The organism is Cellvibrio sp. 25HG11W-0 (assembly GCF_057815475.1).
Genome location: NZ_CM174230.1, coordinates 3806318 through 4267690, shown reverse-complemented (window position 1 = coordinate 4267690; position 461373 = coordinate 3806318). Strand labels below are relative to the sequence as shown.

Sequence of the window (461373 nt, the reverse complement as noted above, 5' to 3'; positions counted from 1 at the left end):
ACTTCCAATTACTTTGTTGAATCTTTTTTACCACCTAAAAAACGGTCTTTCATATCCAGCACCTTGCCGATATTACTGCCCAGTTTGAGCAGCTTGGAGAGCTTGGCTGAATCTAAGCGTTGAATTTCGGTGGTCCAGAGGGTGAGCATTTCAATCAGTTCATGCATTTCGCGCATGCGCTGTTGTGCATATTCCTCTTCGGCATTGGCTGGTTTTTCGATCAGTAAATTGCGCAGTGTGCTCAGAGTGGGGTCAATTTCACGCTTGCGGCGCTGTTCTATAAGCGTTTTGGCAATGTCCCACACATCGCCAGGTGCCGAGTAAAACTCTTTGCGCTCGCCGGGGCGGTGCTGCAGCTTCACCAACTCCCAAGATATTAATTCTTTTAAACCCATACTCACATTAGAGCGAGATATGCCCAGCGCCTCGGTCATATCGTCTGCACAGAGCGGTTCTTCACTCAATACCAGCAGGGCATACATCTGTCCTACGGTGCGGTTAATACCCCAGCGACTACCCATTTCGCCAAAGTGGAGAATGCAGGATTGGATCATGGGTGTTAGGTTGCTTGGCATTATGTTATTTCCTGGTTTTCAGTATTTACTGAAATTACAGAAATATTTGATATTGGTCAAGGATCAGTTGTATAAAGCTTGTTAATGGTGCGGAGGTAGCTGGGTCACATTGTCTTCAATCGGGGTGGGCTATGGTATTCCAGCATTCTCTTGTTAAGTTTGGGAGAAGAGATTAATTTGTTTGCAGCAATCTTGGTGCTGTAGTCGTTATAGTCTATTTGAGCATCAAAATTTCGGTAAAAAGCCGTTAAAAGGAGAATAAATGAAAGATCAGTTTAGATTTCTGTTGCGCCGTATGGGCGAAATGCTTTGGGTAAAGCCCTTGTTTATTTGTATTCTCTCCATTGCGGTTGCATTTCTGGCAAAAATGGCAGACCAAATGCCTGTGTTTGAGTTAACGCCGGAGGTTTCCTCGGAGTCTGTTGAGACGCTATTGTCGATTATTTCGGCGAGCATGTTGGTGATTGCGGTATTTGCGGTAGGGTCAATGCTCTCGGCGTATCAGTCGGCAAGTAATGCTGCAACGCCACGCTCTTTTTCTTTAGTGATTGCAGATGACGTTTCGCAAAATGCACTATCTACTTTTATTGGCGCCTTTATTTTTAGTATTGTGGCGCAAGTGGCCTTGATGAATGGCTATTACAATAATGCGGGCCGTTTTGCGCTTTTTGTTCTCACCACTACTGTTTTCGCCTTAGTGATTTTTAGTTTTATTCGCTGGGTTGATCGTATTGCCCGCTTGGGTCGCTTGGGTACTGTTATTGAAAAAGTAGAAGCAGTGACCGAGGCCTCTTTGCGCAGGCGATTAAAACAGCCGGTTTTACGCGGTGTAAAAGCTGAAGGTCGTACCGATGGATTGGCGATCTATAGCGCGCACATCGGTTATATCCAGCGCATTGATATTGCCGCCTTGCAGTCCTTGGCGGAAAAAGAAGATTTAAATATTGAAGTGGCGTCACTCCCCGGTAAATTTGCAACACCGGATATGCCCTTGGCATATCTTCGTGCTGCTGCAGATTCAGAAAATACGTTGGTAGATCAAGAGAAAATAAATTGTGAAAAATTCGCCAACGCTTTTGTTATAGGGAAGAGCAGAACCTTTGATGACGATCCTCGCTTTGGCCTTATAGTACTATCTGAAATAGCAAGTAGAGCGCTATCGCCTGCTGTAAATGACCCAGGTACCGCCATAGGCATTATTGGGTCGTTAGTGCGCTTGCTCGCACCCTGCGCGCAAGCGGGGCGTGATACTAGTGAAGAACCGGAAGTTAGTTTTGATCGTGTAGCTGTTCCTGAGGTGTATTTGGGGGATATGTTTGATGATGCCTTTAACCCCATAGCACGGGATGGTGCAGCAGTAATCGAAGTTATTATCCGCCTGCAAAAAGCCTTGAGCACATTGGCATCGCTCGGTAATGAGCAGATAAAGCTGGCTGCTATCGAGCAGGCGCAATTGGTTTTTGCGCATGCAGAAAAATCACTGCGGGTGGCCGAGGACTTAAATAAGTTGCACAGCGTCTCGGGCTTTATTAAGGATTTTAAGGCGCATCATTTAGCGCATCAGGTTTAAAAAATGTGAGTAGTGAGCAGCGCATGCGTACATTTTTTTGTTAGCGTTTCGTCGCAGGTTAAGGTCGCGACTTAAGGTTTTCGATATAGTGAATCCCTAATAATTTGAGCAGCAATGTGCGAAACGCTTTACCAATAGGGTAAACAATGGCTGCCCCAATATGGGTGCTAAAGAGGTAATAATTAATACGATTAAAAATACCTGATGGCGTGCTGAGTAAGGTCAGCAAGTGTATGGCGTCAGGTCCATAGTAGATGGCGTTTTTAAATTTGAGCACCATGCCTTGATCTATATCGAGCCCTAGTTGTGTTATTTCATCCATCAAGGGACCGGGTAAGCGAGCATCCACTAAGTGGAGTTGGCCAACGGCAGCGCGAATGCGTATATATTTGCAATAAGTGGTGCATACAGGGCATTCGCCATCGTACACCAACCATACATCATGATTTCCTTTCTCGTTCTTTGCATTAGCAATTGTTTTGCTGTTCATGTTGCTATTCATGTTATTGCTCCTGATTTTCTACGGTAGCTATTGTATGTATTTGGTGTATGAGGCTAGGAATGTGCGCCGACTCATGTTAGCTTATACATTAATTAACTAAATAGCTAAATATATAATTATGAATATAGATCGTGTATTTGAGGCTCTGGCATCGACGCCGCGACGGAGAATTCTGGCTTATTTGTCGGAAGCCTCTATGACGGCGGGAGAAATCGCTGAGCGCTTTGACATGAGCAAGCCTTCATTATCGAAGCATTTAAAAGTGCTAGAGCATGCAGGCCTCGTCACCTATGAAAAAAAAGGTCAATTTGTTCACTACCGCCTTGCGGATGACAACATGGTAGCCAAGCTCCACAATATGATCGCCACTTTTTGCCCCGAGGGTAGTCAGTTGAAAAAAGAAAGTAAGGCGAAAACGAAGAAATAATCTAAGGCGATTTTTAATAGTCAGTGCAGAGCAATAAATTTTATGCGGAAATTATTAATTTCATGGCTGTATTTTCTGGGCGTCGCCCACTTTTTGTGTGGTGTGGGTATGACTTGGTTTAGTGAGTATCCTTGGTTAGCTGATTACCACACGACAGTGTTAAGGCTGTTCTATCTCGATGCGGCGGTGTGGGAGGTGAAGGCATTGCAAGTCTGGTGGGTGTCATTGTTTGGTGCAACGCTACAGGCATTTTCACTTTTTATGTTGCTGCTTATTTATTTGGGCGATCGTTTTCACCTGCAAGCTGTGTGGTTGGGGTTGGCTGTTGTTATCTTAGTTTGGGCGCCGCAGGATATTTTTATTTCTGTACAAAAGTATGCATGGTTGCATTTATGGGTTGATCTTGCCGCTGTTTGCGCCATAGTGCCGCCATCGATTTATTTGTGGTGGCTGGATCGTACTAGGCAGCATAAGGGGTCATTCAATGGAGAATAAGCTCCCGCCTAACGTAAGTGATGGCGATCAAATCATACTCTTTGATGCGGTGTGCAAACTATGTAATGGCTGGAGCCGTTTTATTATTCGTTTTGATAAAGAGCATCGGTTTAAACTTTGCTCTGTGCAATCCGAGCAAGGTCGGGCAATTTTGCAGTGGTTTGATTATTCGCTTGATCAGTTTGAGACTATGTTACTTGTGCAAGATGGGCGGGCTATAGCAAAAAGCAACGCGTTTTTAGAAATAGTTAGGCAGCTGCCACTTCCCTGGTCCTTGATAAGTGTGCTGAAGGTGTTTCCACAGGTGATACGTGATTGGTGCTATGACCGCATCGCATTAAATCGTTATGTGTTATTTGGAAAGTATAATTATTGTATCTTGGCACCTGCAGACCATAAACAGCGATTTCTCTAAACGGTAGATAGTTCGGTTAAGGATGTAACGCTATAAGTTAAAATGAAGGCAGTCTAAAGATCGTCATTTTGAATGGTCTTATTCGAAGCAAGAAGTATCGCAAAAAATATGTTTAATTAAGCCCTAGCTATGTTCCCACTGCGAGTGGTTGAGCGGATTAAAGAGATAGACATGACGATTGATAGCTCCATTACTGATGTAAATAAATTTCTTGCCGACTGCCAGTCGGCATTTACTGCCGATACCTTACAGCGTTTAGTCTTGTCTAAATACAAAGGTGTGGATGTCGATCTAACGCGCATAACTATTCGGCCCGTGCAAATTAAAGAGCAAAAGCTGCTGTCATTTGTGTACGAATACCGGACGAATCATGTCACAAAAAATCTGGCATTGAATGAGGCTGTCGTGCAATTACAGGAGTGGCTGGGGCGCGATTTCCACAATGCCCATATGATTACTCAAGGCTGGGAAACTCAGCTGAGTTTTAGTAAGAAGGGAAAAGTGCTCATTAACAGAAATCGCAATAAAAGTGCAGCGGCAACGATTGAGGAAGATGCTGAGCCTAGGGATCTTGCGCACAATCGTGCTAAGTTTCGCTATGTGGATCAGGCTCGTCCTTATTTGCGCGAGCTAGGAATTACTGATAGCAATGGACAAATTATTCCGGCTATGTCGCGCAAGTGGAAGCAGATTAACAAGTTTATCGAGGTGCTATCCAAAGCTATAGATCAAACTGGTTTGGCGGAGCGCGGTGAAATCCATATTGCCGATTTTGGCTCTGGCAAGGCTTATTTAACTTTTGCGGTGCAGGATTATTTGAGTGCTAACTTAGGTACAAAGGCGCAGGTTACTGGTGTAGAGCTGCGTCAGAACTTGGTTGATCTGTGCAATCAAACGGTGCAAAAATTATCATTGCAAGGGATTAAATTTGAACAGGGCGATGTGCAGCATTTTAAGGCTCAGGCGATTAATATCATGATTGCGCTGCACGCCTGCGATGTGGCGACAGACTATGCGCTGCACATGGGGATTCGCACCGGGGCGGACATTATTATGTGTTCGCCCTGTTGCCATAAACAAATTCGCCCGCAATTAAAAAGCCCTGCGCTGCTGGCGCCACTGCTGCAACACGGTATTCATTTAGGTCAAGAAGCAGAGATGGTGACTGACGGCCTGCGCGCTTTGCTGCTGGAGGCAAACGGTTACGATACACAGGTTTTTGAGTTTATTTCGCTGGAACACACCAGTAAAAATAAAATGATTCTCGCACAAAAGCGCAAAGCCCCGCGTGATACCAGTGAAGTTTTGTTGCAGATTGCGGCGATTAAAGATTTTTATGGGATTAAAGAGCAGTGCCTCGAAACTCTGTTACATACTTCTGCTGGTTAAAACTCATATTTTAGGGCGAGCCGAAAGCGGCGGCCAAAAATCGCGCGCGCCAAAAAAACATTGGAGCCTGCGTCTGCGCTTTGTATTTCACCGGCGCGCGGGTTGCCTTCAGTAAGCCCCTCGGAATTAGTAATGTTATCGATATAAGCATAGAGCTTGAGTGCTGCGGATAGCTGATATTGTGCAGAAATGTCAATTAGATCGTAGGCCGGCAGCACAACGCTATTGGCGGTATCTACAAAACGCTTGCCTGCGTATTCATAAGCCAGCTGTAGGTGCAGTTTATCGCTCAGTAAATTCACGCCCGGCACTAGCCGAAAATTCCACTTGGGCACACGCACTAAGCGATTGCCAGAGTAATCCGTTCTTATTAATTCGCTGGCGGAACCATTAACTGTATTGGTAAAGGCATAGTTCCTGTAGCGGGCATCTTGCCAGGTAGCACTGAAGGCGAAATCAACGTACGCGCTTGGCGTAATTCTTCCTTCCAGTTCTAGGCCCTGAGTCTTCGTGGTGGCAAACCCCACCTGTGTGATGGGCTGATTAGTGGTGGGGCTGTAGACACTGCTGTTGTTAGTAACATTGTCATAGGTGGTGTAAAACAGCGTCGGATAAAGTTGCCAATACTCGCTGGTGTATTTGTAGCCTATTTCGCCCAGCAACATGGTCTGGGTGAGTTGGGTGCGTGCTGTTTCATTGGGGATAAAGCTGTTTAAGCCAGGCAGGCGATAGGTTGGGGTAATACGTGCAAAAATACCGCTGTTAGTATTGAGTTGGTAATTGGCGCCGAGCGTCCAACCTGTATCGCTAAACGTGCGAGAGAAATGCGTGTAGTCCCCTGTGGAGGCAATCATTGAGCGGGTACTAAAGCTGCCTTGGTTGAGCGTGCGCAGCACAGGTGACTGGCCGCTGGTCTCGGCTCGCTCCCAGCGTATGCCGGAGTCGATACGCCATTGGTCGCTGAGCTGCCATTCATCGGAGATATATACGGCATGGCTCAGCACCTTGGCTTGATCATCGCCGTAGGCGCTACTCTGTTTTAAAACACCCATGGCATCGGTGAGTTCTATACGTTTGCTGTCACCGTTTAGTGCCGTTATTCCCAGCAGCGGCGCTTGGTTGTGCGCAGCCATTAATACTTCTGCCCCTATAGTTTCATAGTTTTGATGGTAGTTAGAGTAGGTGTAACCGAAGCTGAGGTCATGGGTTTGTGACCCCCACTCAAATGTGCGGTGTAGTTGTACGTCATTGCTCAATTCCTTTAGCGCAGCACTGTTGTTACCTATGCGCGCGGTCATGAGTAAGTCATTGCCGGGTGCGTAAGCCAGACCTGAGTTCGCATAAATCAATTCGAGTTGGCTGGCACCATACTGCGCAGCAATGGGGGTTTGACCTTGGAGGAATGTGCTGGTACTCGCAACGGTAACTGGCGAGACATCGTTGCGTTGCGATGCGGTATCCGAGAGGCGCAGTGTGTTGCTCATATGCCAATCAGAGGCCAGCTCTTGTTCCAGTTTGATGCTGAGTTGATCTCGCTGTACCTGAGTGCCTTCGGCGCTGTTAAATAGGTAGTTGCTGCCATCGGTGCGCTTTATCGGGATTTTTTGGAATTCGGGGCCAACATAGTTGCCGCTGGCGGCGTCGTAGCCGGCGACAGAGTTAATACTGCCATCCGCGTTTTTTTGCAGGGGGCCGTCAATGTAAAAAGGAACTGTGTCGTCCAGATGTTTAAGGTCAATATTGATGTTGCCCTTGTCCCAGTCGCGCGCTAAGCCAATACGCAGTTGCCCGCCCTGATAAGCGTTATAGCCTGGGTCGCGCAGACCTTCGCCTTCGCGGTAAAAACCGCCAATACTGGCCTTCCAACCATTGCTTAACGGTGTGCCATACCAAAAGTCGGCGCGGGTTAAATCATCATCACCGATAGAGACTTTAACTAGGCTGGATGCCGTATCGCCTACGCGCCGGGGAATAAAATTAATCACCCCCGCTGGTGCATAAGCGTAAAACGTGGAGGAGGGGCCACCGCGCACAATTTCAATGCGCTCAATGGTTTCATCGAGACGAAAGCTTTGATCGCTGGTCATACCATTGGGGTAGGGGTCGTGCTGTACCGGTATGCCGTCTTCCAATAGGTTGACTGATTGAAAGCCGCTGTTGGGTATGCCGCGCGCGCGAATATTTTCACTGGCATCGCCGCCAGAGCCTTCAATCCAAAAACCGGGTACTGCTTTTACCGCATCGACTACTGAACTGGGAGCCTGCATACGCAGTGTTTTTGCATCGATGCGAGTGATGGAGTAGCTGGTGTCGACTTTGGTGCGCTCACCGGAGCCTACGCGGCCAGTGGCCACAGTAACTTCCAATAATTCCTGCAGTGACATATGAAATAGCTCGTTGTCGGTCGGAGCGGCAGCTAGGGCATGGGGAGTATAGGTTGCGGTAAGTCCGAGAGTAATAAGCGGTAGGCAGAGTTTAAGCAGCTGCTGAGGCATGCGAAGTGTTTTTGTGGGATTGCCCAGCGCTGCTCGCGCGCTGCAATAGGTGCGGCCTGCTAGGTGCTTTATTTTTATAGTCATGTGGAACCTTGATTGTCGTCTAGATTAGCAGTATGCAAATTCCAGTATAGACAAGCATTGTGTTTAGTCGCGCTTTTATGTTGTTGATTGCTTTGATTATTTAACGCGGGTATTTATATTTAATATGTTGTTTTTGGTGCCAATTTTTTGGTTTTAAATGTTGTAGAAAAGGCTTGTTTTGGCGAGGATTTTTTGCTGTCAGAAAATTGCGTAAAATTATTATTTGATCGAAGGGCTCGCGGGTACTCTATTTAATAAGAAAGATTGGGTAGATATTAATGCGCCAAATTAACCCTCGCAGGAGGGGTAGTTTGGCGCATATATTGTTGTTGATTTAGTGCAGCTTAGCGTTTATTCATGCAGCTAGCGTAATAACTCACGCTCGCCGGCCAATCTGAAAACACACCTATGACACCTACATCTTGTACTAGCACATCGAGTGCGTCCATCATGTCGCCGTCATTATTTAACGCTGAATTTATGGTTTGGTAGTACCAGCCGCCGCCATTTTTTAGAGGGCCAGCGCGTTCAAATGACCAGGTAATAATATCTAGGCGAGCCGCTTTTGCATTTTGCGCGTAAACAGAAGGAATAATTTTGTTGTTTTTATCTAGTGCTAACAATGCCCAAAGTGGCGGTGCGACTATATTGAAACCCTCGTCGGCGTAAAGCTGTAGGTCTGTTGCGCTGGGAAGTTCGCTCGGGTCGTTGGCATCATCTAAGTAAACGGCTTGTTTGCCAAAGTCGGGGTTTTTACTGATCCAGTAGCGAATGTCTTGAATGTCAAATGATTGCGCCCATACGTCGCGCGCTTTGATGCCTGCAGCGCGATATTCATCGATCATTTGCTGGGCATACATGGCTTGGGTGTAGGTTCCTTCAAAAGGCATAGGCACGCTAGCTGATTTTAATTCTGGGGTGAATTTCACGCCTAATTTTTTTAATAGTTGAATACTTTCTTTGTGGCTTAGCAGTGTGCCTTTGTTTGCATATAAATCGGTGCGCCATGCGGCTGTGCCTTGTAAATATTCAGCAGGGGTGTTGGCTTTCGGGTTGGAGGCATCCATTTTACCTTGTAGGCTTTTAAATTCCGCGAGGGTGATGTCTGATGCGCAGCAAACTGCGCTGGCGGGTTTACCGGTAATAGGGTCATAAGGTGAAAATGGCTGGCTGCATTTTGCGGCCAGTGCTGGCACGGCGAGAATATTGGTGGTGGTGTGCAAATCGCATTGCGAATGGCGACATACCAGCTCTTTGTCTTTGGTGAAGGTGACATCGCACTCGACTATACCGGCGCCCATTTTGGCGGCGGCCTCATAGGATTCTTTCGTGTGTTCAGGAAATTGTAGTGGTGCACCGCGATGGCCAATAGAAAGCTTGGTTTTTTTGAACGGCCCGTTAGCGCAACTTTGCAGTTTTCGTTTGAGCGGGCTTTCGTCCATGTCTTCAACTAAATAAAAAGGGCGCGGGCCGAGCTGAATGGTGTCATCGCCATTTTTTTTATCATTGTGTTGAGGCTTGCGGTCATAGCGATCATTTTTATCGCTATGCGCCAGTGTGGTTAGGGGGATGAACATCAAACAAAATGCCAAGCAGGATAGCCGTGAGAATAAAGGTCGCATACTAAACTCCGTATAAATTGAGGTGAACAACTGTACCTAGGGCAGGTAAGGTCAGACCCTAACGGCTTAATGTGAAGTTTTTGGGCAGCTTTGATGACAACTTGAGGTCGCCATTGTTTTTTGCGAACTCGCGTTAGGTTTTATGGGGGATGTTTTTTAATGGTGGAGAGAAAAAGCCACCGCACCCTTGAGGTGTCCGTGGGGACTAGGTGCGATGGCGAAAGCGACTCCCGCTGTTAACAACTTATGGCTGATAGGTTGCAATGGCTGGAGTGTGTGGAAGCGAGCCTGCGTGAACAGGCTCCATAACATAAACAAACCTAAGCGTGGTATTCAAAGGTTTGATTTCCTCGGGGTCGGTAATGCACCCTAAGGCCAAATACATTGTGGGATGTATTTGGTTAAAAATCTGCGCGGCTATCTTGTGTCCTTGTCCTTGACGGCCTGCCCAGATTAATAATGCGGTTTAACGGGTAGCTAGTCGTCTTGTTGAGCGTCTCTGCTGCTGAGCGCTTCTTTAGAATTGATTGTGACTGGCTTCTCATAGGTAAAGGGCTGCAGCAGCTCATCGGGCTTGCCTTTACAGGCTTTGGCGAGCAGCTCGCGCCTTTGGGCCAGCAATAGGCCAATCGCCTCACTTTGTTGTTCATCGATGCCGGGAATATTTTCTTCAATTAATTGGGTAATATTGGCGGCCAGCTCCAGATATTTATCGTGTTCTTCTGCGACTTTTTTATCTTCAAACATACTGCCATCCCGATCACATAGCCAAACGGCGATTACTGCCATTGTTAAAATCCTCGAAAGTGTTGTTACTGTTTTTATGTACAGTATATTTGGTGTGGATACTTGTCAAGCTTTCTTTCCGTCGGGTTTTTCTGGCGAAGGCTTGGTGGGTTGTTGGCTGAATCGGGCTTGCCTAATTTGATTGGCTGGTGACTCTCAGGTTGTGCGGATCTGTGTTAGCCGTAGATAATGCCGGATTCATTGCACCTTCGGGGTAACTTGTGTCAGATTCTGATTTGTCTTCTTCGCCCATTCCGCCTAAACAGAAACCACGCAGCCTGTTGCGCTCCAGTTTGCTCACTGGCTCTATGACCATGAGTTCGCGGGTGCTGGGTTTGGTGCGCGATATAGTCTTGGCGAATGTGTTGGGCGCAGGCCCGATCATGGATGCTTTTGGCCTTGCGCAAAAAATACCCAATTTTTTTCGCCGCTTGTTTGCTGAGGGTGCTTTTTCGCAGGCGTTTATTCCGGTGTTGTCGGAGTACCGTGAAAAGGGTACTCATGCGGCGGTAAAAGAATTGGTGGATAACGTTGCAGGCTGTCTCGGCTCTATTTTGCTGCTAATGACGCTGCTGGGTTGTGTGGGTGCGGCTGGGCTGGCGATGGTGTTTGCGCCAGGTTATTATGTCTCCTCGCCCGAGAAGTTTTCGCTGCTCACTGATTTGGTGCGCATCACCTTTCCGTATTTAATGCTGATTTCGCTGACGGGTTTTGCCGGTGGAATTTTAAATAGCTATGACCGCTTTGCGATTCCGGCGATAACCCCGATTTTTCTCAATATATTTATGATCGCGGCGGTCTTGCTGGTTGCCGACTATTTTCCGAACCCAGCCTATGCCTTAGCTTGGAGTATTGTGGTGGCGGGGGTCTTTTCGCTGCTGTTTCAGTTACCCTTTTTACGCCAAATTCACCTGATGCCATCGCCTAAGTTAGACTGGTCGCACCCCGGGGTAAAACGTATTTTGGCCTTGATGGCCCCCGCGCTCTTTGGTGTTTCGGTGAGCCAGTTAAATATGTTGCTGGATTCGGTGATTGCTACCCTCTTGGGTGATGGTGCGGTGAGCTGGCTGTTTTACTCAGATCGCCTCGTCGAGTTGCCCCTAGGGGTGTTTGGGGTGGCCATTGCTACCGTTATCATGCCGAGTTTGAGTCGCCAGAGCGCTGTGCAGGCGGGCGAGAAATTTAGTCAAACACTCGATTGGGCGCTGCGCTTTGTGGTGTTAATTGCGCTGCCGGCAACCATCGCCCTGGTGATCTTGGCGCAGCCGATTCTGTTTACCCTCTATCACCACGGCAAAATGGAGGAGCCGGCTATTTTGATGTCCTCCTACAGCCTTAAAGGCTATGCCTTGGGGCTCTTTGCCTTTATGTTGATCAAGATATTGGTGCCTGGTTATTTTGCCCGTCACGACATGAAGTCCCCGGTACGTATCGGCATTATTGCGATTGCTGCCAATATTCTGATGAAGCCCTTGGTGGTCGTGCCGTTTGTGTTTTTATGGGGCTTGGGCCATGTGGGTTTGGCGCTCACCACGGCGCTGGCGGCCTATGTGAATGCATTTTTGCTTTATCGCGGTTTGCGGCGCCAGCAAATCTACCAACCCGGTGAGGATTGGCCTAAGTTATGGCTGCGCTATGGGGTGGCGAATTTGGCGATGGCGCTTGTCTTAATCGGCTTTTTGCAGCTTTGGAGCGATTGGTCTCACGGCCACACGCTAACGTCTATTTTGCGTTTGAGCGTGGTCTGCGCGGCTGGTTTGGTGGTTTACCTTGCGGTGCTTTTGTTGTTTGGCGAACGCATCAAACACTACCGCGCGCGGGATTAATCCCGCGGAAATGGGGCAATTGTAATTTCGTGCAAAAATTGCTCGGGGTAGGCTCAAGGGTGCCTGCTCCTGTATACTGCCTGCCTTTTGCGTAAGCGTCTGATGCCTGAGCCTCTGGACGTGTTTGGCGCCATTTTGGTTGAGGTAAGTGCAAAGCGTGAATCCGGCAGCAGGTGCGTTTATTCGTGGGTTACATAACCTGCGCCCTTGGCATAGCGGCTGCGTGGCGACCATTGGTTCGTTTGATGGCGTTCATCTCGGTCATCAGGCGATATTGCGCCAGCTTATCAGTAGCGCGCGGGAGCAGCATTTGCCTGCGGTCGTCATCGTCTTTGAACCTCAACCCCATGAATTTTTTTCGGGTGAAAAAGCCCCCGCGCGGCTCATGCGTTTACGCGAAAAGCTGCAGGCACTCTTGGCTGCTGGGGTTGATCGTGTACTCTGCGTGCAATTCAACCAAACACTGCGCAGCCTTTCGGCAGAGGCCTTTGTTGAAAAAGTGCTGATTGCGGGTTTAGATATTAAACACTTAGTCGTAGGCGATGACTTTCGTTTTGGCTGCGACCGGCGCGGTGACTTTGCGCTCCTGCAGCAAATTGGTGCCGAGCGCGGTTTCACTGTAAGTGATACCCATACCTTGATGATTGCCGGTGAACGTGTTAGCAGTACGCGTATTCGTCAGCTGTTAGAGGCGGGCGAATTTGCTCAGGCGGAGCAGCTCTTAGGTAAACCCTATAGTATTAGTGGCCGTATCGCCTACGGCCAACAGTTGGGGCGTAAGCTCGGCGTGCCTACGGCAAATGTGCATTTGCGCCGCTACCGCTCGCCGTTACAGGGAGTGTTTTGTGTCACGGTAAAATTTACCGATGGCTCCGCGCATCAGGGGGTCGCCAATGTTGGCGTGCGCCCCACTGTCAGTGGTGAGAAGAAACCCATTTTAGAAGTGCATCTGTTTAATTTTTCGCGCAGTGTGTACGGCGCTATGATTGATGTGAGCTTCCATCAAAAACTGCGCGACGAGCAAAAATTTAGCTCACTTGAACAGCTGCAGCAACAACTGCAATTGGATATATTCCAAGCGCAAGAATTTTTCAAAAAGATGAGCTGAAATAATTTCTCTTTAACTTTTTTGTTAACAAGTAGACCCGAATCATGACCGACTACAAAGCAACACTGAATCTGCCCAATACTGACTTTGCGATGAAGGCTAATCTCGCCCAGCGCGAACCCGGCATGTTAAAAGTCTGGCAGGAGAATAATCTCTATCAACAAATTCGCGCGGCGCGCGCTGGTCGTGAACAGTTTATTCTGCACGATGGCCCACCCTATGCGAACGGCGATATTCACATTGGTCATGCGGTTAACAAAATTCTTAAAGACATTATCGTTAAGAGTAAAACCCTAAGCGGTTTTGATTCGCCCTATGTGCCCGGTTGGGACTGCCACGGCTTGCCCATTGAGCACAATGTCGAGAAAAAATTAGGTAAGGCTGGCGACAAAGTCGATGTTAAAACCTTCCGCCAAAAGTGTCGTGAATATGCGGCTAAGCAAGTTGCTGGCCAAAAGGCAGATTTCATACGCTTGGGTGTGTTGGGCGACTGGGATAAGCCCTACCTCACCATGGATTACAAATTCGAAGCCGATATTATTCGCTCGCTGGGTAAAATTGCCGAGAACGGTCATCTGCACAAAGGCTTTAAGCCTGTGTATTGGAGCGTGGTGGGCGGTTCAGCCTTGGCTGAAGCGGAAGTCGAGTATCAGGATAAAACCTCATTCTCTATCGACGTGAAATTTGCTTTTGTCGATCAGGCCGCGGTTGCAAAATCTATCGGTGAATTGGCGGGCAAGGGGGCGATTTCGCTGGTTATCTGGACCACGACGCCGTGGACCTTGCCGGCGAACCAAGCAGTCTCTGCCAATGCCGACGTAGACTATGCACTGTTGCAAGTAGGTGATGAACGCTTGCTGTTGGCTGAAACCCTAGTTGCGAGTGTTGTGGCGCGCGCAAAAGTTGAGAGCTACGAAATTGTTGGCCGCGTTAAAGGCGCCGCCTTAGAAGGCATGCTCTTGCAGCATCCTTTCTATGCGCGTCAGGTGCCGATTTTGTTGGGTGATCACGTCACGACGGAGGCGGGTACGGGTTTTGTACATACTGCGCCGGATCACGGTGCTGACGACTTTACGGTGGGTGTGAAGTACGGCATAGGCACACTCAATTATATCGACGATAACGGCTACTATCGCCCCAGTGTTGAGTTGTTTGCGGGCGACCATGTTTACAAAGTTGATGAAAAAGTTATCGAACTTTTAATCGAAAAAAATGCGCTCTTAGCGCAGGGGAAAATTACCCATAGCTTTCCGCACTGCTGGCGCACTAAAACTCCGCTGATTTTCCGCGCAACGCCACAATGGTTTGTGAGCATGAGCAAAAACAATCTGCGCGATCAAGTCGCAAAAGCAGTGGACTCTGTGCAATGGGTTCCCGATTGGGGCAAGGCGCGCATCGATGCCATGCTTGCCACCTCACCTGACTGGTGTATTTCTCGCCAGCGCACCTGGGGTGTGCCTATAGCGTTGTTTGTGCATAAAGAAACTCAAGAGCTGCACCCAGATACCGCTAAACTTATCGAAGCTGTTGCCTTAAAGGTTGAACAAACAGGTATGGATGCTTGGTTCGATTTGGATGCAAAAGAATTGCTTGGCGCCGATGTGGATAGCTACCAGAAAGTCACCGACACACTCGATGTGTGGTTCGATTCGGGTGTGACACACTATGCGGTGCTTGAACAGCGCGCGGGTTTACGTTTCCCTGCCGACTTGTATTTGGAAGGCTCTGACCAGCATCGCGGTTGGTTCCAGTCTTCACTTAAAACATCTATGGCAATGCACGGTAAGGCGCCCTATAAAACAGTATTAACCCATGGATTTGTGGTGGATGCGCAAGGGCGCAAAATGTCTAAGTCCATTGGCAACGTGATACCGCCGCAAAAAGTCATGAATGACTTGGGTGCGGATGTATTGCGTCTCTGGGTGGCGGCGACAGATTTCAGTACTGAGATGAGCGTGTCCGATGAAATTTTAAAGCGCACGGCTGACTCCTATCGCCGCATTCGCAACACGGCGCGTTTTATCTTGTCGAATTTGAATGGTTTTGATCCTGCAACAGATGCTGTGCCCATGGGCGAAATGATGCAGCTGGATCGCTGGATTGTGGGCCGCACTGCGGAGCTACAGCAAGAGATTATTAAGGCCTACGATAATTATCAGCTGCACTCAATCTATCAAAAACTGCACAACTTCTGTGTGGTGGAGCTGGGTGGTTTTTATCTCGACATTATTAAAGACCGCCAATACACCACCAAAGCCGATTCGCTGCCACGTCGCTCAGCACAAACTGCTCTGCAGCATGTAATAGAAGCTATGGTGCGCTGGATAGCGCCAATTTTAAGTTTCACTGCCGATGAAATTTGGCCAGTGATCGCGGGCGATCGCAGCCAATCGGTCTTTGTATCTGAGTGGTATCAGTTGCCTGCAGTACCGGCCGGTTCCTTTGCCAATAGCTATTGGGATTTGGTTGCCGATGTAAAAGTGGCAGTCAACAAAGTATTGGAAGCTAAGCGCGGTAGCGGTGAAGTGGGCGGCTCTTTGGGTGCTGAGGTTGTGCTTTATTGCGATGATAAATTACTGACTGAGCTGCAAAAGCTCGGCAATGAATTGCGTTTTGTGCTGATTACCTCCACGGCGGAATTGCAACCCTTAAGCGCGGCCCAGCATGCAGACGTAACTGAAGTGGCTGGTTTGCAAGTTGCGGTCAAAAAATCTGAGCAACCCAAGTGTGCGCGCTGTTGGCACCATCGCGCCGATGTGGGTACCCATGCTGCGCACCCTGAATTGTGTGTGCGCTGCGTCGACAATGTAGAAGGTGCGGGCGAAGCGCGCAGTTTTGCTTAATAACTTAGGTGTGGAATAACTAATGCCGATAAAAATGTATCACAAGGTTTGGTTTTGGTACGCCGTTGCTGCAGTGGTTGTAGTGCTGGACCAGTGGAGTAAACAGGCAATTTTGGCGCGTTTTGACTATGCCGAAGTTTTGGCCTTAACATCATTTTTTAATTTTACGCTCGTCTACAATCCGGGTGCGGCTTTTAGTTTTTTAAGTGATGCAGGTGGCTGGCAGCGCTGGTTTTTTACCGGTATTGCCGTGCTGGCAAGTGGCGTTCTCGCCGTATGGATCGCCCGTGTAGCAGCCACAAAATGGCACGAAGCTTTCGCACTCAGTTTTATTCTCGGCGGTGCTCTAGGTAATCTTTACGATCGTATATTGCTGGGACACGTGGTGGATTTTATTCAGGTGCACTACAACGAAAGCTATTTTCCTGCCTTTAATTTGGCAGATTCAGCCATAACGCTAGGGGCTATTATCCTTATTGCCGATATGTTGTTTAACAAAGAGAAAAAATCCAATGCGTGATTTGGCTGTTGGTCCTGGGACCAAAATTACTTTGCACTTTGCGCTGCGCCTACTCGATGGCGAAGTTATTGATTCCAATTTTGAGCGCGACCCCGCGACCTTTGTGGTGGGCGATGGCAACTTGCTGCCTGGTTTTGAGAAGGCTATTTTTGGCTTGCAAGAAGGTGAGCGCAAAACCCTTATCATAAAGCCTGAAGATGGCTTCGGTCAGCGCAACCCCAACAACATTCAAGAAATTGCGCGCAATCAATTTAGCGCAGATTTGGAGTTAAGCGAAGGCTTGATGCTCTCTTTTGCTGACGCGCAAAAGACAGAATTGCCCGGCGTGGTAAAACGTTTTAATGACGACGTGGTGGTGGTGGATTTCAATCACCCCTTAGCGGGGCGCGACATCTATTTTGAAGTCGCTATTTTGCAAATTGAACCGCAGCAGGTGCATTGATTATGACGCAAATCAAATTGGCCAATCCCCGTGGTTTTTGCGCTGGTGTTGATCGCGCAATCGATATCGTTAATCGCGCACTCGATGTGTTTGGTGCGCCTATCTATGTGCGCCATGAGGTAGTCCACAATAAATTTGTGGTGGATAGCCTACGTGAGCGCGGTGCTATTTTTGTCGAGGAAGTTGATCAGGTTCCCGACGATGTGATTTTGATTTTCAGTGCGCATGGTGTGTCACAGGCGGTACGCAATGAGGCGCAAGAGCGCGGCTTGCAGGTGTTTGATGCGACTTGTCCACTGGTGACCAAAGTGCATATAGAAGTGACGCACTACAGTCGCGAAGGCCGCGAGTGTGTCCTGATTGGCCATCAAGGGCATCCTGAAGTTGAAGGCACTATGGGGCAGTATGATGCCAGTAACGGCGGCGCTATTTATCTCGTAGAAGATGAGTCGGATGTGGCTGCACTCGTGGTGAAAAATCCCGAGACTTTAGCCTATGTAACCCAAACCACTCTTTCTATGGATGATACCGCCAAGGTCATAGATGCGTTGCGCACTAAGTTCCCTGCTATTCAAGGGCCGCGCAAAGATGATATTTGCTACGCCACAACTAATCGCCAAGATGCGGTGCGACAGCTAGCGCTGGAGTGTGACTTGGTATTGGTAGTGGGATCGCCTAATTCATCAAACTCAAATCGTTTGCGTGAGTTGGCGGAGCGTTGTGGTACTGAGGCTTATTTAATTGACGGGCCAGAGGATATCAATCCTGAGTGGATTAAAAATCGTACCTGTATTGGCATCACCGCTGGTGCATCTGCACCGGAAGTGTTGGTGAAGCAGGTGATACAAAAACTTGAAATCTGCGGCGCTCAAGCGCCCATCGAGATGGCGGGAACGCCTGAAAATATAAGCTTTACGCTCCCTAAGGCGCTGCGTATTTGAGTCGGGCAGGTTGTTTTAATCTATCTGGCTTGTCGCTGCAGAATTTATTCCATAAACACCGCTTTTGTGCTGCGCGGCTTAGCAGATTACTTGTTTTTGCTTTGCATCGATGGCCTTAAAAACGATTTTCATCAGTCTGCTAGGCATCACATCATGATGTAATCTATAAAAACCAGCGCATGCGCTGGTTTTTATAGCAGCTGGTGTTGCCTGAAGCTTAAAACCCGCAGTCTGCCGCGCTAATGTTTTTCATCCGCAGTCGCCCTCCGCGTGAAAGAATAAGGTTTAGCCCGCCGCCTTTTACTTCTGGGCATACTTTTAAGCTCCCAGCCAGAAATGCGCCCCCATTTGCTCTGCCGGTTTTTCGCCCCTCGCCGCTGCCAATAAAAGAGATATATTTCTTTAATGGACTGCTATCGGGTGCACTTACGACAACCCCTGAGAGCGCGCTATTAACGCTCAGAAGTTCTTCGTCATCGGTGCGTATGCCATCGTCGTTATTATCCACAAAAAGCTCCCAGCCTTTATCCCATGCACCATTAGTCGGCCTGAGAAGGGTTCGTTTGTTGCGGAAGACTGCGACAGAACGAGCTGTTTCTATGGATTCTATTAAGGCTAAACTGGCTGTTTTTAGGCGGGAGGAGCGAAGTTGCTCCGAAAGGCTAGGGATACCGAGGGTAATGATAATGGTGATAACGGTGAGCGTGAGAAGTAGTTCCACAAGTGTGAAGCCATGATATTTCATGTTGATTCCCTTCCTTGGTAGTCGTTGTAAAGCAAATAACTGAGATTGTTGTACTAGACGCCGTAACTGGCCGTTCGGCTATCTGTGTTGACCATATATCGTTGGTCGCACACTGCTTGAAAGCCTCCGTGCTAGTCTGGGTCAATATAAACAGGCTTATAAATATTGTCTATTGGGCAACTTCTGTTTTTTAAGATGCTTATGCCCTAACAGAGTGAGTGGATATGCAAATTCGTAACAATGGGTTCACTTTAGTTGAATTGATGATAACACTAGCGGTATTGGCGATTGTCTTGGGGATTGCTGTACCCAGTTTCAACGCTATGGTGGTCAACAATCGCTCTACAACTTTAGGGCAGGAGATGGTGGTCGCGCTTAACTTTGCCCGCTCGGAAGCGGTAAAGCGTGGTACTCGAGTCTCTATTTGCCCCTCAACAGATGGGCTGGCCTGTTTGGGGGCGGATGATTGGGCAAAAGGGTGGTTGGTTTTTGTAGATGCGGCGGTATCAGATTCGTCGGTTAATCCTATAGTAGGTACACCTCTACGCAGCTGGAATGATTTGCCTGGTAAAGCATCGGTGACGGCCAACATTGACGCAACGAGCACTAAACTTGGGTTCTTCCGTTTTACGGGGACTGGAATGTTGGCACGACAAAATGGAGGAGATACCGACTCGCGAGTTTTTGATCTTTCCGTTGCTGGGTGCACCATGAAATCTAAAGTTAGGGTGACAGTGGGGCTTTCGGGGATGTTGTCAACAAGCAATATCGATTGTTAGTGGTGAGGGGAAATACTATGAAAAAAATTGCTAAGCAGTCTGGGGCCACTCTTATTGAGGTCGCCATAACAGTGCTCATTCTTGCCGTATCTCTCTTGGCTATGGCGACGCTGCAAACTCGATCGCTCCAATTTAATCAGGCTTCCTATATGCGCTCGCAGGCTAATATAGCGGCATATGATATAGCTGACCGCATCCGTATTAATAGAGGTGCTAATGGTGCGAATATTGTGAATTATACCGCACCGTTTGATTCCGCTCCGAAAGTTGGCGGAATGGTTGCAGCTGATGTGACGGCTTGGCGGAATAATATTCTGCGAAGCTTACCTGGTGGAAAGGGCGCAATTGAATGTGCATTCGACACGCGTATTTGTAAAATCTCCATTAAATGGGACGATGAGCAACTGTTCGGTGCAGCAGCCTCTAATCTTGAGGCAAAAAATGAATTTGTTTATGCAACCGCTATTTGAGTCCAAAAACATGACAAATAAACAGCATGGTTTATCGCTTGTTGAATTAATGATTGCAATTACGCTCGGGTTGATTTTACTGACCGGCGTTATGCAGGTTTTTTTATCGAGTAAAACTGTTTTTTCAACGCAGCAAGCGCTGTCGCGAGTCCAAGAGACTGGGCGCATGGCAATAGAGTTTATTAGTCGCGATATTCGTATGGCTGGCTATATGGGGTGTACGTCGCGTAGTAGTAATTTCAATTTACAGAATACCCTGAAAAATAGTAATAAGTTTGATTATGATTTCAGCACTCCTGTGAAAGGGTACACAGCAACTACGGATCCCATTAATACGTTCACGCCTACGCCGATTGCAGATACTGACGCTATTGTTGTACGCAGTGCTGAAGGCAGTGGTGTGTACGTTACAAAAAATAATGACGATACACAGCTGTTTGTATTTAATAACACAGTCTCAGAGGCTAATGCGTGTAGTAAAGGTGGGGCTCGGATAGGTGGCTTTTGTGTGGGTGATATTCTCGTAGTCACTGACTGCAATAAAGCGCTAGCCTTTCAGGCGACCGGCGTGAAGGCGGCTGGGGGCGAGCTTAATCTTGAGCATGATAGTTCGGGCGTGCCCGGCAATGCAGTTATTAAATGGGGTGGAGATGGGGCAAAGGCAAGCGAAACGTTTGGGCCTGGATCTGAAGTATTAATTGCATCTAATATCGCCTATTTTATTGCACAAGGAACATCGGGGCGACCTAGTTTGTGGCAAAAAGCCAATGGACAAAATCCGTTTGAATTATTAGAGGGTGTGGAAGATTTAAGTCTTAGTTATGGCGTAGATACGACTCCGTTGCAGGACTATGTCCCAGATGAGTACCGTTTTGCACCAGCGGTAACTGATTGGACAAGAGTGGTGTCAGTGAAAGTGGAGCTATTAATAGCAAGCATAGAGGATGGCGTTTTGCCTGAAATGCAAACTTACAACTTTGGTGGTGTAGATAATATTGCACCTAACCCATCTGATAGACGGTTACGTCAGGTGTTCAGTGCAACCGTTGGAATTCGCAGCAGATTAGAGTAGTTGTGTTTTCAAACCGAAAGAATTGTTGGAGTGAGGTAGGGTTCATGCAAAATTATGTGGTTGTAGGTCGCCAGCAAGGCGCGGTGTTAATTGTTGGCTTAATAATGTTGTTGTTACTCACCATTATCGGCTTAGCGTCAATTCGCGGCAGCGATTTACAGGAGCGTATGGCGGGTAATATGCGTGATCGAAATTTAGCCTTTCAGGCAAGTGAAGCAGCGTTGCGTGTAGGGGAGGATACTGCAAAAGGTAGAAAGAACTTATCCTTACCCGCAGTGATTAACACAAATGGATATTGGGCTGATTTAAATATACCTTTTGTGGGAAGTCCAGGGCGACCAGTGGATTGGGCTGCGAATGTTTGGGAAGATAATAGTAATAGCAAAAAGATGGTCGCAAATACACTTGAGGGAATTGTAGATCAGCCGCGCTATGCGATTGAGCAACTTAGGTTTCAAGTTGATTTGGCTGCAGAGGGAAGCGGTGTTGATTTTTATACGCAGCAGCAAGCGATAGAAAAAATATACTATCGAGTCACTAGTCGTGGGTTGGGTGGGACAAATAGTTCAGAAGTTATTTTACAGTCTACTGTGCGTTAATATGGTACTCAGCGGAGCCTATCATGAAAAAGTTTAAAGCATTACTCAATACATTTTTTAATATGTCGCTGGTGTTGGTAACAGGTTTTTTTACATCTGCTATCTGCCATGTGGCTCATGCTGACACGCCTTCACAGGTGCCTATTTTTATATCTTCGCCAGTGAAGCCTATATTAATGCTTAACTTGTCAAATGATCATCAGCTTTATTTTAAGTTATATGATGATTATTCTGACATATCTACTGCGGCTGGTGCTTCGGGGATAGATGGAGCACCTGATACAACGTACAAAAATAGTTTTGATTATTATGGCTATTTTGCTAGTGATATATGCTACACCTATAGTGATACGAACAAAGTATTTAGCCCTGCAACTCTCATGGCCGGAACTAGAACATGCAGCAACCAATGGAGCGGAAATTTTCTCAATTGGGCGAGCATGACGCGTATTGATGCAATACGTAAAATTCTCTACGGTGGTAAGCGCTCTACCGATGAAGTAGACAATACAGTTCTCGAGCGTGCTTACCTTCCCAACGATGCCCATTCCTTTGCAAAATTTTATAACGGGTCCGATCTAGCCAGCTTAGTGCCGACTGCTGTTTATGATGCGAGCGGCATTACTATGTGTAATACCACCTATGATGCTGCAGGTAATAATTCTCAGTCGGTAACATCGCCCCCATTAATTAGGGCTGCCAAGGGTAACTATGCGCTTTGGGCAAATAATGAGCGCTGGCAGTGTCTTTGGAGTGATGAGAGAGATGCAAGCAACGGTAATATTGCTGCTGCAAGTGGACTTAACTCTGCTGCTAGTAACCCACGTAAAAATGATATTAAGGATAGTTCGGGCGTTGTCACGACTGCAGGTGTTAAGGCTGGTGTGGGTGACTATGTGGTACGTGTAAAAACCTGTGTGACAGGAATAACGAGTGCTGATGAGGGGTGCAGTATTTACCCTAATAATTCATACAAGCCTCGTGGGCTTTTACAGGAGTATGGCGAAAAAGATCTTATCCATTTTGGGTTAATGATGGGCTCCTATACCAAAAATAAATCTGGTGGCGTGTTGCGTAAAAATGCAGGCTCCTTGACAGATGAAATTAATAAAAATACAGGTAAGTTTGAAATTCCAAGTGATGATTTTAATATTATTAATTCAATCGACCTTTTAAGAGTGTATGGCTACCACCATAAGTTAGGTGGTGGTGATGATAATGGTACCTATCATTCCGGTACTGACAGTGATAACTGTAAGTGGGCAAAAAATTCGTTTAACAATGGCGACTGTACAAACTGGGGAAACCCACAGGCAGAAATCTATTTGGAGTCTTTGCGCTATTTGAGTGGGGCTACTGCGGCTACACCAGCGTTTTATGATGCGAGTAAGTTAGATAGCTCAAAAATCACGAATTTAAAAACCGTTAGTACCTGGAAAGACCCCATTTATTCCACCCAAGCATCCCCCGTTAATACGTCTACTGGGTTGCAAGTTGGCACTAATGCCTGTGCACCTTTAAATGTACTGGTGTTCAATGCATCTGTTACTTCTTATGATTCGGATGAGTTGGGAACGAGTACGGATATTGGTCTTAGTAATACTCAGCGTAAAGAGAAAACGAATGATGTCGCTCGGGCTGAAGGTATTATGGGGACTTCAGCTAAGTCATTTTTTGTGGGGCGTAATGGTACTGTAGCGGCCGGAGCGGCCGGTTATGAAATGTGCACTGCTAAAACTATTGGTGATTTTAGTGCCGCTCTAGGTTTGTGTCCTGAAGCGCCACGCCTTGAGGGCGGGTTTCAAATTGCAGGGCTTGCTTACCACGCGCGCACAACAGGTGTGAAGGCTAATCGATCAAAAGTGAAGACATTTGGTGTGACTATGTCACCTGCAGTTCCGAATCTGTCCATATCAATTACCACTACTCCTCCAAATCCTGCCACAGGTGCGCCGGCAATAGACAAACCCTTTAAAATTCTGCCTGCCTGCCGTAATAACACTATCGGCGGGAACTGCGCGATTGTTGATTTTAAAATAGTCTCTCAAACTCCAACTGGCGGTAAACTTTATGTCAGCTGGGAGGATAGTGAGCAGGGCGGCGATTTTGATCAAGATATGTGGGGGACTATAGAATATGCTATTGCTGGAAGTGCGGTTTCGGTCACTACCCGAGTTTATGGCCAGTCTACTGGGGACTCTATGGGCTTTGGCTACGTCGTTAGTGGTACCAGTAACGATGGATTTCATGTTCACTCCGGTATCAACCGATTTATTGAGTCTGCTGGATCATACTGTGCGAATGCAACTAGTTGTACTTGTAGGGCCGTGGGCGATGGTAATACTGGTCCTTGCACGGGCACATTAAATGATACTACTGCTAAAACTTTTGCCTTAGGGGATTCTAATAGTCAGGACTCGCTGAAGGATCCTTTGTTTTATGCCGCTAAGTGGGGCGGGTTTAGTAAGGATTTACCTGAGACTGAGCCCGAGAAGCAGCAGGCCATAGATGCAATTGCTAGTGTTAAAATCCCTGATAGTTACTTTTATGCAACTGATCCGCGTCGGCTGCAGGCAAGTTTGCGGGCCGTTTTGGATGGCGTGTCTAAAACAGTTGCATCATCCGCTACGGCAGCAGCTAACTCAACACAATTGGATACAGGTACGTTTTTCTATCAAGCGATATTTAATAGTACTGATTGGAGTTCTCAGCTGATTGCGTATAAGTTTGATAAAAGTACTGGCAAAGTTGATAAAATAACTCCTGCTTGGAATACGCACAACACACTTCAAAGAGGTAGCAGAAATATATACACCTATGGTTCTGGAAGTTTACAGTCAGCACAAAAATTGACGGCTGATAACTTGGGTAGTGCACCTACGGCTTTAAAAAATCAGTTGCGCTTGAGCTCTGAGACTAATGATGTGAATGCACTTAAACGATTCAATTGGTTGCTAGGATTGGAGCGGGATGAAACATCGCAGGTTAATGGAACACTGCGAGCACGCGAGCACGTATTAGGAGATGTTGTCAATTCAGACCCAGCATTTAGCGGTGGTAACTCATTAAAATATGATTTTTTACCGGCAGCCTATGGGTCTGCAAGTTATCTTGCCTATGTCAACGGAACTAAAAAAACGGGACAATCTGCAATTTTTGTAGGTGCTAATGACGGGATGATGCATGCCTTTAATGCGGAAACTGGTGCTGAAATATTTGCTTATGTACCGCGCGGGGTTTACTCAAAACTGGCTGCCTTATCTAAGCCTGATTATAAGCATGAGTTTAATGTGGATGGCCCTGTGTATGCCGGAGATTATTATACGGGCAGCGCATGGCGTACAGTGGTTGTCGGTAGTTTAGGGGCGGGCGGTCGTGGTATATATGCGCTGGATGTAACGGATACACTAAGTAGTGGTACTGCGCCAAAGGTTATGTTTGATGTGAGCGCTGATGATGGCGTTACGCCTTATCGCGATGATTTAGGTTACATCATGAGTCGTCCTTTACTTGCACCTACAAAAAATGGCGGTTGGACTGTGTTCTTTGGGAACGGCACTAATAGTGTTAATGGCGCTGCAAAACTTATGGCTATTAATATTCAAAATCCGACTAAATACATCGCCATTGATACTGGAGCAAAAGATGGTGCAACCACAAATAATGGCCTTTCGGGACCTGCCTTATTGCCGGATGGGCAAGGTGTAATTATTGATGCTTATGCGGGTGATATTCTAGGCAATATGTGGCGCTTTAATTTAAGTAATACTAGCTTGAGTAGTTGGTCCATCCCTTATGCTAGCGGAGGATCGCCAAGTCCTTTAATTAAGGTAACGGATGCTACTGGAAAGGCGCAGCCCATTACAGCGACACCTACATTGGGTATGAATGCGTTAAAAACCTATACCGATAATGGAAAGGAAAAGGATTCGGTGATGGTGTATTTCGGTACTGGAAAGTTTAATGAGACCACTGATAAATCGAGTACTGGGGTGCAGTCATTTTATGGCATTGCAGATTCTGGCGCGGCTATAGTGGCTGGATCCAATAGAAGTGGTTTACATAAAAAAGTGATTGATACTGGCGCATCTAATAGTAGTCAGCGAGTAGTTAATTTTGATGCTACGCCAGTGGCTACCGGAGTGCCCGCGGTAGATTGGTCGGTATTCAAAGGTTGGTATTTGGATTTCTCTACTGCGTCTGGTGAGCGTGTTATTACCAAGCCATTGCTCCTGTTTGACCGATTAATTTTTGGCACTTTTATTCCATCTAATTATCAGTGCGATTTTGGTGGTAGTGGTTGGTTGATGGAGCTGACGGGTGTTGGCGATAAACACATTGGTTATAGCTTGCTGCAAAATAAGGCGAATCACATTCTAGATTCCGTAATATACGGTGCGTTAATACCTATTTTTGATCCTGACAGTAATACCATCAATATTATGGGCAGCGACTTGGCCGGCGGGATTTTTGAAACCAAACCACCTGCCCCGCCCGGTATTTTTGGTCGTATGTCTTGGCGTCAACTTAAATAAGGGTGGAGTTATGAGCAGCAATAAAGGTTTTACATTGGTTGAGTTGATGATTGCAGTCGCGATCATCGGTATTTTGGCCGCTATTGCGTATCCTTCATATGAGAATCAGGTGCGCAAGACAAATCGCTCTGATGCTAAGGTGACGCTAAGTGATGTGGCGCAGCGCTTGCAACGCTGCTTCACGTCGCAAAATAGTTACAACCCCGCTGCAGGTAAATGTTCTGTAGTTGACGAACTTAATGGTTCGGCGGGAGTTGTTTCTAAAGATAGGCATTATGTTATTAGACCGGCGGTAGCCTTGGCGGCAGGCACTTACCAAATAACGGCAACGGCTACCTCTGTACGCCAGCTTAAGGATACGCAGTGCAGAACCTTTACGCTTGATCAGACGGGAGTGAAGACAGCTAGAACAGATGGCAATACTCTAAATACTGCTGCTTGTTGGTAGGCGGATATATTATTGTCCAAGTACATCTTTATTAAGCCCCTTTTCAGGGGCTTTTTTTATGGTTACTCGTCATCTAACCCCAATTTTTGTAGTCTATAGCGCAGCGAGCGAAAGGTGATACCTAGCTGCTTGGCGGCAAAGGTTTTATTCCATTTGGCTTGTTCAAGTGCATGGCAGAGGATTTCTTTTTCTACATCCTGCAAGTAGTTATCAATAGACGGGTATTCCGCGCAGCGAGCGGGATAGTCAACGATATTAATGTTGGCGCGCTGGCTGGGCGCGCCACTTTCTTGCAGAGGTGCTTTGCTGCTGGTAGTCGCCGTATTGTTGATCTGCGGTTTTAGCTGTAAATCATTTTCGTCAATAAGGTCGCTTTCACAGAGCGTGAAGGCGCGCTCAAGGATATTTTCCAGCTCGCGTACGTTACCGGGAAAGTGATACTCATTGAGCAGCTCTTGCGCTTTTGACGAGAGTTGCGGGGCCGGCAGGTCGATTTCAGCGGAAAGCTTTTGCAGTAGATATTGAGTCAGCAGCGCAATATCACCGCGCCGTTCGCGCAGTGGTACCACACTGAGTTGGATTACGTTTAAACGATAAAATAAATCTTGGCGGAAACGCCCCTCTTTGACTTCTTGCTCTAGGTTTTTATGAGTGGCGCAAAGTATGCGCACATCGATTGCTATCTCTTCAGCCGAACCCACGGGGCGAACGGTTTTTTCTTGAATCGTACGCAGTAATTTTACCTGCATGTCGAGGGGGAGGTCCGCTACTTCGTCAAAAAATAAGGTGCCACCTTCAGCGGCTTGAAATAGTCCTAACTTGTCTTGATGAGCACCCGTAAAGCTGCCTTTTTTGTGGCCGAAGAATTCACTCTCCATCAGCTCTCGCGGTATGGCGCCACAGTTTACGGCGATAAAATTGTTGTTAGCGCGTGGCCCTAGGTCATGAATTGAGTGGGCAACTAACTCTTTCCCCGAGCCCGATTCGCCACTGATGTAAACCGGCGCTTGTGAGCGCGCTAATTTTTGAATGCTGCGATTTAGCTCTTGAATCGCTTTGCTTTCACCAATAATGCCGCTGCTTTTAGGGTCTATTACGGCGGCGAGCTGGCCGGATTCTATAGCCGTATTCACCAGCTTGCGCAGTGTGGCTAGGTCAACGGGCTTGGAGATGAAATCAAATGCCCCTGCTTTCATGGACTCAATGGCGGTATCGATACTACCGTGCGCAGTAATAACGGCAACGGGCAGGCGAGGGTATTGCTGTTGAATAAACTCCACCAGATGCAAGCCATTACCATCAGGTAGGTGCATATCAGTTAGGCACAAATCATAGTGGTTCTTGCCGAGTTGTTGTTTGGCCTCAGCAATGCTGGCGGCACTATCGGTGTTGATCTGCATGCGCCCTAGAGTGATTTCCAGAAGTTCGCGAATATCGGGTTCGTCATCGATGATCAGTGCGCGTTTATCAGACATGGGTTACCTGTAATGCTGGTGCGCGAATTAGTGCGCTTTGTCGGGATGAGCCATTTGTATTAGAAAACAACTTTCCTGGTGCGGCGCATGCTGGTAGCTAATCAATGCTTGATTGGCTTCACAGAGTTCTTTGCATATATAAAGCCCTAGGCCAGAGCCGGTATTCTCTGTGGTGAAAAAAGGCTCAAATAAATGGCGACGATTGTCTGCAGAAATACCTGGGCCATAGTCTACTACGCGCACGTAGGGTTGCTGGTATGAATCTAGCCCTATCTCAATGCGTAAATCGGGGCGCCCTAGGGTTGGAATGCCGTAGCGTAAACCATTGTCACAAAGGTTGGTGAGGACCTGTTGTAGTTGGCTCAAGTCAAACTTTGCGGCGAGCGCATCATCTGCCGTGTCATCATAATTGTCGGCAGCTTTGGGGGCTATTAAGTCTTGTTCGAGCAGCAATATATTGGGTTGGTTGGTGCTGCTTTTACTGAGCTTGTATTCGTTAATAAATTGCGGCAGCCATTGACGTAAGTTGACCTGCTCCGGTGATGAGGGTCTGCGCCGTGAGAGTTGTAAAATATTTTCAATAATTTGATTAACGCGCTTGCTGTGATTGACAATGATGTCGAGTAAACGCTTATCACTCGCCGGCAGTGTTTGGCCTTCGCTGAGCAGTTGACTGGCATGGCTAATTGCGCCAAGTGGGTTGCGAATTTCATGCGCGATGCTGGCGGTTAGCCGTCCTAAAGAGGCAAGCTTAAGTTGTTGTGCCTGTTGGTTGAGCGCGCGTACGTCTTCGACAAAAATAAGTGTTTCACTGGCTTTTTCTGGCTCTAAGTAGGCGAAATTAACTTTAATTTCACTGGCATTTTGATTGTTGAGCTTTAGGAAAGGTGAGTGACTTTTTTGATGGCGCTGCCAGTTGATCAGCTTGTCGTGCAGCTCTGGGATTTGCGTGAGCTTAAGGTTGTCGTCTGTTTTTTGCAGCCCGAGTAAGTCCAGTGCGGATTGATTAAATAATTCAATATCGTTGTCGCGATTGAACACAATGATGCCAGTGCGCATACGCTCGATAATGAGCTGCGCTAACTTTTGTAAGTGTTCCGCATGCTGTGCTTGTCGCTGTGCTTCCGCTTGGGATATACGAATTTTGCGAGTGAGATATTGAAAGGCCAATGATGTCAAAAAGGCGAGCGCACTGAGTGCGCCAGAGGCTAGGAGTGTTTTATTCTCATCCTGCATGAAAAAAAAGCGATAGAGGCCTTCAGTCAGTACGGCAAGTGTGGTGATGGCGGCGAGGAAAGTTGCTATGCGCTCGCGCAGCATGATACCGCCAGCGGCTATGGCGATCAGCAGCAAGTAACCTAAGCCACTGAGTGCGCCGCCACTGGCATGCATCATGAGCGATATAGCGATCACATCGACCACGAGGGTGCTAAACAGTTTGCGCTGTGAAGGCTGGTATTTGACCTGCCACATCATGACGAGTGAGATGAAATTAAAGAGGGTGTAACCGAGCGAGCTATAAAAGAATAAGTCGGGGTTATCTTCGCCTATGGCTTTGCTCGCGTACTGCAGCTGAAACATCAGCAAGAGTACGCTCCCTAACAGGGTGCGGTAATAGGTGTAAATACGCAGCAGGTCGTAGGGGTTGTAGTTACCCAAAGAATTATTGGAATTTGCTTTCATAGGGGCAGTGTGGCGTCCTTTGAGGCTAGGCTGAGTAAAATCTATTTGGCTTTACGGCAAAATATCACGGACAATGCGCGACTTTTAGAATCCTAAGCTGCCGCTTGAGTTTATTGTTCTTAACTAGTTCTTGGCTTGATGCTAGCGGGCCGGCTAGTCATGGTGAAGGCGAGTTTATCAGTTTGTGGTTCGGTTTGTTGTGCTTGAGTTTATGGATAAGCTGACATCGTTAGTGCTGTGGTTTGGGCGAAAGGTGCGCTCTACCATAGCTACAACTTTCGGGCCCTTATAATCCTGATGCGTCAAAACATCTTGGCATAACCTTTTTTACAGATGCTATTGCTGAATTATTGAGAGAGTACGCGTATGTCGCAGCTTCACATAACCCTTGCCCAGGTCAACACCCTCGTGGGGGATATTCCCGGTAATACTGCTAAGGTATTGGCGGCAAGTCGTGCTGCTATTGCTGAGCATGGGGCCGACGCCATCGTCTTCCCTGAGTTGACCCTGACGGGCTATCCGCCTGAAGACTTGCTGTTGCGTCCGAGCTTGGCGGCGCGTATTGAACGCTCCTTGGCAGAACTGCAAGCCGCCAATTTGCCTCTGGCGATAGTGGTTGGTTATCCGCGTCACAAAGATGGCCTGCTCTACAACATGGCAGGGGTGATTCAAAATGGTAAATTGGTGGCTGAATATGCCAAGCAGTGTCTGCCGAATTACCAAGTATTTGATGAACTGCGCTATTTTGCGGCGGGCGATAGTCCCTGCGTGTTCGACTTAAACGGCGTGCCCACGGCCCTAAGTGTGTGTGAGGACATTTGGCAGGCTGGGCCTATGGCGCAGGCGCGGGCAGCAGGCGCGAAGCTTATGCTCAATCTCAATGCCTCTCCCTATCATCAGGGGAAGCAGCAAGAGCGCGAGGCCATTATCACCAAGCGTGCCTGTGAAGGTGCTATGCCGGTGGTTTATGTCAATCTCGTTGGTGGGCAAGATGAGCTGGTATTTGACGGTGGCTCTGTGGTGGCCGATGGGCAGGGTGAAATTCAATTTCGCGCAGCTGCCTGTGTCGAGGGGAGCTATTGCGTAAGCCTCTTGACCCATCAGCCCCAGATACAAGTCTTGCCGCAAGAAATGGCGCTAGTGGCTCCCAAGTTGGCCAATGTTTATCAGGCGTTGGTATTGGGTATGCGCGACTACGTTAACAAAAACCGTTTTAAAGGTGTGGTCTTAGGGCTTTCCGGCGGAATCGATTCGGCCCTGACCTTAGCCATTGCCGTCGATGCCTTAGGAGCTGATCGGGTTGAGGCGGTGATGATGCCCTTTCGCTACACCTCCGACTTGAGTAAAACCGATGCCGCTGATCAAGCGCAGCGCATGGGTGTACGTTACAGCTCTATCAGCATTGAACCCATGTATGAAGCTTTTATGGCGGCGTTGGCTGATGAGTTTACGGGTTGCGCGCGCGACACTACGGAAGAAAACCTACAGGCACGTTGCCGCGGTGTATTGCTAATGGCTATTTCCAACAAGAAAGGCTATTTGGTGCTCACCACAGGCAATAAAAGCGAAATGGCGGTGGGTTACTCCACACTCTATGGCGACATGGCCGGCGGCTTTGATGCACTTAAGGATGTACCCAAAATATTGGTGTTTGAACTGGCGACCTATCGCAACAGCTTAGGTGCTGTTATTCCTGAATCGGTGATTACTCGTCCGCCCTCAGCGGAATTGGCGCCTGATCAAAAAGATGAAGACAGCTTGCCTCCCTATGAAATTCTCGATCAAATTCTCGCGCTCTATGTCGAGCAAGATTGCAGTGCTGAAGCGATTATTGCTCGAGGCTTTGCCCGTGATCAGGTGGAGCGGGTACTGCGCTTGGTGGATATCAACGAGTACAAACGGCGTCAGGCTCCTATAGGTGTGCGCATAAGCCAGCGCGGCTTTGGGCGCGATAGGCGCTACCCGATTACCTCTGGCTGGAAGCTCGGTGAGTAGTTTTTCGGTGTTCCGCCCATAAAAAAGGCCGCAATGCGGCCTTTTTTATCGAAGGGGATTTTACATATTGCTACGTTGAACCCCCTTTCTCGGTTGCACCACTAAGGGCGAGCAACCTTAGCCATGGGCTTAAACTGAGGGTCGTAAAGTTCGCGGGTATCAAAGCCGGTAATTTCGTTTTTGCTGAACAAGCCAAATGACAAGAACGCAAGCCATTTTGATTTGCCGTTGTCATACATAAACTCATGGTCAAAGCGGCCCTTTTTATCTAGCGCGGGATAGTCTGGGTAGTTGGTGCGCAGAATCTCCAGCATTTCGGTTTCCTGTGCGTTCATTTTAAGCTGGTGATAACCTTCTACCAAAACCGCTAGCGCATCAGGAGTGGCAGGGGTTTTGGGGTAGTTTTCCAGCACATAGCGCCCGCGCCCAGTGGCCGCCAAATAGGCGCCGCGCTTGAAATAATAGTTAGCAACATGAATTTCATAGCGCGCTAAGAGGTTGCGAAGGTATAACATGCGCTTCTTGGCGTCGGCGGCATAGGGGCTGTCGGGAAAGCGATTCAATAATTGGGTAAAATTGGCGAGAGAGTCGCGCGCGGCACCAGGGTCGCGCTTAGAGATATCTACCGGCAATACCCGCTCGAACATGCCTTTATCTTTCACAAAGGCGCTCATGCCCAGCATGTAGTAGGCATAGTCTACGTTGCGGTGCTGGGGGTGAAGGCGAATAAAGCGGTTGGCGGTTGCTATGGCGGCATCGGGTTCATCGGAACTGAACTGGGCGTAGATCAGCTCTAATTGCGCTTGATCAGAGTAGGTGCCGAAGGGGAAATTTTCCTCGAGGGAGTTCAGGTTTTTGATGGCGGCTTCCCACTGGCTGCGCTCAAGCTGTTCGCCGGCGGCTTGATATAAGTCCGCTTCGGTAATGAATTCAGGTTCTTTAGAGGAGCAGGCCGTCAGTAGAACAAAGGCGCTGAGCAACAAAACATGCATGACTCGCATAGGGCTATAAACTCTTATATCGAATGAAAAAGTGAAGCCGCGAAGTGCGCGGCGGAGTATTTAAACACAGAGAATCGCGGATACCAACGCAGCGACTCCAAATTCCCGATTTTAGGCCTTAATAAACGGGTCCAGAATCACCGACAGAGGTTAATCAATGAAAGATGTTTATGAACTGAGCGCTAAGGTACCCATCAATATGAGTGGTATGCGCTTCGACCAAGCGGCTTCGGAGTTGTTCCCCGATTTTTCGCGATCGCGCTTACAAAGCTGGATTAAAGATGGCCAGCTGACGGTTGATGGTCGTGTCACCAAGCCGAAAGAGAAGTTAATTGGTGGTGAAGTGCTCGACCTGAATGCTGAGTTAGAAGCGCAAGGCACCTGGGAGCCGGAAGAGATTCAGCTCAATATCGTCCATGAAGACGATGATCTTATTATTATCAATAAGCCCGCTGGCTTGGTTGTGCACCCCGCCGCAGGCAATCAGACGGGCACCTTGCTCAATGCCTTGCTCAATCATGTGCCGGATCTCATTAATTTACCGCGCGCAGGCATAGTGCACCGCCTCGACAAAGAAACTACAGGTTTGATGGTGGTAGCGAAAACCCTTGAGGCGCATACAGACTTAGTGGAACAGCTTGCTGATCGCACCGTCAGCCGTGAATATGAAGCGATTGCCGTTGGCGTTATGACCGGCGGCGGCACAGTAGATGCGCCTATGGGGCGTCATCCTACCCAGCGCAAATTGATGGCGGTACTCAGTTCTGGCGGCAAGCGCGCGGTAACTCATTATCGTGTCGCCAAACGCTATCCGCACCACACCCACATACGCGTTAAGCTCGAAACGGGCCGCACTCACCAAATTCGTGTGCACATGGCGCACATAGGTTTTAACCTAGTGGGCGACTCAACCTACGGCAAGCGTTTTAGAATTCCCAAGGGCGCTAATCAGCACCTGATTGACACGCTGAAAGCATTTCCGCGTCAGGCATTGCATGCCGCAAAGCTCGGCTTGGAGCACCCCGGCACCGGTGAATATACCGAGTGGACCGCGCCCGTACCGCCAGACTTCCAGAATCTGCTCGACGCTTTGAACAAAGGCTATATCCACGACGACGAGGATTAATGGGGGTGTTTATTCAGCCCCAATGGCCCGCGCCTGAGTCCGTACAGATTGCAATCAGCACGCGCCAAGGTGGTGTGAGTCTTGCGCCCTATGCCAGCAATAACCTCGGGCTACATGTGGGCGATGCAGTGGAAGCGGTGCAACAAAACCGCGCCGCGCTTTGCCAGCTGCTCGGGTTGGTGGATGCGCGAGGTGTTGAAACCAAGCCGCAATGGCTGGAGCAAATACACGGTGTGAAAGTCGTAACGGCAAAAGCGGATGGCTTGGTGCGCACCGCCGATGGCTGCTACAGCAATCAAACGGGGCAAGCCTGCGTGGTGATGACGGCGGACTGTTTGCCTGTATTGCTGTGTGATAGTGCGGGCACTGAAGTCGCCGCACTCCACTGTGGCTGGCGCAGTTTGGCGCAAGGTATATGCGCACGCGGGCTGCAAAAGTTTAAGACGCCACCGCAGCATCTAATGGCCTATCTCGGCCCTGCAATTTCACAAAAGCATTTTGAAGTTGGCATTGATGTGCTGGAGGCGTTTTTTAAACGCGCCCGCAATGCCCAACATGCCGAGCAGATAGCGGCTGCCTTTATCTCTAGCGAGCGCCCGTTACACTTTTATGCGGATATCTACGCCTTGGCGCGTGCGGAGCTTCAAGCCCTTGGTGTGACGGCGATTTACGGCGGCGATTACTGTACCTATGCCGATACTGAGCGTTTTTACTCCTATCGCCGCGCTGGAGTGACAGGGCGCATGGCGAGTGTGATTTGGCTTAAACACTAATCATTGTCAAAAGTAATCCGCAAAAAATAAAAAAGTTGAATCCAAACTGTCTTTTTCGTCATCTAAGTATCAGTAATCAATTAATTTGATAAGGGTGTCAAAAATGAATTTGGAACAAATTGAAAAGCTGAATGAGCTAAAAGAAAAAGGCATGATTACAGAGGAGGAGTACCAGCAAGCCAAGGCGCGAATTTTAAATGAAGGCGCGGCGCCCTCCACATCGCACACGCTTACGCCCGTCAGCAATTACGACTACGCAATGTTCCTGCATCTCTCGCAATTTTGCTCTTGGTTGTTTCCCCTTGTGGGAATAGTGGTGCCACTGATTTTATGGCAGTCGAAGAAAGATGACCCCTATATTGACCAGCAGGGGCGAGTGGCCATGAATTGGATGCTCAGCTCGTTTATCTATGCGGTGGTGAGTGGCATTCTCTGCCTGTTAATAATCGGCTTCTTTATGTTGACTGTATTGGGTATCTGCTCGGTTATTTTCATCATTTTGGGCGCTCTCGACGCCAATAAAGGCGTGGTTAAATCCTATCCGCTCTCGATAAAATTCTTCGATGTACAAGAAACCCCGCGTCAAAGTTGATTTAACGCAAACTAAGCGCGCAAATAACACGCTGAGCCGCTCGCTCAGCTTGAATTACACCGCTGCGCCCCCACGTCTGAAGCATTGGGTTAACTCTGTTTTCTTGAGGCTTCAACATGCGTATAGATCGTCTTACCAACCAACTTCAATTAGCGCTCTCAGATGCTCAGTCTATTGCCTTGGGGCAAGACCACAGCCAGCTTGACCCGCATCACCTGCTGCTCGCGATGATCGACCAAAAGGGCGCGGGCAGTGTGCGCTTAGTGCTCACGCAAGCTGGGTTCGATGTAGCAGGTTTGCGTACCGCGCTCAATGCGCAGTTAGAAAAACTAGCGCGTATTCAAAACCCCACAGGCGAAGTCAGCATGTCACCGGATATGGTGCGCTTGTTAAATCTTGCTGATCGTCACGCGCAAAAAGTGGGCGATAAATTTGTCTCCAGCGATTCCGTACTCCTTGTTGCCATGATTGAAATGCAGGGCGGTATCGGCGAGTTGCTGAAAAAATACGGTAATGTACAGCGCTTGCAGCAAGCTATTCAAAAAGCGCGCGGCGGCGAGTCCGTTGACGATGCCGATTCAGAAGGCAGTCGCCAAGCCCTTGAAAAATACACCGTCGATTTAACCGCGCGCGCCGAAGCTGGGAAGCTCGACCCAGTGATCGGCCGCGACGATGAAATTCGTCGCACTATTCAGGTGTTGCAGCGTCGCAGTAAAAACAACCCTGTATTAATCGGTGAGCCGGGCGTGGGTAAAACTGCGATTGTAGAAGGTTTGGCGCAGCGCATTGTGAATGGCGAAGTGCCGGAAGGTTTAAAAAATAAACGCGTCCTGTCATTAGATATTGCTGGGTTGTTGGCGGGCGCAAAATTTCGCGGTGAATTTGAAGAGCGATTAAAAGCCGTCATTAATGAACTGAGTCGCCAAGAAGGGCGCATTATTTTATTTATCGATGAATTGCACACCATGGTGGGCGCTGGAAAAGGCGAAGGCGCTATGGATGCTGGCAATATGCTCAAGCCCGCCTTGGCGCGCGGTGAGTTGCATTGCGTGGGTGCGACTACGCTCGATGAATATCGCAAATTTATTGAAAAAGATGCTGCGCTCGAGCGCCGCTTTCAAAAAGTACAAGTGGATGAACCCAGTGAATCTGACACCATTGCTATTTTGCGCGGGTTAAAAGAGCGCTATGAAGTTCACCACGGTGTGGATATTACCGATGCGGCGATTATTGCTGCTGCAAAGTTGTCTCAGCGCTACATCACTGATCGCCAGCTGCCGGATAAGGCCATTGATCTTATCGACGAAGCCGCGAGCCGTATTCGGATGGAGATCGACTCCAAGCCAGAAGAGATGGATCGCTTGGAACGCCGTTTAATTCAATTAAAAATTGAACGCGAAGCAGTGAAAAAAGAAGAGGATGACGCGAGTAAAAAACGCCTCGCGAAAATTGATGCGGATATCGAAAAGTTTGATCGGGAATATGGCGACCTTGAAGAAATTTGGCGCGCAGAAAAAGCGGCATTGCAGGGCTCGCAAGAAATTAAAAGCCAGCTAGAACAGGCGCGCTTAGACTTGGAGGCAGCGCGCCGCAGCAGCGACTTAACGCGCATGTCAGAATTGCAATACGGCATAATTCCGCAATTGGAAAAACAGTTGGATATGGCTGGCCAAGCGGAAATGATGGATATGAAGTTGTTGCGCAACAAAGTCACCGACGAAGAGATTGCCGAAGTGGTGTCTAAATGGACCGGTATTCCTGTGTCCAAAATGTTAGAAGGTGAGCGCGAAAAATTGCTGCGTATGGAAGACGCTTTACACAATCGTGTTATTGGCCAGCACGAGGCGGTAGTTGCTGTCTCTAATGCAGTGCGGCGCTCGCGTGCGGGCTTGTCAGATGCCAATCGTCCCAATGGTTCCTTTTTGTTTTTAGGGCCAACAGGCGTGGGTAAAACAGAGCTGTGTAAATCGCTGGCTGAATTTTTGTTTGATACTGCCGATGCCATGGTGCGTATCGACATGTCGGAGTTTATGGAAAAGCATTCAGTCGCACGCTTAATCGGTGCGCCGCCCGGTTATGTTGGCTATGAAGAGGGTGGTTACCTTACGGAGGCCGTGCGCCGCAAACCCTATTCTGTTTTGTTGTTGGATGAAGTGGAAAAGGCGCACCCTGATGTGTTCAATATTTTACTGCAGGTGTTGGATGATGGCCGTTTAACCGATGGCCAAGGGCGCACCGTAGATTTCCGCAACACGGTTATTGTTATGACGTCTAATTTGGGTTCCGATCGCATTCAGGAGCTAGCGGAAGATAAATCTTTCGACACCGTCAGCTTCGACAGTGTGGTGGGCGGCGACATGAACAACTCGCTCAATAACGAAAATCGCTACAACGCCATGAAAGATGCCGTGATGGACGTGGTGACTAGTCACTTCCGCCCGGAGTTTATTAACCGCATTGATGAGGTGGTGGTGTTTCACCCACTGGGGCGCGAGCAGATTCGTGGTATTGCCGATATTCAATTGGACTTGTTGCGTAAGCGTTTGGCCGAGCGCGATTTAGGTTTGGAGTTGGATGACGCGGTAATGGATCGTTTAGCCTTGGCAGGGTTTGACCCTGTTTATGGCGCGCGGCCGTTAAAGCGTGCGATACAGCAGCAAATTGAAAACCCTTTGGCGCAGGATATTTTGGCCGGTAAATTTATGCCGGGCGCCATTATTCACGGCTCAGTTGTGGGCGATAAGCTGGTGTTTGAGGCGAAGCGCGCGCATTAAGTTTGCGCCTGCTTTGAGGGCGAATATTTTTTAAGGTCGAAATAACAAACCCCTCATGGTTGCAACAGTTGTTGTCATCATGAGGGGCTTGTTGTTTTAGATCGAAGGCTTTTTAAGGGAGCGGTTTAGCAGCTTTCATCAGCAATTTTTTGCATATTGGCAATTTTAGCGTTCTTTTCTTCTTCGCTTAATACGCGTAACTCGCCGTTCTCATCCTTTACTTTGATGCGGCTGTAGCTTTTTAATTCATTTAAATTATGTTTGGCCTGTGCGCAGCGTTCGGGGTTTTGCGTCATTACTTCTGTGCCGCCACTCTTGGTTTGAGGCGTTGCTGCGGGCGCTTCTGCCGCTGGCTCTGCTGCACTGTGACCTGTGCGAGCATGAATGAGGCTCGCGTTTACATCTTTGGGCGGGCGCTCTCCGTAGTGAACGGTGCCGTTTTTATCTGTCCAAGTGTAAACCTTTGCGGCTTCTGCCATATGGCCTGCAATAAGCCCAGCTACTAAAAATAATGTTGCTACGTATTTCATGAAAACGGCCTTTTGGATTGCTATAGCGTCAACTATAGACCGATTGCAGCGGGAGTGGAACTGCAATTCAAGATAATGTGAGCCAGTACAGTAGGGGCTTGAGTGGCGAAATACCTAGAGTGCGATAATGTTTTTACCTTGTGGCCTGTTTAGCCTTCCCTCGCTCTTATCACTTGGTTCTTCAATTATTGGGTCGTATGGTTATTGATTGTTGATTCTTTTGCGGCGTTTTAACCGTGGCAGCGATAGTGCTGAGTTAAAAATAACCTTTTAGGGTGTTATTTTCTTGACATTGGTGCTTATCTTGGGACAATTGCTGCTTCTGCCAGATGGTCAGTGGTTGTTCCTCCAATTTGGATCTTCCACTCCCCCGATAAGTCACCCTCTTATCGCCCCATCTGCTGGCGTCGCGGTTATTCACCCTGGCGCCGAGCAAGCCGCTGTTTACCTGCAGGGTTTGCGCTGGTCCGATCTTGGCCTTGCCGGGCTTCGTATCGTGGATCATTCAACTGCGAAAGCTCGTCGCCCTGCCGCCGACTCTCGCCAACTTATGTGCTCAAGCACAAACGCCTCCAATCACTAAAGCCCTCGGGGTTTTAGCGGCGTAAATTTGATACCTAAAAGGGGAATCATCGTGGAAATGCTTTCAGGCGGAGATATGCTCATCCGCGCCTTAAGAGACGAGGGCGTAGAACACGTTTTCGGTTATCCAGGCGGCGCTGCGCTTCATATCTATGACGCTATTTATCGTCAATCTGACGTACAACACATTCTTGTTCGCCATGAACAAGCGGCGACTCACGCGGCTGACGGCTATGCCCGTTCAACCGGTAAGGTCGGTACTGTACTGGTGACCTCCGGCCCAGGTGCGACCAATGCCATTACTGGTATTGCGACGGCCTATATGGATTCTATTCCGATGGTGGTGATCTCGGGTCAGGTGCAAAGTCACTTGATCGGTGAAGACGCCTTCCAGGAAACCGACATGGTGGGTATTTCGCGCCCTATCGTTAAGCACAGCTTTATGGTTAAGCACCCGAGCGAAATTCCGGATATCGTTAAAAAGGCTTATTACATTGCTGCTACTGGCCGCCCCGGCCCTGTGGTTATCGATGTGCCTAAGGATTTGACTGCGCCTACGCACACCTTTCCTTACGAATATCCCGATAAGGTAAAGCTGCGCTCATACTCGCCAGCGACCCGTGGTCACTCTGGCCAAATTAAAAAAGCAGTGCAGTTGCTGCTTGCCGCTAAGCGCCCCGTTATCTATGCCGGTGGCGGAGTCGTGCAAGGCAACGCTTCAGATTTGCTAACGGAACTGGTTAAGTTACTCGACTTCCCCTGCACTAATACCTTGATGGGCTTGGGTGCTTACCCTGCGACTGACAAGCGCTTTTTGGGCATGTTGGGCATGCACGGGACTTTTGAGGCCAACACTGCCATGCATCATAGCGATGTAATTTTGGCTATAGGTGCGCGTTTTGATGACCGCGTGACCAACACCGTGAGCAAGTTTTGCCCTAACGCTAAAATCATTCATATCGACATAGACCCGGCGTCTATTTCAAAAACCATCGCTGCTGATGTACCTATTGTGGGTGCGGTTGATAGCGTTCTGGGTGAAATGCTCGCCTTGATTAAAGAAGCGGACGAGCAACCAGATGCAGAAGCGATTGCAGCTTGGTGGGTACAGATTAATGAGTGGCGTGAGCGTCACGGTATTTATCATCAAAACCGTTTCGATACCACGACCGATAAAATTAAACCGCAAGAAGTTATTCAAGCGGTGTGGGACGTAACCAAGGGCGACGCCTTTGTGACGTCTGACGTTGGTCAGCATCAAATGTTCGCGGCGCAGTACTACAAGTTCGACAAGCCACGTCGCTGGATCAACTCCGGTGGTCTCGGCACCATGGGCTTTGGTTTGCCTGCGGCTATGGGGGTGCAGATGGCGCATCGCGATGCAACCGTGGTGTGTATTACGGGCGAAGGCTCAATTCAAATGTGCATTGAAGAGTTGTCATGCTGCACGCAATACCGTTTGCCGGTAAAAATTATCTGCCTTAACAACCAAGCCTTGGGCATGGTGCGTCAGTGGCAAGATATGCAATACCAAGGTCGCTACGCCGAAAGCTTGTATGAAGACTCTTTGCCAGACTTCGTAAAACTCGCCGAAGCTTATGGCCACGTAGGTATGCGCGTCACCAAAAAAGAAGACTTGAAAGCCAAGTTGGAAGAGTGTTTTGCCATGACCGATCGCGTGGTGTTTATGGATATCATGGTTGATCAAAGTGAACACGTTTACCCCATGCAAATTGCGCCCAACGGCTCTATGCGCGACATGTTATTAAGCAAAACGGAGCGTACATAAAATGCGGAGAATCATTTCTGTTTTATTGGAAAACGCCCCCGGTGCTTTATCGCGTGTAGTGGGTTTGTTCTCCCAACGCGGTTACAACATTGAAAGTTTAACGGTTGCGCCAACGGAAGATCCAACGCTCTCGCGTTTGACCTTAACCACCTTGGGTGACGATCACAAAATCGAGCAAATCACCAAACACCTCAACAAATTAATTGATGTGGTGAAGCTGGTTGATTTAACCGAAGGCGCGCACATAGAGCGCGAGTTGATGTTGATTAAAGTCAAAGCGTCAGGCGCTCAACGTGCAGAAGTAAAACGCTGCGTGGATATTTTTCGCGGTCAAATCATCGACGTTACCAGCTCGCTTTACACCATTCAAATTACCGGTGCGAGCGATAAGCTTGATGCCTTTTTACAAGCTGTTGGCGACGCCTCGATTATTGAAGTAGTGCGCAGCGGTGTGAGTGGTATATCGCGCGGTGAGAAAGTGTTGAGTTTGTAACTAAGCAACGCGCAATAAAAAAGCCGAAGCGCTATTAAGGGCTTCGGCTTTTTTATTGGGCTGATGTAAAAAGTTGCAGCTATCTTCTTTCTAACTAGCCGCTATTTTTCTATCGAGAAATATCAGTAATGCCATCTGATTCAACGAGGCCCGCTAGCGTATCAACCGCTACATCAAGCGTATCGCCGCTGTAAAAGTCTGGTTTTCCGCCATCGGCACTGAGCGACTTTCTGACACTTTTAGCGTTGCCAAAACGTGCACTTGCAATATTGAATGTAACCTGTCCATTTTGCACAGATTCAATTTTCATCACACCGTAGGGGTAAGAGCTTTGATTGTCAGAGGGGAAAAACGATTTTAGTTTGACTGTGTAAACATCGCCAACTTGAGGTGCCTTAGCATAACCGGCATTTTGTTCTTTCGCGTAAAGAGAATAGGCAAAGCCCACGGCAAGCAATACAACAAATCCAATTGCTTTAGTTTTCCATCCAAAATTAAACATATTAACTCCTGTAATTTCCATTGTTTGAAAAGCGTGCGTATATTAGTTCAGCGGGTGTTTTATGCGCAAGCTAATTTTTTACGAAGGCGTGAGACTGCGAAGTGGATTATTTTTAAATGCATAAGGTGGCAACACAATGAAATACGTTTTAGTGGGTACGGGTACAATTAGTGATACCTATATTGCCGCAATAACTGCATTGCAGGTGGCAGGGCAAATAACGGGTGACATAGTTGCCTGTGTTTCTCGCTCGGGTCGTAAACCAGCGTCGCGGCCGGAGTTGCCGTGCTTCGCAACACTCGATGCGGTGAGTTGCGCGTTTGATGCCGTTATTTTAGCGACGCCAAATGGTTTACATTGCGAGGGTGCACTGCAAGCAGCGCGGCTTAAAAAACATGTGTTGTCCGAAAAACTTCTCGCCATTAATAGCGCGCAAGCCGAGCAAATGCTGCGTGCTTGCGCGCAGGCGGGTGTGGTCTTAGCGGTGAGTTTTCAGCGCCGCACTAATCCCGATGTTCGCGCCATTAAACAATTAATTGATACTGATGCTTTTGGCAAAATATTTGCCGCCGATCTCTCGGTAAAATGCTATCGCGCGCAGAGTTATTACGACAGTGGCAGCTATCGCGGCGGTTGGGATATAGATGGCGGCGGGCCCTTTATGCAGCAAGCTGCGCACAACCTAGATATTTACGGCTGGTTCTTCGGGCTGCCCGCGCGCGTGGTGAGTGAGCTGGATACCTTTGCGCACAATATAGAAGTAGAAGACCACGGCGCCGCCTTGCTGCGTTACGGCCCCGAAACAGGCTGCAACAATGCCGGCATGATCGGCACCTTAGTCGCATCAACCGCCACTCGCCCCGGCTTCGCCACCCGCTTAGAGGTTCACTGTGACAAGGGCTCATTTACACTAACAGACGATGTAATCTCTGCTTGGCATATAGATGGCATTGCCAACCCTACGAATACCCAGTTTCACTATGAACACAATGGCGCCGTCAGCGCCGCTGTTGCCGACAGCAGCGCGCACCGAGCGATTATTCAGGATTTTGAGGCGGCCATAGCAACAGGTACAGAGCCTATCGCCAGTGGCAAGTCGGCGGCGCTAACGACAAGATTGATTGAGATGGTATATAGCAGTAAACGCTAATTTTTTAGTGTTGATGACCTGAAATAGATTAATTGATGATAAGTTTTTTGTGGCGGCTTGTTCATATTTTGGTGCCGCAGATACCTAATGATTTTAAAGGGTACGCGTTGCGAAGCGAGGTTGATTTTATATGACTAGATGCTGTCTCTGGAATCCAAAAAGCCGAATCAGTGATTGATTCGGCTTTTTGGGCTTATGGCGGTAACCTTAAACTCTATTCATTTACGATATTAGTGGGTTCGTGTTTTTCAATGCTATTAGTTGTTTTCGATTAATTAAGAGTGAGCCTAGCAGTAAAAGGAAAAACAAATTACTGCTGCCTCCGCCAGATTTTTTTCCGTCATTGGGTGAGCTGGATGTGGTTGATTCCGCCTTAATAGTTAAATTTATAGTAGCTATGATTGATTCGGTACCATCATTGTCTTTTACTGTGTACTGAATCTTGTCAGCAGTGGCTGCACCTTTATTTTGCACATAATCTAGCGTGCCATCGCTGTTAACAATTACGTCGCCATAGAGCGGTTGTGTTTTGATGTTAATGGTATCTACTTGCAGTATCCCATCGCTATCAGTGTCATTGTTTAATGGGTGGAGTACGGTTTTTATATTAGGTGTTACCGTCAATGCATCATCGATTGCAATGGGCGCTTTATTGTTGTTAATAATATTAACACTTGCTGTTTGCTGTGCTTTGTAGCCTTCTGCATTTTTAATAACGAGCGTGACCTTGATGAATTTGCTCGTTATACGGTTGGGGAGTGAGGGGGCTACAAAGTTTGGTCTAGATGTATCGGCGTTCTTAATGATTAAGCCGGGTTGATCTGTGCTCCAGCTAAACGATAGCGATGAGCCTTTTGGGTCAAAAGAATTCGACGCGTCGAGATTGATGGTGGTGCCTTCAGGTGTATCAGCTATGACGCTAATTGCAGCAGTGGGCACTTTATCATTTACTGCGTTATAGGCCACTTCACCTTTTAGCGCGGGAGCCGTTGTTGATTCGCAGTGTTGCTCAAAGGATGCTTTGAATCCTATAGGATCGGCCAACCTTAATTGCTTAATTTCAAATGTACCAAAGCTTTGGTTGCAGCCTCTCCCATCACCCGAAATACTTAAGCCTGCGGCGGTAGTGGCTTGAAAAGGGTAGCGCTCTGCATAAGGATAATTTTTGATAGCGAGGGGCGTGTTGCCCGGCGCGGAAAAGTTCAGATCCCACCAGCTACTGCTGCTAACACTGAGCGTTACTGCATTTGACCAGTCTGAAGTGGATAGGCTGATCGTACTGTTATTGTTATCAAAGTAGTAAGATTTTCCCCGACTAATGTAGTCATTCGCCGCACCGCTAAATTGAAGATAAGTTTGCGGATCGCTTTTACTGCTTGCATGAATTATCAGGTTGGTTGACGCGGAAACATTAGCCGTGCTGGTGACAGTCAGTTTGAACTCTAGATCTTCGCCGCCCAGATTGACATCACTCGGGAGTGTAATAGTTGTTTTGCTCGCGCTAGTATTCAGTATGCTGGTGGTCTTACCTTTAGTTTGCTCCCATTTGTAGCCTGCTGGGGCTGGGTTTGACACAGATTTTTCAGCGCTGATATCTATAGCACTTCCCTCTAGAGCATTTATTGTTGATGCAGTAGCAATAGCCAGTACACCGGTATAGGGAATGGGTGTGTTGGAGTTGATTCGAATACTGCCTCTTAATGCGGCGGTGCCACCTTCGCAATGTTGTACAAAATCTAGAGCAAGTTTTGATGAGGCTATATCAACTTCATAAATATAGAACTCGCCTTTGATTGTGTTGCAGCCTCGACCTTGACCGCCGATATCTATACCGGGGTTCAAGGGGCCGCGAAAAGGATCGCGTTCGGCATTAAAAAAGCCACCTGCGGCTATTTTTCGATTGTTGGGTGCGCTAAAGCTCATGCTAAATACATTGGTGGAGATGGATATTCTGGAGTCGCTTATTTCGGTGGAGTTTATATCAGATGCTAATAGGGTGTAGTTATTGCCGGCACCAATATAGTCGCCGTTATCGCTAGTCATGGATATTTGCGAGCTCGCGTGAGCCATCGATGTGAGTAGTCCTAGGCTAAGTAAAAAGTAACGCATACTAAAAGTTCCTTGATGTATGGTAGTGGTATTAAGCGCGCCAATCATATCGAAAATGTAAGGCTACGGATATTTTTCCTTACGAATTCTTACTATTTATGGTAAGTGTGAAGCTATGCCTCATAACCTTGCCAGCTCACAAGGGTTAAAAGATTTTTGCAAGGACCTAAGGCGACTACACTCTAATAGACAGCTGTAGCTAGAATGGCTAGAGTTTTTTGGGTCCCGCGCCGCTAGCGCATTAAGGTTTCTTCTATATTGAAAATAATGTTTTTGTATTTATTGTTACTGATAAACATCACCGCTAGCGCAAGTGAAATGGCGAAGGCACCTATGGTGGTGACTATTCCCTATATGGAGCGGGCGAGTGCGCACCGCGACTATGCGGATGCGTTGCTTAAATTGGCACTGGAGCTTTCTTCGGGAAAGTACGGCCCTTATGACATCATTCAACAGCGCCAGCAGACTGTTATTCGGCGCCAATTGGTAGACCTTGAAGGTGGGAAAGCGCTATCAGTTGCTGTTTCTATGCCTATGCCTGAGTGGCGAGATAGAACATTGATGGTGCGTTTTCCTATCATGCAAGGGCTGGCAAGTTACCGGATGTTTTTGGCCCATAAAAATAATAAAGTTAAATTGAATGAGCTTGCTTCACTGGCAGAGTTCAAACAGTTAAAAATAGGTCAGGGCCAAGGGTGGTCTACGGGGAAGTTGCTAGAAGCTAATGGTTTTCAGGTTGTTTATGGTGGGCCTTACGCAACCTTGGTGCCTATGCTTAATTCGGATCGCTTTCATTTATTAATGCGCGGTGTATATGAAATAGCGCCAGAGTTTAGTGTTTATAGTGCCGCTATGCCCAATCTTTATATGGTGGATAATCTGGCCGTGTACACCTATTTACCCATGTATTTTTTTGTGAGCAAGCGGCAGCCAATATTGGCCGCGCGGTTGGAGTACGGGCTTAAAAAGGCCTATGAGTCTGGGCAGTTCGATGCGCTTTTTCAGCACTACTTTAGTGATGCGCTTAAGTTACTAAGTCAGCAGGCGCGCCAAATATTTTATTTGGAAAATATTAATATCGATGCTTCCTACTTTGAGCATGACAAGCCGTACTTGCTGGATTCAATTCGGCAATTGGAAATAAAGCACCCGCACTAGCCATACCCTTGTTTTTTTTTCGTTCTTTCTTTGTCCTTTCCTCCTAAAACTATTCAGTATTACGCAACAGCGGCTGCAATAAACCGTATCGCCAATTGCGCGCGGCAAGCACCAGGGTTACTCCATGGCGTTCGGCGAAAGGCAGTTGCGCATCTTGATTGTTCAGTTCATCAAACTCGCGTGCCAGGCGTTTTAATTTGCGCTGCAGTTCTTTATGGGCATCGTGAGAGAGCATGCCGTTAAGCACCTGTAGGCTTTCGTTTTCATGCGCGAATTTGTGTTTAAAAAATTCCTCTGCAATGCGCTCCTGAAAAAACTGCTGAATGGGGCCGCCTTCGCGCCAACCAAAATTAGGGGCAACGCGCAATTTTATTTTGTTGTGTGGCAACAGCTCTATCACCTTAAGGCGATCGAGTGTGGCCAGTTGTTGGATGCATTGGTGTTCGGTGATTTTGTAGTAGTTGAGTATGTCATCCAGCGTCCAGCGGTTGAGTACGCATACGGTAATCAGCAACAGCACTAAATTCTGGGTGATTTGCTCCTCTTGCTCATGGGTGAGCTGGTGCAGCCGAGGTTGCTGTTCGTGCATAAGTTGCACTAAATCAGAAATTTCCATATCCATGAGCTGGCAAATTTGCTCTAGGCGCTGCAGCGACAAATGCTGCTCGGCGAACAGGCGTTTTACACTGGCTTCTGTTAAATCCAAGTGCGCAGCGACTTTTGCGTAGGTCAAGCCGTGGCTTTTTAGTGCCTTTTTGAGGGTGGCGAGAAGTGTATTTAATTGCGCCATAAACAGTGGGTTCCCAGTATGAAACGGTAAAAAGTAGCAATATAGGCAACTTTTGGTGAGTTATAAAGCGACTCTGTACAAATGGGTGGAAATACCGCGCTCACCTAGGCATGCTGGCCGCGCTTAATAACTCAGCGCACTTTGCCATTACAAAGGGCGCACTTTATTTGAACTGAAAGGAGATACACCTGTGCAAGCTTTGCATCGTATTAAAGGATTCCTACCCTATCTGGCGGTGTTGTTTATCAACGCCTTTGTGGACTTAGGGCATAAAATAATTATTCAAAATACGCTGTTTAAAATTTACGACGGCAATCAGCAGGTGGTGCTCACGGCTATTGTGAATGCCCTTATCCTCATTCCTTTTATTCTGTTGTTTTCCCCCTCCGGCTTTATCGCGGACAAGTTTGCCAAGCATAAAGTCATGCGCTACAGCGCCTGGGTGGCGGTGGCAGCTATGGCAGTGATTCTGTTTGCGTACTATCAGGGCTGGTTTTGGTTGGCCTTTGCCATGACTTTCATATTGGGTGTTCAGGCAGCGATTTATTCGCCCGCTAAATACGGATACATTCGCGAACTGGTGGGCGATACCCAGCTCGCTGCGGCAAACGGTATTGTGCAGGCAGTCACCATAGTCGCCATGCTCGGCGGCACCTTCGTGTTTTCGGCGGGCTTTGAATTCTTATTGGCGGGCACTGCCTTTACTGATACCAGCAGTATTATCGCGCACATAGCGCCCTTGGGTTGGCTGCTGGTAGCGCTGGCGCTGCTGGAGTTGTGGGCCGCGCATAAATTGCCAAATCGCGCAGCGGCAAACTTGGTAGGTGCTGAGTTGCCTGGGGTTAAACACTTTGCCATGAGCGAATATTTGCGCGGCAGTTATTTGCAGCGCAATTTAAAAATAGTGGCGAATAAGCGCGCTATTTGGCTCTCTATTGTTGGCCTAACCATGTTTTGGGCGATCAGCCAAGCGGTGCTCGCCTCCTTCCCCGCGTTTGCCAAAGAGGTGTTGCACCAAACCAATACCTTGGTGATTCAGGGTATTTTGGCCTGCACAGGCATTGGCATTATTGTTGGCTCGCTCTGGGCGGGCAAACTCTCCAAAAACTATATTGAACTCGGTTTAATTCCCATTGGTGCCTTGGGCTTTGCATTAATGCTAGGCCTGCTGCCTACGCTCACATCGGCCTATGCGATGGCGCTTACGTTTATGGTCTTGGGGGTGTTGGGCGGGCTCTTTATTATTCCCCTGAATGCGCTCATTCAGTATCACGCCAAAGCAAATGAATTGGGTACGGTCTTGGCGGGCAATAACTGGATTCAAACCCTGGGCATGATTTCATTTCTCGGCCTGACCATTGTGTTAGCCAATGCGGGTGTTAGCAGCGCACAACTATTTGGTTTGTTGATGTTAGTAGCGCTTGCGGGTGCACTTTATACCCTTTATGAATTGCCGCATTCACTCACGCGTATTGCCGCCTCTTTTTTAATTCAGGGTAAATATAAAATTGCAGTGGTGGGGTTTGATCACCTACCTAAAACCGGCGGCGCGCTGCTGCTTGGTAACCACATAAGTTGGATCGATTGGGCGATGGTGCAAATTGCCTGCCCGCGTCCCGTGCGTTTTGTAATGCTGCGCAGTATTTACGAACAGTGGTATTTGAAACCCATCTTTAAATTTTTTGGTGTTATTCCTATTAGCAGTGGGCAGAGTAAAGAGTCGCTGCAAAAAATTAATGAGCTGTTAAAGGCAGGTGAGGTTGTCTGTTTGTTTCCAGAAGGGGCGATTAGCCGCACTGGCTCGTTGGGAATGTTTCATACCGGTTTTGAGCGTGTAGTGGAAGGCGTTGAAGGCGCAATTATTCCTTTCTATTTACATGGTTTATGGGGCAGCCGCCTGTCGCGCGCGCGCAGTGAAAAGTTGCGCCAAAATACCGCGCGCGGCCTGCGTCGAGAAGTGGTTGTAACCTTCGGCCCGCCGCTACCTATGGCAACCCAAGCGGCAGAGCTTAAGCAAAAAGTATTTGAATTGTCGTTTGATGCCTGGGAGCAGCAAAGTGCAGAGTTTGACCCTATTCCTCTCGCGTGGATTCGCTCGGCGCAAGAGCGTTTAGGGGCGACCAGTGTGATAGACACTAACGGCTTGGAAATGAGCAACGGCAAAATGCTCGCGGCTACCTGTGCTTTTGCAAAACAAATGCGCCGCTATGATTCTGAGGCCAATGTCGCCATCTTATTGCCCGCCAGTAGCGCGGCAACTATCGCCAATATGGCGGTAATGTTAAATGGCCAAACGGCGGTTAACCTTAATTTCACCACCAGTGTTCAGGCGGTGCAGGCGGGGGTTAAAAACGCGGCTATAAAAACTGTATTTACCTCTGAGAAATTTATTAACAAATTGCACAGCAAAGGCATAGATACCGATGCCATGCTGCAGGGCTTGCAGGTCGTCCACATGGAGGCCTTAAAAGAGCAGCTTGTTAAATTGGATGTGGTCTTTGCGTTTATTGCGGCGCATATACTGCCTGCGCTGGCTTTCTATCGCCTCTATGGTCGCCCTGTGAATGTTAATCAACCAGCGGCGATTCTATTTTCCAGCGGCAGTGAAGGTGTACCTAAGGGCATAGTGCTCAGTCATCGCAATTTTATGGCGAACATAAAACAAATTAGCGATGTACTGAAAACCCGTGACGATGATGTAGTCATGGGCTGTTTGCCGCCCTTCCACTCCTTTGGTTTAACCGTAACCACGCTGCTGCCCTTAATTGAAGGAATTCCCGTTGTCTGCCATCCAGACCCGACTGATGTGTTGAATATCGCCAAGGCGATAACCCGTCATAAGGTGACTATGATGTGTGCCACGGCAACTTTTTTACGCCTCTACACCCGCAACAAAAAAGTACAGCCGCTCATGTTGGATTCTTTGCGTGTAGTAGTGGCGGGCGCAGAAAAGTTGGCACCCGAAGTGCGCGCGGAATTTCAGCAACGCTTTAATAAAACCATTTACGAAGGCTATGGCGCGACAGAAACCACGCCTGTGGCCAGTGTGAATATTCCCGATCAGCTCGACCCGAATGATTGGCGCGTGCAAACGGGCAATAAGCTTGGCACCGTGGGCTTGCCGTTACCCGGCTGCGCTTTTCGTGTGGTGGACCCGGTAAGTTTGGATAGCTTGCCCGTGGGGGAAGACGGCCTCATTCTTATTTCGGGAACGCAGGTTATGCTGGGCTACCTGAATGATGCAGAAAAAACGCAGTCAGTTATTGTGGAGTTAGATGGTCGCCGCTGGTACAAAACCGGCGATAAAGGCCATTTGGATGCCGACGGTTTCCTCAGTATCGTGGATCGCTATTCGCGCTTTGCCAAACTCGGCGGCGAGATGATTAGCCTGGGCGCCGTAGAGCAAGAAGTTAAAAAGGCGCTTGAGGATACTGAGGTTGAATTGGTGGCAGTCAATATTCCCGATGAAAAGAAAGGCGAGAAAATTGTATTGCTGATCAATAAAGAACTCGATGTCAGTGAATTGCGTCAGCGCTTGCTGGCAATTAATTGCAATCCACTGCTGATTCCCTCACAGGTAAATACAGTGGCTGCCATTCCAAAATTGGGCAGTGGCAAAACAGATTTTGCGGCGGCTAAGGCGCTCGTGCTGAATGGAGCGAGCGAGCTTGCGGAAGCCGTTTAACCCTGCCGATATAATGTGTAATGCTACAGAGTTTGAACACAAAGGAAGTTTAGATGCGTGAGTTTATTTTACAGTGCACGGCCTTCGAGATAGCCGCTGTTGGCGTGGTGTTTTTTGCGGGCATCTATCTGCTGTTTGGCTCGCTGAATGTGTTGCTGACCCAGCACCTGTTGCCAGCATTGAATATTGGCGGCACCTTAGACCCTCGCCCCTTGGGAGAGGGGCAGCATAAGCGCGAGCTGTTGTTGTCTGCAGGTTCAATTGCCATTTTTGGTGTAGGCATGATCTTCCCTTGGGGGTTGTTGCAATTGGGCTGGGCGCACTTAGCGGTAAACCCATCGGGTTTGCAAATTTGTGTGGAAATTTTAGCGCTGGTGATTTGGAATGAAATTCATTTTTATGCCAATCATTGGTTGCTGCACACCCCGTGGTTGCGCCGTTTTCATATGCCGCATCACCGCTCGGTGGTGACTTCGCCTTGGTCAACCTATGCGTTTCACCCGGTAGAGGCCATGATGTTGGGCAATGTTATTTTGTTGCCTATGCTGGCCCACGACTTTAGTGTTTATGCGCTATTTTCTGTGCCCCTGTTCAGTTTGCTGTTCAATAGTATTGGGCATGCCAATTACGATTGGAAAAAAACCGGCATGAGTGCTTGGCACACTGCCAGTCGCCGTCATCACCTGCACCATGCCTGCTTCTCGGGAAATTTTGGTTTTATGTTTCCCTTCATGGATCAGCTGTGCAAAACCACATTGCCCTTGGACGCAGCCGATAAACAAATTAAGCGCTGGCGCGAGCGCGAACAATAATGCGCAACTGGCGTGATGGGCAGAGCCTTGGCTATTTGTTGCTCCTACCTTTATTGGTGTTTTGGCAGTGGCAACAGGGCTTCAGTTGGCCGCTCTATTTACTCGAATTGTTTTTGACCCTGGGGGTAGGAGTGATTCACCATAATCACACGCACCTGCGCATTTGGCGCTGGCGCTGGTTGAATCGCCTTACAGATTTATGGATTTCGCTGCTGCAGGGGCACCCTAGCTTTGTGTTTTATCCTGCGCATATTGCCAACCATCACCGCTATAAGCATGGAGCAAAAGATGCGGCGCGCACCTACAGATTTAATGCACCGGGCGCGCGTGGTGACAGCAATAATCTCGTGGGTTATTTGCTGCACCCAGTGCAGGCGGGAGTGGTGTTGTATCCCTTAATTTTCGCCTGGCTAAAACAGCGCTATAACAAGCAACGCGCCTATTTTTATTTTTGCTTGTTGCAGTATTTTATAGTGCTGGGGGCTTGGTGCTGGCTGGCCTTACTCGATTGGCGCAAGTGGCTAGTGTTGGTGCTTATTCCCCAGCTACACGGATTGCACTGGCTGCTGGCGACCAATTACTTGCAGCATGCCCACGCCGATGGGAGCGGAAACAATTTGAATTTTGCGCGCAACTTTTATGGGTTGGTAAACCCTCTACTTTTTAATATTGGGTTGCATACCGCGCATCATTTCCACCCGCGCGCGCACTGGTCGCAACTTGCGGTGTTGGATGAACACTATAAGCCGCGCGTTGCCCCTCAGCTTATTGAGCGCGGCTTAGTGCGCTATATGTTGCGCACCTATGTTTTAGCGCTGGTGCATCCGCGCTGGCGCAGTCAAAGCCTTCACGTTAATCATCATTTAGCTAACAGCTGCCGCATGCACGATAGCCACAGCTTACCCAAAAGGAATACCTAATGCCTACTCGTTACACATCGGTTTATTTACAGTCTACCGGCTACCATTTGCCCGGTGCGCCCGTTAGCAATGAGGCTATGGATGCCTATGTTGCGCCGATTAATCGCATTTCATTGCGTATCAAACAAAAAATTCTCGCTGAGAATGGCATTAGGCAGCGCCACTACGCGATTGATGGTGAAGGTAATACTCTAATGTCGCACGCACAGCTTGCGGCTACCGCGATTCGCCAGTGTTTAACCCAGGCTAGGGTGTCATTGGATGATGTGGGTTTGTTGACCATGGGCTCTACCGGTAGCGATGCATTAATCCCTGGCTTTGCCGCTATGGTGCAGGGTGAGCTGGGTGCGCCGCCGATGGAAACTCTCTCCAGTTTAGGTGTATGCGCATCGGGTATTGCTGCGCTAAATTATGCAGCCCAATCAATTGAGCTGGGTGCACACCAGCAGGCCGTGGTTGCTGCGGCAGAAATGCCCTCGCGTATTTTTAAAAAAAGCCGCTTCGCACCGCGCGGTTACAAAAGTGATTTTGATGCACACTTTTTGCGTTGGATGCTCTCCGATGGCGCCGGTGCACTATTGCTAACGAATAAGCCTAATGCTTGTTCGCAGGCAAAAAATAATATTCGTTTGAAGCTAAACTGGGTTCACCAAAAAAGCTTTGCGGGTGATTACCCTGTGTGTATGCAATTGGGCTTGACGGAGGATCGCAGCAAATCCTTTTTGGATTTCCCCTCATCGAGCGAAGCGGAGGCCGAGGGTGCCTTGGCACTGCGGCAGGATATTCGTTTACTGCCACATTTGTTTGATGTCAGCATTCACGAATACGTAAAGTTGGTGGCCGATGGCTGGGTGCACTCCAACGAGGTAGATCACTTTCTTTGCCATTATTCCTCCAATCGATTTATTCCGGTGGTGGAGGAATTGTTGGCCAAAGCGGGTTTGTCGATTCCGCGCGAGCGCTGGTATAGCAATTTAACCACGCGCGGCAATACCGGTTCTGCGTCTATTTTTATTATGCTGGCTGAATTTCTGGAAACCCGCGAGCTTAAACCGGGCGAAAAAATATTGTGCTTTATACCTGAGTCGGGGCGCATGACCGCCGCTTATATGTTGCTAGAGGTTGAAGCTGCTGATGCGCCTGTTCAAAAAGCAGTTGCTTCATCAATCGCCCAGTCAATCCCGCCATCAATTGCCCATTCGGTCGAGTTGGCACCCACGGCAGCTGTAAATGAATTGGCGATAATTCCGCCCCATGATCCTGCGTCTGCGCCTATTCATTTGCAGGAATTACTGCAGTCGCTCGCGGGGCTATGGCATGAGTATCGCTCGCAGGTTTGGCGCAGCCCCGTCATCCATAAATTAGTGGGCAATCAGTTCTCTGTTGAAGACTATCGCAATTGGACGGCCCAGTGGGTGCCGCAGGTGCGCGAAGGCAGCAAGTGGATGCGTGAGGCGGTTGCATCTCTGACCGATGAATTTTCGGCGCTGGCAGATTTAATTTCCATCCATGCGGGCGAAGAGCAAAATGATTTTAAAATTTTGTATGACGACTACCTTGCTGCGGGCGGCACTGCTGCACTTGACAGCCTAAAGCGAAACCCAGGCGGCGAAGCCTTAAATAGCTATTTACATGCGCTGGCGGCGACCAAAAATCCAGTGGGGTTATTGGGCGCTATTTATATTATTGAAGGAACCGGTCAGCGGATTGTGCCTGCGCTGTTGCCGCTCTTGCGTAAACAAGTAGACCTGCCCGCAAGCGCCTTTCGATTTTTAGAATATCACGGTGCGAATGACGAGCATCACCTTGCGCGCTGGCTAACGGCGGTGGAGCTGGTGTTGCTGGCGAACCCGCAAGCGGCAGCCGCTATGCTGACAACGGCTAAGCGTACGGCGCAATTATATTTGATGCAGTTTGAACATATTTTGGAGTTATAGAAAATGGATAATCCCCCGAAGTTTTTGGCGAAAGAGTTTGATGCGCGCGACCCAAGCCCTTGGTTGGCGCTTTATTTAGATCAAAGCACACCACTGCCTGATCATGTAAAAAAAGCCTGGCTAGCCGACTCGGAAGCACCATCGCGTCAGTTTCTATTGCCCTTTGTGCGTCCGCTTGCGCGCACGCTGATTGTATTAATTCAGATTGTTAAAGTGGTGGTGCCGCGCAATTGGGCGGCGTCCAAACTGCTGCATTGGATTCTCGCGACCGGCTTAAAATATTTTGTGCGCCCCGAGGCCAACTGGTTGGTACTGCGCCATTTTCATATGGGTGCGCAGATTCTGGAATTTATTGCGGCGAATGCACCGGTGGCGGTGGAGACTGCGCCACTCAAACCGATGAATCTGGATGACTTAAAAGATGAGTTGTTTTTAAAGCACGATTTAAATTTGTTTAACTTTGTGATTCGTTTGGGCAAGGCATTGCGCGCTGCCGATAAAAAACTGGTGCCGGTTGCACAGCCTGACTTCAGTATGATCACGGAACCGGAGCTAAAACTAGAATGCATGCCGCGCGGAAAATTAAACGGCATCGATTTGCAAACTGCGATTGAAATGTTTACCCCGACCTACCAATTATTTTTAACCGACAATGATTTTTGGCGCGCATCCAACTCGCTACAACTAGATGAAACCATCGGTATCTATGTCGCCACTATTTTAAATTCGCCGCAACATATGGTGTTAGTTAATAACAAGCATCCCCTCGTGCCTATGAGTACGTTGCGGGCCGGTAATCGCTTGGTGTTGCACGGACTGTCGACAGAAATGTTACATGCGCTTTTGATGGAGTTGAAAAGCCAGCAAAATTAAGTCATTAATTTGGAGAATTGATGTGCAGGTATGGGCTTACTAAATAAATAGCCCTGTAATATGTCGCAGTTGAGGTCTGCGAGTAGTTGCTGTTGTGCTTCTAGTTCAACACCTTCTGCAACCACCTTCAAGTTAAGCTGTTTGCCGAGCGCGAGAATCATTCCGGCTATAGCTTGATCATCATGAGAAGTATGAATGTTACGCACAAAGGCTATGTCAATTTTTAGCGTGTCTATTGGGAAGCGTTTTAAATAACTCAAGGATGAATAGCCTGTACCAAAATCATCTATAGCGAGAGTTACGCCGATATCTTTCAATGCCATCATAATTGTGATGACACTTTCTGGGTCTCTCGCCGCTACGGCTTCGGTTACTTCTAGCTCAATCATAGCGGGCGGAACCTGGAATTTATCCAGCGCGTTTTTTACTTGCGCACTAAATGCACTGTCTTGAAATTGTTGTGCAGAAATATTCACTGCAATCGGCAGCGAAATACTATGCGAATCTTTCCATTCGCGCCATTGCCTGCAGGCCTCTAGTAAAATCCAGTTGCCAATCGGAACAATCAACCCGCTTTCTTCTGCCACTGGAATGAAGTGTGCGGGCGATACTAGGGTGTCTTTATTGCGCCAGCGGATTAAAGCTTCACTACTGATGATTCTTAAGGTTTTTGTGTCTACCTTAGGTTGGTAGTGCAATTCGAACTTGTTTTCTTGTAAGGCGTTCCGCAATGCGCTTTCAGTGGAGAGCCAGTATTCATTCTCGGCGGTCATTCGCGCTTCAAACCAATGTATGTTGCCACTGATATTCTTGGCATTTATGGCCGCGAAGGCATTGCGTAATAAGCTGGTGGCTGTTTCGTTTGTGGGGGAGAATTCTGCGATACCAATACTCACGTCGCCGCGTAAATGACGTTCGTCAATGCTCATTATTTGTGTTGAGGTTTGTACTAGGTCTTCAGCAATTTTTTGAGTGGATTGGTGGGTGGTTTCAGGCGAATCTTGCTCGGCCTGTACGATGATCGCAAAGCTATCGGAGGTTACTCGATAGGTTTTATGTGTAGTATCAGCATGCTGTGTGGTGATGCGGCGCGCAACTAAGTTTAGTAGTTTATCTGCAATGATATGACCGTAGGTACTGGCGATAACATTAAGGCGATTGACGTGTATAACCAACAGCGCGCCTTGAGTCGCTGTTGTTAATAATTGCTCTATGTCTTTTTCAAGCAGTAAGCGATTGGGTAAGCCAGTGGCGCCGTCAAAAAAAGCTCGGCGATAAAGTTCATCTTGATCCTTCATTCGTCCGTAGAGAACAAATAAGACAAATGTAGATGTAATCATTACTGCCAGGCTGAAACCTAACTGTAATTGGGTTAAGTGACGTACTTGCTCTAAAGCTGTAATACCGCTGTTTTGTGCGGTGCTATTGATTTTGTCACTCCACTCATTGAGCAATACTGAAATGTCGTTAATTTTCAATTGCGCATTGGCGAGATGTTCGCGCAGTAAGTCCCAGTCTCGGTTATTGCTTTTTTTCATCTCTATATCAAACAGTTTTGCCGTTTGCGAAAAATTATTAACGAGGTCTACAAACTTTTGGCTGTCATCTGAATTCAGCCCTAAATTTTTGAGCGCGTGTAAATGCGCGCTGACCTTGTCATTGAGATGCTTGTCTTGGGGGCGCCAAATATCCTCATCGAGGGTCGCGTAGTAAAGGTAGAGTGCCACAACACGCTGCCCCATGGCAGTTTGCAGCTTATTGATTTCGCGAAGCTCGGGGATGCGGTAATCCGTCAAATTTGCGGCTTGATGCTTGAGTGTTTTACCTGCATTGAGCGTCAATCCGATAACCATTAAAGTTGATATGAGCACTGCGGCAAAAATCCCTAACAGTATTTTAAGTCGGTGTTTGTTGTTTGACCTAAGTGAGTATTGCACAGCGAATTCCAGTGGATGTAGTTTGAATCTCAACTATAGACGAGTTTATTGGGTGAGTGTTTTTAGGGATGTAGAGAATGGTTTTTATTAGAGAGGAGGGCATAGCAGTGCGCTATTTGTTGTTTAGGTTGATTGGGGTGTGGCGCTAGCGCTTTGCCAGTTGCTCCCAAAACGCACTCAGTATCGGGCTTTTTAAACGCTTTTCCATTACGCAGATTCCCATGTCGTAAGGCCCGAGATCAGGCTGCAAGCGGAATAGCTCTACCTTGTCAGCAAGCGGGCTGTTGTCTACCACTATCTTGGGGGCAACGCCCACCCCAAATCCCAAGCTCACCATGCTCACTATCGCCTCATTACCTTTTACTTCGGCATAGATGTTGGGCTTTATCTCTTGGGCTTTAAACCATTGGTCGAGACGTTCGCGCGCTATGCCTTCTTCGGGAATGATTACGGGGATTTCATCCCAGCTCGCCATGCTCCAGTCGGGCGCGGGTTTGGCGCTTATAAAGAGCAGCGGGGAGCGGGTGATGGGCTTGAAGCTGAGGCCTGTTGGCAGTTGTTCGGGTTGGGTGGCAATGGCGATATCTTCGTGCCCCGCAAGCACTCGCGCTATGGATTGGGCCGGGTCGCCGGTGTGGAGTTTGATGGCGATGCCCGGGTGCTTAACGCGAAACTCGGTGAGGATGTCATATAAGAAGCTGTAGCTGGCGGTGACCGAGCAGTAGATGCTGAGCTGGCCGTGGAGTTGATCGGCCTGCGCGAGCAGTGATTCTTGGTAGGTTTCCCACTGTTGTAATACTTCTTTCGCAAAGCTGAGGTAGTTTTGCCCCTCAAAGGTGAGTGCGACTGAGCGATTGTCGCGCTCAAATAAGCTTACGCCTAGATCCTCCTCTAGCTGTTTAATGTTGCGACTGAGGGTGGATGGGCTGACATGGCAGCTGGCGGCGGCGCGCCCAAAGTGCAGGCCATTCGCTAGTGCGCAAAAGAGCTTTAGTTTGGTGATGTCCAAGGAGGTGGCTCGTTAGGATTAGTTCGTTGTTTAGTTTATTGCATAAAGTGCAACATTAAAATGCGAATATATCATTTTACGTCATGTGGGTTTTTCCTTAAACTGCGCACCTGTTTTTCATTCGGGTCAATTGATCCTATTTCTATTGCTCATTTCAGGAGTCTGCCATGCACGTTTATTACGATAAAGATGCTGATCTTTCTATCATCCAAGGCAAAAAAGTAGCCATTATTGGTTACGGTTCACAGGGTCACGCTCACGCATGCAACCTGAAAGACTCAGGTGTTGATGTTGTTGTTGGTCTGCGTAAAGGTTCTGCCACTGTTAAGAAAGCTGAAGCTCACGGTCTGAAAGTGACTGATGTTGCTACTGCGGTTGCTTCTGCTGACGTTGTTATGATTCTGACTCCAGATGAATTTCAGTCAAAATTGTACGCTGATGAAATCGAGCCAAACATTAAGCAAGGCGCTACCTTGGCGTTTGCTCACGGCTTTGCGATTCACTACAACCAAGTTGTTCCGCGCAAAGACTTGGACGTAATCATGGTTGCTCCAAAAGCACCAGGCCACACCGTTCGTTCTGAGTTTGTTCGCGGCGGCGGCGTTCCTGATTTGATCGCTATCTACCAGGATGCTTCTGGTAAGGCGAAAGACACTGCACTGGCTTATGCGTCAGGCGTAGGTGGCGGTCGTACCGGTATTATCGAAACTACTTTTAAAGACGAAACTGAAACCGACTTGTTCGGCGAGCAAGCTGTGTTGTGCGGCGGTGCGGTTGAATTGGTAAAAATGGGTTACGAAACTTTGGTTGAAGCCGGCTACGAGCCAGAAATGGCTTATTTTGAATGCTTGCACGAGCTTAAACTCATTGTGGATCTGATGTTCGAAGGCGGTATCGCCAACATGAACTACTCAATCTCTAACAATGCTGAGTACGGCGAGTATGTAACTGGCCCTAAAGTAATCAACGAAGAGTCGCGTAAAGCGATGCGTCAAGCCTTGAAAGACATTCAGTCTGGCGAATACGCTAAGAAGTTCATCCTTGAAGGTGCTACTAACTACTCATCAATGACTGCTGCGCGTCGTAATAACGCTGCACACGGTATTGAAGTTGTGGGTAATAAGTTGCGTTCAATGATGCCTTGGATTCAAGCTAACAAAATCGTTGACCAAGCCAAGAACTAATTGGTTCTTGTTGATGGGTAAAACGCGGCTTAGGCCGCGTTTTTTTTTGCAAAAGTGTACAATGCCAGCCCCGCAAATAATTCGAGAGTGCCATGAGTCATATCGATAACGAAGAATCTAAGCAAGATGCCTGTGATCATGAGGGCCCTTTACCTTTCGGCGACTTAGTGGAGGAAGTGTCTGAAGATGGTAAGAAAGTACGCCATAGAGGTGTTTATTTGCTGCCCAATCTTTTTACCACGGGCGCGCTCTTCTGTGGCTTTTACGCCATAGTGGCCGGTATGCACGGTAACTTTTCCCAGGCAGCGGTTGCGATTTTTGGCGCTATGTTTCTGGATGGGATGGATGGGCGCGTGGCGCGCATGACGAATACCCAGAGTGCTTTTGGCGAGCAGTATGACAGCTTGGCTGATATGGTCTCTTTTGGTGTGGCCCCGGCCTTGGTGGTGTTTAGCTGGGCGTTGCATGATATAGGTCGCTGGGGTTGGGCGGCTGCCTTTATATATACAGCTTGCGCAGCTTTGCGTTTGGCTCGCTTTAATACGCAAATTGGTACGGTTGATAAAAAGTATTTCATAGGCCTAGCGAGCCCTGCGGCAGCGGCGGTCGTTGCGGCGCTAGTTTGGGTGTGGTTTAACACTAAGCCTGAAGGTGGTTGGGCTGCTTTGGTGGCGGCATGCACTGCCTTTACTGGATTGTTGATGGTTTCAAATTTTCGCTACACCAGCTTCAAAAGTTTAGATTTTCGTGGCCGGGTTCCTTTTGCTTTTATGTTGCTGGTGGTTCTGGTGTTTGCTTCTCTTATTATTTATCAGGAGCAGGGTGTCTTGGCTATAGCGGTTGTTTATGCGTTATCGGCACCGATGATTTGGTTGTGGCGGTTTCTGTGTATTAGGTTTAAGCGGGTGCGTGGCGCCTCAAAATCAGATGAAATTGGCGACAAATAGACCTGTTTGTTGTCGCATTGTTCGTGCTGTGTGTTGTTTGTTCGCGCTAGGGAAATAAGTTAATAAAAAGCTTGCTAGAAGGAGGGTGTGGCCCTATAGTTCGCGCCCTCGCCGAGCAGGTGGATCGAAAGATCTGGGTTTGGTGAGAAAGCTGTAAAAACTGAATGAAATTAAGTGTTTACAGTCAGAAAAAAATGCGTATAATGCGCGCCTCGCCTAAGGGTGAGGGGTGAATCAGAAGAGAAAGATAGCTGCGGTTATCGGCCTACAATGACTCACTGGCAAGCCGAAAAGAATCGAAGATTCTGCTTGCCAAGGGGAAGGAATGCTGTAGAATGCGCCTCCCACGGTTCGAGCCAAGCGCTCACCGGTTCTTTAACAGCTAGATCAAGCAATGCGTGTGGGCACTTGCGGAGGTGATTGGTGAGAACCAATTATCAGATGTAGTGCTCGCAAACAAACAGTAATGTAAATTTGAGAGTCAGCATCTGAGCAAAGTTTTAGTTGTCTAATAGGTTCGCCTAGAAGATAACAAATGATTTTAAACTGAAGAGTTTGATCATGGCTCAGATTGAACGCTGGCGGCAGGCCTAACACATGCAAGTCGAGCGCGAAAGGTTTTCGGACTGAGTAAAGCGGCGGACGGGTGAGTAACGCGTGGGAATCTGCCCAGTAGTGGGGGACAACAGTCGGAAACGACTGCTAATACCGCATACGCCCTACGGGGGAAAGGGGGGGATCTTCGGACCTCTCGCTATTGGATGAGCCCGCGTCGGATTAGCTAGTTGGTGGGGTAAAGGCCTACCAAGGCTACGATCCGTAACTGGTCTGAGAGGATGATCAGTCACACTGGAACTGAGACACGGTCCAGACTCCTACGGGAGGCAGCAGTGGGGAATATTGGACAATGGGCGCAAGCCTGATCCAGCCATGCCGCGTGTGTGAAGAAGGCCTTAGGGTTGTAAAGCACTTTCAGTGGGGAGAAAGGTGGTTCACTTAATACGTGAATCAATTGATGTTACCCACAGAAGAAGCACCGGCTAACTTCGTGCCAGCAGCCGCGGTAATACGAGGGGTGCAAGCGTTAATCGGAATTACTGGGCGTAAAGCGTACGTAGGTGGTTTGTTAAGCTAGCTGTGAAATCCCCGGGCTCAACCTGGGAATTGCAGTTAGAACTGGCAAGCTAGAGTAGGGTAGAGGGGTGTGGAATTCCAGGTGTAGCGGTGAAATGCGTAGATATCTGGAGGAACATCAGTGGCGAAGGCGACACCCTGGACTCATACTGACACTGAGGTACGAAAGCGTGGGGAGCAAACAGGATTAGATACCCTGGTAGTCCACGCCGTAAACGATGTCTACTAGCCGTTGGGAGCCTTGAGCTCTTAGTGGCGCAGCTAACGCACTAAGTAGACCGCCTGGGGAGTACGGTCGCAAGATTAAAACTCAAATGAATTGACGGGGGCCCGCACAAGCGGTGGAGCATGTGGTTTAATTCGACGCAACGCGAAGAACCTTACCAGGTCTTGACATCTAGAGAACTTTCCAGAGATGGATTGGTGCCTTCGGGAACTCTAAGACAGGTGCTGCATGGCTGTCGTCAGCTCGTGTCGTGAGATGTTGGGTTAAGTCCCGTAACGAGCGCAACCCTTGCCCTTAGTTGCCAGCGAGTAATGTCGGGAACTCTAAGGGGACTGCCGGTGACAAACCGGAGGAAGGTGGGGATGACGTCAAGTCATCATGGCCCTTACGACCTGGGCTACACACGTGCTACAATGGGGCGTACAAAGGGTTGCCAAGCCGCGAGGTGGAGCTAATCCCATAAAACGTCTCGTAGTCCGGATTGGAGTCTGCAACTCGACTCCATGAAGTCGGAATCGCTAGTAATCGTAAATCAGAACGTTACGGTGAATACGTTCCCGGGCCTTGTACACACCGCCCGTCACACCATGGGAGTGGGTTGCACCAGAAGTAGCTAGTCTAACCGCAAGGGGGACGGTTACCACGGTGTGATTCATGACTGGGGTGAAGTCGTAACAAGGTAGCCCTAGGGGAACCTGGGGCTGGATCACCTCCTTAAACGATTCGCCAACATCTCTGTAAGTGCTCACACGCATTGCTTGATCAACTGGAATAGCAGTGAAAACATCTGCAAGCTACAAGCCATAAGCTACAAGCGGAGCTCAAGCAACCTTGAGGCTAAACTTGTCGCTTACTGATTATAGGCCTGTAGCTCAGCTGGTTAGAGCGCACCCCTGATAAGGGTGAGGTCGGCAGTTCAAGTCTGCCCAGGCCTACCAATCTCTACAAACACGGGGTTATAGCTCAGCTGGGAGAGCGCCTGCCTTGCACGCAGGAGGTCTGCGGTTCGATCCCGCATAGCTCCACCAATTTCACTGTTATTTAGAAGAAGTCAGTCAACTGATTTTTTTCTTTTTTTGGACTCTTTGGTCCGCACTTCGAAAGAAGAATGCACTAAAGGTCTGAGGCAAAAAAAGAAAAGAAAGAACTTAGTTGACTGGTTTTTACGCCAGATGCTCTTTAACAAGGTGGAATGTAAAGTTAATAATTGCTGATTTATGGATGTCTTGTGTATCTCTACACAAAAGTCCGGCGAATCATACTCATGAGATTTATTCTTTTATCGGGGATAAATCGAACTAAGTGTTAATCGTAAAGCAGTCGCTTGTGTTATATGGTCAAGCGACTAAGCGCACACGGTGGATGCCTAGGCAGTTGGAGGCGATGAAGGACGTAGGAGCCTGCGAAAAGGTTAGGGGAGCTGGCAAACACGCTTTGATCCTAACATGTCCGAATGGGGAAACCCACTTACCGTAAGGTAGGTATCGCATAGTGAATACATAGCTATGCGAAGCGAACCCGGGGAACTGAAACATCTAAGTACCCGGAGGAAAAGAAATCAACCGAGATTCCCTTAGTAGCGGCGAGCGAAAGGGGAGCAGCCCTTAAGCTTATTTGGTTTTAGTGGAACGCTCTGGAAAGTGCGGCGATACAGGGTGATAGCCCCGTACACGAAAAGGCCTTATAAGTGAAATCGAGTAGGACGGGACACGTGATATCCTGTTTGAACATGGGGGGACCATCCTCCAAGGCTAAATACTCCCAACTGACCGATAGTGAACCAGTACCGTGAGGGAAAGGCGAAAAGAACCCCTGTGAGGGGAGTGAAATAGATCCTGAAACCGTGTGCGTACAAGCAGTAGGAGCAGACTTGTTCTGTGACTGCGTACCTTTTGTATAATGGGTCAGCGACTTATTGTCAGTGGCAAGGTTAACCGTATAGGGGAGCCGTAGCGAAAGCGAGTCTTAATAGGGCGTCTAGTCGCTGGCAATAGACCCGAAACCCGGCGATCTATCCATGGGCAGGATGAAGGTTAGGTAACACTGACTGGAGGTCCGAACCCACTAATGTTGAAAAATTAGGGGATGACTTGTGGATAGGGGTGAAAGGCTAATCAAGCCGGGAGATAGCTGGTTCTCCCCGAAAACTATTTAGGTAGTGCGTCATGTCTCACCCGCGGGGGTAGAGCACTGTTTGGGCTAGGGGGTCATCCCGACTTACCAACCCCATGCAAACTACGAATACCGCGGAGTGCAATCATGGCAGACAGACAGCGGGTGCTAACGTCCGTTGTCAAGAGGGCAACAACCCAGACCGCCAGCTAAGGTCCCAAATGCTAGTTAAGTGGGAAACGATGTGGGAAGGCTTAGACAGCTAGGAGGTTGGCTTAGAAGCAGCCACCCTTTAAAGAAAGCGTAATAGCTCACTAGTCGAGTCGGCCTGCGCGGAAGATGTAACGGGGCTAAAACTAGCAACCGAAGCTGCGGATGCACTTTGTGCATGGTAGGGGAGCGTTCTGTAAGCCGTTGAAGGTGAGTTGAGAAGCTTGCTGGAGGTATCAGAAGTGCGAATGCTGACATGAGTAACGATAAGGGGAGTGAAAAACTCCCCCGCCGGAAGATCAAGGTTTCCTGTCCAACGTTAATCGGGACAGGGTTAGTCGGCCCCTAAGGCGAGGCGGAAACGCGTAGTCGATGGAAAACAGGTTAATATTCCTGTACCGCTTTTTACTGCGATGGGGGGACGGAGAAGGCTAGAGCAGCACGGCGTTGGTTGTCCGTGTTTAAGGTCGTAGGCTGGGTGCTTAGGTAAATCCGGGCGCCTAAGGCTGAGAACTGATGACGAGTGTTCCTCGGAACATGAAGTGCTTGATGCCATGCTTCCAAGAAAAGCCTCTAAGCTTCAGGTAAAAAGAGACCGTACTCCAAACCGACACAGGTGATCAGGTAGAGAATACCAAGGCGCTTGAGAGAACTCGGGTGAAGGAACTAGGCAAAATGGCACCGTAACTTCGGGAGAAGGTGCACCGCCTTTGGTGATGGGATTTACTCCCTAAGCTGAGGGCGGTCGAAGATACCAGGCCCCTGCAACTGTTTATTAAAAACACAGCACTCTGCAAACACGTAAGTGGACGTATAGGGTGTGACGCCTGCCCGGTGCCGGAAGGTTAATTGATGGGGTTAGCGTAAGCGAAGCTCTTGATCGAAGCCCCGGTAAACGGCGGCCGTAACTATAACGGTCCTAAGGTAGCGAAATTCCTTGTCGGGTAAGTTCCGACCTGCACGAATGGCGTAATGATGGGGGCGCTGTCTCCACCCGAGACTCAGTGAAATTGAAATCGCGGTTAAGATGCCGTGTACCCGCGGCTAGACGGAAAGACCCCGTGAACCTTTACTATAGCTTTGCACTGAACTTTGAATCTATCTGTGTAGGATAGGTGGGAGGCTTTGAAGTCATGACGCTAGTCTTGATGGAGCCGTCCTTGAAATACCACCCTGGTATATTTGAGGTTCTAACGCCGGCCCCTTATCGGGGTTGCGGACAGTGTATGGTGGGTAGTTTGACTGGGGCGGTCTCCTCCCAAAGAGTAACGGAGGAGCACGAAGGTGTGCTAATCATGGTCGGAAATCATGAGGTTAGTGTAAAGGCAAAAGCACGCTTGACTGCGAGACAGACATGTCGAGCAGGTACGAAAGTAGGTCTTAGTGATCCGGTGGTTCTGTATGGAAGGGCCATCGCTCAACGGATAAAAGGTACTCCGGGGATAACAGGCTGATACCGCCCAAGAGTTCACATCGACGGCGGTGTTTGGCACCTCGATGTCGGCTCATCACATCCTGGGGCTGAAGCCGGTCCCAAGGGTATGGCTGTTCGCCATTTAAAGTGGTACGCGAGCTGGGTTTAGAACGTCGTGAGACAGTTCGGTCCCTATCTGCCGTGGGCGTTGGAGATTTGAGAAGAGTTGTTCCTAGTACGAGAGGACCGGAATGAACGAACCTCTGGTGTTCGGGTTGTCATGCCAATGGCACTGCCCGGTAGCTATGTTCGGACGGGATAACCGCTGAAAGCATCTAAGCGGGAAGCCTCCTTCAAGATGAGATCTCCCTGGGACTTTAAGTCCCCTAAAGAGCCGTTGAAGACTACGACGTTGATAGGTTGGGTGTGGAAGCGCAGCGATGCGTTGAGCTAACCAATACTAATTGCTCGTGCGGCTTGACCATATAACAGAATCGACTGTTTACGGTTAAAGGTTTGCCGGACTTTGTGTCCAGATAACACAGGCATTCATACAGCAAGTACCACCCATATTAACTTTACATGCCACCACCCTATTTGTGTCAATCGAGGCCGATGTTCATACAACATCCTAAGACCTCCGAACACATACAGAATTGCTTGACGACCATAGCGAGTTGGAACCACCTGATCCCATACCGAACTCAGAAGTGAAACGACTTAGCGCCGATGGTAGTGTGGGGTTTCCCCATGTGAGAGTAGGTCATCGTCAAGCTCTTAAACTCTAAAGCCCCATCAGCGACTGCTGGTGGGGCTTTTCTATTAGTGTAACCCTATGATTTTGATCAAGGGTGGCAGCAAAAAGAATCGAAGATTCTGCTTGCCAAGGGGAAGGAATGCTGTAGAATGCGCCTCCCACGGTTCGAGCCAAGCGCTCACCGGTTCTTTAACAGCTAGATCAAGCAATGCGTGTGGGCACTTGCGGAGGTGATTGGTGAGAACCAATTATCAGATGTAGTGCTCGCAAACAAACAGTAATGTAAATTTGAGAGTCAGCATCTGAGCAAAGTTTTAGTTGTCTAATAGGTTCGCCTAGAAGATAACAAATGATTTTAAACTGAAGAGTTTGATCATGGCTCAGATTGAACGCTGGCGGCAGGCCTAACACATGCAAGTCGAGCGCGAAAGGTTTTCGGACTGAGTAAAGCGGCGGACGGGTGAGTAACGCGTGGGAATCTGCCCAGTAGTGGGGGACAACAGTCGGAAACGACTGCTAATACCGCATACGCCCTACGGGGGAAAGGGGGGGATCTTCGGACCTCTCGCTATTGGATGAGCCCGCGTCGGATTAGCTAGTTGGTGGGGTAAAGGCCTACCAAGGCTACGATCCGTAACTGGTCTGAGAGGATGATCAGTCACACTGGAACTGAGACACGGTCCAGACTCCTACGGGAGGCAGCAGTGGGGAATATTGGACAATGGGCGCAAGCCTGATCCAGCCATGCCGCGTGTGTGAAGAAGGCCTTAGGGTTGTAAAGCACTTTCAGTGGGGAGAAAGGTGGTTCACTTAATACGTGAATCAATTGATGTTACCCACAGAAGAAGCACCGGCTAACTTCGTGCCAGCAGCCGCGGTAATACGAGGGGTGCAAGCGTTAATCGGAATTACTGGGCGTAAAGCGTACGTAGGTGGTTTGTTAAGCTAGCTGTGAAATCCCCGGGCTCAACCTGGGAATTGCAGTTAGAACTGGCAAGCTAGAGTAGGGTAGAGGGGTGTGGAATTCCAGGTGTAGCGGTGAAATGCGTAGATATCTGGAGGAACATCAGTGGCGAAGGCGACACCCTGGACTCATACTGACACTGAGGTACGAAAGCGTGGGGAGCAAACAGGATTAGATACCCTGGTAGTCCACGCCGTAAACGATGTCTACTAGCCGTTGGGAGCCTTGAGCTCTTAGTGGCGCAGCTAACGCACTAAGTAGACCGCCTGGGGAGTACGGTCGCAAGATTAAAACTCAAATGAATTGACGGGGGCCCGCACAAGCGGTGGAGCATGTGGTTTAATTCGACGCAACGCGAAGAACCTTACCAGGTCTTGACATCTAGAGAACTTTCCAGAGATGGATTGGTGCCTTCGGGAACTCTAAGACAGGTGCTGCATGGCTGTCGTCAGCTCGTGTCGTGAGATGTTGGGTTAAGTCCCGTAACGAGCGCAACCCTTGCCCTTAGTTGCCAGCGAGTAATGTCGGGAACTCTAAGGGGACTGCCGGTGACAAACCGGAGGAAGGTGGGGATGACGTCAAGTCATCATGGCCCTTACGACCTGGGCTACACACGTGCTACAATGGGGCGTACAAAGGGTTGCCAAGCCGCGAGGTGGAGCTAATCCCATAAAACGTCTCGTAGTCCGGATTGGAGTCTGCAACTCGACTCCATGAAGTCGGAATCGCTAGTAATCGTAAATCAGAACGTTACGGTGAATACGTTCCCGGGCCTTGTACACACCGCCCGTCACACCATGGGAGTGGGTTGCACCAGAAGTAGCTAGTCTAACCGCAAGGGGGACGGTTACCACGGTGTGATTCATGACTGGGGTGAAGTCGTAACAAGGTAGCCCTAGGGGAACCTGGGGCTGGATCACCTCCTTAAACGATTCGCCAACATCTCTGTAAGTGCTCACACGCATTGCTTGATCAACTGGAATAGCAGTGAAAACATCTGCAAGCTACAAGCCATAAGCTACAAGCGGAGCTCAAGCAACCTTGAGGCTAAACTTGTCGCTTACTGATTATAGGCCTGTAGCTCAGCTGGTTAGAGCGCACCCCTGATAAGGGTGAGGTCGGCAGTTCAAGTCTGCCCAGGCCTACCAATCTCTACAAACACGGGGTTATAGCTCAGCTGGGAGAGCGCCTGCCTTGCACGCAGGAGGTCTGCGGTTCGATCCCGCATAGCTCCACCAATTTCACTGTTATTTAGAAGAAGTCAGTCAACTGATTTTTTTCTTTTTTTGGACTCTTTGGTCCGCACTTCGAAAGAAGAATGCACTAAAGGTCTGAGGCAAAAAAAGAAAAGAAAGAACTTAGTTGACTGGTTTTTACGCCAGATGCTCTTTAACAAGGTGGAATGTAAAGTTAATAATTGCTGATTTATGGATGTCTTGTGTATCTCTACACAAAAGTCCGGCGAATCATACTCATGAGATTTATTCTTTTATCGGGGATAAATCGAACTAAGTGTTAATCGTAAAGCAGTCGCTTGTGTTATATGGTCAAGCGACTAAGCGCACACGGTGGATGCCTAGGCAGTTGGAGGCGATGAAGGACGTAGGAGCCTGCGAAAAGGTTAGGGGAGCTGGCAAACACGCTTTGATCCTAACATGTCCGAATGGGGAAACCCACTTACCGTAAGGTAGGTATCGCATAGTGAATACATAGCTATGCGAAGCGAACCCGGGGAACTGAAACATCTAAGTACCCGGAGGAAAAGAAATCAACCGAGATTCCCTTAGTAGCGGCGAGCGAAAGGGGAGCAGCCCTTAAGCTTATTTGGTTTTAGTGGAACGCTCTGGAAAGTGCGGCGATACAGGGTGATAGCCCCGTACACGAAAAGGCCTTATAAGTGAAATCGAGTAGGACGGGACACGTGATATCCTGTTTGAACATGGGGGGACCATCCTCCAAGGCTAAATACTCCCAACTGACCGATAGTGAACCAGTACCGTGAGGGAAAGGCGAAAAGAACCCCTGTGAGGGGAGTGAAATAGATCCTGAAACCGTGTGCGTACAAGCAGTAGGAGCAGACTTGTTCTGTGACTGCGTACCTTTTGTATAATGGGTCAGCGACTTATTGTCAGTGGCAAGGTTAACCGTATAGGGGAGCCGTAGCGAAAGCGAGTCTTAATAGGGCGTCTAGTCGCTGGCAATAGACCCGAAACCCGGCGATCTATCCATGGGCAGGATGAAGGTTAGGTAACACTGACTGGAGGTCCGAACCCACTAATGTTGAAAAATTAGGGGATGACTTGTGGATAGGGGTGAAAGGCTAATCAAGCCGGGAGATAGCTGGTTCTCCCCGAAAACTATTTAGGTAGTGCGTCATGTCTCACCCGCGGGGGTAGAGCACTGTTTGGGCTAGGGGGTCATCCCGACTTACCAACCCCATGCAAACTACGAATACCGCGGAGTGCAATCATGGCAGACAGACAGCGGGTGCTAACGTCCGTTGTCAAGAGGGCAACAACCCAGACCGCCAGCTAAGGTCCCAAATGCTAGTTAAGTGGGAAACGATGTGGGAAGGCTTAGACAGCTAGGAGGTTGGCTTAGAAGCAGCCACCCTTTAAAGAAAGCGTAATAGCTCACTAGTCGAGTCGGCCTGCGCGGAAGATGTAACGGGGCTAAAACTAGCAACCGAAGCTGCGGATGCACTTTGTGCATGGTAGGGGAGCGTTCTGTAAGCCGTTGAAGGTGAGTTGAGAAGCTTGCTGGAGGTATCAGAAGTGCGAATGCTGACATGAGTAACGATAAGGGGAGTGAAAAACTCCCCCGCCGGAAGATCAAGGTTTCCTGTCCAACGTTAATCGGGACAGGGTTAGTCGGCCCCTAAGGCGAGGCGGAAACGCGTAGTCGATGGAAAACAGGTTAATATTCCTGTACCGCTTTTTACTGCGATGGGGGGACGGAGAAGGCTAGAGCAGCACGGCGTTGGTTGTCCGTGTTTAAGGTCGTAGGCTGGGTGCTTAGGTAAATCCGGGCGCCTAAGGCTGAGAACTGATGACGAGTGTTCCTCGGAACATGAAGTGCTTGATGCCATGCTTCCAAGAAAAGCCTCTAAGCTTCAGGTAAAAAGAGACCGTACTCCAAACCGACACAGGTGATCAGGTAGAGAATACCAAGGCGCTTGAGAGAACTCGGGTGAAGGAACTAGGCAAAATGGCACCGTAACTTCGGGAGAAGGTGCACCGCCTTTGGTGATGGGATTTACTCCCTAAGCTGAGGGCGGTCGAAGATACCAGGCCCCTGCAACTGTTTATTAAAAACACAGCACTCTGCAAACACGTAAGTGGACGTATAGGGTGTGACGCCTGCCCGGTGCCGGAAGGTTAATTGATGGGGTTAGCGTAAGCGAAGCTCTTGATCGAAGCCCCGGTAAACGGCGGCCGTAACTATAACGGTCCTAAGGTAGCGAAATTCCTTGTCGGGTAAGTTCCGACCTGCACGAATGGCGTAATGATGGGGGCGCTGTCTCCACCCGAGACTCAGTGAAATTGAAATCGCGGTTAAGATGCCGTGTACCCGCGGCTAGACGGAAAGACCCCGTGAACCTTTACTATAGCTTTGCACTGAACTTTGAATCTATCTGTGTAGGATAGGTGGGAGGCTTTGAAGTCATGACGCTAGTCTTGATGGAGCCGTCCTTGAAATACCACCCTGGTATATTTGAGGTTCTAACGCCGGCCCCTTATCGGGGTTGCGGACAGTGTATGGTGGGTAGTTTGACTGGGGCGGTCTCCTCCCAAAGAGTAACGGAGGAGCACGAAGGTGTGCTAATCATGGTCGGAAATCATGAGGTTAGTGTAAAGGCAAAAGCACGCTTGACTGCGAGACAGACATGTCGAGCAGGTACGAAAGTAGGTCTTAGTGATCCGGTGGTTCTGTATGGAAGGGCCATCGCTCAACGGATAAAAGGTACTCCGGGGATAACAGGCTGATACCGCCCAAGAGTTCACATCGACGGCGGTGTTTGGCACCTCGATGTCGGCTCATCACATCCTGGGGCTGAAGCCGGTCCCAAGGGTATGGCTGTTCGCCATTTAAAGTGGTACGCGAGCTGGGTTTAGAACGTCGTGAGACAGTTCGGTCCCTATCTGCCGTGGGCGTTGGAGATTTGAGAAGAGTTGTTCCTAGTACGAGAGGACCGGAATGAACGAACCTCTGGTGTTCGGGTTGTCATGCCAATGGCACTGCCCGGTAGCTATGTTCGGACGGGATAACCGCTGAAAGCATCTAAGCGGGAAGCCTCCTTCAAGATGAGATCTCCCTGGGACTTTAAGTCCCCTAAAGAGCCGTTGAAGACTACGACGTTGATAGGTTGGGTGTGGAAGCGCAGCGATGCGTTGAGCTAACCAATACTAATTGCTCGTGCGGCTTGACCATATAACAGAATCGACTGTTTACGGTTAAAGGTTTGCCGGACTTTGTGTCCAGATAACACAGGCATTCATACAGCAAGTACCACCCATATTAACTTTACATGCCACCACCCTATTTGTGTCAATCGAGGCCGATGTTCATACAACATCCTAAGACCTCCGAACACATACAGAATTGCTTGACGACCATAGCGAGTTGGAACCACCTGATCCCATACCGAACTCAGAAGTGAAACGACTTAGCGCCGATGGTAGTGTGGGGTTTCCCCATGTGAGAGTAGGTCATCGTCAAGCTCTTAAACTCTAAACGCCCTGCTGGCATCAGCAGGGCGTTTTTTTATGCTCTCAATTTTTCTGCGCTGGATTTTGCGGCGTCAGTCTGCTTAGATGCAGTTCATTTTCTCGGTTTGATGTTCTTATGAATCCTACGGGTACATTATCTATAGATATTTCTGCCATTAGTGCTAACTGGCAGTTATTAAATTCGCGGGTTGCTGGGGCTGTGGTTGGCGCGGTTATTAAGGCTAATGCATATGGTCTTGGAGCTGAAGTCGTTGGTGCTGCCCTTTATGCTGCTGGAGCGCGCGATTTTTTTTTCGCAACGAAAGAAGAGGCTTTAAAATATAAAGCGCTCGGTCTTTTGGGGTGCAAATACTATGTGCTAGGCGGCACTGCAGGCAAGGATAGCGAATTTATTGAGTCGGGTTTAATTCCAGTGCTATTTTCTATGAACGCGGTAAGGGCGTGGGCAAGAGTTTGTCGGAGCCTTGGCGTTGGAGCACCTTCTGCGATAAAAATAAATACAGGTATGACGCGCTTGGGGCTGGAGCTTTCTGAATTTGAAGCCTTGCTTCAGGATATTGATTTATTAAGCGCTATCTCCCCTGAATTGGTATTGAGCCACCTCGCTTGTGCGGAGGAGTCAAATAATCCGTTAAATACGGAGCAATTGATCCGCTTTGAGCGCTGCGTGACTTTAGTGCGGGATATGCATTTGGATGTCCGCTTTAGTTTCGCTAACTCTTCCGGAATATTTCTTGGGCCCAAATGGCATTTTGATTTATTGCGCCCAGGGGCAGCATTATATGGTATCAACCCTACGCCTGGGGCGTCGAATCCTATGTCTGCAGTTATTCGTTTGTCTTTACCAATTATGCAGGTCCGGCGTGTAGCGATGGACACTATTGTTGGTTATGGCGCTGCGGCGACTGTGGCTGCAGGTACAAGATTGGCTGTAGTTGCCGGAGGTTATGCAGATGGCTTGCAATGTACACTTGGGAGGGCGCCGGAGGCGATGATCGCAGGGCAGCGTGTTTATGCTGTAGGGCGTATTTCAATGGATTCTATGGTATTTGATGTTTCGGCGGTAGCCTTAACTGATGGTGAGCTGGTTGGTGCATCGGTCGATGTAATAAACGACGTGTTATCCCTCGAATACTTGATGAAGAAAAATAATACCCTAGGATATGAGGTTCTAACCAGTCTGGGTGGGCGCTTTAAGCGAGTTTATACGGAGGTTGGGGGGCATGACGGACGAGTGTAGTATTTTGGATAATCATTCATTGCTCTCGTTGTTAGAGCTGTTAGCCGACGGTGGATATCACTCTGGCGAGGAGCTAGGAAGGCTTCTTGGTGTTAGTCGTGCAGCCGTATGGAAGCATTTACAGAAATTAGAGCCTTTGGGTATTAGCTTAAGTTCTATTAAGGGGCGAGGTTATTGCATTGAAGGTGGTTTAGATTTAATTAATCCAGACTTGCTTGCTGAGCGGCTCTGCCGACTAGATTCGAGTTTAGAGGTTTCAGTTGCTCCAGTACTTGACTCTACCAATGGATTTCTTTTGCGTCAGCCCGATCCAATAAAGAAAGTAGCTATAGCTGAAATGCAAACTGCGGGGCGGGGTAGGCGAGGCCGGCATTGGATCAGCCCTTTTGCGCAAAATTTATATTTATCTATTGGCTGGGGATTTGAGGGCGGTGTTGCAGCGCTCGAGGGGCTAAGTTTGGCCGTTGGAGTGGCTTTGGTGAAAAGTTTGTCTCGGCTAGGTATAGAGGGGGTGCGGTTGAAGTGGCCCAATGATGTGCTTTATCGCCAGAGAAAGTTGGCAGGAATATTGATCGAAATGACCGGTGATCCTACGGGTTTCTGTCGCGTTGTAATCGGTGTTGGTATTAACGTGGCCATGAAGAGCGAGGCGGCTGACACTATAGACCAGCCTTGGGTTGATTTACAGCAAATGGCCCGCGAGCAAAATGTAAACTTGGGGTCGCGTACGGAATTGGCGGCATGCCTGGTTGAGGAGCTGGTAGTGCTGTTGCAAGACTATTCAAGACTGGGCTTCTCGGCCTATCGTGAAGCATGGCAATCCTTAAATGCTTATTCAGATTTGCCAGTTGTTTTGAAAAGTGCGCAGCATGAAGTGAAGGGTACTTTCCGTGGGGTTAATAGTGTAGGTGCATTAATATTGCAGACTTCTTGTGGTGAGCAGATTTTTCATGGTGGAGAGGTCTCGTTGAGAGGCGCAACATGATTTTAGAAATTGATATGGGTAATACTCGCTTGAAGTGGCGAGTGCGAGATTCTGACCTTATTTGCGCGCGCGGGAATCTGTTGGCCAGCGAAGGTTTAGAGGCATTGACGGATGGGTTGATAGGTTTCGTTGGGCAATTACGGAAGATTTGGGTGGCGAGTGTTGTTTCCAGCTCGGCGCGGCAGGTGTTAAGTCTATGGTGTCGTGAAAATATTGGTTTGGAGGCGGAGTTTGCATCAAGCGAACAGGTGCTTGCAGGGGTTCGCAATGGATATGCTAAGCCTGAGTTGTTGGGGGTTGATCGCTGGTTGGCGCTCGTAGCAGCTTACCAGAGGGTGCGAGGGGCCTGTGTTGTGGTTTCCTGCGGCACTGCAATTACGGTTGATCTAGTTAACGAGAGCGGTCAGCATATGGGGGGGTATATCGCTCCTGGTTTTCGATTGCTGGCTCAATCGCTAAATCAGCAAACCTCTCAGATAGAGGTTTGCTGTAACCTGACCGCATATTTAGGCCCCGGAATTGATACTCAGGCTGCGGTTGATGCTGCTAGTGCGGCAATGGTTAAGGGGGTAATAGCTAATGCGCTTAGGGAAATAAAGGAGCTGGCATCAGAAACTTCAAGCGTTTTGGTGTTGACCGGGGGGGATGCAGAGGTGGTGCAGGTTTTTTTCCCGCAGGCTCTTTTAAGCCCTGATTTAGTCCAGGATGGCTTGGCTTTCGTTTTTCAATAATTCCAATGGTGATGTGATGCGCGCAATCTTTTTAGTCTTAGTATTGTTAAATGTAGGCTTTTTTACTAATCAACAGTTCTTTGCATTGCATGATACGGAATTGCAGCCAACAATGGCTGCACGACAATTGGTGGCCAATAACTTGCAGCTTCTCGCTGAGCGTGACGGTGGGGGGGCGGTTAAGGTGGCGCCTAAAAAAGTGGTGCCCCAAAAGTCATCTGCTGCGCTTGCTGGCTCTCTTTGTACTATTGTGGGCCCATTTGGTCAGCTGCTGTATGCGGAGAATTTAATTGAGCGATTAGGTGCATTAGATGTGAAATCACAAATAGTCCCTATCGAGATAAAAACGGGTGAGGTTTTTTGGGTTTATCTAACACCGGAGATGTCTGAAAAAGAGGCATTTCGTAGATTGTATGAATTAAAAAATAAAAGTATCGAGGGCTTTATTATCACCAAGGGGGATCTCGCTAATGGGATTTCATTTGGGAGGTTCGCTGATGCGCTTACTGCTGAGTCTAAAGTGAGAGAGGTTGAACAGCTAGGTTATAAGGCTTACATGAGAGCGGTTCCTCAGACTATTAGTGAGACATGGGTCATGCTCAATGCTGATTCCGATGAAAAAATAAACGATTCGTTATGGGCGGAGCTTTTAGATCAAAATGAAGTAGTAGAAAAACGACAAAATGTTTGTTTAGGTGTTGCTTCTCAGTAAATCTTTCACTAGAATTCTGCCTCCACAATAAGCCGTGACTAAAAAGGCTGGCGTAGCTCAGTAGGTAGAGCAGCTGACTTGTAATCAGCCGGTCGGGGGTTCGATTCCTCTCGCCAGCTCCATTTTAATTAAGGCTTTGTACGTAACTGTGTGAATTTGTTGAAAAAATAGATTGACAGTTAGGCTTGTGGGTCGGAAAATGCCGACGCTTTTTCGGCAGGGGTTCCCGAGCGGCCAAAGGGATCAGACTGTAAATCTGACGCGTAAGCTTCGATGGTTCGAATCCATCCCCCTGCACCAATTTCCCCTAGGGCAAAGAAATGCTCTTGCGTCTAGGGTAGCTCAGGTCTTTTGAGCTGTAGCCAATATCTGATCTAAGCGGGTATGGTTCAATGGTAGAACCTCAGCCTTCCAAGCTGATGGCGCGGGTTCGATTCCCGCTACCCGCTCCAAATTTGAGGTTTTGGCTCATATAGCTCAGTTGGTAGAGCACACCCTTGGTAAGGGTGAGGTCAGCAGTTCGAATCTGCTTATGAGCTCCATAATATGCTGCGAGGGGTAGTCTCTCGCAGCTTTTTTATCTGTAAGGTATTTTTTGTACGTCTGAGGAGGCGCTCGCAATGGCGAAGGAAAAGTTTGAACGTAACAAGCCCCACGTCAACGTGGGCACCATCGGTCACGTTGACCATGGTAAAACTACCCTGACCGCGGCATTGACTCGCGTGTGTTCAGAGACTTGGGGCGGCGCTGCTGTTGCTTTTGATGGTATCGATAACGCACCTGAAGAAAAGGCACGCGGTATTACCATCAATACTTCACACGTTGAGTATGATTCACCTGCTCGTCACTATGCGCACGTTGACTGTCCGGGCCACGCCGATTATGTGAAAAACATGATTACCGGTGCTGCTCAGATGGATGGCGCAATTCTAGTGTGTGGCGCGACTGATGGTCCTATGCCGCAAACTCGTGAGCACATTTTGTTGTCTCGCCAAGTTGGTGTTCCTTTCATTGTTGTGTTCTTGAACAAGGCTGACTTGCTTGCTGCAGATTGCGGCGGCGTGGGCACTGAAGAATACAATGAGATGTTGGAATTGGTTGAGATGGAATTGCGTGAGCTGTTGGCCACCTATGACTTCCCAGCTGACGACACTCCAATTATCCCAGGTTCTGCCTTGATGGCGTTGAACGGTCAAGATGATAATGAATTAGGTACTACCGCTGTACGTAAGCTGGTAGAGACTTTGGATTCTTATATCCCTGAGCCAGTTCGTGCAATTGATCAGCCATTCCTAATGCCAGTAGAAGATGTATTCTCTATCTCTGGTCGCGGTACTGTGGTAACTGGTCGTGTAGAGCGCGGAATTATCAAGGTAGGTGAAGAGATTCAGATCGTTGGTATTGCTGATACTCAAAAATCTACCTGTACTGGTGTTGAGATGTTCCGCAAGTTGCTAGACGAGGGTCGCGCTGGTGAGAACGTTGGTGTTCTGTTGCGTGGTACCAAACGTGACGACGTTCAGCGTGGTCAAGTATTGTGTAAGCCAAATACTGTAACTCCGCACACTAAGTTTGTTGCTGAAGTTTACGTATTGTCTAAAGATGAAGGTGGTCGTCACACGCCATTCTTTAAAGGCTACCGTCCACAGTTCTACTTCCGTACCACTGACGTAACGGGTGCTTGTGAATTGCCAGAAGGCGTAGAAATGGTTATGCCAGGTGACAACATTCAAATGAATGTTACCTTGATTCACCCCATCGCGATGGAAGAAGGCTTGCGCTTCGCTATCCGTGAAGGTGGTCGTACTGTTGGTGCTGGCGTTGTAGCCAAAATCGTTCAGTAGTAAGTCTACGGGGTGGTGTGGTTTTGCTGCCCCTTCAAATACAGGCCAGTAGTTCAATTGGTAGAGCACCGGTCTCCAAAACCGGGTGTTGGCGGTTCGACCCCGTCCTGGCCTGCCATATTTTAAGGTTCTGCGATGATAACGGCAAATACAGAAGAAAAAGTATATCGCTTAGATGCTCTTAAGTGGGTGGTAGTGATTGCCTTAATTGGTGCTGGTGTTGTGGGAAATTCACATTACTCAGCAGAGTCGGTTCTTTATCGTGCGTTGGCGCTTTTAGTTCTGGCTGCACTTGCAGTGCTTATCTCTGTTAATACTGCTAAAGGGGCTGCAATATCTGATGTGGTGCGTGGTGCATTCGTCGAGTTGCGCAAAGTTGTATGGCCCTCGCGTCAAGAAACAAATCAAACCACCTTGATTGTTGTCGCAGTTGTTATTGTGACTTCTATTATTTTGTGGTTGCTGGATACTGTTCTTGGCTTTTTTGTTTCTAAGCTCATAGGTTAGATTGTTATGGCTAAGCGTTGGTATGTTGTGCACGCCTATTCCGGTTATGAGAAAAAGGTTGCTGCTTCTTTACGTGAACGTGTTGCCATGTATGCAATGGAAGACGCCTTCGGCGATATTCTTGTTCCAACTGAAGAAGTTGTTGAGATGCGCGGTGGTCAAAAGCGCAAAAGCGAAAGAAAGTTTTTCCCTGGCTATGTGTTGGTTCAGATGGAGCTGAATGATGCAAGTTGGCACTTGGTGAAGGATACTCCTCGTGTGATGGGTTTTATTGGTGGCAAGGCTGACCAGCCTGCGCCCATTACGGAGAAAGAGGCAGAGGCTATATTACGTCGTGTTGACGACTCAATTGAGAAGCCAAAGCCAAAGACTGTATTCGAACCTGGCGAAATGGTTCGGGTGACAGATGGCCCGTTCAATGACTTTAATGGTGTTGTTGAAGAGGTTAATTATGAAAAGAGTAAGTTGCGTGTTGCGGTGCTGATATTTGGTCGCTCAACGCCAGTTGAGTTGGAGTTTGGCCAGGTCGAGAAGACTTAGCACTAAAAATATTTTTACATGCCCTTCTTTGCTTGGCGAAGAGGGGTTTTCGCGTCCTTAATCAATGTTTGGTTAAGGAGGGGAGCCTAAGACGGGGTCGCTTGCCAAAGTGGTTCCTGAGGCGCTAACACCCATAGGGGAGCAATATCATGGCAAAAAAAGTAACCGCCTACGTTAAGTTGCAAGTTGCAGCTGGCAAAGCAAACCCGTCTCCACCGGTTGGTCCAGCATTGGGTCAGCATGGTGTAAACATCATGGAATTCTGTAAAGCATTCAATGCCCAAACTCAGGGTATGGAAGTGGGTTCGCCAGTACCTGTAATTATCAGCGTATACAGCGACCGTAGCTTTACATTCGTAATGAAGACTCCTCCAGCATCATTCTTGTTGAAGAAAGCTGCAGGCATCACTAGCGGAAGCGGTCGTCCAAATACCAATAAAGTTGGTGTTGTGACACGTGCGCAATTGGAAACTATTGCTACAGCTAAAATGGCAGATTTAACTGCTGCTGATATGGAAGCTGCTGTACGCACCATCGCTGGTTCTGCGCGCTCCATGGGTCTTGATGTAGAGGGTTTGTAAGATGGCTAAGCTAACTAAGCGTCAACGCGCTATTAATGAAAAAGTGGATACCACTAAGCATTACTCAATTGAGGAAGCTGTGGCACTTTTAAAAGATTTGTCGACTGTTAAATTCGCTGAGACTTTTGACGTATCTATCAATCTTGGTATTGATCCACGTAAGTCTGACCAGTCTGTGCGCGGTGCTACCACCTTGCCACACGGCAATGGTAAAGACGTACGTGTAGCTGTGTTTACTCAAGGTGCAAATGCTGAAGCTGCTAAGGCTGCTGGTGCTGAGTACGTGGGTATGGAAGAGCTAGCGGCAGAAATCAAAGCGGGCAAGATGGACTTTGATGTTGTTATCGCCAGTCCTGATGCTATGCGTGTTGTGGGTCAGTTGGGCCAAGTGTTGGGTCCGCGCGGCCTTATGCCTAACCCAAAAACCGGTACTGTTACTCCTGATGTAGTAACTGCAGTTAAGAATGCTAAAGCTGGTCAGGTGCGTTACCGCGCCGAGAAGGGCGGCATCATTCATGGCGGTATTGGCAAGATTTCTTTTGACGTTGTTGCAATTAAAGAAAACCTTGAAGCCTTGCTTGGCGACTTGAAAAAGTCTAAACCATCAACCGCTAAGGGTATTTATTTGAAGCGTGTCGCACTGAGCACCACTATGGGCCCAGGGTTGATAATCGATCAAGCATCTCTAGAGGCGTAATTTTTTCTGAGATGGAATGAACTTTGGGGTCCGCCTAGGCGGGCCGTCAAAGACCGTAGGTGTCATACTTCGGTATAACCTAAAGAACGAAAGTTCGCCTACGCAGATGGTGAGACCCACTTCAGTCAATAATTTTTGTTGATGAATGAAATCACCGATTTATGGTCGGGGTCATTTGGCTCTGGCTTGTAGTTAACGATAGGCGTGAGCTTATCAATGCAGGAGAAATCCCGTGGCATTAGGACTTGAAGGTAAAAAAGCGATTGTCGCTGAAGTCCAAGAAGCTGCAAAGAGCGCTCTTTCCGCAGTAGTAGCTGATTCTCGTGGCGTTACTGTTGGTAAATTGACTGCTCTGCGTAAGCAGGCTCGTGATGCAGGCGTCTGGATTAGAGTCGTCCGTAACACCTTGGCCCGTCGCGCTGTGCAAGGCACGGCTTACGAATGTCTTTTAGATACATTTGTAGGTCCAACTCTTATTGCGTTTTCGAAAGAACATCCTGGTGCTGGTGCACGCATCCTTCAGGATTTTGCTAAAGAAAATGATAAGTTTGAGTTGAAGGCTGCTGCATTCGAAGGCGAATTAGTGAACATTGCAATGTTGGCAACTTTGCCGACTTACAACGAAGCTATTTCTATTTTGATGGGCACGATGAAAGAAGCTTCAGCTGGCAAATTGGTTCGCACTATTGCGGCCGTTCGCGATCAAAAAGAACAGCAAGCTGCTTAATCTTAGGATTGCAGTTTACTTTTAGATTTAACGAGCATATTGCTCCATTATTTAGGAAGTTGAGACATGTCTCTGACTAAAGACGATATCATCAATGCCATCTCTGAAATGTCTGTAAAGGACGTTGTAGAGTTGATCACTGCTATGGAAGAAAAATTTGGTGTTAGCGCTGCTGCTGCTGCCGGTCCAGCTGCTGGTCCAGCTGCTGCAGCTGCTGAAGAGCAAACTGAATTTGACGTAATTCTTTCATCAATTGGTGACAAGAAAGTTAACGTAATTAAGGCCGTTCGTGAGCTGACTGGTTTAGGCTTGAAAGAAGCTAAAGACTTGGTAGAAAGCGCGCCTAAAGCGATTAAAGAAGCTGCTTCTAAGGCTGATGCTGAAGCAGCAAAAGCTAAATTGGAAGAAGCTGGTGCGATCGTAGAATTGAAATAATTCTGACTTTTGCATCGCAGTCCATTATTAGTTTGGACGCAGGGCTGGTGAGCTATTGCTCGCCAGCCTTTTTCTGTTTTCAGAAAGCCTGTGTCAACGTTAATGTGATGTGCGGAATGGTAAGCACCAGGTGCGCCATAGATTATTGATTAGTTATACGTACTGTAGCTAATAGTAATCACAGAGTTGTGAAGGTTTAAAGTAAGTTTTTAAAAAGAAACGCACGTGCGTTTTCATGGCTGCGATCAAGCCCGATCCGCGAACAAGCTGGGGAATACAGATGGCTTACTCATATACTGAGAAAAAACGTATCCGCAAGGATTTTGGCAAATTGCCTCACGTAATGGATGTACCTTATCTTTTGGCGATTCAGCTAGACTCCTACAGAAAATTTACACAAGCAGAGTCTGCGCCCAATAAACGTGAAGACATGGGATTGCATGCTGCTTTCCGCTCTGTTTTCCCAATAGTGAGTTATTCAGGTAACGCAGCCCTCGAGTATGTGAGCTACAACCTGGGTAAAGCCGCTTTTGATGTGAATGAATGTATCTTGCGTGGCGTTACCTACGCTGTTCCCCTGCGCGTGAAAGTGCGCTTGATAATTTATGATCGCGAGTCTTCCAATAAGGCGATCAAAGATATTAAAGAACAAGAGGTCTACATGGGCGAAATTCCGCTCATGACCGATAATGGTACCTTTGTTATCAATGGTACTGAGCGTGTAATCGTATCTCAGTTGCACCGCTCTCCTGGCGTGTTCTTTGACCACGACAAGGGTAAAACTCACTCTTCCGGTAAGTTGTTATTCTCAGCGCGTATTATTCCTTACCGCGGCTCTTGGTTGGATTTTGAATTCGATCCTAAAGATCTGCTTTATGTTCGTATCGACCGTCGTCGTAAGCTGCCGGCATCCATATTGTTGCGCGCATTAGGCTTTAGCTCTGAAGAAATGCTGGGTATGTTCTTTGAAACCAGTACCTTCATTTTAGGTAAAGACGGCCAATTCAGTTACGAAGTTGTGCCTTCGCGTCTGCGCGGCGATGTGGCTACCTTTGATATTAAGGATGCCAAAGGTAATGTCATCATCGAAGAAGGGCGTCGTATTACTGCGCGCCATATCCGCTTGCTAGAAAAAGCAGGTGTTGATCGCATGGATGTTCCTTCCGAGTACCTTCTCGGTCGCGCCTTGGCGAAAGATGTAGTCGATACTCGTACGGGTGAATTGTTGTTTGAATGTAATACTGAAATTACCGCAGAGACCTTGGTTAAATTAGGTGCTGCTGGCGTTGAAAGTATTGAGACGCTCTATACCAATGAACTAGATTGCGGTCCGTTCATCTCCGAGACTTTGCGTGTTGATCCAACGCGTACAGCACTCGAAGCTTTGGTTGAAATTTATCGCATGATGCGCCCAGGTGAGCCACCGACAAAAGAGTCGGCTGAAGCACTGTTCCAAAACCTGTTTTTCTCTCAAGAGCGCTATGACTTGTCGGCTGTGGGCCGTATGAAGTTTAACCGTCGTCTTGGTCGCGAAGCAGAAACCGGTGAAGGCACAATCTCGAATACCGATATCGTTGATGTAATGAAGACCTTGATCTCCATTCGTAACGGTGTTGGTGTTGTGGATGACATCGATCACTTGGGTAACCGTCGTGTTCGCTCTGTGGGCGAAATGGCAGAAAACCAATTCCGTGTAGGTTTAGTTCGTGTTGAGCGCGCCGTTAAAGAGCGCTTGTCCATGGCGGAGAGCGAAGGCTTGATGCCGCAGGATTTGATTAACGCTAAGCCTGTGGCTGCTGCCGTTAAAGAATTCTTTGGTTCTTCGCAGTTGTCCCAGTTTATGGATCAAAATAATCCATTGTCTGAAGTGACCCATAAACGTCGTGTCTCTGCGCTTGGCCCTGGCGGTTTGACCCGTGAACGTGCTGGTTTTGAAGTGCGTGACGTACATCCGACGCACTATGGTCGCGTATGTCCTATCGAAACGCCTGAAGGTCCAAACATTGGTTTGATCAACTCTTTGGCAACCTATGCGCGCACTAACAATTACGGCTTTTTGGAAACACCATACCGTAAGGTGATTGGCGGTAAGGTAACGAATGATATTGAGTTCTTGTCGGCGATTATCGAGTCCGACTATGTTATTGCACAGGCATCAGCAACGCTTGATGACAAGGGCAACTTGACCGAAGACTTAGTATCGGTTCGTCATCTTAATGAATTTACGCTTAAAGGCCCTGCTGACGTTCAGTATATGGATGTATCAGCGCGTCAGGTTGTATCAGTTGCGGCTTCATTGATTCCGTTCCTTGAGCACGACGATGCTAACCGTGCGTTGATGGGTTCAAACATGCAGCGTCAAGCTGTACCAACTTTGCGCTCGCAAAAGCCGCTAGTAGGTACTGGAATGGAGCGTAATGTTGCTTCTGACTCAGGTGTATGTGTTGTTGCAAAACACGGTGGTGTTGTCGATAGCGTTGATGCTGGCCGTGTAGTTATTAAGGTTCACGACGATGAAGTGCAGGCCGGTGACGCAGGTGTAGATATTTACAACCTGATTAAGTACACCCGTTCTAACCAGAACACCTGCATCAATCAGCGTCCTATTGTCAGCATGGGCGATATTATTGCGCGCGGCGATATCTTGGCAGATGGTCCTTCTGTCGATATGGGTGAATTGGCACTTGGCCAAAACATGCGTATCGCGTTTATGCCATGGAACGGTTACAACTTCGAAGATTCTATTTTAGTCTCTGAGCGTGTTGTACAAGAGGATCGTTTCACGACTATCCACATTCAAGAATTGACCTGTATTGCACGTGATACCAAGTTAGGCAGCGAAGAAATTACTGCGGATATTCCTAACGTAGGTGAAAGTGCGCTGAGCAAACTTGATGAGTCGGGTATTGTTTATATCGGTGCTGAGGTTGGTGGCGGCGACATTCTGGTAGGTAAGGTAACGCCAAAAGGTGAAACCCAATTGACGCCAGAAGAAAAGCTGTTACGCGCGATCTTCGGTGAGAAAGCATCGGATGTAAAAGATACGTCTTTGCGTGTTCCTTCGAGCACCAAAGGTACGGTAATCGATGTTCAGGTATTTACTCGCGATGGTCTCGAAAAAGATCAGCGCAGCTTGGAGATTGAAAAGTCTCAGCTGGATGAAGTGCGTAAAGACTTGAATGAAGAATTCCGTATCATGGAATCAGCAACTTTCGAGCGCTTGCGTTCTGCGTTGTTGGGTCAGGTTGCGTCTTCAGGCAAAAATGTCAAAAAAGGCGAAGCCTTAACTGATGAAGTTCTTGATAGTCTAGAAAAAGATCAGTGGTTCAAGCTGCGCATGTCAGAAGAAGCATTGAACGAGCAGATTGATCGCGCCGAAGAGCAGTTGGCTGAATGTCGCAAAGTGCTCGATGAGCGTTTTGAAGACAAAAAACGCAAGCTGTCTACTGGTGATGATTTGGCACCAGGTGTGCTTAAAATTGTTAAAGTCTATTTGGCAATTAAGCGTCGTATTCAGCCAGGCGACAAGATGGCTGGTCGTCACGGTAATAAAGGGGTTATCTCGGTCATTATGCCGATCGAAGATATGCCTTATGACGAAAACGGCGAGACTGTTGATATTGTCTTGAACCCGCTCGGCGTACCTTCGCGTATGAACGTGGGTCAGGTACTCGAGATGCACTTGGGTATGGCAGCTAAAGGCTTGGGTGTGAAAATCGACAAGATGTTGCAAGAGCAGAAAGCGATCGCTGAAGTTCGTGCCTTCTTAGAAGAAATTTACAACAAGACCGGTGAAGTTGCCGCGAAAGAAGATTTAGACTCTTTCACCGATAAAGAAATTATCGACTTGGCGAAAAACTTGGTAGGCGGCGTGCCTATGGCAACCCCAGTGTTTGATGGTGCCAAAGAGCATGAAATCAAAGCCCTGTTGCGCTTAGCGGGTTTATCCGATACCGGGCAAACAACCTTGTATGACGGTCGTACCGGTGATCAGTTCACCCGCCCGGTAACGGTTGGTTACATGTATATGTTGAAATTGAACCACTTGGTCGATGACAAAATGCATGCGCGTTCAACCGGTTCTTACAGTCTAGTAACTCAGCAGCCATTAGGCGGTAAAGCGCAATTCGGTGGTCAGCGTTTCGGGGAGATGGAAGTGTGGGCACTAGAAGCTTATGGTGCTGCCTATACCCTGCAAGAAATGCTAACCGTTAAATCGGATGACGTGGCGGGTCGTACCAAGATGTATAAAAACATCGTTGATGGCGATCACCGTATGGAACCTGGTATGCCAGAGTCCTTTAACGTATTGGTTAAAGAGATTCGCTCACTGGGTATCAATATGGAGCTTGAGCAGGACGATTAATGTCCGCTTAAGTGTAAAAGGCATTCGAATTATCGAGTGTCTTTTACGTTCCACCTAGCGCGTATTGCACAGCAGATTATTGCCTTCGAAGTTTAATGAAAGCTCCCGCGGAGCTAACAGGAGAAAGCGCCTTGAAAGACTTACTGAATTTACTCAAGTCCCAGGGACAGGTTGAAGAGTTCGACTCTATTCGCATCAGCTTGGCATCACCCGAGATGATTCGTTCGTGGTCGTTCGGTGAAGTAAAAAAGCCGGAAACCATTAACTACCGTACCTTCAAGCCTGAGCGTGAAGGTTTGTTCTGCGCCAAAATATTTGGTCCAGTAAAAGATTATGAATGTTTGTGCGGCAAGTATAAGCGCATGAAGCATCGCGGCATTATTTGTGAAAAGTGTGGTGTTGAAGTCACTCTCGCAAAAGTGCGCCGTGAGCGTATGGGTCATATTGAATTGGCTAGCCCAGTTGCCCACATTTGGTTTTTGAAGTCGTTGCCGAGCCGTATTGGCTTGCTGTTGGATATGACCCTGCGTGATATCGAACGTGTACTTTATTTTGAAAGCTATGTAGTGACTGAGCCTGGCATGACCACGCTTGAGCGCAGTCAATTGCTCACTGATGAGCAATACTTTGAAGCCATGGAAGAGTTTGGTGACGAGTTTGAGGCGCAAATGGGGGCTGAAGCAATTCAGACTTTAATGCGTGCGATTGATTTGGAATCAGAAATTCAACGTCTGCGTGAAGAAATACCGAATACCACCAGTGAAACCAAAATCAAAAAGTATTCCAAGCGTTTGAAACTTTTGGAAGCTTTCTTCTTCTCGGGTAATAAACCTGAGTGGATGGTATTAGAGGTCTTGCCTGTATTGCCGCCAGATTTGCGTCCATTGGTGCCGCTCGATGGTGGTCGTTTTGCAACGTCTGATCTGAATGATTTATATCGTCGCGTCATCAACCGTAATAACCGTTTGAAGCGTCTGCTTGATCTAAATGCGCCTGATATTATCGTGCGCAACGAAAAGCGTATGCTGCAAGAGTCGGTCGATGCGTTGCTCGATAATGGTCGTCGCGGTCGTGCAATTACCGGTTCGAATAAGCGCCCATTAAAATCTTTGGCTGACATGATCAAAGGTAAGCAAGGTCGTTTCCGTCAGAACTTGCTCGGTAAGCGTGTTGACTACTCTGGTCGTTCGGTGATTGTGGTAGGTCCAACTCTGCGTCTGCATCAGTGCGGTCTGCCGAAGAAAATGGCATTGGAATTGTTCAAGCCGTTTATTTTTAGCAAACTAGAATTGCGCGGTTTGGCCACAACAATCAAAGCCGCTAAGAAAATGGTTGAGCGTGAAGAAGCTGTTGTTTGGGATATTCTCGACGAAGTAATCCGCGAACACCCGGTGTTATTGAACCGCGCACCAACGCTTCACCGTTTAGGCATTCAGGCGTTTGAGCCTGTGCTTATTGAAGGTAAAGCAATCCAATTGCACCCGCTCGTTTGTTCTGCGTACAACGCCGACTTCGACGGTGATCAGATGGCAGTTCACGTTCCGCTAACGATTGAAGCTCAGTTGGAAGCGCGGGCGTTGATGATGTCCACTAACAACATCCTTTCTCCTGCATCGGGCGAGCCTGTTATCGTCCCTTCTCAGGACGTGGTCTTGGGTCTGTATTGGATGACGCGCGATCGTGTTAACGCTAAAGGCGAAAACATGATATTTGCGGATATTTCTGAAGTTTCTCGTGCGTATTACTCCAAGCAAGTCGACCTGCAGGCGCGCATTAAAGTGCGTTTGAGTGAGACCTTAATTGGTGCCGAGGGCGAAAGAACAACTGAAGTTAAGATTGTTGATACTACCGTGGGTCGTACTCTATTGTGGGATATTTGCCCTGCAGGTATGCCGCTGGAAATGATCAATCGTCCCATGGCGAAGAAGGCAATTTCTGCCGCAATTAACTATTGCTATCGCGTAGTGGGCCTGAAGGCAACCGTTATTTTTGCTGACCGCTTGATGTATACCGGTTATGAGTTCTCAACTCGTTCGGGTTCATCTATTGGTGTAAACGACTTTACTATTCCTGATGCTAAGGCTGCCATCATTGGTCGTGCTGATGCCGAAGTGAAAGAAATCGAAACCCAATATGCATCTGGTCTTGTTACTCAGGGTGAGAAGTACAATAAAGTTATCGATATTTGGTCGCGTGCCAATGACTTGGTAGCAAAAGCGATGATGGAAGGTATTTCTACCGAAAGCGTGATCAATCGCGATGGTGTGGAAGAGCGTCAACCTTCTTTCAACTCAGTGTTTATGTATGCCGACTCAGGTGCGCGTGGTTCGCCTGCGCAGATTCGTCAGTTGGCGGGTATGCGTGGTTTGATGGCGCGTCCAGATGGCTCGATTATCGAAACGCCGATTAAAGCGAACTTCCGTGAAGGCCTAAACGTACTTCAGTACTTTATTTCGACGCACGGTGCACGTAAGGGTTTGGCGGATACCGCACTGAAAACCGCGAACTCTGGTTATTTGACGCGTCGTTTGGTTGATGTTGCTCAAGACTTGGTTGTAACCGCAATTGATTGTGGTACTGACGAAGGTTTGACCATGTCACCGGTAATTGAAGGCGGCGACGTCATCGAATCGCTAGGTGATCGTATTCTCGGTCGCATTATTGCGCGCGATGTAATTCGCCCAGGTACTGATGAGATTTTGGTTCCTGCGGGCACCATGATCGACGAAGCTTGGGTTGAGCGCGTTGAAGCCATGAGTATCGACGAAGTCTTGGTGCGCTCGCCCATTACTTGTGATGCGCGCAGCGGCATCTGCTCCATGTGTTACGGTCGCGATTTGGCCCGTGGTCATCGCGTAAACGTAGGCGAAGCTGTAGGTGTAATTGCCGCTCAGTCAATCGGCGAACCAGGCACCCAGTTAACCATGCGTACCTTCCACATTGGTGGTGCTGCATCAAGAGCATCTGCTGCCGATAGCGTACAAGTTAAGCAAGAAGGTACTGTACGCTTGCTCAACGTTAAGGTTGTAAGCAATCCTGCGGGTAACCTTGTGGCTGTATCGCGTTCAGGTGAATTGGCAATTGCCGATGGTAACGGCCGTGAGCGTGAACGTTATAAGATTCCTTACGGCGCGTTGATTACTGTTAAAGACGGCGAAGCCGTTAAAGGCGGTCAGGTTATCGCCAAATGGGATCCGCATACTCACCCTATTGTATCGGAAGTGGCGGGTACTGTTGCCTTCTCGGGAATGGAAGATGGTTTGTCTATTCGTCGCCAAACTGACGAGCTGACTGGTCTGAGCTCCATTGAAGTGCTAGATCCAGCTGAGCGTCCATCGGCCGGTAAAGATTTGCGTCCAGCGGTAACCTTGGTTGATGCAAAAGGTAAAGAGTTGTTCCTTGCGAATACTAATGTGCCTGCGCATTACTTGTTGCCACCAAAAGCAATTTTGAGCATCAACAATAGCGATATCATCAACGTGGGCGACATTATTGCGCGTATTCCACAGGAGGGTTCTAAGACCCGTGATATCACCGGTGGTCTGCCGCGTGTTGCTGACTTGTTTGAAGCTCGTCGTCCAAAAGAGCCGTCAATCCTGGCGGAAATCTCCGGTACCGTAAGCTTCGGTAAAGAGACTAAAGGCAAGCGTCGTTTGATCATTACCCCGACTGATGGTCAGGTGTTGGATGATGGCTCAACCCATTACGAAGTCTTGATTCCTAAGCATCGTCAATTGACTGTGTTTGAAGGAGAGATGGTTGCTAAGGGTGAGGTTGTGTCTGACGGTCCTAGTAATCCACACGATATTTTGCGTTTGCAGGGCGTTGAGATGTTGGCTCGTTACATCACCAACGAAATTCAAGATGTTTATCGTTTGCAGGGCGTGAAGATTAACGATAAGCATATTGAAACTATCGTGCGTCAGATGCTGCGTAAGGTTGAAGTTGGCACCATGGGTGACTCTAGCTTCGTGAAAGGCGAGCAGGTTGAATTTACTAACTTGCTTGAAGAGAACGAGAAGCTACGTGCAGAAGGGCGCCAGCCGGCCGCGTACGAGCGCCAATTGCTGGGTATTACCAAGGCGTCTCTTGCGACTGAATCGTTCATCTCTGCGGCATCTTTCCAGGAGACTACGCGCGTTCTTACCGAGGCTGCGGTTACCGGTAAAAAAGATACATTGCGCGGTCTGAAAGAGAACGTTGTAGTGGGTCGTTTGATTCCTGCTGGTACAGGTTTGGCCTATCACTCAGACCGCAAGCGTCGTCGCGAAGACGCGGCAGCGGGCGATATAGGTGTAAGTGCTGAAGATGTAGAAGCGGCATTGACCGAGGCACTAAAATCTAGCGCCAATTTGGGTTAGTGCTGAAGCTTAAGGGGTTGATGTCTTTTGTTGGCCCCGTACGGCGATGAAAAAGCAAGGCTGGTAATTCCAGCCTTGCTTTTTTGCTCAAATCCCTCCTATTTTTTGTTCAATAAGTGGCTTGAGTTAAGGTCATCGCCTTGACGATGGCGGGTTGCATCTTTACAATGCGCAACCCGCTTTTTCCGAGCGGGAAGCTAGTGGGCGAGTTCTGATGAATTCGGTCCTGCTTTCTTTAAACCGGCCTTCAATAATGAAGGCGTATTATCTGTGGAGTTAGTTTTCATGCCAACGATCAATCAGTTGATTCGTAAGCCGAGAAAACCCATCGTAGAAAAGAGCGACGTACCTGCTCTGCAAGGCAATCCGCAAAGACGCGGCGTCTGCACTCGTGTTTATACGACTACACCTAAAAAGCCAAACTCAGCATTGCGTAAAGTATGCCGTGTTCGTTTGACCAATGGCTTCGAAGTGTCTTCTTATATCGGCGGTGAAGGCCATAACTTGCAAGAGCATAGTGTTGTACTGATTCGTGGCGGTCGTGTTAAAGACTTGCCAGGTGTTCGTTACCATACTGTACGCGGTTCACTGGATACTTCTGGTGTTGCCAAGCGTAAACAAGGTCGTTCTAAATACGGTGCTAAGCGTCCTAAGTAATACTGGGCGGGTAACCTATCCGCCGCAGCTACTTTACGTTTGAATTTTCGGTTAAGAACTGAGTAAGGCTAAGCGACTTTCAAGCAATTGGGCTTGCCATGTTGTCTTAGACATTCCCTGAAGAGAGGCTATTAAAATGCCAAGAAGAAGAGTTGTCGCCAAGCGCGAAACGATACCGGATCCAAAATTCGGTAACGTAACTTTGGCAAAGTTTATGAACCACGTAATGATTAGTGGTAAGAAGTCAGTAGCAGAGCGCATTATTTATGGCGCTATGGATATTGTTAGTACCAAATTGAATCGTGATCCTCTAGAGGTTTTCACTGAGGCTCTCGAAAACATCGCTCCGCTGGTTGAGGTTAAATCTCGCCGTGTGGGTGGTGCAACCTACCAGGTTCCAGTTGAAGTTCGCGCATCACGTCGCACCGCTTTGGCTATGCGTTGGTTGGTGGATTACTCCCGTAAGCGCGGTGAGAAATCAATGCCTCAGCGTTTGGCTGGCGAATTGATGGATGCTGCTCAAGGTAAGGGTGCTGCGGTTAAGAAGCGTGAAGACGTTCACCGTATGGCTGAAGCGAACAAGGCGTTCTCGCACTTTCGTTTCTAATTGCCTTTGTAAGGTGGGGGCAGCAGTTGCTGCCTTTGCTTTTTTTAAGTGTTTGCTATTTAGATGTAAATGTTCGATATCTTGTTTGATATCAGGAGAATACCGCCATGGCACGTAAAACTCCTATCTCACGCTACCGAAACATAGGTATTTGTGCGCACGTTGATGCGGGTAAAACAACCACCACTGAGCGTGTTTTGTTTTATACCGGCTTGTCGCACAGGATTGGTGAGGTGCATGATGGCGCGGCGACAACAGATTGGATGGTGCAAGAGCAGGAGCGTGGTATTACCATTACCTCCGCAGCTGTAACAACTTTCTGGAAAGGTATGGCGGCTCAATTTGAAGAGCATCGCATTAATGTAATTGATACTCCCGGGCACGTTGACTTCACCATTGAGGTGGAGCGCTCTTTGCGTGTGCTGGATGGTGCTGTAGTGGTTCTTTGTGGTTCGTCTGGTGTTCAGCCTCAAACCGAAACCGTATGGCGTCAAGCTAATAAATATGAAGTTCCGCGATTGGTTTTTGTTAATAAGATGGATCGCACCGGTGCCGACTACATGCGAGTTGTGGAGCAGTTGCGTACCCGTTTAGGTGCCAATGCTGTGCCTCTGCAAATGACCATTGGCGCTGAGGATGAGTTTCGCGGTGTTGTCGACTTGGTTAAGATGCGCGCCATTATTTGGAATGAAGCGGACCAGGGTATGACGTTTATCTACGAGTCTATTCCTGATGACATGCTTGAAAGCTGTCAAAAAATGCGCGAGTTTATGGTTGAGGCTGCCGCTGAGTCTAGCGAAGAGCTGATGACTAAGTATTTGGAAGGCGATGAGCTAACCGAGGAAGAGATTAAGGCGGGTATTCGTGCGCGTACCTTGGCGAATGAAATTATTCCTGTGATTGGTGGTTCGGCCTTCAAGAATAAGGGCGTGCAAGCGATGCTTGACGCAGTCGTTGATTATCTTCCGGCACCCACAGAAGTAAAGGCGATTGAGGGCTTGCTGGAGGATGGTGAGACTGTCGCAACGCGAGAGGCTAGCGACGATCAACCTTTTTCTGCACTGGCCTTCAAGATCGCAACCGACCCCTTTGTGGGTACCTTGACTTTCTTTCGTGTTTACTCGGGAACCTTGAGCTCGGGCGATACGGTTTTAAACTCGGTCAAAGGTAAAAAAGAGCGCGTTGGCCGTATGGTGCAGATGCACGCCAATCAGCGTCAAGAAATTAAAGAGGTGCTTGCGGGCGATATTGCCGCGGGTATAGGTTTTAAGGATTGCACTACGGGTGATACCCTCTGCTCTCCGGATGCGGTAATTATACTCGAGCGCATGGAGTTCCCTGAGCCTGTCATTCATGTGGCGGTTGAGCCGAGAACCAAGGCTGATCAAGAGAAAATGGGCGTTGCCCTAAGTAAGTTGGCTCAGGAGGATCCTTCTTTCCGTGTGCGGACTGATGAAGAAACGGGCCAAACCATTATTGGCGGAATGGGTGAGCTGCATCTCGATATTATTGTTGACCGTATGCGTCGCGAATTCGGTGTTGAGGCTAATATCGGTAAGCCGCAAGTGGCTTACCGGGAGGCGATTCGCAACACCTGTGAAATTGAAGGGAAGTTCATACGCCAATCTGGTGGTCGCGGTCAATTTGGTCATTGCTGGATTCGCTTCTCCCCTGGTGCTGATGAAAATGCTGAGGGGCTAGAGTTTGTAAATGAGATTGTTGGTGGTGTAGTTCCTAAGGAATACATTCCTGCAATTCAAAAAGGAATATCCGAACAAATGCAAAATGGTGTTTTGGCTGGCTATCCATTGCTGGGCTTAAAGGCTGTTGTATTTGATGGTTCATATCACGATGTTGACTCAAACGAAATGGCGTTTAAAATCGCTGCTTCTATGGCTACCAAGCAACTTGCTACGCAAGGTGGAGCCGTATTGCTTGAGCCAATTATGAAGGTTGAAATCGTTACTCCGGAAGCCAATATGGGCGACGTAGTGGGTGATTTGAATCGTCGTCGCGGTTTGATTCTGGGTATGGACGAAAGTCCGATGGGTAAGGTTGTAAATGCTGAGGTTCCACTGGCGGAAATGTTCGGTTATGCGACATCGCTCCGTTCTGCAACTCAAGGTCGTGCAACTTATACCATGGAGTTCTTGAAGTATTTTGAGGCTCCTCGCAATGTCGCTGAAGAAGTGGGTGCGAAAAGTAAAGTTAGAGACGTTGAATAATTTAATATTTCATCCTTTGGAGGACTAGAAAGTGGCTAAAGAGAAGTTTGAACGTAACAAGCCCCACGTCAACGTGGGCACCATCGGTCACGTAGACCATGGTAAAACTACCCTGACCGCGGCATTGACTCGCGTGTGTTCAGAGACTTGGGGCGGCGCTGCTGTTGCTTTTGATGGTATCGATAACGCACCTGAAGAAAAGGCACGCGGTATTACCATCAATACTTCACACGTTGAGTATGATTCACCTGCTCGTCACTATGCGCACGTTGACTGTCCGGGCCACGCCGATTATGTGAAAAACATGATTACCGGTGCTGCTCAGATGGATGGCGCAATTCTAGTGTGTGGCGCGACTGATGGTCCTATGCCGCAAACTCGTGAGCACATTTTGTTGTCTCGCCAAGTTGGTGTTCCTTTCATTGTTGTGTTCTTGAACAAGGCTGACTTGCTTGCTGCAGATTGCGGCGGCGTGGGCACTGAAGAATACAATGAGATGTTGGAATTGGTTGAGATGGAGTTGCGTGAGCTGTTGGCCACCTATGACTTCCCAGCTGACGACACTCCAATCATCCCAGGTTCTGCCTTGATGGCGTTGAACGGTCAAGATGATAATGAATTAGGTACTACCGCTGTACGTAAGCTGGTAGAGACTTTGGATTCTTATATCCCTGAGCCAGTTCGTGCAATTGATCAGCCATTCCTAATGCCAGTAGAAGATGTATTCTCTATCTCTGGTCGCGGTACTGTGGTAACTGGTCGTGTAGAGCGCGGAATTATCAAGGTAGGTGAAGAGATTCAGATCGTTGGTATTGCTGATACTCAAAAATCTACCTGTACTGGTGTTGAGATGTTCCGCAAGTTGCTAGACGAAGGTCGCGCTGGTGAGAACGTTGGTGTTCTGTTGCGTGGTACCAAGCGTGACGACGTTCAACGTGGTCAAGTATTGTGTAAGCCAAATACTGTAACTCCGCACACTAAGTTTGTTGCTGAAGTTTACGTGTTGTCTAAAGATGAAGGTGGTCGTCACACGCCATTCTTTAAAGGCTACCGTCCACAGTTCTACTTCCGTACCACTGACGTAACGGGTGCTTGTGAATTGCCAGAAGGCGTAGAAATGGTTATGCCAGGTGACAACATCCAAATGAATGTTACCTTGATTCACCCCATCGCGATGGAAGAAGGCTTGCGCTTCGCTATCCGTGAAGGTGGTCGTACTGTTGGTGCTGGCGTTGTAGCCAAAATCGTTCAGTAATGTTCTGCTAAAAAGGCGGGCTCTTTCGGCCCGCTTTTTCTTTTAAAAATTCATGCATTGCTAAGGTTGTATAATTAATCGCTAATTAGGCGGTTTTTTGTTGACAGCTGTTAGCTGCGCCCTTAGAATTGCGCCTCCTTTTAGCAGGGTCATTTTTCCCTCGCTGCTGGAAGTTCTTTAAAACATATTATTGGAGTTTGGTTCACATGCAGAATCAACGCATTAGAATTCGCCTGAAGGCTTTTGATCATAAGCTTATCGACGCCTCTACCCTTGAGATTGTTGAGACGGCTAAGCGTACAGGTGCTCAAGTGCGCGGGCCAATTCCGTTGCCGACTCGTAAAGAGCGCTTCACTGTATTGATCTCTCCGCACGTTAATAAAGATGCGCGCGATCAGTACGAGATTCGTACACACAAGCGTTTGTTGGATATCGTAGAGCCTACTGAAAAGACTGTTGATGCACTTATGAAGCTAGATTTAGCTGCTGGTGTTGAGGTTCAAATTAGTCTCGGTTAATTGACAAATGTTTAGGTCTTGAAGCGTTGCTTCAAGGTTGTGTAACGCTCTGAAATGGGCGGCCATAGCGGGTCAAAGCCCCGTACACTATAGAGGTTAGTAAGATGACTATTGGTATCGTCGGCCGCAAAAGCGGTATGACTCGTATTTTTACCGATGATGGTGTATCCATTCCTGTCTCTGTGATTGAGGTTGATCCCAATCGCATCACCCAGGTTAAAAGTGTAGATACCGATGGCTACTCTGCTGTGCAGGTAACTGTTGGTACTCGTCGTGCCTCCCGTGTTACTAAATCTGAAGCAGGTCACTTTGCAAAGGCGAATGCCGAAGCTGGTCGCGATCTGTTTGAGTTGCGTAACGACGCTCAAGAAGCTTTCGAAGTTGGTGCATCAATTACTGTAGAAGCATTTGCTGCAGGTCAAATTGTTGATGTAACTGGCACATCTAAAGGTAAGGGTTTTGCTGGCGGTATTAAGCGCTGGAACTTTAGTATGCAAGATGCGACTCATGGTAACTCCTTGTCGCACCGCGTATTAGGTTCTATCGGTCAGTGTCAAACTCCAGGTCGCGTATTTAAAGGCAAGAAAATGGCTGGTCATATGGGTGCTGAGCGTGTAACCGTTCAGAATCTTGAGGTTGTCCGTGTCGACGCTGAGCGCAATCTGCTTCTGGTTAAGGGTGCTATTCCTGGTGCTCCAGGTGGCGACGTTATTGTGCGTCCTGCTGTCAAAGCGCGCACTAACGGTTAAGTATCCGAGGGGAATCGACCATGGAATTAAAAATTGTTAGTCCCGGCGGCGCTCAAGGTACTGTAACCGTATCAGAAGTAGCCTTCGGTAGAGAGTTCAATCAAGATCTGGTTCATCAGGCTGTCGTAGCTTATATGGCTGGTTCACGTCAGGGCACTAAAGCGCAAAAGACTCGCGCAGAAGTTTCTGGCGGAGGCAAAAAGCCTTGGCGTCAAAAAGGTACTGGCCGTGCTCGTGCGGGTACTATTCGTAGTCCGATTTGGCGTGGCGGTGGTGTTACATTCGCCTCTAAGCCGCGTGATTTCGATCAAAAGCTAAACAAGAAGATGTATCGTGCAGCAATGCAGTGCATTCTTTCTGAGTTGAATCGTCAAGATCGTTTGATCGTTGTTGATGCTTTTGATATCGATGCGCCAAAGACTAAAAGTTTAGTGCAAAAGTTGGCTCAGTTCGATTTGTCAGCTGCGCTAATTGTTACCGAAGAAATGAGCGAGAACTTGTTCTTGGCGTCACGCAACTTGCATAAAGTTGGTGTGTGTGATGTTCAAGGTGTTGATCCGGTTAGTTTGATTGGTTTTGACAAAGTTATCGTAACTGTTCCTGCTCTGAAAAAATTTGAGGAGATCCTGGGATGAACCAAGAACGCATTTATAAGGTGTTGTTAGGTCCTGTGGTGTCTGAGAAATCTGCAGCAGCAGGCGAGTCTAGCAATCAAGTCGTCTTCAAGGTATTGGCTTGCGCCACTAAGCTTGAAATTAAAGCCGCAGTTCAGGCGTTGTTTAACACTAAAGTACAAAGTGTTCGCGTTATGAATGTTAAGGGCAAAACCAAGCGTACACGCTACGGAATCGGCATTAGAAGCGATTGGAAAAAAGCATATGTACGTCTTGAGCAAGGTCAAGAAATCGACTTTGCGGTAACTGAGTAAGAGGATTGTTGCAATGCCTATTGTAAAAACTAAACCAACCTCTCCTGGTCGCCGCTTTGTAGTAAAAGTTGTAAATCCAGATTTGCATAAGGGAGATCCTTATGCGCCACTCTTGGAGAAAAAATCCAAGTCAGGTGGTCGTAATAACACTGGTCGCATTACTACTCGCCACGTTGGTGGTGGCCACAAGCAACATTACCGTGTAGTCGATTTCCGTCGCAATAAGGACGGCATCCCTGCAACTGTAGAGCGCCTTGAGTACGATCCAAATCGTACTGCTTATATTGCTCTGGTATGTTATGCAGATGGTGAGCGTCGCTACATCATTGCGCCCAAAAACTTGAGCGCAGGTGACAAAATTGAGTCTGGTAATGCCGCCGCTATTAAGGTCGGTAATACCTTGCCAATCCGTAACATCCCGTTGGGTAGTGTAATTCACTGTGTTGAGCTTAAGCCTGGTAAGGGTGCTCAAGTTGCTCGTTCAGCTGGTGCTTCGGCTCAGTTGGTTGCGCGTGACGGTGCTTACGCAACTTTGCGTTTGCGCAGCGGCGAAATGCGTAAAGTGTTGAGCGATTGTCGCGCAACCTTGGGTGAAGTGTCTAACAGTGAGCACAGTTTGCGTTCATTGGGTAAGGCTGGTGCTACTCGTTGGCGTGGTGTTCGTCCTACCGTTCGCGGTGTGGCAATGAACCCGGTCGATCACCCGATGGGTGGTGGTGAAGGTCGTACCTCTGGTGGTCGTCACCCAGTTTCACCATGGGGAACTCCAACCAAAGGTTACAAAACACGCTCCAACAAGCGTACCGATAACATGATTGTTCGTCGTCGCGATAAGAAGTAAGCGCCGACTTAACAGCTGAGTAGAGGAAGTCACAGTGCCACGTTCACTGAAAAAAGGTCCTTTTATCGACCTTCACCTGATTAAGAAGGTCGAAGCTGCGATCGCAAGTAATGATCGTCGTCCAATTAAGACTTGGTCGCGCCGTTCCATGATTATGCCGGAAATGGTGGGTTTGACCTTGGCTGTACATAATGGGCGCCAACACGTTCCAGTTCTTGTGAATGAAGAAATGGTTGGCCACAAGCTTGGCGAATTTGCTGCTACCCGCACCTATCGCGGTCATGCTGCAGATAAAAAAGCTAAGAAGCGCTAAGAGGTTTTAACGATGGAAGTAGCAGCAAAATTAAGCGGTGCTCGTCTGTCGGCGCAAAAAGCGCGTTTGGTAGCCGATCAAATTCGCGGTAAAGGCGTTGAAGATGCGCTTGATATTCTCGCATTCAGTACCAAAAAGGGTGCAGAGATCATCAAAAAAGTGCTTGAGTCTGCAATAGCAAACGCAGAGCACAACGAAGGCGCTGATGTAGATGAGTTGAAAGTGAAAACGATTTTTGTAGATGAAGGTGTGAGTCTGAAGCGCATAAGTCCGCGTGCTAAGGGTCGTGCTGATCGTATTACAAAGCGCACTTGTCACATCACCGTTAAAGTAGCCGATAAGTAAGAGAGCAGGCGTTATGGGTCAGAAAGTACATCCAAACGGTATTCGTCTCGGTATCGTCAAAAAACATACCTCTATATGGTATGCCGACGGGACTGAGTACGCAGACAAACTTAACATCGACTTGAAAGTACGTGCGTACATTCAAGCAAAGCTTGCTAGTGCGTCAGTTAGCCGCGTTGATATTGAACGCCCCGCTAATACTGCGCGCATTACCATTCACACCGCCCGTCCAGGCATCGTGATTGGTAAAAAAGGTGAGGATGTTGACAAGTTGCGCGCTGAAGTCAGCAAGCAAATGGGCGTGCCTGTTCATATTAATATTGAAGAGATCCGCAAGCCTGATTTGGATGCAGCTTTAGTGGCACAAGGCGTTGCTCAGCAACTTGAGCGCCGCGTAATGTTCCGTCGTGCTATGAAGCGCGCGGTACAGAATGCAATGCGTCAAGGTGCTGAAGGTATCAAAATCCAAGTGGGAGGCCGCTTGGGTGGTGCAGAGATCGCTCGTAGTGAGTGGTATCGTGAAGGTCGTGTGCCCCTGCACACATTGCGTGCAGATATTGACTACGCAACTGCCGAAGCGAAAACCACCTACGGTATCATTGGTGTAAAAGTGTGGATTTTCAAAGGTGAGGTTATCGGTGAAGTAGTTGACGCCGAAGCTGCATCTAAGAAAAAAGCCGCCAAGTCCAAGTAAGGGGTACGCAAAATGTTACAACCTAAGCGTACAAAGTTTCGCAAGCAGATGAAAGGCCGCAACCGCGGCTTGGCCCAACGTGGCTCCAAAGTTAGCTTTGGTGATTTTGGCTTGAAAGCAACTGGTCGCGGTCGCATTACTGCTCGCCAAATTGAGGCGGCTCGTCGTGCGATGACTCGTCACGTTAAGCGTGGTGGTAAAATTTGGATCCGAGTATTCCCGGACAAACCAATTACTGAGAAGCCTCTCGAGGTGCGTCAAGGTAAAGGTAAGGGTAACGTGGAATACTGGGTGGCACAGATTCGTCCTGGTAAGGTTCTCTATGAGATGGATGGCGTGAGCGAAGAATTAGCTCGCCAAGCATTCGCCCTTGCTGCGGCAAAGTTGCCAATTTCTACAACATTTGTTAAACGTTCGGTGATGTGATGAAAGCTTCAGAACTCCGCGAAAAATCCGTCGAAGAGCTGAATGGCGTCTTGTTGGATCAATTGAAAGAGCAGTTTAAGTTGCGTATGCAAGCTTCTACTGGTCAGTTGAGCCAAACTCACTTGCTCGCGCAAGTACGTAAAGACGTCGCACGCATCAAGACGGCGCTTAAGCAAAAGGCAGGTAATTAACGATGACTCAAGAAACTAACGTGGCTCGTACACTGACCGGTAAGGTCGTTAGCGACAAGATGGATAAAACCATCACTGTGTTAATTGAGCGTCGTGTAAAACATGAGCTTTATGGTAAGTACGGCACTAAATCATCCAAGCTTCACGCTCACGATGAAAACAATGAGTGCAAGATGGGTGATGTAGTGACTGTAGCTGAGTCGCGTCCTCTGTCGAAAACTAAAACCTGGGCTTTAGTGAAAATTGAAGAGCGCGCTGCTGAAGTCTAAGACTTCAGCGCTTTTAAAAGTTTCGGAGACGGACGATGATTCAAACAGAAAGCTACTTAGATGTTGCTGACAACAGCGGTGCTCGCCGTGTCATGTGCATCAAGGTTCTTGGCGGTTCTCACCGTCGCTATGCGGCCGTGGGTGACATCATCAAAGTTACTGTTAAGGAAGCAATTCCTCGCGGTAAGGTGAAGAAAGGCCAAGTAATGAAGGCAGTGGTTGTGCGCACCAAAAAAGGCGTGCGTCGTCTAGACGGTTCATTAATTAAGTTTGACGACAATGCCGCTGTACTGCTGAACAACCAAGATGCTCCGATAGGTACCCGTATTTTCGGACCAGTAACTCGTGAGTTGCGTGGCGAGAAATTTATGAAAATCATTTCTTTGGCGCCTGAAGTACTTTAAGTACTCAGAACAGACAAAGAGTCGAGGGCAGACAAATGCGTAAGATTAAACGTGATGACGAAGTGATTGTTATCGCCGGACGTGACAAAGGCAAGCGCGGTAAAGTTATACGCGTATTGGCTGAAGATCGTTTGATTGTTGGCGGCATTAACATGATCAAGAAGCACCAAAAACCTAATCCTCAGTTAAGTATTGCTGGTGGAATAGTAGAAAAAGAAGCTGCGATCCATGCTTCCAATGTTGCCATTTATAATGCTGCAACTAAAAAAGCTGATCGTGTTGGTTTCAAAGTCCTTGAAAATGGCGACAAAGTTCGTGTTTTCAAATCCAATGGCGAAGCCCTAGAGGCGTAATTAGACATGGCAAGGCTTAAAGAACTTTATACAAAAGAACTCGCCCCTAAGCTGAAAGAAGAGCTGGGTTTGGCGAATGTTATGGAAGTGCCACGCATTACCAAAATCACCCTGAACATGGGTGTAGGTGAAGCTGTTGGTGACAAGAAAGTGCTTGAGAACGCGGTTAATGACTTGGTGAAGATTGCCGGTCAGAAAGTCGTTGTTACGAATGCTCGCAAGTCAATTGCAGGCTTTAAGATTCGTGACGGCTGGCCAATCGGTTGTAAAGTAACTCTGCGTAGTGATCGTATGTATGAGTTCTTGGATCGTCTGGTTACTATCGCTATTCCGCGTATCCGCGATTTCCGTGGCATTAGTCCTAAGCAATTTGATGGTCGTGGAAACTTTTCCATGGGTGTGACTGAGCAAATTATTTTCCCTGAGATTGACTACGATAAAGTAGATAAACTCCGTGGTCTTGATATTTGTATCACCACTACCGCTCGCACCGACGAAGAAGGTCGTGCGCTGTTGAAAGCGTTCAACTTCCCGTTCAAAGGCTAAGGGTAACGTCATGGCTAAGAAATCAATGATTGCGCGCGAAGTTAAGCGTACGCAAACCGTTAAAAAATTCGCCGCTAAACGCGCTGAATTAAAAGCAGCAATTCTCAGTCCTGCTTCTTCTGAAGAGCAAGTTTGGGAAGCGCAAATTAAACTGCAGCAATTGCCTCGTGATGCTAGTCCTTCACGTCAACGTAACCGTTGCCGCGTAACTGGTCGTCCACATGGTGTTTATCGCAAGTTCGGCCTGTGCCGTCACAAATTGCGTGAAGCTGCCATGCGTGGTGATGTCCCCGGCTTGGTTAAAGCCAGCTGGTAAGCCTCGGCTTAATTTTAGGAGCAGAATCTAATGAGCATGCAAGATCCGTTAGCAGATATGCTGACCCGCGTACGCAATGCGCAACGTGTAGGTAAAGCATCGGTGACTATGCCTTCTTCAAAATTGAAGGTGAATGTTGCAAAAGTACTCTCTGATGAGGGTTACATTGTAGGTTTTTCTGTAAGTGAGGGCGCTAAGCCTGAGTTAACAGTTGAACTGAAGTATTTTGAAGGCAAGCCAGTAATTGTAGAGCTTGACCGTGTGAGCCGTCCTGGCTTGCGTAATTATGCTGGTAAAGCAGCAATACCTACAGTTCGCGCTGGTTTGGGTATTGCAATTGTTTCTACCAGTAAAGGTGTGATGACCGATCGTGCTGCTCGCGCTGCTGGCGTGGGCGGCGAAGTCCTCTGCACAGTATTCTAATTGGGAAATCGTCATGTCACGAGTTGCAAAAAGTCCGGTTGAAGTACCTGCTGCTGTGAGTGTGAGTCTATCAGGGCAAAATCTCTCTATTAAAGGCGGCAAAGGTACGTTGGCGCTGCAAGTTCACGCGAGTGTTGAAGTTAAGCATGAGGGTAATGTATTAACTTTCGCCCCGCGTGACGGTGCCAAGCAGTCAGATGCGCTAGCAGGCACTACCCGTGCGCTAGTTAATAACATGGTAAAAGGTGTCAGCCAAGGTTTTGAGAAAAAACTTACGTTGGTTGGTGTGGGTTATCGTGTTAAAGCTGAAGGCAAAACTGTAAACCTGTCTGTGGGTCTCTCTCATCCGGTTAATTACATTCTTCCAGAAGGTGTAACCGTTGAGACTCCAAGTCAGACCGAAATAGTACTGAAGGGCACTGACAAGCAATTGCTTGGTCAAATAGCCGCTGAAATCCGTGCATATCGTCAGCCAGAGCCTTATAAAGGCAAAGGTATTCGCTATTCGGACGAAGTAGTACTGCGTAAAGAAGCTAAGAAGAAGTAGGGCTAGGATATGAGCGATAAGAAGCAAACTCGTCTTCGCCGTGCACGCCGTGCCCGCGCTAAGATTCGTGAATTAGGTGTAACGCGTTTATCCATTCATCGTACTCCACGCCATATTTATGCACAGTTGATTTCTGGTGACGGTGCACAAGTATTGGCAAGCGCCTCTACTTTGGATAAAGATCTACGTAGTGGTAAAACTGGCAACTCCGATGCTGCCAAAGCTGTTGGAGCGCTCATTGCTGAGCGCGGTAAAGCAGCTGGCATTTCTCAAGTCGCGTTCGATCGTAGTGGTTTTAAATACCACGGTCGTGTGAAGGCGCTTGCTGATGCAGCACGTGAAGGCGGACTGGAATTCTAAGGGTGAGATATGGCATACGCTAAGAAAGAAGAAGACAACAACGAAGGCTTGCAAGAAAAACTAGTTCAAGTCAATCGTGTTGCTAAAACTGTAAAGGGTGGTCGTATCTTCCAATTTACCGCACTGACTGTTGTTGGTGATGGTAACGGAAAGGTGGGCTTTGGTCGTGGTAAGGCACGTGAAGTACCTATTGCAATTCAAAAAGCAATGGAAGCAGCACGTCGCAACATGATCAGTGTTGAGCTGAATGGTGATACTATCCAGTACCCAATTAAAGGTGCTCATGGCGCTTCTAAAGTGTACATGCAGCCAGCCTCTCAAGGTACTGGTGTTATTGCGGGTGGTGCTATGCGTTCGGTACTTGAAATTGCAGGCATTCAAAACGTTCTGTCTAAGTGCTACGGCTCTACCAACCCAGTTAACGTTGTTCGCGCTACCTTCAACGCATTGAAAGCTATGACTTCTCCTGAAGCTGTTGCTGCCAAACGCGGTAAAAGTGTAGAAGATATTCTGAACTAATCGACTGGTTCGATTATTAGAAGGCGGAGTTCATATGTCTAAGAAAATGATTAAAGTGACGCAGATAAAGAGCACTGCTCATCGTCTGAAAAACCACAAAGCTTGCGTTGCTGGCTTGGGTTTGCGTCGCATCCGTCACACTGTTGAAGTAGAAGATACTCCATCAGTACGTGGCATGATTAATATGGTTAACTATCTGGTTAAGGTAGAGGGAGAATAAGATGCGTCTAAATACGCTAAGTCCCGCACCGGGCAGAATCAAAGCGCCAAAACGTGTTGGTCGTGGTATCGGTAGTGGTTTGGGTAAAACTGCTGGCCGTGGTCACAAAGGTTTGAAGTCACGTTCTGGTGGTTCTGTTAGACCAGGTTTCGAAGGCGGTCAGATGCCTTTGCAAATCCGTTTGCCAAAGTATGGTTTCACGTCTCGTATTAGCCTTGTGTCTGCTCAGATTCGGTTGTCTGAATTGAATGCAGTAGAAGGCTCAGTAGTTGATATTGAAACTCTTAAACAAGCAGGTTTGATTAGTTCTGTTATCAAGCGCGCAAAAATCTTCGCTTCTGGCGAAGTGAAAAAGGCAGTAACAGTGAAAGGTTTGTCTGTTACTAAAGGCGCAAAAGCAGCTATTGAAGCCGCTGGCGGAACAGTAGAAGAGTAACGAGGTGCGAATGGCGACTCCAAGTAATCTGCCATTAGCAAATCAAAGAGGCTTGGGCGAGCTATGGGCTCGTCTTCGCTTTCTGTTTTTGGCAATTGTGATTTATCGTATTGGTACTCACATACCTGTACCGGGTTTAGATCCAGAGCGTATTGCGAATCTGTTTAATCAGAATCAAGGTACTATTTTAGGGATGTTTAATATGTTCTCGGGCGGTGCTCTTGAACGTATGAGTATTCTGGCTCTAGGGATCATGCCTTATATTTCTGCATCGATTATCATGCAGTTGCTCACATCTGTTACTCCTTCGCTGGAGCAATTGAAAAAAGAAGGTGATGCTGGTCGTCGTAAGATCAATCAGTACACACGTTACTTCACCGTAGTGTTGGCAACCGTACAAGCCTTGGCAATGGCTGTTAGTTTTTCATCTTATGCCTTTGGTGGTGAACCTACTTTTACTTATTATTTTGTTGCTGTGGTCTCCTTGGTGACCGGCGCAGTATTTATGATGTGGTTAGGTGAGCAGGTTACGGAGCGCGGTATTGGAAATGGTATTTCAATGCTGATTTTTGCGGGTATTGTTGCTGGTATGCCTAGTGCAATTGGCCAAGCCTTTGAAAGTGCGCGTCAAGGTGACTTACATGTTATAGCCTTGCTTGTTGTTACTCTTTTAGCGTTGGCTGTCATTTGGCTGGTTGTGCGTATTGAGCGTGGGCAACGTCGAATTACAGTGAATTATGCCAAGCGCCAACAAGGTCGTGCCGCGCAAAGCAGCCATTTGCCTTTAAAAATAAATATGTCTGGTGTTATCCCAGCTATTTTTGCTAGCAGTATTTTGTTGTTCCCTGCATCCATTGCTCAGTGGTTTGGTCAAGGTGGTGAGGGGCCGTTAAATGAAGCCTTGCAAGAGATTGCTTTAGCGATTGGTCCAGGTCAGCCGCTTTACATTCTTATATTTGCGGGTTTAATAACGTTTTTCTGTTTCTTCTATACGGCATTGATGTTTAATCCGAAGGAAGTTGCAGATAACTTAAAAAAGTCGGGTGCATATATACCTGGGATTCGTCCTGGTGAGCACTCCGCAAAATATATCGATAGTGTTCTGACGCGGCTAACAGTTGTTGGTGCTATCTATATGTCCGCAGTTTGTCTGTTGCCTCAATTCTTGATAGTAGTCACTAATGTGCCTTTCTATCTGGGTGGTACTTCACTGCTGATCGTGGTAGTGGTAGTAATGGACTTTATGTCCCAGGTACAGGCTCACTTGATGTCTCATCAGTATGAATCGCTGATGAAGAAGTCAAACTTAAAAGGATACGGCGGCGGTAACGCACGCTAATCTGATATTTTGAGGTTGGATGATGAAAGTTCGTGCTTCTGTTAAAAAGATTTGTCGCAATTGCAAAATGGTTCGTCGCAACGGTGTTTTACGTGTTATTTGTCACGTTGAGCCGCGCCACAAACAGCGTCAAGGTTAATGCATAGCTGCTAATTGTTTGCGTTGAACTCAGGCAGGTTAACCAGTGATGGTGCCTGCCTGTTCTTTTCTGCAAATTTTAGTGAAAGCATAACTACTGGGGGCGTTGACTGTCGTTAGGTGAGAAATTACCTGGCTATTGCTTTATGGTGTAAATGCCGCTATCCTGCGCGCCTTTTGTACAAGGGGCGAGGGTGGTGCTTATGCTGTCAACGCTGCAACTTATGTGTTACTGGAGTAATTTGAATGGCTCGTATTGCTGGTGTAAACATACCAGATAACAAACACGCCGTTATCTCGTTGACTTATGTTTTCGGGATTGGTCGTACCTCAGCTAAGCAGATCTGTGCTGCTACTGGTATCTCTGAAGAGACCAAAATCGGAACTCTGTCTGAAGATCAGATGGACGCTATCCGTGCTGAAGTCGCTAAGCGCACCGTTGAAGGTGACCTGCGTCGTGTAATATCTATGAATATTAAGCGCTTGATGGATTTGGGATGCTACCGTGGTTTGCGCCACCGTCGCAGTCTGCCGCTCCGTGGTCAGCGTACTAAAACGAACGCTCGTACCCGTAAAGGCCCTCGTAAGCCGATTAAGAAGTAATTCTTGCTTACGTCTTTCATTCACTTACGGTAACAAAAAAGTAGGAAGAAATTGCTATGGCTAAGCCAGGTAATAAAACCACCGCGAAAAAGAAAGTTAAAAAGACAGTAGTCGATGGTGTAGCTCACATCCACGCTTCTTTTAACAATACCATCGTGACCATTACAGATCGTCAAGGCAATGCACTCGCTTGGGCAACTTCTGGTGGTTCAGGTTTCCGTGGTTCACGTAAAAGTACTCCTTTTGCTGCTCAGGTCGCTGCAGAGCGCGCTGGTGAAGCTGCAAAAGAATATGGTTTAAAAAATCTCGACGTTGAAGTTAAGGGTCCAGGCCCAGGTCGCGAGTCTGCTGTTCGCGCGCTGAATAATGCTGGTTATAAAATTACCAACATTACTGACGTAACGCCGATTCCTCACAACGGCTGTCGTCCGCCGAAAAAACGTCGCGTGTAAGGGGGAGGAATAGAAAATGGCTCGTTATATTGGACCTACTTGTAAGCTGTCTCGTCGCGAAGGTACTGATCTTTTCTTAAAGAGTGGTGCGCGCGCTTTAGACTCAAAATGTAAATTAGAAACTGCTCCAGGCCAACATGGCCAACGTCGTGGTCGCTTGTCTGACTATGGTGTGCAGTTGCGTGAAAAGCAAAAAGTTCGTCGTATTTACGGCATTCTTGAAAAGCAATTCCGCGGTTACTACAAAGAAGCTGCTCGTCGTAAGGGCGCCAGCGGTGAAAACTTGCTGAAATTGCTCGAATCTCGTTTAGATAACGTTGTTTATCGTATGGGTTTCGGTTCAACTCGCGCTGAATCGCGTCAGTTGGTTTCACATAAGGCTATCAGTGTTAACGGTAAAACCGTCAACATCGCTTCTTACCAAGTTGCTGCCGGTGATGTTGTTGCCGTACGCGAGAAGGCTAAAAAGCAACTGCGTATCCAAAGCGCAATTAACTTGGCTGGACAACGTAGTAACGTTGAATGGATCGATGTTAATGGCGAGAAAAAAGAAGGCGTATTTAAACGCGTTCCGGATCGCATTGATTTGCCAGCTGATATCAATGAGAACTTGATTGTTGAGCTTTACTCTAAGTAAGGCCTGAGACTCGTCGATACCCTAAACAGGACCGCTAACAGGTGTGGCTATGCAGACAGCAGTAAACGAATTTTTGACTCCGCGTCATATCGATGTTTCAGAAAGCAGCCCAACTCACGCTCGCGTGGTGTTGGAGCCTTTGGAGCGTGGCTTTGGACATACTCTTGGCAATGCCTTGCGTCGTATTTTGCTTTCTTCAATGGCCGGTTGTGCCATTGTTGAAGTGGAAATCGAAGGTGTGTTGCACGAGTACAGCGCGATAGAAGGTGTTCGTGAGGATGTCATCGAAATCCTTTTGAACCTGAAAGGCGTTGCGGTAATCATGCACGGTAAGGATCATGCAGTTCTTACTTTGACCAAAAAAGGCCCAGGTGTTGTTACTGCGGCTGATATTCAACTTGACCACGATGTGGAAATTAAAAATCCAGATCATATCTTGGCGAATATCACTGGTAATACCGAATTAAAAATGCGCTTAACTATTGCGCGTGGCCGCGGTTACCAGCCAGCAGACAGCCGTCGTAGAGACGATGACGAAAGTCGTGCTATTGGCCGCTTGCAGTTGGATGCTTCTTTTAGTCCAGTTAAGCGTTTGGCATACAGCGTAGAAAATGCGCGTGTTGAACAGCGTACTGACTTGGATAAATTGGTGTTAGATTTGGAAACAAACGGCACTATTGATCCGGAAGAAGCTATTCGTCGTGCAGCGACAATTCTGCAGCAACAGCTTGCAGTGTTTGTTGATCTGGAAGGTGAAAAACAATCAGCTCCTGAACAAAAAGAAGAGGCTATTGATCCTGTTCTCTTGCGTCCAGTGGATGACTTGGAATTGACAGTACGTTCAGCTAACTGCTTGAAAGCGGAAAATATTTACTATATCGGCGATCTGATTCAGCGCACGGAAGTTGAGCTGTTGAAGACTCCGAACTTAGGTAAAAAATCACTTACCGAAATTAAAGACGTACTCGCTTCACGCGGTTTGTCGCTCGGTATGCGTTTGGAAAACTGGCCACCGGCTAGCTTGAGAAACGATTAACCAGTGAAATCAGAAAGCGAGCATCCCTTGGGGTGCTCGTTTTTTTGTTTTTATTATTAGTTCGCCCGTCAACTCACTTCGGTGCGGGTGATTAACGAGATTGCGTTAAGCAATCCATTTTGAAGGTATATTGTCATGCGTCATCGTCTTAGTGGTCGTCAGTTAAATCGTAATGCATCTCACCGTAAAGCTATGTTTCGTAACATGGTTATTTCTTTGGTTGAGCATGAATTAATTAAAACTACTTTACCAAAAGCCAAAGAGCTGCGTCGTTTCGCTGAGCCTTTGATTACTTTAGCTAAGGTAGATAGTGTTGCTAACCGTCGTCTTGCATTTGCTCGTTTGAACAACAAAGAAGCGGTAGGTAAGTTGTTTAGTCAACTTGGTCCACGCTACAACACTCGCCCAGGTGGCTACATTCGTATTCTGAAGTGTGGTTTCCGTTCAGGCGATAAGGCTCCTATGGCCTATGTTGAGTTGGTCGATCGTCCAGCTAAAGCTTTAGACACAGCTGTAGAAGCCGAATAAGCTTCTAGGTCGTGAAACAAAAAAACCAAGCATCTGCTTGGTTTTTTTGTTTTTAGCTTCAGCAAAATGTTTGGCTGCGAAAAACCGCAGCCTGCGCTTAAGCTTTGCTCTTTGGGCGTGCTGTTACCTTGGTTGAAGCTTTTGGAGTTGCAGCAGCCTTTGCTGCGGGTTTAGTCGTAGTCTTCGTTTTTGGTTTGGCTGTGGCTGTAATTTTCACTTTAGTCGGTTCGGCTGGCTCATTTGTCTGAGCTTTCACTTTTGTAGTTGGCCCCTTTGTTTTGAGCATGGCCGCTAAAAAGCGCCCTGTGTGTGACTGCTTCATCTTGGCAACAGCTTCTGGCGTACCTTGCGCAATAATTTGTCCGCCACCACTTCCTCCTTCAGGCCCTAGGTCGACAATCCAATCTGCTGTTTTGATGACATCCAAATTGTGCTCAATTACTACGACTGTATTACCGTGATCGCGCAGGCGATGCAGAACATTGAGAAGCTGTTGAATATCATAGAAGTGCAACCCGGTCGTAGGTTCATCGAGTATATAGAGCGTTTTACCTGTATCGCGCTTGGATAACTCTTTCGCGAGTTTAACGCGTTGGGCTTCACCACCTGAAAGTGTGGTGGCTGCCTGCCCTAAGCGAATATAAGAAAGGCCTACATCTATTAGGGTTTGCAATTTGTTGGCGACAGAGGGGATTGCATCGAAAAATGTGCGCGCATCTTCTACTGTCATATCGAGTACTTCGTGAATGTTTTTGCCTTTGTATTTAACGTCCAATGTTTCGCGGTTATAGCGTTTGCCTTTGCATACGTCGCAGGGAACATAGACATCAGGCAGGAAGTGCATTTCCACTTTAGTAACGCCATCGCCCTGACAGGCTTCGCAGCGGCCGCCTTTCACATTAAAACTAAAACGCCCAGGTTGATAGCCGCGTGAACGTGATTCTTGTGTGCCCGCAAATAATTCGCGCACCGGTGTGAAAATGCCGGTGTAGGTTGCGGGGTTAGAGCGCGGGGTGCGGCCAATGGGGCTTTGATCTATATCCACACACTTATCGAACAGCTCCATACCTTCGACTTTGTCGAAGGGTGCTGCGGTAAGCGTAGTGGCACCATTGAGCGCGGTGCTCGCCAGTGGGTGAAGCGTTGCGTTAATTAAGGTTGATTTGCCTGAGCCAGAAACACCTGTGATGCAGGTCATTAGGCCCACCGGAATCTCCAAAGTGACATTTTGTAAGTTGTTGCCCTTGGCGCCGATCAGGCGCAGCATCTGTTTGGGATCAACGGGATTGCGCGTTTCAGGAATGGCGATGGAGCGAGTGCCGCTGAGGTACTGGCCGGTTATAGAATCCTTGTTGGCCATAATGTCTTCGACTGTGCCCTGGGCGATGACTTGGCCGCCGTGCACGCCGGCACCTGGGCCAATGTCGATGACATGATCTGCCAATCGAATAGCATCTTCATCGTGCTCTACCACTATCACGGTATTACCAATGTCACGCAGGTGGCGCAGAGTTTTGAGTAACCGCTCGTTATCGCGTTGATGTAGACCAATGGATGGCTCGTCGAGAATGTACATAACGCCGACTAAACCCGCGCCGATTTGACTGGCAAGGCGAATGCGCTGAGCTTCACCGCCGGATAGGGTTTCGGCGCTGCGGCTCAGGGTTAAATAATTTAACCCAACATCTACTAAGAAGCGGAAGCGGTCACGCAGCTCTTTTAGCACCTTGTCGGCAATGCCCGCTTTACGTCCAGTAAACGTTAATTTCATGTAGTAGTCGTAGGCATCAGCTACGGGCATATCGGTGATGTGATGCAGCGGCTTTTCATCGATAAAAACATTGCGCGCCTCTAGACGCAGGCGCGAGCCGTCGCACTCAGGGCAGCGTTGGGTCGACATGAATTTCACCAGATCTTCGCGCACCGAGTTAGATTCGGTGTCGCGGTAGCGGCGTTCCATGTTGGGCATTACGCCCTCAAAGCTGTGGCTGCGTTTGTACACATCGCCGCGATCATTGATGTAATTGAATTCAATGACCTCTTCACCCGAGCCATAGAGTACGGCTTCGCGCTGTTTGGCTTTGAGCTTGTTCCAAGGTATATCAACCTTAAAGTCATAGTGTTGGGCGAGGGAAGCAAGCATGTGGAAGTAGTAGACATTGCGCTTGTCCCAGCCGCGAATTGCGCCATCAGACAGACTGAGCGACGCATTCTGAATCACTTTGTCTTCGTCAAAAAATTGTTTAATGCCCAAGCCGTCACAGCAAGGGCAGGCGCCAGCGGGGTTGTTAAAGGAAAATAGGCGCGGCTCAAGCTCAGTCAGGCTGTAATCGCAAATGGGGCAAGCGTGCTTGGAAGAGAAAAGGCGGTCTGGTGCTTCGCCATCCATATAGTTGATGCACACTATGCCGTCAGCCAAATTGAGTGCGGTTTCAAAGGACTCAGATAGGCGGAGTTTGATGTCCTCGCGCACCTTAAAGCGATCTATTACCACCTCAACCGTATGTTTCTTTTTCTTGTCGAGCGTCGGGGTATCATCTAGGTCGCAAAGCACGCCATTGATGCGCGCACGAATAAACCCATCGCGTTTCAGCTGGTCGAAGGTATGCAGGTGCTCACCTTTGCGATCGCGCACTATGGGTGCTAACAGCATTAGTTTGGTGCCTTCGGGAAGCGCCAGTACGGTATCGACCATTTCACTGATGGTCTGCGCGGCTAGCGGCTCGCCGTGCACGGGGCAGCGTGGTTCTCCGACGCGCGCATAAAGCAGGCGCAAGTAGTCATAAATTTCTGTGATGGTGCCCACGGTGGAGCGGGGATTGTGAGAGGTAGATTTCTGCTCAATGGAGATTGCGGGGCTTAGGCCCTCCACGTGATCCACATCAGGCTTTTCCATCATCGACAAAAACTGGCGCGCGTAAGTTGAGAGCGATTCAACATAGCGGCGCTGGCCTTCCGCATAAAGCGTGTCGAAGGCGAGAGAGGATTTACCGGAGCCAGAGGGGCCAGTAATCACAACGAGCTTATCGCGGGGAATGTCGAGGTCAATATTCTTCAGATTGTGGGTGCGTGCACCCCTAACAATAATAGTGTCCATCTAGCGCGCTATACCTCAGTAAATGTCGGTCGGCTGAAAAGTGAATCAAAAGGCAGGATTATACGGCAATGGTTTGCCAGTAGATGTCAGTAGTGCAAAAACTACGCCCTATATGGCATTAAATTCCACTTAGGGGTTTAAGTGGTGGCTAGTCTAGTCTGGCTATTGGTAAAATGCCGCTTCGAAAATTCCCCCTAATAATAAGTTGCCGCTATGACTACCTCTGTTGTCGATGCCCCCCAAGCTCCCTTTGAACGCCGCGTGGTGATGTCGCTGGCGGCGCTCTATACCTTTCGCATGTTCGGTTTGTTTTTATTGCTGCCAGTGCTGGCCGTCTATGGGACTGAATATGAGCACCATACCCCATTTTTGCTGGGGGTTGCCTTGGGTGCTTTTGGTTTTAGTCAGGCGTTTTTGCAAATTCCTTTTGGCATGTTGTCAGATAAATATGGCCGTAAGCCGCTTATTTTGATCGGTCTTATTATTTTTATTGTAGGGAGTGTGGTGGCGGCTCAAGCTCATAGTATCTATGAAGTAATTATTGGGCGCTTTCTGCAGGGGGGGGGGGCCATCTCCGCGGCCATTATGGCGCTGCTAACGGATTTAACCTCAGAAGAAAATCGCACCAAGGCTATGGCGACTATAGGTGCGTCTATCGGTATTTCTTTTTCCGTCGCCATGACACTTGGACCTTGGCTGGCGAGTTGGGGCGGAATAGGCGCCATATTTTGGGTGACGGCGGGCTTGGGTGTGGTCAGTATTTATATTTTGCTCATGCTAGTACCTTCCGTCGCTCAGGCTCCCTCGCCCAAGCGGGAGGCAGTGGCGGTGCCGAATTTACTCTGGAAAACATTAAAACATCCAGAGTTATTGCGCTTGAATGTGGGGATTTTTTCGCTGCACTTTGTGCTCATGGCCAACTTTATGGTGTTGCCCTTGATACTGCAGGACCAGCTGCATATCACCCGTAATTATCATGGCATGTTTTATTTTCCACTCTTGGCCTTTGCCTTTGTGCTGATGCTGCCCTTTGTCATAGTGGCGGAAAAACGTCGCAAAATTAAACCAGTATTTCTTGGTGCGATTGCCTTGCTTGCGCTTGCAGAGCTGGGTTTGGTCGTAGCGCCACCGAGTTTGATCGGCACGCTCTTTGTGCTTTTCTGCTTTTTCGTCGCCTTTAATATTTTGGAGGCGACCTTGCCGTCAATGGTGAGCAAAATTGCCCCAGCGGGTGCTAAGGGCACCGCCACGGGCATCTACTCCACGAGTCAGGTAATTGGCGTGTCGGCGGGGGGCGCGGTCGGTGGCTGGATACTCCAGCATCACGGCATTGCCGCCGTGCTAGAGCTGGGCGCGGTGTTTTCGGTCATTTGGTTGCTGGTAGCGCTTTCGATGAAACCACCGCGCTTTCTGGCCAGTGTGCTCATCCCCTTGCGCCAACATAATCATCAGCAAGTTGCAGCACAGTTACGTGAGGTTGAAGGTGTCGCAGAGGTGGTGATAGTGGCTTCGGAAAATACGGCCTACCTCAAAGTGGATCAGCGTTTGGTCGACCGTAAAACGCTCGCGGCGATTGTTGATGCCGAGCCTGTAGTCCCCTCGGTTTAGTAGCAAGAATTACGTCGAAAGTGTAAGCTTGGCAACCTTTTGCGCGCTGCGAGGGATTTGTTTTAGGCGCGTAACTGCAACCCAAGTTCGAATGTCGCCTCCCTGCGTTAGCAGTGGCGAATACCCGAAAAACAAAGCAACGGCATATTTAAGAGGAAGCCCCTATGGCACGCGGTATCAACAAAGTCATCCTAATCGGCAACGTCGGCCAAGACCCAGAAGTAAAGTACATGCCATCAGGCGGTGCCGTTACCAACATCAGCGTAGCCACCTCGGAAACCTGGAAAGATAAAAACACTGGTCAGCCACAAGAGCGCACCGAGTGGCATAGAGTTGTATTCTTTAATCGCCTAGGTGAAATCGCGGGCGAATATTTGAAGAAAGGCTCAAAAGTGTATGTCGAGGGCTCACTGCGCACCCGTAAATGGCAAGCGCAAGATGGCACTGATCGCTACACCACAGAAATCGTTGCCAATGAAATGCAAATGCTCGATGGTCGCGGCGATAACGCGGGCGGCGGTATGGGCGCAGGTGGCGGTGCTAACTATGATCAAACCCCACAGTACAACAATGCACCTGCAGCAGCGGCTGCAGGTTTTAATCAAGCGCCTCAGGCGCAGCCGCAACCAGCAGCGCGCCCACAGTCAGCGCCTGCGCAGCCAGCACCACAAGCGCCTGCAGGTTTTGATAGTTTTGATGACGACATTCCGTTTTAGTCGGTGAGGTGTTGAGTCGATCTAGCATAAGCGTTAAGCGTCTTTATAGTAAAAGCGAAGTTGTTTAGGCAGCTTCGCTTTTTTTTGATGTTCATCTAGCGGTTAAGGCTTACAAATGTCATGGTGCATAAATGACAGCGAAGCCTAGGCCGCGCGTGACAATGTTGCGATCATACTCTGGCCAACCTAAGTTCGAGTGGGGTCTGTAATTCGGTGACGCCCTGCTTTTTTATTATCAAATGAGTGATGCTTGATATTAAGTGCGTTTGATTGTTTGCTCAGGGCTGACGTCAAGATTGCAATGAATGTCGTAAGGGATCGCTAAAACAATAACTGCACAATTTGGATTGGTCGTTATGCCATCATCAAAAGAACAGCTTCTCTCACAATTGCACATTGACCGAGACCAAGCGCCTCTGCCCCATCCTGCGAAGCGTTGGGTTTTAGTCGGCGTGGTGATTTTGGCCTTAATGGTTTTAGCCTTTAGTATTTTGTATCAACCAGCGCCGATTAAGGTGCAGGTTGAAATGGCGCGTATGGCGGTGGTCGACGCGGCAGATGCAACGGTATTGGACGCAACGGGTTATGTGGTGGCGCGGCGTACCGCGACGGTGTCTTCGAAGGTGACAGGTAAGGTCGCAGAGATATTTATTGAAGAGGGACAGCAGGTGCAAGAAGGTGAAATAGTAGCGCGCCTCGATGATTCCAACGCGTCTAAATATTTAGCGCTTGCCGAGGCGGAATTGCGCTCTGCTAAAACCTTTGTGGTAGAAACCCAAGCGCGCTTAACAGAAGCCAAATTAAATTTACAGCGCAACACCGAACTGGCGCGCCGCCAATTAATTAGCCAGTCGAACCTTGATAAAGCGCGTGCAGATTTTGATTCGCTGCAGGCGCAGTTAGCGTCGCGCAAAGCAGACGTAAATGTTAGTGAAAAACGTTTGGCGCTGCAGCAGCAAAATCTGGACGACCTGACTCTGCGTGCACCCTTCAGCGGTGTTGTAATCAGCAAAGATTCCCAGCCAGGAGAAATGATTTCTCCTGTCTCTGCAGGCGGAGGATTTACGCGTACAGGTATCTGTACCTTAGTGGATATGAATTCACTCGAAATTGAAGTGGATGTGAACGAGTCTTACATTCAGCGCGTGCGTCCAGAGCAGTTTGTACAGGCGACGCTTGAAGCCTACCCTGAATGGAAAATACCCGCCAAGGTGCTCGCCATAATTCCCACGGCAGATCGTCAAAAAGCCACGGTAAAAGTCCGGATTGCATTTCAATCGAATGATTCACGAATTCTGCCGGATATGGGCGTGAAAGTGGGTTTTATGAATGGTGACCCACAAGCAGAAAATGCTGCGGAAAAAACCAAAGAAACCTTGGGTGTACGCGTGCCGGTGTCGGCGGTATTGTCGGAAGATGAAAATAAATTTGTCTTTGTTATTAAGGATGACCGCGCAGAAAAACGCAGCGTTCTCCTTAAAGCCAGCTATGGCAATGATGTGTATATTGCCAGTGGTTTAAAGCCTGGAGAGGATTTTGTAGTGGTGCCGCCCAAAGAGTTAAAAGATGGCTCGGCTATTGAGCGCTAATGACTGAAGAATAAAAATTAAGAAGTAAGAAATCGCCAGCAGTTTTTTCTAATAACATACCTCACCGGAGGATTGTATGTCCAATGTTGCCCCTAAGTCTGCAAGTGCTCAAGATGTTCTCGTTGAACTCAATGCCATCAGTAAAACTTATAAAAAAGGCAAAGAGCAGGTAAAGGTGTTGAGTGATTTAAGTTTAGAAATTCGCCGCGGTGATTTTCTTGCCCTGATGGGGCCGTCTGGTTCCGGAAAAACCACATTGCTCAATTTACTCGGTGGCTTGGACACACCCAGTGGAGGTGAATTAATTATTGGTGGTCAGCGGCTCGACAAAATGTCGAGTTCACAGCTTACCAAGTGGCGCGCACGGCACGTGGGTTTTATTTTTCAATTTTATAATTTAATGCCGGTGCTTACCGCAGAGAAAAATGTAGAACTACCGCTGCTGCTCACTAACCTCAGTGCAAAGCAGCGCAAACAACATGTGGCAGCCGCATTGGAGTTGGTGGGTCTAACGGATCGCGCCAAACACTACCCAAGTGAATTGTCCGGTGGGCAGGAGCAGCGCGTAGCGATTGCGCGCGCCTTGGTGAGCGACCCAGATTTGTTGTTGTGTGATGAGCCAACCGGTGATTTAGATCGCGCTACGGCAGATGAAATTCTTACACTCATGCAAACCCTTAATCAAACACAGCAAAAAACCATCATTATGGTGACCCATGATCCGCGCGCAGCTGACCACGCTAAAACCATACTGCACATGGATAAGGGTGCATTGGTTAGTGCTGTTAACCAAGGCGGGTACTAAGAATGTATTACTTACAATTTATTCTTAAGAATTTGGGGCGAAAAAAAACCAGAACTATACTGACGATTCTCTCCATCATGATCGCGTTTTTGTTGTTTGGTTTGTTGCGTAGCCTTGCAGGGGCTTTTGATCAAGGTGCCGAAATTGCCGGTGAAGATCGGTTGGTGACAATTAATAAGGTAACACTAATTCAACCGCTGCCGTTTAGTTATTTGGGTAAGGTAAGAAGTTTGAACGGGGTGGAGCTGGCAACGTCGGCCAATTGGTTTGGCGGTTATTATCAAGAGCCAAAAAATCAATTTTCGCAATTCGCAGTTACACCGGATGAGTATTTTGATATCTATCAAGATCTCTACTCATTGGCTCCAGAGCAGTTGGCGGCGTGGAAGAAAAATCGCATCGGTGTTGTGATTGGAAAGTCCCTCGCGGATAGATTTCAGTGGAAAATTGGCGATAGGGTTCCGTTGATTGGGATGTTTCCGCAAAGCAACGGTAGCACTACGTGGGAGTTTGTAGTTGAAGGTATTTACACCGCCAAAGATAAGCGCACTGATACGGGTGTCATGCTAATTAACTATGAATATTTTGAAGAGGCGCGTCAGTACGGCAAGGGCACTCTAGGTTGGTTAATTATAAAAGTGAAAAATCCTGCTGAGTCGGAACAAGTGGCCGCCGCAGTGGATGCACTTTTTGCAAATTCATCGGCGGAGACTAAAACCAGCAGCGAAAAAGATTTTGCTAAATCGTTTGCCAAGCAATTTGCTGATGTGGGCTTAATTACTACCTTGGTGCTCGGGGCTGTTTTTTTCACTATGCTCTTGGTGGCCGGCAACACTATGGCGCAATCTTTTCGCGAGCGTATTCCCGAATTGGCAGTTTTGAAAACACTCGGTTTTTCTGATGTGTCAGTCATGGTATTAGTTCTAGCAGAAGCCCTCGTAATTTCGCTCATTGGCGGTTGTTTAGGCTTGCTCTTGGCGACATTTTTTATCGCTGGTGCCGCCGAAAATTTTGCGTCAACGCTGCCGGGATTGGCGATGTCTAATCACATTTTACTAAATGGCTTAGGCTTAACCTTATTGCTGGGGCTGATTACGGGCGCTGTGCCTGGGCTGCAAGGGTTGCGTTTAAATATTGTTACTGCATTGCGGAGGCGCTAATCATGTTTAATGGATTGACTCAAATTGTTGTCATCACCCTCATGAATCTGCGCAATTTACCGCAGCGTTTAGGTACGTCGGCGGTAGCTGTGTTTGGTGTTGCCTGTGTGGTGGGAGTATTTATCGGTGTACTCTCTATGGCGGCAGGTTTTCAGCGCACCATGGTGAATGCAGGTTCAGAGGATACGCTTATTGTTATGCGCGCCGGTGCTAATTCAGAAATGAGCAGCGGTATGGGTTATGAGCAAACGCAATTAATTAGCAACCTAGCAGGTATCGCCAAGCTCGACGGTAAGCCCATCAGTTCATCAGAATTATTTGTGGTGATAGATGTGCCTAAGCGCTCTACGCAGTCGTCAGCGAATGTGCCTTTGCGCGGTGTGGAGCCTATGGCCTTTGTAGTGCGCGACCAATTTAAGATTATCGAAGGGCGCAATTTTGAACCAGGTAAAAATGAATTAATTGTCGGGCGCGGAGCTCTGCAACAATTTTCGCTGAGTGTGGGCTCTACACTTAAGTCAGGTCAAGTTGAATGGAAAGTGGTAGGTGTGTTCGAGGCGGGTGGCGGCTTGGCAGAGTCTGAGTTGTGGTGCGATGCAAAAATTTTGCAGAGTGCTTACAGGCGTGGCAACAGCTATCAAATTATGCGTGTAAAACTGAGCGATAAAAATGCCTTAGATGAATTTAAAGCTGCCATGGCGTCAGACCCTCAGCTAAATATGGATGCTCAACGCGAGACGGAGTATCTTGCGGCGCAATCGGAACCGCTCAGTAAGTTCATCAAAATGGTAGGTTACCCCTTGGCTATATTAATGGCCTTGGGTGCTATTTTCGGCGCGGTTAATACTATGTATACCTCTGTCTCCAATCGCACCCGTGAAATTGCCACCTTGCGCGCGCTCGGTTTTGGTTCGCTGCCCGTGGCTATTTCTACTTTAGTGGAGTCGCTCTTGCTAGCGTTTATTGGTGGTATTGTTGGCTCGCTGGTTGTCTATTTGGTGTTTAATGGCTACACCGTTTCTACCTTGAATTTTGCCAGTTTTAGCCAAGTAGTATTCGACTTTGCAGTGACACCGGACTTGTTAATTCAAGGTATTATTTTTGCGGCAGTGATTGGTGTGATTGGTGGTGTTTTTCCCGCTATTCGCGCCGCGCGCCTGCCTGTGGCTACGGCGTTGCGCGAAGTTTAATTTTGAATATTTCAATAGCAAAAAAACCACCTTTGCGGGTGGTTTTTTTATAAAATTTTGATGCTGTAGAATTTAATTCATTCCGGTGGAAATAAAATGGCTGCGATAAAAAATACGCAATGTATCGATTAATCTGGCGGTGGTTGTCCTAAAAACTCGTTATTCTCTTTAACGGCTTGTGCAAATTTTTTAAAGAGCTGCCGCTGTGGCGTTGAGTAGGGCATGTATTCGGGATGCCACTGCACGCCCACAATAAATCTACCGTCAGTCACTTCCGTCGCCTGAATAAAGTTGTCGCGGTCGCGTGCGCTAACTATTAAAGAGGGCGCGAGCGTATCAACTGCTTGACTGTGTAAGCTATTTATTTTTACTGACGTTGCTTGCAGCGCCTGTGCGAGTTGAGTTTTGGCAATGACATCGACCCATTTGATAGGAAAAAGTGAGTTTCTGTTGGGGGTGTTAACTCGCAGTGGCCTAATATCTTGATAAAGGCTGCCACCCAGAACCACATTAATTAATTGGGATCCGCGACATATACCTAAGATGGGGGTGTTGCTGGCTAATGCTCTGTGCAGCATAGCCATTTCGAGTTTGTCGCGCGCAAAGTCATAGCGGGCATTTACATCGCCTGTTAGGCCATAGTGTTCTGGATCTATGTCGTCGCCACCACCTATAATAACTCCGCGCACCCCGGCTGGAATCTCAGGTTTTTTTGCGGTGACATAGCGACCTTGTAGGCCGACCAAAAACAACATAAAGCGGGTAGCCCACCAACCAAAACGCCATTTTTTAGCGGGCCCAGTAACTACAACAAGTGGCTTTTTTGTGCGGTTCAAAAATTAAGTCCCCTTAGGTTGCGTTCATAGTTAGCTCTTGTTCTAAAAAATCAACCCATCGGTTTTCAAATGGATGGCTCAGGCGAGCAAGTTCTTGTTGAAATGCCGTACATAAATGCGCTAACTTTTTTTCATCTACGACAAGTTTTTCGACCTCCAACCATAAAAACCAGGGCAAAGTAATATTCCAATCTGGGCTGTCAATATCGCAGTTGGGTAACCGATAGTGAAAGGTGGGGCGTCCGTTAACGCGCGCGTCATCAACAGTGCCACGCACTCTCGCCTCATCTAGATAGGTGAATAGAGGCAACATGTCTAAACTTCTATTGCGGGTGGGATTAAAGCGTAGATAGTCATCAATTAATTCGGAGAGGCTCGGGCGATATTCGGGTGAAATAACGAGCAGAATATAGTCTTTGCCGAAATGATTAATGTAGGGGCTTAACTTGCGTGCAGTATCTATATCTTCTTTTTTAACAATCCATTCATACAAACAAAAAAAGGCTTGCAGGTATTTCACAATGGTTGCCGGTTGGTGATCAGGTAACTCGGGGTTCAAGTGCACACCAAAGGCGTGATGCAGTGCATGGCGAGTACCTAAGGCGCCCGCTTTGCGCATAGCGTTTATAAAGGGAACCAAGGTCGAAAGTTGATCAAAGGGGATGGGCGGCGTAACGACTTCCCAGGGGACGAATTGTTTGGCTGCTTCAATTAACAAATCAGCTGCAGTATCACTCAAGCTTTCGTCGGTTGCGGTATTTTCTGTTTGTTTAGCCGCTTGTTTTGCTGCAAGTGATTTCATCATGTCAGCATCAAGTTCTAATTTAAATTTCCCTAATCGTGTGTCGACTACTGCGAACTCTAAGCTGTTCTTCTCTTCTAAATTTCCGCCAAAATACGCTTGAATCAGTTGTACGCTGGTTTGTGCTGTAATGCCCGTATATTCAATTTCAACTCCTACACGACGCATTTTATTTTCGGTTGTGAGTGTTTGTGATGGCAGCCAAGTTGCTTCGTTAAGCTCAGGCATAACGTACTCCTGTTGGATAGATAGAGTTTTGAGCTTAACAGGGTTGGGCGGTCATTAGTACCGCGGCCGGAGAGGTCCAGATATTGCTGCTGATCTGAAAGGTGATGGAGCCATAGGTTAAGAAAATATTTTCCCCATAAAAAACCACCCGACGCGGGTGGCAGATTGCTGACAAACAACCGTCGTTGCGTTAGCACACCTTGGGAATGATGATCTCGTTTCGGTGGACCACTTGCTGCGTAAAATTGATAAATACATCAACTTCGAATTCATTCGCGCTAAGGTGCGGCATCTCTATTACGATAACAATAGTCGTCCCGCAACCGATCCAGTGTTGTTGTTTAAAATACTGTTTATTGGCTATTTGTTTGGCGAGCGCAGTGAACGTCAGTTAGTACGCGAGGTACAGGTAAATGTCGTCTACCGCTGGTTTTTGGGGTTGAGTTTTACGGATAAAATCATTGAAGCTTCTACGTTTAACCAGCAACGTCGCCCTCACTCAAATGCCGACAGCGGTCATTTAACCCGTGAAGGGAAGCTGTAGGGATTTTATTATCTCGATCGCCGCATTGTAGATACCAAGCACAATATCATCACCGGCACTCATGTAACGACCAGTAATGTGCACGACAGAAAAACCCACTTTTCAGTGTGGGGTTTATCAGTAGTCTGAGTCCCATTTCTTGGGGCTTTTTATTGCAACTATCACTTATTTAAAAATGCGCGCTTTAGAGCGCGCGAATTTTTAAAAATTTACAGCCATTAGCAGGTTCAATCTTCACTTTAGTGCCGGTGATATTAGTTGCGGCCTCGTAATTATCCGGCACGTTAAGTACACCGCTGCCATTGATAGAAATTACATTGCCTCTGAAATCACACGTGCTATTGGTATCGCTATCCCATACCGCTAATGTTTTACCTGCAAGGTTTTCATTGAATTGCACACAGTTACTGTTGGTAATATTAACCTCGTGAGTTGTGCTGCTCGTTAATGCTAAGCATTGGCTACTGGTCGCAGTGGAACTTGAGCTCGAACTAGTATTGGAGCCTACTTGCCCGTTCATGCCAATGGGTTTAGTCGATACAATAAAATCATCGAAACTTGCGAACACATCTTTTTTCGGTTGCCATTGGCTTTGTGGTGCGCTTGAGCCGCCAAAGAAAGTAGAGAAGTACAAGTGATTTATTTTAGTGCTGTTGGAACCTGCCGCACGCACGCCTGAGTTGTCGGCATCGTTACACACCAATTGACCATCTAACCAGCCTTGTAAAATCCCATCGCGCTTACCCGGGGAATTTAATTTTTGGCGTATTTCAATGTGGTGCCATTTGCCGGGAGTCACGCTGGCGTGATAGCCCGCCGTATCCCAAAACAAACGGTAAGGCTCAGCTCCGCTGCTGTTATTGATTTCGTAGCCGTGTAAGTAAAATTCCAGCTTGCCGCCTTCACGCCACATTAAACGCGTAGTAAAACCTTTACTACCATAGGGGAAGTCGGTGCTGCCGCCCAAGCCAGGTAATTTTCCGCCTTTAACAAACTCAAAACCATTTTCAAATTTCACCCAGTAAGACATATAAAGTTCATCGCCACTGTGGCTTATATCGGTTTCCCAAGTGGCACCACTAGGAGAGGATTGATTGCCAAAGGCCGGGTACTTAATGGTCGCCGCTTTACCTGTGTGGCCGCCGGTTACAATTTTTACTCGCCCTTCATCTGGGCCTTTTGCATAGCGCGAACTCCAAGTTGTTTTAATATCTTGATCGCTGGCATTGCCGAGCGCTAAACCTTCAAATCCATTGGAGTAAATAACCTGCGCATTAACCAAGGTTGCTGCAGAAATAAATAAGCCAAGTGCGAATGATAGGCTGCTCCGGAAAAAATTATTTTTCATAATTCGTCTCTTTTCATGATTCAATGTCCGCTGAATACTGTGTGTCTTCAGAGGACACTTGGGTTGGTGTTAATAAGCTCTAGCTTTAATAAACTTGCAGGTATTGCCGGCGGCATTAATGAACTTGATGTCAGTACCGGTAAGTGAGTTGTTTGAAGCATAGTTTTCACTGACGGTGATAGAGCCCGATCCTGCTGTCGCTGTTACTTCGCCGCGAAAATCACAATCATTTTCATCGCTATCCCATAATTGCAGTGTTTTTCCGGATAGGCTTTGAGGGAAGCGCACGCATGTGTTATTGGTTAGTGCAACTTCTGTGCGCGCATTGAATGGAAGATTAATGTATGTCGCACATTGCTTGGCAGGTGATGTTGAACTATTGGTAGCACTAGATACGGGCTTGGAAGATGCTGCAGGTTTTACGCTGACAGAAATCACTTCCGATGTTACCTCTGAACCATCTTCAGTCATTAATAATGCATCAAGCGTATAGCTACCTGCTTGCGTTGGTATCCACTCAACCGAATAGGGCGCATCACTATCCTGTTTTAAGAATTGTCCGTTAACACGGAAAACAATTTTGTTGATACGTGCTAGGTTGGAGGTGACGTTTGCAGTCAAGGCTATCGATTGATTTAATTGAATTTGACTGTTGTTAGGTGCTGTTAGTGATACCGAAAGCTGTGGTGCTACAACATTGACCCTACGCGCATCAGATATCAAGCGGGTGCCATCACTAGTAATTAACACTGAATCAATGGTGTAAGTGCCAGCCCTTTCGGGACTCCATTGTGCACTATAAGGCGCCGAACTATCTTGTGATAAGTATTGCCCGTTGATGCGAAAGTTAACTTGGGAAATGTTATTTTTATTGCTAGTTGCATTTGCTGCTAATGCTATCTGTTGGCCTAATATAACTTCACTATTATTGCTTGGCGCACTTATAGCGATGGTAAGGATTGGTGCTGTTACGGCAACTGATTGCGCATAACATTTTTTTGCTGTTCTTGGTATGGGGTCACCAAATACTGCATTGTTACAAACAACATTTTCTGTTTGTTCATAAAGGAAATTAAATAATCCATTAGCACCATAAGCAATATTCATAGCTTCACTAACGGTTACAGTTTCGTTTTCATTTGCTGCAAGCGAATAGCCTGCGGGGCCTTGTGAGTCTCGCTTTAATCCTAAATCAATTATCTGTACATGTAATGGCAGCTTAGTGCTATTGCCTTTATCTTGTAGGTAGTAATACACCTTGCCTTCATGGATTGTTAACACTCCATGGTCAAATTGTGGGCCTTGTGTGTCTTCATATATAGTTGTGAAGTTGTTGGTTCCACCTTTACCTTGCTGAATAAATGGGCGGCCACTTTTTAATCCAATGATATATACACTATCGCCATAGGTATAAAGATTTGAACCACCGGTGAAGTCTGTGGTGTGTATAAAGTCCGACGCTCCCGCTGGTTTATAGGAATGCAATTTTTTGGTTACATTGAATTCATTGTCCTTCACTAGGCTTACAATGTGTACATCACCCTTATCTGTCACTGTAAAATCGAATGCACCAACGATATACACTTTATTTGGCTTTTCAGTTTTGACTAGGTCGCCCGGCTCATAAATTTTCAGTGGTTGTGGGTTAGCAAATGGAATAGTAAAGCCTTTACCTGTGTGGGTTTTCCATTGGGTTTTACCAGATTGATCGTCAGAGTAAGCGTAATAAATACCATTTTGGTACAGGAATTTATCGTTATTGTTCGCGCTGCGAGTTTGAAACGCTGTACGCAATTTACCGTTGACGTATTTCATTTCACCATACAAGCCCCAGTTATAATCAGGGCCACCGGGTTTTTGGCTTGAATTTACGTGGTTGAACTGAGTTATATCAGCCCACTTACCTGACGTAGAGTCATAGCTGGTAAATACATAACCACCGTTATTGTTTCCGCCGGTGCGCATAAAAAATAATAAATCATTATTTTCATTTAAGAAAAATGTCGGATATGTCAGGTCTGAAAATTGTGCCGGATCATTCTTGCCGTTAAGATTGTTGTGGCCATAATCATTTGTTCCATCTGCAACAAATAGGCTCAGTGTAAAGCTACTGTCTGGAGCCGTTGCGGCATTTTCTTTGGTGTAGGAATAGCGGAAGTAGTCGTTATTAAACTGACTGTTACTGTAGGAATGCATGTCATAGAGGATGTGAATTTTTCCGTCTTTTGGGGATATGCCAACCGCCGCAGTGTTGTGCGACTCTCCAATCCACCATTGATCATTATAGCCAGTGTGTTTATGAGGGAACTCGATGGTTTTTACCACACCGGTTTTCGTATTGTATCGGGACAGCATTAAATTACGTTCGTTTTTTCCTCCTTTATACCAAGTGGTAAAAATGAACTCTTTATAAACTTTAATCGCATCACCATGAGCTGAAATGCTTTTACCAAAAGCATAGTCAATGACGTTCGGATTATTTTTATTTGGCGAATTACCCTTAGTTTGAACTCCATTAAAATATAAACCGATATCACTGACTTCGTATTGTTTTTCAAACTCCACTGCTGCTTCAGCCGCACTGAATGTAAATAACGTGACAATAGGTATTGATATACTTAGCCATTTGCGAAGTAATCGTGTTGAACTAATCATAAAAATCTCCTCAGATATTTTGCTGGTATGAATTATCAGATACTGATTTCTTGGCAGAATTTATCTACTAATGAATAGGAAGTTATTCACGTATTGGGCATTAACACTATGAGAGCTATCCCCTTGCGACCCTGGGGTATTTAGCCGAAAAAAAGCAAAACCCTAAAAAGCGGGTTGGGTGCGAATATGTTTGGATGGATTTAATGGCTCTTTAATTGGTTATTATTTTTACAGGCTATGCAGCAACCGAGGAATGGTATACATCCCAAACTGGTAAGACAACCTTAACTATAAGGCCAAATTCTCATATTTTGGATAAGAGCACCATAGTGCTCCGCAAAAAGCTAAGTGCATCACGCTTTTGGTTTTACAGGTGAGATGGGTTTTATATAGGCTCTGGCTAACAGTATTTAACCGTCAGCCAGAGATAAGCGCATTGGAACTTTTGGAGAGGATGTTGACTTGCTGCAGAACCTGCAGTTTCGCAGCTCAAGCGAAAAGCAGGCGCAGCGGCAAGAGCATGCCTTTGGTAACTATGCGCTGAGGCTTCGTTAGTAATAACGAACTTTTACAAATTTACAGCCATTACTTGGGGTTAGGCTAAACGTACGCCCCGATAAGGTGGTAGAGGATGCGTAATTACTGGTTACGTTTAACTGACCGGCGCCATCGTTAGACGACACTGTGCCGCGGAAATCGCAGGATGAATTGGTGTCGCTGTCCCATACCGCTAGTGTTGAGCCAGATAAGTTGTCAGCAAATTTCACGCAGTTAGCGTTGTTTAGGTTCACTTCTATGCGTTCACTCTTGGCTACTGCTATTACGCCATTGCAGTTGTTTGGGCTTGGGGTGGGCGTAGGTGTTGGGTTGGGGCTTGAAACCTGACGCGTGTAACACCTTTTAGTTACGCCCGGTAAGGGGTCGCTTTCAAAGGCCTGGCGGGTGCAGGCAATGTCTGAGGTTTGGTTGTATTTCCAAACAAATTGACCGTTCGCACCAAATGCAACATTCACTGTGCCACTCACCTTAACCCTAGCGCCTTCGTTAACCGCAAAGTCGTAGCCTTGCGGCGTGCTGATGGGGTTAACAAAACAAGACTTTGCAACACGGGGTGCTGGGTCTTCACCAAAGGCTTCGTTAGTGCAGTCAATATCACTGGTGAGATTGTATTTGTAGCTGAATGCACCGTTAGCGCCGTAGGCCACAGTGGTTAAGCTGGGTACTGCAACGGTTTGACCTTCTTTAACTGCAAAGCTGTAGCCGCTGGAACCTTGGTTTTTAGCGGCGCGATAAAATCCAGACTTGATTACACCCTTAATGGGGTCGCCAAAGGTGGCATCGTCAAAGGTGATTTTGCCCGTGACGCCAGATTTGAATTTGAACTTTCCGTTAGCGCCGTAAGCAACATCCACTGGCGTGTCGAATGTTTTGCTAGTGTCATTTTCGCAGCAGTATTGGTAGCCGGGTAATAGGCGCAAACCTAGTTGTGCTTCAAATAAAGACGATGGCTCTACGCATTGACCTTGCGATTCATTTACCGCAAAGGTACCCGCTTTTAGCGTTACGTCTTTGCCGTGTAAGCCAATAAAGTAAGGTACAGGTAAGTTGTTTTACCGCGGGTTTTTTGTTTGCCAAAAGTCATAAGCGTCTGGGCCGCCTTCCATATGGTTGTCTTGTCACAAAACGATGTTTTTGTTGGGTATATGGCGTTTATTGAATTGGGTACAGGGAGTGAAGGGTGGGTTCTTAATGGTTTAAGGTTGGTGATTGCAATGAGGTGGGTTGGCTGGCTGTCGTGGTGTCGATGTGTATTGAGTTGGCGCTGCGGTTAAAAAGCGCAAATATTTGTTCGGTAAGGGCTGTGCTAGCTGTTTTGGTATTCGGGGATAGCTAATTGCATGGCGGGCACGCAAGGCAGTGGGGTGGATTAGCGATACTTTTGGGGGGAATTAGATGATGTTGGAGAATAAAAAAAACGCCCTGATGCAGGTCAGGGCGTTTTTTATGGGTTGAGTTTTTCAACAACCTGCTGGTTGCCGTTAAAAGTTTCCAAACCCTATGTAGCCATTGCAGTGCAACCATTCGCTTTTACCGCTGCCACCGCCGCAGGCGTTATTTTGCCATACACCGGTGTTGATGCTTTGGGCTTCCGCTTGGTACGTGGTGCCATCAACTTGGATGTAATCTACTTGCACATCGTAGTTGCCTTGATCATTGGTGAAGTTTACGGTTAATGGCCCGCTGGCCGTCGTTTTAACGCTGTAGCTTTGCATGCTGGTGCTGAGGGTCCAGGTGGCGATGTTGGTACCGTTGATGCGTAGGCTGAGTGATTCTTTGCCAGCCTTGCCTAGCGCGCGCACTAGAATGGTTTTGGAGGGTAGAGCGCCTTCTAAGAATGCATCCAGCGATGCGGCGGGGCGGCGGGTGTTGGGGTTCCATGCACCTAAACCATAGCCCTGCCAGTTGTAGGCTTGCGGCTCCCAGTAAAACACCCCTTGGCCACGGCCACTACTCACTTGACGCATTTTGCTGATCATATCGGCAATGATGTCTTTGCCTTGGGCGTGATCCCAAGGTACGCCTATTTCAGCAATCATTACGTCGCGCTGGTAGCGGCTCACCATGTCGTTAAGGTTGCTCAGGCATTGACTGTTGGCTTGCTGCCAGGTGCGATTGGGCGCGACTGTAGGGTAGTTGGATGCGCCTATGATGTCCCATTTGCCGCCGTTGTTATTGAGCCCATCGAAGATCCAGCGGAAAAGCCCGTTATCAAAACAGTTGGCGATGTGCACAATGACTTTGGCGTTGGGAAATACCGCCTTGGTCGCGTCGTAGCCCGAATTAACCAGCCAGGCGAAGTTGCGCATATTGGCGGAGGCGCGCCCTTCTTCCCACAGCATGCCATTATTGGTTTCATTGCCCACCTGTACCCACTCTGGGGTGATGCCAGCGCTTTGTAGCAGCAACAAGCTGTTTTGGGTGTGTTGATAAACTGCCGCCATCAGTTGTTCAAAACTATAGTTTTTCCACGCGGCGGGTTTTGTTTGCTGGCCTGGGTCGGCCCAAGAGTCGCTGTAGTGAAAGTCGATCATGATGCGCATACCAGCGGCTTTGGCGCGGCGCGCCTTGTTAATGGTGTCGTCCATATTGTTCCAGCCATTGGCGGGGTTGACCCAAACGCGCAAGCGAACCGCATCCATGCCTTTACCCTTCAATATTTGAATCACATCTTTTTCAGTGCCGTTGGAGTCGTAAAAACGGGAGCCAGCACTTTCCATTTCGGTGATCCAGCTGATATCGGCGCCCTTGGTAAAGGCGAGGCTATTTAACGCGAGGCTGTAGATGAGGGCGCCTAGAAGGGCGCGTGCTAGCCAGCGATAGGAGAAAATCTTATTCATGTGGAGTCCTCTTTATTAAGCTTATTGTCAGAGTCGAGCAAGGGTTATGGCGCCAGCGGACTGCTAGAGCGCGGGCGCATCAAAAGGTAAATATTTAGCACAAACAGTTTCTTGACTAAAATGAGGTAAACGTTTACCTTGTGATTATCGATAGTATAGCCATATAAAAATTAATATCTACAGTAAACGTATACCTTCTTGCACCCAATGGCCTATCACTAGCGACACTAGAATAATCAAACAAACAACTGAGGCGCTTAGCATGAAAAATTTCCCTATAGTCACGGCCGCCAGCAGCCAAGTATTGGCGTTGCTGCTTGGGCTCGGCTCTACCTGTGTCTACGCACAAGATGCGGCTGATGCACCTGAAGAGGTAGTAGTAACCGGTATTCGTAAGGCCATGGAGAAGTCATTGGATATCAAGCGAAATTCCAATCAAGTCGTGGAATCACTCGATCTTTCAGATATTAACTCCATGCCCGACGTGACCATCGCGGATGCGCTGGTGCGTTTACCTGGTATTAACGGCGCGCGCGATCGCGGCAACCAAAGCCAAGCGTCAATTCGCGGCTTGGGCCCGCGCATGGTATTCGGCACGATTAATGGCCGCGAAGTGACCAGCTCTGAGCCGGGGCGCAGTATTCGCTATGAGCAGTACCCTTCGGAATTGATTAGCGGTGTGAAAGTATTCAAATCGCAAGCGGCGGATATGATCGCGGGTGGCATTGCCGGCACCATTGATTTGGAAACCGTATCGCCCTTGGATCACACTGGCCCCGAATTTAATGTGGGCGCTGGTTTGGTAAGTTACGACGGCGGTAAAGATATTCCTGGCTTTGATCCCCTCGGCAATCGCTTTAGTGCATCGGTCATTAAAAAAGTAAATGATCAATTCGGTTTTGCCTTGGGCGTTACCTCTCAGCTGCAAAAAAATGCCTATCCCTCTTATCAAGCGTGGGGCTTTAACACCGGGGACGCAGATCAAATTAAGTTGCCTGCTGGCGGTGGCGACTTAACCGGTAATGGCGATTACGGCTATGTACCTTGGGGTATTCAAGCCGAAGTAAAAAATATTGAAACCCAGCGCAATGGTTTAATGGCCGTGTTGCAATTTAATCCAACAGACGACTTGGATATTAAATACGACGCGCTCTATTCTGTGTTTGATATTTCTGAAAAGCAAAATCAAACCTGGTATCAAGACATCGGCAATTGGGATAACGGCGAGGCGGGTGGCTACGGTGACGTCACTATCGAAAATAATTACGCCATGGCTGCTGCTGTTAAACCTTGGACTGGCAATATTCGCCATGTAATTGCCGACTATAGCCAAGAAAACTCTGTGTTCGCCCAGGGTGTAAACCTAAAATATTCCGGCTTTGACAAGTGGATTATTAAGGCTGATTTATCTCACTCCACCGCCGCGCGCGACAACTATTGGAATGCACTCTATTTAGAGGAGCACGGCGCGCCTTTCGCTTATGACTTGCGCGGCACGCCGAGCGTAACCGCACCTGTCGGTTCATCCGCGGCAATGCCTGAAACCGCACAGTTAGCGATAGATGATGCCAACGAAGGTTCGGTATTGGATGATAAAAACACGGCCCTGGCGCTGAGTTTTAATCGCTTAATCGAGGCGGGCGATTTTGTCAGTGTCGACTTTGGGGTGCGCACTGCCGACCGCGAAAAAGAAGTGGTTTGGACAAGTTACAACATCTCTTCTGGCTTGGGCTTGCAGTTCAGCTGGATAAACAATGGCCCTTTTGCCGATTTCCCTGAGGGTATGTTGAGTTCCTACACGGTTGGCGCAATTGAAACCTCGCCCTTCTTGGATGCGCCTTCTTACAAGGCTGCCGCTAGCGCATTGTTTGGCAAGTCAGACTTCTCTAATTTGGCCACGGTGAACCCTGCACAATATTGGCGTGTAACTGAGAAGAATGACGAAGCCTTTGTTAAGTTAAATTTTGAAGGTGATATAGGCGGTTATGACTACAACGCTAACGCCGGTGTGCGTTACGTTAAAATGGAAACCGAAAGCTATAGCTATGATAAGCAATTTGGTCCTATAGCAAATGATAATACCTATACCTTGCCCAGCGCCTCGATCAACCTATTTATTGACGATGAAAACATTGTGCGCTTCGGTGTGGCCAAAGCTATATCGCGTCCGCCTTTGGATGAAATGCGTGCAGGGCAATTCATCAGTGCGACGAATAATCCAGGTTCTGGCGGCAGTGCGGGAAATCCAACGCTTGATCCATTTACCTCCAATCAAGTGGACCTTGCCTACGAATGGTACTTTGCAGAAGAGTCTATGTTTGCCGCTGCGCTCTATCACAAAAGCATCACCAACTATGTAGGCTATACCAGTTTTGATATTCCTTCCGTTGGTGGCCAGCCCACTAGTATTTGGGCACCGGCTAACAGCGATAAAAAAGGCAGCATTAAAGGTTTTGAGTTGACCTTCCAAATGCCGTTAATTGCAGGCTTTGGTATCTACACCAACTACGCCTATGCGGATTCAGATATTAAAGAATTTGCACCGGAAAATAACCCCTACACCATGGCGGGCTTGGCCAAAAATACCAGCACCTTTGATATTTGGTACAGCCAAAATAAATTCAACGGTCGTCTCGGTTGGAAATATCACTCAGGCTACACCACGGGTTTTGAATGGGATGGTTCGCAATTGCGCAGCTTGGATGCAGAGGGCAATTTGGGGCTAAGTTTGGGCTATGAAATTAACGATAACCTTGGTGTGCGTGTTGAAGCGAACAATCTCACCAACCAAGAATTGCGCTTAAGCCAAAACAATAATGACGCGGATCTGCGTCGCTATGATGTTTACGGCAGAACTTACACCATCGATTTTAATTGGAAAATGTAATCCAGTATGTCATTAGGGCACAGGAGGTGCCCCTTTTTTGATGGAGTAGTTTATGCCTCTGTTACATAACATAGCACTTGCCGTTTTGGTGTTAGGTTTAGGTGCTTGCGCCGGAACCACATCCACCCCTGCAGCAACACCTCATGCAAGTTCCGCGGCAGCGAGCAACAGCTCAACAGCTGCGCTTGCCACTATGCCCAAAGCCGCACAATTTTTTGTCGGCGCGGATTTATCTTACGTGAATGAAATGCAGGACTGTGGTGCGGAATATCGCCTGAAGGGCGTTGCCTATGATCCCTACTTATTATTTGCGGGCGCTAAAACCAATTTGGTACGTGTGCGACTGTGGCGCAACCCAGACTGGACACACTACAGCAACTTTCAAGATGTGAGCAAAACGATTCGCCGCGCTAAGGCGGCTGGCATGCAAGTGCTATTAGATTTGCATTACTCCGATACCTGGGCTGACCCCGAAAAGCAATTTATTCCTAAAGCCTGGGAGCCATTGATTGCGGATACACCTGCCTTAGGGCAAGTGCTTTACGACTATACCCACAATGTGCTCACTGATTTGGCGGCGGATAACTTACTGCCCGACATGATTCAAATTGGCAATGAAACCAACAGCGAAATTTTGCAATTGGAATCTGCCATGCACACGGACAATATTAATTGGACGCGCAATGCCTTTTTGTTGAACAAAGGCTTGCAAGCTGTGGCCGACTTTAATCGCGCGCATACAACCCAGATCAAAAGGTTGTTGCATATAGCGCAGCCGGAAAATGCGCTCTGGTGGTTTAAGCAGGCTAAAACTGCGGGCCTAGTTGACTTCGATATGATTGGGCTTAGCTACTACCCTCAGTGGTCCAGCTACGATGTGAATTCAGTGGGGCAGGCAATTGCTGAATTAAAACGTAGTTATGGCAAAGACGTCATGATTGTAGAAACCGCTTACCCTTGGACCTTGGAAAATTTTGACAAGGCCGACAATGTGCTCGGTAAAAATGCACTTGTACCGGGTTATGCCGCTACGCCTGAGGGACAGTACGATTATTTAATGCAACTGTCGCGGCAAGTTATTAATGCCGGCGGCGCAGGCGTCATCTATTGGGAACCCGCGTGGGTGAGCACCTCATGTTCCACCCTTTGGGGGCAGGGCTCGCACTGGGAAAATGCCAGCTTTTTCTATCCGCCCAGCGGCAATGATGCGCTTAAAGCGATTACCTTTTTTAAAGACGCTTTAAGTCTCTATCAAGATTCATCCAATTAAGTTTGGGCACTTCATTAGGTAGTAAAAAATGTTGAAAAAAAATGATAAGTATTTCATGAGCGCTTTGTGGCACTGCGTCGCGCTCCTCTGCATGGCGTTGCTCACCAGCAGTTGTCAATTGTCTGCGCCTGAAGTCACTCCGGCAGACGACGCGGCAACGTCTGTGGTTACTGAGAATTTTATTGCGCCGGTATTGTTTAATACTGATTGGGAATTTAGTGCGAGTGATCAAGATCGCAGTTGGCAGGTGATAGCCGTCGAAAAAAGCTGGCAGAAAGTGAGCTTGCCGCACAGTGCGCGTATGGAGCCAAAGGTTGTCAATGATCAGTGGCAGGGTTTTGCATGGTATCGAAAACAACTGCAGCCGAATCCTATGTGGAATGGCAAACAGGTTTATGTGGATTTTGAAGCAGCCATGAATGCCGCGGAAGTGTGGCTTAATGGCAAAAAGCTCGGTGCGCATCTGGGGGGATATCTGCCCTTTAGCGTACAGCTGCCACTATTGAATGCTGGCGATGACAACTGGTTGTACGTAAAGCTCGACAATCGCGATAGCGCGGTAACAGGCCCCAAGCCACTTAAATTATTGGATTTTAATACCTATGGTGGCATCTACCGCAATGTATGGCTGCGGGTGGAAAACACCACGCACATCAGCGATGCGGTCGCGGCGAACAAGGTGGCGTCCGGCGGTGTATTTGTTAGTTACCCGCAGGTGTCGGCGAGTGCTGCGCAGGTACAAGTTAAAACTCATGTATTAACAGGTGCAACCACCGCTGGTGTGCAGCTCACGCAAAATCTCTATTGGGGTGAGCAGTTGGTGGGCTCGGTGCAAAGTGAGCTGGTAGCGCCGAGTACAGCGTTGAATGGTAAGGCGTCGCTGGAGGTCGAGCTGGAGGCGACGCAGCAACTTAATCTGCTGCGCCCACATCTGTGGTCGCCTGCCGCGCCTAATTTATATCGTCTTGAAACCTTAGTATTCGAAGGTGGCAAGCTTGTCGATAAAGAAATCAATAAAATAGGTGTGCGCGAATTTAAGTTTGTCGACAACCATTTGTACATTAACGGTAAAAAAAGTTTTCTGCGCGGTGTGAATCGCCACCAAGAGTATCCCTATGTGGGTTATGCCTTATCCGATGCGGCGCAATACCGCGATGCAGAAAAAATAAAAGCGGCGGGTTTTGACTATGTGCGCCTCTCCCATTATCCGCACGCCAAGGCATTTATGAATGCCGCCGATGAATTGGGTTTGGTGTTGCTCGATTCTATTTTGGGTTGGCAATATGTGAATGAAACACCAGAGTTTACCGCACAGGTGTTGCAAACCTGTCGCGACTTAATTCGTCGCGACCGCAACCATGCGTCGGTATTGGCCTGGGAGTGTTCACTCAATGAATCTTGGATGCAGGAGTCCTTGATTGATCAATTCACGCAAATCGTGCATGAAGAATATCCCGGTGCCAATGTCTATTCCGCTGGCTGGCAGGAATATGGCTACGATATTTTCTTACAGGCGCGCCAGCATCGTTTGGAACATTATAAAAAGCCAACGAAACCCTATGTGGTGTCTGAGTATGGCGATTGGGAATACTATGCAATGAATGCCGGGTTACAGCAGGATTCCTGGCAGAATTTATTGCAGGCGGATCGCTCGAGCCGACAGCTGCTAAGCGATGGCGAAAAGCGCTTGCAGCAGCAAGCGCGCAATATTGCCGAGGCCCACAATGACAATTTCAACACCCCTGCCTTTGCCGATGGCTTCTGGGTAATGTTTGATTACAATCGCGGCTATGCGGATGATCTGGAATCATCCGGTATTATGAGCATCGATCGCCTGCCTAAATTCAGCTATTACTTTTATCAAAGTCAGCGCGATGCAAATGACTATGCGGGGCCTTTGGTTGGCAATAAAAAAGTCAGCGAGAAAACCGCCGACTCGATAAAAGCCAATACTGAAAACCTTCAGCAAAATAATTCAGGTTACATGGTCTTTATGGCGACGCACTGGCAGGCGAATTCAGCGCTCAGCTTTCCTATCTATACCAATGCCGAGCGGGTGGAGATCTATCTCAATGGCAAGCTCTTGGGGGAGTCTGTGCTAGAGTCAAACCTAGGTAATTTACCGCATCCGCCGCATCATTTTACCCTTCCAGCTTTTGCTACCGGTGAATTAAAAGCCGTAGCCTATGCCAAGGGTAAGCCTGTTGCCGAGCAGCGTGTACAAACTCCGGGCGCACCGGCTAAGTTAGTGCTCAGTGTTGATGCTTCATCTGTTCCGCCGCAAGCAGGGCGCAATGATGTGGTGTTTGTGCGTGCTATGCTGCAGGATGCTGCTGGCCATAATGCGCGTATTAACAGTGAGCCAGTGAGTTTCGCGCTTACGGGCGATGCAGAATTGCTGTCGCCAGTGCAGGTTAATACGGAAGATGGCATTGCCTCTGCGCTAGTGCGTTTAGGCAGTGATCTACGTGGTGTAAAAATTAGCGCGCATTATAAAAATATTCACGCGCAAACACTTTCTCTGGCGAACTAGTAGCGCGGACATCCAGAGAGTGTTTGTACTCTCTGGATGCACACGAGCATGCATAATCCAACTCAACACGCGATTGGTCTTAAGCAAAAGTTAGCGCTGGGCTGCGGTTATTTCACAGTGTTTTTTTTAGGCCAAGCAATTCCCATTTTGGCGATTCCTCATTATCAAATGACATTGGGTGTTAACCCCGGTTTATTGGGGCTGTTAATGGCGCTGCCATTATTGTTGGCCAGTTGCTTTGGCGTTTGGTTTGGTCACTGGGCCGATAAATTTCAGTCGCGCTTTGGTCGTCGTCGCCCCTTTATGTTTTTCGCTTCTGTGTTTACTGCCTTAAGTTATGGTCTCTTGTGGATGCCACCCGCACACTGGGCGCACGGCGCACTGCTGGTGTATTTTGGTGGGTTGAGTTTGGTGTTTCAATTGGCAAGTGTTATCTACTCCATTTCACTCAACAGTTTGGTCTATGAAAGTTCGCCCAGTTCCCATGAGCGCACGCGCTTAATGGGGTTCACTACCTATTTTGTGAAGCTTGGTTCGCTCTGCTATCAATGGCTTTATCCCTTGTCTGCGGTTGCCTTGATCGGCGGTGTGGTCTTGGGGGTGCAGGGCGTCGGCTGGCTGTTAGGTTTAAGTGTGTTTTTAATCATGGGTTTGCTGCCAGTGTTTAATTTGCGCGAAGCCGCTGGATTTCAAATATCTGAATTAAAAGCACTTGAATTTAAGGCTGCTGAATTAAAGGCTCCCGAATTAAAGGCTCCTGAATTAAAGTCACCTGCGTTAAACGCTGCTGAAACTAAAACCTCTGTGCAATCACCTACTTTTGTATGTGCAGTAAAAACCACGCTCAGCAATCGCGCCATGGTATTTATTCTCACGCTAACGCTGCTGCAAATGGGAGGAGCAGCCTATGCGGCAACGATGGATTATTACTTGCTCGTCTATTTTGTGAGTGCGGGCGATATAGTAGCGGGTGCAATTTCTAAAGGTGTACTCTCTACGGCTTATGCCTTGGTCAGCATGCTCTCGGTACCATTCATTCTATATTTGGTGAAGCGCAGGGGGCGGTTGCAAGCGCTGCTTTTTATCTATGGGATTAACGCTCTGGGCGGCTGTGCAAAGTGGTTTTTGTTTGTGCCGGATATAGGTTTGTGGATCATGCTGGATGCGATATTATGCGGCACAGTTTGGAGCGCTATGGTCATTATAATTCCCTCTATGATCGCCGATTTAGCGCACAATGAGGGGCTTAGTGCGCAAGCTAGTCGCTCGGGCATATATGCGTCTATTTACGGTTGGGTGTTAAGTTTGAGCGGTGTTTGTGTGCTCATGATCAGCGGCTTTACTCTGTCTGCTATAGGTTTTGATGCGGCCCTCGGTGGCGCGCAAGCGCAGAGTACACTGCAATTAATGCGCATTATCTTAGCGCTGGGCACTGTGGCGTTTAGCCTACTGGCGATCTATTTGGTTATGCGTTGGCAAGCGCGGCCCGCTAATTATCAATTTGCAAACGAAAGTGCTTAAGGCTGATTCATGGTAACGATTAAAGATGTAGCGCGCGTAGCGGGTGTTTCCACCGCGACAGTATCGCGTGTGGTGCATGGCGGCGGGCAAGTGGGCGATGATTGCCGTGCACGCGTAAAAAAAATCATTGAAGAGTTGGGTTACCGCCCCAACTCCAATGCGCGCGCGTTGGTCAGTAAAACGAGCACTACACTGGGCGTCGTAACGCCACGTTTATCCATGGCGTTTTTTGGCTGTTTGGCCGCCGGCGCTGAAATTGCTGCGCGTAAGAATAATTACAAATTACTCATGAGTAATTCACTCTACGAAACCAAAACGGAGTTGGAAGCAATAGAGTCGCTGCGCGAACACAGTTGCGATGCCATTGTGCTACACAGTGAATATTCAGATGAAAAAACGCTCATTGATTTGGCCAAAAAAATTCCCGGTTTGGTGTTAATCAATCGATTTATCCCCAAATTGGCGCACCGCTGCGTGTGGTTAGATAACCTCGCGGGTGCGCAAGAAATTACCCGCTACTTGATTGATAAGGGCCACAGGGATATCGCCATCATCACCAGTGTTTATCAAAATAGCGATCCTGAATTGCGTACTCAGGGCGTCAAAAAAACCATGCGCGATGCCGGCCTGAAGTTCAATGAAGACTTGTTAGCAGAATCGACGGCCAATACCAAAGGCGGCGAAGATGCGGTGCAAATGTTGCTGGACCGCGGCGTGAAATTTACGGCAGTTATTGCCTATAACGACTTGATGGCGGTAGGCGCTATGAATCGTTTGCAGGATGCAGGTATTGCAGTGCCTGAGTCGGTATCCGTGGTAGGGTTTGATAATCTTTATATCAGTCGCAGTTGTCGCCCACTCCTTACCACCATGAATTATCCTATTGAAGAAATGGGTACCTACGCCGCTGAGCTGGCGATTAAGCTGAGTACCGACAGCGCCGGTGCCCACAGCCAAACGCATTTATTTATGCCGGAACTGGTGGAGCGCAACTCGGTTAAAGCGCTCTAGCTGATACGCAAGAAAATGTTTTTGCTGTTGCGATGAGTCTGGTCATTATTTTTTTGCGTTGAGTTATTTCTACCCTGTCATTGTAAAGTTCTTAAAAGCCCCGCCTTATTCCGCACTTGTGGTTGACCTGCGTGGAGAAATTGTAGATAATTTAATTATCATATAAATAATATCTGAAGTGGTTTGATTCTATGTCGCTAGATAGCTCGCTCCTTGGCAACTCTCCTCTTGAGGAATTTTCGGTAGATGAGCATACACATCGCCGCTTTAATCCGCTGACATCTGAGTGGCTGTTAATCTCCCCTCATCGCACTAAGCGCCCCTGGCAGGGCCAGCAAGAACTCAATCAGTGGCCCGAGAGCCCCGAGCATGATCCCAAGTGTTTTCTCTGCCCCGGCAATAAACGTATTGGCGGAGAATTAAATCCAGCTTATCCCGAAACATTTGTATTCACTAACGATTTTGCCGCGCTTATGCCACAGGTGCCTGCAGCACCTGTGTCGGTCGATCCACTGTTTCAAATTCAAGCTGAGCAGGGCGAAAGCCGCGTGATTTGTTTTTCGCCTGATCACAGTAAAACCATGCCGCTGTTAAGCGATGCGGAAATTGCCGCGGTTATTAATACCTGGATGAGCGAGGCGGTGGAGCTGGGCAAGCGCTATGCATCGGTGCAAATTTTTGAAAATAAAGGCGCGGTCATGGGCTGCTCTAATCCACATCCTCACGGCCAAATTTGGGCGCAAACACAAGTGCCGAGTTTGGTGCAAAAGGAGGCGGATAGTCAGCGCGATTTTTTTTCACAGCAGGGTAAATCGTTGCTGCTGGATTATGCGCATAAAGAAATCGCTGCCGCAGAGCGTGTGGTAGTGGAAAATGCTGACTGGGTTGTGGTGGTCCCCTTTTGGGCTGCATGGCCATTTGAAACACTCTTGTTGCCTAAAGCGGCGCGCGCGCGCATCACTGATTTAACCGCGGCAGAGCAGAAAAGTTTAGGCGATATTTTGCGTGATATTACCGCGCGCTACGACAACTTATTCGAGTGCTCATTCCCCTATTCTATGGGCTGGCACGGCGCGCCGTTCGAGTCAGACAACACAGCGGTTGGCACCACGAGCGGTGTTGAACATTGGCAATTACATGCACATTTTTTCCCGCCCTTGTTGCGCAGTGCCAGTGTGAAGAAATTTATGGTGGGTTATGAAATGTTAGCGGAGCCCCAGCGCGATTTGTCACCGGAACAGGCTGCCGCGCGCTTGCGCGAACAAAGCCCTATACATTTTCGTTTGAACCCAAAAGTGACTGCTGAGGAAAACCTGTGAGCGCTCTAAATATCCAACAGCTACACACATTTTTCGCAGCGGCCTATGGTCAAGCGCCTGAGCTTGTCGTGCAAGCACCTGGGCGCGTCAACCTCATCGGTGAACACACCGATTACAACGGCGGTTTTGTATTGCCCGCCGCCATTAATTACAACACCTGGATTGCCGCCAGTACGCGCACTGATCGCAGCTTGCGCGTTACTGCGCGTGATTTTGACGAGCAGGTGGTGCAGTTCGATATGGATGTACCTATGCAGTCAGATAACACTGCGCCATGGTCTAACTATGTGCGCGGTGTAGTACAAGAATTAAAGGCGCGGGGTTATCAGCTTGCTGGTGGCGATCTGTATATTACCGGCAATGTTCCGGCGGGGGCGGGCTTGAGCAGTTCAGCATCTTTGGAAGTTGCGGTAGTGCGTGCGTTAACCGCGTTAAGTAGTGAAGCTATTGACCCTACGACGGCAGCGCTGGTTGGGCAGGCGGCAGAAAATAATTTTGTCGGTTGTAACTGCGGCATTATGGATCAATTGATTTCAGCACGCGGGCAAGTTTCCAGTGCGCTTTTAATTGATTGCGCCGATTTAAGTACGCGCACTGTGACTATTCCTGCCGACTGGGAAATTTTAATTGTGCACAGCGGCGTTAAGCGCGGTTTAGTAGAAAGTGAATACAATTTGCGTCGCCAGCAGTGCGAAGCAGCCGCGGCGTTTTTTGGCAAAAGCTCCTTGCGTGATGTTAGCTTGGCGCAGCTGTTGGCGGCAGAAGGTGATTTAGATAGCTTGAGTTTTCGCCGTGCGCGTCATGTGCTCACGGAAAATATTCGTACACTGCAAGCGGCAGAAGCGCTCAGTGACGGCGATATGGCACACCTAATAAAAGCTATGGCCGAGTCGCACGCTTCCATGCGCGATGACTTTAATATCACCACGCCTGCGATTGATAAGTTGGTTGATATTTTACAGCTGGCAGGCGCAGGCAAAGCGGGCGCACGTATGACCGGTGGTGGCTTTGGTGGCTGTGTAGTGGCCGTAGCGCCAGCTATTGTGATTCCGCAGTTGATGGCGGCAGTTGAGGCCGAATACACCGCGGCTACAGGTTGTGTTGCGACGCTTATTCCCGCTAAGGCCAGTGCTGGTGCATTTTCGTGACTTAGGTGCTGCAGATATGTTGCCGTTAAAAACCACTCTCGCGAGTGGTTTTTTTTGCTTTTTACATCACCTGGTTAAATAGATTTATTGATGGGAAGTAAAGCATATTCTTCTCGGTATGTATTTACAGGCATGATGTTAGAATTTTTCTAACTAAAAATTACTTTAATCCCTATGGTGTTGCTGAAGTGTATCTTGTGAATATTCGTTATTGTTCAAATCAATTTCCACATCGTTTTTTGTGGCAGGGTAGTACCAGTATTGCGGATTATTGGGTACCACCAGATCGGGATTTTTAAGTTCAATAACTCTGCGTTTATCCAGTGCTGCTTTCTTTATATCTTCAGCAAAGTATGTCAAAAACAGTTCTTCAAAGCTACCGTCGGCTATAGCTCTGTGTAGACCAAACTGTAGGGCTTCGGCTATCTCTGGATGCTGTTTGTTGGTAAAAAAATAATTGGCAGCGGGATAGTGTAGTGCGAGTGTTGATTCAATTTCAAAATTCATACCGGCATGATTGTTTTTATCGTAATAAATCTCGAGAATTGAGCGAGGGAGATAGTCTACTCTGCCCATTTTCAGCATTTTAAACAGGCTGTTTCTATTGGCGGAGGTAATTAAGGGTAATTGATTGTACTTAAATACCGCCACATCAGGCCAGTCATGCCCTTGCGTTGCTACAAGTGCGCGCAAATCTTCCGCTTGTTGAATGGCTATAAATTTTTGTTCACTGGCGGGATTAATGAGCAATAGGCGCCAGCCAATTAATCCTTTTAGTAGCGGAACGCGAATGGGGATGAGTTTTGATTCGCGCTCTTTAGTGGTGTTTAGCCAGTAAAGATTAAATTGATTGTCTTCAAGGTATTTTTGGCTTCGGTGGCCACTTAAAAAATTGACGGGTACGGATGTTATTTTGTAGCTGCGCCCACTTTTATCCATTGCAAGCTTAAGTAAGTTAAAACGATACTCATTGATTCGAGGAAGAATGTCTATATTGAAGGTGGGGTAACGAATATCGATGATTGTTGAATGGGGAGCGTCGTCTTGATTAGCGCTAAGCGTACTCGAGGCCAAACACATGGCTATCAATAGCGTTACTAACACGCTGTGGCATGTCAGTGTTAGAGAAGATGTCTTTCTGGCATATGTCATAGTAACTTCACTAATACTGAGATTGTTGGTTGAGCGAGGTTATAGCGGCGAGAATATTCGATCGCCAGATTGAGCTGTTCCATTAAATACTGCATAGCTTGCCTTGCTTAATTGGTATAGGTTGCCATTTCTTATTGCCATGGAGAAGCTGCAGTCATTCGCTTAGGGTTTTTGCTTACTACTGTCGTTAATACAATGGATCAAGGCAGGGTGCCCTCTCGAGCCAAAGATCCCTTATGTTATTTTTATGATCACTCTACTCGCGGCATATTACCTGATTAGATGTAAATTATAGATTCTTGCGCAGGCTTTATTGAGTTTAAATTTAGGAGGGGTGTCTGGTCCATGCAATAAGAAAATCGTTTATTTGACTGATACTGCACAGTCATTTGGGCAGCGATTTAATTGTTCTAGGCTGCTTTTTCCCCATAGAGATCCTAAGATTAAGCCATCTATAGGCTTCCAAAAGGTGTTTGTGGGTGAATTTTTCGTATTAGATTATGCTAATCTCGCTTTTTTACCTTAAAGGACTTCCTATGAAAAGCATTTTATTATTAGTGCTGAGTGCATTGTTGGCCGCCTGCGCTGGCAATGGTTCCAAAGCGAATTTAGCAATTGCACCCGTGCCTGAATCAGATCTACTGCAAGTACAGGGCAGCCATTTTGACCGTTTTGTAGTGAAGGACCCCGCCGTATTTGGCGGTTTTGATAAGGTGATCATCTTTGCTGTTCAATTTGATAAATTGAAAATATCGACAGCGGCAGATAAGTCTCTTGCGAAAAGCTGGAATAGCTCTAATTGGGATGATATGGATACTATTTGCCAGCAATTTGATGATTTTGCGTTAAAAATATTTAAAGAGCGCGATGGTTTTAAGCCAACTAATCGAGGTGCAGAAAATGTACTGGCGATGGAATTTAGCCTGATTAAATTCATGCCTTTTAGCAAGCCTTATAAACAGGCCGGTTTGGACAGTGTAGGTACCAGCTCTGGCTTTTCAGGTATTGGCGACATCACTATTCGTGCGGTTCTCGCCAATGCTAAAACGGGAGAGCTGGTGGGCGTTATTGAAGACACCATGGAAGTGAATGCCAATAATGCGAGCTTTGGGAATTTAAACATGCAAATGGATGGCAACAATAAGATGGGGCAGATGCTGGCTTGGCGTAAGGTATTTAAGCGTTGGGTCAGCTCGTTGCACGACGAGTTGCGACAGCTGAAGCAACAATCGTTTGCGACCGCTGCATTAAAGAATCAAGCGACTCAATAATTCACTTAATACTATCGCCGCGAGGCACTTCGCCCTTGAAAGACTTAAAACCAACGTCATTTGATATAGCCTATCGCGCGGGGGTTTCTCAATCTACGGTGTCGCGTGCGCTGCGCAATAGTCCACTGGTGAATGAAGAAACTCGCTTAAAGGTTCAGCAAATTGCCAAAGAGCTGAATTATAAAGTCGATAAAAATGCCAGTAGTTTGCGCTCGCAAGAGAGTAAAACGATTGCACTGTTACTCTGCGAAGATCACGGGACGGGCGAATCCTTAATTAACCCTTTTTTCCTGTCTATGCTCGGTAGTATTACCCGTGCAACGGCAAGCCGCGGTTACGATTTGTTGATTTCTTTTCAGCAATTTAGCGAAGATTGGCATGCCGATTACGAGGATGCCAATCGCGCTGACGGTATTATTTTCCTCGGTTACGGTGACTATGAGAGCTTTGTTAAAAAGCTCACCTATCTCACCGAAGTCGGAGCGCACTTCATTACCTGGGGGCCGGTACTTGAAGGGCAGCCAGGGGTTTCTATCGGCTGCGATAATTTCAACAGTGCTTACGTTGGCGCGCAGCATTTATTGAGTTTAGGTTACAAAAACATTGCCTTTCTTGGCGATGTATCTGAGCACAGCCCTGAATTTGGCGATCGCTATCGCGGTTTTTGCAAAGCCTTGGGGGAAGCCGGTATAGCAGTAAATCCACAGTTGCAAGTTGCCGCTGAGACGTCGGAAGAAGAGGGCTACAAGGCGACTTTAAGTCTGTTGCAGCGGCGCTTGCCCTTTGATGCCATTTTTGGTGCAAGTGATCTCATTGCTATAGGTGCTATGAAGGCGCTTGAGGAAGCGGGACTTGAGATTCCGCGCGATGTCGCGGTGCTCGGCTTCGATGATATTCCTATGGCGTCCTACACCCATCCACCCTTAACCACCGTGCAGCAAAATACACTGCTGGCCGGAGAGTTGTTGGTCGAAAATCTACTGATGATGGTGGCGGGGGAGAAGCCTGAATCGCGACTGTTGCCAGCGAAACTTGTTGTGCGTGGATCCTGTGGTGAACAGGCTGCGTCTAAAAAGTAGTACCCTATTGCCGTTATTAAGTTTATTGAAGCGCGGCCTAGCTGCGCTTGTGTGCGTATTTCCTCCTTGTATAGATGAATCCTCGAGCTAAGTTTTAGTCTCTTCTTTTGTGTTTTCTTCCGGCATTTCCTTTCTTTTTTTACCCTTCAAGCTGCTGCGTAATCAATCGCGTTAGGCGTATTTGAGCGGTTTCCCTTGATGCTCACTGAAAATCAATTGCCAAACTTGTTGACATTTTATATCAAATGATAATAATTATCACTTGTGGTTGTGCATAGGTGCAGCCCTTAGGTTCTCGCAATCAAACATAAGGAGTCGGTTATGGCGGTATTAGGTGCGGTGGCACAGGTGACCCGTTTTGAAGATTATCGCGCAGAGCTTTTGGTGTTCCTAGCGCAGCGGTTTGGCTCCATTGCCTTTGCGGAGCGGTTAAGTGATGAAACGCAACGGCGGCTAGAGGAGGCGGATATATTGCCGCTGATAGGCAATCCGCGTGTCTACCTTAGCAGCTATGCATTCTCTCTTGGGTTGCAGCTGTTGCAAGAAGATCCCGCTATGAGTGCGCGTCTGCAAGTGAGTGGGCTATGAGCATGTCGCTCGCGGCTCTGCCGCGCGAACTCTGCTGGGCTTTGAATGCGCGTGTACGCCAGCCTTGGTCGGCAACGGGGGTGCAGGATCAAGCGGCAAAATTTCTCGCGCAGCTGTTGCGTGTGAATCGCGGTGAGCATCAAAGCCCCCGCTGGGAGCGTGATTATTTGCAGCGCAGCCAATGGTTTGATCGCCGCTGTAGCGATTTTTTTGCGCAGCATCCTAAGGGACTTTGTATTGATTTAGGTGCAGGTCTTAGCACGCGTTTTCATCGCCTAAGCCAGCAGGCGGATTGGCCGTGCTTTCGCTGGGTAGATGTAGATCTGCCGTCGGTCATAGCGCTGAAATCGGGCGTTATGCCTGCGATTGATAATTACCAACTCATTAGCGCTAACTTTTTACAGGATGATTGGTTGGCGCAAGTTAATTGGTTGCCGCACGAACCCATAATTATCACCCTTGAAGCGGTATTGGCTGGTGTGAGTGAGCGCAAAATTGAACGCTTGTTGGCATGTTTACTTGCACAGCTCAACGCGTGTAAAGCATTTGACTCATCGCCGTGCATTAGGCTCGTGTTTGATATTAGTGCGGCCCCGAATGGTATGAAGCGTTGGTTTGGACGCGTGCTGGGCGGAGGTCTTCATAGCCTACTTACACGCCTAGACTCAATCGGGTTGAAAATTCTCTCGGCAGAAGTGTTGCCGGGGCATGCTGCTTGGGGGCTTGTGACCGAGCTAAATTGCACAACAAAAAACAAAAGGTCATTGGGTTGAACATTTTTTTAAAAAAGCAGTTTATTCGAGCGGAATTTAATAAGCCGTAAAAAGTAGACTGCGTAAATGGCCTTGCTTTGACTAAGGAGCTACTAGCAATTAAAGATGATGTTTTAAAAGAGGGACATTATTTTGATGCAGGGACGCTTTTTTTAATCACTTTACGATTTGATCGCAGTGAAATTATCAATAGCATGAGGTTCAATTGATGCAAGGCAACCCTAAGGTTCTAGGTGAAAATAATGCAGCTATAGCGCAAGGCTTGAGCGCTTGGAAAAACTGTATTGGACTTGGCAATCAAGCCTATGCGCGCGGTGATATTGCCTGCGCACGCGCGAGCTATGAGGCGGCGCTCTATAATATCTGTGCGGAAATGGCGACACTAACCTACGTACCGCACCGCGGCTATAACCATGCAGATTGGAACCGCGAACGTTGTGATAATCACATGGCTGCATTGGTTGTTACCTATCACAACCTTGCTGACTTATTAATTCAAGATGGCGCGCCGGAACGGGCTTTGGCGTATCTTTGCGAAGCGCAGCAGCGGATTTATATATTGCTGCATCACCCGCACACTGAAGTTGCCGACTTGGCGCAGCGGCATTTGCAGATTACCTATCAGGCGCTGGTCGAATTTGCGCGCAGTCACGGTGGGCAAGAAAAAGTGGAGCAGACCTTGCTGTTTACGCGTTTTGTGTGCGCGTGCTGCGTGAGTAAAATAATGCATTGATCGGTGCTGATATGGCCTGTAGGATTGGGTTTGTTCCTTTCTTTATGGCGGATGGCTTGTGTAAGTAATGGACCGGCATGCGTCGAGATGGAAAGGCATGTGTTGTGACGGATGGATAGCTGCTTCAACAAGGCGCCTATCGCAACTTCAATTGAGCGGCTGTCGCCGCTGGGGGTTTTAGGGTGGCCATATGAAAATTAATCACTTTGCATCAAAGGACATCAAACTCTCGGCAACCTTCGGTTTCGAAGCCATAATAACCGAGTTGTTTGTCGGTTTTTTTGCTGGATTTTTTGCCTATATTGGTTACAGCAGTAAGCTGCTTTTGTTGTTTGGTTTGTGCCTTCTGGTAACGCTGGCCTGCGTATTGTCGGTTGGTTTTGCACTGCGAGAACATTTACAGCACAAAAAATATTTGCAGGCTAAGCAAGCCGAGCTTGATAGGCATAGTGAAACCTTAGAATAGCAAGCCAATATCGCCACAGTTCTTGCGTCTGGTGTTTTGCGCGTGTTGTCTGCCTCCTGCCGTCCTAGGGTGCATTTTTCTCTTTCCAATGCATCATCATCTTTCTCAGTCCACGCAAAGTCTTTCTCCACTTTCACAGTATCGCTAACGCATTTAACAACTTTGCCTTAAGGCTTGCATGTGTCTGTGGTATCTTGCGCCGATCAATGGCGAGAGGTATTCCCGTGCTTCAATTTCATATTATTCCCGTTACCCATTACCAACAAAATTGCAGCTTGCTGTGGTGCGATGAAACCCGTGAAGCAGCGTTGGTCGACCCCGGTGGCGACATAGAGCTGTTATTGGCGGCAGTGGCAGAGCGCGAGCTTAAGTTGGTTAAAATCCTGCTCACCCATGGCCATTTGGATCATGTGGGGGGTACGGCGGCTTTGGTTGCGCGTTTGGAGCTGCCGGTGATTGGGCCGCACCGTGACGATATGTTTTGGATCTCAATCTTGCCTCAGCAGGCGCAGATGATGGGCTTTAGCCCCGTGGAAAACTTTACCCCCGATCAGTTTCTACAGGATGGCGATAGAGTCTCTGTGGGGAAGTCGGAATTGCAGGTCTATCACTGCCCCGGTCACACCCCTGGCCATGTCATTTTTTATGATTCTGAAGCGCAACTGGCGCTGGTGGGTGATGTGTTGTTTAAGGGTTCTATAGGGCGCACAGATTTCCCGCGCGGTAATCACGCTGACCTTATTAACGCAATTCGCACCAAGGTTTTGCCCTTGGGTGATGAAGTGCGCTTTGTGCCTGGTCATGGCCCCATGTCGACCTTTGGTCACGAGCGGCAAACCAATCCTTTTGTGGCCGATAAAAATTATGGCTAAAGAGCTGCGTGTGCAAAGCGCAACACCCGCAACCTTGGCGCAAGAGCTGGGTTTTCCCTTTGAAATAGCACGCTCGGCGCGGCGGCGCAGCGTGGCGATTGAAATTCGTCGCGCGCAGGTGGTTATACGTGCGCCCTTGGGGGTGAACGAAAGCCTCTTGCTGGATTTTTTACGCACTAAGGCGGCTTGGGTTAGGCGTAAGCTAAGCGAGCAAGCTGCGCATCAGGAGCAAGCCGCGGTGCCACCGGAGGCGCGCGCATGGCACGCGGGGGCCGTGTTGCCCTTTATGGGCGAGCACCTGACCTTGGTGCTGGGCAAGGGGCCAAGTGCCGCGATTCAGCGCGTTGATCAGCAGCTCCACGTCATCATCTCGCAGCGTGCAAAAATGCCCGAGGCCACACAAATTCAGCTCTTGGTGGCGCGCTGGTATCAACAGCAGGCCTTACAGATTCTCACGGCTAAAACCCATGCGCTCTGCGCGGCTATGAGCTTGCGCTGTGAGCAGGTGAGCGTTAAAGCCACTCGCTCAAAATGGGGCCATTGCACGAGTCGCGGTGCTATTCAGTACAATTGGCAGATACTGCTAGCTCCAGAGGCCATAGTCGACTATCTTGTCGCCCACGAAGTGAGCCATTTGCGTCACCCCAATCACAGCGCGAATTTTTGGGCGCTGGTCGAAAGTGTATGCCCCGACTGCAAGGCACGGCGTGCTTGGTTGAAAGCGCAGAGCGCACAATTGATTTTATAAGAGGCACATCCCCCATGAATGACACCACACACAATACAGACACGCCCGATAACAGTGCTGAGCCCTTGAGCGTAGAGCCTCTGGGTGAAGACTTTGCCGAAAATCTCGACCGCTTTGTGGTGGAGGCTATTTCCACTGGTTGCGTATGGGGTTTGCAGGGCGCGGATGGCTGGGCATTGAGCGCGTCAGAAGAATACGAAGAAGTTGATGTAATGCCCTTTTGGTCGCAAGAAGTGTTTGCGCAGGCGCACTGCCAAGACGACTGGGCTGCTTACAAACCAGTAGCGATTGAGCTGCTGGAATTTGTGGAAGAGTGGTTGCCTGGGTTACACGAAGATGTGGTACTGGTAGGCGTGAACTGGAATGCAGAATTAGAAGGTGATGAGATAGAGCCTGTTGATTTGCTGTCAGAGTTTGATGACGAGATGGGCGAATAATCGTTTAGTTCGAAAGCGCTCACCGCAATCAATACACTAAGGGGCTGCTGCTATGCATAGCCCCTTATTTGTTTGTGCTGGTTACTTGGGTTGACGCAATCCGCGTTAAGTCCCTTCCATTAAAAAGTAATTCTGTGTTGTATCCTCTGCGCCAAATAAGTGATCGTGCAAAATATCAATTTGATGGTTTGCCGCGTAATCATCGAGTTCTTTGAGTGAATGATGGCCAGGCGTTACTGCATACCACTCTGTATCACCCCAAGGGTGCGCACTCGGCATGCGCGTGGCGAGTAGATATTCTGGCGCTAAAGGAACAAATTTGCGCGTGAGGTGACTATAAGCCTTAGCTTGCAGTTTTAGCACAGCAAAATCGAAGTCGATACAGAGGCGCATCAGCTGTAAAAACTGAGAATCGGTGCGCGTCTTAAACGCGATTTCATGACAGCTGTGGAGTTCACGCTGATTAATGTGGGTTTTCGGCGGAAGATTTGGCATATTATTTTATTATTAGATGCTGAAGTTGATGTGCGGTTGAGCATTCCAGGCTCATGTTGTGATCAATCAAGTGCTATGAATGTGCATCACATTATATTGGCGGGGCCGCAACAAGAAGCTGGATTAGAGCATAAGCGCTAGCTCTTTCCATCCAAACAGTTCACAAAATAGCGCTGCGAAGAAAATAGCGTCGCTTAAAAATGATAATTTCGTAACTAAAAGAGCGGCTTGCGAAATACAAGAGTTTGTTAGCAAGCAGATTCGCTAGTAACAAAATTTGCACAAAAGATGAGGGCGCACTCGCGTCAGTCATTCCCCCCAATGAGGATCAGCAACATGACAACATGGACCAATAACCTAGCTGCGCGCAGTGCGCACTTATTTTTCATCGGCTGCTGCCTGCTGTTGGCGAGCTGCGCCGCGCTACAGCCCAAGCTGGAGCAGCCCAAGGTCAAGGTCGCGGGGTTACAGTTATTGCCTGCTCAGGGGTTTACACAGCCCATCCAAGTAACGCTGTTAATCGCCAACCCTAATGATCGCGATTTGTCCTTGCGCGGCATCGCTTACACCATTGGTATTGAGAATTTTGATGTACTAAGTGGTGTTAGTGATCAGTTGCCAGTGTTAAAGTCCTATCAGGAAACCCCTGTGACCCTAGTGGTAACTGCCAATGTACTGCAGCTCTTAAAGCTGTTAGAGCATTTTGGCAACCAGGGCATGCAGGACAGCGTGCGCTACAATTTCAGTGCGAAACTGGATTACAGTGCATGGCTACCCTCGCTGCGCGTAGACGAGAAAGGTGTAATTCCTCTCGGAAAAGGTGCGCGAAAATCTGTTCGTTAGGCGGGCCTTGTGCCCAGCCGCTAACCCTATATCTGTTGTGCAATTAGGACGTTAAATGAGTGACCCTATAATTCTCGCCGATGCCGACGAGCGCATAGCGCTCAAAGATTATTCTGAAAAAGCCTATCTCGACTACTCCATGTACGTGATTTTGGACCGCGCCCTGCCGCACATAGGCGATGGTTTAAAACCGGTGCAGCGTCGTATTGTCTACGCCATGAGTGAGTTGGGCCTCAAGTCTACCGCCAAATTTAAAAAGTCAGCGCGCACCGTGGGCGATGTGATCGGTAAGTTTCACCCGCACGGTGACTCTGCCTCTTACGAAGCCATGGTGTTAATGGCGCAGCCTTTCTCCTATCGCTACACCTTGGTGGATGGGCAGGGCAACTGGGGTTCACCCGATGACCCCAAATCTTTCGCGGCCATGCGTTACACCGAATCGCGCCTCACCAAATATTCTGAAGTGTTATTGGAAGAGTTAGGTCAGGGCACCGTTGATTGGCAGCCCAACTTTGACGGCACCTTAGATGAGCCGATCGTGCTGCCTGCGCGCGTACCTAATGTGCTGCTCAACGGCACTACCGGTATTGCTGTGGGCATGGCGACGGATATTCCTCCGCATAATTTGCGCGAAGTGGTAAATGCCTGTGTGCATATGCTCGACAACCCGCAAGCGACAGTCGCAGAGCTGTGCGAACATATCAAAGGGCCGGACATGCCCACCGATGCTGAAATTATTTCTTCGCGCGAAGATCTGCTAAAAATTTATGAAACCGGCCGCGGCTCAGTGCGTATGCGCGCCGTCTGGCAAAAAGATGAAGACTCGGGCGATATTATTATTACCGCGCTGCCGCATCAGGTGAGCGGCGCGAAAATTCTAGAGCAAATTGCCGCGCAGATGCAGGCAAAAAAACTGCCCATGGTCGCCGATTTACGCGATGAGTCAGATCACGAAAACCCCACGCGTTTATTAATTATTCCCCGCTCTAATCGAGTTGATTTAGAGCAAGTCATGCAGCATCTATTCGCCACAACCGATCTTGAGCGCAGCTACCGCGTCAACATGAACATGATCGGCACCGATGGTCGCCCTGCGGTAAAAGCACTCAATACCATTCTCAGTGAATGGTTGCGCTTTAGAACCGACACCACGCGGCGTCGCTTGCAATATCGTTTAGAAAAAGTGGAAGAGCGCTTGCTGCGTTTAGCGGCATTGATGGTCGTGTTTCTGAACGTCGATGAAGTCATTCGCATCATCCGCGAAGAAGAAAACCCAAAACCTGTGTTGATGGAGCGTTTCAACCTTGTTGAAATGCAGGCGGAATATATTCTCGACACCAAGCTGCGCCAGTTAGCGCGCTTGGAAGAAATGAAAATTCTGGAGGAGAAAACCGCGCTGGAAAAAGAGCGCGATGGTTTGATGAAAATCCTCGAATCAGCAGTGAAGTTAAAAAATCTGGTGCGCAAAGAATTGCTGCAAGTGGCAGAAGCCTTTGGCGATGACCGTCGCTCGCCCATTGTTCAGCGTGCTGAAGCTCAAGCCTTAACTGAAACAGAATTGCTCAGTGTTGATCCTATAACTGTTGTTATCTCTGACAAGGGCTGGATTCGCGCCGGTAAAGGCCATGACCTTGACCCAACAGGCTTAAGTTATAAGGCGGGCGACAGCTTTAAGTTTGCCCTGCAGGGCAAGAGCAACCAGCTGGTGATACTGCTCGACTCCACCGGCCGAAGCTATTCGATTACCGCCCACAACCTACCTTCGGCGCGCGGGCAGGGCGAACCCCTAAGTGGTCGCATCAGCCCGCCCAGCGGCGCGACCTTTGAAGGCGCGCTCATGGGCAGTGGCGCAGAGCGTCTGCTTCTGGCCTCTGATGCAGGCTACGGCTTTGTGGCGCGCCTAGAAGACTTGGCGAGCAAGAATAAAGCCGGTAAAGCGCTGCTCACCTTGCCCGAAGGCGCTTTAGTCTTGCCCCCGCAAGTAATTACGAATCCTGAGCTAGCCTTACTCGCCGCAGTGAGCAACGATGGCCGCTTATTGGTGTTCCCCGTCACGGAATTACCCGAGCTGGCGCGCGGTAAAGGTAACAAGATTATGAACATTCCCTCCGCTCGCGTACAAACAAGGGAGGAATTTCTCGTATCTTTGAATATACTCAATCCAGACCAGATGCTTACGCTCTACTCAGGCAAGCGTCATATCACACTTAAAATGAGTGATTTGGAACACTATCGCGGTGAGCGCGGCAGGCGTGGAAATAAATTGCCGCGCGGTTTCCAAAAGGTTGATAGGGCAGAAGTAAGCGATAAATAATCGTGCCGAGCACGCACAATCTATACATCTCAGGAGAGTTATGTGACTTCAGATAAACGCCGTTTCACCCGCACACCCTTCGCATGCCAGATTAAAATCAAGCATGAGTCTATTGGTGAGTTGCTGGTAAAAACCCGCGACATATCCGATGGCGGCGTGTTCGTGGTGCTCGATCAGTCACAAATCCCCCCCATAGGCACGCATTTGTCAGGCCAAGTACAAGGCCTAATGGATGATGCCCCCGTGTTGGAAATGGAAGTGGTGCGGGTAGAGCCCAGCGGTGTTGGGCTCAAGTTTATCGATCAAGATGTTTAGCATTTAAAATGATCTAATGGCAGCGTTTAAGATGGTCAGGCGGTAAGCAAAACCTATAAACGAACACACCAAAAATGGGCCGCACTGCGGCCCTTTTTTATGTGTAATGCCACAGCGATAGTTTGATTGAAATTCAACATCCGGAGCTCGCCCTCTGCGGAGCCATGTGCAGGTGTTGCGGGGCGGCACGCAGGGTATTGTGTATTGTGTTGAGGGGGAACTAATAACGCTCCTTACCCTATGTGATTATTTGCTTCTAAACGCATTAGCTGGAAATTTATGCCACCAAAACTTTGGCGTTCACCCTCGCATAAAAAGCCAAATTTTTGATATACAGAAATAGCCGCACTTGAAGATCTTACCCAAAACATACCGGAAGCACCATTTTCATTAGCTTTTTTCTTTGCGCATTGCCAAAGAGAAGAAGCAACCCCTCTATTTCTAGCTTCAGGGACTACAAACAGTTGATCTATTTTTTCATTGTCTTTGATAGATAGGAAGCCAATTACAAAATTTGACTCTACGCAACAAAAAATAGAGAACTCAGGTTTTCTTAGTCTGGTTTCAAATTCACTTGGCGTATTTGAAGTAACAAAGCGATTCCAGCCTTCTTCATTAAAGTCAATTTCACGAAGCTCTTCGCTTGCCAATAAAACTATTTCTGAAAGCCTTAAAGAATGTTCAACTTTAGCAAATTCTATATTCATGGTTTTAGATATCGAGGTGGTAGAAAAATTAAGTTTAGTAAACAAAATTATTTCCAGTGCGTGGTTTTTTCAATTGGCGGCTATTGGAACAGTTTTTGACGTTACCGACAAGATGGTGAGCATGGGTGTCAATGAAAATCTCGCTGTACCTTGTGGTGCGCTCAATAAAAGTTATTGGCGCAGTACAAAAACAGCAGCGATTCACATGGCGCCAAACAAAGACTTTTCCGCCAACTTGGGATTAATTTCGTTACGTGATCGCTAGATAGAAATTCATTATCCGTAGGGAAGCGCATTGTGCGGAGCCGTTGGTCCGACACCCTTGGCGCAGGGTGTTGTGGGGAGGGGAAGTTAGAAACTCCTCCTTACCCGATTTAGCTGCGATTTAGAACACTATGTCCTTGCCTGTTTTAAGGATAAGCTCCTCCGCAATATATAACAGCAACGGAGTTTCATTAAAAAGTATTTTTTCTTGCCCAGAAAAAGGTATGAACCGTGAAATTTCCCCTTCCTTATTATGAACTAGAGCATTTCTTATATGATAAATCCTCTTTGAAATAGATGGGAATAACTGGCTGTCGTTAGTATCTACTTTCTGATTCTCACCAAATATCTCTCTCTCAGAGGTATAGTTCCCAGAGTGCTTCTTTTCGTAGTCATTAATCCATTGGCTCAGTTCGGACTTATCAAGATATTTTTCAAGTACAGTTACAAGCATTTTCCGCTCATTCATTCTTTGATCAAACGAACGGACCGTTTTTATTAGTTCACGCAACTTGGTTACTTTTGAGTGAGAGAAATCCGGTGTAACTAATTTTTCCTTTATCTTTTGATGTAACACGTCTTCCGAAACTGATGTGAAAAAGTATTCAAGGATTTTGTATAGCGCCAGATATGACAGAATTAAACTTTCGCTGCCCAAGGCTAATTGATAATAAGCCACAAGCTCTGAGTGGTATGTTCTTAATGGAAACTGTACTGATTCTCTTCGTCTAGTATCAAGCCAGTAAGATGAGCGGTCCCAAGAGCTAGAAAGTGTTACGCCAACACCATTTCCATAAGCGATATGATAAATTCCAGCTTCAGCAATAGCTTTGAGTTGCTTTATATTTTTATGAAAACTGTGTGATTCAGGAGAAATTACTTTAACTGTTATTACCTTTGATAGAAGCTCAAGAAGGTCAACATTATCACGGCCACGAAATCTGTGGCTTCGCATAAAAATATTTCTCAGAACATCCTTGTCTATTTTTTCAGCATCACACAAAGAAATTGCATAGTTCGATGATATACCACTTAACTGAATGACAAATCCATTATCATGCTGGATTTTGATATCCTCATCATCCCGAAATAATCTGTATGCACCAGATCCTCTGCCTTGAATTTCAATTACATGCTCATAATGCCCAGGTATAAAAAATGCTGTTTCTTCTGAGCGTTTGATCGAATCGCGATGCTGCAAATACGCATCTACATCTGAATCTTTTATGTTAAAAGAAATATCTCTAAACCTAACAGGGTATTGGCCGTTAGCCTTTCTTTCGACCTCTGGGCTTAAGCCCCTCAGCACTTCTCTAACTTGAGTAATAGTTGCCATGCTTATCCTTTACTGAAAGCCGCTAATATTTAGATCGTGGTCGCGACGACCGTTTTGCCCGTGACCTATATGTCTTTGGACGCTCACCGCACCATAGGCTGAAATCTAAATTAGGTCAATAACGTAGCATTACACCTTCGCAATACCCCAAAAGGCAAAATGGTCGCCGCGACTCATATCACCTTTTTGGGTGCCCTATGCACCCCATTGAATCTTCTCAGAAATATCACCATTTTTAAAAACATCCAGAAATAACAGTTTCGGCGAACGTTTTTACTTGAATTGTTTTGTATCACGGTCAAACTTGGTGGGCTAAAAAAATAAGTAATTGAGGGTGCTCGTCAATTTAACCTTTACCAGCGTAGCCGCCCTATCATTCTTTAATAGTTCTTGTTAGCGCTGCGCAAATCTCTCGCCGAGGGTAAGTCGCAACCTGTGCGGCAGTACAAACGAGCAACTTAAAATTTGTAGTTCTGCGGCTACTTGTAAGTAGTGTCCACAAAGGAAACCATATTCATGATCTTCAGCACTTCATTAAAACTCACCTTGCGCGGGTTGCTTGCCGCGTGTTTCTTGTCCGCCTATAGCCATGCTGCTGTGGTGTTGGAATATCACCATGTGAGCGAGACTACGCCTAAATCCACCAGTATTAGCCCCGCGCACTTTAAAGCGCAGTTAGATTATTTGGCGAATAATGGTTTTAGTGTGGTGCCTTTAAGTGAATTAGTCGATGCCTTGCGCGCAGGTAAACCGCTGCCGGATAAAACTGTGGCGATCACCTTTGATGATGCCTATGCCTCGGTGTATAACGCTGCCTTTCCACTGTTAAAAGCGCGCGGCTGGCCATTCACTTTTTTTGTAAATACTGACGTGGTTGGTCAATCAACACTTTTTGTGAGTTGGGCGCAGTTGCGCACTATGGCGAAAGCAGGTGTTACCATTGCCAACCACTCAAGCAGCCATGCTCATTTGGTGCGTTTAGATAAAAACGAAACCCGCGCGCAATGGCGTGCACGTATGAAGGCTGACATAACCACCGCACAGCAAAAAATTCAGCAGGAGCTAGGCACTGCCCCTATGTTCATGGCTTATCCCTTTGGTGAGTACGATGTGGAGTTACAAGCTTTAGTAAAGGAGTTGGGCTATCTCGCCTTCGGTCAGCAATCTGGCCCGCTCTATGAAAAAGGCGATTTACAGGCGCTGCCGCGTTTTCCTTTTGGCGGCAGCTTTACGGATTTGGATGATTTTATTCTCAAGGTAAACACCAAACCGTTACCCATTCAAAACATAGCTTTCTATGCTGACAAAACAACGCCGCAACCCAACTTGATCGTAGCCGCGGGTGCGCGCCCTTGGTTGGTGTTAAATGTTGAAGGCGACAAGTTGCTCGGCAACATCAATTGTTTCGCCACGGGGCAGGGCGCGATAAGCACCGAAGTAATAGCAGGTAAAATTTGGGTACAGGCAAAGCAGCCGCTAACCCAAGGGCGCACGCGCTATAACTGCACCGCACATTCCGGCGAAAAAAACGGCAAACAAGTGCGCTTTTATTGGTATACCCAACAGTGGCTGGCGACTAATGCTAAGGGAGAGTGGCAATATCAAGATTAATATATGTGCGGTTTTTTGTAGGCTCGTTGTGAGCGCACAAAATATTTCGGGGATTTATGTTTTCATATATTCACTATGCTACTACGGTTGGTGTTATTAACGCGTGAGTTAGTCATGCTATTTATTTTGGAAGTCGTGAAAGCAAAAGTTTTCAATTTTTTATATGCATAGCATCGCAACATCGAAAGGTAATATTTTGATGCGGCAAATCTGGAGGAAGGCAAAGCTTGCCCACTTGCGTGCTCTATTCGTTAATAGTGTGTGGCTTTTGTGATCTCGCTTGGCTCTTAGTTGCCAAGCGCGTCTGCTAATAACTTATCAATACAATCTACAACTTGTTGGCTGGCGCGTTCCATCTCCATTAGATGTTGATTCATTGTATTGTGGTTTCCCTCGGCTCCGGCAATAAGTGCCATTTTACCTTCTTCATGCACAGCTTTATGAGGTGCGTCGAGGTTGTGGAAGTGTTTAAATGATTTAAAGTTTTCTGCACCATCACCTTCAAAATACCATTTTCCTAAGCGGCACTCAGTATGTGTTGTGACTTGGTGGCCGTAATTTTTTTCGCTAATACATTGGTAAATATTACTTTTCCATACGGAGTGGTCAAGCTTGACGGTTGTTAAGAAAGCAGTTGAGGTATGATTTCTGACAATTTGCTGTAGATGCTTTGATTGAGTAATGAGGGTGCCAACAGAACCGTTGATTTGTAGCGATGAGCTGGATATTTCATCAACACTAGCTTGTGTTTGATTTAATGTTCCCTGAATTTCAATGATCTGATTAACGATACTCGTTACCAGTTTGTCGATGTCGCTACTTGCCTCACTTGCGCGCTTCGCCAGTTGTCGAACTTCGTCTGCGACTACAGCAAAGCCTCGGCCTGCTTCGCCTGCCCGCGCGGCCTCAATGGCAGCATTTAGCGCGAGTAAGTTGGTTTGGTCTGAAATAGAGTGAATGCTGGTGACAAGTTGCCGAATTTGAGCAGCTGATTTCTCTAGGTGCTCTGCATTTTGACTGCTGGTTTGAGCATGTAGAGTAATGTCTTGTGAGCGCTGATCGAGGTGCGAAATTGCAATTTGGCATTCAATAAAAATACTATCCATTTGCTCTAATGAACGGCTCTCACTGACCAGATCAGTGGCGCTTTCTGCTAGTCGTTCGCGAATGGTGTGCAGCAAGCTGCCGCCACGAAGTTGATTTTTGTTTAGCTCAGAACAGTGCTGCTCTTTTGTTCGTAAAAGATCGAGTTCTTTATTGAGTGCTGCAATTTTCACGTCATATGCTTGTTGTTGGCTGTTTAGCTTTTGTTGTAGTGCTGTATTCGTTTCTTCTTTTTGTTTTAGTATGTTTTTGTAGTTGCGGAAGAACATAGAGCCCTCTTTGGTATATAAATTTAGGGCCATCGAGCGACCCGTTGCTTTAAAGTATAGACGGGTTTTTGGGGTGTAAGAGGAAGAAGTATAGGTAGATATCGAACAGGTCTGGTAGGTAGGGCTTAGCTGTTGGCGTTGGAGCGCGCATCACGCAGATGGTGGCGCGCTTTAGTGTGTGCTTGTCTTTTGTTAGAAACTAAACGACAGCGAGGTTTCGTAGGCGCTGTTGGTTTTGCTGTTGTAGAGCGGTGGCGTTACGGTGAGGTTTTGCGCAGGGCGGCTGTCGTGGGTGAGCTTGTAGTTGAGTTTCAAGCTGAGGTTGCTGCTGAGGCTTACGGATAAGCCTAAATCAAACAGCATGCGCACGTCTTGTAGATCATCCAAATTGGGCTGCAGATAGGTGGTATTAACCAAACTTAGGGTTTCATTTAAACGATATTTGAAGGAGTAGTAGCTGTTGGCGCGCCAGTAGTATTCGGTGGTGTTGTAACTGATTAAATCCAGTGTTTCTTTTTCGCGGAAAGCGCCGAAGCCGACCGCGAATGAGTAAACGTCTTGTTCTTTGGCGAGCAAATAGCGGCCGCCGCCGCCGAGCAGTACGCGCGATTTTAAGTTTTCAAACTGATTTTCCTGCCACTGAGCAAAGGTTTCCAATGACCAGCGCGGGGTTAGAATATGAGTCCAGCGCCCGTGCAAGAAGGTGTCGTCAGTATCTTTTAAATCGTTTGTTTTACCGTAGGCGCGGGCGCCTATGAGCATAAATATTTCTTGATCGGCGCGATAAAAAAGTTTGCTTGCGGCCGAATAGTTCGCTTCTTTCTGGTTGCCGGTTTTGCCGTCTAGCCCGATTTGTGCGCTGCCGCTAAAGCCAGGTTTGGGCAGGCTGGGGCGATCGTTTTCAATATTACTGATGGCAAAGCAACTGGGTGCGAGGAGGAGTAAGAGGCTGGTGTTGAAGGTTTTAGACACGCGTAAAATTCCTAAAAAGCAAAAAGAGGCGGAATTATAAGGTAATTGGCGCGTGCAGGGTCGGATTGCGTGGGTAAAACACGGCCGCCTTTGGTGGCGGCCGTGTTCGTTAGCGTAGATTTACATGGTTAACCTTATGCCAGTACGCCGCTTAGCGGCCCTTCGGTTGAATAGGCAGGAATACTGCCGTAAACGCCCATAGCCTGAGCAACGGTGTCCAAAATTTGCGTGTGTTTGGGTGCCACCACAACTCTGCCGCGATTGATCGAGCTGCCGCCGCCGGCAATCATAAAGGGAGCGTTGTAGCCTGAGTGCTGCGCTTCATCGCCCGAGCTAGTGACCTGCACCACTAAAGTTGAGTCCAGCAGTGGGTTGCCATTGAGGTCGCTGGTGTTTTTTAGCTTCAGTATCAATTTAGCCAGCTGCTGCGAAAAATAAGTGCGGTAGGCGATGTGAGTAGCGTAGGGCCCGCCCTGAATTGCTTGGTTGTAAGGTACTTGGAAGTTATCCGCGAAAAAATTTCCTTCCTGCGATCCCATTTGGAGCGTAATAACGCGCGTAAGGTTGCATCTCAATGCAACACTAATATTTTCAATCTGCAAATCCATGAGCTGTGAGAAGTTTCTGCCGTCATAGGGGCTGATGGCGCTCGCGGGCCATGCTGTTTGCTTAAGGTCGCAGCCCGCAGGATAGCCGCTGTTTAATTCGGCTTGCATTTGGGTGAGTGCGTCTAGGTTTTGTTGCAGGCGCGGTGCGGCAAAGTTCCCGAGGCCTTGCTGGAGCTTGGTGATAGCGGTGCTATTGACTTGTAGGCTTTTACGCATTTGTTCGCTGGCACTGTCGCCAATTTGTGAACTTGCCATGCGCGAAAAGGCGATACGTGGGTCAATTTGGGTGTCGCGGGTAAAGTTCCATGTGTTGTAGGCAGAGATAGACTCTAAGTCTGACAAAACGCCAAGATGTAAATAGCTAAAGGGTGACGTTTGTCCCAGCGCTGCCGCTAGGCTTAGGTCGATTGTACTCGGGGCATTGAAGCCACCGAGGGTGCGCTGCACTAGCCCTATAGTTCCAGATACATACTCACCTTGCATTACTGAGGTGTTGGCAAAAAATACACACTCTTGCTTTACCGCCTCCAAGGGCGCGGAGCAGACTTTTAAATTTAAGTTGCTATCAGGGGTAAATGTTGCGGCGGCGCCACCGGGTGATCCGCCTGGGATATACACAAATACCACGTTTTTAACGCCAGTTGCGGCGCGTGCATTGAGGGCAGTTGCTGCACCTGCAGCGGCCAATCCGCCTTTCAGGAGCGGTGCTCCCAAGGTTGTTTGAGTCATTTGCTTTAAGAAATGACGGCGTCCAGCGTGGAGATTTTCTTGATTGTTATTCATAACCTAAACCTTCCTTACGATTCAGAAATTCTGTTAAGAGTGAGTGCGCACTTAGTTGCGCGCCTTGCGATAACGAGCGGCGCTAAGGCTGCTGAGTTTAGTCAGCATGGCCTTGGGGCCGGCGCTGGTCAGCGCATCATCCAATGTGGCTTTCGCACAGGCATAATCACTTTGCGCTTCTGGGCTCAGGGTGCTGTTCATCGCTTGGGGGTCATAACTACGTGTGCCCGTGCCCATGGCAGCACGGAAGCTGTGCTCGACAAAACACAGGCGCGCCGCAGGCAGTTGTGCAATTTGGCGAGCTAGATCCTCTGCGCCAGAGAAGGCGAGAGTTAAACCGTCATTGACGTAATTAATCCCCGTTAAAACACCGCTAGAATTCACTGGGTTGCCGTTGCTATCTTGGCTAATAGGTGCACCTAGTGGGCTAAGATTTTGATAGGCATAACCCACTTGCCAAAATGGTTGCTCACGCTGTGGTTGACCACTGGTATCTACTGCAGCATAAGCATCTTGGCATAGCACACGGTTGCGCAAATTCAGTGCTACCTGGGTAGGCTCACTGGCGAGATTGTTGCTATTGCTGGCGACAAAAATGCCGCTGGTCAGTAGGCCACCTTGGTGCCCACTACCGTTCAGGCTTACCTTGCGGAAGGAGGTATCAAAAAAGCTGGTGGGAATACCATAGGCGTTCAAAAGGGCAGGGTTGGCAAAGGTATAGTTGCTGGCGAAGAGCGTGCTAAATGGCTCGACTTGATCCAGTACGACATGGTTGAACACCATTTGCGCTTCCATTTTGGCGAAGTTTAATTGGTCGTTTGGCAACCATTGGCTCGCTTTATCCAGCGCGAGCCACTGCGCGGGGAATTCGGCAAAATGGGTGCGCGCTTTGGGGCTGTTTAGGAGGCGCAGGGCTTGTGCTTGCAATTGTGCATCAGTGCCGAGTTGTTGATTTTTAGCGGCATTTAGCAGTTCATCATCGGGTGTACTACCGGTGAAGGTAAAGGCTAGATAAGAAGCCATTTCATAGGGCGTTAGTACAAATGCATCGTTATCTATAGCGCCACTCGGCAGGTTTGCTTGAGTGCTACCTGCGCGCAGTTCACTTACCGCAACACCCACTTCACTGCGATACAAAAATGCCGGCGATGCAAGTGCGGTCGCCAAGGCAAGGCTGAGCCCCTGGTTGTTATCGCTATTAATTAAACTGGGCGCGAAGAGTGCAGCATATTCTTGCGCCTCATCAGTAGTGACCGGGCGGCGGAAGATGCGCGGTAATACTTGCGCAATAAAGTTGTTGGCACACTGGGCGTTAGTTAGGCCGCTGCAATTGAGAATGCCGGTAAAACTTCTCGCGCTTGCCAAGCTGGCAACGCCGTTGGCGACAGTATAAAAAGCTTGCAGGGCTTGGGTATCAATGGCTTTCTGGGTATTGTTTTTAAAACCATTTACCCGTGTATCCAGCGGCAGCCTATTTAACTGTTGTTCCGGCAGCGTCTGCCCGGTTAAGTCGGCGATAGCATTGCGGTATTCGCTGCGGGTTAAAACCCTTAGCAGCCTTGGGCCATAAGTAAACTCAGTGGTACAGGCGGTTAGCGGTGCGCTAGAGGAAGAACTTGAACTGCTGCGAATAGAGCTACTACTGGCGGAACCTAGTGGAGGTGGGTAGGAGGAAACCGAACTTGAGCTTGCACTACTGCGAATAGAGCTGCTACTGGAAGAGAGTAGCGGCGGATAGGAGGATACTGAGCTTGAGCGACTGCTGCTGGCTAGGCTCGAACTTACTTTGCCTAGGCACTTGGTGCCATTTAAATAAAACGCTTGTGGCTTGAGCAACGTATTGCCGCTGTTGTGAGAAATATTGAAACCAAAATTAACTGTTTGGCTAGTCGCAATAGTGCCATTCCAGCCTGCGTTGCGCGCAATGACACCTGTGTTTTGTTGGCTGTAATTTCCGTTCCACAGTTGGCTTATTTTTTCATTGTTCGCAAAATCCCAGCGCAGCTCCCAAGCATTGCTGGTGGCACCAAAGTTGGTGACATCCACACTGATGGTGGCGCCGCTACCCCAGTTATTATTGATGTTGTATTTCACGTCACATTGGGCAACGCTTGGCACCGCCTCTGCCATGAGAATCCCGGCAGTTGTGAGTAAGGACAGGGTTTTTATCTTCACAATATCTACTCCTTGTTGAGCTGCTTTTTCTGATAGCAATAGTGAGCATCAGAGCGGTAGCTTTGATTGAGGTGATCACAAAATGTATCAATGAAACCCTGGGTGTGAGTTGAGCGCTATAGCGAGCTTCAAATAGGGAGTTCGCACTTTTCGCTTTTCTTATTGTGATTTTTTGTAATATTTTTATCAGGTGTTATTTTTATTTTTTTGTGAGGTTGCGCAGAGCATTGATCGGTTTTCTGTGTTTTTTCTTTGTAGTTATTTTTATATGGAGAATTTATTTTTTATTGCCAAACAATGGGTGCCCATGTAACCAGCTATTTTTATGGGCGGCAAGATATTTGTGCGGCGGCGGTGCAAGTTGATGCGTGCTTGATGATTCGGACGACGCATGGCGTTTAAATGCAGTTAATTTTTGCGAAGGGATTTTGAAGCTAGGCTTTGTCGCTGTCGTGCTTGGATAGGAGGTGATCCATATCTATAGCGCTAAGCTGGGCGCGGCCTGCAGCTTTTGCTTGGTAGAGTTGCTCGTCAGCTGCTTTTATTAAGGCTTCAATGCTGCCTTTTTTACTGGGTGTGCCGCAGGCTATGCCAATGCTCAGGGTAACTGTATCCGCGGCTGTAGAGTTTTGATGTTCTAAGCCCAGACTGCGCACATTTAACAGTATTTTTTCACCAATATGTTTGGCCCCTTCCATATCGGTGTGCGGCAATATGACTGCAAATTCTTCGCCGCCATAGCGCGCCACTAAGTCCAAGGGGCGCTGCAGTGATTCTTGCAGTGTTGAGGCAATTTCTTGTAAGCAAAAATCACCCTGTTGATGCCCATAGTGATCGTTGTAGAGTTTAAAAAAATCTACATCGAGCATGAGCAGTGAGAGCGGCTGAACGGTGCGCTGGCAGTGCTGCCACTGAGTCTCTAGGGTTGCATCAAACTTGCGGCGATTTGCAATGCCGGTTAGGCCATCATTGAGGGCAATGGTGCGCAATTGGTCGGTTTGTTTTTTGAGTAAAAGTTGATTGCGCACGCGCATTTGGGTGATTAAGGGATTTATGGGTTTACGAATAAAGTCTGCTGCACCTAATTCAAAGCCGCGCACTTCATCTACTTCGTCAAAGTAAGCGGTTATAAAAATAATGGGTATTAGTGCAGTGATGGGATCTGCTTTTAATTGCCGGCAAACTTCATAGCCATCTATGCCTTCCATCACCACATCGAGCAGCACTAAGTCCGGCAATAGATCGTGGCATTTGGCAATAGCACGTGCGCCATTGCTGGCCATATAAATATCGTGATCCTCGCGCAGCAATTCATGCAGCACGCGAATGTTCACCGGCTGATCATCTACGATCAGTACCTTAGGGCGCGGCGCAGTTTTCAGCGTTTTCTGTTTGAACGACATATTTATTCACTAAAGTTTATCGGGTAGTTGTGCAAGAGTGCTGAGTGCTGCACCAAAGTCGAGGGCATTCACCTGTTCCAACAGTGTATTCAGCAAGTCTTGGTGTGCTGTTGGTTGACGGCAAAGCGCTTCTACTTGATCTAATACGGCGAGATTATCCTCTTTTAACAGTGCCTGTATCGCTTGTTTTTGCATTTGCCATTCGGCGGCGCTGAGCGGTGCTGCAGGCGAGGTGCTCGCTGTAGTCTGCAGGCTATCTGGTTGTTGTACTTGCTCGTTGAGCAGAGTCTTGCTGTTCGTGAGTAGCTCCTCTAACTGTGTCAGTAATTCGGGCGTGACTAGCTCAGTCAGCTGTGCTTGCTCGGCATTTTTTAGCGCTTTTTCCAATGTTGCGGCAACAGCGGCAAGCCTGCTTGCGCCTAGGGTGCTGGCAACGCCTTTTAATGAATGTGCTGCAATACAGGTTGCCTCGAGGTTTTGTTTTTCGGCTTGCGTGCGCATCTGGTCAATTAGCTTTTGCGCCTCCTGGGGAAATTGGGCGAGGCTGCGCAGATAAAGTGATTGATTGTTACCAAAGCGCTTTAACAGATTGCTATAGGGTTCAACCAATGGCGTTGATGGATTATCTTTCGCGTCGCTCGTTTCCTGCGCAGTGGCTTGTGCAACTTTAGCAGCGGCTTCAGGTGCGAGGGGGCTTATAACCAAGCGAGTATTTTGCGTTGTAGTATCGAAGCGCCCGCAGAGTTTTAAAATATGCGGAACCAACTCATCCATATCAATGGGTTTGCCGATATGTTCATTCATGCCTGCCTGTAGGCAATCGCGGCGGTCAGAAGCCGAGGCATTGGCGGTCATGGCTAAAATGGGTAGCTGCTTAAAGCGAGCATCGGCACGTATGCGGCGGGTTGCCTCAAAGCCGTCTATGTCGGGCATTTGAATGTCCATAATCACCAAGTCATAGGCATTGGGGTTGCTCATGACTTTGGCTACACCTTCGATACCGCCCTCGGCTAAGTCAACCAATGCGCCTGCATTACCTAATAGCTCTGCGGCTACCTGCCGGTTGATGGCGTTGTCTTCAACGACCAGTAAACGTAAGTTAGAGAGTAACTTTAATTCGTGCCTAGGATTTATTGCTTCTTTTCTCTCACCGCTAATGGCGGCGACGAGTGTTTCGGTTAAGAGTTGTGGCGTAAGCGGTTTGGTCAGTAGCTCAGCGAAGGGGACTTCGCCTTGCTCTTGGCGCTCGGCTAAAATTTCGCGGCCATAGGCAGTCACCATAATGACCACGGGCGGATGTTTTAAGTCTTTGTGGCCGCGAATCATTTCGGCGGCGGTTAGTCCATCTAGGTCGGGCATGCGCCAGTCCATTAAAATGGCATCAAAACCTTGTTTGAGACGGTTGGCTTCCAGCGTGAGGGCTATGGCATCGCGGCCATTTTCTGCTTGTAATACTTCCCAGCCAACATTTTCTAAGGTTTTGGCGGTCAGCTCACGCACCAATTGGTTGTCGTCTACCACAAGTACTTTGCGCTGCTGTTGTGTGACGCTACTGGTGTCCAGCAGGGGAATGTCAGACATTATGGGGAGGGTAATGTCAAATTCAAAGCGGCTGCCTTTGCCGAGCCTGCTTGTCAGTTGCAATGTGCCGCCCATCAGTTCGATTAAGCGTTTGCTGATAACTAGGCCCAGACCTGTACCGCCAAAGCGGCGGGTGGTAGAGGCTTCCGCTTGGGTAAAGCCATCAAAAATGCGCGCTTGTTGTTCTTGGCTGATGCCTATTCCGGTATCTATAACCGCTATTTTTAGCTGAAGTTCTTGTGCGCTTTGCTTAACGCGGTCTAGGTGCAGTATCACTTGCCCTGCAGGGGTGAATTTGAGTGCATTGCCCGTGAGGTTAATCAGTATTTGCTGCAAGCGTAAACGGTCTCCTATCAGCATGCGCGGTAGCTGTGAGTTCACATCAAAAATAACTTCAACGGCTTTAGCTTCGTGGTTGCCGGTGAGAATCACGGCGAGATCGCGTAATAATAACTCTAAGTCGAAGGTGTGGGGGTCCAGTTGTAACTTGCCCGCGTCAATTTTGGAGAAGTCGAGAATATCATTGAGCAGGCCCAGCAACGATTTGGCGGCGGTATGTGCTTTGCCCACATAATCCTGCTGGCGGCTATTAAGTTGTGTTTGTTGGACGAGCTGCAGCATGCCTAACACAGCATTCATGGGGGTGCGAATTTCGTGGCTGATGTTGGCTAAAAAAGCAGATTTAGCGGCGCTCGCAGCATCGGCCTCGTCTTTTGCATGGCGCAAGCTATCTTCCAGTAGGTGTTGGTCGGTAATGTCTTGATTGATCCCCGTTACTCTTATCGCACGCCCTTGGGCATTGTGCTCGACCACGGCGCCAGCTTGAACAAAGCGTACTTGGCCTGTGGGTAATAGCACGCGGAAAACCAAGTTATAAATCTCTCGATTCTCTATGGCGCCCTTGAGCATGGCTTCGGTTCTTGCAAGGTCTTCGGGGTGTACGCGCTCCTGCCAGTGTTTATAGTTAAGTTCATTGTTGGCGAGTAATTGAATGGGCTGGTTATAGATGGCGAACATGCGCTCATTCCATTCCAGCGAATCGTCCTCTAGATTCCACGTCCATATGCCCAGCTCGGCGACACCGGCAGCTGTTTCGAGCTGATCTCGGGTATGCTCCAGTAGGCGCTGTTGTTCTAGTTCGGCCGTAATGTCGGTGGCTATACCCAAATAGCCGGTGATGCCGCCCTGCTCATCGCGCATGGCGGTGACCGCGAGTGAAACGGTTAGCTGGGAGCCGTCTTTGCGTATGTAGGTCCAATCGCGTGTTTCTGGGCCTTCGGTTCTGGCTTTAAAGGTAAATATGTCGAAGCCTTCAATCGTGGTTTGATATTCATGGCTTAGTGCCTCTGCGCGCGCGCCAACTTCTGCGGGTAGGTGTAGGCGGGCAGGGCTGCTTTTGCCCACCATCTCTGCCGCACTGTAACCCAGCATTTTCTCCGCGCCGCGGTTAAAGACCGTGATTAGTCCATCGCAGTCGGTGGTGATAATGGATTGTTCCGAGGCTGCATCGAGTAAGTTGGTGAGCAGCCGGTTGAATTGGGTGCGCTCCGCTTCAGTCGCTTTGCGCTGCGTGATGTCGATACGCAGCGCCAAATAACGCTCCACGTTGCCTTGGGTATCAAGCAGTGGCGCTATGACCGTATCAAACCAGCGGAGGTCACCATTTTTGCTGCGGTTGCAAATTTCGCCGCGCCAAGTTTGCTGGTTGTTGATTGCTTGCCAGAGGTTTTGCCAGAAACTTTTAGGGTGAATGTGTGAGCTAAGTAAGCTATGGCTCTCACCGATGAGCTCTTCTTTTTTATAGCCGCTGGTCAAACAAAAGTTATCGTTAGCATCCAAAATACGCCCTTTGGCGTCGGTAATGGTATAGAGCATGTGCTCATTAATACTGCGCAGCAGCGCTTCGTTTTCACGCAAGGCGGCAGCGAGTTGCAGCTTGCTTTTGGTCACCTCGGTGATGTCATGCACGATTACATAGAAGCCTTCGACGTCGCCATTGCCATTATTTATTTCGGGCAAGTAGTGCGTTAGTGCGTGGCGCATTTCTGTGCTGTGAGGTATGGGTATATCGCATTCAAAGGTTTGCGCTTCGCCGCGCAGCGCGGCGGCGACTTTTTCATGGTGCTCTGCTCTGTATTGAGGGTTGAGCAGCTCATCGATATGCATGCCAGGTATCTTGCTCGCATCTATATCGAACCAGGTTTGGTAGGCGCGGTTGGCCACGCGATTAATCAGGTTCTTATCCCAGTAGCCAATGACGGATGGCATGGCATCCAGCACTGTTTGTAAGTTGCGGCGCGCCACGTCTAAGTCGTGAGTGCGTGTGCTTACTTGATGCTCTAGGGTTTGATTGAGTTTTAATAGGTCATTTTCGAGTTGTTGTTGCTCGCTAATATTACGCAGGGTTTTTGAAGCGCCAATCACGCGGCCATCTGCATCCAAAATGGGCGAAACTGAAACTGATACAGGAATGAGTTTGCCATCGGGTCGTTGACGCAGGGTGTTGAATGGCGGTACGGCTTGGTTGTGCTTGATGCGCCTCAGTATATCTTCTTCTTCAAAGAGTAAGTCTTCTGGCACTATCAGCTCAGCGAGGGGCTTGCCTATGGCGTCAGTAGCGCTATAGCCTAAAATTTCTTCCGCTCCATGATTCCAACTGGTCACTATACCGTCTAGGGTTTTACTGATGATGGCGTCCACGGAGGTTTCAACGATGGAGGCCATGTGGGCTTGGGCGGTAATAATTTGCTGCTTGCGTTGGCGTGTAAGGAGCAGGGTGGCGACTAAGGACGCGAGTAGGATGCTGATTAGCGTGCCAAATAGGAGCACTGAGTGAGTTGTTTGCAAATTTAGCTGTTGGATGTAGCGCGGGTAAACGCTGAGTTCCATCTCCCAGCGGCGGCCAAATATGGTGCTGTATAAATGTTGGGTATAAAGATTGGGGGAGACGGCTGTGCTGGAGTGATAAAACACTTCGCGATATTCTTGGGCTCCGCCCTTATGGGTGATGTCGGTTAGGGTGATGTGAACTTTCGTATCATCAATGGGGATACCTGCCAATACTTCTTCCATCAATAGAGGGGCATAGCTCCAGCCGAAGGCCTGTGCTCTGCGTTCTGTCTCGGTGGCGGGTGTTAGTCCGGTACGATAAATCGGCATCAACACCAGAAATGACTGCAGAGGTTTACCTGTTGTTTGTACGAGAGTGATGGGCCCCGAGAGTCTTGCTTCGCCTGAGTCTATAGCCGCGTCGGCCGCTGTGCGGCGATTAACTTCAGAGGCAATGTCCAAACCCACGGCTTGCGCATTGCGTGTTATCGGCTCGATGTATTGAATAATGTAGCGTTCGCCATCATGGGGCGCCAGTTGTTTAACCGTAAAATCTGGCCAGCCATCTGCACGCGCTTGAGCGACGAAGCGCGCCTCTTCCTCCGCTGGAACGCGGAGAATAAAACCAAAACCGCGCGCACCGGGAAACTCTCTGTCGGTGTCGCGAGTATTGCTGTATTGAGTAAATTGCTTCCGAGTAACCTGCTGTTCGCCTGCGGTCAGTATTGCGCCGCGCGCGCCGCGCAGGCCGTATTGGTAAAGTTCGATGCGTTTAAGTATGTCGCCTTGAGTGCGCTGGGCGGTTTCTTTTACGGCGTTAACTATGGCTTGCTGATTGTGGGTGTTTAAGTTGTAGGTAATAAGGCCAGTAGCGACTAGCCCGCAGGCGAGGGTTGCTATGCTCGCTATTGCGATGGGCAATAATTTACTTTTTTTCATCATGTAAGTAACTGAGTCAAAGGAGTGTGCGAGTGAACGGCATCTTGGCTCATAACGGCCTGAGGAGTCCCTGCCACGATTGTTAGGTCGCTGTTCTTTAACCCTAGCAAAATTAACCTAATACGCCAGCGAGCGCCTGAATTAAGCCGCTGAACCGCGCGCTGTTTTTTAGGGTGATTGAAGTAAGGAGGGGAGAGGCAGATAACAAATTTGATAGAGGGTTTATGGCGGTATTTAGCTCGCGCAGACGTGACAATTTACCGGCTGCAGATGGCGCAAGACCGCAGCATTACCTCGGGTAATGTGCGGTCTTTAGGTGTGCTGCGCTTGTTGCGCAAGCAATTACTCTGCGCGTTAATCTGGCCGCGCGTTAGATATTGACGTAAACAACAATCGTATCTTTTAGCTCTTTGCCATCGCTGCCGAGCAGCGTGGTGCCACTCTCGCTTTTAAGGCGTGCCGCCAGGGTGAGTTTTAGGCGTTGGGTCAGGCTAATGTCTTTGATGGTGAGCTTGCCGCTGCTGGTGTTTAGAATAATCTCGCTGTCGCTAAAGCTGTCGGACAAGTTTTTGTCGATGCTCCACTCCAAGTCGCTACCGGTGTAGAGCGCGGTGCTGTTGCTGGTGTCGGCGTAGGTTATTTTTACCTGTGGTTCGATGCTGCTATTTTTACTGACACTCAGCTCCTCGGTGGCACTGTCGCTGTTGGGGCCAAGAATAGCCATCGACTTGAGTTCAGGGGTGAGTATTTTCAGGGCGAGCTGGCTGGTTACACCATTGCAATTAGCGGTAAGCGTAACCGGAGTGCCATTCAAACTGCCGCTTTTAGCCGTAATGGTGCCCTTGGCGCTATCAATCGTTAACACATTGCTATTGTCACTGGTGAAGCTGACATTGGTGGTGATGTTGCTATCACTTTGGCTTGGATACTTGCCCATAACCTTAAGGGTGGCCGTTTCACCGTTGCGCATTTCTAAGGATTTGCTGCTGGTGAGAGTGAGGCTAGCAAGGGAGTCCTTGATCTCGATCTCAAGCACGTTCGAGGTGATCGTCTGGTCACTGTTGTTGGTGCCGCTGGCGATGACCTTTACCTTGCCGCTTTTATGCGTACTCATGAGCCCTTTGCTTGGGTCTTTAAAGCTCGCGAAATTTTTGCTGTCGCTATCGCTAAAGCCCCATGCTAATGGATAGGGCAAGATGTAATCGCCATGAAACATTGCAGCGGCGCTAAGTGAGGTATCTTTACATACATCAACACTGCCGGTGCTGTGGGCAATGGCTATGCTGATGAGGTCTGCGTCAATTACCGTGACTTGTTTATTGACCATCATACCTGCGTAGCTAACAGTCAGGATGAAGTCGCCCGCCTTGCCTGCCGCGGTAAACAAGCCTGTTTTACTGATGCTGCCGAAGCTGGCATCACTCAGTTGCCAGCTGCTTTTCGCGTTAAGGTTAATAGCAGCTGCACTGGTGTCTGCCTTAAGGCCCAGTACATTAAATTGCTGCGTGCCCTTGGCGTGTACATAGCCCTGTGTTTCGTCGAGCTTGATGCTGGTGATTTCTTTGTTGGTGGCGTCCACCACTTGCGCAAAACTTTTGGCGTCGCTGTTGCCGCCGCCGCAACCGCTTAGGCTTAGCCCAAGGCCGCTCAGGCTTAGAATCAGCGCGAGGGATAGGTTTAAGGTGTTCGGCATAGGTTTATTAGAATTCATAGTTAACTCCTAGGCCGCAGCCTTCAATGCGCAAATCGGCATCGCGGTAATAGCTGGCGCAATCGAGTGACCAGTAAAGGGGTTGGCTGGCGATAATTTTGTCTTGCAAGGTAAAGCCGTAACTAAAGTCGGAAAAGGTATCGCTATAGCTACTGCCTACCTTAATCGCGGTGGTGTCTATCTCGGTCGAGGCGTAGCCGAGCAGGACGGTGAAGCGCAGCTCATCAGACTCTGCCTCTGGGTTGGACAGGCTAATGTAGGCCGCAGATTGCTGGGTAATATCCATGCTGATTTTGCCGTGTTTTTGCGCATCATTGATGGGAGTGCCAATGAGCCCTACCAGCCCTATGCCCGCGAGCATACCTTCGGTGGCGGCAATCTTGCCGCGCAGTTGGAACACATTGGGCGCTAGGCGCTCATCGCTGGCTTTAATGTTGATATGGGCGGCTTGCCCAGAGATGCTGTAAACAATGGGCAGCTCTGCGTGCGCGTGAAGGCTGCTGAGCGCGCATACTGCGAGGGCGCTCAAAACGACTGCTTTACACATAGTGGATCCTTGTGGGGTTAGGCATTATTTGTAAGGGTTAGGCTTTGTTTGTATGGGTTAGATGTTAAAACCTTGGCGCTATTATTCCAGCTCATTGGCACGGATTACTGTGCGCAACTCGGCGATATAGTGTTCGCCACGGCCAGAGTACTTGCCGAGCTCGGCGACCATTTTGTGCCCTGTAAATTGCGCGGGTGTATCGCGTAACTGAGCGCGCAATTGGCGCCAGCCTCTATAGGCATTATGGGTATTGATGTTGCGAAAATACGCCAGCAATGACTCTTCGACACTGGCAAACTTTTTCACTTCATGTTTGGCGTGTGCCGCACGTTTGTTGGGCACTATGCCGCAACCGGGCGTGTAACACCACTGGCCAAATAAATTGTAGGCTTCTTCGGCAAAGCGCGAAGTACCCCAGCCGGATTCAACCGCTGCCTGTGCTAATACCATTGCCTCGGGAATTTGATCGACACGCAGCAGTAAGATATCCACTGCTTTAGCGTCCTCGGGGTAGACCTCGCGTGTTACGTGATATTTTTCGCGCAGCTTGTCGAGATTGCGTTGGTTAACGCCGGTGATGGTTTGGCTGGTTTCCCATTCGTGTTTAATTTTCACCAAGCGTTCGCGCGATTGCAGCAGTTGCGCATTTTTTTCCGCGATCATAGGGCGCAATAAATCTAAAAACTGTTGTTTGCGCTCGGGTGTTTGTTCTATGGCGCTAAAGTCGGGTAAGTGAGTGCTGGTGGAGAGTTCCTCGTCGCCAAGCAAGTCGCTGCCGCCGCCCCAAAAGGTGTGAGTATTGCTGAGAAAAAGCACGAGTGCTAAGCAGAAAAGTGCATAGCCCAACAGGCTGGCGGCAAGTAGTCGAGCGGATGTTGTTTGGTTCATGAAAAATAAGCTCAGTATTAAAGATCAAGTTGTTTGCGCAGCGCATCCATGCGCGCTAGGTTTTCTTCCTTGGTGAGTGGCGTTTCAATTTTTTCCGGCAGTGCGTGAATTTGCGGCGCCGGGAGCGATTCGCCATTCATTACACGCTCGCACAATTTTAAATAGTGGCGTTCAAAAATAGGGAAGGCCGTTCTTTCATTGTTATTGGCGATAAAAAACCAATCGCTCGCCACGCCCGCGTGGTAAATCGCCGGGTGGCTCCAAGCGTAGGCCGCCTTGGGGCTGGGCGCGCGGCAGGCTTCTACATAAGCGCGGTGCGCATCGAGCAGGCCAAACTTTTCTGGGTCGCCCTGACAGGCGCGCAGCATGCGATTAAGCGTGGGCAAATACTCGGATTCTTCAATCACTTTTTTAGCGCCGCGGCGAATGGTTTCGGGTGCAAACGCGGCGAGGCTCTCTAGCCAAAGCTTTTTAATTTGGTTGAGTACCTGGGTATCGCTATAGGCCTTGTAATACTGGTTGTGATAATTAATGCGAAACAGCGCGAAGACTTCATTGAGCGCATCAATGTGGTCGCTGCTGACTTGGCGCTGGTTATCTCGTGGGTTGCGATAGTCGTGCTGGCTCTCAGAGCTAGTATTAGCTGGCCCAGCTGCGGTCGCTGAGGTCGTCGCTGAGGCTGCGATCTCTTGTGCTACTTGTTGGATGAGCGAATTGCTGTCCTGCATGGCTGTTAACCTGTGGCGAATGAGTCGTCGTAAGGGCGTGTTGTTTGGCCCAGTGGTACTTTACATGTTGTAAAAATTTGGTGTTCCAGCTGGCGTAAACCTGATTGCTGTCGCGCCAGAATAATAAAAATTCGGCCAGTTGGCGCTGGGCAAAGCTCATGTCGATGTTGGCGAGCTTAAGTACATCGTACACGTCTTTGCTCGGCTGCCAATTGTCGGGAATACGGCGCGGCTCGGTATCGTGCTCTAGTGCCGAATTAAAACGTACCCATTGGCGTTTTACGTGCTGAATAAATTTGCTGTTCCAGGTGCGCCCTACATCGCCGCGCTCTTGCCAGTAAACCACAAATTCCGGTATGGCATCTTCCACAAAGGCGAGGTTGACGCTGGCGTGTTTTACCAGCACTTCCAGCGCATCTTTGCTGGGGCGCCACTGGCTGTGCATGGCGATTTCTTGGTCTTGGCGAATAAAGTCCGTTTCGCTGTCGCGGCTTTGACGCGCAATTTGCGTTTGAGTTTCACGCCATTGGTGCAGCAAGTGTTTTAAAAACTTTGCTCCCCAGGCGTGATTAATCTCGCCGCGCTCGCGCCAATAGGTCACAAACTCCGGCAGCTGCTGGCGAATAAAGTAGTCGGGAATGTTGTGTTCTTTAATGCGCTTCAACAACTCGCCATCAGGCTGCCAGTTGGGCGCTATACGATTCGCACCGGGCACAGCATTGCTAAATGCGGGAGCTGCAACGGGTGCGGCAGTTGTTATGGGTGTTGTAGGCGGTAGCTGCGTGTGCGCCGTCGGTAGGGATGGTGCTTGCGTCATCGACTCAGGCGCAACCCCTGGGCTAAATGCCAAGCGCAACTGGCGGCTGCCGCTGTAGGGGGCTGACGCTAGCGCAATAATGCCCTTATCGACTAAGTTCTTGCTGATGCGCTGCACATCATAATCCGTCCAAAAGGGCATGAGTCGACTAACCCAAGCTTCGTCCAATGTTAGCCATTGGCGCCCTTGCTGCCACTCGAGCGCACTATAGGTGGCTACATCGCTTAACAGCGACAGCATACAAGCTTCCTCTAGCCCAATAGTGGCGGCGAGGGAGGGCGAAATCAGCAGTGGACGCTCGGGTAACAGGGAAGAACTCATAGCCTTTGGCCCATGGGGGCGACAGTTGTACGGTGGTATTGCAACGGTAGCGCTTAAAACGATGGAGATATACAGGCGCGATACCGAATATAGGGGCGGAATTGTAGGCCGATGGACGAGGGGATGCTAGTTAAAAGCGGTGCTCAGTCTGTAAGCGGCCTTCTTCTCGTTCCACTTTGGTTATGGCTTAGGCTCTATTGCGGGTTAATCGGTTATAACGCCCGCGACCCCCTGCTGGGATTTTAAATCAACTCAGCTATGCTTAAGTGCAATCAATTGTACAAATCGCGTTTCACAAGGGAAATACATGATTCGTTGCCATAAGCCTCTCGCTCTGCTTATCTCCGGCCTGTTCACGGCGGGAGCCAGTGCGGCTGAACCCGATTATTTTTCCTTGGAGTTAGAGGACTTATTACAGCAGCGTATTACCTCATCTACCTTGACCAGTGAAAACATCAAAACAGTCCCCTCCTCAATAACGGTTTATACCCGTGCGGATATTCGCCGCTTGGGTATGCGTTACCTAAGCGATCTAGTTAATTTTGTGCCCGGTTTTCAGAGTGTGCGCAACGATGACAGCAGCGCGAGTTATACCATGTCGAGCCGAGGGCGGAGAGTAGGGCAAGGTGCGCGCGAACTGCTCATCCTGTGGGATGGACAGCGGCTAAATGATGAGGTGAGCGGCGGCACAGGATTAAAAGACGGCCTTATCGTACTGGATAACGTCGAGCGTATTGAGTTCATTCGCGGCCCCGCCTCGGCGCTTTATGGCAGCAGTGCTATGACCGGTGTTATCAACATCATTACCCGCAGTGAACCCGAACTGTATCTAGGTTTAGGTAATCATGGGCAGCGGGACTTTAGCGGGCAGTGGCGCGGTCAAAACGAGCAGGGCTGGTTGGAGGTGCAGTGGTTAGAGAGCCAGTGGCAGGGCGAGTCCCTGCGGTTATTCGAGCCGGCACCCAACCCTGCAACGCCCACCAGTATCAATTCGAGCGATCCTTGGGAGTATCGCCAGCTGTACCTGCGCGCAGGCAGTGGCGATTTCAGCTTGAGCTTGCGCTCCTCGCAGCGGCGCACGGAGCAATTTTATGTGGCGGGTTATCTGCCCGTTAATGATGGCTATCTTGAAACTGAAAGCCGCTTTGTGGGTTTGGCTTGGCAACCTAGATTGTCAGAATCCTTGCAGCTACAGGGGAGGTTCTACCACATAGATCGCGATTTTTATGCGCACAACATAGCGACATCTGTTGCGCCGCTGCCTGTCTTCACTCCTCAGTTGTTAAGTGATGGCCATAGTGATGACCGCGAGCTTGGCACCCAGTGGGTTCTACTCGGTGAGCGGGATAGGGTCAATTGGCTAATGGGTTTAGAGTGGCGGCAGCCAGAGGTAGATAGCGCGCGCAGCAGGCTGGTGCGCGTGAGTGATGGCAGTGTATTGCGCGATGCCGAGAATGGCATGGAGGGTGAGCGGACCATAAGTGGGTATTTTGCGCAATACCAAAACGCCCTGAACGAGGCTTTGGAGTTTACCCTTGGTGTGCGTTATGACCACTATTCAGATTTGGGTGGCCACACCAGTCCACGCCTAGCGGTAGTGCAGCAGGTGGGCGATGACAACAGTTTTAAGTTGCTTTACTCCGAGGCTTTTCGTGCGCCCAGCCCTTCAGAAACTCGGCTGCTGGCAAGTGTTGCCGCAGTCGCCAACCCAAACCTTGAACCAGAAACCGCTAAAACTACGGAGCTGGTTTGGGTGCACTCGTTAAATAGCGGCTATTTGAATACCACGATTTTTGATATGCGCCTGCAAGATGCAGTAGTTGAAATAGTGACTCAAGATGGACGGCTTTCGTGGGCCAATAGCTCTCAAACAATTACCGGCGTTGAGTTGGAGTGGCAGCAACCTTGGGGCGAACACTGGCACAGTCGTTTGGCGCTTAGTCATCTTATTCACCCTGGTAGTGAAATTCACACTGAGTCCAATAGCCTTTTGGGTGCTAGCCTAAGTTATGAGTACAAGGGTTTCAGCGCGGCTTTGCTGCTGAATGTTCAAAGTGAAAAAATTGATCCCAACGAGCAGGATTATCCCGCCAATATTGCAACGACGGAAACAACTCGTTTTGGTGGGCGCAGTATTTGGGGTGCACACCTGTCTTACCGTATGCACTCTACTTTAGAGTGGTCTCTGCATGCGGACAATATTTTAGCGAAGGATTATATGAACCCCGCAGGCCGTTCAGAAAATTACTACGGTGTGCCCGGTGTTGGCCGCAGTGTGACGGCTGGGGTGCGTTGGTTTTATTGATATTTTCCTAACATCCAAAAAATAGTTCAATGCGCGAATCTGAAAGTACATGTATATGTTTTTAGTATGTGTGAATTATTTCCCGGTAAATACCTTGCTCTGAAACTTCTGATGCAATCTTATAATGTTTGATTGCGTTAGAGGTTGCAGGGAAGTGTAATGGTAAAGCGTGCCCCGTGTGTTTGATCTGTGTCTATGTCGATACTCCCGTGCAATTTTTGGGTGGCAAGGTTGTGGACGATGGATAGCCCCAAACCAGATCCTCCGGTTTTGCGCGCGGTGGTAAAGAAGGGTTCAAAAATTTTAGTACGTATATCTGCATTTATACCGCAGCCGTTGTCACTGTAGTGAATCACAGCCAGATCATTTTTTTGGCTTATGTTGAGCGCTATTTGTTTGTTATCTACGTCTGCAAAGGCGTGGTGAATAGAGTTGGTAATCAAGTTGGTAATGATCTGCGCTATGGCGCCGGGGTGGCTGTTAATTTTAATGGCGTCGCCTTCCTGTAGGGTGCAGGTAATGGCGTTTTTATTGAGCAGTGGTTGCAAACTTTTTAGGGTTAACGCAATGCAGTCGCGCAATTCAAATCGCTCTTGCTCATTCGCACTGTGAATGGCGCCAGAGAGTTTGAAGTTTTGAATTAAGCTCGCGGCACGATTGAGATTAGTGTTTATTAAACCAAGCCCTTCATCCAAGTTGGTTAAAAAGTTGGCAAATTCACCCTCGTCGAGCAGCTCATCTTTATAGAGTTTTTGCACGGTGCTTAATTCGCTTTGGCAATGACTGGATGAGGTGACGGCTATGCCGAGCGGAGTATTGATTTCATGAGCAAGCCCCGCCACTAAGCGACCTATAGATGCCAGTTTTTCACTTTCAATAAGTTGTGCTTGGGTGTGGGTTAAATTGCGCAGTGCTGATTCGAGTGTTTGGGTGCGCTCGAGAATTTTTTGTTCAAGTTGCTCGTTATTTTGTTTAAGTTGCTGCGCATAGTGATTGCGTTGTTCTGCGCTAATCGCGCGGCCGTAGGCTTCGGCCAATGCAGTGGCAAACGCAACTTCGGCACTGTTCCAAGTGCGCGCCTCGCCTTGATGTTCACAACAAATAATACCGAGAAACTTACCTCTGTGTCGAATCGGCGCATCGAGCATGGAGCTAATCTTAAAGGGGGTGAGATAGACACTGCTGAATTCAGCTGTACTTTCGTGGGTGTGTGCATTGTGGGCGACTATAGCGCGCTCGCTGTCGAGGGCAGAAAAATACACGGGAAAGTCGCTGCGTGCGAGCGCTATGGCACTGTCAATTTCACAGTGATTGCCGTCGATAAGCATGCGTCCGCGAATGGCTGACTTGTCCTCGGTGAGCAGCCAAATACCTGCGCGCTGAATGTCTAGGCCTTGAATGGCGGCGGTGAGTATTAGCAGGCCCGCCGCCTGAAGGTCGCCATCATCAATCAAATTAGATTTGGAAACATCGTGCAGTATTTCGTTGAGATCTTCGTTCATGGCAATGGTTTAAATCCCTCGTTCGTTTATTGCGAACTATTTTTTTGAGTGCAATTATTAGTTCTCATTTTTGTGATCTGGCAGGCTTGCGCGGATTGTTTGAAAGCAAGGGAATAGCTCTAGTGCCGCATCGACTAGTTGCGGGTCAAATTGTTTGCCGCGTCGGTCTAGCACATATTGGATGATTTCATTTTCTTGCCAAGGTTTTTTGTAGGCGCGTTCAGAGCCGAGCGCATCTATTACATCAATGATGGCGGTGATGCGACCTTCAAGGGGGATGTCGGTACCGCTGAGGCGATTAGGGTAGCCTTGGCCATCCCAGTGCTCGTGATGGCTGATAGCAATACGTGCGCCCATTTTGGCAATCGTACGCGTGGAATCTTTGAGTAGGTCGTAGCCAATTTGCGCATGGGTTTGCATGATGGCCCACTCTTGCTCATTGAGCTTTCCGGGTTTATGCAAAATAGTTTCGGGTATGCCTATTTTTCCTATGTCATGCAAAGGCGACGCAAATTTTACGATCTCGGCATATTCTGGATCTTTGCCAATTTTGAGTGCGAGCAGCTCGCACATGAGGGCAACGCGGCGTACGTGGGCCCCTGTTTCTTTTGAGCGCTGTTCTATAGCGTCGCCTAAAACGAGTAGCAGCTCTTTTTGTGTTTCTTGTATGTGTTCGCGGCTGTGTAAATTCTGAAAAATAAGGGTGATATTGGCGGCAAAGAGTTTGAGTATCTCTTCTTGAAGTGGTGTGTGGCTTTGGTGAAAGCGCGTGTAGAGAACACTCTCGGTATTGGCATCGGTATGGTAATAGCCGATAAAAATATCGTGTTCATTGGTCGATTTTTTTTGCTCCAAGGTATTGGTAATCGCTTGGGTGATATCAGGAGGGATTATGCCTGTGTCCCATTCATGGTGCAGTTGTACTTCATCACCTGTTGCCGCTAACAAAACCAATTCGGTATCGCCAAATAAATCCACGTGCTGACTGACCAAATACATTTCGGCAGTTTTAATGTCGAGCAGTTGAATGGTGTGGTTTAGTATGGCATTCCCAAACTGATGAAGTGTTTTGCTGCGCAATACCGAGTCGGATGCGGCAATGACTTGCTGCATGCCGCGTTTGCTGTTTTCAATGGTAATAATGTCGCGGTAAGAGCGAATGGTGGAATAGACACAGGTTTTGAGTTTGGTGTTTGTCAGCTCCGTTTTGCTTTTATAGTCATTGATGTCGTAGTCGCGAATCACGGTTTCTTCTGGGCAGCTACCGGGCTGGCCAGTGCGCAAGACGATACGGGTCGCATGATTTTTCAGGTCGTTGCGAATTTTATGAATTAACGCTAGACCTGCGTTGTCGGTTTCCATAATGACATCGATAAACGCGAGTGCTATGTCTGGGTTGTCTTTAAAGAGCTGCAGGCCTTCTTGTGCATTAAACGCGTTTAAAAACTGAATGGGGCGAGAGTCCACCAAGGTGTTTTTAAGAACCATCTGGGTGACTTGGTGTACCTGCTGCTCGTCATCCACTATGGCGATTTTCCACGGTGCTTTTTCGGCTGCCTGATGGGTGTTGGTGCGTTTAGGTTTTAAAAATTTCATGGTGTCCCTCTCTCAACCTATCCAAGTATAGGTTGTAAAAAAGTATTGGCACTTATTGTGATATACCTTTTTGTCATTTTCTATTTGCAGGCTCTGGTTTGGAGGAATATCGGGCGGCCTAAGTCGCGCTGAAAATATATGTTACTAAAGTGCAACATGATGGGAGCTTTACTGCGGGTGAAGTGTTACCGGTGGAGTGCTTTCGGCTTCAAAGGGAACCCTGTGCGGGCGGCGAGTCGCGGTTGGTGTAATAGCTTGTAATCTCGGTTAAGCAATATGTGATCTACAGTAGTAGTGCAGAAACTGTATTCAGGATGAATTAATTTTTTTGTCACTGCTGAGTCTTTTTCACAGATTTTTTTGGATAAGAAAAGCGGCCTCTGTCGATTAGTATGCTGGTGGGTGGAGGCGCCTGAAAGCCGTGTGTTTCGGGCTGTTAGGTAGGCTTAGGTCTGTGTCAGTATTCAGCAATACTTAAACCTTTGTTAATTTTATTTTTAAGGAAAAACAATGAAAAATTTTTATCTCTTCGGTATCGCAGCTGTTATTTTAAGCGTCACACATGTGGTCTTCGCAGAAACAGATCACTACTGTCGCGCACCGGCCAAGGTGGCGGACGTGGCACAGCCCATGAATTACCCTGATCAATACGCGTGGAAGTTGTTTTTAGAGGTGAATAAACAAGCCAAGGCCGAATCCATTAAGGTGAAAGGTAAAACCTTAAAGCTTAATAATGCCTACTGGGAAACCTGGATAGATGATGTAGCAAACTTTCCTGCGCAACCCAACCCTGCTGCGCCACCAAAATGGCCTAGCAAGGCGATGGGGCATAAGTTAGTGAATGCGTCTTTTAGTGCGCATCAATCGCTGCAGGCCGGCAAAAATGCTGCGGCGAATATTATGAGCGAATCCTCTTGTCAACTGAGTGGGGGTACTTGCGAAGTGGTTTATCGCAACAAAACCACGTTTGAATACATCCTTAACAATAAACTTTGGTATCAGGAAGGAATTGCGGAATTTTTTGCGAGCGGCAAACAAGTTGTGTTCCCTATCGACAGTATTGAGGTAAAAGCAAATTGGCAAACCATTACGGAAAAAGATAAGGCGCAATACCACTGGAATTACACCGATGATGGGCAATTGATTGGGTTGGTTGCTATGCACATCAGTTCTAAGGTGATTCCCAATTGGCTCTGGGCTACCTTTGAGCATGTGGCCAATCCGGGGCGCTGTGATTTGTTGGGTTGCTACGACTGTTACGGCACCAGCCCGCAGGTTATACCGGCAAATACCAAAGCGTTCGGCGGTCAGTATCCTGTGGGTAAGCTAAGCCCCGCGCTGGTAAGAAATTATAAAGATGCAGGTTACAAGGGTGTATGGGCGCAAGAGTGGCAACATTATCGGCTTAAGGGCAGCATGGTGAATTTTACTGATTCTTATGGCAACCCTAATCTCTTGGGTAATTCTGTGACTGAGAGTGGTTTTGTGGCCACATCCTCTTGCATCGGCTGTCATAGTCGTGCGGCGGTAACGGCGGATGGGGCTAAAGCTTTTCCGATGTTTGGCGAGCTGCCTTCAGCCGTGGCGACCAACGCGATTCCTGCGCAATATGGCTATCAGTATTTAACGGTAAATGGCACGCCCGATCCGGCAGATTTTTATCATCGCGCAGGTAATTTATATAGCAATAATCCCAATGGTATTTTGAAGTTGATGCAGACGGATTTTGTGTGGGCAATTCCAATGCGCGCCAAAGCGGTTAAACCGAAAAAATAGTGTTGCTATTCGTGCGTAGATCAAGCGAGAAAACGTAAAATAAAAGCAGAAAAAGGGGTATCAATCAGTGATGATTGATACCCCTTTTTATTTATATTGAAGCAAAAGCTTACATGGCGATAACGGGTTCGCTTTTCTCGACCGGAGTTGTCGGGTGATTGCCCCATTCCGCCCAAGAGCCGTGATAGGCGCGAATATTAAAACCGAGATGCTTGCCTACTAAATAAGTGAAGCCGGAGCGGTGATGGCCTTGGCAGTGAGTAATCATACGTTTGTTGCTGGTGAGTCCTTTGCTGGCGAGGTGTTCGCGTGCATCAGTGCGAATGCGCATGCCATTGTTGGGGTCCATTAACTCTGTCCACTCGCAATTAATGGCGCCGGGAATATGGCCAGACTTCAGCGCTGTTAAACGTTCGCCGCTGTACTCGGCAGCGCTGCGCGCATCCCAAACCACAAAGTCGCCGCGATCGAGTTCGCCGATAATGTCGTGAATTTCGACCACTACTTTTGAATCTACTTTGACGCTCACTTTGCTCGGCGTCACCGTTGGGATCTCTTTTGTTAAGGGTTGCTTGGACGCGCGCCAAGCATGCAGGCCGCCATTGAGATAGGAGGCGTTTTTATGGCCTATGGCGTCCAGTGTCCAGAGCATGCGCCCAGCCCAACCGCCGCCCTCATCGTCGTACACTACAACATGCGTATCCGGCGTTAAACCCAAAAAGGAAAAGACGCGGTTGAGTTGTTCGACCGAGGCAATTTTGTTGGGCACGGGCGCTTCGCCACAGAGAATTTTGTGTGGTGGCACATGGATAGCGCCATCGATGTGACCTTGCAGATAAGTCTGTTCTGCGCACATATCAATAATTAATAATTTACTGGTAGGTTGCGCCAAGAGCGCGGCCAACTGTGTAGGTTCAATTACAAAGGGGAGAGCCATGAATTACTCCGTTAATCATTAAAAAATTAAAATGAACGTGAAATTATCCTGCTGTGCGAGTACTTGTTTGTTCTCTATTAATGTGGTGCTGTTGGATTAATTTTCATTAAGTGTACGCAAAATATAGCGATAGGAATCCATCCGCGTAGCGCTGATTTTACCTGCATCCAACGCCGTTAAAATAGCGCAGCCTGGCTCATGGCGGTGCGAGCAATCGCGAAACTTACAGTGACCAATAAAATCGCGAAACTCGATAAAACCTTCTAATACTTCTGACTCTTCCATGTGCCATAAACCAAATTCGCGAATACCGGGTGAATCGATCAAATGCCCACCACCGGGGAAATGCAACAGCGTGGCGCTGGTCGTGGTGTGTGTGCCCAGTTGGCGCTCAGACAGGCCACCCACGCGTAAGTTGCTTTCAGGCAATAACGCATTAATTAAGGACGACTTACCAACCCCAGACTGACCCACAAACACACTGGTGTAGTGATTAAGATATGCTTTTAATTCTTCCAACCCTTGGCCGTTCTGGGTGGATACCATCAGCACTTGGTAACCTAATTTTCGGTAGGTGCTTTCTAAATAATCTACTTTCTCTCGTGTCGCTTCATCAATACGGTCGGTTTTGTTGATCAACAGAACCGGTTCAATATCAATCGCATTGGCCGCCACTAAATAGCGGTCAATCAAATTAGCGTGGGGTTCGGGGTAGGGCGCCACCACAATAATAATACGGTCAATATTGGCGGCGACTGTTTTCATATCGCCGTGGGGATCGGGGCGCTGCAGGGCTGAATGGCGCGGCAAAACGGCTACGACAACCCCCATAGGATTACCTGTGCGCCACACCACGTTATCGCCGGTGACCAGTGAACCTAAATTACTGCGAAAGTGGCAGCGTTGATGCTGACCTTTATTTTCACCTTCGGTTGCCTCCACTACCACCTGCATACCGTAGTGGGTAATGATCATGCCGTGCTGCTCAGGGCCGAGATCACTCTCGTTCAGCTGAGTGTCTGCCGCATTGTCGCGCTTAGTGGCGCGGGCGCTGCGTTCGTCCTGAATTTTTTCTATACGCCATTGCTGGCGGCGGGTAAGTTTGCGTTTCGACATGCGCGGGGAAATTAACTCGTGAAGTGGTTGGGAATCCGGTGAATTGGCGAGATTAAACAATATGGTTTAGGCTTGCTCGCAATTGTGCCCTATTTAACGGAGAAACACCCATGGCAAATGCAATACCCAGCGAAAACAACCTCATTTGGATTGATTTGGAGATGACCGGGCTCAACCCGGACACCGATGTCATCATTGAAATTGCCACAATCGTTACCGATGCCGACCTCAATGTTCTCGCTGAAGGGCCCGTATACGCCATTCACCAAGCAGAAAGCGTTTTGCAGGGTATGGACGAATGGAATACCAACCAGCACGGCAAATCTGGCCTTAGCCAGCGTGTGCGCGACTCAAAAATAAGCCTCGCGCAAGCCGAAGCCGACACTATCGCGTTTTTGACCCAGTGGGTGCCCAAGGGGAAATCGCCTATTTGCGGCAACTCCATCTGCCAGGATCGCCGCTTTTTAGTGCGTGGTATGCCGCAGTTAGAAGATTATTTTCACTACCGCAATTTAGATGTCAGCACCATCAAAGAGCTCGCTCGCCGCTGGCGCCCCGATGTACTCGCTGGGGTAAAAAAATCCGGTGCGCATTTAGCTTTAGATGACATAAAAGACTCCATTGCAGAGCTGCAGCACTACCGCGCGACATTTTTCAAAATGGATTAATGTTCAAAACATTGTTCGCAGCGGTGTAAAAAAGGCGACAAATTTGTCGTCTTTTTTTATGCATTCAGGGCCATGTTTGAGCGGATGATGAGTGCGTGCAGATCAGGCGAACACCCAAGTGCGCTGAGTCGGCTGCGCCCAAATGCATAGATAAAACCATGCTGGTTGATATTTGATAGATCAATATACCGCTGGACGTACTCGATACATTTGAATTAGTCTCTTTTAGTCATTTTTTATACATTGAGCAAATGAACAAAACACAGCGTCCGTCATTTTGGTTAAGCCTGTTGCTAGTACTGGTCTTTGTGGGCCAGTCGCTGGTGGTAGTTGCTATGCCCTGCCAAATGATGGAAACATCGGCCACAAGTGCTCATGATATGACGGCAATGGATCATTCGATGATGGGAATGCATCACGATATGAGTCATATGACGGCGCCAGATAAGGCATCAAAAACAGATAAATCACCCAAAACGTCGCACACCCATGACTGCTGTAAAACTATGGGGCACTGTTCCTCTAGCGGTTGCTCATTGCCCGCTATAGGCAGCAGTTTATTTGTCGACGCCTTACTTGAAACTAAGGCGATTGCCGATTCATATAGTTTTAACTTGCCAAAACCCCTGATCTCTAGCCTTTATCGCCCACCCATTTCCCTTTAATACGGGACTACTACGCCTAAAATTTGGCGCATAAGTCTGCTGGTGTATTAACGGGAGCCTCCTATTGCTCCTAGTTCTTAACTGATGTTTAGCAATCGTTAGATTGTTAGGGAGCATCCATGTATTCCCCACTTTTTCACGCGTGCCCTTGGCATGTTCAGTCGTCTTTTTTCTGCGATTTGGCAAATAAAATGACGTCATCTGCGCTTATTGTTTCTTCTGTTTTTACTTCCATTGCTCTTTCGTCAGTGCAGTTTGTTCCGCTATCACTGCGACCATTTCAACACAATCTCACTCAGGAGGCTTGGCTATGAAAACCCCCAGTACCCGCATCAATGGGATAAGTCAATTTACAGACTTAGCATCTGCAGAGCGCGATTTAACACCTATAACGGCAGCGAATATGCATGAGTTATCTGCTCCTCAGGGACAATCGCGGCGGCGTTTTGTGCTGGGGGCGTCGTCGCTCTTGGCATTCACGGCGCTGCCTACCGCTGCACATGGCCTCGCCAAGGCCGCAGCCAGTTCAGCCTCCACAAGCTCACAGCCCACTCACCTGCCAAGCGTAAATAGCGGCCCGCACACACTGCGCGGTACCGAGTTTGACCTGACTATTGGCTATCAAAAGGTCAATTTCACCGGCAGACAGCGCATTGCCACCACCGTCAACCAAAGCCTGCCCGCGCCGGTATTGCGCTGGAAAGAAGGCGAGCGCGTGACCCTGCGCGTCACCAATACACTCGATCACGACAGCTCCATTCACTGGCACGGCATGATTCTGCCCTCGGAAATGGATGGCGTACCGGGCATGAGTTTTGACGGCATTAAGCCCGGTGAAACCTTTGTGTATGAATTCGATGTGCAGCAAAGCGGCACCTACTGGTACCACAGCCACTCCGGCTTTCAGGAGCAAACCGGGCTGATGGGGGCGATTGTGATTGACCCCAAAGACCCCGACCCCGTGGCTTATGACCGAGACCTAGTGGTGCTCTTATCCGACTGGACGGATACCGCGCCGGAAAAAGTTTACGGCAAGCTGAAAAAAATGAGCCACTACTACAACTTCCGCGAGCGCACGGTCGGTGACTTATGGCATGACTTGAAACATAAAGGCTTTGCAGCAACATGGAGAGAGCGCGCCATGTGGAACCAAATGCGCATGAGCGAAACCGACATCGCCGATGTGACCGGCTACGCCTACACCTACTTGATGAATGGCGTCACCCCCGATCAGGGCTGGCTTGGCTTGTGTAAAGCCGGTGAAAAAGTGCGCGTGCGCTTTATCAATGGCGCTGCCATGACCATTTTTGATGTGCGCATTCCCGGCTTAAAAATGACTGTAGTCGCCGCCGATGGGCAGAATATTCAGCCCGTTAACGTAGATGAATTCCGCATGGGCGTGGCTGAAACCTACGATGTGATTGTGGAGCCAGAGGCCGATAGCGCCTACACGCTATTCGCGCAAAGTATTGATCGCACTGGCTATGCGCGCGGCACCTTAACGACGGATATTGCATTGTCTGCCGCAGTACCTGCGATGGATTCAGCTCCAACTCTTGGGCATCGAGAAATGGGCATGGATATGGCTGGCATGGATCACAGCGGCCATGACATGGGCGCGATGGAGGGCATGGATCACGGTGGCCATGACATGGGCGGTATGTCTGGCATGGATCATGGTGGCCATGACATGAGCAAGATGGAGGGCATGGATCACAGTAAGCATGACATGAGCAAAATGAAGGGCATGGACCACAGCGGCCACGACATGGGCGCGATGGAAGGCATGGATCACAGTAAGCATGACATGAGCAAAATGAAGGGCATGGATCACAGCAATCACGACATGAGCGCAATGGAAGGCATGGAGCACAAGTCCAAACTTGCCAAAGCGGGTTTCGGTAGCAACTTTGATCCCTTGGCCAAGATTACACACAGGGATACAGAGTTTGGCCCTCATGTGGATGCTCGCTCAGAAGCGCCGCAAAGTGGGCTAAGTGACCCAGGTGTAGGCCTGCGCAATCATCAAAAATTGCATGGTCGGCGTGTGTTGACCTATGCCGATATTCGCGGCCTGCAGCCCACCCGCGATAAACGTGAGCCATCGCGCGAAATCGAACTGCATTTAACCGGCAATATGAGCCGCTATATGTGGTCGGTGAATGGGGTCAATTTTGCCGATGCCGCGCCCTTAGAGCTCACCTACGGCGAGCGCGTCAGGATCATTCTGGTCAACGACACCATGATGACGCATCCCATCCACTTGCATGGCATGTGGAGCGAGTTGGAAACCGGCTGCGCCGAATACATTCCACGTAAACACACCATTCTGGTTCAGCCGGGTTCACGCATTAGTTATTTGGTGACCGCCGATGCATTGGGCCGCTGGGCCTACCACTGCCACCTGCTTTACCACATGCTCGGCATGATGCGTGAAGTTCGCGTTATAGGAGCATAACTATGAAAAAAACATCACCAACACTTGCGCTAGTGCTCATCTCGGCCGCGCTAGCGCACAGCCCCCAAACTCTCGCCCATGAAGGCGATGACCCGCTGCTCACTAAAGTGATGATTGACCAGCTGGAATGGCGCGCGGCTGATGGTACTGATCCCTACGTGCTTGAAGCCCAAGCCTGGGTTGGCAAAGATCTGCACAAGTTATGGATTAAAGCGGATGTGGAACAGGTCGATGGCGCCATCGAAGAGACAGAAATTCAAGCGCTTTACAGCCGCGCCATAGCGCCCTTTTGGGATGTCCAAGTCGGTGTTCGCGCCGATGTAAAGCCCGAGCCTGAACGTGAATGGGGGGTCATTGGCATCCAAGGTTTAGCGCCTTATTTTTTCGAAATAGACGCCGCCCTTTTTATCGGTGACTCGGGCGCTACCGCCGCGCGTTTATCGGCAGAGTACGAGCTGATGCTCACCCAAAAGCTGGTGCTCGCGCCGGAACTCACGCTAAATTTCTACGGCCAAAATGACATCGAAAGGCTCAGCGGTTCAGGTCTGTCTGATGCGCAAGCAGGATTGCGTTTACGCTATGAAATTCGGCGCGAATTTGCGCCTTATATCGGTGTTAATTGGAACAAGAATTTCGGCAATAGCGCCGATTTTAAGCGCGCTCACGGCGAGCTTACCAGTGACACCCAGCTAGTCGCGGGTATCCGCGCCTGGTTTTAACGCTAGCTGTTTTTACCTTAATTGTTTTAATCCAATCACTGAGGAATTAACCATGAAAAAATCACTATTGAGCTGCGCCATTACTATCTCCGGTTTATTGTTGATCGCACCCGCATTTGCCCATGACCCAGCAGAGCATGCCAAAACCGCCGAAGCCCCAGATTGCGCGGCTATGAAAAACATGGATCACGCCAAAATGGACATGAATGATCCTGTGATGCAGGCCATGATGAGAAAGTGCAGCACTAAATCTGACCATGTTGACTCACACAAAGGAATGGAAGGAATGGACCACGAGAAGATGAAAGGCATGGCTCAGGATAAGAAGGACGCGATGGAGAGCAAGAAAATGAAAGCCATGGATCACAAAAAAATGGACGCGATGGATAGCAAAAAAATGGAAGAAAAAAAGATGAAAGCCATGGATCATCAAAAAATAAACGATATGGATCACGAACAAATGGACGCTATGGCGCACAAAAAAATGAAAACTATGGCTAAGAGTAAAGCCGCTTCAAGCGCAAATCATTAAACGCATACCAGTTACGGCATAAATAAAGCGTGGTAGCTCACTGGTGTGAAATCAGTGAGCTACCGCACTTCGCATGACGTCATAATGCATGACGTGTAAAACGGTCGAATACTCGATCTAGGTTTGATACAGCACAGACTCTATTTAAACCTAAAGCGTATCCTGTCCATCGCGCGACTTTGTCAGCAACCTATTACGGGGTAATCCATGGAACGTCAACACACGCATTCGAATCAATCAAATGAATCGTCTCCAGAAGCACTACCGGCTGAATTAAAAGACCCAGTCTGTGGCATGTCGGTAACCGCGCAGTCAGCCCATCAGGTTGTATATGAGGGTAGCCCTTATTATTTTTGCAGTGCACATTGTAAAACGGCGTTCAGCGCCGCACCCACACAATACAGCGGTGTAAAAACACCCGTCGAGAGCGATAAGCACTCCGGCCACGCAAGCTGCTGTAGTACGCATAAGTCAACGAACAATGCCGAGAGCAATAAGCCAGTTGAGGCTATAGCTGGCGCGATTTATACCTGCCCGATGCATCCAGAAATTCAGCAGAGCCAGCCCGGCAGTTGCCCTAAATGTGGCATGGCGTTAGAGCCGCTCCTACCGGAACTTGATGACGAAGAAAGCCCCGAACTGGTCGATTTCACGCGTCGTTTTTGGTGGACCTTGCCTTTCACCCTGGTTGTGTTTGTGTTGGCCATGTTTGGTCATCAGCTTCAGTTGTTTGATCCGCTTACCCAAACCTGGATTGAAATGGTTTTTACCCTGCCTGTTGTGTTGTGGGCTGGCGCGCCGTTTTTTGTGCGCGGTTGGCAGTCACTTATTAACCGCAGCCCCAACATGTGGACCTTAATCAGTGTGGGCACAGGCTCTGCGTTTATTTACAGTGTGATAGCCACCATAGCGCCCAGTGTATTTCCTGAGGCCTTTGTTTCTATGGGCCGTGTTTCTGTCTATTTTGAAGCCGCCGCCGTGATCATTTCGCTAACGCTAGTGGGTCAGTTATTGGAATTAAAAGCGCGCTCTCAAACCTCAGCAGCGATTAAATCCCTGCTCGGCTTAGCGCCCAAAACTGCGCGTCGTATTCGCGCAGATGGCACCGAAGAGGACGTGCCTTTAACTCATGTTCATATCGGCGATAAGTTGCGGGTTCGCCCAGGCGAAAAGGTGCCGGTCGATGGCATTGTTCTTGAGGGCAGCAGTGCGGTGGATGAATCCATGCTGACCGGAGAACCCCTGCCAGTAATGAAGCGCGCGCGCGACAAAGTGATAGGCGCAACGCTCAATACTAGCGGCGCGCTAACCATCGAATCCGAGCGCGTAGGCTCCGCCACCATGCTGGCCCAAATTGTTCAAATGGTGGCGCAAGCGCAGCGCTCTAAAGCGCCGCTACAGCGCATGGCCGATTCAGTCGCCGGTTATTTTGTGGTGGCCGTGGTCTCCGTGGCTGTGCTCACCTTTTTTGCGTGGGGGCTATTTGGGCCTGCGCCAAGCTGGGTGTTCGGCTTAATCAATGCGGTAGCCGTATTGATCATCGCCTGCCCCTGCGCACTCGGTTTGGCTACCCCTATGTCGATCATGGTTGCCACTGGGCGCGGCGCCACGCAGGGCGTGCTGTTTCGCGATGCTGCCGCCATCGAAAACTTTCGCAAAATAGACACACTCATCATCGACAAAACGGGCACGCTCACCGAAGGCCGCCCAGCCTTTGAGCGCGCGGTGCCCGCTGCTAGCTTCACGGAAGAAGAGGTATTACACCTTGCTGCAAGCCTCGATCAGGGCAGCGAACATCCGCTAGCCGACGCCATTGTCCGCGCCGCGCGCGAGCGCAATCTCACACTGGAACAAGCAGAGCAATTCGACTCAGGCTCAGGCATTGGTGTTAAAGGTGTTGTTGCAGGGCGCAAACTCGCGCTGGGCAACACGGTAATGATGGAACAGCAGCAAGTCAGTGTCGCGCCGTTAGTATCAGACGCTGAAGCCTTGCGCACGGAAGGTGCCAGTGTCATCTACCTGGCTGTTGATGGAAAACTCGCAGGTTTGCTCGCGGTATCCGATCCCGTAAAAGCCAGCACCCCCGAAGCCTTGGCCACCCTAAAAGCCGCCGGTATGCGCATTATCATGGCGACGGGCGACGGCATAACAACCGCCAAAGCGGTAGCCGCCCGTTTAGGTATTGATGAGGTGCACGGCGAAGTGAAACCAGAAGATAAATTGCGTTTGGTTGAACGCTTACAAGCAGAGGGTAGGGTGGTCGCCATGGCGGGCGATGGCATTAACGATGCTCCCGCCTTGGCCAAAGCCGATGTCGGTATTGCCATGGGCACCGGCACAGACGTCGCTATGAACAGCGCGCAAGTCACCTTGGTAAAAGGCGACTTGCGCGGTATTGCTGTAGCGCGGTTTCTGTCGGAAGCGACTGTGGGCAACATGAAACAAAATTTAATGTTCGCCTTTCTCTACAACGGTTTAGGCATACCCATTGCGGCGGGGGTGCTCTACCCTTGGACTGGCTGGTTGCTGTCGCCTATGATTGCCGCAGTGGCCATGAGCCTTAGCTCCGCCTCTGTCATCGGCAACGCGCTGCGTTTAAAACGGGAATAACATACACGCACGATTGATTGCAGTGAACCTAACTGCAATCAATCGTGCGATTTTTTATTGAAATGATTGCCGCTAATTTTTCTGTTTTGCGTTATCTCACTGAGTTGCGCTCAGCGGCTCATAAGAAGTTTGACGATTAAACTGGCGCAAGGCAGATCGCGACGCCTTATCCACCAACGAAAATATAAGATCGATACTGCTTTTAGCATGTAGGGGCTTGTGCCCCTGCAGATTTATAATCGTGCACGCGCACTGATCCATCGCCGTAAAAAACTCTTGGTAAAGCGCTGCATGTCTAAGGCGCGCGCCGTTGTTCGCATAAAAATCTCGCAGCTCAAGGCGGCTGCGCCGCGCCAGCAAGTTCACAATGTTTTGCGAATCACTGTAAACAACAACCTGCATTAATTTTTCTGCGTTCAACAACTGCGCATCATCCAAAGCCCACAACAAGGTCTGTAATTCCAATGGTGTCGATGAGGTATTGTCAAACTGTTTGGTTTTCACCTTAGCCACTACATCGGCAGCAGGAATGCCTATGTTTTCAATGGCAAGGTAAGCCCCAAAACCTATGTGCGTTTTAGTATCAACGCTGCCATCGGTAAATAACATCAAATCAAACATGTGCTTTTATTTCCTGCTGGAACATCGAGAGGTTTTTGGTGTGGCGATTGTGGGTTACAAGTCTTTGTTTGTCTAACTTTACAGGGAACTGGGAGCGTAAAATATTTTTTTGCGATACGGAAAATATTGTCTAGGCGCTAAACTAGCCTTGAGGATAAAGATCAAGAAAGCACTGATCCTTGCGCCTTTCCTAAAAAGCAATCGAACTTCCGCTATCGGCCAAAAGCGGAAGTAGATAACGCCATGCGACACTAACCAAAAGCGAACATTACGATTCAGCCACCGCTCTGCCCAGAAAAAATTCATCTTAGATGATTTCTGAAAATATTGGCCTTTTCGAAATTCTATCGAAAATAAAAAAGCTCAAAAAATTGCCCACAACTCTGTCGGTCAACGCTATTGAGAAAAGGTTAATCGGTTTACGGTTTTTGTTGGCATATTTAGAGTTCACTACTTTGTCAAACAATGGAGAAATTTCCAGAGATCCCCAAGATTTGTTATGGTGTTAAAGTCACAATAATTCGCTTATAACGCGACAAGGCTGGCTTGCCTTTATCGGTAACTCGTACAATTACATGCAAGGTTTCCTCTTTGTTGACCTTAGATGTTTGCATATTGATGCGCGCCAGATTTTCTGTATCCAGCTTAATCTCACCCCTAAAACCACTCGCTTCCGGGTAGGCAAACCAGTAGTAACTCAGGCTGTCGCCATCGGGATCAGTTGATGCGCTGGCATCGAGTGAAAAATACTGGCCGGACTTAACGCGAATATTTTTTTCATGAGTAAACGCGACCTTGGGCGGGTGATTCGCATCAGCATAATTTTTTATCGTCCATTCCATGCGCGCGGCAAAATCGGCTTGAAACTCATCGCGCCAACGCCAAATGCTGGTGCGGTAATCGGTAAAAGATTTTTCACCCTTGCGCATCGCGCGGCCATAATCGCCCACTATCGATGGCGTGTAGGTATCTACCGCATTAGTCCAAATGGGGCGAGTCTCTTGCTCTATCGGAATGCCACCATTAAAACCTTTGGGGTCGGTATCGGCGCGTTTGGGAATATACAATTCATAGCGTCCACCCCAACCGCCCCAACGAGGGTTTTCCGCCGAGCGCAAACCAGTAGGGATTAAATTCAACCATGCTGGAGTATCGCCCTCCATACCATAGGCAACATCGGGATAAGCCGCACCTAACGGGCCATGATTCTGTTGGATATGTTTTGCCAACCAGCGATTACTGATGCTGGAGTTATCAATTCCGTCTACAACTTGATTCATACCAATCCAGGTGGCGGCGCCATAGCCGCCGGGGCTGACGATATAAAATAACTGCGGAAATTCTTTGCGGAGCCAAAAGCCGGTGTCGTCCTGATCGCTAATGCTATAGACGCGTAGTTTCGCTACTAAATCAGCCAACTCTTCCGGTGATGTTGTGGCTTTTAGTTTATATAGCGCCTGCGCCAGGGTATTGGCGCCACCCCAGACTGAAATCCACAGCGGGCGCGTATCCGGCTCGCGCAACACCTTGATAATCCAGTCGGAACCTTCAGTGTCTTTTCCATCGCCCACACCGGCCATTCCATACACAGGCGCACCGGCTTTTACCAAAGCGTGCAGTGTTTTTTCAGTGGGATAACCTCGCTCGTGGCGGTTTAGATTTTTTTGCACCTTGCCATAGGCGCTAATGATTTTGTGAATCGATTCTGGCGCTATACGAGTTTTTTGGTGCACCGAGGTAGTGGCAACCAAGCCTTTAATATCGATCTGATTGGCGTAGAGCATCAAGCGCACCAGCGTTTGCGCATCATCCGGGTCGGCTTCAATGTCGGTCAGTACAATCATGCGCTCAAGCTGGGTCTCAGCCGCCAATACAGGTAGCACCGAGTTCATTAATAAGCTACTTAACAACAAATTACGCCAAAAACAGCCAGTTAATAACCAGCGATTAAATGCGCACTTAAGAATTGCGCCTCGAGTGAAGCTTGCCATGATAAATACCCCTGCATTGCTTGCAGACAAGTCGGTGAAGGATTCAACCTGGAAAATTAAAAAGGCCTGCCGAAGCAGACCCAAGGGACTAGTGAATCGCCAAAAAATCTTTTATTAGCTTAGCCTACTACCGTAGTTTTTCTTCCGCCATTTCACTGAATACTGCCGGTATCCTTAGGTTTTTGGGATTCTTAACAGAACAAAACAGTTCTTGCTCAATGGCTCGACTTGATTGCTAGTTACCGTATCCCGAAACTTACTTTAGATATTTAGGCGCTTGCCCACAAATCTCGACCCATATTCTCTCATCCTGTTCTTCAGCGAAAACCACCTCGCCGCTTAGTACCGTTAATTAAGTTTGCCTTTTTGTCGGCAGGTTCACAGTACATCAGCACACATCTTAGTATTCCGTGAGTTTTTACAGATTTTCAGGAAGTTAAGCGCTTTAAAACGGATTACTCTCTATTTGCCTGGTTAAACATAAAATAAAAATAACAACAACAAATATTCACCCCGAGCAGCATTTTAAAAAATGCGCATTGCAACTTTAATCGCCTCAAGTATTAAACATAAACACAGGGTTTTTTAGCAATTTGACGGCATTGTCATTTCGCTCAACATCCAAAATCTTGCTGTAGTCATTTGCATGCCATAGCAAATGCTCGGCTCCTATTATTCAAAATTTAGCGAGTCATAAATATTATGAACAACAAACACTATAAGTTGATAAAAAGAAGGGGGTGCTCCCTGCTGCTTGCCAACTTGGCCCTAGCGGTTTCGTCTTTTGCTTGGGCCGATTGCAGCTACACCATCACTAACAATTGGGGCTCTGGCTTTACCGGTGAAATTAAGGTCACCAACAATACCAATCAAACGGTGAATGGCTGGTCGGTAAGTTGGAAAGATTCTGCGACTATCACCAGCTCATGGAATGCGACGCTCAGTGGCTCCAACCCCTATACCGCTATGCCATTAAGTTGGAATGGCACCCTTGCGCCCAATGCGTCTGCCAGTTTTGGTATTCAAGGCACGGGCAGTGCAAGTGTCGCAACGCTGAGTGGTAGTCTCTGTGATACTGCGGTTGCTTCAAGCAAATCCAGCGTACTGGCGAGCTCAGCAGCGCCCAGCTCAGTCGCACCTAGTTCCATTGCGGCCAGCTCAAAACCAGCCAGCTCAATTGCACCGAGTTCCACAGCTGTTAGCTCTGCCAGTGTGCCCAGTACATTCACCTATGTACTACAAGAAGGTGAGGCTGGCTTTTGCAGCGTTGATGGCACCATTGACAGTAACAATGCGGGTTTCACTGGCAATGGTTTTGCCAACACAGCCAACGCAACTGGCGCTGCAATCAAGTGGGCGGCAGATGCCACGAGTAGCAGCCTTTACACATTAAATTTCCGCTACGCCAATGGTGGCAGTGGCAACCGTGCGGGCACTTTACTGCTCAACGGTGGCAGTAACGGTAGTTACACCTTGAACTTACCCGCAACCGGCAGTTGGACCAACTGGCAAACGGTCTCTATTGAGGTAGATTTAATCCAGGGTAATAACAACCTGCAGTTAACCGCGTTGACGGCCGATGGTTTGCCCAATATAGACTCGCTCAGTATTCTGGGAGCGAAAACAGGCGCAGGTATTTGCGGTGCGGTCGCAAGTAGTTCGAGTAGTTCCAGCAGCAAGCCCGCAGTAAGCAGCTCCTCGGTTGCGCTTAGCAGTGCACCGGCGGTTAGTAGTGTGGCTGCCAGTTCAACGCCTAAAAGTTCAACGCCGAGTGTGAGCAGCTCTTCCAGTAGTAGTGCAACCGTCACTGAGTTGTTCGCCTTTCCAACCGCGGAAGGTTACGGCAAACACACCACTGGTGGCCGTGGTGGCGCGGTTTACGAAGTGACTAATCTGAATGACTCAGGCGCGGGCAGCTTGCGTGCGGCTATTTCAGCTTCAGGTGCGAGAACTATTGTGTTTCGTGTCGCGGGCACTATCGATTTAAAAAGTAACCTGACCATCAGCAACCCCAACATCACCATTGCCGGTCAAACTGCACCGGGCGATGGCATTACGCTGAAGCGTTATCCATTAGTGATCAACGCCGACAATGTGATCATTCGTTATATTCGCTCACGTTACGGCGATCTGTTAAAAAATGATGCTGATGCGGTTTCTATGCGCTATCGCAAAAACATTATTTTGGATCACATTTCCGCCAGTTGGGGTGATGACGAATCCATGTCGATTTACCACGGCGAAAACGTCACCATTCAGTGGAGCATGATTACCGAAACCCTCAACCGTGGCGGCGATCATGGTTTTGCCGGTATCTGGGGCTCACCTTACAGCAGTCATCATCACAACCTCATCGCCCACAACGTGAGCCGCGCGATTCGTTTTGCCTCGGGTGGCGGCAATGTGGATTATCGCAACAACGTTATTTACAACTGGGGTTACAACAGCGCCTATGGTGGTGAGCAGCAACAAGTGGGCAATGCCAACTTCAACTTCTCTAACATCAACATGGTGGCTAACTACTACAAACCGGGCCCAGCAACTGCAAACGCGGTGCGCAGCCGTATCCTGAACCCAACCACCCGCAATGGCGATGCAGACTACGGCCATTTTTATGTGGCTGATAATTACGTGGTCGGCAACGCCAGAGTAACTGCAGATAACTGGGATGGCGGTGTACAGCCTGCTGTTGCCGCTGCGAAGTTGACCAAACCCTGGCCGTCTATGTCGATCAAGCAAGAAACGGCAGAGCAGGCTTACCTATCGGTTCTGGCGAAAGCCGGTGCCTCCAAAGTGCGCGACTCGGTGGATTTACGCATCATCGAAGAAGTGCGCAATGGCACGGCCACTTACGGAAAAAATGGCATCATCGAATCGCAGCAAGAAGTGGGTGGCTGGCCATCACTGAAAGACGGCACAGCACCACAAGACAGCGACAAAGATGGTATGCCTGACGATTGGGAAAATGCCAACGGCCTGAACCCCAGCGATGCAAGCGATAGAAACAAAAAGGATGGCGTGGGTTACACCATGTTAGAGAAGTATATCAACAGCCTTATCTAATCCTTTTACAACAAACCCCGGTAATTTTATCGGGGCTTGTTTCAACGGCTCTGTTTTTTCATCACAAAATAAAATCCAAGCAGTACTAAAACGTCCGTATAGCAAAGTAAAAACATGCGGCAATTAAATTCAAATAAGTATTCATCCTTTCAGTCACTTCATTACGAGTGTAAAAATTATGCATCAGCTCAAATTAATAGTTCGCGCGATATGTTCATTCATTATTGCTGGGTTATCGCTAGCAAATTCCACTCCCTCTTGGGCCGATTGCAGCTACACCATCACTAACAATTGGGGCTCAGGCTTTACCGGTGAAATTAAGGTCACCAACAATACCAATCAAACGGTAAATGGCTGGACTGTGAGTTGGAAAGATGCTGCGACTATCACCAGCTCATGGAATGCGACGCTCACTGGTTCAAACCCCTATACCGCAACTGCATTAAGTTGGAATGGCACTTTGGCTCCTAATGCCTCTGCCAGTTTTGGTTTTCAAGGTACGGGCAATGCGAGTGTTGCAACTGTAACCGGCAGCCTCTGTGGTGCGGCGGTGCCATCCAGCAGCAAATCCAGTACACCAGTCAGTTCTGCAGCGCCAAGCTCTAAAGCGGCCAGTTCGGTTGTGGTTAGTTCAACACCGGCAAGTTCGGTTGCACCTAGTTCCAAAGCCGCCAGCTCTGCAGCGACCAACACGTCTTTGATTCTGCAGGAAGACCAGAATGGTTTCTGCGCTGTTAATGGCACTATCGATAGTGACAATAGCGGTTATACCGGCAGTGGTTTTGCCAATACCGACAACACCCAAGGCGCGGCGATCACCTGGGCGGTGAATGCATCGAACAGTTCGCGCTACACACTGGTATTCCGTTTTGCCAATGGTGGCAGCAGTGCCCGCAATGGCTCGCTGGTGATTAATGGCGGCAGCAACGGCAACTACACCGTCGAATTGCCAACAACAGGTAGCTGGACTAATTGGCAAACGGCTTCAGTTGAGGTGGATTTGGTGCAAGGCAATAACAATGTGAAATTGTCTGCGCTGAGCGCTGAAGGTTTACCTAATGTGGATTCATTGACTCTGGTTGGCGCTGCCACAACACCGGGTTCATGCGGCACCACTGCAAGCAGCACTCCGGCTTCGTCTAGCTCTGCGCCCAAAAGTTCTGCGCCAAGCTCAGTGCCACAAAGCTCATCATCTGTAGCCTCCAGCACGCCGAGCAATAACAACCCCGGTTATATCAGCATCACCGATAAGGCACCGGGTTGGGCGAGCATGAATGGCGGCACCACCGGTGGCGGCACTGATTTAAGTAAAGCCGTTACCGTAACCAACATGAGTGCGCTGAAATCGGCGGTGAGCGGCTCTAGCAGCAAAATCGTGCTGGTTGCACCCGGCGTTTACGATGGCACGCTTACTCCAGGTGCAAACACCACAATTATCGGTACCAAGCCCGGTGTAATTATCAGTGGCAATATCAATATTAGCGGTTCCGATAAATACAACATTATCGTGCGCAATATCTCGGTGCGCGGCAAACAATGCGGTAGTTACGAAGAGTGTAGAGCGGGTGCAGACGGCGTTTATATTGGCAGTGGTGCGCACCATGTATGGTTCGACCACTTCGATGTAGCCGATGGACAAGATGGCAACTTTGATGTGACTCGCTCTGGGGATTTTGTTACCTGCTCATGGTGTAAATTTCATTACACCTACAACAAAGAACATAAATTTTCCAATTTGATTGCCGGTAGTGATGACGAAACGGAAAGCCGTGGCAAATTAAACATTACCTATATGTTTAGTATGTGGGGCGACTTAGTTGGATCACGTCAACCGCGTGGCCGCTTCGGCAAAGTTCACATGCTTAACAACTATCACAAAAACACCGGCGATATGCATGGTGTCGGCAAAGAAATGCAACTGCTCGCTGAAGGTTGCACTTATGACAACCCAGGTAAACCAGCATTTTTCACCATGGGTGGTGCGCACACGGGTTGGAAAGGTATAGGCAACGAAGGTACTGCCAAAAATGTTAACGACTCAACCGGCAGTGTATTTAAACCGCCTTACAGCTATAGCGTAATGCCAGCCTCACAAGCCAAAGCTGCAATTCTTTCCAGCAAGTGCGGTGTCGGCAATAGCTGTGATCTGAAAATGTAATTTCCCACGTGCTTGCCCTCATTTTGAATGCACTGTTTGCCAAGGATTAAACCCTGCCGGCGCATTCAGTGAGGGCTTTTTCTTCCATTAAAAACCAGGAGTATTTGGGACAATGAAAACAAATCTATTGGCAATCTTAACGCGGCGCAGTACTGCTCTTATTCTTGCTGGCTTTACCTTATCGCTAAGTTCTTTTAGCTGGGCAGGCTGCAGTTACGCCATCACCAACAATTGGGGTTCAGGCTTTACCGGTGAAATTAAAGTCACCAACAATACCAATCAAACCGTGAATGGTTGGTCAGTTAGCTGGAAAGACTCTGCCACTATTACCAGCTCATGGAATGCGACCCTTTCCGGTTCTAATCCCTATACCGCGACCGCATTAAATTGGAACGGCACCTTGGCTCCCAACGCCTCTGCCAGTTTTGGTTTTCAAGGTACGGGTAATGCAAGTGTTGCCACCGTGACTGGCAGCCTTTGTGGTGCGGCGGTGTCATCGACCAGTAAATCGAGTACACCCGTGACAAGTTCCGCAGCGCCCAGCTCAACTCCCGTGAGTTCTATCGCGCCCAGCTCAGCGGCGCCCAGCTCAAAACCCGCCAGCTCAATCGCACCTAGCTCCAAAGCGGCCAGCTCTTCCAGTGCAGCCAATAATTCCTCATTTGTTGTGCAAGAAGAGCAAGCGGGTTTCTGCAGTGTAGATGGCAGTATCGATAGCAATAACAGCGGCTTTACCGGCACCGGTTTTGCCAATACCGATAACGCCCAAGGCAAGGCGGTTAAGTGGGCGATTAACGCGACCACCAGCAGCCGATACACCCTGACCATCCGCTTTGCTAATGGCGGCACCGACAATCGCAATGGCTCTCTGCTCATCAATGGTGGTAGCAACGGTAATTTCACCTTCGAGTTGCCAAGCACCGGTAGTTGGACGAGTTGGAAAACCGCGTCGATTGAAGTGGATTTAGTGCAGGGCAATAACCTTGTGCAACTCTCCGCGTTGACGGCTGAAGGTTTACCCAATATCGATTCAATCACTGTTGTCGGCCAGCAAACCAGCGGCGGTGCTTGCGGCACAACCGCAAGCAGCATTCCGGCCAGCAGTAGCGCTTCGAGCAAGAGCGCTTCCAGTGCGCCCGCGCCGCAAGGAAAGTTTGTCGGCAACATTACAACGTCGGGCGCAGTGCGTGCGGATTTCAACAAATATTGGAATCAAATCACCCCTGAAAATGAAGGCAAATGGGGTTCGGTCGAGCGCTCGCGCGATGTGTATGACTGGAGTGGCACCGATCGCATTTACGCCTACGCTCGCCAGCACAATATTCCGGTCAAAGCGCACACGCTGGTGTGGGGCAGCCAGTATCCCAGTTGGATTAATTCATTGAGTGCGACTGAGCAGGCGGCAGAAATTGAAGAGTGGATTCGCGATTACTGCACACGCTATCCCGATACCGCGATGATTGATGTAGTGAACGAAGCAATTCCTTCACATGCGCCAGCAAACTATGCACAAAACGCCTTTGGTAATAATTGGATTATTCGCTCGTTTCAATTAGCGCGTAAATACTGCCCTAACGCGATACTTATTTTGAATGACTACAACGTACTGAGTTGGGATACCGATAAATTTATCACCTTGGCAAAACCTGTGATCGCCGCCGGTGTGGTAGATGCTGTTGGCTTGCAAGCGCACGGATTGGAGAGCCGCTCGCTGACAGAATTGACTGGCAAATTAAATCAAATCGCCGCCTTGGGCGTGCCGATTTATATTTCTGAATACGACATCGCTAAAACTAATGATCAGGATCAATTGCGCATCATGCAGGAGCAATTCCCACTGTTCTATAAACATTCCTCTGTCAAGGGCATTACCTTGTGGGGTTATGTTGTAGGTAAAACCTGGCGCGATGGCACCGGCCTTATTCAAGACAATGGTACGCCGCGCCCAGCTATGACCTGGTTGATGAATTATTTAGGTAGGTAGGTCGTCCCTTATCCATGAAAAAGGAGTTTCATGGTTTTTTAAATTTATTTTGTCATTTTTAATTTAATCAGCGCGCGTATTTATTTTCATCAAGTGAATATTAACGCTTAACCAACTAAGCAGATTGTTAGCCGTATAAAAATAACCAACTGCAAACAATCGTAAAAAACCACTTCACAACAAGCGGAAATTATAATGAACAATAATCGATTTTGCTCGGCAAAAAAAATCGCCTATTCAGCGCTGCTGTTGGGCTTATCTTTAAGTATTTCCAGTCACTCCTGGGCAGGTTGTAGTTACACCATTACCAACAATTGGGGCTCGGGTTTTACCGGAGAAATTAAAGTGACCAACAATACCAATCAAACGGTAAACGGTTGGTCGGTGAGCTGGAAAGATTCTGCCACTATTACTAGCGCATGGAATGTTACGCTCAGCGGAGCCAACCCTTATACCGCGAGTGCATTAAATTGGAATGGTACACTTGCGCCCAATGCGTCGGCCAGTTTTGGTTTTCAGGGAACCGGCAATGCCAGTGTGGCGGTAGTCACGGGTAGCCTGTGTAATGCTGTTAGCCAATCGAGCAATGCGATAAGTTCCAGTGCGCCGAGTTCAAAACCCCTTAGCTCGGTTGCTCCCAGTTCGACACCAGCAAGCTCCACGCCAGCAAGTTCCACTCCTCAAAGCTCAATTGCACCGAGTTCAAAATCCGTAGCGAGTAGCTCGTCAAGCGCGCAAGGCAATAACACTTTTATCATTCAAGAAGAACAGACGGGCTTCTGTGGTGTGAACGGCACAGTTGACAGCAACAATGGCGGCTTTACCGGTAGTGGTTTTGCCAATACCGACAATGCAGTGGGCAATGGTGTTAAGTGGGCGATCAATGCATCCAGCAGCAGTCGCTATATTCTCAGTTTCCGTTTTGCAAACGGCGGCAGCAGTAATCGCAATGGTTCGCTGTTAATCAATGGCGGCAGCAACGGTAATTACACAGTCGAATTGCCGACCACCGGTAGCTGGGCTGCATGGCAAATCGCATCCATCGAAGTCGATTTGGTGCAGGGCAATAATACGGTGCAATTGTCTGCGCTCACCGCAGAGGGTTTGCCCAATATGGATTATTTGCAAGTCACTGGTGCGGCCGCAACGCCTAATTCTTGCAGTGGCGCGCCAGCGAGTAGCGCAATGGCGACTAGCTCCATGGCAAGCAGTTCCGTCAAGTCCAGTACGCCTCCCTCAAGCTCCAGCTCGACACCGACTTATAGCAACGAGCGCATTCGTATCATCAACACCACGGACTTAAATGCCGACCCGGATGATGAACAGTCTATGGTGCGGCAATTGGTTATGGCCAACTTGTTTGATATTGAAGGCTTAATTGTTTCCACCAGCTGTTGGAAAAAAACACAAACCTCAACGGCGGCGCTCGACAAATTATTAAATGCCTATAACCAAGCATTACCTAATTTGAAAAAACATGCCGATGGTTTCCCCTCATACGAATTTTTGAAATCCGTATCCACTATGGGGCAAAGAGGTTATGGCATGGGGGATGTCGGCGCCGGTAAAGCCACGGCTGGTTCCAATCTTATTATTGCGGCAGCCGATAAAAATGATGCGCGCCCGCTCTGGGTTACTTGCTGGGGTGGCTGCAATACTATCGCGCAAGCAGTATGGGATGTGCGCAATACGCGCTCGGCCAATGACTTCAATAAATTCCTCAGCAAGTTGCGTATTTATGATGTGCTGGGGCAAGACGATGCGGGCGCATGGCTGACAAAAAACTTCCCGGATTTATTTTTTATCCGCGCGACCGGTGTTTATGGTTGGGCGCCTTCCGACAGCTGGTTGAGCACTAATGTACAAAACCATGGTGCGCTGGGCGCAGCCTATCCCAATCGCAAATATGCAACCGAGGGCGATTCGCCAGCGTTTATGCATTTGATTCCCAATGGTCTGCACGACCCGGAAAAAGTGGATCAAGGTGGCTGGGGTGGTCGTTTTGATACCAATAAAAAAAGCGGTATTCGCGGCATGTCGCCAGTGACAAATGAGTCACAGTACGACACCTATAAAATGTTTGGCAACACCGCTGAAGGCACTAGTGCGATTAGCCGTTGGAAGCCTGCGATCGACAATGATTTTCAGGCGCGCATGGATTGGAGCATCAAAAATAATTATGCCGATGCCAACCATCACCCTATCGCGGTAGTGAATGGCAATACCTCAACTCAGGTGCTTTATCTCAATGCCAGCGCAGGCTCTGGTGTTGCACTGACCGCAGCAGGTTCAAGCGACCCGGACAATAACGGCTTGGCTTACGCATGGTCTTACTACGATGAGCCGAGTTCGTACAACGGTTCTGTAACCATTAATAACAACACCTCGGCGAATGCTACGGTGCAAATTCCCACAGGCGCGAGCGGCAAAAATATTCACATTATTTTAACCCTGCGGGATAACGGATCGCCCAATCTGTATGCCTATCGCAGGGTAGTGATTAACGTGCAATAAGTCGCCGGCATCTATTTTTACTCACTTTGAAACCAGAGCGTTAGTAACTTGGCGTTCTGGTTTTTTTACAGAGTATCGCTGAATGCTTTTTTGTTCGCAGGAGCACATAAAACCAGTGCCTATACTGGCATTGCGGCAAACACCTTCTCCAACCAGTCTCATCAAAACAGTGATGCAAGAGTAAAAAAATGGTTAATCCACACTAAAAAGGCTGAGCGTAATTTACCGAATTCGCGATTATGGTAAGCTCAGCTTAAACCGCCACAAGACTTCACCATTGATTTACTTGAAACCTTATTTCTGATGCTACACTCTGCGGAGCAACTCTAGGTATTTCGATATGTCACACATTCCAACTCCACATTCCTTTGATCCTGCGCGGCGCGATTTTTCGCCCTATGGCCTTAGCTGTGTTTACTGGCAACCATCGCTCATGTCACGCCCTGATCACCACAATGAAATTGAATTAAATTACTTACCCGAAGGTTCAGTGAGTTATTTGTTTGGAGGCAAAAAAATTACTTTAGAAGCAGGAATGATTAACCTCTTTTGGGCAGCCATCCCCCACCAAATCATTCACTTTAGCAGTCAACAACCTTACTTTGTTGCTACAGTTCCGCTGCATAATTTTTTGCACTGGCAATTGCCTGAACATTTTGTGCAAGCGTTAATGCAAGGTAAGGTGCTAGCAAATAGTGAAAAGTCACGCAAGGAGTCAGATCAGAGTCTTTTTACGCAATGGGTTCAGGATTTAACTGAAAATAAAGTGGGGATTGATAAGGCAGTCAGTCTCGAAATGCAAGGACGAATCACACGCATGGCTTTACATTTTTCTAATGAAGAAAACTCGAGCTCTACAACCAAGCACTTATCCGGAATAAGCGATTCAGGATTAAGTAAGGCAGAACAAATGGCCTGTTACATAGCTCAAAACTATGTTCACAAATTGTCGATCGACAAAATCGCCCAGGAAGTAAAATTGCATTCCAGCTATGCCATGAACTTATTTCAAAAAACATTTGGCACTACGCTGATAAATTTTTTAACTCAACATCGCATTGCCCATGCACAACGTTTGCTAACTACTACAGACAATGTCATTACTGATATTGCGCTACAGTCGGGCTTCAGTTCAATCAGCCGCTTTAATGAGGCCTTTCAGCGACATTGCAATTGTTCGCCACGAGAATATCGCAACGCTCATGGGCGATGAGAATCGCTTCTGAAATCTGCTTCTACACTGAGCGATTCGATTATCGTGTCAGCAATGACTTCGCTATTAAGAAGCTAAACTTTGGTTTCGCTATAAATTGAAATAATTTTCACCAGCCTTTAGCATTCCGTATCTTGATGATCAAACCAACGAATGGCTATATCGTCTTTTGACGAAACTCAAAACCTTATCCTCCTTTTTATACCTAATTTTTTTAGTTACAGTATTTCAGTGAACCATATTAATAGTTACGTCAACTTCCGCTTTGGTCACGGAGGCGACCTTTCATGCTGGCTCAGCCGAAACACCTTGTCCATTACGTCGCATAACGGCCAATAGCGGAAGCTCAATTCAAAAGATCTTATTCACAAAAAGTAGACTCCCTACCGATTTGGCGTACGACATGTAAATTTCCTGTGCGGGCGCCAAATATTGGTTCAAGGGTCAATCCGATTATGTAGTATTTTCAAAATTCGGCTGTAGATTATTTCGGATATCATCCATGAATTTCCGCCACTCGTGTTAACGAACTGAATAATGACTGTATCAATATCTTTGTGATACCGAGCAATGCTCGAATAGCCTCCTAATAAGCCAGTATGTTCGTACGCATAGATGGAAGAATAAATAGTTTGCTCATTAGCATTTAACAATGAGCCATCATTCAATGCCCGTAAGAAAATTCCGACATCTTGTGCTGTTGCAACCATTGAGCCGCCAGGGCTTACATAATTTTGCTGTTTTAAATCCCCGTCATATCCAATGTGATAGCCGCTGGTAAGACTATTGAGATTGACTTCGCTCAACAAATTATAGGTGTGCAATAATTTAAGGGGCTTAAGGATTTCATTCTCTATATATTTGTGGTGACTATACCCCAAAGTTTTATCTAGAATGTTGCCAATCAACAAATAATTTGAATTGGAGTACTGGTACCGATTATCTGGCTCAAAATCAGCAGGTTTATCAATTAAGAATTTTAAAAATCCCTCAGCTTTCGCTGGTAGATTTTCCCAAGAAAATTCGGGGTCATCAATAAAATTAGGGATTCCACTTCTATGCTGCAATAACATTCGCAGTGTGATTTTTTCTGAATTTTCTATTCTTACTGCAATTTGAGGCAAATAGTCGGAAAGAGTGCGATCTAATGACAATTGATTCGTGCTGACTAGTTTTGCAGTGGCAGCGGCGATATATAACTTGCTAATGCTGGCAATTTTAAACAGTGCATGTGGGTCAGCAGGAATTCTATTCTCCCTGTTTTTCCAGCCTGCGGAATAAAACTCAGTTTTTTCTCCTTTTTTGTCTACATAAACAATCATGCCATCTATATCGTAGTTAATGGCGTCGGTGACTTGTTCTTGAATAGTCTTGGGTAATGGTTTCAGGTAGGCGCAACCCGCTAGCCAAGGTACAAATACAAAAGAGCAAATCACCGCGATAATGGATATCACTATTTTAATAATTAAGGGTATAGATTTCATTTTCCCGAACACAACCTCCTTTATCCAATTGCACTTATTATCCGAAATCGCCGTTTATTAGATATCCATAGCCAAGCATTATCAAAACAGCCAGGATACAAATAACACTTTTTCATAAAACGTGTTATTTCCCTTCCTATTCTGGAAATAATACACGACCGGGCGAATGTATGGTGAAAGTCAACGCGGCATCTGCCTTGAGAGCTATTACTAGGTTCGGCCAAATAGCATGTATGTAGCTTGCAGTGTGAAGCAAGCCGCCGAAGGACACAGAACGGCCAATAGTGAAAGTTCGAATGCTGAGGAAAACAGCGCAAAGCCCGCTTACCCCACAGTTAAACCGCATCAAAAAATTGCTGAATATAGGTCTATTTTTTTCTCATTCTCTGGCGCACTTTATTCGAATGCCAAACAGCAGGCACAATGACCACTATGGCAATCGCGGCTAAAATCCACAGGTAGCTTTGATTCATAAGGGCTAGGTTGGCAATGTCAGCAGCTTGCTCGCTGTTGATGTGTTTTGCGAATACAATAGGCCCAAGCGCCGCTTCTTGGGCGATAGAAAACCCCGCGCTCAAGGCACTGTCCCAGCCTAATGCTGAAAGGGAGGCGTAGGCCTTATAACCTATTGCAGAAGCACCAAAGCTAATAACGCCGATCCCAACAGTTCCCAACCCCAATAACCCTAAGCCCACAGCGCCGACGCTTATCAAGCCAACAGAAATAATTCCAACACTGACAGGTGCAATTGCAACGCCACCCCAAGCAAACAGCAATCCATAAGCGCGGTCGCCTCCTGCTATCCAGCCAACTACAGGTTTATCTCCCTGCTCCGGCGCACCAAAACGAAAATGAAATAAAGGTACATTTGCAAGGTAAAAGCGGCTTTTGTATTCACGTTGTGGCGCGTTGACCTGATCCATCTCGCCCTGGAACGCACTCGGATGAAATATCCGCTCTTGGGCTCTGAGTGTCCTGCCACCCTTCAGCATGCGCATCACCAACGTGATATAGCTGACCACAAACCCCAGCACCACAAGCTGCGAAATTACGGCGTAAATGCCCGCATTGCCGGCGTCATGCAACGCTATGTACTTCAGCGCAAACATGCCCGCTACATACACCAAGGCAATCCCCAAAAAGAGCGCGACGTACAGGATGGCGCGGTGACGCTCGCGCTGAGTGCGCGACTGGTCAAACGCAGCCCTCAAACCGAAAAATGAACTGACCACCCCAGAGACAGAAGCCAGCGTAACTAGAAGGCTGCCCCACTTAAACAATGACCCTGTTTTTACCGCGCCAGCACCGAGTGTTGCTGCTTTTGCTGGCGGGGAAATGCTGTTGATGGCGGTCAGCACGGCCAGGGTAAATTCAGCGCCCAGTTTGCTTTTGGTTAAGGTGTCTTCAACGAAGGTCACCATCGCTTTTTGGAGTAGCTTGCGTCCACGCGATAGCCGCTGTTTTACCGTGTCTTCCGATAGATCTAACTGACTGGCGACAAACTCCACCGAATGTTGTTCGCGGTAAAACAAGATCAAGGGTTCGCGATAGGTTTCTGGCATTTTTTCTAGCGTCTGCCACAGCAGCGTCTGCTCCTGTGCACTGATCGCCTCGTCTTCCATTTTCGCCTGAGCGGATTGCCCTGCGCCTTGCTCATCCAGTTCGTCGGCACCTGTTATCGGCTGCGTTGCTTCTTTGCGGCGAAAATGGCTCGCTTTAAAGCGAAGAATCCCGCACAGCCACGACTTTAATTTTTCTGGGTCCTTGAGGGAGTCGAGTTTTTTCCACGCTTCGATAAAAGCCTCTTGCGCTATGTCCTCGCTGTGCTTTAGGTCCCCAACGCATGAGTAGGCTAGGGAGCACAGCAAGTTTTGGTAGCGTGCCACAATTTGGCAAAAGGCATTGCGATCTCCACCTAATGAGGCCATCACCAAGGCAGCATCGCTTGTATCAATTATGCGGTTTCGTTTTTTAAAAATATTCATTGCTCTTAATCTCTATTTCGAAACCATTAAGTGCCTAGCTCGCCATTAAAGGTGACATGAATTTTTCAAAAATCCATCAAAAAATGTTTTTTCACTCAATTGCTACGTTCTTCAACTTTTTTGTCACCTTCTCGCGAGCGATAGGCACTTAATGATTGTGACTATCACAAACCGCCACAGGCGCGTGATCGCAACGGTTAATTATCCTTTTAATAGCCGCAACCTTTAAACCTTTAAATTGATAAACATGGATACCTATTTATGAAAACACTTAACACAACAGCCCTCAGCCTTATCAAGTGCCTTTCATTCGCCGCACTCTTCAGTTTTTCTTGCACTAGCTTTGGTGGCAACCTAAATCCGATAGTCGATGACTTTAATGACGCCAGTAATAACAATTTAGGCATTCCACGCCAATTCTTAAACGATTCCCTTGCGGGAGGCAGCACCACAACCGCACAAGAAGTGGTGCAGGGTATTCTCACCGCTAAGGGTGACATTATCCCACCGCGTGGACAACCGGGTTGGGCAAGTATCGTGTTGCCGCTTGATGCGCAAAGTCTACCTCGGGATGCGAGCGCCTTTGAAGGCGTGCGACTGCTGATAAAAGTTAACACCGGTAGCCTGACTGTTTCTGCTAATAGTACAGAGATCACCAATTTTGACTACCACGCTGCACCTATCACCGTCACTGCCGACGGTAAATTTCACGAGGTGAAAATTCCCTTCGCCACTATGAAGCGCGCCTGGTCGGAACAGACAACACTCAATACAAAAACCATCACCAGCTTGAGTATTGTCGCCTTTGGTTTGCAAAAAAGTATCTTTGAGTTCTCGCTGGATGAAGTGAGCTTCTATTAATAAACACTTATCACCCGGAAAGCATGAGAGCCGGGTGATGGCAGTAAAAAAACAGGCTCAGGTTAATTCACGCTTCATCAACTGAAAAAACACTATGAATATGTCATCCCCATCAAGTGAGCGGCTCGACTATTTAGACGCAGCCCGCGCCTTTGCGCTAATGTTAGGCATTATTTTTCACGCCAGCATATCCTTTATGCCCATTTTTATTGGTTGGGCGGTTATGGATATATCGACTAGCTCTCTGGTGCCGGTGTTTATGCTAGTGAGTCACTCCTTCCGCTTGGCGTTATTTTTTCTCATTGCCGGATTTTTCAGTCACATGACCTTTCACCGTGAAGGTGGCGCCCATTTTTTTCAGTCGCGTCTGGTGCGAATCGCAATTCCATTTGTGATCGGTTGGTTTTTATTGCGCCCATTGCTGGTGTCCGGCTGGATCATGGGTGCGGAGAGTATGCGCGGTGAGGTGAATATATTTACTGCATTGCAAACAGGATTCGCAACGCTGGGTGAACTACCAAAAAATTTACTGGTTGGCACACACCTTTGGTTTTTATATTACCTGTTATTGATCAGTCTAAGCGTCGTATCAATGCGTTTACTTTTAACGCAGCACACACCGCTAAAAAACAAATTGACTCAAGTAGCTGACGTCATTACCTATTGGTTGTGCAACTCGCGCATCGCCATTGTGACTGTTGCTATTCCTACGGCGGCTTGTCTATGGTTTATGGATCACTGGGGTATGGATACGCCAGATAAAACCCTTATGCCGCATATTCCGGCAGCACTTATCTATAGTGGCTTTTTTCTCTTTGGTTGGCTGCTCCATCGCCAGGCAACATTGATGGAGCACTTTAGTCGTTTAACCGGGGGCAAGAGTGCGCTCTGCGTAATTGCTATAATTGCCGCATGCCTGCTCACTAGATTCGAAATGCAATTCGCGCATCCGCACTATCATCTGTTTAAAATTGGTTTTGTATTCAGCTATGCGCTTATGATGTGGTCGCTTGTCGCTCTCACCATTGGGTTATTTAAGCGCTGCTTTAATCGCTCAAGCAAAATGGTGCGCTATCTTGCCGACGCATCCTATTGGCTCTACCTCATCCATTTACCCATTGTTATTTGGTTGCAAATCGCCTTTGCCGAACTGCCGCTACACTGGTCAATAAAGTTAGTTGCAATTTGCGCAATCACTCTTTCACTATCTCTCGTGCTTTACGATGCATTCATTCGCTCGACTTTCGTCGGCGCAGTGTTAAATGGAAAACGAAGAGCGCGGGTTGGGTGCTCATTGCGGTAAAAAGCTTAGGTGACAAGCTTCGATGAAACGTTGCAGTTTAAAGCTGGGCGTGGCTTTCAACCAAAAATAGGTTGGGCAGCAATGCCCAATCTCTTCAAGGAAAATATTTGATGAATAACCATGCCTTAACGGCGCAATACTATTGTTAATTGATCAGCACTTTTTTCTTATCTACGTTAAAGATTTTCTCGGTCTTGCCTGTCTTATCCTCTTTTGATTCGCACGACTTTCATGATTTCAAATGTGATGCCTGCGACAACTTCCTGCTCTGGGTAGTAGGTAATATTCACTCGGGCACCTTTTAAACTTTGGTAATTTCCTTTGCGCTTGAATTTAAAAGGCACATTGCAACCCTCCATCATGAGCGTGTGCAAAATCCATTCACCTTTCTCTCGTTGAATATGTGAGACCACTTTCAAGAGTTCGGAGTGATTGAGATTATTGTGTTTCTCTACCAGTTTTTTGGCGTCTGATTGCATAATCCTATTCACCGATTAATGTTTAGACAAACCTAAGCAGGCATCCTCTGCAAGTTTGCTCAGTTTTGCGACAGTGTCAGCGGTGGCGCGCAAACGAAAAAATGCACCCGCCGCATCAGCGCGCTCTTCAAGCACGTCGCAAGAAGCAAAAATTTCGCCGCGTAATTCTTGTGCTGACCAGGGTAAAAATATCTCTGACTCCATTAAATCCTTTTGAAAAAATTGCACAAGGGTTTGATGCAGGTTTTTTATATCATCATCGCGCCGCGCGCTCAGCACAATACAACCGGGGTAATTCACCTGCAGCTCTGCGCTGCGTTCTGCTTGTGCGGCAGCATCTGGTAGATAATCAATTTTATTGAACACGCGAATGCGCGGCACAGTATCGGCGCCAATTTCGGCCAATACTTTATCGGTAACGGCTAACTGTGCCTCAAAGTCAGGGTCGCCAGCATCAATAACATGCAATAACAGCGATGCGTTAAGGGCTTCGTCCAAGGTTGATTTAAAGGAGGCCACCAAATCATGGGGTAAATTTTTAATAAACCCTACCGTATCGCTCACCAATACTTTGGGCACAGTTTCCGGGTGCAAAGTTCGCACCTTGGTGTCGAGCGTGGCAAACAATTTATTCGCGACCAAAACATCTTTGCCGGTTAATGCGCGCATCAACGTCGATTTACCCGCATTGGTATAGCCGACCAATGCCACTTGGGCCAGCGCCGTTTGGCCCAAACGTTGGGCGCGCTGGGTTTCACGCCCCGCCGCCATAGCATCAATCTCTTTTTGCAGCTCAGCAATACGGTCGCGCACCTTCCGGCTGTCCATTTCACTGCGCGACTGACCTGAGCCACGCCCACCGGTACCGCTGCGCTGCCGACCTGAAGGGCCATCGCGCTTGGCCGCCTCACGCAGGCGCGGCGCCATATAGGTTAGGCGTGCGATCTCCACCTGTATTCTTGCGGCATGTGAGCTGGCATTGCGATGAAAAATCTCGAGGATCACCACCGTGCGATCCATCACCTCGCAACCCACTTCATTTTCAAGATTGAGCGCTTGGGACGGCGAAATCTCATGGTCGACAAGAATGAATTCCACCGCATCATTCGCCGCGTCTGCATCAGCCTGGGACAACCTATCGGCAGCCTCTTGCTGCCTTTCTACGAATTCTCTTATCTCCTCGCGTTTCCCAGCGCCGATATAGGCCGCCGAGTCAAAAGAGGCACGCTTCTGCGTAAATTGACCAACTACCTCCAAGCCCAAGGTCTTTGCCAGCTCAGCCAATTCGACCAAGGACGAGTTAAATTCAGTATCGCTAACACCGTCTAAGTGCACAGCGACGATTAGCGCACGCGGAAGACGTGGTTTTTCGGGGTTTAACATGGAGTAATTTCTCTAAAGATTGGAGCGCGAAGGCTTACAAATAACGTCACGATATGAAGTGTACGCGAACCTTAGACGAATAACTCTAGGTTTGACGCGACTTTGTCTTCTTCATCCTATACCCTATGCGCCAATGTCGATACTGCCTGAAGTGCGGCCTCATTAACCTATATCCTTAGCCTATTTTTCAGGTGAAACAGGGGGATTTATGATCAATCACTTTCGTGTCTTGGGCGTCAAAGAAACCGCCTCGGAACTAGAGATTAAAAAAGCCTACCGGCGACTCTCCAACCAATATCATCCTGACAAATTGCTCACGCACACCGATGATGAAAAACGTCATGCCGGTGTGCAGCTCCAGCGCGTACAAGAGGCCTACGATATTTTGAGCGACCCCAAAAAGCGCGCCGCCTTTATCAAAGACTTCAAGAACGTCATAGTTCCAGACCCAACAGCTGCCATGCGCGAGCTGTGGGATCAATATTATCCAACACACTAGATGGTTTAACGAATCGCCCCTATGAATATAGCTTTTGATCTAGCACGCCTGCAGCAATTAAAATCCGACGCACATGAAAACATCGAATCTTATAGCGACCCAAAGCAACCTAAAGCGCTAAGCAATTACACGGCGCAAATGAAAAAAATTCTGCAGGCCGACCCCGGCATGCTGCAATCATTGCCCGAGTATTTACCGGTTGCTCTGTTTGGCCGGATTAAATTTAGCGATGAAGCCAGAAAACAATGGTCGCTCTGGCTAAAAACCAATGCCATGCCGTCATGGGATGAGTTCAAAGTATCCGTGGCATTTAATAACGATGACTTGGGTCTTGTTAAAGCAGTACGTGCGTTTGACCAAGAGCTTTTAATTGAAGCCTGTGCTGTTTTATATTTATTGATGCACGACAATGCCAAGCCGGGCAAAGCCAAACCAGCTGATGATCAATATAACGAAGAAGACGATGACAGCGACCGTAATTACGCCCATGACGATTACGAAGGTCGTGGCGAAGAAGACGGCAACGCGAATGATGATGAATACGACGAAATTTCTTTTAACTAAGATGATATTTTTTTACTGACAAGAAACTATCTTTAACGGAAAAGGTTGCACATGAATAGCCTAATTGAAATAGCCGCCACTGAAATTAAACAGCTTGCAACAGTAGAGCCAAAACAAGCCAGCAAAAAATTTGAGCTAATGGCCAGCACCATGTCAGACGCCCAGCTGATAGAAGTGATTGAAGCTATTGATATTGTCACCCTGACGCAAATAAACAGTCAGCACGATCTGTCCTTTCCGTCGATTATTGCCGAACTCATGACGCCTGAAAAAATTCGCGACATAGTCTGCCAGCAACCGCTCTACTGGGAAGAAAAAATAAAAACCAATGCAGATGAATTAAAGCAGCACACCTTTGAATTTTTAACCTACTTAATTCGCAGCCAAGACAGCGATGAAAAAAGAGCAGAAATTTTACAATGCGTTGCCGAAGATAGCGCAGGTTTATTTTATTTATCGATCCCCTTTATCGAACTCTATCGCGGCGAAAAAGTCGTCGACGAAGATTACGACATGTACCACCGAGAAACATCAAGCCTACATGAAGAAGAGTTAGATTTAGAAGAGGCACAAACCTATGTCGAGCGCAATGCAAGCGAAGACCAGCACAGTCTTGGCTATGATGATCCGCGCAGTTTGTTGGCGTTAATTCGACATTTAACCCCGGAAGTAGAAAATGACATTAAGAACCTAATTCGCAATGAAAGCTCAGGCTGGGAATTGATTATTAATAAATTTGCTGCCGAGCTGGTAATGCAAGCAAAAGACAAAAATACCGCTACGGATGAATACGCCGAAGTAGACGATATGTTTAGCTTTCTAGATTAAGACGTACCATATAAAGAGTCTTACTATAAAGGCTCTTTATATAAAGGCTCTTTATATTAAGACTCTCCAGATTAAACAGCAGGCTTGCCATGCAATTAGCATTACGAAGTTCACCCCAAGGCCCATTTTTAACACAGGTAATCTCCTATGGCTTGGAACAAAAACGCTTAAACGCAGAACACCTTGAGCAAATAAAAAGCAAAGCGGTTTTGATGAGCTTAAAATTTGCCGACAAATTTTATAATAAATATAAAATGGATTTGTTGGAGCAAGCGGCACAAGACATTATCGGTGTGGCCAGCTTAGGTTTGGCAGAGCTTTCCAAGCAGGATATTGAAACCGCACTCAAGGTGCTCACCAGCCCAGAAGGTATCGTAAAACCCTTTCAAAAAGGCTGGAGCATGCTCACCCAAGTTAGCCTCATCAACGCTAACAATAAATCTCTCTACGGTGATGTAGACGCACACCTGCTTGCCAATATCGCAAGCGCGCCCTATGAGGATCAATGGCTGGGCCTGCGTCACTATGAGCAGGCGCTGCAGCGTTGGCAACAAGACCAAGCGATCACCACACTGAAAGAAACCTTCTTCTACCCCAGCGCGCTAGATGACTCAGATTTCTTTAACCTTGAAGGTATGCTCGCCGAAGCGCTGATCTACCGAGTTTGTTGCAATGGCGCGAAAGTAAAACAAGACTTAAAGCACCGGCTAAAAAACCTAGAGCTGCAAGACAATTGGCTGCATGAAGAATTTTTAAACACACAATTGCAGACCGCCTTGGACCTCTTACCTAAGGAGCTAGCCGCCACTATTCGCGCAGATCTCGGCAAGAACTTCATTCAGCAGATAATCGATACCTTGAAGTTCGCTAAGCGCTACCAAAAACTCTTAGCTGAAAATGCCACCCCCGAAAAACGCGATACCTTTGAATACAAACACAGCATGCTGCACCCATTATTAGGCTGGCCGCAGTATCTTGAAATTTAATTCGATAAAAATTAATTCCACTTTAGCAGCGGGCCATTACATGAGCGATGACATCAATTTTAAAAACAACCCGCTACACGGGTTGAGCTTAGTAAAATTATTAAACGAAATAGTCGATCACTATGGCTTTGAAATTCTCTACGCCTACCTCAATATCAATTGCTTTAAAGCCAACCCCAGCATTGAATCCAGCGTGAAATTTTTAAAGAAAACTGACTGGGCGCGCGAAAAGGTAGAGGGCTTTTATTTGTATCAGTATAAAAACCTGCCCAAAGCATCCGCGCAAGAATTTGAGCACCCACCTAGAGATCGCGTGGTGCCTGATGAGGATAAGCCGGGTGAGCCAGCCGAATTAGACTTGACCGATGCAGCACGACTGCAAGAAAAGCGCGTCAAAAAAGCGGCTAATTTCGGCAGCGGCAGAAGATGCTAAAACGCGGTTAAGACTAGACTGCTGCTAAGACTAAAACTCGGCTAAAATTGCTTCGTTGTAATCAGCCACTAGCAAAGTCACCTGAAATTTCTCCGCTAAGCGATTAAGTTCCTGCTGCTTAATCGCCAAGTCATCCAGCGTGAGCGTATTGTCGTCTAGCTGCCACAACAAACGCGAACCCGCATAAGCGTATTGCATCGCCAGTAGCGCATTGCTATTGCCCTCAAGTGCAGCGGCTTCCAGTCTCGGCATTTTCCGGGTTATTTTATTCAACGCCTGCTTCAAGTCCCAGACGTAAGTAACCTCACGCATAAAATCATGCCGACGATATTTATTGAGCAGCCAAATAATCATGGCGGCGCTAACTACCACGCCCAATAAATTCCAATGAAAATGACTGCCACTTTCATCGGGGAAAATAGCTATTAGCGTTTGCGCTAAAGCCAAGCTGCCCACAGCTAAACCAAGGGCACAGCCAACAAATACTATTTTTAGGTGTTTGTTATAGCGCGCCTTATCAATTTCAATGAGCTGCATAAAATACCGAGTAAATAATTAAATACATAACACTGCGCGAACCTCTACTTAGCCGAACCGCGTGGTTAAAAATTGAATAATGTCGTTAGACTCATAAAGCCACTTAGCCTCACCGCCCTCCTCAATACGCAAGCAAGGCACCATAACACGGCCACCCTGCGCGATTAATTCATCACGATACGCTGTATTCTTAATATCTCTAATCTCAATATTAATATTTAACCGATGTATCGCACGGCGAGTCTTTACACAGAAAGGACAAGCATAGCGCTGATACAGCGCCAAACCCGCTGTTTTAGCCTGTGCATCCGCTTGTTCAGCCGCAGCACGTTTGATTGGCTTAGGGTTGGTAAGCCAGCTGATGAACACAATAACCATGCCCAACCCGTTTCTTAACGCCTTAACGACCATATGAATAACTACCTGCTGAAATTAGGAATAAAAGTGTAAGTAAGAAGTCGCTGGAGTCTATAGTTAAGTGGGGGTTTTGTAAAACTCATCAAAAAAAACGTACTGAATAATGGGAGGTAAAATTTATAATGCGCTGATCAAATTGCGAAGACATATTGATGTTTATTTTAAAATCGGCCAAGAACGGGTGTTAATTAGTCTTATATCGATAGCAGTTATTATTAAAGTTGGTCGTCATTTCGCCCGCTGGCGAGTCACTTTTCTTTCGGCAACGCAGGGGCAGTTGCCGAGAGAAAGGTAAGGCCTGCTGCAGGCATGGGTGGTTAATGGGGATTAAAAATTCAAACGCGACAGCTAACTTTCATCATAAAATATTGCAATAAAAATTTTCCATAAATCGGTCTGACCCCCCATGCTTTCTTGATTAAACTCTAACTCGCCAAAACTGTGTATCACCATATGAGCAAATATTTTTTATAGCCGTCCATTAACCACCTTCATAATAACCCCTCTGTCATTAAATTAAGATTCATAGTTTTTCTGCTTGAACAACGGTAACTACTTGTAGGTACTTAATGGCACCGCCCGGCAAAGGCCAATCAATTTTTCCGCCCACTCTCAAACCAATAAGTGCACATCCAATAGGGGAGAGGATGGAAATCTTCATTTCGTCAATGTTTGCCTCCTGTGGATACACTAGACTAACAGTAGATTTTTCATCTGAACTCAAATCTAAAAATGTAACGCACGAATTCATTGCAACAACATCCGCAGGGAAATTTACATAACTCACAACGTCTGCGCGACCCAGTTCATCTTCAAGCAGCTCTGCTGTTGCAGTTTTATACTTTTCCGTTAATGGAAGTAATCGTTGATAGTCGTGATCGGAAATAATAAGCGCACTGCATTCTGCAATAGCCATTTTTTGCTTCACCTAAAATATAGATAAAAGAAGGCCACTAGCTGCCTTAAGAAGGCAACAAAATATAAGTGGAATTAATTGAATTGTCAGGGCGGGCGATTAAGTAATAATAAAAACTTAATCGCCTAAAATATGAAAGGCGCGAGCAGCGTTATTTCGCTGCACCACGTCTGTTGTGATGTAAAAAAAGAAAGGAAATTTATTCATAACTGAAACAATACACTTTATTACTTAGGGAGGCAAGTCAGATTGGTGGTGGCAATCTGCGTACGTAATCTCCATATAAGATGACGTAATTATTTAAGTTACGAGTAAGGTATCGTTTAATATTTTACTAATTGATTTTTTGTATTAAATACGAAAGTAGAAAGCTATCTATATAAGGTACGTTTTGGGCACCTAGCTGTCTTTCAGTGTCCTATTTCGGCTGTGGGGTGGATGTTCATTTAATATTACTCTGACCCTAGATTTGTTGCTCAGGTGAAGGGAATGGCTATATGCTGGCTCTCATTAATAGCAGGTGACAGCTACGATATCTTTCAGGGGCGTGGATGTATATTTTTTCTGCATCCCTTGAATCATCAAAAGCCCGACCCATATCATACTCACTTCAAGCTTCGGCGGCACATATGCCTTTTCACTCTCCCATGCCATCGCATACCTTTAATAGGCTCTTTTGGGGCGGGTGTTTAGCTGTCGGATTTTTGTGGCTATTGGCTTTGGGTAGCCTTGGCGATCAAATCAAACATGTTGGCAGCGATACCGGGCGTAGCGGTGTTAAGGTTGCAGTGGATATGCCGCTGCTCGCTAACGGCGAAACAACGCTCGCACTAAAACGCTTATTTAAACGCACTCATAATCAATCATCGCCTGAACCCGCCAATCACATTTGGCTGTTAACCGCCAGCGAGCATATTATCGCGCTGCCCTTTACGATTAAATTTCAATACCCTACTGTTCAATCTTTCCATTTCCGCCTGCGGCAATTGCTGGCACTCAATTCTCCGCGCGCACCGCCACTCGTTTAATCACTCCCGTTTTAAAAACAATTTAATTTTTTTGCTTTCCTTTTTTACTCGTTCATACGAGTGAAGGGAGAAGGCATGGTGGAGTATTAGCGATGAAAACATTTTTTTCGCGGGCGATTGTTTATGGCCTGATTATTTTATTTGGGCTGCTCTGTGCTTTGCCCAATGTATTGTCGGATTCTGCATTAGAAAAATTACCCAGTTGGTACACGCAAAACCAATTAACGCTCGGGTTGGATTTACGCGGTGGCTCGCATTTGTTATTGGAAGTGGATACCAGTGAATTAACTGCCAATAAAAACCCAGCGCTGCACGAGCAAATCGTGCGCGATGCGGTGGAGCAGAGTTTGGAAGTGGTGCGCCGCCGCTTGGATGAAACCGGTATGGTAGAGCCGATGATTACGCGCCAGGGCAGCGACAGCATTTTAGTGCAGCTGCCCGGCGTGAGTGACCCGCAGCATATTCGCGAGCTGTTGGGCACCACGGCACGTATGACGTTTCATTGGGTAGCGAATGAAAAATCCGCCTTGCTCGGAAAAATTATTTCGGTGCAAGGCGATTCGCCCAGTGAACGCTATCAATTGGAAGAGCGAATCGCATTGGAGGGAAAACACATCAGCGATGCGCGTTTAGCGTTTAATCAGGAAACCGGCGAACCGGTGGTTAATTTTAAATTAGATACCGAAGGCGCGCGCCGTTTTGGCGATATGACCAAGCGCAATGTTGGCCGCGCACTCGCGATTGTATTGGATGATCGTGTAGTGACCGCGCCCGTAATTCGCAGTGCAATCCAAGGTGGCAGCGGTGAAATTAGCGGTTCGTTTACCAGCGCCAGCGCAAATGATTTGGCTTTATTGTTGCGCGCCGGTGCCTTGCCTGCACCCTTAAACGTGATTGAAGAGCGAACGGTAGGGCCAGATCTGGGTAGCGATGCGATTGCAATGGGGATTAGCACCGGTATTGTCGGCGCCTTATTAGTACTGGCGTTTATGGTGGGAATTTATGGCCGCTGGGGTTTAATCGCCTGCACTGGTTTGGCGATTAATATAGGTTTGAGTTTTGGTGTGTTGAGTTTGTTGGGTGCAACCCTCACGCTGCCGGGTATTGCTGGTTTTATTTTAAGTATCGGCATGGCGGTAGATGCGAATATTTTAATTAATGAACGTATCCGCGAGGAAACGCGGCGCGGTGAAAACGCAAAAGCCGCACTGCGCGCCGGATTTCAGCGCGCCTACAGCACTATTCTCGATTCCAATATCACCTCGCTAATCGCCATCAGCTTATTGTTTTTATTTGGCAGCGGCCCGGTACGCGGTTTTGCGGTGACTATGGCGGTGGGTTTATTAATCTCTATGTTTACCGCGATTTCATTTACCCGCTTGGTTATGGACTGGCGTGTCGAGAAATTGGGCAAACAACCGCTCAATATTTCCGGTATTAAATTGTTGGATCGCATCAGTGAAAATACCATTCCGTTTTTGCGCGCGCGCTTTTTTGGTTTGATCGCATCTGCTGTATTGTCGCTCGCTTCGGTATTTTTATTTTTCAGTCCGGGATTGGATTACGGTGTCGATTTCAGCGGCGGTACGGTGATTGAGGTCACCGCCCCCGCGACTAATATCGCGCAGTTGCGCAACGTATTTACCGCGCAAGATACTGTGCCTATGGCGATTCAGGAATTTGGGGCAGAGGGGCATTACTTAATGCGCATGCCGATGCAGTCAGCGGAAGATGTCGCCAATGGTGCAAGTATACAAGCCGTTAAATCTGCTGTTCTGGCCATCTCGCCCGATGCAGAATTTCCACGGGTAGAGATGGTTGGGCCAAGAGTGAGCGGTGATTTTGGCGATGCCACCATCCTTGCAATTATTTTGGCAGGCTTGGGCATGTTGGGTTATTTGTGGCTTCGTTTTGAATCGCATTTTGCGCTGGCCGCGACCATTACCCTCGCGCTGGATTTAACCAAAACCATCGGCTTTTTTGCGCTCGCCGGCGTGGAATTTAATCTTACCGCCGTAGCCGCATTGCTCGCGTTAATTGGTTATTCGGTGAATGACAAAGTCGTGGTGTTTGATCGCATCCGCGAAAATTTGCGCCTATCACCCGACAAACCCTTCGTGCAATTACTCAATGAAAGCATCACCTCCACCTTAACGCGCACGGTGTTTACTTCCGTCACAACATTCCTCGCCCTCTTACCCATGGCAATTGCAGGCGGCAGCGCCGTTTCCAGTTTTTCACTGCCCATGTTATTTGGAATAATCATTGGTACCAGTTCATCGATATTGATTGCAGCACCGATTGTTTTGTTGCTAGGCGAGCGGAGGTTACGTAAAGGAAAAACACAATTGCATGCAAGTGCAGATGTTACGCAGCGTGAAATAGATTTGTTGCCGTAGAGTTTTTTAGTAGTTATCACTCAGTGAGTGATAACTACATTTTCGATGTGCTACTGGGTAATATTCAAATGGTGGTGAACGGCATGACAGACATTGCGGTCGTGGGGCGCGTTTCGAGAAGCAAACCGCTGAACTTCTCAGTTCCGCCAATGCTGTTGAAAAACTCACTATTTTTCGAGCCAATTGAGACCTTTTTATCTTAATTGCCTTACTTTTTTCTGCCTAAGATGAGGTTTCTATCTAATACGGCCTGAAAGTTAATGATGCGGTGGTAGCTTTTTTACCGCCGCGCTCTTTTATACTAAACGAAAATTTCTAACGCCATGCATTTGGCGCAGACTTTAAATATTCGATTAGCAGTTGTGTTAGCTTTTCATCATCTTGCGTGGAGGGGTGCCAGTGGCAGCCTGAGTAATTCAAGCCCGTAAAAATAATCTTACCTAGCTTGATGGTTTTATCTGTTTTCACGTTTTCGACTACACGTTCTACTTGCGCGGCAATTTCACCTTCCGTTTGATCTGATGCCATTAAAATAAACTGTGTTTTGGGGTTTTTACGGTGTAGTGACCTTACAAAGTCTGCGTAGGTCTTGACGTAATCATTATGCAAATCTTCGCGTGTTTTCCAGCGGTCATCGGCATTGAGCGGTGTGGAGAAATCGTTGGTGCCCAAGCCTATAACGATAACCTGAGGTTGCCATTTCGCGCTGTTAGCGGAAGTACTTTTATCATAGCGATGCGTGTTTTGATTTAAGGTATATGGGTAGAGCGAGAGTAGACTTTTATCCGGCGAGCCGCCGTTGTAATTGCGCACTATACCAAAGCCAGATGAGGCATTGATTTGATAATCTGCATTGAGCGCCTTGGCGGTTAGGGGGCCAAATGCGAGCTGGGTATTGGTGGTTTGAAAGAGTTCTTCGTTGTTGCATTCCCGTGAGCTTGAGGTGTTGCCATAGCCTACGGTAAAGGAGTCGCCAATAAATTCTATTTGACGTTTACGTTTGGCGATGGTCAATGCCTTGCCTGTCGTGTAGAAACCGTTAAAGCGACCGGTGCTCCCTTGGGTTTCTGTGAGTTTTTCGAGACGAACCTTGTGCGCGCCGGGGGTTAAATTATTAACGGGGTAGGTCGTTTTCCCTGGCTTTTTTATAATGATGGGTTCAGCGTTGTCCACCAACAGGCGGAAATTATTTTGGTCGTCATCAAATTCTAGGTTGAGTGAGTCGCCGTTAAAGGCTGCTTCAAAATAGATGCCGGGCCAAGAGTAGCGATAGGCTGGGTCTTTATTGGCTTGTGTTTCAATTAATACACGCCCCCCCACGTGGGCGGGGAGTTGATGCAGCGCTTCGCTTTTTGCCCATAAATAAGGCGCAAGAGCCAGACCAATAAGGCTGGCGTAAAGGGTAGTTTTTTTCATGGCTGATGTGCTCACTGATTAAAAGTATTGTTATTTGGTGCGACGCGACCGAGGCAAAGCCACTGCCGCGAGTAAAATTAACATTAGCCAATTTATGCCGCCGCCGCCAGAGCTGTTTTTGGCTGGCGTGTTTGCAGCTGCAGAGCTTGTGGCTTTTGAACTGGGGGTGATTGAGCTTGCGCTGCTTATTGTTGTGCTACTTGCCGCTACAGACGCTGCAGCACTTGATATTGTGTTTAGGCTGCTATTAATGTCACTGGTGTAACTTATTTTTTCCAACATGACCGTTGCATAACGATAGCCAAATTCGCGATAGGAAGCCGAGGTGAAGTGTGCTTCATCTGCTCCTGGTAAGCCCGCCGCTGAAATAACAAAGGTGTTACTGAGTTCGGTGAGCAATTTATTGATTTGTACATTGTGCAAACTGCAGCAGGATTGATAATCCGCGTAGAGGGTTTCTCCTGCTAAAAAGGGCACATCGCCAATATTTAAGTCGGCGCGCAAGTGGGTGACGATTTCTTTTACTTTGAATTTCCACTGGGGGTCGCCGTTATTGGTTTCGCCCTGATGAAAAATAATGCCTTTAATGACGCCCGCGCTTTGCGCTTTTTTCGCCATATCCAACAACCATTCATAGCCGCCATTAAATTGAGGTGGAAAGTCTGTATTGTTGCGCCCAAGCGGCGCGCTTTTTTGGTAGAACTCAATCGCAATGCCTGAAATAGCTGCGGGTACCAAGCCTATGGTGACACTGGTGGGCATTGCGTCAGCCATGGTTTTGCCAAAGTAATCGCCTGGGCCTAGGCCGCTCCAGCAGCGGTTGAGCGGGGGCGATGCAAGATACCAGTTGCCATAGGTTCGGCTTAAGTTACTGCAGTTTAAATCTGACATTACCTTAACGCGGGGATTGGTGACGCGATCCTGCGTTTCAATTTTGCCAGCGCCTTCCATATTAGATTGACCAAACATGAGGTAGATATGGAAGTTGGGATCTGGTTCGGCGCTGGCTGAGGTAGCTAGGAGGCTGAAACCAAATGCCATACAAAGACTGAGCGCGCGGGTCTTAATGCTAGGGTGTTGGTGCAATTTTTGTAGTAATGAAGAAATCATAATGCCTCTTATTTTTTTAGTATTTTTGTTGGTGTTTTTATGGGTGTTTGTGTACGCATTCTGGTGATTATTGTTATCGCTATAGATGCAAACTAAGCATGAGTCTGCGGTGGGTGAAGTGGTAAATGGCCGCATTACGCGAGAGTGGTTTTAAGCGCAAGCGCAGAATGTAAGCGGTTACATTTTTTGTGTTGAATGCCAAACTACTATAGCACTGGCATTTTGCAAAGCTTAATCAGGGCGATGGGGGTTAAAGAAATGTTAATAAGGCGAGGGAGGGCCGGTAAAAAAACAGCCACCTAAGCAGTGCTTGGGTAGCTGTGTTAAGTGTTTTCTTGAGCTGCGTTTAGCGTTGTTGGGCGTAACACGCGAGTGCGCTTTATTAGCTCGTCAGCCTAGGCTTTTAATAGGCTTAGTGCATATCCGCAATGATTTTTTGCAGGCCTTTGAGTGAGGCTTCAACGCTTTGCATGGGCGTCATACCCTCTGGGTAAGACTCTTGCTCCACCACCAACCAAAGTGTGCCACCGTAGGTTTTGTTGGCGGTTATCAGTGCTTTCCAGTCTGTGGTGTCTTTGCCGATGATAGGGTCTTCGGTGTTGCCTTCTTTCGGTGCCGAGGCCTTGTAATGGGTGGTGATGGTGCGGCCTGGGTAGGCTTTGATAACGTCGACAGGGTCTTTGCCTGCTACTTCAGTCCAGCCTACGTCTTGCTGCAAAATTACATCGCTGCTGGTGTTGGTGCCTATCACATCCCAAGGGGTTTTGCCTTTTTCGCCGAGCATTTCAGGCTCGTGATTGTGATAGCCGGTGTGCATGCCCAAAGGGGCGAGTTTCGCTTGCAGCGCGGCGAGATCAGCGGCGACTGCTTTGGCTCCCTCGACGGTAAATGCGCGTTGATCCATGGGGATAATTAAATAATTGCAACCAATTGCTTTGTAAAAGTTAACGGTCGCATCAAAATTTTCGGGGGTGAATTTATCAAAGTGAACATGAGCGCCGGAGGCTTTAAGCCCTGTCTTATCAAGAAATGCTTTCAAGCCTTTTGGGTCTTTTTCATATTTCCCAAAACTGCCCGCAAATTCTACGCCCTGAAAACCCATGGCGGCTAATTGGGTGAGGGTGCCTTCAAAGTCGGCGTTGACAGCATCTTTAATCGACCAGAGTTGCACGCTTAGCTCGGGGGATGTGAGCGCGGGCGCGGCGGGTGCAGCTTTGGTGTCGGCGGCAAAGCTGGCGGCGCTGGCACTGGTAATTAATGCCATAGAAATGACCTGTAGGGTTTTGGTTAAAGGTTTGGTAGAAAATTTCATAGTGAATTCCTAGTCGTTAATTTTTATCGTTGATATTTTTTGCGAGTTTTAAAATTATACCTTGCCTGACTTTACTAATTGAGCAGCATAGTCAGCGGCGCGCGCGGTAATTGCCATGTAAGTTAGCGACGGATTTTGCCAGGCGGCGGAGGTCATGCAGGCGCCGTCGGTGACAAATAAGTTGGGGATGTCGTGGGTTTGATTATAGCCATTGAGCACCGAGGTTTTGGGGTCGCGGCCCATGCGCGCTGTGCCCATTTCATGAATTGATAAACCCGGGTTCCAGCCATCGTAGGCGGCAATTTTCTTGACCACATCTTTTACGCCTACGGCCTCTAAAATTTCCGCCGCTGTGTCGGCCATGTCCTGAAACATTTTGTGGTCGTTGTCTGAATAGCTGCATTCAATGTGCAACTGCGGCATGCCCCATTTATCTTTTAAGGTTGGGTGCAGTGAAACTTTGTTGTCAAAACTGGGCAGCATTTCGCCCGAACCGTGCAGTCCAAAGGTCCAGCTGCCCGCCTGTTTTATAGAGTTTTTAAACTCGGCACCCAGGCCGTCGCGCGCGCCAAAGCTCTGCCAGCTGTCGCGCTCGGCGCCGCCCGCAAAGGCGTAGCCGCGCAAAAACTTGTCATATTTTTTAATGACATTGCGAAAGCGCGGCATATAAATGCCAGTGGGGCGACGGCCCGAGTAGTAGTCATCGGCAAAGCCTTCAACGCGCCCGCTGGCACCGGCGCCGTAGAGGTGATCCATTAAATAGTGGCCCAATACCCCCGAGGAGTTGGCTATGCCATTAGGAAAGGTTTCGCTCACGGAGTTGAGCATAATTTGCGTGGTGCCCAGGGTGGAGGCGCAGAGGAAAATAACCTTGGCGTAATACTCGCGGGTTTCCATTGTCTCGGCATCAATCACGCGCACGCCGGTGGCGCGATTGGTTTTTTCGTCGTAAATCACGCTGTGCACAATGCTGTTGGTGGCAATGCTTAGGTTGTTGGTGGCGAGCGCCGCGGGTAGCGTGGAACTTTGGGTGGAAAAGTAGGCGCCAAAGGAGCAGCCTTTTTGGCATTCGTTACGCGCCTGGCATTGAATGCGCCCCTGCGCGGTGTGCTGGGGCGCGGGCACTGAGAGATGTGCGCAGCGACCCATAATTAATTTGCGGTCGCTGAACTTTTTTTCGATGCGCTTTTTCATTTCTTTTTCCACCGCGTTCATTTCAAACGGCGGTAAAAATTTGCTGTCGGGCAGCACTGGAATATTTTCTACCGAGCCGCTAATACCCGCGTGCAATTCCACATAGTCGTACCAGCTCTCTAAATCCTTGTAGCGAATGGGCCAGTCTACGCCCTGGCCGTCTTTGGCGTTGGCGTTAAAATCTAAATCGCTCCAGCGATAGGACTGGCGATGCCAGAGCAGCGACTTACCGCCCAGCTGATTGCCGCGAATCCAGTCGAAGGGTTTATCTTTTGGGGTGCTGTAGGGATAGTCTTTGTCATTCATAAAAAAATGTTTAGTCGCATCATTAAATGCGTAACATTTTTTTTGCACACTAAATTCTTCGTCGCCGAGTTTGTTTTCTACCTTGCCGCGAAAGGGCATCTCCCAGGCTTTAACACCCTCGCCAATATAATCTTTGCGATGCTCCACCGGGCGGCCGCGTTCGACCATTAAGGTTTTCAAACCTTTTTCGGTAAGTTCTTTGGCGGCCCAGCCGCCGGTAATGCCCGAGCCTACGACTATGGCATCAAACACTTCTTGGGTTTTAATAATGTAAATATTCTTTTCCATAATTGGCACCAGAGTATTTTATGGTTTTCAAAAAACGGGGCGGTTAAGTCTTCGCGCTATTTTTTGGCTGGTTTAAGGCGTTTGTTTGGGCTGTTTTTGTCGGCGTAGCTTAGGGCAGTGGAATTAGGCTCCAGGCCTTACCGACTTTGCTAAATTTCACCTCGCCCTTAAAGCCACCGGGCACTGCGTCATAGCGCAGCTCTTGGGTGGCGCCCACTTCTGAGGTGTAGTAACCGAGCAGCACTAGCCCTTTAAGGTATTTAAAATCGCTGCGGTCTTGGGCGTTAAATTCCTTCTGGGCCAATTCCATGTGGGTTAGTAGCGCCAGCTGCTGCACTTGGCTCAGCGCCAAAAATGGCTGTTGATGGCGGCTTTGGGCCGCGCTTGCCGCGCGCGCCAAACTGCGCTGCAATTGCTTCTGCTCGGCGGGCGTAGCGCAACTGCTGGCAAAGTGATTGATAAAGTCATGCACCCCTGCGGCTATAGCGCCGGGGGTATCGGTAGTGGGAATAATTAACTCGCCAATAGTGCGCACCAACGTTAACTCGGCATCACTCAGCAGGGTTTTGCTGCTGCGGCTCATATCGCGCGGCAACCCCAGCGCGGCCAGCGCCTGCAAACTGCTGCTGGCAAGCCCCAGCCCACAGGCCAGCGCCAGGGTCTTAATAGCTTGGCGGCGGCTAAGGGTTATGTCGCTGGGGTAAAGGTCGGCAGCGCTGGAGCTTAGATTAAGCGCGCTGGAGTCTGTGCCAAAGGGGCGTAGGTTACTCATATGAAACCTCGGTAATTATTTTGGGTAGTGTTAATGCCACAAAAATCTGCTGTAAGTATCTCAGTGTAGTTTTTCATTGGGTTAAGTGGGGTCAATATTTGTAAATATGTAATCGGTTTCATTTTGGGTGGTTTGGAATGTTTTTTTGCGCGGGGGTAATGAGGGGAGGGGGGGCCGTGACGGTCAGGTTATTCTTTGAAACGTGTTGGCTTTGGTCTATATCAACCGCTTAATTATGGCTCTCAGGTATTGTGGCTATTGTTGTTTGCCCTAGTGTTGTTGCGTTAGCAGCAGGTTGTGTTGGCTTAGTCTTTATCGTAAAAAAGCACCCAACAACAGTTAGGTGCTATTTCGTGCGAATGTGTTATTCCGCTAGGCGTAGCTCGTAAACCCAAATGGGGGAGGGGGCGCCGTTTAGGACATCGGTAGTTTTGAATTGCCAGACTAGCGATGCGATCCCCTCTTCTAAGCGTCCAAGATCCCAATTTACTGTTCCGCCATCATTCAGCGCTTGGGTTCCTTTGGGGCCCTGCACCTGCGGCAAGGCTATTTGCTTCCAGTCGGTGAAGTTGGTGGCGCGTGTAGCGTAGGAAATAGTTGAGCTGCCCAGTGAGTAGGCTATGTCGCCCACGAAGCTGATGTTGCCACCGGTGCTGGCATTGCTTGCGCTTAAGCGACTCCAGCTGCCGTTGGGTGTGCCCAGGTAGTGGTTCATTACCTCTTGGCCGTTGGGTGCGTTTAGGTGGCGCATCATGACATGCACATTGCCAGTTTTTGGGTCTATCGCGGAGTTGTTGCTGGTGTTGCTCGGGCCTACATTTTGTGGCACATCCACAACTGGGCGGCCAATATTATCAACCGACAAAAGTTTGTTGCTGTTTAAGTCTGTCACCAAATCGCCCGCTTGGTTGTACCAGGCTACCCCTTCGTCGGGGCTGCGGGCGAAATAGATGCCGTGGCCGCACTTGCGATGGTCGGTCGATTGGTTGAGGCAGCGCGCGGTTTCTTCGCGCCAGATCCAGGTGATTTTTAAATCGCCATTGGGCGCAATAATTGACCCTGCGGCGGCGTAGGGGCCACGTGTACCATAGCTGCCGTTGTAGGTGCCGGTGGGCGAGGAGAATTTTCTGGTGAACAGCCATTTGTGGCTGTCTGCATCATATTTTCCAATAATCATAGCGCCGTTATTGGCGCCGCCGCCGCGGTAATAGAGCACCAAGTTGCCGCGGGTGGTGGCGTAAAAAGCCGGGTAGGTTACCGAGGTTAGGTTGTCGCTAAAGGTGCTGGCGGGCAGCCCGGCATTGGCGTTGTAGGTAAATACTGAATCGTTCCAGACGGTAGTGTCTGGATAGTTGGCCGCACCCACTTTAGTGGCGGCATAGTTAAATGTTTTTGAGTTGTGGTGATCGAAGGTGATGTGGATGACACCATCGCCCGTGGATATGCCAATCTCATTGCGGTTGTGTGCGTCTTCAGAGGTGAGTGTGTAGCCTTTTACTTCGGCGTGCTCCCAGTTGCCGCCCAGTTTGCGGCGCGCCACCATTACTTTTGAGGTTGCTGCATCGCCCTTGCTTCTGTCTTTGCCGGTGTAATAAATCACATATTGGTAGCCTTTATAGGTAATGGCATTTGCGCCAAGTTCATCTTGAAAACGGCGCACACCATTGAGCATGCGGTCGGTACCGTCGGACACATGGGCTTTATCCACTAGCTTCGATGCCGAGAGCACTTCAGCCGTTGCTAAGGGTGTTAAGGCTTTTGGCTCTGGGTCACTTAGGGTTACATTGGCGGGCACCTGGCAGGATTTGCGCGTGCCGGGAATGGGGTCGCCAAATACTGCGTTAGTGCAGGCAGTGGATGCGGTGATGGTTTTAGTTGCCCAAGCGTTTATGGCGCCGTAACGCACAGTTGTTTGACCCTTGAAAGAGCAGGTCTCTTTTTCATCGGCACAATGCTTCCAGGTGATTTGCGCGGGGCTGCTAGAGGCGGGTTTACTGCTCGCTGGTGTTGATGCGGCGGGTTTACTACTGGCGGTTACCGAAGCGGCTGGTTGGCTAGCGCCAGCACAGAGCGCGCCACTAAAGCTAGGTGTTTCTGGGGTCGCTCCGCCTTTGGTGCCTTTCACCCCAAATTCGATAAATTGCCCAGCGGCAATGGTTTTATTCCAGTCTAAATTGGATGCCGAGTAGGGATTGTTGCCGATTAAATTAGTATTCCAGCCATCCACTAGGCGATCTTTATTGTATTGCCAGCTAATGCTCCAGCCGTTGATGTTCGCGCTGCTGTTGTTAGTGATGCGGATAAGTGCGGTAAAACCTGAATTCCATTGATTGCTGACAATGTATTCACACTTAGCGGCTAGCGCATTATTGTTGAGGCAGAAAAAAATTAAACCTACGCAGGTCACTGTTAAAAAATTGCGGTAGGTGTGACAAAAGTGATTTATCGCATTCATGGTTAATTGCCTTTTATAGTTATTAATAGCGAGTAGACGTTTGACTTTTTTCCCCTAAAAAATTATCAAGGTGCAAGCTTAGGGTTGAATTGAATATAGCTCATGGATGCTGATTTTTGTGTCAGCTTTTCTCATGTTTCTATAAGGTGTTTTTTGTAAACGATTGCAAATTGCTGTGTTGTTGGTGAATAGCTCTGCACTCTGTAGAGTATAAAATTGATTTTTGCAGGTGAATCAAAAAAGCAAAATAGAATGCATAAATCCTGCATTATTTTAGCGTTTTCAGGTGCGGTGAAATTAATTTTTTACCGGTAAATTAAACGCGTAGGTGAGCTGATGAGAAATCAATATGGACGCTAGTGTACAAAAGAAGTTTGAAACCTACCCCAGTAGTGCACAAGCCTGCTTTCTTGAGGTTCGCACGGCGATTTTTGCGGTTGCCAAAGCTGAGGGCTTGGGCGTTGTTATGGAAACATTAAAGTGGGGAGAGCCAAGCTACTGCGTGAAAGGGGGCAGTGCGCTCAGGCTTGATTGGAAGCCTAAATTCCCTCAACAATTGTCGCTCTACGTTAATTGTCAAACTTCGTTGGTAGAAACATTTAAAGAAGTATTCGGTGATATTTTTCGGTATCAAGGGCAGCGCGAAATTGTATTTCCACTCGCTGAAGATTTGCCTTTAACTGAGTTGAAAGTCTGTATTTCACTGTCGCTTCGATATCATAAAATTAAAAATCTACGTTTACTTGGTCTATAAAAATTTACTGCTAGGTTTTTCATGCGTGCAGCTAGTCCGTTTATTATAAGGAAATATTATGCAGTCCGAGAAAATCATTGAGTATGTTGTGAATAACCTTGCAGGTGTTATTCCGAAATCCAGTTGGGGGGAAACCTCTTTATTTTACAATCCAGAAAAAGCACTGCCGCATGGGGTGTATTTCTGCACCCTTAAAGAAAAAAATGGAGACAATGACAAGTCGTCTGCGCTGGATAGAGGCGGAGTTTTTAGGCTGAGTATTGGAATTACTAAAAGCAGCTATGAGACGCTATTTGGTACAAAGCCTAAACGGCCCGCTAAGGGTTGCATTATTGATACTGGCCACGACTTTAGCGCCCTCAATGAACTCATGCCGCACCCAATTTACGGCTGGATGAACTGGGTGCAAATCCTCAATCCAGCAGAGGCTAAGTTCTTTGAGATAATCCCGCTTGTCAAAGAGGCCCACGCAAGTGCAGTTTTGAAGTTCAATAAAAAAATCAGACTAATCTAGCGCTAACTAATTAGAGCTTGGTGGTGATTTTTGGCTGTATTTACTTTCAATTAAATAGCGTATTGCTTCGGTGATATGATAAGAGGACTTGCCTTTACTTCCTTTTGGCTCATCTAAAATAGGCTGATTATTTTTGTCAATGTAAAAAAACTCTCCGCCCACTTTATAGTCAATAAAGTTTCCAAAATAAAATTTCTCTAGGGTGGCAAGTTCGCCGCTGTGGCGCTCTGCGTCATAGGATAATGCAATCAGCGCCTCGGAATGTTGCCACCAGGATTTTTTTTCTGATAGAACTGCGTCATCTGTTGGATTAACGTTTTCAAAAAAACCGCCGTTCTTTTTGTCCCATACTGGCTTGGCTAAGGTGATGTCTATGATGTGCTCACCTAGCTGGCGATAGTACTGGCGGTCTTCTTTCGGTAAAAAATTCCACTCGTGTGAACGCAGTAGAAACCAGGCCAGTTGAAAGTTGTGGCCGGGGCTAACACTAAAGCATATCTCATCCTGCTCCTTTTGTTCGCAGGGTTTCCATTGGCGATTAAATTTTGCATTGATCCATCCGTTTTCTTCACTCCATATGTGATGGTGCATAATAATCTGCAGGTTTTCTTGCAAAAACGGTTGATACTTTGCGCGATTCCTAGTGTCGGACAACCAAAGGTTTCCCATGTAAGCCGATATGGGATAGATAAGCGATTGAATTGATTTCTCTGCGGTTTGTTGGCCTGAACTAAGCGAATAATTGTTGTAGAAGCCGCCGTATTGGCGATCATGAAATCGGCGCACAAATGCGTCATGTAAACCGTGAATTGTTTTAAGTAAATTTGCATCGCCGGTATTGCGATACAACTCAGTTAACCCCGTGAGTCCGTAGGCTTGCTGCCATATATCGAGAACGTCATTTGTTTCTGCCACGCCATTGGCTATAGACGGAATAAAATAAGGACCAATGTTGTCGCTGACGACCAGGTTATTTAATAGGTAGTTGGCTGAGTCTTTGGCTTTTTGAATATTTTCCGGAAAATATTTTGCTGAATAAGAAAGGCTATAAATTAACCGGCTCAGGGCGACGGTATGAATACGCGTAGACACTACTGCACCATCATTGGCTATTTCGGAATAATAGGTGTTGAGTTCCTTGTTATAGGCATAGCGGTTAAAAAATTCTAAAGAATTTTTCAATGCGTTTATGCGCAGTCCATCTGTTGATTCGCTGTTTTGGTGGTTGTGCGGTAATGTCGCTGCGAAGCTCTGCTCGGTAAAGGCCAGTACTATAGGCATTAATGATCGAGTAATTACATTTAAAAGTTTGTTCATTTTTTATCGGAATTCATCAGGTTAATGTGGATTTTTGGTGTTATATATTTTTTCGATAGTCAATTGCTACTGAGCAGTTATTTTTTGTATACCACCCTGATGTAGCCAATATTTAACGAGTGCTGCGGGTCAAAATCATTAAAGATCAGTTTAATACTGCTATCTCCTTTAGTTAAATTTAACTGGCCGACATCGTATTCTTTCCAGCTTACAGCAGGAGCTTCATCTGTGTAAGATAGGCGTTTGCCTTCGTCGATTGTGGCAATATATGGCTTGAATTTATTCAGCTTTAATGTGTGCTCGCCAATAGTAAGTGCTACTTGTCCTGCCGCTACATCGGTTGGTGCGAAGTAACCAATATAAAGGTGGTATTTGCCTGTCTGCTTTATGCTAATGGGCCAGAAGGCGACGCTTTTATCGGCGCTAATGGTAGTGATCCAATCGTGTGACCAGCCGTATTTAAATTTGTAATCAATGCCGGTTCCCTGAAGTTCTCCTTCATGCGCCGGAAGAAAAGTTTCGGGAAAGTTTTTATAGCCAATATGAATGGGTAGTGGCCGAAATGCACCATGTTCAGCTATAGTTTTTTCGTACCAATTATCATAAGTGCTCGACAAGTGACGCAAAACATCTTTGTTTTTCTCTGCTAGATTATTTTTCTGACTGGGATCAGATTTAACATCAAACAGATACCAGGAATCGGTTTCGTCTAATACCGCGATCCAATTGCCTTGGCGTACTGCTCCAGGGTTATGTTGCACGGGCTGTTGTTCTGGCCTTGTGGTATTGCGGAAATGATGGGTAAATAACATTCGGTCGGAGAAAGTTTTACCGCTGTTTGCGTCGCCATTTAACAGCGGCAGCAAACTTAAACCGTGAATATTGCTTTTTATCGGAAGTCCAACCAAATCCAAAATGGTGGGCACAACATCGATGTGTTGTGCGATGGTGTCAATTTTTGTGGCTTTGTATTTTTCCGGCCAATAAATTGCGAAGGGCACTCTTACTCCGCCTTCGTCTACTTTTCCTTTCCAGCCTTTCATATGGCCATTAAAGCGATGATGTCCATGCCCAAATGCAGGGCCATTATCAGACAGATAAATAACAATGGTGTTCTTTTCTATGCCGAGGGATTTTATTTTCAGTAGTACACGGCCAACATTGTCATCAAGATTTTCCATCATGCCATAAACAGCAGCCGCATTATTATCTATTCCCTTGGCTTGGTACTTTTCAAATAATATTTTTGGCAGCTCATATGGACTGTGGGGAGTATTAAAAGAAAGATAAGTAAAAAAAGGGGTGTTTTTATTTTTTTCTATAAAGGATAGCGCGGCATCTGTTAAACGATCTGGCAAATAACCGGTGTATTTAATGGCTTTGGCATTGTGCTGAATTTTTCCATCAAAATAGCGGGTGATGTGCCCATCTGCGAAACCGTAAAATTCATCGAAGCCTTGTCCGTTTGGGCTATAAGGGTATTGCAGCCCATTGTGCCACTTACCAAAAATTCCGGTGTTATAACCTTCTGCTTGTAACAGTTCGGCTATTGTATTTTCGGCAATATTTATTTTTTCTCCACCTCGGGTCACACTGAATACACCGGTGGCCAGTGAGTGGCGTCCGGTTAATAAACTTGCTCTTGTTGGTGAGCAAACCGGGCTTACATAAAATCGATCAAACACAACGGATTGGGAGAAGAGACCATCAAGATTTTTAGTATCTACTATTTTGTTGCCGTTGAAACCCAAATCCCCCCAGCCTTGATCGTCCGCCATAATCAATATCACATTGGGCTGAATGGCTTCTTTTGATATTGATTGACTGCTAAATGCAAAGAGCAAAAATGAAAAGAGGATAGGGAAAATGTTCTTCCATTTATTAGTGAAATGAGTCATACGAAGCTCCTAAAAAATCCTATCACACTGTTAACGTGAGAGAGGAAAGGGGGTGAAGCTAAACAGGAAGGCGGCCTTGTGGAGGCGAGTGATTAGATCTGGTGTGCACGAAACATTGCGCATGATGGACTCTGGGGGCGATATATTTTTGGCAATATCTGCGGTGTGCTCACTCATGGTTTTTCACTCTGCATGATGGTTAAGTGTATATGTAATCGGTTACATAAGTAAATATTTTTTATCTTTTATTTTGCTATTAGAAAGGTTTGCACGCTGATTAACGGCTATTTGGTACAAAGCCTAAACGGCCCGCTAAGGGTTGCATTATTGATACTGGCCACGACTTTAGCGCCCTCAATGAACTCATGCCGCACCCAATTTACGGCTGGATGAACTGGGTGCAAATCCTCAATCCAACAGAGGCTAAGTTCTTTGAGATAATCCCGCTTATCAACGAGGCCCACGCAAGTGCTATTTTAAAATTCAATAAAAAAATGAATACTAAAGTTGCGCTGATTCGTTAAGTCTCGTTTTTTTATTTGCTCCATCGCTCCGCTAATTATTACCGCCTCAATCGAGCGCTGCTTGCCAGCGCGCAATTTCACCTAGCACCCAATTGGCATCATCCATGGGAAGGTCGTGCCCCGCTGAAGGGTGCTTTACTAATGGCCAGTTGAATTGTTGGGCGAGGTTTTCGCTTGCATGCACTGACACTAAGCGGTCGCGTTCACTTGCTAATACCAAGCCAGCTACTACGCAGGTGGGCTGTGGCCGAAACGCAGCGGCAGCGCGCAACATAGTCGTTATAGTTTTACGGCTAACAGGGCGCAGTTGTTGTATGGCGAGCCATTGGCGTTGATGCTGTTCATAAGCTTGTACATTATTGCTTACCAATCTTAATACTCTTGTCTCCCTTGTGCGCCAGTCGCCCAACAGTGCTCGTAACATGCTGGGCAGGGCGTTGGGGCGCAGGCGCCACCACCAAGGTTGATTGCCAGCGCTGGAGTTAATAAGCACAACCCCACCAAGTTCTGCAGGAAAGCGCTGCGCCCAATCTAATGCGACCATGCCGCCCATGGAGATTCCTACTAGATAAATTTCACTCGCGGGCGCGATATTCAATTGGCTGCGGGCGTAATCGGTCATGGCGGTGACGGAGTTGAGAGCGGTTTGTTGGTAATTAAGCCCGCAGCCGGGGAAGTCGATGAGGTGGACTTGGCAGGCATCGCCCACAGCCGCGTGCAAATGCGCGGGGAAGTCTAGCCAGTGTGCCGCCTCGCGCGCGAGGCCGCGCAATAAAATAAAGTGCATAATGATTCTCGTATACTGAATTCTTTACATTCGTTGCCGTTTTATTTTTCTTGAATTTTCAGAGTTTTAATTACCTATTAACTAAACCATAAGCTATTCGCCGTTTGCGTGAGTATGCCGGTTTGTTTTTTGTCGGGTAGCCAATGTTGGTGGTTGAGCGTTGCTGCGAGCATAAAATCTAATAACACTAAATGACGGCGCAGTACGCGGGTGTGGCGATGCTGTGTTTGCGGGTTGAATAGTCCCGCAAAATTTAGTAGTTGCCGTGGGCTTTTTTTTACCCACAACCAAGAACCCATCTCCAGTGTCAATGGTAAAAAGTGCGCCTGATTTTGCGCGCGCGATTGATAGTAAAAGTAATCCCACAGATCGCCGTGAGATAAGTAGTGAATAGATTGTGGCTCTATTAAATAGGTGTGATTGGGGTAGGTTCGCTCCCACAGCATTTTCAGCGCGACATATTGCGCGATGTTTGCAATGGGCTTTTTGCGATAGGCGTGGGGAAACCAGAGGCGATCTTGCATGCCGAGCCCCGAGTGCAAATCCACTACGGTAGCGAAGGGACGATTAAAAATATAGCGCTGCAGTACGCGTTCTAAGGCGAGGTTTTCCTCTTCCATCTCACCGCGCTTGCGCCCGCGATACCAGGGCAAAAGTGGTCCAAGTCGATGGCCTCCTCCCAGGAAGGGTACTCGGCCTTCTGCGTCTATTGGCGCGTTGCGATTGAGATCTACGCCATTGCCATTGCTGCGTTGATTTAAGTACATTCCCACGGGGTTCAAAATAGGCATGAGAACTAATTGAATTTGCGCAAGCTGTTGTTGCAACTGCATGTCCCAGCTTAAACGCTCAAGCAGTGTGTGCAGCCAAGCGATTAACACTTGGCTGCCAATGCGTTCTATGCCGTGCATGCCGCCCGTCAATAATAATGTGGGAGCATTCGCCGCGCGGGAACCTAGGCGGAGCGAGTAAAGCGGCAATTCTAGGGTTTGATTGCGGCAATTGTTTGCCTCATCGGCCTCATCGTCTTCCGCTAGGTATTCCAAGGTTTGCTCGACGCGCACCTCAATATGTTGCAGGTGTTGGCGGATGATGCGTTCAAGATCCAGTAATTCCGGGATTTTCTGTTTCAGTAATTTGCGCGCCTCTATCGAGCGCAAACCTAATAAATCAGGAGGAGTTACTACTTCATAGCTTGTCATGTGCGCCGCCGCAAGAGTCCTTGGTGGGCTGAGCATAGCGGCTTTTGTGGAATGAAATATTACGGTTGTGTGAATTCAAATAATATCCAGATGCAGGCGTGTGTCTATGGGCTTATTACTAGGCGGTACAAACATTGCAAGTTATGGGTTATAGACGTTGGTTTTGGTGTGGATGGGTTGGGTGGTTATTGTGTTTATGATTTCTATACTAGAACAATAAGAATTAATGAGAGAGTAGCTATGAAGGCTGTCATTTTAGCGGGGGGGCTCGGTACCCGCATTTCCGAAGAGACTCACCTAAGGCCAAAACCGATGATTGAAATTGGCGGCAAGCCAATTCTATGGCACATCATGAAAATGTATTCTGCCCACGGCATAAATGATTTTATTGTGTGCTGTGGTTACAAGGGCTATGTGATTAAAGAGTATTTTGCGAATTATTTCTTGCATATGTCTGATGTGACCTTTGATATGTCCAGCAATCAAATGCAGGTTCATCATCGCGCCGCAGAACCTTGGCGCGTCACCTTGTTAAATACCGGTGAGCACACATTGACAGGCGGCCGTTTAAAATATGCACAAGAGTTTTTAGCGGGCGAGGATGCTTTCTGTTTTACTTATGGAGATGGTTTGTCGGATGTGAATATTGGTGAGTTGGTGGCGTTTCATCGACAGCATAAAAAAAAGGCAACCGTGACCGCCGTGCAGCCGCCGGGGCGCTATGGCGCACTGACCTGTGATGGCAATCAAGTATTAGGTTTTACCGAAAAACCACCTGGTGATGGCGGCATGATTAATGGCGGGTTTTTTGTGCTTTCGCCGGAGTGTATCGATCTTATTGATGGGGATCAGGTTAGTTGGGAGGAGCAACCTCTCAGAACATTGGCTGAGTCCCAGCAGTTGATGGCGTACCAGCATCATGGCTTTTGGCAGCCAATGGATACGCTGCGCGATAGGAATCATTTGGAATCGCTATGGGCGAGTGGCAAGGCGCCTTGGAAGTCGTGGGAATGATTCTATTTGCTGATATTTTTCGTGGGCGAAAAATTGTGGTCACTGGGCATACTGGGTTTAAAGGCAGTTGGCTCACGCTTTGGTTAAGACAACTCGGCGCGAATGTAACAGGCATAGCATTGCCGCCGGATACACAGCCATCCCATTGGAATTTGCTGAATACCGCGCATGTCAGTCACAACGCAGATATTAATAATCTCCCTCAGATTAAAAAATTAATGCAAGCCGCGCAGCCCGAGCTTGTTATTCACTTGGCCGCACAACCTTTGGTGTGTAGTTCTTACGCGCAGCCTTTGCTCACTTGGCAAACCAATGTGATGGGTACGGCAAATGTGTTGGAGGCGTGTCGTGAGCTGACTTCTCTACGTGGGATTTTAGTCATTACGACCGATAAGGTTTATGAAAACCATGAAGACGGCGTTGCTTTCGTCGAAGCGGATTCATTGGGTGGGTACGATCCCTACAGCGCGTCTAAGGCCGCGTGTGAATTAGTCGTGCAGAGTTATAGACGTAGTTTTTTTGCTCCCAAGGGTGTGCTGGTGGCAACGGCGCGCGCGGGCAATGTTGTCGGCGGTGGCGATTGGGCGAGTGATCGCTTAATTCCTGATATTATTCGAAGTATGCATGAACAAAGCCCTTTAATCATTCGCAACCCTTTCGCGGTACGGCCTTGGCAACATGTGTTGGACTCGTTATCAGGTTACTTATGTTTGGCGCATCGTTTGTTGACGGGTGATAATGATAAAGCCGTGGCGTGGAATTTTGGGCCAGATTCGACACAGCGAAAAACGGTGGAAGATCTTTTAGTGCAAATGAAAATACATTGGCCGGCGCTAGCTTGGTGTGAGAATTCATCGTCACAGGTACACGAAGCGGAACAGTTAAGATTAGACAGCGCTGCTGCGCGCTTGCATTTAGGGTGGCAGCCGATTTGGAGCTTCGAAAAAACGGCAAGGTATACCGCTGAATGGTATCAGCATTTTTATTTTAATCAGGAGCTAATGTCTCAGCGGCAGCTAGATGACTATATTAGTGATGCGGTAGTGGGTGGCGCGGCATGGGCCAATAATAAGTTATGAAAAATAAATTAGCGGTAATAGATACCGCATTATCTGGCGTTAAGTTAATCGAATCAAATTCTATTGCTGATAATAGGGGTTCTTTTAGCCGCTGGTTTTGTTTGAGTGAGTTGCAGGAGATTCTTGCTGGCCAAGAAATTCGCCAAATAAATCATTCTGTGAATTTATCGGTAGGTACTGTGCGCGGTATGCACTACCGTTTGACAACGGTAGGGCAGCAAAGCAGCGAATACAAACTGGTGCGCTGTATTCGCGGTAGGGTTCATGATGTAATTTTAGATTTGCGCGCGGGTTCAGCAACCTTTGGTGAGAGTTTTGCAGTCGAATTAAGTGAAGATAATCAAACAATGCTATTGATTCCGCCCGGTTGTGCCCATGGCTTTCAAGTGTTGGCGGATAACAGCCAGCTACTCTATTTACACACCCAAGACTATGAGCCTGAACTTGATGCAGGCGTTAGTGTTGAAGACCCGCAGTTTGCGATTCAATGGCCGTTGCCAATAATAAATTTATCTGCTCGCGATCAATCCTTTCCGTTGTATTCAGTTTCAGCATATGAGGCGAACCTATGAAGTGTAGGCACTGTGAGCGGGATCTTACTTTACCTTTTATTGATTTAGGGATCATGCCTCCGTCGAATGCTTACCTCTCTTCACGTGAAGAATGCGAAAATGAAAAATCTTTTCCCTTAAAAGTGTGGGTGTGTCAGCACTGTTGGTTGGTGCAGACAGAAGATTACAATCGTGCTGAGGAGTTATTTACTGCAGATTACGCCTACTTTTCGTCAACGTCTGCCACATGGGTTGCTCATGCGAAGTGTTTCGCGGAGCAAGCTATTGCACAGTTGAATTTAACTACACAGAGTTTTGTTGTGGAACTGGCCGCGAATGATGGTTACTTACTGCAATATTTTGTCGGTGCGGGAATCCCCTGTTTAGGGGTAGAACCTACGGCTGCCACCGCGGCTGCCGCGAAGAGCAAAGGCATTAATGTTGTAGAAGTGTTTTTTGGTAAGGCGCAGGCTCATTCACTGCGCGAACATTATGGTCACGCTGATTTGATTGTTGCGAATAATGTTTTGGCGCATGTGCCTGCGATTAACGATTTTGTTGCGGGCATAGCGGCTATGCTTAAACCTGATGGTGTCTGCAGTGTAGAGTTTCCGCATTTAGTAAACCTAATAAAATACAAACAGTTCGACACCATCTATCACGAACACTATTCCTATTTGTCGCTACACAGTCTGCGCATAATTCTGCAGGCTGCGGGTCTGTATGTTTTTAAAGTAGAAGTGTTGTCTACTCATGGCGGCAGCCTGCGGGTCTGGTCGAGCCTAGTGTCATCTAGGACTGTTGAGCCTAGCGTTGAGATGATCCTTGCTGATGAGGCGAGCATGGGTATGACGACGAAAGAAGGTTATGGCGGCTTTCAATCTGAGATAGTGCGTGTGGCAAATGATTTCTTAGATTTTTTGCAACAAGCCAAACAAAAAAATAAAACAGTAGTTGCCTATGGTGCAGCGGCAAAAGGCAATACTTTCTTGAATTACTTGAAAGTCGACAAAACCATAATTTCTGCTGTGTTTGATGCGGCAACCTCCAAGCAGGGCAAGTTTTTACCCGGTAGTCATATTCCCATATTATCGCCTGCACAACTTGCGTCCTATGAACCAGATTATGTGGTGATATTACCGTGGAATATTCGAGAAGAAATTATGGCGCAGTTAAAACCTGATGTTTCTGCGAACTGTAAATTTGTGACTACGATTCCTGAATTGCTAATAAGCTAAGTGTATTGGTGTGAGTTATTTGACGCTAGCAGTCGCTAGTCTATTAATTCGTTAGATGAAAAGGCCCGTTTATGAGTAACGACCCGCGCGACCTTAGTGGTGAGAAATTACAAAAAGCATTGCTTCTATTGGGGCAAGATGCAGAGTTGAGACATGAGTTAATAGCTTGGCTTAAACAGGCGGAAGAGAAAATAAACTATCGCGAAGGATCGATCCGTGATGACATTACTGGGCCTATAGTAGATGCATTGCATTCAGAGAATGACATCTATGAAAAAGAGCTGATCGATGGTACGCGCTTTGAGTTTTTGTTTAGAACAAAAATAGCGCGCGATTTTTTCCTGTCGCCGCAATTAAAGCCCAATCATGTTTGGGAACCACAAACAACCAAATTGCTGCTTCAACTCGCTAAAGAAAGACAGGATGATATTTTAGTGGGTGGCGCTTACTTTGGCGATCAAGCTATTTTGCTGGCGCAGGCCATTAAAGGCAGTGGACGGCGCTTGCACGGTTTTGAGCCCAATGTCGACCAAGCAAAGATGTTCCTTAGGAATGTAGGCATAAATAACTTGGATAATGTGGTCGTGCAACACACGGGGTTGTGGTCTGAGACAAGCGTGACGCTGAAATTGGATGGATTTGATTCCTTTGCCAATGCTGTTGTGGCGGAAGAAGGCGAGGCGGGATTTCAAACTATTACCATCGATGACTATGTTGAGCAAAATGCATGTCGGCTTAGTCTTATTCAAATGGATATTGAGGGTGCAGAGTTGGCTGCATTAAAGGGCGCTAGCCGCTGTATCGCGACCATGAAGCCTGATATTTTATTTGAGGTTCATCGCGCTTATGTTGATTGGAGTGATGGCTTAGAGAATGCTGAAATTTGTAAGCTTCTTATTGGGTTCGGATATACGCTATTTGCAATTCGTGATTTTAATAGTCATGTGGATATGGAAGGCGGCGCAATTGAGTTGATACCGGTTGCTAAGGTGTATTTAACGGGGCCGCCGCATGGGTTCAATATGCTTGCGCTGCATGATGCGAGCAGGCTTGATTCGGAGCGTTATATTATCGTGGAAAATGTTAGCCCTAAGCTGTTGGCCCACAAAGATCCTAGCTTGCATCATCCAAGCTATGGCTTGCCCAGTTCGTTCCAATAAAAATAGTGTTTAACATGATAAAATCCCCAGAAAAAATAGCGACGATAATCGGCGGCCAAGGTTTTATTGGTCGCGCCTTAGCGGCTCATCTAACAGAGCTGCAATATGCGGTCTGGGTTCCAAGGAAGAATGATCCGCAGCTTTTTATGCGCGAATTAGGCAAGGTTTTTTACTGTGCAGGATTGACGGCTGATTACCTGCAAAGACCTTTTGACACGGTGAATGCGCATGTTTCTCTATTGGCTGATATCTTACAGCGAGCGTCATGGCAGAACTTGGTGTACTTGTCCTCTACGCGAGTGTACGACGGCTTAAAAGGTGCAGTTCAAGAAACAGATGATTTGATGTTAAACCCGAATAATCCACGGCATCTCTATGACTTATCTAAATTGATGGGGGAGTCGCTGTGCTTGCAAACCAAAAGGGCCAGTGTAGCAAGGCTGTCCTGTGTTTATGGTGATCATGAAGATCAAGATGGTTTTCTGCCAAATTTAATGCGGCAGGCATTAAACGTTAAATCTAATTCGCTGCGAGTGGATAGTTCGCCAGATTTCTGTCGGGATTATGTTCATCTGAGCGATGTGCTGAGCGCACTGGTTGCCATTAATAGTTGTGAAGTATCTAGCATTTATAATGTGGCATCGGGTGAGAATGTTGCAAACGCTGAAATATTCTCGCTCTTGTCGTCTACTTTGGATGTTTCAATAGAAACTTCTACTGCGGTAAAAAATACCGCGAGTGTTCCCGTTGTGAATATTGATAAAATTAAAAATTCATTTGGATGGGAGCCCAAAAAATTAGTGCCGACTATAGCCCATCTTCTTACAGAACTTAAAGCAGAGTAGCCATATGCTGAATATTACGGAGAGTAATCCAGTGCAATTACTGGCCTATGTTGATCGTCAGCTGCATAATTTCTTTCCAGACCAGCAATTGGACACTGCGTCTATTATGGCGCGCCATTTTGACGAAGCCTTGACTCGATTGCAGACCTGTATAAATTCGGTAAAGCTGTGGAAGCAGGATGAGTTTGATTATCTGCATTCGAGCCAGTACTGCATATTCTTATATTATTTAAGTAATACCATTTGGCGTAATGAGCAACAGCAGCGGTTGTGTACGAAACTTTTTTATTTGAATAAGGCGCTGAATGGCATAGATTTATTCTATGAAATTGATATGCCCGAAAAGTTTTTTATTGGCCACTCAGCGGGAATCGTGTTGGCTAAGGCTCAGTATTCAAATTATTTGGTGTTATATCAGGGGGTAACCGTCGGGAAGAATCATGGTGCTGCACCCATGCTCGGAGAGAGAGTGATTTTATACCCTAACTCGGCCGTAATTGGTGCCTGCGAGATTGCCGATGGCAGTGTCATTGCGCAAGGCGTTAGTGTGACGAGCGCCAATACACCAGGAAATTGTTTGTGCTTTCAAGGTGACGCTGGCGCATTGCAGTTTAAAAAATCAGAGAGAAATATTATTGCTGATTTCTTCAGGTTTTAAGAATTATTGGTGAGCGCATCGCATTGGTCGATCATCTCGATTAGGGCTTGCTCAAATTGTTCTGTGAATTTTGACGTATTAAAAAGTGGAGAACTGCGTGCAGCGGTTCTGAGGTGGTTTCTGGTTTCTAGCAGTGCCGGAAGGTCAGAGGAAAAGGTTATGGCTTTATTAATATAGTCTGACGTGTCCTCAGCTATCCAATCAGTTAAGCCAACATTCGTAACAATTGTTTCCCCTAAGCGCGACCAAAAGTTATTGCCTCTCATGGTAATTAAGGGGACGCCCATCCACAGAGTGTCAGTTGAGGTGGAGCCGCCTGGGCAGGGAAACGGATCAAGGGCTATGTCAACTTTATGGTATGAAGCAAAGTAGCTTTCCCTGCTGCCTGAGGGTTCAAGTATGAGTCGATTAGGTGCTATGCCCCAAGCGGCAAAGCGCTGAAAAGTTTTTGCTAATACGGTGTCGTTGGCCAACTGACTTGTTTGCAGATAGAGCTTTGCGGTTGGTACAGCGTTCAGTATGTCTGCCCATGTTTTCACCACGCCATCACTTATTTTTACGAGATTATTAAAACAGCCAAAGGTTATATAGTTATTTGTTATCGCGGGTAATTCGGTGCTGGGTATGAAGTCTAGTAGGGGATTAAGACACCAAGTGATATCGGGTAGCCGCCAAACCTGTTCGGTAAATTGATAGTCGTTAGTTGCTGGGGTGAGGTAGGGGTCGCCCAAAATATAATCCATTTCAGCCAGCCCTGTGGTATCGGGGTAACCTAGCCATGTAGCCTGAATAGGTGCGGGCTTGTAAGCAAAAACACCTAGTCGGTTGTGCGCTGTGTGGCCCGACAAGTCAAACAATATATGAGGGGCATCTTTTTGAATAAGTGCAGCAGCTTCCTGATCGCTTTTATCGAAAATAGACTGCCATTTAATAAAGAGTGGTTTTATTTTAGCGGTAATCTCATCCTCTTTAGGTTGTGTGGTGTAGGCAATTAGTTCAAATTTGCTTTTGTCGATACATTGCAATAACCCCTCTAAGAAATATACCACAGCGTGTTTTCTGAAGTCGCCTGAGACAAATCCAATTCTTATTTTGGTATTTTCAGCCGTGTTGGGCGCAGCGCAAAGCCAAGAGCTGTAGGTTGTTTTTGCATTTTCTGCGACAAGCGCACCGAATTTTTTTGCTTCGTGCAGAGTCTCTTCTGGTGAAAGCTTTCCATGATAGCCACTGGTTAGTAGTAGGTTGCTGTAAGTGAGCATCATGGTGGGATCTAGGGCGAGGGCTTTGCGATAGTATTCAATTGCCTTTTCGATGTTGTCTAGGTCTTTATAGAGATTTCCCAAGTTGTTTAGCGCCTCAGGGTAGTGAGGTTTTAATGCGATGGCGTGTAAGAATAATGGTTCTGCCTCTGCTAATTTATGTTGGCAAATATGATTGTTAGCGAGATTACAGCTGGCGTTAGCAAAATTTGGGTTGAGCTTTAGTGCCTGCTGGTAGCTTGCTTCGGCAGCTGAAAATTTACCTTGCTCGTTGAGCGCAATGCCGAGGTTGTTGTAAGCATCTGCCATTTCAGGGTTGAGCATAATGGCTGTATTGAAGCTGGTTTCCGCCTCTGCTGTTTTGTGTTGGCGGAGTAGTGCAATGCCTAATTGGTCGTGTGCATCGGCCATGCCGTAGGTAATGGCGATTGCTTTACGGCAATTTTTTTCTGCGTCGATATAGTTTCCCTGTTCATTCAATAGCTTTCCCAAATTGCAGGCAGAGAGTGAATCCTGTGGGGCGAGTGTAATCGCTTTGCGCAAATGTGTTTCTGCCGCGTTGAGTTGCCCAACTTCCTTGAGTGCGGTTGCTAAGTTGCGGTGTGCCTCGGCATCCTTCGGGTCCAATGCTACAACCTTTTGCATGGCAGGAATTGCATCTTCCATCCTGCCTTGTTCGGCTATAGCAACGCCTAATATTTTCCAGACCATAGTGGCCTTGGGGTAGGATTTGCTCAATGCGAATGCTGTGCTTTCGGCTAAGCTATAATTGCCACTATTCACTGCTTGAATTAGGTGATTTAATTCGGCGGGTTTAGGTGCTTTTTTAAGCATTCATTTTCCTTAGCTAGGGTAGGTGTTTTGTATTGTTGGTTAGTGGTTGAAATTTTTACACTGTTTGTACAGCGCAAGTCTATTTTCTTTTTAAGATTTTTTGTCGCGATAGGTATAAGAGATTTCTGTTCGGCGAAACTACTCCCATATTAAATTGTCTTCACGCGCGTTAATCACGGTTAGTTCTTTGCTGTGGATCAATGTTTTAAGATCGCTGCAAATGTGTTGATACAGCGCGTCTTTGTTTGTCGTGGTATTTTCTGCTATGCCTACACAGCGATTTCGGCCCGATTTTTTGGCAGCGTAAAGTGCGCGATCTGCAATATCAATAACCTGCTCCCATGTAAGTGCCATGGGGTGTTCGTGCAGGAAAGGAAAACACGCAAAGCCGATAGAGCAGGTTTTTTTGAGGATGCTGCCATCAGGGAGTGTGAAATCATGTTGCTCGATAGTTTTACGTATCCGTTCGGCCATAAGTGCGGCATCATCGCGGTTGGAGAAGCGGCTGACGATTAAAAATTCTTCACCGCCCCAGCGAACCACACAATCTGACTCTCTACCTGCTTTAGACAGTAAGTTAGACAGTTGTATGAGCAGTTGATCGCCAGCATTGTGACCGAATACATCATTAACTTGCTTAAAGTGGTCTACGTCTAAAAGAGAGAATACGAGATCTTGAGATGATTTTTGTTCCGTGTAGTTATTTTTTTTGTTGTTATATTCGCGCTGTACCTTGGCGATATCCATGGGCATTAATTTTTGTAGGTAGCGTCGATTACTTAAGCCGGTTAATGGGTCAGATAAGCTTATGTCCTCTAGTTGCGCATAGGCGTATTCCAACTCTTGATTTTTGTTTTGCAGTTCTGCCGTTCGCGCTTTTACTTTTGTTTCTAATTCGCGGCTGACGGCGCGCGCTACCAGTACTTGCTGATGTTGACTGCGAACAAATAATAAGATGAGTGCGAGCAGCGTTGCGGCATAAATACTGTAGGCCCACCAGGTTTTCCATGGCGGCGGCAACACTACCAGCTGAATGCTATGCGCTTGGTCATTCCATAGACCATCGTTATTACTTGCTTTAACACTAAATTGATAGGTGCCAGCGGGTAGGTTGGTGTAGAGGGCGCTGCGCTGGTTGCCCACTTCGCGCCATTGGTTGTCGAAACCTTCAAGCATATAGGCGTAGAGGTTTTTTTCGGGATCGCGATAATTGAGCGCCGCAAAGCTAAATGACACCATGGATTGATTGTAATCCAAAGTGATAGATTCGGTTTGAGTGATAGCTTTTGATAAAAGCTTGTCTGCGCCACCAATTTTAATTTTTTCAGTGAAGAGACGAAAGTCGGTTAGCGCAATGGATGGCGCGGCCATATTTTGATATGAGTCTAGCTTGGCGGGATCAAAAATATAGAGACCATTGCGTGTTCCAAACGCAAGCGTATGATCGCTTAGCACTAAGGCTGCGCCGGTGGCTATGCCGCCAATTAATTCGCCATTAACACGTGTGTAGTTTTTGACGGCGAGAGTATCAGGATTGAAGCGTACTATGCCGTTGTTGGTGCCCAACCACAAATTGCCTGTTTGATCTTCGACGATGGCGCGAATGCCTTGGTCGATAAAACCATTTTTAAGGTCGTAGACGGTAAAGTCATCGGTGTCTTCACTGTAGAGGTGCAGGCCCATGTCGGTTCCGAACCATAGCCGCCCTTTTGTATCTTCGTGAATGGAGAGTACCGATCCATTTGCTAGGCTGCGCGCTTTTGTACTGTCGGGGAGATAATTTTTAAAGGTGCCTTTTTCTCGGTCCATAAGGTTTAGGCCGTAGGCGGTTCCCGCCCAGAGGCGGCCTTGAGAATCCTCATAGGAGACCCAGGTAACTTTCGTTGAGAGGCTGTCAGGTTCGTTGTCTCTATGAGAATAATAATAATAAGTGTTGGTCTTTGGGTCGTATTTCGTAAGGCCGTTGTAATGGGTGCTAAACCAGAGATTTTTTTGCTTGTCTTCGAAAATATTCCAGATCATTAAATCATTTAGCTTGTCACCACTTTTTTCACCTTTGGCGCTTTGGTTTGGGTTTGCGGGGAGTGAATCGAAACGGTCAGTTTGAGGATTGTACTTTTGTGCTGCGGCGCCCCAAGTCCCAAATAAAATATCGCCAGTTGATGTGAGAAGTCCATTGAGTATTGCGGGTGAGCCTACGCGTGAGTCGGGGCCTTGGGTGTGTTTATAGTGGGTGAATTCGTCGGTGCTCGGATTAAAACGTGAAATACCTTGGGCACCTACCCAAATATTGCCCGAAGAGTCTTCAAGGAGCGCTTCTACATTGTTATCCATTGGGCCCTTTTCGGGCGCTGTTGATTTTTGATAGATGCGTATGGCCGTGCTTGATTTATCGTAAAAATTTACACCAAAAGGGTAGGTGCCTATCCACATGTCGCCTAAGTGGTCTTCATAGATGCGACGCACATTGTTGTTCAGGAGTCGCCCTGTGCCGCCTTCGCCGCGCTCAAACTGCATCCAGCGATCATTTTTTTCATCATAAAGATTTAAGCCGCCGGCATCGCTCCCCACCCAAACCCAGCCATTGTGGTCTACGTAAACTTGGCGAATAAAGTTATCGCCAATACTGTGAGGGTCATTTTTATCATGGCGGTAAGTAGTAAAGGTTTGGCTGGGCACGTCGAAGCGATAAACACCATTGTCTGTGCCTGCCCATATGCGATTGTTGTGGTCGAGTGCGATGGTTTTGACCGCGTTTTCATTCGTAGATGTGGGATTTTCAGGGGCGGGGATAAAGAGTTCAAGTTGCTCTGTTGCAAGGTTTAATCGCGCCAATCCAAAATCTAACCCTAACCACAGTATGTCATCTGGCGTTATATATAAGTCATGAATTTGACCGCTTAATAAACCGCCGTTGGTGCCGACAAACGAGCGAAAGCTGTTGTTGGAGGGGTCGAATATACCGAAGCCACTGGTAGTGCCTATTAATATTTTCCCGCTCGAATGCTCGGCCAGCGCGGAGGCTGTTGCTCGCCCCTGATTTTGTCTGTTATCAAGCGGGACGGGAATGAGGAGTTCATGATCTCGATCATAGCGATACAGGCCTGCACGAGTCCCTGCCCAGAGAGTGTGCTGGCGATCTTCCAGCAACTCTACGACCTGATTAACGGCTTCTGTTTTAGTGAGGTCGGTAGGATCTATTGCCGCCGCAATCGGTAGAAATTCATAGCCATCATAGCGCAGCAGGGCATTGCGACCGCCGAGCCAGATAAAGCCTTGGTAATCTTGAACAATTGCCTCTACTTCACCTAAGGCAATATCTTGGTTTTGCATGATGTTGCGAAAGTGTATTTTTTTGGGGTAATCATCTGCCGTAGCTGTAGCTTGGGCAAGGATATTGGGCGCGCAAGCTAGCAATAGCCCCAAGAGTAAAACCCGCAGGCCCGCAGGCACTGCAAGCCAGCGGAGTAGCTTGTGCGGGCGCGGTCCACGAAAAGCATTGGTTGGCGGGTTTATTGTCATCGTATTTAGTGTGGGAATCTTAAGGGAAATAAAAGTCAGTTATCGGTCATTTAGTTGCCGATATTTTAATTAATATAGTTATTTATAGCAGTTGTTGGTGAATTCGCACGGGTATTCTTAGCGTTAGATGCTCATATGTGGCACGCTACTCATCTTTGGGGCGGGGTGTTTAACGGGCGATGAAATGGCATCTCGGAGTGAACGCAAGGTGTTGCATCATTGATGTGCATTAGTGCGAATATTGGGGTTTGTGCCCCAACCTAGGGTCTATCTCGAAAATAAGCAACCAGCGCATTTGCATGACCATGTCCCAGCGCGTGTTCCTGCTTCAACCAATTAACCATCTCCATGTGTTTCATTTGTTTTTGCGCAGAGAGCAACGTAAACCAATGTTCGACTGGGTGGCCATATTTTTCTTCAATGGAAGGAAAGTAGGATGCAGGGCCTTTTACTTTATCGATGCCGGACATTGGCGTCTCCTTAAGGTCTGATGAAGTTGTCTTGCATAGTCGTTTGTGATCTCGCCAATTCGACTGATCAAGAGAATTATTTTAAGTGTAGGTTGGCGGTGAGGCACGAACCCCAACATGACCATGTAGCCGCAACCGCCAATACCAAAATCTGTGTGCGGTTGGTTTTCATATTAATAACGTAAGCGTCTAACCAACCACACCTAGATTTACTTGCCAAGGCATCAAATCTTCAAGTCCATCATCTGTATTGCGCTTAGGGATTTCTGTCAGCAAATGCTCAACATACTTTACCGGATTCAGACCATTTGCCTTAGCCGTTTCGATAATCGAATATAAAATCGCGCTGGCTCTCGCACCGCTGGCGGTGTTGCTAAACAGCCAGTTTTTGCGGCCGATCACAAAGGGTTTTACGGCGCGCTCCGCGCGATTATTGTCGATGCACAGTTGTCCGTGTTGTGTGTAGGTAGTGAGCTTTCTCCATTGTCGCAGCGTGTATGCGACCGCATGACCTAATGTGGATTTAGGGGGCGTCTGTTCCACTGATTTATCGAGCCATGCTTTAAATTCAGTGAGCAGCGGTACAGCATGCAACTGCCGCAGGGTATATTTTTCTTCCGGTGTTTTGTCGTTCAGTAGCGCTTCCACACGGTAGAGTTTCTGAATGTGCGCCACTGCCCAATCAGCACGGCCTACTTTGCCCTTTGGTTGTACTTTTTGCGCATCGGTAAATTTCCGGCGTGCATGAGCCATACAACCAGCCAGTGTTGCTTGAGTGCTTTCGTAAGCCGCATAACCATCAACCTGTAAATAGCCTTTATAGCCGCTTAGAAATTCTTTCGGGCAAGCAGCTGCGCGACTGGGTTGATAGTCGTAAATCACAATGTTGTTCGCGGAGCTGTTCGGATCAGGAGAATCTCTGCCGCTACAGTAGACCCACATGTAATTTTTTTTGTCATCCTGAAGCACTGTCACTGGCGTTTCATCTGCATGGATGGCGGTTTGTGTTAGCAGCGTTATTGTTAATCGCTGCAATAGCCTTTCAAGAACATCCGCACTACGCATTATCCAGTTGGACAGGGTGTTGCGATTGAGGTCGATATTCAGTTGCTTAAAAATAATTTCCTGGCGATACAGCGGCAGTGCCAATTGGTATTTATTGCCGATAATGTGTGCCAGCAAGCTGGGCGTGGCCATACTTTTGGGAATGGGGCTGGCTGGCACAGGGGCGATCACAATCGGCGTATTCGTATGGTTCTTTTCGCACTGACGACAGGCGTATTTCAGGCGCAGGGTTTCAATGACTTTTAAACTGGCGGGAATGTATTCTAGTTGTTCACTTTTTTCTTCGCCGATTTTGTGTAAGTCGCCATTACAGCAAGGGCACATTTTTTCTGTATCAGCGATATCAATTATGCGTGTTTCACGCGGCAAATCGGCGGGCAATGGTTTACGGCCGGTTTTCTTTTTAGTTGAAGTGGCGGCAGATGTGATATCCGCCGCTGTAGCGTCTGTTGTTATCTCTGCGTCACTGTCTGCACGGATTTCGTCTACTATTACTTCCGCTTCGTTAAATAACCAATCAAGTTGATCTGGGGATTTTTCTGAAGACGTGCCAAATTGGCGGCTTTGCGCCAGCTTGAATTGCTCACGCAGAAAACGAATTTCTTGCTCCAATATTTTATTTCGCTCTTTAAGCGAATCAATTTCGACAAGTAATTTATGAGAGTTTGGCATGGCCGTATTTTACTACGACCACCGAGGTTACATCAAAATAATTAACTGGCTTGCTGAAAAAATACCGGTTGATGCCCAATCACATCATAACCGCCTAGCAGCCACTGTAATTGTTGTTCACTCAAGGTAAGTGTTGCAGTTTGAATTTGTGTTGGCCACTTAAAGCGGGATTTTTCCAAACGTTTGTACCAGAGTACAAAGCCTGTAGCATCCCAATAAAGAATTTTCAGTTTATCGCGCGAGCGATTACAAAATACATACAGCGCAGGCTCAAATGCCGAGCGCTCCAACGCTTGCTCTATCACTACGACGAGGCCATTGATGGATTTGCGAAAATCGATAGCATCCTTGTACAGAAAAATAGCAGGCGGATCAACAAAGCAGCGCATTATGCAAGCGCCTTAATAACGTCCGCTAACCATTGCGCCGATACTCCCGTGGGCATACGCAGCTGTGTGGCACCGATGTGAAGCTGAATACTTTGGTTTTCGAGGGGTTTTGTCGTTATCGCAACAAAGCGATTTTCTGCGGGTTGCGTCGCCAATTGCTTTTTGCGTGTACTGAAATATTTATTATCAATCTCGCGCTCTGCGCAAAATGCCTTCGCGGTTTGTCCTGAGGCGGCTTGCTCCTTAATCAGTGCTCGCCATTGCTCTTGTGTTAATCTGGCCATCATCATTCCTCTGTTGAAAAAGGATTAGGCTAATGATTGGTGGCCAAAATGGGAATGTGTGCTTTATTGGACGCTTACTTAATAACGGGATGCGTGTTTGTTGAGAGTAAGAATGTTGGGGTTCGTGCCTCACCCCAACCTACGGGCTAGATGTTTTCGATAGTTGATGACGCGCGCTTGGTTCTAATATCAAAACCATACTAGGCCTTGGTAGGGTCTGTCTTTTAATGCTTGCAGGCGGCTGTGCAAATCGCCGCAATGAACTTCTAGCTTATGTCCGTCCGGATCGAGAAAGTAGATCGAGTTACCCTCGCTGGTGTTTTGCTTCCACTCAATCACCTTGGCAGAGCGTAGCTTCAGTGCGACTGCATTGAAATCACTGGCATCGCAATCCAGTGCTATGTGTGAATAGTCTCTATTGGGCTTTGTGTTATCCAAAGAAAGGCAAAGCCAGAGTTCACCGATTGTTAGATAAGCGCCTGCATCCCAACGCGCATGTGGTTTAAAGCCGAGTAATTGTGTGTAAAAGGTAAATGAGGTATTGAGATCGCTGGTTGCAAGTGTAATGTGGTTTAAACCGCGCAACATAATGTCGAATTTCCGTATCGGAGTTGGTGGGAATGTTGGTATTGATGAGCCTAGTCCAACGTATACCTGCAATCACTCGCTTCCCTATGAAGGGGGTGTTCGGTAACTTTTTGTGTAAAGACAATTTCGTTTCATGCCTGGTCGGGAGCGCTGGTTTTTGTAACCTCAGCACTCACTTGTACACAGAGGAGTTAATCCTGGAAAATACCCCATGATTCGCACTGACCACCAATTTTTCTGACTTCATCGGATACTAGTTTTTGAATGGACGTTACAAATTTATGAGTAACGAATCCGCGCATTTTAAATTGCGCATAACCAGAGCCATCTTCTTCGTAGAATTTACAGTCAGGATATAGAGCTTTTACAAGGTTGTACTCTGCTTCACTGATGGGCCAGTGATCAAAATCAATATTAAAATCTACGTCTGCTTCTTTACTGAAGTCAAAGCCCGAGTCCTGCATTCTTTTAAGCGCATCGCCATCTGCTTCGTTTGGCCAATTCATACAATCTCCTTGAAGTTTTTAGTTGTTCGTTTAGCAAAAACCCGAACCATTGCTGATTCGGGTTTCTTTTTTCTCACACCACGTTCAAAAAATTAAACGTTGTAAGTGGTCGAGGAGGTGTTGCCGCCGCGACCGGTCCAGTTGGTGTGGAAGAACTCACCGCGTGGTTTGTCGGTGCGCTCGTAGGTGTGAGCGCCGAAGTAGTCGCGCTGTGCTTGCAACAGGTTCGCGGGCAAGCGCGCAGTGCGGTAGCCGTCGAAGTAGTTGAGCGCAGAGATGATAGAAGGCATAGGAATGCCGTTCATGATGGCGGTGGACGCCACACGACGCCAGCCTGCTTGTGCAGCTTGTACGGTGGTGTTGAAGTAGTCATCCAACAACAGGTTGCTCAGTTCTGGGTTTTTATCAAATGCTTCTTTGATTTTGCCCAAGAAAGACGAGCGAATGATACAGCCGCCGCGCCACATCATAGCGATGCCGCCGTTGTTGAGTTTCCAGCCGTATTCTTTTGCGGCTTCACGCATCAGCAAGTAGCCTTGTGCGTAGGAAATAATTTTTGATGCAAACAGCGCTTGACCCAAGTCTTTGATAAAGGCTTTTTTGTCGCCTTCAAACTTGATAGCGGGGCCGCTGATTAAACCAGATGCCTGTACGCGCTCAGCTTTTTGTGAAGACAAGCAGCGTGAGAATACGGCTTCTGAAATCAGCGTGAGCGGTACGCCCAAGTCTAAGGCGATTACGCCAGTCCACTTACCGGTGCCTTTTTGGCCTGCGGTGTCGAGGATTTTATCGACCAATGGCGCGCCATCGGTGTCTTTGTAGGCGAGGATGTCACGGGTGATTTCAACCAAGTAGCTGTTGAGGTCGCCCTTGTTCCACTCGGCGAACACTTCGTGCATTTCGTCAGCCGACATACCGAGTACATCTTTCATGACTTGGTAGGCTTCGCAAATTAATTGCATGTCGCCGTATTCGATACCGTTGTGAACCATTTTGACGAAGTGGCCAGCGCCGTTTTCGCCTACCCAGTCACAGCAGGGTGTGCCGTCTTCTACTTTGGCCGAGATGCTTTGGAAAATCTCTTTCACGAACGGCCAGGCCTCGGGTGAACCGCCGGGCATAATAGATGGGCCAGTTAATGCGCCTTCTTCACCGCCAGATACGCCGGTGCCGATGAAGCGCAGACCTTTGCTTTCAAGGTAAGCGGTGCGGCGGTCGGTATCAGGGAAGTGGGTGTTACCGCCGTCGATGATGATATCGCCTGCGTCTAAATGTGGAATCAGCTGTTCAATAAAGTCATCAACCGGCTTACCTGCTTTTACCATCAGCATAATTTTGCGTGGTTTAGCCAGTGAGCTGACGAGTTCTTCGATGGAGTGAGCGCCGCGAATGGTTTTGCCTTTGGCGCGATCCGCGAGAAAGTTATCTACCTTGTCGGTAGTGCGGTTGTAAGCAGTCACTGTATAGCCTTTGCTCGCCATATTAAGGACGAGGTTTTCCCCCATCACTGCCAAGCCAACCAAGCCTATATCGGAAAGTGGTTTCATAATGCTAAGAGCCTATTCGTTGTGGTTGATGTACGCACACCTATAAAATTTTTAGCGCAGCCATTCGGCTGGCGTTTCTGGGTGTTGCGGTGAACGCTAAATTCCTTGGGTTACTATGCTCGTGAGCTTAAATTAGTGGTGCGACTCTAGCGGCTGCACTCTTTTTTGGGGTGCGTATTATTCCTGTTTATGACTCAAAAAAACAGCAAAAAAGCACAAAACTTAGGATTATTTGGCTAATTGGTCTGACCAAAGTGTTGGTCATATTGACTATTAGCTGATGCTTGTAGCGAGTGATGGCGGGGGTTTGGGGCAGGTGTTTGGTTGATATGAGCGGCAATTCTGTCTGAAGCTATGATCAAATTGCACTGCCAATGGCGGTGCAATTTGATCGGCTAGCGCGCTGGTTTACCAAATAAAATCGAGATTGAGCGAGTAAACATTCTTGCTTTGGGTGTAGAGCGCAAAGGTATCTTGGCTATTGTTGTGCAGATATTGGGTTTTGATGAGCCAGTTGGGAGCCAGTTTGTAGCCTACCCCAAGGGTTGTTTGCAGACGGCGATTAGCGCGCGCTTGTTGCTTCATGTTGCCGTCGAGATCCGCATGCTGATTTTGTTCACCGTAAGTGGCTTTGCTCCAATCAAGGTTGCCCATTAGGCGCCATTGTTTGGTGATGTCCCATTGGGCGTCGGCGGTGAGGCCGAGAACCTGTGGCGAATAGCTGTAAAAGGTTTTGTCGGTGCGGCGATCATGGCGCTCATTGAGCTCGCCGCGCACCCCAGGGCTAAAGCGCAACGCCCCCATTTGATAGTGCATAGCGGCTTTTAGTTGATGCTGCCAACCGCCAATTTGGTCGTAGGCTGCACTGGCGGCGTAAAAGCTGCTGGTGTGGCTTAACTCCAATTTGGCGCTTCCCACGGGCTTGCTGGCTTTGGTCAGCAGGCTGTATTGATTGGCCAGCTGCGCACCATTAATGTGGGTTTGTAGCAGGCGTCCGCCCAGCTCTAAATTCCACTCGTTGCGGCGCGTTTCCCAGTTGCCCCCTAAGCCCAATACCTGCGAGTTAAAGTGATCGAAGCGCTGGTAGCGTCTGAGTTGTCCGAGGCCATAGATTTTTATCCCATTATTTTTACTGCCGCTGACATAGGTTTGACCATAGGCGAGGGCGTTGAGATAGGTATCTTGAGCGTGACTGCTGCTGCCTACCAGTTCATCGGCAAGGCCGCTGGCATTGTCATCTGACGCGGCGCCAAGGCTAAAGAACAGCGTGCTTTTTTTCGCCGCTGATGGGGCTGCAACTTGAGGTTTTTTTTCGGTGTTGGTTTTTTTAGCGATTGGCAAACGCGCTAGTTGCTGCTGTGCCAATTGCTGTAAACGCGGATTGCTGGCGTTCTCCAGTAGGCGAAACCAGCGGCTGGCGCTGTTGTGGTCGCCTTGGGCTAGCGCCACGAGGCCTAGGTTGTAGCGGGCTAAATCCTGCCATTGAGGGGTGTTTAGCAGGCGCATAAAACTGGCGGATGCCGCCTCATAACGCTGCAATTTGTACAGGGTGACGGCGTGGTTGTAGATAAGTGTCGCCTGCTGATTGCCCGCAGCGAGGGCGCGCTCAAACCACTGCAGCGCTGCGGAATAGTCGCCTGTTTTGTAGGCGTGGTTGCCGCGTGCAAAGTCGCTGGCTTGAGTACTTGCTTGAGCAGTGGCAGCGCCATTTTGGCTAGCTTGCGGTTGTGCAAGGCTTACTTGGCTTGCCAGTGCGAGGCTGAGCATGAGGCTGAGCGCGAGAGTGCAATGTGTAAGTTTCACGAAATTCTCCCCCCGCCGTGAGGCGGTACGTAATGAGTCTATGGCTAGAGTTGGCTAGGCGGAGGTGCGCGCGCTAGGGCTTTAGCTCGGGGGTGAGGTCATTCAGTGGCGCGTTGAGCGGAGCGTCTATCTCAGGCGTGAGTTGCAACTCGCTGGTGCTCTCAAGCGCGCCGCTGGCATCGAGCGCTGGTGCAGGCACTAGCTCATTCAGGTTGGGCGCTGCAGGTGGTTCGATGGCATTGTTAAGCTCTTGCAGTGGTTGGCCTAGATCATTCAGTGGCACTTTGGGGGCGAGTGGGGTTAGATCATCAAGCGGCAGTATGTCCTCATCAAGTGGGATAAGGTCATCGAGCGGCAGGGCGTCCGTGGGCAGCTGATCAACTAGGTCATCGACTAAGTCTTTAGGTAGGGTGTCGACCAAATCACTGGGCAGCTGGGTTACATCATCGAGTGTGTCATCGACTGTACCGCTCAATACGTCGCCAATAGTGTCGCTCAGGCTGTCGCTCACCACGCGGGTGGCATCATCTAGCACTTGGCCGCTGGTGGTTTTGATGTCTTTAAGTTCAGTTTCAAGGTTTTGCTCAAGCTGTGCCGAGGTTTGCTGGCTGGTGCTGGCTTGGGTGTCGTTTGCGATACGTTGGGCGGGCGGCAGGGCGATGCGATTGATAATGGCATCGGGCTGGTCGTCGGGCTCAACAATACTGATGGTTATATCTAATGATTGGTTGCTGTTTTGATTGACGGCGGTTTGCGCCCAGCTGCCGCTGCTGAGGCCAACACTTAGCAGTGCGGCGCTGATCAGGGTGAGCTGTGTAAGCGGTGAGTTTTTCATAATCGTAATCCCATTCATCGGGTTGAGCCTTAGGTGTGAATCAGGTGCGCTCTTGGTGTTAAAACCTGTTGCCGCGCTGCCGTGAGTATTTTTTAGATACTGTTGATATAGATGCAGCTGAAAACTTGTGGGCGCGGCCGACCATGGCGTAGCGTCGGTGCGCCCATTGAGTTTTTATTACATCAAGCCGCCGGTGAGTTTGCCTGCTAGGCTGCCGGATTGCTGAGCATCGGCGCCAGCGTTAGCGGCGTCTTGGGCTGCATCAACATTAGCTGCTTGCGCGCCGCTGAGGTCTGCCGCCAACTCTGGGTTGCTGAGGTTTTGTGTCAGGCTTTGAGTAATATTCAGGCTGCTGTTAATCGCCCCGCCGACATTTTGCTCCAAGCTGCCGTTAAGGTTTTCTGCCGCTTCCAGCGCTGCGTTCAGGCTGGCATTACTGTCAGTTGCGACGGCATTGATATTGGCATTGCTCGCGCTTACCAAGGCTAGGCTGACGCCATCAGCTGTTTCTATTACCGCTTGCGCGCCAGTGTTAATTTGTTCGCCTGTTGTTGTCAGTTGTGCGCCTGTACTTGTCAGCTGAGCGTCTATTTTTGTGCTCAATGTTTGACTGGCTGCAAGGCTCTTATCCACACCGGTGCCGATGCGCCCTTGGGCTGTACCTGCGAGTGTCGTGGTGTTGTTGGCCGCTTTGTCGGTTTTTTCCGTGCTACTTGCCTCAGCTTTCTGCTCTGTCGCAGCTACCTTGTTTTCCGCCTTTTCAGTGTTACTGGCGGTTGTAGCTGTTTGTTGGGTTGTGTTTGCTTGGGTCGTTGTTGCTTGGGTCGTTGTTGCTTGGGTTGTTTGTTGGGTTGCCGCTGCTTGGGTCGTTGTTTGGCTATTGCTGTTAGCTAAGCCAGTCCCCGCAGTTTGCGTATCCGCCGAACCATTGTTAGCTGAAGGTTGCATGGTAGTTTCAGTCTTGGCGTTGGTTTGGCTGGTGCCGTTCATGTCAGCTGATTTGTCGCTGCGGATGCTGGCGTCGACACTGTTACGGCTTTCCACATTCGCGCTGAAATCGGCGGCGAGTGCAGCGCCAGAGGTTAATACCAAGGCGAATAAAGTAGAGGCTACAGTTGCGTTCAATGATGTTTTCATGGTCTTACTCCAGTATTAAAGGCTTGCGTAGTATCTGGCTACTGTCGTCGCGGCCAATTGTGCCGGTTCGAGGGTAATGCGCAGCTGTTTGCTGGCATCGCCGGAGCGAACCTCAATCACCATTGAACCGCTGTGCGCGCCTCTGAGTGTTACTGGCAAGGATATTTGGTTGATGCCAGCGGCAATGGGAACTTGCCAACTCAGAGTGTCAGTATCCGGATAACCGGTTAGTGCTACATCCTTATCCCAATGGACATGGATGTGAGCGTTAGGCAATGCCTCCTTGCTGACCAAGCGTATTTCTAAAGGTTGGTGTTGTGCAGGTAAAACCTGTACCACACTGGCCTCTGCTGGCGATGGCGTAGTGCCCATCTGTAGCGTTTGGGTGCCAAACACCGCAACCAGTACCAAACTTGCCGCTATAGCGCCCCAGGTGTAGGGCTTAGTGCGAGAAGCTTGCTGCTGTTGCTCGGCGGTTTTCCAAGCGCGTGCCAGAGCTCGATCGGCAAAACCTGCACTGAGCGGGGGAACTGGCTGGCTGGCGACTAAGCGAATCAGCGCGAGTTCCTCCCTATAGGCTTGGCAGTCGGGGCAGCCCTGCAGATGCGCCAGTAACTCGGAATTCAAGTTGCCTTGTGCGTCTGTGTGCTGCTGGTCGAGCTGCTGTTTAGCCATTTTGCAGTGCATGTTTTGCCTCCTGTAGTCTCTAACACGAACGAAACCTGTAAAAGGTTCCCGGGAGTTTGAAAATAATTAACATAAATCGAATTGAATTTTATTGTTGTTATAAATCAAAGGCTTACTAAGGGTCTCTGCCAGAGCTGTTGGGCTCGTCGTGGCTGGGGTGGCCGGTGGTGGGGGATGTGTAATGAGCGGGAGCCGCGCCTTGATCGTCAACTTGCAGCTCATCGCGCAGCAATTCGCGCAGTTTGGCGCGGGCGCGATGCAGACGCGATTTGGCGGTGCCTAGATTGATTTGCAGAATCTCCGCTGCTTCCTCGGCGCTATAGCCTTCCATATCTTGCAGTAGTACTAGGTCACGCTGTTCGGGTTCTAACTGTGCAAGCGCGCGGCTTAGGCTCTGCTGCAGTTCAAGCTGGGCGAAGTCATCGCGGTTATCTACCGCTTGGCTAATAGGGTCATTGGCCGCCGTCTCCTCTTCATCCTCTGGCGCCCAGCCGCTGTGACGTTCATCAATAGGGGAATTGCGCTGGCGGCGGTAGAGATCCACATAGCGGTTGTAGACTATGCGCACTAACCAAGGTTGCAGGTTTTCCACTTGTTCCATCGCATCAACTTGGCTCACCAGGCGCACTAAGACATCCTGCACCAAGTCTTCGGCTCGGTGCTGGGACTGCGTCCAGCGAAACGCCATGCGATAGAGCAGTTCTATATGGGGCCGCAGCAGTTCCTCAAAGCGGTCCTGCTTGCGTGGGCGCAGACGAAAGAGATTAACGATAGAAGACACAAAACCTCGCGCTGGTTAACCGATGGTATTCATCAGAGTCTAACAGCTAACGGCCACTATGCAGCGCTGATCGGCGAGCAGTGTTTCGGTGGTGGATTTTTCGGGATTAACGTTTTCGGTGTCCAACTCCAGCTCGCTAATGTCCTGCTTGTACTGTTTGAGCAATTCACGGCGCTTGAGGGTTTTGGTGTAGCGCTGCACTTCCATTTTGCTTTCTAAAATTAAACCGGGCACGGTGCGCGGTTGGCGGTTTTCATCCATGGCGACCATGGTGAAGTAGGATGAGTTGGTGTGGCGCACTTCGCCCGTGTGAATATTCTCTGCCTCGACTCTAACGCCCACCACAATCGATGAAGTGCCCACGTAGTTTACCGACGCGTGCAAATGCACCAAGTCGCCCACCTCTACCGGACCGCGAAAATCCACCACATTAATGGACGCGGTTACGCAGTAGCAGCCGGCATGTTTAGCTGAGCAGACATAGGCCACCTTATCCATCAGCGAAAGAATAATGCCGCCGTGAATCTTGCCGCCAAAATTGGCGTAGGCGGGAATCATGAGTTCGGTAATGGTCGTTTGGGAAAAATTGACTGCGCGGTATTGTGGTGTGTTCATAAGGGCGTGTCCTTAAATGGGTGCTGGGTGTGTGGGCTTGCCTATTAGCTCTAACGGCTTGCAAGCGAAGGGTGAACTATAACAACTTCTCTTTAGCGTGTGACCGGCAGGAACCAGCCGCAGGTCTTATTTGTGCGTTTACCGACGAGATTGTCTTGTGGGGGTGGCTACAAAGGTTTGGTATCGCACAGACCAATGGATGGCTCATTGGCACACTCACTGTTCCAGTGAACTCTTTTATTTAAGATAAAGATTGCTAGGTGCATTTAACGTTGTAGCAAATAAGGCGGGATAACATGATGTTGGAACTAAGGTCTGCTTCTGTTTATGTCTATTTGTTTTACTTGGTAGTTATGCTGTCGCTTGCAATCAGTCCTATCATGGTGGAGCTGCCACTATTGCCAAAAATAGGTTTAGGGTTGTTGTTAGGCTCGATCATTTTTCTACTGGTGCGGCCCTATAAAAAATATTTTTTGAACATTCGAATGGTGCATATCACCTTATCTTTAGCAGAAGTTCTCTGGGGCTTATTCATAATTGTGGCTGCGGCAACCGTGGGATTTTATGCGGGTGCCTAAATAGAATTTATATGTCACTTAATGGGAGAAAATAACCATGCAAAAACCGCCAGCGAGTGTAAGTTTTGAGATGGAAGTGAGCGCGAAGCTTAATCAATTAATTGATTGGACAATCGAGCACTCACCAAAAGATAAACATCACCTGACCTATGGTGACTTTAGTGAGGTGCGTACTCTTTTTAATAAAGTAGCCTGCGGGCTATCGCCTGCGAAAGAAGGGCTTAAGCCAGAGGATGGCGGGGCTCAATATGTTGCTGTCACCCCAGCTCCATGGCCATGATGTAGTATTTTTGTAAGATATTGACGGAGGGGATCAAGAGGCTGAAGTTCCCCGTATTTATTGCGCTTATCTCTAGCTTCCTTTGATTAAATTCAATTATTACTTTTGTTAGATATTTATTCTTAGTAGTCTGCCCGTCCTTACTTATTAAGGCGCATAGGTGAACTAGGGATTTATATGAAGCGAATTGTGTTTTGTTGGGAGTTGGGCGGTAATTATGGGCATATCACCGGCTTTGCCCGCTTAGGACAAATGTTTCGGGCGCGAGGTTATGAGGTGATTGTGGTGTTGCGCAATCTGCAGCATGCCAACTTGCTCGGCGCGGGTATTGTCTGCGTGCAAGCACCCATTCCCCGTGCTGTTCCCGCGCGCGGCCAGAGTTATTCCTACACCGGTATTCTGGCGCAAATTAGTTATCTTGATCCTGTTGTATTTACGGATTATGTGGATGCGTGGCGTCAATTGTTGGCGGAGTATAAGGCCGACTTGGTTATCGCTGATCACGCGCCTACGCCCATGTTGGCCGCACGGGCTCAGCGCATTCCTGTAGCGGTTATTGGAACCGGTTTTGTTATCCCGCCCTTTGCGCAGCAGTTCCCCTGGTTTTACCCTGATATGCAGGAGCCAGAGGGCGACTTGGATCAAAAAGTGCTGCACACCATCAATCATGCCATGGCTGTTTTGGGTTGCGCGCCGTTACAGAATTTGGGCGATATATTTACGGAGGCCGATACTTTTTTGTGCACTCTCCCCGAATTAGATCACTATGGTTTTCGTGCGGATACTGACTACTGGGGGCCGCTCTTTAGCGATGACTTAGGGCAGGAGCCGATTTGGCCTGAAGCCATAGGGTTGAATAAGCTAGGGGGGAATGAGACAACCCCGAAAATCTTTGCGTATCTAACCTCAAAGTTGACTCACCTTCAGCAGGCTGTTGCGGCACTGGCGCAAATGCCTGGTGCGAAATTGGTGCATATTCCTGGCTTGTCGCCCGAGCAAAAAGAGGCTTGGTCGACACCTGAGCTTAAGATTGAAACCCATCCCGTCAATATGCGCCGTGTTTTAGCCTTGGCGGATATGGTCGTTAGTCAAGGTGGCATGGGCGTAACCGCGCTCTGTGCACTCGGTGCTATGCGGCATGTGATTATTCCCACGCAAATGGAGCAAACCATGTTGGCGCGGCGGTTAAGCGAGATGGGTTTAGCTTATGTGATTGGGGCAAAGGCGAGTCAGGCAGAGTATGTGGAGTTGTTTCAGCGGGCGTTGAATTGCCCTCAACTGCACAAGAGCAGTCAATTGCTGGCACAAAAGTATCAAGGGTTTGATCAGAGGGAACAGCTTGAGGTGTTGGTCGATGAAATACTGGCTTTGTTAACAGAAGAGTCGCCTTGTTCATAAACGAACAAGGCGATGGATAAGGCTTAGGCCTTAGCTTTACGTGCTTTGCGACGGAATGCCAAGCCTGCAAGACCTGCACCTAACAGCAAGGTGCCTGCTGGTTCTGGCACCTCTGTCGGGTTGCCATTTGCTACAGCTGTATCGAAATTGCTGAGGTCGAAAATAGGTGTAGTACTAAAGCTCCAAGGGTCATCAAAGCGCGCTTCAGGCGTATGTGCATAGCCTGCATCTATAAGCAGTTCATTTACATAGGTGTTTAGTTGATATTCCAGTGTTAAGGATGCCCCGGACGCTAGGTAACCTAAATCTAATCCTCCGGTGTAATTGCCCCACTCGTAAGATAGGCCATTGTTGGTTAAGTCACCTAGAGTAGTTCCTCCTTTGGTTAAGCTTTGTCCGTTGATCCACCAGTTATCTACCGCAGAGAGAGAGGCATAACTGTTCCAAAGACTCGCACCATTTACGCGAATATTGGCCGAGTAACCTGCTTCAATCAATGAGTTGCTGTGGGTGTCAGAGTATCCAAGCCCCAATTCACCTGCCAGGATGAGGAAGTTAAAGTTAATATTTTGCCCGGTACTGCTGTCGTTAGTAATGACCGCGGTATGCAGCACCTGTGCATTGGAGTTTAAGTCAAGGTTGGCAGAGAGAAAACTACGATCCATATATGAAGAACCGTAGCTTTTCAGGCCGCTTTCACCGGTGTCTTTTCCGTAGGCTGATGAGGAACCTTGAGTGGATATGTTTCTAACTGGATCATCTTTTACTAAGTAAGCGTTGCTAATGCTGTTGGCTGCGGGGCCATTAATATCGCTTAAAGTGTCACCATTGATCGTGACGGAGGCGGATGTGGTAACACTGGTAGAAATCAGTAAGGCGTAGGAGGGGGTCGCGGCTAAAGCAGTAAAAGAAATACCTATAATTAGCGCCAATTTGTTCAATTTTATTTGCATAACAAGTCCCTAGAGTTAACAAAAAAAGCAGCCGCGGCTGCGCCGGTGCGCAGTGTACGGAAGCGTCATGTTTTTTGGGCGGTCATTTCACTTGAAATGTGAGGTAGTTCCTCGGGTTCGGTTTTTGGTAAAAAAAGTCGACACTGGGTGGGTGCTGTCATTGAGATTATTAAAATCTATACAGTTTAAAAAGACAGGTTTATGAGGCGGGATTGCTGACGAATTTAAAATCGTAGTAAGACTGGGGCGCGCCAAACTTTTACTCAAGCAATCAAAAGTTTGGCGCTTAAGTGGTGATGTTTAGCGCTTTGTTTTACTGATAACGTTCAGGCGTAAATTACCTGCACTCGCGAGTTGTACTTCATATGCCTAATCATAGGTGCCAGCGCTTGATGACCAGGGATTGCGGGTAAAAGTCACGATCAACTTATTGCCTTGTAAGCTCCAGGTTGTCGCGCCAAAGTAATGGGCATCCTTAGATGCTAAACGGCGAACTTGTTCGGTCCCATTTTGGAAGAATGTAGTTACATTGCGCCAACGTGATGCCCCCTAGGTTGCTACTGTAGCGATCAACTTGGTGCCAATTTTAATGATTGGGGTTTTGAATTTTCCGTTTGCGGCGGTGATTCGTTTTAGCCTGCTGTGCCAGCGCCCAGTCGATATGTTCTTGTACGAGGGGGGTTGCAGTGGCGTGTTTTGTTTGCAATGCATTAATAATTCCTACATCACAGGGTGCATTGCCTAAGCCTACGGCTAAATTCCTGAGCCAGCCCTCGTAGCCTATGCGGCGAATCGCCGAGCCTTCGGTGTTTTTTAAATACTCTGCTTCGCTCCAACTAAACAACGTTACTAAGTCGCTATCGGCCAAGCCGTGGCGCGGTAAAAAATCGGTCTCGCCGGTAAATTGCGCGTATTTATTCCACGGGCAAATGGCTTGGCAGTCATCGCAGCCGAATACGCGGTTGCCTATAGGCTCGCGAAATTCCAGTGGAATCGCACCTTGGTTTTCGATGGTGAGATAGGAGATGCAGCGGCGCGCGTCCAATTCATAGGGGCGCGGAAAGGCATCGGTAGGGCAGACTTTTAAGCAGGCGGTGCAACTGCCGCATTGATTGGGTTGCGCACTGGTGTCGATGGGCAGAGGTATAAAGGTATAAATCTCGCCGAGAAAAAACCAGCTGCCCGCTTCGCTGTTGAGAATCAGTGTGTGTTTGCCGGTCCAGCCCAAGCCAGCCTTTTCTGCCAGAGGTCGCTCCATCACTGGCGCGCTGTCCACAAACGCGCGATTTTGCCCCTTAAGCGGATAGTCTTCCGGCAGCGCATCGTCGATGTGTTTGGCGAGCACACTTAAGCGTTTGCGAATCAGTTTGTGATAATCGCGCCCCAATGCATAGCGCGACACATAGGCTTTGGTGGGGTCTTTGAGCGTTTTGATTTGCTCGGTATCGCCGGGCAAGTAATCCATGCGCACCGAGATCACCCGCAGAGTGCCTGGGAGCAAATCCGCAGGGCGTGAGCGTTTGTTTTCGTGGGCGGTCAGCCATTCCATAGTGCCGTGATAGCCCTTGGCGAGCCATGCTTGCAAGCGCAGCTCGGCATCGCCTAAGTTAATATCGGTAATGCCCACCTGCTGAAACCCCAGCTCTCGCCCCCACACCTTGATATCGGCAGCCAGTTGCTGAAGATCGAGCGAAGCCGGTGGATGGGCGGCAGAAGTGTGGGGTATATCGGACATGAGCAAGGACGTCTGGTTGGCTAGGTGGCTATTTTGCCTGAAACTGGCGACCGCTGCAGGCCTGTGCACAGATTCATCGCATAGCTTCACCTAATGTCACATCGCATAGCTTCACCTAATGTCACATCGCATAGCTACACCTAATGTCACATCGCATAGCTACACGGCTTAGGCTACATCAAATAGTTACACCTTTTTACAATTGATTAAGCGGAGGCTCAGCGGGAGTTGCTATAGTCGCGCAGTCAACTTTCTAAGGAGTCACAGATGAACATTTCTCGTTTGGTATTATTGAGCTTGTTAAGTATGAGTGCTGCGTTAGCGCAGGCATCGCCGCTGCCCGCGCAGCCCCATGTCTATGTGGAGGGTTCTGCAGAAGTGGAAGTGGAGCCGGATATGATGACCTTTGGGTTAAGTATTCAAGCAACCAATAAAGACTTGGCCGCCGCCAAAACTGCTGTGGACGCTCGCTCGCGTCGCTTAATCGAAGCTTGTAAAAAAATGGGTATTAAAGCGGTAGATATAGCGACGACTGCCCTGAATATTCACCCTGAATACGACTACAAGGACGGCAGCCGTGTGCTGGTGGGCAATCAGGTGTCGCGCCAAGTGGATATCAAACTGCGCGATTTAAAAAAATACCCAGAGTTTATGCAAACCCTCGTGGCGGCAGAGATTACTGAAACCATCAATACCAATCTCACCCTAAGCGATATGCAATCTCTGCAAGACAAGGCGCAAATGCTGGCCATGAAAGACGCCCAAGCACGCGCAGAGCGACTGGCTAAATCCCAAGGGAAAAAGCTGGGCGAGCCCTGGTCTATTTCAGAGTTTAACAACCGCCAAAGTGAAAGCTGGGAACTGCGCCCCAGTCGCGAGATGATGGGGAGTTCTGCGGTAATGAAAGCGGATGTTAGCTCGCTACAACGAATGGCGAGCGAGCCGTTTGAACCGGGTGTGATGAAGCTGAAAACCGAGTTGTTTGTGGTGTACTTGTTGAAATAACACATGTGTTTTTCAAATAAAAAATCCCGCGCAGTCGCCGCGGGATTTTTTTTGCCGTTATGATTTTAGGGGCGAATCAACGCTTACACGCGCGCCTTCCTGCGTGGTGTTTATAGCGCGAATAGGGTAGGGAATGACAATACCTTCTTGCGCAAAGCGTTTGTGTAGTTGCTTAATAAACTCAGATTTCAAAAAGAAGCGATTAAAATATTCTTGCGCTCTCAGCATCACCGTAAAGTTAATGCTGGAACTGTCAAAGGTATGAAACACCACAAAGGTTTCGTAGTCATCGATACCCCACTTGTGCGAGATCAGCACCGCGCGTGCGACTTCTAAGGTTACGCGTTCCACATGATCCAAGTCGGAGTTGTAGTGCACGCACACCTCAACGGGTACGGATAGTTCCTTTTGTGGATAGTAGTAGTTAATAATTTTGGACTGTGCGAGCACGCTGTTGGGCATGATGATGTAATTATTGGGTAGCATGCGAATCCAGGTGGAGCGCCAGCCAATTTTTTCGACAAAACCCTGTTCGCCTGATTCCAATTCAATGTAGTCGCCGACGCGAATAGGCTTATCGGCCACCAACTGTAAACCGGAAAAGAAATTCTCTAGCGTTGGCTGCAGCGCGAGTGCAACGGCTAATGAGCTAATGCCTAAAGACGCGAGAATAGGAGTTATGGATACACCCAAGGTGCTGAATATAATTAAGGTGCCCAACACAAAAACCAAAAGGCGAATAAAACCTTTAACCAAGCCGTGACTGTTGTGCAGTATGGCGGTTTGCTTATATTCGGACACCAGCGCCGCGCTAAAGCGATCGATAAACAGTAGCAGCGCAAACACTAAAAGAATGCGGCAGAGCATAGCGCTAAAGTCGGCGTAGCTCGCCACATCAATACCCGCGAGGGCGGAAATTGCCTGACTGATTTGCAGTGCGATGACCGCCGCAATCAAGGTCAAAGGTGCTCTTAGCGCCTGAACAATATGTTGTGCGAGGGAGCGCGAGAGTGAGGCACTCATGCGATTTAACGCGCGCAGAGTGAGTAATCGCAGCAATAAAACTACTAACAAGCAGCTAATAAAAATACCTGGCATTAATAGCCAGTCGGGAAACATCTGGAACAATTCTTCTACTTTTGCCATTTTATGCACCATGTTTGCGCTCAGCATGAGGCATTCGCGCGCGAGACACTTGGTTAATGGTATTAAGCAGTTATTGTGCCTATCTCCGGATTGGTGGCGATAGGCGCGGTATGGCTGAGTCAATTTTATGCTGAGTGATGGGTTAAGTTAGTGGTTTGTGTGCGAGGCTTTTGCGGTAATAATGGCGCGATTTTTTTAAGCTTAGGTTATGGAGGTTTCAGGTGCGGTCTGGTTCTACAAGTGTAATAGTGGTTGCGCTCTTTAGTAGTGTGCTGGCGTTGAGTGTGGTGTTTGGCTATTTACCGCTTAATGTCTTGTTGGTTTATGGCGGTATGAGTCTGCTGACCTTTATCATTTATTTTATGGATAAGTCCGCTGCTCGGCGCGGTACTTGGCGCATTTCAGAAAAGACCCTACATGTATTTTCTTTGCTGTGTGGTTGGCCCGGCGCGCTGATGGCGCAACAGCTGTTGCGTCACAAATCCAAAAAGACTGAATTTCGTATTGTGTTTTGGTTAACGGTACTGGGCAATTGCGCTGCATTGATCTGGCTGAAAATAAATGGTTATCTTTTGTGGTGATGAAAGTCTGAGGGGTCGTTTGCATAGGGTTTTCACTCGGCAACTAAAGGGCAACTAAAGGGCAATTAAAGGTCAATTAATAACACCAAGATAGAGTGATGAATAAAAGTGACTTCATAATATTCTAGTGTTCGATGCAGGATGTTGATTATGGTAAAGGGCATTAACAGCGGTAAATATTTGGCGTGGGGAATGATGGCTGCTGCGAGTAGCAGTGCTCTAGCTGCGCCAGCGATAGAGGCCGGTATAACCACCAGTTATCAAACCAGTAATGATGAATTGGTGCGCGAAGAGGTCACCTTTTCGGCAGATTTGGTGTTGCGCTGGGAGTGGGGCAGCAGCGAGCTTTATTCCTATCTTGAAGCGAATAATTCGCCGCGCGATCTGGGGGTGTCCAGTGTGTTGCCCGAGGTGAATGCCGATGCGGGCAGCGCGTTAGATGAAGACCGTCGCGGGCGTATTCAGCTATCAGAATTGGGTTACCGCTATTTTTTCAATCAACAACAAACCCTTAGCCTCGGGCTGTTGGATGTGACCGCATACTTCGATCAAAGCCGCATTGCCAGTGATGAAAATTCACAATTTATGGCGGTGCCTTTTGTGCAAAACCCCACCATAGAATTTCCTGATTACAGTTTGGGTGCGGTCTATGAACATTTGTTTGGCGGCGGCTTGGCGCTGCGCACTGCAGTGATTTCGTCCAATGGCATTGCCGATAACCCCAATCTAAGTTACGCGCAGTTAGTGAGTGTGGGCGAGCAACACAAAGGGGTATTTGCGATTGCAGCCGTTACCAAGAGCAGTAAACACTGGCTAGCACGAACCGGTGTGTGGGTTAACACAGCAGATCACAGCCGTTTGGATGCAAACGCGGAGCAGCAAAATAATTATGGTGGCTATGGGGTGTTGGGTTTTAAGGCGGGCCAGCATGCGCTTAATTTTCGTGTGGGGCGCGCGAATGATGCGGTGTCGCCCATAGCAGGGTTCGCGGGCTTAAGTTATCAGTACGTCTATTCGTCGTGGGTGCTAGGCGCGGGCGCTGCACTTATGCAGGTTTCGGAGCAGGTACCGTTTGCAGCGGGTGTTATAGCCCCGGCGGATACCAAGCAGTATGAAGTCTATTTACGCTATGAAGTAAATTCGTCGCTCTTCGTCACAACTGATGTGCAATATTTACTAAACAGCAATCTCAATCAGCTAACCGAACCTTATCGGCCCCATCAGACTGTCTTCGGTGTGCGTTTAACCTATCTGCTCTAAGCCTATTGGGCACCGCTTATGAGTGGTGCCCAATGAGTTCATCCTTATTGCTTATGCGCGTGCCGCGCTGAACTAAGGCACAGCATCAGGCTGCATAAAACCAGCAACCAAAGATTACTACTTCCGCCGCCGCCACTGCCACTGCTGAGCGCGGGTATGGCTGCGCGTGCAGAGCTTTGTGTTTGAGTTGGCGTGCTAACGGATATTTGGCTTGAACTGCTACTTGAAGCTAATGAGCTAGAGGACTTAGGTGGCGCCTTGATGGTGACGGACAATGCCTGACGGCTGATACCTATGTCGTCACTGACGCTGAGTTCAAACCCCAAAGTGACGTCGCTGCTTACCTCGGGTGCGACAAAACTCAAGGTAAAGCTGTTGGCGTTAATTAGCTCAACGCTGGGGCCGCTGAGTTGTATCCAAGAGGAAGTGAGCTTGTCGCCCTCGGCATCGGTTGCACTGGCGGTGATAGTAACGGGCGCACCACTGGGGCTGGATAATGCAGCACTGAGGCTGATCACCGGTGTTTTATTAGCATTGCAGCGACGCAGGCCATTTAGGGTGCCCAGTTGTTTTTCGAGCTTGGCCAGTAACGGCGCGGCAGCGGGTAGGCACAGGCGCGTGCTGTTAAAATCTAAATAAAATAATGCTTCCAATAGCCCCAGCGCCTCGGGCAGTGGGCCTTGCAGTTCGGCATTGCCTTCAAACTTTAGTATTTCCAATTTGCTGAGTTGGCCTAGGCTCGCAGGCAGGGTGCCAATAAATTTATTCCAGCCAAGGTGTGCGTAGCGCAGCTTGGGCAGTTCACCGAGTTCGCTGGGTATGGTGCCGCTGAACTGGTTGCCGGTAATGTCTATATTGTCCAAGTCTTGTAGTTGATTGATCGTGTTGGGCAGCGCCCCGCTTAGGTTGTTGCCCGAAAGGCTGATGCGTACAAGTTGTAAATTGTGCGCAAGAATATCGCTGATATCGCCCGTGAACTGATTGATTTGCGCATCTATGTGTACCAAGTGCGAGAGCGCAGCAAGCGGGCTTAAGTCGCCGCTGAAGTTATTGCTGTTCACGTAAAAATATTGCAGTTGTTGCAGCTGGCTAAAGCTAGCAGGAATGCTGCCGCTTAATTGGTTTTGCAGCACCTGAAAAGTAACCAGCTGTTGCATTTGCCCCAGCTCGCTGGGTAGTTCCCCGCTTAAATTATTATTGGGTAGATTTAAAAACTGCATCTCAGTGAGTGCGCCCCAGCTAGCGGGAATAACACCGCTAAGGTGGTTGTCAGATAGGTTGAGATTGCTCAAGCTGGTGAGTGCATGCAGGCCGGAGTCGAGCGGGCCGATGACATTGTTGTTTTTCAAATCGAGGCTTTCAACGTGGCGCGGCTCAAAGCTGTCATCGCAGCTAACACCAAACCAGTCACAGGGCGTATTAGTGGTGAGCCAGTTATCTTGGTCTAGCCATTTACTGCCTTGGGTGTTGATATAAAAATTCACCAAAGCATTGCATTCTGTGAGCGTAATTTGTTTTACATTATTGCTGCTGCAGTAATCATCGGTAAGTGTTTCTAGCTGTACTTCATCGTCCCCAAGGTTGATCGAAAAAGGCGTTCCCTCATAATTAACTGTGCCGGAAAAAATACCGTCGTTTGCATATTTGTCGGCGCCTTTGCCGTCATCTTTTAGAAGTGGCGCGGCGCTGCCGTTGCTAAGCGTTACGCTGGGTGTTGGGCCAGGGCCGCTGCAGGTAAGGCTTGCGACTTCCAGTTTGAGCGGGCTGCCCGCAGCAAGCATGACCTGTTGTTCTGTTGGCGATATGCGACGCACGAGGGTTTGATTCGCACAATTGAGCGCGCCTTGGCCGTTGTCGCCATAGGCTTGCACATGTTTGCCGGTGAAAGTGTTAAGGCTAAGGCTGGCACTGGGGCTAGGGCGCCCTGAAACCAATAGCCGCGCGCGCAGGATGCGCCAATCAAGTTCGGGGGATTGGCTTTTCATCAAGCCCACAATACCGGTAACCACGGGGGCGGCCATAGAGGTGCCCGAATTAAAACCGTAGTCATTATTAGGTAAGGTGCTGTAAATATCTTTACCGGGCGCGGCAAGGTGTACAAAGCGGCGGTTAGTATTAGAAAAGCTCGCCTTTTCGTCATTTTGAGTGTGAGCCGCCACAGAAATAATAATGGGCAGGCCGTAAGAGGATGGAAAGCCTGGGTCTTTACTGCTTTCGTTACCTGCTGCTGCAATAAATAAAATACCCGCTTCTGCTTGCAGTGCTATGGCTTCACCGAGCGCCTGTGAATTGTCGTCCCCGCCCCAAGAATTATTACTCGCAATGATATTAATATTGCGTTTCATTTTTAAATCGTAAAGGTAGTTTAAACAGGTGATTGCATCGCTGCTGAAGCCATCGCCTTCGGCGCTCAAAAAACGGCAGCTGATAATATTACTCTGCCAATTGACACCGCTCACGCCCAGGCCATTGTTGCCGGTGGCGGCGATAATACCGGTGACGTGGGTGCCATGACCATCGTCATCCATAGGGTCGCCCGTTCTATTAATCGCATTGATGCCGTAAATATCATCAATGTAGCCATTGCCATCGTTATCAATACCATCGGCGATTTCATCGGGGTTGTGCCAAAGGTTATCGATTAAATCTTCGTGGTTGTAGTCCACCCCCGTATCTATAACCGCAATAATGTGGCTGCGATTGCCGGTGGTGACTGACCACGCATCCTGCGCATGAATGCTGTTGCGGTTTTGCAGGTGCCACTGCCAATTTAACTTGGGGTCATTCGGTGAAATAGTCTTGTGTAGCGGGTAATCCGGTTCAGCATAGGCAACATCGGTTTGGCTTCTATAGCGTTCTAATACATCCTTAACGCGCAAAGGCGCAGCGACATCCACTACCTCCAGCTGCGGTAAATGAGCAAAGCCCCGATGTTGGCTGGGCGCGATGCCCAGCTTGCGGTGCAGGGCCGCCCGGCTTTCGCGCGCTGTTTTTGTAGCAGAGGATTTGGTGACGAGCGGGCTTGAATCAGGGGTTTTAAATTTCACTAAAATTCGCGCGGGCGTCATAGCGCTGTTGGGGGTTGGCTGCGCGAAGCTCGGTAAGCACAATAGGCTCATAAAGTACGCTACTAAGCATGCTCGGCATCTATAAGTTGCTGTAGTTGATGTAGTTGCTGTAGATGATGTGGTTGCTATAGTCGCCGCGTTTATAGGTGCTGTACGTGCGAGCGCTTTACCAATCAATATCCTAATGTTCACGCGGGTATCCTTTTCTAATGATCGATTTGATTTGAGTTTTTAATCAAGCGCTCGGGTTTTTGGAGTTATTTACACATTAGCAGGGCTTTCTTGCGCAAACTCTTAGGTTTAAAAATCTAAACGCTGTTTCAGCTCCCGCGCTTGGCGCCGCGAGGCAATCACTTCGGTTGCATCCTGCAGCACAATTTGTAAACCATCGCCAATCCAAGGCTCAATACGCTCGATGAAATTCAGGTTGATAATCTGCTGGCGATTGGCGCGGAAGAACAGGTTGGGGTCTAGGCGCTGTTCAACATAGTTGAGTGAGCGTAGCAAAAGTGCGTCGGTATTGCGAAAAAATACCCTCACATAATTACCCTCTACGGCGATATGGCGAATTTCTTGGTATTTCACAAAATGACAGCGCTCGCCTTCGCGGATAAACACATGATCCTCTGCGCGCTTGGGGCTGCTATTCCCACCTGCTTGGTTTGTGCTGTTTGTGGTGGCGTCGCCAGTATTATTGGGGCCGTTAATTTTATCGAGAGCGCATAGCAAGCGCTCCTCTGTAATTGGTTTTAGCAAGTAATCCAGCGCATTCACCTCGAAGGCGCGCAGCGCGTGTTGTTCGTAGGCTGTAGTGAAAATCACCTTGGGGGTAAATTCACTTTGTTCCAGCACATCAAAACCACTGCCATCAGGCAGGTGTATATCCAGTAATACTAAGTCGGGCGATAAATCTTTCAGTGCAGCCAAGGCACTGGCGACATCCACGGCTTCGCCCACCACCTCATACTGGTCGTGCTTACTCAGTAACGCTTGCAATTCACGCCGCGCCAAGCGCGAATCATCGACAATTAAAATGTTCATAGCGACAACTCCACTCGTGCGCAAACGGTGTCCTTCAGGGACAAGGCTAGTGATGCTTGCGTGCCATAGGCGCGCGCTAAGCGCTCCCGTAAATTTTCTAAACCTATACCTTGGCCTGCATGGGGGCTGGTGAATTCTGCGGGCGGGTTAGTGACGCATAACTGCCAGCGACTATCGCTCAGGCGCACAGCTTGAATCTGAATTGATCCACCCGCGCGGCGCGCGGCAATGCCATGCTTGATCGCATTTTCTACGAGGGTTTGCAGCAGCAATGGCGGCAGCTCGGCATTGTGTAGGCTTTCATCTATATCAAATTCGAAGGCGAGGCGCTGTTCAAACTGTAATTTTTCCAGTGCTAAATAACCATGCACCCATTCAAGTTCATCCTTAAGGTGTATGAGCGGTTGGTTATTACTGTGCAAAAGCCCACGTAAGAGTGTTGCTAAGTCGGCCAAGCCTTTGCGCGCCGCTTCGGGGTTTTCAGTGATGAGTGAGCGTAAATTATTGAGCGCATTAAATAAAAAGTGCGAATTAATTTGGCTGCGCAACATGTGTAGTTCGGCATCGCGCAGCTGCGTTTGTGCACGCCAGTATTCAATTTCCGTATTGCGCCGCTGGGTAAACTCAGCGCGCAATAAATACAGGCAGGACCACAGTAAAAACATAATGCAGGTGTTCATGCTGTAGGCTAAAAACCCTCCCCAAGTTGCGGGTTGATTGCCAGTGCCATCGCTAGGGAATAGGTAATAAAAGCCGTAAATGAATAAGAACAGTAGCGCCTGGTTGGCAAGTGCAAGCAGCGGTAGTAGCCAAATTAAATGTAAGCTTATATGCAGCAGCGATAGGCGCGTGTTAACGCGATGATAAAGTGCGCGCAAGCCGTGGCTGCTCAGCGCCATTAAGCAGGACAGGCAAAAAAACATGCTCAGTGTAAATAGAGAAATGGAGCCCCAGAGCAGCATAAATACTTGGTTAAGGCAAAAATAGCCGCCCCAAAAAATAAGCTGCGCCACATAATATTTTTGCTCACTTATTTTTTTTTGAGGCATTGATTCAATGGCAGCCATACGCGTGTCTCTAGGTTTTTTTTTATTAATATCTAAATTGTATAGTGTGAGAGCTAGTGTTTAAGCGCTCGCCAGCGGCGTTCAAGCGCCCAAATGGAAATGGCGTAAATCGCAATAATAACGATAGGAATCGCCACAAAACGCTGCTCGGGGAACAAATACCAAGCTGCGACAATCAACAGTGTGCGGCTAACACTGTGAAACATTCCCACCCAATGCTGCACAATCCACGAAAAAGGTAGCCACATTAAACCAGTGAGTATTCCCACTGTTAGTGGTAGGGATGTTGGGTCCTGCAGAAAGAAGGGAATGGCGATCGAATACACCAGCAGCGACATCAGCAGCCCATAAAAAAATAAGCGGTCAAAGGTATTTTTTTCTTTGTGAAAAAATGTCTCACCGGTAAAGCGGCTAATGAACATGGCGATGTACACAATGCTACCCGTAGCGATAAATAGCACCAACGCTGCAATGTGTGTGGGTAAAAAAACACCGGTAATGCCAACAATCGTCCAGCATAAAATACCTGCTAAGGGCATGGCTAAAAAACGTCGTTGGCAAAAGGCGGCGCGCTGAACCTCAAGGCTCTTCGTATAGATCTGTGTATTCATTATTTTCTCCTTAGTTCGCCAGTGGCTATTTGGATTTATTCGTTATGTCGGCCTTGGCGGCCAGAAAGTCTAACATCTCTTTTGCAACCCAGTCGCCATCATCCCAGGTCAAAAAATGAAACCCCGTAGCGGACATGCGAATATCAACGGATGGTAGGCCTGAATACTGTTGGGTGAATATAGCTTGAGTGCTGGCTTGCGTTGCGCCATAAGGTTTATAGGCGGCCCAGGACCCCAAGACCAAAGTTGGGGTTTTAATCGCGGCAATATCTGCGCGCAAATCTGTGGTCATGAGTTCAAACATGGCTGTGGTTGTGGTGGTGCGATCACTGCTGCGGCTCCATGTTTGCAATTGCGCTAAGCGCTCAGTGTGGTTGCTCATGCTCGCTACGCTAGCAGCAGCGTAGCTAAAAAACTGCTCATCACCTTGGCTCATCATACCGCTACGCATCTGTTCAGCCTGTGGGCGAATGGAAACAGCCGTTGCAGCGGGATTTTGAATCGCGCTGAAAAAGGGTAAAGCATCAATGATAATCAAATTACTTATTAATGTTGGCTGCTCAATTGCCAGCATTAAGCCCAGAGTGCCTCCCAAACTATGGCCCACCACAACGGGTTTAGCTATTTTATGTTGCGCAATATAGGCTGCAACAGAATCGCGTATTGTTATTAAAAATCCATCGCCAATCTTGCTCAGAGGGGCTTGCCCTGCAAAGCCTGGTAAATGTAATAAATGGCAGTTGTAGTGGCGATTAAGTGCGGCGCAGGTTTCAGTAAAAGTGCCGCTGCCACTATTAAGGCCGGGAATAAACAGGACATCGCCTTGTGACTGTTCTTTGGCAGGCAAAAAGGTAACCTCAATACCTTCAAATACCTCAGCGTGCGAATTTTTCGCTGAGATAAAGCAAACCATTAAAGCGATTGCCGCCGTAAATAGAACAGAATGTTTTTTATTGCACTGCATAAGTAACTCCTTAAGTTAATCTTTCGTCAGTGAAAGATAAGCGTGAGTACTTAGCATAAGAGTGCGCAAGTATTAACATCTGGTGTTTCGTGAGAGTGGCGGCAGCTAAGGGGTGAGTGGCTGAGGAGTTGGGTGAGTGGTTGAGGCTTTCAGTCGACCTTTGGGGCAAGCGGGGCAAGCGGGGTAAGTGGGGTAAGTGGGGTAAGTGGGGTAAGGCGGTGCGGCTAAGCAGGTCAGAGCTGAGCAAGTCAGGGTGGCAATTTTTGGGGAGATCACGAGGTGGAGACTTAAAGCAAGTGCTTGCAAAGCGTTAACTGGATAGCGTTGACCATAATCGGTCCGATGCTCTGTGCGCTTATTGTCTTAGTTGGATTGATAGTAACCTGTAGGTAGATTTAGGGGTCAATTGGGCTTTTAACCTTATCCCCCAAGTCGTCTAAGACGTGCAAATAGATTTCTGTGGTTCTCAAGTCGGAATGTCCCATCAAGGTTTGTATTTGTTTCAAATCATATTTACTTTGCAATAGCCGAGTAGCGAAGGAATGGCGAAAAGTATGGCAACTTGCCTGCTTAAAAATTCTAGCGGCTTTAATCGCGCCTTTCACATGAGCCTGTAAAGTACCGCTATAAAGATGATGGCGACGAATTACATTCGCACGGGGATCTTTTGCCACAACGTCAGAGGGAAACAAAAACTGCCACTCAAGTGAACGCCCAGCTTGGGGATACTTAAGCTCCAATGCGTGAGGCAAGTATACAGGCCCAATCTCTCGCGCTTGATCAAAGGCCAACAATTTAGAAACAACAAACACTTGGTTCTTTAAGTCACTAATTAAGCTTTTGGGTAAGAGGGTTGTTCTATCTTTAGCCCCTTTGCCATCGCGCACGACCAGATACCCCATCGCAAAGTCCACATCTTTAACTCTAAGGCGCAAGGCTTCGGAAAATCGCAGGCCGGCCCCATACATCAACTGAGCCATTAACTTATAAGGCATATCCATTTGATTGATTACCGACATTGCCTCTTCGTGGGAGAATACGGTGGGAATTCTTTGTGGCTTTTTGGCGTATTTAAAATTAAGTGCTTCAACAGGCTGTTTCAAAAAGCGATTATAGAGAAACATGATGGCGTTTAAGGCCGTTTTCTGCGTATTCGGTGCATTGTTCGCAGTCAACGCAAGGTGGGTTAAATAGGCCTCGATATGTCGGGGTCCCATATTGGAAGGATGTTCCTTTTTGTTGAACAAAATGTATTGATGAACCCAATAGACGTAAGTGTTCTCTGTGGCATAACTTTTGCCATCTAAGCGAATAAAGGCGCGGAATTGATCCAAGAATTTTGTGGGTTTTGGCGGGAGAGGGACTTTAACATTTTCCATAATGCACCTAAGCGTAGTAATCCTTTAGGTGGAATATAGCATCAGAGCTGCAAACAGCAAGCATTTTGTCGGCCGTATATCTCCGAATTTATTGAACCGTATATCTACAAATATATTTTTAGTGGTAGCATAAGCCCTTGTTTTGGAAGGGCTATGTCGCCCATAATTTTCACTGGCACCCGGAGATATACGGCCCGGGCCGTTGAATAAACTGTTATGCGTAAAAACATGAAAACAAAATTACGTTATCTAATTGCTTTTGTTCTCGGTATTGGTGCGGCATATTTTGTGTGGTCTCAAATCACATTATCCCATCCAATATTTTTTCAACTTGGAGCAAGTGGTTTAATAGCCCCTATATCAGCTAGCATTTTTGGCGGCTTCATTGTGGCCTCCATTTCGCCAGAGCATAAAATTCGCATGTCTGCAATAGTGGGTTTAATTGTTGCATTGCCATTAATACTTTTCTTGTTTAGAAATGGTTTTAGTCACTACGACAGAAATCCTTTTTTTTGGTATTGGCCCGTTTATGTAACACCATTTTTCTGTCTTGGTGGTTTTTTAGGGCGTAACGTATGGCGTCATGCATAAATCGGGTAAGGAGGAGTTTCTAGCTCCCCCTCCCCACAACACCCTGCGTGCGGCTCCGCACAGGGCGTTTCCCTACGGATAATGAATTTCTATCCAGCGATCGCGTAACGAAATTAATCCCAAGTTGGCGAAAAAGTCATTGTTGAGTGCCATGTGAATCGCTGCTGTTTTTGCACTGCGCCAATAACTTTTATTGGAAGCACCACAAGGTACAGCGAGATCTTCAGGGACACCTAAGCGCATTAAATTTTGTATTTTAGTGCGCACCCTTCGCCAATGCTTCCAGTAGCTCATACGTAGTCGTCTGCGTATCCAGTGATCCAAATCAATGCATTTCTGGTAGCCTTTGGCTATCCCGAAGCTTCCGCGTCCTGCTCTCGCCCCTCACCTACATCCATGTAGGCGAAGTAATTAATCCAGCCACGTAAATATACAGTCAGCTCTACTATTTTCTTTTCCATAGAGACACCACGAGAGCGGCCTGTTATTTCTTTTACACGGTATTTAAATTGTTGCAGCGCGCTAGCATGCCACACCAGTTCTTTACCGTGAAAAGTGAATCCCAGGAATTTACACTGGTTAATAGGCGCGACTTGGCTTTTGGTGGTATTCACTTTTAGCTTGAGCTTGCGCTCAACAAATCGTGTAATACTTGCCATGACACGCTCGCCCGCTTTACGAGAGCCGACAACAATCATGAAATCATCCGCGTAGCGAACAAAATTGTGGTTGCGCTTTTCCAGCTCCTTATCTAGCAGATCTAAAACAATATTAGACAGCAGTGGCGATAAAGGCCCGCCTTGCGGCACACCTTCATGACACGCTAGCCAGCAGCCGTTTTCTATTGCACCAGCCCGTAAATAGTTACCGATGAGTTTGAGCAGTGATTTATCACGTATTTTCTTGCCGAGCAATGTCATGAGTAAATCATGATTTACGCGGTCGAAGAATTTCGATAAATCCACATCTACCGCAATACGTTTTCCCTTGTCGACATAACGCTGTAATTGTTTTACCGCATCATGCTGCGAGCGCTTTGGTCGAAAACCATAGCTGTACTCTGAAAACCCCGCATCGAAAATAGGGCTAATGACTTGCGCTATCGCTTGCTGTATCACCCGATCAAAAATCGTGGGAATACCCAATGCTCGTTCGCCGCCATCAAGTTTACGTATGTAGACGCGTCTTACCGGAAGGGGTTGGTATTCACCGGAGCGGATAGAATCCACCAGTGATTGCCCCACACGTTTAAAGTGGCTGACAAAATCATCAATGGTTATCCCATCAATACCGGCAGCCCCTTTGTTAGATCGCACGCGTTGCCATGCAGCATTTAGATTTTCTCTGCTAAGGACTGCGCTGAATAGAGTTTCATTTGAGTTCAGTGTCATATCAGTGCGCTAAAATATTTTGTTTCCTGCTGGATATAATAATTAGGCTAGCCATGTCTTTTAACTCGCCATTAGGGTTCGGGCCTTCACCATATCCCAACCATTACGATGGGCGTTCGGCTACTATGCCGTCTGCTGACTTCTGTTTAATCACCGCAACTATTGCTAGTTGAGGCGCTGCTGTGTTCCACCATTTTTTTTTAAATGCTCACGATGGTGGCTAATGAGCTAGGTCTACTTATTAATCCGCGACCCCATGCGGACAGTTTCACAGCAGCATGCTAAACAGATCTCCCCAGATAAGAACGTGCACCTTCACTACACAGCTGCATCATTTACTTTACCCATTAGATCACGTGGCTTCGGTGTCTTTGGCCACCTCGCCTCTAGGCTAAGCCTTATATGATGTTTCTGTTCGTCAGCTCGTAGCTTTGCTAGCGGCTTCCTCCAGACCCTCCCTCGCGGAAACGCCCTTGCCATTCGCTAGTAGTTAGCGTTTAATAAAACGTATTAAACGGTGATCTTCCTACAGGGGACTTTCACCCCACAAGTACACGCCCATGCTGGGCGTACCAAAGCAATCAAGCGGATGGCCTTTAAGTAGCTCTTTTGCCATTCCGCTTCGCTACATTTTACGGCAAAATAGCTACTTAAATTCCACCGCTTATTGCGGCGTTCAAGCTGTAGAAAAATGAAAATACCCCGCGTTTTTCCCCCTTCTTCATAGTAAAATTCCGCTATTGCAGTTTAGTGAGGCGGATATGGCTAATTTTATTAATACCAACATAAACCAAACCGTGCTGATGGATATTAATTATCTCGATCAGCTGGGTAAAAACAATTTCGATTTTTATCTTTACTCCCTCCTAAATCAAACGAATATTCTCGATGACTTTTTGGGGCGCTACAAAAATCAAACCGTAGGGCGTAAGGCTTATCCGCCTGAATTGTTATTGCGTATTATCTTTTGTGCCTATTACCGGGGGATAACCTCCAGCCGCGTCATGGCCAGTTTGTGCGAAACCGATTTGAAATTTATGGCCTTAGCGGTGGGCACTAAGCCACATTTCACCACTATCGCTAATTTTGTTTCCAGTAACAGCGAGGCGATTAAAGGCTTGTTTCATCGTGTACTGCTTATTTGTGATGAGAGCGGGTTGATTGGCAAAGAGCATTTCGCCATCGATGGTTGCAAGTTGCCTACGGATGCCTCTAAGCAATGGAGCGGCACCCACGCCGAACTCAAAAAGAAATCTGAAAAAATGCGTGCTCGCGCCGAGCGCATAGTGGCCAAGCACGTAGCCTCTGATTCCGCAAAAAATGATAAAAGCGGACATTATCAAAAGGAACAGCAAACTATTGAAACCCTCTTGCGCAACGCAAAAAAAATAGACAGCTTCTTGGCCACCCATAAACCGCGTATTGGGCACTCGCGCAATAAACGTGAAGTTCAAAGTAATATCACCGATAACGAATCGTGCAAAATGACCACCAGCAAAGGCACTATTCAGGGTATGACCTGCGTCACGGCGGCAGATGATAAGCATCAAATTATTGTAGAGGCGCAAGCCTTTGGTGTTGGCCAAGAACAAATTACATTAAAGCCCATGATCGAAAACATCAAAACCCATTTTGATGACAGCCTTTTTCAAGATGGCTGCATTATTACGGCTGATACGGGTTATTGCAGTGAAGACAACTTGGCTTTTTTGCATGAGCAACAAATTACGGCCGTTATTCCCGACAACCAATTCCGATTAAGAGACCCTGTATTTTCGGGTTCGGAAAGTTTTTTAAAACATAAAGAAAAACGCCAGGCCACACGTAAAGACAATAAAAAGACCCGCGCGATATTTTCCAGCAAAGACTTTGTTGTGGATACCGACAATAAAGAAGCAGTATGCCCCAACGGAAAGAAGATGCTCTACCTAGGAGATTATTTTAAAACCCCAAGTGGCCCACATGTGCGTTTCAGGGGCGAACTAAAAGATTGTCGCGAATGCCCACTCAACAAGCAGTGCATGAAAAATGATGTAAAAGCCCAAGGACGACAAATCTCCGTATTAATTGAAAGCCAACGAAAAGTCACTCATCTCGACCGGATGAAGAAAATAATTGACAGCGAGGATGGCAAAAGAATTTACAGCAAACGCATGCACACCATTGAGCCGGTGTTTGGCAATATATGCAGCAATAAAAGGCTCAACAAACTAAGCTTACGCGGCGAACAAAAGGTAACTGCCCAATGGCAGCTATACTGCATGGTCCACAATGTGGAAAAGCTCTGGAGATATGGGACATAGTGGGGGTAAAAGAGCACTGAAGTGCTTTTATAGGCCAAATGCGATCATTTTTAACCGATAAATGACTTATTAGTTCAGTTTTATATTGCATCTTGTCGATTGCAAGAAAAGCTGTTCAAATAGTCGTCAATTTAAAACAACCACGCGTTGGGAAGGATTTTGTGTTTTTAAACTTAATTTTTCTACAGCCTCGTTAGGCACAACATGAAAAATATCCAAGTATTTGACGGTGCAGAGAATGCTGTATTTGATATATTTTCTGCAACAGAGCACGAGTATTCCTTAATATTTCCTCAGGGACAGGACGTCGCCTTTATTGAAGAGGTTTACAGCCGAGGTAACGAAACAGAGTTAAACGAAGCATTTAAGAATATGTGGCTTCGTCGTATTCCAAAATGTCAGGCAATGGGAATACATGGTTTGCTGTTTTATGACTTAGACGAAAAAAAACAGTATTACCCAACGCGAAGAGATGAAGAGGCTATAAACCCAGATGGTACGAGACTCCGTTAAAATATATATGTAGTGAACTTTACTTCTATGTATTTCACGACATTTCGTCAAATAGAGAATTTTTTTAATTACAATGTTTAGTATGAAAAAATAATGCCTAACAAGGCGTTGCATCGGACAGTTTGTAAGGTGTGCCGAGAGTAAATGGTGGGGTCGCGTAGCGTCCAAACTATTTACGTAACTTCGCAAGAGATGGTGGTAGGCCCACCGCATTCGCTTTGCAGTAGGAGAATGCAAACCACTTCAAGCGGCATTGATTAAGAGTCTTTGTCGTGAGCGTTGAAGAAAAGTCGAAATTAAATTCGGCAGGTAAGATAAACGGAGACGAACGCAAGTGAACCTTTGATGAGGCGTCGTGATGTCCCTAACTGTTGTCAAAATCAGTGGCCCTTAAAACTGCTGAGATAAATCGAGAAGAAAACTGCTTACTGACTCGATGGCAACCGGCGTAAAGAAGGCGTGACCGTTTATCAGGCTTTTGTGAGGAACTCGGGAAGCTGTCGTGCTGATGTTAAGAGAGAAGCCGAAAGCGGTGACCCCGTAAGGTGAGAGTATCAATGCAGCGCACAGTGGCGGAATCGTCTGTAGTAGTGATGAAGTTGCTGTAATGGCAATGGAGCGAAGGGACGGTGCCACTCGATTTGAATGAAAGGCCAGCAGTGATTGAACCAACAACCGCAAGGTAGGACTCAACAATCAATGCACAGTTACAGTATACCGAAGCAGTTAGTGCACAGGGCGTGGCTGAAAGTAAAAGCGAATGCCGGTGTAGCGGGTGCGGATAACATCAGCATCGGGATGTTTGAACAGAATTTGACGAATGAGTTGTACAAACTCTGGAATCGCATGAGCTCAGGCAGTTACATGGCACCACTGGTAAAGCGTGTAGACATAGCCAAGCCGGATGGCAAGCTGCGTCCACTGGGTATACCTACGGTGGCTGATCGCGTTGCGCAAATGGTGGTCAAGATGACACTGGAGCCGGAGTGGGATGCTAAGTTTCACTCATCTTCATTCGGGTATCGTCCAAAGCGCAGCGCACATCAAGCCGTACAAGCAGCGAGAAGCAATTGCTGGAAATACACATGGGTGATTGATCTGGATATCAAAGGCTTCTTTGACAATTTGAATCATGATCAATTACAAAAATTTGTTGCGCAAGCAACGGATAACCCATGGTGCAAACTCTATATCAAACGCTGGGTCACTGCGGGTGTGAAAATGCCAAACGGTGAAATTCAACAAGCAGAAAAAGGAACCCCGCAGGGTGGCGTCATTAGCCCACTGTTGGCAAACCTCTATTTGCACAAGGTGTTTGATAGCTGGATGCAAAAATATTTTCCGCAAAATCCGTTTGAGCGCTATGCCGACGACATTGTTTGTCATTGTCGAACAGAGCGCGAAGCGGAGCAGCTACTCAGTGCTATTTCACAGCGGATGCAGCACTTTGATTTAACACTGCACCCTGAGAAAACAAAAATCGTATACTGTGGGCGGCGCAAAATTGAAAGAGCTAGAGCGCAGTCGTTTGATTTTCTGGGCTTCACCTTCCGGCGAAGAACCGTGAAACGCAAAGATGGCAAACTGGCTCCCGGTTTTGCGCCGGCCATCAGCAACAAAGCCAAGAAAGCGATTGTCAAAACGATGAGAGAGTGGAATGTGAGGCGACTGAGCTTGTTTACGATAGTAACACTCAGTAAAAAGCTCAATCCACAAATCAGAGGTTGGCTAAACTACTACGGTGCTTTTTACCCATCGGCACTGCAAGGCACTCGGGAAGCGATTGAGTGTCGATTAACAAAGTGGGTAAAAGGTAAATATCCGCAGCAGCGCAGCCGACGACTGAAAGCCTACTCATGGTTAAAACAAATCAAACAGTGGAGGCCGAAGCTGTTTGCGCACTGGTGATAAAACTGCTGACAATTGGAATAACAAGAGCCGTATGACGCGAGAGTGTCACGTACGGTTCTGTGGGGGGCTGATGGGGAGGTTCCGTTGGTCTACTCGACTAGCGCTTATGCAATATCGCTACGCTAAGTTTATCGCAACGCGCTACTTACAATCAGCAGGTGAACGCAACGTTATGTGTTTCTCTAAATTGGAGATTATGTGGAAATAAAATCACCTCAATTAACTGATGGTTCAGAATGGATGCAACACGAAGATTGTATTGTTGGCGATGAGCAAGGGTTACGAAATTTGATCATTGCTTGTGAAAAAGCAATAGAAAGTGGTGAATCATACGGGGATGGCTTAGGAGACTATGTCGGTGTTAAGAAACTAGAAACAAGTTTTTTTGTGTCTCCAGACGACTCTCCAACTACAAAAATAGGTTTAGCTATTGTTAGCTTTGTATTTATAGGGCTGGTAGCTTTAGTAATAGTTGGTGGTTACACAACATTTCATTGGATTTTCAGCTAAAACACATAACAAATAAGGATATGTCGCGCGCAGCCGCGACCTATCCCATTGTTGAACAAGCCCGGTCTCGTTCGTCTCTCTATAGGAAATATATTCTTGGGTTTTCAGCGGAAGGAGCGAGCTGGTCACAGCTCGCATTTTTGATGGGCGAGTATTTGCCTCGCCTGTGTCGACGATAAAAATTTACACTATCCCATAAGTCTTTTTTCTTCCCTCCGCGTTACATGAATGGCTGTGTTTGCTGCGCCCGGTTTTATTGCGGCGCAGGTCGCGGCCGGATAAAGCTCACAATCGACATCACACTTTGGCATTTCGTGCAGGTGAAGTGTGGTCTTGGTTTGGGTACGAGAGTAGGAATCCTAACGTTTAGTGCCCACTGCACGCGCTGCAACAAACGTTTGGCATTGCCGTGTAGAAAACCGTAGTCGCGTGCACGGCGAAAGCCTTTGGGCAAGGTGTGTTGCAGCACTAGCGCCATAAAGTCTTCGCCACGCAGCTTTCGTGTTTGCATCTTTCCAGTGTTGCTGTCCTTATATTGAAAGGTCACTGTCTCGCCATCATTGCTAAGAATATTCTGGTCGCTGATGACGCCCCGGTAGAGATAGCGCGAAAGATATTGCAGTGCGGGTAAGCCTCGCCCCACCGCTTGACATTGCACCACCCATTTTTCAGGTGTGTCGGGAACCCTAAACCCGCCGGTGCGAAGCGCGGCTAGTAAGCGCGCACGAAAGACATGCGCGAGCGCGCGGCCATTAAACAGGTAGTGTTTGTTGATGGTTTTCCACAGTGCCGTTGCGCCTTCTGCCTGAACGCCGCCGCCGGGAATAATGATGTGTACATGCGGGTGATAGTCGAGCCGTCGCGTGTGGGTGTGTAATACGGCGGTCATCGCCAATTCCGCTGCAAAGGATTTTTTATTCAAACCAAAATCCTTGAGCGTACTGACGGCACAGTCAAATAACAGCGCGTAGATATTTTTGGGGTTTGCCTTAGCAAGTGAACGCAGTTCACTAGGCAAGGTGAAGGTCGCCATAAAATAATCTACCGGTAATAATTTGCGCTGCTGCCGCGCCAGCCATTGGCTGGCGCTTTTCATGGCCCCGCTTGCGAAACTCGCGGCCCCAGTAATGAGCGCCGCTACAGGCTTCCATGTCGATTAAGCAAGGAGGGCATTGTGCAATGAAAGGCAGCGGCTGTGCCCTCTTGAGGGTTTTGCGCAGAATGACCTTCCCGTTCTTATCCATACCAACGAGACTGAAAGAAGTTTTCGCTAAATCGATACCGAGTGTTGTAAGATTCATGAAATTCGCTCCTCTGGTGGTTATGACAGCACCGATACTCTACGCCGGCACAGGGCTGGTTGTTAAGAGGGGGAGTCCATATCATTCGTTATGTACCACAAGGAGAATGAAATGCTAAAAATAATACCTTTTATATTAGGCGTTGGATTTACAGCTTTTTCCGTAGCTGATTCAGGGCAAGTAAAAATGGCGGTAGGAAAATGGAGCATTGCGCCCGAATGGGTGAATAAGTTCGCTTCAGAATGTCGAGGCATGACACTTGAAGTCACAAACGATGGGAAAATAATTAGAACTACAGGTGAACTTTCGTATACGTCTAAAGCAACATTCACTGAAATCAATAATAAAGTTCAAATAGATGAAAGTCTTATTGAAAGTAACTTGAAGCCTTCATGTGCAGGTGTTCCTGCAAGTAAAATTGTAACTCATTTAAAGCACAAAGCTTTTTTTACTGTTGATAAAGATCGTTTAATGTACTATCGAAATGCAGATAAACATTCGTTAATTATCTTCAGTAAAAATTAACATAACAAATAAGGATATTTCGCGCGCAGCCGCGACATACCCCATTGTTGAACAAGCCTGCTCTTGTTCGTCTCTCTATAGGAAATATATTCTTGGGTTTTCAGCGGAAGGAGCGAGCTGGTCACAGCTCGCATTTTTGATGGGCGAGTATTTGCCTCGCCTATTTCGGCGATTAAAATTAACGCTTCCCCATAAGTATTTTTATTCCCTTCACGTTAAATGTTTGGTTTTTGTGCTGCGCCCCGACTTATTGCGGCGCAGGTCATTATCGGGTAAAGCTCACAGTTAACTTTACCCAAGGACGTTTATACTTGCGTGCCTATTTAATTAAGAGCCTTATATGTTAAGAGCGTTATTCGTTACAGGGAGTTATTGCTATGAATAAAAACCTACGTCGTTGGTATTATTTTTCGGGATTATTGGCGCCTATTTGGTTGTTCTTTGGGGTGATAATTGCGGGAAGTTTTTATCCTGAGTACAGCCACATGAATCAAGCAATGAGTGAGCTGGGTGCTAAGGGTTCTCCTACGCATATACTCTCACCCATTATGAATAATTACCCTTTGGGTATTTTATTTTTTATATTTGGCGTTGGGGTGATTAAAGCCTTTCCTGCGTCGAGATGGGCGCGCGTTTCGGGTGCTTTAATTGTTTTGCATGGTTTAAGTAGTTTTTCGGCGGGGTATTTTTCTTGTGATGTGGGCTGTGATTTAGCCTTGCCTTCTAGGGAGCAGGATTTACATAATTTGTCAGGGTTGATGTTGTTTTTTAGTCTGTTTATTTCAAGTTTAATATGGGTGTTTATAGCTAACCGCTGTTTAGGTGTTAAGTGGTTTGGGTGGTTTTCGCTGGTGTGCGCAATTGTTGCTATAGCGCTATTACCACTTATGGCGGATGCGGTGGAGGCAGGTGTTGGTTTTGGTTTGTATCAGCGGCTTAATTATGGTTCACAAGTTGTATGGGTTTTTGTTTTCGCTGTGGTGTTGTTGCGGCACAAGGTGCGCCGCTAATGGGTTTCGGTTTTTAATATTCATTCCCTCCTTGTTCGCTCTCGCAAGCGCTAGCGATAAACTCTTTCCAGCGCTGTATGTCGCTGCCTTCGGATTCGTAGAGGCTTAGGCCTATGAGAAACTCACCTGCATCGCCGTAGGGGCGCGCCCATTTTACTTCGGTGATGAGTAAGAATTGTTGCCCCGATGCGCGTAGCAGCACGCAGGTGCGCATGATTTTTCCGAGTACTAATTCTTGATCGGTGATAACGCGCAGGCCGTTGGCAGACATGTCTAGGCTGGTGCTGACGACTATGGTGGCATTGTGGCTTTCTGTGAGAGCGGGTTCTACTTCTAGGTATACGGTTTCCTCTGCAGTGAGGCGATATTCTTGGCGCTGTTCGCTGGTGTCTAGCGCGGTTTGCGCCGGTGCGTTTTTATCATTGTTGCTCATTAAGAAATATCCTTGCGTAGTCCACGAATAACTTTGGCCAGTTGGTCTTCAAAGTTGTCGCCTTTATGAATGATGCGCGCCCGCTCGGTAGCGAGCAACTCGATAAGATTTTCGCGTTGGTATTCGGCCATTTTGCGGCCGAGCGTATCGACAAATATATATTTTTGCGTCGAGCTGATAATGACCGAGAGTTTGGTACGCACCCAGCTCGCATCATCGAATAAAATCTCTAGCCAAGCGCCGACATGCAAATCGTTCATGGCTGTTTGTGCTGCGCCAAGCTGTGCGTTGGCTGCGGCGGCATCTTGTTGTGCGCGCAGGCGTTGCCGCTCTTGTTCGGCTGCTTGCTGTGCGCGGGCGTTGCGCTCTTGTTGCTCTGCGAGGGCGCGCGCCTCAGCCATGGCTTTGCGGGAGGCGGCTTTGCGCGCATCAAGTTGTTGCTCCATGTGCTGCTGCGCTTCTTGCTTGGCGAGTTCGGCGGCTTCGCTTTGGGCTTTTTGTTTTGCTTCCAGTACTTTAACCGCGCGTGCGGCTTTTTCCATGGTGAGGGCGAGCCGCTGTGCGTCAGCGGCGAGGGCCTTTTGTTCGAGCTGGGTTAAAAATTGGTGAATGACGTGATCGAGTTGCGGTTGTACGAGGGCTTTGACGATGCCGCCGGAGAGACAGAGGGCAAAGTCTTTGTTGCTTTTTATCAGCACCTTGCGCCCAGTGCGATCGACAAATAAAAGCTGATCTGCCGCGGGGTTTTTGAGGGCCAATTTGCAGCGAATTTTATCGCCGTCTTCGCCGCTGAAAATAAGCCAGTCACCTTGTTGAATGGCCTCGCTTTGGCGCAGTAGTGCAGGGGTGATACGGGTGTTGCTGGTGCTGTAGCCCTCGGGATAGGGTAGGGCTGCAAAGAGTGCGCATTCCTGCGGCTGCTTTTGAATGGCGTGCATTAAACAGAGGTTTAACTGCGCAAGCCATTGCTGGTAGGCGCTGGGGTTGCTGGTGGTGAGTTCGCCATTGCGCTCCAGTTCGCTAATGATGCCGGGGATGGCGCTGTAGAGTAGTTGGTCGTCGACTTCGTGGGTTTCGGTCGCAAACACTTGCCCCAACGCTGGCAGCAACTTTTGCCAACTTTTCCAAAAGGGCGCGCTTTGCCATTGACTGGCATCGACGGTGACTATGCAGTGTTGCAGTTCACTTTTGAGTAAGCTTTGAACGCTGGCGTGTAGCTCGAGTGGTAACGGGCGCTCGGCGAGGTGTTGATTGAGTGTTTCTATGACGCGGCACTGGGCGCTTAACAGCGACAGCTCGGCGAGCTCGCTGCTGCATAAGCGCTCTTCGAGCATTTGTGCGCGTTTGTTTTCGGTGTCGATCCAGGCGCTGAAATCGGCCAGCGCTTGCTCAAAGGGTGCCCACTCGGATTGAGCGAGTGGCCAGCAGAGGCTGGCGCTGGCAATGAGTGTTTCAAGCTTGGTGACGTAGGTCTGATTGAGTTTGAAATCTCTCGGGCACCAGTGGCTCGCATCGTCTAACAAACAGCGCAAGAGTTGGCGAATGGGGTGTTGTGCTTGGGTAAAAAAATCATCGCTCTGGTGCAGTTGTGCCTGCATGGCGGCAAGTAGCGGTTGAACACTGGGTAGCAAGTCGGCGTGTAATTGTTCATTACCTATTAGGCGTGCGAAGAGCAATTCTGCATGTTGGCTGCGCAGCTTGCTATGTGCCTCGGCAGGCGCTATGGCGTTGAGTAGTTCGCTGTAGGCGCGCGGCGGCTTGGTTTGTATTGCATCGGCCGCGCTACTGTTTTGAGTGGCGCTGCTGTTGTGCGTGACGCTGTCAGGGTTAGAGCTGCTGTTCGACATAGGTTGCAGTTAGCTATAAGTTCAGTTCGTTAAGGAGCGGGTGCGTAAATTGGTGCTGATGTCGCGGCTCGCCCACAGGCGCGCTATATCGCTAGATCTATAGATAGGCTGACTTCACTATAGTTAGCAACTGGCGAGTCTGCTGGCGAATCCTACGCTTGAGTGGATATTGAGTACAAAAAGCGTCAAGTTGGCGATTCAAGTTGCGTATAATCGCCGCCATTCTGTAGCCCTTGGCTGCATCATCAGTGAATACATCTACTTATAAAGAGTTTTTATGAAAATTACGGCCAGCTCCCATTCGCTTTACACCGCCGCCGATGTCTATGCCTTGGATGCCGCCGCCATAGCGGCGGGCACACCGGCATTGCAGCTGATGAAGCGTGCAGGGCGCGCGGCGTTTGAATTGTTGGTGGCGCGCTACCCTGCGCCTGCGCACATCAGCATTTACTGCGGTGCGGGTAACAATGGCGGCGATGGCTATGTGTTAGCGGCGCTGGCGGCCCAGCGTTTGCTGCCGGTGCGGGTGATTCAACTGGCTGCGCCAGAGAAATTAACGGGAGCTGCCCGCGCCGCCTATGAATTTGCCGCACAGGAAGGGGTGGAGATGGTGCCTTTTGCGGCAGCGCAAACCCCTGAGCAGGGCGTCATTGTGGATGCGCTACTTGGTATTGGCCTGCAGGGCGCACCGCGCGCGGATTACGCCGCTGCCATTACACAGATTAACAGCGCGGGTTTGTCGGTGTTGGCACTGGATATTCCCTCTGGCCTTAACGCGGATACCGGTGCAGTCGCTACCGAGGCAGTAGCGGCGAGCCTCACCATCACGTTTATTGGTATTAAGCGCGGCCTGCTCACGGGGCGCGGCGCGGCACTTTGTGGCGAATTGGTGTTGGAGCAGCTTGGAGTGGATGATGCGGTTTACGCGAATATCGACGCTCAGGTTCAGCGTTCTAAGGTTCAACGATTAATATGCAGTGAGTTATTATCGCTGTTGCCCATCCGTGCGGCCGATGCGCACAAAGGGGATTTTGGCCATGTGATGATCATTGGCGGCGATACCGGTTACGGCGGCGCGGCCATAATGGCAGCAGAAGCGGCCGCGCGCGCCGGTGCCGGTTTGGTGAGTATCGCCACGCGCCCTGAACACTTAGCGGCGATCTTAGCCCGTCGTCCAGAAGTGATGGCCGTAGGGGTTATTTCTGGTCAAGAATTGGAGCCCTTTTTGGCGCGCCCGAGTGTGATTGTAATAGGCCCAGGCTTAGGGCGTTCACCCTGGTCGGAGCAGATGCTACAGCAGGCGATTAAAAGTGGTTTGCCGCTGGTGTTGGATGCGGATGCGCTCAACATTATTGCCGCTGGGCGCGTAGTGCCCGCGAGTATCAAACGCGACAACTGGCTGCTCACCCCGCACCCCGCAGAGGCCGCGCGTTTGCTCGGCGTAACCACGCAAGAGGTGCAGGCCGACCGCTTTGCCGCGGTCGCACAATTACAAGCGCGCTTTAACGCGGCGGTCATTTTGAAAGGCGCGGGCAGTTTGGTGGCAGGCAGCGATGGTGCAATCAGCATGGTAACGGACGGCAACCCAGGCATGGCAACGGGCGGCATGGGCGATGTGCTCAGCGGCATTTTGGGCGCATTACTCGCTCAGGGCCTGAGCCTAACCGAAGCGGCGCAATGCGGCGCCGTGTTGCACGCCTGCGCCGCAGATTTGGCCGCGCAAGAATTCGGTCAGCGCAGCTTATTGGCTACGGACCTTATTCCTTATCTCTGTGAACTCTTGAGCGACGACTAAGCCATGCCGCAGCTGAATCAAACATCTTTGAACCAAACCCCTTTGAGTCAAACCCCTATGAACCTGAGCCCTAAGTTGCAGCACAGTCTGCGTCAGTATGTTGAAGGCGAGGCTGCTATGTTGGCTGCGGGCGAGCAATTGGGCCATTGGTTGACACAACATAACGCAGGCTTAACGGTGTTATTGCAAGGTGACTTGGGCGCCGGTAAAACAACCTTATCGCGCGGAATATTGCGTGCGCTTGGGCATGCAGGCTCCGTCAAAAGCCCTACTTATACCTTGGTAGAAGTTTATGAATTACCCGCGCGCACTGTGTATCACTTCGACCTCTATCGCCTTACCGATGCCGAAGAGTTGGAGTACATGGGTTTTCGCGATTATTTTGTCGGCAACAATATTTGCCTGATTGAATGGCCTGAGCGCGCCGAACATTTTTTACCAGAACCACAGCTTGTAATTCAATTGGCCGAGCAAGACGAAGGGCGCGAACTGCTGTTGCACAGCCAATTTTTGTTGGATGATTTAACGCTGTAAAACAACCGTGTTTTGGTTTATGAAAAATTGAAAAGGGTGAACGTTGGTTCGCCCTTTTTTTATTGTTTTTTTTGTGACTGAAATTGCCCCCTAAAAACAAAAGCTAACCCCCCCCTTCCTTCTATATTTTCAATTCTTCGGCGCTTGATAGATAAGCTCTAAATGTTTTGGGTCTGGTATGCGTAGCTGTTGTGCGAGAGGGTGGTTTTGGCGTTTGAGTTCGGCGAGTACTAGTTGTGCGACTTCGCGTGCGCCGAGTTGATTGAGGTGAGTGTTGTCGCTCACTCCCTTGGGGTAGTTGGGGTGTAGGCCGGGGGCTATGTGCATAAAGCGCAAGCGCGAACCGGCATCGCCTTCGGCTTGAAAGTGCGCGCGGGTGATGGTGTCCATGTCGATAAAGGTGACACCTTCAGCCTGGGCTACTTGGCGGCTGAGGGGGCTGTATGCCACGTGGGTTTGTTCGATATTGCCCGCGGCATCAAAATTGCGGCGGGTAATTGGGCTGAGCAAAATAGGCTCGGCGTGCTTTGCTCGTACGTCGCGCACAAAGCGGGTTAAGTTCGCCTGGTATTGTGCCGGCGTGGTGTAGCGATCAGTTTTGGCGATGGATTCGTCGTTGTGGCCGAATTGAATAAAAACATAGTCGCCCGCGTTGAGTTGATCGGCAATGGCTTGCCAGCGGCCTTCCGCAATAAAGGTGCGCGTACTGCGTCCGTTCATGGCGCGGTTGTCGACGGTGTAGTCGTCGTTAAAAAATATTGCAAAGGGAACGCCCCAGCCTGTTTCTGGCCAGTCTTTTACTTCTTTGATAGACATGGTGGAATCGCCCGCCATAAAGATGGTGTGGGCTGCTGTGGTGCTCGCCGCAGGTTCAGCGGGTGGCGCTGTTGTTGCGGTGGGCGTGGAGGTGCTGCAGCCGACCAAACCAATTAAGGCTAAAGCCACTAAAGATAGTGAACGCATAATGAAATCTCTCGTGATTTAAGGGTGATCAAAATAAAAAAGCGAACAGGCTTGTGGCCATGTTCGCTAGGGGTATTTCAGTGTAGCCGTTGAATGGCGTTGGTAGGCCATTCAACGTTCACTAACGCTAGAAAACGAGCCTTAGTTATTTTTGATAAGAACATTTGTTAGGGGTGCCCGCTGGGTCTGAACCAAATGCTGAAACCGTACAGGCGATGCTGCTGCCTACAGAAACTTTCTTCAGTACCCAGCTACCTTTACGGCCGAATGCTACCCAGCCAGTGCCGGAATTTACATCACAGCTTTCGCCCAAGTTGGCGCACTTAGAGAAGCCATCTGGGTAATCGCCGCTACCGCTTAAGGCCGGTGCGCCAGAGGGAGTGCTTGAGCCTGAGCCAGACGCTGAACTTGCAGCAGAGCTGGCGGTAGTGCCTGAACTTGGTTTTGCGCTGAAGGTGTTAGAGTTGTGCCAAACATTATCAGTGGTGCGGTACTTCACCCAGAAGTAGTAGGTTGTGCCGTTGCTCAAACCTGTAGCGGTGTAGCTAGTGGTAGAAGTTGGCAAGGATGCAATACGAACTCGGCCTGATGGGTTTGAGTCGGTGTCTTGGTAAATTTCAAGTGCGTTAATAGACGCGCCGAGTGTCCAGTTAAGTGCGACTGACGCATTGCCAGCGCTGCCGCCCAGAGTGACATCGCCGCTCGCTGCTGCAGAACTTGCGGTCGCCGTTGAGCTGCTTGAAACTGTTGTGGTGCCGCAGGCAGACGAGGTTAGGGTTGCGTTGTTTTTGCCAACACCCGCATAGCTAGCCAGTTTGCTCTTCACGCAGGCAGGTGTAACGGCTGAGTAGCTGTAAGGAATAGAGATGGGGAAGGTTGCGGTAGTGGTCCAGTTGGTGGCGTCAATGGTGCCGCCGCTGGTCCAGCTAATGTTGTAGGTGGCAAAGTCACCTGGGGTTTTGATGTTGTTATTGCGCAAATCCCAGTAGCCGCAGTTGCTGCTGTCGTAGCGACAGGTAACGGGGTTCACGGAGTTTTCAAAATAGTTACTTTCGATTAAGGCATAACCTTGTTGGCGCACATTGATACCTGAGCCAGTGATGCCGTCATAGTGGTTGTTGTACATGTGCGTCCAGCCACCGCGTTGTAGCGGCAAGCGCGCGTTTACATTTTTGTAAATGTTGTGGTGGAAGGTAATGTTGCGTTGGAAGTCAACCGAGGTGTGACCATCCAATCCCACTTTTTTACTGTCGTGAATATAGTTGTAAGAAACGGTGACGTTCTTCGAATCCTTTTTTATATCCAGCGCACTTTCAAAGGTAAGGTCGCCATCAGGTGAACCATTACATTCGTTATTTACCGCAAACAATTCATTGTGATCAATCAACACATTTGAAGTGGTATCAACGCGCAGCATGTCGGCATCGTTGTTGGCGCCGCCCAGTGCACCTATTTTCATGTTGCGAATAATTACGTCGCCACTTTTAATCAGTGTGATACCAAAGTTAGCGGAAGAACCATTTGCACCTTGAATGGTAATGCCCTTGGTGAACTCTTTAATTTGTACCTCGCGGTATTCGTCGTTCCAATGCGCCTTGGGGCAATTGCCAGAGGAGTCGACGGTGTGATCTTTTACGATTTGATTAATTAAGGAATCTTCGTTGCCTGTGTAGGTAATGATAAGCGGGTAAGCGCCGCCAGCAACCTTATTGCCATTCGCATCGAGCTTGGCATTGGCAACAATGGTGTTGATTTCCTGATAGGTTTTTGCGGTGAAGGATTTGGCACCCGATACATTGCCGCCATCCGTCGTTGAAAAGCCTGCTGTTGCTGCACCAAAGGCTGAGCTGCCTGCGATTAACGCGATGGCTGCCGTAATGGCCTTTACCGAAAAGCTAGCGCCCTTGCGGGGTGCCACTGAGTGATGATGATGTGACATAATTTTATACTCTTATTAATTATTAAATGTTGAATTACGGTTTTTTGAGTACAGCGAGTTACAGCGTTTACATCGGTCTAACTATCAAATCGGTCTAACTATCAAATCGGTCTATCTAATAAATCGGTCTATCTATTACATCTATCTTTCTACTAGGGGTATTGCATTAAAAGCGTTTCATTTTTTAAGTGCCTAGGAATTGGCAAGGCACTTATTAATGCTTTAACTATCTCTCTGTTGCTATGGCGCTGGGGCATTAATAAAGCCCAAAAAAGCGCGGCAGGCCTTCGCTGAGGAAGGGAATGTAAGTGACCAACATGAGTACCACAAACATGGCGGCGTACATGGGCAGCAAGGGTTTCACCAAGTTGGCAATACTGGTTTTGGCGATGCTCGCGCCCACAAACAACACGCTGCCGACGGGCGGTGTGCAGAGGCCAATACACAGGTTGAGTACCATCATGATGCCGAAGTGCAAGGGTGAAATACCTAGCTCAGCGACGACGGGTAAAAAGATGGGGGTAAAAATTAATACCGCAGGGGTCATGTCCATAAAGATGCCGACCACCAACAAAATTAAATTGATGGTGAGCAAAATAATCACGGGGTTATCACTCAGCTGAATCAGTGCGGCGCTGATGGCCTGCGGAATATTTTCATAGGAAAGAATCCATGACATGGCCGTAGAGGTGCCGATCAAAAACATGACGATGGCCGTGGTAACGGCAGACTGCACCAAAATTTGCGGCAATTGTTTTACTTTCACTTCGCGGTAAAGTCCTACAGACAGCAGCAGCGAATAAAGCACGGCTATGGCGCTGGCTTCGGTAGCGGTGAAGAAGCCGCCGACGATACCGCCAATGATCAACACAATTAAAAACAGTGCAGGGATTGCGTCTATCGCAATGCGAATAGACTCACGCAAACCGGTGCGTTTGCCTACGGGGTAGCCTTTTAATTTCGCCCAAATGCCACACACAATCATGAGGGATACAGCCAATAAAATACCGGGGAGGTAACCGGCGATAAACAGCGCTGCGATGGAAACACCACCGCTAGCCAAAGAGTACACAATCAAAATATTTGACGGTGGAATTAACATGCCCGAGGTAGATGAGGCGACGGTAACGGCGGCATTAAAGTTTTTGTCGTAGCCCTCTTTATTCATCACCGGAATCATAAAGCCGCCAATGGCCGAGGTGGCAGCAACAGCTGAGCCAGAAATTGCACCAAAGAGTGCGCAGGACATAATGTTCACATAGGCCAGCCCGCCCGGCAGCATGCCGACCATGACTTTGGCGAAATTGATCAAGCGACGCGCTATACCGCCCTGGCCCATGAGCGAGCCAGACAGAATAAAAAATGGAATGGCTAAGAGTGAAAAACTTTCAATGCCGCCTGCCATACGCTGGGCGATAGTCGTAAGCGCGGGGCCTGCATCCACCGTAAATAACATGGTGAGCAAGGTAGCAACGCCGATACAAATTGAAATAGGAACATTGATAAATAACAACAGCACAAAGCTGACAAGTAATACAAGAATGGTGATTTCCATGGCTCAGTGCTCTCTTATTCTGCTGGGAGGTCGGCGGTGTCTTGGGCGGGATGCAAGCTGGCGCTCGTGCCTGCAAACGCGTGATAGATAAACACCAGCGCGTAAAAGCTAATCAGCGTTCCGCTAATAGGCAAAACGGTGTAGATGTAGGCCATTTTGATACCGAGTGCGGCCGACATTTGGTTGAGCTCTAAATTGAGCGACACCAAACGCAGGCCGCCGTAGACCATCACGCTCAAACTAAAACCTAAAGACACTAACAAGCCGATGATTTCAACATTGCGCGCTTTGGTGCCGGTGAGCTTGCTGGTGACCAAATCCAATCCCAAATGCGCCTTAAGGCGAAACGCGTAGGCCGCGCCGAGAATACCAATCCAAATTAATAAAAAGCCGGCTAGTTCTTCGGTGTAGGAGCTGGGGTTGGCGAGCACAAAGCGAGTGAAAACCTGCCAGCTAACATCGACCACTATGGCGGTCATGAGTAGCGCAAGGGTGAAATAGAGCGCGCGGTCGAGGGTGTAGATTAATTTAGTCACAGGGGCACCTACATTGCTTGAATTTGGTCGAGCAGCGCGCCGACAGGCGTACCGGCTTGGGCTTTGAGCATGGCCTGTACCTTGGCAGAGAACTCACTCTTGTCGGGGTGAATAATTTCCACGCCCGCTTTTTCAATTTCGTCGAGGGCGAGTTTGGTGTCTTCAGCCCAAAGTTGACGTTGTGTTACCAGCGACTCATCTGCGGCTTGTTGCAGCCAGGCTTGTTGCTGGGGCGTGAGGCCCTGCCAAATATGGGTGCTGATAATGAGCAGGTCGGGAACGAAGGTGTGCTCATCTAAAATAAAGTAGCGCGATACTTCGTAGTGTTTAGATCGATAAAACGACGGTGGATTATTTTCCGCGCCATCGACCACACCCTGCTGCAGTGCGGTATAGAGTTCGCCCCACGAAATGGGTGTAGCTGAGCCGCCGAGTGCGGCGATCATTTCCACCGAGGTTTGACTCTTTTGGACGCGAATTTTCATCCCCTTAAGGTCAGCGGGAGTATTGATGGCTTTTTCCGTGGTGTAAAAGCTGCGTGCGCCCGCATCGTAATAGGTGAGGCCGCGTAGGCGTACGGATTCGCCCGACACCAACAGCTGTTTGCCAAGGGGGCTGTTAAGGACTCGCCAAAAATGATCTTCGTCGCGAAATACATAGGGAAGGCTGAAGATTTTCATCTCAGGCACAAAGCTTTCCATCGGGCTGGTAGATACTTTTGTCATGGCGAGGCTGCCAATTTGCAATAGCTCCATGAGTTCGCGCTCAGAACCGAGCTGACCACTAGGGTAGATATCGATTTGCATGGTGCCGCCGGAAATTTCTGCAAGGCGCTCAGCCATGATGAGCATGCCTTTGTGCACTGGGTGGGCGGTGTCGAGCGTGTGGCCAAGTTTGAGGACGACCTTATCGTGCTGACCGTTACAGCCAATGAGGGCTATGCTCATAACAAGGGCCGCAATGAACGACCAAGGGGATTTGTACATAGTTAACTCCAGCGCTTATTGTTTTTCTGGTCTTACAGTAATGCTTTATTGGTATGACCAGATTGGTATACTACCATTGGCTAAATATTTAGTGCAACGAGGTGTCGCAGAATGAGAGATATTCGCACGTTAAAAATTTTTAATAGGTGGTTTTTGGGCTTATTGATACTAGGGGTGCCACTTTTGGTAACGGCCAAAAGCCTTGCGCCGCTATCGCCGAGTGTCGCTACTGACGTGCATCATCTATGGGTGAGTAAAAGGGGTGACTGGGCGGGGGCCGTAGGTGGGCATAAATTCAGGCATAAATTCAGGAAAATTCAGCCAGCGCTAGAGGCGGCTAATGCGTTTACTGGCCCTGTAGTGATACACATAGCCGCAGGTGACTGGGAGGAGAAGCTTTATATCACGCGCGACAATCTTGCCTTGGTAGGTGCTGGCCCCGCTAAAACGAAAATTCACTATGCGGAGTTACGCGAAAACTGGCTCGCCCAGAGTCAGGTTAAAAAAACGGCCCAGCCCGATTGGGGCGCTGCGGTGATTAATCTTGCCGCGAGCGATATAGCGCTGCTGGATCTAACGGTGATCAATGATTACGGTCAGCGTGCCGGTAATCACGAGCATCAATTTACGCTGCGCTCTGATAAAGGCACGCGCATTATCACCGATAACTGCCGCATTATTGCCGGTGGTGCGGATACCCTAAGCCTGTGGGATAAGCGCGAGGGTATGTATTACCACAGTAATTGTTATTTTGAAGGCTATGTGGACATGGTGTGCCCGCGCGGCTGGGCTTACATTACTAACAGTCAGTTTTTTACCCGCGGTGCGCGTTACGCGCTTTGGCATGATGGTGCTGTGGATGAGTCACAAAAGCTGGTGGTGGTAAATTCTGAGTTTGACGGCGAGCCTGGCTTTCAGTTGGGGCGACGCCATTACGACGCGCAGTTTTGGCTAATCAATTCACGCTTTAGTCGCAACTTGGCAGATCAACCTATTTTCCGTAAAACCTATCCTGAAGACCCAGCGCGCGATCGCCTTAACTTGTGGGGCGATCGCTATTATTTTTACGGTATCAAAAAGGAGGGTGAGCCTTTCTTGTGGCTGAAAGATAATTTACCGGTGCCAGTGGCGGCTATTAATCCACGCTGGGCGTTCGAGGGGCGCTGGGACCCAGAGGCGGATTTGGCGCGCTGGCGAGCGCGAGCGCAGCAGCAATAATTGCGACCTTGAGGGCTATAAATCAAGAAAAGAGAACATAAAAAAAGGTCGCCAAAATGGCGACCTAAGCAACGACAAAAGGAGGATAAAACTACAAGGTAAAACACAAACTTAAAACACAAACTTAAAACACACACAAACGTACACTTAGTAAAACTTACTGCAAGAATTCTATACAACTGCACCCATCTGCCAGGGCGTAAATTCATTGTCGCCATAGCCTAAGAGTTCACTCTTAGTGCGCTCACCTGAGGCGACGCGCAAAATCGTTTCAAAAATTTCATTGCCGCTTTCTTCAAGGCTGCCGCCGTGCAGCACCTTGCCGCAGTCGATGTCGATATCACCGCTCATGCGCTTATAAAGCTCGCTGTTACTCGCCAATTTCACACTGGGCACAGGCTTGTGCCCAAAGGCTGAGCCGCGCCCCGTGGTAAAGCAAACCACATTGGCGCCAGAAGCTACTTGCCCGGTAACCGACACTGGATCAAAGCCGGGGCTGTCCATGAAAACTAAGCCGTTTTTGTCGATCTGCTCAGCGTATTGATAAACCGCGCGCAGGTTGGTGCTGCCGCCTTTGGCCATAGCACCGAGGGATTTTTCGAGAATGGTTGTAAGCCCGCCCGCTTTATTGCCGGGTGATGGGTTGTTGTTGAGCTCTACCCCATTCATGAGGGTGTAGCCCTCCCACCATTTGATGAGGTCAACAATGTCTTGCGCGGTTTCGGGGGATTCAGAACGCTGCGTTAGCAAATGCTCTGCGCCGTAAATTTCGGGTGTTTCTGAGTAGATAACCGTACCGCCTTGCGCGACCAGTATGTCGGCGGCGCGCCCTAATGCTGGGTTGGCGGTGATGCCTGAGAAGGCATCGCTACCGCCACATTGCACCGCGAGTTTTAAGTGGCTGGCGGGCAGGGTTTGGCGCCGCGCTTGGTTAACGCGTGGCAGCATGTCTTTCAGGTATTCAATGCCCTTGGCGATGGCGTTGGCGGTGCCGTCTACATCTTGAATGTTATAGGCGCGGAATAGGTCCGATTCCACCAAGCCGTAATCGCGCATTAAATTTGACAGCTGCATGGCTTCGCAGCCAAGGCCTATGGTGATCACGCCACCAAAGTTGGGGTGCGCAGCATAGCCTGCAATGGTGCGCGCCAGCATGACGCCGCCGCGGCTCATAGCATTCATGCCGCAACCGCTACCGTGGGTGAGTGGCACTATGCCGTCCACGTTGGGGTAGTCAGCCAAGATATTTTGTAAGCGCGCCTGCTCGGCGATATGGCGCGCCGCGGTGGCGGAGCAGTTAACAGTAGTGACTAGCGCGATGAAATTGCGTGTGCCTACTTTGCCGTTGGGGCGCAAGTAGCCTTCAAAGGTGCGCTCTGCGCTCGCTGCAGCAAACTCGGTGGGACGCACTTTGCAGCAGAAATTAAAATCGCGGGCAAAGCTGCCCATTTCGCAATTATGGCTGTGTATGTGTTCACCCGCGGCTATGTCGCAGGTGGCTTGGCCGATAGTTTGGCCATATTTGTAAATCGCTTGGCCTGCCGCAATAGGCACTATGGCTACTTTGTGCATGCGTGGAATCTCTGTGCGGGTTTCCACATTTGCGTCTAGGCTGAAGCCTTGAGGTAAGGTTTCGGTGGCGATGAGCAAATTGTCAGCGGGGTGTAGGCGTATGGTGGTCATGGTATCGGATGCAATTCCAAGGTGATTAATGCGTCTAGAGTATGACTTTATTGGTAATACCACAACAGTAACTTTGCTTTACTGTTTTTAGTTTAGCCCTTAAATATTTAATTGCTAATGATAAATTTGTAATTAAAAATGTCAAAAATAAGGATTTTTAACTCATTTTAACCCTATATTGAGTGTATTTTACTATTTTGGTAAGACCAAAATAATGTACTATGGCATACAAATATATATTGCATTTGTGCCTTAATCGATTATTTTGGTTGGATAAGGTTGGTTAAAAAAGAGCAAAACAGGAATATTTATGATGTGGTCTCGACGCGATTTATTGCAATCAGCATGGCGCTTATCCGCTGCTGCGCCTTTGGCGAGTTGCGCCGCTTTGCCCAAAGCGCCAGCGGAACAAGACGATTGGGCCATGGCCGACGACATTCGCGCCCAAATTCGCCTTCCGCGCTTTCCCGCACAGGACTTTTCTGTGGAAGACTTTGGCGCTAAGGCTGATGGCAATACAGATAATACTGCTGCTTTTGCCGCTGCCATTGCTGCCTGTCACAAGGCCGGTGGTGGGCGTGTAGTTGCCGCAAAGGGTGTGTATAAAACAGCGGCCATTCATCTGCTGTCTCATGTCAATTTACATGTCGCCAAGGGCTCGACCCTCTCTTTCTCGACGAATCCAAACGCTTATTTGCCAGCGGTATTCACCCGTTGGGAAGGCATGGAAATGATAGGTTATTCGCCGCTTATCTATGCCTACGAACAGCAAAATATTGCGATAACCGGTGGTGGCACCCTTGATGGCAATGCCAACAATACAACTTGGTGGCCCTGGAAAGGGGCGCACAGTGAGCGTCATTGGGACGTTCTTCCTGGCCAAGACCAAATGCCCGCGCGCGATATTCTGCAGCAGCAAGTGCTCGATGGTGTGCCGCCGCGTCAGCGCATCCATGCCGGCGGCTCCTTTTTGCGCCCTTCATTTATACAGCCCTACGCTTGCCAATCAGTCTTGATTGAAGGCGTCACAATTATTAATTCACCTTTTTGGCTGGTGCACCCGGTGCTCTGCGAGAGTGTCACTATCGCGGGCGTCACCTGTAGTAGCCACGGCCCCAACAACGATGGTTGTGATCCTGAGTGCTGTAAAAATGTACTCATTGAAAATTGTGTTTTTGATACCGGCGATGACTGCATAGCGCTCAAATCTGGCCGCAATGAAGACGGTCGTCGCCTTAAGGTGCCCATTGAAAATGTCGTGGTGCGCAATTGCAATATGCGCGACGGCCATGGTGGCTTTGTATTGGGGAGTGAAATATCGGGCGGCGCGCGCAACATCTTTGTTGAAGATTGCACCATGAGCAGCCCGCACCTTGAGCGAGCCATTCGCATTAAGACCAACGCCCGTCGCGGCGGGCTTATCGAGCATATTCGCGTACGCAATATCACCATTGGCCAGGTGCAGGATGCGGTGGTGGTGAACTTCTACTATGAAGAGGGCGAGGCGGGCAATTATCAGCCCATAGTGCGCGATATTGTGATTGATAACTTGCAGTGCGAAGAGGCGCAGCGCGCTTTCTATTTACGCGGTTTTGCCAAGAGTCCACTGGGCAGCATTCGCATTCAAAGCTCAGCCTTTAAGCGCCTCAGTCAAGAGAGTGTGCTGGAGCATGCGCCTGCATTTGAGTTGCGCAACGTGAGCTTACCTAAGGTTTTAGCTCAATAGTATCTATCTAATTGGCGCGCCTGCTGGGCTGGTGCGTTGTGCTTTGGGGGTTATGGCTTAATGAAGAGGGAGTTCATGGCATATAAAATTTAATTTATTTGGTATTACCAAAATGGCAGATCAAAGTATTGATTTGGTAATACTTGTGTGGCAGTATCAGCTTAGCTCAGCTAGTTCAATAAAGTTAATCACAATAAAAGATGGGGAATAGACATGAGAAGTTTCGTAATCAAGCCGCTGGTTTTAGCGATGGCAGTAGCTGCCCTACCTATGACCGCCAGCGCACAAGATGCAAAGAAAGAAAGCGCCGACGGTACTATTGAAGAGATTATGGTGACCGGTAGTTTTCGTGACAGTTTGGCCAATGCCATTAACATTAAGCGCAATACTGCAGGTGCGGTAGATGCAATCGTTGCTGACGATATTGCCAGCTTCCCAGATAACAACCTCGCCGAATCGTTACAACGTATTCCGGGTGTTGCGATTGAGCGTGTAGCCGGTGAAGGCCGCCAAATTTCTGTACGTGGTTTAGGTGCTGGTTTTACTCGTACGCGCATAAATGGTATGGAAGCTGTTGCTACCGGCGGCGCAACTGATGCTGCCGGCGGTACTAACAAGTCGCGTAGCTTTGACTTTAATACCTTTGCATCTGAGCTGTTTAGCTCACTGACGGTACGTAAAACTGCGTCGGCAGATGTTGAAGAAGGTTCACTGGGTGCAACCGTTGATTTGAAAGCCGCACAACCTTTCGATTTTGATGGTTTCACCATGGCCGCTTCAGGTCAGTTGGGTTACAACGATCTGTCTGAAAGCAATGACCCTAAAACCTCATTTTTAATCAGTAATACTTTTGCTGATGACACTGTGGGTGCTTTGTTATCGGTTGCCTATTCTCAGCGCGAAATTAAAGATGAGGGTGCAAGTACTGTTCGTTGGGATAATTCCAATGACTTCGGTAGCTATCAAGGTAATACCGATCTTGCTGCGAAAGATCTTAAAGCGGTTAACGATGGCTTTCGTCCACGTATTCCACGTTACGATTCTTATACCCACGAAATGGATCGTCTTGGCGTAAGTGGCTCGCTGCAATTTAGACCGACTGATCGCACTGAGATCAGCCTCGATGGTCTTTACGCAAAGTATGATGCGACCCGTAATGAAGTATTTATGGAAGCTGTATTGAACTCTACCGGCAGCACTAAGGTAATGGATGTTACTTCCTATACTTTGGACAACACCAATACGGTTACCGCTGCTGCGTTCAAAAATGCAACCATTAAAGCTGAGAATCGTTACGACGAACTCACCACTGATTTCACCCAAATCACTTTAAGCGGTAAGCATGAGTTTACTGATGCTTTGCGTATGGATGCTTTGATCGGCAACGTGGTATCTGAGTTTGATAACCCCATACAAACTACTGTGATTTCGCAAAAAACCGGTATGGATTTCGCCTATGACTACACTGGGTCAAATCGCGAAGCTCCCGTCATTACCTTTGATAACCGAGTATCAGATCTTGATGGCTGGTCAAATGGTGGTGTTCGCTTACGTCCGCAAAGTGCAAAAAATACCTATGACTCGGCGTTGGCCAATCTTGAGTATGATTTGAATGATGCGGTGTCGTTCAAAGGTGGCGTTAACTACAAAAAGTTTGATTATGAAACGACTGCTGGTCGTCGTAACCCCGAAAATGGTGGTGATGTTGTACTAACATCAGACATGATGATGGCCTACGATTCAGGCTTGGGCAGCAACGATTCTTGGGCAATCCCAGATTTAAAAGCGATCAACACTAAATACAATATCTACAGCAACACCGGTATTTATGAAGTTCCTGAGCGCATTAATGATGTAGCGGCTGTTTCTGAAGAGTCTTTGGGCTTCTTTGTACAGGCTAAATTTGAAACGCAAATTGGTGATACCACTGTGCGTGGTGATGTAGGTGTGCGTCAGGTAGACACTGATGTTGAATCACAAGCTTACGATTCTAAAGGTGTATTGCAAACCGGTACTTATAGCTACTCCAATACTTTGCCATCCGTTAACTTGGTGTTTGAGCCAATTGAAGATGTGCTCATTCGTATGAGTTACGCCGAAGTGGTTGCACGTGCAGGATTGGGTAGTTTGTTGCCGAACACCAACGTTAGTGTATCTGGTGGCAGCTATGGCGTGTCATCGGGTAACCCTGCTTTGGATCCTACAAAAGCCGCTAGTTATGATTTGGGCTTAGAACTTTATTTGAGTGAAGAGACTGTATTGGGCTTGGCCGTTTTCTACAAAGACATCGACACTTTTGTGCAAACCATCAAGCAATCTCGTCCATTTACCACCACTGGCTTGGATCCTAAGCTTGCGGTAGCGGCATGTGCTGCTGGTGCTCAAAGTGCTGATACCTGTAACCCAAATGTGAATTGGGACGTAAGCAGCCCAGTGAATGCACCTGGTGGCGACCTTTATGGTTTTGAATTGAGCTATCAAACGCCATTCACTGCATTGCCTGGTATTTGGAGCAACTTCGGTTTCATGGGTAACTTTACCTATGTAGAAGCGCAACAAGACTTCGTAGATCAAAATGGTGCGGTAACAGCGACTCGTTCTCTCTTAGGCCTGTCGAAAGACACTATGAGCGGTACTTTGTACTACGAAGATGAGGCATTTAGCACACGTATATCAGCTGTTCACCGCGCGGGTTACTTGACCGATGCCAATGGTCGTAATGGCAATGATCGTGAAGGTACTAATGCGACCACCAATATCGACATGGCGGCTTCTTATCAACTTAACGACAATATCAAGTTCACGTTTGAAGCCTTGAACTTGACCGATGAAGTGGATGACCAATGGGTAGATAACGCGGGTAACCGCCTGTCTTACTACCACAACACTGGTCGTCAGTACTACGTGGGCGTTGCTTACAAGTTCTAAGCTAAATTAATCAGTACATGAAACCTGTGGTTGCAATGATCTTGTAACCACAAGTTCTACCGAGTTAGTTTCCTAGGTGTTACATGGATTGGGCAGATGGATGAGCCCGTTTTTTTCTAGGAAATACCATTGCACAACCCAAGGTTTATATCTCAGGTTGCTTCACAAGAGCGACAGATGGGCCTTGGTTATATCAAACGAAAAGGGATGCCAGCTTGCTGGTGTCCCTATTTGATTATTGGGCAATGTATTTTTAGTGCTAATACACACACGAAAATACAGGCTCGCAAGCAAAAGGTGGTGCACGTGAAATCATTGTTAAATTACATTGGCAGCAGTAAAGAATTATCCATCTGCGAATTATCGCGTTCGTTGATTAATGGCTCTTGTATTTCCTTCTCGTGCGTGTTCTTAGGCGGGCTATTGTTGCTTGGCGCTTGTGCGCCGATTGCGCAAGATCAGGCTAATAAAGTAAGCACAGAAATAGCCAACATCGAAATAACAAACGCGAATAGTTTTGCGTTGCAACAAGAACCACTTTATTTTTCTTTTTATGACCTAGGTGTAGCGGCGAGCGATGCCGCAATAAAACATCTCAGTGTTGCAGGCCCGCGCGGCCTAGCCGCCTCACAATCGGTAGATACAGACGGCGATGGCCAGTTAGACAGTTTAATGCTGTTAGCTGATTTCTCTCCCGCCGAGAAAAAAACCTTTGTGATCAGTAGCGATGCATCTATTGCCGCTCCCGCACAGAAAAAATTAACCCAAGCAGAAGTTTCTATCAAAGAAGGCGGGGTTTGGAAGGGCAAAGAATATGTTGGTGGAATCTTTAAAAATGTTACTCAGGTAACACCACCACCACAGGCCACCGACCACTCCTTTTGGTTGCGCTACGAGGGGCCAGGTATTGAGTCCGATAAGGTGGCCTATCGCATTTATCTCGACTGGCGAAACGGCTTCGATATTTTCGGCAAAAAAACACCTGATGTGGCACTGCAACATGTTGGCTTAGATGGCTATGACTCTTATCACTTGAATGCACCTTGGGGGCAGGATGTGCTCAAGGTAGGGCTGTCTTTGGGAATGGGCGGTTTTGGTTTTTGGAATGGAAAAAGTGTTGATTTGGTCTCAAAAGTTGCGACTCGCACTGCAACAGTGACCAACAATGGCGATTTGTTTTCAAGCTTTATGATTGATTACAAGGGCTGGGAAGTCGCAAAAAAAACAGTTAATTTAAATGCGCAGTTTGCTATGCATGGTGGCAGCCGTTTGGTGAATGTGCAGCTAAAATCCAGCAAACAATTACCCAATATTGCCATAGGCTTAGTGAAGCACCCAGGCACTAAACTATTGCAAGGTGATACCGATATCAGTGGTTATGCGTGGACCTATGTTGCCAGTTGGGGTAAGCAGAGTTTAAGTGGGCCAGATGATCATTTGGGCATGGCGGTTATTTTTCGTCGCGATGATCGTCAGCAGCAAACGGAAGATAACAATTCCTACGTTTCGGTCATGAAGGACAAGGGCGGTGAGCTTGAATACTATTTCATGGCGGCGTGGGAGCATGAGTTAGATGGCATTAAAACCGAAGCTGACTTTAAAGCCTATTTGGATCGTGAAGTTGAACGCTTAACAAAAACGCCGCGTATTCGCTTGAAATCTACACTAAGTACCGCGTCAAAAAAACAACCGATAACGGCTGAGCAAGCATTGAGTTGGGGGATGGCCTTAGCTGATTCGGAACTTGCACGCAAAACATTGGGCTATGCCTATGGTGGTTGGGATGTATACCGCAAACGCCCTGCTAAATTCGAATACGATGTGGTTGGTATGCAAACCGCTGCGCTACAAGAATTAGATTCCGTTAAGCCTACGCAAGCTTATAGAGATGCATTAGAAACTGTTGTTGGGAGTTATATTACCGACGCAGGTAAAATTCAAACTTTTGAACCTAGCTTGTATAGCATCGATCTCACTAAACCAGGTGATATGGTAATTTTGCTGGAGCAAAGAACGGGTAAAGAAAAATATCGCAAGGCTGTCGATTTTTTACGTGAAAATCTGCGCAAGCATCCACGTACCAGTGAGGGTGCTTTTTGGCACCGTGTGACCTACCCCAATCAGCTCTGGCTGGATGGCGTCTATATGGGTATTCCCTTCTTAGCGCGATATGCTGCAACTTATGAAACGGGTGCGGTACAACATGAAAGTTTTAAAGAAGCGGTGCACGAATTTACTATAGCGCGCGCGCACTTACGCGATGCAAAAACAGGTTTGTATTACCACGCGTGGGATGAATCTAAAAAGGCCGACTGGGCGGATAAAACTAATGGCCGCGCGGGTCAATTTTGGTCGCGTGGTATGGGTTGGTATGCCATGGCGCTCGTAGATGTACTGGATTATATCCCCGCGTCAGAACCTGAATTGCGTCAAACCATGCTAGATATAGTGCAAGAATTCGCCGCTGATATTTTGCGTTATCAAGATGCCGATACTGGCACTTGGTGGCAAATCATGAATAAGCCTGGTGAAGTGGCTAACTATCGTGAATCAACGTCTACCGCTATGTTTGCTTACTTTTATGCCAAGGCAGTGAACAAAGGTTATTTGCCTAAAAGCTACAAAACGGCAGCAGTTAAAAGTTACCAGGGTTTAATTAATGAATTTGTGACTGTGCATGCCGATGGTCGTATTAGCATGACTAACCAGTGTCTTGTGGCAGGCTTAGGTTTTGGCCGCGACGGCAGCTATAACTACTATATGACTGAGCGTATTTTTAATAATGACCCCAAAGGTAATAGCCCCTTTATTACCGCCAGTGTGGAAATGTACAAACTCTTGAAAAAGTAATGAGTGCAGCAGCGCTATTATCTGAACAAATTTCTGTAAATGACAAAAGGTTTTATTATGAAACAACTTGAAGAACGTTATGCGGTACACCTTGATGACTACAAGCATTACGATACTCAAAAACTGCGCAAGCATTTTTTAATTGAAAGTATTTTCGCTGCCGATGAAGTTCTCTTCACCTACACCCATTACGAGCGCTTGATGGTCGGCGGCGTTATGCCCGTGAGTAAGTCGGTTACCTTGGAAAGCTTTGATCAGCTTAAATCCGAATTTTTCTTGGCGCGGCGCGAGTTGGGTGCCATTAATATTGGCGGTGCCGGTAAGGTGTCGGTCGATGGTGAAGTCTTTGTAATTGGTTCAAAAGAGGCTTTGTATATAGGTCGCGGCGCTAAAGATATTGTCTTCAGTAGCGATGACGCCAGCAAACCTGCGAAATTCTATTTGAACTCAACGCCTGCACATCAGAGCTTCCCCACGAAAAAAGTGGATAAGCAAAATGGCAAGGTTTTACATATGGGCGCGAGCGATACCTGTAACGAGCGCGATATTTATCAGCTGATGATCAGCACAGTGCTTGAAACCTGTCAGCTGCAAATGGGCATGACGGAATTAAAGCCCGGTAGTATTTGGAATACTATGCCTATGCACACCCACAGCCGCCGTATGGAAGCTTATTTTTATTTTAATATTCCTGACACTCATGCGGTCTGTCACTTCATGGGCCCAGCTGATGAAACGCGCCACATTTGGGTGGGCAATGAGCAAGCGGTTGTGTCACCACCTTGGTCAATGCACTCAGGGGTAGGTACTGCAAATTACACCTTTATTTGGGGTATGGCCGGCGAGAATATGGATTACACCGATATGGATTTCCATAAGCCAAGTGAATTGCTCTAAAAAATTATTAAGTTCTACTCTCTATGGCTGGCGTTGCTGGCCGTACAAAATATGGGAACACTATGAATCATCCTCTATTTGATTTAAATGGAAAAGTAGCACTGGTTACCGGTGCTACTCACGGTTTGGGTATGGCGATGGCCAGTGGCCTCGCCAGTGCAGGCGCAACGCTCATTATTAACGGCAACTCATCGCAAGAAAAAATTGATAAGGCCGTTGCTACCTATCGCGCGCAGGGCTTTAAGGCTTTCGGTTACAAGTTTAACGTGACCGATGAAGATCAAGTGGCTGCTGCAGTTGAGCAAATCGAAGCGGATCATGGTCCAATTGATATCCTGGTGAACAATGCCGGTATTATTAAACGCGTCCCCTTGTTAGATATGCCGCTCGTGGATTTTGAAGAAGTTATTAAAACGGATCTCACCGGTGTGTTCACTATGACGCGCCCCGTTGCGCGTAAAATGGTGGAGCGCAAGCGCGGAAAAATTATCAACATTTGTTCTATGATGAGTGAGTTGGGCCGCGATTCAGTGGGCGCCTATGCTGCCGCGAAAGGCGGTTTGAAAATGCTCACTAAAAATATGGCGACTGAGTGGGCTAAACACAATGTACAGGTTAACGGTATAGGGCCTGGTTATTTTGCTACCAGTCAAACCGAACCTATTCGTGTTGATGGCCATCCATTTAACGATTTTATTATTCGTCGTACGCCCGCCGGTAAATGGGGCGACCCAGACGACCTTCAGGGTGCAACCATTTTCCTCGCCTCCAAAGCGAGTGATTTTGTCACCGGCCAAATCGTTTATGTGGATGGTGGTATCCTCGCAACGATTGGTAAGCCTTCCAACGAATAATTTTTTTGCAGCGCTCACTTGCAGGTGAGTGCTGTTATTTCTTGCTTAATGCCTTGCCTTTAATATTTCCCGCCCAAAAATCATCAATAAATCTATTGCTGCCTAAATGGAGCACTCAGCGCGCGTGGTAGTAGCTTTCGCTCTCCGTTAAAAGCCTTTATAGTCAGTCTGTGATTAAGAATTGGTCGCTAGGTGATTTATGTATAAGTGCCCGCATTGTGGTGAGGAAACAATAAGTGCTTGGAATAAATCTAAAGCTGATTTCTTTTCGCCTGCTCAATGTCCTTTGTGTGGTGGCGCATGCTATGTGTCCATAAAATATCGCCTGCGTATAGTGTACCCATTGATCCTGTTCGGAGTTGTTATGTGGGCGGCGGTTATATTCACAGGGTCGGCGTGGCCTTTGGTAGTATTCCCACCCCTGCTTTTTGGGTTGATATTGCACCATGTGAAAAAGTCGACGTTGGTACGAAAGCGCTAAGGTGAACTGCTCTGTGGAGATTTCTTCTGGGATGGCTCATGTTCTAATATTAAAAGGGGAGTCAATTTTGAATAAAAGGATTAAGCGGGTTCTTGCTCTAGTGCTTTTACTGTTGCAACAAGGTGCCTTCGGCGATAGTTTTGAGTCTGATTTTGTCAGTGCGGCCATAGAGCGAACTAAGCACGAGGTTCGCTACAGCGGCGCTTACATGTCTATTCCATACCCGAATGGTGATGTGCCTTCAACTATGGGTGTGTGTACTGACGTTATTGTCCGATCCTATCGTGCCTTGGGAACGGATTTACAGGTGCTAGTACATGAGGACATGGTAAAAAACTTTAGCCTCTACCCCTCAAGAAAAATATGGGGGCTTAATACTACTGATAAAAATATTGACCATCGACGAGTGCCAAATTTACAGACTTTTTTCACTCGACATGGTGCATCTTTGCCGGTGTCAAAAAACCCGCAGAGTTATATGGCTGGCGATTTGGTGACTTGGGTATTGCCTGGCAACTTGCCGCATATTGGCATAGTCACTGATGTCATATCTGCGCAGTCTGGCAACCCTTTAATTGTTCATAACATTGGCTCGGGGCCGAAGCTTGAGGACATGTTGTTTACATATGATATTTCGGGGCACTATCGCTATGTGCCTAAAAAATACCGTGAGTGACGTTCATTTCAATGAAAATGTAATCTGCTCAATAAATGCCGAACTAGGAATGATGACGTGAGAGAAAGTCTAAGAAGGAAAATTGTTGAAGTCTGCGATAAAAAAATTGCCAGCAAGGGGGCAGCGGTAGGGCTTTCGTTTTATGCGTTCTTCGCCAATAAGAATGATGATCCTGAGTTGTTAATGGAGGCCGCTGAGTGGTGGATTAAAACCCATAAGCTCGATCACTTTGAAAAGGCAGAGAAAATTAGAGCTATGGTGATTGCTTCCTGAATACATTGTTTTTCGGGGGGTGTATTTAACGCTAGGATTGTATTGAAAGTTGATCGCAGGGTTCGACGGGTTTAAATAAAAAATTTGATAAAAAAAAGAGGGTGTGGAAATTCCACACCCTCTTTTTTATTTGTACCCACCGAACCTAGCGTGGGTGTTGATTTACTTAGTTACAAATTTCACGACCACCGCCAGTGCCTTGACTGTTACAGGTGCTGGTGGCAATACAGCTTTTAGAGTTTTCCCAGCCCCAACCGCTGCTTTGGTTTTTACAGGTTGGGTAGAGCGTGCCCCACCAGTTACATTGGCAAGCGCCGCCGCTTGTGGCTGGCGTGCTGCTTCTTGATGAGCTGCTTGGAGTTGGTGCTGGAGTGCTGCTTCTAGATGAGCTGCTTGGTGTCGGCACAGTAGGCGTGCTGCTTGTTGTGCCACCGCTGCAATTGCCACTGAAACAATCATAGGTGTAGCCAAAGCCGATCACACCGCTACAGTGCATTAGCTCGCTATTGCCGCCGCCGCCACAAGAGCCATTGGCATAGAGTGCTGTGTTGTAGTCCATATTTTCAGCTTGACGAGTTTCGCCGTTCACTTGGATATAATCTACTTGCACATCGCGACCGGTAGCGTCGTTATCGTAGTCAACTTGAATGTCGCCTGATGCACCGCCCGTGTAGCTGTAGTTTTGATAGCTGGTAGTCAAATTCCAGCTAGCAACAGTGTTGCCGCCAACTTTGAGGTTAATGTGCTCGCTACCTGCAGTGCCGCGTGCGCGAACCACAATGCCGCCGCCGTTACCGCCAGCTGCTGATGTAGGTGGTGTACTGCTGGTAGTTCCACCAGTATTACCACCAGTATTGCCAGATGGTGCTACTGCACGGCCTGTGGCGGGGTCTATTCTGCCGGGGCAGAGACCTTTAGCGCGCAGGTTGGCAGCGATTTGGGCTATGGCACCATTGGTGTTGTTATAGCTTGCATCGTGCATCAGGATAACTTGACCGTTTTGCAGTTGGTTGTTGGCGTTAGCGATAGCCGCAGAGCTTGCGCCGTCCCAGTCTTTAGAGTCCACATCCCAAGTGATCACACGCAGGCCTGCAGCTTGCGCGGCTTGGTTGATGGTTGCGTTGGTTTCACCATAGGGTGGTCTAAACAGGGTTGGTTTAGGTGCGCCGCCGTTTTGAATAGCTTGGTTGGTGCGAGTCAACTCATCCAAAACTTGTTGATAGTTCCAGTTCAGCATGTGCGAGTGGGTGTAGCTGTGGTTTTGAACTACGCCAACACTCAGTTGCTGTGCAAATTGAGCGCTATTACCCGCAACCATGTTGCCAGGGTTGAACCAGGTAACCGGTGTAAGGCCGTTTTGCTTCAACAGGTTAATCAGCGTGCCGGTGTTTGAGCCGGGGCCGTCATCAAAGGTGATGCCTACATAGCCGCTACAGCTAGTGTTGCCTCCTCCGGTATTGCCGCCGGTATTACCGGTGCTGCTAGTAGTGCCGCCGCCAGTGTTGCCACCACCGGTGCCTTCGCTTACGGTAATGTCTGAACTGCCACGGCTTTGATAGCCTTCGGTTGCCATAATTTGGTAATTGTGTGCACCTAGGTTCATGCCTTTACTCGCCCAGAAGGCGGCATGGTTGGCGAAGGTGACGGTGCCAGAAATGTTGCCAAAGCCTTTCTTAGGGTTGCGCACGCTAAAGTATTGGTAGAAGGTTTGGGTGCCATCGATTGACGGCTGGCTGACACGTTGACAGCGACGCACGTTATAGGTGGCGCCATCACTTTGGAAGCTACCCATGTCATTACCGCCGGAGCAGGAGGCTGGGTTGTAGGAGCCGTAGCTTTCAATGACGTAATACTCAATCAACGGGCTGCGAGTCCAGCCATAAAGCGCTAAGTAAGAGTTTTGTGAGCTGTCTACCCCGAAGTTACCGGAGTAGTTGATCACGCGTGAGCTGTTGCCCGGGTTCCAGCCTTTGCCACCAACCCAGTTGTTGGTGCCATTGGTCCATTGCGAGGTGTAGCGTCCGCCAGCTTGCAAGCCAAAGGATGCGTCGCCCGAGTCTTTCCAAAACGAATAGTAAAACCCGTTATTGGTACCGGTTGAGTTGGACGTTAGTGTTTGAGCACTGACGGTAGTGGCGCAGAGCGCGGCGGCGCCAATCAGCCCAGTCAGTACGCTTCTGCTATTTAGCGCGACTTTCTTAAGATTGATAAAACTCATAGTTATTCCCCTTCTTTTGCAGTGAAACAATATGCAGCTCAAACGCTGAGATGCGCAGGGTTTGCACGACAAAGGAATTGTTGTGTTTAATTTCGTTATTATTCTTCGCAAATAACCTCGCTACTCATACTGCAGGAAGAGGTGGTGAAGTTAGTTGGAAGGTTTGTCCTGTTTGCGATAAACAGGGTTTTGTCATCGAGCGCCAAACTGCTTTTTTATTGTTGGAACTATGCGGCTATCACGATGAATACTTGTATACATCTAAGTGGCGCATATTGTCAATTAAACCATATATATATTGTCAGGATAACTATATGGATATGGTCATTAGAACAATATGTTGCTTAAAACAGTCCTTTGTCGATTGTTTTTTTATGTTAAGTAGCGTAGGGCGTTAGGGTCTATATGACGCATGGATTTAGTGCTTTTGGCTGGCGTGGCGTGGATATTTGGCGAATGAGGCCTAATGATTTAATTCGATTATTTGCTGGCTTTAAGTGAGCTACAAAAAAGGGGCGAAATCTCGCCCCTTCCTTTTATTCACAGCTCAGGCTAGAGCTTCAGTGCCAAGTTAAGGGCACACTAAACCGCCGCCATACTGGCCTTGGCTGCTGCAAGTGCTATTGCCTATACAGCTTCTATTATTCTCATAGCCCCAGCCGCTTGTTTGATTCTTACAGCTTGGGTAGAGGGTTCCCCACCAGTTACATTGGCAAGCGCCGCCATTGTTGCTGGGGGTGCTGCTCGCAACGGGTGCGGGGGTGCTGCTGCGTGGAGTACTGCTGGGTGTTGGTGCCGGAGTGCTACTCGCGGTGCCGCCGCCGCTGCAATTACCGCTGAAGCAATCGTAGGTGTAGCCGAAGCCAATAGCGCCGTTACAGTGCATTAACTCGCTATTTCCGCCGCCGCCACAAGAGCCATTGGCATAAAGTGCAGTGTTGTAGTCCATGTTTTCAGCTTGGCGCGTTTCGCCGTTCACCTGCAGGTAATCAACTTGCACATCGCGACCGGTTGCGTCGTTGTCGTAGTCAACCTGAATATCGCCCGAAGCGCTGCCATTGTAGGTGTAGTTTTGATAGCTAGTGGTGAGTGTCCAGCTTGCTACTGTGTTGCCGCCAACTTTTAGGTTGATGTGCTCGCTACCCGCCGTACCGCGCATGCGCACAGTAATGCCGCCACCATTACCGCCGCCATTGGGCGCTGATGTTGTAGGTGTTGAGGTGGTGGGCGTTGAGGTGGTTGGAGTCCCGCCGCCAGAGCCAGCACCTTCTCTAACAGTGATGTCAGAGCTGCCGCGGCTTTGATAGCCTTCGGTTGCCATAATTTGGTAATTATGGGCACCTAGGTTCATGCCTTTACTTGCCCAGAAGGCGGCATGGTTGGCGAAGGTGACGGTACCAGAGATATTGCCAAAGCCTTTCTTGGGATTGCGCACACTAAAGTACTGGTAGAAGGTTTGAGTGCCATCGATAGACGGTTGGTTTACGCGCTGACAGCGACGTACGTTGTAGGTGGCGCCATCACTTTGGAAGCTACCCATGTCATTACCGCCGGAGCAGGAGGCTGGGTTATATGAGCCGTAGCTTTCAATGACGTAGTACTCAATCAGCGGGCTGCGAGTCCAGCCATAAAGTGCCAAGTAAGAGTTTTGTGAGCTGTCTACCCCGAAGTTACCTGAGTAGCTAATCACCCGTGAGCTATTGCCTGGGTTCCAGCCTTTGCCGCCCACCCAGTTGTTGGTGCCATTAGTCCATTGCGAGGTATAGCGTCCGGCGGCTTGCAGGCCAAAGGATGCATCGCCTGAGTCTTTCCAAAACGAATAGTAAAACCCGTTATTGGTGCCGGTTGAGTTGGACGTTAGTGTTTGAGCACTGACGGTAGTGGCGCATAGCGCGGCGGCGCCAATCAGCCCAGTGAGTAGTTTTTTGTTGTTTAGTGCGACCTTCTTAAAATCGATGAAACGCATAGTTATTCTCCTTCTTTGCAATGAAACACTGTGCAGCTCAAATGAGAGATGCCTACTGTTTACACGTCAAAGAAATTGCTGTGTTGAATGGAGTTATTGTTCTTCGCAAATAGCCTTGTAACCCATACTGCTAAATAAGGGTGTGAGGTTAGCTGGAAGGTTTACCCTGTTGGTGATGAGCAGGGGTGAATCATCGAGTGCCATCTATTTTTATTGTTTGAACTATGCGGCTAACCCGATAGGCGATTTTATACATCATTGTATTTGATATTGTCAATAATACTATATGACATATTGTCGAATAAACTATAACGCTGTTGTCGTTATAGCAATATGTTCATTAAGGCAGCCCCTGGTCGATTGTTTTTTTATGCTGCGTTGTGTATGGCCTAGCGTTTTGGGGTGAGGATAGTGCGTGGATTTAGTCTATTTGGATGAAATTCCGTGTTTGTTAAGGCGTCAGATATGGCTTTGCGGTGTCTTTTGGTGAAGATGTTCGCTTTGTGGATAGGGGCTAAAATTAAAAGGTGCCAAGAATTAAAAGATACTGCAGCAGTGCTTAGGCTTTCACCATAACCCGACGCTTCTGGCTGGGTTATGGAGAGCTTTTGATGTGGGGGTTTGAGTGCTCGGGTTTTGTGTTGCTACGCCTTAGCGGCTAGCTTGCTTTGAACTTCTTGCAGTAGATTCAAGAAGACTGGTTTAGGCAAAATTGCGCCGCGGTGTTGAATGACGGCACCTGCGCAGGCTGCGCCCAGCGCTACGGCTTGCTCGGGGGTTTTGCCTTCATAGCGCGCGGCTAGATAGCCCGCGTTAAATGAATCACCTGCCGCGGTGGTGTCTACCACCTTATCAATCTTGGCAACGGGAACGGCCCGTTGTTCGCCACCGATAATTACAAGTGCGGGTTCAGCGCCGCGTTTAATCACCAGTTCAGTCAGCTGGTAATGCGCGAGCCGCTCCAATACGGCGGCTTGATCAGCATCTTGCCACAGCAGAATCTCGTCATCGATCGTCAGCAGCGCCATATCACTTAAGCGTAAAAATTGTGCTGTAGTCTCTTGTGCTACAGCTTGGCTAGGCCAGAGGCGCGGGCGGTAATTGCTGTCGAAGACCACTTGGCCACCCTGTGCGCGATAGCGGCTGAGAAAGCTGGCGAGGCGTGCGCGGGCTTCGGGGCTAATAATGGCGAGGGTGATACCGCTTAAGTAGAGATAGCGGCAGCTCATGAGTGCGGCATCTGGCTCGGCGTGGTTGAACATAAGGCGCGCCGCAGATTGGTCGCGCCAGTAGGCGAATTGACGCTCACCATCGGGTGTATTGGTGATCATGTAAAGGCCGGGTTGGCGCTGTTGATCCTGCTCTATTAGGCTGGCATCAATTTGCTCTTGAGCCAGTTGTTGCAATATCTCTTGGCTATAAAGGTCGGTTCCCAAGCGCGTGACATATTGGGTGGGGACGCCTAAGCGCGCAAGATAAATGGCGGTGTTGTAGGTGTCGCCCGCATACGCCAGTTGTTTGAGTTGGCCGGGAGCGGGGGCTAGTTCGATCATGACTTCGCCAAGGGCGGCAATGGCTTGCATACTTACCTCAATTTAGGCTGCGAGCCTCTGCGGCTCTGAATGTGGGTTAAGGTTATTTAGACGGGGCAGTGTACCATCGCTGCCGATATTGGTCATGCCGATTTTTCTGTTAATGGCAGCGGTTTAATCGGTGTATTAGAAAAATATCCCAAAAAGTAAGCAGACGGTTAAATCATTATTCCAAATCTGGTAACCGAGAAATGGGGCCCTGAGATTTGGCCTGTTACCCTTGGTAAATATTGCGACTTTTTTACGGGCTTGGCAAAACTTGTCTTGACACTTGCGCCAATATTGGCGACCATTCTGGTCATACCAATTAAATAAGCCCAGTTATTCTGGTCAATTCTCTCAAGCGGATGTGTATTTATGTCTAAAGCGCTAAAACTTCATGAGGACAGATTGTTCCCAGCGGATGAACAAACCCGCGCTATTGCTCGTCGTTTGTATCAGTCTGTTAAAAGTCTGCCTATTCTCAGTCCTCATGGCCACACGGATCCCTCTTGGTTTGCTGGCAATGAAAATTTCGGTAACCCTGCAGAATTGTTAATTCAGCCTGATCACTATGTCTTCCGTATGTTCTACAGCCAAGGTATTCCCTTGGAGTCGCTCGGTATCCCAACGAAAGACGGTACGCCCGTAGAAAAAGACCCGCGCAAAATTTGGCAAATATTTGCAGAAAACTTTTACCTATTTCGCGGTACTCCTTCGCGCATGTGGCTCGATCATGTGTTCAGCGAAGTGTTTGGTATTAAAGTGGCGCTCGATGGCAGCACCGCTAGCCACTACTACGATGTGATAGATGATGCGCTAAAAAGCGACGATTTTAAGCCACGCGCACTGTTTGATCGTTTCAATATCGAATTGCTGGCAACGACAGAGTCGCCACTGGACGAGCTGCGCCATCACCAAACAATTAAAGCCAGTGGCTGGGGTGGGCGAGTGATCACGGCCTATCGCCCTGATAATGTGCTCGACCCTAGCTTTGAAGGTTTTGGACGTAACCTTGAGCGCTTAGCGGCGCTAACCGGTGAGAATACCAGTAATTTTGCCGGCTACTTGGCGGCATTGCGCAATCGTCGTGCCTTCTTTAAAGAGATGGGCGCTACCTCTACAGACCATGGCCACCCTACCGCCACCACTGCTAACCTCAGTGTTGAAGATGCAACCGCGCTGTTTAACAAGGTGCTGTCTGGCAACTTTACTGATCAGGATGCCGAGACCTTCCGCGGCCAAATGTTGACCGAAATGGCGGCGATGAGTTGCGAAGATGGCTTGGTTATGCAAATTCACCCAGGTGCCTTCCGCAATCATAATGATATGTTGTTTAAACGCTGGGGCCGCGATAAGGGTGCCGATATCCCCTCGCAAACAGAATATGTGCGCGCCTTAAAGCCTATGCTGGATCGCTTCGGCAACCACTCGGAGCTGAGTATCATTTTGTTCACGCTGGATGAAACCAGCTACTCGCGCGAGTTGGCGCCTTTGGCGGGTCACTACCCTTGCTTGAAGTTGGGCCCATCTTGGTGGTTCCACGATAGCCCTGAAGGTATGCGTCGCTTCCGTCAACAGGTTACTGAAACCGCTGGTTTCTATAACACGGTTGGCTTTAACGACGACACCCGCGCGTTCCTGTCTATTCCTGCTCGTCATGATGTGGCGCGCCGTATGGATTGTGCATTCCTTGCAGAGTTGGTGCGCGACCACCGTATCGATGAAGATGAGGCGCAACAGTTGGCGGTAGATCTCGCCTATAATCTCGCCAAAAAGGCCTACAAGTTGTAATTTTATGAAGAGATTAAATTCAGAAACACAAGCGCTGCTACCTGCTGCAGTAGCGCGCCCAAGTTACGACCGCACGCAATTGAAAGCGGGGATCGTTCACTTAGGTACAGGTGCATTTCACCGCGCGCACCAAGCGGTTTACGTCGAGCGTGTAGTGGCCAAGTTTGGCGGTGACTGGGGCATCATTGGTAGCAGCCTGCGCAGTCGCGGTGTCGCCGACCAGATGAATCCGCAAGATGGTCTTTACACCGTCGTAGTGCGCGATACCGATCAAGAGTCCATGGCGTTAATCGGCTGCGTAAAAGAGGTGATTTTCGCCCCTGAACAGCCGCAGCTGTTAATTGATGTCATAGCCAATCGCGACATTAAAATTCTTACCTTGACCATTACGGAAAAGGGCTACTGTCACGATCCGGCGAGCGGTAATCTGTTTTTGAGTCACCCTGGTGTACAACAAGATTTGGCCGACCTCACCGCGCCCGTAACGGCCTTAGGTTATATGTGTGCTGGTTTGAAAGCGCGCTTCGAGCAGGGTAATGGCGCTATTACCTTGTTGAGCTGCGATAACTTGCCCAACAATGGCAAAGTACTTAAGAAGGTCTTGCTGCAGTTTGCCCAACAGGTTGATGCCACCTTGGCTGATTGGATAGCGAAAAACGTGAGTTTTCCCTGTTCGATGATCGATCGCATAGTGCCGGCCACTACCGATGCTGATAAAGCGCGCATCGAGGCGGTGCTCGGCCTGCGCGATGAGGCCATGGTAGTGACTGAGCCCTTCACGCAATGGGTGGTAGAAGATAACTTTGCTGCTGGTCGCCCTGCGTTTGAAGCGGTTGGTGTGCAAATGGTGGCGGATGTTACCGCCTATGAAGAGATTAAATTACGCTTCCTGAATGGCGCTCACTCCATGCTCGCCTATAGCGGCTATATGGCGGGGTTTGATTTCATTTATCAAGTCATGCAATCGGCACCCTTGGTGGCGGCTTTGGAGCGTTTTTGGCGCACAGAAGTAGAGCCAACAGTGGCGGCACCAGACGCGATGAATTTGGGTGATTATCAGCGTCAGCTCAGCGCGCGTTTTGCCAATGCCGCATTGGCACACAAGACCTATCAAATCGCGATGGATGGCTCACAAAAAATTCCACAGCGCTGGCTGAACACCTTGCGCGCGCAGTTGGCAAGTGGTGGTTCCATTACCTTGTTGAGCTTCGGCTTGGCGAACTGGATTCGCTATGTGGGTGGCGTGAACGAGCAGGGTGCGGCTATCACTGTACAGGACCCTATGGCAGCAGTATTGCGCGATGTTCATCAGCAACATGGCAGCTCCCATAGTGACTTGGTCGCTGCAATTCTGCGTTTGGAAGATATTTTTGGTGCGGACTTGGCTGCGAATACACGCCTAAGCTCGGCCTTGGTTGGGTGGCTGGATCAATTGCAGCGCTTGGGTACACTGGAGGCTTTACGGCAGGCCTTGGCTAAGTAGTTTTGTTGGTCTTTGCGATAGCTGTAAAGGCTAGTAATACTATGTGATCAAGCGTGTTATTGGTCACTTTGTATTGATTTAGCTTAATCGAAACCATAAAAAGGCCAGAATCACTTCTGGCCTTTTTATTAACTTTATATTTGTTTTTTTGTTGAGTCTTGGTTAGCGACCCAAAAACTGCAAGCGCGCACGATTGCTTGCGCTTTGTTTTTTGGCCTCTTCTACTGCTTGTGCTTCTGTAGCCTCCAGCAGTTGCTCTACCACGTAGGTCAGGTGGTCGCGCATCGCATTCTTGGCTTTTTCCGAATCACCTTCATGCAGCGCATTTAAGATGGCTTGGTGTGCATTGATGCGAATCTTGGCGCCTGACAGACGCACGCGGTTAACAATTTCAGCCGGTAGTGGCGAGCTGTTACGCAGCTTCCACAGGTGTTCAATCGTCGATTCTATGGCCGCATTTTTACAGGCTTTGGCAATAGTTAAATGAAAGCGGCGGTCGGCGCTCTCCTCGGGATCTTCACCTTCAGACTCCAGCACCATAGCGGATACGCTGTCCTCGAGTTCGGCAAGTTCTGCTGGCGTGATGTGGCGTGCGGCCAAGCCTGCGGCTTCTGCTTCAAACAAAATGCGCGCTTCCAATACCTCTAGGGCACCGACATCTTTTTCTGATGCTCTAACGCCATCGCCACGTCCAGTAATGTAAACGCCTGAACCACCTTTAACTTCTACATAGCCTGCAATTTCGAGTGCGATAACCGCTTCGCGCAGCGTGGGGCGGCTCACATTAAAGCGCTCTGCCAATTTCCGCTCGGCAGGTAGGCGTGTGCCTACAGGGTAATCACCACGGGTAATGGCATCGGCGAGCTGTTCGGCGACTTGTTGATAAAGACGACTATCGGAATTACTGCCATTGAGGTTCATGTGGTTTCCTTAAATAAGGTAAAAGAGTATTCAAAATAAACAGTTCTGTTAACAAAATAAGATAGTAGATTGTCCGATCAAATTCGGTCTTATAATCATTGTGGCGCTGATTGTACAGTATGGCGATTGATCAAAAAAGCCAGATTTTAAAATTTGGCCAGTCCATTGTTATTTTATTGGACAGGCCAATGGTTTAAGTGGGCTATAGAGCTGTGACTCCGGTTTCTTAAAAATAGTCATATTTGTATGCTTTTAAGGATAAGGGATTGGGAGCTTTACATTAATTAGCGGTTTTACCTGAGGGGGTGGGTGCCATCAGTGGGTAGAATGTAGACTATGATTCGATACAGAAATTGAGTTCAGTCTGTGTTATGGATAACTCAATAGATAGCTCACAATAACGATACTTAACCAGAGAGAGTATTTATGCCTCATTCTCATGTGTGTTCACGCCTATGGCGCGCTGCCAGCCAGTCATTAGCCTATATTGCCTTATCAAGCTTAATTGCCTGTGGAGGCGGAGGAGGTGGCTCTAAACCGCCTGCACCCAGCTCAACCCCCCCGGCTTCTGTCGCTGTGGCCTTAAGCTCAGTGCCTGCAAGCGTCGCAGCGGCTAGCTCGAAGCCTGCATCTTCCTCCACGGCATCTTCTGTTGCGGCGACGGCTGATAACTTGCTTGCGGCTGACATCTGGTCAAATGTGAACTTTTGGGGTGGTGATGGCGGTAGCGGCAGCGCTGTAGGTAGCTATACCAAAGTTGCCGTAGAAAACATGGGATTCAAAACGGCTGCGCGTATCGTGGTTACCAAACCTACGGGCGAACTATGGAATGGACAATTGCAGTTTCCCGTTGTAGGTAGCTTTGCTAATGGCGATGTAATTTTAGTGAAAGTCTGGTTTCGCAGTATTGAAAGCGCGGATGAGTCGGGTGCTGGCTTCACTACTTTATTTATGGAATCTGGCGAGCCTGATTACACTAAATTTGTAACGCGTGATCTCAATAGCACAGGTGATTGGCAAGAGTATTTTATTCCTTTGAAAGTAGCTGGCTATAAAGCGGGTGATCAAGTCGCCATTAAATTTGGCTTTGGCGCTGGCGCTAAACCGCAAACATTTGAAGTGGGTGGGCTTGAAGCGCTGAATTATCATCAGCAAGTTGCCCTAAGCGATCTGCCCAAAACGTTAGAGTCTTATCCGGGCCGCGAAGCTGATGCCCCTTGGCGAGCGCAGGCTGCCGCACGTATTGAACAGTACCGCAAAGGTGATTTTACACTTCACCTTAAAGATGCGACCAATAACCCTATTGCTGATGCCAAGGTTGAGGTGAAGTTCAAACGTCATGCTTATCAATTTGGTTCCGTTATCGTTAGTAATATTTTGATGGGAACCAGTGCTGACAGCATTAAATACGCTGATAAAGTACTCGAGTTATTTAACCAAAGCGGTACGGAAAATGATTTGAAATGGGCGCCTTGGATCGGTGAGTGGGGCGGTGTATATAATCAGCCAAACACGCTAAGTGCATTGCAGTGGTTAAAAGACCGCGACTTTTATTTGCGCGGTCATGTAATGGTGTGGCCTTCAAAAAGAAACTTGCCCAATCTTGTACAGCCTTATTTCTCTGCAGACAATCCCGCCGTTATTGACCCCGCTATAAAGCAAGTGGTGTTAGATCATATCGACGATGTTGGCAGCGCAACAGCGGGTGTGTTGGATGAGTGGGATGTGTTGAACGAACCTTACGACAATCACGATTTAATGGATGCGTTTGGCGATAGTATTATGGTCGATTGGTTTCAGCGCGCACGCAACAATCTTCCCAGCCAAAAGCTTTACATCAATGATTATTCGATCTTGTCTGGCGGAGGGCGTAACTTTGCGCATCAAGATCATTACAAAAAAACCATTAAATTCTTAATGGATAACAACGCCCCTGTCGATGGCATAGGCATGCAAAGCCATTTTGGTACTTCGCCAACAGATTTGGATACGGTGTATAAAATCTTAAATGACTTTACGGCGCTTTATCCCAACCTTGTTATTCGTTCAACAGAGTTTGATATCAATACGACTGACGAAGCCTTGCAGGCCGACTACACCCGCGATTTCCTTACGATGTTTTTCAGTCATCCCAATACGGTAGGTGTGCAGCTCTGGGGTTTTTGGGCGGGCGCACATTGGACGCCTGATGCTTCTATGTACACCAAAGACTGGCGTGAAAAGCCTAATGCGGTTGCATGGAAAAAACTGATCAAGGAAACGTGGTGGAATAACTTTGAAGGTGTGAGTGATAGCAGTGGCAGCTATAGCAATCGTGGATTTTATGGTCGTTATGAGGTTACCGTCACCCAGGGTAATAAGACCCACTCATATACTATTGATTTGAAAAAAGCGGGTGTAGCTGAGTTTGATATAGTGGTGCCTGCCGAATAAAAGATTGCTGATTTTATTCTTTAGATGGCAAAAATAATGCCCAATAACAAGCCTGCATTTTGCACAAATCTGTTTATTTAAGGATCCCGTGCGCAGGTGAGTAGTCTGAGAATCCGATACAACCCTGCGTTGTGTCGGATTTTTTTATCAGACTAAAACTTGGTTGGGTTTGACCTTAGAGTATTAGCCCTTCAGTGATTACTCCGAATACCTTCCTTGCGACTAGATTAAATATTTACTCACATTCAAAAGCCAAAACAATATTCATCAGCGCGGGCTATCTGCGAGCAAGGTGCGTTGCTGGGTGATTGGTTAAGTGTTTTTTACAGAATATAAAAACTTTTTCTGAAAACTCTGCCAATGAGGTCTCGCTGGGTAAAGGTGCAGGGGTAGAAAGAGTCTGTGGGTGCAATTTAATTTAGAGAGCGGCTTAATTTAGAGAGAGGCTTAATTTAGAGAGAGGCTAGTGAGTCAGCAGTGACAGCTAGCGCTGTGCTATAAGTGCTCGGTAATGTACCGGTACTATTTATATAAAGCCGCCCGAAGTCTTCACGACCTCGGGCGGTTGGAATTTTCAACGTCTGCGTTCCGATCAATTACAATACTGCTCTCTTGGGTGAGCAGTATTGCGCCGGTGCGGCGTTAAAATTGGTTTTTACTCAACCTTATTAGGGTAATTTGAAAACCACCTTCACGGATGTATCTACAGATGATGCATCGACATACCCAATCATGTTGGGATTAGCCGCAACCAACGCCTTAATGGCAGCGTCATCACCCACATCTTTCGGTGGGGTTCCTTTGCCGGTAAACACCAGTTGTGACCAATAGGCCTTGTATTGACTAGAGTTTTTCTTACAAACACCTTCGTTGAATTTATCGCGAACGCTAGAGCCTTCATTTTGATTCAGCGGTACAGCCTGACCACCCGATGGAAAGCTTTTGGTTTTGCCCAAAAACAAGCGCGCTATATCATCTTCCGATAAGCTGGTAATCGTGGATGAGGGGTGAACGATAACGGCAACTTCTGCAAAGCAGATGCTTGATAAACCGAGCACAAGGCCAGCTGCCAATGATTTGAATACAGTTTTCATAGTAGCAACTCCCTTAAAACACGGCTTGTACGGCGACGGAAAGTACTTTCTGCTCACCCTTTACGTCATCAACATCATCAACTTGCAATTTAAGTGCAGTACCCGAACTCATGTCCCAACGCATACCGAGGCTCAACACTTCACGATCTACATCGCGTGCTTGAGCAGCAGCATTTAAGCCATCAATTAATGGTTGTGTTTGCGTTGACTGTGGAATATCACTGGTCAGGTTGGCAATTTCGTCATCGGCTTTGGAGCCGGTGACATGGAACAGGAAGTCACCCAAGCGAACTCCTACCATCACATAATCGCGTACGTTTTTAGCAAGTAGGGAATCTTTCACGTCGAACTCAATGTGTTCGGCGGCCGCGACAAAGAGACCGTTGTCGATATTAATACCCAATTGTGCAAAGGTTGCTTTGTCGTCATCCACCACAATTGAGGGGGTGAGTGAGGCAAAGGGCCCAGCCGCTACTTGGCTAACCAAGCCTTCAAGCAATGGATTGAATATATCGACGGTCAAGTCCACTTGGTGATAAGCGGCGCGTAAGTTCCACCAGTCTTTACCGAGCGTAGCCGCAATGCCCATCTGATTGCGCAGACTGGCGTACCCTTGGGTGCCGTCTTCAAACTTAAAGTCAGAATCGAAACTACCGTAATAAACTTGGAGGCTGGTATCAAAACTACCGAGAGCTGCGGTTAGGTAGTAATCCAAACCATCAACGTTGTTGAAGGGCAAATAATAGACTTCGTTTGGTGCGCTAATCCAGGGGTAGGAATAGCCAACGTCAAGAGAGTCGGAGTAGGTATAAAGTGGCGTGCGCAAACGGCCGGCACGTACCTTACCGTCATCTGATGCCTGCCAGGTGAGGTAGGCCCATTCGGCGGTGACTCCGTAATCTTTTTCACTGCGCGCAATTAGCTGTGCTGTCGCCGTCACTTTTTCATTGACCTGACTGGTGATCTGCAGGCCCAATAAGTTGCGGTCAAAGGTTAAATTCTCTTCATCGAAACCACGGTAGCTAACGCTATTTTCATCATCGATCATGCCTCCACCGACGGATAAAAAGCCCGAAATATTGACATCCGCAGCTTGCGTTAGCGGTGCAAGCATTACGCTCGCAATTGCCAACGCAATGCCACGCTTTTTGTGTACATTGTTCATTAAACTCATTTATAACCTCTCCTAAAGTTAGCCATAATTTTCCACAATAGACCGTACATAACTTCAATTAACCCAGCCTCAATAAGTATGTGTTCTAGGTTAGTTTTTGAATTTCTGTGTGGTACTTGTTGATCACTATTAGCTTTGCATTACTTTTTAGTTGCGCGTATGTCGTCCAGCATTTTTTGTGCTTTGACATTATCTTGAGCCGCGGCTTTTTGCAGCCAGCTCTCTGCGGCTGCAGAATCTTTTTTGGCGCCTTTGCCCGTGAAATACATGTACCCAACAATTAATTGTGCTTCGTCGTACCCTTGATTTGCGGCTTTTAAATACCATTCAAATGCTAACGCTGAATCCTTGGGCATACCCATGCCTTGGTCGTACATATAACCCAGCATGAATTGCGCATTGCGATTGCCGGCTTGCGCAACCTCATTGAAAAGGGAAAAGGCAAGTGGGTAATTCTGTGCCAATAACTGCCCATCCATATAGAAATAGGCAAGGGCATATTTGGCATCTAGGTGTCCGGCATCAGCTGCTACTCGGTACCAGCGCAGAGCTGCATCCACGTCTTGGGTGGCGTCACTACCTTGATAAAAAATAGTGGCAAGCTGGTATTGAGCATCCATATTTCCTTGAGCGGCAGCGGCCTCAAACCATTTCAAGGCCTTGGTAATATCCTTTTCAGTTTGTTCACCCTTGTAATAGAGCATACCTAAGAGATATTGCGCCTCTACGGAATCTTTTTCGGCTGCTTTGTTGAGCCAGTTCATTGCAGCGCTTACGTCTGGCGAGCCGTCTTCTCCCTCGAGGTATATTTTACCCAGTTGCAAACTGGAGTCTGCGTAACCTTGTATAGCTGATTTTTTGAACCAGGCAATTGCACGGCCGATATCTTGAGGCATGCCTAAACCATCTTTTTGCATGAGCCCCAAGTAGTATCGAGCTTCCGCATTGCCGACCTGAGCTAGTTGGCGAAACTCGACTAAAGCGAGATCGTATTTTTGCTTTTTAAACGCTTTAATACCTTCGTTTAAAGTGGCAAAGGCAGTTGTGCTAAGCCAACAGCCGGTAAGGAATAGAAACCATTTCATGTGCAAACTTCCATAAAGCGTGGTGGTTTTACATGGCGCTAACAAATACCGCCTTTTTAATAACTAAAAATTTAATGTTAACAATGTTCCACGCAAATTCGACCCATCAGCAATATTAGCCTTGGGAAGTCAAAGTCTAGTCGTGGAATTATTATTAGAATGAAGGTGGAAAAGGGGGCTAGCTGAAGGTAGTAACAAACAGGTTTTGTATATACAAATTCCTAATATCTAGGATCAACTTTATCATGATAGGGAATGAAAAAGAATATTTGCGTGCCAAATATGTGCATGGGGACACATTTTGACTGATTTTTACCCTGCATCAATGACTTGCGTAGCGATCTGGAGATCTGCGTATTTCCGGCTCGCGCCTGATGGTGTGCGCGGGAAGGTCACTCTTTAACGTCGGGTTATTGTGCTTTTACCAAGTATTGACCATTTAATAGCATCTGTGTGTCTAAGCGGCCAATGCTATGGGATGGATAGACCTCCGTGATATAAACTCGCGCGTCGCGCTTGATCATGCGCGTGTCATATTGTTGGTATTCACCGGTTAAGGGTTGGTAAACCAGCTGATACAAATCCATGGCATCCCCAGTACGCACACCGCTGTTGGTGCCACTTTGCAAAACTACTTGCTGCTGGCCTGGGCGCGAATCGACCCGCGCTAAATAAGGCTGGCAATGCAATGTATCAGCCAGTTCATCACTCGCTTTGGCCACTAAAGCTTGTACGTGCCTACCGTAGTCAGTGCTCCAAAACTCGGGTGAGCCAAAGCCCATAGTGGATTGACGTGGTGCTTGCCACTTGCCCGATGTTTGGTATTGATTGTTGAAAACAAGCTGCCCTGTAATGCCGTCGCGTACCTGCAAGTTAAAGCGGAATACTCTATTGCGCTTATCGAATCGCGTGCTGACATTTAGTAAATTGTGTGTTCCGTTCATGAATTTTGTATAGGCCCCTGGTCTCTCAACTGACGATGGGGTAACTAGTGACATATCATCTATTTCGCCGCTGACTATGTACTGCACACGATTTTGACGCGCCAGTGCGAGCGCTTGAGCGGCTGTGGCGAGTTCGCTGCGCTCATTGGTATTGGCAAACGTGTCCTGCATGTAGACAGGGGTAATCATGCCGTGGCGATTTTTTAAATTGGCGCCAATTAATAAGGGTAAATGTTGTTCGACTTGCTGGAGGGCACCTAGCTTGCTAGACGCTAGTGACATGCGCGGAAAGCTAACAAATGCCATAGATTTTTTATAGCTATTGGTGAAGGGCTCTGGGCACAGGGACTGGTTTAGGTTTACCAATCCGGAGCTGGGTACTACGTTGTAATCTTGAGGTTCGCCTTGGTCTTTGATTGTGGTACTTGCGAGCGAATTGCTCGGCACTTGGGTTGTAATGGCTGCGCCAGTTTGATTGCCTGACAGCCCCGGCACCTGATTTAAGTCAGACATTTTGCTGACTTCAGACAATAAAAACCCTAAATCCGTTTCTAGTTTGGCCAGGCGTTCAATGCTGGGTTTTGCTTCGTGCCACTCTTCTACATACTGGCGAATGGTGCTGTCATTCAAATCAATTTTTTCACCGCTGCTAGTTTTAATGGGTTTGGGGCTGCCGGGATGAAAAAAACTATTACAGCCTGATGCGGCAAAAATTGTTACACACAGCAGCGAGAGTAGCGGCAACTTTTTGCCGATACAGAGGATTTTCTTTTGACATGAATTATTGATTAGCATTGCGGTTAAGTCCGTATTGCTCCGCGTTGGCATGCCGTGCTTAAGCGGAGTAAATATCAATATAAAATGTTAGCGCTCATGCATTGAGCTTATCTTGGGTCAATATAGGTAACTAAGCAGATATCGCGCCAAGCGCACAGCTGTATTTTTTAGTTGGTCAATTGTGCAAAGTTTGAACCCGTGTAGTTCACGACTAAACAGGTTACACCGGCGGCTTTTAAATCGGCGCACTTGGTGCTGGCTTCTGTTTGAGTATTAAAGGCGCCGAGTTTTAGACGGTAGTAGTCAGTGTTGTGCACATTGGTTTTTTGAAAGTTGGGCGTTAAGTCTGCCAGTACATTTGGATATTTCTTCACAAGGCCTTGCCATATATTGGGAAGTTGGCGAATGTCGGTAATGGCGGCGACTTGTAAGGCGAAGTTTGCGGCTGTTTGCACTACCTCTGGCGCTGTCGGCGTAATTTCTGGCGCAGTTTGTACAACGTCTGACACCGCTTTACGCGCTGTTGTCTCAACCACAGAAGGTTGTGTTTCTATGCTCGGTTGGGCTGTAGGTGTAGCCGCAACAAAAGGTTTTATTGCCACGGCAGGTGCTCGCGCTGGCTCAGGAAATGTGCTGACGACTTGCCTGTTGCTTTGACTTTCATCAAGGCTTGCAGAAAGCTGTTCGAGTTGCCCCATCAATAGATTTAATTCTTCCTCGATCGCGAGTAGTCGTTTTAAGCCGGGTTTTAAGGTTTGCCACTCATCAAGTAATTGATCGTATTGTTGTTGCTTACTAGCGTAATTTTCTAGCTCGACAGCGCTGGGTTGCGTGTGCTGCGCGCGTTGAGTCGTCGACTCGCAGGCGCTTAGACAGCAAAGTGCACTGAGTAATAGCAGCAGAGAAAAAACGTGACTTATTGAGTTATTCATCGTGGTTTGCTCGCTTTGTTAGTATTTGAAATCGTGATATTGCACGTCGCAATAGATATCGCTAGTGCTCAGGGATGAGCAGGCATTAAGTGCGTTAACTTCTGATTTTTTACCAGTGACAGGATTGCCTTCAAAATAGGCAAGGCCGAGAATGTAACCAGCTTTTTCTGGTAATTTAATATAGAAAGGTTTTTGAATAAAACTATTTCCTAATTTATTGCGCAAAATTTGGTAATAAAGTTTTAGCATGTTAGCCGACTCAAATTTACCCGCACTAGCGACATAGCCGTGAGCTTCATCAAGTGGATGCAATATAAAATCTATGCCGGCAATTACATCGCCGTTGGATGAGAAGTCCAATTGTTTTTCGCTGGTTTTTAACCCGCGACGGTCGGTGTAAGATTCATCAACTTTGAGTTGATAGGGGCCTGGTTTTATCTTGGTGAAAAGATAGTAGCCATCAAATTCTGAGCGAGTGGTGGCGACAACTGCACTCTCTTTGTCAACGAGATTTAGCATTATGTAAGGCGCTGGTGCGCTTTCGCCTGAAGTGTCTTGCAGATAAATAATGCCCTCTAGCTCCCCAGATTTCACAACAGGTATTTCTACTTGATCCACAAATCCTTTGCGCGCTTTAATCGCGACGCCTTTATTGGCGGTAATCATAAAAGGGCCGTCAAGAGTTGCTTCATCCACTACAATATCGGTTGTGGTGTTGTTATAGAGTGAGCTTAAAACGGCTACGCCCGCAGCATTGGTTTTTTCTTGGCGATAAGCTTGTACTGCTTGTACGGTGGCATTCTCCATGGGGGGTTCATTTTCATCAAATGTACCATTCATGTTCAAATCTTCGAAAACGCGTACAGCAACGGCACCTGACTGCGACATAGGGCGGCCAGAGGTAAATATACTGCGCTCCATAGGTTCATAGCCGAGGCTAAAGCGTAGCGTTAGGCCTGCAGACCATGAACCGTCTTCGCTATAGCCTGCATTCGTTGATAAATAAAAGGCATCTTTACTCCAGTTCAATCCGAGGTTAACTTGGTATAGATCTGTTAGTTTGAAGTAAGAGTATTTTATTTCTGAGTTGAAGTTATTTGACCAGCTGTAATTGAGTGCACTGCCATAGCCAGATATCTCTTTGGTTGGGTCAAGGGTGTAGTTGCTAAACAAGCGCGTACTCAAGCGACCAAAGTTCTTTCTGTACTGTAAGGCGCCTGATACTTCTTCATCGGATATAGGTGTATCTAACGTTAATAGTCCATCCTTAGGGCCGCCTTTTTGCCAGATGATATTGTTGGTGATATAACCAAATCGGCCGCCTAGACCTATTGAGTTTTGGAAATATTCGGTATTGGTATTGTCGCTGTTTTCAGTTCGGCTCCATGCATTTTGAAAACCCAGAGGTAGTTTGCTGTGCGAAAATAGTTGGCCGCTCATGCTCGCATTAAGTTGATCAATGTAGCGTTTGTCGCCCGCAAAATTTTGTGGATTTTCGCTGCGGCGCGCGTCAAGGCTATAACTTGTATTGAATAGTCGTGTTCTATAACTCAAACCAAAACTTTTCAGTTCGTCTTGATTTTGTAAAAAGCTGGCGCTTAATAATCCGGCCTTGCCTAAGTTGGCATTAGCACCAACTGAGATGAAGTCTTGGCTGTCGCCTAGCTCTGGAGTGAATGATGTGGCGCCAGCAGTAAGTGCGAGCCAATCGGTCACGCCATAATCCAGAATGCTGCTTGCTAGAATACCTTTTTGAGTGAGGTCCTCTGTAAATTGAGTTGCTCCAAAAACCGACTCACCGACTTCAACTAAGGAGAAGCGATACATGCCTTCTCCAGCCGAAACGGTATTGCTATTGACCACATAAGATTCTTTTTTACTTTCTATTTGACCTTGTGGGCCGTAGAGCATCAATTCGAAATCATTGTTGCCGTATTCCAAAGGAATATCGTTGAAGTCATAACGGCCCTCTGTGATTCCTAGCCGTTGATCGATAAGTAATCCATTGCGGTAAAGCTCAATATCCCAGCCCTCTTGAATCGGGCCACTAATGTTAACCCTGCGATTGTCTCCGAGTTGATTAATCGGAGTATTAGCGAGTTTAAAGCCACGGCCTAAGCCTTGCGTACTACCTATGCCTCCATTAAAAGGCACGACATCGCCAAGTGCATATTCAGTAGCACCGAGTGGGCCGAGTAAGTTTGCGTTTTCTGATTGGCGGGAGAAGGTAAGCCAAGCTGTATCAAGTGCTTTGTTGTCATTGCCGCTTATAAAAAGTTCTGAATTCAGGTAGGCCAGATCATGATTGGCGAGTATGGAATAATTTGAAAATTTCTGTGAATAGAACTTATCACCAATATTCGCTGTATTACTGTTAGGTGGAGTTAACCATTCACTTTGTGAGGTGGAGGCTTGGATGTCTAGCATGGGCGGGGAGAAAGCTCTGTAGTTGGCATCTTGCAATGGCATCACAGATTTGCTGTTCAAGTTCTTGGTGATTTTCCCTTTGTTATTACGCGCGAGGCGCTGCTCTACGGGAAGTTTATTTTTAGAGCTAATGTGAATGCTTAGTTGTTCCTCATTAAGTTCATAGCTTAAATCGAGCCACTGAGCAAGGTCATCTAATTCAACATAAAAATCATCATCTAGTCGATAGCGTTGGGCAGCGATTTTATAATGTTGATTATTTGCCAATATTTGTAGTTGCCCGTCTGCTTCCTTTTTTAAGGTAAAGCGATTTTTTTCGTTTAGATACCAGCCTTCTGCCGAGTTGTTATCAAGATTGACATAAATTGGGAGTTCTATGATTTGCATAAACTCGCCCAGCCCTACTTGTAAGCCGCCGGAGGTCTTTGTTGCAAAAATGCTGGTCAACTCTAGGCCATTTAGTGAGACGCTCATGATGAGTTCTTCACCAGTCATGAAGCGACTATCGGAGAGGTTGTCTATTGTATTGGCCGTAAAACTATTGACGGAGTTGGTCGTGGTGTCAGAAAAAGCACCCGATGAGGCGTCAACATTATGGCTATTTGTATTTTGTGGGGAGAGAGTTGATATCTGATTTTGCGCAGCAAGTTTAGCTTGCTGCGCATCATATTCTGCATATTTTTTGTGAATACGTTTAAATATGGTTTGTAGATTATTGTTCGCTTCAATGAGCTTTGGGTCTGCAGCGTTACAGGGTACAGGGGAAATAACAGTTAAAAAACAGGCAGTTATGGCTATCTCTTTAAGGTTGATAGAAATTTCATAAGCTGTTTTTTTTGTCATTAGTCCATGCTCATAAGGTCATTTAATCATGCTCCTATTGATGCGAATGGTATTGTCGAAGAATACTTTACCGCGGAAATCCTTGGTGCCTTCATAAACAATACGGAGCTTTCCATCAGTTTTTGCAAAGCCTGTGCCAACCCAGGTTAACTTGGTTTGGGTATTATTTAATTCAGGCCAAAAGTTGAAGTCCCCTGACTTGCCTATAACTTGTTCTTTACCGCCATCGGGTGTCCAGTACGCGTCTATATTTCCAATTACAGAGTTGGCCCCGCTGCGGGTCATGTTTACCGTTACTGACCCTTCATTTTTATTAGAATCAAAACCTATAACTGCATCTTTTAGGGCGACTTGGTAATCTATTGTTCCTTGTTGTACAACAACAGGAATGGCAAAGTTAAGCAGGATATTAACTTTAGTTGCCTGATCCTGATTCGTTTTTTCTAAGGTAAGAGGGCCCATTGGGGGTAAGGCCTTAAAAAGTAAATGAGATCGGTATTCGCCTGTCGCTAGGCCTTGTGGGCGTCTGATTGCCATTTTAATTGTTTGTCTTTCTCCCGCTTTTAGCGTTACTTGTTTAGGAGAGTAACGAATCATGGCGCTGGCCACAGGAAAAGCTGCGGCTGCTTCAGGTGTTAAATCTTCGTAACCTCCTACACTTTTGGCTTTTTTTTCCATCCAACCAATACGATAAGTGTTGGTAGTTTTGGAAATATTTATGAGAGTTACATCTGTCGTGCGATCTGTGGGGCTGAAGACGATTCGAGTTGGATTGATTAAGAGATTGGCTGACGCTGGTAAAGCCAGTGATAGGTACATGACTCCCATTAATATTAATTTTGTTAAGTTGCTTTGCATCTAGTAATTCCTTAAGTGGTTGGAGATCTGCGAATGGGACGAGTTAATAGCTAATATTCACATTCAAATATATGACATAGTTGGCACCACTATAGTAATTTTTTGCTGGGTTGCCAGATGTGCTGAGTGTTCCTCCAATTTTAAATTGGGCGCTGCCAGCTGCGCTCATACTGATAGATGATGGAATATCCACTGCGGTCATGGTGAATTGAGCTGTATTCGGATAGTTCATTGCGGATTGAGCGGGTAAATCAACCGACAGATTGGCAACGGTAAAAGGGGGAAGGTTATACAGCGTATACACACCAGGTGAGCCAGGATGAATGATGTATATATAATTGTTGCTCACCGTATTACCGTTTCGGGAAATACTTACAGTACTTACAGTAGCATTACTGATGATGGCTATTTCGCCAAAATTGAGCGGGCTATCAATTGAAAATTCTGCAGTTGCGGGAATGGATAGCCCGAGCAAAAAAAGTATTTTTATGTGTTTCATGCACATCTTTCATTCTCCCGAAAAAAACCTTCATACCAACTTTTCAGTATGAAGGTTTTAGGGATGACGTGGATACTTAATAGTTTACGATAACGTCGAAATTGCCGCTGTATGCAAGGTCTTGGTAAGTCGCCCCTGTGACTGCTGCAGGATGTGTAACTAATGTAGCTCCAACATTGAATACTGCACCACCAGAGGCATCAGTTGTGAGCGCACCTGCAGTGGTGGCAACATTGCCGGGTGTACCTGATGTTTTGTAGGCGGTAAAGTCTACCAGCTGAAATTGCGGTGTATTCGGGCCGGTGGATGCCGTCAAGTCAACGGCAACAGTTGGAAGTGTGAGTGTTAAGCCAGTAAAAGGCGCTACACCTGCGACTGTAAACACGGGTCGTGCGGGTGTCCCGCCAACGGCTTGTAGTACTGCGGTTCCTGAGGCAGTACAGGCTGCTGTATACATGGTTCCTGCCGATGCTGCGGCAAATGCTACTGCAGGGTTTCCGGACATTACCAGGCCGACACATGTGGCTGCGGCCGAATCTGCTTTGGCACGAATTTGCCCAAAGTTTAAGCTGCCGGTAAAAGTAAAGTTGATCGCATTATTAACTGTGACAGTTGCTGGTACATTTCTGGTTTCAGCCATAGCCATACTTGAGCTTGCTAATAACACTGCTGCGCCGAGGCTTTGGGCAAGTTTAAGGTTACGTTCTTTCATGAGATAATTTCCTATAAAATTGATCTGGATAGTTAAAAGGACGCCTGTTAACTACATCTTTTAGCAAGGCGTAAAGTACTATCGACTGATGGGTATAAAGCTTTAATTTAAACCGATTATTAAATAATTTGGCTGTTTTGTAGGCATTTTTGCCGCCTTTTTACTTACCCAAAATATTAAATATCCACGTTTTATTGCCCAACTACTGGGTGTTTTGGGGCTAGGTGACTGTGCAGCCCGTGCTGAAACTATAGATCACAAGTCGAACAATTCAAGAATCTATTGTTGGCGTTAAGATTAGTTGTCGCTCGGAAGGTTTAATGAGCTGTGCGGTGGAATATAGTGGGGGCAGGGCGCTGGTCCAATAAAATGATGCAGTATTTAGTGCGAATGACAAAAACTCTATTAGTTTTTCTGGTGCTTAGTTGGTGAGTGTTTAGTGATATGGGTTGTGTTTAATAATGAGTGTTTTGTAGTGAGAAAAATAATTTATATTGAGTGTGCGGGAAATTTTAAAGCGAATACTTTTTTAAAAATAAAAACACAACAACGTAATGCGATAAGAAAAAGCCCCGTCAGTTTTCACTGGCGGGGCTTTTTCTATTTAGCGCGCGCGACTAATAAAGCCGCGTCTGCTATTTATGCTGAAGCTTACTTGGCAGCAGCTGCAGCAGCTTTCTTTTCTTTCTCTTTGGCAATTACTGCTTCAGCTACGTTAGCAGGGCATGCTGAGTAGTGAGAGAATTCCATAGAGAATTGACCGCGACCAGAGGTCATGGTGCGCAGGGTGCTGATGTAACCAAACATTTCTGATAGCGGAACGTCTGCTTTAATACGCACGCCAGACACGCCAGCTTCTTGACCAGAAATCATGCCGCGACGACGGTTCAGGTCACCAATAACATCACCTACGTGATCTTCTGGGCTGTACACATCTACTTTCATGATCGGCTCAAGCAATTGTGGAGCAGCTTTAGGCATAGATTGACGGAAGGCGCCTTTTGCAGCAATTTCAAACGCGATAGCCGAGGAGTCAACGGCATGGAATGCACCGTCGTTCAAGTCGATTACTACGTCCAATACCGGGAAGCCAGCCAAAGGACCGGTCAGCATCATTGAGCGGAAGCCCTTCTCAATAGCTGGGTGGAATTCTTTAGGAACACTACCGCCCACGCATGAGGTGGTGAAGGTGAAGCCTGTATTTGGCTCGCCTGGCTCGATGGTGTAGTCAATTTTACCGTACTGACCAGAACCACCAGATTGCTTCTTGTGGGTGTAGCTGTCTTCGATTTTGCGAGTAATGGTTTCGCGGTAAGCAACCTGTGGTTGACCTACAACTAACTCAACACCGTAAGTACGCTTCAGAATGTCTACTTTAATGTCCAAGTGAAGTTCACCCATGCCGCGCAGGATGGTTTCGCCTGAATCTATATCAGTTTCAACACGGAAAGTTGGATCTTCTGACACCATTTTACCGATGGCAATACCCATTTTTTCTACTGAGCCTTTATCTTTCGGTGTTACCGAAATAGAGATTACGGGCTCTGGGAACACCATGGCTTCAAGGGTACATTCGTTTTTGGGGTCGCACAGCGTGTGACCGGTTTGCACGTTCTTCATACCTACGATGGCGATAATGTCGCCCGCTTCGGCATGGCTTAATTCGTTACGCTCGTTCGCCTGCATTTCAACCATACGGCCAACACGCTCAGTCTTACCGGTAAATGAGTTAAGGATGGTGTCACCCTTGTTCAGTTGGCCAGAGTAAATACGTACGAAGGTCAGGGCGCCAAAACGGTCATCCATGATCTTAAATGCTAATGCGCGGAAGGGCTCGTCAGCATTAACGATAGCGAATTTACCGTTTGGATTACCTTCTTCGTCGGTCAAGGGCTGTGGGTTTACTTCGTGCGGAGCGGGTAAGTATTCAATTACCGCATCCAACAACAGTTGCATACCTTTGTTTTTAAAGGCTGAACCACAGTAGGTTGGGAAGAATGCCAAGTCCAAGGTGCCTTTACGGATGCAGCGCTTGATGTCTTCAATTGAAGGTTCTTCACCTTCCATGTAAGACATCATCAGGTCGTCGTCCATTTCTACGGCAGTTTCAATCAACTGACCGCGGTACAATTCAACGTCATCAACCATGTCAGCAGGTACATCGCCAACGGTGTAGTTTTCTGGTTGGCCAGTGGCATCCCAGGTGTAAGCTTTACGGCTCAACAAATCTACAACGCCTACAAAGTCATCTTCAATGCCGATTGGCAAAGTCATGATCAGTGGGTTTGCGCCCAATACTTTCTTAACTTGCGCAGTAACTTTCAAGAAGTCAGCGCCGATACGGTCGAGTTTGTTAACGAAAATCAAACGCGATACTTTTGAGTCGTTCGCATAGCGCCAGTTGGTTTCTGACTGAGGCTCAACGCCGCCAGAACCACAGAATACGCCGATACCGCCATCGAGAACTTTCAATGAACGGTAAACTTCTACGGTGAAGTCAACGTGTCCGGGGGTGTCGATTACGTTAAAGCGAGTGCCTTTCCAGAAACAGCTTACCGCTGCTGACTGAATGGTAATACCGCGCTCGGCTTCCTGTTCCATAAAGTCGGTAGTCGATTCACCTTCGTGAACTTCACCGATTTTGTGAATGCGGCCAGTGAGCTTAAGAATACGCTCGGTGGTGGTGGTTTTACCGGCATCCACGTGGGCGAAAATACCGATGTTTCTGTAAAGGGATAAGTCGTTCATAGCACTCTCTGTCTATAAGTCGGATTGAAAATTGCACGCGATTATACAGGATATTATTCAGGTTTATCACAACCACTGAGTCAATCTTTCAATTACCCGCAAGGTTTTTATGGGAATAATCGCTAATCGTGCATAAAAAAAGCGAAAGCTGGAATGTTGGGCGGTTGAATTGGGAAATTGAGAGGGTGTCAAAGTGTTGGAGACTAATCTCCACGGTGTCAGGAAAAATGGTGGGCCCACCCAGACTTGAACTGGGGACCTGCCGATTATGAGTCGGATGCTCTAACCAACTGAGCTATGGGCCCTGATACTTTAAATGACGCGATCCATGTCGTGTCGAGGGGCGCATTATAGAGACTTGTTTTCGGTGTGGCTATAGTTGGTAAGCTGTTGATGCACATAAAAAAACAAAACCCGCACTGGGCGGGTTTTATTTTTGGCGATTTATTATTCAATCAGGGTTGAGGTGATCAAATGTTATTCGTCAAGGAAGCTGCGCAGGTGATCTGAGCGAGAAGGGTGGCGCAGTTTACGCAGCGCTTTAGCTTCGATCTGACGAATACGCTCGCGCGTTACATCAAATTGTTTGCCCACTTCTTCAAGTGTGTGATCTGTGTGCATATCAATACCGAAGCGCATGCGCAACACTTTTGCTTCGCGGGCGGTGAGGCCAGCAAGCACTTCGCGCGTCGCTTCCATCAGGCCTTCCATGGTCGCAGATTCGACCGGAGAGATGATGGTGTTGTCTTCAATAAAGTCGCCCAAGTGAGAATCTTCATCGTCGCCAATGGGGGTTTCCATTGAGATAGGTTCTTTGGCGATTTTGAGAACTTTGCGTACCTTGTCTTCTGGCATTTCCATGCGCTCGCCCAATTCTTCAGGCGTAGGCTCGCGCCCCATTTCCTGTAGCATTTGGCGTGAGACGCGATTGAGTTTGTTGATGGTCTCAATCATGTGCACGGGAATACGGATGGTGCGCGCTTGGTCGGCGATAGAGCGGGTAATCGCTTGACGAATCCACCATGTTGCGTAGGTGGAGAACTTGTAACCGCGACGGTATTCAAATTTATCTACTGCTTTCATCAAGCCGATGTTGCCTTCCTGAATCAAATCGAGGAACTGTAGGCCACGGTTGGTGTATTTTTTGGCGATAGAAATAACGAGACGCAAGTTGGCCTCTACCATTTCTTTCTTGGCGCGACGTGCGCGCGCTTCGCCAATGGACATGCGGCGGTTGATATCTTTAATGCTCGACAAACTCAGGCCGCTTTCTGTTTCCAGTTGCAGCAGATTTTGTTGGCCTTCGATAACACTGGGCAGCAAGCCTTGGAGTTTTTCTGCGCTCTCTACCTTTCCTTTTATGAGGTCTGGCAGCCATTCTTCATTGGTTTCATTGCCTGGGAAGGATTTAATAAAGGTTTTGCGCTGCATCTGTGCTTTGCGGGTGCAAAGATCCATGATTTGGCGCTCTTGGCGGCGCACTGCATCCAGCGATTCGCGCGCCTTTTTATAGATGGGCTCAAATTGACGATTAGGTAGCTTGAAATATTTAAAGAGCTCGCCTAATTCAAAGAGTTCTTTTTCGGCAAGTTTGCTGCCATAGCCTGATTTGGCGAGTGCTTTGACCGCTTTCTCATGTTGTTTTTGCAGGGCGTCGAAGCGAATGCGTGCCTCTTCTGGATCTACCCCAGAGACTACTTCGTCTTCATCTTCACTGCTGTCGCTATCGTCATCGTCATCGTCGTCATCTTTTTTCTTGCCGTTTTTGGCGGCGACGGGGGCAGCATTGTTTTCTTCGCTAAGTGCTGAAGGAACTTCTTCTACAGGATCGAGCCAGCCAATGAGTACGTCGGCAAGGCGGCGTTCTTCTTTGGTGACAAGCTCATACTCGCTCAGTAGGTGCTGTACTGCACCGGGCCAGTAGGCAAGGGCGTGCATAAGTTCGCGAATGCCCTCTTCGATACGCTTGGCGATAACAATTTCGCCTTCGCGGGTGAGCAGCTCCACGGTGCCCATTTCGCGCATATACATACGTACGGGATCGGTGGTGCGGCCGGTTTCGGTTTCCACCGCAACCAAGGCGGCCGCGGCTTCTGCTGCTGCCATTTCATCCGCAGAAGGATCGCCATCCGTCATTAAGAGGGTATCGGCATCGGGCGCGGTTTCATACACGCGGATGCCCATATCATTAATCATCTGGATGATGTCTTCGACCTGATCCGGATCAGAGATATCCTCCGGAAGGTGATCGTTTACCTCGGCATACGTTAGATAGCCCTGTTCTTTACCACGGGCGATCAGTTCTTTAATTCGAGACTGGTGCTGCTGGACGTCGTCGGACATTCGAGACCCTATCAAAAACATGAGTGAGAGAAATGCAAAGCGCGAGATTATACTCCAGATGCGGGTGTGTATTCTAGGCAATTACTGGCTTTGCTTTGAACTGGGACCTTTTTTGGAGTTTAAGGTTGCAGTTTTTGGGCGATTAAGGGGCTAAGGTTGGAGTTTTCGTGCAAGAACCTCATTGGCTAGCTGTTGGCGCTCTTCTTTGCTGAGTTGAGTGAAGTCGGTATTTTTGAGTTTAGCCAAGGATTCTGCACTTTTATTTTGTAATTGCTGGGTGCGTAACTTGCTAATGGCGTCGCAAAAAGCGGCTTGGATGTCGTAATCCGCTTTGGCAGGCTTGTCTTGGCGTGGCTGTGTGAGGGCGTTGGCGGCTTGCAATAAGTCGTGCCCGGCAATACTGGCGAGCTTTTCGGCATCGTCTTTACCGTAACTGGCGAGCCAGTAGCCCAGCAAATTGGAAATGTTGTAGTGCGGGCGTTCATGTAACACCTTAAGTAGTCGCCCGAGCATTAGCAGTGCATTGTCATGGGTTTGATTGAGCCAAAAGTCGTGATCTTGTTCTTGATTGGCGAGGCTGGGGTGCGTTAGTAATAATGCTAATGCTTTGCGGATGGGTGGCATTAGGTATTTGTTGCTGGCGCTTGGTTGTAATTCAGGCTGCAGGCTGGCTCGGTGTGCGCGCGGTTTCTCTTCGTAATAATGTTCATAGTCGGCAGGAGGGGTGTCTTGCTCGTGATGGTAATCCTGTGCGGGTGGCTGCTCTGAGTAGTAGTCGTTGTGATCCTGTGGAGTGGTCTGTGCGCTGTATCCAATTTCTATAGGTGCAGGTGATTGCTGAGGTAATGCCACCTTGGGGATGGTTTCAGTCTGTGCTGTGCGTTCTTGCGGAAATGCGCCATGTGATTTTTCTGGCAAGGTGCTGTGTGGTTTTTCTGGCAAAGGGCCGCGCGGTTTTTCGCTTTGCTCCAAAGCTTTCGCTTTTTCGGCTTTGGCGCTTTCCATGTAGGCGCTGACTAAATCCTGCAATACTTGACGGCTGAGGCCGGTGCGGGTGGCCAAGCTTTCAAACATGAGTTCGCGAAACACTCCCTTGGGGAGACGGTCGAGAAGCGGGGCGGCGCGTTTGCTGAAGGTGGCTCGACCTTCCATTGTGCGAATATTTAGGCCGTCGGCGACGGCATCGAACAAGAAGTCTTCCAGTGGTACAGCCATTTCAATCATGCGCTCGAATTTATCAGCGCCTATTTGACGGACTAGGGTGTCTGGGTCCTCGCCATCGGGCAAAAATAAAAACTTTACAGTGCGGCCGTCGAGCATGACTTCAAGTGATGCGTCGAGCGCGCGCAGTGCTGCAGTGCGCCCGGCTTTATCGCCATCAAAACAAAAAACCACTTCGCTGGTATATTTAAAGGCGCGATCGAGATGGTCTGGGCCGCAGGCTGTACCGAGAGTGGCGACGCCATAGCGAATGCCAAATTGCGCAAGGCTCACCACATCCATATAGCCTTCGACGACTAATAAGCGCGGTAACTCGCGATAGGCGAGGCGCGCTTCGTACAGGCCGTAGAGTTCTTGCCCCTTGTGGAAAACAGGGGTTTCGGGGGAGTTGAGGTATTTGGGTTTGTCGTCGCCGAGTACGCGCCCCCCAAAGCCGATCACTCGCCCGCGAGTATCGCGAATGGGGAACATGATGCGGTGGCGAAAACGGTCGTAAAGCTTCTTTTCCTTTTCCTGAAAAATTAGCATGCCGCCTTCAATGAGTAGGTGCTTGTCGTCATCTTTGGTGGCGAGGGCTTTCAGTAAATTATCCCAGCCGGGGGGTGCAAAGCCCACACCGTAATCCTTGGCAGTTTTGCCATCTAAACCGCGGCCTTTCAAATAGCCAACGGCCATTTGCTTGCTGGGGTGTTGGCGCAGCTGCTGCTGGTAAAAGTCATCGGCTTTTTCCAGTAGGCTATAGATGCTCTTTTTTTCTTCTTCGCGTTTTACTTGCGCTTCGCTTTGTACTTCGCGCGGGACTTCTAGGCCGGCAAGGCGGGCGAGGCCCTCTACCGCTTCGGGGAAGCTGAGGCGCTCGTAATCCATGAGAAAGCCAAGCGCATTACCGCTGGCGCCGCAACCAAAACAGTAATAAAACTGTTTGTCGGGGCTGACGGTGAATGAGGGTGATTTTTCGTCGTGAAACGGGCAGCAGGCACTGTAGTTTTTGCCGGTCTTTTTAAGCTTTACGCGCGCATCTACCACGTCGACTATGTCGAGGCGGTCGAGCAGGTTGTCGAGAAAGCTTTGGGGAATTAGGCCGGCCATAACGTATCGCTAGATAAAGGGTGGGTGGTATCTAGTCTTTGCTGTTACTAATAAAGAGAATGCAGCAAAAAACCGCGAAGCACTAGGTGTTTCGCGGTTTTCAAGGCATCATTTTTTTGCGGTTTCCATGTCTACGGCCTACATGTGCGGCCATTAACAAGTTGCTCACCAGAGTGCTGTGAGCGCAACCACTAAAAAATCAATACAGGCGAGTAAACTTTTTAGATTCGCGTTGAACCTTTTTAGCGTGACGCTTAACAGCGGCAGCCGCATCGCGCTTACGCACGGTGGTGGGTTTCTCGTAGCACTCGCGAGCGCGTACGTCAGCCAAGATGCCTGCTTTTTCACAAGCGCGTTTAAAACGACGCAAAGCTACGTCAAATGGTTCGTTTTCTTTAAGTTTTACTGAAGGCATGCTGTTACCTTTAAAAGTTTTAAAAAATGATGTCTTGAGGATGGACGCCAGAATCATCAGCGATGGTCTGTTTCGATCTATCCGAGGGGTGCGGATTCTATACACTTATTATTGCTGCTGCAACCTCGCGGCTGCGGCAATTTGTACAAAACCTGCGCCAGTGGGTAATTTTCTGGCTCTGGTCGGCTTGAGCCTTTATCATTGCCGCCCGCTATTGGCGGCTGGAAATTGAGAATTGAGACGAGAGTTATGCGAATTTTGGGTTTAGAAACGTCCTGTGATGAAACTGGCGTGGCGGTGTATGACAGCGAAAAGGGCTTGCTCGCCCATAAGCTTTATAGCCAAGTTGCGCTGCACGCTGAGTATGGCGGGGTGGTACCGGAGTTGGCGTCGCGTGACCATGTGCGCAAAATTCTCCCGCTCATTAACGAAGTGATGGCCGCAAGCGGTTCTCGTCCTGTTGATATTCAGGGTGTTGCCTACACCTCGGGCCCTGGCCTCATAGGCGCCCTAATGGTGGGCGCCTCTATGGGACGCGCGCTGGCTTATGCGTGGAAGGTCCCCGCAATCGGTGTGCACCATATGGAAGGCCATTTATTGGCGCCTATGTTGGAGTCAACTCCGCCACAATTTCCGTTTGTAGCGCTTTTGGTATCCGGCGGGCACACGCAGTTGGTAAAGGTAAATGCCATAGGTGAATATGAGTTACTGGGCGAATCTCTTGATGACGCTGCCGGCGAAGCCTTTGATAAGGCGGCCAAAATGCTCGATCTCGATTATCCCGGTGGGCCACTGGTTGCGCAATTAGCAGAGCAGGGCGATATAAAACGCTTTAAGTTCCCGCGCCCTATGGTGGATCGGCCTGGTTTGGATTTTAGTTTTAGCGGCTTAAAAACGGCGACCTTAACCGCGGTAAAAGCGCATGCGCAAGCGAATGGTTTGCCTGACGATCAAACCTGCGCCGACATTGCCTGTGGGTTTCAGGCTGCAGTGGTGGATACACTGGTGATTAAATGCAAGCGCGCGCTGGAGCAAACAGGAATGAAGACGCTGGTGATTGCCGGCGGTGTTTCGGCCAACAAAAAATTGCGCGCTGATTTGGGAACGGAATTGGCAAAAATGCAGGCTCGCGTATTCTATGCGCGCCATGAATTCTGTACGGACAATGGCGCTATGATCGCCTATGCCGGTTGCCAGCGTTTGCTGGCGGGGCAGCACGAAAATTTGGCCGTTAATGTAAAGGCGCGCTGGCCACTTGCGAGCCTTGCGCCGCTTTAAGCGCAGCGGGGATTAGTATCTTGAACGCTATCTAGGCGATCTGTTTTAAAATTATTTATACCTCTTCTATTCACACAATGGATTCAGCATGGATATTGTTTTTATTCGCGATTTACGTATCGACACCATTATCGGCATTTACGATTGGGAGCGCGAAGTAAAGCAAACTGTCAGCATTGATTTGGAGATGGCGAGTGATATTCGCCAAGCGGCGGCGACCGACGACATTCAATATGCACTTAATTACAAAGCGGTATCGAAGCGCTTAATTGCCTATGTTGAAACTCGCAATGCGCTCTTAGTGGAAACGCTCGCGGAAGAGTTGGCGCAGATGATTCGTGAAGAATTCAATGTACCTTGGTTGCGCATGCGTCTCAGTAAACCGGGCGCGGTGCGCGGTGCGCGCGATGTAGGGCTGATTATTGAGCGAGGCCAAAAGCCCAAGGATGAAACCTGAGCATGACGCCAATTTATTTAAGTTTAGGCAGTAATATTAATCGGCATAAGCACATAGTGGCGGCGCTGGATGCGCTTGCGGATTTACTCGGTGAATTGCGTATATCCAGCGTGTATGAAAGTGAGTCAGTTGGTTTTGCGGGAAGCAATTTTTTTAATTTGGTCGTGGGTGCTAATACCGTCCTGAGTGTGGCGGACTTATCAGATACTTTGAAGAAAATCGAAGACGCTAATGGTCGCAAACGCAGTGGCCCAAAGTTTAGTCCGCGTACCTTGGATATAGATATTCTAACCTATGGTGAATTTGTTGGCGTTGATGCAAATGTGGAGTTGCCGCGCGCAGAAATTCTTACCAATGCATTTGTGTTGCGGCCTCTCGCAGAAATAGCGCCCGCCGAGTTACATCCGCAGCTGCAGCAAGCGTATCTTAATTTGTGGCAAGCTTATGATCAGGCTTCGCAAGCGCTTTGGCCGGTCGATTTTGAATGGCGCGCGGCAATAATATCCCGTGCGCCTTGATAGGTGTCTAAATTGCGCTTACATCCATTTTTTGTAAGCAAAGGTTCCAAAGCCCAGTGCAATAATAAACATGGCGCCGAGCGTATAGAAGTAGCCATTGGGGCTGTGTAGTTCAGGAATGTTGTCGAAGTTCATGCCGTAAATCCCCGCAATAAATGTCAGTGGCACAAAAATCGCCGTTATCACCGTTAGTACGCGCATGGTGTTGTTTAGCATGTGCGATGTAATGGATAGATAGCCGTTTATTAAGTCTCCACAAATTTCATAATACATAGTGCAGAGGCTGTGCAACCGCTCGCAGCGCTCGAATAAATCTTGAAAGGCATGTTCGATATCGCCGTCTTCGTCAATAAGGCGCTGAGGTATGTCTTGTAATAAATTAGCGACTAAGCGCTCATGATAATCAAAGACACGCTTTAGTTTACGCAGCCGCGATTGGTAGGCAATTAATTCGCGCATGGTGTCATCGTTGGGTTTTTCTTGCATGTCGTCTTCGAGTTCGTTGAGCGAGGGTTCAAACGCTAACAGCGCCTCCACCGAACGCCCCGCCGAGAAATGCATCACTTTTGTTGCGAGTAAGGCGGGGCTGCGCAATAGGTTTTCGTCCTGCGCGTGCTCCCAGTAGTTGTTGATGCCTTTGGATGTGCGGGGATGGCAGCTAATGAGCGAGCGTGTAAATGCAAAGAGTGCAATATTCATTTGTTGAATAGTGAGGTCGCTATTAAATTCAGTTAAACCGCGATAGAGAATAAATGTGTGATCGTCAAAGTGTTCCATTTTGGGAGGGTGACGAAAGCGCTGTACATCTTCTATTGCCAGCTTGTGGCAGCCAAGTTCGAGTAGCATATCTCTTTCTGCTTCAGTCTCTTCACCTTGTAGGTCAATCCACATAAAACTCTGGTTGTCTTTTTGCCAATGCTCCAGCAACTCGATGCCACCTCTCAGGTGTTGATTGTCGTGGGTAAGCAGTTGAACTCGAATCATAAATACCTCAAATACTGGTGGAGCGACCGCCATCGACAGCGAGAACTTGACCGCTAATGTAGGGTGCGTTGTTGGCTAAAAATAATAAAGTTTTCGCTATATCTTGGGCTTGGCCGCGTGTGCCCAGAGGAATTTTGGCGAGCAGTTGGTGTTTTTCATCTTCGCTTATTTTTCCCTCTTGCTCAGGCCACAAAATGGCGCCTGGCGCTATACCGTTTACGCGTACTTCTGGCCCCAATTCATGTGCAAGGGTTTTAGTGAGCATGAGGTTTCCGGCTTTGGCAATAGAGTAAATGCTGTGTTTCGCTAAGGGGCGTTCGGCGTAAATATCCGCAATATTAATAATGCAGCCGCGTTGCTTTTTGAGCGCTGGCGCCAATGCTTGCGCGAGAAAAAAGGGCGCCTTGAGATTGCTACCTATGAGATTATCCCAATCGCTTTCTTGTGCCGTCCCTATGGGGGTCGGATAAAAACTGGAGGCATTATTGACCAGTAAATCCAACCGTTGCCAGTGCGCTTGCGCCGCTTGTGCGAGTTGTTCAAGTTGGTCGAGTTGAATTAAATCGGCCTGAATACAGTGAGCAGAATTAGGGCGTAGCTGATTAAGACTTGCGACTAGTTGCTGTGCGGCCTGTGCGGAGTTATTAAAATGAATAACGACATTGAAACCATTGGCATGCAGCTGCTGAGCTATGGCTGCGCCTATGCGCTTGGCACCGCCGGTAATCAATGCGACTTTGGTTCCTGTATTTGTTTTGGTGTTAGTCGTTGCGTCAGTGTTTGGCGTGCTCTGTTCGGTTGGCATGGTCTTATCCTGCATCACTATTGTGTGCTGCGTGCTGTTTGAACTCGCGCAATTTTACTAGGCGCAGAAGGTTAACTTCATCGCCAAAATCTTTACCTGTTAGGCCCTTGGCTTGAATGGTCTTCATGTCCACATTTTGTGCGGCAGTCAGTGCGGCGCGAAAATAATTTGCCTGTGGGTAAGCGCGCTCTTCAAAGCCGGTGCGCCCGCGTGCATCGGCTTCGCAGCAAATAAGAAATTGTAAGAAGCGTTCGGGGCGTCGCAGCGCGTCGGTTGCTTGCAGGGTTTTGAGCAATGTTTCAGGTTTAAGTTCAAGCGCGCGGTGGCAGTGAGTGTGGTACTCACTGACGATAAGTGCTAACTCTTGGTAGTCTTTTGGAGCCGAAAGGCGGCTACATAATTTTTTGATCAATGGCAGGCCGCGCGTTTCGTGCGCTATATGGCGCGGCCATTCTGTTTGTGGTGTGGTGCCTTTGCCGAGATCGTGTATGAGTGTTGCAAAGCGAATGATGGTGTCATCGCTCAGCTTGCTTGCTTGCTGCAGGCACATGAGGCTGTGGATACCGGTATCGATTTCGGGGTGATGCAGTGCAGTTTGTGGCACGCCAAAGAGAGCGTCGAGTTCTGGCATAAGTCGCGCGAGGGCTCCGCAGTCGCGCAACACTTGAATGAATACCTGAGGTGCGGGCTCACCGAGGGCGCGCTGGGTCTCTTTCCATACGCGCGCTGAAACTAAGTGATCGACTTCGCCAGCGTCTACCATGGTGCGCATAAGCCTTAGGGTTTCGTCTGCAACCCTAAAGTGCAAATGGGCATAGCGCGCTGCAAAACGTGCGATGCGCAGTATGCGCACAGGGTCTTCTGCAAAGGCGGGGGAAACATGGCGCAGCAGTTTATCGGCAAGGTCGCGCTGGCCTCCATAGGGGTCGATGATTGTACCATCGTCATTTTCTGCCATGGCATTGATAGTGAGATCGCGGCGAATTAAGTCTTCTTCGAGCGTGACCTCTTCGCCGCAATAAAAACTAAAGCCGCCATAGCCGTGACCTGTTTTGCGCTCAGTGCGCGCCAGGGCATATTCTTCTTTGGTGTTAGGGTGGAGGAAAACAGGGAAGTCTTTTCCCACGGAGGTAAAGCCCGCGGCTTGCATTTGCGCCGGGCTGCTGCCAATAACGACCCAATCCTGTTCGGTGACGGGGCGACCTAAAAGTTTATCGCGCACAGCACCGCCGACTAAATAACATTTCATGGTGGAGGCTTCTTAAGTAAGTGTTTTGAAATTGATTGGAGGCAGTATAGGGGATTGGGGTTGATAAAAAAATAATCAAAAAAAGCTTGTGGGTGAGAGGGCTTTCAATTAGAGTCGAGACTTAAATTTTTCGTTATAACCTTATTCAGATTTTTTACTATGTTGAACACGAACTCCGCCAAGCATTATGCGCAAATCGCCCTACGACCAATGTGGTGTGTGGGCATTTTTGCGTGTTTGTTTGCGGGGTGGGGTGATTAACTGAAGTAGTTTATATTTTCCCCAAAAAGCCGCAGCCTAAACACTGCGGCTTTTTTGTTTTTAGTCATTAGTGTTTTGGTCGCGGCAAATAACCTTCAATAAGGAGTTTTGTTGTGACTACGTTATTTGCGTATATCGCTGTTGTCCTCATCTGGGCAACTACCCCGCTTGCTATTCAATGGAGCAGTGACAGCCTGAGTTTTATGGCGGCTGCATTGCTGCGCATGAGTTTAGCGTTGGCGCTAGCCTTGCTGATTGTGGCTATTTTTCGGCGCAGTTTTTTTGCGATGAGCGCACATTGGAAAATTTATCTAGCTGCATCGCTGGGTATATTTCCCAATATGCCTGTGGTCTATTGGTCGGCACAATTTATTCCCTCGGCATTGATCGCTGTCATTTTTGCGTTCTCGCCTTTTGTAACGGGATTAATGACGCTACTGCTGTTAAAACAAAATCCTTTTAATGTTAAGCGTGTGCTGGCTTTGCTGTTGGCGCTGTTCGGCTTGGTGATTATTTTTTATCGCCAGTTGCAACTGGGTCCGCAGGCTGCCTTGGGTATTGCAGGCATTTTAGTGTCGACATTTTTCTTTGGTTTGAGCAGCGTTTTGGTCAAAAAAATTAGCGACCAAAGTACGCTAGCGGTGGATGCATTTAGTCAGGCGACGGGAGCGTTACTTTTTTCATTGCCGGGGTTGCTGCTGCTGTGGTTGTTGGTTGATGGTGATGCGAATGTGCAGTTTTCAGTGAAATCAGCTGCATCGATTGTGTATTTGGCCTTAATCGGCTCGCTGGTGGGCTTTGCGTTGTTTTTTTATATTCTGCAGCGTTTGTCGCCTAGTTCTGTTGCCTTGGTTACCTTAATGACACCGGTGTTGGCAATTTTATTGGGGTGGTCAATCGCCGATGAAGTATTGAGCCTGCAGACTCTGGTGGGGGTGAGCTTAGTGCTTTTGGCGCTGCTGCTTTATATACCTTGGTCGCTGCAGTCTTGGCGGCAGGTGATAGCGCGTTGGTGGGTGAAATCTTTGCGTGCGCGTGCGTTAACACCTGAGGAATATCCAGAGGTGGGGCTGCAGGACTTGAAGGATGATTTCATTCGCTACAAGTGAGTCTATTTGGTGCAAGTGATTGCGACCAATGCGCTTATTGTGCGCTATAGTTGTGCGGCTCATCTTTTTTGGCTGGGTATGCAATCTTGTATTCAATAGTTAACGTATTGATTATTAAGGATAAATAAAAATTGGCGTGGTATCTGCAATAACGGAGTCAAGCTAGTGTGAATGCTCAGTAGCTGCCTCAAAAAACTAAAGTAGTCATACCATTAAAATCTAGAGGAAGAACTCATGAAGATGAAACAAAAATTGCTTGCAAGTGCTATAGCTCTCTCTGCTTTGGCTGGTTTTACTGTTCCTGCCGCACAGGCTGAAGTATCTGCTGCTATAGGTGCTGGCAATATGTACTACTGGCGCGGTCTGGATTTGGGCGCTGGTGATGCAAGTGTCTGGGGCGACTTGAAGTATAGCGAAAGCGGCTTTTATGCTGGTATCTGGGGTGGTTCAGGTGATGCAACGAATGGCCAAGAATATGATCTCTATGCCGGTTACGGCGGTGAGGCTGGCGACTTCTCTTATGACTTGAGCGTTTGGACTTACTCTTACCCTTCTGTCGAAATTAGTGCAGGTGATTTGGTCGAGGTTGTTGGAACTATAGGCTACGGCCCTGTTAGCTTCAGCTACTACGAAGGTATGGAAGATCTGGAAGATTACAACTATATGACCTTGTCTTTGGCTTTGGGTCAGTTCACTGTTAAATACGGTGTTCATGAAGACGACCTATCACACGTTGACTTGACCTATGCCTTTAACGACACCGTAAGCTTTACCTTGGGTAAAGTAGTGGATGATGTTGATGGTACTTATAATGACGAAGCTAAATTCGTTGTTGGATTCTCTTTACCAATCATGTAATTGGTTGGGCGCAGGGATGTGATACAAAAGGCAAGCTTCGGCTTGCCTTTTGCGTTTCTGTTATTTGCTTGACTGCTGGGCTCTCTGTTTTCGATTTTGTCGTAATTATATGATTTAATGTGTGATTCATAAATTGCCGTTATACTGCCGCGTACACTATGGCTGGCTGCAGTATGGTTATTAATTTACAAGGAATCTCACATGTCTTCTTCTGTTTCCCCTATTCCTATTCTCGTTACGGGTGGTGCCGGTTATATCGGTAGCCATGTTTGTGTTGAGCTTATTAACAGTGGTTATCTGCCGGTAGTGGTGGATAATTTGTGTAATAGCAAGCCGGAGGCGCTGAAGCGCGTGGCGGCAATTACAGGTGTTGAACCCCTGCTTTATGCCGTCGATATCAATGATAAAGAGGCTATGCGCAAGGTGTTTGCGGCGCATTCTTTTGCGGCTGTTATGCACTTTGCTGGTTTAAAGGCGGTGGGCGAGTCCAATCAAATTCCGATGAAGTACTATCGCTACAATGTGGCGGGCACCTTGACCCTGGCGGAAGTCATGGAAGAGTTTGCCGTGTGGAAGTTGATTTTTAGTTCATCGGCTACGGTATATGGCGACCCAGTTTCGGTGCCCATTGATGAATCTTTTGCGACCTCGGCAACCAACCCTTATGGTCGCAGTAAGTTAATTGTGGAAGACATTTTGCGCGATATTGCCAAGTCACCCAACAGTCAATGGAATATTTCGCTGCTGCGCTACTTCAACCCTGTTGGTGCGCACGAAAGTGGCATGATTGGCGAAGATCCTGCAGGTATCCCCAATAACTTGTTGCCTTATGTGGCGCAGGTGGCGATTGGCAAGCTGAAAGAGCTAAATGTATTTGGCAATGATTACCCCACAGTAGATGGAACAGGTGTGCGCGATTATATTCATGTGGTGGATTTAGCTAAGGGCCATGTGGCGGCGCTACAAGGTTTGGAAAAGTCGGGTGCAGGTTGTCGCGAGTACAACTTGGGTGCGGGGGCGGGCCTATCGGTACTGCAAATTGTTAAGGCATTTGAGCAGGCTAGCGGCCAAAAAATTCCCTACAAGCTTTCGCCGCGCCGCGCGGGCGATATCGCTAGCTGTTTTGCCGATGCCGCTAAAGCGAAAGCTGAATTGGGCTGGGAGGCGACTTTGGGCTTGGAGCGCATGATGCAAGATACGTGGCGCTGGCAGTCGCAAAACCCTAAAGGTTACGATGTCTAAAATTTGCTAGCGTAACGTTAACTTTCCAAGAGTAGCGTTAATTTTCCAAGAGTAGTTTTCTTTGGTTTGAATAAAATGCCCGTCAGTAACCCTGACGGGCATTTTTTTGGCGCTTTTGATTTGTGCTTATTAAATGTAGCCCGGCACTACTTGGCGATTGAGTTATAGTGACGCCGTGAAAAACTGATGTAAGGAGTGGGTAATGATTGATTTTATGTGGCTGTTGTTGGGGCTGGTGTTATTGACAGTGGGTGGTGAAGCTTTGGTGCGTGGTGCGCTTGCAGCCGCAAAGCGTTTGGGGGTATCACCCCTCTTGGCAGGTTTGGTGATAGTGGGCTTTGGTACCTCGGCGCCGGAGTTGGTGGTGTCGCTTAGGGCGGTACTCTCTAATCAGCCTGAAATTGCCATGGGCAATGTGATTGGCAGCAATATTTCTAATATATTGCTGATTTTAGGGGTGAGCGCGATGATTATGCCTTTGGTGGCGAGCGCTAAGTGCTTGCAGCGCGATGGTTCGGTACTTTTGGGTGCAACCTTATTGTTTATGGGCGCAGCTAGTTTTGGTGGTTTGAGCCGTATAGAAGGCATTTTATTTTTGGTGCTGTTGAGCGCCTATTTGATTTGGGCTTATCGCAGCGAGCGCGAAGATTTGAGTAACCCAGAAGTTGCTGCGCATTTGGCTGAAGTGGAAGACGCGACTGCTAAGCCCATGTCAGTGCCCATCATTTTTTTAGCCACAATCGGCGGCTTGCTAATGCTGGTTGGCGGTGCCGATCGCTTTTTGTTGGGGGCGGTTGGTATTGGTCGCAGTTTGGGTGTGCCTGATGCGGTAATTGGCTTAACGCTCGTCGCTGTGGGTACATCCCTGCCGGAGCTTGCAGTTTCTATAGTGGCGGCGATTCGTCGTCATGCGGATGTAGCAGTTGGCAATATTATTGGCAGCAGTATTTTTAATTTGCTCTGCATTTTGGGGGTGGCGTCGACAGTAAAACCGCTGCCGCTCGATGGCCGCTTATTCGCTATTGATCAGTGGGTGCTGTTAAGTGCAACAGCCTTGCTGCTGTTGTTTTTGTTGTTCGGGTTGCGCTTGTCGCGCCTTAAGGGTGCGGTGCTCTTGTTGGCGTACGGGGCATACATGGCGACAATGTTCGGCGGGGGTTATCTCTAGTTGCTTTTTTTGATTGTCTTTAGTTGAGGGTAGCTTAGTCTTTTAGCTTGTCTCTTTCGTAAAGCAAAAAAGCCGATCAGGTGTTATCTGATCGGCTTTTTGTTTTCTGTTTGGTGGGATTACACCAAGTCTTTATCGGTCGCAAAAGACAGTGCGAAGGATTTGGGGCCAACGTTAATTGCACCGGTCATGCTCATCATTGACAGCATGGTTTTAATTTTGTGACGACTGCAGTAGTCGCGAAATTCAACCATGATGGCTTCATCCTTAATTTCTTCAAGTAAACCGCCGTAGCTCATGGCGATAACTTCGCTCGTCAGTCCTTTATTCACTTGCTTCTTAACGTGAATAAAGAGCTTTTCCATTGCACCTAAAAAGCCTTTGCCCGTATCAATCTTATCGGTCGCGCCGCGATGCAGTTGCACAATTGGGCGCAGATTCAATGCGCTGGCTAATTTAAAGTTGATCCAAGAGATGTTGTTGTCGCCTTTGCGCAAGTGACGACGCTCGCGCATATAGGACAAGTCATTGGGGATTAAATAGCCGTAAACCTGATCGCGCATGGCGTCGATTTCGCGAATAGATTTATTGAGCGGCAAGTTATCGGTTTGAACGCGTTTTACCAATTCGTACACGAGCAGCGCATGGCCGGTGAACATGGACATGCTGTCGTAGAGGCGAATGCGGAAGGGGATGCGGCCTTCATTTTTTTCCAGCTCGCGGAATTTAGGTTCATTGACCAATGCAGCTTCAGACACGCGTTTAAAAACGTCACTTTTTTTGCTGTTGATGGTCACGACTTGTACTAAATCATATTTGGGCAGTAAACGTTCGCGCAAAATGTCCGTCATGTCGTTCACCGAGAGTGGGTCTGACTGTGCCAAGCCAAATTGTGCTTTCGAATGATTCTTATAGAAGTTGAGCATGGATTGTGGGTCGCGATAATCCATTGCTTGGCCGCCATCATAATTGATATAGATAGGCAGCACTTCTATGTTGTGTTGTTGAATGAATTTGGCGGGTAGGTCGCAGGTGGAGTCGACGGCGATACAGGTTCTAGCGGTCATTTTTTTGTTCTCGTTAGCGTGTCGATTTGGGTTGCTGGGGGTGTCGTGTTTTCAGCGTATTCGGGTGTAGAGTCGGGTCGAGGTGTTTCGACGGGATGAGGCTAGTATCTACCTCTGGCTGACGCTTAAGTAGTCGCAAAGATCACTGCGGTGTGTGCGGTAGATGAGCTACAGCTTGTGCGATATGTCGCACACGGCTATGCGGTTTTTCGCGCAAAAAGTTATAAAAACCTGCGTTGCACTAGGATGTTATAGCGTGATGACAAATTGCTCGCTGAAAAACATGAGGGCATTTGCGTTTTAGGTGAGGGTAGTGCTGAGGTTTTTACACGGTATTTGGCAATTGGATGCGAAACAGTGCGCCGCCTAGGGGGGAGCTATGAATGCTAATAAGGCCCTCATAACTGCGCACAATTTCGGCAGCGACGGCGAGGCCTATACCTTGGCCGGGTTTATTGGTGTCGAGTCGTTGGCCGCGCTCTAAAATACGCGCGCGATCCTCGACCGGTACGCCGGGGCCGTCATCCTCTATTTCTACGACACAGCTCTCTTCTGTATCGCTGCTGCTGATGCGTACTTGGGTGTGGCCGTATTTAAAGGCATTTTCAAGCAGGTTACCCAGTAGCTCCATAATGTCCTGTTCATCGCCAATTAAGGTGCTATTGGCCGCTATCTGGCAGCTGTGTTGGATGTGTTTTTCGCCGTAAACCTTATGCAGAGCACTGAGCAGGCGCTGCACTAAGGGCTCAAGGCGGGTGCGCCTCATGGTGCCGCTTTGCTGGCTGGATACGGCGCGCTGTAGTTGATACGTGACCACTTGATTCATGCGCGTGACTTGCTCTTTGGCGATCTGGCGCAGTTCGTCTTCGGAGCCGCTGTTATCCAATTTACTTTGCAGTACCGCAAGGGGGGTTTTGAGGCTGTGCGCGAGATTGGCGAGGCTGTCGCGGTAGCGTTGGCGCAATGCTTGTTCGCGCTCCAATACTTGGTTGAGGTTGTTTACCACGCGCTGTAATTCTTTGGGGTGTTGACCTGCGATATTACTGGTGTCGCCACTTTGCATGGCTTTAAGTGCGAAGGCGAGTCGGCCTAAAGGCCTTAGGCCCCAGCGCAGTATGATGGTTTGTGCCATGAGCAAGAAGATCCCCGCCGCACCGAGCCAGCGCCAAAGTTCGCGGCGATACACCTTAAGCTCGGCTTTGTATTCGGCACCGCTGTGCAATACCGCAAAGCGAAAAGGGTGGGATTTGCCTTTTAGGTCTTCCCAAAGAATGTCGTAATGGGCAACAAAGTAAAGTTTGCGCTCAATAATGAGCGTGCTAATGACCATTTGGCCCGGTTGGTCTTGATGTTCTACGCGGCTGTAGCTGAGTGGTGTGCGCAGGCTGGCGGAGTTGGAATGCCACACAAGTTCTTTTTGGTCGTTAAAAATATAGGCGTAAAGCCCTGAGTCGGGGCGCTCGTAATCGGCTTCTCTTAGGGTGAGCGGCATATGTATGCTGTTGCGCTCTGGGCCATAGTCTTCCGGGAGTTCGGCGACACTAAACAGTAGGTTGATGTGGCCGCGCAAGCGCGATTGTTCGGCTACCACAAGGCTGTTTTCGAAGGCGCGGTCGAGAAAAAAGCCTGTTAAACCCAAAAACAAGGGCAACAGTAAGGCTGACGCGAACAATAGTCGCGCTGAAATAGAGGAGAAGGGGCGGCTTAACCTAGGCAAATCGCTATTGCTTATCGATATTGAAGCGGTAACCGAGGCCGCGCTGAGTGCTGATCACATTAAGGCTGCCATCGGGATCGAGCTTTTTACGCAGGCGCCCTACAAATACTTCAATGACATTGCTATCGCGGTCGTAGTCCTGCGCGTAGAGGTGCTCAGTCAACTCAGTTTTGGAGATGTTTTTGCCGGCATTAAGCGCCAAGTAGGTGAGAGTGTTGTACTCGAAACTGGTGAGTTCGACTTCGGTGCCATCGCGGTGAACACGCTTGGCGCTGGTGTCTATTTCAATCGGCCCGTAGCGCAGCAGTGGTGAAGCGTGACCGCTCGCGCGGCGCAATAAAGCGTGAATGCGCGCACGCAATTCTTCGGGGTGGAAGGGTTTGGTTAGGTAGTCATCGGCACCGGCTTCTAGGCCCTCAACTTTGTCCTGCCAATTGCCGCGCGCGGTTAAAATAAGCACGGGAAAATTACGCTCTTTGGCGCGCAGTTGTTTGATTAGCTGTGTGCCGTCTAAGAGTGGCAGTCCAAGATCAATGATGGCGAGATCATAATCATATTCACTGCCCAAAAAGAGGCCTTCGCGGCCGTCAGCGGCACTGTCGCAGGCGTATTTTTCACTGGCGATGAGGGCAGTGATTTGGTCGCGCAAGGCTTGTTCATCTTCAACGACTAAAACGCGCATGGAGTATTCCTTGTTGGTTTATGGTTGATATGTTTTTAGTGGATTGCCCTAAGGCAATTAGTGATTCAGCAATTGGCCGCTTTGACCGTCGACTTGAATAACCTTCATGCGCCCTGAGTTGAGCACCTTTACTCCGTAAATGGTTCCATTGCTGCCCTGACGAGTGCTTACGCTCATAATCTGGCCACCCGTTTGTTGACGCACTAACTCTGCTGCCTGAGCGGCGCTGATTCTAGGCTTGGCGATAGGTTTTGGATCCACCAGTGATTGACTGCGATCAGGTGTTGAGGAAGTCATGCCAGAATCTATAAAGTCTGGTTCGGCTAGGCAGTGTTGGCTCAGCAAGAGCAAGCACAGAAACCCCAAGGCGGCTAGTGGTGCCCGCAGTGGGGTTAAAAAAGCAATAATGTTCATAGGGGATGGCATGGTGTTTTCCTGCGGAGAGCCAACATCCTGTGAACTATCGCGCCTGTTTGCTCAATGGTCAATGTTTGTAAGCTTTCTTTCTGTCTTTTAGATTGTTAGTTTTAGGTGTTAGCGTCTTATTACAGCCAAGTCTACAGCGATGCGGTCCCCCGGGTGAGTGCGGGTCTCGGTGCGGTAGGCGCGGCCTAGGTAGTTGTAGCTTACGTCATAAGCCACAAGTTCGCGCTGGTACTCGGTACGGTATGCGGTACTACACACTTGGCGATCCTCATAGCGTGTTACACGCTTACCGCCAGCAACATTGTTCCCAATGGCTGCGCCTAACAGGCCGCCAGCGGCAGTGGCGTTACCGCGACCATTGCCCAGTTCATGCCCTAGGGCGGCACCGACAAGCCCACCGACGACTGTGCCCTTAAAGGAGTCGCCGCCGCTCCTGCTGTTATAGGCAACTGATTCAACGCGGCAGGATTCAACCGGTACTTCTACGGCAACGCTCCGGTAAATGGGTTGCGCGTAGGTTACGCGGGCATATTCCGCCTGCCGATAGCTTGGGCGATCTTGGCGCACATAGACCACTTGCGGGCGTACCACCTCGGTATAGCCATGGTGTTTGTGATGCTTATTATGCTTTGAATAGTGAGCTTGATGATCGGCGAAAGCATTGCTCGCTAGCAAGAGGCTAATACTGGCCAGACTGCTGAGTAAGAATGATGTCTTCATGATAAGGCTCTCTTTAAGGGCGTATTGGCTAACAATTAAGTCCACCAAGTGCCGTAAAAAATGTGGATCTAGAGCGCTTTGTGTTGAATACCTTGAGCGCTGACAATCTCAGGCTAAGCTCCTGAGGCTGAATAACAACTGAAAAGAAAATATGGGGCGCGATTTAAAAATTGACCTAGTGTTTTCGATTTGTTCTTTTAATCGCTTCTATAAGCACATCGCACACTGAATTTGCGCTAAAGCAGAAATAAAGCGGGCGCTAGCGCCAAAAAGTGGGTCAACTCAGGTTATAATCGCGCCCATTTTTTGCGTATTGCCTTAATTGTTTGGTTTTTTGGCAGATGCTTCGCTCATTATTGATGGTTTCATGCAGGTTGTTTCATGTCCGAATTAAATGTTAAAGAATACATGGCAGAAGTTGGTCGCAAAGCGCGCGCGGCATCGCGGGTTATTGCCGCTGCACCCACTGGGGTTAAAAATGCAGCGCTCTTGGCGATTGCCGAGCAGTTAGATAAGTCGCGCATCACTCTTGTTGCTGAAAATCAAAAAGATCTAGCCGCAGGCAAGGTGAGCGGTTTGGATGCGGCTATGTTAGATCGTTTGGCCGTTAAGCCTGCGACCATCGACAGCATGATTGAAGGCTTGCGTCAGGTGGCATCTTTGGCTGATCCCTGTGGTGAGATTTCGGATATGAGCTACCGCCCAAGCGGTATTCAGGTGGGCAAAATGCGCGTGCCGCTCGGTGTTGTGGGCATTATTTATGAGTCGCGCCCCAATGTAACGATTGATGCTGCCAGCTTGTGCTTAAAGTCGGGCAATGCGGCGATTTTGCGTGGAGGCAGTGAGGCGATTCATTCCAACCGCGCTATTGCCAACTGCCTTCAGGCCGGATTGAAAGCGGTGGGCTTACCGGCGGATGTTGTTCAGGTTGTTGAAACGACCGATCGCGCAGCAGTAGGTGAACTGATTGCCATGCCCCAGTTTGTGGATGTGATAGTGCCCCGCGGTGGCAAAGGCCTGATCGAGCGCATTAGTAAAGATGCCAAAGTACCTGTCATCAAGCATTTGGATGGTATTTGCCATGTATTTATCGACAGCAAGGCCGACTTAGACAAAGCATTTCATATTGCGATGAATTCCAAAACCCATCGTTACGGTGTGTGCAACGCCATGGAAACGCTCTTGGTGGATGCGCAGGTCGCCGCTGAAATTTTGCCGCGCTTAGCTGTGGCTATGGGCGAAAAAGGCGTGGAGCTGCGCGGTTGCGAGCAGACCCGTGCACTTATCAATGCCAATGTGGCGACCGAAGAGGATTGGGCGACTGAATATCTCGCCGCGGTCTTAGCGATTAAAGTGGTATCGGGTTTGGATGAGGCCATGGATCACATCGCCCAATTCAGCTCGCAGCATACCGAAGCCATAGTGACTGAAGACTACACCCGCGCGCGTCGCTTTATTACGGAAGTGGATTCTAGTTCCGTCATGGTCAATGCCTCTACGCGGTTTGCTGATGGTTTTGAATACGGCTTAGGTGCTGAAATCGGTATTTCTACCGATAAAATTCACGCTCGTGGGCCTGTTGGTTTAGAGGGTTTGACCTCGCAAAAATGGATCGTGTTTGGCGACGGGCATATTCGTCAATAACGCAGGTTCATGCCTACTTCGTCGGAGTCTATGCGCACAACACCTACCGCTCTAATGGCTGAGCGTAAAACAATCGGTATTCTTGGTGGCACCTTTGACCCCATTCATTTGGGGCATTTGCGTTTGGCGTTGGAGTTAAAACAGCAGTTAGCGCTCGATGAGATGCGGCTCTTGCCCTGTCATCTGCCACCGCACCGCGCACTGCCGCAGTTAACCAGCGCGCAGCGCGTACAAATGCTGCGCCTAGCCTTGCAGGATTGCCCTGATTTGCAGCTGGATGCCCGCGAGTTGGCGCGCGATAAGCCCTCATACACCTACGATACCCTGTATGAGTTGCGCGCAGAATTGGGTGCTGATGTGAGCTTGTGTCTCTGTATGGGGGCGGACAGTTTTTCTGGGCTTACAGCTTGGCATCGCTGGCGCGAGTTAATGGCCTTGGCGCACTTGGTGGTCGTGGCTCGGCCGGGCTGGGAGCTGGCTAGTGCAGAGCAGGTGATGGCATCGCCAAGTTCGCGGGAGCTGCAAGCCTTAATTGATGCGCATCTGTGCGAATCTCATGTGTTAACAGAGCGGCCTGCGGGCGGCTTAGTGTTGTTGGCGCCGCGACTTATGCCTATATCTGCCACCGAAATTCGTGCACTTATAGCGGCGGGGCAGTCGCCACAGTTTTTATTGCCAGACGCGGTTTGGCACTTTATTCAAATGCAGGGTTGGTATCGCTAGCGTCGATATTGCCCCGAATTTTTTCAACTATTTTTCATTAAAGATGTTTCATCAATAGGTAACTGAATGTCAGATTTAAACCAAGCCATCATCAACGCTCTTGAGAACCTTAAGGGTAAAGACATTGTCACACTCGATGTGACCACATTGAGCGATGTGATGGACACTCTTATTATTGCCAGCGGTACATCTAATCGCCATGCGCGCTCCTTGGCTGAAAACATGGTTGAAGAAACCAAAAAGCAGGGCTATCGCGCCTTGGGTATTGAGGGCCTAGAGACTGGTGATTGGGTGCTGGTTGATTTTGGCGATACAGTGGTTCACGTCATGCAACAGGAAGCACGCGACTATTACGAGCTGGAAAAGCTGTGGTCAATGAAGCCTGCTAACCGCGAATAAGTACGGAGCCGCGGTTTTATGCGTATCAGAATCATCGCCGTGGGCACTAAAATGCCCGCTTGGGTGGAGGCGGGTTATGCCGAGTACGCCAAGCGTATGCCGCGTGACCTGCAGGTAGAAATGGTGGAGTTGCCGCTTGCTCAGCGCGGCAAAAATACTGATATCGCCAAGGCCATGGAAAAAGAAGGCGAGTCTATAGTGGCGACCATTGGCAAGGGCGAGCAAGTGATCGCGCTAGAAGTAAAGGGTAAGCCTTGGAGTACCGAGCAGTTGGCGGAAAACATGGCGAGCTGGAAAATGAGCGGCGATAACTACTGTTTGTTGATCGGCGGCCCCGATGGTTTGGCGCCCGCGGTGTCGAATATGGCGACGATTAAATGGTCGCTGTCACCCTTGACCTTGCCCCATCCGCTGGTGCGAATTTTAGTTATTGAGCAGCTGTATCGCGCCTGTAGTATTTTGCAGAACCACCCCTACCATAAATAATACTTCACTTACGTACGCCCCAGCGGCTAAGAACTTCACGCTATGCAAGAAGACCATCACTTTAAGGACCATCAGCGCGAAGCAAAGCTATTTCGCGCGCGCTTAGTGGTGATGGCGCTGTTTATGGCGCTGCTTGTTGGGCTATTGATCTACCGCTACTACGACCTACAAATCGTTAACTATCAAGATTATGCCACCCAGTCTGATCGTAACCGCGTGCACGTGCAGCCCATACCGCCCACGCGCGGGTTGATTTTTGATCGCAATGGGCTGCTACTGGCTGATAACAAGCCCAGCTATACCCTTACGATTGTCAGTTCGAGTCAGGCTGAATTGAACAACACTATCGAGCTACTCAAAACCCTAGTGGATATTACGCCAGAGGATTTGGGTAAGTTTTATAAGCTGAAAAAACAACAGCGTCATCATCTCGACCCTGTTCCGCTTAAATACACGCTAACGGAAGATGAAATTGCCAAGCTGGCTGTTAACCAGCATCTGCTTGATGGGGTTGAGGTCGAGGCGGAACTGGTGCGCAACTACCCACAGGGTGAACTTTATGCCCACACTATCGGCTACACCAGTCGCATCAATGAGCGCGAATTAAAGGCGTTTACTGAAGAAGATGTACGCCGCTACTCGGGCACGCACTCCATTGGCAAAATTGGTATTGAGCAAAGTTATGAGTCGGTTTTGCTGGGCGAAGTGGGTAGTCAGAATGTAGAGACCAATGCGCGCGGGCGCGTCATGCGAGTATTGGATCGCATAGACCCTCATCAGGGCAGTGATCTATTTCTGTCACTTGATACCCGTATTCAAGAAACGGCTGTTGCGGCTATGCAAGAGCGGCGCGGTGCGGTGGTGGCGATTGATGTGCACACGGGCGGTATATTGGCCGCCGTGAGTAATCCTGGTTTTGACCCTAATTTGTTTGTTACGGGTATTAGCTTTCGAGATTATCGCGAGTTGAATGACAACATAGATGCCCCGCTCATTAACCGCTTTTTACAAGGCCAGTATCCACCCGGCTCGACGGTGAAACCTATTATAGGGTTGGCGGGATTGGTCAATGGCTTTACTGATGTGAATCGTGAAATTAGCGACCCAGGTTTTTACTACTTGCCCAATAGTTCACGTCGCTATCGCGACTGGATATTAGGGGTTACGGGCGGTGGCCACGGGCGTGTGAACCTGAAGAAGGCGATTGCTGAATCCTGCGATACCTATTTTTGGGATTTGGGTGTGCGCATGGGCATAGATCGCATGAGCGAATTTGGCGCCCACTTTGGCTTAGGCAAGGCGACAGGTATTGATGTGCCCCATGAACGTATAGGGGTTTGGCCCTCGCGCGAATGGAAGCGTGCTCGACGTGGGTTGGCATGGTATCCGGGTGACACAGTCAATATGGCTATCGGTCAGGGCTTTGTGTTAGTTACACCTCTGCAGTTGGCGGTTATGGCCAGCACTATTGCTAATCGTGGCGTGCGCTATAGACCGCGGTTAGTGTACAAAGTAGGTGACGAATTAAAAGAACCTGTTATTGAGGAGCGCATTGAAGCTCCAGCCCAATATTGGGAGGCAATCGCAGGGGGTATGGAGGAAGTCATGCAGGGCGCACGCGGCACTGCGCGCCGTGCCGGCATTAATTCGCCCTACCGTATGGCAGGTAAATCGGGTACAGCACAAGTGGTTGGTATTGCGCAAAATGCCAAATACAATTCCGCCATGCTAAAAGAGCGTCATCGCGATCACGCCCTTTTTATTACTTTCGCGCCGGTAGACAATCCTAAGATTGCGGTTGCAGTGATGTTAGAGAATGCCGAGGGCGGCTCATCGCAAGCGGCACCTGTGGCGCGCCATGTGATGGATGCCTATTTATTGGGTCATTATCTGAAACCGGGGGATTTTGTACCACCCGTTGGCTATCACCCGCAGGCGATTATTGACCGCGCCAATGCCTACATCGCGGAACGCGCAGCGGCTAGAGCTGCCGCGGAAGCAAAAGCGGCTGGTACATCTGTTCCAGCAACACCCAATACCCAACCCTCAAATTCTCAACCTCAAGGTGGCGGCCAATGAGTCGGCGAGATTTTTTACGGCGCATGCCGAAGGCAGGTGTAGGCTTTGGGCATCGCTCTGCCTTGGCCGAGCGCCTGCATATAGATTTTGTGCTTTTATTGCTGCTTTTACTCTTAACGACTATCGGCCTTACGGTACTTTATAGCGCCAGTGGTCACGATATCGGCAGCGTAGAACGGCAGGGTACTTTTTTCGTGATCGCTTACAGCACCATGTTTTTTGTTGCGCAGATACCAGTAGATTTTTTACGGCGTATGGCGCCTTGGGCCTATGTGCTAGGGGTGTTCTTATTGGTACTTACTTTGGTCATGGGGGTGGGTGCGAAGGGCGCGCAGCGCTGGTTGAGTTTGGGCGGCTTTCGCTTTCAGCCGTCAGAAGTAATGAAGCTGGCAATGCCTATTACGATTGCCGCCTACTTGAGCCAGCGTTTTTTGCCGCCGCGCCTCCTGCATATCGCGATTACCTTAGCATTAATTTTGGTGCCTACCGCCTTGATTATTGAACAGCCGGATTTGGGTACCTCAATTCTTGTAGTGGTATCGGGCATGATGGTGTTGTTCTATGCGGGCCTACAGTGGCGCTATATCATGATCGCCCTTGGTCTCTTCGGCGCAAGCCTTTGGCCTATATGGCACTATATGCTGCATGACTATCAGCGCCAGCGCGTGATCACCATGCTCGACCCCGAGCAGGATCGACTTGGTACCGGCTGGAATATCATTCAATCTAAAACCGCAATTGGCTCTGGTGGGCTTTCAGGTAAGGGCTGGATGGAGGGCACTCAGTCGCGGCTCGACTTTTTACCGGAAGGCCACACGGATTTTATTATCGCGGTGATGTCAGAAGAGTTTGGGTTATTGGGTGTATGTTTGCTCTTGTTCATCTATGCCATGGTAATTTTTCGGGGCTTGATGATTGCCGCCAACTCTCAAAACAGCTTTGGGCGTTTGTTGGCCGCGAGTATTAGCACTACTTTTTTTGTTTATGTGTTCGTGAATATGGGCATGGTCTCTGGCATGCTACCGGTAGTGGGGGTGCCCCTGCCGCTGATCAGTCAGGGCGGCACCGCTATAGTGGCGCTGTTTGCAGGTTTCGGCATACTCATGGCCATAGCCACTGAGAAAAAGCGGGTGATGACGCCCCAGGCTTAGATCGCACCTGATTTTGCGATTTGTATAGAGGTTTTATCTTGTCTTTCAAAAAAATGTGCAGTCCCTTGCTCTTTGCTGGCGCGCTTGCTGCGCTGAGTCTTGGTGTTCAGGCTGATTATCGCCAGCATCCTGAAGCAAAAGCCTTTGTGCAGGATATGGTCAAAAAACAGGGCTTTAGCGCCGCTGAAGTAAATGCTTGGTTGGCCAGTGCCGACAAAAAACAACCCATTCTGGATGCGATAGCGCGCCCAGCGGAAAAATCTAAAACCTGGAAAGAATACCGCCCGATTTTTATCGTGCCTTTGCGCATCAATGGCGGTGTTAGCTTTTGGAAAACCTACGAAAAAGAGTTGGCTCGCGCAGAAAAAACCTACGGCGTACCCGCTGAAATTATTGTGGCTATTATTGGCGTAGAGACTAACTACGGCAAAAATATGGGCAGCTATCGCGTTATAGATGCACTCACCACACTTGCTTTCGATTATCCGCCGCGCGCGCCCTTTTTCCGCGCCGAGCTGGAAAATTATCTCCTGCTAACCCGCGAGCAAAAACATGATCCGCTGCAATTTAAAGGCTCATATGCAGGTGCTATGGGCTACGGCCAATTTATGCCGTCCAGCTATCGCAACTTTGCAGTAGATTTTAGCGGAGATGGGTTTACCGATATTTGGAATAACCCTGAAGATGCCATTGGCAGTGTGGCGAACTATTTCAAGCAGCACGGCTGGCAAACAGGTCGCCTGGTGGTGGTGCCCGCACAGGTGCGCGCAGATATTAAAGGTGTTACCTTCAATGAGATAGTGCCGCCCGTAGTGAGCTTGTATGAGTGGAAAAAGTTAGGCGTTTCCTCCCTTACAGAACTGCCTAAAAATGAACCCGCTATAGCGCTTGAATTCGATGGCGCGCGCGGCTTGGAATATTGGCTGGGCCTGCAAAATTTCTACACAATTACCCGCTACAATCGCAGCCCAATGTATGCCATGGCGGTCTATCAATTGAGTCTAGATATTAAAGCGGCACGAGCCAAAGCAGCGAAAGGAAAATAGTAGTGAATCTGAATCAGGCCTCTATGCGCACCAAGCAGTCACCTATTAAGCCTATTGTATGGATCTTAAGTTGCTGCGTGCTCCTTGCGGCCTGTACCGCACCTCCGGCGAAACAACCTACTAAAAAACCACCTTACAATCCTAATGATGGCCGCTATTCACAAGACAAAGACAGCGGCCCCGATGGCGAGCCGGACATGTCTCATGTGCCCGATGCGGTGCCGCGCTATGAAGTGCGAACTAATGCGGGCAATAAAAACCCCTACACAGTGCTGGGGAAGACCTATCACCTCATTGAGGATGAGTCCTCCTATCGCGAGCGGGGTTATGCGTCTTGGTATGGCAATAAATTCAATGGTTATCACACCTCTAATGGCGAGGTTTATAACATGTATGCCATGAGCGGTGCGCATAAAACCTTGCCCATTCCCTCCTATGTGCGCGTAACGAATGTCGCCAATGGCAAAAGTGTAGTGGTGCGCATTAATGATCGCGGGCCTTTCCATTCTGGGCGCATTATTGATTTGAGTTATGCGGCGGCTCAGCGTATTGGCATCAATAAAGTGGGTACTGGCATGGTGGATGTAGAAATCGCCTTGCCGGGCGATGATGCGCCTATTCCTCTGCGCGCTGATGCCAATACGGTGCATGCAAAATTTGAAGCAGCATTGCCTGCAGGCACATTTTTACAAGTGGGTGCGTTTTCGAGTAAGGCATCTGCCACCCAGTTTGCGGCAAGTTTAGGCACAAAGCTGACCTTTCCCGTGGTGATTCACTCATTGAGTCAGCCAAAAGAAATTCACCGTGTACGCCTTGGGCCGTTTAAAGATGCCCGAAGCTTGCAGCAGGCGCGCGAGCAATTAGCGCGAATTAATGTGCTGCAGGCGCATGTGGTTTACCAATAAGCCGCAGTATAAATGGGTGCTGAAAGCAGAGCGTGCTTGAGCATTTATGTGGCTGTTTTTGCAAACTTGCTGACAAGTGAAATATCACCCAAGTTTTAGCAGGCTACAACTGTTACAATTTGCCTCACTTCTAATTTTGCATGCGTGTGTTATTTGTCCATTGACAGTTCATCAATTGTTTTTCAGCAGCGTGCACATCAATAAGTTATTCATCAACAGGTTTTCCATCGATAGGTTATTAAGAGAGTTATGATTAAAAATATGTTTTTTCGCGCCTGTGTGACCTTCATTAGTTTTGCCGTTGCAGGTTCTGTTGCCGCTCAACAGCCCAATAGTTTACCTACTGCTACTCTGCCCAGCGCTAGCTTGCCCGCACCGCGTCCTGACGCTGCCATGGCTGCAACTAAGCCCGTTATTGTTCCTGCTGCCCCCGATTTGGCGGCGTCTGGTTATATTTTGGTTGATGCAACGACCGGTAATATCATTGCAGAAAAGAATTCTGAAGAGCGTTTGCCACCTGCGAGTTTGACCAAGATGATGTCGAGCTATTTGGTGGCCGATGAAATTGAAAAAGGCCGAGTCGCTGAAGACACTATGGTTAACATCAGTGTAAAGGCGTGGAAAATGGGCGGTTCACGCATGTATGTGCGTGAAGGCACGCAGGTATCGGTGATTGACTTGTTGCGCGGTGTAATTATTCAGTCGGGCAACGATGCAACTGTGGCGCTGGCCGAGTTTGTCTCGGGCAATGAAGATGCGTTTGTAGATCGCATGAATCAAAAGGCACAGCAGCTGGGCATGGCCAATACCCATTTCGAAAACTCTACCGGCTGGCCAGCAGAAGGGCACCTCACTACCGCGAAGGACCTAGCCGTATTGGCGCGCGCCATTATTTTTGATCACCCCAATCACTACCCCATCTATGCTGAAAAATATTTCTTCTACAACAATATTCGCCAGCCCAATCGCAATTTGTTGTTGTTTCGCGACGACAGCGTCGATGGTTTGAAAACCGGTCATACAGAAGAGGCAGGTTATTGCTTGGTAGCAAGTTCCAAGCGTGAGGCAACACGCCTGATTGCCGTGGTAATGGGAACCAATAGCGAAAAAGCGCGTGCAGCAGAAACGGCAAAATTACTCGCTTACGGCTTTCGCTTCTTTCAAACCACGCCGCTTTATCAAGCGGGCCAGCAGTTGAGCACGAGCCGCGTTTGGGCCGGTACCACCGATGAAGTGCAACTGGGTCTTGCTAACGCCATTACGCTCACCTTGCCAAAGGGTAGCGAGCAATCCCTACAGGCCAATATGCACATTAACGAAGTTATCAAAGCGCCAATTGTGGTTGGACAAGAACTGGGTAACCTCACCATAGAATTGGATGGTCAGTTATTGGTGAATGCCCCCATCGTTGCCTTGCAACCAGTGGAAGAGGCGGGCTTTTTTGCGCGCATGATGGACAGTATCAAGCTCTTTTTGCGCGATATGTTTAGCTGATAATTTCTGGTGACGGCAGCATAAGCTGTCGTCGCCGCCTTTATTTGGCCTAGGGTATAATTACCCGTCTTTCGTTGAGTTCAATCTATGTCCGAACAAAAACCCCCTAAAATCGAATTTCCCTGTGAAGACTATCCCATCAAAGTGCTGGGTGAAGCTCATCCAGACGTGCATAGCTTTGTAATCGAAGTGATGGAGCGTCACGCTCCGGGCTTTGATCAAACGCGCATTACGATTAATGAGAGCAGCAAGGGGAGCTTTAAGTCCCTAACGATCTGGATTACTGCCACCGGTGAGGATCAGCTGAGTGCTATCAACACCGACTTGCGCGTGGATAAGCGCATCAAAATGGTGATGTAGTTAGTGGTCGCGCAGCAAACCTTAGAAGTGTGCCAGCTTGGCCTGCGGGATTACGCCAGCAGCTGGCAGGCGATGACAGCTTTTACCAATCAGCGCACCCCCGATACTCCCGACCAGCTCTGGCTGGTAGAGCATTCACCAGTGTTTACCCAAGGGCAGGCGGGCAAGGCGGAACATTTGTTATTCCCTGGCGACATTCCAGTCGTTCAAACCGATCGCGGTGGCCAAGTCACCTATCACGGCCCAGGCCAGCTTGTGGCCTATCCGCTTTTGGATCTGCGTAGACTAAAGATCGGCGTGCGCGACTTGGTTACGGCTATTGAACAGACGATTGTAAATACGCTCGCTGAATACTCTATTGAGGCATACCCAAAACCCGATGCACCTGGTGTTTATGTTGCGGGGAATAAGATCGCATCGCTTGGCCTGCGCGTGCGCCGAGGTTGCAGTTTTCATGGTCTTGCACTCAATGTCGCTATGGATTTGGCGCCGTTCCAACGTATTAACCCCTGTGGTTATGAAGGTTTGGCCATGACGCAAATGAAAGACTTATTAGCAAAGCCTCCCACACTGGCGGAAGTGCAAACACAGCTTACTGCACAATTTGCGCGGAAATTGGGTTATGAAACCTGTACAATACGTGCCAGTTAAAGGGTTGCGAGAAGAGGATGCCGCGCTGAGCGTTAGGCCGTGAATCCATTCCAATAGGATTCTCGTCAACAGTCAGTCCTTCCTTCGATCACAACCTACACTCGATTTTCATGCGCTATAGCCAATCGCAAGCGCAAGAGCCTGAAAAGACCAAAGAGCCCTTTATGTCAGATCTGCCCGTATCTACTGTTGTCCCCGAACTGCAACCGGTAAAACGCACCGAGCGCTATAAGCAGGGCGAGAAACTGCGCGATGCCGACAAAGTTGAGCGTATTCCGGTAAAAGTGATCGCCAGCGACCGCGCAGAAATTCAGCGCAAACCCGACTGGATTCGCGTGCGCATTGCCGCCTCACCCGAAGTGGATCGCATTAAATCTATTCTGCGCAAAAACAAATTATCGTCCGTGTGCGAAGAAGCTAACTGCCCCAATCTGGGCGAATGCTTTAGCGGCGGCACTGCCACTTTTATGATCATGGGCGACATCTGCACCCGTCGCTGTCCCTTCTGCGATGTAGGTCATGGCAAGCCCAACCCGCTCGATGAAAACGAGCCGCGCAAACTGGCCGAAGCTATCGCCGAAATGCGCTTAAAGTACGTGGTTGTTACGTCGGTGGATCGCGACGACTTACGCGACGGCGGCGCTCAGCACTTTGCCGACTGTATCCGCGAAGCGCGCGCGCTCAGCCCCAAGCTGCAAGTAGAAGTATTGGTGCCGGACTTCCGTGGCCGCATGGACATCGCCTTGGATATTTTAGAAAAAGAAGCGCCCGACGTGTTCAACCACAATATGGAAACCGTATCGCGCTTGTATCGCCAAGCGCGCCCCGGCGCTAACTACGAGTGGTCGCTGGAATTGCTCAAGCAATACAAAGCGCGTCGCCCCGATGTACTCACTAAATCAGGTTTAATGGTTGGCTTAGGTGAAACCAAAGAAGAAATTATCGAAGTCATGCAGCACATGCGCGACCACGACATCGACATGCTTACCATTGGTCAGTATCTACAGCCTTCAAAAGATCACTTGCCGGTAGCGCGCTATGTGCACCCTGATGAGTTCGCCGAGTACACCCAACTCGCTGAAGCCATGGGATTTAAGCACGCTGCCTGCGGCCCACTGGTGCGCTCGTCGTACCACGCCGATAAGCAAGCCCATGGCGAAGAAGTGAAATGGTTCGGCGATGTAAAAGCCGACGCAAAATAGCACTGACAGCTGTCTTATTGAACGAATAAAAAACTCCCGCTGGTCGGGAGTTTTTTGTCTCTATTGTGTCGCCACGGCTAAGGTTTTTAATCTTAGCTATAGTGAAAGGCATATTCCTGCTATCTGGAACTCCGTGAAATCATCTCTTGTACCAAAATATAATACACTCGACATTAGTCGGTTAGAAACCAACGCAGAGCATATTGCGCAGGTGGCGCTCTGGCATCATCAGGAATGTGAGAAACAGGGCTTAAAATCAACGCTGTCGCTGCGTCAGCAACGATTGCAGTTACACCTACAGCATAAATCTATCCCCAAAACACTCATCGCGCTGCGCGCTGGTGAATTGCTTGGCTGTGTCAGCTTGGTGAATTACACCTACAGCAGTAGCGAGCGGATGCCCAAAGTTATAAATGAATCACCGGTATGGCTTACTAATTTATTCGTTATTACCGCTCAGCGCCATCAAGGAATTGGCGCTGAGCTTATTGAAGCCGCAAAGGCCTATGCGCGGAGTTTAGAGCTAAGTGAATTATGGCTCTCTGCTACTGATTACACCGATTACTATCAAAAACGCGGTTGGAATATTGAACGCTTAACGCGGTTAGGTGGGCGGCAAGTCAATGTAATGCGTATAGCTCTGTAATAGCTAAATCGGATAGCTGGTTCTGCGTGTAGTGCGTTAGCAATCAATTGATGGCGTCCAGTGATTAACTACTTGGAAGGTAAATTTATTTTGAGGCGCAAACTTTTAATCGGATTGGTAGTTGTTGGGCTGGTCACCTCCATATTTATATACGACCACACATATAGTGCCCCATCCATAGATGGTGTGGTATTAGATTCGGAAAGCAATAAACCTTTGAGTAATGTGGTTTTAGTAGCTGTATGGTATTCACAAAGTCCGGGCTTTCATTCATCGAGAGATAAATTTTTTGAAACTCAGGAAGTAAAAACGGATAAGGATGGTAAGTTTTCGATTCCTGGTTGGAGGGTGAGGTTTTTAACAAGATTTTTTGGAGGCTTTTCAACAGATCAACCCCAAATTATTGTTTACAAGTATGGGTATATACCTGAAAAATTACAGAATTTTTCTAGAGAGTCCAGAGAACATCCATTTACTATCGAGTGGCACCAAGAAACAATCATCAAGCTGGACCCATCGGTTGGTGCCCTGAGCGATCAGTTGAATACTCTTAAAGATAGGCTTTTTTTAGCCAGAATATCCTTCAATTGCACTTGGAGCAAAAACAAATATTTGCTTGCGGAGTTAGATAAATTCTATGAAGAGCAGGAAGCCTATACCGCACTATTAAGTGGCAGATCGCAGAATCCCTGGCTTCAGGAGGCGAACCCGATTGGGCAAGAGGGTTGCGAGTCGCTTTCTGGATATTTGAAATCCGAGCGATCGTTAAGAGGTGGGACATAAAAAGTTAAGTGGGATAGTCTAAAACGCAAATAATTGTATTAAAACTTAATCGTAAGCATAGGCCCCGGTTACTCAAAAATTAAAGGAGACAATGGTGGATTTCCGACATTACACTAAGGCATTGAATGATGCGCAAACTAATGTGATTGATGTTCTGCAACAGGCGGATACCTATGCGCAGTTGCTGTTGGTATTGGTGATTTTTGTGTTTGCCTGGTTGATCGCTTATCGCATACGCAAGTATGTTCCTTTGTTTTCGCATACGGAATTGTCTAGCGCTGAGCTTGAGTTGCTCAACCCTTTGCGTAAGCTCGCCAGTAAACTGGGCAATTTATTATTCCCCTTGTTAACGCTCTTGGCGATGAGCTTTGCTGTCGAAGCTAGCGCAACTCTTTTTGGGAAATCTTGGTTAGTCAGCGCCGCGCTAATGATATCTATGTTGTTGTTCTACAACACGCTGATTCGCGACTATGTCAAAAGCGATTTCATTGCTTTCTGCTTTCGCTGGATAGGTTTTCCTTTGTTGTTTCTTCACTGGGTGGAATTGTTAAAGCCGATCATAAGCATTCTGGAATCAATGCAGGCAACTGTCGGTAATATTAATATTTCTGTTTATGGTGTGATTCGTGTAGCACTATTCGGATCGTTATTGTTCTGGCTTGGGCGTGTTTCCAGCAGTACAGGGCAGGAGATAATCAGACGCCAAGATAAGCTCGACTTTCGCACCAAAGAAGTTTCCGCAAAATTGCTGGAAGTTGCCATTTTTGTACTGTTTATTTTGTTGCTACTGCAGGTTATGGGCATAAATCTTACTGCTCTGGCGGTGTTTGGCGGCGCGCTGGGTGTGGGGCTCGGTTTTGGCTTACAGGCAGTCGCATCCAACTTTATTTCGGGCATTATTATTTTGCTCGACCGCTCCATTTCGGTGGATGACTATATTGAACTTGAAGACGGTAGAACCGGCGTGGTGCGCGAGCTTACGCTGCGCTCTACGACATTGGAGACTTTTGATGGCAAAGACATCATGGTGCCCAATGAAAAGTTCATGACCGAAAGCTTCACCAACTGGACCCATAAAAATAAAAAGCAGCGTTACCGCGTTGATTTTTCTGTTGCCTATGATTCGGATATTCGCAAGCTGATCGGCATTATTAAAGCGGTAGTGGCATCCCACGAGCAAGTCATCAGCGGTGAAGGTGTGCCTTTTGAAGAGCAGCCAGACTGCGAAATTCATGGCTTCGGCGACTCAGGTGTAAATATGTTTGTGGAGTTTTGGATGTCGGGTATCGACGACGGAAAAAATCGCGTGGGTGGTGATTTGCTGTTAATGATATTTGAAGCTATGCGCGAACATGGGTTCCAAATTCCGTTTCCACAGCGAGAAGTGCGCGTTATTAATGAAAATTTTGGAAAGTGATAAGTATCAGGAGTGATGATTCAATATGAAAAAGTTAACATTATGGATATTAAGTGCTGCTGTCTTTACTTTGCTTGGCTGTACTGCGCCAGAAATTGGCTATAACACTGCAGCCTATATTGTAAATGAAGAGTGCGAAAGAGCAAAAAATTGTAGCGGGGGTATAGGTGATACCTACCAATAAAATAAAAAGGCTCGTGCAGAGAATAACAAGATTCTATCGGATGAAAATAAGCGAGAGCAGCTAGAAATGCTACAAGAAGAGTTAGCAGAAAAGAAAGATTCAAAAGAGTAACGTATGCGATGTATGTGGGATTTTTTTAAGTGCGTATTTTTAGATGAGAGAATATATGAAGATACGTGCGTGCGAGGCGCGAGATATTGCTGCTGTATGCAGTATCTATAATTTTTATATTGTGAATACGGTGATTACGTTTGAGGAAGTCATTTTGTCAGAGGATGAAATGGCTGCACGGGTTAACGTTTGCCAAAAAATATTTCCCTGGTTGGTTTGTGAGGTGGATGGCGAGGTGGTGGGGTATGCATATGCTTCAAGGTGGAAGGAGCGAAGCGCCTATAAAAATACAGTTGAAGTGACTGTCTATTTGAAAAATGGTGTAGCGCGCAAGGGTTATGGTAGGCACTTATATTCAACACTGTTAGAGGCGTTGAGAAAATTAAATGTACATGTGGCCCTTGGCTGTATTGCCTTGCCTAATGACGCTAGTGTGGCCTTACATGAAGCTTGTGGATTTAAGCCGGTGGCGCACTTTTCTGAGGTGGGGCGCAAATTTGAACGTTGGCTAGATGTTGGCTATTGGGAAAAGAAATTGAGCGATTAACGCATGCACTTACTGCGTAATCATGCGCTTTATCGCTCAATATTAGATTTTAATTATTAGAGTTTAAACCTTAGTGATATTAATGCGCTGGTGTCAGGTGCGGGGAAGCCAATATCGGTTTCATAGTTGCTTGCGGTGAGGTTGTCTAGGCTGACTCCTAAGGTTAACTGTTTGTTGACTTGCCAGTCTATATTGGCGTCGAGACGATTGTAGGCAGCAAGTGTTTGCTCTTGATCATTGCCACTGTAACGACTTACAGCAAAGCGATCTGCTACTTGCAAATAATGCAGATTGAATTGCCAGTCTTCATTGAGCGCGTAATGTAGCGATGAGCCCCAGGTGAATTGTGGGCGGCCAAGTAAATGATTGTCAGATGAAAGCATGTCTATATCGGTGTAACTTGCCTGTACGCGCCAAGTAACCTGTGAGTTTAATTGCCACGAAATTTCCGATTCGGCACCGCTGGTATTCACTCGCGATCTATTAACATTTTTGAATGTCTCGCTATCAAAGTCGATTAAGTCTTTAAATTCTTGTTTGAAATAACTTAAGCTCCCGCTCAGTGTGTTGCTGGTAAAGGCTATGCCTGTATCGCGAGTGGTTACCGTTTCGGGTTTTAGATCCTCATTGCCAACGAGTGGATGGCCAAGGGCAAAAAAACTTGGCAGTTTAAAACCTTCGCCCCAGTTGGCAAACCAACTGAGTTGTTCGTTGATTGCATAGCGCGCTCCCATTTGGCTGCTGTTGTTTGCGCCTAGATCTTGAGTGTCATCGCGCCTTAGGCTCGCTTGTAATAATAACGCGGGCGCAATGTAACCGTTGAAATTCACAAAGACGCTATTGATTCGACGCGCGAGTGAAAAGTCGGTGGGCAATTTGAAACCAAAATCTAAATAGCCTTGGCTCTCACCTGCTTCGCGGCGAGTCTCTAGGCCGAGGTTGCTCCAGTAGGTGCTTTTATTGCCGAGAGTGTTTACCCAGCTAAGGGTGGTGCGATTAAAGTCGGTAGTCGAGCCGTTAGGCGGTACTGCATCATAGGGTGCAATGCCGGGCGAACTATAGATGTCATCGCGTTGATACCACGCGGCTTGTGTTTTAGTTTGCCAAAATTCATTGATTTGCCACTGCCAATTGAGCGCTGCATTTTGATCGCGAAAATCACTGCGATCGAGATCGCGATCGATGGCGTATTCTGGCCCGCCACTTTGCTCCGGAAATGAAGTGCGCTCACCATCAAGATAACGATAACTAAAACCTATGCCTTGATCAGCTTCCTGCCAGTTAAAGCGGCTGGTGAATTCAGTATTCTTTGCGCTGCTACCACTTAGTGCATTGCCGCCATCTTTAGTTTGCAGGCCTAGCGCATAACCTAGCTGGCCTAGTTTTCCGCTGCTGCTCAGGCCTGCACTGCTATAGCCTTTTGTGCCTGCATTGGCGTTTAGTTGTATGCTTTGTTCATCACTGGGTGCTTGGGTAATGATATGAATAACACCGGCAAGCGCATCTGAACCATAGATGGCTGATTGCGCACCACGAATAATTTCAATGCGTTCAATCGATTCAACATTAATGCTGTTGATATCAAACGCACCGCCACGAGTATTGGTGGGATCATTCAGTTGTACGCCATCCAACAATACGAGAGTGTGATTTGCTTCTGCGCCGCGCAAGTTAATCGAGGTGATGCCGCCGGGACCGCCCTGTTCGTCGATCCAGAGACTGGGTATTTGACGCATTGCATCTAGCAGGCTGTGATTGCTGAGCTGCCGTAATTGTTCTTTGTTGATCACCGATACTGAAGAGGATAATTGCTCATTGGAGACGGGGCTGTAACTGCCAGTAACGATGAGTTCTTCTTTTGCTGCGGTGGTTATTGTAGATGCAAATGAGGTGGTAGCCGCTATGGCGAGTAACAAGGGGCTTAGGTAAAACGTCTTCATGGTGAGCCTTAAAAATTTTTAACAGGTTGTGGTGTAGTTGGCGCTTTTAGCTGCGGAATAACCGTAACTTTTGCGCAGTGTATCGGCATCCATGCCATTGATTCTGTGTTTTTTACTGCGTGGGAAATTTATAGAGCGTGTAATAGGCATCCATAGTAGCCGCAACTGGATCATTAAAAGCCGCTGCCGCCTGTAGCTGAGCGTGATAAATTCGCGCTGTTTGTTCGGGGTGGATCTTAGCCTGCTGCAGCGAGACTAGTTCAATACTTATTGAGGTCCGTGTTGCGTTGAGTGATATTTTTTTGAATTGTTCTTGTTGTAAACCCATTTCTTCTGAGCCGTAGTCGGGAGCATCGCGATAGACCCAAGATTCGAGCTTGATGAGTTCGGCCAACTTTTCTCGGCTGATATTCTGTGCTAATGGCTGCGTCAGTTCGAGCTTAAATCCAGTTGCGGTAGCAAGCATTTCTTTAATGGCTGGCGCTATGGTTTTACCGTCCCAGCGAATGCGCTGTAGGCTAGCGACATGGCCCCCCTTCGCTTGCCACCCGCGCCCTGTTTGGCCGAGTAATAAGCTGCCATCGGCTAAAAACAAGGGGCGCATAACACCCGATTCCAAATCATCTATAAAGGGCATAACACTCCCTTGTTCAATACCATCTACTGTTTGCGTGGCGATGCGCAATAAATTAGATTGGGTTTGATCGCCCATAAACATCTGCCCAGCAAATGCGCCAAATTTTCCTGCAGTGGTATCCCATGCAGGGTTACCGGGTGAATTGGCCACGCGGTTGTGAGGCAATAAAATAATGGGTTGAGTTCGTTTGTTTTTTACCTTATCCCATTGAATCTCAGCGGAGTCGGGTGTCATGCCGGGTAGGTCGACTAATGATGATGGGTGGCCATAAAACTTATCTTTTTCGATCACAAATATTTTCGATGTGCCCATGTATTCGCCCTGATTGTCGCTATACCAAAGGCGCCCGTCAGGCCCGAGCCCAAGGCCGGCAGGACTACGTAAACCATTTGCCCAAGGGGTAAATTCGCCTTTTGGTGTAATGCGAATATTCCAACCGGCGTAGCCCCCAGCGCTGCCCATATAGGCGCCGCCTGCTTTGTAGGTTGAGCCATCGCCGCCATCGGCTAAATTAATGCTGATGTAGTAGGCGCCGTCGGCACCGCGCACAGGGCCGTGCATATAGGAGTGGTAATTGCCGTGATAGGAGTGGGCATCAAATAGGGTGTCGTAATTGTCAGCTATGCCATCGCCGTTGGTATCGCTGATACGTGTCAGTTCAGCTTTTTGCCCAGCAATAATCGTAAAGCCTTTTTTGTCTTCCACCAGTAGCCCGAGACTGTCGAAGGTACCTTCAGCAAATAATTGCCACTGGCCTTTGTGCATGCGCCAGATGCCCGCGGTGCGGGTAGCAATGACGGTGGTGTTGTCTTGGGTTAATGCTAAGCCCAGTGCTTCAAATAATTGTTCGCGGCCAAAATTATCTTTGGGCGGATAGTAACTTTCGATGCTGTATCCGGCTGGCATCTTGGCCTTGGCGGGCGTTATTTTAATAGGCTGTTGGCGATAGTCGAAATTGGATTTTGGCGCGTGCCAGACTTTATCGCTCACCAACATCTGTGCGGTGAGTATTGTGTTAATTTTACCGGCGGGCAGTGACCAGCGATCGGCGTTTAGTTGGCCCATTTTCGTTTTAATGTTTTGTAGCAGTTTGGTGTTGAGTGAAAATACTTGGGCCGTATTTAATTTTCCGTTTAGAGCGATAATAACGGTGCCCTTGGCATCTATCGTTGTTCGCACCTCAAGTTTGTTGGCGCCGATGCTGTAGCGAAAGGTTGGGAGTTGATTTTTTTGTGTAGAATCGCGGCGATAACCTAAAAATTGTGCACCTATTTTTTTAAGGCGACTCAGGTGATCCTCTTGACTGTAGAGTGATGCTTTTGCTGTTGCAGGGTCGCCAAATTTTGCGTCTTTAAAACTGAAGTCAATAAGTTCACCTTGGGCATTGAGTGGTGCGAATAAATACTCAAGTTCGCCAAAATTAATTTCGCGGCTTTCGTAACCCATCTTTAAACCTTTGCCGCCGCGGTTTAAAAATTCACCGCTCATATCTAAAAAACCACCTTGCCAAATTTTGGTAATGGCCAGCAGTCGTGGGTCAAAACTGTAATTTACTCCCCACGGCGTGCCTACGTGAATCGCGCGGCCAGAAACACCTTGCATAGGCCCGCGCTGAATACGTACTTCATTATCTACCAATTGTTGCAGGCGATCTGCTACAGGATCATATTCTGCGGCGCCGGCTTGTGGCAGGAGTTTAATGGCAGGGCCTTGCTCCAAAGGTGTATTGAGTGTGGCAAGGTAGTCGCCAACCGCATCTATTTGCGCGTCGCTAATGACTTGGGGCGAGAATACCGGCATGAGTGGTAAATAGGCTTCACCTTTTTTGCTGCCGCTTTCAGCAATGGCGAGTTGCTCTGTAGCGGCGCGCAAGCTGCGGTGTAAATAGCGGCTATCTGCTTTAATCGTAAATCTGTGGCCTTCACCGCCTTCAATTACTTCACGATCGCGCGCTTCGCGTTTAAATAAGCCATAGAGGTTAGGGCCGGTGCTCACGCCGCTACTATTTGGGTTGGTAAGGTGGCAGGCATTGCAGCCAAGGGATTCAAATGTTTCTTTGCCGAGCGCAACAAAATCGACCAGATCTTGTTCGTTGGTTTTTTCGCCTGATGTCTTGGGTAATTTAATTTGACTAAAATCAGCGGGTGCAAGTGCAAAATTACGCAGAGCGAATGAGCCTTGAGTCACCTTAATAATTTGTGGGCCGCCTTGGTCTTCCCAGCTCATAGGGGCGTTGTTGCTAATAGTGGGACGCAACTCATTGTGTAACACGCGCTCACCATTGATTAGCACTTCTAAAAGTAGTGCATCTTCCATTTTGTTGCGCGCTTCATCAAAGCGAGGTGCGCGAAATTTTAAACTAAGGCTCTGCCATTCACTGTTGATATCGTGTAATTCAATTGCGTAGCGACCCTGCACGTAGAATTGTGCACGGCTGTCTTGGGGCATTAGAAAATTCATGCTCATGACTAGATCGCCAAAGTAGCCATTGGAGGTGAGTGTTGCTTCAGCTGTGGTATTTTGCAGAGCAAGAATATCGCCCCGAGCTACGGCACCAAGTTGTAGGCTCTTGCCTATAGCGCTGGCTTTGGTGGTTAATGTCCAGGCTGTGTTTTCTTTGAAATAGGTACTGGGAGCAAGGGGCTCCGCAAGTGCAAAGCTGCTCGGCAACAGCATGATGCTGCCGAGTAGAATCTGGCAAAAAGGCGCTATGCAATTAAACCTGCGTCCAAGCTTTAATATCTGTAAACGAAGCATAAGGATTACCTAGATGTGGGCTGGGTAAAAAAGCGCCGCCGTAATTTACGGCGGCGCACTTTATTATTGAATATGGTGAGTAACAGCCCTTAAGCAAAAGGCTGTCTGCGCAAATAGCAGTCTTATTTAAAGCTTGCGTACCCAAATATTGCGAAAGTTCATGGCATTGCCGTGATCTTGTAGGCGTAATGGTGCACATTCATGGGCTTTGTATACTGGCTTGCCGATCCATTCGGTATCACCCTGAATTTCAACGTGATTTTGTACCAGTACACCGTTGTGTAATACCGTTACATAGGCGGGCTTTTTAAGTTTTTTATGTTTATCAAATTGCGGGGCGCTAAAAATAATATCGTAGGTTTGCCATTCGCCCGGCGCACGCGTGGCATTTATCAGTGGAATAGACTGTTTATAAATAGCCGCCGCTTGACCATTGGAGTAGGTTTTGTTGTTGTAGGAGTCGAGTATTTGCACTTCATAGCGCTCCTGCAAAAACACACCGCTGTTATTGCGCGCTTGGCTTTCTAGTAACTTGCCGTCGGCATCGGTAATTTGGGTGGGTGTACGCCACTCTACATGCACCTGCAGGTCGCAAAAAGATACTTTGGTTTTGATGTCGCCCGTTTGCGGCACAACCACCAATGCGCCATCCACAATTTTCCAGGGGGCGGAGCCACTATTTGCACTCTCCCATTGGTCTAAGTTGCTGCCATCAAAGAGGGTAATCGCATCTGATGGCGTGCCATTGAGAGTGCCTGATTGGGGGGCTGCGAGGGGAACGCTAATAATATTCGGTACAGGTTCCCAGACCTCTGTTTCCTCTGCGAGCTGCCAAGGCTCTTTAGTCGCTGCGCAAAGTTGGAGCGCATAGCAACTGCCAAGGAGTAAGAGTGATTGCGTAATAGTTTGTCTTAACGTTTGTTTCATGTGTCGACCTGTCATTTTTATTGTGACCTGATGGTATTCAGGTAGTACATTTTGGATTTAAGGTTGCTGCTTCACTAAGTGCGCGCTGTTTTAGTGTGCTTGGCGGCAAACAATATGTCATTTGTACTATTTATTCTGGCAGGCGACCAATCAATTTACATTGCTTGATACTTTCATAAGATTTGCCATTGAAGGTTAAGTCTACTTTGCCGCACTACCTTAATGGTGCTTTATGGGTAGGTATTCTTTGTGTAAAGAGTTGTATTGAAATATCAATCTACGCGATTAATCCCCAATCGCGTTTCGCCCTGATTCAAACTGCAAACTAACCTAAAAAGTAAAGGTTCATAAAATTAGCTTCTGTTGGCGCGCACGTTATTCAGTGCTAACTAAGGGCTTTTTTATTTCCAATTGAGTTTTGAGGGTATCAAAAGAAGGTAAGCCTATTAACGCATGGCGGTATCTATGAAAAATTAACCTAGCAGGCGCCATTCAATTTGTATTTAAGGAGACTCAGGTCTAGTGTTAAGGGTGATGTGTAGCTCAAACTTATTTCCAGCCTTAAGCGCTAAAGGATTCCTTCATGGCCACCAGAAAGTCTGCTCCTCCTGCCGCACCTACAGTCGATGATGATGCTTTTGTCTTAGAGGCTCCGGATGTTATGGATGTTCCCAATGTCGAGAACACTGCTGCTGTGATGGCGACGGCTATTGATAAAGATCCATCTATTGATAAAGGCGTGGCTGTTGTTAAGGGCTCCCCAGCGAGCAAAAGTACTGCCAGCCCAAGCGCAAAAGCCGAAGTAATACCTAGAACTAGCAGCGACGAGCAAAAAGTTAGCGATGGTTACATGTATTTTACTGAGCGTGATCTCAATAAAATTTTGAGTAATTTGGATGCTTTACGGGCAAGTGTCTATCCCGATATGAATGAGGATCACGACAGCGATATTTACAAAAAACCGCAATTTCCTTCGGTGTGTCTTATAGGTTTGGGACGCTGTGGCTCCAATATTGCCTTGGATGTAGCCTCTTTAGTTTATAGCGCGCGCAATTTCTATTTGAATGAATTTTTGTCGGAGGTGAAGGAGACTCGAGAGCAGGATCAGGCGCCTATGCGTTGGATCAAGCGCAGCTTTCATCTCAAAGGCACACATCAGCTTAAACCGGTATTTTTGATTGAGCCCTTGGTTATGCTCGGCGATTTAGATAAGGACATCGAAGGGCGAATTCGTTTCTCTCACAAGGGCGAGCGCGCTGGTTTCCTTAAAGATTATACCAAAATGAAAATTATGGATCTGTCTGAAGTGCATGCGGGTGGTTCAGGTAATGCACCTATTCTTGGACAGTATTTGGCTAAAATTATTTTGAATAAAGATACCCATAAATTTTCTAACGAAGACTGGAAATTTATACACTCTTATTTGATTGATTCTTGCGGTATCAAAGCCAATCAATCGCGCTTGTATTTTTATATTTTCAGCGCCGGCGGTGGTACCGGCTCCGGTATGGCATCTGAGTTTGGGTTGGCACAACAATATGCCTACATGAGTAAAACCTTTGAAACGAAATCGTTCAATGAAGATACTGATAATCGTGGGCACTCATTTGTGTTTGAGCCTATTTTTACCAGCGGTATATGCATACTGCCTAACATTTCGGATCACGGCGTAGAAATGTCTGAGGCCTTGCATATTAATGCCGGCCGCCTGCTCTGTAAGTATCTCTCTGAGGAGTGGGATTTCTCCTACAACTTTGAAAACGAAGACAGTAGTGAAGCCAGTGTGATGCATCGCATTCGTCCTTGGAATGCCATGATGCTAATTTCCAACGACATTATGCGCTACGCCGAAGCAACCGATGACGGCAGTATTCAGCATATTGATGTAAATGCAATGGAGAAGTACGCCAACCAATATATCTCTCAACAAATTTTCAATATTCTCACGGCCCAAGCGGTAACAACTGACTACGATGAAAATTATTTCCGCCGTGCGGGTATCGATATTGGTGAAACAATTCGTTTGGATGCCAACGATCTATTTATGAGTTTGGCAGGGCCAGTGGCTGTTGCCTACGCGGAATCAGTTATTCCAAATGTAACTATGGGGCTAGAAAAGCTGCGCGGTGTGGAGAAGAAAGTTGGTGAGTTAAATATTGACGACCTATTCTATCGCTCAATTGATTTGCCGCATTTTAACAAAGTGACTCAGGCTATTGAGGGTATCAGTCTGCTGCCAATTGAGTCAGGCCGTTATCGCGAAGCATTAGACGGATTTCTTGAGGGCGACTACGATCCTTCAGCATTGAATAGCCTTCACTTCTTTAAAAACTGTTCTTCGGTGGTATCTATTATTTCCCTGCCTAAGGACTACAAGCTTTCCTATATGGATTTGAATAAGCTTAAATCCCATCTGAATGGGTTGTTTCCCAATACCACGCTTAAACGCTATGCTCTTGTTATCGGTGCTTCGGCCAATATTTCTTTGACCACGCTTATTGTGAAGAGCCCCTGTTTAAGCGATGATTTTTTAACCTTGATTGTTGCCTTTATTAAGCGCTGTTTTGCTAAGAGCGAATATCGCTTTGATGAGCAATTAGATACCGCTATGCTCGAATTTATTCGCGCTGAAAATTTCGATGAGGATCGCTTAGATGAGATGCTCAATGAGTTTGAAAACCCCGCCAAAATTCTCGATACTAATTGGTATGCAATTAAACCCATGTACGAGAAAAAGTATCGTGAGCTGATTAATGATGCCGATAAGTTTTGCTCTATTAACGATATTCGCTTATCGCGCGAAAGTGTGAAAAAGTCGATAAAGTATTTGCGTGAGATATATAGGCATAAAATCAGTAAAACACGTATTGTTTCGCTTAACTCTGACTTGGCTCCGGGTGAGCCCACAGCTAAACGCAAACACTAAGTGCTTTCTGCGCAACAATAAAAAAGAGAGGGCATCCTCTCTTTTTTATTGTTGCGTCAAAATTATAAATAATTTATCTAACGTAGGTGGCGTTACCATTTTTGTGGCGCAGAAAAGTATTTTGGTTAAAAATAATAATCCAACGATAATTGAATAAAATCTTGGTCGCGCCATAGGTAAATGGGGTCGCTGGGGATGTCACTGGCAAAGATCCAGCCTTCAATGGCTATTTTGTAGCGGCTGCCTAAACGACGATTGGCTTCTAGCTTGAGTGCATGGCTACTGTTTTCATCTAAGTCCTGCGAAATACCAAACAGCAATTCGCTGCTTTGCTCGTCGTTGGGGGTTAGGCGTCCGCCGATAAAAATATCTTTTTGGGCCGGTGTGCGAGCGTCTGCTTGGCGGCTGTCGTAGTTTATTTCCACCAATATTCCTAGGTCAGTTGCCGATTGTGCAAGGCCGTAAAAGGTGTATTCAAAACCTGTTGTTATAGCCGAGTAGTCAGTGAGATTTTCCGTGCGATAAATACTTTCCCACTTCCATAGCCAAGCACCTTTGGTCGCTTGAAGATCTATGCCCACCTGTTCGATTTGTGAATAGTAAGCCACGAGTTCAGTGCCGCTTAGGTTCGGGTGTAATTGTGGGTCGCGGTTGGTGCCGCGAAAATAACTTAAACCGAGATCCCAGTCGCCAAGATTATGGCTATAGCGCAGCGCTAGGTCGGTGTGGTTTTCTTCATTGCGCGCTTCGTAACGGGCTTGGTTGTTGAACTCTAGCGGTAAGCTAAAGTGGCCATCGTTGCTCGGAAATTTTCGTGCGCGAAAGTAGGGTAAAACAAAGGTGTCGATTACACCCCAGTCGCGAATGAGTGTGAGCTGCACCATGGGTTGCCCTAGCTTGTCTTCACCATCTACACCTTCGAGCTGATCGGTTTGATTGATGATATCCACAAGATGTTGGCTTTCGGTGACGCCCCAGTAAATTTTGTTAATACCCGCGCGCAGCTCCCAAGTGTCTGCTGCATATTGCCAAAACAATTCGCGAATATCGGTGTGGCTGCGCTCGCTATCAAGGCTGTCGATACGGCTATAAGGTTTGAAGGTGAGTGCGCTATTTCCAGCATCTGACTCCCAATACCATTCCGGCTCTATGTAGAGTGAAGTTTGCATATCTTGGCTTTCACTAAAGTAGCGCGTATCTACACCTATATAGCCGCGGGTTTCTACTGCAGAGGCGGCGAGTGGCCATGTCAGTAAATAACTGCACAGTACGCAGTAGGCCAGTGCAGATCTATCAATGTATTTCATGGTATTCCTTTCTTTTCAAAAACGTTATTTCAGCTGTTTATGCGTGGATTGGGTGTGGGCGCAATGTATCTATGTAGTCATTAAGGGTGCCGAATAATTCCGTTAGGAGCTGTGGTGCTTGCATGCATTTGGCTGCACCCATAATGCCCTGATAACTTGCGAGTAAAAACATGGCAATTTTTTCAGGGTTGATGTCAGTGCGCACATAGCCTTGAGCTTGCCCCTCATACAGTGACGTTACTATCGCTGTCATGATGGTGTTCATAACCATTTCTAATCGCTCATGAAAACCTTCATCTATAGCGGCCATTTCTTGATTGAGGTTGTTGAGTGGGCAGCCATTGAAGCAGACTTCATTTTGAAAACATTCGGCTTTCCATAAGAATAAATTTTGCATGGCCGTGAGTGGGTTTTTGTCTTGGCTGAGAAAGCCTTGCCAAGTTTCCATGAAGTAACCCATTAAAATTTCTTCCACCACGGCATAACCCAGCGCTAACTTGTTGGGGAAGTGATGATAGAGCGCGCCTTTGGCAAGGCTAGTCTTTTGTAATATGGCGTCTATGCGCATGCCTTGATAACCATTTTGATAAATTTCTTCGTGAGCGGCTTCAAGAATTCGGGCGCGGGTTTGTTCGGCGTTGCGTTCGGTAACCATAGGGATCTCATTAAGTGTAATAAATTGTGTTGCGTAACAATTCCTTATGGTTCTCTGCTGCGGGGACCGATGCAAGCTGTCCCCGCAGTGGGTGTTGTGGCTATTTGCTACGCATTAAACTGTTGCGATTGAAATCTGCATCGCTTAAGCCAACCTGAAACGCATAGTCTTTCCAGCGCAGTTCGGTACTTTTTTTGGTTTGATGATTCACCATGGTGAACATGTCTGCGCGCCAATATTTATTTAAATATTGTTGGTATCCGCTTTGGGTTAGGGTTTTCAGCAGTGAGCCTTTGCGATCATAAAAGTCTACCTTGGTTAGGCGATAGTGTTCTTTGTCGATCCATGCATCGCGAAACTTGTAGCCTGAACTTTCGTATTGTGGAATGGAGCGCACTACAAAGCAGGCGCGGCCATCTAGGGTTTCATCGCGTAAGTATTCATAGGAAAATTTTTCGATCTCGCTGGAACTGAGATCTTCAAAGGCAAACTCGCTGCCCATGAAGGGCCCAGATTTGTTTGCGGAGGAGATGCGCTTAACGCGTTTTAGTGCGGGCAAATACAGCCATTGCTCATCGGCCTCAAGGGCGTGAGAAAAAGATAAGAATGCAGTGCCTTGTACGTCTTTAGGTGAGTCGAAAATCGAGAGGCTTTTATCACCGTCGCCTTTAACTTCTAAGTTTTTTATGCGTAGGTCGCGCTCGCTACGTTGACCTGCCGCGTTGATTAACACCATGTGCATAGTAGCTGTTGAATCGCCCCAGCCGCTATCGCGAGCATCCGCCTCGGTGGCTATGGCGAGCCCTTTTGCGGCGTTGTCAGTGGTAGCTTCTGCCGCGAGGACGACAGCGTTAAAGCTAAGTAGCGTTAGGCTTAATAAAAGTGGTTTCAGCATCTTATAGGGTTCCTTGTACATAAGTGGATGATGTTGGCTGTGGTGTTGTTTGTGCCGCCGTTTGGGCTGCTGTTTGTGGGTAGGCCTTGCGATCAAAAGCCATGAGCAGTGCGGGCAGAAGTAAAAAGTCCAAGACAAGCGCGATGCTAATGGTGAGTGCAACGAGTAAGCCCATGTCGGCATTGAGTTTGAAGGTGGAGACCATGAGCACTGAAAATCCCGCTACTAAAATAATAGTGGTGACGGTGAGTGCTTGCCCGACTTGTGAAAAAGCGTAGTGAATGGCACCCGCGGCATCGAGCGACTTTTCGCGGCGTGCGCGCACATATTTGCTGAGGAAGTGAATGGTATCGTCGACAACAATCCCGAGGGTCATACCAGCTACTATGGATGTCGACATACCTATTTGACCGTCGACTAAGCCCCAGATGCCAAACGCAATTGCAGCCGGTGCTAGGTTGGGCACTAAGCTGATTGCGCCAATTTTTGCCGAGCGCAGTGCAAATACCAGAATCATTGAAATTACTACTAGCGAAAGGCTGACACCAATCACTTGGCTGTGCGCATTGCGTTGGCCTATGTGGGCAAACATCAGTGCCGTGCTGGCTTGATCGATACTCAGTTCCGGTGCGTTGGTGCTAAACCAGTTGGCAAAGTCTTGCTCTAAACGTAGCAATTGCGCGGAGCTGAGGTTGCTGGTGGACAAAGTAATGCGCGTGGCCGACTTGTCTAAATCAATTTGATTGTTGAGATCTAGGCCATAGGGTAATGACATTTCATACATCAACAGATACTGCGCTGCCAGTTCGCGTTCGTCGGGCAATTTATTCCATTTAGGATCGTCGCCGTGCATATTTTTATTGAGTCGCTTCATGGTATCCGTAAGGGTGAATACGTGCGCGACTTCGGGGTAGGTTTTGGCAAAGGCGACAAAGCTTTCTATTTTGGCTAAAAAGGCGGGCGCTGAAATGCCATTGGATTCTTGTGAATTGATAGAGATATCAATGGAGTAGGGGCCGAGTAAATTTTCAGAGGCAAAATCGGAATCGACGCGAAAGGCGACGCGCTGGTCAAAATATTTTACAAACTCATCGTTAATTTCATTTAACGGTAAAAGTGCGGAAAAACCAATGGTGACGAGTGAGAGCGACCAGAGAATAGTTTTGTATTGACGGCTGACAAAGACGGCAAGCCAATCAAAAAAGGGATGGTGTTTGTCTTTCATTTCGCGCTGTTTAATTGGCAGCACTACACTCAGCGCAGGTAACAATGTGACGCTCAAAATAAATGCGGCGGCAACGCCCACGGCGACAGTATTGCCTAAGTGCGCAAGGGGTGGTACCTCGGTGAAGTTCATGCTCATAAAACCGACGATAGTGGTGACGGACGTGAGCAGTACAGGCTGAAAGTTTACGCGCAGGCTTTCAACCATGGCGCTGTGTTTGTCGAAGCCATGGCGCAAATTCCAGAGATAGGTAACAAATATATGTACAGCATCGGCCACCGCCATGGTGAGAATGATGGTGGGTGCGGAGGCGACAGGCGATGTCATTTTTAATCCGCTCCAACCAAAAGCACCCATGCCCACCATAATTGACATCATGATGACAACGAGAGTTACCACTACGGGTGCTAGGCTGCGCAGCAGGATTCCCAAGGTGATGAGCACCATTAAAAACATAAGTGGCACCAAGGTGCTCATGTCTTTTTCGGAGGTTTCACCGAAGGTGGCATTCATCATGGCGACGCCCGTTAAACGCACCTCAAGGTTACTGTCGCGCGCGGTGAGCTGCTGCGCTAGGTCGCGTGCAAAATTGGCGACTTCAGGTGATTCAGTGAGGCTTTTGCCTGGCAGTTGGAGTGTGATATTGACACCAGTTACGCTTGCAGCTTCATTTATAAGGCGCTTATTGAGCATGGGTTCATTCTTGGCAATGCGCGCCAATTTTTTTAATTCACTCGCATTTAGGCTAAGCGGTTCACTGACGAGATCGGCGACACTGAGGTCATCTTCATCCGCTTGGGTGTATTGAAAGTTGGTGAGCGAGTCCACGCGATTTGAGTAGGGCATTTGCCACGCTTGTTCGGTAAGCCATTGCAGTGATGCCAGGGTTGTTGGAGAGAATACCTTGCCGTCTTTAGGGGCAATAACGAACATAACATTATCGGCCTTGGCGTAAGTGTTTTGCATTCTTTCGAAAGCTTGTAGCTGTGGATTTTCTGGCGAGAAAAATGCGCGGTACTCCATGGTGAATTCTAAAAAGCGCATACCGCTGGCAATAGCGCCCACCACTAAAAAACTGGCAACTATAACTAGCCAGCGCCAGCGCATTAACCATTGTGCATAAGACTTAATCATGACGTAAAACTCCTTGTTGAGATAAGTGAGATGCGCCGAACTTGTCCTGCGCAATGTTATTAATAAGGTTAATGGGACATCTATTGCGCAGCGCCAAACTTGCGATAACGTTTTTCTGTGGGGGCGGCAATAACACCAAACGTGCTGTTGGCTTGGTGGAGTTGATGTATTTGCATATTGGCGTGAGGCGCAATAGGTTCTAACAGATTTTTTGCGGCCAGTTCGTATTTGCGCTGATGAATGCTGTTGCTAGGTAAATTGCCCATAGAGCAGTCTGCAATGCGATGAAATTGGGCTGAACTAATTGTGTCGGATGTGCGCGCGACGGTTATTCCGGTAGCGGACTCTACACTGCGTGCTTTAAGGTATTCGCACGTTGCGATGCGGCTCATAACGATCCCTGCTGCTGTGTTTTTATGTATGTTGATTTAACCGACCAGTTGGTCGGTAGGGCATTAAATAACAGGCTAAATGGTCTGTCAATGTATGTGGCGTTAATAGCTCGAGGGCTTCTATGTGAACTGCCGTAGTTGCGACGGCCATCAAGTACAGGCTAGGAGTGAAAAGGGCGCAAGCAGTGAATCTAGGCCGATAGGGGAGGATGACAAACTCGGGCGGCAATGTTCGGCGGGTCAATGTTCGGCGGGTCAATGTGATGAAGGCTTAACCTTATCTTAATCTTGACCTTATAGGCTGGTCTTGGCTAGAGGTGCCCTTTAAATCGCTTTTTTGGGGAGGATATTTTTGTTTTTGATGCTTTTTGATGTTTAGCTGCATGTTTTGAACGAGGCTGTGTATCCTCTCTCATCGTTAATGAGAAACAAAGGTGGGCTTATGAAGGCTAAAGGAAGAGTGAAACCCCTTTGGGCGTTATTGATTTTTGCACTGTCCCTCGGGTTGTTAAATCGCATCAACCTGTACCAGCAAACTGAGCAGCATGCGCAGGATTCGACCTCGGAATTGACGCAGTTTGACGGCATGCTCGGCAGTGATCTGCGCTTTGCTGAGGTATTTAAAGCTCAGCAGAGTGGTGTTCAGTTGAGCGGGGAGGGGATTATTAAGCGGCTCTTGCCAGATGATATGCGCGGTAGTCGCCATCAAAAAATCCTTGTAACCTTGGCATCGGGCCAAACGATATTATTGGTACACAATATAGATTTGGCTCCGCGCTTAGAAAATTTACGCAAAGGTGAGCTCATCGAGTTTGCGGGTGAGTATGAATGGAATTCTCAGGGTGGGTTGATGCACTGGACCCACCATGATCCTCAGGGGCACCACTCGGGGGGTTGGATTAAATACCAAGGGCGAGTTTATAAATAGAGCCGCCTAGTGAATACATAACGACAACAATTTAAGCTGCAGCTGGATATTTAATGTGCGTGAAAAATGGATATCCGTTGTGCTTTTACAATAAACATAGAGGAATTTTTATGACCCAAATTACACGTCGCTACAACCCTATTATTATCGGTCTACATTGGTTTATGTTGGCACTTTTAATTGCGGTTTATTTCACCATGGAAATTCACGGCTATCTCCCTAAGGGTAGCGCAGAACGTAAATTTGTGACCAGCTTGCATTTTATGTTGGGAATGTCGGTGCTTTTATTGGTGGTGATTCGCTTGGCGGTGCGCGTATCAAGCTCAACGCCGGCGATAGAGCCAACGCCTAAACCTATCGAAAATCTCTTGGCGAAAGTCATGCATATAACCCTTTATGCATTTATGATCGCCATGCCCATCGCGGGTTGGTTGGTGTTTAGTGCCGAAGGTAATAGCGTACCGTTTTTTGGATTGGAAATTCCGCCGATTATGGGCAAGGATCATGCGCTTGGTGAAAAAATTGAAGACTTGCATAAGCTCGGCGGCACCATAGGTTACTTCCTTATTGGGTTGCATGCGCTCGCTGGTTTGTTTCATCACTATGTAAAGAAAGACAATACCTTGTTACGTATGTCTTTTCGTAAAAACGGTTAGGTCTAGGCGGTATTAGGTTATGTGGTATGCGGGAGCTTGTCATTGCGGCGCAATTCAGTTTGAGGTGGATGCGCCGGATGCGGTAGAAGTAGAGGACTGCAACTGTTCTATTTGTGCCATGACAGGCTATCTGCATTTAATCGTGCCGCGGCGCAACTTTCGTTTATTGGCTGGTGAGAGTTACATCACTACTTATCAATTTAACACGGGCGTGGCGCGGCACACTTTTTGTAAAGTCTGCGGTATTAAACCCTTTTATATTCCTCGTTCAAATCCAGATGGGGTGGATATTAATTTGCGCACATTGAAAACTCGTCCACCGCGAGTTCATATAGTGCAATTTGATGGGCAAAATTGGGAAGCGCACGCGCAAAGTTTGTCCCACAAAAGCCAATAGCTTGCTCTGTGGTTAATTGCGATCTACTGTAAATTTATAACACTTATTACTTGAAGTCGCGCCCTCCGATTCTTGCAAACTCTGCAAGCAGTTTAATGCAGTATCTTGATGCTCTCTGGCACTCTGTAAATAAAAGGTAATGATTATGCGACACCGCGAAGGACATAAATTGCATCGCTCGGGTTGGTTACGCGCGGCGGTATTGGGTGCTAACGATGGGATTATTTCCACGGCCAGTTTGATGATGGGTATTGCGGCCGCGGCGGCAGATAGCGCAGCGGTGCTGCTAGCGGGTGTTGCAGGCTTAGTGGCAGGAGCCATGAGTATGGCAGCGGGTGAGTATGTGTCGGTGCGGTCCCAGGCGGATACAGAAGCCGCTGATATGGAGCGTGAGCAGGAAGAGTTGCGTGAAGACCCTGTGGGAGAGCTGCGTGAGCTACGTGAAATTTATGTTGCGCGTGGACTTACGCCGGAGCTGGCACAGCAGGTGGCGCAACAACTTACGGCGCACGATGCACTCGCGGCCCACGCGCGCGATGAGTTGGGCATAACCGATGCTTTTTCCGCTCGCCCACTACAGGCCGCGTTTACATCGGCGGGCACTTTTGCTGTTGGTGCTTTAATTCCATTTCTGGCGGCGTTGCTCTTGCCCGGTGCGATGCTTATTTGGGGTATCGCAGTTGTTTCCCTCTTGGCGCTCTTGTTACTCGGTGGTTTGGCGGCAAAAGCCGGTGGTGCCAATACCTACCTAGGTGCTGTGCGTGTGGGCTTTTGGGGTGCGGCGGCTATGGGCTTAACCGCTGCTGCGGGTCATTGGTTTGAGTTGTTGATGTAGTTGGCTTGAGCTGTTGATGCAGTTGGTTTGGGTTGTTGATCTCAGTGCGCTACACATTAGGGCTTTTGTTCTGAGGTTTGCGCAAGAGCAGCCACGCTTTTATACGGATGGCTGCTCAGGGTGTATCTCTGTTGGAAAAAGCACTGCTAGGAGCGCGCTCATAGCCTGGTTAATTTGCTTGAATTTATCGCCGCTGGCCATAATCTGTGCTGGGTTTTGGGTGTAGCGGCTGCCGTCTATGTCTGCGCTGCAATGTTCGATTAAGGCTTGTGCAGAGTCTGGTGTTGTTTCCAAGTGAAATTGTAATCCGAAAACGCGCGCGCCATAGGCAAATGCCTGCTGTGGGCAGCCATCAGAATAGGCGAGGGCTTGCGCTCCTTGGGGGAGGGCGAAGGTGTCGCCATGCCAGTGAAAAACCTCTGGGTAGCTTGCCAGTATTTTCGCAATCGGGTGGTGATTGGCTTCAGGGTAGATATGCAATGGCAGCCAACCGATTTCTTTGTGGGCGTTGCGGCTCACTACCGCGCCTAACGCATCGGCGATTAGCTGTGCCCCTAAGCAAATTCCCAGCACTAATTTATCGGCGGCTATAGCGGCTTTGATCAGCTGTTTTTCTGCTGTGAGCCAAGGGTAAATTGCTTCATCGTAAATCCCCATGGGGCCGCCCATCACGATCAACGCATCAAAACTGTCGAGTGTGGGTGCTGTATCGCCTCTATACCAGTGGGTGCTGCTGAGGCTGAAGCCGCGCGCGATAAAGTCTGCGGTCATGCTGCCAATATCTTCAAAAGCGACATGTTGAAGGCTGTGAATTCGCATAGTTTTGCATCCTTGTGTTTAGAATTGTGAAGGCCTCCATTCTACTGGGTTAAATTTGCTGGAACCAAGGGCCAAAGCGCGGGTTGGCGCCTGATTCGTGTATACTCGGCGCATTTATTGAGCAGCTTAGCTGCGCAATCCTCTCGCTAGCCAACACAAGCTGCGGTATAGCGATAATTCTGGGGGCCGACACGCTGCTCCCGCCCTCTCTAGCTGTTATACATTTGGTGAATAGATTGATCGGATTTTTTAAGAAATTAATAGGAAATGGGGCAGAAAAGCCCGAACACAAAGGCACAAATACTTCGCAGTCAGGCGATCAGTCTTCCTCCAGCCAGCAGGCGCAGGCTAAACACTCCAGCGGGCGTTCAAGCAGTGAACGTTCGAGTACAGAACATAAGCCGAGTCGCGAGCGCTCAGGTAGCCAGCGCGGTGGACAACAAAGTCGCGGTAGTCGCGGTCGCAATAAGCCTGCTCATACTGCTGGGCCGGCAGTCACGGGAACTACCTCAGCGCCTGCGCAACCTAAGCCCGAACCGGCACCGCGCAAACCCGTGAAGGTGGACCATGGCCCCTGGGATGAAAGTGAATTTCATGTGGAAGAAATAGAGGGCAAACGCCGCTTTCACGACTTTGATTTACCTCAGCCCTTGATGCGCGCTATTGCAGATCTCGGTTTTAAATACTGCTCTGCGATTCAGGCGCAGTCGCTGCCCCATGCCTTGCAAGGTAAAGATGTGGTCGGCAAGGCGCAAACCGGTACGGGTAAAACGGCTGCGTTTTTAACGGCGATTATCGATGATCTACTGAAAAACCCCATTCAAGAAAAGCGCTATGCGGGCGAAGCGCGCGCGTTGATTATCGCGCCCACACGCGAGCTAGTTATTCAAATTGCAGAAGATGCTAAAGGCCTGTGTAAATACACGGATCTTAAAATTCATACGCTCGTTGGCGGTATGGATTATGTGAAGCAACAGCGCCACCTGAACAATGAATTTGTCGATATTCTGGTGGCGACGCCAGGTCGCTTGCTCGACTTCTGCGGCAACAAAGATGTCTACCTCGATCAGTTAGAAGTGCTGGTTATCGACGAGGCGGATCGCATGTTGGACATGGGTTTTATCCCTCAGGTGCGCCAAATTGTGCGCCAGACACCTAAGCGCGAAGATCGCCAAACACTGTTTTTCTCCGCTACCTTCACCGATGAGGTGCGTACCTTAGTTGAGCAGTGGACCTTTGAACCGATCATTATTGATATTGAGCCAGAGTCTGTTGCCAATGCGCGCGTTGATCAGCATGTGTACTTGGTGTCGACAGAAGAAAAATACACCCTGTTATATAACTTGATTCAGCAAGAGCATGCCGAGAGCATGATTGTATTCGCTAATCGCCGCGATGAGTGTCGTGATCTGCAAGAAAAACTGCAGCGTCACGGTATTAATGCGGGCTTACTTTCTGGTGAAATCGCCCAGAACAAGCGTGTTTCTACTCTGGATGCGTTTAAATCAGGCGAAACTAAAGTCTTGGTGGCGACGGATGTGGCGGGCCGCGGTATTCATATCAGTGGTATCAGTCACGTAGTCAATTTCACGCTGCCGGAAGAGCCGGAAGATTATGTGCACCGTATTGGCCGTACGGGTCGCGCGGGCAAAAGCGGTACATCTATTAGCTTTGCGTGTGAAGATGATGCACTTCTATTGGAGCCTATCGCTAAGCTGCTCGGCAACGAGATCAAGTGCGAACAGCCGCCCGAATACCTCTTATTGACGCCGCCGGACCTGCCGCCTGCACCACCGCGCGCGCGCGGCGACGAGCGCTATAGCAACCGCTCTGTAGGCAACCGCTCAGGTGCCGGTCGTTCCAGTGGCAATCGTAGCGGCGGCAATCGCAGTGGTTCGCGCCCCCGCCGTTAAGCATTACTAGATTGTAGATTTAGCCGTGCGGCCTGTTCTAGGCTGTGCGGTCTTTCCTCGAGACGTTGACATGTCCACCGCTAAAACCGCCCTCTTAACACTCCATGCCAGCGCCTTTCTGATGGGGGCAACAGGCGTTTTTTCGAAGCTTATTCAGTTGCCTGCCTGGGATATTACCGGCTGGCGTACTTGGATAGCATCGGTTCTACTTTTTGCGTGGATCTGGTGGCGCGAACGCAACATTGGCCTGAGCAGTCGCAGAGACTACTGGCGCATGCTGCTGCTCGGTGCACTTTTAGGTGCGCACTGGATTACCTTTTTCCACTCGATGCAGGTTGCCAATATCGCCATTGGTATGATCTCGCTCTACGCATATCCCGTTATTACCGTATTTATAGAGCCATGGCTCAAGCGCACCAAGCTCGATTGGCGCGATGTACTAAGTGGCTGTTTTGTCATGGTGGGAATTTATCTGCTGGTGCCAGAGTTTGATTTGAGCAACAACCTGACCCAAGGTGTTGCCTGGGGTCTGCTGTCGGCGCTCAGTTTTGCCCTGCGCAATTTGCTCTTGGGATATTGGTTTAGTGGTCAGAGTGCCGCGCGCTCCATGAGCTATCAAGTGTTGGTGGTAGCGCTGTTAATGTCGCCAGTACTTATGCTTTCTCAACATCAACCCAGTGCGCAGGATTGGTGGCTGCTGCTGGGCTTAGGTGTGGTGCTTACGGCATTTACCCATACGCTCTTGGGCTTCGCCCTGCGTTACCTTAAAGCCAAAACGGTGGGCTTGGTTGCCTGTATGCAGCCTGTTTATGCGGTGGGCTATGAGATTGTATTTTTCCACACCTACCCCAATAATCTCACCTTGCTTGGGGGGGCTGTTATTCTGCTGGCGGCTTTTTATGAGTCGACGCGTAAGCATCAGCCCTAGCTCGAGGGCTAGCCATACAGCATTTTCTTAATACTTAGCTAGACTCAATTGATATTTAAAGAAAAATATTGAGTTTAGCCCTATGAAAAAGATCCTTATTGTCGAAGACAGCGACATGGTGTTGAAGATCCTACGTCACCTCGCCCAGCACAGCCTGCCCCATGAAGCCTTTTATGCCCAAAGCCTTGCCCAGGCTCAGGCGCTTTGCGCAGAGCATGACGATGACTTTTTTGCCGCTCTTGTGGATTTGAATTTACCCGATGCGCCCGATGGCGAAGTGGTGGACTTCATGCTTAGCAGAAAAATTCCGACCATAGTGCTTACTGGCAGTTACGACGAGCAGCGGCGCGAACAGCTATTTGCCAAAGGCATTGTGGATTACGTCACTAAAGAGGGGCGCTACGCTTATACCAAAGCGATCAGCTTGATTCAGCGGCTCGAAAAGAATCAGAGTATTAAAGTGCTGGTAGTCGACGATTCTGATATGTCGCGCAAGCATGTGGTCAACTTGCTGAAACGCCATTTGTTTCAAGTGTTGGATGCAATGGATGGCATAGATGCGATCAAGGTATTACTCGCCAATCCCGACATCAAATTATTGATTACCGACTACAACATGCCGCGCATGGATGGCTTCGAGCTAGTAAAAAACCTGCGTTACAAATACGATAAAACCGACTTGATTATGATCGGCGTCTCGGGTGAAAGCAGTGAAGCGCTCTCGGCGAAGTTCATTAAACATGGCGCCAATGACTTTTTGCGTAAACCCTTTCACCCTGAAGAATTCTATTGCCGCGTTATTCACAATCTTGAATCCTTGGAGTTGATTGAGCAAATCACCTTTAATGCTCAGCGCGATCATCTCACCGGGCTATTTCATCGCTCCTACTTTTTTAACGCGGCGCGCGAACACTATAAGCTGGCTCGTGAGCAATCATCGCCACTGGCCTTGGCCGTGATTAATGTAGATCATTTCAGTCAAGTGAACTTGAGCCATGGTAATGCGTGGGGCGACCAAGCACTCAAGCTCATTGCTGCTAGGCTCAGCCAAATGCTTGGGCGCTTTCTCTTGGCGCGTGCCGATAGCGATGATTTTTACGTATTAATTCCCGGTCTTGATAATGAAAAAGCGGTAGCTCTATTGAATAAAGTGAAACAAATTATTGCTGCTGAAGCCTTTATTATTAATGGCGAAGAAATGCACTTTTCGTTTAGTGCGGGTGTGACGAATAATCTGCAGGAAACCTTTGATCGGCAGGTCGCGCAGGCCATTAAGTATGTTCAGCGCGCAAAAGAGGCGGGTGGTCAAATGATTGTGGATGACGAAGATGAGGCGCACGAAAATGAGCACTAAACTAGTGGCTGTTAGCCGGGTGAAAGAGGTTTTTGCCTAATTGTTCGATGCAATATGTGCTTTTTTCACTGCGGATAGCGATATTCTTATTTTACCTATAACCGCGCCCTTCTTTAACAGAAGGGTTAGCTGAAAAATTATAGACGTCCAAGTTGATCATTTTTTTCAGTGGTTCCCCTGGCTATCTAGGCCAAATTTTTCACTTCTTTCGTCCAGTAGAGCGTTGCGCCTGCAACGGCAATGGGCGTTACTATGATATTTAAAAAAGGCACCATGCTGCCAACTAAGACTATACCACCCAAGCTATAGCTGGTAAGTGGTTGCTGGTTGAGGCGGCGACGCAGCTGGCGAAAGCTCAGTTGGTGGTTGTCTGCTGGATAATCTAAATATTGTACCGCCATGCACCAGCAAGCCCAAATACCTGCGATAAGTGCGCCGAGCAAATTTGCCCCCGGTAAAAAAAACAACACAATAAAAAGCAACAAAACTAAGCAGCCACGACTGATGAAATACCAAAGTTTGATAACTTCGCGCTTGAGTGTGCGGGGAATTAATTGGTCCCACGGCTCATTAGGGGGCGATACGCCAGTTAGGTGGCTTTCTATTTTTTCTGCGAGCAAACCGTAAAAAGGTGCCGCGATAAAGTTAGTGATTAAATTGAAACTGTAACCGTAAATTACCAAAAAAATAAAGCCTGTTAGGGGCCACAGCAGCCAAGTAAGCCATGTCAGCCAGCTTGGTGTCCAGCTCACCGCGAGCGTGAAAAAATCTTGAAACGCATAAAATAGCGCTATAGTCACACCGATAAAAATAACCAGATTGACCAGTAGCGGAATAAAAATAAACCGACGAAAGCCGGGCTTGCTAATCAGGCGTGCGCCTGCCACAAAATAATCAAGAGCCTGTGCGGGAGAGCCTTGCATTTAGTGATTCCTTCTCGCTTTGTTGAAGCTGTATTCAATAAGTAAAAATGCGACACCGGCAAGCGCCCCATATAAATGTGCATCAGTAGCAACTGGCACTGGCAGCAGCGCCTGTAAATCAGTCGCCGTATAATTTGGGCTTTGTTCCTGCCAGATTTTTCCTGCCACTAAAGCCAATGCGCCCATGCGCAACCACAGTGGATGCAAGCGGCTTTGCGCGAGCCCAACAACAATAAAACCATGAATCGCCCCAGATAAGCCCGCATAGGTGGTGTATTCAGGGTTTAAATAAAATACCCCAAGCCCAACTGCCATGCAGCACCATAAAAATAGCAGGCTAAACTTAAGTAGCGACTGCTGTGCTAATAAGGCAAAAGTGCACAGTAAAAATGCTGCCAAGTTCATTAGCGTATGGGGCCAGCCGAAATGCACCAAGTTACCCGTCAGCAAACGCCAAAGTTCACCCTTACTAAGGGCTTCGCGACTCAGGCTCAGGGTATCAAAAGCGGCCGGTACCGCGCTGAGTAGGAGCATCAAACCTGTAAGTAGGATGCTTAAATAAATGCTCGGTGACAGGGTTAGGCGGTTCATAAGGGGCTTCAATATTATTAAGTTGGCTATTTTAGGGCTTGTTTATAGTCCTAGCAAATGCAGCCTAGTGGTTTACTGGGCATAGTTTAAATTGAGTATTTGAGTCGAAATACGGCTCTGTTTACTTGTCAGTGGTCTAGAGTTTGGTTTTGGGTATGTGCTTTTCAGCGGGCTGCTGTCTAGCTGCCATCTACGCTGGCGATATTTGATGCCGGCCATCGCTCAAGAAATTACCTAAGCTACCGATAGCTAAGGTATGTCCCCCATTGGATTCCGATTTCGGAAGGAAAATTATCATGAATACCCTAGGCATACGCACTAAACTACTGCTGTTACTGGCAGTGCCTGTGATTTCGCTCATTCTTCTCTGTTTTGTTTCAATAAATACCTTTTCGCGCATAAATTCAGGTATGCAGGGGCTTTACAATGATCGAATAGTCCCCCTGGAGCAACTTAAAACCATTGCAGATGCTTATGCAGTCAACATTATCGATGCGGTAAATAAAGCAGATAAGAGTCTGATCTCCCCTGCAGAGGCTTTAAGCTCTATAAGCACAGCAGAGAGCACTATTCAGCAAAAATTAAGCAGCTATTTGCAGACGCATCTTACCCTGGACGAGCAGGCGCTCATCACTAAGTTAAAAGTCTCCCTTACTGCTGCCGATCCAGAGCTTAGTAAGGTAAAAGCAGCACTCCAAAAAATGGGCTCAAGTAACAATGGCGAGTTAGCACAGATTAATGGCCAGCTTTATCGGGTTATTGATCCTATAAGCGAAAAAGTCAGTGAGTTGATAACACTCCAACTTCATGTTGCGGAGCTAGAAAGAAATACTGCTGAACAGCTATATAGCTCCAGTAGAAATATTTTTATTGCGACTGCCCTGTTAGTTACTTTATCTATAGCTATTGTTGGCTACTTAACCGCAAATGGTATTGCGGCGCACTTGGTGGATGTGAAAAATGCATTGGAAAATGCGCAGAAGAACTCTGATTTAACCGTGCGAGTTGGTTTTGAACGGGCTGATGAAATAGGTCAATTGGCGGTGGCCTTTAAAAAGATGATTAGTCATTTCCGGGACATTATTGAGCATGTAAGAAAAACGAGCCAGGAACTCAACGTTGAATCGCAAAATTTAAACGCTATTACCCTGCAAACAAACAGCGGTATGCTCAGTCAGCAGAGGGATACGGATTTGGCTGCAACTGCCAGCACCGAAATGACTGCTACCATTGAAGAGGTTGCGCGCAATGCGCAGCAGGCAGCTCAGGCTGCGGAGCAAGCTAGCAATCAATCAACTAAAGCATCGGGTGTGGTGGCTGAAACGGTTGAGCAATTTGAAGAGCTAGCTACCCAAATGAGTTTAACGGGGACCAAAATCCAACTGCTCTCCGATGACAGTAACGCTATTGGTCGAGTGGTAGACGTTATCAAAAGTATTGCAGAGCAAACTAACTTGCTCGCTTTGAATGCTGCCATTGAAGCAGCTCGCGCGGGTGATCAAGGTCGCGGCTTTGCAGTTGTTGCTGATGAAGTGAGATCTTTAGCTAAGCGCACTCAAGATTCAACTCAAGAAATTCAAGATATGATTGAGCGTTTACAGCGAGCGACCGGCGAGGCGGTCAATTCTACGCAACAAATTACCCATATGATTCAGCGGACGAAAGAACAAAATAGTTTTACCCAAGAAGCGCTTAGCGCTATCAATCATGCGGTGAGTATGATTTCTGATATGAATATGCAAATTGCGACCGCCACTGAGGAGCAATCGCAAGTATCGCAAGAGATCAATAAAAATATTGTGAATATTGCGGGAGTTTCTCGAGAGACAGTGGCAGCAACCGAACGGATTGATACTGCAGTTAGGCAGCTTAGCCATATGTCTGGGACCATGAATAAAATGGTCGAAGCTTTTAAGGTGTGATTAAAAAGGTACTTCAAGTTTTTGAAGTACCTTTTTTTGAAAGCCTTCAGCTGTATCGAAAGCCTTTAGCTGTATCGAAAGACCTTTGCTGTTTTGAAAGACTTACTTGTTCGTGAGAATCACAGGCCATATCCTTATGGTGCTCATTCTGGTCGTGCTCATTCTAGAGCCTGTGCCTTGGGCTCTGGTGAAATGCACATCAGTTTGCAGCAAGCAAAGTGGAGTTTTTCAGCAGTTAAAATAATCCCTGGTTATTTTGCACCGGCTGCTGTCAAAGCCAGTGTGTACTCTTCGCCGTTGCGGTGTTCTTTGGCGATTTGCAGCAGAGTTTTTCCTTCACTGCCAACAGCATTAATGTCGCGACCATCTTCAATAAATAATTTAACGAAAGTGGCGAAGTTTTCACCGCGCATGCCGCGGTAGGCTTTTTCTAATAAGTGAAAGTCGGCGTTTACACCGGCGGGGGCGTCGTAGTCGAAGAAGGTTTTAATGCGCGCTTCGTCGAAGGTTTCGCCGAGTACTTTTTCTTTGTCTTTGCGTAGGCTCATTTTAATGTCTCGTAAAAATTGACGCGCAGGTTGTATGGCGCTGCGCGCTTTTTGGCTATTAAGGTTGATGGTTTACTCAGGCTAATTAGCCGTTAAGTTTTTTCACCAATAGTTCGTTCAAGGCTTGTGGATTGGCTTGGCCTTTGGAGGCCTTCATGGCCTGGCCTACAAAGAAACCGAGCATCTTACCGCGCTTGGCTTCGTCGGCGGCGCGGTAGCCCTCCACTTGCGCGCTGTTGGCCGCGAGTATGTCGTCGATGATTTTTTCCAGCGCACCGGTATCGGAAACCTGTTTTAAACCTTTGGTGTCGATAATGGTGTCGGCATCGCCTTCGCCATTGGCCATGGCTTCAAATACTTGTTTGGCGATTTTGCTGGAGAGGGTGCCATCTTTAATGCGCACCACTAAGCCCGCCAATAGTTCGGGGGTAATAGGCGATTTGTCGATGCGCTGCTCAGTGCGATTTAAGTAGGCGCCCAAGTCGGCCATGATCCAGTTGGCGGTGAGTTTTGGTTCGCCGCTGATCTGGGTGCTGGCCTCGAAGAAAATGGCGCTGCGCTTGTCCATGGTGATTTGGCCCGCGTCGTAGTCGCCTAAACCGTATTGCTCAACGAAGCGCGCGCGTTTAGCTTCTGGAAGCTCTGGCATTTGCTTTCGTACTGACTCGATAAATTCGTCGTCGATAATTACCGGCAATAAATCAGGGCAGGGGAAGTAGCGGTAATCGTTGCTGTCTTCTTTGCTGCGCATGGAGCGGGCTTTTTTGGTGTCGCCGTTGTACAGGCGGGTTTCTTGGCGAATGGTGCCGCCGTCCAGCAGTACATCAATTTGGCGTTCAACTTCTAGCTCAATGCACTCTTCCATAAATTTGAATGAGTTTAGGTTTTTGGTTTCGGTGCGCGTGCCGAGTTCTTTTTGGCCGAGTGGCCGCACAGAAATATTCACGTCAAAACGCATTGAGCCCTGGCTCATTTCGCCGTCGCAAATTTCAAGCGAGGTCACAATCGCGTGGAGTTTTTTGGCGAAAGCCACCGCTTCTTCGGCAGTGCGCATGTCCGGTTCGGTTACCACTTCAATCAGCGGTGTGCCGGCGCGGTTTAAATCTATACCGCTCATGCCCGCGAAATCTTCGTGCAATGATTTGCCTGCGTCTTCTTCCAAGTGCGCGTGGTGAATGCGTACGCGTTTGGTGCGACCGCCTTCTAATTCCAAATCCACAAAACCAGCACCCACAATTGGCTCTGCCAACTGCGTCGTTTGATAGCCTTTGGGCAAGTCTGGGTAGAAATAGTTTTTGCGTTCAAACACCGAGCGCTTGCCTATCTCTGCATTCACGGCCAAGCCGAACATGGTGGCGTAGCGAAATGCCTGTTCGTTGGCGACGGGTAAGGTGCCAGGCAGGGCTAAATCAATGGCGCAGGCTTGGGTGTTGGGTTCAGCGCCGAAAGCGGTGCTGGCACCCGAAAATATTTTAGTTTTGGTGGCGAGTTGGACGTGAACTTCCAAGCCAATAACAGTTTCCCATTGCATATTTATTCTCCTATTGGCTTATTCAATGCCGGGGGCAGTTTGTTGGTGGAAGTTGGTGGTCTGTTGGAATTGATGGGCCACATTTAACAATTGGCCTTCGGCAAAAAAGTTGCCAATCAATTGCATGCCGACGGGTTTGCCATCCACTAAACCGCAGGGAATAGACAGACCGGGCAGGCCTGCGAGGTTGGTCGCCAGCGTGTAAATATCTTCTAAGTACATAGCGACTGGGTCCTGCGATTTCTCGCCGAATTTCCACGCACTTGAAGGCGCCGTCGGGCCGAGAATGACATCCACTGACGCAAATGCATCCACAAAATCCTGCTTGATAAGGCGACGCACCTGCTGCGCTTTGTTGTAGTAGGCATCGTAGTAACCGGCAGAAAGTGCGTAGGCACCGACCAAAATACGGCGCTTCACTTCATCGCCAAAACCTTCGGCGCGCGAGCGGGTATAAAGGTCATTTAAGTCTTTAGGATTTTCACAGCGATGACCGTAACGCACACCGTCAAAGCGCGACAAATTGGCAGAGGCTTCGGCGGGGGCGATTACATAGTAAGCCGGAACCGACAAGTTGGTGTGCGGCAGGCTGATGCTGTGAATACTTGCGCCAAGGCTTTCGTAGACTTTAATGGCGGCCTCTATGTGCGCGGCAATTTCAGGGCTTAAGCCTTCGCCAAAATATTCTTTGGGTACGCCAATTTTTAAGCCTTTGAGCGAGTTATTGAGACTGGCGGTGTAGTCGGGCACTTCGCGCTCAATACAGGTTGAATCTTTGGCATCGTAGCTGGCCATGGTGTTGAGCAGTAGTGCAGCGTCCTCGGCGTTGCGGGCAATAACGCCTGCTTGATCGAGGCTGGAGGCGTAGGCGATCATGCCCCAGCGCGACACCCGCCCATAGGTGGGTTTAATGCCGGTAAGGCCACAAAAAGCAGAGGGTTGGCGAATCGAGCCGCCGGTGTCAGAGGCGGTAGACGCCGGTGCTAAATGTGCCGCAACCGCCGCTGCGGAGCCGCCCGATGAGCCGCCGGGCACTGAGTCGAGCGCCCAAGGGTTTTTGGTTGGGCCGTAATAGCTGGTTTCGTTGGATGAGCCCATGGCGAACTCGTCCATGTTGGTTTTGCCCAACATAACGGCGCCTGCGGCTAAATAGTTTTCAACGATAGTGGCGTTGTAGGGCGCGATAAATTTATCGAGCATTTTTGACGCGCAGGAGGTGCGTACGCCGCTGGTGCAAAAAATATCTTTGTGGGCAATAGGTACACCGCAAAGTGCGGGTGCATTACCGGCCGCTAGGCGCGCGTCGGCGGCAGCAGCTTGTGCAAGGGCGATCTCTGGGGTGACGGTGATATAACTGTTGTAAGTGCCATCCAAACGCTGGATGCGGTCGAGGTAGTGCTGGGTCACGTCGGCGCTGGAAAAGTCCTTGCTGCGCAGACCTTTGACGAGCTCGGCAATGGTTAACTGATGCATTCAAAAATTCCTAACAGGGGCGAGCTGGTATGTCGCGGATAAATAAAAGTAGGCCTAGATGCTTATTCAATCACTTGCGGCACTAGGTAGAGGCCGTCTTGGGTGGCGGGCGCCACGGCTTGAAAGGCTTCGCGCTGGTTGGTCTCAGTGATCACATCGGCGCGCAGGCGCTGTACGGCATCGAGCGGGTGCGCCATGGGCGTAACACCCTCGGTGTTTACCGCTTGCAGTTGATCAACGAGGGCCAAAACCTCAGAGATACTCTTGGCGGTGGCCTCGGCCGCTTCATCGCTAATGGCGATGCGCGCCAGAGTGGCGAGTTTTGCAATATCGGAACGATCTACAGCCATGCTTTAAGCTCCAAAAAAATACCGCCGAGGCGCCTAGGGCAAAATCCGGCGAAAACAGTGAAATCGACAAAAAAGGGCGCTCAAGGTACCACATTTGTGCCTTGCTCTAAATCCCCTGCTGTTGATAGAGTGCCCGCGCTTTGGACTTTTCGCGCAATAACGCGCGCGCGTAACTTGGTTTTTAATGCGAACTTTTTTGAATTTTAATCATCGGAATACTACTGCTCTTGTTAAGAGCAGAAAAAAGTCGGCGATTTGCTGGTTTCTTGAGCGGTAAATTCATCGAACAGCGTAAATTAGCCCAGATAAAAAGCGAAATTTCACTTATACTGCGCGCTTCAAAAAAATTTTCAGGGATCTATGCCTTGTGTTTCGCCAAGGTCATTCAAGGAGTGATTAATTTGCCTGCCGGACTTTCGCGTCGCGGCATATAAAAAGGCACAAATTTACTCGGTGCCACCTGGGCACACAAATTCATCAAAAACCCAATTCTTATTAAGGCGCAGTCTTGTCATGTTAAAACTTTTACGTGGAGCCTTCTCCAACGACCTTTCGATTGACCTTGGCACTGCCAACACCCTGATTTATGTACGCGGGCGCGGCATTGTATTGAACGAGCCATCGGTAGTGGCGATTCGTCATCACAACGGCACCAAAATTGTGGAAGCAGTGGGTGTGGAGGCTAAGCGTATGCTGGGCCGTACACCGGGCAACATCACCGCCATTCGCCCCTTGAAAGATGGCGTTATCGCCGACTTCCAAGTGACCGAAAAAATGCTCCAACACTTTATTCGCAAAGTACATGAAAACTCTTGGTTCAGCCCTTCTCCCCGCGTTCTTATCAGCGTTCCCTGTCTCTCCACTGAAGTTGAAAAGCGTGCAATTCGCGAATCGGCACTGGGTGCTGGCGCGCGCGAAGTGCGTTTGATTGAAGAGCCTATGGCAGCGGCAATTGGCGCTGGCTTAAAGGTCGCCGAAGCCAATGGCTCCATGGTGGTGGATATCGGCGGCGGCACCACTGAGATTGCTGTTATCTCCTTGAACGGCGTGGTTTACTCAGATTCAGTGCGCATTGGCGGCGACCGTTTTGATGAGGCGATTGTGAACTATGTGCGCCGCAACTACGGCAGCGTAATTGGCGATGCTACCGCAGAGCGTATCAAGCAAGAAATTGGCTGCGCCTTTGCCGGCAGTGAAATTCGCGAAATCGACGTGCGCGGCCGCAACCTTGCCGAAGGTGTACCGCGCAGCTTTACCCTGAGCAGCGATGAGATTCTCGAAGCCCTGCAAGACCCGCTCGCGGGCATAGTGCAAGCGGTGAAAAGTGCGCTGGAGCAATCGCCCCCAGAATTGGCTTCAGACATCGCCGAAAATGGTGTGGTATTGACCGGCGGCGGCGCCCTGCTGCGCGATATCGACCGTTTGCTCTCCAATGAAACCGGCTTGCCTTTTATTGTGGCGGAAGATCCATTGACCTGTGTGGCCCGCGGCGGCGGCATGGCGATGGAACTCAATGACAAGCGCAATATAGACCTGCTGTCGTCTTGATAGCTCTCGAGGCGATGCAACTGCATCGCCTTTTTTGTCAGGGGAGATAGCACCATTAAACCGCTTTTTGCTCGAGGCTCATCCGCGACTAGCCGCGCTTTTCTGCTCATCTTTTTAATGATGGCGCTGGTCGTCTTTGGCCTTTATACCAATCGCCTCGATTTTCTTCGTCAAAAACTGTCGGTGCTTGCCACCCCCTTCTACCAATTGACTGATGTCCCGCGCCGTCTCAATGATTGGCGTAAGGATACCTTTGTCTCGCGCACTGATTTGCGTGCGGAGAATGACACCCTCAAAACGGAGCTCTTAGTGCATCAGCGCAAGTTGCAGCAAATGGCCTCACTCGCGGCAGAAAACGTGCGTTTACGCCAGCTGCTCAACGCCAGCCAAATGCTGCAAGACACGGTATTGATCGTTGAGTTGATTGGGGTTTCGCCCAATCCCCTCAGTCATAAGGTGATCATTAATCGCGGTGCCAGCTCTGGAGTGTTTAAAGGCCAGCCAGTGTTGGATGCCTTTGGGTTGATGGGGCAGGTTACAGAAGTGAGTGAAGATTCTAGTACGGTGCTGCTTATTTCCGATTCCACCCATGCCATTCCTGTACAGGTCAATCGCAACGGTGTGCGCGCTATTGCCGAGGGTACGGGCGATCTCAATAGTTTGAGCTTACGCCATGTATCAACCAATACCGATATTCGCGAGGGCGATTTGTTAGTGAGTTCTGGTTTGGGCGATAGATTTCCCGTTGGCTATCCTGTCGCAGAAGTGACGCAGGTGATGCGCGACCCAGGCAAGGCATTTCTTACGGTTATTGCTAAGCCGATGGCGCGTTTGGATCGCAGCCGTCATTTGCTCTTAGTATTTGAAAATCGCGAACAAAATTCTGTGCCTGGTGCGCTGCTTAATCATTTGGAGTCGTCAGCTGCCAGTTCCTCGGCTGCGGGGCGCTAATGTTCAGTCACGGCTCTTGGAATCTCTATTTCACCATAGCACTCAGTTTCACTGTGGCGCTCATACTTTCTGTTTTTCCTCTGCCAATGGCAATGCGTTGGTGGCGCCCTGAGTTTGTGCTCTTGGTTGCCATTTATTGGATTTTTTTCATGCCGCAAAGCCTGAGCTTAGTGATGCTCTGTGTTCTTGGGTTGTTTCAAGATCTGCTCGAAGGTGTGCCTTTTGGGCAACACAGTTTGGCACTGGTGATAGTGGCTTATATCTGTATTCTCTCCTACCAGCGGGTGAGTAATTTTTCGCTGTTTAAGCAAGCGGGTTGGGTTTTTATTTTGATCGGGATTGCGCAGCTTACCGATAACTGGGTACAGGGTATGGCGGGGCGGCAGCTCTATGGTGCGCAATTTTTGTATGCCGCCATAACTAGTGCGCTTTTGTGGCCGCTGTGTAGTTGGTGGCTCAATCTGCTAACGCGCCGTCATCGCTTACACTAAACCTACTCATACTGGTATTTATAGGCCGGTTGTATCCATAACAGCTTTATGACGAGGAGCGGCCCTGTGTTAGAGAATTCTGTATCAGTAGATCTTTATCTCGCCTCCCAATCGCCGCGCCGCCGCGAGCTCTTAGGGCAAATTGGTGTGCGTCATGGGGTTATTTCTGCCTCTATAGAAGAGGCACCAGCGCAAGGTGAAAGCGCTGTCGATTATGTGCAGCGCTTAGCGCGGGAAAAAGCCGCCGCAGGTTATGCTGCTTTAATTGCTCAACAATTACCGCTCGCTCCCGTATTGGGCGCCGATACACTCGGCTTGCTCGATGGAGAAATTCTGGAAAAGCCGCGCGATCAAGCCCATGCCGCTGCCATGTTGCGGCAACTTTCTGGGCGTACCCACGAGGTGATTACGGCGGTTGCACTGCACAGTGGCGCACGCCAGGCTTTTGCTATATCGACAACTCAAGTCACCTTTCGCATCTTGGCCGACGTTGAAATTGCAGCTTACTGGCATACCGGCGAACCCCAAGACAAAGCGGGCGGCTATGCGATTCAAGGCTTAGGGGCAGTATTTGTCCAAGAAATTCGCGGCAGCTATTCCGGTGTGGTCGGCCTGCCGATTGAAACCACCTGCGCGCTCTTGCGCGACTTTGGTGTTAACTGGTGGCAAGCCCTATGAGTGAAGAAATACTGATTAATGTCTCGCCCGTTGAAACGCGCATAGCGCTGGTGGAAAACGGTGTGGCGCAAGAGTTTTATATAGAGCGCAGCCACGGTGAAAGCTATGTGGGCAATATTTATAAAGGCAAGGTGGTGCGCGTGCTGCCGGGTATGCAAGCCGCTTTTGTAGATATAGGGCTTGAGCGTACGGGCTTTATTCACGCCGCTGATATGACGCCCGAGCCGCCCGAGGGCGAATTGCGTCGCGCTGAAGCACCAGATATTCGCACCTTGGTGCGCGAGGGGCAGACGCTGCTGGTGCAGATTGCCAAAGATCCTATTAGTACCAAGGGTGCGCGCCTCACCACTCATCTCACGTTATCATCGCGCTATCTGGTGTATATGCCCAATAGCACCCATATTGGCGTCTCTACTCGTATTGATGATGATGCCGAGCGCGAGCGCTTGCGCGATGCCCTTGAGCAAGCCGTTGCGGAGCAAGACATTCAAGGTGGCTTTATAGTTCGCACTGTCGCCGAAGGCGCAGATGCCGCGGCGATAATTGCGGATATTCCCTTTTTGCGCCAGCTTTGGGCTGATTTAAGTGCAAAGTTACCGAGTTTAGGAGTGCCTGCGGAACTTCATCGCGATATGCCGCTCTATCTGCGCGCGCTGCGCGATATGGCGCGCGCACCTATCGATCGCATTCGCGTCGACTCGCGCCTGACATGGCAACAAATGCAGGCATTTGCGCGCAAGTATTCCCCTCAGTTAACGGATTTGATTGAACTCTACAGCGGCGAGCGTCCACTGCTCGAGTTGTACGGCGTGGAAGAAGAAATTCACCGCGCGCTGGATACGCGGGTTGCACTCAAGTCCAATGGTTATTTGATCATTGAACAGACTGAGGCCATGACCACGGTGGATGTGAACACCGGCGCTTTTGTCGGTCATCGCAATCTTGAAGAAACTATCTTCAAGACTAATATGGAAGCGGCGACAGCTATAGCGCGCCAGTTGCGGTTGCGTAACCTCGGCGGCATTATTATTCTCGACTTCATTGACATGAAGGACCCTGAGCATCAGCGCCAAGTACTGCGCACCTTAGAAAAATGTTTGGAAAAGGATCACGCCAAAACGCGCATCACCGGTGTATCGGAGTTGGGCTTAGTGGAGATGGCGCGCAAGCGCACCCGCGAATCCCTCGGGCAGATGATGTGTGAGCCCTGCCCGATATGCTTAGGGCGCGGGCAAGTAAAGTCGGCGGAGACCGTTTGTTACGAAATTTTCCGCGAGGTGCTGCGTATGGCGCGCACCTATGACAATCAAAAGTTTTTGGTCTTAGCATCGCCTTTAGTCGTAGATCGCCTCTTGGATGAAGAGGCCGCCTATGTGGCCGATTTGGAAGCGTTCATAGAGCGCACGGTAGAATTCAGGGTTGAAACGCTCTTTCATCAAGAGCAATACGATATTGTGTTGGTTTAGTTAGTTAACTCTGGAATTTAACATCTTCAATGACGCGCGCGCTTCGCAAAATAGTTAAGTGGTTCTACTTGCTGCTGGCCATTGCCCTGATTTTATTGGCGGTGATGGTGCAGTCTGGGCGCAGCTTTTCCCATTTGGTAGACGATTACAATCAACCGATTGCCGCCTACCTATCGCGCAGTTTTAATGCCCAGGTGGAAATCGGTGATATTAAGGCTGCTTGGGATGGGCTTAAGCCTAGCTTGGATATTCGCGACCTCAGTATCTCCAACCAAGAGCAGCAGCCCATAGCCGCTTTTAAACAGGCGCGCCTGCGCTTGGATATTCTTGAATCCCTCGTCAATCGTCGCCTTGTCTGGAGCCATCTGGGCATTCGCCAAATGTCGTTAGAGTTTGTGCAGACACCGGAAGGCCTTTGGCAGCTGGCAGGCCTGCCCAAAGATCGCAGCGCACCCGCTGATACTAAAGTGCAGCTAGATGAATTACTGGATATGCTCTTGCTCTCGCAGCGCATTGAAATGAAGGAAAGTCATTTTCGCCTGAAGTTTGCCACAGGTGAGCAGCTCGATCTGGATGCACCCTCGGTGCTGCTGGAGAATCGCAATGATTTCCACCGCCTCTCGCTGCAAGTGGATGTAGGTAATCAGCCGCGCAGTGTTTACTTGGTGATGGAAAGCCAAGGCGACCCGCGTGTAGCAGGCGAGTTTCACAGCGCCGGCTATTTACAGCTCAATCAATTTCCCACCAGCGAACCTATAGCCGCGGCCAGTGCTTTTTTACTTGGCGGCACGCATAAGGTTGGGCTAAAAAGCCAAGGGATAGTAGATGCAAATATCTGGTTCGAAAGCCGCACGCAAGACGATGGTTTTGATCTCTCTGGCCGTATTGGATTACAGCGCTTGGCACTGCCTATGGCGAAGCGCCAAGTGGCCTTGGATGGTTTTGAAACGGAGCTAACAGGATATTGGCTGCGCTCGGGTTCTTGGCGTTTGGCCATGCAAAACACCCAAGCCAGCCTGCGTGAGCAGCAGATTAGTGGTATTAATTTGGCCGTGGGTTCTGCTGGTTTTAAACAGCCACTAGAGATGAGCATGGCGGAACTAGATGTTGGGCGCTTGCTGCATCTATTGGATGGCGCAGGGACGCTCGGCAATGACAAGTTGCAAGAAATTCTGCTTACGCTCAATCCGCGTGGAAAACTCAAAAATCTGCACCTTCACCTGCCTTTGACTGCACCTAAAGAATGGCAGCTGCGAGCCAATGGTGTGCAATTGGAAGTGGATGCGTGGCGCGGTGTACCCGCACTTACTGGGGTAGATGGCTATATTGAAGCGGGCCAAAAAGGCGGCTTTTTCAATATTGATAGCCAGCATAACTTCAGTATGCACTTCTCTCCAACTTACGCCGCGCCCATGGCGTTTGAACGCGCGCGCGGGCAGGTGGCGTGGGAACTCTTGCCGGAGTTAAATCAAGTTTATGTAAACAGCGGTGCGCTGGAATTTACGCAAGGAGCAGAGCAGTTAAAGGGCTATATGTGGTTGGCGATACCCTGGCAACGCAACTCGGGCGATATAGACCTTTATTTGGATGTGGGTGCGCGTCAGCTCAGTGCAAGCCTCTATCAAAAATACACCCCAGCACTCATTGCCGATTCATTGAGTACCTGGTTGGCGCGCAGCATCGGCACGGAGAACTCTGGCATGGCCAGCAGTGCGGGTCTGGTATTTCGCGGTACGCTCAACACTAAAAATCATGCCATGCGCAGCCATCAACTTTATTTGGATATTAAAAATGCAGCGCTGGATTATCAGGCTGACTGGCCACCGTTAAGCAACATCAGCGGGCGATTGTTGCTTGATGATAATCAGGTATTTAGTTCTATAGATACCGCGCAAATTTACACTAGCCAAGTATCTAAAGCACAATTGAGTGTATTGCCATCGTCTAAAGGATCGCTGCTCAAACTTAAAGGACGTGTGGCAGGGCCTGCAGCCGATGGTTTGAAAGTATTGCAAGAGGGCGCGCTGCAGCGAATTCTAAACGATGCCATGAGCAGTTGGCGTATTACCGGCGTCATGGATGCAACACTTGACCTAGCCGTTCCCCTTGGTGGCGCCAAGGCGAATCTGGGTTTTCAGCGCGTCGCTATAGATCTCACGGCAGAACAGTTTGCCATGGGCAATATTGATCTGAGCTTGCACGATCTCAGTGGTCATTTGACCTACAACAGTGACAATGGTTTAGCGAGTGAACAGCTCACGGCTAATTTATTTGATCAGCCGATAAGTGCAACGATTAAGAGTGAAAAAACGCCGGCGGAAAACTACGCATCACACACACTCATTGATGTTGAAGGTGCGGCTGACATAGCGCCTTTGGCCGCTTGGAGCAAACGCCCAGAGCTGCTTTTTATGCAGGGGCTTATGCCCTACAAAGCGCAGATAGCGCTACGGCACGGCTTCAAAAGTAAGGCGATCACTGCGCCGATAGAACCGCAATTAGCTCAAGAACCTTCGCAATCCGGCGCCGCTGACGCAGGGTCAGGCTCTAGCGAATCCGCTACCAGCCTGGTATCAGCTAAGGATTTTGCTGGTGCCGCAGCGGTTAGTGTGCGCGTTGTGACGACGCTAAAAAATGTGGCCGTAGATTTACCCGCTCCCTATGGCAAAACGGCCAAGGGCAAGCGTCGGCTGGCACTGACGCTGGCGCTACAAGAGCAAGAGGCGCAAGTAGAGCTGAGCTACGGTAAACAGGCGAACAGTATTTTGCGTTTGCAGCGCAGTGCCGGCGGCTTTGGTGAAAAGTCGTTGCTGGGGGTGAATATAGCGCTAGCTACCAAAGCGCAGTTAGCGGATGAGCCCAGTTTTTTAATCAGCGGCAAACTCGCTGAATTCGATCTAGCCATTTGGCAAGAAGTATTAGCGCGCTATCAAGGCTTTGGACAAACCTTCAGTCAGGCACAGCCAACAGAACTCGTCGAATCGCCCGAGGATGCCAACTTAGTGGCAGGCCTCCCGCTCAAAATAGATCTAAACCTTGCGCGCTACGATGTGGGCGCGTTGCGCTTGGTTGACCTCGGTGTTAAGGCACAGCGCAATGCCAGCGCTTGGCATTTGCAGTTGGAAAATCAGCAATTGGCCGGCAGCCTAGAGGTGCCCTACAACTCTTTTAGCCCACTGCAGCTTAAGTTGCAGCGCCTAGCCCTAAGCAGCGCCAGCCTATTAGCACCTGCAGTAAGTTCAACGTCTGATCCAGTGGAAAATAATGCCCCGAGCTTGACGGAGGAAGTAACACCGATTCAGCAGTTGGAATTGATTGACCCGCGCAAATTACCTCTAGCAAATATCGACATAGCCTCACTCAGTCTCGATGGCGACAACTTTGGCAGCTGGTCTGTGCAACTGCGTCCCAATAAAAAAGGTGTGGTCTTTGACAATATTCGCGGCAGTATTCGCGGCGTGCGCATCAGTGGTATTGAGGATGATTTGGATGGAGCGCGGCTCATTTGGCAGCATACAGATCAAGGTGTAAAAAGCCGCTTTATTGGCAGCTTGAGCGCCAGTGACATGGGTGCCGTACTGCGCCAGTGGGACAAGCCCGACACGATTGAAAGCCATGCTGCACGCTTCAAAACCGATCTATATTGGCTCGGCAGCCCGCAGGATTTTTCCTTAGTCAATCTCAATGGCGATATGACCCTCTGGTTGGAAAAGGGCCGCTTTAAGCGCGACGCTACCGCAGGTGATGGCGTTTTGCGGCTCATGTCGATTTTGAACTTCGACTCCTTAGCGCGGCGTATGCGTTTGGACTTTTCCGATCTATATCAAAGTGGCCTCGCCTACGACGAAATCAACGGCAAGGTAGAATTCAATCAAGGCGTTATGGTGTTTGCTGAACCCTTAGTCGTGCGCACGCCCTCGAGTGGTATGCAAATGGCGGGCACCATTGACCTGCGCCGCGAAACCATCGATACACGCTTGGTCGCAACCTTGCCCGTTGCAGGTAATCTAACCTTCTTCACCGCCCTAGCGACAGGCTTACCGGCAGCAGCAGGTATTTACCTCGTCAGTAAACTCTTCAAAAAACAAGTGGATCAAGCCACCAGTCTCACCTATGCCATTTCGGGGAGCTGGGATAACCCCACCATGCGCTTCGACCGACTCTTCGAAAGTGAAAAAAGCCTGCGCGACAGCGTGAATAAAACAGAAGAGGAAAAAGCCAAAGAAGAAGCAAAAAAACAGGCGCGCAAATTAAAGCGCTCCAACAATAAAACAGGGCGAACTAAACCCACTGCTAAACAAACCGAGTCAACAGAAACAACCGAACCAATGATAGAATAAAAAAATTATTAAGCCCCCATTTTCTTGTAGCCAATCATGATTGCTGCAATCCCTAAAACCATCGCGCGATGGTTTTATTGTTTTTCCGCTACCGTATTAAAAAGGCACTACCGCTGCCGCATTCCCCAACAGGCTAACGCCCCCAAACTCCGGCAAAACGGTCGCCGCGACTGTTATTTTTGGATGATTTTAAAAATAGCGATTTTCTCTAGTGAATTCAGCGGGTTGCAAGCTTTCCCTAAAAAGGGATATGAGTCGCGGCGACCGTTTTGGCTTTTGGGGTATTGCGAAGGTCCCTTAAAGTAGGATTCTCTTCTATGTTAAAACCAACACCAATAACTGCAATTCCCTCATCGGCAATATAAGGTAACGATTTCACCCCTTCCAACCTCTTAATGACCTCCCATCGTAAGTCTTCGTATTCTTCCTTCGTTAAAACCTTATTCGCCGACAACATAAAAATTCCTTTAATTAAGTTACAAACTAAAATTACACACTTTTAATTTATCCAATGTATAGATAGTAATGACATTTTCAAAAGTAGGTCCCTCCCAGGCCTCTCTATAAATGCTGCCCTGTATAATCATCAAATTGCTGTAACCTGAGCCACTTAAAAAATCATAACCAAGAGTTTTATACATTTTAGGATTCTCCAATGAAACAGTGGAGTCATCGACATAATATTCTTTACCAGTTTTACAGTGCGCAAAACTTTCAGCCCCCCTAAAAATCCATGTATGCTTATATATTACTTCTACCTTACCGTCGCCGTTCAAATCAGCATTGAACCTATACAGCTTATCGTCCCCCGTATCAATATTGCGTTTCACAAGGTTCGCTTTAATCACATAATCTCTCGAAGCTAGTTTTTTCTTCGCTGCAAAGGCTAATGTGAGTCTCTCCTCCATTATATGTATGGCGTTTTCTTTATCGGTTATTTCCTCCCACTCAGGATATTTAACATCTAAATAATTTGACAATATTATTCTCTCACAAGCAGGGTATCCCATGTACTTTGCGGCATTTAGCATTGATACATAGCTCTGGCATAATTGATTCTCACCTCCATACGTTAATTTGAAACTTAATGGAAGCTTCTGGTTTTCAATTCGCGACTTATCTGGCAACCTAAAATCTTTAGACGACTCTGTAATTAACTCAACTGAAACATCTTTCTGCAAGCTTGCAGTTGAAATAACAACCTCGGAAGTTAACGCTAAATCAGCACAACCAGCGCCAGGAACAACAAACAATATCCCACAAATAGCTATACTTTTTACTGAAATAAAATAGAACGATTTACTGAAGGGTTTCATTCTCAATCACCTTGGTGAAAATAGTTTAAAATCAACAGAAAATTGCAACCGCAAGAATTTCGAATCATCAGAATTCACCTAAACTTAAAATATTATTTATAGTACCAGCAGGTATTTAATGATTCATATATCCAAAAATGGAAAGCCGCGATCTTTTAGGCTAAATAGAATTAGCTAATTTCAACAGAATGAACATAACCAGTCTAGAAATTTTTTGTTCAAACATAAATCAATAAGCGGCAAAATGAGGACACCCACCAATTAAAAAGTGCACAACCACTTGACCTCAAATAGCTCTCTAAAAAGCCATGTCTTTTCCATATTTAGTGATTTTTTGATCGAAGGCACAATGAATAAATCGAGTTGATAATTTTGGCGTAATCTCACCAGGCCGCAGGCGAGTTTTAATACCTAAAATCTAGGTTAGGTGGTAAGTGAAGGAATATGGTTAAGCCGAGTAAAGCAATCGGCAGGCGCTGGCTCCTTTGAGCCAGCGTTGATTGAGTTTTTCGCAGAGCTGTTCAAGCTTAGCAATCGGGCCTATGGCGCGGTGAAAGTCTTTACCCATATGATTGCAGTTGTGCAGCCAGCGTTCAGGGCATATGCCAAGGCGTGTGAGAATGGGTGGCAGTGCATGGTGAATGGCGCCGCGTTTATCGCTGCGTAATATGCGCCCCGTCCAATCGACGAGTTCGAGATAGTCGGTAAAGTGAAAAGGAATGTGGATGGAGGAATTATTTTGATGTTCATCACCCGTAAAGGCGAGCAACGGTGCCCGGGAAATTGATGGCTTGATGGTGGCTTGAGATAAGGGTTCAGTCGTGTCCTTGGTGGGAACTATGCTAGGAGCAATACCCAATCGCTCTTGAATGCTGGTGTAATCAGAATTTTCAGGTGTGTTCGCCATGGCGGCGCGAATAGGGTTTAAATCCACGTAGGCCATACAACTTAAGACTGCGGCATCGTCCAATAACGCTTGAGATTTGAAGCGCCCTTCCCAAAATCGCCCCGTGCACTTGTCCTCAGCATTAGCCATGCGCGCGACAGGTTCGTTTAAGCAGCGCATAAACCAGCTGATGTCACTTAAGCGCTGCCGCCAACAATGAATAATCTCCTCAACAACATCGAGTTCAGCCTTAGAAAGTTGCGGCTGTAGTTGGTAGCGCTCAATTAATACGGGGGCTTTATAAAGCTGAGTCCAGCGAGTAATAATTTCACGGTTAGACCATTGGGCAGAAAGTTCGGAATGAATACGCAGCACTAGATGATAGTGGTTAGACATAACGGCATAGGCGGCGACATCTATCGCAAAAATGCTGGCAAGCTCTTTAATCCGTGTAACAATCCAGCCACGCCTGTGCTCAAAATTAAACTGGCCCTCGCTCCCGCACAAAAATGCTCGTCGCACACAACGACTCACGCAGTGATAGTAAGGGGTTGCCTCCAAGGCTATAAGCTCGCGTCGTGGACGAGTCATAATTATCTTCCTGATTTAGGGGGGCTGTATTAACGTACAGTAATCATGTATCCCTGAAACGCAGTTGTCAAGCATGAAGAGTTAAGGTGCTGTGTGTTAAATAGTGGGTGTTCTCAATCTTTCCGCTGCATCCTCTAGTACATAGGGTGTTTCATTTAAAATTTTAATGGTGCCCGTCGGTAAAACAACACCATATTCGCTTAATAGTCCTCTCAATTGATTGATTATCGCAGTTCGCTGCTTTACCAATCGTTCACGAATTCTATCTAAAGATTGAATATCTTGTTGCTCAATGCTCTTGGTGGGTACAAAGCGCGCAGTTGGCCTCAACGAAGCCTCTGCAATAGCTATAGCATCATTGTGATCATTTTTATTATCTACCACAAAAGGCTTAACTTGAAAGGGTGGAATTAATTTGACTGTGAATCCCATCTCCTCCAAAGCCCTCGCCCAGTAATTGGAAGAATAACAAGCCTCCATAACAACCATATCAGCTTCAATATTTGAAAAGTTATTGAGCACGTTCTCACGTTTCACTTTCTTGTTGAATATGATTTTTTGGTGGCTATCCATACCACATAACTGAAAAACATTTTTTGCCAAATCAATACTAATTACTTTAAAATTCATGGTGGACGCTCCTCATTAAATAGCTCTAGAAAGCCTATTTTGGCGCAATTGACGCCGGTTGGGGAGCGTCCATCTCAGCACCCACCAATTAAAATGTACCAAAGAATCAAAATGAGGATCACTAATTGGAGTATTCTTCGCCAGAGTGAAAATCTACTAAGCATCGTCAGTTTCAGTATCAAACCAAATTCCATAGTTATCGCCTTGCCAAGCGAGAAACGTTAGGAAATAGGCAGTTAAGAGCATGAATAGCCCGCCGACTAAGGCGCCTTCATTGATGATTCCCATGCAGCAAAATAGAAAGCCGCTGGTGTGTGTAAGTGCTATGCCTCTGGTCGTCGCTTTTCTGGAGGGGCGAAAACTACAGTAGTTAAAAAAGAACCACCACTTGATCCAAACGGGTTGGTTTTTCCAATTGTCTGAGCTTTTGTCGATCATAAGTTTCTCCTGGTTCAGTGTTGAAATATCCACTTCAAGCACAGCGGCAATGCATTTAAGTGATTCCAGGCTGGCGTTGCTACCGCTTTCAATACGCTGAATGGTTCTGACATTCAGGCCAGACATTTGCGCTAATTGTTCTTGAGAGATGTGGCGGCTGATGCGCAGTTCCTTGAGAATCATTTATGTGCTCCGATCTGTGTGAACCCTGAGTATTGGTTGACTCTAGCAAAGTCGGTTAGGATTTTTACCCGACTTTCGCCCGACATTAGGTTATTGGTGGCGCAATTAAGAGGTTTGTCGTTCAAAAGCTGGTTTTAAGATTCTCTCGCCATAAAAAATGCCCCTGTAAACATGGCTTACAGGGGCATTTTTTATGGGATTTTCGCGGTAGCTTAATCCTGCAGTTCTAACTGTTCGCGGATAAAGGTGAAGAGTCAATGCTCAGATCGCGATAGCGCTCTACTTGGTGGTAAATAATGGCGCCCCTCAAGGACGCTAGTAATTAGTGAGTGTTCTCAATATTTACTGTCTCATCCCATGGGGCAGGACGATTGGGTGTCTAAAATGGATCAAAGTGACGTTTCAATATTTTACTTGGAGCGTTTTGTTATGAATAAAATTATATCTTTTCTGTGTGTGGCTGGTCTTATTTGGGGGGTGGCCGCTTGTAAATATGATAAATCGAGTGATGAGCCATTGCCGACGGCACCGCTATATCAGGTAGCAAAAGCTGCTCAGGGAGCGGTAAAGGATGGGCTGGTTGGCGTTGTTTTCGCTGAAGTGGATACTCAGAAAATCAGCGGGGCTGCGGCGGGACTTAAGCGCTTGAGTCCGGAGGCTGCGTTCCTAGAGGTAGATAGTTATATGGGGCTCGGCTCCAATGGCAAGTCGCTAACTGCAATGCTTGCAGCTTCTATGGTGGAAGACGGCTTACTGGGCTGGGATAGCACGCTAGCCGATTTACTGCCCGAATTGGCAGATGTAATTCCCGCCATAAACCGGACTATTAAGTTTGAAGAGTTGTTGAATCATCGCAGTGGTTTGTTGCCGCTTTTAAATGCGGATGAAGCCGCCACATTTGATTGGACTGCACTACCCGATAGTTCTCAGGCGCGACGTTTGCTCGCCGCACAATGGATTTTGTCACAAGAGCCCGCGACCGACCGAGGAGAATTACTTTATTCAAATGCTGGCTATATTGTGGCTGGCGTTATTATGGAGCGGATTGGCGGCGAAGACTTTAATAGGCTGCTGAAAGATAGAATTTTGGACCCACTGGGGTTGAGGGTAGGTACTGCAGCGCCTGCGGCGCAGGACTCGACCCAGCCTTTTGGGCATATGGGAAATAGCAAAGAAGGTATTGAGGTGCTTGATCCTGCTGATCCAATTGATGAGTTAATCAATGAGCTATTTGTGGCTACAGGCACCTTATCAATGAATCAAGAAAGTTATGGTCGGTATCTACAGTGGCACCTAAAAGCGTTTAAGGGTGAATCTACTCCGATTCCTTTTAGCTACATTGACCGGCTCAAAAGTCTTGAAGAGAAAGATTATGCGTTGGGCTGGTATCGCGGTGTTATTAACAACGAGGACGTGTTATTTCACAGTGGTTCAACTAGTGGCTTTGAGTCTTTGGTCGTTGTGGAGCTTAGCGGTTCACGCGCCGTGTTCGCAGTCACAAACACTGCATCAGACTCATGGACAATGGATGTGTTGAATAAATGGGTGTTGCGATTTTACTAATTAACCTTTGCGAAACTGACTTGGTGTACAACCACTAACTCGTTTAAAAGCCGCGTTGAACGCGGCTTTCGAGTTGAATCCGCACTGTAGTGCAATATCCAAAATGGTTTGTGTTGCATGGGCTGGATCTTTTAAGCAGCGCTGTACTTCTTGAATGCGCTGACGGTTAATGAAGTCATAAAAGCTTTCATTTAATTCCTCATTCAGTAATTGCGAAAGTTCGTGTGAGCTGGCACCGACGGATGTTGCCAAGGTCGCTAAATTCAGCGCAGGATCTAGAAAGGGTAAATCTCGCTGTATTATTTCTGCAAGCGACTTCTGTAAGGTTGCATTTCGCTCGCGGCTAAGAAATGCGCGTTGGTATTTCGTATTGCGAGTCGTGCTTTGCGCTTCGCAAGCCTTGCCGATTAAGGGAATTTGCTCCGGTAATATGGCATTACGATACATTAACGCGCTGTAGCCCAGAAAATAGATGCCAAAAGGAAATGCAAAATCCAAGTAAGTTTGAGATGGCAGCTTTGCCGCGAATAGATTTGTTAGTAGCCATATGATCCACATTGCTGCAAAAATCCACAGTATGCGGCGTAGCCAGTTCAGCTCAATACCTTCAGTCGATGAAAAAAAGTTGCGCGTGCAAGTTTGATAGTTGAGCCAAGTGCGCAAGCACAAAACTAAATAGATGGCGACATGACACTGAACCGCGAGTAATGCCATGTCAAATTGTGGAGGCTCGTCGGCATCCTCGACGAATATGGTTTGCCATAGTTCATTGGAAATCAATACCGCGAGTAGCAAACCAATTAACATTAGGATGAGTGCCGGTGTTAAATGTAGAGCCTGAATGATCAAGCGACTTTTGAAATGTAAGGACTGTTGAAAATAAAATAGTAGGAGTGGGCCTATAACCAGATCCCAAGGCAGCAATAGCATGCTGAGTTGTGGCCATGTTTGAAAAAGCCTTGTTGTTAGCAAGCTTTCTGTCGCTAAAGAGATGGCTATAGCCAGCAGCAATAGAATCAGGATCTGATTCGTCCTTTGTGTGCGCCCGAAGCGTATTAGCATAAATATGAGAAACGCACATTGTGTGGCAGCAATTATATTTAAAAACACCATGATCAGTTCTTCGAAAATAGACGTGGAAATTACGTAAAAACATACTTGACTGGCCACCGGTTAACACATTTGTGGCAGTGTGTAGTAGTGGAGAGAAGCATTCGCGGAGAAGCTCACCTGATAGCGTGATGACTTGTGCGCGATAGGCGACATTAAGATTCAATCCAAATGTTGGTGCGAATTGTCTCTGAGTATTGTGACTGCTAGTGTACCTGGCTTTGGGGTTCGTGAAGGCGTGCTGGCCTTGACGAAAATATAATGTGGTCGTTTGATCTCTTTGTATCGGTGTGCACCATTGCTTTAATTTAACCGAAGGGTGTAGGGCCTTGCCCATAAAAAAATGCCCCTGTAAACATGGCTTACAGGGGCATTTTTTATGGGATTTTCGCCGTAGCTTAATCCTGCAGTTCTAATTGTTCACGGATGAAGGTGAAGAGTTTGCGCGCGTGGGTGGGCGGCTTGTTTTCATCGCGGTCTTTTTGAGCGCTGCGAATGAGTTGGCGCAGGTGCTGAACATCAATGCCTGGGCAAGAGGTTACAAGGGTTTGAAAAATCTCTTTATTGCCTTCGATGAGCAGATCGCGGTAGCGCTCTACTTGGTGCTGGCGGTGCACATATTGATCGCTACGATTTTGCAGCTTATCAACCGCGGCTTGAATTTCTTCGTGGTTGCCTTCGCGCATTAAACGGCCAATGAATTGCAGCTGGCGACGACGCGCCTCTTTTGGCGGGAGCTTGCGTGCAATATAGATGGCGTCGAGCATTTGCTCATCCAAGGGGATGCTGGCGAGTTGCTTTTCGTTCATGTCGATGAGTCTTTCCCCTAGATCCTGTAGGGCATGCATCTCGCGTTTAACTTGCGATTTGCTTTTGATGTAGTCATCGGGGTCGATGTCGTCGTATTTATAAACCATAGGGGTGCCGGATTGTTGCAGCTGTCAATGATAAAAAGGGCGCACAGGGTAGGCAAAACATGCCCAAATAACAACTGCTAATTGTAGTCGAGGTGATGCGTACTTGTTCTGTCGGAGTAAAAAGTCGCCTCTTAGTGAGAAGAATTGGCTCTTTTGGGCTAAAAAATGAGGTTCCGTGAAATGGGCCTTACTTGCTTCGATAAGGATAAAAGGAGGCTTGTAGGTGGCGATAGTGTGTTGATGCTTGCGCGCGTTATTACTCGCCTTCTTCGAAGCGGTCTGCAATCAGTGCGCGTATGGCATCCATTGCGGCTGTGGCATCTTCGCCTTCGCAGCTAATTTCAAGTGCTGTGCCCATGCTGGCAGCAAGTAGCATGAGCGACATGACACTTTTGGCGTCTACCCAAGAGCCTGTGCCGCCATTCAGCCGAGCTTGCACCCGCGCTTGGTGTTGATTGGCGAGGGTGGCGAGCTTGGCGGCGGCGCGCGCATGGAGCCCTTTGCGATTAATAATAGGGTGAGTTTCAGTCAGCATGGCTTAGCTTTTTGTGTGTTTGTTAATGTCGCGATGGCGAACTTGCACATCGTGAAAGCTTTGATCAAAGCGCGCCAGCAGGCGCTCGCTGAGATAGACCGAGCGGTGTTGGCCACCAGTGCAACCTACGGCGATGGTGATATAGCTGCGATTGTTGGCTTGGTAGCGCGGCAGCCAGCGCTCAAGGTAGCGCTCTATGTCCTCGCGCATTTCGGTAACGGTGACCTGCTCTTCGAGGAACTCAATCACGGCTTGATCTTTACCCGTTAGCGGCCTTAAGTCGGAGCGCCAATGGGGGTTGGGCAGGCAGCGCGCATCGAACACGAGATCGGCATTGACCGGTAAGCCATGTTTGAATCCGAAAGATTCAAAGAGTATGGCCATAGTCGATTCAGCGCGGCCAACGATGCGTTCTTTGACCAGATCGCGCAGTTCGTGAAGGTTGAGGTGGCTGGTGTCTATGACTTGGTCAGCGGCGTCGCGAATGGGTTCTAACAACTGCTGTTCGGCACTAATTGCCTCTGCGAGACTGGTGTGTGTGTCACTCAGCGGGTGTTTGCGGCGAGTTTCGCTAAAGCGTTGAATCAGTACTGCAGGTTGTGAATCTAAAAAGAGTGTGCGAAAGGGAAGGTGTGCTTCTTTTAAGGTGCTGATCATTTCGGGGAAAATGTCGAGATCCTGCCAAGCATTGCGCACATCAATTCCAATAGCAAAACGTTGGCTATCGTCTTTGTGGATTTGAATTTGGGCAACGAGTGCAGGTAGCAGGCTTACAGGCAGGTTATCGATACAGTTAAAGCCCACATCCTCCAATACATGGAGTGCGGTACTTTTGCCGGAGCCAGATAAACCGCTCACTATTACAAGATGCATAGGGCTGTCCTTTTTAAAACTTCTTTTAAGACCGCTTTGGCGCTGTTTTAAATCAACCAAGTTACCGGAAAGAGTAAAGCGGCTGCTCGATGTAGGTTTGTGAATTAAGCAATTGCTGCTTGGTAGAGCGATTCGTCATCAGTCGCTGCACGCAGTTTTTGGCGATAATCCGCATCATTGAGTGCGCCCGCTAAGGCCGCTAAATTTTGCAGATGTTCGTCGTGTGCGTCTTCCGGCACCAACATAGCAAAGAGTATATCGACGGGTTGTGAATCTATGGCGTCGAAATCTATGGGTTCTACGAGGGTGATGAGCGCCCCGAGCGTGGTTGTGCATTTATCCACGCGGCAATGAGGTATGGCAATGCCGTGGCCTATACCTGTAGAGCCTAGGCGTTCGCGTGCCACAAGGCGGCGAAAAAGGTCGTCTGCATCAATGCTGGGAACGTCTTCGGCAATGGCATTGGCAAGTAATTCCAATGCGCGTTTTTTACTGCCGCCTTCGAGCCCGCAGAGAGTGCGGTTGGGACTGATGATGGATTGAATTTGCATAACATTGACGATGTGTGAACATCTCTCAGCAGGGATGGTTGCCCATCGGGGTTGGTACAAAACTGTTTTTGGGCCGCCCTAAATGCCGATTGTGTGGCGCTTAGGGCAGCTGGGCAACCGGCTAGCGGTGGCTGCGCATCTTTTCTTTGTGCTTAATTAACTGGCGATCAAGCTTGTCGGCCAATGCATCTATGGCAGCATAGAGATCTTCATGGGTGGCGTCGGCAAATATATCTTTGCCACTCACATGCATGGTCGCTTCTGCTTTTTGAATTAATTTATCCACCGAGAGAATAACCTGGGTGCTGGTAATGCGGTCATGGTGATGGCTAAGGCGCTCTATTTTGCTGGTGACGTAGTCTCTGAGCGCTTCGGTAACTTCCAGATGATGACCACTGATGTTTATTTGCATAGATACTTCCTCTAGGTAGACACAAAAGTGTTGTGCGAGCACAACCGCGCAAACATCCTTGATAAATTTGATCCAATCAAAATCAGTTTAAGACAGTTGAAATATACTGCCTTCGTTAAAGTATTTTCCGTTCGTTTGACGGTGGAATATTGAGTGACTCGCGATACTTGGCGATGGTGCGACGCGCTACTTGAATGCCTTGCTCGGCTAATAAGTCGGTAATTTTGCTGTCGCTTAGGGGTTTCTTTTGGTTTTCTGCGCTCACCAGTTTTTTAATGATCGCACGGATTGCCGTTGAAGAGCATTCGCCGCCGCTGTCAGTACTGACATGACTGGAGAAAAAGTATTTAAGTTCAAATATGCCCTGGGGGGTGTGCATGTATTTCTGTGTGGTTACGCGCGAAATGGTTGATTCGTGCATTTCTACAATTTCGGCAATGTCGTGTAATACCAGAGGCTTCATGGCTTCGGGGCCGTAATCGAGAAAGCCGCGTTGTTTTTCGACAATACAGCTGGCGACTTTGAGCAGGGTTTCATTGCGGCTTTGCAGGCTTTTCAAAAACCAGCGGGCCTCTTGCAGGTTATCTTTTAAAAATGTGTTGTCGGTGCTGGAGTCGGCACGCTTCACCATGGACGCATAGCCGGAGTTAATGCGTAGGCGCGGTGCTATATCGGGGTTGAGTTCTACTACCCAGCGCCCTTCGCGCTTATCGACAAATACATCGGGCACCACATATTCCGTGTCGCCGCTTTCAATGATATCGCCGGGGCGGGGGTTTAGGCCTTGGATAAGGCTGACTGCAATACTCAAATCCGCTTCTTTGAGCTTGGTGCGACGCATTAATTGGCGGTAATCGCGGCTGCCTAGCAGCGGCAGGTATAGCTTGGCAATCAGCTTGGCAGATTCTAGCAGTGGGGTTTTAGGGTCATATTGCTGCAGTTGTACCAGCAGGCATTCCGCGAGGTTTTGGCTGCAGACACCACAGGGGTCAAACTGTTGGAGGCGATGTTGCACGGCGACCACTTCGTCTAACTCAAGGTCGGTAAAGTCTTGCAGTAGGCCTTCGTAAATATCCTCAATGGTAATGGAGAGCATACCGCTCGGCTCTACCGCATCGATAATGGCCATAGCGACTATGCGGTCCGTATCTGACATGGGGGTCAGATTGAGCTGCCACATCAAGTGATCGTAAAGGGAGTCGGTAGCGGCGCGACGGCTTTCAAAATCATTGTCGTCGTTATCGTAGTTGCTGGAGGCGCTGGAGCTGGATGATTGATATACATCATCCCAGCTGGTGTCGACAGGGAGATCACTGGGAATGGATTCGTTCCATTCGCTAGCGCTCTCGCTAAAGGTGTCGCCCTCGCCAAAACCGTCGCCATCGCCGTAGAGATCGTTGTCGGGGGTGCTTTCGCTAAAGCTGTCTGCGCCTGCATCGGTAGAGCTGTAGGTATCGGTTAGCTTGTCGTTGAGGGAGAACTCATCATCGCTGCTGTTTTTTGTCTCGGTAGCAATTTCTTGCTTGCGGTCATAATCGGCACTGTCTTGCTCGCCCGTAGCTTGACCGCTATCTGAGCCTTCGAAGCCTTCTTCGACCTCTAGCATGGGGTTAGATTCTAGCGCCTCTTGAATCTCTTGTTGCAGATCTAGAGTGGAGAGTTGCAGCAGGCGAATGGCCTGTTGCAGCTGCGGAGTCATGGTCAGTTGTTGACCGAGTTTTAGCTGGAGAGATTGCTTCATTATGAGAACGACAAACCCTTAACGCAGGATGAAAACGAACATCGGATAGGTAGAGTTTAGACAGGGTTTGGCTTGCAAGCAATAAGGCTAAGCAATCTTTATGCCTAGAGTGCATTTTTTGATCATTGTCAAGTGGGAGTTTGCGGTGTTAAGTACAGTTAATTTGGGGTTAGCAATGAATGCGGGGCTTAGCTGAGTTGCCGAAAAAACACTCAGCTGGCCGCTATATAAGATTGGCTGATGTTATAGCCTGAAATTTTCGCCCAAATAGACTGCGCGCACTTGGCTGTTGTTTAACACGGTTTCGGGTGTGCCCTCGGCGATGATGCGGCCTTCGCTCACGATGTAGGCGGTCTCGCAGATGTCGAGGGTTTCGCGCACGTTGTGGTCGGTGATGAGTACGCCAATACCGCGATCCTTGAGGTGGCGAACAATTTCTTTAATATCGTTTACCGAAATAGGGTCGACCCCGGCAAAGGGTTCATCGAGCAAAATAAATTTGGGGTCTGTAGCGAGTGCGCGCGCGATTTCTACGCGGCGGCGTTCACCACCCGAGAGCGCCATGCCGAGGCTGTCGCGAATATGGGTGATGTGAAATTCTGCCAGCAGTGACTCGAGCTTGGCGAGACGCTGTTTGCGGTTCAGGTCGCTGCGGGTTTCGAGAATCGCCATGATGTTGTCGGCGACAGTCAGCTTGCGAAAGATTGAGGCTTCTTGCGGTAAATAGCCGATGCCTGCGCGCGCGCGGCCGTGAATGGGCAGGTGCGTAATATCTTGGTCATCGATATGGACGCTGCCCATATCGGCGGGTACTAGCCCGGCGATCATGTAGAAACAGGTGGTTTTCCCCGCACCGTTTGGGCCGAGCAGGCCGACGATACTACCGCTGTTGACGGTGATAGATACATCTATAACCACTTTTCGTTTTTTGTAGCTTTTTGCGAGGTTTCGGGCAAACAGGCTGGCCATAGCAATTAGTTTTTCACGTCAGATTTTGGTGGGATTACAATTTCAATGCGCTGATTATTGCCGCCTTTGGTGTTGCCGGCAGCTTTCATAACTTCTTTTACGAGATCGTAATCAATCGTTGGGCCGCTCATGACCGCGCCATCTTGTTCGAGCGAGGCGTTTTCTACCAGCAGCAGATGTTCTTTGTTAGGCGTGTAGGTAATGCTATTGGCTGATGCGGTAATCACGCCTTGAGCGGCTTCAGGCTGCTGTTGGAAGCGCGCTGGCATGCCAGTGGCGAGCATTTTTTTTACGGAGCTATCAGGATTGGTTTGGATAATTATTTTGTCGGCGGTGATTACTAGCGAGCCCTGCTGAATTTGCACGGCGCCAGTATAGGTGGCGATCCCGTTCTTTTGATCGACGACCAAGCGATCAGCGGAACCGTGAATGGTTTCATTTTTGTCACTGGGCAGCGCTAGGCTTTGGCTGCTAAATTGACAGCTAATAATCAGCAGTGCAAGGGTGGCAAAGCATTTAGCTCTAATCCTTAGCGCCGTGGGAACATATAAAAAGGGTTTAGCGAGGTTCATAAACGGCTTTGACCTGAGAGATTAATTCAATACGGCTTTCGTTCAGTTGTGCATTCATGCCGACTGCATCTATCTGACCTTTGGCGCTGCGCATCTTAACAGCTTTGTCTGTTTCGGCGAATTGCTCTTTGGGGCGCATGCGCAATTCGCTGGTGGTGATTTCAATCAGCCCGCGGCTGGTTGAGGTTTGTTGAATCACAACATTGTCGATGAGGCGCAATACTTGGCTGTCATTTTCACTGCGGCCTAATGCTGCACTCATATGCCAAGGCTCGGGCGTGTCGCTGCCATAAAATTCCATTTTGGGTTCGGTGATGAGGGTGAAGTCTGCAGCTGAGGGTGTTGTAGGGTCTGGCTGAAAGTGCGTCACCAGTGGTGTGGTGAGCTGAAAGTGCACGCGACCTTGATCATCGAACTCGCGTGTTTGTAATTCGCGCATATAAAATTGCGGGAAGCTGGAGCCGTCGGCAGTATTGTTATTTTGCAGGTCTTCTTTGGGTTTAAGTACTAGCAAAAAGAAACCCAGTAACAGCCCAACTAATAGCCAGGGCACAGGAATGTAGTGGTGGAGCTTATTAATACTGCGCATCAACATGGGTGTTCCAGTGTCGGTTGGTTTATCTGCGGGTTTTAGCGGTCGCTCAGTCTTTAATTACGGGCTGGGCGGCAAGTAATGACTGAGTGCGGCGTTAAAAGTGCCCTGTGCTTGCATTAATAAATCACAGGCGGCACGCACTGCACCTTCGCCTCCTCGCTCTTTAGTTTGCCAATGGGCGCGTTCAGCCACGCTGAAGTGTGCGTTGGCAACTGTGAATGCCAGCCCAACGCGGGTCATTACGGTGAGGTCGGGCCAGTCGTCGCCCATGAACGCAATGTTTTCTAATTCCATGGGGTGTTCTTGCAAAATCTCTTGCAGGGCTTCCCACTTGTCTTCGCGACCTTGCACCAAAATGGTAATACCTAAATCGGCGGCGCGACGTGCGACCAAATTGCTGGTGCGACCGGTGATTATGCCTACTTGCACGCCAGTTTTTTGCAGGGTTTTAATGCCTTGGCCATCGAGCGTGCTGAAGGATTTAAATTCTTCGCCCTGATTGCCAAAAAACAGGCGGCCATCAGTCAGTACGCCATCGACATCTAAAAGTAGAAGTTTAATGCGCGCAGCGCGGGTTTGCAGTTCGGGATTCATACTTATTTTGATCCTGTATGTCGTTTCTTAGGGACGAAGATGTTCAGGCAAGATTACTTAGATAATGCCAGCGCGCAGTATGTCGTTAATTTTCACAACACCTATTAGCTGTTGCTGCTCATCAGTCACCAGAAGCACATTGATTTTTGTTTCCTCCATGACCCTTAAGGCTTCGGCGGCGAGCATGGTGCTGCTTAGCGTTTTGGGGTTGGGGTTCATCAGCTCGTTTACCTTGGCGATGCGAATATCTATGCCCTTGTCGATACTGCGGCGCAAGTCGCCGTCGGTGTAAATGCCGAGCAAGCAGTTGTGCTCGTCCATGACAGTGGTCATGCCAAAACCTTTGTCGGTCATGACCATCAATGCTTGAGAGAGCGATGCATCGGGTGCGACACGCGGAATGTCGGCACCGGTGTGCATTATGTCGCTCAGACGCATAAGCAACTTGCGACCGAGGGCGCCACCGGGATGTGAGAAGGCAAAGTCTTCTGCGGTAAAACCGCGCGCTTCCAGCAGCGCTATGGCGAGCGCATCGCCCATTACCAAGGTGGCAGTAGTGCTGGAGGTGGGCGCGAGATCAAGCGGGCAGGCTTCGCTGACGACGCTGATATCCAAATTGACTTCAGCGACCTCCCCCAGAATAGAGTGGGGCTTGCTACACATGCTGATAATTTTAATACCGGCGCGTTTGAGCAACGGCAAAATGGACACTATTTCGCTCGAGGTGCCAGAGTAGGAGATGGCCAAGACCAGATCATCTTTGGTGATCATCCCAAGGTCGCCGTGATTGGCTTCACCCGGATGCACAAAAAAAGCAGGAGTGCCGGTGCTGGCAAGCGTGGCCGCAATTTTTTTGCCGATGTGGCCCGATTTGCCCATGCCGGTCACAATAACGCGCCCGCGGCAGTTGAGGAGCAGGTCGCAGGCGGCAGTAAAGTCTTGATTGATACGGTTGCTAAGAGCGGCTACGGCTTCAGCTTCGAGGCGCACGGTGCGCAAACCGGAGCTGATGTAATCGAATGATGCCATGGGTAATCTCGATTGGCGGTTGCAGTGGGGGGGGCATTATAGCGGGCAAAATCGCGGGAAATACTTAAAAATTACGTTGCTGGAGCTGATGGAATTAAATTTGGGGGTAAAATGAGCAGCAATTGCAACCAAACTAGCCGCCAATTGCCAGTGATGTGTTTGTTTTTGTGGGTGGGGAGAGCAGCCTTTAGACGGGCGCTGGCTTTCGGCAGTAGCGGCTTGATTCAGCCCTTGTTAACCTAAACCCTGTAAGGTTTTGCTCAGGTCGGGCACTTCTTTGGGTTGCTTTGGTCTGACTTGCGTACCGTGTATTAACGCAAAGCGGCGCTCTACATTCATTGAATCTGGTTCGCTCGCTGTGTGATTTTTTACTGGGATAAGGCTTGTAATTCGCATTTTCGCCCCGAATAAGTGTGATTCGATGTGTGACATTCGATTCCCAGAATTTATCTCCTCTCAAGAAAATGGAAGGTTCTCAATGAAATATCTGAATATCCGTGTAACAGCTGCTGCTGCTCTTGCTCTTTGCTCGGTGTTGTGTGCCCCCTTTGCCTCTGCTGCGGCTGAACCGGAGCAAGTGGTTGAACAGGTTGCGCAAGAGTTGTTCGGCCTTGTGAAGGCTAAGAATGCGGCTAATACCGCCGATGAAGCCTACTACAAGCAAGTGGAGGGTGTGCTTGATGGCGTGGTGAATTTTCAATTTATCGCCGGTGCGGTGATGGGCAAAGACGTGTTTGCTAAAGCTAGCCCTGCTCAGCGCGGTGAATTCCTTAAAGTGTTTCGCTCTGGCTTGGTGAAATCCTATGCCAAGGGCATTGCGGGTTATGCCGACAGCGAGATTAAGCTCTTGGGCGTTGTTAAGGACCCCAAAAACGCCAACCGTGTAGTGGTTAAGCAGGAGGTGAGCAAAGAGGGTGCTTCACATAAGCTGGATTACACCATGGTGCAGGGCAAAGACGGTTGGAAGTTGATAAATGTGGTGCTTAACGGCGTTAACCTTGGACAATCCTTTAGTGGTCAGTTTAAGGCGGCCTATAAAAAGCAAAACGGCGATATTAATAAAGTGGTTGCCAATTGGTTGGCGGATGCTTAATTCATATTGATGCTTAATTGTATTTAAGGCATTGCGCACAGCCCCCGCCAGTTTCTGGCGGGGGCTGTTGTTTTTACGCGGGTGTATTTTCGGGTGCGATAGACGCGACATTCCGGTAAACTTCGCGCCTTTCTCTATTTCTTTGTTTGATATTTTCTATGTTTGAGGCTGTAGCGGTCTCAAATCATCATGTCGAGTAACACTATGCAAGCCGAACAAATTAAAGCGCTGATTGAAAATCACATCCCTGACTGCGATGTGAAGAACGTAGAAGTAATGGGTGATCACATAGGCCTGGTGCTAGTTAGCCCTGCCTTCGCCGGTTTAATGCCCGTTAAAAAACAGCAACTGGTGTTGTCTGCACTGAGCGCTCAGTTTGCCGACCGCAGCATTCACGCGGTGGACTACATCAAAGCCTTTACCCCTGAGCAGTGGCAGCAGCAGCAACAGCAGCAATAGATGGTTGTTTGTGATGTGTAAGCCGAGTTTGCGCAAACTCAGCGTGTGGCATCGACTTTGAGATGTCAGTTTTGCAATGGTAGGTTTTCAATAAAGCTAGGGCTGCAGTCAGTCCAGCTCCCCTTTTTAAGTATTTTTAACTCTCAGGTCAGTAATGGATAAGTTTTTGATTTTGGGCGGCGGGCCGCTCTCTGGTGAATTACGTATTTCTGGTTCCAAAAATGCGGGCTTGCCGCTGTTGGCCGCAACGATTTTGGCGGATTGCGAAGTACGCCTGACTAACGTTCCTCATTTGAATGACATCACCACTATGGTGGCATTGCTGCGCACCTTAGGTTTGACCATTGAGATTGAAGGCGATCATGTGGTGATTGTCGACCCTAATACCATTAGCTCCTACACCGCATCCTACGAATTGGTGAAAACCATGCGCGCATCGATTTTGGTGTTGGGGCCCATGCTGGCGCGCTACGGCGAAGCCAATGTGTCCTTCCCCGGCGGTTGCGCTATAGGCTCACGCCCAGTTGATATCCATTTGCGCGGTCTTGAAGCGATGGGCGCTATTATCGAAATCGATGGCGGTTATATTCGCGCAAGTATTAATCCGGCGCTTAATGGTCGTCTTAAGGGCTGCCATTTTCTCATGGATGTGGTCACCGTGGGTGGCACCGAAAACCTGTTAATGGCTGCGGTATTAGCGGACGGTAAAACGGTGTTAGAAAATGCCGCGCGCGAGCCAGAGATTGTCGACCTCGCCAATATGCTGGTTGCCATGGGCGCCAAAATTAGCGGTATAGGCACCTCAACGCTCACAATTGAGGGTGTTGAAACACTTCATGGCTGCGAATACGCCGTTATGCCTGATCGCATTGAAACCGGCACCTACTTAGTTGCTGCTGCCGCCACCCGCGGCAAGATCAAACTCACCAACACCCGTGGCGATATTCTTGAAGCCGTGATTTTAAAGTTGCAGGAAGCCGGTGCTGAAATTACCCAAGGTGAGGATTGGATCGCATTGGATATGCACGGTCGTCGCCCTAAGGCGGTGAGTTTGCGCACCGCGCCTTATCCTGCTTTCCCTACCGATATGCAATCGCAATTTATGGCGATGAATGCGCTCGCCGAAGGTGTGAGCCACATCACCGAAACGATTTTTGAAAATCGTTTGGTGCAGGTCGCCGAGCTGAACCGCATGGGCGCGCATATTGAGCTGGAACACAATACCGCCATAGTGACTGGGGTTGAGCGTTTGAAAGCTGCGCCGGTAATGGCGTCAGATTTGCGGGCTTCTGCGAGCTTGGTGATTGCTGGTTTAATGGCCGATGGCGAAACGCTCATCGACCGCATTTACCACATAGATCGCGGCTACGAAGCCATTGAACAAAAATTCCAAAGCATCGGCGCCAATGTGCGTCGTGTGAAAGGCTAAGCATATGATTCACACCTTAACCATCGCCCTCACCAAGGGTCGCATTCTTGAAGAAACCTTGCCGCTGCTGGCCGCTGCTGGTATCGAGCCGCTAGAAGATATGGAAAAAAGCCGCAAGCTGGTGTTTGAAACAACGCAAGCCCATGTGCGGTTGCTGTTGTTGCGCGGTGCGGACGTACCTACCTATGTGCAGTTCGGCGCGGCGGATATGGGTATTTCCGGCAAAGATACGCTGATGGAAAACGGCGCAGAAGGTCTTTACGAACCGCTCGATTTAAACATAGCCCGCTGCAAATTAATGACTGCTGGGGTTAAGGGAGAATCGCTCCCCGCTGGGCGTATTCGCGTGGCGACTAAGTATGTGAATATCGCTAAGCAATATTACGCCTCGCAAGGCCGCCAAACCGACATCATTAAACTCTACGGTGCTATGGAGCTTGCGCCCATCATGCACTTGGCGGATGAGATTGTGGATATTGTGGATACCGGCAATACCCTGCGGGCCAATGGTTTGGAGGCGCGCGATTTTATCGCCGACATCAGTTCGCGTTTAATTGTGAACAAGGCATCGATGAAAATGAAGCATGTGCAAATTCAAGCCATCATTGACCATATAGCGACGGCGGTTGCGCCGAGCTAATTGATTTTTAATACGGTCGATTGCAAATCACAATAAGGTTTTGCAATCGACATGTCTCATGATGTGTTTTCGGTTTTACTATTTTCTGCTGTTAAAAAGAGTCCTCCATGTCTGAATCTCTTATCACCCGTTTAGATGCAAGCCAAGGCGATTTTAATCAGCGCTTGGATCAACTACTCGCCTGGGAATCCGTTAGCGATACGCGCGTGGCGGCAGTAGTGGACGATATTCTTCATCACGTTAAACAGCGCGGCGATGCCGCTGTCGTTGAGTTCACCAACAAGTTTGATCGTCGCAGCGCAAAAACAGTGCAGGAATTTGTTGTTACGGCTGAGCAATTGCAACAGGCGCTCACGCAGATCACCACAGAGCAGCGCCAAGCGCTAGAAATAGCCGCAGAGCGTATTCGCACCTATCACCAGCACCAACTGCAGGCGTCATGGCGTTATACCGAGGCGGACGGCACTGTGCTTGGTCAGCAAATCTCTGCCATGGAGCGCGTGGGCTTGTATGTACCTGGCGGCAAGGCTTCTTATCCGTCATCGGTATTGATGAATGCTATACCTGCGAAGGTGGCGGGTGTCGATGAGCTGACCATGGTGGTACCTGCACCCGATAATGACATTAGCCCAATGGTGTTGGCGGCAGCGGCGATTGCCGGTGTGGATCGCGTTATTACCATCGGCGGCGCCCAAGCCGTTGCGGCGCTCGCGTTCGGCACCGAAACCATTACCAAGGTCGACAAGATTGTTGGCCCAGGTAACATTTACGTCGCCACTGCCAAACGCGCGGTGTTTGGTCAGGTGGCGATTGATATGATCGCCGGGCCGTCAGAAATTCTGGTGATTTGCGATGGTCTCACCGACCCCGATTGGATTGCCATGGATCTGTTCAGTCAAGCTGAGCACGACGAGCAGGCGCAATCCATTTTGCTCTGCCCAGATGCGGATTATCTCGACCAGGTTGAAGCTGCCATAGCGCGTTTGTTGCCTACGCTGGAGCGCGAAGCTATCGCTAGTGTATCGCTTAAAAATCGCGGTGCTTTGATTAAGGTGGCTGACATGGAAGAGGCAATTGCTATCAGCAATCGCATTGCGCCCGAACATTTAGAGTTGTCTGTTGCTGACCCAGAGGCTATGTTGCCCCAGGTGCGTCATGCGGGCGCCATTTTTATGGGGCGCTTTACGCCAGAAGCCTTGGGTGATTATTGCGCCGGCCCTAACCATGTGCTGCCTACCTCGGGTACCGCACGTTTTTCTTCCCCGCTGGGTGTCTACGACTTCCAAAAGCGCAGCTCGATTATTATGTGCTCAGCAGCAGGCGCGTCGACCTTGGCAAAAACGGCCTCGGTGTTGGCGCGCGGCGAATACCTTGAAGCCCATGCGCGCTCAGCGGAATATCGCATTTTGAAGTGATTCACGTAAGCGTGTAGCGAAATAAAAAATGGGCGCTATAGGCGCCCATTTTTTTGTTGCCACTTTTGATGAGGGGCTAGGTTTTGGTTTTGCTGGTCGGCGGGTAGCCGGCAATGGCGTCGAGTTCGAGCGGTTGGCCAGCGCGCACTATGCGAAAGTGGACTTTGGAGTTGGGCTGTATGTTTCTGGTGGAGTTGAACAGCGATTGTTTGTTATTAATGGCGATACCATCAATATGAGTTATAACATCATCGAGTTCAAAACCAGCTTTTTGAGCGGGACTGTCAATGTCTATTTCGGTCACCAGCAGGCCGCTGACGCCTGAAGGGGATGTAGGGATGGCGGCAGTGACTGATAAGCCTAGCCAGCCTGGGCGCACTTCGCCGTATTCAATGATTTGCTGCAGTGAGTTCATCGCTTTGTCTGCCGGTACTGCAAAGCTAATACCCACAGAGCCATCGGTTTCATCGAGCATGGCCGTATTAATGCCAATTAGGTTGCCCATGGCGTCCACTAAGGCGCCACCAGAGTTGCCGGGGTTAATCGCGGCATCTGTTTGAATAAAATTTTCGGCGGCATTGATGCCTAAATTCCAGCGGCCGGTGGCACTGACTATTCCTTGGCTGACACTTTGCCCAACCCCATAGGGGTTGCCGATGGCTAACACTACATCGCCTACTCGCGTTTTACTTGAATCGCCCATAGGGATGGCGGTCAGATTTTCGAGATTGATTTTTAACACGGCCAAGTCATTGGTGGGGTCGGTACCTATGAGCTCTGCTCCCGTTTCGCGCCCATCGTTAAGCAGTACCAAAATTTTATCTGCACCATTGACCACATGCTTATTGGTTAAGATGTGCCCTTGGGTATCCACAATAACGCCTGAGCCAAGGGTATTTTGCATGCGTTGTTGTTGGGGGGTATTGGAATTGTCGTAGAGCCGGCGGAAAAGGGGGTTGTTGTAGAGGTTTTGGTAGCGTTGGGTCACGAGCTTTTCTGTGTATACATTGACGACCGCAGGCGCGGCACGTGTAACGGCGTCGGCATAGGATACGACACCAAAGCGCGCTGCTGTTGCGAGTATAGGTGCAGGCGTTGTATCAGGTGTATGAGGCTTGCGCAGCTCGGGGAAGGCCACCAAGGTGAGCAGGGCAATGATAATGCCGGCGGTTACTGGCCAGCCTACAAACTGCAACAGGCGATGTAAAAACATGAGGCTATCTCTGGCGGCGAACAGTCTGCAGCCTTGGGTGGGGCTGCAGCATTTATTGTGATTGTTATGGGTGTCCCGTGCGCATCCCGCGTTGTTTCGTGCTTAGTAGCGATTCGCCTTACCATCAAAATCATAATCGTCGGCAGATTCGGTGACGACCGGCGTTGTTGGTTCGTTGCGATCATCATCTAAACCAAAGTCATCACTCATGGAGCTCTTGTTGCTGTTGGTTTTTGGGGCCCAGTCGCGTGGTGGCTCAATACGTTGCTCTTTTAAGTAGGCCTTGTTAGTGCCGCTGAGGTTGCTGTTGGCGGAATCGAGGATCTGACGGCTAATAGCGGGTGTGGCGAGTTTTAACGCGCCGCTCGCTAAATGCTCATGCACTTCGCGGTAGGCATTGGTCATGTTGTTGACCAGCTCTGATGTTTGCGTGAAGTGCTCAGCCACATCGCGCTGATAGGATTGTAAATCGCTCTCCGCTTTATGCAGGCGCTGCTCTAGGTTGCGGCTACTAAATTGGGCGCGGAAAACGTGATAAATCAAAATGCCTAGGCCTGCGCCAGCAAAAAAACAAATCAGTCCGGTAATAATGAGGCTAGTTAATGAGTGCACGTTGAGCTCCTGAGCGTAAAAAATGCAGCAAGCGGCATGGGTTAAATGTTAGTGAGGTCGCCGACATGAATAGCGCTATTATAAGTCCATTTTCTCATTAGAATGGTCAAAAATTATTAAGACTGTGTAAGTAGGCACGTAAAGTTAATCAATAGGGGTAAAAAGGTGTTTCCATTTTCGAAAGAGCAGGCGGTAAATATTCCTGGCCCCAGCGGTAATCTAGAGGCAGTTATTCATCAATCGCAATCTGACGGACAGTTTGCTGCGCTGAATTGGCTGGTGCTTTTATGTCACCCGCACCCCCTGCACGGCGGCACTATGGATAATAAGGTAGTTACTACCCTAATGCGCACCTATCGCGACTTGGGGGTGCATGTAGTGCGCTTCAATTTTCGTGGTGTGGGTAAAAGTGAGGGGGCGTTTGATCATGCAGTAGGTGAGCAGGATGATTTGTTAGCGGTAGCCGCGTGGGCGCAGCAACAGCTGCCGGAGGTTAAGTTACTCTTGGCGGGCTTCTCCTTTGGCTCTTCGGTTGCGGCGCAAGTTTCCTATCGATTACCACAAATGGTACATCTCACCTTGGTGGCGCCGCCTGTAGAGCGCTACCCCTATGCGCGCGATGGCCAATTTCCCTGCCCGCTCTGCATTATTCAGGGTGATAAAGATGAGCGGGTAAATGCGGAGGGTGTGTATCTGTGGTGCTCGGGCTTAGGTGGCGCCACCGAGTTGTTGCGCTATCCAGAGGCGGGCCATTTTTTCCATGGCTATCTCACCGAACTAAAAGCGGATTTGACTCAAGCGCTGATGCGGCAGCTGGCGTGATACGTATTAATAGAGGCATAAGTGTTGTGTGCAATTGCGCCTTGGTTGCCTAGGCAGTAAAGTGGCGGCCGCACTCGCCTGAGTGCGAATGCCTTCTATCTGTATCTTCTTTTTTATAAAGTTAGCGAACCCCTTCTTTTATGACTGTTTCGATTGGTTTATCTCCTTTGGCGCGCTATCAGCGCGATCTCGAACGACCCGATTTTCGCGCTGACGCTGCGCAAGCGCTTGCGGTGCAGCATCTGGAATCTCTTTATAAAGAATTGGTTGCTGCGTGGCAGCAAGAGCAGACGGTTGTATCCGGCTGGGGGCGCTGGGTTCAGCGCCTGACCGGCACGCCACCGCGTCACCCCGTGCGCGGTCTTTATTTTTGGGGTGGAGTAGGGCGCGGTAAAACCTACTTGATGGACTGCTTTTTTGAAAGCCTGCCGTTTGAAAATAAGCTGCGCACCCACTTCCATCGTTTTATGCGACGCGTTCACGCTGAATTAAAAAAGCTGGATGGGCAGAAAAACCCGTTGGAGAAAGTGGCGGACATTATTAGCGGCGAGGCGCGAGTGCTTTGTTTTGACGAGTTCTTTGTATCGGATATTACCGATGCCATGATTCTTGGCACGCTTATGGAGGAATTGTTTGCGCGCGGCGTCACCTTGGTCGCCACTTCCAACATAGTGCCTGATGGGCTGTATCGGAACGGCCTGCAGCGCGCGCGCTTTTTGCCGGCGATTGCCCTATTGAATCAGCACACCTTGGTGGTGAATGTGGACGGTGGTGTTGATTACCGTTTGCGTGCGCTGGAGCAGGCCGAACTGTATCACGCGCCGCTCGACCAAGCGGCCGATCAAAGCCTAATGGCCAGTTTCCAAAGCCTAATAGCAGCGGGCGCCGAGGTGCAGGAGGCTGTGGCACTGGAAATCGAAGGTCGCTATATAAAGGCGCGTTATCACAGCGAAGGTGTCGCTTGGTTTGATTTCGTTGAGCTATGCGATGGCCCGCGCTCCCAGAATGACTATATAGAGCTGGCACGGGAGCATCACACAGTCTTGCTCAGCAATGTGCCGGGGCTGGGGCGGGTGTTGGATGATCAGGCGCGCCGTTTCATCAGTTTGGTGGACGAGTTTTATGATCGCCAGGTAAAGCTGGTTATCTCCGCCGAGCGCCCCTTGCTTCAGCTCTACTCGACTGGCACGCTCGATTTTGAGTTTCAGCGCACGGCGAGTAGGTTGTTAGAAATGCAAAGTCACGAGTATTTAGCGCGCCCCCACAAGCCTTAGCGCTACGCCCTGTGAAGGGCAATAAAAAGGGTTGAAAAGTGTTCGCTGCTTGTGTAGTATTCGCGCTCTTTTTGGGTGGGTCATACCACATTAACAGGCAGGAATAACATGAAGACATACGTTGCCAAATCAGAATCCGTCGTTCACGACTGGTTCATCGTAGATGCGGCGGGCAAAACCCTCGGCCGTCTATCTGCGGAAATCGCTTCCCGCTTACGCGGCAAGCATAAACCTGAGTTCACTCCGCACGTAGATACCGGCGATTACATCGTTGTTGTTAACGCAGCGCAAGTGCGCGTAACCGGCAAAAAAGCGACTGATAAAATTTATTATCGCCACACCGGTTTCGTAGGCGGCATTAAATCTACCAGCTTCAAAAAGCTGATAGAGAAGTCACCAGAGAGCCCACTGCAAATTGCCGTTAAAGGTATGTTGCCACGTGGTCCACTCGGTCGCGCAATGTTCAAGAAATTGAAAGTCTACGCAGGTAATGAGCATCCACATGCTGCTCAGCAACCTCAAGAACTTAACATCTAAGGGGTGCTGACATGGCTGTAACTCAATTTTATGGTACTGGTCGTCGTAAGACCTCAACTGCACGTGTGTTCATCACTGCAGGTACCGGCACCATTACTATCAATGATCGTCCTTTGGACGTTTACTTTGGTCGTCCAGTAGCGCGTTTGGTTGTTCGTCAACCACTTGAGCTGGTAGGCATGGTAGAAAAGTTCGATGTAAACATCACCGTTGCCGGTGGTGGTAGCTTCGGTCAAGCTGGTGCAATTCGCCACGGCCTGACTCGCGCTTTGATGGAATATGATGAATCTCTGCGTGGCGAACTGCGTAAAGCAGGCTACGTAACGCGCGATTCACGCGAAGTTGAACGTAAAAAGGTTGGCTTGCGTAAAGCACGTAAGAAGCCTCAGTTCTCCAAGCGTTAATAATTGTATTTGGCTGGCGTTTCGCTGGCCAAATAATGATTATCTTGATACGCCCAAACCTGTACAGGTTTGGGCGTTTTTTTTTGAGCGCCGAGCATGGTACAGCCTAGGAGGCAAAAGTCCTCCGTGTGCCTCGTCGAGTAGGAGGCACTAGCCTATGCAAGGGTGTTCACCGTTAGGTGGAATCTGAAGGAGTTGTAACGTAGCGGAAACCATGAGAGAAGCGAAAGAGACCTAAGGGTAGGGGCGAAGCGACGTATAAATCAGATAGTTAGGCTGTTACAGCAGGGGGCTTGGCAATAGATAAATAACTCTAACCTCGACCGGGCGTGCGTAGCAGCAGATCTGGAATTGCCCAGTGAGAGATTGTCGTCTTAGATTGGGGGATCTTGCTTGTGTGTTTCGCGAGAAACTAATTCGCCAGTGATGGCAAGTGATGCATAATAAGAAGCCAGCAGGCGGCAGATGGTTAGTCTTAATAAGATAATGTCTTATTATCTATGGGGAATTACAAGTCAGGAAGAAACAATATGATCAATAACAGATACAACTGGTACTTTATATTCGCATCACTTTTTTTTATACCTACTGCGAATGCTTGCAACGAGCAAAAAATTCTAGATCCATTTTTCAATCTGCCGGTAATGCAGCATATAGGTATTTTGGAATATCCGTCTATGGTTACATATGGAAATGGTATGAATTCGGACGGAAGTATTCACAGGCCTGATTGTGGAGTTTTTTCGTCTTCAACGGTTAAGATTCCTGTATTACTGGTTGATTTTGCCGATTACGACCCTGAAAAGGACAGTAGCTATTTCAATAATGACTCGCTTCTTATTAAAAATTATAAAAAGTTTACTTCTTCAGAAATAGAGGAGAAATTAAATAATTCAAACGGCCCCGCACAGTTTTTTGACGATGTGTCCGCTGGGAATTTAAAGTTGCATTTTGAAACCTATGGCTGGATAAGCTCTAGTTCCCCTGGGGCATACTTACAAAACATGAGTGCCTATAAAATAGATAATGGCGATGGCACTTTCCGATGTGATATAGACCGTATTTTCAATGATGCTCTTAAGGATGCAATCGTAAATTATAATTTGGATTTGAGAAATTACGATAGCGAACTAGTGTCCCCTTTAGATGTTGCGCTGGTGGATGGGATAGCGCTTGTTATTGAAGGAGGATTTGGAGCCTGTGCTAAATCCAGCATGAGATGGAACCAGACCAGTTTCAAAATAACTGAACAGGGGGTCGTGTTAATGCATGCAAAATTGGCTGAGCTATTGGAGCCAGGTGACCCAAATTACTCCAAGATTGAAAATTCAAAAGTGCTGTTCGACAAATTTATAATCATTCCAGAGCAATCTCCGTTATTGTTAGAAACGGGAGAGTGGAGCGGTCAATTTTATCGGATTGGCACCTGGGTGCATGAGTTAGGTCATATGCTTCTCGGCTACCCAGACTACTATTATGTAAACAACAACATGGGATCGTGGGCTCTATCTGGTAGCATAGAAGATGTACCAGTGCATCCTTCAGCTTTTGAAAAATGGATTTATGGAAAATGGATAACACCGCTAGTCATTTCTGAAAATGGCTTATATGGCGTTGCAGCCAACGAAAAACCTGATAAAGAAAAATACGATAAAAACAACTATCTTTACATTTATCGCATTGAAGGTGATCCAAACCACTATTTAACAATAGAAAATCGTTGGCTGCGAAATGAAGGTAATACTATGTCCAGTTGGGCCTATGATCCAATAATGGATGGACAGGCTCAATTTTTTGATGGTGGTTTGATGATCACCGAATTTAATTGGAATGTGAAAAACATTGCTAATGCTGAATATCCTCAGGTTTATCATCATGCACCGACCAGCAATCTCAGGGTGCTTCATCGAACAGGGGATGTATTTGAAAAATGTTTTAATTCCGAATGCATAAAAATTGACTCTATTGTGGCGCCAGCGGAAACCGCCAGTTTTCAATTCACTCGCACTGCAAATAACGATCAATCTATCGTGAGTTTTAAAGAGCGCTTTCATTATTTCTACCAGCAGGAAATTTCTAACAATTATCCTGCAATACCAGTGACGAGATTGAGCGGAAAAAGTGAGATTGACGTTCAGGTGAGTGCCATACCTGGAACAAATAAAAGCTTTGAATTTGTTTTCTTTGGCGACTTACAAAACCATTTGATTTGGAAAAACGGTGATCAAGCATCAACAAAGCAGATCACCCGTGTGTATTCAAACGGCTGGGGGCTAGCTACTACTACCCTGCATGTCTATTCATATGCGTTGAGCGACAAATATGGTGGAGTCAAATTCGACATCGATAAAATTGATATTATTCTATCGTCTGTAATGCCAAGCGGGCTTGATTCTGATGGCGACACAGTTCCAGATGAGTTAGATGAGCTTCCGAATGATTCGTCCGATTGGCAGGATACTGATGGCGACAAAATTGGAAATTATGTTGATTGGGATGATGATGGTGACGGAATCGGAGATTTGGATGATCCATTTCCCTTGGATCCTCTTAACAACACTAGTGCTAGTTTAAGTTCTAGTTCTAGTTCTAGTTCTAGTTCAAGTTCAAGTTCCAGTTCCAGTTCCAGTTCCAGTTCCAGTTCCAGTTTGAATGCTAGTTCAGGCTCTCAAAATAATTCATCGGGCGGCGGTGGTTCGCTGAACCTAACCTTTTTGTTACTTGTAGCATTGCTTTTGTTTAATAAAAGGCTTTGGGGTCACCCATTAGACTTTTGTCAACTACTAGACAATAAAAAATTATCCCGCGCAAATGGGTGGTTTTAGGGTTTTAGCAAGGGTTTTAGGGTCAAGGGTTTTAGGGGCACCCATTAGACTTTTGTCAACTACTAAGCTTTTAAAAATTGTTTAGTAGAGGGAGTTGTTATGACAAGGCCATTGCGGTTGGAGTTTGCTGGTGCGCTTTATCACATTACCTCGCGCGGGGATCGGCGCGAGGATATTTACGATGATGATGCCGATAGGGAGAATTTTTTAGCGATTCTCGGCGATGTTTGCCGTACCCATAATTGGGTTTGTCATGCCTATTGTTTAATGTCAAACCACTACCATCTGTTAATTGAAACCCCCGATGCGAATCTCTCCAAGGGTATGCGCCAATTGAATGGTGTGTATACGCAAACCTTTAATCGCGCTCATGGCCGGGTTGGGTATGTTTTTCAGGGGCGTTACAAAGCAATTCTGGTGGATAAAAATAATTATTTGCTAGAAGTTGCTCGCTACATAGTGCTTAACCCTGTGCGTGCCGCCATGGTGCGCAGTGTGCGTGACTGGCGTTGGAGCAGTTATCGCGCCACGGCGGGTTTAGTGGCACCGCCGGATTGGCTTGAGGTTAATTGGTTGCTCGCGGCTTTTGGGCGAAGCAAACTTTCTGCAATGGAAGGGTATAGATCTTTTGTTGCTGAAGGGAAAAATCAGCCATCGCCTTGGGCAAAATTAAAAAACCAAATTTTTCTGGGTGATGAGGTGTTTCTTGAGACGCATCGCGCGCTCGTTAAAAATCAAGCACTCTCTGAAATCCCCTCTAGTCAAAAACGCGCTATTCCCAAAACCTTGGCTGAATATGAGCAAGCTGCCAGCGACCGTGATGCCGCCATAGTGGATGCTTACGTGAGTGGTAGTTATAGCATGAAGGCGATAGGTGACCACTTCGGGCTACACTATTCGCGCATTAGTAGGATTTTGGCTTTGGACAAAAAACCCAAAAGAATGATCTAAATGTTTTTGGTTGGCTTTTATTTACTTGGTTTCTATTTCGTTGGTGTTTGGTTTAAGTGTGCCTAAGCTCGGCGGACTTGTGGTGTTTGCAGTATGTTTTCGATATCGAGAGTCTAACGAGCTAGATAGGCGGGAGTTAAAGGTCACTGATTTGCTGCGTAGGTCTGATTACCCGTTCAGTCAGTGATTGAGCTGATATTTGTCACCTCATTTTTTCATCTCCTTGAAAATTCTAAGTATCCCCTCATTATTCCTGTTCATGATGTGATTTTGATGATTGCATTGCTCGAAATGTTGGCTGTCCGTTGGGGGCTTTATGTCTGTTTTATTCGAACCTGTACAAATTGGCGATTTACAGTTGCGCAACCGCATATTTATGGCGCCTTTGACGCGCGCGCGTGGAACTGGCACGGACAACCGTGTGCCGAACCACCTTATGGCAACCTATTATTCACAGCGCTCCAATGCAGGTTTGATTTTTAGCGAAGCTACTGCGGTAACGCCAATGGGGGTTGGCTATGCCAGTACGCCGGGTATTTGGTCGGATGAGCAAGTCGAAGGTTGGAAGAAGGTGACGGGCGCAGTGCATGAAAACGGCAGCAAGATTGTGTTGCAGCTTTGGCATGTGGGTCGCATATCGGACCCTATGTTTTTAAATGGCGAGTTGCCTGTAGCGCCCAGCGCTATAGCCGCCGAAGGACATGTGAGTTTGGTTCGCCCTGAAACGGCCTATGTGACGCCGCGTGCCTTGGCGCTCGATGAAATCCCTGCGATTGTGGAGGCCTTTCGCAAGGGGGCTGAGAATGCTAAAGCGGCGGGTTTTGATGGTGTTGAAATTCATGGTGCTAACGGCTATTTGATTGACCAGTTCCTGCAAGATGGTACCAATAAGCGCACCGACGCCTATGGTGGCAGCATTGAAAACCGAGCGCGCTTGGCGCTGGAGATTGCCGATGCGGTCATTGGCGTATGGGGTGCTGGGCGTGTGGGTTTCCATATTGCGCCGCGCGGCGATGCACACACCATGGGTGATTCAAATCCAGTGGCCTTGTTTACCTATTTGGCGGCTGAGCTTGGCAAACGAAAAATTGCATTTATCTGTGCCCGTGAGTATCAAGGTGAAGACTCTATAGGCAGCAAGATTAAGGCGGCATTTGGCGGTGCTTATATCGTCAATGAAAAATTCACGCAGGCTTCGGCTGAGGCGTTGATTGCGGAAGGTGGAGCAGAGGCAGTGGCATTTGGCAGTCTTTATATTGCCAATCCGGATCTGGTGGCTCGCTTTCAACAAGATTTGCCATTGGCGGAGGTTAATTGGGCAACGGTATATGCCTCAAGTGGGGTCGGTTATTCAGATTATCCTATGGCGAGTTAGTCGTTTGTGTGGATATTGATAGTCGCCTGAAGATGAGGTGTGAATATAGGCGCACGATGAGTGTGCGTTTTGTGCCTTTTTCTGGGTAAGTGGTACTTTTAACAAATGCTCAATCCTTTTTGGTTTTTTTGCGTGGTTTGGACTGAGTTCTTGCCATTTTGGTTGTAACAGGGCCTTTTTAAAGGCTTTTGAGTGTGTGATAGCGTTTTTTGGCGCTGCGAATTGACGATTATCAAAAAACGTCCAAGTCTTTTGTGGCTTGGGCGTTTTTTTACGTCTAAAATTGCTGGCTTATAACCCACGGATATTGTGTGGTTATTCTTGTAAGCCTGATGTTAATTCTTTAATATGCCCGCCTTTTGGGTGAAAGCCCAATATTCCTTTGTCACCTGCGTTTCGAGGTGATTTGCTAGCCGTCCAGCCGTTAGGGGAGATATTCGTCATGAGTAATGACGCTGTAAATAAGACACGCCGCAACCTCATAATTGGAACCTCACTTGTAGGGGCCGTAGGTGTTGTGGGTGCTGCTGTTCCTTTTGTGGGGTCTTGGAACCCCAGTGCCAGAGCAAAAGCGGCAGGTGCGCCGGTAAAGTATAACCTCAGCAAAATCGAGCCCGGTGCAATGGTGACGGTGGAGTGGCGCGGTAAGCCTGTGTTCATTGTGCGCCGTACTCAAGAAGCGTTGGAAGGCCTTAAAAAGGTAGAGGAGATGGGTGTGTTATTGGATGAGAACTCCAAGGAACCCCAACAGCCTGCCTACGCGCAAAACGAAACTCGTGCGATTAACAAGGAATTTGCCATCCTGTTGGGTGTTTGTACCCATTTGGGTTGTGCCCCTATGTTCCGCCCAGATGTTGGTGCGGCAGATTTGGGTGGCGCTAAATGGCAGGGCGGGTTTTTCTGCCCTTGCCATGGTTCTAAGTATGACTTGGCTGGGCGTGTATTCAAAAGCATGCCTGCACCACTGAACTTACAAGTGCCGCCACATATGTACGTAAGTGATGATGTAATAATTATTGGCGAAGAACAGGGGGCCTAAGCATGAAGTGGTTAACAGGTTTGTGGACTTGGGTTGATGATCGTCTGCCCGTTCAGCGCGCGTGGGATACCCACATGGCGAAGTACTATGCGCCGAAAAATTTCAATTTTTGGTATTTCTTTGGTGTTTTGTCGCTCTTGGTGCTGGTGAATCAGCTAGTAACCGGTATTTGGTTGACCATGAGTTATAACCCCTCATCTGAAGGCGCCTTCGCTTCAGTTGAGTACATTATGCGCGATGTGGATTACGGCTGGGTTTTGCGTTATCTCCACTCTACGGGCGCGTCGGCTTTCTTTATTGTGGTGTATCTCCACATGTTCCGCGGCATGATGTACGGCTCTTATAAAAAGCCGCGCGAATTGGTGTGGATCTTCGGTATGACCATTTATCTGGCGCTTATGGCCGAAGCCTTTATGGGTTATGTATTGCCCTGGGGGCAGATGTCCTATTGGGGTGCGCAGGTAATTGTTTCATTGTTCGGTGCCATTCCTGTGATAGGTGAAGACCTTGTCCAGTGGATTCGCGGCGATTATTTGATTTCCGGCATTACGCTTAACCGTTTCTTTGCGCTACACGTAGTGGCTCTGCCAATAGTATTGTTAGCGCTGGTGGTTATGCATATTTTGGCGCTGCACGAAGTGGGCTCTAACAACCCTGATGGCGTTGAGATTAAAAAGAACAAAGATGAAAACGGTATTCCGCGCGACGGCGTTCCATTCCATCCTTTTTATACCGTTCACGATTTAGTGGGCATCACAGTATTCTTGTTTGTCTTCTGTTTTATCTTGTTCTTTATGCCAGAGATGGGCGGTTTCTTCCTTGAGTACGCCAACTTTGAAGAAGCGAACAATTTGAAGACACCAACGCATATTGCTCCAGTGTGGTACTTCACCCCGTTCTATGCAGTGCTGCGTGCGGTGACTATGCCGATTGGTCCTTTGACCGCCAAGTTCCTCGGCTTTATGGCTATGGCTGCCGCCATTGCAGTACTCTTTGTGTTGCCTTGGTTGGATCGCAGTAAAGTGAAATCTATGCGCTACCGCGGTCATATTCCACGGGTCATGCTGCTGTCATTTGCCTCTATGTTTGTGGTTTTGGGTTACTTAGGTGTGCAATCGCCCTCCGAAGCAAGAACTCTGCTATCGCAAATCGCTACTGGTTTCTACTTCGCCTATTTTGTCACTATGCCGGTGTGGACTACCTCTACCCCAGAAAAAGCCAAATCAACAGTATCTTGGGTACTTTGTGGCGTATTTGCAGTGGTATTCGCTTGGATGGGAATTGAGTATCTTCACGGCGATGTGCCTGTTCTGCTGTTGTTCCTCTGTGCATTTTTGGCTGTTATCTTTGCCGTTATGCCCATCTTGGCGGCGCGCGATAAGGATTTGGCTGAGCCAACACGCACCCAAGCTAAGGGGCTGCCCTTGATTGTGGTGTTAGCGGGCTTTGTGTTCTTCGTATTGCTGACCTTGATTCCCATTAAGGCTGTTGCCAATGAAGGCGGATTTGCCTGTGGGGCTATTCCCTGCGATCACATGGAGCCAGATCTAAAAGATAAGGCTTCACTGCAGCGTGGAGCCAAATACTTTGTTAACTACTGTATGGGATGTCACTCTGCAAAGTACTCGCGTTTTGAGCGTGTAGCCGATGATTTGGATATACCCCATGACTTAATGGAAGGTACTCTTATTAACGGTGGTCAGCGTATCGGCCAGTTGATGGAAATTGCTATGCGCCCTGCGCAAGCCAAGGTGTGGTTTGGTGTAGTTCCGCCCGATTTAACCTTAGTGGCGCGTGCGCGTTCACCGGAGTGGGTTTATACCTATCTGCGTAACTTCTACAAAGATGAGTCGCGCCCCTGGGGTGTGAACAATCGCGTGTTCCCCAATGTTGGTATGCCGCATGTGTTGATTGGCCCACAGGGCTTATTGGAGTGTGGTGCTGGACCTAAGTTGAATCATCATGGCGGTGCGTTGCGCAATGATGTAGGAAATTTGGTAATGGACGAGCATTGCGGCACCTTGAAAGAAGGTAAGGTGATCGGCACCATGACACCCGCCGAGTTTGACGCGGCAATCTATGACTTGGTGAACTTTCTTGAATACATCGGTGAGCCAGCGGCTGTTAAGCGCGAGCAAATGGGTCTTTGGGTCTTGGGCTTCTTGCTGATATTGTTTGTGTTTGTTTACTTCTTGAATCGCGAGTTTTGGCGTGAAATTCACTAAGGTTAGGTTCTGAATTACGCAGTATTACAGACATATTAACGGGCGACTTAGGTCGCCCGTTTTGTTTTGTGATAGTTATTGCTATGCTCTGGCCAGTTTCGTTCCCCCTCTATTGTTTTACTGCCAAGTCTCAAGGAAATTCCGATGTCAATGACGTCTAGTCGCCCCTATTTGCTTAAGGCCATTTACGAATGGTTGCTGGATAACAGTTGTACCCCCCATATTTTGGTGGACGCCCATGTGGAAGGTACACAAGTGCCCCAGCAGCATGTGAATAAAGATGGGCAAATCATTCTTAATATCGCCCCCACGGCAGTACATGATTTTTTCATGGATTTAAATGCAGTCGCGTTTAATGCCCGTTTTAGTGGCGTGGTAAACAATTTGTATGTGCCGTGTGGGGCCATTTTGGGTATATACGCGCGGGAGAATGGCCAAGGTATGATGTTTGAGCCGGAAACGAATACTAAGCCGCCCACACCGCCGAGCCCGCCGTCACCGATCAAGCCTGTTGCACCTAAGCGCCCTGGTTTGCGCGTCGTTAAGTAGCCCATTACGCACTAAAAACACCCGCTGCAGCGGGTGTTTTTATATCCGCCCCTTCAAAGACCTTCCGGTTATTTTTTGTGACGAATTTAGGTCATTTTTATGACAGGGATGGTTTTGGTCATATAACTGTCATATTCGACGCGTAGATTGCACAGCCATGGAAGGGATGAACCCTCCATCAATATCCCGCGGGGATGTGTGATTCTTACTTACTTACTGGAGCGGTCTATGAACGCTGTAAAAATAATTAAAGGACTGGTGTTTGCCGGTTCTATGGTGTGTGCTACTGCGCTGCAAGCTGCTGTAGATGCAAATTTGCCAGACTACAAAGTAGCCTCTGGCGTATCAGGTAATGTGAACTCAATTGGTTCGGATACCTTGAATAACCTGATGACCCTTTGGGCAGAAGACTTCAAAAAGCTCTACCCTAACGTCAATATTCAAATTCAAGGTGCTGGTTCTTCTACTGCACCACCAGCGTTAACTGAAGGTACTGCTAACTTCGGTCCTATGAGTCGCGGTATGAAGGCTGAAGAAATTCAGGCGTTCGAAGCTAAGCACGGCTACAAGCCAACGGCTATTGCAGTGGCAATCGATGTGTTAGCGGTATATGTGAACAAGGATAACCCAATCAAAGGTTTGAGCTTGCCACAAGTTGATGCGATCTTCTCTGCTACCCGCAAGTGTGGCGGTGCCAAAGACATCACTCGTTGGGGTGAAGTTGGTTTGACCGGTGCTTGGGACAAGCGTGACTTTACCGTTTACAGCCGTAATGCTGTATCTGGCACCTATGGTTACTTTAAAGATGAAGCTCTGTGTAAGGGCGACTACAAGGCAACCATTAATGAGCAACCAGGTTCATCATCTGTTGTTCAAGGCGTGTCTACCTCTATTAACGGCATAGGCTACTCAGGTATTGGTTACATCACCTCTGGTGTGCGTGCAGTTCCTTTATCACACAAAGATGGCGGCCCTTACATCACTGCAGAAGCATCACATGCATTGGATGGTTCTTATCCTTTAGCTCGCGTGTTGTATGTTTACATCAACAAGCGTCCTAACCACCCTGCTGATGCCTTGCAACTTGAGTTCTTGAAAATGGTTTTGTCTAAGCAAGGTCAAGAGGCAGTAGTGCGTGATGGTTACATCCCTCTACCTGCGGCAATGGCGAAAAAAGCTTTGGCTGAATTGCAGTAAGATCTAGAAGTTCTACAAAAAGCGTCGACCTAGTCGGCGCTTTTTTATACCTGAAAGATAATGTGTTACAGATTTATGACGAAAGTTGTCAGTTTCATATCTGCCTGTAACAAAAGTGTCATCTTTGGTTGTTAGGATTCACGCGCCAATACTTTAAGTGGGTGTGCTCACCATGTCAGAACCAGTAACTCGGATAAATACACGCGGCAGCCTCATGCCCAATGCAGAACAGCGCGCTCGCTTGCGCCGTATCCGTATGTTCAAAGATAGTTGTTCCCGCTGGGGTATTACCGCAGCCGGTATGGCGGTAGTATTTTCCCTCGGTTTAATCTTCTTTTATCTCTTCTCAGAGGTGGCACCGCTGTTGCGCAATGCCTCTGTCGATGTGACCAAAACCATCAGCACCGCCGAATTTGGCCAGCCCGCCAGTGATACCAGTGAGTTTTTAACGCTAGATCGCTATGAAGAAATTGGTGGCAGTTTTAATCGTAGTGGCAGTGTCGAATTCTTTAATGTACTCAGTGGCAAATCGCTGGTACGTGCGGCCATGCCTAAAGCGGCAGAAGCCAATTTTGCTAGCCTCGCCAACAGCACTGCTGACCACGGCCTTGTGGCCTTTGGTTATAGCAATGGCCAAGTGGGTGTTGCTAAAGCGCACTACGAATTAAGTTACCCCAATGATCAGCGCCAAGTTATCCCGAGTTTAGAATTCCCGCTCGGCGAAGAGCCATTACAGTTGGATGAGCAGGGCGCGGCGCTCGATGTTCTGGCTATTCAAGAAACCTCAGCAGGCACACTTATAGGCGCGATTACCGCAGATAACCGCATGTTGCTGGCGGTATTTAGCATGAGTCGTAACTTTATTACCGATACGGTCAATGTAACTAAAGAAATTTATGAGCTGCCCAAGTTGCCCGAAGGTGTAAAGGGCACTCATATGCTGATCGATGAATCGGCTCAACATTTAATTGTAGCGACCGATAAAGGGCAAATGTTGCTCTACAAAATCATGAACCCTTCTGCGCCTGAGTTGCGCGAACCCGTTACAGTCGCAACGGGTAATATCACCAGTATGGAATTTTTAGTGGGCACAGGTTCGCTCATTGTGGGGACTGATAAGGGCGCCGTTAGTCAGTGGTTTTTGGTGCGCGACAAACAGAATATTTATCACCTTGTACATGTGCGTGACTTCGATGCGCTGTCTGGTGCTATTACCACTATCACCCCAGAATTTTCGCGACGCGGATTTTGGGTGGGTGATGATCAGGGCAATGTCGGCGTTTATTTTGGCACCTCGGCACGCACGCTCTTGCTTGAGTCTCTGGGTGAAAAGCCGATCAAGCAAATCGCTATTTCACCCATCAATGGTCGCGTGCTCATCATTGATGCCGATCAGGATATTAAAGTGGCCGATGTTTGGAATCGCCATCCAGAAATATCTTTCAGTTCACTCTGGCAAAAAGTCTGGTACGAAGGGCGCGATGCACCTGAATATATTTGGCAGGCCTCCTCTGGTAGTGACAGTTTTGAAGCCAAGATGAGCTTTGTTCCGCTCTCAATTGGCACCTTGAAGGCTGCATTTTTTGCCATGCTCTTTGCAGTACCAATAGGTGTTATGGGGGCGATTTACACCGCCTATTTCATGACACCAAAATTGCGCGGCATCGTAAAGCCTACCATCGAAATTATGGAGGCCTTGCCAACGGTAATTTTAGGTTTCCTTGCGGGGCTTTGGCTTGCGCCCTTTATGGAAAACCATTTGCCGGCGATCTTCAGTATCTTAATTCTACTCCCCGTCATAATGCTGGTGACCGGATATGCATGGAGTCGCTTTCCACAACAAGTGCGCAACAATATTCCCGAAGGTTGGGAGGCTGCAATCCTAGTGGTGCCCATCATTCTTACCGTGTGGGTGTGTGTATCTCTGAGTGCTCATGCAGAAATCTGGTTCTTTAAAGGAAGTATGCTGCAGTGGTTTACCGACATCGGCATCAACTACGATCAACGCAACGCCTTGGTGGTGGGCATAGTGATGGGCTTCGCGGTTATTCCCGGTATTTTCTCTATCGCCGAAGATGCAGTATTTAGTGTGCCGCGCCATCTTACGCAAGGCTCACTTGCGCTCGGTGCTACGCGCTGGCAAACCATGGTGGGCGTAGTATTGCCGACCGCAAGCCCAGGTATTTTCTCTGCGGTGATGATGGGCTTTGGTCGCGCTGTGGGTGAAACCATGATTGTGCTGATGGCCACGGGCAACAGCCCCGTCATTAATTTCAATATTTTTGAAGGTATGCGCACATTCTCTGCCAACATCGCGGTGGAGCTGCCAGAAACGGCGGTAGCCAGTACCCACTTCCGGGTATTGTTTTTAGCGGCGCTGGTTTTGCTTGCTCTTACCTTTGTGGTTAACACCATGGCTGAAGTGGTTCGTCAGCGTTTGCGCAAGCGCTACAGCAATCTGTAATTGCGGCCAAACCCATAAAGTGAACTCAATATAAGCGAACTTAACAAAAGTGAACTCAATGAAAAGCTTAACGAAAACACAAGCATCTTGGTTTAAAAGCGGAATGCCGTGGATCTGGTTAAACGGCGGTGCTGTTGCGCTCTGTATGGTGATGGTCGTGGGCTTGCTCGGGCTGATTGCTGTGCGAGGCTTTGGTCACTTCTGGCCTGCAGACATTTTGCAAACCAGTGTGGTAGATCGCGATGGCGCGCGTCATATCATCATGGGCGAAGCGGTGCGCGATGAAACCATTTCCGCCACTATAGCGCGCGATAATGGCTACGAAGTTCCCCCCGGTGTAGAGCTGGTAACGCGCCACCTTATTAAATTGGGTAATCGCGATATTAATGGTCGCGATTTCTCGTGGTTTCTTGAAACCGGTATGGATGCCTGGGAATATCCACAGGATGCCATTTCGATTGAGCGCCGCGAGTGGGGCAATTTTTACGGTTATCCAGTAGCGATTTTAGAAGACGGCAAGGTTGTCAGTGAATTAGGTAGCCCCGATTTTTGGGCGCAACTTGAAGCGCGCAATGAACGTGCACTCATGCTGCATGAAAAAATTACCGATATTGAGAAAAGCGATATTGGCCGTGTGAATATTGCAATGGAAGGTTTGCGTCTTGAGCGCAAGCAATTGGATTTAGACGGTGTAACGGGCAGTGATCTAGCGCACGCAGAAGCAGACTTAGCTCAGCGCCGTGCTGCATTGGAAACTGAATACGCAAGCATTAAACAAGAGCGAGATGCGATTCTTATTCAAGCTATGCGCGACAAATTGCAGGCGAAAACTGCTGCTGAAATCGCAATAGAAATTCCCTTTGACCATATAGTGCGTATTACTCGCCCTAATGAGTTAAGTTTAGTGGGGAAATCCTTGGGATATTTGGCGCGCTTTTGGGAGTTTATGAGTGCTGAGCCGCGCGAGGCAAATACTGAAGGTGGTATCTTCCCCGCAATTTTCGGCACCATTACCATGGTGATTGTCATGTCGATCATGGTGACGCCTTTTGGTGTGCTAGCGGCAATTTATTTGCGTGAATACGCACGTCAGGGCACAGTTCTTAAGATTATTCGTATATCTGTTTACAACCTCGCCGGTGTTCCCTCGATTGTGTACGGTGTGTTTGGTTTAGGCTTTTTTGTATACACCCTCGGCGGTAATATCGATGAGCTGTTTTTTAAAGCATCGCTGCCGGCGCCAACCTTTGGTACACCAGGGTTATTCTGGGCATCGCTCACCTTAGCGCTATTAACCTTGCCTATAGTGATTGTCTCCACGGAAGAGGGCTTGTCGCGTATCCCGACGACTATTCGTCAAGGTAGCTTGGCACTCGGTGCGACAAAATCAGAAACCTTGTGGAATGTGGTTGTGCCTTTGGCAACGCCTGCGATGATGACGGGCTTAATCTTGGCGATTGCGCGTGCTGCGGGTGAAGTTGCACCCCTGATGTTGGTGGGTGTGGTTAAGTTGGCACCGGCACTGCCCGTTGACGGCAACTATCCCTACTTGCATTTGGATCAAAAAATTATGCACTTGGGCTTTCATATTTACGATGTCGGTTTTCAAAGCCCCAACGTAGAGGCGGCGCGCCCCTTGGTTTATGCCACCTCTTTAGTGTTAGTGGTTTTGATTGTATTGCTCAACATAGTCGCGATTAAAATCCGCAATAATTTACGTGAGAAATATCGCGGTGCTTCTGACTAAGCTTGTCATAATTTAGTCATTAATATGAAACATATACCGAAATTTATTATTTACTTTTTGAACAGGCACGAGCTATGACACCTACTGCGCCGATTGAATCTCTACTGAATGCCAGCACTTGTAAATTGGAGGTAAAAAACCTCAATCTTTACTATGATCAAAAGCGCGCGCTCAATAGTGTGAACATGATTATCCCTGAGAAAAAAGTAACTGCATTTATCGGCCCTTCAGGTTGCGGTAAATCGACGTTGCTACGCTGCTTTAACCGCATGAACGACTTGGTGGATGCCTGTCGCATTGAGGGTGAAATCCTGCTCGATGGTCATAATATTTATGATAAAAAAGTTGATGTAGCCGAATTGCGTCGCCAAGTGGGAATGGTATTCCAAAAACCGAATCCATTTCCAAAATCTATTTATGAAAACGTCGCCTATGGTCTACGCTTACAGGGTGTTTCTTCTAAGCGTGTTTTAGATGAAGTGGTTGAAAATTCTCTGCGCGGCGCTGCGCTGTGGGATGAAGTGAAAGATCGCCTACATGACAACGCTTTTGGTTTGTCTGGCGGTCAGCAACAGCGCTTGGTGATTGCGCGCGCGATCGCCATTGAGCCAGAAGTTATTTTGCTCGATGAGCCTGCTTCTGCACTTGATCCTATATCGACATTAAAAATTGAAGAGTTGATTAACGAGTTAAAAGATAAGTACACCATTGTGATTGTGACGCATAACATGCAACAGGCCGCACGCGTTTCCGATTACACGGCGTTTATGTACATGGGCGATTTGATTGAGCATGATCTCACCGATACGCTCTTCACTAATCCCAGTAAAAAACAAACTGAAGACTACATTACTGGCCGTTACGGTTAATGCGGAGGCGCATCATGGTTATGGATATTACAAGTCACACGCACCACATATCCCAGCAATACAATATTGAACTGGATACCATTCGCACTCACCTCTCAGAAATGGGTGGTATGGCGCAGCGTCAGGTAAATGATGCGATTCAATCGCTGATTGATGCTGATATCAACAAAGCGGAGCAGGTGGTTCGCGGCGATACCAAAGTTAATTCGATGGAAATGCGTATCGACGAAGAGTGTGTGCGCATCCTCGCGCGTCGTCAGCCAGCCGCCAGCGATTTACGCTTAGTGATCGCCGTAACCAAGGCGATTACTGATCTTGAGCGGGTAGGTGATGAAGCCAGCAAGATCGCGCGTCAAGCTATAGCACTGCACAAGGACGGAGCAGCACCGCGCGGCTATATCGAGGTGCGTCATATTGGTGGTTTAGTATCTACTATGCTGCAGGATGCTCTGGATGCGTTTGCGCGTCTGGATATGAACATGGCGCTAAACGTGGTGCAGACAGATCGCACTGTGGATATGGAATACAGCACCGCTATGCGGGAGCTGGTTACCTTCATGATCGAAGACCCGCGCAGCATTACGCGCGTGCTGAATATTATTTGGTCGCTGCGTGCGCTGGAGCGCATTGGTGATCACGCGCGGAATTTAGCGCAATATACAATTTATTTGGTTAAGGGCGAGGATGTGCGCCATGCTGATTTCGAAGCGATAGAAGAGAATATCAACCAACCTGAGTAGCTGTTATAGGCTTTGGGCGCGCAAAACGGTTTTTTTGCGTGACTAAAGCCCATACCTCTAGTTAAATAACCCGCAATCTTCACTGGTTGCGGGTTTTTTTATGGTCAGTGGCTTAAGCTGCAAGGGCTTTATGGCAAATGCCAATAAAAAGCTTGTTGGTACTGGGTTTAATATATAATATAAATAAGGTAATTGGCTATGTTGGATACAGGTCGCAATCTGACCCATCAATTAACGCATCAACTGGGCGCTGCAATTGTGCAGGGGCAATACGCTGTTGATAAGTCTTTCCCAACAGAGGCGGAGCTTTCTGAGCAGTTTAATATCAGCCGCAGCGTAACGCGCGAAGCGGTAAAAATGCTCACAGCTAAGGGGCTAATAGCCTCGCGGCCACGGCAGGGGATTAGGGTTATGCCTAGTGCCCAGTGGAATATGTTTGATGCCGATGTGCTGAGTTGGACACTTAATGCGAGGCCTTCGCTGGAATTATTGCGCGAATTCACTCAGCTGCGCATGGCTATTGAGCCTGAAGCTGCAACTCTTGCAGCGGCGAACAGTGTTAATAACCCAAGTATTGGTGCTATAGGCGTTGCCCTGGCGCGCATGAAAAAAGCTGACCAAGGGTTGGATGATCCGCTTGCCGCGGATATTGAATTTCACTGTGCAATTTTAGCGGCGAGCCATAACCGCTTCTTTTTTCAGTTGCGTGAATTTATTCAGGTTGCCTTGCGTGTCAGTATCGCCAGCACCAATCAACTCAAGGGTGTGTTGGCAGCGAATTACGATGACCACAAACGTATTTATGATGCAATTTGTGCCGGTGATCAGGCCGAGGCCAATCAAGCGGTAAAAGTGTTGCTGGTTGAGGTTATGGAGTTGATTGATTTCTCGCTAAGCTCTGCGCGCGACACAGCTAAAAACGCAGCGCAAGATGGCGCAAGTTCCACCGAAAAATAGAATGTTCAGGCTAACTATTTCTCAGTGGATAAATCTTGCGGAGCGGCGATCATGGTCAGCAAATCTGAAGTAAATAATTACACGCAGTACCGGAGTCTCTATGGCAAGACGGTGCTGATTACGGGTGGCGCATCGGGCATTGGCGCTGCATTGGTAGAGGCATTTTCTGCACAGAACGCACGGGTTGCGTTTGTGGATATAGACCGAGATGCCAGCGAGAGCTTGTGCGCTCGGCTCGAGGCTCAGGGCTATACGCGCCCGTTGTTTGCGTATTGCAATATAAGTGATACAGATGCACTGCAGGCAAGTATTGCGGCGATTAACCTGCAGCTCGGTGATATAAGCGTGTTGATAAACAATGCGGCAAATGATCAGCGGTTTGCCACGCGGACATTAACCGTACAGGATTGGCATCAGGGGATGGCGATCAATTTGCACCCTGTGTTTTTTGCCGCGCAAGCGGTGCAGCCAATGATGGCCGCGCTGGGCGGCGGGGTTATTATTAATGTCAGCTCGGTGAATGTGCATTTTGCACCGCCAGAATTAGCGGGTTACATTGCCGCTAAGGCAGGCATACTCGGTTTAACCAAAGCCTTGGCAACTGACTTTGGCGCGGACAATATTCGCGTCAATGCCATATTGCCCGGCTGGGTTGCCACTGAAAAACAATTGGAGCTTTGGTTAACACCTGAAGCTGAAGCGGAATTGATGCAACGGCTCTGTTTGAAAAAGCGTTTAGCCGCTGCCGATGTTGCCAAGCTTGCACTTTTTTTAGCGGCAGATGATGCCGCAATGATTACCGCGCAAGAGTTTGTGGTAGATGGTGGAAGGATTTAATGGGGCGAATTTTTTACCCGTTCTGTGCTTATTGGGTGCGAGGCTTTTTATCATGGAGGGGTTTTCGATGAGGACCTAGGTACATGATCGACCGCTGGTCTACTCAATAAGTTGTCATGGATAAGCATTCATTTTTAGTAATGAATGCTTATTTTTTTAAGTGCATTATCGTTTCTTAAACGGAACTTGATAGTGTTTATACACAATAACAAGATAACAACATCCTGAGGTCACTATGATTTTAAACGGACTCGATTTTGCGGTACTAATCGCCTACACGGTAATTTTACTTTTTGTCGCCTATTGGGTTTCGCGCGACGAAAAAGGTCACGACAAAAATGCCAATGATTACTTTCTTGCGAGCAAATCTCTGCCTTGGTGGGCGATTGGTGCATCCTTAATTGCAGCAAATATTTCTGCTGAACAAATTATCGGCATGTCGGGCTCTGGTTTTGTTATAGGTATGGGTATTGCGGCCTATGAATTGATGGCGGCGATTACCTTGATCATTATTGCTAAGTACTTTTTGCCGATTTTTTTGTCGAAGGGTATCTACACCATGCCGCAGTTTTTAGAGGCGCGCTACGACGGTCGAGTGCGCACTATTCTGGCGATTTTCTGGTTGTCGCTCTATGTGTTCGTCAACCTTACCGCGGTATTGTATTTAGGTTCGCTCGCCATTTCGCAATTCCTCGGTGTGGATATGCTTTACGGCATGATCTTCCTCGCCATCTTCTCCATGACCTATTCGATTTACGGCGGCCTAAAAGCGGTGGCTATGACCGATATTATTCAGGTGGTGCTCTTGGTATTTGGCGGCTTGTTTGTCAGCTATCTCGCGCTTAACCAAATTTCAGGTGATGCCGGTGTGGTTAAGGGATTCACAATGTTGCTGGATCAAGCACCTGAAAAATTCGACATGATTTTGTCGAAAGACAACCCTCACTATGCGGATCTGCCGGGTATCTCTGTACTGATCGGCGGCCTCTGGATCATGAACATCAGCTACTGGGGTTTTAACCAATATATTATTCAACGAGCATTGGCTGCCAAGAGCCTTCAAGAAGCGCAAAAGGGTATGGCGTTCGCAGCCTATGTGAAATTATTTGTACCCGTAATTGTGGTGTTGCCTGGCATTTGTGCTGTGGTACTAGCACCTGATTTGAGCAAGCCGGATCAAGCCTACCCAGAAATGATGAAACTTTTACCTCATGGTATTTTGGGTATTGCGTTTGCGGCCTTGGTTGCGGCTATTGCCTCTTCGCTCAGTTCTATGAGCAACAGCGTTTCTACTATTTTCACTATGGATATTTATAAAAAGCTGATCAATAAAAATGCCTCTGAACACAAGCAAGTAATGGTAGGGCGCATCACGGCTTTCTCGGCCATGGTCATTGCGGTATTACTGGCTAAGCCTTTAGTGGGTCAATCTGAGCAGGCCTTCCAATTTATTCAAGAGTTCACCGGCTTCTTTACGCCTGGGATTGTGGTTATTTTCCTGTTTGGATTCTTCTGGAAAAAAGCGACCGCCGGATCAGCGCTGACCGCAGCCATAGCATCGGTTGCCTGTTCTTGGTTACTGAAAATTTACATGCCGGAAGTCCCTTTTATGGATCGCGTTGGAATAGTGTTTATTATCTGCGTGGTCTTGGCAGTTGTAGTGACCTATCTCAGTGGTGCCAAAGATCAAGAGAAAGCCATTCACTTAGATGACATCAGTTTTGCGACCACCAAGGGTTTTAATATTGCCTCGGTGGGTGTGGTCTTAGTGTTGGTGGCTATCTATACCCTTTGGTGGTGATTTATACTGGTCGGTAAATGCAACCTGCTCACGTTAAAACGCCCCTTGTAAGGGGCGTTTTGCTATGGGCAACAAACCAGAATAATGATAATGACTTCAGTTTTTACCTATCAACCTATTGCTTCAATTCCCTGCGCCAACAATCTTGGTGAGGGCGTACAGTGGAACCCCAAAGATCAGTCCGTTTATTGGATTGATATCATCGACGCTAGATTATTTCGCTATCACCTTGCCAGCCAAGATTTGCAGCAGTGGAGCTTGCCTGAGCGCCCCGGCTGTTTTGCCTTTGCCAAACAAGACGCTCGTTTGTTGATGGCCTTGGCATCCGGTTTTGCGTGGTTTGATTTGAATACGGGCGAATGTGAATGGATCGCGAAACCGGAAGCGCATATTGTGGGCAATCGCGCTAATGATGGCCGCTGCGATCGTCAGGGCCGTTTTTGGATGGGCACTATAGTGGATGAGCGTCGGAGTCCGGAGCAGGCCGCGGGGCTTTACTGCCTCGATCATAACTTGCAGGTCACGCAGCACCTGAGCGGTTTACAGATATCCAATGCGCTTTGCTGGAGCCCTGATGGGCGCTGGCTTTATCATGCGGATTCGCCTACACGCACTCTTCATCGCTATGACTTCGATTGCGACTCGGCGCAATTGAGTAATCAATATAGTTTGCTGCAAACCTCAGAAGGTGTTGATCCGGATGGTGCCTGCGTTGATGCCGATGGCAACATCTGGAATGCGCAATGGGGCGGCAGCCGTGTTGTTTGCTACGCGCCAGATGGCCGTGAGCTTGGCCGTGTAATGACGCCTGCTACGCAAACGACTTGCTGTGCTTTTGGTGGTGAAAAATTAGATCTATTGTTTGTTACCAGTGCGCGAATTGGATTGAGCAACGAGCAATTGCAGGCGCAACCTGAAGCGGGTCATTTATTTATTTATCAGACACAGGCAACAGGTTTGGAGGAAAATTGGTTTGGTGTTTAATCAGGATATGAAGGGTGCAGCGCAAGACGTTCGAGTTGTTCGTGTTGATTACGCTGATGCGCACCATGGGCGCGATTTTATTTTTTTACTGGACAGCTACGCACGCGACCCTATGGGCGGCGGTGAAGCCTTAATCCCTGAAGTAAAAGATAAGCTGCTTGCGCAACTGGCTCGGCGCTCTTTTGCCTATAGCTGGATAGCCTATGTGGATGATCAGCCAGCAGGGTTAATAAATGCCTTTGAAGGCTTCTCCAGCTTTGCCGCTAAACCCTTATTAAATGTGCACGATGTAATTGTGCTGCAAGCGTTTCGGGGTTTGCAATTAAGTCAGCTGTTGTTGCAAGCGGTAGAGTTACAGGCGCGCGCTTTAGGGTGCTGTAAAGTCACTTTAGAAGTGTTGACGGGCAACAAGCCTGCGCAAGAGGCGTATAAAAAGTTTGGCTTTGCATCTTACGAGTTAGACCCACAGGCGGGGTATGCATTGTTTTGGCAGAAAAAATTGGAGGTTTAAAGCTGGAGCGGTGTTGCGGGGCTGCAATCAATAACCGTGGATTAATAGGCTGTTATTTGAAGTGGTGTCACAAAGCTGAAAACAGTGCGTGCGCCTTTTGAAAACGCACGCACACTAACTTTACTGATTGTTGCTATGTTGTTTAGGGCTAGTCTTGCAGATCAAACGGAAAATAATTTTTCGCATTGTGATAGCTAATATCTTGAATCATCTTCCCGATCATTTGCGTGTCGTTCGGCACCAATCCTTTTGCTATATCGCGCCCGAGCATGCCGCACAATATGCGGCGGAAATATTCATGGCGCGAATAGCTGAGCAGGCTGCGGCTGTCGGTGAGCATGCCGATAAAGCGGCTGAGCAAGCCCAGTTGGCTAAGTGATTCTATTTGGCGCGTCATGCCATCCATCTGATCCAAAAACCACCAACCGCTGCCGAACTGTATTTTGCCGGCGACGGAGCCATCTTGAAAGTTGCCGATCATGGTGCCGAGCATTTCGTTATCGCGCGGGTTCAAGTTGTACAAAATGGTTTTAGCGAGCTTGTCTTCATCTTCCAGTCGGCCTAAAAACTTGGCGAGCGGTTTGGCGTAGTTGTGATCGCCAATAGAATCGAAGCCAGCGTCTGGGCCGATAGTGCGGAACAGGCGCGGATTATTATTGCGAATCGCGCCTATGTGGAATTGCTGCACCCAACCTTTGGCGTGATCCATGCGCGCAAATTCCAACAGCATGGCAGTTTGGAATTTTTCAATCTCTAGCTGACTCAAATCATTGCCAGCGCGAATACGGCTAAATATTTGTTTGATTTCAGCGTCGGTAAAATCGGCGCCGGGTATTGTTTCTAAGCCGTGGTCAGATAAACGACAGCCATTGGCGTGGAAGTAAGCGTGACGTATTTGCAGTGCTTGCAATAGGTCTTCAAAGTGGGTGATATCAACGTTTGCCGCTTTGGCGAGCTTGTCCATATAGCGGTTGTAGCGCTCGGTGTTTTCCACCGCCATGGCGTTGTCGGGGCGCCAGCTGGGCAGCATAGCGCAGGTGAAACTTTTATCGGCGGCCACTTTTTGGTGGTGTGCTAAGTCGTGAATAGGGTCATCGGTGGTGCCCACCATTTTAACCTTGGCTTGGTTCATTAGGCCGCGCGCTGAAAATTCCGGTGTGGCCAGTTGTTCATTGCAGGCATCCCAAATGCGCTTGGCACTCTTGCTGTCGAGCAGCTCGTTAATGCCAAAGGGTTTGCGCAGTTCTAGGTGTGTCCAGTGGTAGAGGGGGTTGCGCAGGCACATGGGTACAGTGGCGCTCCACTGGGCGAACTTTTCCCAGTCGCTGGTCGCAGTGCCGGTGATAAATTCTTCTTTAATACCATTGGTACGCATGGCGCGCCACTTGTAGTGATCGCCTGCAAGCCACACTTGGGTAAGGTTTTCGAACTGAACGTTGTTCGCTACTTGTTCTGGTGGCAGGTGGCAGTGGTAGTCGATAATCGGCAAGTCTTTGGCATAATCGTGGAAGAGAATGCGTGCTGCGGGTGTGTCGAGCAGAAAATCGTCGTGTATGAAATGCATGTGGGTTGCCCTGAGTGTGTTGTCGACAAGTCGACCTGTAAATAGGTGCCAGTGTAGCGAGTGATGGAGTAATCACCAAATCCCGATGGCGGTGTGCCCCAGAGAAATCGAGCACTTGTGAATCGGTAGTTTAGTTTTTGTGCTGCGTGGACCTTAAGCAAAATAGCCCATGTGAACTATAGTGAAGCTTATTCATTTCCTCTTTGCTGGAGATAGCGTCATGACTAAACCCATAGTGCATCACAACCCTTTGTTCGATTTGTTGCGTGCGGAAAAAATTGCTGAGTTCAATCAACGCAAGGCGCGCGGTGAACTGCTGGAGGGCCAATTACGCGGCGGCGACTTTCGCGGGTTGGATTTACGGGAACTCGATGCCAAGGGTTTAGATCTACGTGATGCTTACTTTCGCGGTACCGATTTGCGCGGTATCGACTTTCGCGAGTGCCAATTGGAGGGGGCCAGTTTTTGCCAAGCACATTTTTCTGGCTGCTTTTTCCCTGCAGAATTAACCGCCGAAGAGTTGCGATTATCGCTCGATTTTGGCACTCGGGTGCGTTATTGTCGTAAGTAATAATAATTTTGCTGGCGCGCGTTTGGTGCTGGACAACAAAACTAATAATTCACAACAGCATTATTTTCCTCACAACGGATAGCAATATCTTGTTGATTTAATTCATTTCTGTTTGAAAAGAGGTCTATTCGTGACTATTACAACGACAAAAATTACAGTGCTTTCAAAAGGCATAAGGGGCTTATTGCACCT

At 48.3% G+C, this 461373-nt stretch carries 389 protein-coding genes, 10 tRNA genes, 6 rRNA genes and 4 pseudogenes (1 of these 409 running past the window's edge); 248 read left to right on the top strand and 161 right to left on the bottom strand.

Going from position 1 to position 461373, the window contains the following annotated elements; all coding sequences use genetic code 11:
* Positions 1-8: 8 nt before the first annotated feature.
* Complete coding sequence (locus AC0KUT_RS17915; protein ID WP_488831758.1) at positions 9-575, bottom strand: GbsR/MarR family transcriptional regulator; 567 nt, start codon at positions 573-575, stop codon at positions 9-11.
* A 262-nt stretch (positions 576-837) separates the two neighbouring features.
* Here AC0KUT_RS17915 and AC0KUT_RS17910 point away from each other — a divergent pair, with 262 nt between their 5' ends.
* Entirely contained in the window at positions 838-2145 is a 1308-nt protein-coding gene (locus AC0KUT_RS17910) for a DUF2254 domain-containing protein (RefSeq protein WP_488831757.1), read from the top strand.
* 58 nt (positions 2146-2203) lie between these two features.
* Here AC0KUT_RS17910 and AC0KUT_RS17905 read toward each other — a convergent pair whose 3' ends face one another.
* Positions 2204-2647 carry a DCC1-like thiol-disulfide oxidoreductase family protein gene (locus AC0KUT_RS17905; protein ID WP_488831756.1) on the bottom strand — a complete coding sequence of 148 codons (444 nt, stop codon included), beginning with the start codon at positions 2645-2647 and terminating at the stop codon, positions 2204-2206.
* 118 nt (positions 2648-2765) lie between these two features.
* On the opposite strand from AC0KUT_RS17905, the gene AC0KUT_RS17900 reads away from it, so the two are divergent.
* The 4 genes from AC0KUT_RS17900 to AC0KUT_RS17885 all read left to right on the top strand — a co-directional run bounded on the left by AC0KUT_RS17900 (position 2766) and on the right by AC0KUT_RS17885 (position 5373).
* A complete protein-coding gene (locus AC0KUT_RS17900; protein ID WP_488831755.1) occupies positions 2766-3074 on the top strand; it encodes a metalloregulator ArsR/SmtB family transcription factor in 309 nt (102 codons plus the stop codon).
* 42 nt (positions 3075-3116) lie between these two features.
* A complete protein-coding gene (locus AC0KUT_RS17895; RefSeq protein WP_488831754.1) occupies positions 3117-3569 on the top strand; it encodes a hypothetical protein in 453 nt (150 codons plus the stop codon).
* Positions 3559-3984, top strand: coding sequence for a thiol-disulfide oxidoreductase DCC family protein (locus tag AC0KUT_RS17890; protein WP_488831753.1), 426 nt, complete (start codon positions 3559-3561; stop codon positions 3982-3984). Before AC0KUT_RS17895 ends, AC0KUT_RS17890 begins: the two co-directional genes overlap by 11 nt.
* Positions 3985-4113: 129 nt before the next feature.
* On the top strand, positions 4114-5373 hold the full coding sequence (locus AC0KUT_RS17885) for a class I SAM-dependent methyltransferase (RefSeq protein WP_488831752.1): 1260 nt from the start codon (positions 4114-4116) through the stop codon (positions 5371-5373).
* Here the strand turns inward: AC0KUT_RS17885 and AC0KUT_RS17880 are convergent.
* From AC0KUT_RS17880 to AC0KUT_RS17870, 3 genes are all read right to left on the bottom strand, one after another.
* On the bottom strand, positions 5370-7952 hold the full coding sequence (locus AC0KUT_RS17880) for a TonB-dependent receptor (protein ID WP_488831751.1): 2583 nt from the start codon (positions 7950-7952) through the stop codon (positions 5370-5372). The two genes, AC0KUT_RS17885 and AC0KUT_RS17880, sit on opposite strands and share 4 nt — an antisense overlap.
* A 344-nt stretch (positions 7953-8296) precedes the next feature.
* Positions 8297-9574, bottom strand: coding sequence for a glycerophosphodiester phosphodiesterase family protein (locus AC0KUT_RS17875; protein WP_488831750.1), 1278 nt, complete (start codon positions 9572-9574; stop codon positions 8297-8299).
* 477 nt (positions 9575-10051) lie between these two features.
* The gene (locus tag AC0KUT_RS17870) at positions 10052-10363 is read right to left on the bottom strand and encodes a YebG family protein (protein WP_488831749.1); all 312 of its coding nucleotides are present in this window, start codon (positions 10361-10363) and stop codon (positions 10052-10054) included.
* A gap of 218 nt (positions 10364-10581) precedes the next feature.
* Between AC0KUT_RS17870 and murJ the strand changes: the two genes are divergently transcribed.
* The 6 genes from murJ to ispH all read left to right on the top strand — a co-directional run bounded on the left by murJ (position 10582) and on the right by ispH (position 18040).
* Positions 10582-12186 (top strand): murein biosynthesis integral membrane protein MurJ, encoded by a 1605-nt coding sequence (gene murJ / locus AC0KUT_RS17865; RefSeq protein WP_488831748.1) that lies wholly within the window; start codon positions 10582-10584, stop codon positions 12184-12186.
* A 157-nt stretch (positions 12187-12343) separates the two neighbouring features.
* Positions 12344-13294: a bifunctional riboflavin kinase/FAD synthetase gene (ribF, locus tag AC0KUT_RS17860; protein ID WP_488831747.1), complete on the top strand. Its 951-nt coding sequence runs from the start codon at positions 12344-12346 to the stop codon at positions 13292-13294.
* A gap of 44 nt (positions 13295-13338) precedes the next feature.
* Positions 13339-16137, top strand: a complete 2799-nt coding sequence (ileS, locus tag AC0KUT_RS17855) for an isoleucine--tRNA ligase (RefSeq protein ID WP_488831746.1) — start codon at positions 13339-13341, stop codon at positions 16135-16137.
* 22 nt (positions 16138-16159) lie between these two features.
* Entirely contained in the window at positions 16160-16657 is a 498-nt protein-coding gene (gene lspA, locus AC0KUT_RS17850) for a signal peptidase II (protein ID WP_488831745.1), read from the top strand.
* Complete coding sequence (locus AC0KUT_RS17845) at positions 16650-17099, top strand: FKBP-type peptidyl-prolyl cis-trans isomerase (protein WP_488831744.1); 450 nt, start codon at positions 16650-16652, stop codon at positions 17097-17099. The genes lspA and AC0KUT_RS17845 overlap by 8 nt, the downstream gene beginning before the upstream one ends.
* A 2-nt stretch (positions 17100-17101) precedes the next feature.
* A complete protein-coding gene (gene ispH, locus AC0KUT_RS17840) occupies positions 17102-18040 on the top strand; it encodes a 4-hydroxy-3-methylbut-2-enyl diphosphate reductase (protein ID WP_488831743.1) in 939 nt (312 codons plus the stop codon).
* Positions 18041-18257: 217 nt separating this feature from the next.
* On the opposite strand, the gene AC0KUT_RS17835 is transcribed toward ispH, so the two are convergent.
* Complete coding sequence (locus AC0KUT_RS17835) at positions 18258-18785, bottom strand: GspH/FimT family protein (RefSeq protein ID WP_488831742.1); 528 nt, start codon at positions 18783-18785, stop codon at positions 18258-18260.
* A gap of 224 nt (positions 18786-19009) precedes the next feature.
* Between AC0KUT_RS17835 and AC0KUT_RS17830 the strand changes: the two genes are divergently transcribed.
* From AC0KUT_RS17830 to AC0KUT_RS17805, 6 genes are read left to right on the top strand one after another with little or no spacing between them, the layout of a single operon-like run.
* A complete protein-coding gene (locus AC0KUT_RS17830) occupies positions 19010-19564 on the top strand; it encodes a GspH/FimT family pseudopilin (RefSeq protein WP_488831741.1) in 555 nt (184 codons plus the stop codon).
* A gap of 17 nt (positions 19565-19581) precedes the next feature.
* Positions 19582-20034 carry a type IV pilus modification protein PilV gene (gene pilV, locus AC0KUT_RS17825; protein WP_488831740.1) on the top strand — a complete coding sequence of 151 codons (453 nt, stop codon included), beginning with the start codon at positions 19582-19584 and terminating at the stop codon, positions 20032-20034.
* Between the two features lie 10 nt (positions 20035-20044).
* A complete protein-coding gene (locus AC0KUT_RS17820; protein ID WP_488831739.1) occupies positions 20045-21106 on the top strand; it encodes a PilW family protein in 1062 nt (353 codons plus the stop codon).
* 44 nt (positions 21107-21150) lie between these two features.
* Positions 21151-21705 carry a pilus assembly PilX family protein gene (locus AC0KUT_RS17815; protein ID WP_488831738.1) on the top strand — a complete coding sequence of 185 codons (555 nt, stop codon included), beginning with the start codon at positions 21151-21153 and terminating at the stop codon, positions 21703-21705.
* Between the two features lie 23 nt (positions 21706-21728).
* Positions 21729-26240, top strand: coding sequence for a pilus assembly protein (locus tag AC0KUT_RS17810; protein WP_488831737.1), 4512 nt, complete (start codon positions 21729-21731; stop codon positions 26238-26240).
* A 10-nt stretch (positions 26241-26250) separates the two neighbouring features.
* Positions 26251-26688: a type IV pilin protein gene (locus tag AC0KUT_RS17805; RefSeq protein ID WP_488831736.1), complete on the top strand. Its 438-nt coding sequence runs from the start codon at positions 26251-26253 to the stop codon at positions 26686-26688.
* Between the two features lie 62 nt (positions 26689-26750).
* Here the strand turns inward: AC0KUT_RS17805 and AC0KUT_RS17800 are convergent, their stop codons facing one another.
* Positions 26751-28163, bottom strand: a complete 1413-nt coding sequence (locus AC0KUT_RS17800; RefSeq protein WP_488831735.1) for a sigma-54-dependent transcriptional regulator — start codon at positions 28161-28163, stop codon at positions 26751-26753.
* A 27-nt stretch (positions 28164-28190) separates the two neighbouring features.
* A complete protein-coding gene (locus AC0KUT_RS17795) occupies positions 28191-29846 on the bottom strand; it encodes a sensor histidine kinase (RefSeq protein ID WP_488831734.1) in 1656 nt (551 codons plus the stop codon).
* A 366-nt stretch (positions 29847-30212) separates the two neighbouring features.
* Here AC0KUT_RS17795 and AC0KUT_RS17790 point away from each other — a divergent pair, with 366 nt between their 5' ends.
* Positions 30213-31841 (top strand): NAD+ synthase, encoded by a 1629-nt coding sequence (locus AC0KUT_RS17790; RefSeq protein ID WP_488831733.1) that lies wholly within the window; start codon positions 30213-30215, stop codon positions 31839-31841.
* Between the two features lie 101 nt (positions 31842-31942).
* Here the strand turns inward: AC0KUT_RS17790 and AC0KUT_RS17785 are convergent, their stop codons facing one another.
* A complete protein-coding gene (locus AC0KUT_RS17785; RefSeq protein WP_488831732.1) occupies positions 31943-32842 on the bottom strand; it encodes an outer membrane protein assembly factor BamD in 900 nt (299 codons plus the stop codon).
* 157 nt (positions 32843-32999) lie between these two features.
* Here AC0KUT_RS17785 and rluD point away from each other — a divergent pair, with 157 nt between their 5' ends.
* The 4 genes from rluD (at position 33000) to clpB (ending at position 38107) form a co-directional block, all read left to right on the top strand.
* Positions 33000-33968, top strand: a complete 969-nt coding sequence (gene rluD, locus AC0KUT_RS17780; protein ID WP_488831731.1) for a 23S rRNA pseudouridine(1911/1915/1917) synthase RluD — start codon at positions 33000-33002, stop codon at positions 33966-33968.
* A gap of 5 nt (positions 33969-33973) precedes the next feature.
* Entirely contained in the window at positions 33974-34741 is a 768-nt protein-coding gene (gene pgeF, locus AC0KUT_RS17775) for a peptidoglycan editing factor PgeF (RefSeq protein WP_488831730.1), read from the top strand.
* 103 nt (positions 34742-34844) lie between these two features.
* Positions 34845-35333 (top strand): magnetosome magnetite crystal formation protein family, encoded by a 489-nt coding sequence (locus AC0KUT_RS17770; protein WP_488831729.1) that lies wholly within the window; start codon positions 34845-34847, stop codon positions 35331-35333.
* A gap of 116 nt (positions 35334-35449) precedes the next feature.
* Positions 35450-38107, top strand: coding sequence for an ATP-dependent chaperone ClpB (gene clpB / locus AC0KUT_RS17765; RefSeq protein WP_488831728.1), 2658 nt, complete (start codon positions 35450-35452; stop codon positions 38105-38107).
* Positions 38108-38232: 125 nt separating this feature from the next.
* Here the strand turns inward: clpB and AC0KUT_RS17760 are convergent, their stop codons facing one another.
* Positions 38233-38637, bottom strand: a complete 405-nt coding sequence (locus AC0KUT_RS17760) for a DUF4124 domain-containing protein (RefSeq protein WP_488831727.1) — start codon at positions 38635-38637, stop codon at positions 38233-38235.
* A 286-nt stretch (positions 38638-38923) separates the two neighbouring features.
* Here AC0KUT_RS17760 and AC0KUT_RS17755 point away from each other — a divergent pair, with 286 nt between their 5' ends.
* From AC0KUT_RS17755 to ilvN, 3 genes are read left to right on the top strand one after another with little or no spacing between them, the layout of a single operon-like run.
* On the top strand, positions 38924-39220 hold the full coding sequence (locus AC0KUT_RS17755; protein ID WP_488831726.1) for a hypothetical protein: 297 nt from the start codon (positions 38924-38926) through the stop codon (positions 39218-39220).
* Between the two features lie 51 nt (positions 39221-39271).
* Positions 39272-41008 (top strand): acetolactate synthase 3 large subunit, encoded by a 1737-nt coding sequence (locus tag AC0KUT_RS17750; RefSeq protein WP_488831725.1) that lies wholly within the window; start codon positions 39272-39274, stop codon positions 41006-41008.
* A 1-nt stretch (position 41009) separates the two neighbouring features.
* Entirely contained in the window at positions 41010-41501 is a 492-nt protein-coding gene (gene ilvN, locus AC0KUT_RS17745; protein WP_488831724.1) for an acetolactate synthase small subunit, read from the top strand.
* 109 nt (positions 41502-41610) lie between these two features.
* Here the strand turns inward: ilvN and AC0KUT_RS17740 are convergent, their stop codons facing one another.
* Positions 41611-42003 carry a hypothetical protein gene (locus AC0KUT_RS17740; protein ID WP_488831723.1) on the bottom strand — a complete coding sequence of 131 codons (393 nt, stop codon included), beginning with the start codon at positions 42001-42003 and terminating at the stop codon, positions 41611-41613.
* A 136-nt stretch (positions 42004-42139) separates the two neighbouring features.
* Here AC0KUT_RS17740 and AC0KUT_RS17735 point away from each other — a divergent pair, with 136 nt between their 5' ends.
* On the top strand, positions 42140-43153 hold the full coding sequence (locus tag AC0KUT_RS17735; RefSeq protein ID WP_488831722.1) for a Gfo/Idh/MocA family protein: 1014 nt from the start codon (positions 42140-42142) through the stop codon (positions 43151-43153).
* A 222-nt stretch (positions 43154-43375) separates the two neighbouring features.
* Here the strand turns inward: AC0KUT_RS17735 and AC0KUT_RS17730 are convergent, their stop codons facing one another.
* Positions 43376-45262, bottom strand: coding sequence for an Ig-like domain-containing protein (locus tag AC0KUT_RS17730; RefSeq protein WP_488831721.1), 1887 nt, complete (start codon positions 45260-45262; stop codon positions 43376-43378).
* A 258-nt stretch (positions 45263-45520) separates the two neighbouring features.
* Between AC0KUT_RS17730 and AC0KUT_RS17725 the strand changes: the two genes are divergently transcribed.
* Positions 45521-46420 (top strand): hypothetical protein, encoded by a 900-nt coding sequence (locus AC0KUT_RS17725; RefSeq protein ID WP_488831720.1) that lies wholly within the window; start codon positions 45521-45523, stop codon positions 46418-46420.
* Between the two features lie 49 nt (positions 46421-46469).
* Here AC0KUT_RS17725 and AC0KUT_RS17720 read toward each other — a convergent pair whose 3' ends face one another.
* Complete coding sequence (locus AC0KUT_RS17720; protein ID WP_488831719.1) at positions 46470-47210, bottom strand: helix-turn-helix domain-containing protein; 741 nt, start codon at positions 47208-47210, stop codon at positions 46470-46472.
* A gap of 190 nt (positions 47211-47400) precedes the next feature.
* Between AC0KUT_RS17720 and AC0KUT_RS17715 the strand changes: the two genes are divergently transcribed.
* From AC0KUT_RS17715 to AC0KUT_RS17695, 5 genes are read left to right on the top strand one after another with little or no spacing between them, the layout of a single operon-like run.
* On the top strand, positions 47401-50895 hold the full coding sequence (locus AC0KUT_RS17715; RefSeq protein ID WP_488831718.1) for an acyl-[ACP]--phospholipid O-acyltransferase: 3495 nt from the start codon (positions 47401-47403) through the stop codon (positions 50893-50895).
* Between the two features lie 53 nt (positions 50896-50948).
* Positions 50949-51707, top strand: a complete 759-nt coding sequence (locus tag AC0KUT_RS17710) for a sterol desaturase family protein (RefSeq protein WP_488831717.1) — start codon at positions 50949-50951, stop codon at positions 51705-51707.
* Positions 51707-52627: a fatty acid desaturase gene (locus tag AC0KUT_RS17705; protein ID WP_488831716.1), complete on the top strand. Its 921-nt coding sequence runs from the start codon at positions 51707-51709 to the stop codon at positions 52625-52627. The genes AC0KUT_RS17710 and AC0KUT_RS17705 overlap by 1 nt, the downstream gene beginning before the upstream one ends.
* Positions 52627-54564, top strand: coding sequence for an iron-containing redox enzyme family protein (locus AC0KUT_RS17700; RefSeq protein ID WP_488831715.1), 1938 nt, complete (start codon positions 52627-52629; stop codon positions 54562-54564). Before AC0KUT_RS17705 ends, AC0KUT_RS17700 begins: the two co-directional genes overlap by 1 nt.
* 3 nt (positions 54565-54567) lie before the next feature.
* Positions 54568-55437, top strand: coding sequence for a DUF6999 family protein (locus AC0KUT_RS17695; protein ID WP_488831714.1), 870 nt, complete (start codon positions 54568-54570; stop codon positions 55435-55437).
* Here the strand turns inward: AC0KUT_RS17695 and AC0KUT_RS17690 are convergent.
* Positions 55434-57374, bottom strand: a complete 1941-nt coding sequence (locus AC0KUT_RS17690) for a putative bifunctional diguanylate cyclase/phosphodiesterase (RefSeq protein ID WP_488831713.1) — start codon at positions 57372-57374, stop codon at positions 55434-55436. The two genes, AC0KUT_RS17695 and AC0KUT_RS17690, sit on opposite strands and share 4 nt — an antisense overlap.
* Before the next feature lie 145 nt (positions 57375-57519).
* On the bottom strand, positions 57520-58383 hold the full coding sequence (ilvY, locus tag AC0KUT_RS17685; RefSeq protein WP_488831712.1) for an HTH-type transcriptional activator IlvY: 864 nt from the start codon (positions 58381-58383) through the stop codon (positions 57520-57522).
* A gap of 167 nt (positions 58384-58550) precedes the next feature.
* On the opposite strand from ilvY, the gene ilvC reads away from it, so the two are divergent.
* The 62 genes from ilvC to rplQ all read left to right on the top strand — a co-directional run bounded on the left by ilvC (position 58551) and on the right by rplQ (position 108662).
* Positions 58551-59567: a ketol-acid reductoisomerase gene (ilvC, locus tag AC0KUT_RS17680; RefSeq protein WP_488831711.1), complete on the top strand. Its 1017-nt coding sequence runs from the start codon at positions 58551-58553 to the stop codon at positions 59565-59567.
* A gap of 92 nt (positions 59568-59659) precedes the next feature.
* Positions 59660-60514 carry a CDP-diacylglycerol--serine O-phosphatidyltransferase gene (gene pssA, locus AC0KUT_RS17675; protein ID WP_488831710.1) on the top strand — a complete coding sequence of 285 codons (855 nt, stop codon included), beginning with the start codon at positions 59660-59662 and terminating at the stop codon, positions 60512-60514.
* Positions 60515-61057: 543 nt separating this feature from the next.
* Positions 61058-62591: ribosomal RNA gene (locus tag AC0KUT_RS17670) — 16S ribosomal RNA — on the top strand.
* 144 nt (positions 62592-62735) lie between these two features.
* Positions 62736-62812: transfer RNA gene (locus AC0KUT_RS17665), tRNA-Ile, on the top strand.
* A 14-nt stretch (positions 62813-62826) separates the two neighbouring features.
* A tRNA-Ala gene (locus AC0KUT_RS17660) sits at positions 62827-62902 on the top strand.
* A 307-nt stretch (positions 62903-63209) separates the two neighbouring features.
* A 23S ribosomal RNA gene (locus tag AC0KUT_RS17655) occupies positions 63210-66095 on the top strand.
* Between the two features lie 174 nt (positions 66096-66269).
* Positions 66270-66385: ribosomal RNA gene (gene rrf / locus AC0KUT_RS17650) — 5S ribosomal RNA — on the top strand.
* Between the two features lie 339 nt (positions 66386-66724).
* A 16S ribosomal RNA gene (locus AC0KUT_RS17645) occupies positions 66725-68258 on the top strand.
* Between the two features lie 144 nt (positions 68259-68402).
* Positions 68403-68479 (top strand) — tRNA-Ile (locus AC0KUT_RS17640).
* A gap of 14 nt (positions 68480-68493) precedes the next feature.
* A tRNA-Ala gene (locus AC0KUT_RS17635) sits at positions 68494-68569 on the top strand.
* A gap of 307 nt (positions 68570-68876) precedes the next feature.
* Positions 68877-71762 (top strand): 23S ribosomal RNA (locus AC0KUT_RS17630).
* 174 nt (positions 71763-71936) lie between these two features.
* A 5S ribosomal RNA gene (rrf, locus tag AC0KUT_RS17625) occupies positions 71937-72052 on the top strand.
* Together the 16S, 23S and 5S rRNA genes with 4 tRNA genes alongside form the textbook arrangement of a ribosomal RNA operon.
* A gap of 124 nt (positions 72053-72176) precedes the next feature.
* On the top strand, positions 72177-73301 hold the full coding sequence (gene alr / locus AC0KUT_RS17620) for an alanine racemase (protein ID WP_488831709.1): 1125 nt from the start codon (positions 72177-72179) through the stop codon (positions 73299-73301).
* Positions 73285-74286, top strand: coding sequence for a bifunctional biotin--[acetyl-CoA-carboxylase] ligase/biotin operon repressor BirA (birA, locus tag AC0KUT_RS17615; protein ID WP_488831708.1), 1002 nt, complete (start codon positions 73285-73287; stop codon positions 74284-74286). The genes alr and birA overlap by 17 nt, the downstream gene beginning before the upstream one ends.
* Complete coding sequence (locus AC0KUT_RS17610; protein WP_488831707.1) at positions 74283-75017, top strand: type III pantothenate kinase; 735 nt, start codon at positions 74283-74285, stop codon at positions 75015-75017. Before birA ends, AC0KUT_RS17610 begins: the two co-directional genes overlap by 4 nt.
* Positions 74992-75729, top strand: coding sequence for a hypothetical protein (locus tag AC0KUT_RS17605; RefSeq protein ID WP_488831706.1), 738 nt, complete (start codon positions 74992-74994; stop codon positions 75727-75729). Before AC0KUT_RS17610 ends, AC0KUT_RS17605 begins: the two co-directional genes overlap by 26 nt.
* Positions 75730-75775: 46 nt before the next feature.
* Positions 75776-75851 (top strand) — tRNA-Thr (locus AC0KUT_RS17600).
* Positions 75852-75945: 94 nt separating this feature from the next.
* A tRNA-Tyr gene (locus tag AC0KUT_RS17595) sits at positions 75946-76029 on the top strand.
* Between the two features lie 78 nt (positions 76030-76107).
* Positions 76108-76181: transfer RNA gene (locus AC0KUT_RS17590), tRNA-Gly, on the top strand.
* Between the two features lie 14 nt (positions 76182-76195).
* Positions 76196-76271 (top strand) — tRNA-Thr (locus tag AC0KUT_RS17585).
* 78 nt (positions 76272-76349) lie between these two features.
* A complete protein-coding gene (gene tuf / locus AC0KUT_RS17580) occupies positions 76350-77573 on the top strand; it encodes an elongation factor Tu (RefSeq protein WP_488831696.1) in 1224 nt (407 codons plus the stop codon).
* Positions 77574-77615: 42 nt separating this feature from the next.
* Positions 77616-77691, top strand: a tRNA-Trp gene (locus tag AC0KUT_RS17575).
* A gap of 20 nt (positions 77692-77711) precedes the next feature.
* Complete coding sequence (gene secE, locus AC0KUT_RS17570) at positions 77712-78080, top strand: preprotein translocase subunit SecE (RefSeq protein WP_488835783.1); 369 nt, start codon at positions 77712-77714, stop codon at positions 78078-78080.
* 6 nt (positions 78081-78086) lie between these two features.
* A complete protein-coding gene (nusG, locus tag AC0KUT_RS17565) occupies positions 78087-78620 on the top strand; it encodes a transcription termination/antitermination protein NusG (RefSeq protein WP_488831705.1) in 534 nt (177 codons plus the stop codon).
* Positions 78621-78769: 149 nt separating this feature from the next.
* A complete protein-coding gene (gene rplK / locus AC0KUT_RS17560) occupies positions 78770-79201 on the top strand; it encodes a 50S ribosomal protein L11 (RefSeq protein ID WP_488831704.1) in 432 nt (143 codons plus the stop codon).
* Position 79202: 1 nt separating this feature from the next.
* Positions 79203-79898: a 50S ribosomal protein L1 gene (rplA, locus tag AC0KUT_RS17555; protein WP_488831703.1), complete on the top strand. Its 696-nt coding sequence runs from the start codon at positions 79203-79205 to the stop codon at positions 79896-79898.
* 232 nt (positions 79899-80130) lie between these two features.
* Positions 80131-80625 carry a 50S ribosomal protein L10 gene (gene rplJ / locus AC0KUT_RS17550; protein WP_488831702.1) on the top strand — a complete coding sequence of 165 codons (495 nt, stop codon included), beginning with the start codon at positions 80131-80133 and terminating at the stop codon, positions 80623-80625.
* A 66-nt stretch (positions 80626-80691) separates the two neighbouring features.
* Positions 80692-81060: a 50S ribosomal protein L7/L12 gene (gene rplL / locus AC0KUT_RS17545; protein ID WP_488831701.1), complete on the top strand. Its 369-nt coding sequence runs from the start codon at positions 80692-80694 to the stop codon at positions 81058-81060.
* 280 nt (positions 81061-81340) lie between these two features.
* A complete protein-coding gene (rpoB, locus tag AC0KUT_RS17540; RefSeq protein ID WP_488831700.1) occupies positions 81341-85426 on the top strand; it encodes a DNA-directed RNA polymerase subunit beta in 4086 nt (1361 codons plus the stop codon).
* A gap of 215 nt (positions 85427-85641) precedes the next feature.
* The gene (gene rpoC, locus AC0KUT_RS17535; protein ID WP_488835781.1) at positions 85642-89787 is read left to right on the top strand and encodes a DNA-directed RNA polymerase subunit beta'; all 4146 of its coding nucleotides are present in this window, start codon (positions 85642-85644) and stop codon (positions 89785-89787) included.
* Positions 89788-90072: 285 nt separating this feature from the next.
* Positions 90073-90444, top strand: a complete 372-nt coding sequence (rpsL, locus tag AC0KUT_RS17530) for a 30S ribosomal protein S12 (protein WP_488831699.1) — start codon at positions 90073-90075, stop codon at positions 90442-90444.
* Between the two features lie 136 nt (positions 90445-90580).
* Positions 90581-91051 carry a 30S ribosomal protein S7 gene (gene rpsG / locus AC0KUT_RS17525; RefSeq protein WP_488831698.1) on the top strand — a complete coding sequence of 157 codons (471 nt, stop codon included), beginning with the start codon at positions 90581-90583 and terminating at the stop codon, positions 91049-91051.
* Between the two features lie 107 nt (positions 91052-91158).
* Positions 91159-93276 carry an elongation factor G gene (gene fusA, locus AC0KUT_RS17520; RefSeq protein ID WP_488831697.1) on the top strand — a complete coding sequence of 706 codons (2118 nt, stop codon included), beginning with the start codon at positions 91159-91161 and terminating at the stop codon, positions 93274-93276.
* 31 nt (positions 93277-93307) lie between these two features.
* Complete coding sequence (tuf, locus tag AC0KUT_RS17515) at positions 93308-94531, top strand: elongation factor Tu (RefSeq protein WP_488831696.1); 1224 nt, start codon at positions 93308-93310, stop codon at positions 94529-94531.
* A gap of 206 nt (positions 94532-94737) precedes the next feature.
* Positions 94738-95049 (top strand): 30S ribosomal protein S10, encoded by a 312-nt coding sequence (rpsJ, locus tag AC0KUT_RS17510; RefSeq protein WP_142929808.1) that lies wholly within the window; start codon positions 94738-94740, stop codon positions 95047-95049.
* A 104-nt stretch (positions 95050-95153) separates the two neighbouring features.
* Positions 95154-95798, top strand: a complete 645-nt coding sequence (gene rplC / locus AC0KUT_RS17505; RefSeq protein ID WP_488831695.1) for a 50S ribosomal protein L3 — start codon at positions 95154-95156, stop codon at positions 95796-95798.
* Positions 95799-95818: 20 nt separating this feature from the next.
* Positions 95819-96433: a 50S ribosomal protein L4 gene (gene rplD, locus AC0KUT_RS17500; RefSeq protein WP_488831694.1), complete on the top strand. Its 615-nt coding sequence runs from the start codon at positions 95819-95821 to the stop codon at positions 96431-96433.
* A complete protein-coding gene (gene rplW, locus AC0KUT_RS17495; RefSeq protein ID WP_488831693.1) occupies positions 96430-96726 on the top strand; it encodes a 50S ribosomal protein L23 in 297 nt (98 codons plus the stop codon). The genes rplD and rplW overlap by 4 nt, the downstream gene beginning before the upstream one ends.
* A 13-nt stretch (positions 96727-96739) precedes the next feature.
* Positions 96740-97567, top strand: a complete 828-nt coding sequence (gene rplB, locus AC0KUT_RS17490; RefSeq protein WP_488831692.1) for a 50S ribosomal protein L2 — start codon at positions 96740-96742, stop codon at positions 97565-97567.
* 34 nt (positions 97568-97601) lie between these two features.
* Positions 97602-97880, top strand: a complete 279-nt coding sequence (rpsS, locus tag AC0KUT_RS17485) for a 30S ribosomal protein S19 (protein ID WP_039912567.1) — start codon at positions 97602-97604, stop codon at positions 97878-97880.
* Positions 97881-97892: 12 nt separating this feature from the next.
* Entirely contained in the window at positions 97893-98225 is a 333-nt protein-coding gene (gene rplV / locus AC0KUT_RS17480; RefSeq protein ID WP_488831691.1) for a 50S ribosomal protein L22, read from the top strand.
* A 13-nt stretch (positions 98226-98238) separates the two neighbouring features.
* The gene (gene rpsC, locus AC0KUT_RS17475; RefSeq protein ID WP_488831690.1) at positions 98239-98919 is read left to right on the top strand and encodes a 30S ribosomal protein S3; all 681 of its coding nucleotides are present in this window, start codon (positions 98239-98241) and stop codon (positions 98917-98919) included.
* Positions 98920-98931: 12 nt separating this feature from the next.
* The gene (gene rplP, locus AC0KUT_RS17470; protein WP_488831689.1) at positions 98932-99345 is read left to right on the top strand and encodes a 50S ribosomal protein L16; all 414 of its coding nucleotides are present in this window, start codon (positions 98932-98934) and stop codon (positions 99343-99345) included.
* Entirely contained in the window at positions 99345-99536 is a 192-nt protein-coding gene (rpmC, locus tag AC0KUT_RS17465) for a 50S ribosomal protein L29 (RefSeq protein ID WP_488831688.1), read from the top strand. The genes rplP and rpmC overlap by 1 nt, the downstream gene beginning before the upstream one ends.
* A gap of 2 nt (positions 99537-99538) precedes the next feature.
* Complete coding sequence (gene rpsQ, locus AC0KUT_RS17460; protein ID WP_488831687.1) at positions 99539-99805, top strand: 30S ribosomal protein S17; 267 nt, start codon at positions 99539-99541, stop codon at positions 99803-99805.
* A 35-nt stretch (positions 99806-99840) separates the two neighbouring features.
* Positions 99841-100209, top strand: coding sequence for a 50S ribosomal protein L14 (rplN, locus tag AC0KUT_RS17455; RefSeq protein WP_488831686.1), 369 nt, complete (start codon positions 99841-99843; stop codon positions 100207-100209).
* A 35-nt stretch (positions 100210-100244) separates the two neighbouring features.
* Complete coding sequence (rplX, locus tag AC0KUT_RS17450) at positions 100245-100562, top strand: 50S ribosomal protein L24 (RefSeq protein ID WP_488831685.1); 318 nt, start codon at positions 100245-100247, stop codon at positions 100560-100562.
* 6 nt (positions 100563-100568) lie between these two features.
* The gene (gene rplE, locus AC0KUT_RS17445; protein WP_488831684.1) at positions 100569-101108 is read left to right on the top strand and encodes a 50S ribosomal protein L5; all 540 of its coding nucleotides are present in this window, start codon (positions 100569-100571) and stop codon (positions 101106-101108) included.
* A gap of 10 nt (positions 101109-101118) precedes the next feature.
* Complete coding sequence (gene rpsN / locus AC0KUT_RS17440; RefSeq protein WP_488831683.1) at positions 101119-101424, top strand: 30S ribosomal protein S14; 306 nt, start codon at positions 101119-101121, stop codon at positions 101422-101424.
* A gap of 30 nt (positions 101425-101454) precedes the next feature.
* Positions 101455-101847 (top strand): 30S ribosomal protein S8, encoded by a 393-nt coding sequence (gene rpsH, locus AC0KUT_RS17435; protein ID WP_488831682.1) that lies wholly within the window; start codon positions 101455-101457, stop codon positions 101845-101847.
* A gap of 13 nt (positions 101848-101860) precedes the next feature.
* Entirely contained in the window at positions 101861-102394 is a 534-nt protein-coding gene (gene rplF, locus AC0KUT_RS17430) for a 50S ribosomal protein L6 (RefSeq protein ID WP_488831681.1), read from the top strand.
* 9 nt (positions 102395-102403) lie between these two features.
* Positions 102404-102754 (top strand): 50S ribosomal protein L18, encoded by a 351-nt coding sequence (gene rplR / locus AC0KUT_RS17425; RefSeq protein ID WP_488831680.1) that lies wholly within the window; start codon positions 102404-102406, stop codon positions 102752-102754.
* Between the two features lie 9 nt (positions 102755-102763).
* The gene (gene rpsE, locus AC0KUT_RS17420; RefSeq protein WP_488831679.1) at positions 102764-103273 is read left to right on the top strand and encodes a 30S ribosomal protein S5; all 510 of its coding nucleotides are present in this window, start codon (positions 102764-102766) and stop codon (positions 103271-103273) included.
* A 34-nt stretch (positions 103274-103307) separates the two neighbouring features.
* Positions 103308-103493 (top strand): 50S ribosomal protein L30, encoded by a 186-nt coding sequence (gene rpmD / locus AC0KUT_RS17415; protein ID WP_488831678.1) that lies wholly within the window; start codon positions 103308-103310, stop codon positions 103491-103493.
* 1 nt (position 103494) lies between these two features.
* Positions 103495-103929, top strand: coding sequence for a 50S ribosomal protein L15 (rplO, locus tag AC0KUT_RS17410; RefSeq protein WP_488831677.1), 435 nt, complete (start codon positions 103495-103497; stop codon positions 103927-103929).
* Between the two features lie 10 nt (positions 103930-103939).
* Positions 103940-105268 (top strand): preprotein translocase subunit SecY, encoded by a 1329-nt coding sequence (gene secY / locus AC0KUT_RS17405; protein ID WP_488831676.1) that lies wholly within the window; start codon positions 103940-103942, stop codon positions 105266-105268.
* Between the two features lie 22 nt (positions 105269-105290).
* On the top strand, positions 105291-105407 hold the full coding sequence (rpmJ, locus tag AC0KUT_RS17400) for a 50S ribosomal protein L36 (RefSeq protein ID WP_488835779.1): 117 nt from the start codon (positions 105291-105293) through the stop codon (positions 105405-105407).
* 245 nt (positions 105408-105652) lie between these two features.
* On the top strand, positions 105653-106009 hold the full coding sequence (rpsM, locus tag AC0KUT_RS17395; RefSeq protein ID WP_488831675.1) for a 30S ribosomal protein S13: 357 nt from the start codon (positions 105653-105655) through the stop codon (positions 106007-106009).
* A 56-nt stretch (positions 106010-106065) separates the two neighbouring features.
* The gene (rpsK, locus tag AC0KUT_RS17390; protein WP_488831674.1) at positions 106066-106461 is read left to right on the top strand and encodes a 30S ribosomal protein S11; all 396 of its coding nucleotides are present in this window, start codon (positions 106066-106068) and stop codon (positions 106459-106461) included.
* A 16-nt stretch (positions 106462-106477) separates the two neighbouring features.
* A complete protein-coding gene (rpsD, locus tag AC0KUT_RS17385) occupies positions 106478-107098 on the top strand; it encodes a 30S ribosomal protein S4 (RefSeq protein WP_488831673.1) in 621 nt (206 codons plus the stop codon).
* Positions 107099-107147: 49 nt separating this feature from the next.
* Positions 107148-108134: a DNA-directed RNA polymerase subunit alpha gene (locus AC0KUT_RS17380; protein WP_488831672.1), complete on the top strand. Its 987-nt coding sequence runs from the start codon at positions 107148-107150 to the stop codon at positions 108132-108134.
* A gap of 135 nt (positions 108135-108269) precedes the next feature.
* A complete protein-coding gene (gene rplQ / locus AC0KUT_RS17375) occupies positions 108270-108662 on the top strand; it encodes a 50S ribosomal protein L17 (protein ID WP_488831671.1) in 393 nt (130 codons plus the stop codon).
* 97 nt (positions 108663-108759) lie between these two features.
* Here rplQ and uvrA read toward each other — a convergent pair whose 3' ends face one another.
* Complete coding sequence (gene uvrA, locus AC0KUT_RS17370; protein ID WP_488831670.1) at positions 108760-111759, bottom strand: excinuclease ABC subunit UvrA; 3000 nt, start codon at positions 111757-111759, stop codon at positions 108760-108762.
* Between the two features lie 213 nt (positions 111760-111972).
* On the opposite strand from uvrA, the gene AC0KUT_RS17365 reads away from it, so the two are divergent.
* The 6 genes from AC0KUT_RS17365 (at position 111973) to AC0KUT_RS17340 (ending at position 118827) form a co-directional block, all read left to right on the top strand.
* Positions 111973-113367 carry an MFS transporter gene (locus AC0KUT_RS17365; RefSeq protein WP_488831669.1) on the top strand — a complete coding sequence of 465 codons (1395 nt, stop codon included), beginning with the start codon at positions 111973-111975 and terminating at the stop codon, positions 113365-113367.
* Positions 113368-113531: 164 nt separating this feature from the next.
* A complete protein-coding gene (gene ssb, locus AC0KUT_RS17360; protein WP_488831668.1) occupies positions 113532-114083 on the top strand; it encodes a single-stranded DNA-binding protein in 552 nt (183 codons plus the stop codon).
* A 356-nt stretch (positions 114084-114439) separates the two neighbouring features.
* Positions 114440-115672, top strand: coding sequence for an efflux RND transporter periplasmic adaptor subunit (locus AC0KUT_RS17355; protein WP_488831667.1), 1233 nt, complete (start codon positions 114440-114442; stop codon positions 115670-115672).
* Between the two features lie 76 nt (positions 115673-115748).
* Positions 115749-116477: an ABC transporter ATP-binding protein gene (locus tag AC0KUT_RS17350; RefSeq protein ID WP_488831666.1), complete on the top strand. Its 729-nt coding sequence runs from the start codon at positions 115749-115751 to the stop codon at positions 116475-116477.
* Positions 116478-116479: 2 nt separating this feature from the next.
* Positions 116480-117637 (top strand): ABC transporter permease, encoded by a 1158-nt coding sequence (locus AC0KUT_RS17345; protein WP_488831665.1) that lies wholly within the window; start codon positions 116480-116482, stop codon positions 117635-117637.
* A 2-nt stretch (positions 117638-117639) separates the two neighbouring features.
* Positions 117640-118827, top strand: a complete 1188-nt coding sequence (locus AC0KUT_RS17340) for an ABC transporter permease (protein WP_488831664.1) — start codon at positions 117640-117642, stop codon at positions 118825-118827.
* Between the two features lie 128 nt (positions 118828-118955).
* Here the strand turns inward: AC0KUT_RS17340 and AC0KUT_RS17335 are convergent, their stop codons facing one another.
* The gene (locus AC0KUT_RS17335) at positions 118956-119663 is read right to left on the bottom strand and encodes a gamma-glutamyl-gamma-aminobutyrate hydrolase family protein (protein ID WP_488831663.1); all 708 of its coding nucleotides are present in this window, start codon (positions 119661-119663) and stop codon (positions 118956-118958) included.
* A 13-nt stretch (positions 119664-119676) separates the two neighbouring features.
* On the bottom strand, positions 119677-120693 hold the full coding sequence (locus tag AC0KUT_RS17330) for an amidoligase family protein (protein ID WP_488831662.1): 1017 nt from the start codon (positions 120691-120693) through the stop codon (positions 119677-119679).
* 208 nt (positions 120694-120901) lie between these two features.
* On the opposite strand from AC0KUT_RS17330, the pseudogene AC0KUT_RS17325 reads away from it, so the two are divergent.
* A pseudogene (locus AC0KUT_RS17325) lies at positions 120902-121186 on the top strand (transposase); the annotation flags it as partial.
* Positions 121187-121421: 235 nt separating this feature from the next.
* Here the strand turns inward: AC0KUT_RS17325 and AC0KUT_RS17320 are convergent.
* The 5 genes and pseudogenes from AC0KUT_RS17320 to AC0KUT_RS17300 form a co-directional block, all read right to left on the bottom strand.
* Positions 121422-122585 (bottom strand): polysaccharide lyase, encoded by a 1164-nt coding sequence (locus AC0KUT_RS17320; RefSeq protein ID WP_488831661.1) that lies wholly within the window; start codon positions 122583-122585, stop codon positions 121422-121424.
* Between the two features lie 69 nt (positions 122586-122654).
* Positions 122655-125240: an Ig-like domain-containing protein gene (locus tag AC0KUT_RS17315; RefSeq protein ID WP_488831660.1), complete on the bottom strand. Its 2586-nt coding sequence runs from the start codon at positions 125238-125240 to the stop codon at positions 122655-122657.
* 551 nt (positions 125241-125791) lie between these two features.
* Positions 125792-126718, bottom strand: coding sequence for a hypothetical protein (locus AC0KUT_RS17310; RefSeq protein WP_488831659.1), 927 nt, complete (start codon positions 126716-126718; stop codon positions 125792-125794).
* 51 nt (positions 126719-126769) lie between these two features.
* Positions 126770-126826, bottom strand: a pseudogene (locus AC0KUT_RS17305) (hypothetical protein); the annotation flags it as partial.
* 453 nt (positions 126827-127279) lie between these two features.
* Complete coding sequence (locus AC0KUT_RS17300) at positions 127280-128638, bottom strand: glycosyl hydrolase 53 family protein (RefSeq protein WP_488831658.1); 1359 nt, start codon at positions 128636-128638, stop codon at positions 127280-127282.
* A 262-nt stretch (positions 128639-128900) separates the two neighbouring features.
* On the opposite strand from AC0KUT_RS17300, the gene AC0KUT_RS17295 reads away from it, so the two are divergent.
* From AC0KUT_RS17295 to galK, 7 genes are all read left to right on the top strand, one after another.
* The gene (locus AC0KUT_RS17295) at positions 128901-131525 is read left to right on the top strand and encodes a TonB-dependent receptor (RefSeq protein WP_488831657.1); all 2625 of its coding nucleotides are present in this window, start codon (positions 128901-128903) and stop codon (positions 131523-131525) included.
* A gap of 52 nt (positions 131526-131577) precedes the next feature.
* Positions 131578-132795 (top strand): glycoside hydrolase family 53 protein, encoded by a 1218-nt coding sequence (locus AC0KUT_RS17290; RefSeq protein WP_488831656.1) that lies wholly within the window; start codon positions 131578-131580, stop codon positions 132793-132795.
* Between the two features lie 28 nt (positions 132796-132823).
* Positions 132824-135328: a glycoside hydrolase family 2 protein gene (locus AC0KUT_RS17285; protein ID WP_488831655.1), complete on the top strand. Its 2505-nt coding sequence runs from the start codon at positions 132824-132826 to the stop codon at positions 135326-135328.
* Positions 135329-135376: 48 nt separating this feature from the next.
* Entirely contained in the window at positions 135377-136849 is a 1473-nt protein-coding gene (locus AC0KUT_RS17280) for an MFS transporter (protein ID WP_488831654.1), read from the top strand.
* 9 nt (positions 136850-136858) lie between these two features.
* On the top strand, positions 136859-137860 hold the full coding sequence (locus AC0KUT_RS17275) for a LacI family DNA-binding transcriptional regulator (RefSeq protein ID WP_488831653.1): 1002 nt from the start codon (positions 136859-136861) through the stop codon (positions 137858-137860).
* Between the two features lie 191 nt (positions 137861-138051).
* Complete coding sequence (locus tag AC0KUT_RS17270; RefSeq protein ID WP_488831652.1) at positions 138052-139179, top strand: UDP-glucose--hexose-1-phosphate uridylyltransferase; 1128 nt, start codon at positions 138052-138054, stop codon at positions 139177-139179.
* A complete protein-coding gene (galK, locus tag AC0KUT_RS17265; protein WP_488831651.1) occupies positions 139176-140327 on the top strand; it encodes a galactokinase in 1152 nt (383 codons plus the stop codon). The genes AC0KUT_RS17270 and galK overlap by 4 nt, the downstream gene beginning before the upstream one ends.
* 165 nt (positions 140328-140492) lie before the next feature.
* Here galK and AC0KUT_RS17260 read toward each other — a convergent pair whose 3' ends face one another.
* Complete coding sequence (locus AC0KUT_RS17260; protein WP_488831650.1) at positions 140493-141479, bottom strand: diguanylate cyclase; 987 nt, start codon at positions 141477-141479, stop codon at positions 140493-140495.
* Positions 141480-142015: 536 nt separating this feature from the next.
* Here AC0KUT_RS17260 and AC0KUT_RS17255 point away from each other — a divergent pair.
* The 9 genes from AC0KUT_RS17255 to AC0KUT_RS17215 all read left to right on the top strand — a co-directional run bounded on the left by AC0KUT_RS17255 (position 142016) and on the right by AC0KUT_RS17215 (position 148446).
* Entirely contained in the window at positions 142016-142750 is a 735-nt protein-coding gene (locus AC0KUT_RS17255) for a hypothetical protein (protein WP_488831649.1), read from the top strand.
* 35 nt (positions 142751-142785) lie between these two features.
* On the top strand, positions 142786-143829 hold the full coding sequence (locus tag AC0KUT_RS17250; protein ID WP_488831648.1) for a LacI family DNA-binding transcriptional regulator: 1044 nt from the start codon (positions 142786-142788) through the stop codon (positions 143827-143829).
* 321 nt (positions 143830-144150) lie between these two features.
* Positions 144151-144417, top strand: coding sequence for a hypothetical protein (locus AC0KUT_RS17245; protein ID WP_488831647.1), 267 nt, complete (start codon positions 144151-144153; stop codon positions 144415-144417).
* Positions 144414-145190, top strand: coding sequence for a class I SAM-dependent methyltransferase (locus AC0KUT_RS17240; RefSeq protein ID WP_488831646.1), 777 nt, complete (start codon positions 144414-144416; stop codon positions 145188-145190). The genes AC0KUT_RS17245 and AC0KUT_RS17240 overlap by 4 nt, the downstream gene beginning before the upstream one ends.
* 208 nt (positions 145191-145398) lie before the next feature.
* On the top strand, positions 145399-145923 hold the full coding sequence (locus tag AC0KUT_RS17235) for a DUF2753 family protein (protein WP_488831645.1): 525 nt from the start codon (positions 145399-145401) through the stop codon (positions 145921-145923).
* A gap of 190 nt (positions 145924-146113) precedes the next feature.
* Complete coding sequence (locus AC0KUT_RS17230; protein ID WP_488831644.1) at positions 146114-146389, top strand: hypothetical protein; 276 nt, start codon at positions 146114-146116, stop codon at positions 146387-146389.
* 224 nt (positions 146390-146613) lie between these two features.
* Complete coding sequence (locus tag AC0KUT_RS17225) at positions 146614-147261, top strand: MBL fold metallo-hydrolase (RefSeq protein ID WP_488831643.1); 648 nt, start codon at positions 146614-146616, stop codon at positions 147259-147261.
* Positions 147254-148009, top strand: a complete 756-nt coding sequence (locus AC0KUT_RS17220; RefSeq protein WP_488831642.1) for a M48 family metallopeptidase — start codon at positions 147254-147256, stop codon at positions 148007-148009. Before AC0KUT_RS17225 ends, AC0KUT_RS17220 begins: the two co-directional genes overlap by 8 nt.
* 14 nt (positions 148010-148023) lie before the next feature.
* Positions 148024-148446, top strand: a complete 423-nt coding sequence (locus AC0KUT_RS17215) for a DUF2750 domain-containing protein (RefSeq protein WP_488831641.1) — start codon at positions 148024-148026, stop codon at positions 148444-148446.
* 105 nt (positions 148447-148551) lie between these two features.
* Here AC0KUT_RS17215 and AC0KUT_RS17210 read toward each other — a convergent pair whose 3' ends face one another.
* Positions 148552-148941 carry a hypothetical protein gene (locus tag AC0KUT_RS17210; RefSeq protein ID WP_488831640.1) on the bottom strand — a complete coding sequence of 130 codons (390 nt, stop codon included), beginning with the start codon at positions 148939-148941 and terminating at the stop codon, positions 148552-148554.
* A gap of 336 nt (positions 148942-149277) precedes the next feature.
* Here AC0KUT_RS17210 and AC0KUT_RS17205 point away from each other — a divergent pair, with 336 nt between their 5' ends.
* The 3 genes from AC0KUT_RS17205 to AC0KUT_RS17195 are packed head-to-tail and all read left to right on the top strand — an operon-like array spanning position 149278 to position 152413.
* Positions 149278-149784 (top strand): LEA/WHy family protein, encoded by a 507-nt coding sequence (locus AC0KUT_RS17205; RefSeq protein ID WP_488831639.1) that lies wholly within the window; start codon positions 149278-149280, stop codon positions 149782-149784.
* A gap of 55 nt (positions 149785-149839) precedes the next feature.
* Positions 149840-152098 (top strand): DNA topoisomerase IV subunit A, encoded by a 2259-nt coding sequence (gene parC, locus AC0KUT_RS17200; RefSeq protein WP_488831638.1) that lies wholly within the window; start codon positions 149840-149842, stop codon positions 152096-152098.
* 42 nt (positions 152099-152140) lie between these two features.
* Positions 152141-152413, top strand: a complete 273-nt coding sequence (locus AC0KUT_RS17195) for a PilZ domain-containing protein (protein WP_488831637.1) — start codon at positions 152141-152143, stop codon at positions 152411-152413.
* A 233-nt stretch (positions 152414-152646) separates the two neighbouring features.
* Here the strand turns inward: AC0KUT_RS17195 and AC0KUT_RS17190 are convergent, their stop codons facing one another.
* Positions 152647-153120, bottom strand: coding sequence for a GNAT family N-acetyltransferase (locus AC0KUT_RS17190; protein WP_488831636.1), 474 nt, complete (start codon positions 153118-153120; stop codon positions 152647-152649).
* On the opposite strand from AC0KUT_RS17190, the gene AC0KUT_RS17185 reads away from it, so the two are divergent.
* Positions 153119-153385: a hypothetical protein gene (locus AC0KUT_RS17185; protein ID WP_488831635.1), complete on the top strand. Its 267-nt coding sequence runs from the start codon at positions 153119-153121 to the stop codon at positions 153383-153385. The two genes, AC0KUT_RS17190 and AC0KUT_RS17185, sit on opposite strands and share 2 nt — an antisense overlap.
* Positions 153386-153505: 120 nt before the next feature.
* Here the strand turns inward: AC0KUT_RS17185 and AC0KUT_RS17180 are convergent, their stop codons facing one another.
* Entirely contained in the window at positions 153506-154720 is a 1215-nt protein-coding gene (locus AC0KUT_RS17180; RefSeq protein WP_488831634.1) for a hypothetical protein, read from the bottom strand.
* 516 nt (positions 154721-155236) lie between these two features.
* Here AC0KUT_RS17180 and AC0KUT_RS17175 point away from each other — a divergent pair.
* On the top strand, positions 155237-156331 hold the full coding sequence (locus AC0KUT_RS17175; RefSeq protein ID WP_488831633.1) for a polysaccharide deacetylase family protein: 1095 nt from the start codon (positions 155237-155239) through the stop codon (positions 156329-156331).
* A 287-nt stretch (positions 156332-156618) separates the two neighbouring features.
* Here the strand turns inward: AC0KUT_RS17175 and AC0KUT_RS17170 are convergent, their stop codons facing one another.
* From AC0KUT_RS17170 to AC0KUT_RS17115, 12 genes and pseudogenes are all read right to left on the bottom strand, one after another.
* On the bottom strand, positions 156619-156903 hold the full coding sequence (locus tag AC0KUT_RS17170) for a CZB domain-containing protein (protein ID WP_488835777.1): 285 nt from the start codon (positions 156901-156903) through the stop codon (positions 156619-156621).
* Between the two features lie 126 nt (positions 156904-157029).
* Positions 157030-157437: pseudogene (locus AC0KUT_RS17165) on the bottom strand (methyl-accepting chemotaxis protein); the annotation flags it as partial.
* Between the two features lie 459 nt (positions 157438-157896).
* Positions 157897-158676: a DUF481 domain-containing protein gene (locus AC0KUT_RS17160; protein WP_488831632.1), complete on the bottom strand. Its 780-nt coding sequence runs from the start codon at positions 158674-158676 to the stop codon at positions 157897-157899.
* Positions 158677-158810: 134 nt separating this feature from the next.
* Positions 158811-160067: a DUF1552 domain-containing protein gene (locus AC0KUT_RS17155; RefSeq protein ID WP_488831631.1), complete on the bottom strand. Its 1257-nt coding sequence runs from the start codon at positions 160065-160067 to the stop codon at positions 158811-158813.
* Positions 160068-160118: 51 nt separating this feature from the next.
* Positions 160119-162242, bottom strand: coding sequence for a DUF1592 domain-containing protein (locus AC0KUT_RS17150; RefSeq protein WP_488831630.1), 2124 nt, complete (start codon positions 162240-162242; stop codon positions 160119-160121).
* A 434-nt stretch (positions 162243-162676) separates the two neighbouring features.
* Positions 162677-163645: a diguanylate cyclase domain-containing protein gene (locus AC0KUT_RS17145; protein ID WP_488831629.1), complete on the bottom strand. Its 969-nt coding sequence runs from the start codon at positions 163643-163645 to the stop codon at positions 162677-162679.
* A 9-nt stretch (positions 163646-163654) separates the two neighbouring features.
* Positions 163655-168997 carry a PAS domain S-box protein gene (locus AC0KUT_RS17140; protein WP_488831628.1) on the bottom strand — a complete coding sequence of 1781 codons (5343 nt, stop codon included), beginning with the start codon at positions 168995-168997 and terminating at the stop codon, positions 163655-163657.
* A 367-nt stretch (positions 168998-169364) separates the two neighbouring features.
* The gene (locus tag AC0KUT_RS17135) at positions 169365-170705 is read right to left on the bottom strand and encodes a hypothetical protein (RefSeq protein ID WP_488831627.1); all 1341 of its coding nucleotides are present in this window, start codon (positions 170703-170705) and stop codon (positions 169365-169367) included.
* Positions 170695-171252: a hypothetical protein gene (locus AC0KUT_RS17130; RefSeq protein ID WP_488831626.1), complete on the bottom strand. Its 558-nt coding sequence runs from the start codon at positions 171250-171252 to the stop codon at positions 170695-170697. Before AC0KUT_RS17130 ends, AC0KUT_RS17135 begins: the two co-directional genes overlap by 11 nt.
* A gap of 81 nt (positions 171253-171333) precedes the next feature.
* Positions 171334-172140: a glucosaminidase domain-containing protein gene (locus AC0KUT_RS17125; protein WP_488831625.1), complete on the bottom strand. Its 807-nt coding sequence runs from the start codon at positions 172138-172140 to the stop codon at positions 171334-171336.
* Positions 172141-172157: 17 nt separating this feature from the next.
* The gene (locus tag AC0KUT_RS17120) at positions 172158-172868 is read right to left on the bottom strand and encodes a replication protein P (RefSeq protein ID WP_488831624.1); all 711 of its coding nucleotides are present in this window, start codon (positions 172866-172868) and stop codon (positions 172158-172160) included.
* Complete coding sequence (locus AC0KUT_RS17115; protein ID WP_488831623.1) at positions 172780-174006, bottom strand: DnaT-like ssDNA-binding domain-containing protein; 1227 nt, start codon at positions 174004-174006, stop codon at positions 172780-172782. Before AC0KUT_RS17115 ends, AC0KUT_RS17120 begins: the two co-directional genes overlap by 89 nt.
* A gap of 307 nt (positions 174007-174313) precedes the next feature.
* On the opposite strand from AC0KUT_RS17115, the gene AC0KUT_RS17110 reads away from it, so the two are divergent.
* The gene (locus tag AC0KUT_RS17110) at positions 174314-176311 is read left to right on the top strand and encodes a TonB-dependent receptor plug domain-containing protein (RefSeq protein ID WP_488831622.1); all 1998 of its coding nucleotides are present in this window, start codon (positions 174314-174316) and stop codon (positions 176309-176311) included.
* Positions 176312-176448: 137 nt separating this feature from the next.
* Here AC0KUT_RS17110 and AC0KUT_RS17105 read toward each other — a convergent pair whose 3' ends face one another.
* Both AC0KUT_RS17105 and AC0KUT_RS17100 read right to left on the bottom strand, forming a co-directional pair.
* Positions 176449-177813 carry an ATP-binding protein gene (locus tag AC0KUT_RS17105; protein ID WP_488831621.1) on the bottom strand — a complete coding sequence of 455 codons (1365 nt, stop codon included), beginning with the start codon at positions 177811-177813 and terminating at the stop codon, positions 176449-176451.
* Positions 177814-177870: 57 nt separating this feature from the next.
* Complete coding sequence (locus AC0KUT_RS17100; RefSeq protein ID WP_488831620.1) at positions 177871-179409, bottom strand: DUF3369 domain-containing protein; 1539 nt, start codon at positions 179407-179409, stop codon at positions 177871-177873.
* Positions 179410-179919: 510 nt separating this feature from the next.
* Between AC0KUT_RS17100 and AC0KUT_RS17095 the strand changes: the two genes are divergently transcribed.
* Complete coding sequence (locus tag AC0KUT_RS17095) at positions 179920-181185, top strand: hypothetical protein (RefSeq protein ID WP_488831619.1); 1266 nt, start codon at positions 179920-179922, stop codon at positions 181183-181185.
* A 109-nt stretch (positions 181186-181294) separates the two neighbouring features.
* On the opposite strand, the gene AC0KUT_RS17090 is transcribed toward AC0KUT_RS17095, so the two are convergent.
* Both AC0KUT_RS17090 and rsgA read right to left on the bottom strand, forming a co-directional pair.
* A complete protein-coding gene (locus tag AC0KUT_RS17090) occupies positions 181295-182122 on the bottom strand; it encodes a sulfurtransferase (protein WP_488831618.1) in 828 nt (275 codons plus the stop codon).
* Positions 182123-182218: 96 nt separating this feature from the next.
* A complete protein-coding gene (gene rsgA / locus AC0KUT_RS17085) occupies positions 182219-183238 on the bottom strand; it encodes a small ribosomal subunit biogenesis GTPase RsgA (protein WP_488831617.1) in 1020 nt (339 codons plus the stop codon).
* Positions 183239-183348: 110 nt separating this feature from the next.
* On the opposite strand from rsgA, the gene orn reads away from it, so the two are divergent.
* The 6 genes from orn (at position 183349) to AC0KUT_RS17055 (ending at position 190890) form a co-directional block, all read left to right on the top strand.
* Complete coding sequence (orn, locus tag AC0KUT_RS17080; protein WP_488831616.1) at positions 183349-183906, top strand: oligoribonuclease; 558 nt, start codon at positions 183349-183351, stop codon at positions 183904-183906.
* A gap of 251 nt (positions 183907-184157) precedes the next feature.
* A complete protein-coding gene (locus tag AC0KUT_RS17075; protein ID WP_488831615.1) occupies positions 184158-184571 on the top strand; it encodes a CopL family metal-binding regulatory protein in 414 nt (137 codons plus the stop codon).
* 310 nt (positions 184572-184881) lie between these two features.
* Positions 184882-187029: a copper resistance system multicopper oxidase gene (locus AC0KUT_RS17070; RefSeq protein WP_488831614.1), complete on the top strand. Its 2148-nt coding sequence runs from the start codon at positions 184882-184884 to the stop codon at positions 187027-187029.
* A 2-nt stretch (positions 187030-187031) separates the two neighbouring features.
* Entirely contained in the window at positions 187032-187748 is a 717-nt protein-coding gene (locus tag AC0KUT_RS17065; RefSeq protein ID WP_488831613.1) for a copper resistance protein B, read from the top strand.
* A gap of 52 nt (positions 187749-187800) precedes the next feature.
* Positions 187801-188280: a hypothetical protein gene (locus tag AC0KUT_RS17060; protein WP_488831612.1), complete on the top strand. Its 480-nt coding sequence runs from the start codon at positions 187801-187803 to the stop codon at positions 188278-188280.
* Between the two features lie 207 nt (positions 188281-188487).
* Entirely contained in the window at positions 188488-190890 is a 2403-nt protein-coding gene (locus tag AC0KUT_RS17055; RefSeq protein WP_488831611.1) for a heavy metal translocating P-type ATPase, read from the top strand.
* Positions 190891-190986: 96 nt separating this feature from the next.
* On the opposite strand, the gene AC0KUT_RS17050 is transcribed toward AC0KUT_RS17055, so the two are convergent.
* Positions 190987-191511, bottom strand: a complete 525-nt coding sequence (locus tag AC0KUT_RS17050) for an RNase H family protein (RefSeq protein WP_488831610.1) — start codon at positions 191509-191511, stop codon at positions 190987-190989.
* Positions 191512-192008: 497 nt separating this feature from the next.
* A complete protein-coding gene (locus tag AC0KUT_RS17045) occupies positions 192009-193502 on the bottom strand; it encodes a nucleoside hydrolase-like domain-containing protein (protein ID WP_488831609.1) in 1494 nt (497 codons plus the stop codon).
* Between the two features lie 702 nt (positions 193503-194204).
* Here AC0KUT_RS17045 and AC0KUT_RS17040 point away from each other — a divergent pair.
* From AC0KUT_RS17040 to AC0KUT_RS17020, 5 genes are all read left to right on the top strand, one after another.
* Positions 194205-196565 carry a cellulose binding domain-containing protein gene (locus AC0KUT_RS17040; protein WP_488831608.1) on the top strand — a complete coding sequence of 787 codons (2361 nt, stop codon included), beginning with the start codon at positions 194205-194207 and terminating at the stop codon, positions 196563-196565.
* 178 nt (positions 196566-196743) lie between these two features.
* Positions 196744-198723 (top strand): cellulose binding domain-containing protein, encoded by a 1980-nt coding sequence (locus AC0KUT_RS17035; RefSeq protein ID WP_488831607.1) that lies wholly within the window; start codon positions 196744-196746, stop codon positions 198721-198723.
* Positions 198724-198835: 112 nt separating this feature from the next.
* Entirely contained in the window at positions 198836-200707 is a 1872-nt protein-coding gene (locus AC0KUT_RS17030) for an endo-1,4-beta-xylanase (protein WP_488831606.1), read from the top strand.
* 195 nt (positions 200708-200902) lie between these two features.
* Entirely contained in the window at positions 200903-203221 is a 2319-nt protein-coding gene (locus AC0KUT_RS17025) for a nucleoside hydrolase-like domain-containing protein (RefSeq protein ID WP_488831605.1), read from the top strand.
* A gap of 433 nt (positions 203222-203654) precedes the next feature.
* Positions 203655-204434 (top strand): helix-turn-helix domain-containing protein, encoded by a 780-nt coding sequence (locus tag AC0KUT_RS17020; protein WP_488831604.1) that lies wholly within the window; start codon positions 203655-203657, stop codon positions 204432-204434.
* Positions 204435-204871: 437 nt separating this feature from the next.
* On the opposite strand, the gene AC0KUT_RS17015 is transcribed toward AC0KUT_RS17020, so the two are convergent.
* Together AC0KUT_RS17015 and AC0KUT_RS17010 are read right to left on the bottom strand one after the other, a co-directional pair.
* Complete coding sequence (locus AC0KUT_RS17015) at positions 204872-205918, bottom strand: serine hydrolase domain-containing protein (protein WP_488831603.1); 1047 nt, start codon at positions 205916-205918, stop codon at positions 204872-204874.
* A 368-nt stretch (positions 205919-206286) separates the two neighbouring features.
* Entirely contained in the window at positions 206287-207903 is a 1617-nt protein-coding gene (locus AC0KUT_RS17010; protein ID WP_488831602.1) for an RNA polymerase sigma factor, read from the bottom strand.
* A gap of 261 nt (positions 207904-208164) precedes the next feature.
* Here AC0KUT_RS17010 and AC0KUT_RS17005 point away from each other — a divergent pair, with 261 nt between their 5' ends.
* A complete protein-coding gene (locus tag AC0KUT_RS17005; protein ID WP_488831601.1) occupies positions 208165-208764 on the top strand; it encodes a CIA30 family protein in 600 nt (199 codons plus the stop codon).
* Positions 208765-208858: 94 nt separating this feature from the next.
* Positions 208859-210067, top strand: coding sequence for an acyltransferase family protein (locus tag AC0KUT_RS17000; protein WP_488831600.1), 1209 nt, complete (start codon positions 208859-208861; stop codon positions 210065-210067).
* A 203-nt stretch (positions 210068-210270) separates the two neighbouring features.
* On the opposite strand, the gene AC0KUT_RS16995 is transcribed toward AC0KUT_RS17000, so the two are convergent.
* On the bottom strand, positions 210271-210546 hold the full coding sequence (locus AC0KUT_RS16995; protein ID WP_488831599.1) for a hypothetical protein: 276 nt from the start codon (positions 210544-210546) through the stop codon (positions 210271-210273).
* 15 nt (positions 210547-210561) lie between these two features.
* Positions 210562-211929: a GTPase HflX gene (gene hflX, locus AC0KUT_RS16990; protein WP_488831598.1), complete on the bottom strand. Its 1368-nt coding sequence runs from the start codon at positions 211927-211929 to the stop codon at positions 210562-210564.
* 208 nt (positions 211930-212137) lie between these two features.
* Here hflX and atcJ point away from each other — a divergent pair, with 208 nt between their 5' ends.
* The 5 genes from atcJ to AC0KUT_RS16965 all read left to right on the top strand — a co-directional run bounded on the left by atcJ (position 212138) and on the right by AC0KUT_RS16965 (position 215239).
* Positions 212138-212428 (top strand): cold adaptation protein ActJcold adaptation protein ActJ, encoded by a 291-nt coding sequence (gene atcJ / locus AC0KUT_RS16985; protein WP_488831597.1) that lies wholly within the window; start codon positions 212138-212140, stop codon positions 212426-212428.
* 21 nt (positions 212429-212449) lie between these two features.
* Positions 212450-212992: a cold adaptation protein AtcA gene (gene atcA, locus AC0KUT_RS16980; protein ID WP_488831595.1), complete on the top strand. Its 543-nt coding sequence runs from the start codon at positions 212450-212452 to the stop codon at positions 212990-212992.
* A gap of 51 nt (positions 212993-213043) precedes the next feature.
* Positions 213044-213820 (top strand): hypothetical protein, encoded by a 777-nt coding sequence (locus tag AC0KUT_RS16975; protein WP_488831593.1) that lies wholly within the window; start codon positions 213044-213046, stop codon positions 213818-213820.
* Between the two features lie 89 nt (positions 213821-213909).
* Positions 213910-214806: a cold adaptation protein AtcC gene (gene atcC, locus AC0KUT_RS16970; RefSeq protein ID WP_488831592.1), complete on the top strand. Its 897-nt coding sequence runs from the start codon at positions 213910-213912 to the stop codon at positions 214804-214806.
* 40 nt (positions 214807-214846) lie between these two features.
* A complete protein-coding gene (locus AC0KUT_RS16965; protein WP_488831591.1) occupies positions 214847-215239 on the top strand; it encodes a VF530 family protein in 393 nt (130 codons plus the stop codon).
* A gap of 30 nt (positions 215240-215269) precedes the next feature.
* On the opposite strand, the gene AC0KUT_RS16960 is transcribed toward AC0KUT_RS16965, so the two are convergent.
* The 3 genes from AC0KUT_RS16960 to rnk form a co-directional block, all read right to left on the bottom strand.
* Positions 215270-215776: a DUF3087 domain-containing protein gene (locus AC0KUT_RS16960; RefSeq protein WP_488831590.1), complete on the bottom strand. Its 507-nt coding sequence runs from the start codon at positions 215774-215776 to the stop codon at positions 215270-215272.
* Positions 215777-215824: 48 nt separating this feature from the next.
* Entirely contained in the window at positions 215825-216154 is a 330-nt protein-coding gene (locus AC0KUT_RS16955) for a glutaredoxin family protein (RefSeq protein ID WP_488831589.1), read from the bottom strand.
* A gap of 562 nt (positions 216155-216716) precedes the next feature.
* Complete coding sequence (rnk, locus tag AC0KUT_RS16950) at positions 216717-217109, bottom strand: nucleoside diphosphate kinase regulator (protein WP_488831588.1); 393 nt, start codon at positions 217107-217109, stop codon at positions 216717-216719.
* Positions 217110-217738: 629 nt separating this feature from the next.
* On the opposite strand from rnk, the gene AC0KUT_RS16945 reads away from it, so the two are divergent.
* Together AC0KUT_RS16945 and secD are read left to right on the top strand one after the other, a co-directional pair.
* Complete coding sequence (locus AC0KUT_RS16945; RefSeq protein ID WP_488831587.1) at positions 217739-218137, top strand: hypothetical protein; 399 nt, start codon at positions 217739-217741, stop codon at positions 218135-218137.
* A 92-nt stretch (positions 218138-218229) separates the two neighbouring features.
* On the top strand, positions 218230-220536 hold the full coding sequence (gene secD, locus AC0KUT_RS16940; protein ID WP_488831586.1) for a protein translocase subunit SecD: 2307 nt from the start codon (positions 218230-218232) through the stop codon (positions 220534-220536).
* 315 nt (positions 220537-220851) lie between these two features.
* Here secD and AC0KUT_RS16935 read toward each other — a convergent pair whose 3' ends face one another.
* The 6 genes from AC0KUT_RS16935 to AC0KUT_RS16910 all read right to left on the bottom strand — a co-directional run bounded on the left by AC0KUT_RS16935 (position 220852) and on the right by AC0KUT_RS16910 (position 229389).
* Positions 220852-221952: an SGNH/GDSL hydrolase family protein gene (locus AC0KUT_RS16935; protein WP_488831585.1), complete on the bottom strand. Its 1101-nt coding sequence runs from the start codon at positions 221950-221952 to the stop codon at positions 220852-220854.
* Positions 221953-221982: 30 nt separating this feature from the next.
* Positions 221983-223062, bottom strand: a complete 1080-nt coding sequence (locus AC0KUT_RS16930; protein ID WP_488831584.1) for a sialate O-acetylesterase — start codon at positions 223060-223062, stop codon at positions 221983-221985.
* A 412-nt stretch (positions 223063-223474) separates the two neighbouring features.
* Positions 223475-224374, bottom strand: a complete 900-nt coding sequence (locus AC0KUT_RS16925) for a sugar phosphate isomerase/epimerase family protein (protein ID WP_488831583.1) — start codon at positions 224372-224374, stop codon at positions 223475-223477.
* 54 nt (positions 224375-224428) lie between these two features.
* The gene (locus AC0KUT_RS16920) at positions 224429-226162 is read right to left on the bottom strand and encodes a GMC oxidoreductase (protein ID WP_488831582.1); all 1734 of its coding nucleotides are present in this window, start codon (positions 226160-226162) and stop codon (positions 224429-224431) included.
* Between the two features lie 109 nt (positions 226163-226271).
* Positions 226272-226934 carry a gluconate 2-dehydrogenase subunit 3 family protein gene (locus AC0KUT_RS16915; RefSeq protein WP_488831581.1) on the bottom strand — a complete coding sequence of 221 codons (663 nt, stop codon included), beginning with the start codon at positions 226932-226934 and terminating at the stop codon, positions 226272-226274.
* A 364-nt stretch (positions 226935-227298) separates the two neighbouring features.
* Complete coding sequence (locus AC0KUT_RS16910; RefSeq protein ID WP_488831580.1) at positions 227299-229389, bottom strand: BNR-4 repeat-containing protein; 2091 nt, start codon at positions 229387-229389, stop codon at positions 227299-227301.
* Between the two features lie 349 nt (positions 229390-229738).
* Between AC0KUT_RS16910 and AC0KUT_RS16905 the strand changes: the two genes are divergently transcribed.
* A complete protein-coding gene (locus AC0KUT_RS16905; protein ID WP_488831579.1) occupies positions 229739-230143 on the top strand; it encodes a DUF1801 domain-containing protein in 405 nt (134 codons plus the stop codon).
* A 58-nt stretch (positions 230144-230201) separates the two neighbouring features.
* Positions 230202-230657: a DUF6194 family protein gene (locus AC0KUT_RS16900; protein WP_488831578.1), complete on the top strand. Its 456-nt coding sequence runs from the start codon at positions 230202-230204 to the stop codon at positions 230655-230657.
* A gap of 6 nt (positions 230658-230663) precedes the next feature.
* On the opposite strand, the gene AC0KUT_RS16895 is transcribed toward AC0KUT_RS16900, so the two are convergent.
* Both AC0KUT_RS16895 and AC0KUT_RS16890 read right to left on the bottom strand, forming a co-directional pair.
* On the bottom strand, positions 230664-231974 hold the full coding sequence (locus AC0KUT_RS16895) for an AGE family epimerase/isomerase (RefSeq protein ID WP_488831577.1): 1311 nt from the start codon (positions 231972-231974) through the stop codon (positions 230664-230666).
* Between the two features lie 77 nt (positions 231975-232051).
* Entirely contained in the window at positions 232052-233872 is a 1821-nt protein-coding gene (locus AC0KUT_RS16890; RefSeq protein ID WP_488831576.1) for an arylsulfatase, read from the bottom strand.
* A 323-nt stretch (positions 233873-234195) separates the two neighbouring features.
* Between AC0KUT_RS16890 and AC0KUT_RS16885 the strand changes: the two genes are divergently transcribed.
* Positions 234196-234396, top strand: a complete 201-nt coding sequence (locus AC0KUT_RS16885) for a DUF6194 family protein (protein WP_488835775.1) — start codon at positions 234196-234198, stop codon at positions 234394-234396.
* 46 nt (positions 234397-234442) lie between these two features.
* Here the strand turns inward: AC0KUT_RS16885 and AC0KUT_RS16880 are convergent, their stop codons facing one another.
* Both AC0KUT_RS16880 and AC0KUT_RS16875 read right to left on the bottom strand, forming a co-directional pair.
* The gene (locus AC0KUT_RS16880) at positions 234443-235183 is read right to left on the bottom strand and encodes an alpha/beta fold hydrolase (protein WP_488831575.1); all 741 of its coding nucleotides are present in this window, start codon (positions 235181-235183) and stop codon (positions 234443-234445) included.
* 77 nt (positions 235184-235260) lie between these two features.
* Entirely contained in the window at positions 235261-236385 is a 1125-nt protein-coding gene (locus AC0KUT_RS16875; RefSeq protein WP_488831574.1) for a DUF2817 domain-containing protein, read from the bottom strand.
* 240 nt (positions 236386-236625) lie between these two features.
* Here AC0KUT_RS16875 and rfbF point away from each other — a divergent pair, with 240 nt between their 5' ends.
* The 7 genes from rfbF (at position 236626) to AC0KUT_RS16840 (ending at position 242930) form a co-directional block, all read left to right on the top strand.
* Entirely contained in the window at positions 236626-237399 is a 774-nt protein-coding gene (gene rfbF / locus AC0KUT_RS16870; protein ID WP_488831573.1) for a glucose-1-phosphate cytidylyltransferase, read from the top strand.
* Complete coding sequence (rfbG, locus tag AC0KUT_RS16865) at positions 237360-238478, top strand: CDP-glucose 4,6-dehydratase (protein ID WP_488831572.1); 1119 nt, start codon at positions 237360-237362, stop codon at positions 238476-238478. The genes rfbF and rfbG overlap by 40 nt, the downstream gene beginning before the upstream one ends.
* On the top strand, positions 238475-239050 hold the full coding sequence (locus tag AC0KUT_RS16860) for a dTDP-4-dehydrorhamnose 3,5-epimerase family protein (protein WP_488831571.1): 576 nt from the start codon (positions 238475-238477) through the stop codon (positions 239048-239050). Before rfbG ends, AC0KUT_RS16860 begins: the two co-directional genes overlap by 4 nt.
* Entirely contained in the window at positions 239047-240267 is a 1221-nt protein-coding gene (locus AC0KUT_RS16855; RefSeq protein ID WP_488831569.1) for a methyltransferase domain-containing protein, read from the top strand. Before AC0KUT_RS16860 ends, AC0KUT_RS16855 begins: the two co-directional genes overlap by 4 nt.
* Positions 240268-240338: 71 nt before the next feature.
* A complete protein-coding gene (locus AC0KUT_RS16850; protein WP_488831568.1) occupies positions 240339-241427 on the top strand; it encodes an FkbM family methyltransferase in 1089 nt (362 codons plus the stop codon).
* A 14-nt stretch (positions 241428-241441) separates the two neighbouring features.
* Positions 241442-242272, top strand: coding sequence for an NAD-dependent epimerase/dehydratase family protein (locus AC0KUT_RS16845; RefSeq protein WP_488831567.1), 831 nt, complete (start codon positions 241442-241444; stop codon positions 242270-242272).
* Positions 242273-242276: 4 nt separating this feature from the next.
* Positions 242277-242930, top strand: a complete 654-nt coding sequence (locus AC0KUT_RS16840; RefSeq protein WP_488831566.1) for an LbetaH domain-containing protein — start codon at positions 242277-242279, stop codon at positions 242928-242930.
* On the opposite strand, the gene AC0KUT_RS16835 is transcribed toward AC0KUT_RS16840, so the two are convergent.
* The 15 genes from AC0KUT_RS16835 to AC0KUT_RS16765 form a co-directional block, all read right to left on the bottom strand.
* Complete coding sequence (locus AC0KUT_RS16835) at positions 242927-245023, bottom strand: tetratricopeptide repeat protein (protein ID WP_488831565.1); 2097 nt, start codon at positions 245021-245023, stop codon at positions 242927-242929. The genes AC0KUT_RS16840 and AC0KUT_RS16835 overlap by 4 nt on opposite strands.
* A 138-nt stretch (positions 245024-245161) precedes the next feature.
* The gene (locus AC0KUT_RS16830; protein ID WP_488831563.1) at positions 245162-248545 is read right to left on the bottom strand and encodes a ligand-binding sensor domain-containing protein; all 3384 of its coding nucleotides are present in this window, start codon (positions 248543-248545) and stop codon (positions 245162-245164) included.
* A 260-nt stretch (positions 248546-248805) separates the two neighbouring features.
* Positions 248806-249015 carry a DUF4287 domain-containing protein gene (locus tag AC0KUT_RS16825; protein WP_488831562.1) on the bottom strand — a complete coding sequence of 70 codons (210 nt, stop codon included), beginning with the start codon at positions 249013-249015 and terminating at the stop codon, positions 248806-248808.
* 189 nt (positions 249016-249204) lie between these two features.
* Positions 249205-250752 carry an IS66 family transposase gene (tnpC, locus tag AC0KUT_RS16820; RefSeq protein WP_488829883.1) on the bottom strand — a complete coding sequence of 516 codons (1548 nt, stop codon included), beginning with the start codon at positions 250750-250752 and terminating at the stop codon, positions 249205-249207.
* Positions 250753-250793: 41 nt separating this feature from the next.
* Complete coding sequence (gene tnpB / locus AC0KUT_RS16815; RefSeq protein WP_488829882.1) at positions 250794-251141, bottom strand: IS66 family insertion sequence element accessory protein TnpB; 348 nt, start codon at positions 251139-251141, stop codon at positions 250794-250796.
* Complete coding sequence (gene tnpA / locus AC0KUT_RS16810; RefSeq protein ID WP_488829881.1) at positions 251141-251431, bottom strand: IS66 family insertion sequence element accessory protein TnpA; 291 nt, start codon at positions 251429-251431, stop codon at positions 251141-251143. Before tnpA ends, tnpB begins: the two co-directional genes overlap by 1 nt.
* 183 nt (positions 251432-251614) lie before the next feature.
* Positions 251615-252013, bottom strand: a complete 399-nt coding sequence (fos, locus tag AC0KUT_RS16805) for a fosfomycin resistance glutathione transferase (RefSeq protein WP_488831561.1) — start codon at positions 252011-252013, stop codon at positions 251615-251617.
* A 191-nt stretch (positions 252014-252204) separates the two neighbouring features.
* The gene (locus AC0KUT_RS16800) at positions 252205-252519 is read right to left on the bottom strand and encodes a ribonuclease E inhibitor RraB (protein ID WP_488831559.1); all 315 of its coding nucleotides are present in this window, start codon (positions 252517-252519) and stop codon (positions 252205-252207) included.
* A 92-nt stretch (positions 252520-252611) separates the two neighbouring features.
* Complete coding sequence (gene gnd / locus AC0KUT_RS16795) at positions 252612-254066, bottom strand: decarboxylating NADP(+)-dependent phosphogluconate dehydrogenase (RefSeq protein WP_488831558.1); 1455 nt, start codon at positions 254064-254066, stop codon at positions 252612-252614.
* A 408-nt stretch (positions 254067-254474) separates the two neighbouring features.
* Positions 254475-255869 carry a tetratricopeptide repeat protein gene (locus AC0KUT_RS16790; RefSeq protein WP_488831557.1) on the bottom strand — a complete coding sequence of 465 codons (1395 nt, stop codon included), beginning with the start codon at positions 255867-255869 and terminating at the stop codon, positions 254475-254477.
* A 73-nt stretch (positions 255870-255942) separates the two neighbouring features.
* A complete protein-coding gene (locus AC0KUT_RS16785) occupies positions 255943-256704 on the bottom strand; it encodes a hypothetical protein (protein WP_488831556.1) in 762 nt (253 codons plus the stop codon).
* 177 nt (positions 256705-256881) lie between these two features.
* The gene (locus AC0KUT_RS16780) at positions 256882-257841 is read right to left on the bottom strand and encodes a hypothetical protein (protein ID WP_488831555.1); all 960 of its coding nucleotides are present in this window, start codon (positions 257839-257841) and stop codon (positions 256882-256884) included.
* 15 nt (positions 257842-257856) lie between these two features.
* Positions 257857-258528, bottom strand: a complete 672-nt coding sequence (locus AC0KUT_RS16775) for an anti-sigma factor (RefSeq protein ID WP_488831554.1) — start codon at positions 258526-258528, stop codon at positions 257857-257859.
* 115 nt (positions 258529-258643) lie between these two features.
* Positions 258644-259309, bottom strand: coding sequence for an RNA polymerase sigma factor (locus tag AC0KUT_RS16770; RefSeq protein ID WP_488831553.1), 666 nt, complete (start codon positions 259307-259309; stop codon positions 258644-258646).
* A 39-nt stretch (positions 259310-259348) separates the two neighbouring features.
* Positions 259349-259924: an acyl-CoA thioesterase gene (locus AC0KUT_RS16765; RefSeq protein WP_488831552.1), complete on the bottom strand. Its 576-nt coding sequence runs from the start codon at positions 259922-259924 to the stop codon at positions 259349-259351.
* A 296-nt stretch (positions 259925-260220) separates the two neighbouring features.
* Between AC0KUT_RS16765 and AC0KUT_RS16760 the strand changes: the two genes are divergently transcribed.
* From AC0KUT_RS16760 to AC0KUT_RS16750, 3 genes are all read left to right on the top strand, one after another.
* A complete protein-coding gene (locus tag AC0KUT_RS16760) occupies positions 260221-260502 on the top strand; it encodes a hypothetical protein (RefSeq protein WP_488831551.1) in 282 nt (93 codons plus the stop codon).
* 37 nt (positions 260503-260539) lie between these two features.
* A complete protein-coding gene (locus AC0KUT_RS16755; protein WP_488831550.1) occupies positions 260540-260782 on the top strand; it encodes a hypothetical protein in 243 nt (80 codons plus the stop codon).
* A gap of 177 nt (positions 260783-260959) precedes the next feature.
* Positions 260960-262180, top strand: coding sequence for a glycosyltransferase (locus AC0KUT_RS16750; protein ID WP_488831549.1), 1221 nt, complete (start codon positions 260960-260962; stop codon positions 262178-262180).
* Positions 262181-262203: 23 nt separating this feature from the next.
* Here the strand turns inward: AC0KUT_RS16750 and AC0KUT_RS16745 are convergent, their stop codons facing one another.
* Positions 262204-263133, bottom strand: coding sequence for a PEP-CTERM sorting domain-containing protein (locus AC0KUT_RS16745; RefSeq protein WP_488831548.1), 930 nt, complete (start codon positions 263131-263133; stop codon positions 262204-262206).
* Positions 263134-263719: 586 nt separating this feature from the next.
* Positions 263720-264868 (bottom strand): tRNA epoxyqueuosine(34) reductase QueG, encoded by a 1149-nt coding sequence (gene queG, locus AC0KUT_RS16740; RefSeq protein ID WP_488831546.1) that lies wholly within the window; start codon positions 264866-264868, stop codon positions 263720-263722.
* Between the two features lie 267 nt (positions 264869-265135).
* Here queG and AC0KUT_RS16735 point away from each other — a divergent pair, with 267 nt between their 5' ends.
* Entirely contained in the window at positions 265136-265873 is a 738-nt protein-coding gene (locus tag AC0KUT_RS16735) for an SIMPL domain-containing protein (RefSeq protein ID WP_488831545.1), read from the top strand.
* 57 nt (positions 265874-265930) lie between these two features.
* On the opposite strand, the gene AC0KUT_RS16730 is transcribed toward AC0KUT_RS16735, so the two are convergent.
* Positions 265931-267046, bottom strand: a complete 1116-nt coding sequence (locus tag AC0KUT_RS16730) for a mechanosensitive ion channel family protein (protein ID WP_488831543.1) — start codon at positions 267044-267046, stop codon at positions 265931-265933.
* Between the two features lie 194 nt (positions 267047-267240).
* Between AC0KUT_RS16730 and AC0KUT_RS16725 the strand changes: the two genes are divergently transcribed.
* Both AC0KUT_RS16725 and AC0KUT_RS16720 read left to right on the top strand, forming a co-directional pair.
* On the top strand, positions 267241-267600 hold the full coding sequence (locus AC0KUT_RS16725) for a DUF1294 domain-containing protein (RefSeq protein ID WP_488831541.1): 360 nt from the start codon (positions 267241-267243) through the stop codon (positions 267598-267600).
* 150 nt (positions 267601-267750) lie between these two features.
* Complete coding sequence (locus AC0KUT_RS16720) at positions 267751-268860, top strand: hypothetical protein (protein WP_488831539.1); 1110 nt, start codon at positions 267751-267753, stop codon at positions 268858-268860.
* Between the two features lie 44 nt (positions 268861-268904).
* On the opposite strand, the gene AC0KUT_RS16715 is transcribed toward AC0KUT_RS16720, so the two are convergent.
* From AC0KUT_RS16715 to AC0KUT_RS16690, 6 genes are all read right to left on the bottom strand, one after another.
* Positions 268905-271979 carry a S8 family peptidase gene (locus tag AC0KUT_RS16715; RefSeq protein WP_488831538.1) on the bottom strand — a complete coding sequence of 1025 codons (3075 nt, stop codon included), beginning with the start codon at positions 271977-271979 and terminating at the stop codon, positions 268905-268907.
* Positions 271980-272228: 249 nt separating this feature from the next.
* Positions 272229-272969 (bottom strand): LytR/AlgR family response regulator transcription factor, encoded by a 741-nt coding sequence (locus AC0KUT_RS16710; protein ID WP_488831536.1) that lies wholly within the window; start codon positions 272967-272969, stop codon positions 272229-272231.
* Positions 272966-274036, bottom strand: coding sequence for a sensor histidine kinase (locus tag AC0KUT_RS16705; RefSeq protein ID WP_488831535.1), 1071 nt, complete (start codon positions 274034-274036; stop codon positions 272966-272968). Before AC0KUT_RS16705 ends, AC0KUT_RS16710 begins: the two co-directional genes overlap by 4 nt.
* A gap of 53 nt (positions 274037-274089) precedes the next feature.
* On the bottom strand, positions 274090-274647 hold the full coding sequence (locus AC0KUT_RS16700; protein ID WP_488831533.1) for a DUF7010 family protein: 558 nt from the start codon (positions 274645-274647) through the stop codon (positions 274090-274092).
* Between the two features lie 25 nt (positions 274648-274672).
* Complete coding sequence (locus tag AC0KUT_RS16695; RefSeq protein WP_488831531.1) at positions 274673-275611, bottom strand: alpha/beta fold hydrolase; 939 nt, start codon at positions 275609-275611, stop codon at positions 274673-274675.
* A 395-nt stretch (positions 275612-276006) separates the two neighbouring features.
* Positions 276007-276990 (bottom strand): integron integrase, encoded by a 984-nt coding sequence (locus AC0KUT_RS16690; protein WP_488831530.1) that lies wholly within the window; start codon positions 276988-276990, stop codon positions 276007-276009.
* Between the two features lie 216 nt (positions 276991-277206).
* Here AC0KUT_RS16690 and AC0KUT_RS16685 point away from each other — a divergent pair, with 216 nt between their 5' ends.
* On the top strand, positions 277207-277581 hold the full coding sequence (locus AC0KUT_RS16685) for a hypothetical protein (protein WP_488831529.1): 375 nt from the start codon (positions 277207-277209) through the stop codon (positions 277579-277581).
* A 72-nt stretch (positions 277582-277653) separates the two neighbouring features.
* Here the strand turns inward: AC0KUT_RS16685 and AC0KUT_RS16680 are convergent, their stop codons facing one another.
* Positions 277654-277875: a hypothetical protein gene (locus AC0KUT_RS16680; protein ID WP_488831528.1), complete on the bottom strand. Its 222-nt coding sequence runs from the start codon at positions 277873-277875 to the stop codon at positions 277654-277656.
* Between the two features lie 56 nt (positions 277876-277931).
* Positions 277932-278972: a group II intron reverse transcriptase/maturase gene (gene ltrA / locus AC0KUT_RS16675; protein ID WP_488831527.1), complete on the bottom strand. Its 1041-nt coding sequence runs from the start codon at positions 278970-278972 to the stop codon at positions 277932-277934.
* 761 nt (positions 278973-279733) lie between these two features.
* Here ltrA (AC0KUT_RS16675) and AC0KUT_RS16670 point away from each other — a divergent pair.
* The 4 genes from AC0KUT_RS16670 (at position 279734) to AC0KUT_RS16655 (ending at position 284209) form a co-directional block, all read left to right on the top strand.
* Positions 279734-281275: an IS1182 family transposase gene (locus AC0KUT_RS16670; protein ID WP_488831526.1), complete on the top strand. Its 1542-nt coding sequence runs from the start codon at positions 279734-279736 to the stop codon at positions 281273-281275.
* 204 nt (positions 281276-281479) lie between these two features.
* Entirely contained in the window at positions 281480-281788 is a 309-nt protein-coding gene (locus AC0KUT_RS16665) for a hypothetical protein (RefSeq protein WP_488831525.1), read from the top strand.
* A gap of 699 nt (positions 281789-282487) precedes the next feature.
* Positions 282488-283696, top strand: a complete 1209-nt coding sequence (gene ltrA, locus AC0KUT_RS16660) for a group II intron reverse transcriptase/maturase (protein ID WP_488831523.1) — start codon at positions 282488-282490, stop codon at positions 283694-283696.
* Between the two features lie 201 nt (positions 283697-283897).
* Positions 283898-284209 (top strand): hypothetical protein, encoded by a 312-nt coding sequence (locus tag AC0KUT_RS16655; protein WP_488831522.1) that lies wholly within the window; start codon positions 283898-283900, stop codon positions 284207-284209.
* Positions 284210-284462: 253 nt separating this feature from the next.
* Here AC0KUT_RS16655 and AC0KUT_RS16650 read toward each other — a convergent pair whose 3' ends face one another.
* Positions 284463-285305: an IS91 family transposase gene (locus tag AC0KUT_RS16650; RefSeq protein ID WP_488831521.1), complete on the bottom strand. Its 843-nt coding sequence runs from the start codon at positions 285303-285305 to the stop codon at positions 284463-284465.
* A complete protein-coding gene (locus tag AC0KUT_RS16645; protein WP_488831519.1) occupies positions 285220-285510 on the bottom strand; it encodes a hypothetical protein in 291 nt (96 codons plus the stop codon). The genes AC0KUT_RS16650 and AC0KUT_RS16645 overlap by 86 nt, the downstream gene beginning before the upstream one ends.
* 111 nt (positions 285511-285621) lie before the next feature.
* On the opposite strand from AC0KUT_RS16645, the gene AC0KUT_RS16640 reads away from it, so the two are divergent.
* A complete protein-coding gene (locus tag AC0KUT_RS16640) occupies positions 285622-286035 on the top strand; it encodes a hypothetical protein (RefSeq protein WP_488831518.1) in 414 nt (137 codons plus the stop codon).
* A 377-nt stretch (positions 286036-286412) separates the two neighbouring features.
* Positions 286413-287045: a DUF998 domain-containing protein gene (locus AC0KUT_RS16635; protein ID WP_488831517.1), complete on the top strand. Its 633-nt coding sequence runs from the start codon at positions 286413-286415 to the stop codon at positions 287043-287045.
* Between the two features lie 13 nt (positions 287046-287058).
* Here AC0KUT_RS16635 and AC0KUT_RS16630 read toward each other — a convergent pair whose 3' ends face one another.
* On the bottom strand, positions 287059-287478 hold the full coding sequence (locus tag AC0KUT_RS16630) for a PilZ domain-containing protein (RefSeq protein WP_488831516.1): 420 nt from the start codon (positions 287476-287478) through the stop codon (positions 287059-287061).
* Complete coding sequence (locus tag AC0KUT_RS16625; RefSeq protein WP_488831515.1) at positions 287478-289325, bottom strand: hypothetical protein; 1848 nt, start codon at positions 289323-289325, stop codon at positions 287478-287480. Before AC0KUT_RS16625 ends, AC0KUT_RS16630 begins: the two co-directional genes overlap by 1 nt.
* Positions 289326-289602: 277 nt before the next feature.
* On the opposite strand from AC0KUT_RS16625, the gene AC0KUT_RS16620 reads away from it, so the two are divergent.
* Together AC0KUT_RS16620 and tsaE are read left to right on the top strand one after the other, a co-directional pair.
* Complete coding sequence (locus AC0KUT_RS16620; protein ID WP_488831514.1) at positions 289603-291120, top strand: NAD(P)H-hydrate dehydratase; 1518 nt, start codon at positions 289603-289605, stop codon at positions 291118-291120.
* A gap of 57 nt (positions 291121-291177) precedes the next feature.
* Positions 291178-291654: a tRNA (adenosine(37)-N6)-threonylcarbamoyltransferase complex ATPase subunit type 1 TsaE gene (gene tsaE / locus AC0KUT_RS16615; RefSeq protein WP_488831513.1), complete on the top strand. Its 477-nt coding sequence runs from the start codon at positions 291178-291180 to the stop codon at positions 291652-291654.
* Positions 291655-291783: 129 nt separating this feature from the next.
* On the opposite strand, the gene AC0KUT_RS16610 is transcribed toward tsaE, so the two are convergent.
* The 5 genes from AC0KUT_RS16610 to AC0KUT_RS16590 all read right to left on the bottom strand — a co-directional run bounded on the left by AC0KUT_RS16610 (position 291784) and on the right by AC0KUT_RS16590 (position 297633).
* Positions 291784-292617 (bottom strand): rhamnogalacturonan acetylesterase, encoded by an 834-nt coding sequence (locus AC0KUT_RS16610; RefSeq protein ID WP_488831512.1) that lies wholly within the window; start codon positions 292615-292617, stop codon positions 291784-291786.
* Between the two features lie 145 nt (positions 292618-292762).
* Positions 292763-294556, bottom strand: coding sequence for a pectate lyase family protein (locus tag AC0KUT_RS16605; RefSeq protein WP_488831511.1), 1794 nt, complete (start codon positions 294554-294556; stop codon positions 292763-292765).
* Positions 294557-294812: 256 nt separating this feature from the next.
* Positions 294813-296111 (bottom strand): TRAP transporter large permease, encoded by a 1299-nt coding sequence (locus tag AC0KUT_RS16600; RefSeq protein ID WP_488831510.1) that lies wholly within the window; start codon positions 296109-296111, stop codon positions 294813-294815.
* Between the two features lie 14 nt (positions 296112-296125).
* Positions 296126-296647: a TRAP transporter small permease gene (locus AC0KUT_RS16595; RefSeq protein ID WP_488831509.1), complete on the bottom strand. Its 522-nt coding sequence runs from the start codon at positions 296645-296647 to the stop codon at positions 296126-296128.
* 8 nt (positions 296648-296655) lie between these two features.
* Positions 296656-297633, bottom strand: a complete 978-nt coding sequence (locus AC0KUT_RS16590) for a TRAP transporter substrate-binding protein (RefSeq protein WP_488831508.1) — start codon at positions 297631-297633, stop codon at positions 296656-296658.
* A 111-nt stretch (positions 297634-297744) separates the two neighbouring features.
* Here AC0KUT_RS16590 and AC0KUT_RS16585 point away from each other — a divergent pair, with 111 nt between their 5' ends.
* A complete protein-coding gene (locus AC0KUT_RS16585) occupies positions 297745-298851 on the top strand; it encodes a pectinesterase family protein (RefSeq protein WP_488831507.1) in 1107 nt (368 codons plus the stop codon).
* A gap of 171 nt (positions 298852-299022) precedes the next feature.
* Here the strand turns inward: AC0KUT_RS16585 and AC0KUT_RS16580 are convergent, their stop codons facing one another.
* Positions 299023-300534 (bottom strand): UxaA family hydrolase, encoded by a 1512-nt coding sequence (locus tag AC0KUT_RS16580; RefSeq protein ID WP_488831506.1) that lies wholly within the window; start codon positions 300532-300534, stop codon positions 299023-299025.
* Positions 300535-300844: 310 nt separating this feature from the next.
* Here AC0KUT_RS16580 and AC0KUT_RS16575 point away from each other — a divergent pair, with 310 nt between their 5' ends.
* The 7 genes from AC0KUT_RS16575 (at position 300845) to AC0KUT_RS16545 (ending at position 311219) form a co-directional block, all read left to right on the top strand.
* Entirely contained in the window at positions 300845-302260 is a 1416-nt protein-coding gene (locus AC0KUT_RS16575; RefSeq protein WP_488831505.1) for a glycoside hydrolase family 28 protein, read from the top strand.
* 213 nt (positions 302261-302473) lie between these two features.
* Positions 302474-305188, top strand: coding sequence for a TonB-dependent receptor (locus tag AC0KUT_RS16570; protein WP_488831504.1), 2715 nt, complete (start codon positions 302474-302476; stop codon positions 305186-305188).
* A gap of 306 nt (positions 305189-305494) precedes the next feature.
* Positions 305495-308038 (top strand): DUF4861 family protein, encoded by a 2544-nt coding sequence (locus AC0KUT_RS16565; protein ID WP_488831503.1) that lies wholly within the window; start codon positions 305495-305497, stop codon positions 308036-308038.
* Between the two features lie 57 nt (positions 308039-308095).
* Positions 308096-308935, top strand: a complete 840-nt coding sequence (gene kduI / locus AC0KUT_RS16560; protein ID WP_488831502.1) for a 5-dehydro-4-deoxy-D-glucuronate isomerase — start codon at positions 308096-308098, stop codon at positions 308933-308935.
* Between the two features lie 62 nt (positions 308936-308997).
* Positions 308998-309789: a gluconate 5-dehydrogenase gene (locus AC0KUT_RS16555; RefSeq protein ID WP_488831501.1), complete on the top strand. Its 792-nt coding sequence runs from the start codon at positions 308998-309000 to the stop codon at positions 309787-309789.
* A 548-nt stretch (positions 309790-310337) separates the two neighbouring features.
* A complete protein-coding gene (locus AC0KUT_RS16550) occupies positions 310338-310946 on the top strand; it encodes a DUF1287 domain-containing protein (protein WP_488831500.1) in 609 nt (202 codons plus the stop codon).
* A gap of 57 nt (positions 310947-311003) precedes the next feature.
* Positions 311004-311219: a DUF6500 family protein gene (locus tag AC0KUT_RS16545; RefSeq protein ID WP_488831499.1), complete on the top strand. Its 216-nt coding sequence runs from the start codon at positions 311004-311006 to the stop codon at positions 311217-311219.
* 166 nt (positions 311220-311385) lie between these two features.
* Here the strand turns inward: AC0KUT_RS16545 and AC0KUT_RS16540 are convergent, their stop codons facing one another.
* From AC0KUT_RS16540 to AC0KUT_RS16530, 3 genes are all read right to left on the bottom strand, one after another.
* Positions 311386-313437, bottom strand: coding sequence for a glycoside hydrolase family 11 protein (locus AC0KUT_RS16540; protein WP_488831498.1), 2052 nt, complete (start codon positions 313435-313437; stop codon positions 311386-311388).
* A 571-nt stretch (positions 313438-314008) separates the two neighbouring features.
* Positions 314009-315403 carry a glycoside hydrolase family 11 protein gene (locus tag AC0KUT_RS16535; protein WP_488831497.1) on the bottom strand — a complete coding sequence of 465 codons (1395 nt, stop codon included), beginning with the start codon at positions 315401-315403 and terminating at the stop codon, positions 314009-314011.
* Between the two features lie 644 nt (positions 315404-316047).
* Positions 316048-316986 (bottom strand): sugar kinase, encoded by a 939-nt coding sequence (locus AC0KUT_RS16530; protein ID WP_488831496.1) that lies wholly within the window; start codon positions 316984-316986, stop codon positions 316048-316050.
* A gap of 366 nt (positions 316987-317352) precedes the next feature.
* Here AC0KUT_RS16530 and uxaC (AC0KUT_RS16525) point away from each other — a divergent pair, with 366 nt between their 5' ends.
* Positions 317353-318768: a glucuronate isomerase gene (gene uxaC / locus AC0KUT_RS16525; RefSeq protein ID WP_488831495.1), complete on the top strand. Its 1416-nt coding sequence runs from the start codon at positions 317353-317355 to the stop codon at positions 318766-318768.
* A gap of 4 nt (positions 318769-318772) precedes the next feature.
* Positions 318773-320251: a mannitol dehydrogenase family protein gene (locus AC0KUT_RS16520; RefSeq protein ID WP_488831494.1), complete on the top strand. Its 1479-nt coding sequence runs from the start codon at positions 318773-318775 to the stop codon at positions 320249-320251.
* Positions 320252-320413: 162 nt separating this feature from the next.
* Here the strand turns inward: AC0KUT_RS16520 and AC0KUT_RS16515 are convergent, their stop codons facing one another.
* Positions 320414-321172 (bottom strand): FadR/GntR family transcriptional regulator, encoded by a 759-nt coding sequence (locus tag AC0KUT_RS16515; RefSeq protein ID WP_488831493.1) that lies wholly within the window; start codon positions 321170-321172, stop codon positions 320414-320416.
* A 426-nt stretch (positions 321173-321598) separates the two neighbouring features.
* Here AC0KUT_RS16515 and AC0KUT_RS16510 point away from each other — a divergent pair, with 426 nt between their 5' ends.
* Positions 321599-323605 (top strand): endo-1,4-beta-xylanase, encoded by a 2007-nt coding sequence (locus AC0KUT_RS16510; RefSeq protein WP_488831492.1) that lies wholly within the window; start codon positions 321599-321601, stop codon positions 323603-323605.
* Positions 323606-324273: 668 nt separating this feature from the next.
* On the opposite strand, the gene AC0KUT_RS16505 is transcribed toward AC0KUT_RS16510, so the two are convergent.
* The 14 genes from AC0KUT_RS16505 to rpsU all read right to left on the bottom strand — a co-directional run bounded on the left by AC0KUT_RS16505 (position 324274) and on the right by rpsU (position 342766).
* A complete protein-coding gene (locus AC0KUT_RS16505) occupies positions 324274-324699 on the bottom strand; it encodes a type 2 periplasmic-binding domain-containing protein (protein WP_488831491.1) in 426 nt (141 codons plus the stop codon).
* Between the two features lie 13 nt (positions 324700-324712).
* A complete protein-coding gene (locus AC0KUT_RS16500) occupies positions 324713-325873 on the bottom strand; it encodes a DNA topoisomerase IV (protein ID WP_488831490.1) in 1161 nt (386 codons plus the stop codon).
* 140 nt (positions 325874-326013) lie between these two features.
* Positions 326014-326958 carry a tetratricopeptide repeat protein gene (locus AC0KUT_RS16495; RefSeq protein WP_488831488.1) on the bottom strand — a complete coding sequence of 315 codons (945 nt, stop codon included), beginning with the start codon at positions 326956-326958 and terminating at the stop codon, positions 326014-326016.
* A gap of 410 nt (positions 326959-327368) precedes the next feature.
* Positions 327369-328697, bottom strand: a complete 1329-nt coding sequence (locus tag AC0KUT_RS16490) for a flagella assembly protein FlgT middle domain-containing protein (protein ID WP_488831487.1) — start codon at positions 328695-328697, stop codon at positions 327369-327371.
* Positions 328698-328846: 149 nt separating this feature from the next.
* On the bottom strand, positions 328847-329611 hold the full coding sequence (locus AC0KUT_RS16485) for an SPOR domain-containing protein (protein ID WP_488831485.1): 765 nt from the start codon (positions 329609-329611) through the stop codon (positions 328847-328849).
* Between the two features lie 18 nt (positions 329612-329629).
* A complete protein-coding gene (locus AC0KUT_RS16480) occupies positions 329630-332881 on the bottom strand; it encodes a hypothetical protein (protein WP_488831484.1) in 3252 nt (1083 codons plus the stop codon).
* An 18-nt stretch (positions 332882-332899) separates the two neighbouring features.
* On the bottom strand, positions 332900-333739 hold the full coding sequence (locus AC0KUT_RS16475; protein WP_488831482.1) for a fimbrial biogenesis chaperone: 840 nt from the start codon (positions 333737-333739) through the stop codon (positions 332900-332902).
* Between the two features lie 43 nt (positions 333740-333782).
* Complete coding sequence (locus AC0KUT_RS16470; RefSeq protein ID WP_488831480.1) at positions 333783-334238, bottom strand: DUF4402 domain-containing protein; 456 nt, start codon at positions 334236-334238, stop codon at positions 333783-333785.
* A gap of 76 nt (positions 334239-334314) precedes the next feature.
* Positions 334315-334950, bottom strand: coding sequence for a hypothetical protein (locus tag AC0KUT_RS16465; protein WP_488831478.1), 636 nt, complete (start codon positions 334948-334950; stop codon positions 334315-334317).
* Between the two features lie 651 nt (positions 334951-335601).
* Positions 335602-337698 (bottom strand): elongation factor G, encoded by a 2097-nt coding sequence (gene fusA, locus AC0KUT_RS16460; protein WP_488831477.1) that lies wholly within the window; start codon positions 337696-337698, stop codon positions 335602-335604.
* A gap of 228 nt (positions 337699-337926) precedes the next feature.
* Positions 337927-338003: transfer RNA gene (locus tag AC0KUT_RS16455), tRNA-Ile, on the bottom strand.
* A gap of 172 nt (positions 338004-338175) precedes the next feature.
* Entirely contained in the window at positions 338176-340041 is a 1866-nt protein-coding gene (rpoD, locus tag AC0KUT_RS16450; protein ID WP_488831476.1) for an RNA polymerase sigma factor RpoD, read from the bottom strand.
* 150 nt (positions 340042-340191) lie between these two features.
* Positions 340192-342351, bottom strand: a complete 2160-nt coding sequence (gene dnaG, locus AC0KUT_RS16445; RefSeq protein ID WP_488831475.1) for a DNA primase — start codon at positions 342349-342351, stop codon at positions 340192-340194.
* Between the two features lie 199 nt (positions 342352-342550).
* Entirely contained in the window at positions 342551-342766 is a 216-nt protein-coding gene (gene rpsU / locus AC0KUT_RS16440; RefSeq protein ID WP_084618192.1) for a 30S ribosomal protein S21, read from the bottom strand.
* A gap of 249 nt (positions 342767-343015) precedes the next feature.
* Here rpsU and tsaD point away from each other — a divergent pair, with 249 nt between their 5' ends.
* The 3 genes from tsaD (at position 343016) to folK (ending at position 345019) form a co-directional block, all read left to right on the top strand.
* Positions 343016-344044, top strand: coding sequence for a tRNA (adenosine(37)-N6)-threonylcarbamoyltransferase complex transferase subunit TsaD (gene tsaD, locus AC0KUT_RS16435; protein WP_488831474.1), 1029 nt, complete (start codon positions 343016-343018; stop codon positions 344042-344044).
* An 88-nt stretch (positions 344045-344132) separates the two neighbouring features.
* Positions 344133-344501 carry a dihydroneopterin aldolase gene (gene folB, locus AC0KUT_RS16430; RefSeq protein ID WP_488831473.1) on the top strand — a complete coding sequence of 123 codons (369 nt, stop codon included), beginning with the start codon at positions 344133-344135 and terminating at the stop codon, positions 344499-344501.
* 2 nt (positions 344502-344503) lie between these two features.
* The gene (folK, locus tag AC0KUT_RS16425; protein ID WP_488831472.1) at positions 344504-345019 is read left to right on the top strand and encodes a 2-amino-4-hydroxy-6-hydroxymethyldihydropteridine diphosphokinase; all 516 of its coding nucleotides are present in this window, start codon (positions 344504-344506) and stop codon (positions 345017-345019) included.
* An 18-nt stretch (positions 345020-345037) separates the two neighbouring features.
* On the opposite strand, the gene AC0KUT_RS16420 is transcribed toward folK, so the two are convergent.
* Genes AC0KUT_RS16420 through AC0KUT_RS16410 form a run of 3 tightly spaced genes read right to left on the bottom strand, consistent with a single transcriptional unit; the run spans position 345038 to position 348057 of the window.
* Positions 345038-346003 (bottom strand): magnesium transporter CorA family protein, encoded by a 966-nt coding sequence (locus AC0KUT_RS16420; RefSeq protein ID WP_488831471.1) that lies wholly within the window; start codon positions 346001-346003, stop codon positions 345038-345040.
* Between the two features lie 7 nt (positions 346004-346010).
* Complete coding sequence (locus AC0KUT_RS16415) at positions 346011-346808, bottom strand: pteridine reductase (RefSeq protein ID WP_488831470.1); 798 nt, start codon at positions 346806-346808, stop codon at positions 346011-346013.
* A gap of 4 nt (positions 346809-346812) precedes the next feature.
* Entirely contained in the window at positions 346813-348057 is a 1245-nt protein-coding gene (locus AC0KUT_RS16410) for a multifunctional CCA addition/repair protein (protein WP_488831469.1), read from the bottom strand.
* Between the two features lie 374 nt (positions 348058-348431).
* Between AC0KUT_RS16410 and AC0KUT_RS16405 the strand changes: the two genes are divergently transcribed.
* The 4 genes from AC0KUT_RS16405 (at position 348432) to AC0KUT_RS16390 (ending at position 352695) form a co-directional block, all read left to right on the top strand.
* The gene (locus AC0KUT_RS16405; protein WP_488831468.1) at positions 348432-349427 is read left to right on the top strand and encodes a DMT family transporter; all 996 of its coding nucleotides are present in this window, start codon (positions 348432-348434) and stop codon (positions 349425-349427) included.
* Between the two features lie 234 nt (positions 349428-349661).
* The gene (locus AC0KUT_RS16400; RefSeq protein ID WP_488831467.1) at positions 349662-350285 is read left to right on the top strand and encodes a TorF family putative porin; all 624 of its coding nucleotides are present in this window, start codon (positions 349662-349664) and stop codon (positions 350283-350285) included.
* 201 nt (positions 350286-350486) lie between these two features.
* Positions 350487-351527: a UDP-glucose 4-epimerase GalE gene (gene galE / locus AC0KUT_RS16395; protein WP_488831466.1), complete on the top strand. Its 1041-nt coding sequence runs from the start codon at positions 350487-350489 to the stop codon at positions 351525-351527.
* Positions 351528-351729: 202 nt separating this feature from the next.
* Positions 351730-352695, top strand: coding sequence for a calcium/sodium antiporter (locus tag AC0KUT_RS16390; protein WP_488831465.1), 966 nt, complete (start codon positions 351730-351732; stop codon positions 352693-352695).
* A gap of 119 nt (positions 352696-352814) precedes the next feature.
* Here AC0KUT_RS16390 and AC0KUT_RS16385 read toward each other — a convergent pair whose 3' ends face one another.
* From AC0KUT_RS16385 to AC0KUT_RS16365, 5 genes are all read right to left on the bottom strand, one after another.
* Complete coding sequence (locus AC0KUT_RS16385; RefSeq protein ID WP_488831464.1) at positions 352815-353762, bottom strand: DegV family protein; 948 nt, start codon at positions 353760-353762, stop codon at positions 352815-352817.
* A gap of 325 nt (positions 353763-354087) precedes the next feature.
* Entirely contained in the window at positions 354088-355479 is a 1392-nt protein-coding gene (locus AC0KUT_RS16380; protein ID WP_488831463.1) for an ATP-binding protein, read from the bottom strand.
* A 4-nt stretch (positions 355480-355483) separates the two neighbouring features.
* Positions 355484-356161 (bottom strand): response regulator transcription factor, encoded by a 678-nt coding sequence (locus AC0KUT_RS16375; RefSeq protein ID WP_488831462.1) that lies wholly within the window; start codon positions 356159-356161, stop codon positions 355484-355486.
* A gap of 57 nt (positions 356162-356218) precedes the next feature.
* Positions 356219-356587: a PepSY domain-containing protein gene (locus AC0KUT_RS16370; protein WP_488831461.1), complete on the bottom strand. Its 369-nt coding sequence runs from the start codon at positions 356585-356587 to the stop codon at positions 356219-356221.
* Positions 356588-356695: 108 nt separating this feature from the next.
* Complete coding sequence (locus AC0KUT_RS16365; protein WP_488831460.1) at positions 356696-357307, bottom strand: glycine zipper 2TM domain-containing protein; 612 nt, start codon at positions 357305-357307, stop codon at positions 356696-356698.
* A 381-nt stretch (positions 357308-357688) separates the two neighbouring features.
* On the opposite strand from AC0KUT_RS16365, the gene AC0KUT_RS16360 reads away from it, so the two are divergent.
* The 17 genes from AC0KUT_RS16360 to AC0KUT_RS16280 all read left to right on the top strand — a co-directional run bounded on the left by AC0KUT_RS16360 (position 357689) and on the right by AC0KUT_RS16280 (position 373135).
* Positions 357689-358951, top strand: coding sequence for a glutamate-5-semialdehyde dehydrogenase (locus tag AC0KUT_RS16360; protein ID WP_488831459.1), 1263 nt, complete (start codon positions 357689-357691; stop codon positions 358949-358951).
* A 9-nt stretch (positions 358952-358960) separates the two neighbouring features.
* Positions 358961-359674, top strand: a complete 714-nt coding sequence (gene nadD / locus AC0KUT_RS16355) for a nicotinate-nucleotide adenylyltransferase (RefSeq protein WP_488831458.1) — start codon at positions 358961-358963, stop codon at positions 359672-359674.
* 66 nt (positions 359675-359740) lie between these two features.
* A complete protein-coding gene (gene rsfS, locus AC0KUT_RS16350) occupies positions 359741-360073 on the top strand; it encodes a ribosome silencing factor (RefSeq protein ID WP_488831457.1) in 333 nt (110 codons plus the stop codon).
* 18 nt (positions 360074-360091) lie between these two features.
* Positions 360092-360559 carry a 23S rRNA (pseudouridine(1915)-N(3))-methyltransferase RlmH gene (gene rlmH / locus AC0KUT_RS16345; protein ID WP_488831456.1) on the top strand — a complete coding sequence of 156 codons (468 nt, stop codon included), beginning with the start codon at positions 360092-360094 and terminating at the stop codon, positions 360557-360559.
* 42 nt (positions 360560-360601) lie between these two features.
* Positions 360602-362638, top strand: a complete 2037-nt coding sequence (mrdA, locus tag AC0KUT_RS16340; RefSeq protein ID WP_488831455.1) for a penicillin-binding protein 2 — start codon at positions 360602-360604, stop codon at positions 362636-362638.
* Positions 362635-363789 (top strand): rod shape-determining protein RodA, encoded by a 1155-nt coding sequence (gene rodA, locus AC0KUT_RS16335; protein ID WP_488831454.1) that lies wholly within the window; start codon positions 362635-362637, stop codon positions 363787-363789. Before mrdA ends, rodA begins: the two co-directional genes overlap by 4 nt.
* A 53-nt stretch (positions 363790-363842) precedes the next feature.
* A complete protein-coding gene (gene mltB / locus AC0KUT_RS16330) occupies positions 363843-364835 on the top strand; it encodes a lytic murein transglycosylase B (RefSeq protein WP_488835773.1) in 993 nt (330 codons plus the stop codon).
* A 2-nt stretch (positions 364836-364837) separates the two neighbouring features.
* On the top strand, positions 364838-365740 hold the full coding sequence (locus tag AC0KUT_RS16325; protein WP_488831453.1) for a septal ring lytic transglycosylase RlpA family protein: 903 nt from the start codon (positions 364838-364840) through the stop codon (positions 365738-365740).
* A gap of 393 nt (positions 365741-366133) precedes the next feature.
* Positions 366134-367234, top strand: a complete 1101-nt coding sequence (locus tag AC0KUT_RS16320; RefSeq protein ID WP_488835771.1) for a D-alanyl-D-alanine carboxypeptidase family protein — start codon at positions 366134-366136, stop codon at positions 367232-367234.
* An 87-nt stretch (positions 367235-367321) separates the two neighbouring features.
* Positions 367322-367594, top strand: a complete 273-nt coding sequence (locus tag AC0KUT_RS16315; RefSeq protein WP_488831452.1) for a YbeD family protein — start codon at positions 367322-367324, stop codon at positions 367592-367594.
* A 72-nt stretch (positions 367595-367666) separates the two neighbouring features.
* Positions 367667-368245, top strand: coding sequence for a lipoyl(octanoyl) transferase LipB (gene lipB / locus AC0KUT_RS16310; protein WP_488835770.1), 579 nt, complete (start codon positions 367667-367669; stop codon positions 368243-368245).
* 164 nt (positions 368246-368409) lie between these two features.
* On the top strand, positions 368410-369447 hold the full coding sequence (lipA, locus tag AC0KUT_RS16305; RefSeq protein WP_488835768.1) for a lipoyl synthase: 1038 nt from the start codon (positions 368410-368412) through the stop codon (positions 369445-369447).
* A 133-nt stretch (positions 369448-369580) separates the two neighbouring features.
* Positions 369581-370093 (top strand): GNAT family N-acetyltransferase, encoded by a 513-nt coding sequence (locus AC0KUT_RS16300; protein ID WP_488831451.1) that lies wholly within the window; start codon positions 369581-369583, stop codon positions 370091-370093.
* A gap of 60 nt (positions 370094-370153) precedes the next feature.
* A complete protein-coding gene (locus tag AC0KUT_RS16295) occupies positions 370154-370876 on the top strand; it encodes a transthyretin-like family protein (RefSeq protein ID WP_488831450.1) in 723 nt (240 codons plus the stop codon).
* A 91-nt stretch (positions 370877-370967) separates the two neighbouring features.
* Positions 370968-372293, top strand: a complete 1326-nt coding sequence (locus tag AC0KUT_RS16290; RefSeq protein ID WP_488831449.1) for a mechanosensitive ion channel family protein — start codon at positions 370968-370970, stop codon at positions 372291-372293.
* Between the two features lie 25 nt (positions 372294-372318).
* The gene (locus tag AC0KUT_RS16285) at positions 372319-372477 is read left to right on the top strand and encodes a hypothetical protein (RefSeq protein ID WP_488831448.1); all 159 of its coding nucleotides are present in this window, start codon (positions 372319-372321) and stop codon (positions 372475-372477) included.
* Between the two features lie 166 nt (positions 372478-372643).
* Positions 372644-373135, top strand: a complete 492-nt coding sequence (locus AC0KUT_RS16280; protein WP_488831447.1) for an arsinothricin resistance N-acetyltransferase ArsN1 family B — start codon at positions 372644-372646, stop codon at positions 373133-373135.
* Between the two features lie 56 nt (positions 373136-373191).
* On the opposite strand, the gene AC0KUT_RS16275 is transcribed toward AC0KUT_RS16280, so the two are convergent.
* The 3 genes from AC0KUT_RS16275 to AC0KUT_RS16265 all read right to left on the bottom strand — a co-directional run bounded on the left by AC0KUT_RS16275 (position 373192) and on the right by AC0KUT_RS16265 (position 379396).
* Entirely contained in the window at positions 373192-375075 is a 1884-nt protein-coding gene (locus tag AC0KUT_RS16275) for a TonB-dependent receptor plug domain-containing protein (RefSeq protein WP_488831446.1), read from the bottom strand.
* Positions 375076-375187: 112 nt separating this feature from the next.
* On the bottom strand, positions 375188-378469 hold the full coding sequence (locus AC0KUT_RS16270) for a DUF7133 domain-containing protein (protein WP_488831445.1): 3282 nt from the start codon (positions 378467-378469) through the stop codon (positions 375188-375190).
* Between the two features lie 126 nt (positions 378470-378595).
* Positions 378596-379396, bottom strand: a complete 801-nt coding sequence (locus tag AC0KUT_RS16265) for a 3-keto-disaccharide hydrolase (RefSeq protein WP_488831444.1) — start codon at positions 379394-379396, stop codon at positions 378596-378598.
* Between the two features lie 583 nt (positions 379397-379979).
* On the opposite strand from AC0KUT_RS16265, the gene AC0KUT_RS16260 reads away from it, so the two are divergent.
* Entirely contained in the window at positions 379980-382322 is a 2343-nt protein-coding gene (locus AC0KUT_RS16260; RefSeq protein WP_488831443.1) for a hypothetical protein, read from the top strand.
* 125 nt (positions 382323-382447) lie between these two features.
* Here the strand turns inward: AC0KUT_RS16260 and AC0KUT_RS16255 are convergent, their stop codons facing one another.
* The 5 genes from AC0KUT_RS16255 to AC0KUT_RS16235 form a co-directional block, all read right to left on the bottom strand.
* The gene (locus AC0KUT_RS16255) at positions 382448-383629 is read right to left on the bottom strand and encodes a hypothetical protein (RefSeq protein ID WP_488831442.1); all 1182 of its coding nucleotides are present in this window, start codon (positions 383627-383629) and stop codon (positions 382448-382450) included.
* 37 nt (positions 383630-383666) lie between these two features.
* Positions 383667-384284: a TetR/AcrR family transcriptional regulator gene (locus tag AC0KUT_RS16250; RefSeq protein WP_488831441.1), complete on the bottom strand. Its 618-nt coding sequence runs from the start codon at positions 384282-384284 to the stop codon at positions 383667-383669.
* A gap of 100 nt (positions 384285-384384) precedes the next feature.
* A complete protein-coding gene (locus AC0KUT_RS16245; protein ID WP_488831440.1) occupies positions 384385-385179 on the bottom strand; it encodes an outer membrane lipoprotein-sorting protein in 795 nt (264 codons plus the stop codon).
* A gap of 1 nt (position 385180) precedes the next feature.
* A complete protein-coding gene (locus AC0KUT_RS16240; RefSeq protein WP_488831439.1) occupies positions 385181-387538 on the bottom strand; it encodes an efflux RND transporter permease subunit in 2358 nt (785 codons plus the stop codon).
* An 80-nt stretch (positions 387539-387618) separates the two neighbouring features.
* Complete coding sequence (locus AC0KUT_RS16235; RefSeq protein WP_488831438.1) at positions 387619-387930, bottom strand: hypothetical protein; 312 nt, start codon at positions 387928-387930, stop codon at positions 387619-387621.
* Positions 387931-388372: 442 nt separating this feature from the next.
* On the opposite strand from AC0KUT_RS16235, the gene AC0KUT_RS16230 reads away from it, so the two are divergent.
* From AC0KUT_RS16230 to AC0KUT_RS16215, 4 genes are all read left to right on the top strand, one after another.
* On the top strand, positions 388373-388858 hold the full coding sequence (locus AC0KUT_RS16230) for a DUF3465 domain-containing protein (protein ID WP_488831437.1): 486 nt from the start codon (positions 388373-388375) through the stop codon (positions 388856-388858).
* A gap of 110 nt (positions 388859-388968) precedes the next feature.
* Positions 388969-389514 carry a cytochrome b gene (locus AC0KUT_RS16225; RefSeq protein WP_488831436.1) on the top strand — a complete coding sequence of 182 codons (546 nt, stop codon included), beginning with the start codon at positions 388969-388971 and terminating at the stop codon, positions 389512-389514.
* Positions 389515-389533: 19 nt separating this feature from the next.
* Positions 389534-389911, top strand: coding sequence for a GFA family protein (locus AC0KUT_RS16220; RefSeq protein ID WP_488831435.1), 378 nt, complete (start codon positions 389534-389536; stop codon positions 389909-389911).
* A gap of 145 nt (positions 389912-390056) precedes the next feature.
* Positions 390057-390746: a VIT1/CCC1 transporter family protein gene (locus AC0KUT_RS16215; protein ID WP_488831434.1), complete on the top strand. Its 690-nt coding sequence runs from the start codon at positions 390057-390059 to the stop codon at positions 390744-390746.
* A 99-nt stretch (positions 390747-390845) separates the two neighbouring features.
* Here the strand turns inward: AC0KUT_RS16215 and AC0KUT_RS16210 are convergent, their stop codons facing one another.
* A complete protein-coding gene (locus tag AC0KUT_RS16210) occupies positions 390846-391565 on the bottom strand; it encodes a type 1 glutamine amidotransferase (RefSeq protein ID WP_488831433.1) in 720 nt (239 codons plus the stop codon).
* 227 nt (positions 391566-391792) lie between these two features.
* Between AC0KUT_RS16210 and rhlB the strand changes: the two genes are divergently transcribed.
* From rhlB to AC0KUT_RS16195, 3 genes are all read left to right on the top strand, one after another.
* Complete coding sequence (rhlB, locus tag AC0KUT_RS16205) at positions 391793-393478, top strand: ATP-dependent RNA helicase RhlB (RefSeq protein ID WP_488831432.1); 1686 nt, start codon at positions 391793-391795, stop codon at positions 393476-393478.
* Between the two features lie 70 nt (positions 393479-393548).
* On the top strand, positions 393549-394406 hold the full coding sequence (locus AC0KUT_RS16200; RefSeq protein ID WP_488831431.1) for a DMT family transporter: 858 nt from the start codon (positions 393549-393551) through the stop codon (positions 394404-394406).
* 82 nt (positions 394407-394488) lie between these two features.
* Positions 394489-395760, top strand: coding sequence for a response regulator (locus tag AC0KUT_RS16195; protein WP_488831430.1), 1272 nt, complete (start codon positions 394489-394491; stop codon positions 395758-395760).
* A gap of 185 nt (positions 395761-395945) precedes the next feature.
* Here AC0KUT_RS16195 and cysZ read toward each other — a convergent pair whose 3' ends face one another.
* Entirely contained in the window at positions 395946-396683 is a 738-nt protein-coding gene (gene cysZ, locus AC0KUT_RS16190) for a sulfate transporter CysZ (RefSeq protein WP_488831429.1), read from the bottom strand.
* Positions 396684-397274 carry a rhombosortase gene (gene rrtA, locus AC0KUT_RS16185; RefSeq protein WP_488831428.1) on the bottom strand — a complete coding sequence of 197 codons (591 nt, stop codon included), beginning with the start codon at positions 397272-397274 and terminating at the stop codon, positions 396684-396686.
* A 296-nt stretch (positions 397275-397570) separates the two neighbouring features.
* On the opposite strand from rrtA, the gene AC0KUT_RS16180 reads away from it, so the two are divergent.
* Positions 397571-399196, top strand: coding sequence for a methyl-accepting chemotaxis protein (locus AC0KUT_RS16180; RefSeq protein WP_488831427.1), 1626 nt, complete (start codon positions 397571-397573; stop codon positions 399194-399196).
* Between the two features lie 251 nt (positions 399197-399447).
* Here the strand turns inward: AC0KUT_RS16180 and AC0KUT_RS16175 are convergent, their stop codons facing one another.
* The 4 genes from AC0KUT_RS16175 to gatC form a co-directional block, all read right to left on the bottom strand.
* The gene (locus tag AC0KUT_RS16175) at positions 399448-399744 is read right to left on the bottom strand and encodes a PA4642 family protein (RefSeq protein WP_488831426.1); all 297 of its coding nucleotides are present in this window, start codon (positions 399742-399744) and stop codon (positions 399448-399450) included.
* Between the two features lie 85 nt (positions 399745-399829).
* The gene (gene gatB, locus AC0KUT_RS16170) at positions 399830-401275 is read right to left on the bottom strand and encodes an Asp-tRNA(Asn)/Glu-tRNA(Gln) amidotransferase subunit GatB (protein WP_488831425.1); all 1446 of its coding nucleotides are present in this window, start codon (positions 401273-401275) and stop codon (positions 399830-399832) included.
* Positions 401276-401293: 18 nt separating this feature from the next.
* Complete coding sequence (gatA, locus tag AC0KUT_RS16165; RefSeq protein ID WP_488831424.1) at positions 401294-402748, bottom strand: Asp-tRNA(Asn)/Glu-tRNA(Gln) amidotransferase subunit GatA; 1455 nt, start codon at positions 402746-402748, stop codon at positions 401294-401296.
* A 62-nt stretch (positions 402749-402810) separates the two neighbouring features.
* A complete protein-coding gene (gene gatC / locus AC0KUT_RS16160) occupies positions 402811-403098 on the bottom strand; it encodes an Asp-tRNA(Asn)/Glu-tRNA(Gln) amidotransferase subunit GatC (RefSeq protein ID WP_488831423.1) in 288 nt (95 codons plus the stop codon).
* 227 nt (positions 403099-403325) lie between these two features.
* On the opposite strand from gatC, the gene AC0KUT_RS16155 reads away from it, so the two are divergent.
* The 7 genes from AC0KUT_RS16155 to AC0KUT_RS16125 all read left to right on the top strand — a co-directional run bounded on the left by AC0KUT_RS16155 (position 403326) and on the right by AC0KUT_RS16125 (position 412572).
* Positions 403326-403532, top strand: a complete 207-nt coding sequence (locus AC0KUT_RS16155; protein ID WP_488831422.1) for a hypothetical protein — start codon at positions 403326-403328, stop codon at positions 403530-403532.
* Between the two features lie 79 nt (positions 403533-403611).
* Complete coding sequence (locus tag AC0KUT_RS16150; RefSeq protein ID WP_488831421.1) at positions 403612-404646, top strand: rod shape-determining protein; 1035 nt, start codon at positions 403612-403614, stop codon at positions 404644-404646.
* Between the two features lie 120 nt (positions 404647-404766).
* The gene (gene mreC / locus AC0KUT_RS16145; RefSeq protein WP_488835767.1) at positions 404767-405597 is read left to right on the top strand and encodes a rod shape-determining protein MreC; all 831 of its coding nucleotides are present in this window, start codon (positions 404767-404769) and stop codon (positions 405595-405597) included.
* Entirely contained in the window at positions 405597-406088 is a 492-nt protein-coding gene (gene mreD / locus AC0KUT_RS16140) for a rod shape-determining protein MreD (protein ID WP_488831420.1), read from the top strand. The genes mreC and mreD overlap by 1 nt, the downstream gene beginning before the upstream one ends.
* A 48-nt stretch (positions 406089-406136) precedes the next feature.
* Positions 406137-406766: a Maf family protein gene (locus AC0KUT_RS16135; protein WP_488831419.1), complete on the top strand. Its 630-nt coding sequence runs from the start codon at positions 406137-406139 to the stop codon at positions 406764-406766.
* Entirely contained in the window at positions 406763-408232 is a 1470-nt protein-coding gene (gene rng, locus AC0KUT_RS16130; RefSeq protein ID WP_488831418.1) for a ribonuclease G, read from the top strand. The genes AC0KUT_RS16135 and rng overlap by 4 nt, the downstream gene beginning before the upstream one ends.
* Before the next feature lie 29 nt (positions 408233-408261).
* Complete coding sequence (locus tag AC0KUT_RS16125; protein WP_488831417.1) at positions 408262-412572, top strand: YhdP family phospholipid transporter; 4311 nt, start codon at positions 408262-408264, stop codon at positions 412570-412572.
* Positions 412573-412810: 238 nt separating this feature from the next.
* Here AC0KUT_RS16125 and AC0KUT_RS16120 read toward each other — a convergent pair whose 3' ends face one another.
* From AC0KUT_RS16120 to AC0KUT_RS16100, 5 genes and pseudogenes are all read right to left on the bottom strand, one after another.
* Positions 412811-413029 (bottom strand): hypothetical protein, encoded by a 219-nt coding sequence (locus tag AC0KUT_RS16120; protein WP_488831416.1) that lies wholly within the window; start codon positions 413027-413029, stop codon positions 412811-412813.
* 19 nt (positions 413030-413048) lie between these two features.
* Entirely contained in the window at positions 413049-413888 is an 840-nt protein-coding gene (locus AC0KUT_RS16115; protein ID WP_488831415.1) for a hypothetical protein, read from the bottom strand.
* Between the two features lie 448 nt (positions 413889-414336).
* Positions 414337-415365: a transposase gene (locus AC0KUT_RS16110; RefSeq protein ID WP_488831414.1), complete on the bottom strand. Its 1029-nt coding sequence runs from the start codon at positions 415363-415365 to the stop codon at positions 414337-414339.
* 182 nt (positions 415366-415547) lie between these two features.
* Positions 415548-415938 (bottom strand): annotated as a pseudogene (locus AC0KUT_RS16105) (IS110 family transposase); the annotation flags it as partial.
* Between the two features lie 213 nt (positions 415939-416151).
* Positions 416152-416616 carry a helix-turn-helix domain-containing protein gene (locus AC0KUT_RS16100; protein ID WP_488831413.1) on the bottom strand — a complete coding sequence of 155 codons (465 nt, stop codon included), beginning with the start codon at positions 416614-416616 and terminating at the stop codon, positions 416152-416154.
* Between the two features lie 429 nt (positions 416617-417045).
* Between AC0KUT_RS16100 and AC0KUT_RS16095 the strand changes: the two genes are divergently transcribed.
* Positions 417046-418179, top strand: a complete 1134-nt coding sequence (locus AC0KUT_RS16095) for a serine hydrolase domain-containing protein (RefSeq protein ID WP_488831412.1) — start codon at positions 417046-417048, stop codon at positions 418177-418179.
* On the opposite strand, the gene AC0KUT_RS16090 is transcribed toward AC0KUT_RS16095, so the two are convergent.
* The 14 genes from AC0KUT_RS16090 to AC0KUT_RS16025 form a co-directional block, all read right to left on the bottom strand.
* Positions 418180-418986, bottom strand: a complete 807-nt coding sequence (locus tag AC0KUT_RS16090) for a helix-turn-helix domain-containing protein (RefSeq protein WP_488831411.1) — start codon at positions 418984-418986, stop codon at positions 418180-418182. It lies immediately after the preceding gene.
* Positions 418946-419455: a hypothetical protein gene (locus AC0KUT_RS16085; protein ID WP_488831410.1), complete on the bottom strand. Its 510-nt coding sequence runs from the start codon at positions 419453-419455 to the stop codon at positions 418946-418948. The genes AC0KUT_RS16090 and AC0KUT_RS16085 overlap by 41 nt, the downstream gene beginning before the upstream one ends.
* 232 nt (positions 419456-419687) lie before the next feature.
* On the bottom strand, positions 419688-420206 hold the full coding sequence (yjgA, locus tag AC0KUT_RS16080) for a ribosome biogenesis factor YjgA (RefSeq protein ID WP_488831409.1): 519 nt from the start codon (positions 420204-420206) through the stop codon (positions 419688-419690).
* A 256-nt stretch (positions 420207-420462) separates the two neighbouring features.
* Complete coding sequence (locus AC0KUT_RS16075) at positions 420463-420741, bottom strand: HPr family phosphocarrier protein (protein WP_488831408.1); 279 nt, start codon at positions 420739-420741, stop codon at positions 420463-420465.
* Positions 420742-420744: 3 nt separating this feature from the next.
* Entirely contained in the window at positions 420745-421614 is an 870-nt protein-coding gene (rapZ, locus tag AC0KUT_RS16070) for an RNase adapter RapZ (RefSeq protein ID WP_488831407.1), read from the bottom strand.
* A 104-nt stretch (positions 421615-421718) separates the two neighbouring features.
* Positions 421719-422165, bottom strand: a complete 447-nt coding sequence (ptsN, locus tag AC0KUT_RS16065) for a PTS IIA-like nitrogen regulatory protein PtsN (protein ID WP_488831406.1) — start codon at positions 422163-422165, stop codon at positions 421719-421721.
* 121 nt (positions 422166-422286) lie between these two features.
* Positions 422287-422577 carry a ribosome hibernation-promoting factor, HPF/YfiA family gene (gene hpf, locus AC0KUT_RS16060; RefSeq protein ID WP_488831405.1) on the bottom strand — a complete coding sequence of 97 codons (291 nt, stop codon included), beginning with the start codon at positions 422575-422577 and terminating at the stop codon, positions 422287-422289.
* 115 nt (positions 422578-422692) lie between these two features.
* On the bottom strand, positions 422693-424318 hold the full coding sequence (locus AC0KUT_RS16055) for an RNA polymerase factor sigma-54 (protein ID WP_488831404.1): 1626 nt from the start codon (positions 424316-424318) through the stop codon (positions 422693-422695).
* A gap of 243 nt (positions 424319-424561) precedes the next feature.
* Positions 424562-425287 (bottom strand): LPS export ABC transporter ATP-binding protein, encoded by a 726-nt coding sequence (gene lptB / locus AC0KUT_RS16050; RefSeq protein WP_488831403.1) that lies wholly within the window; start codon positions 425285-425287, stop codon positions 424562-424564.
* 5 nt (positions 425288-425292) lie between these two features.
* Complete coding sequence (gene lptA, locus AC0KUT_RS16045; RefSeq protein WP_488831402.1) at positions 425293-425859, bottom strand: lipopolysaccharide transport periplasmic protein LptA; 567 nt, start codon at positions 425857-425859, stop codon at positions 425293-425295.
* A complete protein-coding gene (gene lptC / locus AC0KUT_RS16040; RefSeq protein WP_488831401.1) occupies positions 425846-426454 on the bottom strand; it encodes an LPS export ABC transporter periplasmic protein LptC in 609 nt (202 codons plus the stop codon). The genes lptA and lptC overlap by 14 nt, the downstream gene beginning before the upstream one ends.
* 57 nt (positions 426455-426511) lie before the next feature.
* The gene (locus AC0KUT_RS16035; protein ID WP_488831400.1) at positions 426512-427048 is read right to left on the bottom strand and encodes a KdsC family phosphatase; all 537 of its coding nucleotides are present in this window, start codon (positions 427046-427048) and stop codon (positions 426512-426514) included.
* Positions 427049-427105: 57 nt separating this feature from the next.
* Positions 427106-428077, bottom strand: coding sequence for a KpsF/GutQ family sugar-phosphate isomerase (locus AC0KUT_RS16030; protein WP_488831399.1), 972 nt, complete (start codon positions 428075-428077; stop codon positions 427106-427108).
* Between the two features lie 234 nt (positions 428078-428311).
* Positions 428312-428473: a hypothetical protein gene (locus AC0KUT_RS16025; protein ID WP_488831398.1), complete on the bottom strand. Its 162-nt coding sequence runs from the start codon at positions 428471-428473 to the stop codon at positions 428312-428314.
* 82 nt (positions 428474-428555) lie between these two features.
* Here AC0KUT_RS16025 and AC0KUT_RS16020 point away from each other — a divergent pair, with 82 nt between their 5' ends.
* The 5 genes from AC0KUT_RS16020 to hisD all read left to right on the top strand — a co-directional run bounded on the left by AC0KUT_RS16020 (position 428556) and on the right by hisD (position 433113).
* Positions 428556-429170 carry an MlaC/ttg2D family ABC transporter substrate-binding protein gene (locus tag AC0KUT_RS16020; protein WP_488831397.1) on the top strand — a complete coding sequence of 205 codons (615 nt, stop codon included), beginning with the start codon at positions 428556-428558 and terminating at the stop codon, positions 429168-429170.
* Between the two features lie 189 nt (positions 429171-429359).
* Positions 429360-429629 carry a BolA family protein gene (locus tag AC0KUT_RS16015; protein WP_488831396.1) on the top strand — a complete coding sequence of 90 codons (270 nt, stop codon included), beginning with the start codon at positions 429360-429362 and terminating at the stop codon, positions 429627-429629.
* Positions 429630-429783: 154 nt separating this feature from the next.
* Complete coding sequence (murA, locus tag AC0KUT_RS16010; protein ID WP_488831395.1) at positions 429784-431058, top strand: UDP-N-acetylglucosamine 1-carboxyvinyltransferase; 1275 nt, start codon at positions 429784-429786, stop codon at positions 431056-431058.
* A 7-nt stretch (positions 431059-431065) separates the two neighbouring features.
* Positions 431066-431698 (top strand): ATP phosphoribosyltransferase, encoded by a 633-nt coding sequence (gene hisG / locus AC0KUT_RS16005; RefSeq protein WP_488835766.1) that lies wholly within the window; start codon positions 431066-431068, stop codon positions 431696-431698.
* A 107-nt stretch (positions 431699-431805) separates the two neighbouring features.
* Complete coding sequence (gene hisD, locus AC0KUT_RS16000; protein WP_488831394.1) at positions 431806-433113, top strand: histidinol dehydrogenase; 1308 nt, start codon at positions 431806-431808, stop codon at positions 433111-433113.
* A gap of 76 nt (positions 433114-433189) precedes the next feature.
* Here hisD and AC0KUT_RS15995 read toward each other — a convergent pair whose 3' ends face one another.
* On the bottom strand, positions 433190-434326 hold the full coding sequence (locus AC0KUT_RS15995; protein ID WP_488831393.1) for a trypsin-like peptidase domain-containing protein: 1137 nt from the start codon (positions 434324-434326) through the stop codon (positions 433190-433192).
* 102 nt (positions 434327-434428) lie between these two features.
* Positions 434429-434938 (bottom strand): Z-ring associated ZapG family protein, encoded by a 510-nt coding sequence (locus AC0KUT_RS15990; protein WP_488831392.1) that lies wholly within the window; start codon positions 434936-434938, stop codon positions 434429-434431.
* Between the two features lie 165 nt (positions 434939-435103).
* Here AC0KUT_RS15990 and AC0KUT_RS15985 point away from each other — a divergent pair, with 165 nt between their 5' ends.
* From AC0KUT_RS15985 to AC0KUT_RS15890, 20 genes are all read left to right on the top strand, one after another.
* Positions 435104-435760, top strand: coding sequence for an alpha/beta hydrolase (locus AC0KUT_RS15985; protein WP_488831391.1), 657 nt, complete (start codon positions 435104-435106; stop codon positions 435758-435760).
* 140 nt (positions 435761-435900) lie between these two features.
* Positions 435901-437034, top strand: coding sequence for a cell division protein ZapE (gene zapE / locus AC0KUT_RS15980; RefSeq protein WP_488831390.1), 1134 nt, complete (start codon positions 435901-435903; stop codon positions 437032-437034).
* Between the two features lie 108 nt (positions 437035-437142).
* Complete coding sequence (gene rplM, locus AC0KUT_RS15975; RefSeq protein WP_488831389.1) at positions 437143-437571, top strand: 50S ribosomal protein L13; 429 nt, start codon at positions 437143-437145, stop codon at positions 437569-437571.
* Between the two features lie 11 nt (positions 437572-437582).
* Entirely contained in the window at positions 437583-437975 is a 393-nt protein-coding gene (gene rpsI / locus AC0KUT_RS15970) for a 30S ribosomal protein S9 (RefSeq protein WP_488831388.1), read from the top strand.
* A 530-nt stretch (positions 437976-438505) separates the two neighbouring features.
* Complete coding sequence (locus AC0KUT_RS15965) at positions 438506-440800, top strand: metallopeptidase domain-containing protein (protein WP_488831387.1); 2295 nt, start codon at positions 438506-438508, stop codon at positions 440798-440800.
* A 99-nt stretch (positions 440801-440899) separates the two neighbouring features.
* Positions 440900-441751, top strand: coding sequence for an REP-associated tyrosine transposase (locus AC0KUT_RS15960; protein WP_488831386.1), 852 nt, complete (start codon positions 440900-440902; stop codon positions 441749-441751).
* Between the two features lie 316 nt (positions 441752-442067).
* Positions 442068-443126 carry an alkene reductase gene (locus AC0KUT_RS15955; protein ID WP_488831385.1) on the top strand — a complete coding sequence of 353 codons (1059 nt, stop codon included), beginning with the start codon at positions 442068-442070 and terminating at the stop codon, positions 443124-443126.
* Positions 443127-443568: 442 nt separating this feature from the next.
* Positions 443569-444165, top strand: coding sequence for a ubiquinol-cytochrome c reductase iron-sulfur subunit (gene petA / locus AC0KUT_RS15950; protein ID WP_488831384.1), 597 nt, complete (start codon positions 443569-443571; stop codon positions 444163-444165).
* A gap of 2 nt (positions 444166-444167) precedes the next feature.
* Positions 444168-446390 (top strand): ubiquinol-cytochrome c reductase, encoded by a 2223-nt coding sequence (locus tag AC0KUT_RS15945; protein WP_488831383.1) that lies wholly within the window; start codon positions 444168-444170, stop codon positions 446388-446390.
* Between the two features lie 144 nt (positions 446391-446534).
* On the top strand, positions 446535-446939 hold the full coding sequence (locus AC0KUT_RS15940; protein ID WP_488831382.1) for a ClpXP protease specificity-enhancing factor: 405 nt from the start codon (positions 446535-446537) through the stop codon (positions 446937-446939).
* A 228-nt stretch (positions 446940-447167) separates the two neighbouring features.
* On the top strand, positions 447168-448136 hold the full coding sequence (locus tag AC0KUT_RS15935) for a PstS family phosphate ABC transporter substrate-binding protein (protein WP_488831381.1): 969 nt from the start codon (positions 447168-447170) through the stop codon (positions 448134-448136).
* Positions 448137-448308: 172 nt separating this feature from the next.
* Complete coding sequence (locus tag AC0KUT_RS15930; RefSeq protein ID WP_488831380.1) at positions 448309-450600, top strand: ABC transporter permease subunit; 2292 nt, start codon at positions 448309-448311, stop codon at positions 450598-450600.
* Between the two features lie 58 nt (positions 450601-450658).
* Positions 450659-452347 carry a phosphate ABC transporter permease PstA gene (gene pstA / locus AC0KUT_RS15925; RefSeq protein ID WP_488831379.1) on the top strand — a complete coding sequence of 563 codons (1689 nt, stop codon included), beginning with the start codon at positions 450659-450661 and terminating at the stop codon, positions 452345-452347.
* 74 nt (positions 452348-452421) lie between these two features.
* The gene (pstB, locus tag AC0KUT_RS15920) at positions 452422-453216 is read left to right on the top strand and encodes a phosphate ABC transporter ATP-binding protein PstB (protein WP_488831378.1); all 795 of its coding nucleotides are present in this window, start codon (positions 452422-452424) and stop codon (positions 453214-453216) included.
* Between the two features lie 20 nt (positions 453217-453236).
* Entirely contained in the window at positions 453237-453956 is a 720-nt protein-coding gene (phoU, locus tag AC0KUT_RS15915) for a phosphate signaling complex protein PhoU (RefSeq protein ID WP_488831377.1), read from the top strand.
* A gap of 198 nt (positions 453957-454154) precedes the next feature.
* Positions 454155-454913, top strand: coding sequence for a FadR/GntR family transcriptional regulator (locus tag AC0KUT_RS15910; RefSeq protein ID WP_488831376.1), 759 nt, complete (start codon positions 454155-454157; stop codon positions 454911-454913).
* A 51-nt stretch (positions 454914-454964) separates the two neighbouring features.
* Complete coding sequence (locus AC0KUT_RS15905; RefSeq protein ID WP_488831375.1) at positions 454965-455750, top strand: SDR family NAD(P)-dependent oxidoreductase; 786 nt, start codon at positions 454965-454967, stop codon at positions 455748-455750.
* A gap of 235 nt (positions 455751-455985) precedes the next feature.
* Positions 455986-457551, top strand: coding sequence for a sodium/sugar symporter (locus AC0KUT_RS15900; RefSeq protein ID WP_488831374.1), 1566 nt, complete (start codon positions 455986-455988; stop codon positions 457549-457551).
* Positions 457552-457641: 90 nt separating this feature from the next.
* The gene (locus tag AC0KUT_RS15895; RefSeq protein WP_488831373.1) at positions 457642-458535 is read left to right on the top strand and encodes an SMP-30/gluconolactonase/LRE family protein; all 894 of its coding nucleotides are present in this window, start codon (positions 457642-457644) and stop codon (positions 458533-458535) included.
* Positions 458528-459046 (top strand): GNAT family N-acetyltransferase, encoded by a 519-nt coding sequence (locus AC0KUT_RS15890; RefSeq protein ID WP_488835765.1) that lies wholly within the window; start codon positions 458528-458530, stop codon positions 459044-459046. The genes AC0KUT_RS15895 and AC0KUT_RS15890 overlap by 8 nt, the downstream gene beginning before the upstream one ends.
* A 148-nt stretch (positions 459047-459194) precedes the next feature.
* On the opposite strand, the gene uxaC (AC0KUT_RS15885) is transcribed toward AC0KUT_RS15890, so the two are convergent.
* Positions 459195-460610, bottom strand: a complete 1416-nt coding sequence (uxaC, locus tag AC0KUT_RS15885; protein ID WP_488831372.1) for a glucuronate isomerase — start codon at positions 460608-460610, stop codon at positions 459195-459197.
* A gap of 220 nt (positions 460611-460830) precedes the next feature.
* Between uxaC (AC0KUT_RS15885) and AC0KUT_RS15880 the strand changes: the two genes are divergently transcribed.
* Together AC0KUT_RS15880 and AC0KUT_RS15875 are read left to right on the top strand one after the other, a co-directional pair.
* The gene (locus tag AC0KUT_RS15880) at positions 460831-461181 is read left to right on the top strand and encodes a pentapeptide repeat-containing protein (RefSeq protein ID WP_488831371.1); all 351 of its coding nucleotides are present in this window, start codon (positions 460831-460833) and stop codon (positions 461179-461181) included.
* Positions 461182-461311: 130 nt separating this feature from the next.
* A protein-coding gene (locus AC0KUT_RS15875; protein ID WP_488831370.1) for a glycosyl hydrolase crosses the window boundary here: on the top strand, positions 461312-461373 show its start. 1288 nt of this gene lie beyond the right edge of the window; the window shows 62 of its 1350 coding nt (coding positions 1-62); the start codon lies at positions 461312-461314; its stop codon lies off the right edge, out of view.

Excerpts from the sequence above, each read along its gene's own strand:
- AC0KUT_RS16125 (WP_488831417.1), top strand. The coding sequence starts at position 408,262 with ATGACGCGCGCGCTTCGCAAAATAGTTAAGTGGTTCTACTTGCTGCTG.
- AC0KUT_RS16635 (WP_488831517.1), top strand. The coding sequence starts at position 286,413 with ATGAATAAAAACCTACGTCGTTGGTATTATTTTTCGGGATTATTGGCG.
- AC0KUT_RS17120 (WP_488831624.1), bottom strand. The coding sequence starts at position 172,868 with ATGCAGGACAGCAATTCGCTCATCCAACAAGTAGCACAAGAGATCGCA.
- AC0KUT_RS17075 (WP_488831615.1), top strand. The coding sequence starts at position 184,158 with ATGAACAAAACACAGCGTCCGTCATTTTGGTTAAGCCTGTTGCTAGTA.
- AC0KUT_RS15945 (WP_488831383.1), top strand. The coding sequence starts at position 444,168 with ATGAAGTGGTTAACAGGTTTGTGGACTTGGGTTGATGATCGTCTGCCC.
- AC0KUT_RS16490 (WP_488831487.1), bottom strand. The coding sequence starts at position 328,697 with ATGCTAATCAATAATTCATGTCAAAAGAAAATCCTCTGTATCGGCAAA.
- gatB (WP_488831425.1), bottom strand. The coding sequence starts at position 401,275 with ATGCAATGGGAAACTGTTATTGGCTTGGAAGTTCACGTCCAACTCGCC.
- AC0KUT_RS17100 (WP_488831620.1), bottom strand. The coding sequence starts at position 179,409 with ATGAAATTTTTAAAACCTAAACGCACCAACACCCATCAGGCAGCCGAA.
- AC0KUT_RS16500 (WP_488831490.1), bottom strand. The coding sequence starts at position 325,873 with ATGAGTTTAATGAACAATGTACACAAAAAGCGTGGCATTGCGTTGGCA.
- AC0KUT_RS16585 (WP_488831507.1), top strand. The coding sequence starts at position 297,745 with ATGAGAGATATTCGCACGTTAAAAATTTTTAATAGGTGGTTTTTGGGC.
- gnd (WP_488831558.1), bottom strand. The coding sequence starts at position 254,066 with ATGAAACCACTTTCCGATATAGGCTTGGTTGGCTTGGCAGTGATGGGG.
- AC0KUT_RS16580 (WP_488831506.1), bottom strand. The coding sequence starts at position 300,534 with ATGACCACCATACGCCTACACCCCGCTGACAATTTGCTCATCGCCACC.
- AC0KUT_RS16090 (WP_488831411.1), bottom strand. The coding sequence starts at position 418,986 with ATGTTAATTGGTTTGCTACTCGCGGTATTGATTTCCAATGAACTATGG.
- AC0KUT_RS16250 (WP_488831441.1), bottom strand. The coding sequence starts at position 384,284 with ATGGTTACCGAACGCAACGCCGAACAAACCCGCGCCCGAATTCTTGAA.
- rplE (WP_488831684.1), top strand. The coding sequence starts at position 100,569 with ATGGCAAGGCTTAAAGAACTTTATACAAAAGAACTCGCCCCTAAGCTG.
- AC0KUT_RS17045 (WP_488831609.1), bottom strand. The coding sequence starts at position 193,502 with ATGGCAAGCTTCACTCGAGGCGCAATTCTTAAGTGCGCATTTAATCGC.
- AC0KUT_RS16390 (WP_488831465.1), top strand. The coding sequence starts at position 351,730 with ATGATTGATTTTATGTGGCTGTTGTTGGGGCTGGTGTTATTGACAGTG.
- rplR (WP_488831680.1), top strand. The coding sequence starts at position 102,404 with ATGAGCGATAAGAAGCAAACTCGTCTTCGCCGTGCACGCCGTGCCCGC.
- AC0KUT_RS17005 (WP_488831601.1), top strand. The coding sequence starts at position 208,165 with ATGAAAACACTTAACACAACAGCCCTCAGCCTTATCAAGTGCCTTTCA.
- AC0KUT_RS17240 (WP_488831646.1), top strand. The coding sequence starts at position 144,414 with ATGAGCATGTCGCTCGCGGCTCTGCCGCGCGAACTCTGCTGGGCTTTG.
- AC0KUT_RS16840 (WP_488831566.1), top strand. The coding sequence starts at position 242,277 with ATGCTGAATATTACGGAGAGTAATCCAGTGCAATTACTGGCCTATGTT.
- nusG (WP_488831705.1), top strand. The coding sequence starts at position 78,087 with ATGGCTAAGCGTTGGTATGTTGTGCACGCCTATTCCGGTTATGAGAAA.
- rpsE (WP_488831679.1), top strand. The coding sequence starts at position 102,764 with ATGGCATACGCTAAGAAAGAAGAAGACAACAACGAAGGCTTGCAAGAA.
- AC0KUT_RS17895 (WP_488831754.1), top strand. The coding sequence starts at position 3,117 with ATGCGGAAATTATTAATTTCATGGCTGTATTTTCTGGGCGTCGCCCAC.
- AC0KUT_RS17820 (WP_488831739.1), top strand. The coding sequence starts at position 20,045 with ATGACAAATAAACAGCATGGTTTATCGCTTGTTGAATTAATGATTGCA.
- AC0KUT_RS15965 (WP_488831387.1), top strand. The coding sequence starts at position 438,506 with ATGATCAATAACAGATACAACTGGTACTTTATATTCGCATCACTTTTT.
- AC0KUT_RS16360 (WP_488831459.1), top strand. The coding sequence starts at position 357,689 with ATGTCCGAATTAAATGTTAAAGAATACATGGCAGAAGTTGGTCGCAAA.
- AC0KUT_RS17805 (WP_488831736.1), top strand. The coding sequence starts at position 26,251 with ATGAGCAGCAATAAAGGTTTTACATTGGTTGAGTTGATGATTGCAGTC.
- AC0KUT_RS16200 (WP_488831431.1), top strand. The coding sequence starts at position 393,549 with ATGTCCACCGCTAAAACCGCCCTCTTAACACTCCATGCCAGCGCCTTT.
- AC0KUT_RS16920 (WP_488831582.1), bottom strand. The coding sequence starts at position 226,162 with ATGGAAAAGAATATTTACATTATTAAAACCCAAGAAGTGTTTGATGCC.
- AC0KUT_RS16290 (WP_488831449.1), top strand. The coding sequence starts at position 370,968 with ATGGTGGATTTCCGACATTACACTAAGGCATTGAATGATGCGCAAACT.
- AC0KUT_RS16540 (WP_488831498.1), bottom strand. The coding sequence starts at position 313,437 with ATGAGTTTTATCAATCTTAAGAAAGTCGCGCTAAATAGCAGAAGCGTA.
- AC0KUT_RS17350 (WP_488831666.1), top strand. The coding sequence starts at position 115,749 with ATGTCCAATGTTGCCCCTAAGTCTGCAAGTGCTCAAGATGTTCTCGTT.
- AC0KUT_RS16845 (WP_488831567.1), top strand. The coding sequence starts at position 241,442 with ATGATAAAATCCCCAGAAAAAATAGCGACGATAATCGGCGGCCAAGGT.
- AC0KUT_RS16025 (WP_488831398.1), bottom strand. The coding sequence starts at position 428,473 with ATGCGAATTACAAGCCTTATCCCAGTAAAAAATCACACAGCGAGCGAA.
- AC0KUT_RS17760 (WP_488831727.1), bottom strand. The coding sequence starts at position 38,637 with ATGAAATACGTAGCAACATTATTTTTAGTAGCTGGGCTTATTGCAGGC.
- pssA (WP_488831710.1), top strand. The coding sequence starts at position 59,660 with ATGAGTCATATCGATAACGAAGAATCTAAGCAAGATGCCTGTGATCAT.
- AC0KUT_RS15995 (WP_488831393.1), bottom strand. The coding sequence starts at position 434,326 with ATGTTTTTACATCGCCTGTTGCAGTTTGTAGGCTGGCCAGTAACCGCC.
- AC0KUT_RS16410 (WP_488831469.1), bottom strand. The coding sequence starts at position 348,057 with ATGAAATGTTATTTAGTCGGCGGTGCTGTGCGCGATAAACTTTTAGGT.
- rpsC (WP_488831690.1), top strand. The coding sequence starts at position 98,239 with ATGGGTCAGAAAGTACATCCAAACGGTATTCGTCTCGGTATCGTCAAA.
- AC0KUT_RS17155 (WP_488831631.1), bottom strand. The coding sequence starts at position 160,067 with ATGAATAACAATCAAGAAAATCTCCACGCTGGACGCCGTCATTTCTTA.
- AC0KUT_RS16475 (WP_488831482.1), bottom strand. The coding sequence starts at position 333,739 with ATGCAAAGCAACTTAACAAAATTAATATTAATGGGAGTCATGTACCTA.
- AC0KUT_RS16900 (WP_488831578.1), top strand. The coding sequence starts at position 230,202 with ATGCAGTCCGAGAAAATCATTGAGTATGTTGTGAATAACCTTGCAGGT.
- nadD (WP_488831458.1), top strand. The coding sequence starts at position 358,961 with ATGCCTACTTCGTCGGAGTCTATGCGCACAACACCTACCGCTCTAATG.
- AC0KUT_RS17835 (WP_488831742.1), bottom strand. The coding sequence starts at position 18,785 with ATGAAATATCATGGCTTCACACTTGTGGAACTACTTCTCACGCTCACC.
- rpsU (WP_084618192.1), bottom strand. The coding sequence starts at position 342,766 with ATGCCTTCAGTAAAACTTAAAGAAAACGAACCATTTGACGTAGCTTTG.
- lipA (WP_488835768.1), top strand. The coding sequence starts at position 368,410 with ATGTCAGATCTGCCCGTATCTACTGTTGTCCCCGAACTGCAACCGGTA.
- AC0KUT_RS16230 (WP_488831437.1), top strand. The coding sequence starts at position 388,373 with ATGAAGGCTAAAGGAAGAGTGAAACCCCTTTGGGCGTTATTGATTTTT.
- AC0KUT_RS17010 (WP_488831602.1), bottom strand. The coding sequence starts at position 207,903 with ATGAATATTTTTAAAAAACGAAACCGCATAATTGATACAAGCGATGCT.
- AC0KUT_RS16480 (WP_488831484.1), bottom strand. The coding sequence starts at position 332,881 with ATGACAAAAAAAACAGCTTATGAAATTTCTATCAACCTTAAAGAGATA.
- rplK (WP_488831704.1), top strand. The coding sequence starts at position 78,770 with ATGGCAAAAAAAGTAACCGCCTACGTTAAGTTGCAAGTTGCAGCTGGC.
- uxaC (WP_488831495.1), top strand. The coding sequence starts at position 317,353 with ATGTCTAAAGCGCTAAAACTTCATGAGGACAGATTGTTCCCAGCGGAT.
- AC0KUT_RS15935 (WP_488831381.1), top strand. The coding sequence starts at position 447,168 with ATGAACGCTGTAAAAATAATTAAAGGACTGGTGTTTGCCGGTTCTATG.
- AC0KUT_RS17355 (WP_488831667.1), top strand. The coding sequence starts at position 114,440 with ATGCCATCATCAAAAGAACAGCTTCTCTCACAATTGCACATTGACCGA.
- AC0KUT_RS17915 (WP_488831758.1), bottom strand. The coding sequence starts at position 575 with ATGCCAAGCAACCTAACACCCATGATCCAATCCTGCATTCTCCACTTT.
- ilvN (WP_488831724.1), top strand. The coding sequence starts at position 41,010 with ATGCGGAGAATCATTTCTGTTTTATTGGAAAACGCCCCCGGTGCTTTA.
- AC0KUT_RS16860 (WP_488831571.1), top strand. The coding sequence starts at position 238,475 with ATGAAAAATAAATTAGCGGTAATAGATACCGCATTATCTGGCGTTAAG.
- galE (WP_488831466.1), top strand. The coding sequence starts at position 350,487 with ATGTCTTCTTCTGTTTCCCCTATTCCTATTCTCGTTACGGGTGGTGCC.
- AC0KUT_RS17015 (WP_488831603.1), bottom strand. The coding sequence starts at position 205,918 with ATGAAATCTATACCCTTAATTATTAAAATAGTGATATCCATTATCGCG.
- AC0KUT_RS17770 (WP_488831729.1), top strand. The coding sequence starts at position 34,845 with ATGAATTTGGAACAAATTGAAAAGCTGAATGAGCTAAAAGAAAAAGGC.
- AC0KUT_RS17215 (WP_488831641.1), top strand. The coding sequence starts at position 148,024 with ATGAATGACACCACACACAATACAGACACGCCCGATAACAGTGCTGAG.
- fos (WP_488831561.1), bottom strand. The coding sequence starts at position 252,013 with ATGTTGCGCGGTTTAAACCACATTACACTTGCAACCAGCGATCTCAAT.
- AC0KUT_RS16830 (WP_488831563.1), bottom strand. The coding sequence starts at position 248,545 with ATGACAATAAACCCGCCAACCAATGCTTTTCGTGGACCGCGCCCGCAC.
- rpsH (WP_488831682.1), top strand. The coding sequence starts at position 101,455 with ATGAGCATGCAAGATCCGTTAGCAGATATGCTGACCCGCGTACGCAAT.
- AC0KUT_RS16270 (WP_488831445.1), bottom strand. The coding sequence starts at position 378,469 with ATGCTTCGTTTACAGATATTAAAGCTTGGACGCAGGTTTAATTGCATA.
- rplM (WP_488831389.1), top strand. The coding sequence starts at position 437,143 with ATGAAGACATACGTTGCCAAATCAGAATCCGTCGTTCACGACTGGTTC.
- ispH (WP_488831743.1), top strand. The coding sequence starts at position 17,102 with ATGACGCAAATCAAATTGGCCAATCCCCGTGGTTTTTGCGCTGGTGTT.
- AC0KUT_RS17800 (WP_488831735.1), bottom strand. The coding sequence starts at position 28,163 with ATGTCTGATAAACGCGCACTGATCATCGATGACGAACCCGATATTCGC.
- AC0KUT_RS17315 (WP_488831660.1), bottom strand. The coding sequence starts at position 125,240 with ATGATTAGTTCAACACGATTACTTCGCAAATGGCTAAGTATATCAATA.
- lptA (WP_488831402.1), bottom strand. The coding sequence starts at position 425,859 with ATGAACCTCGCTAAACCCTTTTTATATGTTCCCACGGCGCTAAGGATT.
- atcJ (WP_488831597.1), top strand. The coding sequence starts at position 212,138 with ATGATCAATCACTTTCGTGTCTTGGGCGTCAAAGAAACCGCCTCGGAA.
- pstB (WP_488831378.1), top strand. The coding sequence starts at position 452,422 with ATGACACCTACTGCGCCGATTGAATCTCTACTGAATGCCAGCACTTGT.
- AC0KUT_RS16575 (WP_488831505.1), top strand. The coding sequence starts at position 300,845 with ATGATGTGGTCTCGACGCGATTTATTGCAATCAGCATGGCGCTTATCC.
- AC0KUT_RS16995 (WP_488831599.1), bottom strand. The coding sequence starts at position 210,546 with ATGCAATCAGACGCCAAAAAACTGGTAGAGAAACACAATAATCTCAAT.
- rplQ (WP_488831671.1), top strand. The coding sequence starts at position 108,270 with ATGCGTCATCGTCTTAGTGGTCGTCAGTTAAATCGTAATGCATCTCAC.
- AC0KUT_RS16035 (WP_488831400.1), bottom strand. The coding sequence starts at position 427,048 with ATGAATCCCGAACTGCAAACCCGCGCTGCGCGCATTAAACTTCTACTT.
- fusA (WP_488831697.1), top strand. The coding sequence starts at position 91,159 with ATGGCACGTAAAACTCCTATCTCACGCTACCGAAACATAGGTATTTGT.
- rfbG (WP_488831572.1), top strand. The coding sequence starts at position 237,360 with ATGGGCGAGTGGCAAGGCGCCTTGGAAGTCGTGGGAATGATTCTATTT.
- AC0KUT_RS16590 (WP_488831508.1), bottom strand. The coding sequence starts at position 297,633 with ATGTACAAATCCCCTTGGTCGTTCATTGCGGCCCTTGTTATGAGCATA.
- tnpA (WP_488829881.1), bottom strand. The coding sequence starts at position 251,431 with ATGATGATGGCCAGATTAACACAAGAGCAATGGCGAGCACTGATTAAG.
- AC0KUT_RS15960 (WP_488831386.1), top strand. The coding sequence starts at position 440,900 with ATGACAAGGCCATTGCGGTTGGAGTTTGCTGGTGCGCTTTATCACATT.
- queG (WP_488831546.1), bottom strand. The coding sequence starts at position 264,868 with ATGTCCGATATACCCCACACTTCTGCCGCCCATCCACCGGCTTCGCTC.
- AC0KUT_RS17065 (WP_488831613.1), top strand. The coding sequence starts at position 187,032 with ATGAAAAAAACATCACCAACACTTGCGCTAGTGCTCATCTCGGCCGCG.
- AC0KUT_RS16775 (WP_488831554.1), bottom strand. The coding sequence starts at position 258,528 with ATGCACTGCAAAATGGCTAAACAGCAGCTCGACCAGCAGCACACAGAC.
- AC0KUT_RS16875 (WP_488831574.1), bottom strand. The coding sequence starts at position 236,385 with ATGACAAGCTATGAAGTAGTAACTCCTCCTGATTTATTAGGTTTGCGC.
- alr (WP_488831709.1), top strand. The coding sequence starts at position 72,177 with ATGAATCCTACGGGTACATTATCTATAGATATTTCTGCCATTAGTGCT.
- AC0KUT_RS17875 (WP_488831750.1), bottom strand. The coding sequence starts at position 9,574 with ATGCGACCTTTATTCTCACGGCTATCCTGCTTGGCATTTTGTTTGATG.
- AC0KUT_RS16150 (WP_488831421.1), top strand. The coding sequence starts at position 403,612 with ATGTTAAAACTTTTACGTGGAGCCTTCTCCAACGACCTTTCGATTGAC.
- AC0KUT_RS17180 (WP_488831634.1), bottom strand. The coding sequence starts at position 154,720 with ATGGCAACTATTACTCAAGTTAGAGAAGTGCTGAGGGGCTTAAGCCCA.
- AC0KUT_RS17885 (WP_488831752.1), top strand. The coding sequence starts at position 4,114 with ATGTTCCCACTGCGAGTGGTTGAGCGGATTAAAGAGATAGACATGACG.
- AC0KUT_RS16110 (WP_488831414.1), bottom strand. The coding sequence starts at position 415,365 with ATGACTCGTCCACGACGCGAGCTTATAGCCTTGGAGGCAACCCCTTAC.
- AC0KUT_RS17050 (WP_488831610.1), bottom strand. The coding sequence starts at position 191,511 with ATGTTTGATTTGATGTTATTTACCGATGGCAGCGTTGATACTAAAACG.
- AC0KUT_RS16890 (WP_488831576.1), bottom strand. The coding sequence starts at position 233,872 with ATGACTCATTTCACTAATAAATGGAAGAACATTTTCCCTATCCTCTTT.
- AC0KUT_RS16245 (WP_488831440.1), bottom strand. The coding sequence starts at position 385,179 with ATGCTGAAACCACTTTTATTAAGCCTAACGCTACTTAGCTTTAACGCT.
- rpsN (WP_488831683.1), top strand. The coding sequence starts at position 101,119 with ATGGCTAAGAAATCAATGATTGCGCGCGAAGTTAAGCGTACGCAAACC.
- AC0KUT_RS16650 (WP_488831521.1), bottom strand. The coding sequence starts at position 285,305 with ATGAAAAGCGCCAGCCAATGGCTGGCGCGGCAGCAGCGCAAATTATTA.
- AC0KUT_RS16510 (WP_488831492.1), top strand. The coding sequence starts at position 321,599 with ATGCCTCATTCTCATGTGTGTTCACGCCTATGGCGCGCTGCCAGCCAG.
- AC0KUT_RS15930 (WP_488831380.1), top strand. The coding sequence starts at position 448,309 with ATGTCAGAACCAGTAACTCGGATAAATACACGCGGCAGCCTCATGCCC.
- pstA (WP_488831379.1), top strand. The coding sequence starts at position 450,659 with ATGAAAAGCTTAACGAAAACACAAGCATCTTGGTTTAAAAGCGGAATG.
- AC0KUT_RS16695 (WP_488831531.1), bottom strand. The coding sequence starts at position 275,611 with ATGCAGTGCAATAAAAAACATTCTGTTCTATTTACGGCGGCAATCGCT.
- rplP (WP_488831689.1), top strand. The coding sequence starts at position 98,932 with ATGTTACAACCTAAGCGTACAAAGTTTCGCAAGCAGATGAAAGGCCGC.
- AC0KUT_RS17040 (WP_488831608.1), top strand. The coding sequence starts at position 194,205 with ATGAACAACAAACACTATAAGTTGATAAAAAGAAGGGGGTGCTCCCTG.
- rsfS (WP_488831457.1), top strand. The coding sequence starts at position 359,741 with ATGTCAGATTTAAACCAAGCCATCATCAACGCTCTTGAGAACCTTAAG.
- AC0KUT_RS17830 (WP_488831741.1), top strand. The coding sequence starts at position 19,010 with ATGCAAATTCGTAACAATGGGTTCACTTTAGTTGAATTGATGATAACA.
- AC0KUT_RS17190 (WP_488831636.1), bottom strand. The coding sequence starts at position 153,120 with ATGAATATAGAATTTGCTAAAGTTGAACATTCTTTAAGGCTTTCAGAA.
- petA (WP_488831384.1), top strand. The coding sequence starts at position 443,569 with ATGAGTAATGACGCTGTAAATAAGACACGCCGCAACCTCATAATTGGA.
- gatC (WP_488831423.1), bottom strand. The coding sequence starts at position 403,098 with ATGGCTGTAGATCGTTCCGATATTGCAAAACTCGCCACTCTGGCGCGC.
- AC0KUT_RS16535 (WP_488831497.1), bottom strand. The coding sequence starts at position 315,403 with ATGCGTTTCATCGATTTTAAGAAGGTCGCACTAAACAACAAAAAACTA.
- kduI (WP_488831502.1), top strand. The coding sequence starts at position 308,096 with ATGAAACAACTTGAAGAACGTTATGCGGTACACCTTGATGACTACAAG.
- AC0KUT_RS17175 (WP_488831633.1), top strand. The coding sequence starts at position 155,237 with ATGATCTTCAGCACTTCATTAAAACTCACCTTGCGCGGGTTGCTTGCC.
- AC0KUT_RS16520 (WP_488831494.1), top strand. The coding sequence starts at position 318,773 with ATGAAGAGATTAAATTCAGAAACACAAGCGCTGCTACCTGCTGCAGTA.
- AC0KUT_RS17910 (WP_488831757.1), top strand. The coding sequence starts at position 838 with ATGAAAGATCAGTTTAGATTTCTGTTGCGCCGTATGGGCGAAATGCTT.
- rlmH (WP_488831456.1), top strand. The coding sequence starts at position 360,092 with ATGCGTATCAGAATCATCGCCGTGGGCACTAAAATGCCCGCTTGGGTG.
- AC0KUT_RS17710 (WP_488831717.1), top strand. The coding sequence starts at position 50,949 with ATGCGTGAGTTTATTTTACAGTGCACGGCCTTCGAGATAGCCGCTGTT.
- rplO (WP_488831677.1), top strand. The coding sequence starts at position 103,495 with ATGCGTCTAAATACGCTAAGTCCCGCACCGGGCAGAATCAAAGCGCCA.
- AC0KUT_RS17000 (WP_488831600.1), top strand. The coding sequence starts at position 208,859 with ATGAATATGTCATCCCCATCAAGTGAGCGGCTCGACTATTTAGACGCA.
- AC0KUT_RS16120 (WP_488831416.1), bottom strand. The coding sequence starts at position 413,029 with ATGTTGTCGGCGAATAAGGTTTTAACGAAGGAAGAATACGAAGACTTA.
- AC0KUT_RS16415 (WP_488831470.1), bottom strand. The coding sequence starts at position 346,808 with ATGCCAACCGAACAGAGCACGCCAAACACTGACGCAACGACTAACACC.
- AC0KUT_RS17285 (WP_488831655.1), top strand. The coding sequence starts at position 132,824 with ATGTTGAAAAAAAATGATAAGTATTTCATGAGCGCTTTGTGGCACTGC.
- AC0KUT_RS17035 (WP_488831607.1), top strand. The coding sequence starts at position 196,744 with ATGCATCAGCTCAAATTAATAGTTCGCGCGATATGTTCATTCATTATT.
- AC0KUT_RS17235 (WP_488831645.1), top strand. The coding sequence starts at position 145,399 with ATGCAAGGCAACCCTAAGGTTCTAGGTGAAAATAATGCAGCTATAGCG.
- AC0KUT_RS16115 (WP_488831415.1), bottom strand. The coding sequence starts at position 413,888 with ATGAAACCCTTCAGTAAATCGTTCTATTTTATTTCAGTAAAAAGTATA.
- AC0KUT_RS17130 (WP_488831626.1), bottom strand. The coding sequence starts at position 171,252 with ATGTGTAAAGCAGTCGTTTTGAGCGCCCTCGCAGTATGCGCGCTCAGC.
- AC0KUT_RS16600 (WP_488831510.1), bottom strand. The coding sequence starts at position 296,111 with ATGGAAATCACCATTCTTGTATTACTTGTCAGCTTTGTGCTGTTGTTA.
- AC0KUT_RS16700 (WP_488831533.1), bottom strand. The coding sequence starts at position 274,647 with ATGAATACACAGATCTATACGAAGAGCCTTGAGGTTCAGCGCGCCGCC.
- AC0KUT_RS16895 (WP_488831577.1), bottom strand. The coding sequence starts at position 231,974 with ATGAACAAACTTTTAAATGTAATTACTCGATCATTAATGCCTATAGTA.
- AC0KUT_RS17695 (WP_488831714.1), top strand. The coding sequence starts at position 54,568 with ATGGATAATCCCCCGAAGTTTTTGGCGAAAGAGTTTGATGCGCGCGAC.
- rpsK (WP_488831674.1), top strand. The coding sequence starts at position 106,066 with ATGGCTAAGCCAGGTAATAAAACCACCGCGAAAAAGAAAGTTAAAAAG.
- AC0KUT_RS17900 (WP_488831755.1), top strand. The coding sequence starts at position 2,766 with ATGAATATAGATCGTGTATTTGAGGCTCTGGCATCGACGCCGCGACGG.
- AC0KUT_RS17785 (WP_488831732.1), bottom strand. The coding sequence starts at position 32,842 with ATGCGAGTCATGCATGTTTTGTTGCTCAGCGCCTTTGTTCTACTGACG.
- AC0KUT_RS17070 (WP_488831614.1), top strand. The coding sequence starts at position 184,882 with ATGAAAACCCCCAGTACCCGCATCAATGGGATAAGTCAATTTACAGAC.
- AC0KUT_RS16750 (WP_488831549.1), top strand. The coding sequence starts at position 260,960 with ATGAAGCGAATTGTGTTTTGTTGGGAGTTGGGCGGTAATTATGGGCAT.
- AC0KUT_RS17380 (WP_488831672.1), top strand. The coding sequence starts at position 107,148 with ATGCAGACAGCAGTAAACGAATTTTTGACTCCGCGTCATATCGATGTT.
- rfbF (WP_488831573.1), top strand. The coding sequence starts at position 236,626 with ATGAAGGCTGTCATTTTAGCGGGGGGGCTCGGTACCCGCATTTCCGAA.
- AC0KUT_RS17705 (WP_488831716.1), top strand. The coding sequence starts at position 51,707 with ATGCGCAACTGGCGTGATGGGCAGAGCCTTGGCTATTTGTTGCTCCTA.
- AC0KUT_RS17245 (WP_488831647.1), top strand. The coding sequence starts at position 144,151 with ATGGCGGTATTAGGTGCGGTGGCACAGGTGACCCGTTTTGAAGATTAT.
- AC0KUT_RS16255 (WP_488831442.1), bottom strand. The coding sequence starts at position 383,629 with ATGAAATACATTGATAGATCTGCACTGGCCTACTGCGTACTGTGCAGT.
- AC0KUT_RS17210 (WP_488831640.1), bottom strand. The coding sequence starts at position 148,941 with ATGCCAAATCTTCCGCCGAAAACCCACATTAATCAGCGTGAACTCCAC.
- AC0KUT_RS16620 (WP_488831514.1), top strand. The coding sequence starts at position 289,603 with ATGAAAATTACGGCCAGCTCCCATTCGCTTTACACCGCCGCCGATGTC.
- AC0KUT_RS17815 (WP_488831738.1), top strand. The coding sequence starts at position 21,151 with ATGCAAAATTATGTGGTTGTAGGTCGCCAGCAAGGCGCGGTGTTAATT.
- AC0KUT_RS17340 (WP_488831664.1), top strand. The coding sequence starts at position 117,640 with ATGTTTAATGGATTGACTCAAATTGTTGTCATCACCCTCATGAATCTG.
- AC0KUT_RS17610 (WP_488831707.1), top strand. The coding sequence starts at position 74,283 with ATGATTTTAGAAATTGATATGGGTAATACTCGCTTGAAGTGGCGAGTG.
- AC0KUT_RS16555 (WP_488831501.1), top strand. The coding sequence starts at position 308,998 with ATGAATCATCCTCTATTTGATTTAAATGGAAAAGTAGCACTGGTTACC.
- AC0KUT_RS16275 (WP_488831446.1), bottom strand. The coding sequence starts at position 375,075 with ATGAAGACGTTTTACCTAAGCCCCTTGTTACTCGCCATAGCGGCTACC.
- AC0KUT_RS16385 (WP_488831464.1), bottom strand. The coding sequence starts at position 353,762 with ATGACCGCTAGAACCTGTATCGCCGTCGACTCCACCTGCGACCTACCC.
- rluD (WP_488831731.1), top strand. The coding sequence starts at position 33,000 with ATGAAAGATGTTTATGAACTGAGCGCTAAGGTACCCATCAATATGAGT.
- AC0KUT_RS16960 (WP_488831590.1), bottom strand. The coding sequence starts at position 215,776 with ATGCAGCTCATTGAAATTGATAAGGCGCGCTATAACAAACACCTAAAA.
- rapZ (WP_488831407.1), bottom strand. The coding sequence starts at position 421,614 with ATGCATCTTGTAATAGTGAGCGGTTTATCTGGCTCCGGCAAAAGTACC.
- AC0KUT_RS16505 (WP_488831491.1), bottom strand. The coding sequence starts at position 324,699 with ATGAAAACTGTATTCAAATCATTGGCAGCTGGCCTTGTGCTCGGTTTA.
- AC0KUT_RS17260 (WP_488831650.1), bottom strand. The coding sequence starts at position 141,479 with ATGACATATGCCAGAAAGACATCTTCTCTAACACTGACATGCCACAGC.
- AC0KUT_RS17030 (WP_488831606.1), top strand. The coding sequence starts at position 198,836 with ATGAAAACAAATCTATTGGCAATCTTAACGCGGCGCAGTACTGCTCTT.
- AC0KUT_RS15895 (WP_488831373.1), top strand. The coding sequence starts at position 457,642 with ATGACTTCAGTTTTTACCTATCAACCTATTGCTTCAATTCCCTGCGCC.
- AC0KUT_RS17060 (WP_488831612.1), top strand. The coding sequence starts at position 187,801 with ATGAAAAAATCACTATTGAGCTGCGCCATTACTATCTCCGGTTTATTG.
- AC0KUT_RS16935 (WP_488831585.1), bottom strand. The coding sequence starts at position 221,952 with ATGAAAAAAACTACCCTTTACGCCAGCCTTATTGGTCTGGCTCTTGCG.
- yjgA (WP_488831409.1), bottom strand. The coding sequence starts at position 420,206 with ATGGTTTATAAATACGACGACATCGACCCCGATGACTACATCAAAAGC.
- AC0KUT_RS17870 (WP_488831749.1), bottom strand. The coding sequence starts at position 10,363 with ATGGCAGTAATCGCCGTTTGGCTATGTGATCGGGATGGCAGTATGTTT.
- AC0KUT_RS15910 (WP_488831376.1), top strand. The coding sequence starts at position 454,155 with ATGTTGGATACAGGTCGCAATCTGACCCATCAATTAACGCATCAACTG.
- rplW (WP_488831693.1), top strand. The coding sequence starts at position 96,430 with ATGAACCAAGAACGCATTTATAAGGTGTTGTTAGGTCCTGTGGTGTCT.
- AC0KUT_RS16730 (WP_488831543.1), bottom strand. The coding sequence starts at position 267,046 with ATGCTGAGCGCAAACATGGTGCATAAAATGGCAAAAGTAGAAGAATTG.
- AC0KUT_RS17105 (WP_488831621.1), bottom strand. The coding sequence starts at position 177,813 with ATGAACGAAGATCTCAACGAAATACTGCACGATGTTTCCAAATCTAAT.
- lptC (WP_488831401.1), bottom strand. The coding sequence starts at position 426,454 with ATGTTGATGCGCAGTATTAATAAGCTCCACCACTACATTCCTGTGCCC.
- AC0KUT_RS16685 (WP_488831529.1), top strand. The coding sequence starts at position 277,207 with ATGCGTAAAAACATGAAAACAAAATTACGTTATCTAATTGCTTTTGTT.
- AC0KUT_RS16320 (WP_488835771.1), top strand. The coding sequence starts at position 366,134 with ATGGCTGCAACTAAGCCCGTTATTGTTCCTGCTGCCCCCGATTTGGCG.
- AC0KUT_RS16055 (WP_488831404.1), bottom strand. The coding sequence starts at position 424,318 with ATGAAGCAATCTCTCCAGCTAAAACTCGGTCAACAACTGACCATGACT.
- rplC (WP_488831695.1), top strand. The coding sequence starts at position 95,154 with ATGACTATTGGTATCGTCGGCCGCAAAAGCGGTATGACTCGTATTTTT.
- AC0KUT_RS16735 (WP_488831545.1), top strand. The coding sequence starts at position 265,136 with ATGAACATTTCTCGTTTGGTATTATTGAGCTTGTTAAGTATGAGTGCT.
- AC0KUT_RS16365 (WP_488831460.1), bottom strand. The coding sequence starts at position 357,307 with ATGAAGACATCATTCTTACTCAGCAGTCTGGCCAGTATTAGCCTCTTG.
- ltrA (WP_488831523.1), top strand. The coding sequence starts at position 282,488 with ATGCACAGTTACAGTATACCGAAGCAGTTAGTGCACAGGGCGTGGCTG.
- cysZ (WP_488831429.1), bottom strand. The coding sequence starts at position 396,683 with ATGCAAGGCTCTCCCGCACAGGCTCTTGATTATTTTGTGGCAGGCGCA.
- tuf (WP_488831696.1), top strand. The coding sequence starts at position 76,350 with ATGGCGAAGGAAAAGTTTGAACGTAACAAGCCCCACGTCAACGTGGGC.
- AC0KUT_RS16745 (WP_488831548.1), bottom strand. The coding sequence starts at position 263,133 with ATGCAAATAAAATTGAACAAATTGGCGCTAATTATAGGTATTTCTTTT.
- AC0KUT_RS16690 (WP_488831530.1), bottom strand. The coding sequence starts at position 276,990 with ATGGAAAATGTTAAAGTCCCTCTCCCGCCAAAACCCACAAAATTCTTG.
- AC0KUT_RS16785 (WP_488831556.1), bottom strand. The coding sequence starts at position 256,704 with ATGAAAAACTCACCGCTTACACAGCTCACCCTGATCAGCGCCGCACTG.
- mreD (WP_488831420.1), top strand. The coding sequence starts at position 405,597 with ATGTTCAGTCACGGCTCTTGGAATCTCTATTTCACCATAGCACTCAGT.
- AC0KUT_RS17115 (WP_488831623.1), bottom strand. The coding sequence starts at position 174,006 with ATGAGTTCTTCCCTGTTACCCGAGCGTCCACTGCTGATTTCGCCCTCC.
- uxaC (WP_488831372.1), bottom strand. The coding sequence starts at position 460,610 with ATGCATTTCATACACGACGATTTTCTGCTCGACACACCCGCAGCACGC.
- mltB (WP_488835773.1), top strand. The coding sequence starts at position 363,843 with ATGTGCAGTCCCTTGCTCTTTGCTGGCGCGCTTGCTGCGCTGAGTCTT.
- AC0KUT_RS16265 (WP_488831444.1), bottom strand. The coding sequence starts at position 379,396 with ATGAAACAAACGTTAAGACAAACTATTACGCAATCACTCTTACTCCTT.
- AC0KUT_RS16955 (WP_488831589.1), bottom strand. The coding sequence starts at position 216,154 with ATGGTTATTGTGTTCATCAGCTGGCTTACCAACCCTAAGCCAATCAAA.
- lipB (WP_488835770.1), top strand. The coding sequence starts at position 367,667 with ATGACAGCTTTTACCAATCAGCGCACCCCCGATACTCCCGACCAGCTC.
- rplB (WP_488831692.1), top strand. The coding sequence starts at position 96,740 with ATGCCTATTGTAAAAACTAAACCAACCTCTCCTGGTCGCCGCTTTGTA.
- AC0KUT_RS16465 (WP_488831478.1), bottom strand. The coding sequence starts at position 334,950 with ATGAAAGAACGTAACCTTAAACTTGCCCAAAGCCTCGGCGCAGCAGTG.
- AC0KUT_RS17320 (WP_488831661.1), bottom strand. The coding sequence starts at position 122,585 with ATGAAAAATAATTTTTTCCGGAGCAGCCTATCATTCGCACTTGGCTTA.
- rplV (WP_488831691.1), top strand. The coding sequence starts at position 97,893 with ATGGAAGTAGCAGCAAAATTAAGCGGTGCTCGTCTGTCGGCGCAAAAA.
- atcA (WP_488831595.1), top strand. The coding sequence starts at position 212,450 with ATGAATATAGCTTTTGATCTAGCACGCCTGCAGCAATTAAAATCCGAC.
- AC0KUT_RS17110 (WP_488831622.1), top strand. The coding sequence starts at position 174,314 with ATGATTCGTTGCCATAAGCCTCTCGCTCTGCTTATCTCCGGCCTGTTC.
- AC0KUT_RS16235 (WP_488831438.1), bottom strand. The coding sequence starts at position 387,930 with ATGAGCCGCATCGCAACGTGCGAATACCTTAAAGCACGCAGTGTAGAG.
- AC0KUT_RS17185 (WP_488831635.1), top strand. The coding sequence starts at position 153,119 with ATGGTTTTAGATATCGAGGTGGTAGAAAAATTAAGTTTAGTAAACAAA.
- ptsN (WP_488831406.1), bottom strand. The coding sequence starts at position 422,165 with ATGCAAATTCAATCCATCATCAGTCCCAACCGCACTCTCTGCGGGCTC.
- AC0KUT_RS16610 (WP_488831512.1), bottom strand. The coding sequence starts at position 292,617 with ATGCGTTCACTATCTTTAGTGGCTTTAGCCTTAATTGGTTTGGTCGGC.
- AC0KUT_RS17720 (WP_488831719.1), bottom strand. The coding sequence starts at position 47,210 with ATGGCGCAATTAAATACACTTCTCGCCACCCTCAAAAAGGCACTAAAA.
- AC0KUT_RS16370 (WP_488831461.1), bottom strand. The coding sequence starts at position 356,587 with ATGCCATCCCCTATGAACATTATTGCTTTTTTAACCCCACTGCGGGCA.
- AC0KUT_RS16215 (WP_488831434.1), top strand. The coding sequence starts at position 390,057 with ATGCGACACCGCGAAGGACATAAATTGCATCGCTCGGGTTGGTTACGC.
- AC0KUT_RS16930 (WP_488831584.1), bottom strand. The coding sequence starts at position 223,062 with ATGATTTCTTCATTACTACAAAAATTGCACCAACACCCTAGCATTAAG.
- AC0KUT_RS17810 (WP_488831737.1), top strand. The coding sequence starts at position 21,729 with ATGAAAAAGTTTAAAGCATTACTCAATACATTTTTTAATATGTCGCTG.
- AC0KUT_RS17025 (WP_488831605.1), top strand. The coding sequence starts at position 200,903 with ATGAACAATAATCGATTTTGCTCGGCAAAAAAAATCGCCTATTCAGCG.
- AC0KUT_RS16765 (WP_488831552.1), bottom strand. The coding sequence starts at position 259,924 with ATGAACACACCACAATACCGCGCAGTCAATTTTTCCCAAACGACCATT.
- rnk (WP_488831588.1), bottom strand. The coding sequence starts at position 217,109 with ATGGCTATTGCAGAATGCAGTGCGCTTATTATTTCCGATCACGACTAT.
- ileS (WP_488831746.1), top strand. The coding sequence starts at position 13,339 with ATGACCGACTACAAAGCAACACTGAATCTGCCCAATACTGACTTTGCG.
- rpsI (WP_488831388.1), top strand. The coding sequence starts at position 437,583 with ATGGCTGTAACTCAATTTTATGGTACTGGTCGTCGTAAGACCTCAACT.
- AC0KUT_RS17795 (WP_488831734.1), bottom strand. The coding sequence starts at position 29,846 with ATGAAAGCAAATTCCAATAATTCTTTGGGTAACTACAACCCCTACGAC.
- AC0KUT_RS17140 (WP_488831628.1), bottom strand. The coding sequence starts at position 168,997 with ATGATGAAAAAAAGTAAATTATTGCCCATCGCAATAGCGAGCATAGCA.
- AC0KUT_RS16570 (WP_488831504.1), top strand. The coding sequence starts at position 302,474 with ATGAGAAGTTTCGTAATCAAGCCGCTGGTTTTAGCGATGGCAGTAGCT.
- AC0KUT_RS16715 (WP_488831538.1), bottom strand. The coding sequence starts at position 271,979 with ATGAGCCTATTGTGCTTACCGAGCTTCGCGCAGCCAACCCCCAACAGC.
- tsaE (WP_488831513.1), top strand. The coding sequence starts at position 291,178 with ATGAACCTGAGCCCTAAGTTGCAGCACAGTCTGCGTCAGTATGTTGAA.
- AC0KUT_RS17605 (WP_488831706.1), top strand. The coding sequence starts at position 74,992 with ATGGCTTGGCTTTCGTTTTTCAATAATTCCAATGGTGATGTGATGCGC.
- AC0KUT_RS16095 (WP_488831412.1), top strand. The coding sequence starts at position 417,046 with ATGAATAAAATTATATCTTTTCTGTGTGTGGCTGGTCTTATTTGGGGG.
- AC0KUT_RS16280 (WP_488831447.1), top strand. The coding sequence starts at position 372,644 with ATGAAGATACGTGCGTGCGAGGCGCGAGATATTGCTGCTGTATGCAGT.
- AC0KUT_RS16220 (WP_488831435.1), top strand. The coding sequence starts at position 389,534 with ATGTGGTATGCGGGAGCTTGTCATTGCGGCGCAATTCAGTTTGAGGTG.
- hisD (WP_488831394.1), top strand. The coding sequence starts at position 431,806 with ATGTCTGAATCTCTTATCACCCGTTTAGATGCAAGCCAAGGCGATTTT.
- secD (WP_488831586.1), top strand. The coding sequence starts at position 218,230 with ATGAAAACATTTTTTTCGCGGGCGATTGTTTATGGCCTGATTATTTTA.
- rplA (WP_488831703.1), top strand. The coding sequence starts at position 79,203 with ATGGCTAAGCTAACTAAGCGTCAACGCGCTATTAATGAAAAAGTGGAT.
- AC0KUT_RS17365 (WP_488831669.1), top strand. The coding sequence starts at position 111,973 with ATGACTACCTCTGTTGTCGATGCCCCCCAAGCTCCCTTTGAACGCCGC.
- AC0KUT_RS16850 (WP_488831568.1), top strand. The coding sequence starts at position 240,339 with ATGAGTAACGACCCGCGCGACCTTAGTGGTGAGAAATTACAAAAAGCA.
- AC0KUT_RS17270 (WP_488831652.1), top strand. The coding sequence starts at position 138,052 with ATGTCGCTAGATAGCTCGCTCCTTGGCAACTCTCCTCTTGAGGAATTT.
- lspA (WP_488831745.1), top strand. The coding sequence starts at position 16,160 with ATGCCGATAAAAATGTATCACAAGGTTTGGTTTTGGTACGCCGTTGCT.
- AC0KUT_RS17300 (WP_488831658.1), bottom strand. The coding sequence starts at position 128,638 with ATGAATAAGATTTTCTCCTATCGCTGGCTAGCACGCGCCCTTCTAGGC.
- rpsG (WP_488831698.1), top strand. The coding sequence starts at position 90,581 with ATGCCAAGAAGAAGAGTTGTCGCCAAGCGCGAAACGATACCGGATCCA.
- AC0KUT_RS16515 (WP_488831493.1), bottom strand. The coding sequence starts at position 321,172 with ATGAACCTCAATGGCAGTAATTCCGATAGTCGTCTTTATCAACAAGTC.
- AC0KUT_RS16825 (WP_488831562.1), bottom strand. The coding sequence starts at position 249,015 with ATGTCCGGCATCGATAAAGTAAAAGGCCCTGCATCCTACTTTCCTTCC.
- AC0KUT_RS16915 (WP_488831581.1), bottom strand. The coding sequence starts at position 226,934 with ATGAGTAACCTACGCCCCTTTGGCACAGACTCCAGCGCGCTTAATCTA.
- AC0KUT_RS17255 (WP_488831649.1), top strand. The coding sequence starts at position 142,016 with ATGAAAAGCATTTTATTATTAGTGCTGAGTGCATTGTTGGCCGCCTGC.
- AC0KUT_RS16240 (WP_488831439.1), bottom strand. The coding sequence starts at position 387,538 with ATGATTAAGTCTTATGCACAATGGTTAATGCGCTGGCGCTGGCTAGTT.
- clpB (WP_488831728.1), top strand. The coding sequence starts at position 35,450 with ATGCGTATAGATCGTCTTACCAACCAACTTCAATTAGCGCTCTCAGAT.
- rpoD (WP_488831476.1), bottom strand. The coding sequence starts at position 340,041 with ATGTCCGACGACGTCCAGCAGCACCAGTCTCGAATTAAAGAACTGATC.
- AC0KUT_RS16075 (WP_488831408.1), bottom strand. The coding sequence starts at position 420,741 with ATGCTGACTGAAACTCACCCTATTATTAATCGCAAAGGGCTCCATGCG.
- AC0KUT_RS16195 (WP_488831430.1), top strand. The coding sequence starts at position 394,489 with ATGAAAAAGATCCTTATTGTCGAAGACAGCGACATGGTGTTGAAGATC.
- AC0KUT_RS16905 (WP_488831579.1), top strand. The coding sequence starts at position 229,739 with ATGGACGCTAGTGTACAAAAGAAGTTTGAAACCTACCCCAGTAGTGCA.
- hpf (WP_488831405.1), bottom strand. The coding sequence starts at position 422,577 with ATGCAAATAAACATCAGTGGTCATCATCTGGAAGTTACCGAAGCGCTC.
- mrdA (WP_488831455.1), top strand. The coding sequence starts at position 360,602 with ATGCAAGAAGACCATCACTTTAAGGACCATCAGCGCGAAGCAAAGCTA.
- AC0KUT_RS16705 (WP_488831535.1), bottom strand. The coding sequence starts at position 274,036 with ATGGCTGCCATTGAATCAATGCCTCAAAAAAAAATAAGTGAGCAAAAA.
- AC0KUT_RS16605 (WP_488831511.1), bottom strand. The coding sequence starts at position 294,556 with ATGTCACATCATCATCACTCAGTGGCACCCCGCAAGGGCGCTAGCTTT.
- AC0KUT_RS16780 (WP_488831555.1), bottom strand. The coding sequence starts at position 257,841 with ATGAAAACATCATTGAACGCAACTGTAGCCTCTACTTTATTCGCCTTG.
- folK (WP_488831472.1), top strand. The coding sequence starts at position 344,504 with ATGACGCCAATTTATTTAAGTTTAGGCAGTAATATTAATCGGCATAAG.
- AC0KUT_RS16800 (WP_488831559.1), bottom strand. The coding sequence starts at position 252,519 with ATGAATTGGCCAAACGAAGCAGATGGCGATGCGCTTAAAAGAATGCAG.
- AC0KUT_RS16670 (WP_488831526.1), top strand. The coding sequence starts at position 279,734 with ATGGCTAATTTTATTAATACCAACATAAACCAAACCGTGCTGATGGAT.
- AC0KUT_RS16030 (WP_488831399.1), bottom strand. The coding sequence starts at position 428,077 with ATGGCATCATTCGATTACATCAGCTCCGGTTTGCGCACCGTGCGCCTC.
- phoU (WP_488831377.1), top strand. The coding sequence starts at position 453,237 with ATGGATATTACAAGTCACACGCACCACATATCCCAGCAATACAATATT.
- AC0KUT_RS16965 (WP_488831591.1), top strand. The coding sequence starts at position 214,847 with ATGAGCGATGACATCAATTTTAAAAACAACCCGCTACACGGGTTGAGC.
- AC0KUT_RS15955 (WP_488831385.1), top strand. The coding sequence starts at position 442,068 with ATGTCTGTTTTATTCGAACCTGTACAAATTGGCGATTTACAGTTGCGC.
- birA (WP_488831708.1), top strand. The coding sequence starts at position 73,285 with ATGACGGACGAGTGTAGTATTTTGGATAATCATTCATTGCTCTCGTTG.
- AC0KUT_RS15940 (WP_488831382.1), top strand. The coding sequence starts at position 446,535 with ATGTCAATGACGTCTAGTCGCCCCTATTTGCTTAAGGCCATTTACGAA.
- AC0KUT_RS15880 (WP_488831371.1), top strand. The coding sequence starts at position 460,831 with ATGACTAAACCCATAGTGCATCACAACCCTTTGTTCGATTTGTTGCGT.
- mreC (WP_488835767.1), top strand. The coding sequence starts at position 404,767 with ATGGCGCTGGTCGTCTTTGGCCTTTATACCAATCGCCTCGATTTTCTT.
- AC0KUT_RS16975 (WP_488831593.1), top strand. The coding sequence starts at position 213,044 with ATGAATAGCCTAATTGAAATAGCCGCCACTGAAATTAAACAGCTTGCA.
- AC0KUT_RS17020 (WP_488831604.1), top strand. The coding sequence starts at position 203,655 with ATGTCACGCCCTGATCACCACAATGAAATTGAATTAAATTACTTACCC.
- AC0KUT_RS16925 (WP_488831583.1), bottom strand. The coding sequence starts at position 224,374 with ATGAAATTTTCTACCAAACCTTTAACCAAAACCCTACAGGTCATTTCT.
- AC0KUT_RS16530 (WP_488831496.1), bottom strand. The coding sequence starts at position 316,986 with ATGCAAGCCATTGCCGCCCTTGGCGAAGTCATGATCGAACTAGCCCCC.
- AC0KUT_RS17290 (WP_488831656.1), top strand. The coding sequence starts at position 131,578 with ATGCCTCTGTTACATAACATAGCACTTGCCGTTTTGGTGTTAGGTTTA.
- AC0KUT_RS17055 (WP_488831611.1), top strand. The coding sequence starts at position 188,488 with ATGGAACGTCAACACACGCATTCGAATCAATCAAATGAATCGTCTCCA.
- rpmJ (WP_488835779.1), top strand. The coding sequence starts at position 105,291 with ATGAAAGTTCGTGCTTCTGTTAAAAAGATTTGTCGCAATTGCAAAATG.
- AC0KUT_RS16260 (WP_488831443.1), top strand. The coding sequence starts at position 379,980 with ATGGCCACCAGAAAGTCTGCTCCTCCTGCCGCACCTACAGTCGATGAT.
- AC0KUT_RS17700 (WP_488831715.1), top strand. The coding sequence starts at position 52,627 with ATGCCTACTCGTTACACATCGGTTTATTTACAGTCTACCGGCTACCAT.
- pilV (WP_488831740.1), top strand. The coding sequence starts at position 19,582 with ATGAAAAAAATTGCTAAGCAGTCTGGGGCCACTCTTATTGAGGTCGCC.
- AC0KUT_RS16020 (WP_488831397.1), top strand. The coding sequence starts at position 428,556 with ATGAAATATCTGAATATCCGTGTAACAGCTGCTGCTGCTCTTGCTCTT.
- AC0KUT_RS16495 (WP_488831488.1), bottom strand. The coding sequence starts at position 326,958 with ATGAAATGGTTTCTATTCCTTACCGGCTGTTGGCTTAGCACAACTGCC.
- rpmD (WP_488831678.1), top strand. The coding sequence starts at position 103,308 with ATGTCTAAGAAAATGATTAAAGTGACGCAGATAAAGAGCACTGCTCAT.
- rrtA (WP_488831428.1), bottom strand. The coding sequence starts at position 397,274 with ATGAACCGCCTAACCCTGTCACCGAGCATTTATTTAAGCATCCTACTT.
- rpsM (WP_488831675.1), top strand. The coding sequence starts at position 105,653 with ATGGCTCGTATTGCTGGTGTAAACATACCAGATAACAAACACGCCGTT.
- AC0KUT_RS16285 (WP_488831448.1), top strand. The coding sequence starts at position 372,319 with ATGAAAAAGTTAACATTATGGATATTAAGTGCTGCTGTCTTTACTTTG.
- zapE (WP_488831390.1), top strand. The coding sequence starts at position 435,901 with ATGACTGTTTCGATTGGTTTATCTCCTTTGGCGCGCTATCAGCGCGAT.
- AC0KUT_RS17735 (WP_488831722.1), top strand. The coding sequence starts at position 42,140 with ATGAAATACGTTTTAGTGGGTACGGGTACAATTAGTGATACCTATATT.
- AC0KUT_RS16175 (WP_488831426.1), bottom strand. The coding sequence starts at position 399,744 with ATGAGCCTACGCAAAGACAAAGAAAAAGTACTCGGCGAAACCTTCGAC.
- rplL (WP_488831701.1), top strand. The coding sequence starts at position 80,692 with ATGTCTCTGACTAAAGACGATATCATCAATGCCATCTCTGAAATGTCT.
- rplN (WP_488831686.1), top strand. The coding sequence starts at position 99,841 with ATGATTCAAACAGAAAGCTACTTAGATGTTGCTGACAACAGCGGTGCT.
- AC0KUT_RS17230 (WP_488831644.1), top strand. The coding sequence starts at position 146,114 with ATGAAAATTAATCACTTTGCATCAAAGGACATCAAACTCTCGGCAACC.
- AC0KUT_RS16315 (WP_488831452.1), top strand. The coding sequence starts at position 367,322 with ATGTCCGAACAAAAACCCCCTAAAATCGAATTTCCCTGTGAAGACTAT.
- AC0KUT_RS16470 (WP_488831480.1), bottom strand. The coding sequence starts at position 334,238 with ATGAAACACATAAAAATACTTTTTTTGCTCGGGCTATCCATTCCCGCA.
- AC0KUT_RS16665 (WP_488831525.1), top strand. The coding sequence starts at position 281,480 with ATGAAAAATATCCAAGTATTTGACGGTGCAGAGAATGCTGTATTTGAT.
- AC0KUT_RS17125 (WP_488831625.1), bottom strand. The coding sequence starts at position 172,140 with ATGAACCAAACAACATCCGCTCGACTACTTGCCGCCAGCCTGTTGGGC.
- rplD (WP_488831694.1), top strand. The coding sequence starts at position 95,819 with ATGGAATTAAAAATTGTTAGTCCCGGCGGCGCTCAAGGTACTGTAACC.
- AC0KUT_RS16630 (WP_488831516.1), bottom strand. The coding sequence starts at position 287,478 with ATGAGCAACAATGATAAAAACGCACCGGCGCAAACCGCGCTAGACACC.
- tnpB (WP_488829882.1), bottom strand. The coding sequence starts at position 251,141 with ATGCGCTGCTTTGTTGATCCGCCTGCTATTTTTCTGTACAAGGATGCT.
- rplX (WP_488831685.1), top strand. The coding sequence starts at position 100,245 with ATGCGTAAGATTAAACGTGATGACGAAGTGATTGTTATCGCCGGACGT.
- AC0KUT_RS17330 (WP_488831662.1), bottom strand. The coding sequence starts at position 120,693 with ATGCCTGAGCTTAACGAAGCAACTTGGCTGCCATCACAAACACTCACA.
- uvrA (WP_488831670.1), bottom strand. The coding sequence starts at position 111,759 with ATGGACACTATTATTGTTAGGGGTGCACGCACCCACAATCTGAAGAAT.
- AC0KUT_RS16210 (WP_488831433.1), bottom strand. The coding sequence starts at position 391,565 with ATGCGAATTCACAGCCTTCAACATGTCGCTTTTGAAGATATTGGCAGC.
- rsgA (WP_488831617.1), bottom strand. The coding sequence starts at position 183,238 with ATGTCGAAACGCAAACTTACCCGCCGCCAGCAATGGCGTATAGAAAAA.
- AC0KUT_RS16760 (WP_488831551.1), top strand. The coding sequence starts at position 260,221 with ATGATGTTGGAACTAAGGTCTGCTTCTGTTTATGTCTATTTGTTTTAC.
- AC0KUT_RS16625 (WP_488831515.1), bottom strand. The coding sequence starts at position 289,325 with ATGTCGAACAGCAGCTCTAACCCTGACAGCGTCACGCACAACAGCAGC.
- rodA (WP_488831454.1), top strand. The coding sequence starts at position 362,635 with ATGAGTCGGCGAGATTTTTTACGGCGCATGCCGAAGGCAGGTGTAGGC.
- AC0KUT_RS16420 (WP_488831471.1), bottom strand. The coding sequence starts at position 346,003 with ATGATTCGAGTTCAACTGCTTACCCACGACAATCAACACCTGAGAGGT.
- lptB (WP_488831403.1), bottom strand. The coding sequence starts at position 425,287 with ATGGCCAGCCTGTTTGCCCGAAACCTCGCAAAAAGCTACAAAAAACGA.
- rpoB (WP_488831700.1), top strand. The coding sequence starts at position 81,341 with ATGGCTTACTCATATACTGAGAAAAAACGTATCCGCAAGGATTTTGGC.
- rpsQ (WP_488831687.1), top strand. The coding sequence starts at position 99,539 with ATGACTCAAGAAACTAACGTGGCTCGTACACTGACCGGTAAGGTCGTT.
- AC0KUT_RS17890 (WP_488831753.1), top strand. The coding sequence starts at position 3,559 with ATGGAGAATAAGCTCCCGCCTAACGTAAGTGATGGCGATCAAATCATA.
- AC0KUT_RS16485 (WP_488831485.1), bottom strand. The coding sequence starts at position 329,611 with ATGAATAACTCAATAAGTCACGTTTTTTCTCTGCTGCTATTACTCAGT.
- rpsL (WP_488831699.1), top strand. The coding sequence starts at position 90,073 with ATGCCAACGATCAATCAGTTGATTCGTAAGCCGAGAAAACCCATCGTA.
- AC0KUT_RS16225 (WP_488831436.1), top strand. The coding sequence starts at position 388,969 with ATGACCCAAATTACACGTCGCTACAACCCTATTATTATCGGTCTACAT.
- AC0KUT_RS16720 (WP_488831539.1), top strand. The coding sequence starts at position 267,751 with ATGGTAAAGGGCATTAACAGCGGTAAATATTTGGCGTGGGGAATGATG.
- AC0KUT_RS17845 (WP_488831744.1), top strand. The coding sequence starts at position 16,650 with ATGCGTGATTTGGCTGTTGGTCCTGGGACCAAAATTACTTTGCACTTT.
- AC0KUT_RS16880 (WP_488831575.1), bottom strand. The coding sequence starts at position 235,183 with ATGCACTTTATTTTATTGCGCGGCCTCGCGCGCGAGGCGGCACACTGG.
- AC0KUT_RS16855 (WP_488831569.1), top strand. The coding sequence starts at position 239,047 with ATGAAGTGTAGGCACTGTGAGCGGGATCTTACTTTACCTTTTATTGAT.
- AC0KUT_RS16710 (WP_488831536.1), bottom strand. The coding sequence starts at position 272,969 with ATGAACATTTTAATTGTCGATGATTCGCGCTTGGCGCGGCGTGAATTG.
- AC0KUT_RS16645 (WP_488831519.1), bottom strand. The coding sequence starts at position 285,510 with ATGAATCTTACAACACTCGGTATCGATTTAGCGAAAACTTCTTTCAGT.
- AC0KUT_RS17790 (WP_488831733.1), top strand. The coding sequence starts at position 30,213 with ATGTCGCAGCTTCACATAACCCTTGCCCAGGTCAACACCCTCGTGGGG.
- AC0KUT_RS16835 (WP_488831565.1), bottom strand. The coding sequence starts at position 245,023 with ATGCTTAAAAAAGCACCTAAACCCGCCGAATTAAATCACCTAATTCAA.
- rpsD (WP_488831673.1), top strand. The coding sequence starts at position 106,478 with ATGGCTCGTTATATTGGACCTACTTGTAAGCTGTCTCGTCGCGAAGGT.
- AC0KUT_RS16945 (WP_488831587.1), top strand. The coding sequence starts at position 217,739 with ATGCCTTTTCACTCTCCCATGCCATCGCATACCTTTAATAGGCTCTTT.
- secY (WP_488831676.1), top strand. The coding sequence starts at position 103,940 with ATGGCGACTCCAAGTAATCTGCCATTAGCAAATCAAAGAGGCTTGGGC.
- AC0KUT_RS17095 (WP_488831619.1), top strand. The coding sequence starts at position 179,920 with ATGAAAAATTTTTATCTCTTCGGTATCGCAGCTGTTATTTTAAGCGTC.
- AC0KUT_RS16100 (WP_488831413.1), bottom strand. The coding sequence starts at position 416,616 with ATGATTCTCAAGGAACTGCGCATCAGCCGCCACATCTCTCAAGAACAA.
- AC0KUT_RS17145 (WP_488831629.1), bottom strand. The coding sequence starts at position 163,645 with ATGTCGTTCAAACAGAAAACGCTGAAAACTGCGCCGCGCCCTAAGGTA.
- AC0KUT_RS16755 (WP_488831550.1), top strand. The coding sequence starts at position 260,540 with ATGCAAAAACCGCCAGCGAGTGTAAGTTTTGAGATGGAAGTGAGCGCG.
- murA (WP_488831395.1), top strand. The coding sequence starts at position 429,784 with ATGGATAAGTTTTTGATTTTGGGCGGCGGGCCGCTCTCTGGTGAATTA.
- AC0KUT_RS16135 (WP_488831419.1), top strand. The coding sequence starts at position 406,137 with ATGACGAGGAGCGGCCCTGTGTTAGAGAATTCTGTATCAGTAGATCTT.
- rpoC (WP_488835781.1), top strand. The coding sequence starts at position 85,642 with ATGATTCGTTCGTGGTCGTTCGGTGAAGTAAAAAAGCCGGAAACCATT.
- AC0KUT_RS17205 (WP_488831639.1), top strand. The coding sequence starts at position 149,278 with ATGACAACATGGACCAATAACCTAGCTGCGCGCAGTGCGCACTTATTT.
- rpmC (WP_488831688.1), top strand. The coding sequence starts at position 99,345 with ATGAAAGCTTCAGAACTCCGCGAAAAATCCGTCGAAGAGCTGAATGGC.
- dnaG (WP_488831475.1), bottom strand. The coding sequence starts at position 342,351 with ATGGCCGGCCTAATTCCCCAAAGCTTTCTCGACAACCTGCTCGACCGC.
- AC0KUT_RS17880 (WP_488831751.1), bottom strand. The coding sequence starts at position 7,952 with ATGACTATAAAAATAAAGCACCTAGCAGGCCGCACCTATTGCAGCGCG.
- AC0KUT_RS17090 (WP_488831618.1), bottom strand. The coding sequence starts at position 182,122 with ATGGCTCTCCCCTTTGTAATTGAACCTACACAGTTGGCCGCGCTCTTG.
- AC0KUT_RS16680 (WP_488831528.1), bottom strand. The coding sequence starts at position 277,875 with ATGAGCTACTGGAAGCATTGGCGAAGGGTGCGCACTAAAATACAAAAT.
- AC0KUT_RS17135 (WP_488831627.1), bottom strand. The coding sequence starts at position 170,705 with ATGAATTCTAATAAACCTATGCCGAACACCTTAAACCTATCCCTCGCG.
- ltrA (WP_488831527.1), bottom strand. The coding sequence starts at position 278,972 with ATGACACTGAACTCAAATGAAACTCTATTCAGCGCAGTCCTTAGCAGA.
- AC0KUT_RS16910 (WP_488831580.1), bottom strand. The coding sequence starts at position 229,389 with ATGAATGCGATAAATCACTTTTGTCACACCTACCGCAATTTTTTAACA.
- AC0KUT_RS16400 (WP_488831467.1), top strand. The coding sequence starts at position 349,662 with ATGAAGATGAAACAAAAATTGCTTGCAAGTGCTATAGCTCTCTCTGCT.
- rng (WP_488831418.1), top strand. The coding sequence starts at position 406,763 with ATGAGTGAAGAAATACTGATTAATGTCTCGCCCGTTGAAACGCGCATA.
- AC0KUT_RS17275 (WP_488831653.1), top strand. The coding sequence starts at position 136,859 with ATGGTAACGATTAAAGATGTAGCGCGCGTAGCGGGTGTTTCCACCGCG.
- AC0KUT_RS15905 (WP_488831375.1), top strand. The coding sequence starts at position 454,965 with ATGGTCAGCAAATCTGAAGTAAATAATTACACGCAGTACCGGAGTCTC.
- atcC (WP_488831592.1), top strand. The coding sequence starts at position 213,910 with ATGCAATTAGCATTACGAAGTTCACCCCAAGGCCCATTTTTAACACAG.
- AC0KUT_RS15900 (WP_488831374.1), top strand. The coding sequence starts at position 455,986 with ATGATTTTAAACGGACTCGATTTTGCGGTACTAATCGCCTACACGGTA.
- hflX (WP_488831598.1), bottom strand. The coding sequence starts at position 211,929 with ATGTTAAACCCCGAAAAACCACGTCTTCCGCGTGCGCTAATCGTCGCT.
- rpsJ (WP_142929808.1), top strand. The coding sequence starts at position 94,738 with ATGCAGAATCAACGCATTAGAATTCGCCTGAAGGCTTTTGATCATAAG.
- tnpC (WP_488829883.1), bottom strand. The coding sequence starts at position 250,752 with ATGCCAAACTCTCATAAATTACTTGTCGAAATTGATTCGCTTAAAGAG.
- AC0KUT_RS17740 (WP_488831723.1), bottom strand. The coding sequence starts at position 42,003 with ATGTTTAATTTTGGATGGAAAACTAAAGCAATTGGATTTGTTGTATTG.
- tsaD (WP_488831474.1), top strand. The coding sequence starts at position 343,016 with ATGCGAATTTTGGGTTTAGAAACGTCCTGTGATGAAACTGGCGTGGCG.
- AC0KUT_RS17905 (WP_488831756.1), bottom strand. The coding sequence starts at position 2,647 with ATGAATAGCAACATGAACAGCAAAACAATTGCTAATGCAAAGAACGAG.
- folB (WP_488831473.1), top strand. The coding sequence starts at position 344,133 with ATGGATATTGTTTTTATTCGCGATTTACGTATCGACACCATTATCGGC.
- parC (WP_488831638.1), top strand. The coding sequence starts at position 149,840 with ATGAGTGACCCTATAATTCTCGCCGATGCCGACGAGCGCATAGCGCTC.
- fusA (WP_488831477.1), bottom strand. The coding sequence starts at position 337,698 with ATGAACGACTTATCCCTTTACAGAAACATCGGTATTTTCGCCCACGTG.
- AC0KUT_RS16640 (WP_488831518.1), top strand. The coding sequence starts at position 285,622 with ATGCTAAAAATAATACCTTTTATATTAGGCGTTGGATTTACAGCTTTT.
- AC0KUT_RS17345 (WP_488831665.1), top strand. The coding sequence starts at position 116,480 with ATGTATTACTTACAATTTATTCTTAAGAATTTGGGGCGAAAAAAAACC.
- rplF (WP_488831681.1), top strand. The coding sequence starts at position 101,861 with ATGTCACGAGTTGCAAAAAGTCCGGTTGAAGTACCTGCTGCTGTGAGT.
- AC0KUT_RS16375 (WP_488831462.1), bottom strand. The coding sequence starts at position 356,161 with ATGCGCGTTTTAGTCGTTGAAGATGAACAAGCCTTGCGCGACCAAATC.
- gatA (WP_488831424.1), bottom strand. The coding sequence starts at position 402,748 with ATGCATCAGTTAACCATTGCCGAGCTCGTCAAAGGTCTGCGCAGCAAG.
- orn (WP_488831616.1), top strand. The coding sequence starts at position 183,349 with ATGGCAAATGCAATACCCAGCGAAAACAACCTCATTTGGATTGATTTG.
- ssb (WP_488831668.1), top strand. The coding sequence starts at position 113,532 with ATGGCACGCGGTATCAACAAAGTCATCCTAATCGGCAACGTCGGCCAA.
- AC0KUT_RS17280 (WP_488831654.1), top strand. The coding sequence starts at position 135,377 with ATGCATAATCCAACTCAACACGCGATTGGTCTTAAGCAAAAGTTAGCG.
- AC0KUT_RS17220 (WP_488831642.1), top strand. The coding sequence starts at position 147,254 with ATGGCTAAAGAGCTGCGTGTGCAAAGCGCAACACCCGCAACCTTGGCG.
- AC0KUT_RS16015 (WP_488831396.1), top strand. The coding sequence starts at position 429,360 with ATGTCGAGTAACACTATGCAAGCCGAACAAATTAAAGCGCTGATTGAA.
- AC0KUT_RS16180 (WP_488831427.1), top strand. The coding sequence starts at position 397,571 with ATGAATACCCTAGGCATACGCACTAAACTACTGCTGTTACTGGCAGTG.
- AC0KUT_RS17295 (WP_488831657.1), top strand. The coding sequence starts at position 128,901 with ATGAAAAATTTCCCTATAGTCACGGCCGCCAGCAGCCAAGTATTGGCG.
- AC0KUT_RS17730 (WP_488831721.1), bottom strand. The coding sequence starts at position 45,262 with ATGCGTTACTTTTTACTTAGCCTAGGACTACTCACATCGATGGCTCAC.
- ilvC (WP_488831711.1), top strand. The coding sequence starts at position 58,551 with ATGCACGTTTATTACGATAAAGATGCTGATCTTTCTATCATCCAAGGC.